Annotated in this window: 413 protein-coding genes, 9 tRNA genes, 3 rRNA genes and 5 pseudogenes (2 of these 430 cut by a window edge); 215 read left to right on the top strand and 215 right to left on the bottom strand. The window is 67.5% G+C overall.

Annotated features, from left to right (window positions below):
• Both HUG12_RS03515 and HUG12_RS03520 read right to left on the bottom strand, forming a co-directional pair.
• Positions 1-1586, bottom strand: the 5' portion of a protein-coding gene (locus tag HUG12_RS03515; protein WP_179267448.1) for a hypothetical protein. 349 nt of this gene lie to the left of the window's left edge; 1586 of the gene's 1935 nt are visible here — the first part of the coding sequence; the start codon lies at positions 1584-1586; the stop codon falls past the left edge of the window.
• A gap of 221 nt (positions 1587-1807) precedes the next feature.
• Positions 1808-1987 carry a DUF7470 family protein gene (locus HUG12_RS03520; protein ID WP_179267449.1) on the bottom strand — a complete coding sequence of 60 codons (180 nt, stop codon included), beginning with the start codon at positions 1985-1987 and terminating at the stop codon, positions 1808-1810.
• Positions 1988-2076: 89 nt separating this feature from the next.
• Between HUG12_RS03520 and eif1A the strand changes: the two genes are divergently transcribed.
• Positions 2077-2367, top strand: a complete 291-nt coding sequence (eif1A, locus tag HUG12_RS03525) for a translation initiation factor eIF-1A (RefSeq protein ID WP_179267450.1) — start codon at positions 2077-2079, stop codon at positions 2365-2367.
• 129 nt (positions 2368-2496) lie between these two features.
• Positions 2497-3204 carry a hypothetical protein gene (locus tag HUG12_RS03530; RefSeq protein ID WP_179267451.1) on the top strand — a complete coding sequence of 236 codons (708 nt, stop codon included), beginning with the start codon at positions 2497-2499 and terminating at the stop codon, positions 3202-3204.
• 241 nt (positions 3205-3445) lie between these two features.
• Here the strand turns inward: HUG12_RS03530 and HUG12_RS03535 are convergent, their stop codons facing one another.
• Together HUG12_RS03535 and HUG12_RS03540 are read right to left on the bottom strand one after the other, a co-directional pair.
• The gene (locus tag HUG12_RS03535) at positions 3446-3865 is read right to left on the bottom strand and encodes a hypothetical protein (protein ID WP_218836391.1); all 420 of its coding nucleotides are present in this window, start codon (positions 3863-3865) and stop codon (positions 3446-3448) included.
• Positions 3866-3891: 26 nt separating this feature from the next.
• Positions 3892-4545: a SatD family protein gene (locus tag HUG12_RS03540; RefSeq protein WP_179267452.1), complete on the bottom strand. Its 654-nt coding sequence runs from the start codon at positions 4543-4545 to the stop codon at positions 3892-3894.
• Between the two features lie 202 nt (positions 4546-4747).
• Between HUG12_RS03540 and rio1 the strand changes: the two genes are divergently transcribed.
• A complete protein-coding gene (rio1, locus tag HUG12_RS03545; RefSeq protein WP_179267453.1) occupies positions 4748-5620 on the top strand; it encodes a serine/threonine-protein kinase Rio1 in 873 nt (290 codons plus the stop codon).
• 84 nt (positions 5621-5704) lie between these two features.
• On the opposite strand, the gene HUG12_RS03550 is transcribed toward rio1, so the two are convergent.
• On the bottom strand, positions 5705-6706 hold the full coding sequence (locus HUG12_RS03550; RefSeq protein WP_179267454.1) for a hypothetical protein: 1002 nt from the start codon (positions 6704-6706) through the stop codon (positions 5705-5707).
• A 168-nt stretch (positions 6707-6874) separates the two neighbouring features.
• On the opposite strand from HUG12_RS03550, the gene HUG12_RS03555 reads away from it, so the two are divergent.
• The 3 genes from HUG12_RS03555 (at position 6875) to HUG12_RS03565 (ending at position 10962) form a co-directional block, all read left to right on the top strand.
• The gene (locus HUG12_RS03555) at positions 6875-7435 is read left to right on the top strand and encodes a KH domain-containing protein (protein WP_179267455.1); all 561 of its coding nucleotides are present in this window, start codon (positions 6875-6877) and stop codon (positions 7433-7435) included.
• Between the two features lie 203 nt (positions 7436-7638).
• Entirely contained in the window at positions 7639-9288 is a 1650-nt protein-coding gene (gene thsA / locus HUG12_RS03560) for a thermosome subunit alpha (protein WP_179270558.1), read from the top strand.
• 177 nt (positions 9289-9465) lie between these two features.
• The gene (locus HUG12_RS03565; protein ID WP_179267456.1) at positions 9466-10962 is read left to right on the top strand and encodes an FAD-binding oxidoreductase; all 1497 of its coding nucleotides are present in this window, start codon (positions 9466-9468) and stop codon (positions 10960-10962) included.
• A gap of 32 nt (positions 10963-10994) precedes the next feature.
• Here HUG12_RS03565 and HUG12_RS03570 read toward each other — a convergent pair whose 3' ends face one another.
• From HUG12_RS03570 to HUG12_RS03585, 4 genes are all read right to left on the bottom strand, one after another.
• Complete coding sequence (locus HUG12_RS03570) at positions 10995-12533, bottom strand: anaerobic glycerol-3-phosphate dehydrogenase subunit C (RefSeq protein WP_179267457.1); 1539 nt, start codon at positions 12531-12533, stop codon at positions 10995-10997.
• Positions 12530-13885 (bottom strand): glycerol-3-phosphate dehydrogenase subunit GlpB, encoded by a 1356-nt coding sequence (glpB, locus tag HUG12_RS03575; protein ID WP_179267458.1) that lies wholly within the window; start codon positions 13883-13885, stop codon positions 12530-12532. Before glpB ends, HUG12_RS03570 begins: the two co-directional genes overlap by 4 nt.
• The gene (glpA, locus tag HUG12_RS03580; RefSeq protein ID WP_179267459.1) at positions 13875-15620 is read right to left on the bottom strand and encodes an anaerobic glycerol-3-phosphate dehydrogenase subunit GlpA; all 1746 of its coding nucleotides are present in this window, start codon (positions 15618-15620) and stop codon (positions 13875-13877) included. The genes glpB and glpA overlap by 11 nt, the downstream gene beginning before the upstream one ends.
• A gap of 122 nt (positions 15621-15742) precedes the next feature.
• Positions 15743-16405, bottom strand: a complete 663-nt coding sequence (locus tag HUG12_RS03585; RefSeq protein WP_179267460.1) for a glycerophosphodiester phosphodiesterase — start codon at positions 16403-16405, stop codon at positions 15743-15745.
• A gap of 182 nt (positions 16406-16587) precedes the next feature.
• Between HUG12_RS03585 and HUG12_RS03590 the strand changes: the two genes are divergently transcribed.
• The 7 genes from HUG12_RS03590 to HUG12_RS03620 all read left to right on the top strand — a co-directional run bounded on the left by HUG12_RS03590 (position 16588) and on the right by HUG12_RS03620 (position 24817).
• Positions 16588-17442 (top strand): HAD-IIA family hydrolase, encoded by an 855-nt coding sequence (locus HUG12_RS03590; RefSeq protein ID WP_179267461.1) that lies wholly within the window; start codon positions 16588-16590, stop codon positions 17440-17442.
• A 392-nt stretch (positions 17443-17834) separates the two neighbouring features.
• Complete coding sequence (locus tag HUG12_RS03595; protein ID WP_179270559.1) at positions 17835-19031, top strand: ABC transporter substrate-binding protein; 1197 nt, start codon at positions 17835-17837, stop codon at positions 19029-19031.
• 12 nt (positions 19032-19043) lie between these two features.
• Positions 19044-19931 (top strand): carbohydrate ABC transporter permease, encoded by an 888-nt coding sequence (locus HUG12_RS03600; RefSeq protein WP_179267462.1) that lies wholly within the window; start codon positions 19044-19046, stop codon positions 19929-19931.
• A 1-nt stretch (position 19932) separates the two neighbouring features.
• Positions 19933-20808, top strand: coding sequence for a carbohydrate ABC transporter permease (locus HUG12_RS03605; RefSeq protein WP_179267463.1), 876 nt, complete (start codon positions 19933-19935; stop codon positions 20806-20808).
• Positions 20809-20812: 4 nt separating this feature from the next.
• Positions 20813-21943: an ABC transporter ATP-binding protein gene (locus HUG12_RS03610; RefSeq protein ID WP_179267464.1), complete on the top strand. Its 1131-nt coding sequence runs from the start codon at positions 20813-20815 to the stop codon at positions 21941-21943.
• 25 nt (positions 21944-21968) lie between these two features.
• Positions 21969-23507 carry a glycerol kinase GlpK gene (glpK, locus tag HUG12_RS03615; protein WP_179267465.1) on the top strand — a complete coding sequence of 513 codons (1539 nt, stop codon included), beginning with the start codon at positions 21969-21971 and terminating at the stop codon, positions 23505-23507.
• Positions 23508-23653: 146 nt separating this feature from the next.
• Positions 23654-24817: a Cdc6/Cdc18 family protein gene (locus HUG12_RS03620; protein WP_179267466.1), complete on the top strand. Its 1164-nt coding sequence runs from the start codon at positions 23654-23656 to the stop codon at positions 24815-24817.
• A gap of 308 nt (positions 24818-25125) precedes the next feature.
• Here HUG12_RS03620 and HUG12_RS03625 read toward each other — a convergent pair.
• The 5 genes from HUG12_RS03625 to HUG12_RS03645 all read right to left on the bottom strand — a co-directional run bounded on the left by HUG12_RS03625 (position 25126) and on the right by HUG12_RS03645 (position 27594).
• Positions 25126-25198 (bottom strand) — tRNA-Arg (locus HUG12_RS03625).
• 112 nt (positions 25199-25310) lie between these two features.
• The gene (locus HUG12_RS03630; RefSeq protein ID WP_179267467.1) at positions 25311-25892 is read right to left on the bottom strand and encodes a 2Fe-2S iron-sulfur cluster-binding protein; all 582 of its coding nucleotides are present in this window, start codon (positions 25890-25892) and stop codon (positions 25311-25313) included.
• Between the two features lie 79 nt (positions 25893-25971).
• Complete coding sequence (gnd, locus tag HUG12_RS03635) at positions 25972-26871, bottom strand: phosphogluconate dehydrogenase (NAD(+)-dependent, decarboxylating) (RefSeq protein WP_179267468.1); 900 nt, start codon at positions 26869-26871, stop codon at positions 25972-25974.
• A 71-nt stretch (positions 26872-26942) separates the two neighbouring features.
• Positions 26943-27251: a DUF7521 family protein gene (locus HUG12_RS03640; protein ID WP_179267469.1), complete on the bottom strand. Its 309-nt coding sequence runs from the start codon at positions 27249-27251 to the stop codon at positions 26943-26945.
• A 1-nt stretch (position 27252) separates the two neighbouring features.
• Positions 27253-27594 carry an ArsR/SmtB family transcription factor gene (locus HUG12_RS03645; protein WP_179267470.1) on the bottom strand — a complete coding sequence of 114 codons (342 nt, stop codon included), beginning with the start codon at positions 27592-27594 and terminating at the stop codon, positions 27253-27255.
• A gap of 102 nt (positions 27595-27696) precedes the next feature.
• Here HUG12_RS03645 and HUG12_RS03650 point away from each other — a divergent pair, with 102 nt between their 5' ends.
• The 3 genes from HUG12_RS03650 to HUG12_RS03660 are packed head-to-tail and all read left to right on the top strand — an operon-like array spanning position 27697 to position 30021.
• Complete coding sequence (locus tag HUG12_RS03650) at positions 27697-28566, top strand: type II CAAX endopeptidase family protein (protein ID WP_179267471.1); 870 nt, start codon at positions 27697-27699, stop codon at positions 28564-28566.
• A 24-nt stretch (positions 28567-28590) separates the two neighbouring features.
• Entirely contained in the window at positions 28591-29685 is a 1095-nt protein-coding gene (locus HUG12_RS03655; RefSeq protein ID WP_179267472.1) for an aminopeptidase, read from the top strand.
• 54 nt (positions 29686-29739) lie between these two features.
• Positions 29740-30021 (top strand): hypothetical protein, encoded by a 282-nt coding sequence (locus HUG12_RS03660; RefSeq protein WP_179267473.1) that lies wholly within the window; start codon positions 29740-29742, stop codon positions 30019-30021.
• Between the two features lie 581 nt (positions 30022-30602).
• On the opposite strand, the gene HUG12_RS21620 is transcribed toward HUG12_RS03660, so the two are convergent.
• Positions 30603-31496 carry a DUF5806 family protein gene (locus HUG12_RS21620; RefSeq protein WP_246308134.1) on the bottom strand — a complete coding sequence of 298 codons (894 nt, stop codon included), beginning with the start codon at positions 31494-31496 and terminating at the stop codon, positions 30603-30605.
• Between the two features lie 134 nt (positions 31497-31630).
• Between HUG12_RS21620 and HUG12_RS03670 the strand changes: the two genes are divergently transcribed.
• Both HUG12_RS03670 and HUG12_RS03675 read left to right on the top strand, forming a co-directional pair.
• On the top strand, positions 31631-31999 hold the full coding sequence (locus tag HUG12_RS03670) for a universal stress protein (protein WP_179267474.1): 369 nt from the start codon (positions 31631-31633) through the stop codon (positions 31997-31999).
• Entirely contained in the window at positions 31996-32574 is a 579-nt protein-coding gene (locus HUG12_RS03675) for a GNAT family N-acetyltransferase (RefSeq protein ID WP_179267475.1), read from the top strand. The genes HUG12_RS03670 and HUG12_RS03675 overlap by 4 nt, the downstream gene beginning before the upstream one ends.
• 20 nt (positions 32575-32594) lie before the next feature.
• Here HUG12_RS03675 and HUG12_RS03680 read toward each other — a convergent pair whose 3' ends face one another.
• Positions 32595-33041 carry a universal stress protein gene (locus HUG12_RS03680; protein ID WP_179267476.1) on the bottom strand — a complete coding sequence of 149 codons (447 nt, stop codon included), beginning with the start codon at positions 33039-33041 and terminating at the stop codon, positions 32595-32597.
• A gap of 198 nt (positions 33042-33239) precedes the next feature.
• Between HUG12_RS03680 and HUG12_RS03685 the strand changes: the two genes are divergently transcribed.
• On the top strand, positions 33240-35618 hold the full coding sequence (locus tag HUG12_RS03685) for a DEAD/DEAH box helicase (RefSeq protein WP_179267477.1): 2379 nt from the start codon (positions 33240-33242) through the stop codon (positions 35616-35618).
• On the opposite strand, the gene HUG12_RS03690 is transcribed toward HUG12_RS03685, so the two are convergent.
• A complete protein-coding gene (locus HUG12_RS03690; RefSeq protein WP_179270560.1) occupies positions 35561-36226 on the bottom strand; it encodes an HAD family hydrolase in 666 nt (221 codons plus the stop codon). The two genes, HUG12_RS03685 and HUG12_RS03690, sit on opposite strands and share 58 nt — an antisense overlap.
• A 249-nt stretch (positions 36227-36475) precedes the next feature.
• On the opposite strand from HUG12_RS03690, the gene HUG12_RS03695 reads away from it, so the two are divergent.
• From HUG12_RS03695 to HUG12_RS03705, 3 genes are all read left to right on the top strand, one after another.
• A complete protein-coding gene (locus HUG12_RS03695; RefSeq protein WP_179267478.1) occupies positions 36476-37234 on the top strand; it encodes a topoisomerase DNA-binding C4 zinc finger domain-containing protein in 759 nt (252 codons plus the stop codon).
• Between the two features lie 466 nt (positions 37235-37700).
• Positions 37701-38732, top strand: a complete 1032-nt coding sequence (gene endA / locus HUG12_RS03700) for a tRNA-intron lyase (protein ID WP_179267479.1) — start codon at positions 37701-37703, stop codon at positions 38730-38732.
• A complete protein-coding gene (locus HUG12_RS03705) occupies positions 38729-40327 on the top strand; it encodes a tryptophan--tRNA ligase (protein ID WP_179267480.1) in 1599 nt (532 codons plus the stop codon). The genes endA and HUG12_RS03705 overlap by 4 nt, the downstream gene beginning before the upstream one ends.
• A 49-nt stretch (positions 40328-40376) precedes the next feature.
• Here HUG12_RS03705 and HUG12_RS03710 read toward each other — a convergent pair whose 3' ends face one another.
• The gene (locus tag HUG12_RS03710) at positions 40377-40883 is read right to left on the bottom strand and encodes a DUF5518 domain-containing protein (protein WP_179267481.1); all 507 of its coding nucleotides are present in this window, start codon (positions 40881-40883) and stop codon (positions 40377-40379) included.
• Positions 40884-40969: 86 nt separating this feature from the next.
• On the opposite strand from HUG12_RS03710, the gene HUG12_RS03715 reads away from it, so the two are divergent.
• From HUG12_RS03715 to HUG12_RS03730, 4 genes are all read left to right on the top strand, one after another.
• A complete protein-coding gene (locus tag HUG12_RS03715) occupies positions 40970-41134 on the top strand; it encodes a hypothetical protein (RefSeq protein ID WP_179267482.1) in 165 nt (54 codons plus the stop codon).
• A 453-nt stretch (positions 41135-41587) separates the two neighbouring features.
• On the top strand, positions 41588-43105 hold the full coding sequence (gene pheS, locus HUG12_RS03720; protein WP_179267483.1) for a phenylalanine--tRNA ligase subunit alpha: 1518 nt from the start codon (positions 41588-41590) through the stop codon (positions 43103-43105).
• Positions 43105-44925 carry a phenylalanine--tRNA ligase subunit beta gene (gene pheT, locus HUG12_RS03725; RefSeq protein WP_179267484.1) on the top strand — a complete coding sequence of 607 codons (1821 nt, stop codon included), beginning with the start codon at positions 43105-43107 and terminating at the stop codon, positions 44923-44925. Before pheS ends, pheT begins: the two co-directional genes overlap by 1 nt.
• Positions 44926-45275: 350 nt before the next feature.
• On the top strand, positions 45276-45698 hold the full coding sequence (locus HUG12_RS03730; RefSeq protein WP_179267485.1) for a hypothetical protein: 423 nt from the start codon (positions 45276-45278) through the stop codon (positions 45696-45698).
• 19 nt (positions 45699-45717) lie between these two features.
• Here HUG12_RS03730 and HUG12_RS03735 read toward each other — a convergent pair whose 3' ends face one another.
• Positions 45718-46593, bottom strand: a complete 876-nt coding sequence (locus HUG12_RS03735; protein WP_179267486.1) for a hypothetical protein — start codon at positions 46591-46593, stop codon at positions 45718-45720.
• A 477-nt stretch (positions 46594-47070) separates the two neighbouring features.
• Positions 47071-48723, bottom strand: coding sequence for a DNA-directed DNA polymerase II small subunit (locus tag HUG12_RS03740; protein WP_179267487.1), 1653 nt, complete (start codon positions 48721-48723; stop codon positions 47071-47073).
• Positions 48724-48915: 192 nt separating this feature from the next.
• Between HUG12_RS03740 and HUG12_RS03745 the strand changes: the two genes are divergently transcribed.
• Positions 48916-49656, top strand: coding sequence for a S24/S26 family peptidase (locus HUG12_RS03745; protein ID WP_179267488.1), 741 nt, complete (start codon positions 48916-48918; stop codon positions 49654-49656).
• A 138-nt stretch (positions 49657-49794) separates the two neighbouring features.
• Here HUG12_RS03745 and HUG12_RS03750 read toward each other — a convergent pair whose 3' ends face one another.
• Positions 49795-51726, bottom strand: a complete 1932-nt coding sequence (locus tag HUG12_RS03750; RefSeq protein ID WP_246308135.1) for an AAA family ATPase — start codon at positions 51724-51726, stop codon at positions 49795-49797.
• A gap of 1159 nt (positions 51727-52885) precedes the next feature.
• Here HUG12_RS03750 and HUG12_RS03755 point away from each other — a divergent pair.
• From HUG12_RS03755 to HUG12_RS03770, 5 genes are all read left to right on the top strand, one after another.
• On the top strand, positions 52886-53527 hold the full coding sequence (locus HUG12_RS03755) for an Era-like GTP-binding protein (RefSeq protein ID WP_179267489.1): 642 nt from the start codon (positions 52886-52888) through the stop codon (positions 53525-53527).
• Complete coding sequence (locus HUG12_RS03760) at positions 53527-53913, top strand: DUF2073 domain-containing protein (RefSeq protein ID WP_179267490.1); 387 nt, start codon at positions 53527-53529, stop codon at positions 53911-53913. Before HUG12_RS03755 ends, HUG12_RS03760 begins: the two co-directional genes overlap by 1 nt.
• Before the next feature lie 31 nt (positions 53914-53944).
• Entirely contained in the window at positions 53945-54586 is a 642-nt protein-coding gene (locus HUG12_RS03765; protein ID WP_179267491.1) for an OapC/ArvC family zinc-ribbon domain-containing protein, read from the top strand.
• Between the two features lie 201 nt (positions 54587-54787).
• On the top strand, positions 54788-54877 hold the full coding sequence (locus tag HUG12_RS22175) for a hypothetical protein (protein ID WP_449405261.1): 90 nt from the start codon (positions 54788-54790) through the stop codon (positions 54875-54877).
• Between the two features lie 2 nt (positions 54878-54879).
• Positions 54880-55755, top strand: coding sequence for a DUF7089 family protein (locus HUG12_RS03770; protein ID WP_179267492.1), 876 nt, complete (start codon positions 54880-54882; stop codon positions 55753-55755).
• Between the two features lie 34 nt (positions 55756-55789).
• Here HUG12_RS03770 and HUG12_RS03775 read toward each other — a convergent pair whose 3' ends face one another.
• Together HUG12_RS03775 and HUG12_RS03780 are read right to left on the bottom strand one after the other, a co-directional pair.
• Complete coding sequence (locus HUG12_RS03775) at positions 55790-56371, bottom strand: DUF7090 family protein (RefSeq protein WP_179267493.1); 582 nt, start codon at positions 56369-56371, stop codon at positions 55790-55792.
• Between the two features lie 163 nt (positions 56372-56534).
• Complete coding sequence (locus tag HUG12_RS03780) at positions 56535-56969, bottom strand: DUF2391 family protein (protein WP_179267494.1); 435 nt, start codon at positions 56967-56969, stop codon at positions 56535-56537.
• A gap of 231 nt (positions 56970-57200) precedes the next feature.
• Here HUG12_RS03780 and HUG12_RS03785 point away from each other — a divergent pair, with 231 nt between their 5' ends.
• Positions 57201-58379, top strand: a complete 1179-nt coding sequence (locus HUG12_RS03785; protein ID WP_179267495.1) for an aspartate kinase — start codon at positions 57201-57203, stop codon at positions 58377-58379.
• A gap of 47 nt (positions 58380-58426) precedes the next feature.
• Here HUG12_RS03785 and HUG12_RS03790 read toward each other — a convergent pair whose 3' ends face one another.
• The 3 genes from HUG12_RS03790 to HUG12_RS03800 form a co-directional block, all read right to left on the bottom strand.
• Positions 58427-58816 (bottom strand): acyl-CoA thioesterase, encoded by a 390-nt coding sequence (locus tag HUG12_RS03790; protein WP_246308182.1) that lies wholly within the window; start codon positions 58814-58816, stop codon positions 58427-58429.
• Between the two features lie 86 nt (positions 58817-58902).
• Complete coding sequence (locus tag HUG12_RS03795; protein WP_179267497.1) at positions 58903-59898, bottom strand: ribonucleotide-diphosphate reductase subunit beta; 996 nt, start codon at positions 59896-59898, stop codon at positions 58903-58905.
• Positions 59899-59900: 2 nt separating this feature from the next.
• Positions 59901-62357 (bottom strand): ribonucleoside-diphosphate reductase subunit alpha, encoded by a 2457-nt coding sequence (locus tag HUG12_RS03800; RefSeq protein ID WP_179270561.1) that lies wholly within the window; start codon positions 62355-62357, stop codon positions 59901-59903.
• 305 nt (positions 62358-62662) lie between these two features.
• Here HUG12_RS03800 and HUG12_RS03805 point away from each other — a divergent pair, with 305 nt between their 5' ends.
• Entirely contained in the window at positions 62663-64027 is a 1365-nt protein-coding gene (locus HUG12_RS03805) for a tryptophanase (protein WP_179267498.1), read from the top strand.
• Between the two features lie 39 nt (positions 64028-64066).
• On the opposite strand, the gene HUG12_RS03810 is transcribed toward HUG12_RS03805, so the two are convergent.
• Positions 64067-64795 carry a metallophosphoesterase family protein gene (locus HUG12_RS03810; protein WP_179267499.1) on the bottom strand — a complete coding sequence of 243 codons (729 nt, stop codon included), beginning with the start codon at positions 64793-64795 and terminating at the stop codon, positions 64067-64069.
• A 252-nt stretch (positions 64796-65047) separates the two neighbouring features.
• Here HUG12_RS03810 and HUG12_RS03815 point away from each other — a divergent pair, with 252 nt between their 5' ends.
• Entirely contained in the window at positions 65048-65323 is a 276-nt protein-coding gene (locus HUG12_RS03815) for a HalOD1 output domain-containing protein (protein WP_179267500.1), read from the top strand.
• A gap of 19 nt (positions 65324-65342) precedes the next feature.
• Here HUG12_RS03815 and HUG12_RS03820 read toward each other — a convergent pair whose 3' ends face one another.
• Entirely contained in the window at positions 65343-65939 is a 597-nt protein-coding gene (locus tag HUG12_RS03820) for an IMP cyclohydrolase (RefSeq protein WP_179267501.1), read from the bottom strand.
• A gap of 199 nt (positions 65940-66138) precedes the next feature.
• Between HUG12_RS03820 and HUG12_RS03825 the strand changes: the two genes are divergently transcribed.
• The 3 genes from HUG12_RS03825 (at position 66139) to HUG12_RS03835 (ending at position 67157) form a co-directional block, all read left to right on the top strand.
• Positions 66139-66211: transfer RNA gene (locus tag HUG12_RS03825), tRNA-Gln, on the top strand.
• Between the two features lie 188 nt (positions 66212-66399).
• The gene (locus HUG12_RS03830) at positions 66400-66741 is read left to right on the top strand and encodes an amphi-Trp domain-containing protein (RefSeq protein WP_179267502.1); all 342 of its coding nucleotides are present in this window, start codon (positions 66400-66402) and stop codon (positions 66739-66741) included.
• Positions 66741-67157 carry a hypothetical protein gene (locus tag HUG12_RS03835; RefSeq protein WP_246308136.1) on the top strand — a complete coding sequence of 139 codons (417 nt, stop codon included), beginning with the start codon at positions 66741-66743 and terminating at the stop codon, positions 67155-67157. The genes HUG12_RS03830 and HUG12_RS03835 overlap by 1 nt, the downstream gene beginning before the upstream one ends.
• 80 nt (positions 67158-67237) lie before the next feature.
• On the opposite strand, the gene HUG12_RS03840 is transcribed toward HUG12_RS03835, so the two are convergent.
• The 4 genes from HUG12_RS03840 to HUG12_RS03855 form a co-directional block, all read right to left on the bottom strand.
• Positions 67238-67335: transfer RNA gene (locus HUG12_RS03840), tRNA-OTHER, on the bottom strand.
• Positions 67336-67463: 128 nt separating this feature from the next.
• Positions 67464-67607 (bottom strand): hypothetical protein, encoded by a 144-nt coding sequence (locus HUG12_RS03845; RefSeq protein WP_179267503.1) that lies wholly within the window; start codon positions 67605-67607, stop codon positions 67464-67466.
• Positions 67608-67902: 295 nt separating this feature from the next.
• A complete protein-coding gene (gene cgi121 / locus HUG12_RS03850) occupies positions 67903-68391 on the bottom strand; it encodes a KEOPS complex subunit Cgi121 (RefSeq protein WP_179267504.1) in 489 nt (162 codons plus the stop codon).
• Positions 68388-70868: an ATP-dependent DNA helicase gene (locus tag HUG12_RS03855; protein WP_179267505.1), complete on the bottom strand. Its 2481-nt coding sequence runs from the start codon at positions 70866-70868 to the stop codon at positions 68388-68390. Before HUG12_RS03855 ends, cgi121 begins: the two co-directional genes overlap by 4 nt.
• A gap of 203 nt (positions 70869-71071) precedes the next feature.
• Between HUG12_RS03855 and HUG12_RS03860 the strand changes: the two genes are divergently transcribed.
• The 3 genes from HUG12_RS03860 (at position 71072) to HUG12_RS03870 (ending at position 74281) form a co-directional block, all read left to right on the top strand.
• Positions 71072-71539, top strand: a complete 468-nt coding sequence (locus HUG12_RS03860) for a hypothetical protein (protein WP_179267506.1) — start codon at positions 71072-71074, stop codon at positions 71537-71539.
• Positions 71540-72085: 546 nt separating this feature from the next.
• On the top strand, positions 72086-72814 hold the full coding sequence (locus tag HUG12_RS03865; protein WP_179267507.1) for a class I SAM-dependent methyltransferase: 729 nt from the start codon (positions 72086-72088) through the stop codon (positions 72812-72814).
• A gap of 114 nt (positions 72815-72928) precedes the next feature.
• The gene (locus tag HUG12_RS03870; protein WP_179267508.1) at positions 72929-74281 is read left to right on the top strand and encodes an SGNH/GDSL hydrolase family protein; all 1353 of its coding nucleotides are present in this window, start codon (positions 72929-72931) and stop codon (positions 74279-74281) included.
• A 30-nt stretch (positions 74282-74311) separates the two neighbouring features.
• Here HUG12_RS03870 and HUG12_RS03875 read toward each other — a convergent pair whose 3' ends face one another.
• The 3 genes from HUG12_RS03875 to HUG12_RS03885 are packed head-to-tail and all read right to left on the bottom strand — an operon-like array spanning position 74312 to position 78340.
• The gene (locus HUG12_RS03875; RefSeq protein ID WP_179267509.1) at positions 74312-75484 is read right to left on the bottom strand and encodes an ABC transporter ATP-binding protein; all 1173 of its coding nucleotides are present in this window, start codon (positions 75482-75484) and stop codon (positions 74312-74314) included.
• On the bottom strand, positions 75477-77231 hold the full coding sequence (locus tag HUG12_RS03880) for an ABC transporter permease (protein ID WP_179267510.1): 1755 nt from the start codon (positions 77229-77231) through the stop codon (positions 75477-75479). The genes HUG12_RS03875 and HUG12_RS03880 overlap by 8 nt, the downstream gene beginning before the upstream one ends.
• Entirely contained in the window at positions 77192-78340 is a 1149-nt protein-coding gene (locus HUG12_RS03885) for a thiamine ABC transporter substrate-binding protein (RefSeq protein ID WP_179267511.1), read from the bottom strand. The genes HUG12_RS03880 and HUG12_RS03885 overlap by 40 nt, the downstream gene beginning before the upstream one ends.
• A 413-nt stretch (positions 78341-78753) precedes the next feature.
• Here HUG12_RS03885 and HUG12_RS03890 point away from each other — a divergent pair, with 413 nt between their 5' ends.
• Both HUG12_RS03890 and HUG12_RS03895 read left to right on the top strand, forming a co-directional pair.
• Positions 78754-80679, top strand: a complete 1926-nt coding sequence (locus HUG12_RS03890; RefSeq protein ID WP_179267512.1) for an alkaline phosphatase PhoX — start codon at positions 78754-78756, stop codon at positions 80677-80679.
• 297 nt (positions 80680-80976) lie between these two features.
• Positions 80977-82062, top strand: coding sequence for an AI-2E family transporter (locus tag HUG12_RS03895; protein ID WP_394354281.1), 1086 nt, complete (start codon positions 80977-80979; stop codon positions 82060-82062).
• Positions 82063-82067: 5 nt separating this feature from the next.
• Here HUG12_RS03895 and HUG12_RS03900 read toward each other — a convergent pair whose 3' ends face one another.
• Positions 82068-82847 carry a sulfurtransferase gene (locus HUG12_RS03900; RefSeq protein WP_179267514.1) on the bottom strand — a complete coding sequence of 260 codons (780 nt, stop codon included), beginning with the start codon at positions 82845-82847 and terminating at the stop codon, positions 82068-82070.
• 274 nt (positions 82848-83121) lie between these two features.
• Between HUG12_RS03900 and HUG12_RS03905 the strand changes: the two genes are divergently transcribed.
• Positions 83122-83985 carry a sulfurtransferase gene (locus HUG12_RS03905; RefSeq protein WP_179267515.1) on the top strand — a complete coding sequence of 288 codons (864 nt, stop codon included), beginning with the start codon at positions 83122-83124 and terminating at the stop codon, positions 83983-83985.
• Here HUG12_RS03905 and HUG12_RS03910 read toward each other — a convergent pair.
• Positions 83982-84134, bottom strand: coding sequence for a hypothetical protein (locus tag HUG12_RS03910; RefSeq protein ID WP_179267516.1), 153 nt, complete (start codon positions 84132-84134; stop codon positions 83982-83984). The two genes, HUG12_RS03905 and HUG12_RS03910, sit on opposite strands and share 4 nt — an antisense overlap.
• A gap of 292 nt (positions 84135-84426) precedes the next feature.
• Entirely contained in the window at positions 84427-85950 is a 1524-nt protein-coding gene (locus HUG12_RS03915; protein WP_179267517.1) for a stage II sporulation protein M, read from the bottom strand.
• A gap of 104 nt (positions 85951-86054) precedes the next feature.
• Here HUG12_RS03915 and HUG12_RS03920 point away from each other — a divergent pair, with 104 nt between their 5' ends.
• Positions 86055-86681 carry a transcription antitermination protein gene (locus tag HUG12_RS03920; RefSeq protein ID WP_179267518.1) on the top strand — a complete coding sequence of 209 codons (627 nt, stop codon included), beginning with the start codon at positions 86055-86057 and terminating at the stop codon, positions 86679-86681.
• A 39-nt stretch (positions 86682-86720) separates the two neighbouring features.
• Here the strand turns inward: HUG12_RS03920 and HUG12_RS03925 are convergent, their stop codons facing one another.
• The gene (locus HUG12_RS03925; protein WP_179267519.1) at positions 86721-86990 is read right to left on the bottom strand and encodes a DUF7553 family protein; all 270 of its coding nucleotides are present in this window, start codon (positions 86988-86990) and stop codon (positions 86721-86723) included.
• A 360-nt stretch (positions 86991-87350) separates the two neighbouring features.
• Between HUG12_RS03925 and uvrB the strand changes: the two genes are divergently transcribed.
• The gene (gene uvrB / locus HUG12_RS03930; RefSeq protein ID WP_179267520.1) at positions 87351-89420 is read left to right on the top strand and encodes an excinuclease ABC subunit UvrB; all 2070 of its coding nucleotides are present in this window, start codon (positions 87351-87353) and stop codon (positions 89418-89420) included.
• Positions 89421-89448: 28 nt separating this feature from the next.
• On the opposite strand, the gene HUG12_RS03935 is transcribed toward uvrB, so the two are convergent.
• On the bottom strand, positions 89449-90852 hold the full coding sequence (locus HUG12_RS03935; protein ID WP_179267521.1) for an MATE family efflux transporter: 1404 nt from the start codon (positions 90850-90852) through the stop codon (positions 89449-89451).
• A 212-nt stretch (positions 90853-91064) separates the two neighbouring features.
• Here HUG12_RS03935 and lipA point away from each other — a divergent pair, with 212 nt between their 5' ends.
• The 4 genes from lipA to HUG12_RS03955 all read left to right on the top strand — a co-directional run bounded on the left by lipA (position 91065) and on the right by HUG12_RS03955 (position 96073).
• Positions 91065-92015 carry a lipoyl synthase gene (gene lipA, locus HUG12_RS03940; protein ID WP_179267522.1) on the top strand — a complete coding sequence of 317 codons (951 nt, stop codon included), beginning with the start codon at positions 91065-91067 and terminating at the stop codon, positions 92013-92015.
• 305 nt (positions 92016-92320) lie between these two features.
• Positions 92321-93436 carry a pyruvate dehydrogenase (acetyl-transferring) E1 component subunit alpha gene (gene pdhA / locus HUG12_RS03945; protein ID WP_179267523.1) on the top strand — a complete coding sequence of 372 codons (1116 nt, stop codon included), beginning with the start codon at positions 92321-92323 and terminating at the stop codon, positions 93434-93436.
• Positions 93437-93438: 2 nt separating this feature from the next.
• On the top strand, positions 93439-94440 hold the full coding sequence (locus HUG12_RS03950; RefSeq protein ID WP_179267524.1) for an alpha-ketoacid dehydrogenase subunit beta: 1002 nt from the start codon (positions 93439-93441) through the stop codon (positions 94438-94440).
• 1 nt (position 94441) lies between these two features.
• The gene (locus tag HUG12_RS03955) at positions 94442-96073 is read left to right on the top strand and encodes a dihydrolipoamide acetyltransferase family protein (protein ID WP_179267525.1); all 1632 of its coding nucleotides are present in this window, start codon (positions 94442-94444) and stop codon (positions 96071-96073) included.
• Between the two features lie 528 nt (positions 96074-96601).
• On the opposite strand, the gene HUG12_RS03960 is transcribed toward HUG12_RS03955, so the two are convergent.
• The gene (locus HUG12_RS03960; protein WP_179267526.1) at positions 96602-97336 is read right to left on the bottom strand and encodes an SDR family NAD(P)-dependent oxidoreductase; all 735 of its coding nucleotides are present in this window, start codon (positions 97334-97336) and stop codon (positions 96602-96604) included.
• A gap of 427 nt (positions 97337-97763) precedes the next feature.
• Here HUG12_RS03960 and HUG12_RS03965 point away from each other — a divergent pair, with 427 nt between their 5' ends.
• On the top strand, positions 97764-100445 hold the full coding sequence (locus tag HUG12_RS03965) for a valine--tRNA ligase (protein WP_179267527.1): 2682 nt from the start codon (positions 97764-97766) through the stop codon (positions 100443-100445).
• A 22-nt stretch (positions 100446-100467) separates the two neighbouring features.
• Here the strand turns inward: HUG12_RS03965 and HUG12_RS03970 are convergent, their stop codons facing one another.
• Both HUG12_RS03970 and HUG12_RS03975 read right to left on the bottom strand, forming a co-directional pair.
• On the bottom strand, positions 100468-101526 hold the full coding sequence (locus tag HUG12_RS03970) for a quinone-dependent dihydroorotate dehydrogenase (RefSeq protein ID WP_179267528.1): 1059 nt from the start codon (positions 101524-101526) through the stop codon (positions 100468-100470).
• Positions 101527-101586: 60 nt separating this feature from the next.
• Entirely contained in the window at positions 101587-101784 is a 198-nt protein-coding gene (locus tag HUG12_RS03975) for an AbrB/MazE/SpoVT family DNA-binding domain-containing protein (RefSeq protein ID WP_179169815.1), read from the bottom strand.
• A gap of 238 nt (positions 101785-102022) precedes the next feature.
• Here HUG12_RS03975 and HUG12_RS03980 point away from each other — a divergent pair, with 238 nt between their 5' ends.
• On the top strand, positions 102023-102331 hold the full coding sequence (locus tag HUG12_RS03980; protein WP_179267529.1) for a non-histone chromosomal MC1 family protein: 309 nt from the start codon (positions 102023-102025) through the stop codon (positions 102329-102331).
• A gap of 10 nt (positions 102332-102341) precedes the next feature.
• On the opposite strand, the gene HUG12_RS03985 is transcribed toward HUG12_RS03980, so the two are convergent.
• Positions 102342-102566, bottom strand: coding sequence for a hypothetical protein (locus HUG12_RS03985; RefSeq protein ID WP_179267530.1), 225 nt, complete (start codon positions 102564-102566; stop codon positions 102342-102344).
• Positions 102567-103142: 576 nt separating this feature from the next.
• On the opposite strand from HUG12_RS03985, the gene HUG12_RS03990 reads away from it, so the two are divergent.
• From HUG12_RS03990 to HUG12_RS04010, 5 genes are all read left to right on the top strand, one after another.
• Positions 103143-104614, top strand: a 16S ribosomal RNA gene (locus tag HUG12_RS03990).
• Positions 104615-104721: 107 nt separating this feature from the next.
• A tRNA-Ala gene (locus HUG12_RS03995) sits at positions 104722-104793 on the top strand.
• Positions 104794-105002: 209 nt separating this feature from the next.
• Positions 105003-107920 (top strand): 23S ribosomal RNA (locus tag HUG12_RS04000).
• A gap of 107 nt (positions 107921-108027) precedes the next feature.
• Positions 108028-108149 (top strand): 5S ribosomal RNA (gene rrf / locus HUG12_RS04005).
• The 16S, 23S and 5S rRNA genes sit together here with 2 tRNA genes alongside, the layout of an rRNA operon.
• Positions 108150-108264: 115 nt before the next feature.
• Positions 108265-108340: transfer RNA gene (locus HUG12_RS04010), tRNA-Cys, on the top strand.
• A 101-nt stretch (positions 108341-108441) separates the two neighbouring features.
• Here the strand turns inward: HUG12_RS04010 and HUG12_RS04015 are convergent.
• Entirely contained in the window at positions 108442-108876 is a 435-nt protein-coding gene (locus HUG12_RS04015; protein ID WP_179267531.1) for a DUF2267 domain-containing protein, read from the bottom strand.
• Between the two features lie 186 nt (positions 108877-109062).
• Here HUG12_RS04015 and HUG12_RS04020 point away from each other — a divergent pair, with 186 nt between their 5' ends.
• Genes HUG12_RS04020 through HUG12_RS04035 form a run of 4 tightly spaced genes read left to right on the top strand, consistent with a single transcriptional unit; the run spans position 109063 to position 112039 of the window.
• Complete coding sequence (locus HUG12_RS04020) at positions 109063-109503, top strand: hypothetical protein (RefSeq protein WP_179267532.1); 441 nt, start codon at positions 109063-109065, stop codon at positions 109501-109503.
• 3 nt (positions 109504-109506) lie between these two features.
• The gene (locus HUG12_RS04025) at positions 109507-110184 is read left to right on the top strand and encodes a DUF7546 family protein (protein ID WP_179267533.1); all 678 of its coding nucleotides are present in this window, start codon (positions 109507-109509) and stop codon (positions 110182-110184) included.
• On the top strand, positions 110181-111641 hold the full coding sequence (locus HUG12_RS04030) for a hypothetical protein (protein WP_246308137.1): 1461 nt from the start codon (positions 110181-110183) through the stop codon (positions 111639-111641). Before HUG12_RS04025 ends, HUG12_RS04030 begins: the two co-directional genes overlap by 4 nt.
• Entirely contained in the window at positions 111638-112039 is a 402-nt protein-coding gene (locus HUG12_RS04035; protein ID WP_321169704.1) for a DUF7410 domain-containing protein, read from the top strand. The genes HUG12_RS04030 and HUG12_RS04035 overlap by 4 nt, the downstream gene beginning before the upstream one ends.
• 117 nt (positions 112040-112156) lie before the next feature.
• Here HUG12_RS04035 and HUG12_RS04040 read toward each other — a convergent pair whose 3' ends face one another.
• From HUG12_RS04040 to coxB, 3 genes are read right to left on the bottom strand one after another with little or no spacing between them, the layout of a single operon-like run.
• On the bottom strand, positions 112157-112420 hold the full coding sequence (locus tag HUG12_RS04040) for a cytochrome C oxidase subunit IV family protein (RefSeq protein ID WP_179267534.1): 264 nt from the start codon (positions 112418-112420) through the stop codon (positions 112157-112159).
• Positions 112421-112430: 10 nt separating this feature from the next.
• Positions 112431-115091: a cbb3-type cytochrome c oxidase subunit I gene (locus tag HUG12_RS04045; protein WP_179267535.1), complete on the bottom strand. Its 2661-nt coding sequence runs from the start codon at positions 115089-115091 to the stop codon at positions 112431-112433.
• Positions 115088-115876, bottom strand: coding sequence for a cytochrome c oxidase subunit II (gene coxB, locus HUG12_RS04050; RefSeq protein ID WP_179267536.1), 789 nt, complete (start codon positions 115874-115876; stop codon positions 115088-115090). Before coxB ends, HUG12_RS04045 begins: the two co-directional genes overlap by 4 nt.
• Positions 115877-116225: 349 nt before the next feature.
• Between coxB and HUG12_RS04055 the strand changes: the two genes are divergently transcribed.
• Together HUG12_RS04055 and HUG12_RS04060 are read left to right on the top strand one after the other, a co-directional pair.
• Positions 116226-116744 carry a hypothetical protein gene (locus HUG12_RS04055; RefSeq protein WP_179267537.1) on the top strand — a complete coding sequence of 173 codons (519 nt, stop codon included), beginning with the start codon at positions 116226-116228 and terminating at the stop codon, positions 116742-116744.
• A gap of 212 nt (positions 116745-116956) precedes the next feature.
• Positions 116957-118072: a GNAT family N-acetyltransferase gene (locus HUG12_RS04060; RefSeq protein WP_179267538.1), complete on the top strand. Its 1116-nt coding sequence runs from the start codon at positions 116957-116959 to the stop codon at positions 118070-118072.
• Between the two features lie 97 nt (positions 118073-118169).
• On the opposite strand, the gene HUG12_RS04065 is transcribed toward HUG12_RS04060, so the two are convergent.
• From HUG12_RS04065 to HUG12_RS04080, 4 genes are all read right to left on the bottom strand, one after another.
• Positions 118170-118916 carry a DUF7344 domain-containing protein gene (locus HUG12_RS04065; RefSeq protein WP_179267539.1) on the bottom strand — a complete coding sequence of 249 codons (747 nt, stop codon included), beginning with the start codon at positions 118914-118916 and terminating at the stop codon, positions 118170-118172.
• Positions 118917-119095: 179 nt separating this feature from the next.
• Positions 119096-121249, bottom strand: coding sequence for a bacterio-opsin activator domain-containing protein (locus HUG12_RS04070; protein ID WP_179267540.1), 2154 nt, complete (start codon positions 121247-121249; stop codon positions 119096-119098).
• Between the two features lie 2 nt (positions 121250-121251).
• Entirely contained in the window at positions 121252-121704 is a 453-nt protein-coding gene (locus HUG12_RS04075; protein ID WP_179267541.1) for a response regulator, read from the bottom strand.
• A gap of 132 nt (positions 121705-121836) precedes the next feature.
• Entirely contained in the window at positions 121837-126309 is a 4473-nt protein-coding gene (locus tag HUG12_RS04080) for a PAS domain-containing sensor histidine kinase (RefSeq protein ID WP_179267542.1), read from the bottom strand.
• Between the two features lie 256 nt (positions 126310-126565).
• Between HUG12_RS04080 and HUG12_RS04085 the strand changes: the two genes are divergently transcribed.
• A complete protein-coding gene (locus HUG12_RS04085) occupies positions 126566-127930 on the top strand; it encodes a GntP family permease (RefSeq protein ID WP_179267543.1) in 1365 nt (454 codons plus the stop codon).
• 63 nt (positions 127931-127993) lie between these two features.
• Here the strand turns inward: HUG12_RS04085 and HUG12_RS04090 are convergent, their stop codons facing one another.
• Genes HUG12_RS04090 through HUG12_RS04100 form a run of 3 tightly spaced genes read right to left on the bottom strand, consistent with a single transcriptional unit; the run spans position 127994 to position 131620 of the window.
• Complete coding sequence (locus HUG12_RS04090; protein ID WP_218836392.1) at positions 127994-129310, bottom strand: DUF362 domain-containing protein; 1317 nt, start codon at positions 129308-129310, stop codon at positions 127994-127996.
• The gene (gene pdxA, locus HUG12_RS04095; RefSeq protein ID WP_179267544.1) at positions 129307-130311 is read right to left on the bottom strand and encodes a 4-hydroxythreonine-4-phosphate dehydrogenase PdxA; all 1005 of its coding nucleotides are present in this window, start codon (positions 130309-130311) and stop codon (positions 129307-129309) included. Before pdxA ends, HUG12_RS04090 begins: the two co-directional genes overlap by 4 nt.
• A complete protein-coding gene (locus tag HUG12_RS04100) occupies positions 130304-131620 on the bottom strand; it encodes a four-carbon acid sugar kinase family protein (protein ID WP_179267545.1) in 1317 nt (438 codons plus the stop codon). Before HUG12_RS04100 ends, pdxA begins: the two co-directional genes overlap by 8 nt.
• Before the next feature lie 155 nt (positions 131621-131775).
• Here HUG12_RS04100 and HUG12_RS04105 point away from each other — a divergent pair, with 155 nt between their 5' ends.
• Positions 131776-132531 (top strand): YqcI/YcgG family protein, encoded by a 756-nt coding sequence (locus HUG12_RS04105; protein ID WP_179267546.1) that lies wholly within the window; start codon positions 131776-131778, stop codon positions 132529-132531.
• 146 nt (positions 132532-132677) lie between these two features.
• Here HUG12_RS04105 and HUG12_RS04110 read toward each other — a convergent pair.
• Positions 132678-132783: transfer RNA gene (locus HUG12_RS04110), tRNA-Arg, on the bottom strand.
• 100 nt (positions 132784-132883) lie between these two features.
• Here HUG12_RS04110 and HUG12_RS04115 point away from each other — a divergent pair.
• Together HUG12_RS04115 and HUG12_RS04120 are read left to right on the top strand one after the other, a co-directional pair.
• Entirely contained in the window at positions 132884-133549 is a 666-nt protein-coding gene (locus HUG12_RS04115) for an AAA family ATPase (protein WP_179267547.1), read from the top strand.
• A complete protein-coding gene (locus tag HUG12_RS04120) occupies positions 133546-133977 on the top strand; it encodes an RNA-binding domain-containing protein (protein ID WP_179267548.1) in 432 nt (143 codons plus the stop codon). Before HUG12_RS04115 ends, HUG12_RS04120 begins: the two co-directional genes overlap by 4 nt.
• A gap of 110 nt (positions 133978-134087) precedes the next feature.
• Here HUG12_RS04120 and HUG12_RS04125 read toward each other — a convergent pair whose 3' ends face one another.
• Positions 134088-134525, bottom strand: coding sequence for a winged helix-turn-helix domain-containing protein (locus HUG12_RS04125; protein WP_218836393.1), 438 nt, complete (start codon positions 134523-134525; stop codon positions 134088-134090).
• A gap of 267 nt (positions 134526-134792) precedes the next feature.
• On the opposite strand from HUG12_RS04125, the gene HUG12_RS04130 reads away from it, so the two are divergent.
• The 3 genes from HUG12_RS04130 to HUG12_RS04140 all read left to right on the top strand — a co-directional run bounded on the left by HUG12_RS04130 (position 134793) and on the right by HUG12_RS04140 (position 137489).
• Positions 134793-135533 carry a hypothetical protein gene (locus HUG12_RS04130; protein ID WP_179267549.1) on the top strand — a complete coding sequence of 247 codons (741 nt, stop codon included), beginning with the start codon at positions 134793-134795 and terminating at the stop codon, positions 135531-135533.
• Positions 135534-135758: 225 nt separating this feature from the next.
• Positions 135759-136457, top strand: a complete 699-nt coding sequence (locus tag HUG12_RS04135; RefSeq protein WP_179267550.1) for a hypothetical protein — start codon at positions 135759-135761, stop codon at positions 136455-136457.
• Between the two features lie 72 nt (positions 136458-136529).
• Positions 136530-137489, top strand: coding sequence for a hypothetical protein (locus tag HUG12_RS04140; protein WP_179267551.1), 960 nt, complete (start codon positions 136530-136532; stop codon positions 137487-137489).
• 65 nt (positions 137490-137554) lie between these two features.
• On the opposite strand, the gene HUG12_RS04145 is transcribed toward HUG12_RS04140, so the two are convergent.
• Positions 137555-138112, bottom strand: a complete 558-nt coding sequence (locus HUG12_RS04145) for a magnesium transporter (RefSeq protein WP_179267552.1) — start codon at positions 138110-138112, stop codon at positions 137555-137557.
• Between the two features lie 82 nt (positions 138113-138194).
• Positions 138195-138779 carry a magnesium transporter gene (locus HUG12_RS04150; RefSeq protein WP_179267553.1) on the bottom strand — a complete coding sequence of 195 codons (585 nt, stop codon included), beginning with the start codon at positions 138777-138779 and terminating at the stop codon, positions 138195-138197.
• 312 nt (positions 138780-139091) lie between these two features.
• On the opposite strand from HUG12_RS04150, the gene surE reads away from it, so the two are divergent.
• Positions 139092-139940, top strand: a complete 849-nt coding sequence (gene surE / locus HUG12_RS04155) for a 5'/3'-nucleotidase SurE (protein WP_179267554.1) — start codon at positions 139092-139094, stop codon at positions 139938-139940.
• Positions 139941-140052: 112 nt separating this feature from the next.
• Positions 140053-140298: a DUF7120 family protein gene (locus HUG12_RS04160; protein ID WP_179267555.1), complete on the top strand. Its 246-nt coding sequence runs from the start codon at positions 140053-140055 to the stop codon at positions 140296-140298.
• 63 nt (positions 140299-140361) lie between these two features.
• On the opposite strand, the gene HUG12_RS04165 is transcribed toward HUG12_RS04160, so the two are convergent.
• Positions 140362-140673 (bottom strand): VIT1/CCC1 transporter family protein, encoded by a 312-nt coding sequence (locus HUG12_RS04165; protein ID WP_179267556.1) that lies wholly within the window; start codon positions 140671-140673, stop codon positions 140362-140364.
• A 299-nt stretch (positions 140674-140972) separates the two neighbouring features.
• Here HUG12_RS04165 and HUG12_RS04170 point away from each other — a divergent pair, with 299 nt between their 5' ends.
• Positions 140973-141968, top strand: coding sequence for a nucleoside recognition protein (locus HUG12_RS04170; RefSeq protein ID WP_179267557.1), 996 nt, complete (start codon positions 140973-140975; stop codon positions 141966-141968).
• Between the two features lie 253 nt (positions 141969-142221).
• Here the strand turns inward: HUG12_RS04170 and HUG12_RS04175 are convergent, their stop codons facing one another.
• Complete coding sequence (locus HUG12_RS04175; RefSeq protein ID WP_179267558.1) at positions 142222-142860, bottom strand: LysE family translocator; 639 nt, start codon at positions 142858-142860, stop codon at positions 142222-142224.
• Positions 142861-142995: 135 nt separating this feature from the next.
• Between HUG12_RS04175 and HUG12_RS04180 the strand changes: the two genes are divergently transcribed.
• The 7 genes from HUG12_RS04180 (at position 142996) to hjc (ending at position 148784) form a co-directional block, all read left to right on the top strand.
• Positions 142996-144384, top strand: coding sequence for a signal recognition particle protein Srp54 (locus tag HUG12_RS04180; protein WP_179267559.1), 1389 nt, complete (start codon positions 142996-142998; stop codon positions 144382-144384).
• Between the two features lie 277 nt (positions 144385-144661).
• Entirely contained in the window at positions 144662-144814 is a 153-nt protein-coding gene (locus HUG12_RS04185) for a 50S ribosomal protein L39e (protein ID WP_179169806.1), read from the top strand.
• On the top strand, positions 144815-145090 hold the full coding sequence (locus HUG12_RS04190; protein ID WP_179267560.1) for a 50S ribosomal protein L31e: 276 nt from the start codon (positions 144815-144817) through the stop codon (positions 145088-145090).
• A gap of 10 nt (positions 145091-145100) precedes the next feature.
• The gene (locus HUG12_RS04195; RefSeq protein WP_179267561.1) at positions 145101-145766 is read left to right on the top strand and encodes a translation initiation factor IF-6; all 666 of its coding nucleotides are present in this window, start codon (positions 145101-145103) and stop codon (positions 145764-145766) included.
• Positions 145767-146261: 495 nt separating this feature from the next.
• Positions 146262-146741 carry a prefoldin subunit alpha gene (gene pfdA / locus HUG12_RS04200; RefSeq protein WP_179267562.1) on the top strand — a complete coding sequence of 160 codons (480 nt, stop codon included), beginning with the start codon at positions 146262-146264 and terminating at the stop codon, positions 146739-146741.
• A gap of 4 nt (positions 146742-146745) precedes the next feature.
• Positions 146746-147897, top strand: coding sequence for a signal recognition particle-docking protein FtsY (ftsY, locus tag HUG12_RS04205; protein ID WP_179267563.1), 1152 nt, complete (start codon positions 146746-146748; stop codon positions 147895-147897).
• A gap of 395 nt (positions 147898-148292) precedes the next feature.
• The gene (hjc, locus tag HUG12_RS04210) at positions 148293-148784 is read left to right on the top strand and encodes a Holliday junction resolvase Hjc (protein ID WP_179267564.1); all 492 of its coding nucleotides are present in this window, start codon (positions 148293-148295) and stop codon (positions 148782-148784) included.
• 36 nt (positions 148785-148820) lie between these two features.
• Here the strand turns inward: hjc and HUG12_RS04215 are convergent, their stop codons facing one another.
• Complete coding sequence (locus tag HUG12_RS04215) at positions 148821-149480, bottom strand: SWIM zinc finger family protein (RefSeq protein WP_179267565.1); 660 nt, start codon at positions 149478-149480, stop codon at positions 148821-148823.
• Positions 149481-149654: 174 nt separating this feature from the next.
• Between HUG12_RS04215 and HUG12_RS04220 the strand changes: the two genes are divergently transcribed.
• Positions 149655-149858 (top strand): DUF7472 family protein, encoded by a 204-nt coding sequence (locus HUG12_RS04220; protein WP_179267566.1) that lies wholly within the window; start codon positions 149655-149657, stop codon positions 149856-149858.
• Between the two features lie 88 nt (positions 149859-149946).
• Here HUG12_RS04220 and HUG12_RS04225 read toward each other — a convergent pair whose 3' ends face one another.
• Positions 149947-151059, bottom strand: coding sequence for a DNA primase (locus HUG12_RS04225; RefSeq protein WP_179267567.1), 1113 nt, complete (start codon positions 151057-151059; stop codon positions 149947-149949).
• Positions 151060-151494: 435 nt separating this feature from the next.
• Here HUG12_RS04225 and HUG12_RS04230 point away from each other — a divergent pair, with 435 nt between their 5' ends.
• Entirely contained in the window at positions 151495-152085 is a 591-nt protein-coding gene (locus HUG12_RS04230) for a DUF7474 family protein (RefSeq protein ID WP_179267568.1), read from the top strand.
• 121 nt (positions 152086-152206) lie between these two features.
• Positions 152207-153547: an MFS transporter gene (locus HUG12_RS04235; RefSeq protein WP_179267569.1), complete on the top strand. Its 1341-nt coding sequence runs from the start codon at positions 152207-152209 to the stop codon at positions 153545-153547.
• 27 nt (positions 153548-153574) lie between these two features.
• Here the strand turns inward: HUG12_RS04235 and HUG12_RS04240 are convergent, their stop codons facing one another.
• The 4 genes from HUG12_RS04240 to HUG12_RS04255 form a co-directional block, all read right to left on the bottom strand.
• Positions 153575-154333, bottom strand: a complete 759-nt coding sequence (locus HUG12_RS04240) for a hypothetical protein (RefSeq protein WP_179267570.1) — start codon at positions 154331-154333, stop codon at positions 153575-153577.
• A gap of 59 nt (positions 154334-154392) precedes the next feature.
• Complete coding sequence (locus HUG12_RS04245; protein ID WP_179267571.1) at positions 154393-155010, bottom strand: HAD family hydrolase; 618 nt, start codon at positions 155008-155010, stop codon at positions 154393-154395.
• 163 nt (positions 155011-155173) lie between these two features.
• Positions 155174-155917: a DNA polymerase sliding clamp gene (locus HUG12_RS04250; RefSeq protein ID WP_179267572.1), complete on the bottom strand. Its 744-nt coding sequence runs from the start codon at positions 155915-155917 to the stop codon at positions 155174-155176.
• 141 nt (positions 155918-156058) lie between these two features.
• Positions 156059-156232 (bottom strand): hypothetical protein, encoded by a 174-nt coding sequence (locus tag HUG12_RS04255; RefSeq protein WP_179267573.1) that lies wholly within the window; start codon positions 156230-156232, stop codon positions 156059-156061.
• A 140-nt stretch (positions 156233-156372) separates the two neighbouring features.
• Between HUG12_RS04255 and HUG12_RS04260 the strand changes: the two genes are divergently transcribed.
• Together HUG12_RS04260 and HUG12_RS04265 are read left to right on the top strand one after the other, a co-directional pair.
• Positions 156373-157158, top strand: a complete 786-nt coding sequence (locus HUG12_RS04260; RefSeq protein ID WP_179267574.1) for a 23S rRNA (uridine(2552)-2'-O)-methyltransferase — start codon at positions 156373-156375, stop codon at positions 157156-157158.
• 194 nt (positions 157159-157352) lie between these two features.
• A complete protein-coding gene (locus HUG12_RS04265) occupies positions 157353-157526 on the top strand; it encodes a DUF1059 domain-containing protein (RefSeq protein ID WP_179267575.1) in 174 nt (57 codons plus the stop codon).
• Positions 157527-157635: 109 nt separating this feature from the next.
• Here the strand turns inward: HUG12_RS04265 and HUG12_RS04270 are convergent, their stop codons facing one another.
• The gene (locus HUG12_RS04270; protein WP_179267576.1) at positions 157636-158367 is read right to left on the bottom strand and encodes a queuosine precursor transporter; all 732 of its coding nucleotides are present in this window, start codon (positions 158365-158367) and stop codon (positions 157636-157638) included.
• Positions 158360-158539: a ribbon-helix-helix domain-containing protein gene (locus HUG12_RS04275; RefSeq protein WP_179267577.1), complete on the bottom strand. Its 180-nt coding sequence runs from the start codon at positions 158537-158539 to the stop codon at positions 158360-158362. The genes HUG12_RS04270 and HUG12_RS04275 overlap by 8 nt, the downstream gene beginning before the upstream one ends.
• 169 nt (positions 158540-158708) lie before the next feature.
• On the opposite strand from HUG12_RS04275, the gene HUG12_RS04280 reads away from it, so the two are divergent.
• Positions 158709-159137 carry a universal stress protein gene (locus HUG12_RS04280; protein WP_179267578.1) on the top strand — a complete coding sequence of 143 codons (429 nt, stop codon included), beginning with the start codon at positions 158709-158711 and terminating at the stop codon, positions 159135-159137.
• 81 nt (positions 159138-159218) lie between these two features.
• Complete coding sequence (locus HUG12_RS04285; protein ID WP_179267579.1) at positions 159219-159896, top strand: MaoC family dehydratase; 678 nt, start codon at positions 159219-159221, stop codon at positions 159894-159896.
• A gap of 91 nt (positions 159897-159987) precedes the next feature.
• On the opposite strand, the gene HUG12_RS22100 is transcribed toward HUG12_RS04285, so the two are convergent.
• Complete coding sequence (locus HUG12_RS22100) at positions 159988-162771, bottom strand: twin-arginine translocase subunit TatC (RefSeq protein ID WP_179267580.1); 2784 nt, start codon at positions 162769-162771, stop codon at positions 159988-159990.
• Between the two features lie 397 nt (positions 162772-163168).
• Here HUG12_RS22100 and HUG12_RS04295 point away from each other — a divergent pair, with 397 nt between their 5' ends.
• Both HUG12_RS04295 and HUG12_RS04300 read left to right on the top strand, forming a co-directional pair.
• Positions 163169-164467 (top strand): twin-arginine translocase subunit TatC, encoded by a 1299-nt coding sequence (locus HUG12_RS04295; protein ID WP_179267581.1) that lies wholly within the window; start codon positions 163169-163171, stop codon positions 164465-164467.
• A gap of 104 nt (positions 164468-164571) precedes the next feature.
• Positions 164572-165072 carry a hypothetical protein gene (locus HUG12_RS04300; protein ID WP_179267582.1) on the top strand — a complete coding sequence of 167 codons (501 nt, stop codon included), beginning with the start codon at positions 164572-164574 and terminating at the stop codon, positions 165070-165072.
• A gap of 135 nt (positions 165073-165207) precedes the next feature.
• Here the strand turns inward: HUG12_RS04300 and HUG12_RS04305 are convergent, their stop codons facing one another.
• Entirely contained in the window at positions 165208-165423 is a 216-nt protein-coding gene (locus HUG12_RS04305) for a DUF7561 family protein (protein WP_179267583.1), read from the bottom strand.
• A 75-nt stretch (positions 165424-165498) separates the two neighbouring features.
• Here HUG12_RS04305 and HUG12_RS04310 point away from each other — a divergent pair, with 75 nt between their 5' ends.
• The 3 genes from HUG12_RS04310 (at position 165499) to HUG12_RS04320 (ending at position 168367) form a co-directional block, all read left to right on the top strand.
• Entirely contained in the window at positions 165499-166401 is a 903-nt protein-coding gene (locus HUG12_RS04310) for a YkgJ family cysteine cluster protein (RefSeq protein WP_179267584.1), read from the top strand.
• 128 nt (positions 166402-166529) lie between these two features.
• Positions 166530-167600, top strand: a complete 1071-nt coding sequence (locus HUG12_RS04315) for an NAD(P)H-binding protein (RefSeq protein WP_179267585.1) — start codon at positions 166530-166532, stop codon at positions 167598-167600.
• A complete protein-coding gene (locus tag HUG12_RS04320; protein ID WP_179267586.1) occupies positions 167597-168367 on the top strand; it encodes a DUF7530 family protein in 771 nt (256 codons plus the stop codon). The genes HUG12_RS04315 and HUG12_RS04320 overlap by 4 nt, the downstream gene beginning before the upstream one ends.
• A gap of 1 nt (position 168368) precedes the next feature.
• Here the strand turns inward: HUG12_RS04320 and HUG12_RS04325 are convergent, their stop codons facing one another.
• A complete protein-coding gene (locus tag HUG12_RS04325; RefSeq protein ID WP_345776998.1) occupies positions 168369-168539 on the bottom strand; it encodes a DUF5786 family protein in 171 nt (56 codons plus the stop codon).
• A 142-nt stretch (positions 168540-168681) separates the two neighbouring features.
• Here HUG12_RS04325 and HUG12_RS04330 point away from each other — a divergent pair, with 142 nt between their 5' ends.
• Both HUG12_RS04330 and HUG12_RS04335 read left to right on the top strand, forming a co-directional pair.
• Entirely contained in the window at positions 168682-169725 is a 1044-nt protein-coding gene (locus tag HUG12_RS04330; protein WP_179267587.1) for a DUF5784 family protein, read from the top strand.
• A 316-nt stretch (positions 169726-170041) separates the two neighbouring features.
• The gene (locus tag HUG12_RS04335; protein ID WP_179267588.1) at positions 170042-171103 is read left to right on the top strand and encodes a GNAT family N-acetyltransferase; all 1062 of its coding nucleotides are present in this window, start codon (positions 170042-170044) and stop codon (positions 171101-171103) included.
• 83 nt (positions 171104-171186) lie between these two features.
• Here HUG12_RS04335 and HUG12_RS04340 read toward each other — a convergent pair whose 3' ends face one another.
• Positions 171187-171471: a DUF5789 family protein gene (locus tag HUG12_RS04340; protein ID WP_179267589.1), complete on the bottom strand. Its 285-nt coding sequence runs from the start codon at positions 171469-171471 to the stop codon at positions 171187-171189.
• Positions 171472-171780: 309 nt separating this feature from the next.
• On the opposite strand from HUG12_RS04340, the gene HUG12_RS04345 reads away from it, so the two are divergent.
• Together HUG12_RS04345 and HUG12_RS04350 are read left to right on the top strand one after the other, a co-directional pair.
• On the top strand, positions 171781-172569 hold the full coding sequence (locus HUG12_RS04345; RefSeq protein ID WP_179267590.1) for a PHP domain-containing protein: 789 nt from the start codon (positions 171781-171783) through the stop codon (positions 172567-172569).
• Between the two features lie 74 nt (positions 172570-172643).
• Complete coding sequence (locus HUG12_RS04350; RefSeq protein ID WP_179267591.1) at positions 172644-172814, top strand: DUF6757 family protein; 171 nt, start codon at positions 172644-172646, stop codon at positions 172812-172814.
• Between the two features lie 41 nt (positions 172815-172855).
• Here the strand turns inward: HUG12_RS04350 and HUG12_RS04355 are convergent, their stop codons facing one another.
• Positions 172856-173410: a GNAT family N-acetyltransferase gene (locus tag HUG12_RS04355; protein WP_179267592.1), complete on the bottom strand. Its 555-nt coding sequence runs from the start codon at positions 173408-173410 to the stop codon at positions 172856-172858.
• A 129-nt stretch (positions 173411-173539) separates the two neighbouring features.
• Positions 173540-174070 (bottom strand): DedA family protein, encoded by a 531-nt coding sequence (locus tag HUG12_RS04360; protein WP_179267593.1) that lies wholly within the window; start codon positions 174068-174070, stop codon positions 173540-173542.
• 310 nt (positions 174071-174380) lie between these two features.
• On the opposite strand from HUG12_RS04360, the gene hemB reads away from it, so the two are divergent.
• Together hemB and HUG12_RS04370 are read left to right on the top strand one after the other, a co-directional pair.
• A complete protein-coding gene (gene hemB, locus HUG12_RS04365) occupies positions 174381-175361 on the top strand; it encodes a porphobilinogen synthase (protein ID WP_179267594.1) in 981 nt (326 codons plus the stop codon).
• A 380-nt stretch (positions 175362-175741) separates the two neighbouring features.
• Entirely contained in the window at positions 175742-177202 is a 1461-nt protein-coding gene (locus HUG12_RS04370) for a single-stranded-DNA-specific exonuclease RecJ (RefSeq protein ID WP_179267595.1), read from the top strand.
• A gap of 31 nt (positions 177203-177233) precedes the next feature.
• Here the strand turns inward: HUG12_RS04370 and HUG12_RS04375 are convergent, their stop codons facing one another.
• Positions 177234-177815 carry a response regulator transcription factor gene (locus HUG12_RS04375; protein WP_179267596.1) on the bottom strand — a complete coding sequence of 194 codons (582 nt, stop codon included), beginning with the start codon at positions 177813-177815 and terminating at the stop codon, positions 177234-177236.
• Positions 177816-177973: 158 nt separating this feature from the next.
• Here HUG12_RS04375 and HUG12_RS04380 point away from each other — a divergent pair, with 158 nt between their 5' ends.
• Complete coding sequence (locus tag HUG12_RS04380) at positions 177974-178705, top strand: RAD55 family ATPase (RefSeq protein WP_179267597.1); 732 nt, start codon at positions 177974-177976, stop codon at positions 178703-178705.
• A 34-nt stretch (positions 178706-178739) separates the two neighbouring features.
• Here the strand turns inward: HUG12_RS04380 and HUG12_RS04385 are convergent, their stop codons facing one another.
• Positions 178740-179081, bottom strand: a complete 342-nt coding sequence (locus HUG12_RS04385; protein ID WP_179267598.1) for a winged helix-turn-helix domain-containing protein — start codon at positions 179079-179081, stop codon at positions 178740-178742.
• Between the two features lie 290 nt (positions 179082-179371).
• On the opposite strand from HUG12_RS04385, the gene HUG12_RS04390 reads away from it, so the two are divergent.
• The 12 genes from HUG12_RS04390 to flaJ all read left to right on the top strand — a co-directional run bounded on the left by HUG12_RS04390 (position 179372) and on the right by flaJ (position 190658).
• The gene (locus HUG12_RS04390) at positions 179372-179962 is read left to right on the top strand and encodes an archaellin/type IV pilin N-terminal domain-containing protein (protein ID WP_179267599.1); all 591 of its coding nucleotides are present in this window, start codon (positions 179372-179374) and stop codon (positions 179960-179962) included.
• A 2-nt stretch (positions 179963-179964) separates the two neighbouring features.
• Positions 179965-180564: an archaellin/type IV pilin N-terminal domain-containing protein gene (locus HUG12_RS04395; protein ID WP_179267600.1), complete on the top strand. Its 600-nt coding sequence runs from the start codon at positions 179965-179967 to the stop codon at positions 180562-180564.
• Between the two features lie 58 nt (positions 180565-180622).
• Positions 180623-181393, top strand: a complete 771-nt coding sequence (locus HUG12_RS04400; RefSeq protein ID WP_179267601.1) for a DUF7500 family protein — start codon at positions 180623-180625, stop codon at positions 181391-181393.
• A 485-nt stretch (positions 181394-181878) separates the two neighbouring features.
• A complete protein-coding gene (gene cheY / locus HUG12_RS04405; RefSeq protein WP_179267602.1) occupies positions 181879-182241 on the top strand; it encodes a chemotaxis protein CheY in 363 nt (120 codons plus the stop codon).
• 2 nt (positions 182242-182243) lie between these two features.
• Positions 182244-183470: a chemotaxis protein CheC gene (locus HUG12_RS04410; protein ID WP_179267603.1), complete on the top strand. Its 1227-nt coding sequence runs from the start codon at positions 182244-182246 to the stop codon at positions 183468-183470.
• Positions 183457-184005, top strand: a complete 549-nt coding sequence (locus HUG12_RS04415; RefSeq protein ID WP_179267604.1) for a chemotaxis protein CheD — start codon at positions 183457-183459, stop codon at positions 184003-184005. Before HUG12_RS04410 ends, HUG12_RS04415 begins: the two co-directional genes overlap by 14 nt.
• A 232-nt stretch (positions 184006-184237) precedes the next feature.
• Complete coding sequence (locus HUG12_RS04420; protein WP_179267605.1) at positions 184238-185587, top strand: FlaD/FlaE family flagellar protein; 1350 nt, start codon at positions 184238-184240, stop codon at positions 185585-185587.
• Positions 185571-186005, top strand: coding sequence for a flagellin (locus tag HUG12_RS04425; RefSeq protein ID WP_179267606.1), 435 nt, complete (start codon positions 185571-185573; stop codon positions 186003-186005). The genes HUG12_RS04420 and HUG12_RS04425 overlap by 17 nt, the downstream gene beginning before the upstream one ends.
• A gap of 1 nt (position 186006) precedes the next feature.
• Entirely contained in the window at positions 186007-186459 is a 453-nt protein-coding gene (locus HUG12_RS04430) for a flagellar protein G (RefSeq protein ID WP_179267607.1), read from the top strand.
• Positions 186456-187217 (top strand): ATPase domain-containing protein, encoded by a 762-nt coding sequence (locus tag HUG12_RS04435; RefSeq protein ID WP_179267608.1) that lies wholly within the window; start codon positions 186456-186458, stop codon positions 187215-187217. Before HUG12_RS04430 ends, HUG12_RS04435 begins: the two co-directional genes overlap by 4 nt.
• A 17-nt stretch (positions 187218-187234) precedes the next feature.
• Positions 187235-188905, top strand: a complete 1671-nt coding sequence (locus HUG12_RS04440) for a type II/IV secretion system ATPase subunit (RefSeq protein ID WP_179267609.1) — start codon at positions 187235-187237, stop codon at positions 188903-188905.
• 1 nt (position 188906) lies between these two features.
• Positions 188907-190658: an archaellar assembly protein FlaJ gene (flaJ, locus tag HUG12_RS04445; RefSeq protein WP_179267610.1), complete on the top strand. Its 1752-nt coding sequence runs from the start codon at positions 188907-188909 to the stop codon at positions 190656-190658.
• A 281-nt stretch (positions 190659-190939) separates the two neighbouring features.
• Here flaJ and HUG12_RS04450 read toward each other — a convergent pair whose 3' ends face one another.
• Entirely contained in the window at positions 190940-191440 is a 501-nt protein-coding gene (locus tag HUG12_RS04450; protein WP_179267611.1) for an Lrp/AsnC family transcriptional regulator, read from the bottom strand.
• A gap of 240 nt (positions 191441-191680) precedes the next feature.
• Here HUG12_RS04450 and HUG12_RS04455 point away from each other — a divergent pair, with 240 nt between their 5' ends.
• From HUG12_RS04455 to HUG12_RS04495, 9 genes are all read left to right on the top strand, one after another.
• Entirely contained in the window at positions 191681-193354 is a 1674-nt protein-coding gene (locus HUG12_RS04455; protein WP_179267612.1) for an ABC transporter substrate-binding protein, read from the top strand.
• A gap of 108 nt (positions 193355-193462) precedes the next feature.
• Positions 193463-194440 carry an ABC transporter permease gene (locus tag HUG12_RS04460; RefSeq protein ID WP_179267613.1) on the top strand — a complete coding sequence of 326 codons (978 nt, stop codon included), beginning with the start codon at positions 193463-193465 and terminating at the stop codon, positions 194438-194440.
• A 65-nt stretch (positions 194441-194505) separates the two neighbouring features.
• Entirely contained in the window at positions 194506-195450 is a 945-nt protein-coding gene (locus tag HUG12_RS04465) for an ABC transporter permease (protein WP_179267614.1), read from the top strand.
• A gap of 117 nt (positions 195451-195567) precedes the next feature.
• Positions 195568-196626 carry an ABC transporter ATP-binding protein gene (locus HUG12_RS04470; RefSeq protein WP_179267615.1) on the top strand — a complete coding sequence of 353 codons (1059 nt, stop codon included), beginning with the start codon at positions 195568-195570 and terminating at the stop codon, positions 196624-196626.
• Positions 196619-197674, top strand: coding sequence for an ABC transporter ATP-binding protein (locus tag HUG12_RS04475; RefSeq protein ID WP_179267616.1), 1056 nt, complete (start codon positions 196619-196621; stop codon positions 197672-197674). Before HUG12_RS04470 ends, HUG12_RS04475 begins: the two co-directional genes overlap by 8 nt.
• Entirely contained in the window at positions 197671-198432 is a 762-nt protein-coding gene (locus HUG12_RS04480) for a creatininase family protein (protein ID WP_218836394.1), read from the top strand. Before HUG12_RS04475 ends, HUG12_RS04480 begins: the two co-directional genes overlap by 4 nt.
• Positions 198425-199768 carry a M20/M25/M40 family metallo-hydrolase gene (locus tag HUG12_RS04485; RefSeq protein WP_179267617.1) on the top strand — a complete coding sequence of 448 codons (1344 nt, stop codon included), beginning with the start codon at positions 198425-198427 and terminating at the stop codon, positions 199766-199768. The genes HUG12_RS04480 and HUG12_RS04485 overlap by 8 nt, the downstream gene beginning before the upstream one ends.
• A gap of 8 nt (positions 199769-199776) precedes the next feature.
• The gene (locus HUG12_RS04490; protein ID WP_179267618.1) at positions 199777-200577 is read left to right on the top strand and encodes an MBL fold metallo-hydrolase; all 801 of its coding nucleotides are present in this window, start codon (positions 199777-199779) and stop codon (positions 200575-200577) included.
• A 13-nt stretch (positions 200578-200590) separates the two neighbouring features.
• Complete coding sequence (locus HUG12_RS04495; protein ID WP_179267619.1) at positions 200591-201355, top strand: MBL fold metallo-hydrolase; 765 nt, start codon at positions 200591-200593, stop codon at positions 201353-201355.
• Between the two features lie 245 nt (positions 201356-201600).
• Here HUG12_RS04495 and HUG12_RS04500 read toward each other — a convergent pair whose 3' ends face one another.
• The gene (locus HUG12_RS04500; protein WP_179267620.1) at positions 201601-202560 is read right to left on the bottom strand and encodes a C-terminal binding protein; all 960 of its coding nucleotides are present in this window, start codon (positions 202558-202560) and stop codon (positions 201601-201603) included.
• Positions 202561-203061: 501 nt separating this feature from the next.
• Here HUG12_RS04500 and HUG12_RS04505 point away from each other — a divergent pair.
• Positions 203062-203901 (top strand): fumarylacetoacetate hydrolase family protein, encoded by an 840-nt coding sequence (locus tag HUG12_RS04505; RefSeq protein ID WP_179267621.1) that lies wholly within the window; start codon positions 203062-203064, stop codon positions 203899-203901.
• A gap of 130 nt (positions 203902-204031) precedes the next feature.
• On the opposite strand, the gene HUG12_RS04510 is transcribed toward HUG12_RS04505, so the two are convergent.
• The 10 genes from HUG12_RS04510 to HUG12_RS04555 form a co-directional block, all read right to left on the bottom strand.
• Positions 204032-205510, bottom strand: coding sequence for a tripartite tricarboxylate transporter permease (locus tag HUG12_RS04510; RefSeq protein ID WP_179267622.1), 1479 nt, complete (start codon positions 205508-205510; stop codon positions 204032-204034).
• A gap of 1 nt (position 205511) precedes the next feature.
• A complete protein-coding gene (locus HUG12_RS04515) occupies positions 205512-206042 on the bottom strand; it encodes a tripartite tricarboxylate transporter TctB family protein (protein WP_179267623.1) in 531 nt (176 codons plus the stop codon).
• A 66-nt stretch (positions 206043-206108) separates the two neighbouring features.
• Complete coding sequence (locus HUG12_RS04520) at positions 206109-207002, bottom strand: tripartite tricarboxylate transporter substrate binding protein (protein WP_179267624.1); 894 nt, start codon at positions 207000-207002, stop codon at positions 206109-206111.
• 587 nt (positions 207003-207589) lie between these two features.
• Positions 207590-208699: a mandelate racemase/muconate lactonizing enzyme family protein gene (locus tag HUG12_RS04525; protein ID WP_179267625.1), complete on the bottom strand. Its 1110-nt coding sequence runs from the start codon at positions 208697-208699 to the stop codon at positions 207590-207592.
• A 215-nt stretch (positions 208700-208914) separates the two neighbouring features.
• On the bottom strand, positions 208915-209967 hold the full coding sequence (locus tag HUG12_RS04530; RefSeq protein WP_179267626.1) for an ABC transporter ATP-binding protein: 1053 nt from the start codon (positions 209965-209967) through the stop codon (positions 208915-208917).
• Entirely contained in the window at positions 209936-210964 is a 1029-nt protein-coding gene (locus HUG12_RS04535; protein ID WP_179267627.1) for an ABC transporter ATP-binding protein, read from the bottom strand. The genes HUG12_RS04530 and HUG12_RS04535 overlap by 32 nt, the downstream gene beginning before the upstream one ends.
• Positions 210965-210973: 9 nt before the next feature.
• Positions 210974-211888, bottom strand: coding sequence for an ABC transporter permease (locus HUG12_RS04540; RefSeq protein ID WP_179267628.1), 915 nt, complete (start codon positions 211886-211888; stop codon positions 210974-210976).
• Positions 211885-212877 (bottom strand): ABC transporter permease, encoded by a 993-nt coding sequence (locus HUG12_RS04545; protein WP_179267629.1) that lies wholly within the window; start codon positions 212875-212877, stop codon positions 211885-211887. The genes HUG12_RS04540 and HUG12_RS04545 overlap by 4 nt, the downstream gene beginning before the upstream one ends.
• Before the next feature lie 88 nt (positions 212878-212965).
• Positions 212966-214684, bottom strand: a complete 1719-nt coding sequence (locus HUG12_RS04550; protein WP_179267630.1) for an ABC transporter substrate-binding protein — start codon at positions 214682-214684, stop codon at positions 212966-212968.
• A gap of 104 nt (positions 214685-214788) precedes the next feature.
• On the bottom strand, positions 214789-216378 hold the full coding sequence (locus tag HUG12_RS04555) for an N-acyl-D-amino-acid deacylase family protein (protein ID WP_179267631.1): 1590 nt from the start codon (positions 216376-216378) through the stop codon (positions 214789-214791).
• 467 nt (positions 216379-216845) lie between these two features.
• Here HUG12_RS04555 and HUG12_RS04560 point away from each other — a divergent pair, with 467 nt between their 5' ends.
• The gene (locus HUG12_RS04560; RefSeq protein WP_179267632.1) at positions 216846-218342 is read left to right on the top strand and encodes an aldehyde dehydrogenase family protein; all 1497 of its coding nucleotides are present in this window, start codon (positions 216846-216848) and stop codon (positions 218340-218342) included.
• A gap of 42 nt (positions 218343-218384) precedes the next feature.
• Here the strand turns inward: HUG12_RS04560 and HUG12_RS04565 are convergent, their stop codons facing one another.
• From HUG12_RS04565 to HUG12_RS04575, 3 genes are all read right to left on the bottom strand, one after another.
• Entirely contained in the window at positions 218385-219506 is a 1122-nt protein-coding gene (locus tag HUG12_RS04565) for an alanine racemase (RefSeq protein WP_179267633.1), read from the bottom strand.
• A 226-nt stretch (positions 219507-219732) separates the two neighbouring features.
• Positions 219733-220947, bottom strand: a complete 1215-nt coding sequence (locus HUG12_RS04570) for an aminotransferase class V-fold PLP-dependent enzyme (protein WP_179267634.1) — start codon at positions 220945-220947, stop codon at positions 219733-219735.
• Between the two features lie 167 nt (positions 220948-221114).
• Entirely contained in the window at positions 221115-221921 is an 807-nt protein-coding gene (locus HUG12_RS04575; protein ID WP_179267635.1) for a creatininase family protein, read from the bottom strand.
• Positions 221922-222054: 133 nt separating this feature from the next.
• Here HUG12_RS04575 and HUG12_RS04580 point away from each other — a divergent pair, with 133 nt between their 5' ends.
• Positions 222055-223458, top strand: a complete 1404-nt coding sequence (locus HUG12_RS04580; protein WP_179267636.1) for an aspartate aminotransferase family protein — start codon at positions 222055-222057, stop codon at positions 223456-223458.
• 218 nt (positions 223459-223676) lie between these two features.
• On the opposite strand, the gene HUG12_RS04585 is transcribed toward HUG12_RS04580, so the two are convergent.
• The 3 genes and pseudogenes from HUG12_RS04585 to HUG12_RS22105 all read right to left on the bottom strand — a co-directional run.
• A complete protein-coding gene (locus tag HUG12_RS04585; protein WP_179267637.1) occupies positions 223677-224615 on the bottom strand; it encodes an alpha/beta hydrolase in 939 nt (312 codons plus the stop codon).
• Positions 224616-224939: 324 nt separating this feature from the next.
• Positions 224940-226613, bottom strand: a complete 1674-nt coding sequence (locus tag HUG12_RS04590) for a CRTAC1 family protein (RefSeq protein ID WP_246308138.1) — start codon at positions 226611-226613, stop codon at positions 224940-224942.
• A gap of 81 nt (positions 226614-226694) precedes the next feature.
• Positions 226695-226850, bottom strand: a pseudogene (locus HUG12_RS22105) (hypothetical protein); the annotation flags it as partial.
• Positions 226851-227209: 359 nt separating this feature from the next.
• Between HUG12_RS22105 and HUG12_RS04595 the strand changes: the two are divergent.
• Positions 227210-228742 (top strand): M81 family metallopeptidase, encoded by a 1533-nt coding sequence (locus tag HUG12_RS04595; protein ID WP_179267639.1) that lies wholly within the window; start codon positions 227210-227212, stop codon positions 228740-228742.
• Between the two features lie 31 nt (positions 228743-228773).
• Here the strand turns inward: HUG12_RS04595 and HUG12_RS04600 are convergent, their stop codons facing one another.
• On the bottom strand, positions 228774-229151 hold the full coding sequence (locus HUG12_RS04600; RefSeq protein WP_179267640.1) for a RidA family protein: 378 nt from the start codon (positions 229149-229151) through the stop codon (positions 228774-228776).
• A 255-nt stretch (positions 229152-229406) separates the two neighbouring features.
• Between HUG12_RS04600 and HUG12_RS04605 the strand changes: the two genes are divergently transcribed.
• Positions 229407-230168, top strand: coding sequence for an IclR family transcriptional regulator (locus HUG12_RS04605; RefSeq protein WP_179267641.1), 762 nt, complete (start codon positions 229407-229409; stop codon positions 230166-230168).
• A 974-nt stretch (positions 230169-231142) separates the two neighbouring features.
• On the opposite strand, the gene HUG12_RS04610 is transcribed toward HUG12_RS04605, so the two are convergent.
• A complete protein-coding gene (locus HUG12_RS04610) occupies positions 231143-231883 on the bottom strand; it encodes an IclR family transcriptional regulator (RefSeq protein WP_179267642.1) in 741 nt (246 codons plus the stop codon).
• Positions 231884-232131: 248 nt separating this feature from the next.
• Between HUG12_RS04610 and HUG12_RS04615 the strand changes: the two genes are divergently transcribed.
• From HUG12_RS04615 to HUG12_RS04625, 3 genes are all read left to right on the top strand, one after another.
• On the top strand, positions 232132-232806 hold the full coding sequence (locus tag HUG12_RS04615) for a 4-carboxy-4-hydroxy-2-oxoadipate aldolase/oxaloacetate decarboxylase (RefSeq protein WP_179267643.1): 675 nt from the start codon (positions 232132-232134) through the stop codon (positions 232804-232806).
• Positions 232807-233014: 208 nt separating this feature from the next.
• Entirely contained in the window at positions 233015-234019 is a 1005-nt protein-coding gene (locus HUG12_RS04620) for a 2-hydroxyacid dehydrogenase (RefSeq protein WP_179267644.1), read from the top strand.
• 91 nt (positions 234020-234110) lie between these two features.
• Entirely contained in the window at positions 234111-235181 is a 1071-nt protein-coding gene (locus tag HUG12_RS04625; RefSeq protein ID WP_179267645.1) for an Ldh family oxidoreductase, read from the top strand.
• Positions 235182-235258: 77 nt separating this feature from the next.
• Here the strand turns inward: HUG12_RS04625 and HUG12_RS04630 are convergent, their stop codons facing one another.
• Positions 235259-236332: an Ldh family oxidoreductase gene (locus tag HUG12_RS04630; protein WP_179267646.1), complete on the bottom strand. Its 1074-nt coding sequence runs from the start codon at positions 236330-236332 to the stop codon at positions 235259-235261.
• A 775-nt stretch (positions 236333-237107) separates the two neighbouring features.
• On the opposite strand from HUG12_RS04630, the gene HUG12_RS04635 reads away from it, so the two are divergent.
• The 4 genes from HUG12_RS04635 to HUG12_RS04650 all read left to right on the top strand — a co-directional run bounded on the left by HUG12_RS04635 (position 237108) and on the right by HUG12_RS04650 (position 240466).
• A complete protein-coding gene (locus HUG12_RS04635) occupies positions 237108-237965 on the top strand; it encodes a TRAP transporter substrate-binding protein (protein ID WP_218836395.1) in 858 nt (285 codons plus the stop codon).
• A gap of 45 nt (positions 237966-238010) precedes the next feature.
• Positions 238011-238556, top strand: a complete 546-nt coding sequence (locus HUG12_RS04640; protein ID WP_218836396.1) for a TRAP transporter small permease — start codon at positions 238011-238013, stop codon at positions 238554-238556.
• Positions 238556-239854: a TRAP transporter large permease gene (locus tag HUG12_RS04645; protein WP_218836397.1), complete on the top strand. Its 1299-nt coding sequence runs from the start codon at positions 238556-238558 to the stop codon at positions 239852-239854. The genes HUG12_RS04640 and HUG12_RS04645 overlap by 1 nt, the downstream gene beginning before the upstream one ends.
• A 189-nt stretch (positions 239855-240043) precedes the next feature.
• The gene (locus tag HUG12_RS04650) at positions 240044-240466 is read left to right on the top strand and encodes a universal stress protein (RefSeq protein WP_179267649.1); all 423 of its coding nucleotides are present in this window, start codon (positions 240044-240046) and stop codon (positions 240464-240466) included.
• Positions 240467-240699: 233 nt separating this feature from the next.
• Here HUG12_RS04650 and HUG12_RS04655 read toward each other — a convergent pair whose 3' ends face one another.
• Entirely contained in the window at positions 240700-242115 is a 1416-nt protein-coding gene (locus HUG12_RS04655) for a glycerate kinase type-2 family protein (RefSeq protein ID WP_246308139.1), read from the bottom strand.
• 631 nt (positions 242116-242746) lie between these two features.
• Here HUG12_RS04655 and HUG12_RS04660 point away from each other — a divergent pair.
• The 7 genes and pseudogenes from HUG12_RS04660 (at position 242747) to HUG12_RS04690 (ending at position 250764) form a co-directional block, all read left to right on the top strand.
• Positions 242747-243160 (top strand): hypothetical protein, encoded by a 414-nt coding sequence (locus tag HUG12_RS04660; RefSeq protein ID WP_179267650.1) that lies wholly within the window; start codon positions 242747-242749, stop codon positions 243158-243160.
• Between the two features lie 30 nt (positions 243161-243190).
• Entirely contained in the window at positions 243191-244921 is a 1731-nt protein-coding gene (locus HUG12_RS04665; RefSeq protein ID WP_218836398.1) for a hypothetical protein, read from the top strand.
• Positions 244918-245733 carry a hypothetical protein gene (locus HUG12_RS04670; protein ID WP_179267651.1) on the top strand — a complete coding sequence of 272 codons (816 nt, stop codon included), beginning with the start codon at positions 244918-244920 and terminating at the stop codon, positions 245731-245733. Before HUG12_RS04665 ends, HUG12_RS04670 begins: the two co-directional genes overlap by 4 nt.
• A gap of 2 nt (positions 245734-245735) precedes the next feature.
• Positions 245736-246875: a hypothetical protein gene (locus tag HUG12_RS04675; protein ID WP_179267652.1), complete on the top strand. Its 1140-nt coding sequence runs from the start codon at positions 245736-245738 to the stop codon at positions 246873-246875.
• A gap of 9 nt (positions 246876-246884) precedes the next feature.
• Positions 246885-248002 (top strand): annotated as a pseudogene (locus HUG12_RS04680) (hypothetical protein).
• Positions 248003-248018: 16 nt separating this feature from the next.
• Complete coding sequence (locus HUG12_RS04685) at positions 248019-250067, top strand: VirB4 family type IV secretion system protein (RefSeq protein WP_394354282.1); 2049 nt, start codon at positions 248019-248021, stop codon at positions 250065-250067.
• 334 nt (positions 250068-250401) lie between these two features.
• Complete coding sequence (locus HUG12_RS04690; protein WP_179267653.1) at positions 250402-250764, top strand: asparaginase domain-containing protein; 363 nt, start codon at positions 250402-250404, stop codon at positions 250762-250764.
• Between the two features lie 69 nt (positions 250765-250833).
• Here the strand turns inward: HUG12_RS04690 and HUG12_RS04695 are convergent, their stop codons facing one another.
• Positions 250834-251949 (bottom strand): alanine racemase, encoded by a 1116-nt coding sequence (locus HUG12_RS04695; RefSeq protein ID WP_179267654.1) that lies wholly within the window; start codon positions 251947-251949, stop codon positions 250834-250836.
• Positions 251950-252135: 186 nt separating this feature from the next.
• Here HUG12_RS04695 and HUG12_RS04700 point away from each other — a divergent pair.
• The 4 genes and pseudogenes from HUG12_RS04700 to HUG12_RS04715 all read left to right on the top strand — a co-directional run.
• Positions 252136-252255: pseudogene (locus HUG12_RS04700) on the top strand (maltose acetyltransferase domain-containing protein); the annotation flags it as partial.
• Between the two features lie 679 nt (positions 252256-252934).
• Positions 252935-253705 carry a hypothetical protein gene (locus HUG12_RS04705; protein ID WP_179267655.1) on the top strand — a complete coding sequence of 257 codons (771 nt, stop codon included), beginning with the start codon at positions 252935-252937 and terminating at the stop codon, positions 253703-253705.
• 217 nt (positions 253706-253922) lie between these two features.
• On the top strand, positions 253923-254144 hold the full coding sequence (locus tag HUG12_RS04710) for a hypothetical protein (protein WP_179267656.1): 222 nt from the start codon (positions 253923-253925) through the stop codon (positions 254142-254144).
• Positions 254145-254333: 189 nt separating this feature from the next.
• Positions 254334-255134, top strand: a complete 801-nt coding sequence (locus tag HUG12_RS04715) for a hypothetical protein (protein WP_179267657.1) — start codon at positions 254334-254336, stop codon at positions 255132-255134.
• A gap of 620 nt (positions 255135-255754) precedes the next feature.
• Here HUG12_RS04715 and HUG12_RS04720 read toward each other — a convergent pair.
• From HUG12_RS04720 to HUG12_RS04730, 3 genes are all read right to left on the bottom strand, one after another.
• Positions 255755-256366, bottom strand: coding sequence for a hypothetical protein (locus tag HUG12_RS04720; RefSeq protein ID WP_179267658.1), 612 nt, complete (start codon positions 256364-256366; stop codon positions 255755-255757).
• A 197-nt stretch (positions 256367-256563) separates the two neighbouring features.
• A complete protein-coding gene (locus HUG12_RS04725) occupies positions 256564-256875 on the bottom strand; it encodes a DUF3006 domain-containing protein (RefSeq protein WP_179267659.1) in 312 nt (103 codons plus the stop codon).
• Positions 256872-258317 (bottom strand): lamin tail domain-containing protein, encoded by a 1446-nt coding sequence (locus HUG12_RS04730; RefSeq protein ID WP_179267660.1) that lies wholly within the window; start codon positions 258315-258317, stop codon positions 256872-256874. Before HUG12_RS04730 ends, HUG12_RS04725 begins: the two co-directional genes overlap by 4 nt.
• Positions 258318-258953: 636 nt before the next feature.
• Between HUG12_RS04730 and HUG12_RS04735 the strand changes: the two genes are divergently transcribed.
• Complete coding sequence (locus HUG12_RS04735) at positions 258954-259544, top strand: hypothetical protein (RefSeq protein ID WP_179267661.1); 591 nt, start codon at positions 258954-258956, stop codon at positions 259542-259544.
• A 1073-nt stretch (positions 259545-260617) separates the two neighbouring features.
• On the opposite strand, the gene HUG12_RS04740 is transcribed toward HUG12_RS04735, so the two are convergent.
• The 7 genes and pseudogenes from HUG12_RS04740 to HUG12_RS04770 form a co-directional block, all read right to left on the bottom strand.
• Positions 260618-261055, bottom strand: a complete 438-nt coding sequence (locus tag HUG12_RS04740) for a response regulator (RefSeq protein ID WP_179267662.1) — start codon at positions 261053-261055, stop codon at positions 260618-260620.
• 144 nt (positions 261056-261199) lie between these two features.
• On the bottom strand, positions 261200-261340 hold the full coding sequence (locus tag HUG12_RS04745) for a hypothetical protein (protein ID WP_179267663.1): 141 nt from the start codon (positions 261338-261340) through the stop codon (positions 261200-261202).
• Positions 261341-261469: 129 nt separating this feature from the next.
• A pseudogene (locus HUG12_RS04750) lies at positions 261470-262342 on the bottom strand (ArdC-like ssDNA-binding domain-containing protein).
• 198 nt (positions 262343-262540) lie between these two features.
• On the bottom strand, positions 262541-262891 hold the full coding sequence (locus HUG12_RS04755; RefSeq protein WP_179267664.1) for a type II toxin-antitoxin system PemK/MazF family toxin: 351 nt from the start codon (positions 262889-262891) through the stop codon (positions 262541-262543).
• On the bottom strand, positions 262888-263259 hold the full coding sequence (locus HUG12_RS04760; RefSeq protein WP_179267665.1) for a winged helix-turn-helix domain-containing protein: 372 nt from the start codon (positions 263257-263259) through the stop codon (positions 262888-262890). The genes HUG12_RS04755 and HUG12_RS04760 overlap by 4 nt, the downstream gene beginning before the upstream one ends.
• A 216-nt stretch (positions 263260-263475) precedes the next feature.
• Complete coding sequence (locus HUG12_RS04765) at positions 263476-264414, bottom strand: transcription initiation factor IIB (RefSeq protein WP_179267666.1); 939 nt, start codon at positions 264412-264414, stop codon at positions 263476-263478.
• 68 nt (positions 264415-264482) lie between these two features.
• Entirely contained in the window at positions 264483-264992 is a 510-nt protein-coding gene (locus HUG12_RS04770; RefSeq protein WP_179267667.1) for an SWIM zinc finger family protein, read from the bottom strand.
• 303 nt (positions 264993-265295) lie between these two features.
• Here HUG12_RS04770 and HUG12_RS04775 point away from each other — a divergent pair, with 303 nt between their 5' ends.
• From HUG12_RS04775 to HUG12_RS04800, 6 genes are all read left to right on the top strand, one after another.
• The gene (locus HUG12_RS04775) at positions 265296-266702 is read left to right on the top strand and encodes a sugar transferase (protein WP_179267668.1); all 1407 of its coding nucleotides are present in this window, start codon (positions 265296-265298) and stop codon (positions 266700-266702) included.
• Between the two features lie 661 nt (positions 266703-267363).
• Positions 267364-269172 (top strand): ABC transporter ATP-binding protein, encoded by a 1809-nt coding sequence (locus HUG12_RS04780; RefSeq protein WP_179267669.1) that lies wholly within the window; start codon positions 267364-267366, stop codon positions 269170-269172.
• A gap of 465 nt (positions 269173-269637) precedes the next feature.
• Complete coding sequence (locus tag HUG12_RS04785; RefSeq protein WP_179267670.1) at positions 269638-270588, top strand: polysaccharide pyruvyl transferase family protein; 951 nt, start codon at positions 269638-269640, stop codon at positions 270586-270588.
• A 42-nt stretch (positions 270589-270630) separates the two neighbouring features.
• Entirely contained in the window at positions 270631-271338 is a 708-nt protein-coding gene (locus tag HUG12_RS04790) for a class I SAM-dependent methyltransferase (RefSeq protein WP_179267671.1), read from the top strand.
• A gap of 195 nt (positions 271339-271533) precedes the next feature.
• A complete protein-coding gene (locus tag HUG12_RS04795; RefSeq protein ID WP_179267672.1) occupies positions 271534-272460 on the top strand; it encodes a glycosyltransferase family 8 protein in 927 nt (308 codons plus the stop codon).
• Between the two features lie 304 nt (positions 272461-272764).
• Positions 272765-273958, top strand: a complete 1194-nt coding sequence (locus HUG12_RS04800) for an O-antigen ligase family protein (RefSeq protein WP_179267673.1) — start codon at positions 272765-272767, stop codon at positions 273956-273958.
• A gap of 88 nt (positions 273959-274046) precedes the next feature.
• On the opposite strand, the gene HUG12_RS04805 is transcribed toward HUG12_RS04800, so the two are convergent.
• From HUG12_RS04805 to HUG12_RS04835, 7 genes are all read right to left on the bottom strand, one after another.
• The gene (locus tag HUG12_RS04805; RefSeq protein ID WP_345776999.1) at positions 274047-275240 is read right to left on the bottom strand and encodes a glycosyltransferase; all 1194 of its coding nucleotides are present in this window, start codon (positions 275238-275240) and stop codon (positions 274047-274049) included.
• Between the two features lie 287 nt (positions 275241-275527).
• On the bottom strand, positions 275528-276652 hold the full coding sequence (locus tag HUG12_RS04810; RefSeq protein WP_179267675.1) for a prenyltransferase/squalene oxidase repeat-containing protein: 1125 nt from the start codon (positions 276650-276652) through the stop codon (positions 275528-275530).
• Positions 276649-278478: an alginate lyase family protein gene (locus HUG12_RS04815; RefSeq protein WP_179267676.1), complete on the bottom strand. Its 1830-nt coding sequence runs from the start codon at positions 278476-278478 to the stop codon at positions 276649-276651. Before HUG12_RS04815 ends, HUG12_RS04810 begins: the two co-directional genes overlap by 4 nt.
• A 1-nt stretch (position 278479) precedes the next feature.
• On the bottom strand, positions 278480-279895 hold the full coding sequence (locus tag HUG12_RS04820) for a sulfatase (RefSeq protein ID WP_179267677.1): 1416 nt from the start codon (positions 279893-279895) through the stop codon (positions 278480-278482).
• Between the two features lie 30 nt (positions 279896-279925).
• The gene (locus HUG12_RS04825) at positions 279926-281188 is read right to left on the bottom strand and encodes a nucleotide sugar dehydrogenase (RefSeq protein ID WP_179267678.1); all 1263 of its coding nucleotides are present in this window, start codon (positions 281186-281188) and stop codon (positions 279926-279928) included.
• Positions 281185-282273: a non-hydrolyzing UDP-N-acetylglucosamine 2-epimerase gene (gene wecB / locus HUG12_RS04830; RefSeq protein WP_179267679.1), complete on the bottom strand. Its 1089-nt coding sequence runs from the start codon at positions 282271-282273 to the stop codon at positions 281185-281187. Before wecB ends, HUG12_RS04825 begins: the two co-directional genes overlap by 4 nt.
• A gap of 60 nt (positions 282274-282333) precedes the next feature.
• Complete coding sequence (locus HUG12_RS04835; RefSeq protein WP_179267680.1) at positions 282334-283551, bottom strand: glycosyltransferase family 4 protein; 1218 nt, start codon at positions 283549-283551, stop codon at positions 282334-282336.
• A 690-nt stretch (positions 283552-284241) separates the two neighbouring features.
• On the opposite strand from HUG12_RS04835, the gene HUG12_RS04840 reads away from it, so the two are divergent.
• Together HUG12_RS04840 and HUG12_RS04845 are read left to right on the top strand one after the other, a co-directional pair.
• Positions 284242-285363, top strand: a complete 1122-nt coding sequence (locus tag HUG12_RS04840) for a DUF4330 family protein (protein ID WP_179267681.1) — start codon at positions 284242-284244, stop codon at positions 285361-285363.
• 4 nt (positions 285364-285367) lie between these two features.
• Positions 285368-285826, top strand: coding sequence for a hypothetical protein (locus tag HUG12_RS04845; RefSeq protein WP_179266817.1), 459 nt, complete (start codon positions 285368-285370; stop codon positions 285824-285826).
• Positions 285827-285854: 28 nt separating this feature from the next.
• Here HUG12_RS04845 and HUG12_RS04850 read toward each other — a convergent pair whose 3' ends face one another.
• The 3 genes from HUG12_RS04850 to HUG12_RS04860 form a co-directional block, all read right to left on the bottom strand.
• Entirely contained in the window at positions 285855-286412 is a 558-nt protein-coding gene (locus HUG12_RS04850; RefSeq protein ID WP_179267682.1) for a hypothetical protein, read from the bottom strand.
• A 318-nt stretch (positions 286413-286730) separates the two neighbouring features.
• A complete protein-coding gene (locus HUG12_RS04855) occupies positions 286731-287174 on the bottom strand; it encodes a type IV pilin (RefSeq protein WP_179267683.1) in 444 nt (147 codons plus the stop codon).
• Positions 287175-287180: 6 nt separating this feature from the next.
• A complete protein-coding gene (locus HUG12_RS04860) occupies positions 287181-287630 on the bottom strand; it encodes a type IV pilin (protein WP_179267684.1) in 450 nt (149 codons plus the stop codon).
• Positions 287631-287887: 257 nt separating this feature from the next.
• On the opposite strand from HUG12_RS04860, the gene HUG12_RS04865 reads away from it, so the two are divergent.
• Positions 287888-290212, top strand: a complete 2325-nt coding sequence (locus HUG12_RS04865) for a hypothetical protein (protein ID WP_179267685.1) — start codon at positions 287888-287890, stop codon at positions 290210-290212.
• A 6-nt stretch (positions 290213-290218) separates the two neighbouring features.
• Positions 290219-290623, top strand: coding sequence for a VanZ family protein (locus HUG12_RS04870; protein WP_179267686.1), 405 nt, complete (start codon positions 290219-290221; stop codon positions 290621-290623).
• A gap of 2 nt (positions 290624-290625) precedes the next feature.
• Here HUG12_RS04870 and HUG12_RS04875 read toward each other — a convergent pair whose 3' ends face one another.
• The 18 genes from HUG12_RS04875 to HUG12_RS04950 all read right to left on the bottom strand — a co-directional run bounded on the left by HUG12_RS04875 (position 290626) and on the right by HUG12_RS04950 (position 308993).
• The gene (locus tag HUG12_RS04875) at positions 290626-291438 is read right to left on the bottom strand and encodes an undecaprenyl-diphosphate phosphatase (RefSeq protein ID WP_179267687.1); all 813 of its coding nucleotides are present in this window, start codon (positions 291436-291438) and stop codon (positions 290626-290628) included.
• A gap of 269 nt (positions 291439-291707) precedes the next feature.
• Positions 291708-294281, bottom strand: a complete 2574-nt coding sequence (locus HUG12_RS04880; RefSeq protein ID WP_218836400.1) for a DUF7827 domain-containing protein — start codon at positions 294279-294281, stop codon at positions 291708-291710.
• Positions 294282-294554: 273 nt separating this feature from the next.
• Positions 294555-295187 carry a hypothetical protein gene (locus HUG12_RS04885; RefSeq protein ID WP_179267688.1) on the bottom strand — a complete coding sequence of 211 codons (633 nt, stop codon included), beginning with the start codon at positions 295185-295187 and terminating at the stop codon, positions 294555-294557.
• 151 nt (positions 295188-295338) lie between these two features.
• Positions 295339-297147 carry a glutamine--fructose-6-phosphate transaminase (isomerizing) gene (gene glmS / locus HUG12_RS04890; RefSeq protein WP_179267689.1) on the bottom strand — a complete coding sequence of 603 codons (1809 nt, stop codon included), beginning with the start codon at positions 297145-297147 and terminating at the stop codon, positions 295339-295341.
• On the bottom strand, positions 297147-298340 hold the full coding sequence (locus HUG12_RS04895; RefSeq protein WP_179267690.1) for a sugar phosphate nucleotidyltransferase: 1194 nt from the start codon (positions 298338-298340) through the stop codon (positions 297147-297149). Before HUG12_RS04895 ends, glmS begins: the two co-directional genes overlap by 1 nt.
• An 804-nt stretch (positions 298341-299144) precedes the next feature.
• Positions 299145-300023 (bottom strand): DNA-binding protein, encoded by an 879-nt coding sequence (locus HUG12_RS04900; RefSeq protein WP_179267691.1) that lies wholly within the window; start codon positions 300021-300023, stop codon positions 299145-299147.
• Positions 300024-300631: 608 nt separating this feature from the next.
• Positions 300632-300862, bottom strand: a complete 231-nt coding sequence (locus HUG12_RS22110; protein ID WP_394354274.1) for a tyrosine-type recombinase/integrase — start codon at positions 300860-300862, stop codon at positions 300632-300634.
• 114 nt (positions 300863-300976) lie between these two features.
• Positions 300977-301111 carry a hypothetical protein gene (locus tag HUG12_RS21840; RefSeq protein ID WP_281362330.1) on the bottom strand — a complete coding sequence of 45 codons (135 nt, stop codon included), beginning with the start codon at positions 301109-301111 and terminating at the stop codon, positions 300977-300979.
• Between the two features lie 402 nt (positions 301112-301513).
• A complete protein-coding gene (locus HUG12_RS04910) occupies positions 301514-302659 on the bottom strand; it encodes a Fic family protein (protein ID WP_179267693.1) in 1146 nt (381 codons plus the stop codon).
• Between the two features lie 274 nt (positions 302660-302933).
• On the bottom strand, positions 302934-303377 hold the full coding sequence (locus HUG12_RS22005; protein WP_345777000.1) for a hypothetical protein: 444 nt from the start codon (positions 303375-303377) through the stop codon (positions 302934-302936).
• Positions 303378-303905, bottom strand: a complete 528-nt coding sequence (locus tag HUG12_RS04915) for a winged helix-turn-helix domain-containing protein (protein ID WP_179267694.1) — start codon at positions 303903-303905, stop codon at positions 303378-303380.
• A gap of 509 nt (positions 303906-304414) precedes the next feature.
• Positions 304415-304864 carry an HVO_A0114 family putative DNA-binding protein gene (locus HUG12_RS04920; RefSeq protein ID WP_179267695.1) on the bottom strand — a complete coding sequence of 150 codons (450 nt, stop codon included), beginning with the start codon at positions 304862-304864 and terminating at the stop codon, positions 304415-304417.
• A gap of 23 nt (positions 304865-304887) precedes the next feature.
• Positions 304888-305226, bottom strand: a complete 339-nt coding sequence (locus HUG12_RS04925; protein ID WP_179267696.1) for a toxin-antitoxin system TumE family protein — start codon at positions 305224-305226, stop codon at positions 304888-304890.
• 242 nt (positions 305227-305468) lie between these two features.
• Positions 305469-305885, bottom strand: coding sequence for a hypothetical protein (locus HUG12_RS04930; protein WP_179267697.1), 417 nt, complete (start codon positions 305883-305885; stop codon positions 305469-305471).
• A 124-nt stretch (positions 305886-306009) separates the two neighbouring features.
• Positions 306010-306444 carry a type II toxin-antitoxin system VapC family toxin gene (locus HUG12_RS04935; RefSeq protein ID WP_179267698.1) on the bottom strand — a complete coding sequence of 145 codons (435 nt, stop codon included), beginning with the start codon at positions 306442-306444 and terminating at the stop codon, positions 306010-306012.
• On the bottom strand, positions 306441-306716 hold the full coding sequence (locus tag HUG12_RS04940; protein WP_179267699.1) for a hypothetical protein: 276 nt from the start codon (positions 306714-306716) through the stop codon (positions 306441-306443). The genes HUG12_RS04935 and HUG12_RS04940 overlap by 4 nt, the downstream gene beginning before the upstream one ends.
• Before the next feature lie 79 nt (positions 306717-306795).
• Positions 306796-307014, bottom strand: coding sequence for a hypothetical protein (locus tag HUG12_RS04945; RefSeq protein ID WP_179267700.1), 219 nt, complete (start codon positions 307012-307014; stop codon positions 306796-306798).
• Positions 307015-307595: 581 nt separating this feature from the next.
• A complete protein-coding gene (locus HUG12_RS04950) occupies positions 307596-308993 on the bottom strand; it encodes an ATP-binding protein (protein WP_179267701.1) in 1398 nt (465 codons plus the stop codon).
• Between the two features lie 557 nt (positions 308994-309550).
• On the opposite strand from HUG12_RS04950, the gene HUG12_RS04955 reads away from it, so the two are divergent.
• Positions 309551-313159, top strand: coding sequence for an ATP-binding protein (locus HUG12_RS04955; RefSeq protein ID WP_179267702.1), 3609 nt, complete (start codon positions 309551-309553; stop codon positions 313157-313159).
• A gap of 802 nt (positions 313160-313961) precedes the next feature.
• On the opposite strand, the gene HUG12_RS04960 is transcribed toward HUG12_RS04955, so the two are convergent.
• The 3 genes from HUG12_RS04960 to HUG12_RS04970 form a co-directional block, all read right to left on the bottom strand.
• The gene (locus HUG12_RS04960; RefSeq protein WP_179267703.1) at positions 313962-314864 is read right to left on the bottom strand and encodes a TylF/MycF/NovP-related O-methyltransferase; all 903 of its coding nucleotides are present in this window, start codon (positions 314862-314864) and stop codon (positions 313962-313964) included.
• Between the two features lie 25 nt (positions 314865-314889).
• A complete protein-coding gene (locus HUG12_RS04965; protein ID WP_179267704.1) occupies positions 314890-316023 on the bottom strand; it encodes a GNAT family N-acetyltransferase in 1134 nt (377 codons plus the stop codon).
• A gap of 456 nt (positions 316024-316479) precedes the next feature.
• Positions 316480-317730, bottom strand: a complete 1251-nt coding sequence (locus HUG12_RS04970; RefSeq protein ID WP_179270572.1) for an MBL fold metallo-hydrolase — start codon at positions 317728-317730, stop codon at positions 316480-316482.
• A gap of 318 nt (positions 317731-318048) precedes the next feature.
• Between HUG12_RS04970 and HUG12_RS04975 the strand changes: the two genes are divergently transcribed.
• The 5 genes from HUG12_RS04975 (at position 318049) to HUG12_RS04995 (ending at position 326649) form a co-directional block, all read left to right on the top strand.
• Positions 318049-321564: a COG1361 S-layer family protein gene (locus HUG12_RS04975; protein WP_179267705.1), complete on the top strand. Its 3516-nt coding sequence runs from the start codon at positions 318049-318051 to the stop codon at positions 321562-321564.
• Positions 321561-324068 (top strand): efflux RND transporter permease subunit, encoded by a 2508-nt coding sequence (locus tag HUG12_RS04980; RefSeq protein ID WP_179267706.1) that lies wholly within the window; start codon positions 321561-321563, stop codon positions 324066-324068. Before HUG12_RS04975 ends, HUG12_RS04980 begins: the two co-directional genes overlap by 4 nt.
• A gap of 136 nt (positions 324069-324204) precedes the next feature.
• Positions 324205-325218, top strand: a complete 1014-nt coding sequence (locus HUG12_RS04985; protein WP_179270573.1) for a thiamine pyrophosphate-dependent dehydrogenase E1 component subunit alpha — start codon at positions 324205-324207, stop codon at positions 325216-325218.
• 128 nt (positions 325219-325346) lie between these two features.
• Entirely contained in the window at positions 325347-326330 is a 984-nt protein-coding gene (locus HUG12_RS04990; RefSeq protein WP_321169774.1) for an alpha-ketoacid dehydrogenase subunit beta, read from the top strand.
• 58 nt (positions 326331-326388) lie between these two features.
• Positions 326389-326649, top strand: a complete 261-nt coding sequence (locus tag HUG12_RS04995) for a lipoyl domain-containing protein (protein ID WP_179267708.1) — start codon at positions 326389-326391, stop codon at positions 326647-326649.
• Positions 326650-326682: 33 nt separating this feature from the next.
• Here the strand turns inward: HUG12_RS04995 and corA are convergent, their stop codons facing one another.
• On the bottom strand, positions 326683-327648 hold the full coding sequence (gene corA / locus HUG12_RS05000; RefSeq protein ID WP_179267709.1) for a magnesium/cobalt transporter CorA: 966 nt from the start codon (positions 327646-327648) through the stop codon (positions 326683-326685).
• Positions 327645-327809 (bottom strand): hypothetical protein, encoded by a 165-nt coding sequence (locus tag HUG12_RS05005; RefSeq protein WP_179267710.1) that lies wholly within the window; start codon positions 327807-327809, stop codon positions 327645-327647. Before HUG12_RS05005 ends, corA begins: the two co-directional genes overlap by 4 nt.
• Before the next feature lie 113 nt (positions 327810-327922).
• Here HUG12_RS05005 and HUG12_RS05010 point away from each other — a divergent pair, with 113 nt between their 5' ends.
• Positions 327923-328339 carry a hypothetical protein gene (locus HUG12_RS05010; protein ID WP_179267711.1) on the top strand — a complete coding sequence of 139 codons (417 nt, stop codon included), beginning with the start codon at positions 327923-327925 and terminating at the stop codon, positions 328337-328339.
• Positions 328340-328421: 82 nt separating this feature from the next.
• Here HUG12_RS05010 and HUG12_RS05015 read toward each other — a convergent pair whose 3' ends face one another.
• The 4 genes from HUG12_RS05015 to HUG12_RS05030 form a co-directional block, all read right to left on the bottom strand.
• Positions 328422-328700 carry a DUF5808 domain-containing protein gene (locus HUG12_RS05015; RefSeq protein ID WP_179267712.1) on the bottom strand — a complete coding sequence of 93 codons (279 nt, stop codon included), beginning with the start codon at positions 328698-328700 and terminating at the stop codon, positions 328422-328424.
• 130 nt (positions 328701-328830) lie between these two features.
• Positions 328831-330126: an O-acetylhomoserine aminocarboxypropyltransferase/cysteine synthase family protein gene (locus HUG12_RS05020; protein WP_179267713.1), complete on the bottom strand. Its 1296-nt coding sequence runs from the start codon at positions 330124-330126 to the stop codon at positions 328831-328833.
• A gap of 111 nt (positions 330127-330237) precedes the next feature.
• Positions 330238-332298 carry a hypothetical protein gene (locus tag HUG12_RS05025; protein ID WP_179267714.1) on the bottom strand — a complete coding sequence of 687 codons (2061 nt, stop codon included), beginning with the start codon at positions 332296-332298 and terminating at the stop codon, positions 330238-330240.
• Between the two features lie 396 nt (positions 332299-332694).
• Positions 332695-332934 (bottom strand): anion permease, encoded by a 240-nt coding sequence (locus HUG12_RS05030; protein ID WP_179267715.1) that lies wholly within the window; start codon positions 332932-332934, stop codon positions 332695-332697.
• Between the two features lie 116 nt (positions 332935-333050).
• Here HUG12_RS05030 and HUG12_RS05035 point away from each other — a divergent pair, with 116 nt between their 5' ends.
• From HUG12_RS05035 to HUG12_RS05060, 6 genes are all read left to right on the top strand, one after another.
• Entirely contained in the window at positions 333051-334427 is a 1377-nt protein-coding gene (locus HUG12_RS05035; RefSeq protein WP_179267716.1) for a nicotinate phosphoribosyltransferase, read from the top strand.
• 75 nt (positions 334428-334502) lie between these two features.
• Positions 334503-334721, top strand: a complete 219-nt coding sequence (locus tag HUG12_RS05040; RefSeq protein WP_179267717.1) for a hypothetical protein — start codon at positions 334503-334505, stop codon at positions 334719-334721.
• 130 nt (positions 334722-334851) lie between these two features.
• The gene (locus tag HUG12_RS05045) at positions 334852-336066 is read left to right on the top strand and encodes a CBS domain-containing protein (protein ID WP_179267718.1); all 1215 of its coding nucleotides are present in this window, start codon (positions 334852-334854) and stop codon (positions 336064-336066) included.
• Between the two features lie 148 nt (positions 336067-336214).
• Positions 336215-336646, top strand: a complete 432-nt coding sequence (locus tag HUG12_RS05050; protein ID WP_179267719.1) for an archease — start codon at positions 336215-336217, stop codon at positions 336644-336646.
• 76 nt (positions 336647-336722) lie between these two features.
• Positions 336723-336902: a hypothetical protein gene (locus HUG12_RS05055; protein ID WP_218836401.1), complete on the top strand. Its 180-nt coding sequence runs from the start codon at positions 336723-336725 to the stop codon at positions 336900-336902.
• Positions 336903-337133: 231 nt separating this feature from the next.
• Positions 337134-338570, top strand: coding sequence for an RtcB family protein (locus tag HUG12_RS05060; protein ID WP_179267720.1), 1437 nt, complete (start codon positions 337134-337136; stop codon positions 338568-338570).
• A gap of 69 nt (positions 338571-338639) precedes the next feature.
• On the opposite strand, the gene HUG12_RS05065 is transcribed toward HUG12_RS05060, so the two are convergent.
• Positions 338640-338789: a hypothetical protein gene (locus HUG12_RS05065; RefSeq protein WP_179267721.1), complete on the bottom strand. Its 150-nt coding sequence runs from the start codon at positions 338787-338789 to the stop codon at positions 338640-338642.
• A gap of 163 nt (positions 338790-338952) precedes the next feature.
• Here HUG12_RS05065 and HUG12_RS05070 point away from each other — a divergent pair, with 163 nt between their 5' ends.
• The 3 genes and pseudogenes from HUG12_RS05070 to HUG12_RS22020 all read left to right on the top strand — a co-directional run bounded on the left by HUG12_RS05070 (position 338953) and on the right by HUG12_RS22020 (position 340232).
• On the top strand, positions 338953-339441 hold the full coding sequence (locus HUG12_RS05070) for a DUF6789 family protein (protein ID WP_179267722.1): 489 nt from the start codon (positions 338953-338955) through the stop codon (positions 339439-339441).
• Positions 339442-339477: 36 nt separating this feature from the next.
• A pseudogene (locus HUG12_RS22015) lies at positions 339478-339717 on the top strand (ZIP family metal transporter); the annotation flags it as partial.
• A gap of 71 nt (positions 339718-339788) precedes the next feature.
• Positions 339789-340232, top strand: coding sequence for a ZIP family metal transporter (locus tag HUG12_RS22020; RefSeq protein ID WP_218836402.1), 444 nt, complete (start codon positions 339789-339791; stop codon positions 340230-340232).
• Between the two features lie 14 nt (positions 340233-340246).
• On the opposite strand, the gene HUG12_RS21430 is transcribed toward HUG12_RS22020, so the two are convergent.
• The 8 genes from HUG12_RS21430 to HUG12_RS05110 form a co-directional block, all read right to left on the bottom strand.
• Entirely contained in the window at positions 340247-340426 is a 180-nt protein-coding gene (locus tag HUG12_RS21430; RefSeq protein ID WP_218836403.1) for a hypothetical protein, read from the bottom strand.
• Positions 340423-340689: a hypothetical protein gene (locus HUG12_RS21435; protein ID WP_218836404.1), complete on the bottom strand. Its 267-nt coding sequence runs from the start codon at positions 340687-340689 to the stop codon at positions 340423-340425. The genes HUG12_RS21430 and HUG12_RS21435 overlap by 4 nt, the downstream gene beginning before the upstream one ends.
• A 282-nt stretch (positions 340690-340971) precedes the next feature.
• A complete protein-coding gene (locus HUG12_RS05085; RefSeq protein WP_179267723.1) occupies positions 340972-341424 on the bottom strand; it encodes an Hsp20/alpha crystallin family protein in 453 nt (150 codons plus the stop codon).
• Between the two features lie 53 nt (positions 341425-341477).
• A complete protein-coding gene (locus HUG12_RS05090) occupies positions 341478-344120 on the bottom strand; it encodes a PEP/pyruvate-binding domain-containing protein (RefSeq protein ID WP_179267724.1) in 2643 nt (880 codons plus the stop codon).
• Positions 344121-344198: 78 nt separating this feature from the next.
• Positions 344199-345245: an RNA 3'-terminal phosphate cyclase gene (gene rtcA, locus HUG12_RS05095; RefSeq protein WP_246308143.1), complete on the bottom strand. Its 1047-nt coding sequence runs from the start codon at positions 345243-345245 to the stop codon at positions 344199-344201.
• Between the two features lie 344 nt (positions 345246-345589).
• A complete protein-coding gene (locus HUG12_RS05100) occupies positions 345590-345904 on the bottom strand; it encodes a hypothetical protein (protein WP_179267725.1) in 315 nt (104 codons plus the stop codon).
• 197 nt (positions 345905-346101) lie between these two features.
• On the bottom strand, positions 346102-346494 hold the full coding sequence (locus HUG12_RS05105) for a secondary thiamine-phosphate synthase enzyme YjbQ (RefSeq protein WP_179267726.1): 393 nt from the start codon (positions 346492-346494) through the stop codon (positions 346102-346104).
• A 116-nt stretch (positions 346495-346610) separates the two neighbouring features.
• Positions 346611-347606 carry a CapA family protein gene (locus HUG12_RS05110; RefSeq protein WP_179267727.1) on the bottom strand — a complete coding sequence of 332 codons (996 nt, stop codon included), beginning with the start codon at positions 347604-347606 and terminating at the stop codon, positions 346611-346613.
• A 597-nt stretch (positions 347607-348203) separates the two neighbouring features.
• Between HUG12_RS05110 and HUG12_RS05115 the strand changes: the two genes are divergently transcribed.
• Both HUG12_RS05115 and HUG12_RS05120 read left to right on the top strand, forming a co-directional pair.
• Positions 348204-349211 carry a hydroxyacid dehydrogenase gene (locus HUG12_RS05115; RefSeq protein WP_179267728.1) on the top strand — a complete coding sequence of 336 codons (1008 nt, stop codon included), beginning with the start codon at positions 348204-348206 and terminating at the stop codon, positions 349209-349211.
• Entirely contained in the window at positions 349208-349993 is a 786-nt protein-coding gene (locus HUG12_RS05120; RefSeq protein ID WP_179267729.1) for an HpcH/HpaI aldolase family protein, read from the top strand. The genes HUG12_RS05115 and HUG12_RS05120 overlap by 4 nt, the downstream gene beginning before the upstream one ends.
• A 53-nt stretch (positions 349994-350046) precedes the next feature.
• On the opposite strand, the gene HUG12_RS05125 is transcribed toward HUG12_RS05120, so the two are convergent.
• Genes HUG12_RS05125 through HUG12_RS05135 form a run of 3 tightly spaced genes read right to left on the bottom strand, consistent with a single transcriptional unit; the run spans position 350047 to position 352318 of the window.
• Positions 350047-350769: a 4-carboxy-4-hydroxy-2-oxoadipate aldolase/oxaloacetate decarboxylase gene (locus tag HUG12_RS05125; protein WP_179267730.1), complete on the bottom strand. Its 723-nt coding sequence runs from the start codon at positions 350767-350769 to the stop codon at positions 350047-350049.
• The gene (locus tag HUG12_RS05130; protein ID WP_179267731.1) at positions 350766-351212 is read right to left on the bottom strand and encodes a Rieske (2Fe-2S) protein; all 447 of its coding nucleotides are present in this window, start codon (positions 351210-351212) and stop codon (positions 350766-350768) included. Before HUG12_RS05130 ends, HUG12_RS05125 begins: the two co-directional genes overlap by 4 nt.
• On the bottom strand, positions 351212-352318 hold the full coding sequence (locus tag HUG12_RS05135) for an amidohydrolase family protein (RefSeq protein WP_179267732.1): 1107 nt from the start codon (positions 352316-352318) through the stop codon (positions 351212-351214). Before HUG12_RS05135 ends, HUG12_RS05130 begins: the two co-directional genes overlap by 1 nt.
• Positions 352319-352466: 148 nt before the next feature.
• On the opposite strand from HUG12_RS05135, the gene HUG12_RS05140 reads away from it, so the two are divergent.
• Positions 352467-352868 (top strand): hypothetical protein, encoded by a 402-nt coding sequence (locus HUG12_RS05140; protein ID WP_179267733.1) that lies wholly within the window; start codon positions 352467-352469, stop codon positions 352866-352868.
• Positions 352869-352910: 42 nt separating this feature from the next.
• On the opposite strand, the gene HUG12_RS05145 is transcribed toward HUG12_RS05140, so the two are convergent.
• A complete protein-coding gene (locus HUG12_RS05145; RefSeq protein ID WP_179267734.1) occupies positions 352911-353669 on the bottom strand; it encodes an IclR family transcriptional regulator in 759 nt (252 codons plus the stop codon).
• Between the two features lie 813 nt (positions 353670-354482).
• Between HUG12_RS05145 and HUG12_RS05150 the strand changes: the two genes are divergently transcribed.
• The 4 genes from HUG12_RS05150 (at position 354483) to HUG12_RS05165 (ending at position 357938) form a co-directional block, all read left to right on the top strand.
• Positions 354483-355238: an HpcH/HpaI aldolase family protein gene (locus tag HUG12_RS05150; protein WP_179267735.1), complete on the top strand. Its 756-nt coding sequence runs from the start codon at positions 354483-354485 to the stop codon at positions 355236-355238.
• Positions 355239-355303: 65 nt separating this feature from the next.
• Positions 355304-356491: a UxaA family hydrolase gene (locus HUG12_RS05155; protein WP_179267736.1), complete on the top strand. Its 1188-nt coding sequence runs from the start codon at positions 355304-355306 to the stop codon at positions 356489-356491.
• The gene (locus HUG12_RS05160; RefSeq protein ID WP_179267737.1) at positions 356488-356811 is read left to right on the top strand and encodes a UxaA family hydrolase; all 324 of its coding nucleotides are present in this window, start codon (positions 356488-356490) and stop codon (positions 356809-356811) included. The genes HUG12_RS05155 and HUG12_RS05160 overlap by 4 nt, the downstream gene beginning before the upstream one ends.
• Positions 356808-357938 carry a UxaA family hydrolase gene (locus tag HUG12_RS05165; RefSeq protein WP_179267738.1) on the top strand — a complete coding sequence of 377 codons (1131 nt, stop codon included), beginning with the start codon at positions 356808-356810 and terminating at the stop codon, positions 357936-357938. Before HUG12_RS05160 ends, HUG12_RS05165 begins: the two co-directional genes overlap by 4 nt.
• 143 nt (positions 357939-358081) lie before the next feature.
• Here HUG12_RS05165 and HUG12_RS05170 read toward each other — a convergent pair whose 3' ends face one another.
• A complete protein-coding gene (locus HUG12_RS05170; protein WP_179267739.1) occupies positions 358082-359074 on the bottom strand; it encodes an aldo/keto reductase in 993 nt (330 codons plus the stop codon).
• Positions 359075-359541: 467 nt separating this feature from the next.
• On the opposite strand from HUG12_RS05170, the gene HUG12_RS05175 reads away from it, so the two are divergent.
• Positions 359542-361065, top strand: coding sequence for a tripartite tricarboxylate transporter permease (locus tag HUG12_RS05175; RefSeq protein ID WP_218836405.1), 1524 nt, complete (start codon positions 359542-359544; stop codon positions 361063-361065).
• Positions 361062-361649 (top strand): tripartite tricarboxylate transporter TctB family protein, encoded by a 588-nt coding sequence (locus tag HUG12_RS05180; RefSeq protein WP_179267741.1) that lies wholly within the window; start codon positions 361062-361064, stop codon positions 361647-361649. The genes HUG12_RS05175 and HUG12_RS05180 overlap by 4 nt, the downstream gene beginning before the upstream one ends.
• Before the next feature lie 172 nt (positions 361650-361821).
• Here HUG12_RS05180 and HUG12_RS05185 read toward each other — a convergent pair whose 3' ends face one another.
• The 3 genes from HUG12_RS05185 to HUG12_RS05195 all read right to left on the bottom strand — a co-directional run bounded on the left by HUG12_RS05185 (position 361822) and on the right by HUG12_RS05195 (position 364405).
• Complete coding sequence (locus HUG12_RS05185; RefSeq protein ID WP_179267742.1) at positions 361822-362595, bottom strand: MBL fold metallo-hydrolase; 774 nt, start codon at positions 362593-362595, stop codon at positions 361822-361824.
• A complete protein-coding gene (locus HUG12_RS05190; protein WP_179267743.1) occupies positions 362592-363392 on the bottom strand; it encodes an oxygen-binding di-iron domain-containing protein in 801 nt (266 codons plus the stop codon). The genes HUG12_RS05185 and HUG12_RS05190 overlap by 4 nt, the downstream gene beginning before the upstream one ends.
• Before the next feature lie 98 nt (positions 363393-363490).
• The gene (locus HUG12_RS05195; RefSeq protein ID WP_179267744.1) at positions 363491-364405 is read right to left on the bottom strand and encodes a dihydrodipicolinate synthase family protein; all 915 of its coding nucleotides are present in this window, start codon (positions 364403-364405) and stop codon (positions 363491-363493) included.
• Positions 364406-364578: 173 nt separating this feature from the next.
• On the opposite strand from HUG12_RS05195, the gene HUG12_RS05200 reads away from it, so the two are divergent.
• Positions 364579-365010, top strand: coding sequence for a universal stress protein (locus HUG12_RS05200; RefSeq protein WP_179267745.1), 432 nt, complete (start codon positions 364579-364581; stop codon positions 365008-365010).
• A gap of 342 nt (positions 365011-365352) precedes the next feature.
• A complete protein-coding gene (locus tag HUG12_RS05205) occupies positions 365353-366114 on the top strand; it encodes an IclR family transcriptional regulator (RefSeq protein ID WP_179267746.1) in 762 nt (253 codons plus the stop codon).
• Positions 366115-366259: 145 nt separating this feature from the next.
• On the opposite strand, the gene xacF is transcribed toward HUG12_RS05205, so the two are convergent.
• The 9 genes from xacF to HUG12_RS05250 all read right to left on the bottom strand — a co-directional run bounded on the left by xacF (position 366260) and on the right by HUG12_RS05250 (position 377614).
• Complete coding sequence (gene xacF, locus HUG12_RS05210) at positions 366260-367735, bottom strand: 2,5-dioxovalerate dehydrogenase (RefSeq protein WP_394354275.1); 1476 nt, start codon at positions 367733-367735, stop codon at positions 366260-366262.
• Positions 367736-368052: 317 nt separating this feature from the next.
• Positions 368053-369189: a mandelate racemase/muconate lactonizing enzyme family protein gene (locus tag HUG12_RS05215; protein ID WP_179267748.1), complete on the bottom strand. Its 1137-nt coding sequence runs from the start codon at positions 369187-369189 to the stop codon at positions 368053-368055.
• Positions 369190-369515: 326 nt separating this feature from the next.
• Entirely contained in the window at positions 369516-370499 is a 984-nt protein-coding gene (locus HUG12_RS05220) for a Bug family tripartite tricarboxylate transporter substrate binding protein (RefSeq protein ID WP_179267749.1), read from the bottom strand.
• A 360-nt stretch (positions 370500-370859) separates the two neighbouring features.
• The gene (locus tag HUG12_RS05225) at positions 370860-371726 is read right to left on the bottom strand and encodes a fumarylacetoacetate hydrolase family protein (protein ID WP_179267750.1); all 867 of its coding nucleotides are present in this window, start codon (positions 371724-371726) and stop codon (positions 370860-370862) included.
• A gap of 1654 nt (positions 371727-373380) precedes the next feature.
• The gene (queC, locus tag HUG12_RS05230; protein ID WP_246308185.1) at positions 373381-374037 is read right to left on the bottom strand and encodes a 7-cyano-7-deazaguanine synthase QueC; all 657 of its coding nucleotides are present in this window, start codon (positions 374035-374037) and stop codon (positions 373381-373383) included.
• Positions 374038-374167: 130 nt separating this feature from the next.
• Positions 374168-374953: a 7-carboxy-7-deazaguanine synthase QueE gene (locus HUG12_RS05235; protein WP_179267752.1), complete on the bottom strand. Its 786-nt coding sequence runs from the start codon at positions 374951-374953 to the stop codon at positions 374168-374170.
• A gap of 2 nt (positions 374954-374955) precedes the next feature.
• Entirely contained in the window at positions 374956-375426 is a 471-nt protein-coding gene (locus tag HUG12_RS05240; RefSeq protein WP_179267753.1) for a 6-pyruvoyl trahydropterin synthase family protein, read from the bottom strand.
• 226 nt (positions 375427-375652) lie between these two features.
• Positions 375653-377290: a bifunctional N(6)-L-threonylcarbamoyladenine synthase/serine/threonine protein kinase gene (locus HUG12_RS05245; RefSeq protein ID WP_179267754.1), complete on the bottom strand. Its 1638-nt coding sequence runs from the start codon at positions 377288-377290 to the stop codon at positions 375653-375655.
• A 15-nt stretch (positions 377291-377305) separates the two neighbouring features.
• On the bottom strand, positions 377306-377614 hold the full coding sequence (locus tag HUG12_RS05250) for a 30S ribosomal protein S24e (protein ID WP_179267755.1): 309 nt from the start codon (positions 377612-377614) through the stop codon (positions 377306-377308).
• 111 nt (positions 377615-377725) lie between these two features.
• Between HUG12_RS05250 and HUG12_RS05255 the strand changes: the two genes are divergently transcribed.
• Positions 377726-378148 (top strand): pyridoxamine 5'-phosphate oxidase family protein, encoded by a 423-nt coding sequence (locus tag HUG12_RS05255; protein ID WP_179267756.1) that lies wholly within the window; start codon positions 377726-377728, stop codon positions 378146-378148.
• A gap of 96 nt (positions 378149-378244) precedes the next feature.
• On the opposite strand, the gene HUG12_RS05260 is transcribed toward HUG12_RS05255, so the two are convergent.
• The 7 genes from HUG12_RS05260 to HUG12_RS05290 all read right to left on the bottom strand — a co-directional run bounded on the left by HUG12_RS05260 (position 378245) and on the right by HUG12_RS05290 (position 383020).
• Complete coding sequence (locus HUG12_RS05260) at positions 378245-378775, bottom strand: GTP-dependent dephospho-CoA kinase family protein (RefSeq protein WP_179267757.1); 531 nt, start codon at positions 378773-378775, stop codon at positions 378245-378247.
• A gap of 4 nt (positions 378776-378779) precedes the next feature.
• A complete protein-coding gene (gene spt4 / locus HUG12_RS05265) occupies positions 378780-378977 on the bottom strand; it encodes a transcription elongation factor subunit Spt4 (protein ID WP_179267758.1) in 198 nt (65 codons plus the stop codon).
• Positions 378978-379562 carry a DNA-directed RNA polymerase gene (locus HUG12_RS05270; protein ID WP_179267759.1) on the bottom strand — a complete coding sequence of 195 codons (585 nt, stop codon included), beginning with the start codon at positions 379560-379562 and terminating at the stop codon, positions 378978-378980.
• 1 nt (position 379563) lies between these two features.
• Positions 379564-379911, bottom strand: a complete 348-nt coding sequence (locus tag HUG12_RS05275) for a PIN domain-containing protein (RefSeq protein WP_218836457.1) — start codon at positions 379909-379911, stop codon at positions 379564-379566.
• A gap of 44 nt (positions 379912-379955) precedes the next feature.
• Positions 379956-381182, bottom strand: coding sequence for a translation initiation factor IF-2 subunit gamma (locus HUG12_RS05280; RefSeq protein ID WP_179267761.1), 1227 nt, complete (start codon positions 381180-381182; stop codon positions 379956-379958).
• Between the two features lie 258 nt (positions 381183-381440).
• On the bottom strand, positions 381441-381896 hold the full coding sequence (locus HUG12_RS05285; RefSeq protein WP_179267762.1) for a 30S ribosomal protein S19e: 456 nt from the start codon (positions 381894-381896) through the stop codon (positions 381441-381443).
• 95 nt (positions 381897-381991) lie between these two features.
• On the bottom strand, positions 381992-383020 hold the full coding sequence (locus tag HUG12_RS05290; RefSeq protein WP_179267763.1) for a lysylphosphatidylglycerol synthase transmembrane domain-containing protein: 1029 nt from the start codon (positions 383018-383020) through the stop codon (positions 381992-381994).
• Positions 383021-383156: 136 nt separating this feature from the next.
• Between HUG12_RS05290 and thiL the strand changes: the two genes are divergently transcribed.
• Entirely contained in the window at positions 383157-384092 is a 936-nt protein-coding gene (gene thiL / locus HUG12_RS05295; protein ID WP_179267764.1) for a thiamine-phosphate kinase, read from the top strand.
• A 44-nt stretch (positions 384093-384136) separates the two neighbouring features.
• Here the strand turns inward: thiL and HUG12_RS05300 are convergent, their stop codons facing one another.
• Entirely contained in the window at positions 384137-385027 is an 891-nt protein-coding gene (locus HUG12_RS05300) for a restriction endonuclease (RefSeq protein ID WP_179267765.1), read from the bottom strand.
• A gap of 229 nt (positions 385028-385256) precedes the next feature.
• On the opposite strand from HUG12_RS05300, the gene HUG12_RS05305 reads away from it, so the two are divergent.
• Positions 385257-385616 carry a DUF2173 family protein gene (locus tag HUG12_RS05305; RefSeq protein WP_179267766.1) on the top strand — a complete coding sequence of 120 codons (360 nt, stop codon included), beginning with the start codon at positions 385257-385259 and terminating at the stop codon, positions 385614-385616.
• Between the two features lie 59 nt (positions 385617-385675).
• Here HUG12_RS05305 and HUG12_RS05310 read toward each other — a convergent pair whose 3' ends face one another.
• The 3 genes from HUG12_RS05310 to HUG12_RS05320 all read right to left on the bottom strand — a co-directional run bounded on the left by HUG12_RS05310 (position 385676) and on the right by HUG12_RS05320 (position 388318).
• Complete coding sequence (locus HUG12_RS05310; protein WP_179267767.1) at positions 385676-386812, bottom strand: site-2 protease family protein; 1137 nt, start codon at positions 386810-386812, stop codon at positions 385676-385678.
• A 203-nt stretch (positions 386813-387015) separates the two neighbouring features.
• A complete protein-coding gene (locus tag HUG12_RS05315; RefSeq protein ID WP_179267768.1) occupies positions 387016-387273 on the bottom strand; it encodes a DUF7123 family protein in 258 nt (85 codons plus the stop codon).
• Between the two features lie 265 nt (positions 387274-387538).
• Positions 387539-388318 carry a molybdopterin synthase gene (locus tag HUG12_RS05320; RefSeq protein ID WP_179267769.1) on the bottom strand — a complete coding sequence of 260 codons (780 nt, stop codon included), beginning with the start codon at positions 388316-388318 and terminating at the stop codon, positions 387539-387541.
• A 404-nt stretch (positions 388319-388722) separates the two neighbouring features.
• Here HUG12_RS05320 and pyrH point away from each other — a divergent pair, with 404 nt between their 5' ends.
• The 5 genes from pyrH (at position 388723) to HUG12_RS05345 (ending at position 393201) form a co-directional block, all read left to right on the top strand.
• Positions 388723-389439: a UMP kinase gene (gene pyrH, locus HUG12_RS05325; protein ID WP_179267770.1), complete on the top strand. Its 717-nt coding sequence runs from the start codon at positions 388723-388725 to the stop codon at positions 389437-389439.
• Complete coding sequence (gene lysS / locus HUG12_RS05330; protein WP_179267771.1) at positions 389436-391160, top strand: lysine--tRNA ligase; 1725 nt, start codon at positions 389436-389438, stop codon at positions 391158-391160. Before pyrH ends, lysS begins: the two co-directional genes overlap by 4 nt.
• Positions 391161-391512: 352 nt before the next feature.
• On the top strand, positions 391513-392157 hold the full coding sequence (gene fer, locus HUG12_RS05335) for a ferredoxin Fer (RefSeq protein ID WP_179267772.1): 645 nt from the start codon (positions 391513-391515) through the stop codon (positions 392155-392157).
• 115 nt (positions 392158-392272) lie between these two features.
• Positions 392273-392434, top strand: a complete 162-nt coding sequence (locus HUG12_RS05340; RefSeq protein ID WP_179267773.1) for a DUF1059 domain-containing protein — start codon at positions 392273-392275, stop codon at positions 392432-392434.
• Positions 392435-392556: 122 nt separating this feature from the next.
• Positions 392557-393201: a PadR family transcriptional regulator gene (locus HUG12_RS05345; protein WP_179267774.1), complete on the top strand. Its 645-nt coding sequence runs from the start codon at positions 392557-392559 to the stop codon at positions 393199-393201.
• A gap of 45 nt (positions 393202-393246) precedes the next feature.
• On the opposite strand, the gene HUG12_RS05350 is transcribed toward HUG12_RS05345, so the two are convergent.
• Complete coding sequence (locus tag HUG12_RS05350; protein ID WP_179267775.1) at positions 393247-395034, bottom strand: site-2 protease family protein; 1788 nt, start codon at positions 395032-395034, stop codon at positions 393247-393249.
• A gap of 197 nt (positions 395035-395231) precedes the next feature.
• Here HUG12_RS05350 and HUG12_RS05355 point away from each other — a divergent pair, with 197 nt between their 5' ends.
• The 4 genes from HUG12_RS05355 to HUG12_RS05370 all read left to right on the top strand — a co-directional run bounded on the left by HUG12_RS05355 (position 395232) and on the right by HUG12_RS05370 (position 400269).
• Entirely contained in the window at positions 395232-395768 is a 537-nt protein-coding gene (locus HUG12_RS05355; protein ID WP_179267776.1) for an LURP-one-related/scramblase family protein, read from the top strand.
• Positions 395769-396362: 594 nt separating this feature from the next.
• Positions 396363-397928 (top strand): heme-binding protein, encoded by a 1566-nt coding sequence (locus tag HUG12_RS05360; protein WP_179267777.1) that lies wholly within the window; start codon positions 396363-396365, stop codon positions 397926-397928.
• A 128-nt stretch (positions 397929-398056) separates the two neighbouring features.
• The gene (locus HUG12_RS05365) at positions 398057-399679 is read left to right on the top strand and encodes a sensor histidine kinase (RefSeq protein ID WP_179267778.1); all 1623 of its coding nucleotides are present in this window, start codon (positions 398057-398059) and stop codon (positions 399677-399679) included.
• Between the two features lie 119 nt (positions 399680-399798).
• Positions 399799-400269 (top strand): GNAT family N-acetyltransferase, encoded by a 471-nt coding sequence (locus HUG12_RS05370; RefSeq protein WP_179267779.1) that lies wholly within the window; start codon positions 399799-399801, stop codon positions 400267-400269.
• Positions 400270-400318: 49 nt separating this feature from the next.
• Here the strand turns inward: HUG12_RS05370 and HUG12_RS05375 are convergent, their stop codons facing one another.
• Together HUG12_RS05375 and HUG12_RS05380 are read right to left on the bottom strand one after the other, a co-directional pair.
• Positions 400319-400486 (bottom strand): hypothetical protein, encoded by a 168-nt coding sequence (locus tag HUG12_RS05375; protein WP_179267780.1) that lies wholly within the window; start codon positions 400484-400486, stop codon positions 400319-400321.
• A complete protein-coding gene (locus HUG12_RS05380) occupies positions 400486-401553 on the bottom strand; it encodes an aldo/keto reductase (RefSeq protein WP_179267781.1) in 1068 nt (355 codons plus the stop codon). Before HUG12_RS05380 ends, HUG12_RS05375 begins: the two co-directional genes overlap by 1 nt.
• Before the next feature lie 101 nt (positions 401554-401654).
• On the opposite strand from HUG12_RS05380, the gene HUG12_RS05385 reads away from it, so the two are divergent.
• The 4 genes from HUG12_RS05385 to HUG12_RS05400 all read left to right on the top strand — a co-directional run bounded on the left by HUG12_RS05385 (position 401655) and on the right by HUG12_RS05400 (position 404575).
• On the top strand, positions 401655-402035 hold the full coding sequence (locus HUG12_RS05385; RefSeq protein ID WP_179267782.1) for an SMP-30/gluconolactonase/LRE family protein: 381 nt from the start codon (positions 401655-401657) through the stop codon (positions 402033-402035).
• 167 nt (positions 402036-402202) lie between these two features.
• Positions 402203-403126 (top strand): acyltransferase, encoded by a 924-nt coding sequence (locus tag HUG12_RS05390; RefSeq protein ID WP_179267783.1) that lies wholly within the window; start codon positions 402203-402205, stop codon positions 403124-403126.
• Positions 403127-403147: 21 nt separating this feature from the next.
• Entirely contained in the window at positions 403148-403969 is an 822-nt protein-coding gene (locus HUG12_RS05395) for an Nmad3 family putative nucleotide modification protein (RefSeq protein ID WP_179267784.1), read from the top strand.
• A gap of 144 nt (positions 403970-404113) precedes the next feature.
• Positions 404114-404575, top strand: coding sequence for a hypothetical protein (locus HUG12_RS05400; protein ID WP_179267785.1), 462 nt, complete (start codon positions 404114-404116; stop codon positions 404573-404575).
• 1 nt (position 404576) lies between these two features.
• Here the strand turns inward: HUG12_RS05400 and HUG12_RS05405 are convergent, their stop codons facing one another.
• Both HUG12_RS05405 and HUG12_RS05410 read right to left on the bottom strand, forming a co-directional pair.
• On the bottom strand, positions 404577-405110 hold the full coding sequence (locus tag HUG12_RS05405) for a hypothetical protein (RefSeq protein WP_179267786.1): 534 nt from the start codon (positions 405108-405110) through the stop codon (positions 404577-404579).
• 253 nt (positions 405111-405363) lie between these two features.
• Positions 405364-405434: transfer RNA gene (locus HUG12_RS05410), tRNA-Gly, on the bottom strand.
• A 171-nt stretch (positions 405435-405605) separates the two neighbouring features.
• On the opposite strand from HUG12_RS05410, the gene HUG12_RS05415 reads away from it, so the two are divergent.
• Together HUG12_RS05415 and HUG12_RS05420 are read left to right on the top strand one after the other, a co-directional pair.
• Positions 405606-406184: an NUDIX domain-containing protein gene (locus tag HUG12_RS05415; protein ID WP_179267787.1), complete on the top strand. Its 579-nt coding sequence runs from the start codon at positions 405606-405608 to the stop codon at positions 406182-406184.
• A 130-nt stretch (positions 406185-406314) separates the two neighbouring features.
• Positions 406315-407148, top strand: coding sequence for an NAD+ synthase (locus HUG12_RS05420; RefSeq protein WP_179267788.1), 834 nt, complete (start codon positions 406315-406317; stop codon positions 407146-407148).
• 2 nt (positions 407149-407150) lie between these two features.
• On the opposite strand, the gene HUG12_RS05425 is transcribed toward HUG12_RS05420, so the two are convergent.
• The gene (locus HUG12_RS05425; protein WP_179267789.1) at positions 407151-407753 is read right to left on the bottom strand and encodes a DUF3105 domain-containing protein; all 603 of its coding nucleotides are present in this window, start codon (positions 407751-407753) and stop codon (positions 407151-407153) included.
• Between the two features lie 25 nt (positions 407754-407778).
• On the bottom strand, positions 407779-408540 hold the full coding sequence (locus tag HUG12_RS05430; RefSeq protein WP_179267790.1) for an enoyl-CoA hydratase/isomerase family protein: 762 nt from the start codon (positions 408538-408540) through the stop codon (positions 407779-407781).
• A gap of 60 nt (positions 408541-408600) precedes the next feature.
• On the opposite strand from HUG12_RS05430, the gene HUG12_RS05435 reads away from it, so the two are divergent.
• Complete coding sequence (locus HUG12_RS05435) at positions 408601-409266, top strand: DUF7114 family protein (RefSeq protein ID WP_179267791.1); 666 nt, start codon at positions 408601-408603, stop codon at positions 409264-409266.
• A 59-nt stretch (positions 409267-409325) separates the two neighbouring features.
• A tRNA-Thr gene (locus HUG12_RS05440) sits at positions 409326-409397 on the top strand.
• 363 nt (positions 409398-409760) lie between these two features.
• Here HUG12_RS05440 and HUG12_RS05445 read toward each other — a convergent pair.
• The 4 genes from HUG12_RS05445 to HUG12_RS05460 all read right to left on the bottom strand — a co-directional run bounded on the left by HUG12_RS05445 (position 409761) and on the right by HUG12_RS05460 (position 413156).
• A complete protein-coding gene (locus HUG12_RS05445; RefSeq protein WP_179267792.1) occupies positions 409761-410987 on the bottom strand; it encodes a right-handed parallel beta-helix repeat-containing protein in 1227 nt (408 codons plus the stop codon).
• Between the two features lie 344 nt (positions 410988-411331).
• Complete coding sequence (locus HUG12_RS05450; RefSeq protein WP_218836406.1) at positions 411332-411601, bottom strand: hypothetical protein; 270 nt, start codon at positions 411599-411601, stop codon at positions 411332-411334.
• A 192-nt stretch (positions 411602-411793) separates the two neighbouring features.
• Positions 411794-412414 carry a VOC family protein gene (locus tag HUG12_RS05455; RefSeq protein ID WP_179267793.1) on the bottom strand — a complete coding sequence of 207 codons (621 nt, stop codon included), beginning with the start codon at positions 412412-412414 and terminating at the stop codon, positions 411794-411796.
• 112 nt (positions 412415-412526) lie between these two features.
• Positions 412527-413156 carry a metal-dependent hydrolase gene (locus HUG12_RS05460; protein WP_394354276.1) on the bottom strand — a complete coding sequence of 210 codons (630 nt, stop codon included), beginning with the start codon at positions 413154-413156 and terminating at the stop codon, positions 412527-412529.
• 87 nt (positions 413157-413243) lie between these two features.
• Between HUG12_RS05460 and HUG12_RS05465 the strand changes: the two genes are divergently transcribed.
• From HUG12_RS05465 to HUG12_RS05475, 3 genes are all read left to right on the top strand, one after another.
• On the top strand, positions 413244-413897 hold the full coding sequence (locus HUG12_RS05465; protein WP_179267795.1) for a potassium channel family protein: 654 nt from the start codon (positions 413244-413246) through the stop codon (positions 413895-413897).
• Positions 413898-414253: 356 nt separating this feature from the next.
• Positions 414254-415339, top strand: coding sequence for a putative sulfate/molybdate transporter (locus HUG12_RS05470; RefSeq protein WP_179267796.1), 1086 nt, complete (start codon positions 414254-414256; stop codon positions 415337-415339).
• A 120-nt stretch (positions 415340-415459) separates the two neighbouring features.
• On the top strand, positions 415460-415939 hold the full coding sequence (locus HUG12_RS05475) for a DUF7384 family protein (RefSeq protein ID WP_179267797.1): 480 nt from the start codon (positions 415460-415462) through the stop codon (positions 415937-415939).
• Positions 415940-416266: 327 nt separating this feature from the next.
• On the opposite strand, the gene HUG12_RS05480 is transcribed toward HUG12_RS05475, so the two are convergent.
• Positions 416267-416899 (bottom strand): non-canonical purine NTP pyrophosphatase, encoded by a 633-nt coding sequence (locus HUG12_RS05480; RefSeq protein WP_179267798.1) that lies wholly within the window; start codon positions 416897-416899, stop codon positions 416267-416269.
• 167 nt (positions 416900-417066) lie between these two features.
• On the opposite strand from HUG12_RS05480, the gene HUG12_RS05485 reads away from it, so the two are divergent.
• The 4 genes from HUG12_RS05485 to HUG12_RS05500 all read left to right on the top strand — a co-directional run bounded on the left by HUG12_RS05485 (position 417067) and on the right by HUG12_RS05500 (position 419800).
• Entirely contained in the window at positions 417067-417741 is a 675-nt protein-coding gene (locus HUG12_RS05485) for a DUF7119 family protein (RefSeq protein WP_179267799.1), read from the top strand.
• A 107-nt stretch (positions 417742-417848) separates the two neighbouring features.
• Complete coding sequence (locus HUG12_RS05490) at positions 417849-418187, top strand: DsrE family protein (protein ID WP_179267800.1); 339 nt, start codon at positions 417849-417851, stop codon at positions 418185-418187.
• Between the two features lie 23 nt (positions 418188-418210).
• Positions 418211-419653, top strand: coding sequence for a dihydrolipoyl dehydrogenase family protein (locus HUG12_RS05495; RefSeq protein ID WP_179267801.1), 1443 nt, complete (start codon positions 418211-418213; stop codon positions 419651-419653).
• A gap of 73 nt (positions 419654-419726) precedes the next feature.
• Positions 419727-419800, top strand: a tRNA-Lys gene (locus HUG12_RS05500).
• 375 nt (positions 419801-420175) lie between these two features.
• Here HUG12_RS05500 and HUG12_RS05505 read toward each other — a convergent pair.
• Both HUG12_RS05505 and HUG12_RS05510 read right to left on the bottom strand, forming a co-directional pair.
• Positions 420176-421882 (bottom strand): sensor histidine kinase, encoded by a 1707-nt coding sequence (locus HUG12_RS05505; RefSeq protein ID WP_179267802.1) that lies wholly within the window; start codon positions 421880-421882, stop codon positions 420176-420178.
• Positions 421883-422084: 202 nt separating this feature from the next.
• Positions 422085-422546: a deoxyuridine 5'-triphosphate nucleotidohydrolase gene (locus HUG12_RS05510; protein ID WP_179267803.1), complete on the bottom strand. Its 462-nt coding sequence runs from the start codon at positions 422544-422546 to the stop codon at positions 422085-422087.
• Between the two features lie 284 nt (positions 422547-422830).
• Between HUG12_RS05510 and HUG12_RS05515 the strand changes: the two genes are divergently transcribed.
• Complete coding sequence (locus HUG12_RS05515) at positions 422831-424819, top strand: aconitate hydratase (protein WP_179267804.1); 1989 nt, start codon at positions 422831-422833, stop codon at positions 424817-424819.
• Between the two features lie 54 nt (positions 424820-424873).
• Here HUG12_RS05515 and HUG12_RS05520 read toward each other — a convergent pair whose 3' ends face one another.
• The 7 genes from HUG12_RS05520 to rimI form a co-directional block, all read right to left on the bottom strand.
• A complete protein-coding gene (locus HUG12_RS05520) occupies positions 424874-425500 on the bottom strand; it encodes an NUDIX hydrolase (protein WP_179267805.1) in 627 nt (208 codons plus the stop codon).
• A complete protein-coding gene (locus HUG12_RS05525; RefSeq protein WP_179267806.1) occupies positions 425497-425880 on the bottom strand; it encodes a hypothetical protein in 384 nt (127 codons plus the stop codon). The genes HUG12_RS05520 and HUG12_RS05525 overlap by 4 nt, the downstream gene beginning before the upstream one ends.
• Positions 425881-425911: 31 nt before the next feature.
• Positions 425912-426394, bottom strand: coding sequence for a DUF5809 family protein (locus HUG12_RS05530; protein ID WP_179267807.1), 483 nt, complete (start codon positions 426392-426394; stop codon positions 425912-425914).
• A gap of 23 nt (positions 426395-426417) precedes the next feature.
• A complete protein-coding gene (locus tag HUG12_RS05535; RefSeq protein WP_179267808.1) occupies positions 426418-426972 on the bottom strand; it encodes a DUF5810 domain-containing protein in 555 nt (184 codons plus the stop codon).
• A 509-nt stretch (positions 426973-427481) separates the two neighbouring features.
• Entirely contained in the window at positions 427482-427898 is a 417-nt protein-coding gene (locus HUG12_RS05540; protein ID WP_179267809.1) for a GtrA family protein, read from the bottom strand.
• Positions 427899-427908: 10 nt separating this feature from the next.
• A complete protein-coding gene (locus HUG12_RS05545; RefSeq protein ID WP_179267810.1) occupies positions 427909-429426 on the bottom strand; it encodes a sulfatase in 1518 nt (505 codons plus the stop codon).
• Positions 429427-429597: 171 nt separating this feature from the next.
• The gene (gene rimI, locus HUG12_RS05550) at positions 429598-430167 is read right to left on the bottom strand and encodes a ribosomal protein S18-alanine N-acetyltransferase (RefSeq protein WP_394354277.1); all 570 of its coding nucleotides are present in this window, start codon (positions 430165-430167) and stop codon (positions 429598-429600) included.
• Between the two features lie 408 nt (positions 430168-430575).
• On the opposite strand from rimI, the gene HUG12_RS05555 reads away from it, so the two are divergent.
• Positions 430576-430935, top strand: a complete 360-nt coding sequence (locus HUG12_RS05555) for a rhodanese-like domain-containing protein (protein ID WP_179267812.1) — start codon at positions 430576-430578, stop codon at positions 430933-430935.
• Here the strand turns inward: HUG12_RS05555 and HUG12_RS05560 are convergent.
• The 5 genes from HUG12_RS05560 to HUG12_RS05580 form a co-directional block, all read right to left on the bottom strand.
• A complete protein-coding gene (locus HUG12_RS05560; RefSeq protein ID WP_179267813.1) occupies positions 430924-433149 on the bottom strand; it encodes a hypothetical protein in 2226 nt (741 codons plus the stop codon). The genes HUG12_RS05555 and HUG12_RS05560 overlap by 12 nt on opposite strands.
• 138 nt (positions 433150-433287) lie before the next feature.
• Positions 433288-433581: a stress response translation initiation inhibitor YciH gene (gene yciH / locus HUG12_RS05565; protein ID WP_179267814.1), complete on the bottom strand. Its 294-nt coding sequence runs from the start codon at positions 433579-433581 to the stop codon at positions 433288-433290.
• Between the two features lie 141 nt (positions 433582-433722).
• Complete coding sequence (locus HUG12_RS05570) at positions 433723-436044, bottom strand: transglutaminaseTgpA domain-containing protein (RefSeq protein WP_281362331.1); 2322 nt, start codon at positions 436042-436044, stop codon at positions 433723-433725.
• The gene (locus HUG12_RS05575) at positions 436041-437093 is read right to left on the bottom strand and encodes a DUF58 domain-containing protein (protein ID WP_179267815.1); all 1053 of its coding nucleotides are present in this window, start codon (positions 437091-437093) and stop codon (positions 436041-436043) included. The genes HUG12_RS05570 and HUG12_RS05575 overlap by 4 nt, the downstream gene beginning before the upstream one ends.
• A 4-nt stretch (positions 437094-437097) precedes the next feature.
• Complete coding sequence (locus tag HUG12_RS05580; protein ID WP_179267816.1) at positions 437098-438057, bottom strand: AAA family ATPase; 960 nt, start codon at positions 438055-438057, stop codon at positions 437098-437100.
• Positions 438058-438528: 471 nt separating this feature from the next.
• On the opposite strand from HUG12_RS05580, the gene HUG12_RS05585 reads away from it, so the two are divergent.
• Complete coding sequence (locus tag HUG12_RS05585; RefSeq protein ID WP_179267817.1) at positions 438529-440778, top strand: hypothetical protein; 2250 nt, start codon at positions 438529-438531, stop codon at positions 440776-440778.
• 746 nt (positions 440779-441524) lie between these two features.
• Entirely contained in the window at positions 441525-441806 is a 282-nt protein-coding gene (locus tag HUG12_RS05590; protein ID WP_179267818.1) for a DUF7573 domain-containing protein, read from the top strand.
• 6 nt (positions 441807-441812) lie between these two features.
• On the opposite strand, the gene mutL is transcribed toward HUG12_RS05590, so the two are convergent.
• Together mutL and mutS are read right to left on the bottom strand one after the other, a co-directional pair.
• Complete coding sequence (mutL, locus tag HUG12_RS05595) at positions 441813-443570, bottom strand: DNA mismatch repair endonuclease MutL (RefSeq protein WP_179267819.1); 1758 nt, start codon at positions 443568-443570, stop codon at positions 441813-441815.
• 2 nt (positions 443571-443572) lie between these two features.
• Entirely contained in the window at positions 443573-446215 is a 2643-nt protein-coding gene (gene mutS, locus HUG12_RS05600) for a DNA mismatch repair protein MutS (protein WP_179267820.1), read from the bottom strand.
• Between the two features lie 297 nt (positions 446216-446512).
• On the opposite strand from mutS, the gene HUG12_RS05605 reads away from it, so the two are divergent.
• Positions 446513-446758 carry a hypothetical protein gene (locus HUG12_RS05605; protein WP_179267821.1) on the top strand — a complete coding sequence of 82 codons (246 nt, stop codon included), beginning with the start codon at positions 446513-446515 and terminating at the stop codon, positions 446756-446758.
• A gap of 29 nt (positions 446759-446787) precedes the next feature.
• Here HUG12_RS05605 and HUG12_RS05610 read toward each other — a convergent pair whose 3' ends face one another.
• Positions 446788-447768, bottom strand: coding sequence for a 5,10-methylenetetrahydromethanopterin reductase (locus tag HUG12_RS05610; RefSeq protein ID WP_179270578.1), 981 nt, complete (start codon positions 447766-447768; stop codon positions 446788-446790).
• 43 nt (positions 447769-447811) lie between these two features.
• Positions 447812-448567, bottom strand: coding sequence for a coenzyme F420-0:L-glutamate ligase (locus tag HUG12_RS05615; RefSeq protein ID WP_179267822.1), 756 nt, complete (start codon positions 448565-448567; stop codon positions 447812-447814).
• A 349-nt stretch (positions 448568-448916) separates the two neighbouring features.
• On the opposite strand from HUG12_RS05615, the gene HUG12_RS05620 reads away from it, so the two are divergent.
• Positions 448917-449513 carry a DJ-1/PfpI family protein gene (locus HUG12_RS05620; RefSeq protein WP_179267823.1) on the top strand — a complete coding sequence of 199 codons (597 nt, stop codon included), beginning with the start codon at positions 448917-448919 and terminating at the stop codon, positions 449511-449513.
• 423 nt (positions 449514-449936) lie between these two features.
• Positions 449937-451163 (top strand): NUDIX domain-containing protein, encoded by a 1227-nt coding sequence (locus HUG12_RS05625; protein WP_179267824.1) that lies wholly within the window; start codon positions 449937-449939, stop codon positions 451161-451163.
• An 18-nt stretch (positions 451164-451181) separates the two neighbouring features.
• Here HUG12_RS05625 and HUG12_RS05630 read toward each other — a convergent pair whose 3' ends face one another.
• Positions 451182-452723, bottom strand: the 3' portion of a protein-coding gene (locus HUG12_RS05630; protein ID WP_179267825.1) for a PhoX family protein. The gene runs 273 nt beyond the window's last position; only the last 1542 of its 1815 coding nucleotides appear in the window; the start codon falls outside the window, past its right edge — the gene reads right to left on this strand; it ends in the stop codon at positions 451182-451184.

Raw genomic sequence — 452723 nt, forward strand, 5'->3', positions numbered from 1 at the left:
TTCGTCCCCGGCTCACCCTTGAGGTAGAACTCCTCGGTTCTCGTCCGCCACTCGTTTCCGTCGAACACCCGCGTCTCGACGCCGTCGGTCGTGCCGGGAGTCACGTCGAACGCCGTCGCCGACGTGTAGTGTTGAACGACCATCTCGTCCCCTTCACCCCACTCGACCTCGTCCGTGTGCGCCTTGTGTTCGGTCGCGTACCCAGGCCCCTGGCGCCGCCAGATCGGCCGCATCTCGCCGTCGCCGAAGAACTCGTGGGAGATGTCGTAGTTGTACGGACCGAACTGCATTCCCGAGTGGAAGTCGACGCTCTGTCTACCCTGGGCGCCGGTGTGGTAGTGGGTCTTGAGCCGGAACCCGCCGGGATGGCTCCCCGTCTCGGGGTAGTCGATCTTCCCGAGCATCCCGGGGCCGCCGAACTCAACGCTGTGGATGTCCCAGTACAGGAGGCTCCCCGCGAAGAGCGGCTCGTCGTCGGGGAAGTACCAGTCGGAGATGCTCCGACCCTCCCGCGGCGGGAGCATGTACCCGGTGTACGTGACCGGATTGTCGAGTGCGGCGAACACCGGCTTGCCGTTGTAGTCGGCCCTGATCGTGATTCCCTGGGTCTCCGGGGGCCGCCACTCGATGCTCCACCCGTTCTGCTCGAAGGACCGATCCGGTTCCTCGAACCGGTGGAACCCCTCGTTGGCCGTGTAGAAGGGACGGTTCTCGAAGGGAACCCCCGGGACCTGCCCCTGGACCGTCGCCTCGTCGGGCGTGATCTGGCGGGCGAGTCGCTGGACCGGGATGTCGACGAAGTCCTCGATGCGGCCGACGTGGACGAGTTCCAGTTCCTCGCCGGACACGTCGACGAACGTCGAGACGACCGCCACGCCCTCGCCGGTGTTGACGACGAAAAGCACCGGGCTCACGTCCATGTGGGCGAGCCCGTAGGCCGATGTGATGCTCTCGCCGACCTTGAACATCGGATACCACTGGGTCCCGTCGAGGTGCCGTTGGACCTCCGGCTGCTGGGACAGGAACCGCCCCCGGTCCAGCGCCGTCTGGTCCCCGCTGTAATCCTCCTGCCAGGGGACGTCCCTCGGTTCCGTCGCCTCCAGCGCCAGGAGTTCGTTCTCCCACCGATCGACGATCCCGTAGATCGTCCGCCGGGAGACCGCGGTGACGTCGAACACGCCCCGGTCGAGGTTCCCCTCGATTCGGACGTCCTCCGGCCCCTGGATGCTGACCATGTCCAGGTGATTGGTCAGCGGTTCGTGAGCCTGGAAGCTCGCGACCCAGTTGCTCGCGACCTCGTTGACCATCGGGTCGCGCAACAGAACCTCGATCGCCTCCTTCTTCCGCGCGCTGTAGATGCGCTCGTAGTTGTGGTTCGCGAAGTCGCGCGGCGAGACGCGTCGCGCCGTGTCGATCCGTCGGCTCCCGGACTGCTGGCCGCCGCCGGCGGCACCGTTGCCGGGGCCGTCCTCCCGTGCCCCGGCGACGTCCGCTCCCGATCCGAGCACCGTCGCCACTCCGGCCGCCTGCATGAGCCCCCGGCGATACCACCCTTCGATACGCTGGTCGGACCTCTCCTCGGACATGGGAGTGGGCAGTGACAGCGCGAGAATATAACGATTGTTTCGGCTAAATAGTGGACGGTTACCTGATGACCACGTACACTGAGTCGTCGTTCATGAGCCAAGCAGCGATGGCTGGAAATGGTGTACCGTTCGTGTTCGGTCGATGGCGGCAGCGGGCGCACACGGTCGCCCCGCAACCGCGACGGTGCCGCTCCCGAACTGCCGACGGCGTCGACGCCCGCTCAGGCGAAGCCGAACTGTCGCAGCAGGTTCGTCGCGAGCCCCTTCACCACGAGCCCCGTCCCCGCGATGACCAGCGCGATGCCGGCCGCGACGACGGGGTCGGCGTACGCGACGAGCGCGATGCCGCCCACGAGCAGCAGGAGGCCGACGATGCCGACCGTGCCGAGTCTGTCGAGCATACCCCTCGTCTCGTCGCCGTCGCCTAAACCGCCCCGGTCTCCCGCATCCCGGCGATTTTAAACCCCGCCCCGCCGAACTGTTCCCCGACATGAGCGACGACGACTCCGGCGGGCGCGAGAACCTCCGGATGCCCGACGACGACGAGGTGTTCGCCGAGGTGACGAACATGCTCGGCGCCAACCGCGTGGCGGTCCGGTGTGCCGACGGCACCGAGCGGACCGCCCGCATCCCCGGCCGGATGCAGAAGCGCATCTGGATCCGGGAGGGCGACATCGTGCTCGTGGAGCCGTGGGACTGGCAGGACGAGAAGGCCGACGTGACGTGGCGCTACGAGAAGGCCGAGGCCGACCAGCTCCGCGAGGAAGGTCACATTCAGTAGGTCGCTCGGTCGATTCGGTCGCCGGCGTGTTCGATTCCCTCGAACTGTCTGTACGTCGGTTAGAGTTCCGTCTGCCATGCACAGCGGTTTTAGCCAACAACTAAGGAGGGTCGGTCAACATGCACCTTCATGCGCCCCGATCGGTCTTCCCTCCAGTCGGCCTTCGGCAAGACGGTATCGGCCTTCGTACTCTCGATGGGCTGGGCAGCGGACGCCGTGAATTCGGCAGGTGGTGTGATTTGGCGATCACTTCGTCGCCTTGCGCACCTCGTCCGGACCCGGTGGGAGAGCAGTAAACGCAGAACAAGCGAGTTCCTTTCAGGCCCAGCGAAGCAGTTCGCGTCCGGTCCACTTCGCGTGTCACTCACCGGCCGTCGAACCGATGTCTCGCTCCTCGTCGTTCTGTTGGCCCCCGTGCTGGCGCTTGCAGCAACCTGGTGGGTCAGTTCGACGGTCGGGTACGAGGCCCTCGTAACGTGGGTCCGCGGAACGTGGTTCGGGACCAATCCCTCGCTGGCGGTCTTCGCCGCTGCCGGCGGATTGGTTGTACTGGGGTCCATCAGCGCGGCAGTTAATTCCGGGATTCTCCCGACGTCACTGCTCGTGAGCGCTCCGATATTCGGTGCCGCCGTTACCCGATACGGGACGACCGTCTCCTACTCCTGGGGAACTCAGGTTGTCTCACTCCCGAACGCAGTCGGGATGGCGACTCTCCTTGCCCTGAGCTTCGGACTCCCCATCGCAGTCACCGGTTTCCTTCTCGGAAGTCTCTTCCGTCGAACCGTGACCGTCTTCCGCGGTCAGTCGGGTCCTGCCTCTCCCGTTGAGAACCCATGAAGAACCGGGAGAACTCTCGCAGCGTCGAGCGCGAAAACGCTTGATCGTCGAGGAGGACTTCCCCACGGACGTCGATTGGAAGATCCCAGTCCGACGCATTCGCAGACGTGTTTACCGGCCGTTTCGAGCGATTTCGGACTGAAACACGAGGCTTCGATGGAGATGCGGGTTCCACGTTCACGCTATCTCCGTCCGTCCTCCACGAACCCCAAAGACGGTATCCGCGGTTTCACTCGGCGCTTCACACGACCTCCGGCAATACACCTATTACCGCCACCGCCACCGCCACCACGCCGACGACGATGGAGTAGGTGAAGTTCACGAGCGTCCCGGCCAGATACCACGTCGTGTCGCCGCTGGTCATGTCCTCCCGACGCACGATGGACTTCGCGGCGAACACCAGTCCGAGCGCGGTGTAGGCGCCGACGAACACCAGCGTCAGCACGAGCACGTTCTCGCACTTCCCGACGACCCGGCCGGTGTCGCGCTGGCCCTCGTTGACGCCCGCCGTGAGATCGGTGCCGGTCCAGCGCCGGAGGAAGTAGTCGACGACGCGGGTGCTCGTCGCGAGCAGGAACGCGTAGCCGAGGAGGTACGTCGTCCCCGCGACGACCGCCGCTCCGGGCCCGCCGGCGACCGGTCCCGTCTGGAGTATCGTCACGGTCCGCTCGGCGGGAGGTGAAAAGGTTACTGCCCGCGCTCGTCGGCACCCGACGCGAGCGCGCGGTTCAGTCGCTCCTCCGCCCGGCGGACGCGATCGTACTGGGCCGCCCGGAGCGTCTTCGAGATGGCCTGCTTGCTCACGCCGAACTCCTCCGCGACGCGCACCTGCGTCCCCTGGACCCGGTAAGCCCTGGCGACCTCCATCTGTCGCTCGGTCCACCCCTCCCTGACGGCGAGCGCGAGGTCCCCGGCCGCCGTCGCGAGGTCGTCGACGGACGGGTCGCCCGTCTCGACGACGAAGTTCCCGTCCCCGCTCGCGAGGTCGGCGAGCAGTTCGTCCGCCCGGTGGAACGCGGGGCCGTCCATCGTGCGGACGTCGGTCGAGTCGGGGTTCACGTCCACCTCGCCGCGCACGACGGCGTAGCGCGCGACGGTCGGGTGGAGCCCCTCCTGGACGGCGCGGACGACGCCGTAGATCGTACCCCGCCCGGTCAGCGTCCCGCCGAACTCGTCGACGCCCTTCAGGGGGGTGAACGGGGCGCCGACGTCGGCCCCGTACTCGTCGTTCGCGCCCGCGAGCGCGGCCCGGAGTTCCCGTCGGAGTCGGTCCCGCTCGGGAACGTCCCGGGACCCGACGACGTCGCCCAGTACCACGTACGTCCGTTCGTCCCCCTCCATCGTCAATCGATTCGGGTTGTCCTTCCGGAGACAACCGTAAATAGGTGACTATCGTCGAACAACGACATCCGGTTTACTCTACGTAGACAACTATATTAGGCTGACTTCGTTGCCGGTCGCGGACGAGGCAACCCGTTCTCGTCACGGCGTCGCGGCGGGCGACCTGTGGGGCTTTTCACGCCGGGAGACGTAGCGTCGGTGAATGACCGAAGAGTTCGGCTTCGTCGACCAGGAGGAGGCGGAGGCGCCGGGCGACGAGTGGGAGTCGCTCGACGTCTCCGACGACGAGGCCGACCGCATCGCCCGTCGGCAGGACGCCGACTTCGACGAGTTCCGCATCCGGGTGAAGGACACCGAGCAGTTCAAGGTCGAGGCGTCGGTGTTCGACGACGCGACGCTCGCGGCCGTCTACAAACTGGTGCAGGACGGCCACATCGGCGCCTTCGGCGGGCCGGTTTCGACGGGCAAGGAGGCGAACGTCTACGAGGCGCTCGGACACGACGGCGAGGAGCTCGCCGTGAAGGTGTACCGCATCAACGCCTCGAACTTCCACCACATGCGCGAGTACCTCCAGGGGGACCCGCGCTTCGAGGGCATCGGGTCGGACAAGAAGAAGGTCGTGCTCGCGTGGGTGCGCAAGGAGTTCGCGAACCTCCGGCGGGCGAAGGCGGCGGGCGTGCGCGTCCCCGAGCCGATCGCAGTCCAGCGGAACGTCCTCGTGATGGACCTCGTGGGGCACGCGGACGACCGCGCCCGCAGGCTCTCGGAGGTGGAGGTGGAGAACCCCGAAACGGCCTACGAGGTCGTCCGGGAGTACATGCGCCGGCTCTACTCGGCGGGGCTGGTCCACGGCGACCTCTCGGAGTACAACATGATCATCCACGAGGGGGAGCTGTTCGTCATCGACCTCGGCCAGGCGGTGACGGTCCACCACCCGAACGCCCGGGAGTTCCTCGAGCGCGACTGCGAGAACGTCGCCTCCTTCTTCTCCCGGCAGGGGCTCGACGTGACCGGCGAGGAGCTTCACGAGTACGTCACCCGACCGGAGCCGGAGCCGTCGGCGGATCTGGAGTGAGCCGCGGCGGGGACCCGCGGCGCGGAACCTCCGCCGTGAGTACCCCGGCGAACGCGTGCCCCCGCATCCGGACGGCCCCGAACGTCACTGCTCCTGCTCGGGCGTCGTGAACGGGAGCGTCGTGGTCGTCCGCTGGGTGACGATGGCGGTCCGGACGACGAACGAGGCCAGCACGGCCAGGGGGAGAAAGCAGACCGCCACGGCGACCGGCACCACTGCCGACAGCGTCTGACGCGCTATCGACGAGATGCCCGACCCGGTGAACGAGAGCAGGAGGACGGCCGCAACCGCCTCAGCGAGGGCCCCGGTGTACAGCAGCACCCGCGAGAGGGAGGAGAGCTCCTCCTGCAGGTAGATCCCCTTGAAGTACTGCCGGGCCACGTCGACGTCCTGGAACCGGTCGACGAGCCGGTCGAGCGAGTCCATGACCGGCTGCGGGAGCTCGTCGCCGTGCCGCGACCGGATCCGCCGGATGCGGTTGATCTTTCGGGCGTAGTTCGTCGTCAGCGTCACCGAGAGCACCTCGAACGTGCCGGTCCCGGAGCGCTCCAGCAGCCCGTCGACGCGGTCCATCTGTTCGGTGACGCTCGCGACGAGGTCGTCGATCTCCTCGCGCCGCTCCGTCTCGACCGTGTCGGCGGTCACCCCGCCGAGCCGCTGGGCCTCCTGCTGGGTGTTGTCGAACAGCATCCGGAGGAACTCCAGCGGCTCCACCGGCGCGACGTGACCCGCCGCCTCCTCGACGTCGCGCCGGTAGTCGACGACGTCATCCATCTGCGATCTGAGCTCGCCGGGCTCCTGCAGTTCCCGGGAGAGCAGCAGCTGGTTGATGGAGACGACGACCGTGACGAGCGTGAGGTTCCCGCTGACGAAGCCGCCGAACAGGTAGGTGAGCCCGCCGACCTCGTCGAGCGGGATCAGGCCCGACCGCTCCAGCGACGCGACCGCGACGAGGAACAGCAGCACGCCGAGGGCGGCGATCAGGAGCCGGTTCCCGCCGAGGAGGAACCACTCCGCCCAGCCCCCCGTCGAGCGGGCGCTGGACCGGTCCTCCCGGGCGTCGGCCTCCCCGTCGGCGTCGCTCATCCGGGTTCGGTTGGCCGCAGAGCGGCGAAAGCGCGGCGGCTGATGGCGAAAGCCGCTTAACCGGGAGCGGCACGGGAGGGGGCGGGACGGAGCGGGGGACGGGGAACGATCGGACCCGCGGAACCCGCCGAAGGAACCCTTAAACACGTCCGGCGGGAACTCGGATGCATGAGCACCCAACACGTCAAGGTCCCCCAGGACCGCATCGGCGCGGTCATCGGCGAGGGGGGTGAGACCATGCGCGAGATCGAGCGACGCGCGGAGGTGCGCCTCGACATCGACTCGGAGTCCGGGTCGGTCGCGATCGACACCGTGGGCGACCCCGTGCGGGGGATGATGGCGCCGGACATCGTCCGCGCCATCGGCCGCGGGTTCACCCCGGAGTCGGCCCTCTCGCTGCTCGAGCACGACCTCCGGCGGTTCGACCTGATCGACCTGGCCGCGAAGACCCGCAACAGGAACGACCTCCAGCGACAGAAGGGCCGGCTCATCGGCGAGAACGGCCGGACGCGGCAGCTGATGGAGGAGCTCTCGGGGGCCGAGGTCGTCATCAAGGGGACGACGCTGGGCGTCATCGGCCAGCCGGAGGAGGTGGAGGCGGTGCGACGCGCCGCGGGGATGATCCTCGACGGCGCCCCCCACGGGGCGGTGTACTCGTTCCTCGAGCGCAAGCACAACGAACTCCACGGCGTGCCGGACCTCTCGCCCGAGGCCGAGGGCTCGCGCTGAGATCGGCCGGTTTCCGGCCGAACGGCTCCCGGGCGGCCCGCGGCCGCCCGCGATCCATTTAAATACCTTCGTGTTAACCAATGGCATACGTGTGAATCGAGGTGTGTGAGGGAGTCTGTCAGTCCGGTGCCGACACTTTTTTATAGAATTGGGAACAATCACCGACCGTCATGTCTCAACGTCAGCGGATGGGCAACCAGCCCATGATCGTGCTCTCGGAGGACAGCCAGCGCACGTCCGGAAAGGACGCGCAGTCGATGAACATCACGGCCGGCAAGGCCGTCGCCGAGTCCGTCCGGACGACGCTCGGCCCGAAAGGGATGGACAAGATGCTCGTGGACTCCTCGGGCGGCGTCGTCGTCACGAACGACGGCGTGACCATCCTGAAGGAGATGGACATCGACCACCCCGCGGCGAACATGATCGTCGAGGTGTCCGAGACCCAGGAGGACGAGGTCGGCGACGGCACCACGACCGCCGTGGTCATCGCGGGCGAACTCCTCGACCAGGCCGAGGAGCTGATCGACTCGGACGTCCACGCGACCACCATCGCGCAGGGGTACCGACAGGCCTCCGCGAAGGCCAGCGAACTCCTCGAAGAGAAGGCCATCGACGTCGCCGCCGAGGACCGCGAGACGCTCGAACAGATCGCCTCGACCGCGATGACGGGCAAGGGCGCCGAATCCGCCCGCGACGCGCTCGCCGAACTCGTCGTTGACGCCGTGCTCGCGGTGCGTGACGAGGACGGCGTGGACACCGACAACGTCTCGGTCGAGACGGTCGTCGGCGGCTCCATCGGCAACTCGGAGCTCATCGAGGGCGTCATCGTCGACAAGGAGCGCGTCGACGAGAACATGCCCTACCTCGTCGAGGACGCCGACGTCGCGCTGTTCGACGGCGCCCTCGAGGTGCAGGAGACCGAGATCGACGCCGAGGTCAACGTCACCGACCCCGACCAGCTCCAGCAGTTCCTCGACCAGGAGGAGAAGCAGCTCCGCGAGATGGTCGACAAGCTCGTCGACGTCGGCGCCGACGTCGTGTTCGTCGGCGACGGCATCGACGACATGGCCCAGCACTACCTCGCCCAGGAGGGCATCCTGGCGGTCCGCCGCGCGAAGGACTCCGACCTGAAGCGGCTCGCCCGCTCGACGGGCGGCCGCGTCGTCGCGAACCTCGACGACATCGAGGCCGACGACCTCGGCTTCGCCGGCTCCGTCGGCCAGAAGGACATCGGCGGCGACGAGCGCATCTTCGTCGAGGACGTCGACGACGCCAAGTCCGTCACGCTCGTCCTCCGCGGGGGCACCGAGCACGTCGTCGACGAGGTCGAGCGCGCCATCGAGGACTCGCTCGGCGTCGTCCGCACGACCCTCGAGGACGGGCAGGTCCTGCCGGGCGGCGGCGCCCCGGAGACCGAGCTCGCGCTCGAACTCCGCGACTTCGCCGACTCCGTCGGCGGCCGCGAGCAGCTCGCGGTCGAGGCGTTCGCCGACGCGCTGGAGGTCATCCCGCGCACGCTCGCCGAGAACGCCGGTCTCGACCCGATCGACTCGCTCGTGGACCTGCGCGCCAAGCACGACGGCGGCCAGTTCGACGCCGGCCTCGACGCCTACACCGGCGACGTGGTCGCCATGGAGGGGGAGGGCGTCGTCGAGCCCCGCCGCGTGAAGACGCAGGCGATCGAGTCCGCGACCGAGGCGGCCGTCATGCTCCTGCGCATCGACGACGTCATCGCGGCCGGCGACCTCAAGGGCGGCGGCACCGACGACGGCGGCGACGACGAGATGCCGCCGGGCGGCGGCGGCATGGGCGGCGGCATGGGCGGCATGGGCGGCATGGGCGGCGCGATGTAAGCGTCGGCCAGGACCACACCCCCACCGCGCCCCGTCGCACCGCTCCCCGAACGCTCGATTTCTTTCGGACCCGCCGACCGGATAGCCGCCGCGCCGTCCCGGACACGCCGAACCGGGGCGCCGCGCCGCGGGCGCCGAACTCGGCGGGCTTTTGTCGGCCCCGGAACACCCGGTGGTATGAACGGCTCCGGCCGCGCGGACGCCGCGGCGGTCGCCGGCGAGCACCGGGCCGCCCTCGACGCGCTCGCGGCCGACCTCTCCGGCGGCACCCCCCGCGACGACGGCTCCTGGCGGCCCGTCGTCGACGCCGCGCTCGTCCGGCCGGGCGACCCGGCGTACGACGACGCGCGGACGGTGTGGAACGGCGCGGTCGAGGCGTACCCCGCCGCGGTGGCGTACGCCGGCGACGAGGACGACGTCGTCCGGGTCGTCGAGATGGCCCGGGGGACGGGTCTCGGCGTCGCAGTCCGGTCGGGCGGCCACTCGGTCGCCGGCGCCTCGACCTGCGACGGCGGCCTCGTCCTCGACTGCTCCCGGCTGACGGGGGTCGAGGTGGATCCCGAGGCGGGCGCGGCGACGGTCAAACCCGGCGCGACGCTCGGCGACGTGGACGGGGCGACCCGGGCGCACGGCCTCGCCACGCCGCTCGGGGTCGTGCCCGACACCGGCGCGACGGGGCTCACGCTGGGGGGCGGCACGGGGTATCTCACCCGCGCCCACGGCCTGGCCTGCGACCGCCTGACCCGGATCGACCTCGTGACGGCCGACGGCGAACGGGTGACCGCGAGCGACGACGCCAACCCGGACCTGTTCCGGGCGCTCCGCGGGGGCGGCGGCAACTTCGGCGTCGCCGTCGAACTGGCGTTCGACCTGGTCGACCTGGACCACGGGGTCGCGACCTGCGACGCGTGGTACCGCTTCGGCGACGACGCCCACGCGGCGGGGTTGCTCCGGGCGTACCGCGACCTGCTCGCGGACGCAGACCGGGGGACGAACGTCTCGCCGTACGCGGCCGTCGTGCCGGAGGGCGAGGGGTTCCCGGCCGACGCGGTCGGCGACCTCGCGCTCTGCTTTCTCGGCGTCCACGCCGGCGACCCGGACCGCGGCGAGGCCGAACTCCGCCCGTATCGGCGCCTCGACGACGACGCGCTGCTGGCCGACCGGGCCGAGCGGATGGACTACCTCGACCTCCAGTCCCTGCTCGCCGACGGCTCCCCGCAGGGGGACCGCTACTACTGGAAGTCCGTGACGGTGCCGGCGCTCACCGACGACCTCGTCGACCTGACGGTCGAGCGGATGCGGTCGATGCCGGGGGACCGTGACACGGTCGTCGTCTGGCCGCTGGGCGGGGCGGTCGCGGATCTCGAACCCGACGAGACGGCGATCCCGGCCCGGGGCGAGCGCGACGTGGTGTTGAACTTCGAGGCGTCCTGGACCGACCCGGCGGCCGACGACGCGCACGTCGGGTGGGCCCGCGGGAGCGTCGCGGCGGTCCGGGAGGTCGTCGACGGCCCCGAACTGCCGAACTTCGCGGGCACGGAGACCGGCGAGGCGGCCGCCCGCGCGGTGTTCGGCGACAACCACGGCTGGCTCAGGGACGTGAAGACTGCGTGGGACCCCGAGGACGTGTTCGGGCCGAGCGGGCGCCTTTCGCCGTGGCCGCAGTCGCGGTAAGCCGGCGGATCGGGCGGTATCACGGCTCGGCGCTACTCGACCAGCGCCTCCTCCAGCACCTGGAGCGGGTGTCTGATCTCGTAGCCGGTGCCGTGTTCCATCTGCATCGCGCAGGTCGGGCACTCGGTCATCCCGACCTCGCCCTCGGCGGCGGCCATGTGCTCGAACATGTCCGCGCCGATCTCCATCGACGTGTCGTACTTCTCCGTCTTCCAACCGTACGTGCCCGAGATGCCCGAACAGGAGTCGCCCACGTCCTCGATCGTGACGCCCTCCAGATCGCTGAGCGTCTCGACGGCCTGCCGGTCGAGCCCCTGGTTCCGGGCGTGACACGGCGCGTGGTAGGCGAGGTCGGTCGGTTCGACCGCGGCGTCGGCGAGCGCGCCCGAGAGGTCCTCGTGGATCCGGAGGTACTCCAACGCCTCGTACGTGTCGTCCGAGAGGTCCTCGATCCCGTGGAGGTCGAACAGTTCGGGGTACTCCTGGCGGAGCGACAGCGAACAGGAGGTACACGAGGCGACCACGTCGGCCCCCTCCCCGATGGCGGCGACCAGCGACTCCACGTTGGTCTCGGCCGCGCGCCGGGCGTCCCCGAGCATCCCGTTCGCGAACATCGGCGTCCCCGAGCAGCGCTGCTCCGGGACGAGCACCTCGTAGCCGAACGACTCGAAGACGCGCACCATCGCCCTCCCCACCTCCGGCGTGTTATAGTTGGAGTAGCAGCCGTGGAAGTACGCGACGCGCTCGTCGGGGTTCGAGACGGTCGCCCCCCCGCGCTCGGCCCACCACTCCCGGAACGTCTCCGTCGCGAACTCGGGGAACTCGCGCTCGGCCGTGATTCCGAGGACGCGCTCGTTCATCCACTTCGTGACCCCCAGTCCCAGCACGAAGTTGGCCAGGCGCGGGACCCTGCTCGCGACCCGCGCGACGGTCTCGTAGTTCGAGAGCAGGCGGTTACGGACGTACTCGACCGAGAGTTTCTGCATCCGCTCTGAGACGTACTCGCCGCGCGCCTCGTTGTGCATCTGGGAGAGCGGGACGCTCGACGGGCACGCCGAGTCACAGCGCATGCAGTTCGAACAGTCCGTGATGGAGCCGTCGACGTCCGCGTCGTCCTTCCGCTTGAGCCGCCACTGCTCGGGCCCCTGGAACTTCGGCCCGGGGAACTCGTCGTCGACCTCCGCGACCGGGCAGGAGGTGTCGCAGGCGGTGCACTTGTAGCAGGAGTCGGCGCCCGCCCGGAGGTCGAGTTCGCCCGCCGGGAACGCGTCGACCGGGTCGGCGGGTTCGGCGGCGGGAGCGGTAGCCGGGTCGCGCTCGTCGACGTCGGACCCGCCGTCGACGGCGCCGCCGTCCGTGGCCGCGGGTCGATCGGACGCCGTCGGTTCGGGGCCGGCAGCCGGATCGACGGCGCCCCCCGGTTCGTCGTACCGCGGGAGGAACGCCGCGGGCCGTTCGTCGCGGCCGAGTCGCGGGACGCCGGGCTGCGGGTCCGCGGTCGGGTGGTCGGTCGCAGTACGCTCGTCGTCGCCGTCGGGGTCGCCCCCGTCATCGTTCACGTCGTGGGTCATTCGGTCACCTCCGCCGCCGCGCCCCGGCCGGCGACGAGCCCCGTCGCGAGCGACGTCCCGCTCGCGGAGTTCTCGCGGGCGGCGTCCGCGCCGCCGAGCACTGCGCCCGCGGCGCGGACGTTCGGGAACTCGACGTCCCCGTCGGCCTCGAGCGGCCGCAGCGACGCGTCGACCCGGACGCCGAACGTCGCGTACGGCTGGTCGCCGAACGGGTCGTCGACGAACCAGTCGTACCGCTCCGCCGGGTGGGGGACGTGACAGCCGAAAACCGGCTCGCACACCCCCTCGCGGTCCGAGTCGATGCCCCTCCCGACGAGTCCGCCGGTCGCGAGCACGTACTCGGCGGCGGCGTACGGGACCTCGCTGCCGCTGCGGTCCACGAGGACGCGCTCGACCCGGCCGTCGCCGCCGAGCTCCCGGCCGACGACCGGGTTCCCCGTCTCGATGCGGACCCCCGCGTCGTCCATCGCGTCGAACAGGCGGTCCGCCAGCCGGATGCCGGGGAGGCTCGGCGGGCCGCCGGGCACCTCGAAGACGTCGACCCCGAGGCGCGACTCCAGGTCGGCGCGGACCTCGGCGTGGCGGTCGTGCCCGAGCATCCCCGGGAAGCCGACGCGCTCGGCGCCGCCGGGAACGTCGTCGAGGTGCGGTTCGACGGCCGCCGCGAGCGCCCCGCGGGCCGGGGTGCCGTCGGACTCCCCTCCGTCCCCGCCACCACCACCGCCCCCGCCGACGCACTCGTCCCCGTCGAGCGCGTGCGCGAGGCGGGTGAGCCGCGCGTCGTCGCGGAACGAGGCGGGGAACTCGACCGTGACGCCCTCGACGGGAAACGGGACGCCCGAGTCGGCCAGCCGCTCCGCGACCAGCGGCGCGTCGAAGTCGACGAGCGAGCGAAACCCGACCAGCAGCGTCCGCCGGTCGTCGCTCGCGAGCCCCGCCGCGGTCGACGCGGGGTAGCGCGCCGTCGGCTTCACCGTCCCCGCGATCGTGGGGAGGAGCGCGTTTCGGTCGGTGTGGCCGCCGCGGTACAGGTCGCCCGAGACCTCGTCGAACAGGGCGAGCCCCTCGCGGAGCGCGTCGGCCCCGACGAGCGAGTACGGGTGCTCGGCCGGGAGCCGATCGAGCGCGGCGAACGGGTCGACGAGCGGGCCGTCGAGCCCCTCGACTTCGTCTCCATCTTCCCCCCGCGTCGGCGCGTAGCCGAGCGCGTCGATCAGGCCGGACGCCTGCCGGAGCGTGCTCTCCTTGTGGGAGACGAGCCGAACGTCCGCGCCCTCGCGCGCGGCGGCGAGCGCGGCCGTCGCGCCCGCGATCCCCCCGCCGATCACCAGGGCGTCGCTCTCAATCGCCACGGCGGACCACCCCATCGGCTCCCCCCTCGCGTCGGTCACCGTCCCCGCCGTTAGCGCCGCGCGTGACGGGCCCCTCACCGCCGTCGAACGCGTCGAAGTCGACGTCCCGCCCGGCCGGGTCGCCGTCGCGGTTCATCGTCGTCGCGTGGTACAAGTGGTTCAGCATGGCCTGCGAGAGCTGTTCGCCCCAGAGCGCGTGCCGCTGGCCCTTCCAGCGCTCGGCGTACAGTTCGTCGAGCGCGTCCCCGGCAGTAGCCGCGTCGTGGCTCGGGTGCAGTTCCGCGGCCATCCGGTGACAGCAGAGGCCGCCCTGGCAGTTGCCCATCGAGGCTCGGGTGCGGATGCGGACCGCGTTCAGGTCGGCGCCGGCGTCGTCGACGGCGTCCCGCAGTTCCGCGCGGGTGACCGCCTCGCAGTCGCAGACGACCGGGTTCGGGCCGTCGACGTCGAGCACCTCGTCCGCGCGTGAGCCGAGCCGCTGGACCGACCGGCGGCCCACCGGCGAGCGGAGGTCGAACTCGTCCATGTACTCGCGCAGGACCGAGAACTCCTCGGAGCCGGGGAGCGGCTCCTCGGCGGTTCCACACGCGGCGTCGACGCCGAGTTTCTCGCAGACGTGGTCCGTGACCGACTCGGCCATCAGCCGGTAGGTGGTGAGCTTCCCGCCGACGACGCTGGTCATGCCGGGGAGGCCGTCGCGCTCGGCGTGGTCGAGCAGGAAGAAGTCCCGGGTGACGTCCGTCGGGTCAGCGGTGTCCGTCCCGGGCGGCTCGTACAGCGGCCGGACGCCCCAGAACGACCGGAGCGTGCGGGCCTCCCGGAGCGCCGGAATCAGCTCCGAGAGCGTCTCGATCAGCAGGTCCACCTCCCAGCGCTCCTCGGGGTACTCCTCGGGGTCCCCGACCTCCACGTCGGTCGTCCCGAGGATGCAGGCCGTCTCGTGGGGGACGACGATGTCGGCGTCGCCCTTCGGCCGGCAGCGGTTGATCACCGTGTCGACCTGCCTGACGTTCATCACCGTCATGACGCCCTTCGAGGGCCGGACCGCCACGTCGACGCCGGCCATGTCGCCGAGCCGTCCCGCCCAGGCGCCGGTCGCGTTGACGACGTGGTCGGCGCGGATCCGTTCGGTCTCGCCGGCCCGCCGGCCCGAGCGCTTGCCCGGGCCCTCGCCGTGGCGGACCTCGACGCCGGTCACCTCCCCGCCCTCGACGAGCACGTCGGTCACCTCGGCGTGGGTCTCGATCCGCGCGCCGCGGCGCTCGGCGTCGGCCGCGTTGGCGACGCAGAGCCGGAACGGGTCGATCGCGGCGTCCGGGACGGCGATGGCCCGCTCCACGTCGCGGGCGAGGTACGGCTCCCGCTCGCGGGCCTCCGCCCCCGTGAGGACCTCCGCGGGGACGTCGCAGGCCCGGCACCCCGCCAGTTTCTCCTCGAAGTAGGCTTCGTCGTCCTCGGGGCGCTTCACGAACAGCCCGCCCGTCTCCTCGATACAGTGGCCGGCGACGTCCCGGAGCACGCGGTTCTCGACCATGCACTCGCGGGCGCTCTTCCTGTCGGACACGGCGTACCGGGCGCCGCTGTGGAGCAGGCCGTGCATCCGGCCGGTCGTGCCGTGGGTCAGGTTACCCTTCTCCACGAGGACCGCGTCGAGCCCCCGCATCGCCAGGTCCCTGACGACGCCCGTGCCCGTCGACCCGCCGCCGACGACGAGCACGTCCGCTTTCTCGTCCATTCGTCGGTGGGCGTTGGAGGCGACCCCACTTCAGGTTACCCACGATGCCGTAGCGGTCGTAACGAACGGTCGGACTCGGGTCTCGACGGCTCTCCGCCGTGAAACCGTGGTGTGGGGCGGCGTCAGCCGAGGACGTCCCCGTGGTCGGCGATGAGGCCGTCGACACCGGCGGCGACGAGGCGGGTCGCCTCCGCGGGGGTCTTCACGGTCCAGGCGTTCACCCCGAGTCCCCGGTCGTGGGCCGCCTCGACGAGGTCGGCGTCCGCGACCGCCTTCGGCGGGTGGAGGTAGTCGCACCCGAGCGAGCGCGCCCGGCCGATCGGGTCGTCGGCCTCCGGAAGGAAGAGGTGCGCCAGCGGGAGGTCGTCGGCCACACCGGCGACGGCCCGCAGCGCGTCCGGGCGGAACGAGGAGACGACGACGTCGTGGGAGGCCGCCGCCGCGAGTTCCGCCGCGTCGGCCGCGACGTCGACCGTCTTGAGTTCGACGTTGACGCCGACCGACGGGGGGACCGCCGCGAACACGTCCGCGAGCAGGGGGACGCCCTCGCCGGAGTCGAGCACCTCGCAGTCCGCGAGGACGTCGTAGGGCGTCTCCGCGACGGCGCCCCGGCGGCCCGTGACCCGACCGAGTTCCGCGTCGTGGAAGACGACGACCTCGCCCGACCCGCAGCGTCGGACGTCGAGTTCGAGCATGGCCGCCGTCCCGGCGGCCGCGCGGAAGGCCCCCAGCGTGTTCTCCGGGTGGTCCCCGGCGAACCCGCGGTGGGCGATGAGCGCTGGCATGCACTGGCCTTCGGTCGGCGCGGCAAAGTCGTTCGGGGACGCTCCGACGGCCGTCGCTGCGTTCGAACGTCCGAACCGCGCGGCCCGTCGAACCGGTCCCGCCGCAAGAACTAATTTTGTACTCATAGAACGGTGTCGGTAATGAAAAATTTGGGCGGACGGGCCGTGCGGGTGGTCGGCCGATGAGCGGCATCGAGGGCGCCGTGCTCGACCTCGACGGGACGGTGTACCGGGGCGACGCGCTCGTCCCCGGGGCGGCGGCGGCGATCGAGACCCTCCGCGAGCGCGGCGTCGACGTGCTGTTCTTCTCGAACAAGGCGATCGAACGCCCGGCGGCCTACCGGGAGAAACTCGAGCGGCTGGGCGTGCCAGTCCCGGCCGACCGGGTCGTCACGTCCGCCACCGTGACGGCGACGTACGTCGCCGAGCACCACCCCGGCGAGCGGGTGTTTCTGGTCGGGGAGGAGCCGCTGGCCGAGGAACTCGCCGCGGCCGGGGTGTCGGTCGGTCCACCCGCCGACGCCACCGTCGTGGTGGCCTCCATGGATCGGTCGTTCGACTACGACGCGCTCTCGGACGCGATGGCCGCGATGGAGGGCGCCGACGCGTTCTACGCGACGAACCCCGACCGGACCTGCCCGGTCGAGGGCGGTGAGATCCCCGACGCGGCGGGCATGATCGGCGCCGTCGAGGGGGTCACGGGCCGGGACCTCGACCTGGTCCTCGGGAAGCCGTCGCCCGTCGCCGTCGAGGCCGCGATGGCGCGCCTCGGCGTCGCCCCGGAGCGGTGCCTGATGGTGGGCGACAGGCTCGAGACGGACGTGCGGATGGGGAATCGGGCCGGGATGCGGACGGCGCTCGTCCTCACGGGCGTGACCGACGCCGCCGACCTGCCGGGCGGGGAGGGCGCCGGCGCGTCCGGCCGGCCCGGCTCGTCCACGGCGGGCTACAGGGACCGGACGGGCACCGACCGGGGGAACGCGCCGGCGCCGGACCACGTGCTCGACTCGCTGGCCGACGTCCCGTCGCTCCTCTAGCGGGGTTCCTCATCGGCGATCCGGGAGCACCCGTAACGAGAACGACCGGCGTTCGGTCGGTTTCGTCCAGTACTCGCCCCGCGTCGGGTCGCGCCCCCGTCGTGTCCCCGGATTCGGTATAAATGGAACGACGGTATCGTACCCAGCGGTACGGACCTCTCGGTAAATTATATAGCCCGAATGCGGTTTTTCCGTTTCCCACCTCCGGCAATAGCATCCTGTACAAAAATATTAAGTAAAATAGTTGCAAACGGCCGCGTATGGCAGGCAACTTGTCACGACGAGGCGTGCTGCGAGGGACGGGCGCGGCGACCGCCGCCGGACTGGCGGGCTGTATGGGGTTCGGCGGCGCCGGCGGCGCCGGCGGCGGCGACCTCCTCGTCTGGCACGCCATGGGCGGCGGCAGCGGGGAACTGCTCGACGAGATGGTGACGGGGTTCCCGGACGCGACGGCCCAGTCGGAGTACCAGGGGAGCTACGAGGACGTGCTCAACAACGTCTTCGGCTCGCTCGACTCCGGGAACGCGCCGGACCTCGCGATGATCGACAGCCTCCACGCGCAGCAGATCCTCGACACCGAGGCGACGGTGCCCGTGGAGGAGATGCTGCCCGACGGCTTCGATCCGGGCAACCTCATCGACACGGTCACCGACTTCTTCACCCTCGACGGGGCGCTCCAGTCGATGCCGTTCAACAACTCGAACGCGGTCCTCTACTACAACAAGGACGTCTTCGAGGAGGCGGGGCTCGACCCCGAATCCCCCCCGGAGACGCTCGCCGAGGTGCGCGGGTACTCCGAGCAGATCGTCGACGCCGGCGCGGCCGACTACGGCATCACGTGGCCGAACCACGTCTGGTTCGTCGAGCACTGGTACGCGCTCGCGAACCAGCTCCTGGTCGACGAGGAGAACGGCCACGCAGGGTCGCCCTCGACCCTGCTCACCGACAACCAGTTCGCGGTCGACCTGTGGACGTGGTGGCAGGGCATGTACGAGGACGGCCTCTACACCAACCCCGGCATCGAGGCGTGGGGCGAGGCGCGCTCCGCGTTCCTCTCGGGCACCGCGGCGATGGAACTCGACTCGACGGCGGCCGTCGCCGGTCACCTCGAGAGCGCCGAGGAGGAGGGGTTCGAGCTGGGTACCGGCTACTACCCCGCGATGGACGGCCGAACCGGCGTCCCCATCGGCGGCGCGTCGTTCTGGGCGCTCGGTGAGCCGAGCGAGGAGCGGCAGGCGGACCTCGGCAACCTCGTCGCACACCTCGCGTCGCCGGAGAACCAGGTCGAGTGGCACAAGGGCTCCGGCTACTACGCGATCCACGAGGACGCCGTCGACCGGCTCGAGGACGAGGGGTGGTTCGAGGAGAACCCCGAGTACACCACCGCGTTCGACCAGCTCTACGAGTCCGAGGCGACCCCGGCGACGCGCAGGATGCTGGTCGGGCCCGCACGCGAGGTGTCGCTCACCATCCAGGAGACGTCCGTCGAGATCTTCTCGGGCGACTCCTCGGTCGAGGACGGGCTCTCGAGCATGCGCTCGGACGTCGAGGACGAGTTCGAACGGTACGAGCGCGTCGTCGGACAGTAACCACCCCGACTGATGTCCTCGAGAGAGATCTACGGGAGCGCGAGGGGCGGATACCTGCTGCTGTTGCCGACGCTCGTCGTCTCGCTGGTGTTTCTCTACTACCCGACGGTGCAGGCGCTCTACCTCAGCACGTTCGAGACGCTCATGTTCGGCAGCCGGCGGCTGTTCACCGGCGCCGGCAACTACGTCTCGCTGGCGACCTCGGCCGACTACCACCAGAGCATCCTCGTGACGCTGGTGTTCGGGGTCATCGTCGTCGGCGGCGTGATGGCGATCTCGCTCGCCGTCTCGTACCTGCTGTACGAGGTGCAGGCCGGCCAGTCCGGCTACCTCATCGCGGCCATCTGGCCGTACGCGCTCCCCCCGGCGGTCGCGGGGATCGTGTTCTTCTACATCATCCACCCGAGCCTCGGCGTGTTGACCCGGCCGATCGAGGCCGTCTTCGGCATGGACGTCGACTGGTTCACGAGCGGGTGGCAGGCGTTCGCCGTGGTCACCGCGGCGGTCGTCTGGAAGCAGATCGGCTACAACGTCATCTTCATGATCGCCGCGCTGAACAACGTCCCGAAGTCGCTCGGGGAGGTCGCGGACCTCGACGGGGTCGGTCGGTTCCAGCGGCTCGTCCGGGTCTACGTCCCGCTCATCTCGCCGACGCTCCTGTTCCTCGTCGTGATGAACACCGTCTACGCGTACTTCCACACGTTCGCGTTCGTCGACATCCTCACCAAGGGCGGCCCCGGGGGCGCGACGAACATCATGGTGTACGACCTGTACCGCAACGCGTTCCAGTTGAACAACCACGGGCTCGCGTCCGCCCAGTCGGTCGTCCTCTTCGTCGTGGTCGGCCTGCTGATGTACCTCCAGCTCCGCGTGTCCGGCAAGTACACGCACTACGGCTGATATGAGCACCGAATCCACGCTTCACGACCGGTTTCGCACGCTGACGGGCACCGAGTGGACCGACGCGCGCGACCGGCTGGGGCTCCACGTCACGCTCGCACTCGCAGTCCTGCTGATGGCGCTCCCGATACTCGTCGCGGCGATCGTGAGCACCCAGTCGCGGGGGATCGTCACCGGCGTCTCCGACCTGACGCCGGGCACCAGCACGGTCGAGAACTACCGCACCGTGCTCGTCGACTACGACATGGGGCGGTACCTGCTCAACTCCCTCGTCATGTCGGTGGTCATCGTCGTCGGGAAGCTGATCATCTCGCTGCTGGCGGCGCTGGCCATCGTCTACTACCGGTTCCCCTACAAGGACCTCGCGTTCATGGCCATCCTGCTGACGCTGATGCTCCCCGTCCCGGTGCGGGTCGTCCCGCTGTTCGACGTCGTGACCGCGCTGGGCTGGGGGAACTCCATGCTCGCGCTCACCGTCCCGTACCTCGCGAGCGCGACGACCGTGTTCCTGTTGCGCCAGCACTTCCTCTCCATCCCGGTCACCATCGTCGAGAGCGCCAAACTCGACGGGGTCGGCCCGCTACAGTTCCTCACGCAGGTGCTGATACCGATGTCGCGGGGGATGATCGCGGGCGTGTCGGTCATCATGTTCGTCTACGCCTGGAACCAGTACCTCTGGCCGCTCATCATCATCGACTCACAGAACAACCAGGTCGCGCAGGTCGGCATCACGCTCCTGCAGGGGAACGTGCAGGCGGGCGACCTGCAGTGGTCGCTCGTGATGGCGGGGGCGATCGTGACGCTGCTCCCGCCGCTGCTCGTCCTGTTCGCGTTCCGGGGGCCGCTGCTCGAAACGTTCGCCGTCCAACAGAAGTGATACAATGACGACAATCACGCTCGAAGAGATCACGAAGCGGTACGAGGACGTAACGGCGGTCGACTCGGTCGACCTGGAGATCCGCGAGGGCGAGTTCATCGTCCTCGTCGGCCCGTCGGGCTGCGGGAAGAGCACGACGCTCCGGATGCTCTCCGGCCTGGAGTCGGTCACCGAGGGGACCATCCGCATGGACGACGCCGACGTCACCGGGGTCGAGCCGAAGGACCGCAACGTGGCGATGGTGTTCCAGAACTACGCGCTGTACCCCCACATGACCGCCGAGCGCAACATGACGTTCGGCATGAACACGGACGGGGACTACACCGACGAGGAGATCGCCGAACGGGTGGCCGAGGCGGCCGCCACCCTCGACGTCGAGGACCTCCTCGACCGCAAGCCCGCGGAGCTCTCGGGCGGGGAGAAGCAGCGCGTCGCCATCGGCCGCGCGCTGGTCCGCGACCCCCAGATGCTGCTGATGGACGAGCCGCTGTCGAACCTCGACGCGAAGCTGCGCCTCCAGATGCGGACGGAACTGGCCGAACTCCACGAGGAACTCCGGACGACGACCGTCTACGTCACCCACGACCAGACGGAGGCGATGACGCTCGGGGACCGCGTGGCAGTCCTCGACGCCGGTCGGATCCAGCAGGTCGACCGCCCGCAGGTGCTGTACGACTATCCGGCGACCCGGTTCGTCGCCGAGTTCATCGGCAGCCCCGGGATGAACTGCCTGCCGGTCGAGGTGACCGACGACGGGGAGCCCATCCGGGCGGTCGCCGAGGGGGTCCGCATCGACCTCCCCCGGACGGCCGACCTGGGCGACGTCGAGGGGGTCCGGACCCTCGGGATCCGGCCGGAGGACTTCGTCGTCGGCGGGGGGACGGCCGACGCCCGCATCGAGGGGACCGTGCGCGTCCGCGAGCCGCTGGGGGACCGCACGCTCGTGCACGTCGGTGTCGGCGGGGAGACCCTGAAGGTGCAGGCGGACGCGCACACGCCGGCGGAGGCGGGCGATCCGATCGAACTCGGCGTCGACCGGGAACGGCTGCACCTGTTCGACCCCGACTCCGGGGAGGCGGCGTACCACTCGGACGCCGAACTCGCGGAGGTGGTCCGGGGCGCGGGGATGGACTGATGCCCTCGCGTCCGAACGCCCACCCATGACGCGATACGTCGGCGCCATCGACCAGGGGACGACCGGCACCCGGTTCATCGTGTTCGACCACGGCGGGCAGGTCGTCGCCACCGCCTACGAGCGGCACGAGCAGCACTACCCGGAGCCGGGGTGGGTCGAACACGACCCCGTCGAGATCTGGGAGAACACGAGGACGGTCATCGGGGCGGCGCTCTCCCGGGCCGGGATCGAACCCGACCGGCTCGCCGCCCTGGGGGTGACGAACCAGCGCGAGACGACGCTGCTGTGGGACGCCGACACCGGAACGCCCGTCCACGACGCCATCGTCTGGCAGGACCGCCGCACCACCGAGCGCGTCGAGGAACTCCGCGAGGAGGGGTGGGCCGACACCATTCGCGAGCGGACCGGGCTGGAGGCCGACGCCTACTTCTCGGCGACGAAGGCCGAGTGGCTGCTGGAGAACGCCGACCCGATCAAACTGCAGCGCTCGCGGCCCGCGGACGTCCGCGACCGGGCTGAGGCCGGCGAGGTGCTGTTCGGCACCGTCGACTCCTGGCTCGTCTGGAAGCTGACGGGCAACCACGTGACCGACGTGACGAACGCCTCGCGGACGATGCTGTACAACGTCCGGGAGTGCGAGTGGGACGACGAACTGCTCGCGGAGTTCGGCGTCCCGCGGGCGATGCTCCCCGAGGTGCGGCCCTCCTCGGACGAGGAGACGTACGGGACGACGGACCCGGACGGGTTCCTCGGGGAGGCCGTCCCGGTCGCGGGCGCGCTCGGCGACCAGCAGGCGGCGCTGTTCGGCCAGACCTGCTTCGACGCCGGCGACGCGAAGAACACCTACGGCACCGGGAGCTTCGTGCTGATGAACACCGGCACCGAGGCGGTCGAGTCCGACCACGGCCTGCTGACGACGATCGGCTTCCAGCGGTCGGGCGAGCCCGTCCAGTACGCGCTCGAGGGGTCGATCTTCATCACCGGCGCCGCCGTCGAGTGGCTGGAGGACGTCGAGCTCGTCGACGACCCGGCCCAGACCGAGGAGATCGCGCGGCGGGTCGACGGGACGGACGGCGTCTACCTCGTTCCCGCGTTCACGGGGCTCGGCGCGCCCCACTGGGACCAGCGGGCACGCGGCACCATCGTCGGGATGACGCGGGGGACACGCAAGCCCCACATCGTCCGGGCGGCCCTGGAGGCCATCGCCTACCAGACGCGCGACGTGACCGAGGCGATGGAGGCGGACGCGGGCATCGACCTGACGAGCCTGCGCGTCGACGGCGGCGCGGTGAAGAACAACTTCCTCTGCTCGCTGCAGGCGGACGTCCTCGGGACCGACATCGTCCGCCCGGAGGTCGACGAGACGACGGCGCTCGGCGCCGCCTACGCGGCCGGGCTCGCCGTGGGCTACTGGAAGTCGCTCGCCGAACTCCGGGACAACTGGCAGGTCGACCGGGAGTTCCCGCCCGAGGCCGACCCGGCGGCGATGGACGCCCGGTACGAGCGGTGGGGCGACGCCGTCGAGTGCGCGAAGGGCTGGGCCGACGACGGGGTGAGTCACTGACCGTGTTTCGCCTCGAACGTCCGCCGGCGGAGACGGCGTCGTGCCGGGTCGCCGGCGGGACCACACGGCGGGCCGTCGGACCGTGAACGGCCACGCGACGATGGAACCCGGGGCGTTTTGACGGTGGTGCCCCGAGGTGTCCCCACGTGAACGTCGAGGACCGCATCGAACGGCGACTGCGGGTCGACGGCGACGCCGGCGTCGTCCGCGACCTCGCGGACGTGAACCCGGTCGTCCACGTCGACGAGCCGACGGGCCGCGGCCCGGTGCTCGAACGGCTCCTCGACGCGCTGGACCCCGCCTTCGCCGGCGCCCGCCCGCCGTCGCTGTACGTCCACGGGCCGAAGGGCGCCGGGAAGTCGGCGGTCGTCGGGGCGCTGTTCGACCGGCTGGTCGACCGCGGCGGGCGCGGGCGGCGGGCCATCCTGACGACGACCCGCGCGGCCGACCCCCGGCTGCCGGCGTTCGTCGCGGTCGACGCCCGCCGGGCGCGGACGGAGTTCGGCCTCTACCGCGAGACACTGGAGGGGATCGCCGACGACCCCGTCCCGGAACACGGCGTCGGAACCGGGGAGCTCCGGGACCGACTGGCCGAGGCGGTCGAGGCGACCGGCGACGTCGTCGTCGCCGTCGACCACGTCGGGGAGGACGGGGGCCACGACGCCGCGGAGGCGGCCGCGGTGCTGGCGGGCGTCTCCGAGGACGTCGTCCCGGTGTGCATCGGCCGCGACCCGCCCGCCGACCTCGACTGGACGCCGGAGGCGACCGTCGCGTTCGAGGCGTACCGCCGGCACGCGCTCGTGGACGTGCTCACCTCGCGGGTCTCCTCGGCGCTCGCCCGCGACGCGGTCAGCCACGACCAGGTTCGGGAGGTGGCCGAGTGGGCCGAGGGCGACGCCCACGACGCGCTCGCGGCGACGTTCGGCGCGGCGGCCGCCGCCGAGGCCGCGGGCCACGGGACGGTGACCGCCGACGACCTGGACGCCGGCGTCGACGCCGTCCCGCGGCCGGGGGTCGCGCTCGGGCGCGTGCTCGCGCTGCCGGCGAACAGGCGTCGCGTCCTGTACGAACTCGTCGGACTGCCGGAGTCGGAGCGGGCCTCGGTCGGGGCGGCCACGGAGGCCATCGCGGCCGCCGACGGCGTCGACCTCTCGCCCTCGACGGTCCGACGGGTGCTGTACGAACTCGCGGACCTGGGCGTGCTGGAGCGCGTCCGCGCCGAGTCGTCGGTCGGGAAGGGTCGGCCGCCGAGCCGGGTCGAGCCGGGGTTCCCGACGCGCGTGTTCGCGACGCTGTTCGAGCGGGTGTAGGGTTTCGTCCGTTCGGGGGCGTCGCGACTCACACAGTACGTGCGAACGACGTTGCCTCACTTTCGGGTTCGCGGGACGTCCGTCGGGACCGGCGTGCTGAACGCGGGCACCACGCGTCACGACGCCGTCGAACGTTTCGGATGCCGTACGTGGAACCGGCCGGAACGTCCGACGCGAGTTCGGCGCGCCAGCGACCGAGCGGCGTCCGATCGCCACCCCGTTCCTTTCGATTCCGGTTCTCCCGAATCCGTCGCCCGTGAGCGTGCTACTAACCGTTCGTGCTGGTGTCGAAACGAAGGGTGAAGCGACGGGCGGCGAGGGATTTGAACCCCCGACCTTTTGGTCCGGAACCAAACGTTCTGTCCGCTGAACTAGCCGCCCTCACCACGAGGTACCGCACGTCGGCGTTTAAGGCTTCGGAAACGCGCGACGCGGTCGCTCCCGGGTCGTGCGGAATCGAGTCGAAAACCGGCCCGCGTCGTCGCCGACGGACCTACGGCGCCTCGCCCGTCTCGATGGTGAAGTCCGCGCGCGGGTAGGCGACGCAGGTCAGGGTGTACCCCTCGTCGAGTTCGGGGTCGTCGAGCATCTGCTGGTTGTCGTGGACGACGTACTCCTCGGCGTTGCCGCCGTTCGTGATGCGGCCCGCACAGGAGACGCACTGGCCCTCGCGGCAGGCGTACGGCAGGTCCCAGCCCTGCTCCTCGCCCTGTTCGAGCACCGTCTCGTTGTTGGCGAGTTCGATCGTCGCGCCCTCCTTCACGAACTCGACCTCGAAGTACTCGACCTCGTCCTCGGGGATGTCGGCCGGGCTGGTCGACTCCTCCGCCTCCTCGCCCTCCTCGAGTTCGCCCTCCTCGCCGGCCGGAACCGCCCCGACCGCGGCGCCGCCCCCGCCGATGGCCCGGTTTCCGGGCTCCGGGAAGTCGGTCTCCGGGACGGTGGCCGCGCGCCGCTCGAGCACCTCCTCGGAGATGTCCGCGGTCGGCTCCCAGCCCGTGCCGCGGGCGAAGTGCAGGGCGACGAAGACCAGGACGAGGCCCGCGCCGAGCCCGACTGCAACGGCGTCTACCATGCGAGCGGCTACGATGTGGGGGTTCAATAGGATTGTGATGTGGGCGGGGCCTCGCCGGAGGGGAGCGTGCGGTCCGGCGTTACTCCCGCTGGACCTCGTGCCTGCCGAAGCCGTACCGCAGCCGGTTCGCCAGCCGCCGGGAGAACCGGCCGTCCTCGCCGGCCCGCGAGCCGAACCGCTCCGAGAGCGCCGTGTAGACGAGCGGGAGCGGCACCTCCTGTTCGAGCGCCTCCTGCACGGTCCAGGTTCCCGTGGAGCCCCCCTCGACCCGGTCGGCGACGTCGCCGAGGTCGGCCCCCTCCTCGCGGAACGCCTCCTCGCAGAGTTCGAGCAGCCACGACCGGATGACGGCGCCGTTGTTCCACGTCCGCGCGACCGCCTCGAGGTCGAGGTCGTACCGGCCCTCGTGGAGCAGTTCGAACCCCTCGCCGTACGCCTGCATCAGCGCGTACTCGACGCCGTTGTGGACCATCTTCACGTAGTGGCCCGAGCCGGCGGGCCCCATCCGGTCGTGGCCCGCCGGACCGGTCGCCACGGCGTCGAACACCGGCGTCAGTTCCTCGTAGGCCCACTCGGGGCCGCCGACCATCAGCGAGAACCCCGCCTCGGCGCTGGCGGGGCCGCCGGAGGTGCCGCAGTCGAGGTACGCGGCCGGACACGAGTCGGCGCGGCGGGTCGAGTCCCCGAAGTGTGAGTTGCCGCCGTCGACGACGACGTCTCCCCCGTCCAGGTGCGGGTCGAGTTCCTCCAGCGTCGCGTCGACGGCGTCGCCGGCGGGCACCATGAGCCAGATTCGCTTCCCCTCCCCCAGCCTGTCCGCGAGGTCGGCGACCGAGTCCGCGGGGATCGCGCCGGCCTCCGCGGCCGCGGCGGTCGCCTCCGCGTCGAGGTCGAAGGCGACGACGTCGTGGCCGGCGTCGAGACTGCGGTCCACGACGATGCGCCCCATCCGCCCGAGTCCGATGACGCCGAGTTGCATGTCCGTCCCTCGCCCGTGCTGGGGGGTAGTGGTTGCGGTTCACCCGGGGCCCCTCGTCCGGGGCGCTCGACTCAGTCCATCCGCAGGCCGTAGAGGACGCTCGCCAGGCCGAGCAGTTCCGACACCTGCGTCACCGCGCCCGCGTGGACCTCCGTCAGGGCCGGGACGAGCAGGTAGAGGCCGGCGACGAGCGCCGGCACGCCCAGGACGAGGACGAAGCCGACGCCGACGAAGAGCATCGGTCGGGCGTCGTTCCTGCGGTACCCCTGGTAGGCGATGTAGCTGATGAGGAGGCCGAGGACGACGCTGAGGGCTTCGGAGGCGACGAAGACCGCGTCGACCGTCGAGAGCCCGCCGAGCTGGAGCGTGATCGCGGGCACGCTAGAGCCCCTCGACGATGTCCGTGAACCGGTCGGCCATGCTCGACCGGCGGGCGATCTCCACGTCGACGCCGTCGGCGGCGATCCGGAAGGCGACGCGTTCGACGCTGGCCGTGAAGACGCCGTGGTGGTGGCCGTCGGCGTCGAACCGCGTCCGTTCCTCGATCAGGTCCCGCTCGCGGAGCGTCTCCAGCCGCCGGTAGACGGTCGGTTCGGAGACCCCGCAGGCGTCGGCCAGCTCGCTCACGGACAAGGCGTCCTCCCGCGTCGCGACGAGGATGGTTCGCGCGCAGTCGTCCTCGAGCACGGCGGCGAGGGCCGCGACTTCCGGTCCGTCATTCACTACCCCCACCGTGGCTACCCCATCACCTTAAACGTCTATCACTACTTCACGCCCTGAAGCCGTGTTGCCGGGTATACCATCCACCGACGCCACAGTCGGGGTATGAGATCCGCTTCCGACGTGCGGTCCCAGGCGTCGTTCGTCGTCCTGACGTTCGCGTTCTCGTGGACGGTGTGGGGGGCCGGCTACCTCCTCGCCGAGGGCGGGACGCGGACCACCCTCCTCCTGATGCTCGGCGGGTTCGGCCCGGCGTTCGGCGCCGTCGTCCGCCTCCGGCTGGAGGGCCGGTCCGTCCGGACGTGGCTCCGTGGGCGGATGCGGTTCCGGGTCGGGGCGCGGTGGTACCTGGTCGCGCTCGCCGTCCCGGTCGCGTTCGCGGCGGTCCACACCGTGTCGGTCGCCGTCCGGGGTGGGCCGCTGGCCCCCTCGGTCCTGGTCGACCGTGCGCCCACGTTCGCGCTCGCCGTGCTCGTGACCGCGTTCGTGGGCGGCGGGCAGGAGGAGTTCGGCTGGCGGGGGTACCTGCTCCCCTGGTTGCAGGACGACCTCGGCCCGTTCGTCGCGAGCCTCGTGCTCGGCGTCGTCTGGGCGGTCTGGCACCTCCCGCTCTACGTCGTCCCCGGCGCGTACAACTGGGGCGAGCCGTTCGGGCTCTACGTGCCGGTCGTCGTCGGGTTCGCCGTCGTGTTCACGTGGCTGTTCAACCGCGTCGGCGGCGCGCTCCCCGCGCTGATTCTCCTGCACGCCGCCGTCAACAGCTCCGGTCTCCTCGTTCCGGCGTCGCGTTCGACCCTCGCCGGGGTCGCCGGTACCCCGGAGTACCTCGTCCAGTTCGTCGCCGTCGTCGCCGTCGTGCTGGCCGTCCTCGCCGTCGACGGCTTCGACCTCGGCCTGGACGCCGGAGTCGAGGGGGCGGCGGGACCGGGGGCGTCCGCGGCCGACGCGGAGGAGCGCGAACCGACGCGGGCTTAAGGTCCGGCGGCCGCAGTCGCGAGCATGGACGACCGAGTGCGGCAGCACGCCGAGGTGCTGGTCGACTGGAGCGCCCGCGTCGACGAGGGCGACCGGGTCGTGGTGGACGTCGCGGAGGGCGCCCACGACCTGGCCGTGGCCGTCGCCGAGAAACTGGGCGAACGGGGCGCGACCCTGCTGGCGACCTACGGGAGCGACGAGGTCACGCGGGCCTTCCTCCGCGGGCACGACGGCGAGTTCGCCGGGAACGACCCGGCGCTCGCGATGCTCGAGGCCGCGGACGTCCACCTCCGACTCGGCGGCGGGCGGAACACGACCGCGACCGCCGACGTCCCCGCGGAGCGCCGGCGTGCCGCGAAGAAGGCGGATCAGCGCGTCCGCGAGGCCCGGATGGATACCGACTGGGTGGGCACGGTCCACCCGACGCGCTCGCTCGCCCAGCAGGCAGGGATGGCCTACGAGGAGTACCGGGCGTTCGTCTACGACGCCGTCCTCCGGGACTGGGAGTCGCTCGCCGACGAGATGGCGAACGTGAAGGACGTCCTCGACGGGGGCAGCGAGGTCCGAATCGAGGCGGAACGGACGGATTTGACCATGTCGATCGAGGGACGGACGGCGGTCAACTCCGCGGCCTCGGTCGCGTACGACTCGCACAACCTCCCCTCGGGCGAGGTGTTCACCGCCCCGCACGCGACCGAGGGCGAGGTCTTCTTCGACGTGCCGATGACGATCGACGCGACCCGCGTTCGGAACGTGTGGCTCGAGTTCGAGGGCGGGGAAGTCGTCGACTTCGCGGCCGAGCAGGGCGAGGACGCCGTCGCGGGCGTGCTGGACACCGACGAGGGCGCCCGACGCCTCGGGGAACTCGGGGTCGGGATGAACCGCGGCATCGACCGCTTCACCGACTCCATCCTCTTCGACGAGAAGATGGGCGACACGGTCCACCTCGCGGTGGGGCGGGCGTACGACTCGTGCCTGCCCGAGGGCGAGTCCGGCAACGACTCGGCGGTCCACGTCGACATGATCGCGGACGTGAGCGAGGACTCGCGGCTGCTGGTCGACGGCGAGGTGATCCAGCGAAACGGGACGTTCCGCTGGGAGGACGGATTCGACGGATAGGCGGACGAACAGGTGGCCGCGGACGTTTTCACTCGCCGCACGGATCGTTCGAGCATGACCGACGACCCCGAGTGGCCAACCGAGGCGACCGTCCCCGTCGCACGGCTGCTGTACCAGGCCGGCGTCGCGCTCTCACCGGCCGGCGTCCGCGCGAACCTCGTCCGCCGGACGGACGACCCGCCCTCCCCGGGGGCCGTGCGCGACGCGATCGACGCCATGCGCGAGCGCGGCCTCGTCCGCAGCCTCGACGACGGGGAGCACTACCTCCTCACCGGGAGCGGGCGCGAGTACGTTGAGACCGAGATCGACCAAGAGGGGGTCGGGTTCGTCGACTGAGACCGGTCACGACCCCAAGACTCGGTTTCGACGTCGGGCGATTCGTCGCCGAGCAGTTCCCGAAAGTCCCGTCCACGGCAACCGCGGCCACACTTACCTCGGAACTCGCCCTCGCTCGCAGGCTCGCTCGCGTGAACGGAGGTCAGCCGGCACGCGCCGACCGCACACTCCCGAATAAACCACGTGGCGCGCGGCGGCCAAGCGGAGCGCGGCCGCTCGTGCGAGGGACGAGCACCGCAACGACTGAGCGAAGCGAAGGAGCCAGGAGCACAGGAGGCTGGGGAGGGTGAGGTGCGGTTGCGGTCGGGTGGGACTGAAAGGGGCCGGCTGGCTACGCGAACCCCGGACCCGGTGAGGCGAGCGGAGTGAGGCGAGCCTCGGGAGTCGCAGCCCGCGCAGCGAAGCAAGCAGGACCGTCTCCCGTAGCAAGCACCGCAGCGACCGCAGGGAGCGAGGAGCGCAGCGCGGTCCGCGGGAGCGTAGCCAGCCGAGGGCTTCCGAGGCGGTCATCGCAGCCGCATCTCGAGCAGCACAACCAAATCCCGCCGAAAAGAGTTCTATTCAGTCGCCGAAAAAACAGTTCAAGACTCGTGAACGTGCCCGCACTCGGGGCACTTCACCTCCTCGCCGCGGACCTCCGCGCTCGCCTGCCGCACGTCGCGCATCACCTTCGAGATGCGGTCCTCGGCCTCCAGTTCGTCCTCGACCGCGAGGTCGACGCCCTCGACCTCCAGCAGGAACTTGGCGACCTCGGTCACCTCGTACATCATGTCGTCGAGCTGTTCGGCGGTGAAGAAGCCGCACATCGCGCCGTAGAGGAACGTCGCGCCGGCCTTGTTCACCTTCTCCTCGAAGGAGGCCCGCGCCTGGTTCACCGCCTGCGGCGTGTAGGTGTCGGTCATGAACGGCACGAGCCGCGGGAGGTTCTCGCCGATCTTCGTCATCTCGACGCCCGTCTCCGTCCGGAAGTCCGCACAGAGGCGCGCGATGGCCCACTCGCGGGCCGTGACGTACGTCCGGTCCCGGAGGAACTCGTTCACGCGGTCGTACTCGGCCCGCTCCATCTTCTTGAAGCGGTCGTACTTCCGCACGTCGTCGGGGACGTCCTCGGGCACGTCGGCGCCCACGTTCGGTCCCGGCACCGACCCCGGCGCGGTCCGGGACGCGTCCGGGCCGTCCGCGTCCCGAGCGTCCGCGGGCGCGTCGTCGACGTCGCGGTCGGGGGCGTCACCGGTCCCCCCGCCGTTGCCGTCGTCCTCCCGCCCGGCCCCCGGGTCCGCGTCCGTCCCTGGGTCCGCATCCGTCCCCGGCTCCGAGTTCGACTCTCGCGCCGGTTCGGCCTCGTGCTCCGTGCTCGGCTCCCGCGTCGGCTCCGACTCCGCCCGGTCGCCGCGCCCGTCCCGGGCCCGGTCCTCGGCACGCTCCCCGTCACCCTCGGGCGGTCGTTCCCGACCCCGCCCGGCGTCCTCGGCCATACCGGCCCTTTCCGGTCCGTTCGTAAAAACCCGTCCCCGCGCGTTCGGCGGCTCGCCGACGGTTCGCCGGTCGAGCGCCGGCCGGCCGACCCCGCGGCGGCACGCTTTTGTCCGGCGCTTCCGACCTCCCGGCCATGAAGGTGCTCCTCGGAATCGGCGGGAGCGACGACTCCCTCACCGCGCTCGAGAAGACGGTCGAGCGCACGCGGAGCGCGGGCGACGACCTCACGGTCGCCGTCGTGGAGAACCCCGAATCCGACGCCTCGCTCGCGGACGTCGAGTCGCGCGTCCGGGCCGTCCTCGACGACGCCGGGCTGGACGCCGAGGTTCGACGGGTTCGGGGGGACGCCGGGAGCCGGCTCGTCGACGTCGCCGAGACCGAGGGGTTCGACCTCATCGCGCTCGGCGGCGGCCAGACGAGCCCGATGGGGAAGATCAACCTCGGCCAGATCGCACAGTTCGTCCTGCTCAACTCCCACGTCTCGGTGAAGCTCGTCCGATGACCGACCGCATCTTCCCCGACGAACCGGCTGGCCCGTTCCCGGCGCCCCCGTCCTCCTTCACCGACGCGGAGGGGCGCGAGATCGAGATCAGACCCTTCGGAGGCGACGCGGCGGAGGGGGACGGGGAGTTCGAGGCGCTCGTCGAGATGTACACCGAGTTCGACCCGGCCGACCGCGCGCAGGGCATCCCGCCGAGCGGGGAAGCGGGCGTCCGCGACTGGCTCGACACCATCCTCGGCGGCGACGCCCGCAACGTCGTCGCGTGGGACGGCGACGTCGCGGCCGGACACGCCACGCTGGTTCCCGACACCACGCCCGTTCCCGAGGAAGGGGTGTACGAACTCGCGATCTTCGTGCTCCAGTCGTACCAGGGCGCCGGCATCGGCACCCGGCTCATCGAGGCGCTGCTCGGCCACGGCGCCGAGAACGGCGTCGACCTCGTCTGGCTCACGGTCGAGCGGTGGAACCGGTCCGCGGTCGGGCTGTACAAGAAGGTCGGCTTCGAGACGAGCGACGCCGAGTCGTTCGAACTGGAGATGACCGCGCGGCTCGTCGACTCGGTCGGCGACGGCTGACGGACGGGTGGTGGGTGGTCTCAGACCGACAGCACGGGCTGGCTCGCGTACAGCAACACGTACTCGGCGGCCTTCTCCAGCACCTCGGCAGGCTCGCCCGTGACCGGTTCGCGGGGGATGACGAGGAAGTCCGCCGAGATCTCCTCGGCGGTGTCGAGGATGACGCTGCCGGGGTGGCGCGACTTCCTGGTGGTCGAGAAGCCGTAGGCGATGGAGGAGGAGACCGGGACGTCGCGCCGTGCGGCCATCTCCCGGACGGTTTCGGTGAACGCCTCGGTGTCCTCCGCGACCTCCTCGCCGTCCACCGCGTCGGTCTCGATGGCGCGGACGACCTCCTCGCCCAGCACGTAGACGGCGTGGACCGCCGCGCCGTACCGCTCCGCGACCGCGAGGGCGTACTCGACGGCCTCCAGCGACTCGTCGCTCCCGTCCACCGGGACCAGGACGCGTTCGACGGTCAGGCTCATGGGGGTCACTCCGGCGGAACGAGTGAAAGGTGTTCCCCTCCCCACGTTCGCGGCGCCGGTCGACCCCGCCCGACGCGCCCGATACCGGCGAACCGGGCGCGGAAGGAAACACCTATCCGCCGAACCGCCCCGACACCTACACAGCCCCCGGACCGATCCGCCGGGACCGGTCCCCCCCATCGACACACCTCACAATCAATGAAGGTCGCAGACGCCGTCCCCGAGTTCGCCGACGCCTTCGGCTTCGAGGAGTTCAACCGGATGCAGCGGGAGGCGCTGCCCGCAATGTTAGAGCGCGACGACAACGTCGTCGCCGCCGCGCCCACCGCCTCGGGCAAGACCGCGCTCGCGGAACTGGCCATCTGCGAGACGCTGCGCGAGGGCGGCACGGCCCTCTTCGTCGCGCCGCTCCGCGCGCTCACCAACGAGAAGGAGGCGGAGTGGGACCGCTTCGAGGAGCTCGGCTACTCCGTCTACGTCGTCACGGGCGAGCGCGACCTCAACCCCCGGCGCGCCGAGCGCGCGGACATCCTCGTGATGACGCCCGAGAAGGCCGACTCCGCGACGCGGAAACACGAGTCCGCCCGGTACGGGTTCGTGGCCGACGTGGACTGCTGTGTCATCGACGAGGTCCACCTGCTCGACTCCGAGAAGCGCGGCGCGGTGCTGGAGGTGACCATCTCCCGGCTCCGCCGGCTGTGTGACCCCCGCGTCGTCGCGCTCTCGGCGACGATGCCGAACGTGGAGGACGTCGCGGAGTGGCTCGACGCGCCGCCCGAGACGACGTTCCAGTTCGACGACGGCTACCGGCCGGTGGACCTCGAAACCGGCGTCAAGACGTACACGCACGGCGACAACAGCTTCGCCGACAAGTACCGCCGGCTGTACCGGGCGCTGGACCTCGCGGAACCGCACATCCGCGAGGACGGACAGGCGCTCGTGTTCGTCTCCTCGCGGCAGGACACCGTGATGGCCGCCAAGAAGGCCCGCGACGAACTCGCCGAGCGCGACGTGCCGATCGGCGCGCGCGGCGACTACGAGTTCCACACCGAGGCGAAGGAGCTGAACGACGACACGCTCCGTCAGTCCGTCCCCGACGGGGTCGCGTTCCACCACGCGGGCCTCTCGAAGGGCGACCGGGACAGGGTCGAGGAGTGGTTCAAGCGGGGGAAGGTTCAGCTCCTCTTCTCCACCTCGACGCTCGCCTGGGGCGTGAACCTCCCCGCCCGCTGTGTCGTCATCCGCGACACGAAGTACCACGACCCCCTGGAGGGCGAGGTCGACATCTCCGAACTCGACGTGCTCCAGATGCTCGGCCGCGCCGGGCGGCCGGGCTACGACGACGTCGGCCACGGCTGGGTCGTCTGTGACCGGTCGGATGCGGACGGCTACCGTCGCCTCCTCCGGGAGGGCAAGGACATCGAGTCGCGGCTCGCCGCCGAGGTGGAGTCGCACCTGAACGCCGAGATCGCGCTCGGCACCATCACCGGCCTCGAGGACGTGATGGACTGGCTGGAGACGACGTTCTACTACGTCCGGGCGAGGTCGAAGCCCGACGAGTACGACTTCGAGGGACTCCGCGACCGCGTGCGCGACACGCTCGACTCGCTCGTGGCCCGCGGGTTCGTCGAGACCGACGAATCGCTCGGGGTCGGCGGTACGGCGCTCGGCAGGCTCACCTCGAAGTACTACCTCCGGCTCGACACCGCCGAGCGCTTCCACCGCCTCGCCGAGCGCGACGCCGTCGACGAGGCCGGGGTCCTCCGTGCGGTCGCCGGCGCCCGCGAGTTCGACTCGGTGTCGGCCCGCTCCTCGGAGACGGACGCCGTCGACCGCGTGCTCTCGGGCGTCCCGACCGACCTCGGCGGAGATACCGGGACCGCCTCGGCCACCGAGTTGGAGGGCGGTAACCGCAAGGTGCTCGCCATCCTCCACGCCGCGGTCGAGGGGACCACGCCCTCGGACCTCCGCTCGGACGCCTGGGTCATCCGGCAGAACGCGCTCCGGCTGCTCGCGGCGCTGGGGGAGTTCCTCGACGAGTTCGCCGGCCCGCGCGCAGCGAACCTGGCCGCCAGGGTGGAGGCCCGCGTCGAGCACGGCGTCCCCGCCGACGCCGCCGGGCTCACCGCCATCGACGGCGTGGGACCGAGCCGCGCCGAGAACCTCGCGGCGGCGGGGCTCACCTCGCCCGCCGACGTCGTCGACGCCGGCACGCCCGAACTCGCGAACGCCGGCCTCGCGGAGGGCGTCGCCGAGCGCGTCGTGACGCAGGCGGAGGGGCTCCCCCGGACCGTCGTGGAGTGGGGCTCCTTCCCCGACTCGGTCGGCGTCGGCGAGAACGAGATGTGCGAGGTGACCGTCCGGAACGTCGGCGGCGGCGCCCGCGCGGGGATTCGGGTGACCGCGAACGGCGTGGAGATGCACGAGAAGTCGCTGTACCTCGGGGACGAGACGACCGCGCCGGTGGGCGTGTTCGGCCCGCCCGGCGAGGACCAGATCGAGTACCGGATCGAGGTCGCCTACCCCGACCTCCCGCTGCTGCCCGAGGCCGACGCCCGGACCGTCTCGATCGACTGACGCACGGCCGCGAACAGTTCCTCCGGTCCTTCGGCGACGACGTCCGCCTCCGAGAGGTCGGTGTCGGCGTTGTGGTCGTCGCGGTAGGCGATCACGCGCGCGCCGGCCCGATGTGCGGCGAGCACGCCGTTCCTGGAGTCCTCGACCACGATCGCGTGCTCCGGCACGGTCCCGAGGTCCGCGATGGCCGCCTCGTAGAGCCCCGGTTCGGGTTTTCCGGGGCCGTCGAACTCGTCGGCCGAGGCCACGAGGTCGAACTGCAGGTCGAACCTGTCGAGGACGACGTCGAGCCAGTGCGGCGGCGAGGAGGAGACCAGCGCGACCGGGATTCCCGCGTCCCGGAGGTCCGTGACGAACTCGTCGGCTCCGGGGAGCAGGCGGACGCGCTCGCCGTAGATGCCGGTCGCCGTCTCGTCGTAGACCTCGACGAACTCCGCCTCGGTGACCCCCGCTTCGTAGTGCTCGTCGAGGTAGGCGTAGATCTCGCGGTAGTTCATCCCGGTGACCTCGTCCAGATCGGGGCGGTCGCCGTCGAGTATCGCGGGGAAGATCTCCTCGCGCTCGGCGGGGTGCCAGTAGTCCTCCGAGTCGACGAGCACGCCGTCCATGTCGAAGCAGACGACGACCGGCGGTTCGACCGGATCCGGCGAATCGGTGCCCGGCGCCGACTCGCCGGCGGTGTCCGTCGAACCGACGCCGCCCGCCGAATCGGTGGTGTCCGCCTCGTCCGTCGTGTCGGCGCCCTCCGTGGACCGGTCGGCCGGGGAGTCGCTCTCGCTCACGGCCCACAGTTCGTGTCCGGAGGTATCGGCCTTCCGGCCCGAGGGTCCAAGTAGGGTGACGGGACCAGGGCCCCCATGCCCGAGACCCTCCGCGTCTTCGCCGGCGACTGCAGCACCAAGCTCGACGCCCCCCGCGGCCAGCGCCTCCAGCGCGGTCGCGTCCTCGTCGTCGCCAAGCCGGACAGGACGCTGCTCGTCCACGACGCCGACGGCTACCAGCCGCTCGCCTGGCTCACCCGCGCCGACTCGCTGACCGTCGAGGCCGACGACGACGGCTTCGCCGTCACCGCCCGCGACGGCGACCGGACGCTCCGGGTCCGCTCGCACGGCCCGGGCGAGCGCGCGACGTTCCCCGCGACCGCGGGCGGCACGCCGGTCGGCGAGTGCCCCGCCTGCGGGGAGCCGATGGTCCGCACGGGCGGCGACGTGGTCTGTCTCGGCTGCGACGACCGGTACGGCCTCCCGTCGGGCGCGACGGTCGGCGACGGGGTCTGTGCGGACTGCGGGCTCCCGACGATGCGGGTCACGCGCGGCGGGACGTTCGAGCTGTGCGTCGACTACGCGTGCGACTCGCTGTCCGACCGCGTCCGCGAGGCGCTCGACGAGCGGTACGACTGCCCGGACTGCGGCGAGGCCCTCCGCGTCGTTGAGCACCGCGGCCGGACGTTCCTCGGCTGTGACGCCCACCCGGACTGCGAGACGTCCTTCTCCATCCCGGCGGGCGAGACGGTCGGCGCCTGCGTCTGCGGTCTGCCCCTGTTCGAGACGTCGACCGGAATCCGCTGTCTCGACGGCACGTGCGAGCACCACTCCGGAGCCAACGCCGGGCCCTGAACCCGGACGCGACTGTCGATCCACCCACCGTCAGCGCCCGCCGGACCGCCGACCGGCACCGGCCGCGATACCGCCGCTGGGCCGCGACCGTCGGATACCCGCCGCGGTCCGAGCGGTATCCGAGTGGCGACGCCGTCCCGGGAAACCGGAGGGAGGGACCGAAAGGGGCCGCTGCCATCGGGGAAGGCGGACGACGGTGAGGCGAGCGAAGCGAGGCGAACCTCGAAAGTCGCAGCCGACGAGCGCAGCGAGGAGGACCGTCTTTCGTAGCAGGCACCACAGCGGAGTGAGCGAAGCGAACGGAGCGAGGGGCGCAGCGAGGCCCCCGACCCGATGGCCGCGGGGGCTTTCGCGGTCGTCGCGGCAGTGGTTGCGGAACCACGGTCGGCTCCAGCAACCGACGCCGAACGGAACCAGTACCACGGGACCGCAGACCCTAAACCCGAACCCCACCCCACACCCGACAATGGAAGCAACGCTCCGCGACGACGTCGTGGTCGCCTCGGGCGACGCCCGCCAGCGGTTCCACGACTCGCGCGGCTACGGCCGGGCCCGCGGCGCCGAGGTCACGCTCGCCCGCATCGAGGCCGCCCACCTGCTGTACCGCGGCGACCTCGACGCCGTCGACGGGATGGGCTTCCGCGAGTTCTTCACCCTGTCGGTGGCCGAGGGCGAGCGGTTCGCCGCCCGGTTCCTGGTGTACGCCGACCTGCGCGAGCGCGGCTTCTACGTCGCGCCCGACCGCGACGGCTGGCCGGGGGAGGGCGCCGACCCGCTCCCGGACCTCACCGTCTTCGCCCGGGGGGAGAAGCCGGGCGGCGACGTCGCCTACCGGGTCCGCGTGGCGGGCGAGCGCGAGGAACTCCCCGCCCGCGATCTGGCCGGCCTCTCGCTCGCGGTCGTCGACGAGGAGAGCGAGGTGACGTACTTCGACTGCGCGGCCGGCGGGGGCTTCGAGGGCGACACCGAGTACGACCTTCCGGGCGATCTCGACGCCGACCTGCTGGAGGACCGCGTCGTCTGCTGGGACCCGCCCGAGTCGCTGTACGAGTCCGCGTTCTACGGCCAGCCGATCGCCGGGCGCGACGCCGCGGTGGTGGCCGGACTGCAGCTCTCGCTGCTCGAAGCGGCGGACCTCGCCGAGCGCGGGGTCGTGGACCTCGACCCGGACGCCGTCGTGGAGCGCGGACGCGAGGTCGAGGGCGGGCGGTTCGACCGCCGCCTGACCGTCTACCGGCGCCTGCGCGACCGGGGCGTCGTCCCCAAGACGGGCTACAAGTTCGGCGCGGACTTCCGCACGTACGACGCGGTCGAGTCGGTCGAGTCGCTCCCGCACTCCGAGGCGCTGGTGCGGGTGGTCGACCCCGACCATCGGTTCCACCCGCGGGACCTCGCGCTGGACGTGCGCCTCGCCGGCGGCGTGCGGAAGCGAATGGTTTTTGCGCTGGCCGGCCTCGATTCGGTCGCGTACCTGACGGTCGCACGACTCACCCCATGACGAGCGACGATCCCGCCCCCGACGGGGGCACGACGGACGAGGTATCGAGCGGGGCAGCCGACGGCGGCGCGCTCGACCCCTGGGGCTCGGCGACCGTCGACGACTACCGGAACCTGTTCGAGGAGTTCGGCATCGAGGAGTTCGACGCCATCATCGACCGGGTGCCCGACCCCCACTACCTGATGCGCCGCGGCGTCATCTTCGGCCACCGGGGGTACGACGCGGTGGCCGACGCGATGCGGAACGGCGAGGACGTCGCCGCCCTCTCGGGGTTCATGCCGACCGGCGACCCCCACATCGGCCACAAGCTGGTGTTCGACGAACTCATCTGGCACCAGGAGCACGGCGCCGACACGTACGGCCTCATCGCGGACCTCGAGGCCCACTCGGCCCGCGGGATGACCTGGGCGGAGATCGACGAGCACGCCCGGGACTACCTGCTCTCGCTGATCGCGCTCGGCTTCGACGCCGAGGAGGGGACGCTGTACCGCCAGTCCACCAACCGGGAGCTCCAGGACCTCGCGTTCGAACTCGGCGCGAAGGCCCGCTTCGCGGAGTTCGAGGGCATCTACGGCTTCGGCGGGAGCACCTCCGTCTCGCACATGCAGTCGGTCGTCACCCAGATGGCGGACATCCTCTACCCGCAGGTCGTGGACGGGCCGAAGCCGACGGTCATCCCGGTCGGGCCCGACCAGGACCCGCACGTCCGCTTCGCGCGCGACATCGCCGCCCGCATGCGCTACTTCAGGGTGACCGAGGCGTTCGCCAGCTTCGAACTCGACGACGACGAGCGCCGGGTGGTTGCCGCCGTCTACGACGACCGCGAGGCGTACGTGGCCGACGCGGGGACGCCGCGGTGCGAGGAGGCGGCCGAGTACCTCCGGGAGACCCGGGGGGGGATCGGCGCGGCGCCCGACGTCGTCGACTCGACCGTCGAGAAGCTCGAGAACGGGGGGAAGGAGCCGCTCCGCCCCCGGCTCCGCTTCCTCGACCGCAACGCGACCGAGGAGGCGTTCGAGGCGCTGATCGAGGCCGTGCCGGGCGAGAAGCGCGTCTTCGAGGAGCACGTGGACGCGTTCGATCTCGACCGCGGGGCGGCCGAGGAGCTGGCCCGCGAGGTCGAACTCGACCACGACGGCTACGGCTTCCTCCCGCCGTCCTCGATCTACCACCGGTTCATGACCGGCCTGACCGGCGGGAAGATGTCCTCCTCGGAGCCGGCCTCCCACATCTCGCTGCTCGACGACCCCGAGGACGGCTACGACAAGGTGATGGCCGCGACCACCGGCGGGCGCGACACGGCCGAGGAGCAGCGCGAACTCGGCGGGAGAGCCGACGAGTGTCCCGTCTACGAGCTGTACGCCTACCTGCTCGCCGGCGACGACGACGACTTCGCGGAGCAGGTGTACGACGAGTGCGTCGGCGGCGAGCGGCTCTGTGGCGACTGCAAGGCGCAGGCCGCCGGGCTCATGCGCGAGTTCCTCTCGGAGCACCGGGAGAGGCGCGAGGAGGCCGAGGAACTGCTCGCGGAGCTCGACGTCGACCTCGACGTGGACGCGGACCGGCGGGGCGTCGCGCCGTCCGCCGAGGAGTAGGCCGCCGCGTTCCGACCGCCGTTCCCGACCGCTCGCCGTTCCCGTCCGCTCAGTAGAGGCGCTCGTCGTCCGTCGACTTCCCGCCCCCCGACCCCGTCGGCTCGTCGTCCGTCACTGGTTCGTCGTCCACCGTCGGCTCGTGGAACTCGGTCGCTTCCGGGGACGGGTCGCGTCCGAGTCGCTCCGGTGGCGTCCCGGTCGGTCCCTCGAACTCCTCGCGGAGATACGAGCCCAGAAGTCCACCGAGCGCGCCGAGCCCGACGGCGTACGCCAGCGCGAACAGCAGCGCGACGACGACGAACAGGAGGAACACGACGGCCGCGCGGGACGGCGCCACGGCGAGGAAGAACGCACCGGCGAGGACGGCCAGCAGCGCGATCGGGACGGCGGCGATCACGCCCGACAGCGCGCCGACGCGGAGCCCCTCGTCCGTGTCGGGGCCCTGGAGGTAGCCCGCGAGCGCGCCGCCGAGCGCCGGCGAGAACGGCAGGAAGACGAGGACGACGGAGGCGACGGCGCCGATGAGGGCGTTCGTGAGGGTGTCGTCGGAGGCCATTCCCGGGAACTGGGCTCCGTGAGGGGATAAACACCCCGCCGACGACGGCACAAGGTCCAACCCGCCGAGGCGGCGTCTTCCGCCCGATGGGAGACACCAAGGAAGGCCGCGAGGAGCAGGCGGACGAGGAGCGGAAACGCCAGGACGAACGCGACATGGAGGAGCAGGCCGAGCGCGCGGAGAAGGACGAGGAGGTCCGGGAGCGCCGGGAGGAGGAGGAGGCCGAGCGGGAACTCGGCGACGACGAGTGAGCGGTTCGGGCTGACGCGTCGTCGACCGGCCGCCGCTCTGAACGAGCGGTGATGAATCGGCCGGAACGCGTTACCGACGGAACAGCCACGTCGCCACGGAATCGCCTACGACCGCACCGAGCCACCACGACAACGCTTTTGTCCGATCGGCCCGCAGCCAGCGACATGGCACCCGAACCCGCCGTCGACCGCACCGCCCCCGAGACCGCGACCGGCGGGTTCGCCTTCTTCTTCCGCCGCGCCTGAGCGGCGGACCCGAGCGGGACCCGGGAGGGCCCGCGACGCGAAACCGTTCGGTTCGGCGGCGGCTCGGAGTCCCGTCGTTCTCCGGGTCGCGGACGCTCGACCGGGGTTCGCTCCGGTCGACGACGAACACTCGTGCGGCGTTCCGTCGCCGCCCGAGACGGTAACGGAACGCCTATCGGACGACACGCCACACACCAAGCCAAGAAGATGCCACGCTCAGAGGCAGAGGTCGCGCTCCTGCGGGCCGCCAGCGCGACCGACGCGAAGACGGTCGAACAGCTCGCCGCGGAGACGGACCTGAAGCCGGAGACGGTCACGCGGGCCGCCTTCGACCTCCGTGACGACGGTCTCGTCGCGGTCGAAGAGACGGTCGAGGAGTCCGCGACGATCACCGACGAGGGGCGGACGTACGCAGAGGAGGGGCTCCCCGAGGTGCGGCTCTACCGCGCCGCGCTCGATGCAGGCGACGACGGGGACCCCGTCGAGATGGGGCGGGTCATCGGCGCGTCGGGCCTCGAAGGGCCCGAGGTCGACATCGCGCTCTCGAACTTCGCCCGGAAGGGGTACGGGAGCATCGACTCGGGGAAGCTCTCGGCGGACCCCGACGCCGACCCCGACGCCGACCCCGACGCCGACCCCGAGGCCGCCGCGCTCGCCGCCCTGGCGGCCGACGAGTCCGTCGCGGACGACGACGTCCTCTCGCAACTCGACCGCCGCGGGCTCGTCGAAGTGACCGAGCGCACCGTCCGCTCGGTGACGCTCACCGACGACGGCGTGACCGCCCTGATGGAGGGCGTCGAGGCCGCCGAGACCGCCGACCGACTGACGCCCGAGATGCTCACCTCCGGCGAGTGGCGGGAGGCGGAGTTCTCCGAGTACAACGTCGAGGCCGACGCCCCCGAGATCGAGGGCGGGCGGAAGCACGTCCTCCGCGGGATGGCCGACCGCGTGAAGGACGTGCTCGTCGGCATGGGGTTCCGGGAGATGGAGGGGCCCCACGCCGACGCGGACTTCTGGATCAACGACTGCCTGTTCATGCCCCAGGACCACCCGGCGCGGACCCACTGGGACCGATTCGCGCTCGACGTGCCGCCGGTTCGGGAGCTTCCCGAGCGGCTGGTCGACCGCGTCGAGGCGACCCACCGCGAGGGCGTCGGCGAGGACGGCGACGGCTACCACTCGCCGTGGTCCGAGGAGTTCGCGCGGGCCATCGCGCTCCGCGGGCACACCACGTCGCTGACGATGCGCTACCTCTCGGGGTACGCCGGGGCGGACGTCGACCCGCCCAAGCGCTACTTCTCCGTCGAGAAGGCGTACCGCAACGACACGCTGGACGCGACCCACCTGCTGGAGTTCTTCCAGATCGAGGGGTGGGTGATGGCCGAGGACCTCTCGGTGCGTGACCTGATGGGCACCTTCGAGGAGTTCTACCGGCAGTTCGGCATCACCGACATCGAGTTCAAGCCGCACTACAACCCCTACACGGAGCCGTCCTTCGAGCTGTTCGGACGGCACCCCGAGACGGGCGAGATCATCGAGATCGGGAACTCCGGCATCTTCCGCGACGAGGTGCTGGACACGCTCGGCGTCGACTGCGACGTGATGGCCTGGGGGCTCGCGCTCGAACGGCTCGCCATGCTCACCACGGGCGCGGAGGACATCCGCGACCTGCACGGCACGCTCGCGGACCTGGAGTTCCTGCGGAACGCGGAGGTGACCTACTGATGCCGGTCGTCGACATCGACACGGACGAACTGCGGGAACTGACCGGCCACGGGGACAAGAGCGACGAGGAGTTCGAGGAGGACCTGTTCGCGCTCGGCCTCGAGTTCGAGGGCGAGACCGAGGACGGCGAACTCCAGTTCGAGTTCGGCCCGGATCGGCTCGACCGGCTCTCCGTCGAGGGGGTCGCGCGGTCGCTCAGGTACCAGTACGGCGACGCCCGGGGCGTCCACGTCCCGGACCCGAACGAGCCGGACTGGACCATCGAGGTGGACGCGTCGGTGCCCGACGAGCGGCCGTTCGTCACCGGCGCGGTCGTCCGGGGGCTGGACCTCGACGAGTCGGCGCTCGACTCGCTCATCCAGCTCCAGGAGAAGCTGCACGCGACGATGGGACGCGAGCGCGCGAAGGGCGCCATCGGCATCCACGACCTCACGATGCTGAAGGGCCAGCAGTTCTCACAGGAGGGCGAGAGCTCCGGGACGGTCGAGGGCCCGGCATCCAGGCTCGAGGGCACGCCCAACACCATCACCTACCGCGGGGTCGACCCCGACGGCAACCGGTTCGTCCCGCTGGACTCGGACGCAGAGCTCACGCCCGCCGAGGTGCTCGAACGGCACCCCACCGGCGGGAAGTACGCTGACCTCGTCCGCGACCTCGACCGTTACCCGGCCATCTACGACGAACTCGGCCTGTTCTCGTTCCCGCCGGTCATCAACGGCCGCCGGACCGAGGTGTCGACCGAGTCGCGGGACCTGTTCGTCGAACTCACCGGCACCGACCAGTGGACCATCGACCGGATGTGCGTCATCATCTGCTACGCGCTCGTCGCGCGCGGGGGGACGCTGGAGGAGGTCGAGGTCGTCTACGACGACGGCGCGACCCACCCCGACGAGTACGGGCCCGAACTGATCCGCCCGGACCTGGAGACCGACGAGAAGTCGGTGAGCCACGACCGCATCGAGTCGATCCTCGGCGTCGAGCTGGAGCGCGACGAGGTGGTCGACCTGTTCGAACGATCCGGACTCGACGCGACGTACGCGCACGGCGGTGCTGAGGCGGCCACTGACGCCGCCGAAGTAGCGGAGGGGACCGTCTACGACGTTACCATTCCGCCGTACCGCGTCGACGTGCTCCACCCGCTGGACCTGATCGACGACGTGGGCCGGGCGTACGGCTTCGGCACGCTCGAACCGCGATACCCCGACATCGGCACGATCGGCGGGCGCCACGAGCGCTCGCGGCTGGAGGACGCCGTCCGGACGAGCCTCGTCGGCCTGGGCTTTCAGGACACGCTGAACTTCCACATGACCAGCTCCGGGGAGAACTACGACCGGATGGGGCTCGCTGAGGGGAGCGACGCCTTCGGCGCCGGCGAGCGCGCCGAGATCACCTCGCCGTACAGCGAGGAGTACACCCAGTTGCGGACGTGGGCGCTCCCCTCGCTCGCGCAGGTGCTGGAGAACAACACCCACCGGTCGTACCCGCAGGACCTCGCTGAGGTGGGCTTCGTCGCCCGCCGCGACGACGATGTGAACACGCGCGTCGCGGAGTCCCGCCACGTCGCCGGGGTGCTGGCGCGGACTGACGCGACCTACGAGGACGCGAAGGCGAGGCTCCAGGCGCTGTGTGACGACTTCGACGCGGCGCTGGAGACGCCCGCGACCGATCACCCGAGCTTCATTTCGGGTCGAGCCGCGGACGTGGCCATCGACGGGGAGTCCGTCGGCGTGATCGGGGAACTACACCCCGAGGTGCTGGTCGAGCACGACGTGGAGGTCCCCGTCGTCGCGTTCGAGTTCGACCTCTCCGCGCTGGCGTAGGTCCGCTTCGTCCCCGTCGCGTCGGCGGTTCCCGATCCCGGTTCGAGGACGGGCGACGCCGCCGAAGCCGGTCCCTTTCGGTCGCTACCTTTCGGTCGTTGAAGCGAGCGGCGTCGGCCGGCCGCGGGGGCGTTCCACCGGAAGTGAGGGGGTCGACGTTCGGCCGGCTTTCCGGCGGGACGGAAGCGACCGCGGAAGCGTTCGAAAGCTTTCCGCCGTCGTGTCCCATCGGACGAGAACCGCTCGTAGACGCGTCACGAAGCGCGAAACCACACGGGAACCGCACGCCGCGGCTCCCGCGGTCGGTCGCCGCGACACTTACGTCGGTCGCGGCCTAACGCGTGCTACCGATGAACGTACGCGACGCGGTCGAGGCCGACGCCGCGGCGCTCGCGGCCGTGGGGGAGTCACCGACGGAGGCGATGCGGAGCGTCATCCACGACCGGACCGTCCGGGTCGCGCTCGACGACTCGCCGGCCGAGCCGGGGGAGGAGGAGACCGACCCGGACGACGTGCTCGGGTTCGTCAGCTTCGACGCACGCGACGGCGTCGTCCACGTCACCCAGTTCGGCGGCACCGAGGAGGCCTGCGCCCGCCTGCTGGAGGACCCGCTCCGTTTCGCCTCGAACGAGTCGATGAGCGCCGAACTGCTCGTGCTCGAGGAGGAGGCCGAGATGCGCGAGGCCGCGGAGGCCGCCGGCTTCGACCGGACCGGCTCGGGTCCCCTGTTCGAGGGGAAACCGACCGTCCGGTATCGCGTCGAGTCCCCCTGACCGCACCGGGGCGACCGGGTCAGAACGGCCCGACGGCCGTGTGTCGGACCCGCCGGTAGAGGTAGAACAGCCCGAACGGGAGCGTCAGCACGAGGCCGCCGAAGGCGTACCAGAGCGCGAGCGGCCGCCACCCGACGTCTGCCCGCCGCACCGCGGTCGCGTCCAGGTAGAACGCCAGCGGGACCAGCACGAGGCGGAGGAACAGGAACCCCGCGAGCGCGGCCAGTATCGGCCCGCTCAGCGCCAGTCCGAGATCCTCCGAAAACGCCGGAACCGGAGCGGTCGCGGGGGCCCGCGACTCCACCGCGACGGCCAGCCCCTCGGCCGCGGCGCCGACGGCGGTTCCGACCGCGACGACGACCCACCAGTTCGAGGGGACCGTCCGGCCCTCGTAGAAGGCGAGTCCGTCGCCCCACTCCCACCCCGGGTTGCCGACGTACCGCCGGCGCTTGAGCAGGTACGAGAGGCCGGTCGGGGACGCCGCGACGACGACCGCGGGGACGTAGAAGGACAGTCGCGGGGTCCACGCGACCTCGTCGCTCGCGCGGACGAGCGAGGCGTCCCGGAGCAGCACGGACGGGAGGAGGACGAACCGCAGGAGGACGGCGACGCCGAGCACGACCGTGACCGCCCTGCCCCCGGCCGACCCGAACCCTCCCGCCGGCGACGGGGCGGGAACCCCCCCGAGCAGGAACGGGAGGCTCCAGAGGGCGGCGACCACGACCCACGCGCCGGTCGCGTAGGCGAGCACGCGCCACCACGAGGCGCCCGTCGGGTCCGCCTCCCGGAACCGGGCCGGCGGACGGGGGAGTTCCGCCGACTGTCGCTCCGACCCGCTCCGTCCGGCCGGTTCCCCGGCGTCGTCGTTCTCCGGGCCGGCCGCGTCCCCCGGCACGGGATCGCCGAGACGCCGCGAGGGTTCCGGCGAGACGCGGACCGTAACCTCCGTTTCGGACGGAGGAGAGTCCCCTGCGTCAGACGTTCCCACATCCCGTGGTTCCTCCGGCTCCGTCCACTCGAAACCGTGCCCTTCCGAGCCGTCGTCGGTCGAACCGTCGGAGGGCTCGGTCATCGGCTATCCGGACGTGGCTGCGATACTTAAGGGCGGGGGAGCGACGAACCGCTGCCGGGGACGACTGCTGGGCGGTCGTGGCGCGACGACGACGCGGAACGGCGGTGGGACGATGCTGTGCCGTCGCGGTGCGGTGCACCAGCGCACCCACCGCGAGGGAGGGAGGCGTGGCGAAGCCACGCCGACCGAGCGAGCGGCCTTTTGGCATGAACGGGTTTTGCGGGGGCATGTCCTCGCGCGTCGGCTCCGCCGACGCGCTGCGGCCAGACCCCCGCAAAAGAGGTTCGTGGGAACGAGGTTCTATGTGAACTTCCGGACCGTCATGTCCAGCGTATCCAGCTCCAGGATCGGCGCGAAGCCGGCGTCGGGGTCGATGTTGACCGACTTCTGGAACTCGGTCTGGGCCTGCCAGCAGCCCGAGTTCACCGCGAGGACGTTGTGGTACTTCCCCCAGCCGAGCTTGTGGACGTGGCCGGTGTGGAACACGTCGGGCACCTCGTCCATCACGAGGTAGTCCTTCTCCTCGGGCGCGATGCGGGTGTGACCCCCGTACTGTGGCGCGACGTGGCGCTTCTTCAGCAACTGGTACATCGCCTTGTGCGGCTCGTCGTAGCTCGCCTTCTCGGCCGGGAGTTCGGCGATGACCTCGTCGAGCGAGACGCCGTGGTACATCAGGACGTTCACGCCCTCGACGTCGACCGTCGAGGGGTTCCCCGTGATCTGCGGGTCGTGGGCCGACATGATGTCGCGGAGCTCCTCGTCGAACCCCGGCTGCGGCTCCGCGAGGCGGACCGCGTCGTGGTTGCCCGGGATCATCACGATCTCCATGTCGCCGGGCACCTCCTTCAGGTACTCAGCGAAGCGCTCGTACTGGTCGTAGATGTCCACCACGTCGAGTTCCTCGTCCTGGTTCGGGTAGACGCCGACGCCCTCGACCATGTCGCCCGCGATGAGGAGATACTCGACGCGCTCGGCCTCCTCGGTGTGGAGCCAGTCCGCGAAGCGATGCCAGGCGTCGGCCATGAACTCCCGGGAGCCGACGTGGACGTCGGAGATGAGCGCCGCCTCGACCTCCCGGTCGGCGGTGCTCGGGCGGTACGTCCGGGGGACGTCCGGGAAGTGGATGGCGTCGACGAACATGATGCCCGCGTCGTCCGCCAGCGTCCCCTGGACGGCGATACACTCGTCCAGCAGGAGTTCGTCGACCAGGTCCGCGATGTCGCGGTCCTTCATCACCAGACACGGGAACGTCCCCGTGGTGTCCTCGAGTTCGACGAGCCAGTGGCCCGAGGCCGTCGAGCGGACGTCGTTGACGAGGCCGATCAGTTCCGCCTCGCTCCCGCCCGGCATCCCCTGGATGGCCTCCGCGGGCCGGTGGTTCACGCGTCCCCGCAACTGCCCGGAGAGCCGGTCGTAGCGGTCCCGGAACACCCGGACGAACTCGCCGTACTCCCCGGTACCGGTCGACTGACCGGTCACGTCGTTGGCGACGTCCGGCGCCGCGGGGTCGCGATCGCCGACGCTCGACGACCCCTCCGTTTCGACTGGAACTGCGGCGGCCGAACCGCCCGGCGTGGAGGCGGCCGTTCCACCCGAAACGGAGGGGTCCGTTCCCCCTGCGGACGGCGGCCCCTTCGGGCCGGCCGGCGTCGGTGCGGCGCTCGCGTCGTCGGCCGAACCCGCGGACGCGTCGGTAGCGGGTTCGGGGACGGATCCGTCGGGTTCGCCCCCCGTGGCGACCGCGTCCGGGTCGGCCGCGGGGGCGTCGGCCAGCGCCGTCCGGACGTGCTCGCGCGTCAGGACGAGCGCGCCGTCCGGGGCCGTCTCGATGGCCGCCTCGAGCGCGGCGCCGGGGGCCTCGGCGTCCGCGATGAGGGTGACGGCCTCCCGTTCTGCGTTGTAGCCGCGGCCCGCGAGCGCCTGCACGACCCGGGAGGGCGTCTCCAGTGGCACAGGGGAAGTCGTCTACGTCTGCGGGCAAAAGGGTAGCGAACCGGCGACAGGTGGTCACCATCGTCGGGAAGCGGCCACAGCCGGTAACCAATCCGGGCGAACCGTCGTAAGCCGTCGGTAACTCGTCGTCGAACCGGGAGCGGCTTTCCGGAACCCAGAAGGTTCAACTCCGGCGAGGGGGAAGGGGCGTCAATGAACGACGACGGAGGGTCCCCCGACGGGGACCCGCTGACGCGGTTTCTCCGCGCGGATTCGGGCCCGCTCCTGTTCGCCCGCGAGGTGCTCTCCTCCGCGCTCGCGGTCGCGCTCGTCGGCCTGCTCCTGTTCGCCGTCGCGGGCGTCTGGCCGCCGATGGTCGCCGTCGAGTCCCCCAGCATGGAGCCGAACATGCATCCCGGCGACCTGGTGTTCATCACCCAGCCTGATCGGCTGGGCCCCTCGTTCGACGACGCCGGGACCGGAGTCGTCTCCGCCGAGACGGGCGAGGAGCACGAGTACCGGTCGTTCGACGGCTACGGGTCGGTGATCATCTATCAGACGCCCGAACGCGCCAGCCGGGGGAAATCGCCCATCATCCACCGCGCGCACCTGTACGTCGAGGAAGACGAGAACTGGTACGACCGGGCGAACCCCGAGTACCTCCGCGGGGACTCGTGTGAGGCGATCCGCTACTGTCCGGCCCCCTACGACGGGTTCATCACGAAGGGCGACAACAACGCCGAGTACGACCAGGCGAACGACATCGCCAAGCCCGTGAGGGGCGACTGGGTCCGCGGCGTCGCCCGGATCAGGATCCCCTACCTCGGGTGGGTCCGGCTCATCTTCTCCGGCGCGGCGACCGGCACGCCCCCGGTTCCCCTCGACGCCGGCGTCGGCACCGCGGCCCCGACCGCGTCGCCATCGACCGGGAATCCGACGCCCGTTTCGGCGTAACGGCTCGACACACCTTCGCTTCTACTGCGGCATTCATCGGCAATAATCGGTGGATGAGAGCGGGGCGTTCAGGCGAAACGAAGGGGTCCAGCGGTGGGAAGTTACCGGCTCACCACGTCGAAGCGCGCCTGCGCGAACTCAGTTGTCGAACCGTGCCTGCACGAACGGCTGAGCGTCCTCGATGTCGCCGAGCCGGGAGTCCGAGAGGAGGACCGCCTCCGTCTCGTCGATCGGCACCGAGAGCGAGATCTCCTTGGTTCGCCCGTAGCGGCCCTTGGAGACGACGACCGCGTTGACGATGCCGAGCATGTCGAGTTCGGAGATGAGGTCGGTGACGCGGCGCTGGGTGAGCACGTCGGCGTCGATCTCCTCGCAGAGGCGCTTGTAGATGTTGAACACCTCGCCGGTGTTGACGTTGTGGACGCCGTTCTTCTCCAGCAGGATGATCGAGAAGAGGACGATCTTCGACTGGGTCGGGAGCGTGCGGACGACCTCGACGACCCGGTCGAGTTCGATCTTGTCCTGTGCCTGCCGGACGTGGGACTCCTCGACGAGATCGGCCTGGGAGCGCTCCGCGAGTTCGCCGGCGGTCCGCAGCAGGTCGAGCGCGCGGCGGGCGTCGCCGTGCTCCTGGGCGGCGAACGCCGCACACAGCGGGATGACGTCCTCGGTGAGCGCGTCGGCCTTGAACGCGATGTCCGAGCGGTGCTGGAGGATGTCCCGGAGCTGGTTCGCGTCGTAGGGCGGGAAGACGATCTCCTCCTCGCCCAGGCTCGACTTGACCCGGGGGTCGAGGAAGTCGGTGAACTTCAGGTCGTTCGAGATGCCCATGATCGAGATGCGGGAGTTGTCCAGCTCGGAGTTCATCCGCGAGAGGTTGTACAGCGTGTCGTCGCCGGACTTCTCGACGAGCTTGTCGATCTCGTCGAGCATGATGACGACCACGCGCTCGTGGTAGTCGACGGCGTCGAAGAACGTCGTGTACACGCGGTCGGTCGGCCACCCGGTCATGGGCACCTCCTCCATCTCCTCGCGGTCGGCCTCCAGGTCGGCGACGTACTCGTCGACGTCCGCGAGCGAGTCGAACTCGGTGTCCCCGAGCGCGTCGGGGTTCTCCTCGGCGTGGGCGCGGAGGTCGCGCAGTTCCGCGAGTTCCTCGTCGATGACGGCCTCGTTCTTCTCGATGAACTTGTTCGCGAGCTGGGCGAGCACCCGGTACTGCGTGTCGGTCACCTCGCAGTTGATGTACTCGACCTCGCAGGGGACGTCGTACTTCTGGGACGTGGACTCGAGTTCCTGGGAGACGAACTTCGCGGAGGCGGTCTTCCCGGTCCCCGTCTTCCCGTAGATGAGGATGTTAGAGGGCGTCTCCCCGCGCAGCGCCGACACGAGGATGGTCGCCATCTTGTTGATCTGGTCGGTCCGGTGCGGCAGTTCGTGCGGGGTGTAGGAGGGGCGCAGCACCTCCTTGTTCTCGAAGATGGGCTCGCCCGAGAGCAGGTCGTCGAACAGCCCCGTGTTGTCGTCCTCGTCGGAGAGCACCTCGTCGACGTCGAGGTCGACCTCCGTCTCCGTGCGCGTGCGCGAACCGAAGTCGAACGCGCTGGCACCGTCTTCTCGCGCGCCGTCCTCGGCCGATTCGGCGCCGGTCGCCCCGTCGGCGTCCGTTCTCTCCCCGGACGGTCCGTCGTTCGCCGGTCCGTCACCGGCAGGCCCGTCGCCCGACCGTCCGCGGGTCGACGAGCGATCGTCCGACGCGGAAGAATCGTCCGACGGGGCGGAGTCATTCGACCGGAGGGAGTCGTCCGATCGAGCGGGGTCACCCGACGGTGCGGCGCGTCCCCCGGTGGCGTCGGTGCCGTCGGTACCCGGGTCGGAGGGTGGGGTTTCGACTGGAGCGCCCCCGTCCGGTCCGCCGAGGCGGGGGCGGTCGAACCCGGAGTCCGGCGACGTGCTGTTCTCGTCCGCGTGCGTACCGAGCTCCGGCTCGCGTCCGTCGCTCTCGGCCCCGTCCCCCCGTGCGCGGGCCTGCGAACGCCGCCTGGTCCCGGTCGTGTCATCTCGTGTCATCGGTTCTGTTTCCCCTTCGTTTCGCGTGGAACGCCGGCGGCGAGTCGTAACGAAACGGGACGTTGTCCCCGTGAAACGCGGGAATCCTTCCCGCACTCGGCCATCGACGGCGTCCAGATGATGCAGACGAAGCAGATGAACACGCGCAGTAAAAACCTTACCCTTCGGTCGCAATCCGGTAACGACCGTATCGGGAACTCACGCCCTCCTCGTCCACGAGATTCTGACCGGGATCGGCCGTTGGAGCACCCCTCCGTGTGTTTTCGTCCTCTCCCCCGGGGTTCGCGTCGAGTCGCGACGACGTCGCTCCCCGAGCGGAACTCCGGCGTGAGACCGTTCCAGTCGAAACGGTGCCCTCCGCGGGACGATGGGTGGGGAACGGCGGACCCGAAACGGCGGTGGGGGCCGACGGAGCGTGCGAATTCGCGGTCCTCGGGGCGTCCTCGTCGAACGTGTCCTCGACGCGAAACGGTCGGGAGGTCCGCTCCGGGGAGTCGGGGACGCCGGCCGGGTGGCGGTCGTTCCGGCGTCCCCCCCACCCCTTCGTTTCCGCTGGAACGGCGATCGGTCGGGGTGGGGGAGGGCGGCTCTAGACTCCGCTGGATTTATACCACCACCCATCTAACAATATCCGCACGACTAGCAGATTGAGTTTATTACTGGTCGGTGTGGTCTCTAGAGAGGTCGCGACGGCCGGCCGGACCCACGGGGGCGCCCGGTTCCACCTGAAACGAGGGGGTGGGGGCCGGCTCGGCTCGACCACTTCCGGCCGCCACTCCACTTCATCGTCCAACACCGGCGCCTCGTTCACCGCCTCGACCCACTTGCTCGGTTTTCACTTTCCCGACTATTCACCCCGTTTCACCTTCCTGACCACTCACCCCGTTTCACCGTCTCGACCGACTACCCCCTTACACACCTTACTCCATACACGCCTTACTCCACGTCGATTCGTCGAGGTTCGTCCACCCGTCGACCGACGATCGCCGACGGACCGGACGTCCGCCCGAACCGAACGCCCGACCGTCCAGTCGGACGACCGACGGAGCGACCCATCGACCCGAAACGGCGACGTCCCGGCGTCTGACGTAGGCTTAAGTGACGCCGCCGGGTTGGTTGGGTAACACCTTTCCGAAGGGGAAGGGGAACGGAGGTTAGGATGGGTCTACTCACGAATCTGAGAGACAGTATATCACGCGTCACGGAGGGGCTCTTCTCGGAGTCCGAGCCGAAGCGCATCGGTATCTACGGGCCGCCCAACGCCGGCAAGACGACGCTGGCGAACCGCATCGCACGCGACTGGACGGGCGACGCCGTCGGGCCGGAGAGCCACGTCCCCCACGAGACGCGACGGGCCCGCCGGAAGGAGAACGTCACCATCGAGCGGAACGGCAAGACCGTCACCATCGACATCGTCGACACGCCCGGCGTCACCACGAAGGTCGACTACAAGGAGTTCCTCGACCACGACATGGAGAAGGAGGACGCGGTCAAGCGCTCGCGCGAGGCGACCGAGGGCGTCGCCGAGGCGATGCACTGGCTCCGCGAGGACGTCGACGGCGTCGTCTACGTGCTCGACTCCTCGACGGACCCGTTCACGCAGGTGAACACGATGCTCATCGGCATCATCGAGAGCCAGGACCTGCCGGTGCTCATCTTCGCGAACAAGACCGACCTGGAGGAGTCGGACGTGAAGCGCATCTCCGACGCGTTCCCCCAACACGAGACGGTGCCGCTCTCGGCGCTCGAGGGGGACAACATGGACGAGGTGTACGAGAAGATCGCGGAGTACTTCGGATAATGCCCGAGGCAACCACCCCCGACGACGACGGCGTTCGGATCGACCTGATCAGCGGCGCCCGCCTGGACGGGCTCACCTCGATGGAGAAGATCAGGCTCATCCTCGACACCGTGCGCGACGGCGACATCGTCGTGCTGGAGGAGGGGCTCTCGCCCGAGGAGGAGTCGAAGCTCATCGAGGTGACGATGACCGAGATCAGCCCGGACGACTTCACGGGCATCGAGATCGAGTCGTACCCGCACTCGCGCGCGAAGAGCGGCGGCCTCCTGGACCGCATCATGGGGAACGAGGAGACGAAGAAGCTCACCGTCATCGGACCGGCGAACCAGATCGAGACGCTCCACAAGGACGAGAACCTCATCAGCGCGCTCGTCTCCAGGAAGTAGATGAGCGACGAGCAGAGGGCCACGAACTAGCATGCCACACCAGTGTACCAGTTGCGGCCGCACGTTCCCCGACGGATCCAAGGAGATGCTCTCGGGCTGTCCGACCTGCGGGAGCAACAAGTTCCAGTTCCGACCGAAGGGAAGCGCCGACGAGCCGGCCGAACCGGCGAGCGACGCCGCCCCGGGCCCCGACGAGCCGAGGTCTGATCCGGCCGCGACGGGCACCGACCCCGCCGGAGCGCCGCGGAGCGCCGCAGGGACGGACGCCGACCCGACGCCGACCGACGCCGACCCGAAACCGACCGGCTCACCCCCGGTCGACGGGAACCCCGACCTCGACGAGGAGGACGGGGCGCAGGCGGCCGCCAGGAGCGAGATGGTCGACAGGTCGGAACTCCCGGACGCGGGGGAGTCCGCGGACCCGTCCCGGGACCCGGCGGCCGCCGGCCAGTCGGCGGACGCGCCGGCCGACGCCGACGGGGACGCCGATCCGAACCTCGCCGCGCTCCGCGAGAAGCTGAACGACCAGTTCGAGTCCATCCGCATCCTCAGCCCCGGCCAGTACGAACTGAACCTGATGGAGTTGTACGACCGCGACGAGTACATCATCTCGCTCCGCGAGGACGGCCGGTACGTCATCGAGATGCCCGAGACCTGGGGTCCCGAGGAGTAGGGCACCCCGCGGCTCCCGGACGGGGCGGCTCGATCCGCCGTCGTCAGGGACTCGGACCGACGCACCGCCGTCGGGAACTCCGTCCGACCGGTCGTCGCCGTGAACTCCGTCCGACGCACCGCCGTCGGGAACGCGAATCGAACCGTACCGGAACGGACGCGGATTGAAGCCTTTATGCCCCGCCCCCGTCCACGTCGGTACATGAGCAAGGCGACCCGGATCGTCCTCGGCGTGGTCGGCGTCTCGGCGACACTCGCGGTCGGACTCGTGTTCGTCCTCGCGTTCGCCTGACCGTGTTCTCGCGACGCGACCTCGGGGCGGACGCGCCGAGCGCGCTCGCCGACGAGCTCGCGGCCGTCCGCCAGTCGTACGCGCCGGACTGTCTCGTGCTCGACGCTGCACAGGACTTCGAGACGATTCCACCCGCAGCGGCCGAGGACCTCGGACTGCTCGCGGAGTCGCTCGACCCGACCACCTACCCGACCGAGTGGCTCCCGGGGGACGCCCCCGCCGCCCTACGACGCTACGCGGGGCCCGACTTCACGGTCGGAATGCCCGGGGACGGCACGGTGGTCCGGACCCGCCAGACGGTCCCGCCGACCGTCGTCGCGAAGAAGCGCGCCGAGGGGACGCCCGAGCCGTTCCGCTCGTTCCTCCTCGCGGAGGCGTTCGTCGAACTCTCGACGGGCGTCCCCGAACACTTCCTCCCGTTCTTCGGCGAGCGGTACCGCGGGCTCGACGCGGCGGTCCCCCTCGGTTCCGGCGAGGTGTACCAGCTCGCGGCCGCGCTGTTCGACGCCTGGGTGGGGCTCCACACCCGGCCCGAGTTCGCCTCGTGGGGCGATGGCGACGCCGCGCGGACCAACTCTCCGCGGGACGATGACAGCCCGGAGAACGACGATACCGGGAGCGATCGACGCTACCCCGAACTCCACGCCGCGTGGGTCGACGCGGGCGAGCGACTGGGCGACCGGCTGGAGGACCTCCCCGGCGAGGTCGCCCGGGGGCGGACCTCCTTCCCCGCGGCGACCGAGTACGCCTGTTCGACCGTGAAACACGGCCTCGACCTCCCGGCGCCGTTCGCGGCGCTGGACACGACGGCCTACCGGGACCACGGCGCGGACTACGCGGTGAAGTGGGCGGAGAAGACGTTCGAGAAGCTCTCCTGAACGGGTTCGAGCAGGTTACTTCCCCGAAAGCGGTCTAACGAAGGTCGACCGACACCGAGCCGTCGGACCCGAGGTCGATGACGCCGTCGAAGAGGTTCCGGAAGCGCTCAAGGGTCGCCTCGTCGTGGACCTCCTTCGAGAGGTGGAACAGCCCAACTGCGTCGTGTTCACCCAGCAGATCGAGGACGGCCGCGGCCGCCTCGTACGTGCGGTCGACGTCCGCGTAGTAGGCCATCTCGGTGAGCGAGTCGACGCTGACGCGGCGCTTGCCCGACGTGTCCGCGAGGAACGTCTCGACGTGCCGGACCACGCCATCGAGGTCGTCGGGCGAGGAGACGTAGTGTACCCGGTTGGAGGCGCGGCGGGAGTAGCCCCGCTCGACCGACAGCGTGTCGAGTATCTCCGCGCTGGACTCGTCCACCTCGTAGTGTTCGAGTTTCTGCTCGACCTCGCGGGCGGTGGTTCGCGTCGAGACGACGAGGAAGCGGTCGGTGTCGGTCTTCAGGAAGTCCGTGTCGATTCGATCCGTCTCGCCGATGCTGGGGTGGAGGAGGAGCAGTCCGGTCCCGCCAGGGATGGACGTCTCCGTGTCCCCGACGGCGAGGGTGTAGTCCATGTCGGAACGTCCGCCCGCCCGGACTTAATTCTGCGGGGACGGGAATCCGGCCGGGACGGGCCGTTCGGGGCCTCAGATCGGCGCTTCCCGTCGAAACACCTCGGCGGCCTCCTGGTGCCGCCTCGGGGCGGAACGCCTCGGCGGCCTTCTGGTGCCGCTCGCGCTAGAACACCGAATCGGCCGTGGCGGCCCCGACCACCGAGAACACCGCGCCGACGGTGATGGCCTTCGCCGTGACGACTGCCTGCTCGAAGGTACCGGCGCCGTACGTCTCCGCGAGGAACGTCTCGGGGGCGTCGAACGCGAGCGCGAGGATGAGCACCGAGAGGTAGGAGACCGAGACGAGCGAGACGAAGCGGAGCGGCACGCCGACGACCTCGGCCTCCCGGTCCGGGTCGCGCTCGTCGTCGGCCTTGTACAGCGCGCCGTAGCCGATGCCGAACACGATGACCACCGTCGCGACCGCCTGATACCAGGCCATGCTGCCCGCGAGCGTCCACACCTCCTCGGTGACGACGAACGGCCCGGCGAGGAGGAAGCCGCCGACGACCTGCTGGGCGGTGTCCGCGAACTTGAACCGGCGGCTTCGTCCGACCATGCCGGTGACGAGCGGACGACGGGATAAAAGCGTCCCGAGGCTCGTCAGGCCGGGTCGACGCCGGGAACGGGTCGACCGTCCTCCCGCCATCGGCCGATCGCATCGACGCCGTCGCGGGGTTCGCCCGCGGCAATCATCGGGACGGTGGACAGGGTTAAACGCGAACCCCTGCTATCCCCCCTCATGCACGTGGATGGCGTTCGCGCACCTCTCGCGGGGGTGCGGCGGTAGATGCGGGTCGTCGCGAAGTTCGGGGGAACCTCCCTCGGCTCCGGTGACCGGGTGGCGCGGGCGGCCGACTCCATCGAGAAGGCGGTGGAGGCCGGCCACGAGATCGCGGTGGTCGCCTCGGCGATGGGCTCGAGCACGGACGAACTGCTCGACGAGATCCAGTTCGAGGTCGACGACGCCGACCGCGCGGAGATCGTCTCGATGGGCGAGCGGACCTCGGTCCGGATGCTGAAGGCGGCGCTCACCGCCCGCGGCGTCGACGCGACGTTCGTCGAACCGGGGAGCGAGAACTGGCCCGTCGTCACGAACGAGGTCGGGGAACTCGACGCCGAGGCGACCGGCGACCGTGCGGCGAACCTCGCCGGCGAACTCGGCGACACCGTCCCGGTCGTCACGGGCTTTCTGGCGGAGACGATCGACGGCGACGTGACGACGCTCGGCCGCGGCGGGTCGGACACGACCGCGGTGATGCTCGGGAAGTACATGGACGCCGACGAGGTCGTCATCGTCACCGACGTGGAGGGCGTCATGACGGGGGACCCCCACGTCGTCGAGGGGGCGCGCAACGTCGCGCGCATCACGGTCGACGAGCTCCGGAACCTCTCGTTCCGGGGCGCGGAGGTGGTCGCGCCCTCGGCGCTGGTGTACAAGGACGAGGGACTCGACGTCCGGGTCGTCCACTACCAGCACGGCGACCTGCTCGCGGGCGGCACCCGCATCGAGGGGACCTTCGAGAACCTCATCGACATGCAGGAGGGCGCGTTAGCCTGCGTCACCGTCGCGGGCCGCGCCATCCGGAACCGACCCGGCATCCTCGCGGACCTCTCGAACGCGCTCAGGGACGCCGAGATCAACATCGACGCCGTCGCCTCCGGGATGGACTCGGTGACGTTCTACGTCGACATCGACGCCGCCGACGAGACGCAGGCGACCCTCCACGAGGAGGTCGTCGGCGACGAGTCGCTCTCCTCGGTCACCGTCGAGGGCGACTTCGCGGTGATCCGGGTCATGGGCGGGGAACTGCCGAACCGGCCGGGCGTCATCTCCGACGTCGTCGGCCCCATCGCGGCAGCCGGCATCACGGTCCACGACATCATCACCTCCGCCACCTCCGTCGCGCTGTTCGTCGACTGGGGCGACCGCGAGGACGTCCTGGGCATCGTGCAGGACGAGTTCTGAGCCGCGCGGGACGGCCCCTTCCTGCTCCGTCGTTCCGTCCCCGGAACCTACTCGGCCTCCCGCGCGCACCGCCGGAGGTCCCGCTCGCGCTTCGTCTCGACCGCGAGTTCGGGAACCGGCCTGACCTGCTCGTCCTCGTCGATGGCCACGAACGTCAGGTGCGAGGACGCCGTCTCGCGCCGGACGCCCTCGCTCGGACGCTCGGCGTGCACGTCGACCCTGACGCGCATGCTCGTCTCCCCGACGTCGTAGACGTACGCGGCGAGCACGACGACGTCGCCGAGGTCGATCGGGGCGTGGAAGTCGACGCGGTCGATGCTGGCGGTGACGACCTGCGAGCGGGCGAACCGGCGGGCGGCGATGACGCCGCCGACGTCCATCCGTTCGAGCACCCACCCGCCGAGTGCGCGGCCGAGGTTGTTCGTCGCGTCGGGCATGAGCACCTCGCTGGTCTCGGTGTAGGAGGCGGCGAGGCTCACGGCCTCCGCGCCGCCGTCGTCGGTCCCGGCGGACGCCTCCCCGCTCACCATTCGAGCGACCCGCCGGAGCGGTACTCGGTCACCTGCGTCTCGAAGAAGTTCTTCTCCCGGTTGAGGTCGGCCGCCTCCGAGAGCCACGGGAACGGGTTGTCGGTGCCGTAGGCTCCGTCCATCCCCAGCTGGTCGAGCCGGCGGTCCGCGACGTACTCGACGTACTCGGCGAACTGCTCGGGACCCATCCCGAGGATCTCGTCGGGACACGCCTCGCGGGCGTACCGCTTCTCGAGGTCGACGGCGTCGAGGACGAGTTCGCGCACCTCGGCCTCGAACCCGTCGGTCCAGACGCCGGTCTCTGCCCGGATCGCGTCGATCAGGTCGACGCCGAACGCGAGGTGGAGCGACTCGTCGCGCATGATGTACTCGAACTGCTCGCCGACCCCCGTCATCTTCCCCTGTCGCTTCAGGCCGAGCATCATCGCGAAGCCGGCGTAGAAGAAGATCCCCTCCATCACGACGTAGAAGCCGATCAGGTCCCGGAGGAACGCCCGCACGTCGGAGTCGGTTTCGATCGCGAACGCCGGGTCGTCGACGACCCGCGTCAGGTCGACGACGTACTCGTCCTTCGCCTCGATGGCCGGCACGCTGTCGTACATGCCGTAGAGGTACTCGGGGTCGAAGCCGAGCGAGTCACAGCAGTAGATGAACGTGTCCGTGTGGACGGCCTCCTCGTAGGCCTGCCGGAGCAGGTACTGGCGGCACTCCGGCGCCGTGACGTGGTCGTACACCGCGAGGACGAGGTTGTTCGCGGTGAGCGACTCGGCCGTCGAGAAGAAGCCGAGGTTCCACTCGACCAGTTGCCGTTCGGCCTCGGTGAGTTCGTCGCCCTCCCACTGCCGGACGTCGTTGCCCATCGGCACCTCCTCGGGAACCCAGTTGTTGTCGACGCCGGCCCGGTAGTACTCCCGGGCCCAGTCGTAGTCGATCGGGAGGATCTTGTTCGGGTCGTGCGTGTCCGCGTCGGTGGCGTAGCCGATCGGCATCGTTACTGGCAGGCCTCGCAGGTCGGGTCCTCGACGCTCGGGAGGTCGGAGTCGGCGGCGCCGTCCTCGTCGCCGGTTTCGCCCCCCTCGTCGCCGGTTTCGCCCCCCTCGTCGCCGGTTTCACCCTCGCCGTCGCGCCGCTGGGTCCGGCCGTACTCGGCCATGTCGAGCGTGGACTTCTCGAACTGGCTCGCGCCGAGCGTCCGGAGGTAGTAGGTCGTCTTCAGCCCGAGTTCCCACGCCCGCTGGTAGACGTCGTCCAGCAGCGAGCCGTCAGTCGAGGGGAAGAAGACGTTGTGGCTCTGGGACTGGTCGATCCACGTCGCGCGCTCGGCGGTCAGTTCGAGCTGGTGTCGCGGGTCGATCTCGAAGGCGCCCCGGTGGAGCTCCCGGAGCTCCTCGGGGATCCCGTCGAGCTCCTGGATCGAGCCGTCGTGGAACTTGATGCGGTCGCGGAGTTCGTCGCTCCACAGCCCGCGCTCCTTCAGGTCGGCGACGAGGTGCTCGTTGACGACGGTGAAGTCGCCGCTCATGTTCGATTTCACGTAGAGGTTCGAGTAGATCGGTTCGATGGAGGGTGTCGTGCCGGCGACGGTGGAGATGGTCGCCGTCGGCGCGACCGCGGTCGTGTTCGAGTTGCGCATCCCGTGCTCGGCGACGTGCTCGCGGACGGGCTCCCAGTCCAGCCGCTCGTCGACGTCGACGTCGATCGGTTCGCCGCGCTCCTCCTCGAGCAGTTCGACGGTGTCCTGCGGGAGCAGCCCGCGGTCCCACTTCGATCCCTCGTACGAGTCGTACGTGCCCCGTTCGGCCGCGAGCCGCGAGGAGTTCAGGACGGCGTGGTGGGCGACCAGTTCCATGGTGTCGTCGGCGACGCACTTCGCGTCCTCGCTCGCCATCGGCACGCCGCGCTCGACGAGCATCTCGTGGAAGCCCATCACGCCGAGACCCACCGGCCGATGGCGGGTGTTCGCACGTTCTGCCCGGTCGGTCGGGTAGAAGTTCAGGTCGACGACGTCGTCGAGCATCCGCATCGCGGTCTCGACGGTGTCGGCCACGAGCTCACGGTCGAGTTCGCCCCCATCGACGTGTTCGGCGAGGTTGACCGAGCCGAGGTTACAGACGGCCGTCTCCTCCGCGGACGTGTTCAGCGTGATCTCGGTACAGAGGTTGGAGCTGTTGACGACGCCGGCGTGGTCCTGCGGCGACCGGACGTTGCACGGGTCCTTGAACGTCACCCACGGGTGACCCGTCTCGAACAGCCGGGTGAGCAGCGTCCGCCAGAGGTCGGCGGCGTCGACCCGCTCGAACTGCCGGAGGTCGCCCGCCTCGGCCTTCCGCTCGTACGCCTCGTAGCGTTCCTCGAACTCGGCGCCGTACGTCGAGTGCAGGTCGGGCACCTCGTCGGGCGAGAACAGCGTCCACTCCTCGCCGGCGCGCACCCGCTTCACGAACAGGTCGGGGATCCACGCGGCCGTGTTCATGTCGTGGGTCCGCCGGCGCTCGTCGCCCGTGTTCCGCTTCAGGTCGAGGAACGCCGGGAAGTCGAGGTGCCACGCCTCCAGGTACGCGCAGGCCGCGCCGCGGCGCTTGCCGGAGCGGTTGATCGCGCCCGTCACGTCGTTGGATATCTTCAGGAAGGGGACGGTGCCAGTGGACTCGACGCCGGTGGACTCGATGAGCGACCCCGCCGCGCGGAGGTTCGTCCAGTCGTTGCCCAGCCCGCCGGACCACTTGGAGAGCTTCGCGTGGGCCTTGTACGAGTCGAAGATGTCCTCCAGGTCGTCCTCGACGGTCGTCAGGTAGCACGAGGAGAGCTGCGGATGGGTCGTGCCCGCGTGGAACAGCGTCGGCGTCGAGTGGACGAACCGGAGCGTCGACAGCGCCTCGTAGAACTCGACGGCACGTTCCGCCCGTTCGGACTCGTCCTCGGCGAGCGCGACGCCCATCGCGACGCGCATCCAGAACGACTGCGGGAGTTCGAGCGGGTCGTCTCCCTCGACGGTTCGGAGGAAGTACCGCTGGACGAGCGTGGAGACGGCCATGTAGCCGAAGTCGTCGTCGCGAGCGGGGACCAGCGCGTCGGCGAGTCGCTCGAGGTCGTACTCGGCCATCCGCTCGTCGAGCAGGCCGCGTTCGACGCCCTCGCGGATGCCGTCCGCGAACGACTCGCGGTATCGGTCCGCCCGGAGCGGCCCGTCCACGCCCGTGACGTCCCGGACGTGTCGCCACCTGGCGACCCGGGCGGCCGCGTCGTCGTAGGCCGGGTCGCGCTCGGTTCGGGCGGTCAGAACGCCGATCATCGCCTCGTCGGTCTCGTCGGGCGACGCGTCGGCGTACCCCTCCCGCGACGCGGCCTCGACGAGTTCGTCCGTCGACGCGGGGAGCGCGAGGTCCGCGGTCGCCTCCGTGAGTACGGTCTCGATCCGGTCGTGTGTGTCGGGAATCGCGTTGCTCATGTGTCGGTGACAGCCCGGGAGCGGCGGGAGGTCGGGGAGCGTAGCCACTCACGAACGCTCGCGAACGGGCACTTCACCCCTCTCTCCGCCGGTTTCCCGGCGTCGCTGCCGTACACGCCACTCCGGAAGCCTCCGGCATAAACGTTCCCCAGTCAGGTTGCTATAGTGAAAATGAATTTGCCCATCGTCCCGCAGGCGGGGGCTGTCCCTCGCTGGACCACCTCGTACATCACCGTCCGGACCTGCTCTCCGATGCCCACACCGCCTCCGACAGACTCTAAGTCGGGGGAGGGCCGAGGGCGGACATGCGCAACTACAGGGCGGCGATGGTCGAACCCATCAGCCTCCCGTCCCGCGAGCGGCGCGAGGCGGTGCTCGAGGAGGCCGGCTACAACGCGTTCAACGTCGCGTCCGAGGACGTGTACGTCGACCTGCTCACCGACAGCGGGACCGGAACCATGAGTCGAGACCAGTGGGCCGCCCTGATGCGGGGCGACGAGTCCTACGCCGGCAGCCGGTCGTTCGGACGCCTCGAGGAGGCCGTCGCCGACGTGATGGGGTTCCCGAACGTCGTCCCCTGCCACCAGGGCCGGGGCGCCGAGAACGTCCTCTACGGCTGCCTGGTGGGAGAGGGCGACGTCGTGCTCAACAACGCGCACTTCGACACGACCCGCGCCCACGTCGCCAACCTCGGCGGCGACCCGGTGGACTGCCCGGTCGAGGGCGCCCGCGACCCGAACGCGCCCGGCGACTTCAAGGGGAACTTCTCGCTCGACCGCGCCCGGGAGACGGTCGCGGAGGCGGGCGCGGAGAACGTCCCCGTCGTCGTGCTCACGATCACGAACAACTCCGCCGCCGGCCAGCCCGTCAGCGTCGCGAACACCCGCGAGGTCGCCGACTTCGCCCGCGGGATCGACGCGACGTTCGTGATCGACGCCTGTCGGTTCGCCGAGAACGCCGAGTTCGTCCGCCGGCGCGAGGCCGAGTTCACGGGCGACACGGTGGCCGAGATCGCCCGCGAACAGCTCTCGTACGCCGACGCGCTCGTGATGAGCGGCAAGAAGGAGGGGCTCGCCAACGTCGGCGGCTTCGCGGCCGTCGCCGAGGAGCCCGAGGGCGAGGCCGCCGACCGCCTGTTCGAGCGGGCCAAGCAGCGGGGCATCCTCTACGAGGGGTTCCCGACGTACGGCGGGATGGCAGGCCGCGACATGGAGGCGATGGCGGTGGGGCTCCGCGAGGCGGTTGAGCCGCCCTACCCGGAGGCCCGCCTCGACCAGGTGGCCGCGTTCGGCGACCTGCTCGCGGACGCCGGGCTCCCGGTGTACCGCCCGGTCGGCGGTCACGCGGTCTACCTCGACGCCGGGGAACTGTTCCCGAACGTCGCCCCCGACGAGTTTCCGGGGCAGACGCTCGTCCGCGAACTCTACCGCGAGGGCGGCGTCCGCTGCGTCGAACTCGGGAGCTTCGCGTTCCCCGGCGCCGACCGTCCCGAACTCGTCAGGCTCGCGCTCCCCCGGCGCACCTACGCCCGCGAGCACCTCGAACACGTCGCCGACGCGGGGGCGGCCGTGCTCGACCGTCGCGAGGCGGTCCGGGGACTCGAGATCGTCTCCGAGCCCCCGGTGCCGGAGCTCCGGCACTTCTCGGCCGAACTGCGGCCCGTCGAGTAGGCACCGCTGGCGGCCGGAGCGGCCCCTCGACGGGCGGGACTACCGACCTTCGTACAGCCGGGTGCCGATCCGTTCGGGCAGGCCGGCGGCCTCGACGGCGTCGACGACCGCGTCGACGTCGTACTCGACGCGCCGCTCCTCGACCGACGGGCCGTCGAGGTCGAGCACGGCGTAGGCGGCGCGGGGGTCGCCGTCCCGGGGTTGCCCGACGCTTCCGGGGTTCATCGCGACCCCCTCCGGGAACCGCTCGTGCCCCTGAACGTGCGTGTGCCCGAGCACTAGCACCTCCGGGTCGACCTCCGAGGCGTCGCCGGCGACCGCCGAGCCCCGATCCGCGCCCCCGCCGACCGCCGCCCGGGCGGCCGCGAGCAGGTCCGGGCCGAACTCCTCGGGGTAGACGTACCGGTCGCGGACCGTCGGGTGGCTGTGGACGACGGCGACGCGCCCGTCCGCGACGGCCGTCGCCTCCGGCAGGCCGTCGAGCCAGTCGAGCGCGTCCGCGTCGAGCACGCGGTTCGCGTACTCGACGCCGGCCCGCCCCATCGCGTTGAATCCCGGGGCCGACCCGACGACGGCGGCCCGGTCGTGGTTCCCCTGCACGGTCGGGACCCCGCGCTCGCGGAGTTCCGCGACGCACTCGCCGGGCCAGGGGCCGTAGCCGACGACGTCGCCGGCACAGACCAGGCCGTCGACGGGCGGCAGGTCCGCGAGGACGGCGTCCAGCGCGACCCGGTTGCCGTGCACGTCCGAGATGACGCCGAGTTTCACGCACGACGGTTCGTGCAGGGAGCAGTTATTCGTTGGTCCTCGCCGATCACCCCGACTCAGTATGGGGCGGGCGTGAGCCCTCCGTTCGATCACGACGGCGACGGAGAGGGAATCGGGTACCCCGTCCCGAGCAACGAGTTGCCGTACTCTCCGACGGCGGTTCGAGTCATTACGGGAACAGTTCACGCCGTTCATGTGATAATTCCGATACCAACCGCACGAATTAATCGTGTAGAGCCCCGTGATTCGAGCATGGGAATCGGTCCTCTGTTCGAGGACGAATCCTCCCTGCTCGTGGCCTACTCGCTCGACGGCGACGAGTCGATGAGCGAGGCGACCGTCGAGGCGTTCATCGCGGCGAACGTCGACGTGTTCGACAGGGAGACCACGCTCCACGACTGGATCGACCCCGACGCGCTCGACCGGCTCGACTGGCGGTCGGACCGGCCCATGTACCTGCTCTTCCCCCTCTGGGACCATCTGGTCCTCGTGACGCCGGGGAAAGTGCGTATCTACACCGGCCCCTGACCCGCCACGGTCGGCCGGCTCAGCCGCTCTCCCCGTTCTCCACCGCCAGTTCCACGTTCCCCTCGCCGACGCGGACGCCCGCCGCGCAGACTGCGTGCTCGAAGTCCAGTCCGTAGGCGGTTCGCGCGGCCGCGGCCGCCGTGGTCGGTTCGAACTCGACGGGCCGGGGCTCGTCCTCCTCGTAGGTCGCGACGAGGTGGGGTTCGTCCGCCTCCCGGACGAGCAGCGCGTCCCGTCGCACGACGCCGACGTACCCCGTATCACCGTCGACGACGCCGGCGACCCGAGGGGTGTCGTAGTCGTCCTTCTCGTAGTCGAGCGCGAGCAGCGCCTCGGCGAGGGCGTCGCGGGCGGGGTAGCCGCGGTCGTACTTCTCCGCGACCGGGTCGACGTGCGAGCCGTTCCCGAGGACCGCCGCGCGGCGACCCTCCCCGCCCGCGACCCGGACGCAGTTGTACGAGACGTACGGGTTGTCCGTCGGTTCGGCGTCCGCGGTGGGGCCGACGGTGAGCGTGTTCTCGCCGCGGCGAACGATCTCGCGGTTCGGGAACGAGCGCGAGGAGACGCGGTAGGCGCCGACCGTCGGGCCGACGACGACGAAGCGGCCGATGTACATGCACGGGACTGTGCATCCTCGGCGCAAATAGGTGGCGGTGTATGCACGTTCGAACGGACGCGGCTCCGTTTCCGCCGCACACCCGGCGCTTCTCCGGGGGGAGAGACGGGTTCGGGACGAGGCCGGCGGTCGGGGACTACTCACTGCAGTCCCCGGAAAGCGATAGGGTTTAGTTTCCGAGCGTGTTTCCCACGAGTGCAGTCCCATGGGGTAGTGGCCAATCCTGTTGCCTTCTGGGGGCAACGACGAAGGTTCGAATCCTTCTGGGACTACTTCTCCGACGTTCGAACCCTTCAGCCGTGGGTTTCGAACCTTCCATCCGCGGGTGCGTCCCGGACGTGGCCGTGCTTCGGCCGGACGCTCCACCGGTTCCGCGGTTTGCGGGCGTAGAACGACGGAATACGGCAATGTAAGCCACTATCTTGATGCGTTCTCCGCCCGAAGGGTGAAGAACGCAACCATGGCCGAAACGACCACCCACAGCACCGAGATGACCCGGGAGGAGATGGCCGACTACCTGCGGTCGATCGCCGACGAACTGGGCTCGGGAAGCGGGAGCGTTCGGGTTCCGGTCGGAAACAAGGCGGTGCACCTGTCGCCCTCCGACAGCATCGAATCGGAGGCGACGGTGACCGAACGCTCCCGTCGACTCCGGAAGGACACCGAGGAGATGGTGCTCAAGTTCAAGTGGAACCCGGTCGAGGACACCGCCGAATCCGACACCGGCTCGGCGCCCGCGCGGGATGCGGAACCGGGTCGGGATTCGACGTCCAGGTCGGAAACCGACGACGTGGGCCGATGATGGCGGGTTTCAACGGGGTGGTCAACGCGCTCCTGCAGGTCGACGTCAGTTCGGAAGGGATCGTCAGCGCCGTCTTCGTCTTCCTCGTCAGCCTCATCGTCGGGGCGGCGGCGATCCACATCGGGGCACAGCTGCTGATCGACCGCGACACCGGCTTCCGTCGGGCCACCGTAACGGCCCTGATCGGGGCGATCGCGTACACCTTGGTGGGGCTGTTCCTCGGCTGGATCCCCCTCCTCGGTCCGCTTCTCATGCTCGTCGCGTGGATCGGCGTCATCAACTGGCAGTACCCCGGCGGCTGGGGGACGGCGTTCGGGATCGGGCTCGTCGCCTGGGTCGTCGCCGTTCTCATCCTCTTCGCGCTCTCCCAACTCGGCGTCGTCACGCCCGACGCGCTGGGCGTCCCGGCTACGTAGTCGCCCTCTCCCTTCCCCTCTCGAGGGTCGAACGCTCGCCGGGAGGCTCCCGGCGCCCGCCGTCCGACGGCGACCAAAAACGGTAGGGGTGGGATTCGAACCACACGGGGCCGGCGGGTTCTCACCAGCCTCCACCTCCTTCGGACGGGTGGTGCTCTTGCCAACGAGCTACCCTACCAGACTGCGTACGTACCACTCACGGGGAGACGATTAGTAACGCCCCGCATACCCCCTCCCGCGTCGTACGAACGGCCGAGTCGGTCGGCGCTCGCGTCTCACCCCCGATTTGGGTCACGCGACGCGTCCTCAGAACAGCGTGACGGCGTAGGCGAGCGACGAGAACACCATCAGCACGACGAGGACGATGGCGAGCACCTGCTGTCGATCCATGTCGACACGTTCCGCCTCATCGCCCTTTAATCGCCGTGTCCGAGGCCGTGAGTCGTCCACCGACGGCCGTCGACGGTCCCATCCTGCCGGCGTGCCGACGGTTTAGCACTGCCTAACGAGGCTTCGACCGTGGGATCGGCCGTGGACACGTCACCCGCGACGGAGCGTGACGACGACGACGACGGGTCGATCGCCAGTCCGGTTCGAGGACCGACGTTTCGACTGAAACGGTTACCGAACTCACGTATAGCCCTCTCCACAGGAAACGAGGGGGTGTGTCGGACGGACGTCCGACGCCGGACGACGGGGTTCGGATCCCCCGACGCTCGCTCCCGGGGACCGAACGAACGGGGGATCACTTCTCGACGTCCAGCAGCGCGACCCGCTCGTGAACGACGTCGGACAGCGTCCCCGCCGTCGCGGCCAGTTCCCGATCGGTCACGTCGAAGAACTCCCGGACCAGCGTCTCGTCGTAGCCGCCGAGCGTCCCGGCCGGGTCCAGCAACTCGTCGACCCGCACCGTCGCCGCGTCCTCCTCGCCGCCGACACAGACCGCGACGACCGACGCTTCGCCCTCGCTCACGCCCATCGCGAGCGCCCGGTTGATCTGCCGGCGACCGGCGGCGTAGAGCAGGATCTCGACGCCGCGGTCCCGCGCGACGTTCTCCCCGCGCTCGAACGCCCGGTCGGCCAGTTCGACGGCCCGTTCGAGGTGCTCGCGGTCGACGACGTAGCGGGCGTCGAACGCCTGGACGGTGGCGCCCGTCGCGTCGGCGATCCCGTCGAGGTCGCCGAGGAACGAATCGAGGTCGTCGATCCGGGCGACCCCCTCGACGAGGTTCACGAGAAATCACCGAACGTCGCCTGGCCGCCCTCGTCGTCCCCCTCCACGGCGGCGGTCGCGGCCGCCGAGGCGCCGGCGTCCTTGCGCACGCCGTCCATCGAGGGGTCCTTTCGGCCGACGTTCTCCAGCACTCGCTCGGCGGTCCGCCGCCGCCCCCGCAGGGCGCCGAGCACGACCGGCTTGTCCGCCTCGCGCAGGTCCGCCCTCGTCTCGATTCCCGCCTCGTGGAGCCGTCGAGCGCGCTTGCGTCCCAGGCCGCGGACGCCCGCGAGGTCCAGCAGTTCCTCCCCGACGCCGTACTCGACGCGCTTTCTGGCCTCGCGGACCGCGATGGTGGAGTCGAGGTCGAGTTCCGCCGAGAGCCGTTCGGCCGCGCCCAGCAGCCACTCGGCGGTGTCGACCTTGCCGTGGATGTCGCCCGGGCCGACGCCGTAGCGCTCGGCGATGCGGTCCTCGTCGAGTTCGGACGCCCAGTCCTCGAGCAGGCGAGCGGTCTTGAGCGCGGAGAGCCACTCCTCGAAGGCGACGTCCTCGAACTCCGAGGGCGCGTGGCCCAGGAACTCCCCCTCGCGCTCGTAGAACTCCTCCTCGTACGTCTCCCTGTCGCCCGACTTCAGGTAGAGCTGGTACATGTCGGGGGTGCGCGAGACGAGGTGGTAGAGGCCGAGCGGCGTGACCGTCCGCTCGGTCCCCCCGGCTCCCCCGGCCCTCCCGCTCCCGTCGCCCGCGTCTTCGCCGCCTCTGCCGTCCCCGCCGCCGTCCGCCCCGGACGACGCCGCGAGTTCGTTGCCCGTGACGAACCCCGTTTCCCCCGCCGTGACGCCGGCGTCGACGCCCTCCGCGTCCCGGCCGCCGGACTGGCGATCCGCGGGCGACTGCCGAAGCGACTCCGCGTCCGCCTCGGCGGCCTCCAGCCCGTCGATGATCTCGGCGGCCGACATCGGGTCGAGGTAGAGCCGCGAGACGGTGTGGCCGATGCCGGTCGCGGTCAGGCTCCCGCCCTCGCGGTCGAGGAACCCGTTGACCTCGAGATACTCCAGCACCCTGTCGGTCACCTCCGCCAGCCGGGCGTCGTCGTCGGTCTGGCTGGCGTACAGCGTCCGGTCGAGGAAGTCGAGCAGCCCCTCGCGGGACGTGGCGAACCCGGAGGCGACCGTCGCGAGCACGTGGGTGCGGAGCGCGGGTTCGGCGGCGAGCTTCGACCTGACGGCCTCGGGTTCGGCCCAGAGGTAGCGCTCGAACAGTTCGTCCATCGTGTCGCGGTCCTTCGCGAGCAGGATGGCCTCGCCGTAGGGGTCGAGCCCCGGCCGGCCCGCCCGGCCCATCATCTGGTGGACCTCCAGGGTGTCGAGCGGTTTCATGCCGCCGAACTCGCCGTCGTAGCGCTTCCAGTCGCGGACGATCACCCTGCGGGCTGGCGTGTTCACCCCGGCCGCGAGCGTCGGCGTCGCGCAGATGCACTTGACCAGCCGGTCCCGGAAGGCGTCCTCGACGAGCGACCGGTGCTCCGAGGCGAGCCCCGCGTGGTGGAACGCGGCGCCCTTCTCCACGCAGCGCGCGAGGTCCTCGCTCGTGTCGGCGTCGGAGACGTCCCGGATCTCCGCGGCGAGTTCCCGGAGGTCGTTCTTCTCGCCGGCGTCGAGCCGTCGGCTCGTCACCTCGGCCATGCGCTTGGCGGCGCCCTCGGCGTTTCGGCGGGAGTTGACGAACACGAGCGAGGAGCCGCCCTGCCCGTCGATGCGCTCGTCGAGCGCGTCGGCGACGAGCGACTCGGTCTGCTTCTCGCCGGTCCCGACGGGCACCTCGCGCTGGCTCCCGTCGTCGAAGTTGACGGCGTTGCCGTAGTGGACCCCGGTCTTCAGGTCGATCGGGCGCCAGTCGGACTGGACGAGGTCGGCATCGAGCCAGTCGGCCACCTCGTCGGCGTTGCCGACCGTCGCCGAGAGCGCGACGACCTGCAGGCCGGGGTTGACCCGGCGGAGCTTCGCCAGCGTGACCTCCAGCGTCGGTCCCCGGTGGGAGTCGTCCACGAGGTGGACCTCGTCCGAGACGACGCAGGTGAGGTCGTCGACCCACGCGGCGCCGTTGCGCACCAGCGAGTCGACCTTCTCGGAGGTGGCGACGATGACGTCGCGGGAGGCCAGCCACTCGCCGTCGGACTCGTAGTTGCCCGTCGACACGCCCACGTCGACGCCGAACTCCTCCCAGCGCTCGAACTCGGCCTTCTTCTCGGAGGCGAGCGCCCGCAGCGGGACGATGTAGAGCGCCTTCCCGCCGCGCTGGACCGCCGACAGCATCGCCAGTTCGGCGATCAACGTCTTGCCCGACGCCGTGGGGACGGAGGCGACGACGGACTCGCCGTCGGCGACGCCGGCCTCCACCGCCTCGGCCTGGGGCGGGTAGAGCTCCTCGACCCCCTCGTCCTCCAGCGCCTCGGGGACGCCCGGCGGGAGGGTCGAGAGGTCGGATGGCTTCATTGGGTGTTCTAGCGCCGTTCCGTGGTTTAAACTGTCGGACCCGGAGCGGAAGTGATTCTCGTTTGGGGTGGTTTTGTAATCTGGTTTGCTCGGTCAACAAAGCGCCTACGGGTCTTGAGACTCAGAATTCAACTGTCCAACACCTCTGCAGGTTTTAAGTAGAAATAGGGACAATTAATTACCAAATTCTGACAGAGGTGGATTTGAGTGAGCTGGGACTGTTAGCAAGGACGATATGGAATTACCTCCAATTAGGGCTGGGTTTGTCTCTCATTGCGTATCCTATTCTCCAGGTATCCAATGAGATCTTTCGAAAGATAGGCGGTGAACCGTTGCCGCAAGAGACTTTCCAGAAGCCCTTCGATACGTTCTGTAACTGCCTCTTCCATCCTATCGAACAGGGAGTAGACGACTCCGGTCAGTCGATCTGGCGGTCTGAAATGGCCCTCAAGGGAGCGGTAGCAGTCACCGTTGTTTCCTTTGCTGTGATTTTGGAAGTCGTCTCTCTCACTACTGTAGCCGGAATCTCAATTGCCGGTGCTCACTTGATAGGTTGGGAGGTTGAATTCGCCACCCTTGGCTACAAGATCGTCGCTATCGTTGTCCTGCTCATAATTGCTTTGATGGACGCGAGGTATGATCGAATTAATCAAAAAATCAAAATCTCTTGATTCACGTTCGGAATTCCCCTGAATCGCCTCACCCTTCCGTCTGCTTGGTCACCGACTTCAGTTTTTCATTGGAGTGGTACAGCACCGTAGTGCAAACCGCGAAAGCCCCCGCGGCTGTCGGCTCGGTGCGGCCGCTGCGCTCCTTGCGTTCACTCGCTCTGCTCGTTCCCGCTGCGGTGCTTGGCGGTCCGCGCCGTCGCCGACAGCCGCGGCCCCTTTCAGTCCCACCCGACAGCACCGCACCTCACCCTCCCCAGCCTCCTGCGCTCCTCGCGTTCACTCGCTTCGCTCGTTCACGCTCCGGTGCTCGTCCCTCGCGCGCGTATGCTCGCCCCACGAGGGGGCTCGCGTCGCGCGCGCCGATCGGCCGGTTCTCCGCGTGACATCCCCCCGAAAAATCCGGCCACGGCGTTTGCAGGGAGATCACGCCGGGACGGCCGACCCCGCCCGGGTTCGGGTTCCGAGGGCTCGGAGCGGTCGATTCCCCTCGCGTCCCGCCCGCCCGTCACCGGGCGGTTTACGGTCGCGCGGCCGCTCCGATAGCCCATGAGCGTCCGCGAGGAGTTCGACGCGTGGGCGGCCGACGGCCGCGACAGGGGGATGGAGGAGCGCCACTGGCACACGGCCAAGCACGTGCTCGCCCGGATGCCCGTGGAACCGGGCGAGACGGTGCTCGACCTGGGCACCGGGAGCGGCTACGCGCTCCGCGCGCTGGCGGACACGAAGGGGATCGGCCGCGGCTACGGCCTCGACGGCTCGCCCGAGATGGCCCGGAACGCCCGCGAGTACTCCCGCGAGGCGGACCCGGCCACGGACCTCGGCGGAGAAACCGGAGCCGCCTCGGCCACCGATTTCGGCTTCGTCGTCGGCGACTTCGGCCACCTCCCGTTCGCGGACGACTCCGTCGACCACGCGTTCACGATGGAGGCGTTCTACTACTCGGCGGACCCCCACGAGACGCTCCGCGAGGTCGCCCGCGTGCTGCGGCCGGGCGGGACGTTCCACTGCGCGGTGAACTACTACGAGGAGAACGTCCACAGCCACGCCTGGCAGGGGAACATCTCCGTCGAGATGACCCGCTGGGACGCCGAGCAGTACCGCGAGGCGTTCCGCGAGGCGGGGCTGGCGATCGCGACCCAGGACAACGTCCCGGACCGCGAGGTGGAGATCCCGCCGGCCGGGGAGTTCCCGACGGAGAACTGGGAGTCGCGCGAGGCGATGGTCGAGCGCTACCGGACCTACGGCACGCTGTTGACGGTCGGCGTGGCCCGCTGACGGCCGACGCCCTCGCCGACGATCGGGACCCGCCGACGGTCGGCGACGCGCGCCGCGACCCTGCACCGACCACGTCAAGGAATATATCGCCGGTCGCCGTCGGTACCCTCGTCGATGGACGAGGACCGCGACGGGTCCGACCGGAGCACCGGCGAGCGGTCGCGGCGCGACGTGCTGCGGGCGGGCGGCGTCCTGACCGGGGTCGCGCTGAGCGGCCCGGGCCTCGCGGCCGGCGTCCCGGCCGGGGACGCGGATCCGACCGACGACGAGGACGCGGACGAGGGGGGCACAATCGGGACGTGGGCGGCGAGCCCCCAGCAGCCGACGGACGACGCGGGTCACGTCAGGGGGTTCCGCGACCGGACGATCAGGAACGTCGTCCGGACCAGCGTCGGCGGCGCCGGCGTTCGGGTGCGGTTCACGAACGCGTACGGCCGGGGGAGCCTCACGATCGACGACGCCTCGGTCGGGATCTGGGACGCGGACTCGCGGACCGTCCGCGGGGGGACCCGCCCGGTGCCGTTCGACGGCGACGGTTCGGTCACGATCCGACCGGGCGAGCGCGCGTACAGCGACCCGGTCCCGCTGGAGGTGGGACCCGAACGGGACGTCGCCGTGAGCCTCTACGCGGCGGCTCCGACCGGGCCGCCGACGACCCACGAGGACGCCCGCAGGACCACCTATCTCGCCGCCGGCAACCGCGTCGACGACGCCGACGGCTCCGCGTTCTCTTCCCCGCCGGCGGGCGAGTCGGACGTCACGGCGTCGTGGTTCCTCCTGGAGGGGCTCGACGTCGTCGACCCCGCCCCCGACGTCGGCGGGTCGATCGTCTGTCTCGGCGACTCGATCACCGACGGCGTCGGCTCCTCGCTCGACGCGAACGCCACGTACCCCGACCGCCTCGCCGAACGGGTCAACGGCGACCCGGGCGTCCGGCGGTCCTTGCTCAACGCCGGCATCGGCGGGAACCGACTCCTCGACGACACCTCCTGCTGTGGCTCCGCCGCGGTCGAGCGCTTCGAGGACGACGTCCTCGCACGGCCCGGCGTGACCGACGTGGTCCTCCTCGCGGGGATCAACGACGTCGGGTACGCCGCGCGAAAACGGGCCGCGGACGTGACCGTCGACGACCTCGTCTCGGGGATGGAACGGATCGTCGAGGGGGCCCACGGGAACGGGGTGCGCGTCGTCGGCGGGACGCTCACGCCGTTCCGGGGGGCGTCGTACTACACCGCGGGGGGCGAGCGGGTACGCCGGACGGTCAACGAGTTCGTCCGGACGGGCGGCGCGTTCGACGGGGTGGTCGACTTCGACGAAGCGATCCGCGACCCCGACGACCCCCGGCGCCTCCGGCCGGCGTACGACAGCGGGGACCACCTCCACCCGAACGACGACGGCTACCGGGCGATGGCCGAGGCGGTCGATCTCGACCTGTTCCGGGACCTCGACGACGAGGAGGACGGGTAGGATCGGGCGACGCGGCGGCGACGATCCGCCTCACTCGACGCCGACGACGTACGCGTCCGCGGGGTCGAACCCGAGGGTCACGGCGCCCGACAGGTTCCGGTCGGTCAGCGCCGTGAGCCGCGTCCCGTCCCAGTCGCAGTGGAGGCGGGTGGCGTCGCCGAGGAACTCCGCGCTGCGGACCGTCACGGCCAGGCGGTTCCCGGCGTCGGCGGCGGCCGCGGCGTCCGTGGCGTCCAGGACGTCCGCAGTGGCCCGGTCGCTCCCGGCGTCCACGGCACGGAGGCGTTCCGGGCGGACGCTGACGACCGCGCGGTCGCCGACCGAGAGCGACCCGTCGGCGACGACGAGGTCGCGGCCGGCCACGTCGACGGTCGCCCGCCCGTCGTCGACGGCGAGCACCTCGCCCGAGAACACGTTGTTGTCGCCGAGGAACTCCGCGACGAACCGGGTCGCGGGCTGCCGGTACACGTCCCGGGGAGCCCCGACCTGCTCGACCCCGCCGTCGTTCATCACCGCGACGCGGTCGGAGACGGCGAGCGCCTCCTCCTGGTCGTGGGTGACGTAGACGGTCGTGATCGCGAGTTCCCGCTGGATCTCGCGGACCTGCACCCGGAGGCGCTCGCGCAGGCGGGCGTCCAGCGCGGACATCGGCTCGTCGAGCAGCAGCAGGCGTGGGCCGGGCGCGAGCGCCCTGGCGAGCGAGACGCGCTGGCGCTGGCCGCCCGACAGCGTCGACGGGTCTCGCTCCCCGAACCCGGGGAGGTCGACCAGGTCCAGCAGTTCGGCGACGCGCTCCTCGCGGCTCGCGCCCCCGGGCGGGTCAGCGAAGCGCAGGCCGTAGCCGACGTTCTCCGCGACGGTCATGTGCGGGAACAGCGCGTAGTTCTGGAAGACGACGCCGACCCCGCGCGCCTCCGGCGGGACCCCGCGCATCGGCTCGCCGCCGATGGCGACCGATCCGCCCGTGGGCGACTCGAACCCGGCGACCGCGCGCAGGGTGGTCGTCTTCCCGCAGCCCGACGGCCCGACGAGCGTGAAGAACTCGCCCGGCTCCACGTGGAGGTCGACGCCGTCGAGCGCGGTCGTCGAGCCGTACTCGACCCTGAGGTCCTCCAGGCGGACGTCGGCCGCGGCGCGCGTGCCGCGACCGGGCCGTCCGTCGCCGTCCGGGCGCCCGCCGGCCCGGGACCCCTCCTCAGCCACGGAACCCACCTCCGACGCGCTCGATGACGACGAACGAGGCGGCCGTCACCGCGAGCAGCACCGTGCCCATCGCGGTCGCGGGGCCGAGCCGTCGGCCGATGAACCGCTCCACGGCGACCGGCATCGTGTACACGTCGCCGCCCTCGGCGAGGATGACCGTCGCGTCGAACTCGCCGACGCTGATGGCGAACGCGAACGCCGCGCCCGCGACGACCCCCGGCCAGACCAGCGGCAGTTCGACGTCCAGCAGCGCGCGGACCCGCGAGGCGCCGAGCGAGCGGGCCGACTCGACGAGCGTCCGGTCGAGGCCGTCCAGCCCCGGCGAGACGTTCCGGACGACGAACGGGTAGGCCGCGACGGCGTGGGCGGCGACGATGGCCGCCGGGCCCGAGGCCGTGAACCGGTAGCCGAACGCCTCGACGCCGAACACCAGCCCCCGGAGCAGGCCGAGGCCGACGACGATGCCCGACACGGCCAGCGGCGCCATCGACAGCGCGTCGACGAGCACCCGGCCGCGGAACCGTCGCGTGGTGAGCACGCCCATCGAGACGCCCATCGGGAGCGCGACGACGAGCGTCGCGGCGCCGAACGCCAGCGAGTTCAGGACGGCCGGAAGCGGCCGGACCTGGAACGCCGCCCCCGACACCTGCCGGCGGAGCAGGAACCGGTAGGCGTCGAGGGTGAACCCCCCGTCCACCGTCAGACTCGCGTACACCATGCTGACGATGGGCCCGAGGAACACGACCAGCACTACCCCGGCGTAGCCGGCGACCGCCAGCCGGGAGGCGAGTCGGTCGCGCGTCCAGGCGGTCGCATCGGTCCACCGCTCGGGGAGCAGTCGCTCCCGCGCGAGCGGGCGGACGTCCCGGCGCTCGGCGGTCTGCTCGCGCTCGTACCGGAGGTACACCGCCGTGAGCGTGAGCGAGACGGCGGATTCGACGGTCGCCAGCGCGGCCGCCTCGGCGTAGTCGAGCTGTCGGACCGCCGAGTAGACGAACACCTCGACGGTCGCGTACTCGAAGCCGCCGAGCGCGAGCACGATGGGGAAGGAGGCGAACGTGAACACGAACGTCAGCGTCGCGCCCATCAGCACCGCCGGGAGGAGCTGTGGGACCACCACGTCCCGAAACGCCCGCGAGGGGGAGGCGCCGAGCGAGCGGGCCGTCTCGACGGCGCCCGCGTCGACGGACTCCCAGGCCGCCGTCGTCACGCGGGTCACGAGCGGGGCGTTGTAGAAGGCGTGCGCGACGATTATCGCGCCGAGCGACGGGAGCAGGTCGAGCCGACGGAGGCCGAGCGCGCCGAGCAGGTCGTTGAGCGTCCCGCCCGCGCCGAAGGTGGCGTAGAAGCCGACCGCGACCATCACCGAGGGGAGCACGAACGGCACCATCGTCAGCGACTTCAGCGTCTCGCGCCCGCGGAACTCGAACCGGGAGAGCACCCACGCGCCCGGGAGGCCGAGCGCGACGCTCGCGAGCGTCGAGAGGAACGCCTGCCAGGCGGTAAAGCCGAACACGCGGACGACGTAGAACTCGTCGGTCAGCACCTCGACGAGCGGCCCGAACGTGAACCGGCCCTCCTCCCGGACGGCCTCGACCAGCACCGTCGCCACGGGGTAGTAGAACAGCGCGACGAGGAGCAGGGCCGTCGCGACCGCCAGCAGGGGGAGCGCGCGCCGTTCGAGGACGCCGGTCCGTCCGGCCCGACTCACCCGCCGGCGAAGCGCCGCGCCCACTGGTCGGTCCATTCGTCGACGTTCCCTTGCAACTCGTCGTACGTGAAGGTGACCGGTTCCGGCGGCTCCATCGCGTACTGCGAGTAGTCCTCCGGCAGCGGGGCGTCGTCGATGGCCGGGAAGGCGACGTTGCGCTGGGCGATGCCGGCCTGGACCTCCGGCCGGAGCATGAACGACATGAACTCCTCCGCGAGCCCCGGCGCGTCGCTGTCGGCGAACCGGGCCATCCCCTCGGGGTTGGCGTATCCCTGGTCGTTGAGGAACCGAACCTGGTGCTTCTGGAGGTCCTGGTCCTCCATCGCCGCGTACACCTGGTCGGTGGAGTAGGAGACGACCATCGGCGCCTCCTCGCTCTCGTAGGCGCTGTAGGCGTCGGTCCAGCTCCCCAGCACGGTCACGCCGTTCTCGCGCAGGCGGTCCCAGTAGTCGAGGAAGCCGTCCGGCCCGTACTGCTTGACGGTGTGGAGCATGAACGCCTCGCCGGTCGCGGCGCTCGTGGGGTTCTGGGCGATGAGGTCCCCCTCGTACTCGGGTTCGGTCAGCCCCTCGAACGTCTCGGGGGCGGCGAACTCGCCGTCGTCCATCGTCGCGTTCCAGACGAGCGAGACGTAGCCGGTGTCGAACGGCACCGCCCGGTTCCGCGGGTCGAACTGGAGCCCCTCACGCAGGCGGTCGGTCCCCTCCAGATCGCCGGCCTCGGCGAACAGGGGGTCGGTGAGTTCGCCCTCGCCCTGCCGGCCGTCCGCGTCGATGAGCTGTCCGGTGTCGAGCCCGACGTACACGTCCGCCTCGAACTCGACGCCCTGGATGGCCCGCTCGAGGTAGTAGTTCAGCTCGCTGTCGGGCGTCTGGTAGACGAGCGTCGCGTCGAACTCCGACTCGAACTCCTCCTTGAGCCACGCGCCGGGGCTCGTGCTCGGCGCGTCGACGAACGGCGGGTACGTCGCCACGACGAGCGTGTCGGCCCCCTCGGGGGTTCCGGTCGTCGTCCCCGTCGGTTCGGTCCCGGCGTCGGCGGGGGTGTCGGTTCCCTCGTCGAGGGGTTCGGCCTGACAGCCCGCCAGGAGGGCGGTGCCGCCGGCCCCCGCGGCCGTCAGGAACTCGCGTCTCGTTCGGTTCATTACCAGGTGGTCACACTCTGTGGTACTTAACGGGCGTGGTCCGTCGATGATTCGACCGGTTTCGCCGGTGCGAACCGAACGAGCCGTTCGTCCCGTCCCGTCACGACTGCGGCCGTGAAGCGACGGACCACTGCTCCGAGGGTGATACACCTTCCTCCAGTGAACTCGGTGACCTCCGGACTGTGTGGGTTCCGGACCGTATTCCTCCCGACCGAGTCCGTTCGATCGCCCGATCCCGTCGAATCCCTTAGCCGAAGATGGGGGTCCGAAAACCGTGCTGACTCGACGGGTGTTCCGCTATAGAGCGATACCACCTCCCCGGTTGACGACGAGAGACGTCCTCCCCGATCCGTGTGCAAATATATCAATATTTCAATATCTTCAAGTGCCGCTCGGTGATTCGTTCACTCGCAATGCGTCCTGAACTATCCCGGCGAGAAACGGTCGAAACGGCTGCACTGCTTGCGCTCGGCGGCCAGTTCGGCATCGGTGCCGTGGCCGCGGACGACGGGCGCGACGCGGACGACGAACACGGCGACGAGGGGGGTGCAAGCCTCAATCGATTCGCGACGACGATCATCGGCGCGGAGATCACGGGCATGTTCGTTACGGAGCGGGGGGAGTTCTTCTTCAACGTCCAGCACCCGGACGCGAACCTCGACGGGGAGAACGAGCCCGGTATCGTGGGCGTGGTCAACGGCGTGAACATGAACCGCCTCCCCGAGGACTTCCCGAGCGTCCAGATCCCGGAGGGCGACGACCACGATTACGCCGACGGCGGCGACGGGAACGCCGAGCCATACGACGCCCGCGTGCGGACGGCGCTCGGGAGCTACCAGACGCTCGCTCGAGGGGGCGATCCGACGGACGACGGGGAGGAGCTCGGGTCGGTATACACGCCGGACGACGAGTACCTCACCGGCCGGATCAACCCGGACTTCAACGGCTTCGTCCGGTCGAGCGAGGACGACGACGAGGGGTACCTGTTCACCAACTGGGAGCACCGCCCGGGGACCATGAGCCGGCTCCGCCTGAAGCGACGAGGCAGCGGTCGCTGGGACGTGCTCGGTCTGGAGAACGTCGACTTCTCCGACGTCGAGGGGACCTGGGTCAACTGCTTCGGGACCGTCTCGCCGTGGGGGACTCCGCTCACCTCCGAAGAGAACTACTCCGTTCCCGACACGCCCGTCTGGAACGAGCCCGGCAACGACGACGTGGAGCGTCTCGCCCGTCACCTCGGACACGAGGACCTCGAGGAGAACTACCCGAACCCGTACCGGTACGGGTACGTCGTCGAGATCACGGACCCCGAGGAGGATCCGACGCCCGAGAAACGGTTCGCCATCGGGCGATCGACCCACGAGAACGCGGTGGTCATGCCCGACGAACGAACCGTCTACGCCACCTCCGACGGGACGGCACGCGGGTTCTACAAGTTCATCGCCGACGAACCGGGCGACCTCTCCTCGGGCACCCTCTCTGCCGCGAAGGTAGCCCAGCAGGGCCCGATCGGCGGCGATCCGGCGGACGTGAGCTTCTCGCTGGAGTGGATCGAACTCGGCCACGCGAGCGACGACGAGATCGAATCGTGGATCGAGGAGTACGACGACGTCACCCGGGCCGACTTCGTCGAGGGCGAGGACACCTACGACGCGAACAGCTACATCACCACGGCCGAGATGGACGCCTGGGCGAACGGAAACGCGGACGACGACCGCGTCGCGTTCCTCCAGTCCCGCCAGGCCGCACGGCGAGTGGGCGCCACCGCCGAGTTCCGCAAGATGGAAGGCATCAACGTCCGCCGGAACGCGGAGCCGGGCGAGGACTACGCCTACGTCGCGATGTCGAACACGAACGCCACGATGGGCGACGACGAGGGCGACATCCGGCTCGACGGGGACGAGTGGGGCGCAGTCTATCGGATGAAGCTCGAAGAGCGGGGCGAGAACGGTGCGGCCCACGACTACGACGTCCGGTCGATGGAGCCGGTCGTGGTGGGCGGCCGGAACGCCAACATCTGCGGCGGCTGCCCGATGGACGCCCGTCCGGACTCCGCCAGCGAGGTCTGCCGGGACTGCCAGTTCAACCCGACCAATGAGAGCGAGGACGGGGCAGTCGGTCGGGGGATGGAGGCGATCGAGACCGTCTTCACGCGGGAGAACTGGGGCGCCGACGCCGCGGAGACGACGATCGCCGAACCGGACAACATCGTGGTGATGGACGACGGTCGCGTCGTGATCGGCGAGGACACCGGAAACATGGGCCACGAGAACAACATGATCTGGATATACGATCCGGGGACTGACGGGAGCCGTGGCCGTGGTCGCGGAAACGACTGACGCCGCGATCGGGGCCGTCGTCGCGCCGACCGACGCCGCCGACGTCCCTTCCCGACGGTCGTAGTTGCCGTGCTGCTGAACGTTGAAGGTGCATTCAGTGGCTCGGACCCGTCAGCATCGACGGCGTTCGCCACGACCCGTGCGGATCGGCGAGGGCCGTGTCGACGTCGCGGTTCAACGAAGCCGATCGAATCCGAGCGCCTCCCGGTCGGCGGAGAAACGGTTTTCCCCTGCCCCTGCGCCGGTGGACGTGTGCAGCCGAGTCGTCGGACCGTGCTCGCCGTGCTCCTGGCGGCGATGCTAGCGCTCACGGCGTTCGTGCTCGCGGGCGTGCTCGCCACCGTCGTGTTCGCCGTGACCGTCGCGTACGTGCTCTACCCCCTCCGACAGGAACTGCGGGCCCGGGGGTGCTCGGATCGGCTCGCGGCGCTCGCGGCGACTGCCGCGGCGTTCCTCGGCGTCGTCGCGCTCGCGGCGCCGCTCGGCTTCGTGCTCTACCGGCGCCGCTCGGAGTTCGTCGACTTCCTGCGTTCGGTCCCGCCGGGGATCCCGGTCGAACTCGGCGGGTTCTCCCTCGTCGTCGAGACGGCGCCGCTGCTCGACGCCGCCGTCGACGCGGTCCGCGCGCTGGCGGCGTCGACGGCCGCCGCCGCGCCGGTGTTCGCGCTCAAACTGCTCCTGTTCGTCCTGCTCGTCTACGGGCTGTTGTACGCGCCGGGGTCGCCCCGCGCGGCGCTGCTCCGGCTCTGTCCCGACGAGTACCACGACGTGCTGTTCGCGCTCCACCGCCGGACCGCACACACGCTCCGGGCGATCTACGTCCTCCAGGCGGCCACGGCGCTCGGGACGTTCGTCGTCGCGTTCGTCCTCTTCTGGCTGCTCGGCTACGGTTCGCCGTTCGCGCTGGCCGTCGTCGCGGGCGTGCTCCAGTTCGTCCCGGTGCTCGGCCCGAGCGCCGTCGTCGCCGGCCTCGCCGCGATGGATCTCGTCGCGGGCGAGGCGCTCCGGGCCGCGACGGTGCTCGTCCTCGGCCTCTTCCTCGTCGGCTTCGCCCCCGACGCGATCATCCGTCCCCGACTGGCCGGCGGCACGACCGACCTCCCGGTGTCGGTGTACTTCGTCGGCTTCGTCGGCGGCCTGCTCACGCTCGGCGCCATCGGCTTCGTGCTCGGCCCGCTCGTGGTCGCGCTGCTCGCCGAGGTGGTGAGCCTCCTCTCGGAGGGTCCCGTCTCCGAGGGGACCGCACCCTCGAACCGGCCCGCGGGCGAGGCGTCCGACCCGACGGCGGGCGAGTCGGTCGACGTCCCCCCCGACGGGAGCGCGCCCGGACCCGGGACCCCGCCCTCGGGCGCCGTCGACGTCACGGACTCGACGGACGGCTGATCCCGCTACGACCCGGTCTCCATCGCCCCGCCGCGCGCCTCCCACTCGGTGAGGCTCCCCTCGTAGAACGCGAGGTCCCCGTAGCCGAGGTGCCGGAGCACGAGGTACGTGTGGCTGATGCGCCGGGCCGTGTTGCAGTAGAGCAGGATTCGCTTCCCGGGGACGATGCCGCGGTCGGCGAGGGTCGCCTCCTGCTCGTCGCGGGGCTTCAGTCCGCGGGACTCGGCGTCCACCAGCTCCATCCAGTCGAGCTGGACGGCGCCGGGGAGGTGGCCCTCCTCGTACTCCCACGGCTCGCGGGTGTCGACGACGACGGTGTCGGGGTCCTCGAGCGCCGCCTCCACCGCCGCGAAGTCGACGAGCGGCGAGTCCGCGGGCTCGCGCGGCTCGTACTCGGTCGCCTCGGGCTCGACCGGCTCGGTCGTCACCTCGCGCTGGCGGCTCCACGCGGAGTAGTCGCCGTCGAGCAGGTGGAGCTTCGCGGGGTCGTGTCCGTACAGCTCCGCAGTGACGAGAAAGCGTGCCGCGAACACGCCGTGGGTGTCGTCGTAGGCGACGACCTCGTCGTCCGCGTCGACGCCGGCCGACGAGAGCAGGTCGGCCCACCGATCGGCGCCGGGCAGCATCCCCTCGTCGCCGTCGGCGCTCCGGAACTCCCCGAACGGGATGGAGACGGCGCCGGGGAGGTGGCCGATGCCCTCGTACTCCCAGGCGTCGCGGACGTCCACCACCCGCACGTCGTCGAGTCGCTCGGCGAGCCAGTCGGCCGAGACGAATGCGTCCATACGGGCCGTTTCGGCCGGGAGGGGAAAAGCGCCGCCGCACCGGCGAACCCGGACGGGCGTCGGAAACGGGGGCAACGTTTTCCGGATGCCCCGGGCCGTCCCCGACCGTCGCCGGTCGCTCCCCGGACGCCCTCCCCGTGGTGTCGGGTCGACGAGACGTCCCCCCGTCGCCGGCCGCGAGGAAGGGGCAACATGATCCTGTATATGGGATGAAAGGCCGGACATGCCGCGGCTACGGGTATTATGCTCCGGGGGGTCGTACGGGAGAGACGCAATGACAGATTACGCCAAGGACGTGCTCGTGTCGGCGGACTGGGTGGAGGACCACCTCGACGAGTTCCAGTCGGACGACCCCGAGTACCGGCTGGTGGAGGTCGACGTGGACACCGAGGCCTACGGCACGGGCCACGCGCCCGGTGCCATCGGCTTCAACTGGGAGACCCAGTTGCAGGACCAGACGCGACGCGACCTCCTGACGAAGGAGGACTTCGAGGAGCTGAACGCCTCCCACGGCATCAGCGACGACTCCACGGTCGTGCTGTACGGCGACTCCTCGAACTGGTTCGCGGCCTACACCTACTGGCAGTACAAGTACTACGGCCACGACGACGTGCGCCTGCTCGACGGCGGCCGCGACTACTGGCTGGAGAACGACTACCCGCTCACCGAGGATGTGCCGGAGTTCCCCGAGACGACCTACGAGGCCGAGGAGCCCGACGAGTCCATTCGGGCGTACCGCCAGCAGGTCGAGGACGCCATCGACGCCGGCGTGCCGCTCGTCGACGTGCGCTCGCCCGAGGAGTTCCGCGGCGAGATCCTCGCGCCCCCGGGCCTGCAGGAGACCGCCCAGCGCGGCGGCCACATCCCCGGCGCCCGCAACATCTCGTGGGCGTCGACGGTGAACGAGGACGGGACGTTCAAGAGCGCCGACGAACTGCAGGAACTCTACGAGGAGGTCGTCGAGTCGGGCGACGACGAGATCGTCGCCTACTGCCGCATCGGCGAGCGCTCCTCGATCGCCTGGTTCGCGCTCCACGAACTGCTCGGCGAGGACCAGACCGTCAACTACGACGGCTCCTGGACCGAGTGGGGCAACCTCGTCGGCGCGCCCGTGGAGAAGGGCGAGGCCGAGCACTAGCGCGACACGACCGAGGCGCCGTCCTCGAGTTCGATTTCTTTCGCGGACCGTTCGGCTAGTACGTGGACCGGTTCGGCCGTCGCGGGATACCGTTCCGGAAAGCTCCTGCGGCTGTCGACTTCTGGGTCGGAGTCGTCGTCGCGGCGCATGCTCCGAAAGCCCCCGCGGCTGTCGGCTCGGGGACCGCAACTGTGCTCCTCGCCTCGGTCGCGCCGCTCCCTCGGCCGCGGTGCTCGTCCCTCGCGCGCGTCCGGCGGGCACTACCCGGGACCTGCGGTCCCGTGCGGTCACCCTCGCTCGCACGCTCGCGTGACCGAGGCGCGGCCGCCGCGCGCCACTGCGGATGACTCACCCTCGACACCGAGGCGGACACTTTGACCCGCCAGCGGCCGACCGGCGGTCGGGGATCTGCGACGATGACGGGCCAGCCTGTGCCGACGTTCACCCCAGCACGAACGCCGCGATGCGGGGCGTCAGGAACGCCTCGACGAACGAGGCGACGACGAGAACCAGCGCGAGGCCGACGAGCACCATCGTCGCGCGGCGGAGTTCGGCGGCCACGGCGGCCGCGTCCGCGCGCCCCCGGAGCCCCCGCCAGCCGACGGCGCCGAGGTGGAGGCCGAGTCCGCCGGCGACGGCGACGGCCGGGAGTTCGAGGACGCCGTGGGGCGCGACGAGCGCGAGGAACGCGACCCGGTCGAACACGCCCGCGAGTGCGCCGATCAGGGCGCCGTTGAACAGCAGCGAGGCGGCCGCCGGGACGCCGATCGCCAGCCCGCCGAACGCGGTGCCCGCCGAGACGAGCCAGTTGTTCGCCGCGATGTTGACGAACGGGCCGACCGGCACCGCGCCGAACACCAGCCCCACGTCCTCGGGCGGCGGGACCGAGACGCCCGTCGGCGCCGTGAGCGCGTACCCGCCCGCCGCGCCCGCGGCGACGAACAGCGCCCCGAGGACGTTCGCGGCCGGGTGCCCCCGGACGAACCGCCCGAGCTCGCGCACGCCGCCGCCCAGCCCGGTCCGGATGCGGGTCCGGACCGGCCGACGCTCCCGCGCGGGGAGCCCCCGCCCGGCGTACAGCGCCGTGGCGAACGTGTCGAGGACGGGCGCGACCGCGAGCGAGAGCACCGGCGCGCCGGCCCGCCCGGCGCCGGCGACGTTCAGCAGGGCCACGAGGGTCGAGACGCCGACGTAGACGCCGGCGGCGACGAACGCGAAGGCGCCCGTCGCGATCGGGCGTCGGCGGACGAAGCCGGCGCTCCGGCGGACGGCCGTCGACGCGCCCGCGTCGTCGACGACGACGGCCGGCCTCGCGAACGCGAGCAGGAGCGTCACGACCAGGAGCACCAGCAGTCCCCCGAGTCCGAGCACCCCGCCGACGACGAGGCCCGGGAGCCCCCCGACGGCGATCCCCGCGACGACGGGGACGCCCACGGCCGGGACGACGACGCCGACGCGGACGAGCAACAGGCCGAGGTACGACCGCCACCGGCCCGCCGCGGCGACGCCGTCCTCCAGCGGCGGCCGGCCGTCGAGCGCCGCCCAGAGGGTGCCGTAGGCCACGGCGCTCGCGACCGCCCGCGCGAGCGCGCCGACGAGCAGGGCGGCGAGGACGCCGGCGAGGAGGAGCAGTCCGACCTCCGGGAGGAGGACGCCCTCGATCGCCGACCCGAGTTCGGGCGAGACCGCCCCCTCCGGGCCGCCGAACTCGCCGCCGCCGCCGTCGCTGCCGTCCCGGACGACGGCTGCTTCGTCAGCCAGCGCCTCGACGAGCGGTTCGACGCGCCCGGCCGAGTCGAGCAGGACGACCGCGCCGGCGAGGGCGACGAGGAACGGGACGCGCGCGACGGGGAGGACTGCCACCCCGAGGAGGTACGCGGACACGACGGAGAGGGGATGGTCCGCGAGCACGCGGCCCGCGGCGGTGAGCGCCCCCGAGACGGAGGGGGACCGGTCGGTGGACATGTCCCTCCCGTCACGTCCCTGCCACCTAACCCTGCCGTCGTGGCCGCCGCGCCGAGGCGCTCGTCTCCGGGGGTTTCAAGCGCGCCACCGCCGTACCCCGTACCATGGACGCCGACACCTTTCTCTCGGACCTGCGTGCCGACAACGAGACGCCCCTCTCGCGGCTCGGCTCCTCGAAGTCGCTGTACGCCCTGACGGGCGGCGAGATGACCGCCGACGCGGTCCGCGAGGCCGCCGCCGCGGAGGCCGACGCGGCCGCCGACCGGTTCGAGGCCTGGAGCGCCGACGAGGCGAGCGGCGACGCGGCGGCCCTGTTCGGGTCGGTCGCGGAGGACGCCCGCGACCACCGGGAGGCGGTCGCGCCGGAGGGGTTCGACCCGGACGGGACCCGCGAGTTCCCGGAGTACGACGCCCTCGCCGGCCTGAAATCGACGCCGGCCCGCGCGGGCGGCCTGCTGGCCCGCTGCGTGCTCGCGGACGCCCGCGTGGGCCAGATGGTCGGCTTCTTCGTCGGCAGCGCCGACCCGAGGGCGGCCGACGACTTCCGGTCGCTCCGGGGCGACGTCTCGGACCGCCTCGACGACGCGGCCGATCTGCTCGACGCCGTCTGCGAGAACGACGGGGAGTGGGCCGAGGCGCGGGAGGCGGCCGACGCCGTGCTCGAGGCGGCCTACGACGACTACGTCGAGACGCTGGAGGGGATGGGCGTGAAGCCGAAGAACGTCTGTTAGGGCTCGCCCGCCCGGAACGCTCGCGGATCGACCCCCGGCTCAGACGCCGGGAACGGTCTCCCGGTAGGCGTTGATCCGCTCCACGGCGTCGTCGACGTGCTCTCGCCCCTCCTCGTCCAGTTCCTCGCCGAGTTCGCGGACGACGTGCGTGTGCCGGTCGAGCCACCCGTGGTCCGGGCCGCTCTCGCGGCTCGCTGCGTCCGCGAAGCGCTGTGACTGTTCGGCGAGTTTCTCCCGGGTTTCCCCCTCGGCGGTCTCGGCTGCCCGTCGGAGGTGGCCGCTGGCCTCCTCGAGTTCCTCTCGACTCATGCACGGTGGTTCTTCCCCGAGCGACAAAACCGTACGGACTCGTTCGTGGTTGTGACACGCGGTTCGGACGGCGGACGGTGGTGGCCTCGAAAGCCCCGCGTGAGCCACGCACGAGCGGCCGCGCGGGGCGCGGCCGACTCCGGACTCCGGCGAGGGTTTATCGGTGATACCGGGACCAGACCCCCCGTGACGTGACCGACGTCGCGGGGCGAAGCGCGGTTGCGCGGCACACCGCCCCGCCAGCGGGTCCCGGAGGGCTCGCGGCCGCTGCCCGGTCGGACGCCGGCAAACTGGCCACCCGTGCCGCCTGCAAGCACCCCAACCGCGTCCGTCAAGTGACTCGGGCACCTGACTCCGTCAATGAGCGAATCGCAGGGTCCGCTGTCGCCGGACCGCCCCGGGCTCGACCGTCCCCTCCGCGTCGACGCCCCGTTCGACCCGGCCGGCGACCAGCCCGAGGCCATCGAGCGGCTCGTGGACGGCTACCGGCAGGGGATGGACGAACAGACCTTGCTCGGAGTGACCGGGTCCGGTAAGACGAACACCGTCTCGTGGGTCGCCGAGCAGCTCGACCGACCGATGCTGGTGCTCGCGCACAACAAGACCCTCGCCGCACAGCTGTACGAGGAGTTCAAGACCCTCTTCCCCGACAACGCCGTCGAGTACTTCGTCTCCTACTACGACTACTACCAGCCGGAGGCGTACGTCGAGCAGACGGACACCTTCATCGACAAGGAGATGTCGCTCAACGAGGAGATCGACCGGCTGCGCCACTCGGCGACCCGGTCGCTTCTCACCCGGGACGACGTCATCGTCGTCGCCTCCGTCTCGGCCATCTACGGGCTCGGCGACCCGGCCAACTACCGGGAGATGTCGCTCGAACTCGCGGTCGGCGAGGGGATCGGCCGCGACGACCTGCTCGCGCGGCTGGTCGACCTGAACTACGAGCGCAACGACGTCGACTTCCAGCAGGGCACGTTCCGCGTCCGGGGTGACACCGTGGAGATCTTCCCGATGTACGGCCGCTACGCCGTGCGGGTCGAACTCTGGGGCGACGAGATCGACCGCATGACGAAGGTCGACCCGATGCAGGGCGAGGTCGTCTCCCAGGAGCCGGCCGTGATGATCCACCCCGCGGAGCACTACTCCATCCCCCAGCAGCGGCTGGAGACGGCGGTCGAGGAGATCGAGGACCTGATGGAGAAGCGCGTGCGCCACTTCGAGCGGAACGGCGACCTCGTCGCCGCCCAGCGCATCGAGGAGCGCACCACCTTCGACTTGGAGATGCTCCAGGAGGCCGGCTACTGCTCGGGCATCGAGAACTACTCGGTCCACCTCTCGAACCGCGAGTCGGGCGAGGCGCCCTACACCCTCCTCGACTACTTCCCGGACGACTTCCTCACGGTGATCGACGAGTCACACCAGACCATCCCGCAGATCAAGGGTCAGTTCGCGGGCGACAAGTCCCGGAAGGACTCGCTCGTCGAGAACGGCTTCCGGCTCCCCACGGCCTACGACAACCGTCCGCTCACCTTCGAGGAGTTCGAGGAGAAGACCGACCGAACCCTCTACGTGAGCGCGACGCCGGGCGAGTACGAGCGCGAGCACTCGGAGCGAGTGGTCGAACAGATCGTCCGCCCGACCCACCTCGTCGACCCGGAGGTCGAGGTCACGTCCGCGACGGGGCAGGTGGACGACCTCATGGACCGCATCGACGGCCGCATCGAGCGCGGCGAGCGCACGCTCGTCACCACGCTCACCAAGCGGATGGCCGAGGACCTCACCGAGTACCTCGAGGAGGCCGGCGTCGACGTCGCGTACATGCACGACGAGACCGACACGCTCGAACGCCACGAACTCGTCCGGTCGCTCCGCCTCGGCGACATCGACGTGCTCGTCGGCATCAACCTCCTCCGGGAGGGACTCGACATCCCCGAGGTGAGCCTCGTCGCCATCCTCGACGCCGACCAGGAGGGCTTCCTCCGCTCGGAGACGACGCTCGTCCAGACGATGGGCCGTGCGGCACGGAACGTCAACGGCGAGGTCGTCCTGTACGCGGACGAGACGACCGACTCCATGTCGGCCGCCATCGAGGAGACGCAACGCCGTCGCCGCATCCAGCGCGAGTTCAACGAGGAGCACGGCTACGAGCCAAGGACGATCGAGAAGGAGATCGGCGAGACGAACCTCCCGGGGTCGAAGACGGACACCTCCGGAATCGCGGGCAGCGACGTCGCCGACGAGGAGGAGGCGGGGGCCCGCATCCGGGCGCTCGAAGAGCGGATGCAGGAGGCCGCGAACAACCTCGAGTTCGAACTCGCGGCCGACATCCGCGACCGGGTGCAGGAACTCCGACGGGAGTTCGAACTGGAACGCGAGGACGAGGGCGTCGCGCCGCCGGAGGCGGGCGTCGAGGACGCCGAGTTCTGACAGGGCGGCGACGCGCCCGAGCGGAGCCTCAGTCTGCCGTTCCCACGCCCGACACGGCGTTCGCGGCCCGCCGGAGCATCCCGTTGTCCGTCGAGTACCGGAAGTACGCACAGAGGCCGACCGCCGCGACGACGTTCGAGACGGTGACCGCCCAGAACGGTCCGAGCGCGCCGTAGCCGAACCCGAACGCGAGGATCGCCGCGACGGGGACGCGCACCGTCCAGTACTGCAGCATCGTGGAGTACATCGAGATCCTCGTCTTGCCGGCGCCGTTGAAGCCGGCCTCGACGGTGTAGATGGCGCCGAGCGCCCAGTAGCCCAGCGCGAGGATCTGCAGGTACGCGATCGTGTACTCGAGCGTCTGCCCCGAGATGCCCGGGACGAACACCTCCGCGAGGAGGCCGGGGACGAACCACTGGACGACCCCGAGGACGCCGACGCCGACCGCGCCGACCCCCACGCCGAGCCACGTCGCCCGCGTGGCCCGGTCGGGGCGCTGTGCGCCGAGGTTCTGCCCCACCAGCGTCGTCCCGGCGGAGCCGACCGCCCCCGCCGGAACGAAGGCGACGGTGGAGATGCGCGCGCCGACGGTGTAGGCCGCGAGCGCGGCGCCCCCGCCCGTCACGGAGATGACGGCGACCATGACGAGGCGGGCGACCTGCCGGGCCGCCCCCTGCCCGGCCTTGGGGGCGCCGACGTCGACCAGTTCGCGGAACTCGTCCGCGTCGAGGCCGACGGCGGCACGGGTCATGTGGAATCCGCCGCGGTTCGAGACGGCGACGGCGAGCGCGATGGCCAGTCCGACCGCGTACGCGATGAGGGTGGCGTAGGCGGCGCCCGCGATGCCGTAGGCGTCGAAGCGCCACCAGCCGAACATGAGGAACGGGTCGAGGACGACGTTCACGACGACGGCGACGAGGTTCACGACGAGCGGCGTCCGGGAGTCGCCCGATCCCACGAACGCGGCCTCCATCGCGTCGCTCATGCCGCTGACGGTGAAGGAGAACACCATCGTTCCGAGGTAGATCGCGGCGAGGACGGCCACCTCCCCCTCGGGGTTGAACAGTCGGGTGACGTCGAGCGCGAAGACGTTGACCAGGGTCGCGAGCGACGCCCCGACCACGCCGGCGCCGACGAGCCCGTGGAACGCGGCCCGGCGCGCCCCCGCCACGTCGCCGCGCCCGACGCGCTGGGAGACGACGATCTGGCTCCCCAGGAACACGGCCATCGTCCCGGCGCCGAACAGGCCCAGAACCGGCATGACGAGCCCGACGGCCGCGACCGCGTCCCCGCCGAGCCGGCCGATCCAGAACACGTCGATCACCTGCTGGGCGACCAGCGCGAGCTGCTGGGCGACGATCGGTATCGAGAGGTAGGCGAGCGCTCTCCCCAGCGAGCCCTCGGTGATGTCCTCCGACGAGACGTCGAGCATCCGGTATCATTCGTGACTCCAGCACCATCAATAAATCAGTGTCGATACGTGCCACACTTTAGGAAGTTCACATTTGCTGCTGTCATGTCCCGGTGGCTCGACCTTCCGGCGCCGACGATCGAGTCGGCGGTCTTCGGGGCGTCCGGCCACGCTCGACGCCCGGCCACCCCGGACATCCGCACCCTTTTGCCGCAGGCCACGAAGTGATTCGTATGAGCAGTCGGCGCCGCAAGCCTGACTGGCTGAAGATGCGCCCGCCCGCGGGCCAGCGCTTCACCGACATCAAGTCGACCCTCCGCGAGCACGACCTCCACACAGTGTGTGAGGAGGCCAACTGCCCGAACCTGGGGGAGTGCTGGTCGGGAGGCGAGGGCCCCGGCTCCGGCCCGGGCACGGCGACGTTCATGCTGATGGGCGACCGGTGCTCGCGCGGCTGCAACTTCTGTGACGTGGAGACCGGCGGGATGGAGCCGCTCGACCCCGACGAGCCGGCGAACGTCGCGAAGGCGGTCGCCGAGATCGGCCTCGAGTACGTCGTGCTCACCTCCGTCGACCGGGACGACCTCGCGGACGGCGGCAGCGCTCACTTCGCCGAGACCGTTCGGGAGATCAAGCGGCGCGACCCGGGGACGCTCGTCGAGGTGCTCGTCCCGGACTTCGGCGGCGACGAGGCCGCGGTTCGCCGCATCGTCGAGGCCGAACCGGACGTGATCGCGCACAACGTCGAGACGGTCGAGCGCCTGCAGTGGCCGGTCCGCGACCGGCGGGCGAACTACGGCCAGACGCTCGACGTGCTCGAACAGGTGAGCCTGGAGTCGGACGTCTATACCAAGACGAGCGTGATGCTCGGCCTCGGCGAGTACGACCACGAGGTGTACCGGACGCTGCGGGACCTGCGGGAGGCCGACGTGGACATCGTCACCCTCGGCCAGTACCTCCAGCCGTCCCGCTCGCACCTCGACGTGTTCGAGTACGTCCACCCGGACGTCTTCGAGACGTGGCGCCGGGTCGCGGAGTCGGAACTCGGGTTCCTCTACTGTGCCTCCGGGCCGATGGTCCGCTCCTCGTACAAGGCCGGCGAGTTCTTCGTCGAGGCGCTGGTCCGCGAGGGCCGGAGCGTCGAGGAGGCGCGGGCGCACGCCCGCGCCGCGAGCGGCGATTGACGAGTCTTCCGGCGTCCATCCGACCCGCGTCCGCTCCCGCTTCTCACGTCCGGTTCGCTCCCGCTCGCCCCCCTGCGCCTCCTCCCGCTCGCTCTCATCCATCGTTTGTCAAAAATCAGGCGGGATTTCTCACCGTCGGTCGACGAGGCGGCGCTCCGACCGCCCAGAACTTTACACCGTGTGATTTTCGCGCCCTACGATGGACAGGTCGGCGTGCCGAGGCAGTATTTCTGCCCACAGTAAACTATTTACGAAAACACTATTGCGAGGGCGGGCAAGGTTTCTCGTATGCGAAGGAGGGCACCGTGAGTACGCTCGAGCGCGACCCCCGCGAGAGCATGGTCCAGGTCCTCGACGAGGACGGGAGCGTCGTCGGAGACGTCCCCGACGTCGGCGACGACGAACTCGTCGAGATGTACCACAACATGAAGCTCGCCCGGCACTTCGACACGCGGGCCGTCTCCCTCCAGCGGCAGGGCCGCATGGGGACGTATCCGCCCCTGTCGGGCCAGGAGGGCGCCCAGGTCGGCTCCGCGATGGCGCTCGCGGAGGGCGACTGGACGATCCCCTCCTACCGCGAACACGCCGCCAACCTCGTCCGTGGCATGGGTCTCGAACGGACGCTGCGCTACTGGATGGGCGACGAGCGCGGCAACTCGCCGCCGGAGGGCGTCAACGTCTTCACGGCAGCGGTCCCGATCGCCTCCCAGATCCCGCACGCGACGGGGATGGCGTGGGCGGACAAGCTGAAGCACGGCGGCGACCCGGAGAACGCCTACATCTGCTACTTCGGCGACGGCGCGACCTCGGAGGGCGACTTCCATGAGGGGTTGAACTTCGCGGGCGTCTTCGACACGCCGAACGTCTTCTTCTGTAACAACAACCAGTGGGCCATCTCGGTCCCGCGCGAACGACAGACCGCCTCCGAGACGCTCGCCCAGAAGGCCGTCGCGTACGGCTTCGAGGGCGTCCGCGTCGACGGGATGGACCCGCTCGCCGTCTACTCGGTGACGTCCGACGCGCTCGAGAAGGCGAAGTCGCCCGGCGAGGGCGAGCGCCGGCCGACGCTCGTCGAGGCCGTACAGTACCGCTACGGCGCACACACCACCGCCGACGACCCGTCGGTGTACCGGACCGACGAGGAGGTCGAGCGGTGGAAGGCGAAGGACCCGATCCCGCGGCTGGAGGCGTTCCTCCGGAACCAGGGGCTGCTCGACGACGAGCGGGTCGACGCCATCGAGGAGGCCGTCGAGGAGGAGGTCGCGGCCGCCATCGAGGAGGCCGAATCGACCGCCCGCCCCGACCCGAGCACGATGTTCGAGCACGTGTTCGAGGAGGCACCCCCGGACCTGGCCGAGCAGGCCGAGGAGTTCGCGGCGATCCGCGAGAAGTACGGCGACGAGGCGTTCCTCGAGGAGTGACAATGAGCACCCAAGAATCCGAAGCGACGCAGAACCTCACGCTGGTACAGTCGGTCCGGGACGCGCTCGCGACCGAGATGGAACGGGACGACGACGTCCTGGTCATGGGCGAGGACGTCGGCAAGAACGGCGGCGTCTTCCGGGCGACGGAGGGGCTCTGGAAGGAGTTCGGCGAGGACCGCGTCATCGACACGCCGCTCGCCGAGTCGGGCATCATCGGCACGGCCGTCGGCATGGCCGCGATGGGGTTGAAGCCGGTGCCGGAGATCCAGTTCTCCGGGTTCATGTACCCCGGCTTCGACCAGATCGTCTCGCACATGGCGCGTCTGCGCACCCGGTCGCGGAGCCGGTTCACCCTCCCGATGGTGCTGCGGGCGCCCTACGGCGGCGGCATCCGCGCGCCGGAACACCACTCGGAGTCGAAGGAGGCGTTCTACGCTCACGAGGCCGGGCTGAAGGTGGTCATCCCCTCGACGCCGTACGACACGAAGGGGCTGCTCACCTCGGCCATCCGCGACCCGGACCCGGTCGTCTTCCTCGAGCCGAAGCTCATCTACCGCGCGTTCCGGGGCGACGTGCCCGAGGGGGACTACGAGGTGCCCATCGGCGAGGCGTCGGTCCGCCGCGAGGGGAGCGACGTGTCGGTGTTCACCTACGGCGCGATGACCCGGCCGAGCCTGGAGGCCGCCGAGGAGCTCGCCGAGGAGGGCGTCGACGCCGAGGTCGTCGACCTCCGGACCGTCTCGCCGATGGACCGCGAGGCCATCGTCGAGTCGTTCAAGAAGACCGGCCGCGCGTGCGTCGTCCACGAGGCGCCAAAGACCGGCGGGCTGGCGGGCGAGATCACCGCCACCCTGCAGGAGGAGGCGCTGCTGTACCAGGAGGCGCCGATACAGCGCGTGACGGGCTACGACGTGCCGTACCCGCTGTACGCGATGGAGGACTACTACATGCCCAACGCGGCCCGCGTGGCCGAGGGAATCAAGGACGCCGTGGAGTTCTGAGATGGCGACGAAGGAGTTCAAACTCCCCGACGTCGGCGAGGGCGTCGCCGAGGGGGAGCTGGTAAACTGGCTCGTCGCGCCCGGCGACGCGGTCTCGGAGGACCAGCCGGTCGCCGAGGTCGAGACGGACAAGGCGCTCGTCGAGGTGCCGAGCCCGTACGACGGCACCGTGAAGGAACTGCTCGCCGAGGAGGGCGAGATAGTGCCCGTAGGGGAGGTCATCATCACGTTCACCGTCGGCGACGACGGCGACGCCGCCGGGGCGGGCGAGGAACCCGAGGAGGCGGAACCGGCCGCGGAGCCGGACTCGGAGGGTGAGACCGCCCCCGAATCGGTGCCGGAAGCCGAGGCGGAGGAGACGGCGCCGGCCGAGACCGACGCCCCCGAACCGACCGAGGGCCGCGTGTTCGCGCCGCCGTCGGCCCGTCGCCTCGCGCGGGAACTCGGCGTGGACGTCGCGGCGGTCGACGGCAGCGGCCCGGGCGGCCGCGTCACCGACGCCGACGTGCGCGCCCACGTCGAGTCCGGCGGGACGGCCGACGCGGCCGACGCCGACGCGGAGGCCGAGTCCGCGGGGCCCAAGGACGTCGACGTTGGGTCGTCCGAACCGGCCGCGACGCCCCGCGACACCGACGGTGCGGCGGGTGGAACGAGCGCGGGCGACGGGGCCGCGTCCGCCGCCTCGACGTCGCCGGCGGGGCGCGAGCGAACCCTCGCGGCGCCCGCGACCCGGCGGGCCGCCGAGGAGGCGGGCGTCGACCTGGACGACGTGCCGACCGACGAGACGCGCGAGGGCGAGGCGTTCGTCACGGCCGAGCAGGTGCAGCAGTACGCCGACGCGGTGACGGCCGCGAAGGAGGCCGATGCGGGCGCTGCAGGCGCCGCGGACGCGACGGCCGGTGCCGGCGCCGCTGCCGGCGAAGGGGCCGCGGCCGGCGGCGACGAGACGGTGCCGTACCGCGGCGTCCGCCGGACCATCGGGAGGCAGATGGAGGAGTCGAAGTACACCGCGCCGCACGTCTCCCACCACGACACGGCCGTCATCGACGACCTCGTGGAGGCGCGTGCGGAGCTGAAGGAGCGCGCCGCCGAGCGGGACGTGAAGCTCACCTACCTCCCGTTCGTGATGAAGGCGCTCGTGGCCGGGCTGAAGGAGTTCCCGTACCTCAACTCCGAGCTCCGGGAGGACGACGAGGAGATCGTCCTGAAGAAGGAGTACAACGTGGGCGTCGCGGTCGCCACCGACGCCGGACTGATGGTGCCGGTGGTGAAGGACGTGGACGGGAAATCGCTGCTCGAACTCGCCGAGGAGGTCACCGACTTCGCGGACAGGGCGCGGGAGCGGAAGCTCTCCCGCTCGGAGATGCAGGGCGGGACGTTCACCGTCACGAACTTCGGCGCCGTCGGCGGCGAGTACGCCACGCCGATCATCAACTACCCCGAGACGGCGATCATGGGGCTGGGCGCCATCGAGCAGCGCCCCGTCGTGGAGGACGGCGAGGTCGTGGCCGCCCACACGCTCCCGCTCTCGCTGTCGATCGACCACCGCGTCATCGACGGCGCGGTCGCCGCGCGGTTCACGAACTACGTGATGGAGTATCTGGAGAACCCGCAGCTCTTATTGCTGGAGTAACCGGTTTCTGCTTCCGTTAGTTGTTCTCCTCTTCATCTCTCTCCTTCCGTCCTCGATAGTACCGTAGTGACGACCGCGAAAGCCCACGCGGCCCCTTTCAGTCCCACCCTGCCTCGCCCTCCCCAGCCTCCTGCGATGCTCGCTCGCTCCACTCGCTGCGCTTCTCGTCCCTCGCACGCGTCCGGCTGACACTACCCGGGACCGAAGGTCCCGTGAGATCACCCTCGCTCGCGTGATCGAAGGTCAGCCGGCACGTGCCACCGCGGTGTCACTACGTTTCCCACCGCGAGGGAGGGAGGCGGGGCGAAGCCCCGCCGACCGAGCGAGCGGCCTTTTGGCACCGACGAGCAAAGCTCGTCTTGCGGCCAGAAACCGTCGGTTTCTGGCAGCATTACGGGAAATCTTCGATCTCCCGTCAGCAGTGGGATTCCGGAGGAATCCCACAGCATGAACGGGTTTTGCCGGGGGTCGACGAGCGAGCGCGCCTCCGGCGCGCGAGCGAGGACGCCCCCGGCAAAAGAGGTTCGTTCAGAATCCCTCGACGTGCGGCCGGAGGTCCAGTTCCAGCGTCCACGCGCTCCGGTCCTGCTCCACGAGCCGCCAGTACGTCTCGGCGATGGCGTCGGGGTCGAGGTACTCGTCGGCGTCGTCCGACGCGCCGGGCGGGCGGATGCCGCCGTCGACGACGACGTGCGCGACGTGGATCCCGTCGGGCCCGAGTTCGCGCGCCATCGACTCCGCGAGGCCGCGCGACCCGAACTTCGCCATCGAGAAGCCGACCGCGCCCTTCCGCCCGCGGACGGACGTGGTCGCGCCCGTGAAGATGATCGTTCCGCCGTCGCCGTCGCCGGTTCCGCCGGGATTCGCCCGGCTCTCCGGGGCGCTCCGCGCCTCGCCGAGCATGTCCCGCACCGCCTCCCGCGAGCAGAGGAACCCCGCCCGCGGGCCGACCTCGTACGCCCGGTCGAACGCCTCGCGGTCGGTCTCCAGCAGCCCGGTCCACGATGCGACGCTCGCGTTGTTCACCAGCACGTCCACCGGGCCCAGTTCGTCCCGGACCGTCTCGAACGCCGCCTCGATCTCGTCGGGTTCGGAGAGGTCCGTCGGCACGGCGACCGCCTCGGTCGGGAGGTCGTCGGAGAGGTCGCGGAGGAAGCCCCCGCTGCGGGCGAGCAGCGCGAGCCGACAGCCCTCGTCCGCGAACGTCCGCGCGATCGACTCCCCGAGGCCGGGCCCGACGCCGGCGATGACAGCCGTCTGCATGGTCGTTCGGTGGCGCGCGGACGGCAAAGCCGTTCGGGCGCTCGCGACCCGTGCCCGGTCGCGCTCGAACGACGTAGGTCGGACGCGTCGGCAGCGGGGGTGGCGCGCGGCGGCCGCGCCTCGGTCACGCGAGCGGGGTGAGTTCCGAGGAGCTCGCTCCGAGGTAACTGGCGGACTCCATCCTGTAAGCAGTAGTGATCTGCCCCCTGCACCAGCCGACCTGACCGAAAACCAGTCCGGAGACACGAGCGAGCGAATCGGCTGGGGAGGATTGGGGCTCCCATCACGCTCGGGAGTAGTGACTCGTTTGTTCACACGGAAACTGGAGACGCGCTCCTCGAGGACCCTCCGACCGGCCTCGACCGCGCCACGGACTCCCGAACAATCGAGCGGTTTAACAGCGGCTCGCGGGTACTACCTCCCACGAATGCCCAGTGGAGACTACGACCCCGAGGCCGTCGAGCCGAAGTGGCAGCGGCGCTGGGTCGAGACCGACACCTACGCCTACGACGAGGACGCGGCGACGGACCCGAACACGACCTTCTCCATCGACACGCCGCCGCCGACCGTATCGGGCAGCCTCCACTGGGGCCACGTGTACGGCTCCATCCTCCAGGACACCGTCGCGCGGTACAACCGCATGCGGGGCCAGGAGGTGTTCTTCCCGTTCGGCTACGACGACAACGGCATCGCCTCCGAGCGGCTGACCGAGGAGGAACTCGACGTTCGCCACCAGAACTACGAGCGACGGGAGTTCCAGCAGCTCTGCCGCGAGGTCTGTGAGGGGTACGAGGCCGAGTTCACCGAGAAGATGCAGGAGCTCGGCATCTCCATCGACTGGAACCAGACGTACCGGACCATCGAGCCGCGGGTCCAGCGCATCTCGCAGCTCTCCTTCATCGACCTGTACGAGCAGGGCCGCGAGTACCGCGAGAAGGCGCCCGCCATCTGGTGTCCCGAGTGCGAGACGGCCATCTCGCAGGTCGAGACCGAGGACGACGAGCGGGACAGCCACTTCCACGACATCGAGTTCACCACGGTCCGCGAGGGCGAGCCGTTCACCATCTCCACGACTCGGCCGGAGCTCCTGCCCGCCTGCGTCGCCGTGTTCGTCCACCCGGACGACGACGAGAACCAGCACCTCGTCGGGGAGGAGGCGACGATCCCGCTGTTCGGTCAGGAGGTGCCCATCATCGCCGACGACCGCGTGGACATGGAGACTGGTTCCGGCATCGTGATGTGCTGTACGTTCGGGGACCAGACCGACATCGAGTGGTACCAGGCCCACGACCTCGACCTCCGAATCGCCATCGATGAGTCGGGCCACATGACCGGCGTCGCGGAGGAGTACGAGGGGCTCGGTTCCGCGGAGGCCCGCGAGGCCATCGTGGCGGATCTGGAGGAGGCCGGCGCGCTGCTCGACCGCCGCGCCATCACCCACACCGTCAACGTCCACGAGCGCTGCGGGACGGGCGTCGAGTTCCTCGTCACCGAGCAGTGGTACGTGAAGATCCTCGACCGGACCGACGAGTACCTCCGGGCGGGCCGGGAGATGGAGTGGTTCCCCGAGAAGATGTTCACCCGCTACCAGCACTGGATCGAGGGGCTCCAGTGGGATTGGCTCATCTCGCGCCAGCGCTCCTCGGGCATCCCGTTCCCGGTCTGGTACTGCGGGGAGTGCGGCGGGGTCGTCGTCGCCGAGAAGGCCGACCTGCCGGTCGACCCGCTCTCGGACGACCCGCCGGTCGACGCCTGTCCCGAGTGCGGGGGCGAGGGGTTCGAACCCGAGGACGACGTGCTCGACACGTGGGCGACCTCCAGCCTGACGCCGCTCATCAATTCGGGCTGGGACTGGAACGAGGAATCCGAGCGGTTGGAGATGGCCCACCCCGAGCTGTATCCGATGGACGTGCGCCCCCAGGGCCACGACATCATCAGCTTCTGGCTGTTCCACACCGTCATCAAGTGCTACGAGCACACCGGCGAGGTGCCGTTCGAGTCGACCATGATCAACGGGATGGTGCTCGACGAGAACCGCGAGAAGATGTCCAAGTCGAAGGGGAACGTCGTCGCGCCCGACGAGGTGCTCGCGAAGTACCCCGTCGACGCCGCGCGCTACTGGGCGACCGGCTCGGCGGTCGGCGACGACCTCCCGTACCAGGAGAAGGGGCTACGCGCGGGCGAGAAGCTGATGCAGAAGCTCTGGAACGCCTCGAAGCTCGTCGACTCGCTCACCCCCGACGAGGACCCCGACCTCGCCCCCGAGGACCTCCGGGAGCTCGACCGCTGGCTGCTCGCCGAACTCGACGACCTCGTCGGGACGCTCACCGACCAGTTCGAGCGCCGCGAGTTCTCGAAGGCCCGCGACGGCCTCCGGAGCTTCTTCTGGCACACGTTCTGTGACGACTACCTCGAAGTGGCGAAGACGCGGGTCCGGGACGCGGACGACGATTCCGAGGCGGCAACGGACGCCGCAGGGGGCGACCCGGCCGCCCAGTACACCCTCCGGGTCGCCCACCGGCGGTTCCTGAAGCTGTTCGCGCCGTTCCTCGCCCACGAGACGGAGGAGCTGTGGCAGGAACTGTACGCGGACGCCGGCGTGGAGGAGGGCGGCTCCGTCCACCGGGCCGACTGGCCCGAACCGCTCGGGGTCGAGGCCGACCGGGCCGCGGGGCGGACCGCGACGGCGGTCATCGGGGCGCTGCGGCGGTACAAGAGCGAGCGCGGCCTCCCGCTGAACGCCGAACTCGGCCGCGTCGAGGTGTGGGGCGAGGGCGACGTCGCCGCCTTCGCCGACGACGTGCGCGGCGTGATGAACGTCGCGGACCTCGACGTGCTGGCCGAGGAGCCCGAGATCGAGTCGGTCGTGACCGGCGTCGACCTCGACTACTCGCGGGTCGGCCCGCAGTTCGGCTCGAAGGTCGGCGACATCGACGCGGCCATCGCCGACGGCGAGTACGAGGTGGAGGACGGCGACCTCCGCGTCGCGGGCGAGACGCTCGGCCCCGAGCTGTTCGAGATCGAGCGCGAGCGACGGTACGCCGGCGAGGGCGACCTGCTCGAGGCGGGCGACGCGATCGTCGTCGTCCACGGCGACGGCGGGAACTGAGCCGGCGTCTCGAACCCCTCTTCTACTCCAGGTCCACGCCCACCGCGTCCCCGACGGAGTCGAAGCCGTCCCGCTCCAGCAGGTCGAGCAGCCCCTCGTTGATCCCGCGTGCGAGGCCGGGCCCCTCGTAGATGAGGGCGGTGTACAGCTGGACCACGCTCGCGCCCGCGCGGATCTTCCGGTAGGCGCCCTCGGCGTCCGAGACCCCGCCGACGCCGACGACGGGGACGTCCGTCCGCTCGGCGACGAAGCGGACGAGCGAGGTGGCCCGTCCCTCGAGGGGTTTTCCGGAGAGCCCGCCCTCCTCCGCGCGGTTGTGGCTCTGGAGCGATTCGGGACGGTCGGTCGTGGTGTTCGTCGCGACGACCCCGTCGAGATCGAGGTCGTCGACGACGCCGAGCGCCTCCTCGATCGCCGGGCGCGGGAGGTCCGGCGAGAGCTTCACGAGCAGGGGTTCGGCGCCCGCGTCCAGCAGTTCGCCGAGGATGGCCTCCAGCGCGTCCCGGTTCTGCAGGGAGCGTAGTCCCGGCGTGTTCGGGCTGGAGACGTTGACGACGACGTAGTCCGCGTGCGCGCTCACGCGCTCGTACGTGTACAGGTAGTCGGAGGGGGCCTCGTCGAGGGGGGTGGACTTCGACTTGCCGACGTTGACGCCGACGGGGACGTCGGGGAGGTCGCTCGACGCGAGCCGCTCGCCGATCTCGTCGGCGCCGTCGTTGTTGAACCCCATGCGGTTGATCAGCGCGCGGTCCTCGGGGAGCCGAAACAGCCGAGGTCGGGGGTTGCCGGCCTGCGGCTCGGCGGTGACGCCGCCGACCTCGACGTGACCGAAGCCGAGCGCCGCGAGCAAGCGCGGGACGTGGGCGTTCTTGTCGAAGCCGGCGGCGACGCCGACGGGGGAGGGGAACGAGCATCCGAACGCCTCCGCGTGCAGTCGGTCGTCCTCGAGGGCGTAGCGGCGGCGCACCGCGTCCTCGACCGGCGTCCCCTGTGCGGCCCGCATGAGCCGCGCGGTCACGCCGTGTGCCGTCTCGGGCGGGAGCGCGAACAGCGCCGGCTTCGCGAGGTCGTAACCCCTCATCGGCCACACCCACGGCTGGCGGGGGTTTGAACGCGCCGACTCCGTCCTCGGGGTCCGCTCTCAGAAGTCGTGTTCGACCTCGTCCGGGTCCGCGGCCTGGATGATGATCTTCCCGTCGCGGACCCGAACGAACACCTCGTCGCCGATCTCGAGGCCCGCAACGGCGAGTTCGTCCTCGTGCAGGTTGACGTGGACGTTGTGGTACTCGCCGTTCTCGTCTTTGGCGCCACTCGGGCTGAGCGTCTTTTTCCGGACCATCGGCTTGGTTACACCACGCTTCGCCGCACGGAATACATAAGTGTTGTTTCCGGCACGGAGCCGACGAACGGCGCGCGCGAGCGAGGCGGGCCGCCGTACCCCGTCCTCGGCGCCGGGTTTCCGGGTCGAATCGACCGACGGCGCCTCCCTAGTACAAAAAACTTTCTTCGAATAGCCCTCACTTCCCCGATATATTTATAACATAGTGTGTGCTGGCGTCACACGGAGGCGAAAAACCATGGTACGAGAGGACGGTAAGCGAAATTTCGCACTGCGCGAGACTGACGGTGGCGAGGAGAGCGTCTACTCGGGAAACACCCCGAGGCAGGCCGCGCTGAAGGCCGCACGGCGGCTCGACCCCGGCAGCTCGGAGGACGCGGCCGACCGGACGGAGCTCCGTCTCCGCGAGAAGGGGACCGACAAGGTCCACATCTACGACGGATGGGCCTGGCGCGAGACCGCGCCGGACAACAAGCCGGACTGGATGCCCAGCGAGATCACGGAGGCGAACGTCTCGAAGAAGGGCATCGAACACCTCGAGAGTTAGCCGCCACGGTCTAGTTGTTCTTTGCGTACGCGTGAGCGATCCGTGACCGGTCGGTGTACCGGGAGGCCCCGTGCGTCGCGACGCCGTCGAGCGCCGCGTTCGAGACGCCGCCCGTCGGGGCTTCGCGAGCGGCGGTCGCGCCCGGCGGGACCGTGTACACGTTCGCGCGCCGTCCGCGTCCGGGCGCGTGCCGACCGCCCGGTTCTACACGAACCCCCATGAGTAGGGACCCCATGAAACCGCATGACGGTGTGCCGGTGAAACGACGGCCTTTTACGTTACTCTGCCATCCGAATGAATGCGAAGGTCGCGCCGGGAGCGCCCGGCCGACACGGCACGCCCCTTCGGGGCGATGTCGAAGATCGATCCGACGCCCTTAAGTTCACGAGGCGACTTCGAACGAAGTGTGAACGGCAGCCCCCGTCGGGGTGCTGCCGGGACGCTTCCGACGCCCTTATGTACTCGAGGGCACTCGGATCGAATGCGAAAGACACTGCGCGAACCCGTTCGGTTCACCCCGAACGCGCTCGCCGACTTCGACGAGGTTCGAAGGGCTTATGACCCTCCCGCGCCTTCGTTGAAATCCGCAAGAAATGAGGATTCCGCCCCTGCGGTCCGCCGCAAGACGGTATCTGATGTTAGCCTCGATAGTTCGGTGACACCCGATCGGTGTCACCGAGCTCGGACCACGCAATACAGCGGATCGCATCTTCGGATGTGATCCATTGGTGATTCACGTCTTACGACGTGATCTTGGTGAACCACGTTTCACAACGTGATTCCCGCCACCCCGCTCCCGTCAGGGAGCGACATTCCGGTTGATCCTGCCGGAGGTCATTGCTATCGGGGTCCGATTTAGCCATGCTAGTTGCACGAGTTCACACTCGTAGCGAATAGCTCCGTAACACGTGGCCAAACTACCCTACGGACCGGAATAACCTCGGGAAACTGAGGCTAATTCCGGATACGGTTCCTACGCTGGAACGCCGGGAACCTGAAACGTTCAGGCGCCGTAGGATGTGGCTGCGGCCGATTAGGTAGACGGTGGGGTAACGGCCCACCGTGCCGATAATCGGTACGGGTTGTGAGAGCAAGAACCCGGAGACGGAATCTGAGACAAGATTCCGGGCCCTACGGGGCGCAGCAGGCGCGAAACCTTTACACTGCACGCGAGTGCGATAGGGGGACCCCGAGTGCGAGGGCATATAGTCCTCGCTTTTCTGGACGGTAAGGCCGTCCAGGAACAAGAGCTGGGCAAGACCGGTGCCAGCCGCCGCGGTAATACCGGCAGCTCGAGTGATGACCGATTTTATTGGGCCTAAAGCGTCCGTAGCCGGCCGGGCAAGTCCGTCGGGAAATCCACCAGCTCAACTGGTGGGCGTCCGGCGGAAACTGCTCGGCTTGGGACAGGAAGACCCGAGGGGTACGTCCGGGGTAGGAGTGAAATCCCGTAATCCTGGACGGACCGCCGATGGCGAAAGCACCTCGGGAGGACTGATCCGACGGTGAGGGACGAAAGCTGGGGTCTCGAACCGGATTAGATACCCGGGTAGTCCCAGCCGTAAACGATGTCTGCTAGGTGTGGCGCTGGCTACGAGCCAGCGCTGTGCCGTAGGGAAGCCGTGAAGCAGACCGCCTGGGAAGTACGTCTGCAAGGATGAAACTTAAAGGAATTGGCGGGGGAGCACTACAACCGGAGGAGCCTGCGGTTTAATTGGACTCAACGCCGGACATCTCACCAGCTCCGACAGTAGGAATGAAGGTCAGTGTGATGAGCTTACTCGACCTACTGAGAGGAGGTGCATGGCCGCCGTCAGCTCGTACCGTGAGGCGTCCTGTTAAGTCAGGCAACGAGCGAGACCCGCGTCCCTAATTGCCAGCAGTACCCTTGTGGTAGCTGGGTACATTAGGGAGACTGCCGCCGCCAAGGCGGAGGAAGGAACGGGCAACGGTAGGTCAGTATGCCCCGAATGAGCTGGGCTACACGCGGGCTACAATGGCCGAGACAATGGGTTCCTACCCCGAGAGGGGACGGTAATCTCACAAACTCGGTCGTAGTTCGGATTGTGGGCTGAAACTCGCCCACATGAAGCTGGATTCGGTAGTAATCGCGTGTCAGAAGCGCGCGGTGAATACGTCCCTGCTCCTTGCACACACCGCCCGTCAAAGCACCCGAGTGAGGTCCGGATGAGGCCCCCGTTGGGGGGTCGAATCTGGGCTTCGCAAGGGGGCTTAAGTCGTAACAAGGTAGCCGTAGGGGAATCTGCGGCTGGATCACCTCCTACTGACCGGGACCAGGGCGACGCCCTGGCCCACTTCGTTTGGTCCGGCTCGTGACGCCGATCGGGCACCTTCGAACTATCGAGGCTACGATCCCCCCGACAGGGGGTGGGCCCATAGCTCAGCGGTAGAGTGCCTCCTTTGCAAGGAGGATGCCCTGGGTTCGAATCCCAGTGGGTCCATGTCCTCGGGGCTCGTCGTGAACCGCTCCCCTTAAGTGTGGGACGGCGCAACGAAGAGTCCCGAAGCAAGACCGATGCACCATCCCGCGAGAGCGCGGTTGGGAAGGGTCGAACACGGACGCGGAAGACACCGCGACGTGTGATGAGACCGTGTGTACGTGCAATCCAGACGCCCACTGGACCCGTTCATCGGGTCACAGTGATTACACATCAATTGGCTACTGTGCCAGCTGGTGAATGGCTCGGCTCGAGAGCCGACGAAGGACGTGCCAAGCTGCGATAAGCTCCAGGGAGTCGCACGGAGACGAAGAACTGGAGATCTCCTAATAGGAATCCTCATAGCAATTGCCTAGCGCAATGGGGAACGTCCCGAATTGAAACATCTTAGTAGGGACAGGAAGAGAAAGCAAACCGCGATGTCGTGACTAACGGCGAGTGAAAGCGATACAGCCCAAACTGAAGCCCTCACGGGCAATGTGGTGTACGGGCTGGTACCAAGCGGACTGCGTTCACGAGAAGTCTCCTGGAACGGAGCGCGATACAGGGCGACAGCCCCGTATCGTGAACGCGATCCGCGGACCAGTACCCAGAGTAGCGGGGGTTGGATATCCCTCGTGAATCTCCCAGGCATCGACTGGGAAGGCTAAACACTCCTCGAGACCGATAGCGAACAAGTAGCGTGAGCGAACGCTGAAAAGCACCCCGAGAAGGGCGGTGCAATAGGGCCTGAAATCAGTTGGCGATGGAGCGACGGGGCACGAAAGGTCCCTCGAAGAACGACCGGGGCGCGAGCCTCCAGTAGGACTCGAGGGAAGCCGGTGTTCCGTCGTACGTTTTGAAAAACGAACCAGGGAGTGTACCACTCCGGCGAGTCTAACTCGATCATCGAGGAAGGCATAGGGAAACCGATACGGCCGCAGCGCTTTGCGTGAGGGCCACCGTGTTCAAGCGCGGGGAGTCGAAGTGGTACGACCCGAAACCGAGCGATCTACGCGGGGGCAGGGCGAAGCGTGCCGAAAGGTACGTGGAGGCCCGTTAGGGTTGGTGTCCTACAATACCCTCCCGTGACCTGCGCGTAGGGGTGAAAGGCCCATCGAGCTCGGCAACAGCTGGTTCCAACCGAAACATGTCGAAGCATGACCTCCACCGAGGTAGTTCGTGCGGTAGAGCGACTGATTGGAAGACCCGCCTCCGAGAGGAGTCGGCCTTCCTGTCAAACTCCAAACACACGAACGCTGTGGACGTGGGGAGTCCGGTGTCCCGGGGTAAGCTTGGGCACCATGAGGGGAACAACCCAGAGCCTGGTTAAGGACCCAAAGTGTGGACTAAGTGCGATTCGAAGGTTGTCTCGAGCCCTAAACAGCCGGGAGGTGAGCTTAGAAGCAGCAACCCTCTAAGAAAAGCGTAACAGCTTACCGGCCGAGGTTCGAGGCGCCCAAAATGATCGGGGCTGAAGTCCACCTCCGAGACCTGGCGGCGCGGTTCACACCGCGACCCTGTAGGTTGGCGTTCTGTTCGGGTGGAAGCTCGGGCGAGAGCTCGCGTGGACCGAGCGGAAACGAAAATCCTGGTCACAGTAGCAGCGATATTCGGGTGCGAACCCCGAAGGCCTGAAGAGTAAGGGTTCCTCGGCACTGCTAATCAGCCGAGGGTTAGCCGATCCTAAGTCCCGCCGTAATTCGAACGGGACGAAAGGGTAACTGGTTAATATTCCAGTGCTGCCACGCACTGAACGCCGACGCTTTGGAGTCGGTCGAGCCGGACCTTCGTCCGGTCGAATCCTCAAAGCCCGTGGAAGCCGTAACGGCACGAAGCGGGTGAACGTGGAGATAGCGAAAGTCGACTCAATCTAGAGCCCGTGAAAAGGCAAGCGTGGTATTCGTACCGAGATCCGACACAGGTACTCTGGCAGAGCAAGCCAAGGCCAACGGGATCAACCGACGTTAGGGAATTCGGCAAATTAGTCCCGTACGTTCGCAATAAGGGATGCCTGCCCTCTACGGGGCAGGTCGCAGTGACTCGGGCGCTCCGACTGTCTAGTAACAACACAGGTGACCGCAAATCCGCAAGGACTCGTACGGTCACTGAATCCTGCCCAGTGCGGGTATCTGAACACCTCGTACAAGAGGACGAAGGACCCGTCAACGGCGGGGGTAACTATGACCCTCTTAAGGTAGCGTAGTACCTTGCCGCTTCAGTAGCGGCTTGCATGAATGGATCAACGAGAGCGCCGCTGTCCCAACGTTGGGCCCGGTGAACTGTACGTTCCAGTGCGGAGTCTGGAGACCCCCAAGGGGAAGCGAAGACCCTATAGAGCTTTACTGCAGGCTGTCGCTGGGACGTGGTCGCTAACGTGCAGGATAGGTAGGAGTCGTCACACAGGTGCGCGCGCCAGCGCGTCGCCGAGACATCACTGAAATACTACCCGTTAGTGACTGCGACCCTCACTCCGGGAGGAGGACACCGGTAGCCGGGCAGTTTGACTGGGGCGGTACGCGCTCGAAAAGATATCGAGCGCGCCCCAAGATTTCCTCACGCGGGTCGGGAACCCGCGGAAGAGCGCAAGAGCAAAAGGAAGTCTGACAGTGTCATTCCCAACGAGTGACGCTGACGCGAAAGCGTGGTCTAGCGAACGGACCAGGCCTCTCCATGAGGCCGGTTTACGACAGAAAAGCTACCTTAGGGATAACAGAGTCGTCACGCGCAAGAGCACATATCGACCGCGTGGCTTGCTACCTCGATGTCGGTTCCCTCCATCCTGCCCGTGCAGAAGCGGGCAAGGGTGAGGTTGTTCGCCTATTAAAGGAGGTCGTGAGCTGGGTTTAGACCGTCGTGAGACAGGTCGGCTGCTATCTATTGGGGGTGTCAAGGTACTTGACGGGAACGTTCGTATAGTACGAGAGGAACTACGAATGGTCGCCACTGGTGTACCGGTTGTCCGGAAGGGCAGATGCCGGGAAGCTACGCGACACGGGGTAAGAGCTGAACGCATCTAAGCTCGAAACCCACCTGGAAAAGAAGTACCACTGAGGTCACTCGTAGAAGACGAGTTCGATAGACTCGGGGTGTACGCGCCGAGGCAACGAGGCGTTTAGCCCGCGAGCACTAACAGACCAAGCCACATTCATCTGCACTGCGACCCGTGAACGGGTCCAGGCGTTAACTGGATTGCACGTACATTACGGTCTCAGACCGACGCAGGCGTTACATCGGATCGTTCCCGATGGTCGGCCTCGAGGCGGCCACAGCGGCGGTGACACACCCGTACCCATCCCGAACACGGCAGTTAAGCCCGCCAGCGTTCCGGCGAGTACTGGAGTGCGCGAGCCTCTGGGAAAACTGGTTCGCCGCCTACCACTCATATCCAAAGCCCACCAGCACCGCGCTGGTGGGCTTTCTTCATTTGCGGAGCGGGACGAGAAGCGGTGAATCCGCTAGGCTTAAGCGCGCCAGCCGTCACAATTCAGGTGCGCCAAGGTGGCAGAGTTCGGTCAGACGCGACGGCCTGCAGAGCCGTTCTACGCCGGTTCAAATCCGGCCCTTGGCTCATACCAACTTCCTCACGATCCGACCCCAGAGCGGCGGCCGCGTCCCGCGGCCGGCGAGTCCCGGCGGCCGATGCGACGGGCGCGCCGGCCCTTCGGGTCCCTACTCGGAACGCTGCTCCCCCTCGACGGGTTTCTCCTCCTGGTCGACGAGCGCGAACAGTTCGTTCCAGTCGTCGGCGGGGGCGATCTGGTCCCGCAGGTCCTCGATCGCACCAGTCGTGACCGCGTCGTCCACGACGTCCAGCACGACCCGCGCGTGGTGGACGGCCTCCCCCCGATCGTCCTCGGGGCCGTACTCGCCCGCCTCGACGACCCGGTCGACGAACCCGTCCCACTCGAACGACTCGGTCGCGTCGTCCTCCGCGAGGAACCGTCCGATCTCCTCGGGGAGCTGTGCCGCGAGGTTCCCCGCCACGCCCTCGTCGACGCGCCGCCCGAGCGGCTCGAGCGTGATCCGCGTCGCACGAAGCGCGTCCTCGCGCGACGGGAGCCGTGCGCGGTTCTGCACCTCGCCGACGAACGTGTCGTAGTCCATGCCGTCTCCCAGTCGGTCGCGAACTTCAATAGGCACTTTGGCAGTACGTCGAACTCCGTCGCGACGCCGTTCCCCCCGAGCCACGGGTGCGGCGTCGTCTCCGGCGAGGCCTCGCCGCCCGCCAGGGGGGCGAAATCCGGACAAACGTTTATACGAGATGGCACCTACACCCCGATAACGATTCACATGCAAGTGAGCGTCTATCTCCTGAGCGGGCTGTTGATGGGGGTCGTCCTGCTCGGCACGGTCGCGCTCCTCACGCGGTCCCGGCGGTGGCGGCACTACTCCCCCACGAACGACGGCCCCGACGCGGGGGCCGCCCTCGAGCGCCTGGTCGAACACCCGGCGACGTGGACCGTCGGGTTCCTCGCGCTCGCGCTGGGGCTGGGCCTCGGCGCCGTCGCGTTCGTCGGCGGCTTTCCGATCCCCGCCGCCGTCCGCAGCGCGGCCGGCACGGCGATGCTGCTGGTCGTCCTCGCGGTGCTCGCGGGCTACACGTTCCTCGGCGTCTACCAAGCCGTCCGCTACCGGGGGCTCTACCGCTCGCAGGCGGCCGCCGCGGGGATCTGGATCGTCGGCGTGCTCGCGGTCGCGGGGATCGCCGTGATGCTGCTCACGGCCGGCTGAGCCGTGAGCGTCAGCTTCGCCCGCCTCGCCGACGTCGACCTCCGGGGTCGACACGGGTGGCTCCTCGGGGTCGTCGCGCTCGAACTCCTCTCGGTCGTGGCCTACTTCGGGCTCACGCCGGCCCGGCCGACGGGCCTCCGGTACGTCCTCTACCCGTTCGTCTGGATCACGGTCGGGCTCTGGGCGGTCGCGGCCGTCGACGTCCGCCCCGACGCGCCGCGGAGCCACCGCGTCGCGGCCGCGTTCGTCGCGGTCGCCTACTTCCTCGTGCTCGCCTGGCTGGCCGGACTCGTCGCCGTCTACGCGGGGAGTCACGCGCACAGCCACGCGTACGTCCACGGCTTCCAGGTGTCGATGGCCGCCCCCGGGTGGGGACCGCGGATCGCCTACGTCACCCACGCGTTCCACGTCTACTTCGTCCCGTACCGCGTGCTCGGCTTCCTCGCGCTCGCGTACCTCGTGTACGCGACGGTCCTCGACGCGACCGCCGCGGCCCTCTCGGGCACGCTGGGGCTCGCGGCCTGCGTCGGCTGTACGTTCCCCGTCTTCGCGTCGTTCGTCGCGGGCGTCGTCGGGCCGGGCGTCGCCACGTCCGTGACCGGGCTCTCGGTCGACATCTCGACGGCGGTGTATCTCGTGGCCGTCGGCCTGCTCGTGGTCCGGCCGGGGTTCCGACGGTGACCCGGACGGTCGGACGGTCTGACGACCCCGCGGACGGATACGAGGGCGGGTGTGAGGACGGGGTCCCGGGATCGACGGCCGCGCGGTGGCGTCGTTCCGTCGCGTTCGGACTCGCCGGCGTCCTCGCGCTCGCGCTCGTCCCGGGCGTCCGCGCGCACGTCGGGGGGCTCGGCGGGACGATGGAGCCCGCGGCGGTGCCGACGTGGCTCGTCGTCGTCACCGGCGGGGGCGTGGTCGGCGCCTCGTTCCTCTTCACCAGCCTGCTCACGGACCGCGGGCCGATGCACGCGGTGGCAGGAGCGCGCGCTCGTCCGACCTCCCCGCGCGGTCTCGCCGGGGGCCTCGCTCGCGCGGGGAGGCGGGCGTTCCAGCTGGTCGGCCTCCTCGCGCTCCTGGCGGTCCTCGTCGCCGGTCTGGTCGGGCCGCTCACGCCCACCGCGAACCTCGCCGTCCTGCTCGTGTGGGCGGGCTGGTGGGCCGGCTACACGATGACGGTGTACCTCGCGGCCGACACCTGGCCGGCGGTGAACCCCTGGCGGACGCTGGCGGGACTGCTTCCGAGTCCGGACCGTGAGTACCCCGCACGGCTCGGCGCCTGGCCGAGCGTCGTCGGCCTGCTGGGGCTGGTGTGGCTCGAGGTCACCAGCCCGGTCACCGACGAGCCGCGGTTCCTCGCCGCGCTCGTCCTGGGCTACACGGCCGTCACGCTCGCGGGCGCCGCGACGTTCGGCCGCGAGGCGTGGTTCGGCGCCGTCGACCCCGTCTCCCGGGTATTCCGCTGGTACGGCAAACTCGCGCCGGTACGGCGGACCGACGACGGCCTCGAACTCGTCGTCCCGGGCGCGGCGCTCGTCGAGACGCGTCCCGACCGCGACGACTCCGCGTTCGTCGTGGCGCTGCTGTGGGCGACGACGTTCGACGGGCTGGTCTCGACGCCGCCGTGGGCGGCCGTCGCGGGGCCGCTCGTCGAGGCGGGGGTGCCCTCGGCGCTGCTCTCGCTCGTCGCGCTGGCGGCCGGGTTCGGCCTGTTCTACGCCGCGCTCGTGGCCGCCTCGCGGCGCTCCCGCCGCACCGCGGACACGTACGTCACCGCGGGCCACCTCCGGCGCACCCTTGCGCCGTCGCTGGTCCCCATCGCGGCCGGCTACCACCTCGCGCACTACCTGGGCTACTTCCTGGGGCTGGCGCCGGCGCTGCTCGTCGCGCTGGCGAACCCCCTCGGCGGGGCCGGGACCCCGCCGACGCTGCTGCTCCCGGAGTGGTTCGGGGCGCTCAGGCTCTCGTTCATCGTGCTCGGCCACCTCGCGGCGGTGGGGGTCGCCCACGTCGTCGCCTTCGAGACCTTCCCCGGGCGGCTCCAGCCGATCCGGAGCCAGTTCCCCTTCATCGTCATCATGATCGCCTACACCGTGACCAGCATGTGGATCGTCACCCAGCCGTACGTGGAGCCGGTATGACCGACGCGAGCCACTCCGGCGGGGTGGACGCACCACCCGCGGCGGGGACTGATCCGGCGTCCGGAACCGGCGCCGACGTCCGGGAGGTCGACGACCAGCGGGGCGCGCTGGACCCGGCCGACCCGGGCCGGGACGTCGACACCCGGGTCCCCGCCGGGGAGGACCCGGCGGCCCGGTGCCCGTACTGCGACCGCCCGTTCCGGACCGGCCGCCTGCGGGACCTCCACGTCGGACAGGTCCACGCCGAGGGGTGTTCCGAGGCCGAGCGGGAGGCGTACGAGGAGGCCGACGAGGCGGAACTGGACGACCTGTTCTTCTACCACATCAAGGTCGTCGTCCTCATCGGCCTGCTGTTCTCGGCGTTCGTGCTGGGCTATACGGTCGTTCTGAGCGGGTAGGTCGGGTTAGTGTGGAGTTAGTGCGGACCGGCCGGCTACTACGATGGCCGGCCGCGAAACGCCCGCCGATCGCAAAAACGCCGACCGAAACCGCCCACGGACCCCGGGACCCCGGAATCAGAGGATCGAGTACGACGCGGCCACGGTCAGCGCGAGCGCCGCAGTCAGCCCCCCGAGCACCACGTACGTCACCGCCCGCGGCTCCGAGCGCAGGTGCTGGTAGTAGCCCGCGACCACGACCGCCTTCACCGTCGAGACGATCATGATGATCGCGAAGGCTGTCCAGTAGGTGAACCCCTCGAACTGCTCGATGAGCACCTGCCCCGTCGCGAGGACGAACAGGACCACGTATATCGCCGTGTACAGTTTTGTTGACGTCATCTTGGATCACCTAGAGGATGTAGAACAGCGGGAACAGGAACAGCCAGACGATGTCCACGAAGTGCCAGTACAGCCCGAAGTACTCCACCGGGCGCTCGTCGTCGAGGTACGCCCCCTTCACGGCCCGGCCCAACATGTACAGCGTGATGAGCAGGCCGACGGCGACGTGGGCGCCGTGGAGCCCCGTCGTCAGGTAGAACGTCGACGACGCGACGTTCGTCGACAGCTCCCAGCCGTTCGGGAACGCCTCCGAGTGGACGTGGAACAGGTGCTGCCACTCCAGGGCCTTGTTGATGAGGAAGCCGACCCCGAGCAGGAACGTCGCCCCGAGGCCGCCGACCACGCCCCAGCGCTTCCCCTTCTCGGCCGCGACCAGCGCGAGCACGACCGTGAAGCTGCTCGTGAGGAGCAGGTACGTGTTGATGAGCCCCGGGAGCGCGACGTGTTCGGCCGGGACGAGGTGGTGCCAGTCCCGCCACCCCTCCGCGACGCGGATGAACACGTACGAGCCGATGAACGCCCCGAACAGCACCACGTCGGAGGCCAGGAAGATCCACAGCCCGAGCTTGGGGTTCTCGATGTTCGCGAACGGCCAGCTCGACCCGAACGGCCCAGTCAACCCCTCGAACGGCTCGCGGGTGAGCCCAACCAGCCCGTAGCCGAGGACGACGGCCCCGACCGCCAGCGTGGCGCCGTACGCGCCGCCGGCGACGCCGCCGACGAAGCTCCCCTCGCGGATGCCGGTGAGCCCCAGCAGCGTGAAGAAGCCGCCGAGGCCGACGACGAACGGCCAGATGCTCGCGTGGTCCGGCCCCTCCTCGTGGGACGCCTCGTGGTCCTGCGTGAGGGGGCTGTCGTGGCGGGTCGCGACGTCGCCGCCGGCCCCGGACCCGTGCCCGTGGGCGGTGGCGGCCTCCGCGCTCACCCCGCCGTCGGCGACGCTCGCGCCCTCGAGTTCGGGCCGGGAGCCGTACTCCTCGACGAACTCCAGCGACCCGCTCGCGTAGCTCGCCCGCCCCGGAAAGTTCTCCAGGGGCGGCGGCGAGTCGACCGCCCACTCGGCGGTCGTGGCGTACTCCCACGGGTTTCCGGGCGCGGGCTCGCCGGCCCAGAGGCTCTTCGTGAGGTTCCAGAACATGATCAGGAACGACCCCCCGAGCATGAACGCCCCAAGGGTCGCGAGCTGGTGCCACGGGGTGAACGCCGCCGAGTAGTCGAAGACGCGCCGCGGCGTCTCCCAGACGATGAACATCGGGAAGTAGAGCACGTTGAACCCCACGAAGTACAGCGCGAAGTGGAGCTTCCCGAGCCGGCGGTCGTACATCCGCCCGGACATCTTCGGGTACCAGTAGTACAGCGCGCCGATGAGCGCGGTGACCCCGCCGACCATCACGTAGTGGAAGTGCGCGACGACCCAGTAGGTGCCGCGGAACTCGTAGTCGAGCACGACCGCGCCGAGGAACACCCCGGTGATGCCCCCGAGGATGAACACGATCAGCCCGCCGAACGCGAACAGGAACGGCGTCGTGAAGCGGATTCGCCCCTTGATGGTCGTGTAGATGAGCGCGAACACCATCAGGTCGAACGGCAGCGAGATGCCGATGGTGGTCGCCATGAACAGCGTCTTGATCTCGAGGTTGATCGCCGTGAGGAACATGTGGTGCATCCAGACGACGAAGCTCTGGAGCGCGACAAGCAGCATCGCCGCGATGAACCACTTCCGGCCGACGATGCGCCGCCCGGTGAACGTCTGGAAGATCTCCGCCATCGCCCCCAGCGCCGGGAAGAAGACGATGTACACCTCCGGGTGGCCGAAGAACCAGAACAGGTGGGCCCACAGCAGCGACCCGCCCGCGCTCTCGGCCGCGAAGTAGGTCGTCCCGAGCAGCCGGTCGGAGGTGAGGATCATCATCGCGGCCAGAAGCGCCGCGAACGCGAACAGCATCATCCAGACGGTGAGCAGGATGGAGATGCTGAACAGCGGCATGTCCCGCATCCGCATCCCCTCCGCGCGCATGCGGTGCATCGTGGTGAGGAAGTTCACCGACGACACCGTCACCGAGGCGACGAACATGATCATCGCGAGCACCGTCGTCGTCGCGCCCGGTTCGGGCGTGTAGAACGGGATGTTCAGCGGCGCGTACATCGTCCACCCGCCCGCGTACGTCCCGCCCTGGAAGAACGAGATGCCGAACAGCACCCCCGAGAACAGGTAGAGCCAGTACGAGAGCGCGTTCAGCCGGGGGAACGCCAGGTCCTTCGCGCCGATCTGGAGCGGGACGACGTAGTTCGCGAAGCCGAACGCGAACGGCGAGAGGAACCAGAACACCATCATCAGCCCGTGGGCCGAGACGGCCTGGTTGTAGGCGTTAGCCGACATGATCTCGACGGCGGGCGTCCAGAGCTGCGCCCGCATGAGCATCGCCAGCACCCCGCCGAAGACGAGGAAGAACAGCGCCGTCACGGTGTAGAGGATGCCGACGTCCTTGTGGTTCGTCGTCACGAACCAGCGGGTGAGCGTCTCCGCGGCCGGGAGCCCGTGGTGGTCCGCGTGCGCGGCGGCCGCGTCGTGGCCGCCGTCGGCCTCCGCCTCGCCGGCGCGAACGTCGGCGGAGTCGCCGCCGTCGGTCGCGGCTTCGGGATCGCCGCCCGCGTCGTCGCGCGTGGTCATGCCGTCCCCACGAGCCTCGCGGACTCGTTACCCGTGGCGTCGTTCCCGCCGTCGGTTTCGTTCCCGCCGTCGGTCTCGTTCTCGGCCGTCGTGTTCGCGTACCAGTCGTCGTACTCGTCCTGGGGCATCACCTTCACCTCGGCGGTCATGTCGGAGTGGCCGACGCCACACAGCTCGTAGCACTCGGCGATGTAGGTCCCCGTCCGCTCGCCGATGAACCACGTCTCGGTGGTCTGGCCCGGGATGGCGTCGGACTTCACCCGGAGCTCCCGGACGCCGATGTTGTGGAACACGTCCCGGGAGGTCACCGTGAGCTCGACGGGGGTGTCGACGGGGACCCTGAGCGTCGAGTCGGTGTGGCCGTTCGGGTAGGTGAACTCCCACCCGAACTGGTAGCCGGTGACCTCGACCTCGATGGCGTCCTCGCCGTCGAGGGCGGGGTTGTCCTCGACGAACGCCAGCGCCCCGTACGTCCAGGCGATGAGCGAGATCACGATGACGGCGCTCAGCGTGAACGAGAGGAACAGTTTGCGGCCGCCGCCCCCGCCCGTGGGGAGCTCCCCCAGCGTCGGAAGCTCGTCCTCCTCGCCCCGGTAGACGTCCTCGGCGCCGTCGCGGTACTTGTACGCGTTGTACAGCATGTACCCGATGACGACGACGCCGACGAGCGTCCCCAGCACCAGGAAGAACTCGTAGATCTGCTGAAATATCTCTACCCGTGACCCCCGCGGAACGATGCCGGTCTGGAGCGGCGTGACCCCCGCCCTGCTGATTTCGCGAATCATGCCATCCGTTAACTCTGCACGGTGAAACCAATCACCACCATGATTACTTATTCATTGCGGCGAGCGCGGCCGGCCGCCGTTCCGCGGCGACGCGTCCGTGGTTCCCGCCGTGGCCCCCGCTCGGGCTTTCTCTCGCCGTTTCTCGATCCGAAGCGGGATATGTTCGACGGTAACTTACCGCACGGTCGTCGTCCGGCTTTCACGCCCTCGTCTGGCCGAACGTCCCCCTCGCCGTCACGCCCCCGTCGTCACGCCAGCGTCCCCTCGTCGTCACGCCGACGTGCCCCCGTCGCCGCACCGGTGTGCCGACTTAGCAACCGTTAAACGCCGGGCGCCCCGTCCTCCCGGTATGCAACGACGCGCCGCAGCCATCTACGTCGCGTTCTTCCTCGTCGTGGGGGCGGTGTCGTTCTCGCTCATCGCGACCGCCAGCGCGCCGGAGCTCTCCTTCGAGAACCCGGAGCACGAACTCGGGCAGGGCGACACGTTCACCGTCGACGGCACCGAGTACACCGTCGCGAGCATCGACGCGGAGATGTCCGGCGGGGGCGGTGGCGGTCACGGGGGCGGCGGCGGCGCCGCCCTCGAGCGCTCCGCGACGCTGAACGCGACCGACGAGTCGGGCAACACCACCGAGGTGAGCGTCGACGACGAGGCGAACGTGACCCTCGGGGAGACGACGTACTTCGCGCACTTCCCGGACAACAGCACGCTGGTGCTGACCCAGGAGTTCGACCAGTACCGGGCCTACCAGGAGCAGACGGTCCAGCAGAAGAAGCACACGGACGGGCTCTGGGGCGTCACGCTCCTGAGTAGCCTCGTCGCGGTGTTCATGGTCGGGCTGGCGTTCCTCCCCTCGCGCTACTGACCGGGCCGTCTCCCGGTTCCGCGTTCCGACTCATTCCCCGCATCCCGGCTCCGTCCTCGCCTCTCGTCTCCTTCTCCTCTCGGCTACCCACGGCTTTCCCCGCTCGCCGCCGTCGCCGTCCGGGTGCCGTACCCCGGAAACGCCCGTGGCGACCCGGATTCGAGTAAGCGCCGAATACTAAACTCCCCGTCGATGCACGGTGACCGTATCGAATGGCGTCGACGCTCGACGGGGCCGTAATCAGACCGTACCGCCCGGCCGACAGGGACCGGTTCCTCTCCCTGTACGAACGCGTCTGGGGGCGTAGGAAGGGAGTGGACTGGTTCGAGTGGCGGTTCGAACGCAACCCCTACGCCGACGGCGTCGAGATGGTCGTCGCCGAGCGGGACGGCCGACTCGTCGGCGCCGAACCGTTGCTCCCGTTGCGGCTCCGCGTCGACGACGCCGAGTTGCGCGCCCACCAGCCGGTCGACTGGATCGTCGACCCGGACCACCGCCGGCAGGGCCTGTTCACCCGCATGACCGAGCGGCTCCTCGACCGCTACGCGGAGTCGGCCGACCTGCTGTTCAACTTCCCGAGCGACCAGCTCCTCCCGGGCCTGGAGAAGTTCGACTGGCGCCGCGTGGGCCCGGTTCCGCAGGTGTATCGCGTCCAGAACCCCCCCGCGCTGCTGGCCCACAAGGCGGGCGGGACGGTCCGCCCCGGAGGATCGCTGCTCGCGAGGCTCTCCGCGCCGGCGGTGGACGGCTGGCTGCGCGCGCTCGACGCGCTCGACCGGGGGACCGGCGGGGTCGAAGTCGAGCGACACGACGCCGTCCCCGTGGCCGACCTCGTGGCCCTCGCTGCCGAGGGGCGCCCCGACGCCGTCCACGTGGCCCGGGACGCGGCGTTCTACGGGTGGCGGTTCGGGAACCCCCGCTGGGAGACCACGACGTATCTCGCCCGGCGGGCCGGCGACCCCGTCGCGGCCGTCGTCGCCGCGACCGAACGCGTCGACGGCGTCGACTGCACGTCGCTGCTCGACGTCCAGCCGATGGACGGCCGCCGCGACCGGGCCGGGGCGGTCGCGGCCCTGCTGCGTGCGGTCGTCGCCGACGGCCGGGAGGCGGACGTGCTGAAGGCGGTCGCGGGGCCGTACGCGCGCCCCCTGTCCCGGAGGGGGTTCCGGCGCGACGACGGGTTCCCCCTCTCGCGGGTCGCGACCCGCACGACCCAGGTCGTCCGCCCGCTCTCGGCCGACGGGGAGCCGGACTGGACGTGCCGGGGCCGCGACCTCACCGACCCGGACAACTGGCGGCTCGCGCTGGCGGACCTCGACGTCGAGTGACGGCCACCGGGTAGCGGGAGGCGTCCGACGGAGAAGGGATCACGGAGGGCCGAAGGCGGGGCCCGCGTCGTCGCGCTGCCGGGGTCCGCCCGCGCGGTCAGTCGGCGCCGTCGCGGAGGGCCGACGCGGCCACCTCGTGACGGTCGGCGGCCGCGACATCCAGCGCCGCCAGACGGGCGTCCGGGAGCGTCCCGGGCGAGACCGTCCTCTCGTCCGCGTCGTACTCGACGACGCCGACGTCCGCGAGTTTCGGGAGGTGCGAGTGGTGGAGCGAGACGGCCGTGGACGTGACGGCCCGCTCGGAGGGGCCGGGCGGCCCCTCGTGCTCGGCCTCTGCCACGGCCGTCGCGACGTCGTCGAGCGCGAGCGGGCCGTCCGCCTCCCCGAGCAACTCCGCGACGTGTGCCCGCCGCGGGTCGGCGAGCAGCGCGGTGACCGCCTCGCCGGCCCCTTCCTCCCGGACCGCCGCCTCGACGGCCTCGGTCCAGTCGCCGTCGCTGACGGACGTGGTGGGGCGGACGACCGCCGACTCGCTCCTGCCGGCGCGGTCGACCGCGCCGGCCTCGGCGAGTTTCGGGACGTGCGTGTGGTGGAGCGAGATCAGCACCGACTCGTGTCGGTCGTCGCTCACCTCGGCCGGCTCGACCCCCCGTTCGCGGGCGGCGACCCGGGTCGCCAGCTCCGTCAGCGGGAGCCCGCCGGCGGTCCGGAGCGTCGCGAGCACCGCGCGACGGCGCGGGCTCCGCATCGACGCCGCGAGAAGCTCGAGTTCCCGCCGCGGAACGGCCGCGAGGCCGGGACCCTCGTCCACCTCGGTACGCGTTGACTCGGGGGTCTCACGCATACCCGTACCGGAGCCACTCCGTTCCCATAGGCGCACGGCCTAATCGTTTAGTGAAGGGGTCGTCGACGCGAAGCGTGTTCGCGCGTCGTACGCGCGTCGTCCGTGCGTCCTTCGCGTGTCGTTCGCACGTCATCACCCCGCCGTCCTGCGTCGCCGCCGACCCGTCCCCCCGCTCGGGCTCACGAACTCGCGTCCTCCGTCTCGAACATCGCCTCCATGAGCTTCCGCTCGGCGACCCGGAGGTGCTGGTGGAACGTCGGCGCGGAGACGTCGAGCGTCTCGGCGACCTCCTCGCCGGAGCTGTCGCGGGGCCACTCGAAGAAGCCCGAAAAGTACGCCGTCTCCAGGGCGTTCCGCTGGCGGGGCGTCAGCTTGTCGTCGACGAGCCCCTGAACGTCCGGCCGCGGCTCAGGGGACCGCTGGGTGCGCCGCTGGGCGATGACGCGGGCCCGCGGGTAGGCCTCCCGCATCGAGTCGACGACCGACCGCACGTCGGCGTCCGGCGGGAGGTGAACCATCGCGCGGAGCTCCGTCCCCTCCACGCTCGCGCGCTGCATCCGCCCGCCGCGCGAGGCGACCTTCGAGAGCACCGGTGACTCCGTGAGCTCGAGTTCGAAGCGCGTCCTGCCGTCGCGTTCCGCGACGACGGTCACGTCCTCCCACGCCGAGACCCGGTCGGCGAGCGCCCGGACCGTGTCGACCGCGTCCCCGGTCGCGGTCCCGTACACGACGTGGCGCCCCCCGCTGAGCGGCACCACCCGGTCGTAGGTGATCGAGCCCTCCTCGGGCGGTTCGACGTCGAAGCCGTCGAGGTAGCCCTGGACGAGGAACTCGATCTCGACGACCTCCTCGCTCATCAGCGCCTGCTTCCGCTCGATGGCCGTGAGGGCGTGCCCGATGACCTCGCCGAGCTGGCCGACGACCGCGCGCTCGTCGTCGTCGAAGGCGTACGGCCGCTCCGAGTAGACGTTCAGCACGCCGTACAGCGTGTCCTCGTGGGTGATGGGGATCGCGGCCGACGAGCGGAAGCCGTATCGCTCGGCCTGGTCCCACCACGGCTCGAAGTCGGGGTTCTCGAGGATGTTCCGGGCGACCTGCATCTCCCCGGTCCGGATCGCCCGGCCCGTCGGTCCCTGCCCCTCGGGGTCGTCGCCGACCGTGATCCGGGCGTCGTCGGGGTAGCCGTCGACGCCGGCCTTCGTCCGCACGAGAACCTCCTCGCTCGTGGAGTCGATCTCGCCGATCCAGGCGAACAGGTAGGCGTCGGTGCCGGCGAGGCGCCGACAGACGGACTCCTCGAGGTCCGTCCGCGTCGTCGACTCGATGATCGCGTGGGTGAGCTCCTGGACGACGCCGTTCAGCTGGTTCAGCGCGGCGAGCTCCTCGCGCTGCTGGGCCAGCTGCTCCTCGCGACGTTTCCGCTCCGTGACGTCCCGGCTGTACAGGACGACGCCGTCGACGAGCGGGTCGTCCCGGAGGTCCCGCCCCCGCGCTTCGAGGACGACCCACGAGCCGTCCGCGTGTTCGTACCTGAACTCCATGGGAACGAGCTCCCCGCCCTCGAGCACCCGGCCGAACTCCTCGGCGGCCGCGTCCACGTCGTCGGGGTGGATCCGCTCGAAGGCGTTCTCGCCGATCAGTTCCTCGGGCGCGTACCCCAGCACGCTCTCGACCGACGGAGTGAGAAAGCGGAACGTCCCGTCGGCGCCCAGCACGGCGTTGACGTCGGTGGACTCCTCGACGAGCACCTCGTGTCGTTTCAGCTCGCGCTCGTGTTCCCGGCGCTCCATGGCGTGGTACAGCGACCGGACCAGCAGGTCGCTGTTGATCTCGTCCTTCACGAGGTACTCGTCGGCCCCCTCCCGGAGCGCGCGACGCCCGACCGACCGATCGCTGACGCCCGTGAGCACGACCACCGGCACGTCGGTCGCCTCCGCCGCGGTCGTGAGCGTCTCGATCCCCTCGCTGTCGGGCAGGTTGAGGTCGAGCAACACCACGTCGATCGCCCCCTCGCGGAGCCGTTCCAGCCCGTCCGCGAGCCTGGTCTCGTGGACGAGTTCCGGGGCCACCTCCTCGCTTCTGGCGCCGAGCCCGCCGTCGTTCCCGGACGCGGTCGGTCCGCCGGTCCCCGCCGTGCTCGCTCCGAGGCTCCCCGGCGTGGTTTCCCCGTAGCTCCGCCCGGCGGTGGCTTCGTGTCCCCGCCGGACGGCGTCCTCGTTGCTCATCACCCGCGCGGAGAGTTCGGACGCCTCCCGGAGCAGTTCCTCGATGTACCGGGCGTCCCCCGGGTTGTCCTCGACGAGCAGCACCGTCAGACGGTGGGTTCCGGACATGATCACTCCGAGGTGGGCGGAAGCCGGACTAGCGTGAACCAGAAGTCCTCGAACGACCGGACGAGGTCGACGAACTCGTCCGGGCTGATCGGCTTCGTGAGGTAGGCGTTCGTGTGCAGTTCGTAGCTCCTGACGACGTCCTCCTCCGCCTCGGAACTCGTCAGGACGATCACCGGGATCGACGTCAGGTCGGGGGCGTCCCGGATCTCCTCCAGCACCTCCAGGCCGTCGACCTTCGGGAGGTTCAGGTCCAGTAGCACGAGCGCGGGGCGCGGGGCCGACTCGTGGTCGCCCCGCCGGTGCAGGAAGTCCAGCGCCTCAGCGCCGTCGGTGGCGACGTGCAGGGTGTTGTTGAGGCGGGCCTCGGCGAACGCCTCCTCCGTGAGCCGAACGTCGCCGGGGTTGTCCTCGACGAGCAGGATGTCGATCGGCTCGCCGTCGAGCGAGTCGCTCACGGACGCCCCTCGTCACGGTTCGCGGTCCCGGGACGTCCCCCCGCCGCCCTCGCGGGGCGCCGCGCCGCCGGGCGTCCCGCTCGACGCCCCGCGGGCTCAGTCGGCCGCCGCGTCGTCGCCATCCGACCCGTGCTATCGGTCATCGCCACCATCGTATGGGATAGTGAAGTAAAAGCACGACCCTTCACCCACCGTCGACTCGACCCAGATGCGGCCGCCGTGCCGCTCGACGATCCGCTCACAGAGCGCGAGCCCGATCCCCGTTCCCGGGTACTCCTCCCGGGTGTGGAGCCGGTCGAACACGTCGAAGATGCGGTCGGCCTGCACGGGGTCGATGCCGATGCCGTTGTCAGACACCCGGAACCGCCACGCGCCGTCCCGCCGCTCGGCGTCGACCTCGATCCGGGGCGGCTCCTCGCCACGGTACTTGAGCGCGTTCGAGACCAGGTTCTGGAACACCTGCTCGAGTTGCTTGTCGTCGGCCGTGACCGTCGGGAGGTCCCCGCGGACGACCTCGGCGTCCTCCTCCTCGATCTTGAGCCGGAGCCCCCCGAGCACGCGGTCGAACACCGCCCCGCTGTCGGTCGGCTCGAACGGCTCGGCCTTCGTGTCCACCCGCGAGTACGAGAGGAGGTCGTCGATCATCTCCCGCATCCGCTCGGCCCCGTCGACGGCGTAGTCGATGAACTCGCGGGCGTCGTCGTCGAGTTCGTCCCGGTACCGCCGCTCCAGCAACTGGAGGTAGCTCGAGACCATCCGCAGCGGCTCCTGCAGGTCGTGGGAGGCGATGTAGGCGAACTGTTCGAGCCGCTCGTTCGACGTCCGCAGTTCCTCCACCGTCTCGTTGAGCCGCTCCTCGTACTCGGTCCGCTCGATCGCCGTCGTCAGGACGTTCGCCACGCTCCTAACGAAGCTGACCTCGTTGGGGGTGAACTCGCGTCGGTCCGCGTCGTGGGTGCCGAGCACGCCCCACGGGTCGTCCGGCGGGCCGACGACCGTGCTGATGCCGGCCGAGACGTCGTGGTCGGTCGGCAGCGCAGGGCCGTCGAACCGCGACTCGGTCGCGAGGTCCTCGACGACCACCGGCGTCGTCGAGTCCAGCGTGAACCCCGCCTGCGAGTCGGGGTCGACCTCGACGGTCGCCTCGCCGACGACCCCCTCCCGCAAGCCGACGCCCGAGCGCACCAGCAGTTCGTCGTCCGCCCGGCGTTCGCAGATCGCCGCACAGTCGGTTCCGAGCGTGTCCGCGACCGCCCGGACCGCCTCGTCGAACAGGTCGTCGACGGAGGGGGACCCGAGCGCCCGCTGACCGAACTCCGCGACGACGTCCTGCTGGCGCGCGCGCGTCTCCAGTTCCCGCTCGTACGCCTTCCGCTCGGTCAGGTCGCGGACGACGCCGACCGAGCCCCGGAACCCGTCCCCGTCCGACGGGAGCACGGTGAACTTGCTCTCGGCCGGAACCCGCCCGCCGCCGGCGGTCAGCACGTCGGCCTCGAGGGTCGCGCTGCCGCGGCCCCCGCCGGCCAGTTCCCCCGTGAGGTCGGCGACGACCGACGAGACCTCCTCCCCCACCGTCAGCGAGCAGTGCTCGCCGGCGAGTTCCGCCTTCGAACGTCCGGCCATCTCCGCGTACGCGTCGTTCACCTCGGCGAAGCGGAACTCCGAGTCGAGGACGAACACGCCGTCGTCGACGGTGGCGAAGACGGTCTCGTACCGCTCGAGCGCCTGTTCGCGCTCCTTCCGCTCCGTGATGTCGACGAGGACGGTCTGTGCGGCCGGCTCCCCGTCGTCGGTGATCGGCAGGCTCGTGACGAGCACGTGCTTCACCGCGCCGTCGGCGGTGACGAGCCGCGTCTCGTTCGGCCGGACCGGCTCCCGGTCCTCCAGCATCTGCCGGATCCGTCGGGCCGCCTCCTCGCGCTCCTCGGGGTGGATGAACTCGACGGCCGACCGCCCGTGCAGTTCCTCGGGGTCGTCCACGCCGGCGAGCTCCGCCGTCGCGGGGTTCGCGAACCCGACGTCGCCGTCCGCGTCGTAGGTCACGATCGGCACCGGCGCGACGTCGACGAGCCGGCGGTACCGCTCGCGCTGCTCCTCGATCTCCCGCTCCCGCTCGACCCTGTCGGTGACGTCCCGGACCACGAGCATGCCGGCGTACGGCTCGTCCTCGGCGTTCCGCACGGGGAGGGTGTACGCCGACAGGTGGCGGCCGCGGTAGTCGACCTCGAACGAGGCGGTCTTCCCCTCGAGGGCCCCGTGGAAGTGGGGTTCGACCTCGGCGAGGAGGTCGTCCGGGTAGCGGTCCCGGATGGTCGACCCGACGACCTCGTCCGTCTCGATCCCCAGGGCGTCGACGAGCTCCCCGCCGGCGGCCGTGTACCTGAACTCCTCGTCGAACAGCGCGACGACGCCGTCCGGGAAGTTCTCGGCCAGCGTGCGGTACCGGCGCTCGCTCTCCTCCAGTTCGCGCTCGTACGCCTTCCGCTCGCTCACGTCGCGGACGACGCCGATGCGGTCGTACTCGTCCCCCTCGTCGGGCAGGTTCGCGAAGGTGGCCTCCGCCGCCAGCGTCCCGCCGTCGGCGGTGTGGACGTCAGCCTCGAGCCGCATCGTCTCCCGCTCGCCCGAGGGGAGGTTCCCGTACGTCTCCCGGGCGGCCTCGGCGGTCTCCCGGTCGACGACCTTCGTGACGTCCGCGCCGATCAGCTCCTCCCGGGGGTACCCCGTCATCTCGGCGTACGCCTCGTTGACCATCGTGAACTCGCCGTCCGAGTCGACGACGTAGACGCCGTCCTCGACCGTCTCGACGATGGTCCGGTACCGCTCCAGTTCGCGCTCACGTCGCTTCCGCTCGGTGACGTCCTGGGACATCCCCATCGCGGCGAACACCTCGCCGCCCGCGTCCCTGATGGGGGCCGTGTGGACCACCCACTCCCGGTCGGCGTAGGTCACTTCGATCCTGCCGCGTTCGCCCTCGAGCGCGGCACGGTAGGCGGGTTCGATCGCGTCGGCGGTTCCGTCGCCGTACGCCTCCCGGAGCGTCAGCCCCTCCATCTCCGCCGACTCGACGTCGCGGTCCTCGAACGCCCTTCCCTCGGCGAGCGTGAGCCGAAGCTCCCCGTCGACCATGACGACCGCCCCGTTCGGGAAGTTCTCGGCCAGCGTCCGGTAGCGCTGTTCCGACTCGGCCAGCGCCCGCTCGCGTCGCTTCCGCTCGGTGACGTCCTGGAAGTACACCGATAGCCCGGTCTCCGAGGGGTAGGCGTTGAGCTCGAACCAGCCGTCGAGCGTCTCGAGGAACAGTTCGAAGCTGACCGGCTCCTGGGCGTCCATCGCCCGCCGGTACTGCTCGCGTATCCGCCCGTCCGCCGCCTCGGGGAACTCGTCCCAGATGGACTCGCCCAGCAACTCGTCCGCGTCGCGCCGGAGCGTCTCCGCGGCCCGATCGTTGACGTGGGTGAACCGCCACTCCTCGTCGAGCGCGTAGAACGCGTCCGAGATCCGGCCGAGAACCTCGCTCAGTTCGGTCTCGAGCTCCCGCGCGCGCTCCTTCAATTCGGTGACGTCGTCGCCGGTGCTGACGACCCGTTCGACCTCGCCGTCCCCGTTCGTGAGCGGGACGGCGTTCACCGAGAGCCACCGCCTGGTCCCGTCCGGCCGCTCGAGCTGCAACACCTCGTCGTACACCGGCTCGCCCGTCTCCAGCACCCGCGCGAACGGGTGCGCCTCGGTCGGCAGCGGCCGCCCGTCCTCGCCGTAGATCTGTCGGGTGCCCGGCGTGTACGCCTCGCGGTCCTCCCTGCTCGGGATGCCGAGTATCTCGCCGGCCGCGTCGTTGACGAGCGAGGCCTCCCCGTCCGCGTCGGTGATGATGATGCCGACCTGGCTGGCGTCGAGAACCCTGTCGAGGAGGCCGCGCTCGGCCTCGAGGCTCCGCTCGTACTCGCGGCGCTGCGTCAGGTCGCGCGTCACCTTCGTGAACCCCCGCAGGGAGCCGTCGTCGTCGTGGACCGCGGTGATGACCACGTCCGCCCGGAACCGGGTGCCGTCCTTCCGGACGCGCCACCCCTCGTCCTCGACGCGCCCCTCGGCCGCGGCGGTCCGCAGGTTCTCCTCGGGGACGCCCCGCTCGAGGTCCTCCTCGGTGTAGAAGGCGGAGACGTGTTTGCCGACGACCTCGTCCCCGTCGTACCCCTTGATCCGCGCGGCCCCCTCGTTCCAGCTGGAGACGACGCCGTCGGCGTCGAGCGTGAAGATGGCGTAGTCCTCGACGGCGCGCACGAACTCCCGGAACTGTTCCGGCGTCGCCCCCTCGCTCCCGCTCCCGGCGGGCACGCCGGCGTCACCCGCCCGCCCGGCCGCGTCCCGCCGGTCGAGCGCGTCCATCGGGCGCCACCAGACGCGGCTCCGCGCGTCGATCCGCCTGCTCACGAGGGCGCCCCGCTCGGCGAGTTCCCCCAGCTTCCGGCGTGCGATCTGCCGCGTACAGTCGAGTTCCGCGGCGATCTCGTCGGTCGTCAGCGGCGTGCACGGTCGTTCCAACTGCGCGAAGACCCCCAGCGCGTCCTCCGGCGCGCCGTTGGAGGCTGGCCCCGGCGTTCCCATGTATTCCGGCCCAGGTGGCCGAGCGTAATAGGTGGTCCGTCGGGGGTGCAGTCCGGATAGCTGCCATTACTGTCCGAATCGGTTCGGTTGGCCGACCCTCGCGCTCCATCCCGACCGGGTCGGCCGACGGTCGTTCTCGTCCCCTCCCGGCGGACCGGAGGCGGCGCTGAACGACCCGCCGGAGAGCCACTTTCGGTATCGGACAACGATGGGTTGGCCCGAACGACTATCATACGCCGACGGCACATCGATTCCGATGGTGTTCGCGAACCCACTCGTTCCGTTCCTGATCGGCGTCGCGGCCGTCGTCCTGCTACTGGTTCGACTGAAGCTCCCGGCGTTCGTCGGGCTGATCATCGCGGCGATGACGATCGGGGTGTTCACGACCGAGGTGCCGTTCGGCGACGTCCCCGCGGAGGTGGCGTCGTCGTTCGGCGACGTGATGGTGAGCATCGGGATCCCGATCCTGATGGCGGCGATCATCGGGAAGACGCTGATGGACAGCGGCGCAGCCGAACGCATCGTCAGGGGGTTCCTCTCGCTCACCGGACGGGAGCGCTCCGAGTACGCCCTGCTCGGGAGCAGTTACGTGCTATCGATCCCGGTGTTCTTCGACAACGTGTTCTACCTGCTGGCGCCGCTCGGCCGGTCGATGAAGGCCAGGACGGGCGTGAAACTGTCGCTGTACATCTCGGTGCTGGCGGCCGGCGCGCTCTCGACGCACATGCTCGTCCCGCCGACGCCGGGTCCGCTGGCGATGGCCGACGAACTGGGCGTCGACCTGGGGATCGCGATCCTCGTCGGCGCGACCCTGGCGCTCCCCTCGTCGGCGCTCGCGGGGATCGTCTACGGCCGGTTCCTCCACAGCCGGGAGGACTTCCCGCTCAGGGAGGCGATGGGCGCCACCGCCGAGAACCTCCGGAAGAAGGCCGAGGCCGACCTCTCGGAACTGCCGAGCCTGTTCGAGTCGCTGCTGCCGATCCTGCTCCCCGTCGTCCTCATCGCCTCGAACACGATCGCCGGCACGCTGTACGAGGGCGGCACCCTGGTCGCGGCGACGTCGTTCCTCGGCGACCCCAACTTCGCGCTGACGGCGGCGGCGCTGACGTCGGCGTACACGTTCTACCGGCTGGAGACGGGCGGCGACCTCGACCTGTTCAACACGGAACTGACCGAGGCGATCAAGTCCGGCGGCAACATCATCGCCATCACCGCCGCCGGCGGCACCTTCGGCGCGATGCTCGCCGCGGCCGGCGTGGGCGAGTACATCGCCGGCGGGCTCGAGAACATGGGGCTCGGCCTCCTCGTCACCGGCTGGCTCATCGCGGCGATCGTCCGCGTCGCGCAAGGGTCCGGGACCGTCGCGATCCTCACCGGCGCGTCGATCATGGCGCCGCTCGCGAGCGGCCTCACGGTGAACCCGGTGTATCTCATGATGGCCGTCGGCTTCGGCGGGATGATCGCGCCGTGGTTCAACGACAGCGGCTTCTGGATCATCAGCGAGACGGCCGGCATCACCCCGATGGAGACGTTCAAGACCTACGGCGCGGTCGCGACGATCATGTCCACCAGCGGGCTGGTGATGGTGCTGATCATGTCGACGCTCCTACCGCTGAACTGAGTCGGCGCCGTCGACGGAACCCCGTCCGTCGTACGCGGTCGGCGGCCCTCCCTGGCGGGCCTCTCAGTGTTCCCCGTCGGTCAGGTCGCCGTCCTCGAAGGAGAGGCGACGCGGCTCACCGAGCGTCACGCCCTCCCGTACTTCGAGCTCCGGGACCAGCGGCTCCGACACGAGGAGCCGTCCCGGCTCCATCGTGTTCGGGATGCGCGCGATCCGCAGCTCCCCGGGGTCGGGGGTTCCCGTGACGGAGGGCGCCAGCAGCAGCGCGCTGGCGTCGTCGGGGACGACGAGGGGGATCCTCGCCCGGTCGGTCTCCCCGCTCGTCGCGACGTTGACGTACGTGTCGCCCAGGTCGAGGTCGGCGACCAGGTCGGCGTGCACCACGTCCGCCAGCCCGATCCCGAGGCCGTTCCCGTGGGAGGGCGGCGTGAGCGACCGGACGTAGATCCGCGTGTAGTCCGGGCGGTCGGGCTCGGGCTCCCCCCGGAAGCACGTCCGCCCGATGACGTTGGTGTCCATGCCGGTTCCGCTCACCTCCTTCCCCATCTCGTCGACGATCAGCAGGTCCAGGTCGTCGACCGGCAGCGTCGGCAACTCGCCGTAGGCCCGCTCCAGCAGCTCGGGCTCGCGGTCGAGTATCCCGTCGACCGGGACGCCCTCGACGTGTGTCGCCCGGTCGGTCGCGTCCTCGATCAGGGCGATCCCGCCCACGACCGGCAGTTCCTCGAACAGGATCCGGGCGCGTCCGCGGATCTCCGCGCCCATGTCGCCCCGCAGCGCCGCGTTGTGCATCATCTCGGCCCCGCGGTGTTTCCCCATGCCGATGACCGCCATCTTGCAGAGGCCGGACTCGATCCGGTCCGAGAAGTCCGTGTGGGGCTTGATCCGGTTGGCCAGGAGGACCGCGTCCGCCTCGGCGGCGTTCCGGTCGGCGTACACGGGGTCCCCGTCGTACTCGCCCGCCTCCACGACCTCCATCGACGACCGCACCGGGCAGCCGAGCGACTCCTCGGTCATCCCGAGGTCCGCGAGCACCCGGCGCTGGCCCTCCGCGGTCGCGCCGCCGTGGCTCCCCATCGACGGGAAGACGAACGGCTCACAGCCCGCCTCCTGCAGCCGCTCGATCGCCCCCTCGATCATCGCGGGGAAGTCGTGGATGCCGCGGCTCCCGGCGGTCACGGCGACGGTCGCGCCGTCCCGAAGCCCCTCCGCCGCGAGCAGGTCGGCGGCCGCGTCCCGTCCCGCCGCGCGCACGTCGGGGACGGGGTCCGTCTCCCACTCGACCGCCGCCGGCACGAACCGGGGCAGGTCGGCGACGGTCGCGTCGTTGACCGTCGCCAGGCGCTCGGCGTCCGGGACGTCGAAGGGGAGCCCGGTCACGGGCCCGCTCCCGTCATCTCGACGGCGACCTCGACCGCGTCGACCATGCTGCGCTCGGAGGCGACCCCCTCGCCGGCGATGTCGAAGGCGGTCCCGTGGTCGACGCTCGTCCGGACGATCGGGAGCCCGATCGTCACGTTCACGCCCGAGACGGCGTCGCCGCCGGCGAACCCGAGCATCTTGATTGGGATGTGGCCCTGATCGTGGTACATCGAGACGACGCAGTCGAACTCGCCGCGGGCCGCCCGGACGTACACCGTGTCAGGCGACTCCGGGCCGGTCGCGTCGATCCCCTCCCCCCGGGCGCGCTCGACCGCGGGTTCGATCTCCGCGCCGTCCTCGTCGCCGAGCAGGCCGCCGTCGCTGGCGTGCGGGTTCAACCCGGCGACGCCGACCGACGGCGAGTCGACGCCGAGGTCGCGCAGCGCCGCGTCGGTCAGCCGGATCGTCTCCAGCACGGCGTCCTCGGTGACCAGGTCGCAGGCCTCCCGCAGCGGGACGTGCGTGCTCACGTGGGTGACGCGGAGGTCGTCCTCGACGAGCATCATGGAGTAACTGTCGGTGTCGGTGTAGTCGGCCAGCATGCCGGTGTGGCCGGCGTACTCGCTGCCGGCGAGCTTCGTCGCCTGCTTGTTGATCGGGGCGGTCACGATGGCGTCGATCCCGCCGTCCCGCGCGAGTTCGATGGCGCGCTCGACGTACGCGAGGCTCGCGGCGCCGTACTCCTCGCGGACCTCGCCCCGGACGAGTTCGTCCACGTTGTCGAGGTCGAGCACCGGCACGCTGTCGGGATCGAACCGCGCCCCCGCGGGGTCGTCGACGCGTTCGACCGAGAGCGACAGCCCGCAGACGTCGATCGCCGCAGCCAGGACGTCCGCGTCGCCGACGACGACGGGCCGCGCCGCGTCGCGAACCGCCGGATACGCCTTCGCGATCACCTCCGGACCGATGCCGCCCGGGTCCCCCATCGTGATGCCGACGAGGGGTGCGTGCTCACTCATCGAACCGACCTACCGCCTCCAGGGAGTTAACGATGGTTTCCCGCGCCCCGAACCCGCCCGCCTTCGTGACGACCGGCGTCCCGGCGCCGATCCCGTCGACGAGTCGGCCGACGGGGACCCCGGCTCCGACGTCCTCGCCGGTCAGTTCGACGGTCGTCGCGCCGAGGGACCGGAGCACGGCGACCGCGACGTCCCCGCCCGTGAGCACCAGCCCCGACGGCTCGCCCTCCCGGACGGCGAGCGCCGCCACGTCCGCGAGCCCGTCGGCCACGCGCTCGCGAACCTCCTCGGTCGGGAGCCCCCGGTCCCGACCGGCCGCGACGGTTCGATCGACGGCCGCACGGTCGGTCGCGGCGGTCAGGACGGCGGGCCGGCCCGCCCGGAGGGTCTCGACGGCCTCGCTCGCGGTCCCGTCGGGTCCCGTCCCCTCCTCGGCGAGGAGTTCCGTGGGGTCGAGTTCCACGACGGCCTCGTCGGGAACCGCCTCGAGCTGTGCGAGCGTCGTCGCGTTCACGCTGCCGACGACGCCCAGGGGCGCGCCCGTCGTCGACTGGCGCGCCGAGCGGTCCCCGCGGGTGCCAGCAGCGGGTTCGTCCGCATCGACCGAGGGAACGGGAACGTCGACGTGTGCCGCCAGCCCGCCGCTGCCGACGTAGAGCGTCCCCCCCTCGACCGCCCCCCCGGCCGCGGCAACCGTCGCCAGGTGTCCCTCCTCAGTCGCGTCGGGGACGACGATCGGCGCTCGCTCGCTCCGTTCGACCGCGGTTTCGAGCTCGGCGGCGACGCGCTCCGGCCCGGCCTCGACGGCCTCGAGCGGAACCGTGACGACCGGGCGGTCGAGCCCCGCGAACGACTCGGGCAGCGACGAGGACGCCGGGCCCTTCTCGTCGTCCCCGTACTCCGTCCCCGCGACCGGCGTGCCCTCGACTCGGTGGACCCCGCCCTCGGTCGTCCGTGCGGCGGCCGGGAACGCCGGGGCGACCAGCGCGACGGCCGCGCCCGAGGCCGCGAGCGCGGCGTCGACCTCCGCGGCCAAGTTCCCCCGGAGCGTCGAGTCGACCTTCTTGTAGACGGCGTCGGCTGGAACCGACTCGACGACCCCCCGGACTGCCGCGGCCGCGTCCCCCTCGTCGGCGTACCTGCTGTCGGTGTTCACCCCGAGCACGGTCGCTTCGGCGCGCTCCGCGCCCGCCGCCCCGTCGGACGACGGGATCGCGACGACCGAGGCGTCGTGGCCGCGGACCGCGAACCCGTGTGCGGTGTCCATCGCCCCCGTGAGGTCGTCGGCGACGACGACGGCCGAGTACATGGGGGGCCTTGTTCGGGTGAGGGTAAAAACGCCGTCGACTCCGACGGCGGGCCGCGTCCCGATCGTCCGCCCCGCTCGCGGTTCCACCCCGCCTCGCGGGCGGGACGACGCTCCCTCGCTCCACGCTTATCCCCGCGTGTCCCGTACGGGTCCCGATGGCGCACCTCTACGCGCGGGAAGAACTCGAGTCGGCCCTCGCCGGGGGCGACCTCCCCGAGTGGAAACGACGGCGCTACGAGGCCTTCCACCGAACCATGACGGACGAGGACCCGCCGTACCCCTGTTACTTCGCCGTCGACGCCCACCGGGACGGCGACCTCCGCTACCTGTTCGCGCCGTCCGCGTCGACCGACGACGGGAGGGCCGCCTTCGCGGACGGGCTCGGAACGTACCTCGACGGGGCCCGCGACGTCGCCGACGTCACCGCGCTGGCCGCCCTCTTCGAACCCCCATCGGAGCCGCTTCCGTTCGACGCGTACTGGGACCGATTCTGGGGCCTCCTCGCGCACCTCCACCGCCACGATCCGGCGCCGTGGCCCGACGGGATCCCGATCGACCCCACCGATCCCGAGTGGGAGTTCTGCTACGCCGGCGAGCCGATCTTCCTCGTGGCGCGGGCGCCGTGTTTCGAGCGTCGACACAGCAGACACGCCCCGCACGGTCTCGAAGTCACCGTCCAGCCGCGGTGGGTGTTCGACGGGTTCGAAGCCGGCACCGAGGCGGGGGAGCGCGCCCGCCGCACGATCCGCGAGCGACTGGAGGAGTACGACGACGTGCCGCGCCACCCCGACGTCGGCGACTACGGGGCGCCCGGCGTCCGCGAGTGGGAGCAGTACATGCTCCCCGATTCCAACGAAGCGCGGCCGGAGGACTTTCCCATCGCCGGTTGGCCCCGGGAGTCCGCCGAGTAGTACGGGCGCGCCCGCTCCCGCTACCGCTCGACCGCTAGGCGCGACGGGATTCGAACCACGCCCGGACGCGCTCGCTATCGCTGCTCGCGCCCGGTCTAGTTCGAGTCCCGCCCGCCGGTTCGCTCGTCGCTTCGCTCCTCGCTGTACGGGCGCGACGGGATTCGAACCCGCGACCGTCGGATGGCTCCCCCCACCCGGAACCGGATGCGGTTAGAAGTCCGACGCTCTGAATCCGGACTGAGCTACGCGCCCTCGTTCGAGGACGGGCGGGGCAGCGCCAAAAACGACCCGGTTCACCCGACCGGTTCGGCTCCCGCAGGCCTTAACACCGCCAGCGGCGAACCGGGGAGCGATGCGAGTCATCGGAACCGTCGGGCTCCCCGGCAGCGGCAAGGGCGAGGCGGCCGCCGTCGCCGAGGAGCGGGGCGTCCCGGTCGTGACGATGGGGGACGTCATCCGCGAGGAGTGCCGCCGTCGGGGGCTCGACCCCGCCGAGCACCACGGCGCGGTCGCGAAGGCGCTCCGCGAGGAGGAGGGCCCCGCCGCGATCGCCGACCGCACCGTCCCGGCCGTGAACGACGCCGCGGCCGCGGCCGACGCGGACGTCGTCCTCGTCGACGGCCTCCGGTCGACGGTCGAACTGGAGCGCTTCCGCGAGGCGTTCGGCGAGGGGTTCCTGCTCGTCGCCGTCGAGGCGCCGTTCGACCTCCGCGCGGAGCGGCTGGGCGCCCGCGGGCGCGACGACTCGGACGTGGACGTCGAGGCGCTCCGGAAGCGCGAGGAGCGCGAACTCGCGTTCGGCATGGGCGAGGTGATCGACGCCGCGGACGTGACGATCGACAACACGGGCACGCTGGCGGCGTTCCGCCGCCGGGTCGCCGACCTGCTGGACGGGGAGCGTGGCCGCACCGACGGCGCGCCCGAGGCGGACCGGGCCCGGGGGAGCGGAACCCGCGAGGCCGACGGGGCGCGGGAGACGAACGGGACGCGGGAGGCGGACGCCGGTGGTCGGCCGTGACGACCGTCTACAGCATCGACGCCCGCATCCGGGTGCCGGTCCGGGACACGGAGGTGACCGACCGGGTCGCCGACGCCGTGTCGAACCTCTTCCCGAACGCCGAACTCGAACACGAACCGGGCGAACTCGTCGCCGAGACCCACACCCTCGACCCGTTCTCGGACCTGCTCCACGAGCAGGAGATCCTCGACACCGCCCGCCGGGAGTTCGCGAAGGGAACCACGGAGGACGGCTTCTCGTTCGCGCTGAAGAAGCAGGCCGCCTTCCAGGGCGTCGTCAACTTCGCCGTCGGCGAACCCGACGAACTCGGCGACGTCGAGGTGACGGTGACCGTCCGCGAACCGAGCGTGGAGGCGTACATCGACCACATCGCCCCGCCGACGGAGGACGGGACGCCGATCGACCCGGACGGCGGGCGTCGGCGGTAGCTCGACCGACTCGCCTCCGCTACTCCCCCCGCCGTCGGTCCACGGGACTCACCCGTCTCGACCTCCCCGTACCGGTTCGTCGGCGCGCCGGCCGCGGCTCCCCGACCGCGCTACGCGCCCGACAGGTGCACGTGGACGACCCGATCACAGCCCCGTTCGCCGCAGACGGGACACTCCCCGCCGTCGCCGGCCGACTCGTAGGCGTCCGCGAGCGCCGCGGCGCCCTCCGGGTCCAGATCGCCCGCCGCGAGCACGACGCGTTCGCCGGCGTGACCCAGCACGTAGCCGCCGTCCTCCTCCCGGACGAACCGGTCGCGCAGTTCGCCGAGGTGGTAGTTGAACCGGCCGGTGTCGCACATTCCGACGCGCTCGCGGAGTTCCGAGAAGCGGAGTGGGCCGTCGGCCGCCGCGAGTTCCCGCAGGATGGCGACTCGGTGTTCGGAGGCAAGCGCGCCCAGCGCGTCGGCGGCCTCGCCGAGCGTCTCGTCCGCGCGACCGTCCGACTGCCCGTCCGTTCCGGTCCGACGACGGTTCGGGGAATCGGTCATACTACGGGGGCCACGGCCCGCGTGACAAACTTTGTGTATCGGAAACGTGACTGTTCGGCCGGACGCACCCGAGTCCGTCGGCGGTTGGGCCCGTGAGTCGAAGAGCCATCGCGCTCGTCCCACGATCGCTCCGGTCTCGTCCCAATGGCGCGAAACTGGGTTCACGTTCGTATCAATTCTGACGCAGTGGGACGGAGGTTCGCGTCTTCGGTAGTCGGTTCGGTGAAAAACCACCGCCTATTCGTCGTGTTGGTATGAGTTCCCGGTGTGTCCCCCACGCTCGACGTCGGCGGTGCCCTCAGTTACGGGTTCGACCGGCTCACGACGCGCGGCGGCGCGATCCTGATCGGCGCGTACGTCCTCTTCCAGGTCGTGACCCAGGTGAGCTTCCAGTCGCTGTTCGCCGAACTGTTCGCCGGCGTGCTCCCGGCCGAACGGCTGGCGCAGACGTACCCGCTGGCGCTCGACCTTCCGATCGGGGTCAGCGGTGGATCGACCGTCCTTCTCTTGATCGCCGGCAGCGTGCTCGCGGTCGTGACGATGCGAGCGATCCACGATGACATCGATCGAATGCCGACGGCCGACCACACCCGGCGACTCGTGCGAACCGTCGTCGTGATGATCGTCGTCTCGATCGTCACCTTCGTCGCGATACTGATCGGGACCGTGTTTCTCGTCCTCCCCGGGATATTCCTCGCAGTCAGCCTCGTGTTCGCCCAGCCCGCCGTCGTTCTCGAGGACGCCGGCGTCGTCGAGGCGCTCGAGCGAAGCTGGTCGCTCACGGCCGGGAATCGCATTCGGCTGTTCGCCCTCGGCGTCGTCATCGCCGTCGTAGCCGGCATCGCAGGTGGCGCCTTCAGCCTCCTCGGCATCGTCTCCCCGACCGTCGGGACGTTGCTGTCGTCGATCGTGTCCGCCATCATGTCCCTGTTCGGCCTCGCGGTGCTCGTCGGCGCGTACCGGCAACTCGCCGCCGAGAACGGAACGCGAGTCCCGCCGAGCCGGTGACGACGGCGTAACCGAGACGGGCGGTTCCTGGGCCCGCTTCTCAGCCGCGAGTTCCGGGCGAACGAACCGGCTGAGCGGCACGTTCACGCCGATTCACGTCCGAAGAAGCCGTCTCAACGGTCCCCCCGACCCGCCGAGGTACGGATCGATCGCCACACCGTACGGATGCCCGACAGAAATCGATTTCGCGGAAACCCTACCCCTCGGGACCCCCTCCGTCCCGCCATGTCCGGCGCAGACGTCGAGTTCCGGTTCGAGTCGACCGACGACGAGGAACGGTTCGTGCGCGAGTACCTGACCGACGCATGGCCCCGGTTCGAGTCGAGCGAGTGGTGGGAGGCCGGCTGGTTCTGGGCGTACCGCCAGTTCGCCGAGTACGACTCGGGCCCGGACCGCGGGCTCGTCCGCGTCGTCTTCGAGGGCGACCCCGACGAGTTCACCGAGAGCGAAGCCGACCGCTGGGACGGCTTCGAGGGCCTCGACGCGTGGGAGCTCCGGCGGTACGAGGGGACCGACGAGGGGTACGGGAGCCTGCTCGACCAGCAGCGGGACGCCAAGGGCGCGGTCGGCGGCGAGCGGGAGTACCGGCTCAAGCCGCTCTCGACGCGTTTCGCGCTCGACTACTACCGCGAGTTCGACGACCCCGTGCCGGTTCTGGGGGAGGGTGACGAGGACGACCCCGCGGGAGTGGGCTTCTGGGCGCACCTCCACTTCGCGATGGTCCAGTGCGGCTTCGACTGGTACGACGAGACCGACGCCTGCCTGAAGGGGCTGAAGAACCGCCTGAAGTCGCTCGCCGCCTACCGCGGCGCCGACGCCGCCAGGGCGGAGTACGACCGGCTGGCGGCCGAGTGGGACGGGTACGAGGCGGAACTGGACGAGTGGCTGGACGAGCATCCGACCGGCGAGGCGAGCGAGCCGTAGCCGCCCGCCGGTCGACGAGAACGCGTCCGGCCCGCAGAAGACATTTACCCCGACGGGCGGGAGGCTCCGGGGATGCCCTCCAGACGCGCAGTCCTCGCGTTCGGCGGCACAGCCGCCCTCACAGGCTGTCTCGGCACCCTCCCGGACGACCCGGCCGGGCGTACCGACGAGCCACGGACGGACGAGACCACCGGTCACGAGGCGGGCCCCACCGACGGCACGGAGTGCCAGTCCGGCACCGTCGTCCGGGCGCGGGAGTTCGCGCCCGACGCGCTGACGGCGGCCGTCCACGACGCGGTCGAACCGCTCCTGCGGGAGGCCACGGACGACCCCGTTGAGGTCACGGCCTACGGCGGCGACCCGTTCCGCGACGGCGTCTACGTCCGGTTCGACGGGACCTACTACCGGACGAGCGTGACCGGGACGGACGCCGAATCCGTGCCGGCCCGCCTGCTCGCGCTCGACTGGGAGCGGGGCCGGGAGGCGCCCGCTGACGCCGGGGTCCTCGCCTACGATGACCTCCCGGAGTCGGACCGCGAGGCGCTCCGACTGGCCGTCCACGGCCCGGAGTACGAGCGCGACGAGGGGCTCCCGACCGAGGGGACGTCGGTCAGCGAGTTCCCGGCGCCCTACCCGGACGGCGCCGAGGACTCGGAGCTCGTCGGCGCCGGCGAGACGTGGGTCCGGTGGGACGGCCGCGACTACCGGGTCGAACTCGGGGCGGAGACGACGGCGACGCGGCGGAGCTACCGCGTGGCCCTGGAGGCGGTCGGGGCCGACGAGGGAGCCTTCCGCGAGCACGTCGCGGCCGAGTTCCTGCTCGAACTCGACCCGAGCGAGGCCGAGCGCGAACTCCTCGCCGAAGCGGCCGACGGCAAGTACGAGGAGTGTGAACCCGCCTCCGACGCGTTGGGGGCGCTCCGGAGCCGCCTCGACGGGGACGCCGAACTCCCCCACCCCGCGGATCGGTCGTGGTACGTCGCCGTCGACGGCGACCGCCGCGTCGTCGAGGTGACCGGCTGGGTGGTCTGACGGCGCTTCCCCGGGAGGTCGTCGCGACACCGGCTCCGGCACCGACCACCTCGGTTTCACGACGCCTACGCGAACACGATCACCGACGCGAACAGCACCAGCACCCCGAGCACGTCACAGATGTTCGTCACGACCGGGATGACCACGTCGTCCGGGTCGAGCGAGAGCCGGTAGGCCGCGTACGTCGCGACCATGGTCACCGCCACCGCGAGGACGGAGAGCGCGAGCCCCGAACTCACGGCGACGAGCACCACCGTCCCCGGCGGGAGCGCGGTGGGGCCGGTCAGCGCCGCGAGCGCCCACGCGCCCAGACCCACGACCGGGAACAGCGTCGCCGCGAGCGCGACCGTCGCGAGGGCGTTGCCGGCCAGTTCGTCGTCCCTCACGGAGAAGGAGAGCGTCCCCAGGTGGAACGCCGTCGAGAGCCGCGAGGCGAGGATGGAGCCGAGGTTGCCGGCGGTGCCGATGGTCACCGGCACGAGCACGAGCAGCGACGGCGCCGCCAGCAGGCGCTCCTCGAAGGCGCCGAGCACCAGCCCCGAGCCGAGTTCGACCAGCGTGAGCACGACGAGGACGGGGAGCATCGCCCGCGTGATGCGCCGGACGGTCCACTCGGTCGTCATCCATCGCCCCCACGCCGGCCGGTCAGTCTCCGCCGGTCGAGCGGTTTCCGCCGGTCGGTCACCGCTCGCGGGTCGCCGGCGGTCATCCGCCACCTCCCGACAGCGCGAGCGTCAGCCTGACCGCGAGGAGGAGAAACAGCGTCCCGAACACGTCGCCGGTCGTGGTCACGAGCGGCCCGACCAGCGTGTCCGGGTCGTAGCCGCGCCGGTAGCCCGCGAACACGACGAGCACGACGACCGCCGCCAGCGCGACGCCCGAGCAGACCCCCGCGATCAGGGCGACGACCAGCAGCGTCCCGGCGGGCGCGACCGGGTCCCCCAGCAACCGGAGGACGACGTACGCGGCGAGCGCGGCGAAGCCGGCGATGCCGACGCCGTTCAGGAGCGCGGCGGCGACCGCCGCCCGGAGGCGCTCGTCGCCCGCCTCGATCCGGGGTTCCACGAGCCCCTGGTGGAGCCCCGTGGAGAGTCGCGCACCGAAGCTCCCGTACACGTTCCCGCGCGTCGCGAGCAGCGCGGGAACGAGCACGAGCAGGCCGGGGACCGCGCGGAACTCCCCCCGCATCCCGCCGAGGACGACGCCCGCGAGCAGCCCCCCGACGAGGCTCGCCGACAGCGCCGGCAGCGCCTCCCGGTAGGCCGTCCGCGCGGTCTCCCCGATTCCCATGCGCGTCCCAAGAGACCGCCGGGTCAAAAGTCGGGTGTGTGTCGGGGTCGCACGCTCGTGTGTCGGATGCGCCGCTAGCTAGCGACTGCGCTCGGGGTCTCGTGGCGCTCGGTTATGGTACCGTCTCGTTCGCCGTGGAGCGATGTCCGCACTCCCCCGTGGGGGTCGACCGAACGGACGAACCGACCCCATGAGCTGAAAGGCGCAAGGGCGTTCGAGGCCGTGTCGTCTCCACCATTCACGCCAGCCCGATCGAATCCGAACCGACACGAGACCGACGTACCCTTGACGCCGGAGCGCCCATGGTCCCCAATGACTCGGCCGCACGTCCTCCTCACGAACGACGACGGCATCGACTCGCCCGGCCTCGCCGCGCTGTACGAGGAACTCCGCGCCGTCGCCGACGTCACGGTCGTCGCGCCGGCCGACAACCAGTCTGGCGTCGGCCGCTCGCGCTCGCGCGCTGTGGACGTGGACGACCACGAGTGGGGCTACGCGGTCCACGGAACGCCAGCGGACTGTGCCGCCTACGCCCTCCGCGGGCTCGAGGAGTCGTTCGACCTGGTCGTGTCGGGCTGTAACCTCGGGCCGAACTGCGGCGAGTACCTCATCGGCCACTCGGGCACCGTCGGCGCGGCCGTCGAGGCGGCCTACCTCGGCGCGCCCGCGCTCGCCGTCTCGGCGTACCACCGGGCCGACTTCTTCCCGCCGGACGGCATCACCTTCGACGTGCCCGCGACGGTCACCCGCGAACTCGTCGAGCGGCTCCCCGGGTCGGGCGTGTTCGACGCCGCGGACTACCTCGGCCTCAACGCGCCCCTCGAGGCCCACGGCGACCTCCGGGTCACGGAGCCGCTGGCCGACTACGACGTCGAGGTCCGCGAGGCGACCGCCGACGAACGCGAGCAGCACGAGGGGGCGATCAGGCTGGAGAGCGACTACTGGGACCGGCTCGACCAGCCGGACCGCTACCCGACGCTCGAGCGGGTGGCCGAGCCCTACCCCGCGTGGTCCGACCGCGCGGCCGTCGTAGACGGCGACGTGAGCCTCTCGGCGCTTTCCATCCCGCAGGAGCCCGTCCACGCCCACGCCATCGACGACCTCGTGGCGACCTACAACGCCGAGGTGTCGGTACGCGCGCCCGCGGCGGACGACGACTGACGGACGACGACCGACGCCGGAGTCGGCGGCGTCCCGACCACGGTCCGGTCGGGCCTCGCGAACGGTACCTCCGCAGACAGACCTTTCAGCCTCGGCCGCGCAAGGGTCGAGCGTGACCAAAGTCACCGTCTCGCTGTCGGACCAGATCGAGAGCGACCTCCAGCGACTCGTCGACCAGGGCGAGTTCATCAGCCGGGACCAGGCGATCGAGGACCTCCTCTCGCGTGGGCTCTCCGCCTACCAGCCGGTCGACGAGTCGTCGGACGAGATGGACGAGACCCTGTTCGACCGCGTGACCGACGAGCAGCAGGACCCCGCGCTGCAGGACGACGAGGGAGGCGGCGACCGTCGGCTCTGACGGCGACCCGTCGCCGACGACCGCCCGTGATCGGGCGCGACGGAACGGCGAGTTCCGCGCCGGTCAGAGCCCGCCGAGCCCCGCGCCGACCGCGGCCGCGCCGACCCCGACGAGCACGACCCGGACGGCCGCCTCGACCGCGTCGGCGCCCGCGTACCGCGTCCGGAGCCCGGCGACGGCGGCGAGCACGGCGGCCAGCAGCAGGAACGCCGGCGTGAACGCCGCGCCGGGGGCGACGCCGAACGGGACCGCGGGGAGGCCGGCCGCGAGGAACGCGGCACCCCCGGCGAGGAGCCCCCGTCGCGTCGGGTCCTCGCGCGACCGGATCGCCCCGTCGTCCTCGAAGGCGGCCGCGACTCCCCGCGTGAGCCCCACGGCGACGGCGTCGCGAGGCCCACGAGGAACGCGACCCCGGCGTCGGCGGCCATCGCGGCGGCGAACAGCGGCGCCGGGGCGACCGTCGCGCCGGCGGTGGCCCCGGAGAGCGCGGGTCGGACGACCAGCAGGAGGCGCGTCGTCCCCGTCCGCACTCGTGGATGCATGCCGCGCCGGTTTCCGCCGTCCCCTGATGAAACCGCGGGGCGAGGGGTCGAAACGACGTTCGCAGCGACACCGCCGGTCGCGTTCGAGGGCCGAACGGACAGCGATTAGTCGCCCCGTCGCGGAACCGGGGTGTGGACGCCGTCGGCCTGCTCCCCCTGGTGTTCGACGCCCTGCTCCGGGTCGCGCGCATCGCCGCGCTCGTCGCCGGCGGGGTGTTCCTCGCCGACCTCGCGGTCGAGTTCGGCGCGGTCGAGCGGGTCGCGGGCCTCTCGCGGTACCTCACCGGCCCGGCGAACCTCCCGGACGAGGCCGGGACGGCCATCCTGACGACGGCGGCCTCGACCACCGCGGGCTACGGGATGCTCGCGGACTTCCGCGAGTCGGGCCGGCTCTCGGACCGCGCGACGCTCGTCGCCGTCACCGTCAACACCTTCTTCGGCTTCGTCCAGCACGTCTTCACCTTCTACGCGCCGGTGCTGATCCCGATCCTCGGGCTGCAGGTGGGGGTCATGTACGTCGGCGCACGCGCGGGCATCGCGCTCGCCATCACCCTCGTCGGCGTGCTCGGCGGCGCGTTGCTGCTCCCGTCGTCGGACGCGGGCGGCCGCGAGGGCGAACGGCGGGAACCCGTCGACGAAGCGCCGCCCGCGGGCGGGGAGGCGACGGACGGCGGGACGGCGACCGCCCGCGAACGCGCGCGGGCGGCCGCCGACTCGTCGCTCTCGACGCTCCGGCGCATCGTCCCCCGCCTCGCGGTCGTCTACGTGCTCGTGACGGTGCTCGTCGCGCGGGTCGACGTGGAGTCGCTGTCCGCCGCGGCGGGGCCGCTGGCCGAGGTCGCCGGGTTGCCGGCGGCGGCCATCCCCGTGGTCGTGATCTTCGCGTTCGACACGACCTCGGGGGCGGCGACCGTGGCGCCGCTCGTGGGGGACGCGCTGACGCCCGAACAGGCGGTGGCGACGATGCTGCTCGGGGGCATCGTCTCGTTCGCGGTGTCGACGTTCAAGCGGTCGATCCCGTTCCAGTACGGCGTCTGGGGCCCGGAGTTCGGCTCGAAGGTGGTGCTGTTGAACACCGGATTGAAGGTCGCGTTCATCGGGGTCGCGGTGGCGTTCTTCCTCGTTTGAGTGTGGGTTCCGGATCCCGTCGGTCGTGTCGTGGACGTTCTCATCTCGACTGTCCGCGTCAGGAGTACCTGTCTCGACAGGCAGACTGCTACTGCTTGCCCACTGGCATCCTCAAGCCTCCCCAGCCGATTCGCTCGCTGTGGCGCGCCACGAGGGCGCGCCGGCTCGCTCATCCCTCGCGCGCATCGGCCGCGCACGAGGCGCGGCCGCCGCGCGCCACCGCACCGGCTGTCGGAGGATCGGAAATCCAGGGTCACGCGGCGCCCACGACCAGCACCCCCGCAAGCACCACCAGCACGCCCGCCGAAACGACCCTGACGCCGCGCCGCTTCCGGGGGTCCTCGAGAAGTCGCCCCGCCCGCCCGGCGAGCGCGCCGACGGCGCCGAGGTAGAGCACCGTCAGTACGGCGTACACCGCGCCGAGGAGCAACATCCCGCCCGTGGCGTCAGCGCCGCCGGCGAAGCCGGGAAGGAACGCGAGGAAGAACAGCGCCACCTTCGGGTTGGCCGCGTTGGTGAGCAGGCCGCGCCGGTAGCCCGCGCGGACGCCCGGACCGGCCTCGTCGGCGCCGTCGGCGTGAGCTTCCTCCGACGCGACGAACGCGTCGTCACGGAGCGTCTCGACCGCGAGATAGCAGAGGTAGGCGGCGCCGACGAGCGCGATTCCCCGGGCCACCGCGGGGATCGCGCGGTAGAGGGCAGCCAGGCCGAGCGCTGCCGCGGTCGCGTGGCCGAGCACGCCCGTCGCGACCCCGAGGGCGGCCGCGACGCCGATCCGGGGCGCGCGGAGGCCGCGCGTGAGCACCACCACGGTGTCCTGGCCGGGGACGAGGACGAGCGCGCCCGCCGCGAGGACGAAGCCGGCGAGGGTCGGGGCGTCGAGGCCGAACACGGTTCCCCGTCCACGGCCCGGCGGCAAACGTGTTGTCACCCGGCGGGCGTTCGCCGCCCCCGGCGCACCCGTCGGCGCCCGGCGGTCGCCCCGACGAACAAAGCCTTTACCGCGCGGACCGCGTACCTCCGTCAAATGGTACTCGACGACCTGGGGAGTTCCCTGCGGGACACCATGGACTCCCTCCGCGGGAAGTCCCGGCTCGACGAGTCGGACGTCGAGGAGGTGGTCAAGGAGATCCAGCGCTCCCTCCTCTCGGCCGACGTCGACGTCGGGCTCGTGATGGAGCTCTCGGACAGCATCAAGACCCGGGCGCTGGAGGAGGAGCCGCCGGGCGGCACCACCGCGCGCGATCACGTCCTCAAGATCGTCTACGAGGAGATGGTCGGGCTCATCGGCGAGTCCACCGAACTCCCGCTGGAGAACCAGACCATCCTGCTGGCGGGCCTCCAGGGGTCGGGGAAGACCACCTCCGCCGCGAAGATGGCCTGGTGGTTCTCGAAGAAGGGGCTCCGCCCCGCGGTCATCCAGACCGACACGTTCCGGCCCGGCGCGTACGACCAGGCCAAGCAGATGACCGAGGACGCCGAGGTGCAGTTCTACGGCGACCCCGACGCGGACGACCCGGTCGAGATCGCCCGCGAGGGGCTCGAAGCCACCGCCGACGCCGAGGTGCACATCGTCGACACCGCCGGCCGCCACGCGCTCGAGGACGACCTCATCGCCGAGATCGAGGAGATCGAGGGCGTGGTCGACCCCGACCGCTCGCTGCTGGTGCTCGACGCCGCAATCGGCCAGGGCGCCAAGCAGCAGGCCCGGCAGTTCGAGGAGTCGATCGGCATCGACGGCGTCGTCATCACGAAGCTCGACGGGACCGCGAAGGGCGGGGGCGCGCTGACGGCGGTCAACGAGACGGACTCCTCGATCGCGTTCCTCGGCACCGGCGAGACGGTCCAGGACATCGAGCGCTTCGAGCCGGACGGCTTCATCTCGCGGCTGCTCGGGATGGGCGATCTCAGGCAGCTCTCCGAGCGCGTCGAGCGCGCGATGGAGGAGACCCAGGAGGAGGAGGACTGGGACCCCGAGGACATGCTGGAGGGGGAGTTCACCCTGAACGACATGCGCAACCAGATGCGCGCGATGGACCGGATGGGCCCGCTCGACCAGGTGATGGACATGATCCCCGGCCTGGGCGGCGGCATCATGGACCAGCTCCCCGACGACGCGATGGACGTGACCCAGGACCGGATGCGCGGGTTCGAGATCCTGATGGACTCGATGACCGAGCGGGAACTGGAGAACCCGGGCGTCATCGGCGCGGAGCGCCGCCGACGGATCGCCCGTGGCGCCGGCATCCCGGAGGAGCGGCTGGAGGAACTGCTGGAGCAGCACCGGATGATGAAGCGGACGATGGAGCAGTTCGCCGGGATGGGCGACGGCGACATGCAGCGGATGATGAAGAAGATGCAACAGGGCGGCGGCGGTGGCGGCGGAATGGGCGGAATGGGCCCGTTCGGGGACTAGTCTTCGGGTCCCTTTCGTCGGCGTCGCCGGTGCCGTGGTCGATCCGTTCGCCGAGCGACGGCTGCTACCGTGACGACGAGCCCGGAAGCCGCGGCTCTCGAGGTCGGCACCGTTCCAGTAACGGCTCACACCCGATCAAACGACCCGCACTCCACCATCCACGCTCGCGAGTCGGACCCACCGTCGGAGACGCCCGCGAACCGGAGACGCCGCCGACAAACCTCCAAACAGCGGATGGACAAGAATTTAAGCCGTCCGGGACAACCGTCACGACACCATGACCAAGAAGTCGAAGGCCAAGAAGAAGCGCCTGGCCAAACTGGAGCGGCAGAACAGCCGCGTCCCGGCCTGGGTGATGATGAAGACCGACATGGACGTCACGCGAAACCCCAAGCGTCGCCACTGGCGGCGAAGCGACACGGACGAGTAAATGAGCGCCACCGACTTCGAGGAGCGGGTCGTCACCGTCCCGCTCCGCGACGCGAAGCAGGCACCGAAGCAGGAGCGGGGCGACCGCGCGATGTCCATCGTCCGCGGCCACCTCGCCAAGCACTTCTCCGTCGAGGAGGACGAGGTCCGGCTCGACCCCGCCGTCAACGAGACCGTCTGGGAGCGCGGGCGGGGGAACCCGCCGAGCAAGATCCGCCTCCGGGCGGCCCGGTTCGACGAGGACGGCCGGGTCGTCGTCGAGGCCGAGCCGGCCTGATCGGGTCCCCGTGCTCCGCGTCTCCTTCGAGGGCTCGTCGTACGTCGGTGTCTACGCACACGTCTCGACCGGCTGTCTGCTCGTGCGCCCCGACGTGGGCGAGGGCGTCGTCGAGTCGCTCTCCGAGGAGTTCGGCCTCCCCGCAACGACCACCACGGTCGGCGGCTCGGGCACCGTCGGCGCGCTCGCCGTCGGCAACGAGAACGGCACGCTCGTCTCCCGGCAGGCGACCGACCGCGAGGTCGAGGCCATCGAGGACGCGACCGGCGACCCCGTCGCGCGGCTCCCCGGGAAGCTCAACGCCGCCGGAAACGTCGTGCTCGCGAACGACTACGGGGCGTGGGTCCACCCGGACCTCACCGACGAGGCGGTCGGCGTCGTCGAGGGGACGCTCGACGTGCCCGTCGAGCGCGGCTCGCTCGCGGACGTGAACACCGTCGGCACCGCCGCGGTCGCGAACAACACCGGCGTCCTCTGTCACCCGCAGTCGCGCGAGGAGGAACTGGAGGCCGTCGAGGAGCACCTCGACGTGTACGCCGACCTGGGCACCGTGAACTACGGCGCGCCGCTGGTCGGATCGGGCCTGCTCGCGAACGACGACGGCTACGTCGTCGGCGAGGACACCACCGGCCCGGAACTGGGTCGCATCGAGGACACGCTCGGCTTCATCGAGTAGACGACGTTTCGGCTTCTCCCCGTCTCGACGGCTCGGACGCGGACCGTTTTTCCATGCCGGCTCCACGGTCAGGTAGATTACTGCTGCTTGCCCACCGGCGTCCACCAGTTACCTCGGAGCGAGCACCTCGGAACTCACCCCCGCTCGCAGGCTCGCTCGCGTGAGCCTCCCCAGCCGATTCCCTCGCGCCCGGCGCGCCACAGGGGCGCGCCGGCTCGCTCATCCCTCGCACGCGTGTGCTCGCCCCACGAGGGGGCTCGCGTCACGCGCCCCGACCGCAAGCGGGCCCAGATCGAACGTCCAGGGGTCGTCGAACGGAGATTCTCCACGACGCGTTCGGAACCGCCGTCGCTGCGAGGGGCGGCCGAACCGCTCGACCGTCCGAGTCGGAAGGTACTTCCCGCTCGCGGGGCGATTTCAGCCCATGAATCAGTGTCCCGTGAGCGGTGAGGTCCGAACCCGCAGTCATCGACGCGCGCCCTCCGAGGTGGCCCGATGAGCCTCGGCGGCGGCGGACAGGGCCAGCAGCAACTCCAGCAGCTCTCCCAGGAGCTACAGGCCATCGACGCGGAGATCGAGGGGATCGACGCGGAGATCGAGGAGTACCGTCAGGAGCAGCGCGACATCGACGACGCCAAGGAGGCGCTCGAGACGCTCGAGAGCGGTTCGACGGTCCAGGTGCCGCTCGGCGGCGGCGCCTACGTCCGGGCCGAGGTCGCCGACATCGACGAGATCGTCGTCTCGCTCGGCGGCGGCTACGCGGCCGAGCAGTCCCAGGACGACGCGGCGACGGCGCTCGACCGCAAGCGCGACGCGCTCGACGACCGCATCTCCGGGCTCCAGGAGGAGAAGGCGGAACTCGAGTCCGAGAGCCAGCAGCTCGAACAGCAGGCACAGCAGATGCAACAGCAGATGCAGCAACAGCAGATGCAGCAGATGCAGGGGATGATGGGCGAGGAAGACGAGGACGAGTAGGCCGATGTTCGACGGGCTGAAGGACAAGCTCTCCTCCTTCCGGGAGGACGCCGCCGAGGAGGTCGAGGAGAAGGCGGCCGAAGCTGAGAGCGTGGAGGCAGAGAGCGCCGACGCCCCACGAGCCGAGGGTGCGGAGGCCGAAGCGGCGGACCGGGGCGACGCGGCGCCCGCCGCCGAACCGGCCGGGTCCGGCGCCGACGCCCCGGCGGTGGGGGAGGACGAGGACGCGACGGCCGCCGAGGAGGCCGCCGAGGACGACGGCTCGGCCGCCAGCACGTTCCGGCGCGCGAAGGCGTTCGCGACCGGGAAGGTCATCATCGAGGAGGAGGACCTCGAGGAGCCGCTCCGGAACCTCGAGTTCGCGCTCCTCGAGAGCGACGTGGAGGTGAGCGTCGCCGAGGAGATCGTCGACGCGGTCCGCGAGCGGATGCTCGGCGAGTCCCGGGCGCAGATCGAGACGACCGACGAACTCGTCACCGAGGCGCTCCACGACGCGCTGCTCGATGTCATCTCGGTCGGCCAGTTCGACTTCGAGGAGCGCGTCGCGGCGGCGGACAAGCCGGTGACGATCGTCTTCACCGGCGTCAACGGCGTCGGCAAGACGACGACCATCGCGAAGCTCTCGGAGTGGCTCGAGGCGCGGGGCTACTCCTCGGTGCTGGCGAACGGCGACACGTACCGGGCCGGCGCGAACGAGCAGATCCGCGAGCACGCGGAGGCGCTCGACCGGCGGCTCATCGCCCACGAGAAGGGCGGCGACCCCGCCGCGGTCGTCTACGACGGGATCGAGTACGCCGAGGCGAACGACGTCGACGTGGTGCTCGGCGACACCGCGGGACGGCTCCACACCAGCAACGACCTGATGGCCCAGCTGGAGAAGATCGACCGCGTCGTCGACCCCGACCTGACGCTGTTCGTCGACGAGTCGGTGGCGGGCCAGGACGCCGTCCGGCGCGCGAAGGAGTTCGACGACGCGGCGGCGATCGACGGCGTGGTGCTCACGAAGGCGGACGCCGACTCCTCGGGCGGCGCGGCCATCTCCATCGCCTACGTGACCGGGAAGCCGATCCTGTTCCTCGGCACCGGGCAGGGGTACGGCGATCTGGCCCGGTTCGACCCCGAGGCGCTGGTGGACGAACTGCTCGACGAGGAGTAGGTCGTCTTCTGCTTTCGGCGTAGCCGGGCCGGTGGTCGGCAGGCTGCGACGGGACATGGACCTCGAAAGTCCCGCCCGCACCGCGGCCACGCCCTCCCCAGCCGATCGCGATGCTCGGTCACTCGCTCCGCTCGTTTCCTGCGCGTCTCATCTCACCTCGGAGTGAACTCCTCGGAACTCACGTTCGCTGCGCTCACGTGAGCCTCGCGCGCGTCCGGCGGGCACTACCCGGGACCTGCGGTCCCGTGCGGTCACCCTCGCTCGCTGGCTCGCTCGCGTGACCGGAGGCCCGCCGCACGCCACCGCCCGCGAGGGTCACGGTTTCGTCTCCGCCGCTTCACTTCCGCCTCGCTTCCGTCCCCTTTATCCGACCCCCTCCCGGAGTTCCACCCGAAATGCCGGGCAACCCGAAGGGAGACCGCCGCGAGCGCGAACTCGTCAACCGGCTCGACGAGGCCGGCTTCGCGGTGATGCGCGCGCCCGCCAGCGGCTCCTCCACCGACCGCGAACTCCCGGACGTGCTGGCGGGCGACGGGATCGTCCTCTACGCGGTCGAGGCGAAGTCCTCCTCCGGAAAACCGATCTACCTCACCGGCGAGGAGGTCGAGGCGCTCATCTACTTCTCGCGGAACTTCGGGGCTAGCCCGAAGGTCGGCGTCCGCTTCGACCGCGAGGACTGGTACTTCTTCCACCCGAGCGAGCTCCACACGACCGACGGCGGCAACTACCGGGTGAAAAAGGAGTTCGCCGTCGGGTCGGGCGAGACCATCGGGGACCTGAAGGCCGCCGGCGAGGAGGCCGGGGGCGACAGCTCCGTGGCGGACGTGCTCAACGCCGTCGAACAGGGGGTCCTCTCGGTCGAGGAGGCCGAGGAGATGCTGGGGTAGCGAGCGCGAGGGGCAGCGATCGGCGGGGAACTCGACTCAGACCCCGACGACCGGCAGGTTCGGGGTCACGTCGGCCGGCACGCGCCGCAGCCGCGAGGCGGGGAACGAGTAGCGTCGCTGGCCGGCGACGTTCAGCCGCCCGTCCGCCGCCTCGGCGCGGCCGACGTAGACCGCCTCGACGACCGGTTCGTGGCCGCCGTACTCGCGGTTCGACTCGTAGTCCGCGATCAGGGTCCCGTCCTCCGTCTCGCGCTCGTCTGCCCGCTCGGTCGTGACGCGGGTGACGAGCAGCAGGCTCCCCGACTCGCGGTCCCGGACGAACTCCCCGCGTGCGGGCCGGTGGGCCCCGCAGAGGTAGCTCCCGGGTCCGACGGGGACGAAGATGGGGTCCCCGCAGACCGCGCAGACGCCGTCGCGCTCGCCGGGCGGGGGGACGAGCCCCTCGTTCACCTCCATCGCGACCCGGCGAAGGTGCTTGCAGCGGGCGTGCCGGATGGTGTGGTCCGGACACTCGCAGCTGCGGGCGTCCAGATCAACGACGTAGCTGTCGTGTTCGGTGTCGACCAGGTAGGTGTCGTCTCGGAGCGCCCGGACCGCCATCGGCTCGCGACGCGCTCGCCCAGCCCGGCCGGTGAGGCCGTCGTCGGGGAGCGTGCGACGGGCTGCGGACGCGGTTGTGTGTACGGAGTGCGTCATCCCGTGTTCGGCCGAACGTACGCGCTCGACGGACCTAAACCCTCGTTTCGGGTGCAACTCGGAGGGCTGTAACGGGCGCTGGCGAACGCGCTCGTCACGTACCCGCACCGGAAAGGATGGCCTCTACGCGGCGGCTTCGAAGCCCTTTTGCCGGGTCACGGGGAAGCCGGGGGCATGGAAATCGACGCGGAGATGCGCCGGAAGATCGCGGTCTCCGTCGGCGCGGTCGGCGTGTTCATCGCGCTCGTGGTCACGGTCGGGAGCCAGTACACCACCGACCACCACCTGACGGAGCCAGGCGGCTACGCGCTCGTCGGCATCGTCGCCCTGTTCGTCGTGCTGATGGCGCTCGTCGGCCTGTTCCTCGACCGTTCCTGACCTCGAACGCGCCGGTCCCGACCGGCCCCGATCACGGACCACGTTCGACCCCTTCTCGCCGTCGGCGCTCCGCCGGATTCGGCCCGGATCAGGCGTCCACGCTGGCGTCCGGGTTCGCGTCCGCCCCGCGGCGCCGTTCGCGCCAGTCGACGACCTCGTCGGCCTCCCGGAGCCGCCGGGCGTAGAACTCCAGCGGATGCGGGGCCTCCCGGCGGTGCTCCCCCTCGTTCTCGCAGACCCCGTAGGCGCCGAGCGTCTCGCAGGACGGCGGCGGGTACTGGGCCCCCGACTCGTCGCGGAGGGACGCGAACTCGGCGGCGACGTCGTCGGGCGCGAACCCGCCCTCCGTCAGCGTCACGACGCCCTCGACGTCGAGGTTCAGCCCCGCGAGGAACGACAGCAGGGCGAACCGCTCCTGGGGGTCGAACTCGTCGGCCTCCCCGGCGCGGGCGCGATCGAGCAGGCGGGCGAGACACGGCGGGAAGTGCTCGGGCGCGACGACGTCGAAGTCGGCGACGGTCGCGCGCTCGGCGAGCAGGTCGCGGAGGTCGGCGATCTCGTCCTCCAGCTCCGCGGCGAGGTCCCCGTCGACCCCCTCGAACGGGAGGCCGTCGGCGACGCGCGCCTCGACGGCCTCCCGGAGCACCCGGAACAGGCCCTCGCGGGGCACCCGGACCTCCCCGTCCGCCAGTTCGCGGTTGACCAGCCGCCACTCGTCGCCCCAGCGCGGGTCGACGTACTCCAGGTAGGCGCCGACGCCGAGGCGGAACCACTGTGGCTCGGGGGCGCCGGCGGGCGGGTTCTCCGGTCGGGTGCGGTCCGCGAGGTCGAACTCGCGGAACAGCGCGTCGAGGTCGACCCGGGAGGGGTCCGGCGGGCCCTCGCGGGCCACGTCGGCGGTGAACCGCTCGTGGGCGGTCAGCGCCTCCGCGCCGGCGTACTTCTCGACTGCGGCGGGCGAGTCGAGCAGCGAGACGAGGATGCGGGCGAGCGGGTACGAGAGCAGTTCCTCGCGGACCTCCCACTCGCGGGGGGTCTCGGAGGCGACGGTGCCCTCGACCAGCGCGCGTTCGACCCGCTCGCGGCCGCGCTCGACGGCCGGGTCGCGCTCGGCGACGAGCGTCGCGAGGTCCACGCCCGCCTCGCGGACCGCCTCGCGGGCGTTCGCGAAGAAGGGGTAGCGGGCGTACAGCGGGTCCATGCCTGGCCTCCCGGTTGCGAGCGCGTCGGGTTAAGCACGACGGTATGCTCGTTATAACCGGCTTACCTTCGGGCCCGTTTCGGTAGGGTCGGTTTTCGGATGCTCGACCGTCGAAGGCGCACGCAGTGGGTAGCCGAGCACGACGATCGCAGGCGGACGGTCCGAGGGGGTGCGGCGGGCGCACCGCGAGCGGCGCCGCAGGCGCCGGGAGCCGCGCCCGCCGGGGAGGCGTGGGGAGCCCCACCACGACGCTCGCCCGACCGTCCGCGGGGCGTTCACGCGAGCGGCGGATGGAGCGTAGCCGTCGGGGGCTTTCGAGCCGTTCTGACCGATTCCGTTGCGTCCGACGTCCACGATAGCGTCTCCCGCTCACGATCGAACGCCCACCCGACGAACCACGGAACCTAAGACCCGGTAGGTACTCCCTACCCACTGATGCCGCGGTTCGCGTACCCCTGTCCGGGCTGTCGCACCACCAACAGCCTGCACGACGCCGCCTGCGACTTCGAGGGGACCGCCTGGCACGCCGTCGAGAAGGCCTACACGGACCTGCTCGCGGTGCTCGTCCGCGAGACCGTCGACGAGGACGCCCTCCGCCACGCGGTCCACGGCGAGTGGTCGGGGCTGCACAACGCCGCGCTCGACCTGCTCGTCCGGGAGGGTCGGGTACGGGAGGCCGACGCGGGCCTCCGGCTACTGACCGCCGAGGAGTACCGCGAGGCCGTCTCCGAACCGACGACCGAGCCGATGGCGACCATCCACCGGCGGGGGAGCTACCCCGGCGCACACGACAACGCCGTCTTCGCGATGATCGCCTGGTACGAGATGGTCGGCCTGTCGTGGGAGGAGACCCGCCAGCACGCCGTCGAGTGGCTCCGCGAGTCGGGCACCTGGGCCCGCGGCGGCTTCGAGGAGGCCTCCCCCGAGGCGCTGGTCGACAAGAAGCGCCACGTGTACGAGGCAGGCTACGGCTGGAAGGAGAAGGCCCGCGCGGCCAAGCGCGTCATCGAGGCCCACCGGGGCTGAGACCGCTCCCCGCGACCGGGGCCGCTCCACAGCCGGGGCCGGCCCCCGCGACCGGGATCGTCCCTCGCGGTCGCCCGTCGGTCGACACACTGCTAAACCCCCGGCGACCGAACCCGGAGCCGTGTCGCTCACGCGTTCGGGCACCGTCGCCGACGCCGAGACGCCGCCGACCGGCTCCCGGCGTGCGGTCACGGTCGTCGTCGGCGTCGTCTTCCTCGACCTGCTCGGCTTCGGCGTCGTCATCCCCATCCTGCCGTTCTACGTGCGCTCGTTCGGCGTCAGCGACGTGTTCATCGGGCTGCTCGCGGCCTCCTACTCGCTCGCGCAGTTCCTCGCCGCCCCGACGCTCGGCCGCGTGTCCGACCGGTACGGCCGTCGGCCGGTCATCATGGCCTCCGTCGCCGCCGCCGCGGTCGCCTGGGCCGTCTTCGGCCTCGCCGCGGAGGTGGGGAACCTCGCGGGTACCGCCGCCGCGGTCGTCACGCTGTTCGCCTCCAGACTGCTCGCCGGCGCCGCCGGGGGGAACATCGCCGCCGCGCAGGCGTACGTCGCCGACGTGACGCCCGACGAGCGCCGCGCCGGCGCACTGGGCCTCGTCGGCGCCGCGTTCGCGCTCGGGTTCGTCTTCGGCCCGGCCATCGGCGGCCTCGCGGCGAGCGACGCGGTCGTCGCGGCCGCCGACGGCGCCCTCCCGGGGTTCGTCCCGACGACGCGCTTCTCGCTGCCGAGTTTCACGGCCGCCGGCCTGTCGCTGCTCGCGTTCGTCGCCGCCGCCCTCGTACTGGAGGAACCCGACGGGGTCGCCGGGGGGCGCCGCACCGCCGACGGCCGCCCCGCCGGCCGGACCTCGCTCGTCGGCCAGTTCCGCGCCGCGCTCGCGGACGGGACGCTCCGGCCGCTAGTGCTCGCCTTCTTCCTCGCGTCGGTCGCGTTCGCGGGCATCCAGGTGATGTTCATCCCGTTCGCGGCGGACTTCTACGGCTACGGCGCGACCGAGGCGGCGCTGTTTCTCACGTACATCGGCGTGCTCGGCACGGTGAACCAGGGCGTGCTCGTGGGGCGGCTGGAACGACGGTTCGGTGCGGCGCCGCTCGCGGTCGCGGGGGGCGTCTCGCTCGCGACCGCGCTGGCGCTGCTCCCGTTCACGCCGCAGGTCGGGGGACTCCTCCCGTCGCCCGGCGGTCCCGCCTGGCTCGACGGGCCGCTCCTCGCCCTGCTGGCCGACGGTGCGCTGCTCTCGTTCGGCAACGGCGCGCTCACGGTGTCGCTCACGACGCTCGTCTCGCGGGGCGCGAGCAGGGAGACGCAGGGCGCGGCGTTCGGCGTCACCCAGGGCGCGGGGAGCCTCGGGCGGACGGTCGGGCCGCCGCTCGCGGCCGCGGCGTACGTCGCCGCCTACTGGTCGCCGTTCGTCGCCGGGGCGGCGGTGTTGCTGCCGGCGCTCTGGCTGCTTCGGCGGTGACTGTGCGGTTTCTCCGGGTGGGTCACCTCACCACCCATTCCGCCACGTCCGGGCGAGGACCGCTCCGACCCCGACGAGCGCGCCGAGGGCGGCGACGACCAGTACCGGCCCGATTCCCAGTCCGGTGAACGCCGCCAGTCCGAGTCCGAGCGCTACACCCGTCACCGCGCTCGCGGCCGCGACCTGCATCGGGACGAGGGCGCCGAGCGCGACGAGCCCTGCTCCCGTCGCCCCGACCGTCCCGATCAGGACCGCGGCGTCGGTATCGGGGTAGTAGCCGGCGACGACGGGGACGAGCGGCAGCGCGGCCGCGGCGGCGACGGCGCCCGGCAGATGCTCCGCGTCGGCGCGGTACCCGGCCAGACCGACGAGCGCGACGATACCCCCGAGCAGCGTGAACAGCCCACGCTGTATCCAGCGTACGTCGATAGACCCACCGGCGGAGGTCGTCAGCTTGTAGCGCTCCCCACCCTTCTCGACGACGTACCAGCCCTCTCCCCAGGCGACGTGGTCGCTGTAGCGGAACTCGGGCGGGCGGTTCGCCTCGCCGATCACGGTTGCCCGGCCGTCGGGCGCCGCGAGCGCGGCGTCGACCGCGTTGCGGGCCTCCGGGGAGAGGTCGTCGTAGCGGTACGTCGGCGCATCCGACGGGACCTCGCCCGCCTCGACCGGTTCGACGGAGTGGTGGTACGCCGGCGGTTCGGCCGGGAGCGCGAGCAGGAACGGGTTCCCAAGGAGCGGGACCGCGACGAGGAGGGCGGCTCCCAGGGCGAGACGGCGGTCCATGGCGGTGCCTCCCGACCCGGCGGTAAGTGTTTTCAGGTCCGGCGGACCCGGGGACCGGCCTACCTGATCTCCGCGACCGCGTCCGGCACCTCCCCCGGCCCGTCGACGTGGACCGCGCGCCACCCTCGCTCGCGGGCCGCCGCCACGTCGGCGTCGCGGTCGTCGCCGACCATCGCGTACTCGTCGGCCGGGAGGAGCCTCTCCGCGTGGGCGAACGCCTCGGGGGCGGGCTTGTGCGCGCCGATCTCGTAACTCGTCACCGTCTCGTCGAAGTAGTCGGCGAGGTCGTTCGCCGCCAGTTTCCCGGCCTGCCAGTCGGCGAGGCCGTTCGTCAGCACGCCGAGCGAGACGTCCCCGTCCGCGGCGAGGTCCGCGAGCGCGTCGTGGAGCGCCCGGGGCGTCTCGGAAGCCTCGCACTCGGCCTCCCGGAGGGCGTCGACGAACGCGGCCGCGTCCACGCGGATTCCCGTCGTCACGACGGCGCGCTCGACGCCGGCGCGGAACGGGTCCGGGTGGTAGTTCCGGAACGCGTCGAAGAACCGCTCGTCGTACGCCTCGAGGAACGGGCCGCCCGGGTCGACGCCCGTCTCCCTGCAGGCGCGCTCGAGGACGGCGCCGTAGTCGTCGATGGCGAGGAGGGTCCCGTCGAGGTCGAACCAGACGGCGAGGCCTGTCATACTGTGCGGGGTACCGGGGCGGTGAAATACGTTGTGGGGGGTGCGTTGGCGAGGAGCGCGGCGTGGCTCGACCGGGGACCGTGCGGGACGCGGTTACCGGGGCGGGTGGGGTCGGGACCGGGGCGGAACGCCGTCGGCGGTCACGGTCGCCGCGGACGGCGGCTCAGTCGCTCTGGATGCGCGGCGCGAGCATGTACGTCGTGTGGCCCATCCCCTCGGCGAACTCGTAGTGGAGCTTCACGGGGAACTCCTCGCCGAGTTCGATGCGGACCTCCGCGTCCGCCGGGATGGCCTTGTTCATGTCCTTCAGGTAGTCGAGCGAGAACAGCGAGTCGGCCGGGCCGGCCTGCAGGTCGATGAGGTCCTCGCGGGGGAGCTTCAGGTCGACGTCGTCGGTGTCGCCCTCCGCCTCGATGACGAACGCCTCCTCGCCCTCGTCGACGCGCAGGCGGATGTGATCCGACACCATGTCGGCGGCCGTGATGCCGCGGTTGAGCTGGGCGCCCTCCAGGACGATCTCCGAGGCCAGATCGAGGTCCGGGATGTCCGGCTCCTGGCGGATGGAGTCCGGGTCGATGAGCGCGAGCGTGTAGCTCAGCCCCTCGATCTCGATGTGGAGCTTGCGCGTCTCCTCGTCGAGTTCGAGGTGGACGAGGTCCCCCGAGTTGGCCATGCCGGCGATGTCCTCCAGCCGGTTGAGGTTCACGCCGATGACGCCGCCGTCGGCCTCGTAGGACTCGAACGCGGCGGCCTCGAGCGAGAGGTCGACCATGCCGACGTTCGCCGGGTCGACGGCCCGGATGGCGAGCTCGTCGTCGTTCAGCCGGATCTTGCACTCGTCGACCAGCACGCTCACCGAATCGAGTGCGTCCCGGAGGGTCGACGCGCTCACGATCGCCTTGAACATATACGGGCCGCTACGGTTGACCCCCTCAAAATACCCGCGGTTCACCGCCCCGAGTGCGCCCCCGTCGGCCCGAATCGGGCGTGATCTCGGACCGGCCGGCGCGGTCCGACGGGCGGTCCCCCGCCCCTCGAACCCGGCGGCTCAGTTCGGCCGCCCGTCCGTGCTCGCGAACAGGTAGTAGAGCGCGAGGAACGGCAGCACCGGCAGGAGCAGGAACGCCGACCCGGCGGCGACGATCCAGCCCGCGGCGCCCATGTGCGGGACGCGGGTGGGTCCGTGGTTCGGTCCGAGCGAGTGGGTGGAGTCGTCGGCCATGAGCGCGGATTTCGGGCGGGGCGGCTTGAACGCCTCGAAAGCGGCTCGCGGACGAGCCAGTCCCCGACCGGACGGCCGTCGGTCCCCGTACGGCCGGCGGAACGAACCGCATAACCGCCTCGGGCCGCTACGTGAGGGAAATGGGTCGCAAGGACGAGTACTACAACAAGGCGAAACAGCAGGGCTACCGGGCCCGCTCCGCCTACAAGCTCCAGCAACTGGACGACGAGGCGGACCTCCTCTCGCCGGGCGACACGGTCGTCGACCTCGGGGCCGCGCCCGGCGGGTGGCTCCAGGTCGCCGCCGAGCGCGTCGGGGACGGCGGGCGCGTCGTCGGCGTCGACCTCCAGGCCATCGACGACCTGGAGTCACACGTCGTCGAGACGGTCCGCGGCGACATGACCGAGGACAGGACCCGCTACTACCTCCGGAAGGCGCTCGGCGCCGGGGAGGACGAGCGCGTCGTCGACGTCGTCGTCTCCGACATGGCGCCGAACATGTCCGGCGAGTACTCGCTGGACCACGCCCGCTCCATCCACCTCGCCCGGCAGGCGTTCGACACGGCGCTCGAGTTCCTGAAGCCGGGCGGCGACTTCGTCGTGAAGGTGTTCGACGGCCCCGACCTCGCCGACTTCCGGGCGGACGTCGGGGAGGAGTTCCAGTACGTCCGGGCGTACACGCCCGAGGCGAGCAGGAAGCAGTCCTCCGAGCGCTACCTCATCGCGAAGGGCCGAACCGACGTCCCCGTCACGGCGGGCGAGGAGGTCGAACTCGAGATCGTCGACGTCGGCGACGAGGGCGACGGCATCGCCCGGATCGACGGGTTCACCGTGTTCGTGAGCGGCGCCGAGGAGGGCGAGACCGTTCGCGTGAGGATCGGCGACGTGAAGCCGCGGTTCGCGTTCGCGGAGCGGCTCGCGGACTGACGCTCCCGCGGTCGGGATCGACCTCCGATACGGTTCGAAGCGCAACGACCGGACGGTCGAGTCCCGTGTTCGTCACGGACGTCGCTCGCACGCGTGTCGGGCGACCCGACCTGAGACGTACACGGCGGCAGGTGGTAACTACCGCTAATTGCGTCCTCCACGAATCCGAACGTCCCGGGAGGGAGTGACCCACCATGGCAGAAGCATATAAACTCGATTGCGAGGCGGCGGAGGCCGATTGCCGGTTCATCGTCCAATCGGAAAACGAGGAGGAAGCGTTCGACCTGGCCAGAAAGCACATGAGCGAGGTTCACGGGAAGGACTACACGGACGACGAACTTCGGGCTGACCACCTACAAACCGTATAACGACCGGCCGGTCTCAGTCCGATAACTCCCCTTCCGTTTCGGCCGGAGGGGCGACCGAGCCGATCACCGTTCGACGACTTCGACGACGCCGACGCGTTCCGTTCCGCCGTCAGTCCGCGACGGACGGGCGGGCGGCGGCGTCGCGGGACCGGACCGCCCCCACGACGGCGTAGACGAACGGCGTGTCGAGCACGGCGATGAGCAGCTTCAGGGCGTACTGGCCGACGATCAGCGCGGCGACGCTCGGCCCCGCGGCGGCCGCGAGCGGGAGGCCGAGCTGGGTGCCGATTCCGAGCCGTGGCAGGACGTAGAACGCGACGCCGACGAACAGCACGGTGTCGACGAACTGGCTCGTCGCCGTCGAGCCGACGTTGCGCAGCCAGAGGTGGTCCCCGCCCGTCGCCTCGCGGATGCGGTGGAACGCGACGACGTCCCAGTTCTGGCTCACCAGGTACGCGAGGAGGCTGCCGGCGACGATGTTGCCGCTGGCGCCGAGCACCGTCGCGAACGTCGAGGCGAACTCGGGGTCGGCCGCGGGCGCGGCGATGGTGCTCCACACGAGCGCCAGCACGAGGAAGTTCAGCAGGAACGCGACGTTGACCATCTCCTGGGCCGCGCGCCGGCCGTACAGCTCCGCGTAGCAGTCCGACGCGAAGAACGTCAGCGCGTACGCCAGCGCCGCCCCTGGGAGCGTCAGCGTCGCGCCCGCGAACGGGAGCGCGAACGGGATGGAAATGGCGAGCAGCTTCGCCGCCGTGAGCTGTGCGACCACCAGCGCCGTCACGAACAGTCCGACGAGCGCGAGGCGGTCGACGGGGAGCGGGTCCGGCCGGTCACTCATCCTCGTCCTCCAGCCGCCCGTGGCGCTCGTCGATGTCGTCGAGCACGTCCAGCGTCTTGCGGATGGACGCCCGGACGGCGTCGCTCCGGTTCACGAACTTCCCGTCGTCGCCGACGTGCTCGTCGAGGTCGGCGAGCAGCTCGCCGGGGATCTCGACGCTTATTTTGGGCATACTCGAGGATTCCTCTGGGATTATTTGAAGGCTCTCATCGGGGCGCGGTCGAACGCGCCGCCCCTCGAAACCCGTAACCTGACGACGGGCGCCGTCGCGGACGACGCTCGCCGCCGCCGCGACCCCTCCCGCCGAACCTTTCTTGTCCGCTCCACGCACAGGGTCGTCCATGTACCACGTACTGCTGCCCGTCGACGCCGACGGCACGCACGTCGACCGACAGCTCGAGGCGACGCTGGACCTGCCGCGGCCCGTCGAGGTGACGCTGCTGCACGTCCACGAGGAGATCGACGCGCCGGCCGGCGAGGGGGGTCACACGTACGTCGACGACGTGAACGAGTCGCTGGAGGAGATCCAGGGGTCCCCCGAGACGCTCGACCGGGCGGCCGCGGAGCTCGAGGACGCGGACGTCGCCGTCGACGTCCGGCGGGTCGTGGGCGACCCCGCCGACTCGATCATGGCGATCGCCGACGAGGTCGACGCCGACGCGATCGCGCTCGCGGGTCGGAAGCGCTCGCCCGTCGGGAAGGCGCTGTTCGGCAGCGTCACCCAGTCGGTCATCCTCGAGGGCGACAGGACGGTGCTCGTCGCGCCCTGAGCGGACCGACTGGCGACGGGTGAATCGGGGACGAGCGAGCTGAACGACGATCGACCGGAGCGGCGACCCGAGCGCGACACCATGACCGACGACACCGAACACGACGGCGGGACCGACCCGGAAGACGACGGCACGGGCTCGCGGGACGCCGGGGCCGAGGCCGAAGCCGGAGCCGGGACCCCCGAGAACGGCGGACGACGGCTCGTCGAGGGCTGGCACGGCCGCTACTACGAGGACTTCGCGGTGGGGGACGTGTACAAGCACCCCTACGGACGCACGGTGACCGAGACGGACAACGTCTGGTTCACGAACGTGACGATGAACGTGAACCCGATGCACTTCAACGAGGCGTACGCCGCCGGAACCGAGTTCGGGGAGCGCCTCGTCGACGGCACGTTCGTCATCGCGCTCGCGGTGGGGATGAGCGTCGTCGACGTCTCGGTCAACGCCACCGCGAACCTCGGCTACGACGAGGTGCGCCACCACGCGCCCGTCTTCCACGGCGACACGCTCTTCGCCGAGAGCGAGGTGCTCTCGAAACGGGAGAGCGAGTCGCGCGAGCACGTCGGCATCGTGGAGACGGAGCTCCGCGCGTACAACGACGGGGGGACGAAGGTGCTCTCGCTGAAGCGCACGCCGATGGTCCTGAAGCGGTCGTACGCCGACCCCTCGGCGGCCCGGCCGCCGGGGTGGCCGGAGGGTGTCGGGACCCAGCCCGACGATCCGGCGGGCGAAGCAGCCGGGGAGGACGACGGGTAACCGCCCGGACGTGGGCGTCGACCCGAGCGATCGCCGGACCGACTCGAGTGACCGCCGGACCGATCCGAGTGACCGCTCCGTCGCGCCGACCCTACCGCGTCGCGCCGACCGTCGGCTTGGCGAGGTCCCGCCGGCCGCCGAGGGTGAGCACGAACAGGACGCCGAGGCCGACGCCGTAGGCCGCCATCAGCGGCACCGTCACGAGGAACATCGTGATGACGTCGGCCGGGGTGAAAAGCGCCGCGAACAGCATGATGGCGATGGTCGCCTCCCGCCAGCGATCCCGCATCGCGCGGTAGGAGACGCCCGCCGAGTTGAGAAGCACCATCAGGACGGGCACGTCCGCGAGGATGCCGATGCCGACCGTCGTGAAGATGACGAGCCAGAAGAAGTCGCTGATGCGGTAGCTGATGACCATCCCCGCCCGGAGCGCGTCGCCGACGAGCCAGGAGATGACCGCCGGCGCGATTGTCGTGTAGCCGAGCACGAGGCCGCCGAGCAGCCCCGCGACCAGCGCCGCGACCCAGCCGAAGATGACCTGCCGGCGCCCGCGGACGAACCCGCGCTCGCGGAGCGCGGGCCAGGCGTAGTAGGCCGCGAACGGGAGCACGGCGGCGACGCCGACCATCGTGGAGAACTTCACCTCGAAGATGAGCGCCTCGACCGGGTGGAGCACGATGACGCCGAAGTTCGCGGCGCCCTCCCCGACCACCTCCTCCGGGAGACGGTTCACGAAGTTCTCGCGGACGTCGCCGATGCCGCCGGAGTAGAGCCACGCGAAGACGCTCACCATCGTGACGAGGAACACGAAGACCAGCCGGAACGCCCGCGAGCGGAGCGAGTTGGCGATGAACGCGAGGTCGTCGTAGTAGCCGCCGATGTCGTCCTCGTCCGACTCCCCGTCGGTCAGCCCCTCGAGGAGCGTCCCGCCCGCGCGGGAGGTCCGATCGTTGAAGTCGTCGGCCGTGCCGGGGACCGACGGCCCGCCCCCGCCGGCGCCCGTCCCGGCCGCCTCGCGGGCCGCCTGCGCGTCGTCGAAGCGGTCCAGGATGACGCGCGCCTTCTCGTCGTCGCCCTCCTCGGCGGCGACGCTGGCGAGGAAGTTCGCCCGCCGCTCCGAGACGCCGAGGAACGTCGCGTCGGGCGCACGCCGGACCTCGTCGGCCGTGAGCGCCTCGAGGTCCACGGCCTCGGGGTCGGTGCCGGCGGCGTACGCGAAGTAGAGCGCGAGCACGGCGCCCAGCAGGAGCGCGAGCAGCAGCCCCGCGGCGGCGAACAGGCCGAGAGCGGCCTGGCCGGCGACGGGAAGCCCGGCCGTCAACTCGGCCGCGGAGGTGCCGTACTCCGTGAGGATCCCGTCCGCCAGTTCGGGCCGTTCGAGCAGGACGTAGCCCGCCGCGAACACCAACCCGCCGATGCCGAGCAGGACGTTCCACAGCGCGCCGAACCGGGTCCGCCAGTCGACGAACCCCGCGCCGCGACGGACGGCCCCGATCACGCCGACGCCGGGCGCGAGGAGGTCGCACACCGGGGCGGTCGATTCTGCCGCGCCGGCCTCGCCCGCCGTCCCGCCGGCCTGCGCCGCCGCGCCGCCGGCACCGCCGGCGCCGCCCGCTCCGGCCTCCTCGGCCTCGTCGAACCGGTCGAGGATCGCCCGCGCCTTCTCCGGGTCGTCCGCGTCCATCGCGTCCGACGCCGCGGCGAGCGCCTCATCCTCGGTCAGGCCGTCGAACGCCTCCGGGGGCGCGGCGCGGACGCCCGCGGCGTCGAGCCCCCCGAGGTCGATGCTCGCCGGGTCGCCCACCCCGCTCCCCCCGACGTCGAGGGCGGCGTCCAGTTCACGGTAGACGTAGTACGCGAGCGCGGCGGTCGCGGCGAGCAGGCCGACGCCGACCGCGGCCGCGACCGTTCCCGGTTCGGTCAGCGGCAGCATCCGGGTGTCGGTCACCCCGGCGACGGCGGCGTTGACGGCCGCCGGCCCGCCGCGGGAGTAGAAGAGGTAGACGGCGGCCGCGGCGAGGACGCCGACCCCGACGAGGCCGTTCCAGTGTCTGCGGGCGGTCGCGGGGAGCTCGACCCGCTCGCTCCCGCGCCTGGCGGTGACGACCACCTTCGCGAGGTAGAGGGAGGCGCCGTACAGCACGAGCAGCGGCACGGCCCACATGATCTGTGTGAACGGGTCCGGCGGGGAGAAGAACGCCCCGAACACGAAGATGAGCACGACCGCGTGGCGCCACTTGTCGCGGAACGTCTCGTACGGGACGATCTCGGCGTACGACAGCGCCGTCATGGCGAGGGGCATCTGGGCGGCGAAGCCGAACGAGAAGGTGAGAAGCAGGATGAACTCGGCCCACTTCACGATCGAGTAGGTCGGCGAGATGCCCGCCGAGAGGGCGTTGTTCGCGAGGAAAGCGAACATAAACGGGAAGAAGACGAGGTAGCCGTACAGCACGCCGCCGACGAACAGGCCGGCCGCGAGCAGGCCGATGACGACCAGCTTCCAGCGCGGGACGGGCGTCTGGGGCCACAGCCCCCGCTCGCGGAGCGGTTCGCGCGCGAAGTAGAGGAACGGCGGGATCGCGACCAGGATGCCGACCGCGAGCCCGAACTTCGCCTGGAGGAGGATGACGTCGAAGGGCGTCTGGGCGATGATCTCCACCTCCTGGGCGGTGAGCGAATCGAGTCGGGCCCTGGTCACCCGCTTGAGGAAGTCCCAGACCCACAGCCGCAGGGCGTAGAACGTCCCGAGGAACCCGACGAGGAAGACGACGAACACCTTCTGGAGGTCCTTCTGGGCGGACCGGAGCATGGCGCGGGCCGTGTCCTGGCCCGCAGCCAGCGCCTGCTGGGTGTCCTCGTCGAGTGCGCTCGACATACGGGAAGGGAGCCCCCTCGCGGTTATCAACCTTTTCACACCGCGACCTTTTACGCTGCGCTCGCTCGCCTTCGGCTCACGTGCTCGGTAAAAGCTCGACCAAAAGCACTCCTCTCCCCTCACTCGCTCCGCTCGTTCAGGTCCCTCGTCGGCCCGCCCGCTCGCTCGGCGCGGCTTCGCCGCGCCTCCCTCCCTCGCGGCGGGTGAACTGGTGCTCCCGGCGGTTTCTCTGCCGCCATTCCGGCTGCGTTTCGGGGGTGGCGTCGTCCCGGCGGGAACTCGACTCGTCGCCCCGACGGGAACCGGCGGGTGTCGCCGTCGACCGGCAGACGGGGGCGCGGCCGCGGCGAGCGAATCGGAAAAGGCCTATAACTGACCGCGGATGTAGGACGGGTAGATGACCGAGGACGCGGAGACGCCGGCGGAGCCGACGCGCAGCGACGGCGCCGACGAGTCCGCGTCCGGACCGGACGACGACCCCGACGACCCCGACGCCGCGGCGAACGGCGCCGGGGAGGTCGACTCGGAGCGGGCGGACGAGTCCGACGACGCGGCCGAGTCGGGGAGCGACGGCGAACCGGAGGGCGTCACGGAGTCGGACGGCGACGCCGAGGGAACCGGGGACGCGAAACCGGACGAGCGAGGCGGTGCGGACGGGGCGGACGACGGGAACGATGCGGACGAGGCCGGCCGTATCGAGGCTGTCGATCCGCCGGGTGACCCGGAGAACGACCTCCCCGAGGGGTCCTACGTCGGTCCGGAGGAGTCGGACGACGTGGAAGGTACCCGGGCGGAGGCGGCCGACGTGGCCGACGCGGACGGCGTGGAAGCGGGCGAGGTGGACGCGGACGAGGAGGAGCTGACGGCCGCGGAGAAGGGCATGCAGACCGTCGAGAACGTCGGAAGCGCGTTCGCCGGCGGGGGCGAGGGCCCCGAGTCGGACATGGAGATGCCCCTCACCGAGCACATCGAGGAGATGATGCGCCGGCTGGCGGCCGTCTTCGCGGTCGCGGGGGTCGTCTCCGGGGCCGTGCTGTTCGCGGGGAGCGTCTCGCCGGCAGTGCCGAGCGCCGCGGAGCTCATCCGCTACTTCTGGGACTTCCACGTCGGCCTGCCGGCCACGCCCGGCGGACCCGGAGGCCACTCGCCGTACGTGTACGGTCCGCTGGAGTACCTCCTGACGAAGCTGAAGGTGGTCGCGCTCGCGGGTCTGCTCGCGGGGCTCCCGATGTTCGTCTTCCAGACGTACGGCTTCATGCGCCCGGGACTGTACCCCCACGAGCGCCGGTACTACATCGCGGCCATCCCCACGAGCCTGGTGCTCGGAATCGTCGGCGCGGCGTTCGCCCACTTCGCCGTGCTCCCGTTCATCTTCGACTACTTCATCAGCTACACCGTCGGGACCGCGGAGCTCCGCTTCGGGCTGAAGGAGACGTTCAACCTCATCCTCATCATGATGGGCTACTTCGCCATCGTGTTCCAGATCCCGCTTTTCATCCAGCTGGCCATCATGATGGGCGTCGTCACCCGGCAGTGGCTGGAGGACCGCAGGCTCATCTTCTGGGGCGCGTTCCTCGGGCTGGCGCTCACGTTCATCACCGTGGACCCGACGGGCTTCGCGCCCATCATCGTCGTCGCGACGATGATCGTGCTGTTCGAGGGGACGCTGGCGCTGCTGCGCTGGACCGGGAACTAAAGGCCCGGCTCGGGTCGTTTCGAGGGTGACGAACGGACGACGAGTTCGACGCCCTCGGGTGAACTACCACAAGGCATTTTATCGGCGTAATCAACGTCGAAGTCATGCAGCCCTCCAGACGCAGCGTGCTGGGATCGCTCGGCAGTTCCGCCCTCGTCGGCATCGCGGGCTGTACGAGCGGGACCGCCACGAGCGGTACGCCGACCGACGGGTATCGGCGGGTCGACGAGAGCGATGGGGCGGGCGTAGTGGCCCGATTGCACGGCCCCGACGGGGCACAACTCCTGTTCGACGAGCGGGACCTCCGCGAGGTCGGGCCGGTCGAGGAGCTGAACGGCTCCCACTCGATCCGGACCCGACTCACCGACGAGGGGGCGTCGTCCGTCGTCGAGACCGTTCGCCGGGCCGGCGTCGACGGGGATCCCCACGCGTTCGAGATCTCCGTCGAGTTCGACGGCGAGGACCTGAACCGCTTCGGAATCACGGCCGGCCTCGCGGAAGCGATCGCGGAGGGCGACTGGGACGGTGAGTTCCTGCTGCTGTTCGACGGGCGCGACCGTGCCGCCGAGGTCCGGCGGGCGCTCGTCGGGACGCCAACCGAGTAACCCGACGGGTCGGTCCCGCGTCCGGCGACACGAACGCCCACAGTCGCGCGGTCCGCTCCGCCAAGCGGACGGCACGACCACGCGTTACTTGGACGGCCGTCACGTCCGCTCGACTCGCCGGAATCCGAAGAAGAACTACTTCGACTCGCCCAGTCCCGCCACGTGGGAGGCCGTGACCTCCACGTCGTCGGGGAGCCGGTCGATGCAGTCGTAACAGAGGAAGTGCTCGGAGCCGTCGGCCAGTTCCAGCGTCAGGCCGTCGGTGCTCCCCGTCTCGAACGACCAGAGGTCGCCGATGCCGCCGCCGAGCCGCACCCGCCGGCCGCAGCCGTCACAGGCCTGTTTCGCCATACCCCCACTCGGGCCAGGTGGTACAAAAGCGCCCGGCAAGCTTCTTGCACGTCCGGCCCCCATCTCTCCCGGAACGTGGACCTGAACTGCGAGGGCTGTGCGGGTTGTTGCGTGGACTGGCGCCCGCTGGGGGGTGCTCCGGACCACGAGCGCAGCGGCCGCTACCGCGCGCTCGACGACACGTACAACCTCGTCCCGCTCACCCGCGACGAGGTCCGGGAGTTCCTCGAGGCCGGCTACGGCGACGCGCTCGTCCCGCGGCTGTTCGCCGCCGAGGACCCCGACCGCGCCGTCACGATCGACGGCCACGACGTCGCGGCGATGGGCGACCGCCCGCTGTTCCTCGTCGGCCTCCGCAAGCCCCCCAAGCCCGTCGCGCCGTTCGGGAGCGACCCGGTCTGGCTCGACGCCTGCGCCTTCCTCGACCCCGAGACGCTGCAGTGTCGCATCCACGGGGAGGAGCTCTACCCGCGGACGTGCGCGACCTACCCCGGGTTGAACCTCGAACTCGACAGGGAGACCGAGTGCGAGCGCGTCGAACGTGCCCACGGCGAACCCGGCGAGCGGCTGCGCGACCGCTCGGTCCCGGAGGACCTCCCGCCGCCGGCCTTCGGCCCCCAGGCGCTCGGCTCGACCGTGTTCGCCTACCCCGATCCGGGAACCCTCGAGGGCGTGATCGCCCGACTCGCGGCCGGGGAGTCGACCCGGGAGGACCGCGTCCTGTTCGTCGGCGCCGCCGCCGGCTCGGCGCCGGGGATGCCCGAGGTGAACGGGGACCTGGCCGAGGAGGCCCGAGAACTGGCGCTCGAAGCCGACTCGTGGATCGGACGGGCGGCCGAGGGCTGGGCCCGCGCGGCGGAGGACGCCGGCGGGCCGGGCGCTCCCGCGACCGACGCCCCCGCCCACGGGGACGTCGAGGAGGCCCGCGGCGCCCCCGAGACGCCGGGCTGGGACGCCCTGCGCGAGGAGGAGCCCTGAGGCGGCGGAGTTCGCGGTCGTCCCCGCCGCGTCGGCCGCTTCCCGGGGCGAGCGGGCCCGATCACCCTTCTCCCGTCGTCCCGTCTCAACGTACCAAGGATTAATTCGGGTGCCCCCGTGGACCGGGTATGCGCGTCCTCGTCACCGGCGCGACCGGCTTCGTCGGGAGCCGCCTCGTGCCGGCACTGCTCGCCGCGGGCCACCAGGTCACGACGCTCGTCCGCGACGCCGACGGCTACGACGCCCCCGAGGGCGTCCGGGTCCTCGAGGGGGACCTGCTCGAACCCAACTCGTTCCGGCTCGTCGCCGGCCCGGGGGAGACGCCCGGCCAACCCCTCGACCGCATCCTCGAGGCGCTCGACGTCGACGCGGCCTACTACCTCGTCCACTCGATGCGCGCGGGGGAGGGCTTCGCCGAGCGCGACCGGGAGGCGGCCAGGACCTTCCGGGACGCGGCGGGAGCGGCCGGCGTCGACCGCGTCGTCTACCTCGGCGGCCTCGGCGAGGAGGGCGAGGAGCTCTCGGAACACCTCGCCTCCCGCCGCGAGGTCGAGACGGTGCTCGCGGAGGGCGAGTACGAGCTCACGACGCTCCGGACCGGCGTCATCATCGGCGACGGGAGCGCCAGCTTCGAGATGGTCCGCCAGCTCGCCGAGCGGCTCCCGCTGATGATCGCCCCGAGGTGGGTCCGGACCGAGTGCCAGCCGATCGCGGTCGAGGACGTCATCGCGTACCTCGTCGGCGTGCTCGACGCACCGGAGACCGCGGGCGACACGTTCGAGATCGGCGGCCCCGAGGTCGTCACCTACCGGGAGCTGCTCGCCCGCACGCGCCGTGAACTCGGCGGCCGGCTGTACGTGCTCACGGTGCCGGTCCTGACCCCGCGGCTCTCCTCGCGCTGGGTCACGCTCATCACGGACGTCGACCCGGCCGTCGTCAGGCCGCTCGTCGACGGCCTGCGGAACCCGGTCGTCGTCACCGACGAGGCAATCCGCGAGCACGTGTCCGTCCCGCTGACGCCGCTCGACGAGGCGCTGGATCGGGCGCTCGGGCGGGATGAGGACGGAGCCGACGGGGCGACCGGCGACGACCCGGCGGGCGAGGAGGTGGCCGGCGACGGGTCGACCGCGGACGGGGCGGACGAACCGAAAACGGAGCGGGACGGTGGGGCGGTCGACCCGGGTGACGCTGCGCCGTGAGCCGCGGTTCGGACCCGACCGACCCCGTGTTCGCGGAGGCCTGGACCTACGAGAGCATCGTGAGCGCGCTGCCGGGAACGAAGTTCTCGATGGGGACGGCGGTCGCCCTCCAGGTCGCCATCTTCGAGGGAGGGCTCCTCGTCCTCGCGGCGGCCTACGACCTGTGGAACGCGGTGCCGGCGGGCACGGCGGCCGTCGTCGTCGCCGCGGCCGGGAGCTACCTCATGACGAGCATCGCGGCCTCGAACCGGACGGTCGTCATGCCGGACCGCTACTACCGCCTGCTGTTCGGCTCCAGCATCGAGGTCGTGCTCGCCGTGCTCGCCTTCTCCGCGCTCGTCACCCACCTGTTCGTGTTCGATCCGCTCCACGCGGGGACGGAACTGCCCGCCGCCCGGTTGCTCCCGTTCGCGGTCGACCCGGCGCCGACGCCGCTGGTGACGACGCTGTTCGGGACCGAGCCGCCCGTCCCGGCCGTGTTCTTCGCGCTGCTGGTGCTGTGGGACCTCTGTTACCGCATCGGCACGTCGTGGTGGGCCGCGGTCGTCTCGATCTACCGGGAGCTGCGGCTCGGGCCGACCGGCGAGTCCGCCGTCACCTTCCGTCGGATCGAGTGGTTCAACGTCGCCTTCGCGGTCGTACAGCTCGCGCTGGTGCCGGTCGTGCTCGACCGGCCGGTTCTGCTGCTCGTCGTGTCCGGACACGTCCTCGCAGTAACGACGGCGTCGGTGACCGCGATCGCGCTCTCGATCCGTCGGGAGCGCTGACTCACTCGCCCTTCATCTTCTGGAACTGGTCGAGAAGCGCCTCCGCGGACTCGCCGGAGTCGTAGGAGAGTTCGCCGCGATACTCGCTGCGTTCCTCCGCGAACTCGGTGTCCACTTGCGCTTTCTGCTCGCGCCGTTCGTGTTCGTCCTCGTCGTAGGCACCCATCGACATGGTACGCCAACACTTAGCAATATCCGTATATGAATGTAACGGTCTTTCACGTGCGGATCCGACCCGAATGAATCGTCGTCCGAAGCGGACGCCGAGCCGACGAGGCGGAGGGTTGAAACCGGATGCCCGCGGATTGGGGACCGTGGCACGCCCCCTCCGGTTCAGGTACGCCCCCGGCTCCTGGTCGCGCTCGCGCGTCGAGTCGGACGTGTACCGGCCGCTCGACTCCAACCTGGGGGCGACGATGCGCGATCCGTGGTTCAAACCGCCCGGCGGCTACGAGGCGGTCCGGCTCGACATGGACGACGGGAGCCTCGCGCTGCTCTGCTGGACCGACGACGACGAGGGGCCGGCGGGCGTCGGCGGGGGCGGGCCGGGTGCCTACTGGCTCGGCAACACGGAGACGCCCTCGAGCCTGTGGCGCACCGAGAAGTACGCCTTCGAGGCGGCCCCGTACCCGGTCCGGCGCTGGGCCGAGCGGGAACTGCTCGCCGGCCTCCACGACGAGGAGCCGTGGCTGGCCGACTACCCGCACGTCTCGTGGTTCTTCCTCACCGTGTTCTGCTCCAAGGACGGCGCCGGGACGACCCGGCGGTTCTTCCGGGACCACGCCGCGGGCTTCCCGGACGCGACCCGGGAGGAGGCGCTCGCCTTCTACGAGGAGTTCCTGCACACGGGCGTGCTCGACCCGTACCGCGAGGAGATGGCGAGCAAGCTCGGCACCTCGGAGTACTTCGACGAGACGCGGATGACCGCGACGATGGGCGAGTTCGACGTGGCCCGCCTGCTGACGCTGGCGGGCTACGAGATCGTCCCCGAGATCGAGGTGACGACCGACCACGTCATCGACTACCGGGCCGAACGGCCGGACGGCACCTCGACGCTCGTGGAGGTGACCCGGCCGGTCGCGCCGAACCGCCGGAGCACGAGCAACCCCGCGGCCGCGGTCCGCGACACCGTGGAGACGAAGACCTCGGGCCAGCTGGAGGAGCACGGCGGCGGCGTCACGCTGTTCGTCGACTGCTCGTCGTTCCCGGACGACGACTGGGCGACGGTCCGGGGCGAACGCCCCGACGTCGGCCACCGGCCGGCGGTCGTGTTCCGGAGCCGCCCCGACGGCCGGACGGAGGCCTACGTCAAGGGGAGCGTCCCGCTGGAGCTCGACGAGGCGGTCGAGTGGGTGTAGCGGCGGCGATCGACCGCCGGTCGACGTGCGAACCGGCCGGCGTGAGCGCTTTCGCGGGGACGTAACGAACCCGTCATCGACGCGGAGGCTTCCGCCCGCGACGTCGACCGGGGCGCCCGACAAAGCCGTTCTTACCCGGTTCTAGGATCGCCCCCGGCGCGGCGGTGGTGTCGGCTAACAAACCGACTGCCCGTCCTCCACCCACCCTACCGACTCGCCGGGACGGGAGGACGCCGCTCGACGGTCGACGGACCGCGCGGGTGCCGCCGGCGTCGAGTCCGGGAACCGACCCCCTTCCGTTCGACCGACCCCACCCATGTCCGAACTCCACGCCGAAACGTACCGACGGATCGACGACGTGAACGGGAACCAGTGGAACAACGTCGTCTCGCAGTCGAAACTGGGGTCGCTGTACAACCGACACGAGTGGATGCGGGCGATCGAATCGGGGTACGACTTCGAGCCGAGACACGTCGTCGTGGAGAAGAAGGGCAACCCCGTGGCGATCATGCCCAACTTCGTCCGGGAGCTCCCGGTCCCGGATTCGATCACGCACGCGCTCCTCGGCGGACTCCCGTTCGAGAGCCTCACGTCGACGTACCCGGGGTACGGGGGGCCGCTGATCCTCTCGGACGAGCGCGAGGCGCTGGACCTGCTGTTCGAGGAACTCGAGTCCTCGCGGGGGCCGACCCTCGTCTACCACCGGATCCAGTCGAACGACCTATCGCACGTCCGGTACGGTCGCTACCTCCAGGACCGCGGGTACCAGCCGCGGTTCGACAGCTGTCTGTTCTTCGTGAACCTGGGGGACGGCTGGGAGTCGATCCGGGACGACATGGACAAGGAGCGTCGCAAGGACCTCAGGAAGGCCGAGGAGCAGGACTACACGGTCGACGTCGCGCCCCTCGCGGACGACTTCGACGGGACGTACGACGCGTACGCGCGCAACACCGAGCGGGTCGGCGGGACCGTGCGGCCCCGGGCGTTCATCGAGTCGCTCGCCGACGCGTTCGGCGAGCAGATCCTGGTGTTCACCGCGCGCGTCGACGGCCGGGAGGTCGGCCGCTACGTCCACCTGCTCGACGAGGAGGCGTCCGTGCTCCGCCACTGGCTCTCGGCGATCCCCGAGCGGGAGAACTACCGATATCGGCCGTCGGAACTCCTCCACGCGCGCGCCATCAGGTTCGGCATCGAGGAGGGGTACGACGAGTACGGGTTCGGGGTGGCCGACGCCCACTTCCACGACGGCGTCTTCCGGTTCAAGCGGAAGTACGGCGCCCGTCCGGTTCCGATGTTCAGGATGGAGAAGGGGTACTCGCGCGTCGTCTGGCCGCTGTACAGGCTCGGCCGGCGGCTGGTCCGGCGGCGGGGGATCTGAGCGCCGCTCCGGGACCGGTCCGGAAAACGGACGCGGCGGGTCGCGGCGTGGCAGACGGCGCCGCGGCCCCGGTGCCGCGGATGCTAGAACGAGACCGGATCCGGGCCGTCCTCGCCGACGGTCGGCGCGTCGCGGTCGCTGTAGTACCGGCGGCCGACCGCCTCGTGGCCGACCCCGGACTGGAGCGCCTCGTACGCCTCGGTCGGGGAGGAGAACGTCTCCGCTCCCATCCGGGCGAGCACCGCGCCGAGCGACTCCGAACCGTCCTGGAGTTCGATCCGGACGTCGCCGTACGCGTCGATGAGTTCGCCGCTCGTCGCGGGGTACTCGTGGCCGTTCAGGAGTTCTCCGGTGCCGTTCAGGCGCATCGGGTGGAGGGAGCGGACGGAGGAACATAACGATTGTCCATGTACGACCTTGGAGTGGTCCGAAGTCCTTAATGTTCCTTAATACACACGCCGTGACACGGCCGCGTCGGGCGTGGAGGCCGAGCGGAGATCGGGAGGGGAGTCGACACGGGACGAGGGGGCAGCACGGGACGGCGGACTACGGGGCGGGATGACGGACGGGAGCGAGGCGGAGGACGGAACGACGGACGGGAGCGAAGCGGGGGCGAAACGTGCCCCGGTTCGATCCGGCCATCGGAAGCGCTTTTCGGCGGCGCGGCAAGCCCCGGTATGGTCGTCGCGGACCTCCACGCACACACGACGGTTTCGGACGGGACGCTGACGCTCTCGACGCTCCCCGCGGCCGCGCGGGCGGCGGGCGTCGAGGTCGTCGCGGTCACCGACCACGACCGGTTCCACCCGGGGCTGGACGACCCGGTCGCGGAACTGGACGGGGTCACCGTGGTCCGCGGCATCGAACTCCGGGTCGACGCCGGCTTCGAGCGGGTCGACCTGCTCGGCTACGGCCTGACCGAGACGGCGGCGCTCCGCGCGGAGTGTGAACGCCTCCAGCGCGACCGGGCCGAGCGCGGCCGCAGGATCGTCGAGCGCGTCGAGGCGGAGACGGGCGTCGACCTGGGCCTCGAACCGCGTCCGGGGCTGGGGCGACCCCACATCGCACGCGCCGTCGCGGAGAGCGACGCGGGCTACGACTACGAGGGCGCCTTCGAGCACCTCATCGGGGACGGCGGCCCCTGCTTCGTCGCGCGGGAGGTCACGTCGTTCGACCGGGGCGTCGACCTGCTCTCGGAGGCGTGTTCGGTCGTGGGGCTGGCCCACCCGTTCCGGTACGCCGATCCGGACGCGGCGCTCGACCTCTGTTCGGAACTGGACGCGGTCGAGCGCTTCTACCCCTACGGGAACCGGGGGACCGACGACCCCGAACGCGTCGAGGCCGCCGCAGCCGAGCACGACCTGCTGCTCACGGGCGGGAGCGACGCCCACGGCGAGGAACTCGGCGTCGCCGGCCTCGACCGGCCGGCGTGGGAGCGGGTCCGAAGCCGGCTGCCGGGGGCCTGAAGCCGGCCGAACGAGCATCCGGGGTCGGCCGTCGCAAGCGCGCCCTTAACTACGATGAGGCACCACCATCGAGTATGCAGTGTCACTACTGCGATCGCGAGGCCGCCTACGCCGCCGAACGGGACGGACTGCGAGTGGGTCTCTGCGAGCGCCACTTCCGCGACCGCGTCGAGGAACTCGCCGACAGCGAGGGGCTCGAGGCGCTCCGCGAGCAGGTGGACGTGACCCAGACGGAGCGGGAGTAGCCCCGTTCCGGGCGGTCGTTCCCCGCGCCCGGTAGCCCTCCTCACTCGGTCCCCGCGTCCCCCTGCCCCACCCGCCACTCGCGCGCGAGCAGCCCGTAGCGCAGCGTGTCTCGACGCTCGCCGCCCCAGACGCCGTCCTCCCTGAGACGGCCCTCCTCGACGAACCCGAGTCCCTCCAGCACGCGCGCGGACGCGTCGTTCCCCTCGTACACCCGTGCGGTGAGCCGGTGGAGCGCGCGCTCGTCGAAGGCGTGTGCACACAGCAGGTCGGCCGCCTCGGTCGCGTAGCCGTTCCCCCAGGCGTCGGGTGCGAGCCAGTAGCCGAGTTCCGCGACGCCGCGGCGCTCGTCCTCGCGGAAGAGGAACGTCAGGCCGACGGGGTCGCCGTCGACGCGGATCAGGAGGGTGACCCCGTCGTCGCCCCGGACCACTTCCTCGCGGTACTCCGCCACGTCCGCGGCCGCGTGGGGACCGACCTCGCCGAGCGGCTTCCGGAGCCGCGGGTCGTTTCGGTGTCGCCGGAGGAACTCGTCGTCCTCGGGTTCGACGGGTCGGAGCGAGACGCGCTCGCCCGACTTGAAGGCGGAACCTGGCATGGACGCCGTGGCTCGCCGGCGGGACAAAAACCCTCACGGTCGCGGGTCGGAGGCGGAAACTCCCCGTTCCCGGGTCGGAAACGGGGCTGCTGTGCCGCCGCCACACGCCGGAGTCGGCCGGCCGGGGGCCTACCAGAGCAGGCCGACGCTGAACACGTACAGCCCCGCCAGCGCGGCCTCGAAACAGAGCGTCCCGATCGCCGAGAGCACGACGAACTGCCGGTCGTCCATCTCCGAGAGGCCCGCGGGGACGGTCAACATCCCCCGGGTGAAGAGCAGCGAGTTCGAGACGGGGACGACGATCGGCCCCCAGCGGTCGAACCAGCCGTCGAAGCGGTCGAGGGTGTCCTCGCTCACGCGGAACCAGCGCTTCCGGAGCAGCCACTCGCGCCCGCCCCGCTGGGCGAGTTTGAACAGCGCGAACTGGCCGATGGTCGCGCCGAGCACGGCGATGCCGAGGATCGCGAGGACCCGGTCGGGCGAGTGGCCGAGCAGGACGAGCGATCCGGGGACGACGAGTTCGCTCGGGACGAAGTACATCAGCATCGCCCCCTCCAGGACGAAGACGCCGAACAGGACGACGTAGGCCCACTCGGAACTGAGCAGCCCCTCGAGCCACGGGGGGAACTCGCCGACGATGCTCTGGAGCGGGACGTTCACGGAATCCGGTAGCACATCGGTCGCTATATGGCTTGTGTCACGGAGTTCGACGATTCCGATTCGTGTGGGTCGGACCGTCCGGCGGTTTCTGGATCCGATCCGTGGGCTCCCGGGGTGACCTCGAAAGCCCCGCGGGGTTCGGGTCGCGCGCCCGACCGCACTCCTCGCGCTGGTTTCACTCGCGCTGCGATGCTTGAGCGGCCGGGGACTTTCGAGCGGTTCCGAATCCCTGCGCCCACTCCACCGGACCGAACTCGGAGCCCGGCGCGTACCCGACGGCGTTTTCACCGCGCCCCCGCACACCCCCGGTATGGACCTCACGGACCGGCCGCGCCGCCTCCGGACCGACGGCGTCAGGCCCCTCGTCTCCGAGACCGACCTCGACGCCTCGGACCTCGTCGCGCCGGTGTTCGTCGACGCGACGACCGACGAGCGCGTCCCCATCGAGTCGATGCCGGGCCACGAGCGCGTGCCCGTGGACCAGGCCGCCGCCCGCGTGGCCGAGGTGCGCGAGACGGGCGTCGAGGCCGTCATCGTCTTCGGCATCCCGGAGTCGAAGGACGACGTCGGCACGCGCGCGTACGCCGAGGACGGCGTCGTCCAGCGGGCGGTCCGCGACGTCGCCGCGGAGACGGACGCCTACGTCATCACCGACGTCTGCCTCTGCGAGTACACCGATCACGGCCACTGCGGCGTCGTCGAGGAGGACGCCGCCGAGGACCCCACCCTGACCGTGAAGAACGACGAGACGCTCGACCTGCTCCGGAAGACTGCCGTCTCCCACGTCGAGGCCGGCGCGGACATGGTCGCGCCCTCGTCGATGACCGACGGGATGGTCGGCGCCATCCGGGAGGGACTCGACGACTCCGGCCTCGCCGAGGCGCCGATCATGAGCTACGCCGCGAAGTACGAGTCGGCGTTCTACGGCCCGTTCCGGGACGCCGCGGACGGCGCGCCGGCGTTCGGCGACCGCCGGCACTACCAGATGGACCCCGCGAACGCCCGCGAGGCGCTCCGGGAGGCCAGGCTGGACGCCGAGCAGGGCGCGGACGTGCTGATGGTGAAGCCCGCGCTGCCGTACCTCGACGTGGTTTCCTCGCTCCGCCGGGAGTTCGACCGCCCGATCGCGGCGTACAACGTGAGCGGGGAGTACGCCATGTTGCACGCCGCGGCCGACCGGGGCTGGTTGGACCTCGAGGAGGTGGCGTACGAGTCGCTGTTGAGCGTCAAGCGTGCCGGCGCGGAGCTGATCGTGACGTACTTCGCCGAGGACCTGGCCGATCGGTTGTAGGTCGGGTTCGGTGACTCGGCGGTCGCTAGATGGCCAGTGTCTCTCGCCAGTACCACGACGATAGTCTCGAAAGCCCCCGCGGGCGTCGACTCGCGCGGCCGGCTGCGCTCCTCGCTCCCTCGCGATGCTCGGTCGCTACGGTGCTTGTCCGCCCGTGCGTCGTCGACACCCGCGGCCCCTTTCAGTCCCACCCACCGCATCCTCGCCCTCCCCAGCCTCCTGCGATGCTCGCGTTCGTTCCCTCCGGTCACATCACGCTGCGCTTCTCGTCCCTCGCGCGCGTTTCTCGCGCGCGCCGACCGCAACTGGGTGGACGAGACGACCCGTCCCGAACCGGAGACGAGAGTTTAAACCCGATAGCGACCCACCCCCGCACACGAATGGCGACCGCAGACGCGAACCCGGCCCCCGACGGCTTCCCGGTCCCCGCGCTCCGCGACCGCGCCGAGGCCTGCGCCGCACGCCTCCGCGCCGCAGACCGGGTGCTGCTCTGCTCCCACATCGACGCCGACGGGCTCACCAGCGCCGCGGTCGCCGCCAGCGGGCTCGAACGCGCGGGCATCCCCTTCGAGACGCTGTTCTCGAAGCAGCTCGACGCCGAGGAGGTGGCGAGCATCGCCGCGACCGACTACGACACCGTCCTGTTCACGGACTTCGGCAGCGGCCAGCTCGACGTCATCGCGGACCACGAGTCCGCGGGCGAGTTCACGCCGGTCGTCGCGGACCACCACCAGCCCGCCGACGCGAGCACCGAGTACCACCTCAACCCGCTGCTGGAGGGGATCGACGGCGCCTCGGAACTCTCCGGCGCGGGCGCCGCCTACGTGCTCGCGCGGGCGCTCGAACCCGTCGGCTCGGACGACTCCGCGACCCCCGACAACCGCGACCTCGCCGCGCTCGCGGTCGTCGGCGCGGTCGGCGACATGCAGGACTCCGAGGGCGGGCTCCGCGGCGCGAACGAGGGGATCGTCGCCGACGGCGTCGCCGCGGGCGTGCTCGCCGAGGAGACGGACCTCGCGCTGTACGGCAGACAGACCCGGCCGCTCCCCAAGTTGCTCGAGTACGCGAGCGAGGCGCGCATCCCCGGCATCTCCAACGACGAGGCCGGCGCGATCGAGTTCCTCTCCGGGCTGGACGTCGAGATGAAGGCCGACGGCGACTGGCGCCGCTGGGTCGACCTGACCGGCGAGGAGCGGCGGGCCGTCGTCTCCGCGCTCATCCGTCGCGCGGTCGCCTCCGGCGTCCCGGCCGAGCGCGTCGACTCGCTCGTCGGCACGACCTACGTGCTCGCGGACGAGGAGCCGGGGACCGAACTCCGCGACGTGAGCGAGTTCTCCACGCTGCTCAACGCGACCGCCCGGTACGAGCGCGCCGACGTCGGCCTCGCGGTCTGTCTCGGCGACCGCGACGCGGCGCTCGACCGCGCGCGGGCGCTCCTGCGGAACCACCGGCGAAACCTCTCGGAGGGGCTCCAGTGGGTCACGAACGAGGGGGTGGAGCGGGAGGAGCACCTCCAGTGGTTCGACGCGGGCACGCGCATCCGGGAGACCATCGTCGGCATCGTCGCCGGAATGGCCGTCGGCGCCGACGGCGTCTCCCGGGGCCGCCCCATCGTCGCCTTCGCCGAGAAGGACGACGAGGAGGTGAAAGTGTCCGCGCGCGGGAGCGGTCACCTCGTCCGCGAGGGGCTGGACCTCTCGGCGGTGATGCGCGAGGCGTCACGGGCGGTCGGCGGCGACGGCGGCGGCCACGACGTCGCGGCCGGCGCGACCATCCCGCGGGGGGAACGGGCGGCGTTCCTCGACGAGGCGGACCGGCTGGTCGGGGAGCAACTGGGATGAGAACCGGCGTCGCCCGGGAACGCGCTACCGTTCAGACCGATTCGGAGGCCGAGGACGACGAGCCGATGTCGCGGAACAGCATCCGGTAGTCGTCCGGGGAGAACGCCGTGGCGAGGTCGTCGAGGTCGCCCTGGAGCGATTCGATGCGTGAGAGGAGTTCCTCGTACTCCTCGCTCGATCGGAGTTCGGCGGGCGTCCGCTCGGTTTCGAGCACCGCCCGCTTCGTGACGAGGGCCGCGGTCCGGCGGAGCTTCGCGTCGTAGCTCGACCGCGTGCCGAGCCGTTCGACCGCCGCGAGGATGTCGTCCCGGGTCGCCGGCTTCACGAGGTAGAGGTCGAACCCCATCTCGACGATGTCCACGTCCGGCTCGACGGCGGTCACCATCGCGACCCGGCAGTCGAGCTCCCGCGAGCGCAGCTCCGCCAGCACCTCCGCGCCGGAGATGTCGGGAAGCCGTCGGTCGAGCAACACGGCGTCGGCGTCGTCGTCCGCGAGTCGGAGCGCCTCCTCCCCGGTGTTCGCCACCCGTACGTCGTAGAGTCCGTCCAGATAACCGCGGTACAGCTCCGCGACCTCCGGCTCGTCCTCGACGATCAGCACGCTCCGGGTCACGAACGCCCACCCCCCGTACGCGCGCCCTCGCCGGTCATACTCCCTCCCCGGATGTGTTCGCTCATAAAACTATCGCACGAGCGGTACGTTTTCGGGGGCGGAGCGCGGCGGACGGCGCAACCGTTTTCATTTATGAGGCCGGCGTGATATCCGGATACATGGTCGAGACGGTCAAGACGGGTGTCGAGGGGCTCGACTCCGTTCTCAACGGCGGACTGGTGGAGAACGCGACGGTACTCGTGAGCGGGAACCCGGGGACGGGGAAGTCGCTGTTCGGGATCCAGTACCTCTATAACGGGGTTCGCGAGTTCGACGAGCACGGCATCTACATCTCCTTCGAGGAGAACGCCGAGGACATCCGCCAAGCGGCGGAGTCCATCGGCTTCGACGAGTGGGGTGACCTGGTCGAGCGCGGCGACATCAAGGTGTACGACAAGAGCACCATGCTCCGGGAGGGCGATTTCAGCTCCGCCATCGACACGCTGCTGGAGGACTTCGCGAACGCGAGCTACGATCGGCTCGTGCTCGACTCGCTCACGATGTTCTCGCTGTTCTTCGAGGACGAGAAGGAGAAGCGGACCTACCTCCTCAAGTTCTCCGACATCCTCAAGCAGAACGGGCTCACCTCGCTGCTCATCAACGAGCAGGGCGCGGTGTTCCCGGAGACGGAGATCGGCCTGGAGAACTTCCTCACCGACGGCAACGTCTACTTCATCCAGACGCCGACCGACTCGGGCGTGAACCGCTACGTCTGGGTCGCGAAGATGCGGAAACAGGACATCGACACGGACATCTTCCCGATGGAGATCGCCGACGGCGGCATCAAGGTGTACGAACGCGCCGGCGGCTTCTCGATGATGGGCCGTGAGGGCCCCGAGGCCGGCTTCTAGGGTCGAACCTCGTCCCCCGTCTGCGCATCGACGGCTACCCGTCGGTCATCGTCCGCCACACCTGGTCGAGCTTGTTCTTGACCTCGGAGCGCTCCTCGAGTTCCACCGTCAGCCCGTCCCGGAAGGTGACGTTCACGCCGTCGACGCTCCGCCGGTACACCTTGATGCGCCGGTGCTCGTCCGACAGCGGTCGGTCGTGTAGCTCCAGCAGGTCCGTCTCCTCCAGCTCGTTGATCCGGCGGTAGCAGGTGGCGATCGGCACCTCCAGCTGGTCCGAGAGCTCCTGTGCCGACTTCGGTTCGCCTGCCGCGTCGAGGATGTCGGGGTTGTACTTGTTCCCCAGCGCCTCGATGATCTCCTCGTCTTCCCCGGCCATTCAGTATCGCGGTTGATTCTCTCCGACATAAACGTACCGCCACTGATGCGGCGACGCGACGGCGATAGTAGGGCGAGCTTACCGGGCGGTATCAGCGGTGAGACCCTCCCATGGGCTTCGTAGCTCCGGGTTACCCGACGTTCTCGATGGACGTCCCGGGAGGAACAGTTCAGTTATCCGCATTGAAAATCAGCGAGACAGGTTTAATAGTGGATTCCGATTCGCTGGGAGCAGAGCCCGAGCGATGACGCCGCAGGCCGAGCCGGGATCGAAGCCAAGGTAGACAACACATGTTCGAATTCATTACAGACGAGGAGGAGCGCGGGCAAGTGGGGATCGGGACGCTCATCGTGTTCATCGCGATGGTGCTCGTCGCGGCGATCGCGGCGGGAGTCCTGATCAACACGGCCGGGTTCCTGCAGTCGAGCGCACAGGAGACGGGCGAACAGTCGAGCAGCCAGGTGTCCGACCGGCTGCAAGAGGTCGTGACGACCGGGACGGTCGGTAATGAGGGCACGATCGAGAAGGTGAACGTCACGGTGTCACAGGCACCGGGTTCGGGTGAGGTCGACCTCTCGAATGCCACCATCAATTGGATCGGGCCGTCAGGGACGCATACCCTGACTCACGAAAACGCGGACGAGTCGGGCTGGCAGTTCAGTACGTCCATCGTGAAGAATACTGACGGGAACAACGTCGTCCTGAACGACCCGGACGACCGATTCAACATCGAGTTCGATCTAACGGCTACGAACGGACCGGGTGCCCTCGGTGAGGGCCAGACGGTGACGGTCAAGATCAACACGATGTCGGGCGCGACAACCACCATCCGGTTCACGGCCCCGCAATCGCTCGACGGGAAGGACGCGGTGGAACTGTAACCATGTTCGAATTCATTACAGACGAGGAGGAGCGCGGGCAAGTGGGGATCGGGACGCTCATCGTGTTCATCGCGATGGTGCTCGTCGCGGCGATCGCGGCGGGAGTCCTGATCAACACGGCCGGGTTCCTGCAGTCGAGCGCACAGGAGACGGGCGAACAGTCGAGCAGCCAGGTGTCCGACCGGCTGCAAGAGGTCGATACGACCGGTAACGTGTCGGGTTCGGTGGTCGACAAGGTGAACATCACCGTTACGCAGGCAGCCGGTGCGGGCGAGATCGATCTGCGTAACGTCACCGTCAACTGGGTCGGACCCGACGGGACGTACACGATCGTCCACGATTCGGTGGGGGATGGTGCGACGAGCGCTGACAGCAACTTCTCCGTCACCGAACTCAAGGACGCGGACGACTCAAGCCCGGTCCTGAACGACCCGGACGACCGGCTCAAGATGACCTTCGACCTCGGGGACGGCAATAAGCCGGATGAACTCGGCGAAGGCGAAGAGGTGACCATTAAGGTCAACACGATGTCGGGCGCGACGACCACCATCCGGTTCACTGTCCCGCAGTCGCTCGATGGAAAGCAGGGCGTTGAGCTGTAGACCGACTACAGGCGTCTGACTACACCTTTTTCATACAACACACGGATACAACGAACACATGACCGACGACGTCGGCGACCCGGCGCTCGACCCGGACGATCTCGACATCTCGAAGAGCGAGTACGTCCGCGAGCTGGGCGAGGACCGCTACGTCGTCTCCCCGGGCAGGGCCCCGCCCCGCGAGCCCCGCTCCGAACCGGCCGAGGAGCCTCGACCCGCGGACCGACCGACCGAGTCCTCCAGGTCCGACGCGTCCGCGGGAACGCCGGCCGCAGAATCCCCTCCACGTCCGGTCGACGACCGAGAGGACTCCACCGACACCACGACCAAGCCCGAACCCTCCCGAACCGGGGAGCCGACCGACGGCGAGGTCGACCCGTCCGACCCGCCGAAGCGGGACGCGACCCCTCGAACCGACGTGAAGCGCGGTGCACCCTCACGGCGGACCAGCAGGGACGACGCCTCGGCGGAGGTCGACGCGGCGGCGGTCGGCCGCTGGCTCGCCGAGTCGCTCGCGGACGCCGAGTTCGAGTACGGCTTCGACGCCACGCTCTCGATCGAGGACGAGGCGGTCCGCCACCGGATGGTGTCCAACGACGTGACGACGACGTTCGAGACGCTGGCGCTCTGGTTCTCACGCGCGGCGGCAGGCGAGGGGATGACGCCCGAGCGCGCGCTGGGCATCCTGCTCGCGGAGATGGACGCGGGCGTCACGCTCCCGGCCGTGGCGCTCCGTCGGGCGGTCGACCGCCACGGGCTGACCGCCGAGGACTCCATCGGCGATCTGCTCCGGGCGGCGGAGGAGGAGGACGGGCTGACGCTGGAGTGATCTGTGGCCTGTCGAGTTCGTTTCGCGTTCGGACGCGAGCGGAGTGGAACGCGGGGGATTGCTGTGTAGCTGTGTCCGAAAGCCCCCTCGCGGTCCTCTCCCTAGGGTCCGCCCATTTGACGTGGAGCAGCGTTCGAAAGCCCCCGCGGCGGTGGACTCGGTGCGGCCGCTGTGCTCCTCGGCTCGCTCCCTGCGGTCGCTCGCCTGCGGTGCTTGGCGGTCCGCGCCTTCGTCCACCGCCGCGGCCCCTTTCAGTCCCGCCCGCCCGCACCGCGTCCTCACCCTCCCCAGCCTCCTGCGCTCCTCGCGTTCGCTCCCTCCGGTCGCTCACACTGCGGTGCTCGTCCCTCGCGCGTCGTTGGCCGCGCACGAGGCGCGGCCGCCACGCGCCGGCCGGCTGATTCCCTGCACGTGAACGCATCTCCGTTTTCATCCCTGATACGCGGGGGAGAGCGTTTATCTTGATTCCGGGGCCCGTTTCCGCTATGTCGACCAGCGTGCTGATCGCCGACGACTCGGAGTTCATGCGGAACCTCCTCCGCGAGATCCTGGAGGGCGAGTTCGAGATCGTCGGCGAGGCGGAGAACGGGGTGGAGGCCGTGGACATGTACGGCGAGTACGGCCCGGACATCGTGATGATGGACATCGTGATGCCGATCCGGAACGGCATCGAGGCGACCGAGGAGATCACCGGCTCGGACCCGGGCGCCCGCGTCATCATGTGCACGAGCGTGGGCCAGGAGGAGAAGATGAAGGCGGCCGTGAAGGCTGGCGCCGAGGGGTACATCACGAAGCCGTTCCAGAAGCCGAACGTCCTCGAGGCCATCAACGACGTCGTCCCGGCGTAGGGATGTACGTCGACATCCAGTCGCTCGGCACCTTCAGCCGCCTCGCGAGCCAGGGCGCCGACCGGGCGGCCGACTCGCTCTCGCAGCTCACCGGCGCGAGCGTGTACGTCGACGTGACCGACGTGACGCTGATGGCCGCGGGCGACCTCCGGGAGGCGTTTGCCGACCGGGAGTTCGTCGGCGTCGAGATCGGGCTGACGGGCGGCATCGCCGGCCAGACCGTCATGGCGTTCGAACGCGGGGCGGCGAACGAACTCGTCTCCCGGCTCATGCCCGGCGCCGGCGACGACCCCGAGTACGTCCGCAGCGGCGTCACCGAGGCGGGCAACATCCTCACGTCGGGGTTCATCGACGGCTGGGCCGACCACCTCGGGGTCGCCATCGACATGACGCCGCCGTCGTACGTCCGCGCGTCGGGGGTCGAGGTGCTCCCGGACGGCGCGTTCGACGACGACCGCTCGGGCGTGTTCCTCTTCGAGTCGCGCGTCTCCGCGATGGACTCGGAGCTGGATCTCACCATCTACATGCTCCCCGAGTACTCCGGGTTCACCGACCTGCTCGGCCACGAGGACGAACGGGCCGCGGCCGCGGGCGAGGCCGTTCCGGTGGACAAACTGCCGGCGTTCAGCCGGATGACCAGGCGCGGCGCCGCCAGCGCGGCCGAGAAGGTGACGATGATGACCGGCACCGAGACCGCGGTCGACGTCTCCCGGATCCGGTTCGTCCCCGTGGGCGACGTCCCCTCGGAGGTCGGCGACGAGACGCTCGCCGGCACGGTGTTCGAACTCCACGGCGAGCCGAGCGGCTACCTCGCGGTCCTCTTCGACGAGTCCTCGGCCGAGCGGGTCGCGGGCTCGATGATCCCCACCGAGACCGACGACGGCATCGGGGAGATGGAGCGCGGGGCGCTCCGCGAACTGGGCAACATCGTGACCTCCGGGTTCATCGACGGCTGGGCGAACGTGCTCGGGACGAGCATCGAGCACACCCCACCTCAGTTCGTCCACGACATGGGGTCGGCGGTGATGAGCCCGCTCGTGAGCGACCTCGGCCGGACCCAGGACCACGCGTTCATCATCGACTCCACCGTCCGGACCCCCGACGGCGACGTCCGGTGTGACATCTACGCCCTCCCGGATCAACGTGAACTCGCCGCGGCGCTCGACCGCATCGACCCGGCGGTCGCCGACGGCGGTCACGGGCCCGCGGGGTCCGATGACGTCCGCTGACGTGGACTCCCCCTCGAACCGATCGGGGTGCGGATACGACGGCGGCTCCCCGAACGACGTCCCGCGACGGAAGGTCGGCCTCTCGGACGCGGCCGTCGCCACCGACGGAAGCGCGCTCGTCACCAGCGGGCTGGGCTCGTGTCTCGGCGTCGCGGTGCACCACCCGAGCGCCGGGGCGGGCGGGCTCCTCCACGCGATGCTGCCGGAGGCGAGCGACCATCCGGGCGTCGACCAGAAGTTCGTCGTCCAGGGCGTCGAGGCGCTGCTCGCGGCCCTCGCGGACGAGGGCGCCCCGCCGGACGGCCTCCGCGCCAAACTCGCGGGCGCCTCCGAGATGATCGAGTTCGACCGCGGGCCGTCCGCGCCGTCGGTCGGCCGCCGGAACGTCGAGGCCGCAGAACGGGTGCTGGCGGCCAACGACGTCCCGGTCGTTGCCGCGGACACGGGCGGCCACCGGGGGAGGTCCCTCCGGTTCGACACCGCCGACGGTCGACTCCGCGTCGCGTACGCGGGCGGTGACACGCGAGTACTCTGATCTTCGCAACTGGACGGATTCCGGACGTTCGTAATCGGACGGATCGAGTCCCTCGCCCGACGAACCCGATGGATGGTTCGGCAGATTCCGGGACGGACGCGTTCACCTGCGGCCCGACCCGACCGACCGATCGCGACCGCGGGGGATCGGACCCGCCCCGACGGCCGACCGTTATCTGTCCTGATAGACGACGGGGAGAGTTTAAGGGCAGTCCGGGGAAGAAATCGCGGTAATGGGTCTCCTCACCGTACTGCCCGAGGCGGCGGCCGGCTTCGCCGGGGTCGAACCGGGCCTGCTCGTCTCGGTCGGCCTGCTCGGCGCGAGCCTGCTCGATCGCTTCCGGGACGACGACGAGTCGGCCGGGGACGAGAGCGTGGACGACGACCCGTTGCTCGACGACGACGGCGCGTTCGGCGGCGGCGGCGCCGCCGACGGCGACGACCTCGGCGACTTCGGCGGGATGGACGACTGGGACGACGACGACCCCTTCGGGGGCGACGAGGAGGAGGACGACGCCGCCGAGCTGGAGAAGCGACTCGAGGACCTCGAGAACGAGGTCGCCAGCCTCTCCTCGACGGTGAACACCGTCCGGTCGGAGAACGAGGAGATCTCCGGCCAGGTCGACGACATGGGCGAGGACGTCCGCAGCCTGCTGGACATCTACGAGATGGTCACGCGCGGGATCAACCCGTTCGTCGACGACGTCCAGACGGGCGGGGCCGACCTCGGCGGCGACAACTCGTTCGGGCTCTTCGACGACGACGGCGAGGAGGACGACGAGGAGGAACTCGACGAGGACCTCGCGAGCGCGGACGCGGAGGGGTTCTTCGACGAGGAGCTCGTCGAGGAGGACGAGGAGCTCGACGAGGACCTGGACGATCTGGGCGACCTGGACGACCTGGACGACACCGACGACGACACGGAGGACGAAACCATGGCCAGCGACAACGGCGGCAAGAGCTTCAGTGAACTGAAAGACGAGTACGAGTCCGGCGACGCGGAGTGGGCCGGCGGCGGGGACGCCGAGGACGGGGACGGTCTCGAGGACGTCGACGGGAACGGCGACCTCGGCCTCGACCTCGAGGAGGCGGCCGACGACCCGCTCGAGGACGACCCCGGGCCGGAGCCGGACGCGCCGGAGGGCGTGCCGACGGACCCGACCGTGACCGACGACGACGGCGGCGGCTTCGAGTTCGTCGAGGAGGGCGACCTCTCCGAGGGACCGCGGAAGCCGTACCTCACCTCGCTCCCCGGCGACTACGTCGGGGACCTGATGGTGATGGAGTGGCTGGAGTTCCTCGTCGAGGAGTCCAGCACGACCGACGCCGTGCGCGCCGTGAACTACTACGAGCGGGTGGAGTGGATCGGCGAGGACGTCGCGAACCAGCTGAAGGCATTCCTCTCGGGCTTCGGCGACATCGACAGGAACCTGATGGACCGCCCCGGCACGTCCGAGCTCGATCTCGACCACCACACGCGGAGCCTGAAGTACATCATGCAGCTGACGAACGCGACGGCGGAGTCGGTCGTCATCGACCGCTGGCCGCAGCTCTCGGGGGGCCTGCATGGGCCTCAGCGTTAGCGCCGCCACGGCCGTCGTGTTCCTCGGGCTGTTCGTCGCCGCGGGCGCGTTCTACCCCGCGGTGGCGAACGGCGCGGAACTCGTCACGGACGCACAGCACGATGCGAACGACCGGGCGCTCGACCAGCAGAACACCGACATCACCGTGACCAACGCCACCTACGACGCAGACAACGACACGCTCGTCGTGAACGCCACGAACGAGGGCTCGACCGCGCTCGACCTCGCCAGCGTCGACCTCATCGCGGACAACACGTACCTCGAGGCGAACGCGACCGTCGAGGGCGACGGGGACACCGACGTCTGGCTCCCCGGCGAGCGGGCGCGGTTCGAGGTCGACACGGCCGAGGAACCCGACCGCGCGACCGTCGTCGTCGACCACGGCGTCCGCGACGGCGCGGCGGTGGAGGTGATCTAGCGTGGCGAGCGGCGGGGTCGCGGAGATGGTCCTGTTCATCGCCGCGCTGCTCGTGGCGGCCTCGGTCGCCGGCACGCTGACCAGCGAGGTGACGCGGCTCGGCGACGCCATCAGCGAGCGCTCGCTCGACGTGGCCGGCGACGTGCGCGCCGACACCGAGATCATCTCGGATCCGGGAGCGGAGGTGTACAACGCCTCCGGGGGCGAGAACGTCACCGTCTACGTCCGGAACACGGGCTCGTCGGCGCTCAGGGCGGAGCCGTCGACGTTCGACGTGCTGCTCGACGGCACGTACCGGACGAACGTCTCCGTCTCGCTCGTGGGCGACGCCACCGGCTGGGGCCAGGGCGAGGTGGTCGAACTTCGGGTCCACGCACCGGGACTCGAGACGGGCGACCACCGGCTGAAGCTGGTCGTCCGCTCGGACGAGGAGGTGTTGCGGTTCCGCGTATGAGCAGTCGAAACCCACACGACAACCTGCTGTCGATCGGCCTGCCCGAGCGCGACCAGCTGAACCAGGAACTGGGCGGCGGCATCCCCCGCGGGAGCATCGTGCTCGTCGAGGGCGACTACGGCGCCGGCAAGTCCGCGCTCTCCCAGCGGTTCAGCTACGGCCTCGTCGACGAGGGCGCGAGCGTCACCCTCCTCTCGACGGAGCTGACCGTCTCCGGGTTCATCGACCAGATGTACTCGCTGGAGTACGACGTGACGAAGCCGCTGCTCAACGAGGAACTGCTGTTCCTCGCGGCGGACTTCGACTCGGGCGGGGCGTTCTCCGAGGGGGACGGCGAGCGAAAGGAGCTTCTCAAGCGGCTGATGGAGGCCGAGACGATGTGGCAGTCGGACGTCGTCATCCTCGACACGTTCGACTCCATCCTCCGGAACGACCCGACGTTCGAGGCGCTCGTCCGGAACAACGAGGAGCGGCAGGCCGCCCTCGAGATCATCTCGTTCTTCCGTGACATGATCTCGAACGGGACCGTGATCGTCCTCACCGTCGACCCGTCCACGGTCGGCGAGGAGGCCATCGGCCCGTTCCGCTCCATCGCGGACGTCTTCCTCGAGTTACAGATGGTCGAGGTCGGCAGCGACGTCCGCCGGAACATCTCGGTGAAGCGCTTCGCCGGCATGGGGAGCCAGGTCGGGGACAGCATCGGCTTCTCCGTGCGGTCGGGCACGGGCATCGTCATCGAATCGAGGAGCGTCGCGTAGCGACGAGGTGACGACGAATGACAGACCAGGGAACCGCGAAACCGTCGAGCGAACTGAAGCAACTGGCGATGAAGCGCCCCCACCTCCGGGAGCACCTCCAGAAGTTCAAGCAGATCACCGGGGAGTTCCCGATGTTCGTCGACGACGTCCATGGCGACCACGAGGCGCGCCGGCCGAACGTGCTCTACCCGGTCGGCGGCCCCATCTTCTGTCACGTGTACGGCGACTTCGGGCAGGACACGAAGTACTACGCCGTCGAGCCGACGCTCTCGACCGCCGAGGAGCAGGTGCTGGGCGTCGTCAAGAGCAAACTGCTCAACAAGAGCGGCCACCACCGGGCGCCGGACGAGGAGTCCGGCTACGACGACCTCATCGAGGAACTGCTGGAGGAGGTCACGGTCATCGCGGAGGAGGGGGGCGAGTACGGCCCGCTCTCGAAGGTGCTGAACTTCGGCCGGACCGAGGTGTCGCGGGAGACGTACGAGAACATCCGGTACCGGCTGAACCGCGACATCGTCGGCTTCGGCCCGCTGGAGCCGGTCATGCGCGACCCGGAGAACGAGGACATCCACGTCATCGGGCCCAAAGAGTGTCACGTCGACCACGGCGTCTTCGGGATGATGGAGACGACCGTCGACTTCGGGACCCCCAAGCAGTTCGACAACTGGCTGCGCAACATGGGCGAGCGGATGGGCGACCCCGTCTCGGACTCGAACCCCATCGTCGACTCGACGCTCCCGGACGGGTCGCGTATCAACATCATCTACTCCGACGACGTCTCCATCAAGGGCTCCTCGCTCACCATCCGGCAGGGCGAGGGGACGCCGCTCTCGATCAACCAGATCACCAACTGGGGGACGCTGTCGCCGGAACTGGCGGCGTACCTCTGGCTCTGTCTGGAGAACGAGCAGACGGTGTTCGTCGTCGGGGAGACGGCGTCGGGGAAGACGACGACGCTGAACGCCATCCTCTCGTACATCCCGCGGGACTCGAAGATATACACCGCGGAGGACACCGCCGAGGTCGTCCCCCCGCACAACACCTGGCAGCAGCTCCTCACGAGGGAGGGCGACGGCGGCGAGTCGAACGACGTGGACATGTTCGACCTGGTCGCGGCCGCGCTGCGTTCCCGCCCCGACTACATCATCGTCGGCGAGGTGCGGGGCGCCGAGGGTCGGATGGCGTTCCAGGCCGCCCAGACCGGCCACCCCGTGATGCTGACGTTCCACGCGTCCGACATCGTCTCGATGATCCAGCGGTTCACCTCCGACCCGATCAACGTCCCCGAGACGTTCATGGACGTCGCCGACGTCGCGCTGTTCCAGAACCGCGTGAAGCAGGGCGACGACGTGCTCCGACGGGTCACCTCCGTCCAGGAGATCGAGGGCTACTCGAAGGAGATGGACGGGGTCGTCACCCGGCAGGTGTTCGACTGGGACCCCGTGGAGGACGAGATCGTCTTCCGCGGCATGAACAACTCCTACGTCCTCGAGGAGCAGATCGCGACCCTGCTCGGGTACGCGGACACCCGCGACATCTACGACGACCTCTCGTTCCGCGCCGACCTCATCGAGCGGATGATCCAGGAGGGAATCCTCGGCTACCACGAGGTGAACGAGGCCATCACGTCGTTCCAGCGCGACGGCGTCGACGGGCTCCCGTTCGACATGCACCGCTCCACGAGCTAACATGAGCACCGGAACCGGCGGCGGCACGTCGACCCTGTTCCCCGACTCGCTGTCGGACCTGGTGAGGGAGCTGCTCGATTCGTACGACGAACTGGAGATGCCGCGGCGGCAGTACGTCGCGTACGTCCTGCTGCCGGCGCTCGGGTTCCTCCTGCTCACGCTCGCGGGGGCCGTGCTGTTGCCGTTCCCGCTGTCGGTCCGGGTACCGGTTCCGCTGCTCGGCCTGCTCGTGTTCGGCGCGGCGGTCGCGTACCCGAAGCTGTACCTCAACGGGCGGAAGGTCGCCATCGAGAACCAGCTCCACCTCGTGATGACCCACATGACCGTGCTCTCGACGACGAACATCGACCGGATGGAGGTGTTCCGCACGCTCGCGGGCGAGGAGGAGTACGGCGCCGCCGCCGAGGAACTGGGCCGCATCGTCCACCTGGTGGACACGTGGAACCAGTCGCTCGACGACGCGCTGCGGCGGCGGGCCAAGGAGGTGCCCTCGGACGCCTTCTCGGACTTCTTCGACCGGCTCGGCTACACCATCGGGGCGGGCCAGTCGATCGACGAGTTCCTGCTGTCCGAACAGGACGCGGTCATCCAGAACTACATCACGGTGTACGAGGGCGCACTGGGGAACCTGGAGGTGATGAAGGACCTCTACATGTCGATGATCCTCTCCATGACGTTCGCGCTCGTGTTCGCCATCGTCCTGCCCATCCTGACGGGCGACGACCCCACCGTCACCGTCTCGGCGGTCATTGTCATGTTCATGCTGGTCCAGCTCGGCTTCTACGTGATGATCCGGGCGATGGCGCCCCACGACCCGGTGTGGTTCCACTCCGAGCGGGGCGCGCCGACGGACCTCCGGCTCTGGGGGAGCCTCGTGGTGGGCGTCGGGCTGACGTTCGTCCTCGTCGCCGTCGTCGGAGCGGGGCTGTTCGGGTACGGCCCGGGCCTGCCGGGGCTGCTGTTCTTCCTCGACGAGACGCCCGTTCCGCTGTACGTCTGTGTCCCCATCACCCCGATGGCGATCACGGGCGTGATGCTCCGGATCGAGGAGCGGAACATCGGCGAGCGTGACGAGGAGTTCCCGTCGTTCGTCCGGGCGCTCGGCGCGGCCGAGTCCGCGAAGCAGTCGACGACCGGCGACGTGCTCCGGACGCTCCACCAGAAGGACTTCGGCGCGCTCTCGCCGGCCATCACGCGGCTGTACCGCCGGCTCAACATCCGAATCGACCCCTCCCAGTCGTGGCACACGTTCGCCGCGGACACGCGCTCGTACCTCATCCAGAAGTTCTCCGATATGTACCTCGAGGGGCGTCGGATGGGGGGACGGCCGAAGATGCTCGGCGAGCTCATCTCCGAGAACATGAACACGGTGATGCAGCTCCGCGAGCAGCGCCGGCAGGCGACCGTGACGATGATCGGTCTGCTGTACGGCATCACCGCGGCCTCCGCGTTCGCGTTCTTCATCGGCCTGCAGGTCGTCGACATCCTCGCGGACCTCTCCGAGCAGTTCAGCGTCCAGGACGCCGGCGGCGTCGGGCAGATCATCTACGCCGGCGTGTACGACATCCCGCTCATCGAGTTCCTCCTGTTGCTCGTCATCCTGTTCAACGCCGTGCTCTCGTCGGTGATGATCCGGACCATCGACGGCGGCAACAAGGCGAACGCGTACCTCCACTTCGTGGCGATGACGTGGCTGGGCTGCGGGGTGGCGCTGTTCACCCAGCGGCTCGTCACGGAGATACTGACGATCTGAACGGCTGCTGCCGTGGTTCGGGGAGGAACCCACTGTCGGGGTTCCGTAACGCGATGGCTGGAGAGTGGATGTCACATCGGCCGGACGGAGCAGAATCTACCCGTGACTACTCTCGCCCAACCTCGCTGTGCTGGCTTCCACCCACGCTGCGTCGGTGCACATCGACGAAGCACCTCACCCGTTCACAACGCCAGCGGACCCCTCGATCCGGTCGAAGATGCTCCTCACCCGATCACACGGCATTCGACTCCGGTTCTCCGCCACGATCGTCGGCCCGACCGTTACGCATCTTCCGGGGACAGGAGATAGTCCATGTTCAGGTACTGCGTCATGTCCTGGTTCCGTTCCGTCACGACGATGTAATCCACCTTCTGGACGCTGTCCGCCTCGCGGACGGTGGTGACCAGTTCATCCACCTTTTCGAGCGAAGGGAGGCTCCCGACGGCGTAGATGTCGTACGTCCCGACGCCACGGGAGACGTGCCAGAACGGCTGCTCACAGAGGAGGTCGAAGGCTTCGTCCTTGGCATCTTCAGTATCGGCCGTTGAGACGGCCACCCGGAGGATTTCCCAGGAGACCTTTCGCGGATCGACGAGGAAGAACACGGTCGTTAGCTCGATGATCTTGTCGACCCGGTATCTGACTCCTTCCGAACTCATCTCGTAGCCCAGGTCAGCCAGGGTATCCGTGATCTCGGAATAGGGGACTCTCGGATTCTCGGCGAGGGTCTGCAGAATCACGCCGTCGATGTCGTCGAACGATTCGAACGTCTGTTTTGCCATAGGGTCGCCTCACCTTCCCCCACGGATTGCTAAACGTTGTTGGTCGATTCTACCACGGGATTTCCTGTTGGATCTCGTTCCGTCACAGCGAGCCATGATTCTGTGAACAACAAGTGCCTATTTGGGTTTTGGGGAACAATTGTGATTAATCGCCTGTATCGCCAATCGATTTAGCCATCAAAAAGAACCATAAGAATTATTTCAGTAAGCTATATGGGGGTGTGGCATTCAGCAACAACCATGCGGAAGACTACCAAAACCCGCAGGGACGTACTGAGAAAAACAGCCGGTGCCGGGAGCGCGGGGATCTCCCTCGCGCTGGCCGGGTGTGGGGGGTCGGGCGGCGGGAACGGAGGGGGTGGTGGTGCGGGCGACCCGGTCGATCCGATCGAACTCATCGTGACGACGCAAGACTACGACCCAGTTCGGTACGAGTTCGGCAACCTCATCGCCGACAACTGGCGGGAACTCGGATTTGAGGTCGAAGTCAACCCGCTGGCGTGGAACTCGATCGTCGATCAAGCGATGACCCAGCAGGACTTCGACGCGTTCACCCTGAACTGGGCCGGTCGGGCCGAACGGCTCGATCCCGACGTCTTCAGTTACTCGCTGCACCACTCCTCACAGACCGACAAGGGGTCGTACAACCACATCAACTACGTGAACTCCGAGTACGACGAGTACGCCGAAACACAACGGGAGACGTACGACGAGGAGGAACGGCGCGAGGCCGTGATGAAGTGTCAGGAGATCTTCGCCGAGGACCAGCCGCGGACGCCGATCGCGAACCAGACGCAGGCGATGCCCTACCTTGAGGACCGGTTCGACGAGGTCGTGAACATGATGGGAGAGGGGTTGATGTCCTTCTGGACGGCGGTCGACTCGGTCCCGGCCGACGGGGTCGAGCAAATCAGCCTCGGCTACCCGTCCGACGTCAACAACCTGAACCCGGTCGACGGGGCGGCGACCCACGACACGCAGACGATGCGGCTGATCTACGACAAACTCGTCCGGATCGACAGGGACGGCACCACCCGCAACTGGCTCGCAGAAGAGATCGAGGAGGTCGACGACACGACGATCAGGGCCACGATCCGGGAGGGAGAACAGTGGCACGACGGGGAGGATCTGACGATCGAGGACGTGAAGTTCTCCTTCGACTACCTGGGTGAACACTCGTCCGTCCTCGGTGGATTCATCGACACCCTCGAGTCGACCGAGATCGTCGACGATCGAACGGTCGAGTTCTCGTTCGAGGAGCCGTTCGCGCCGTTCATCCCGATCGGTCTCGGGCAGGTGTTCATCATCCCGCAACACATCTGGGAGGGGGTCCCCGACGACCTCGACGGCGTCTCGGAACCCGTCGAGTGGGAGAACCCCGAACCCGTCGGCAGCGGGCCGTTCAAGTTCGTCGAGTGGAACCGCGACGAGCAGATGACCCTCGAAGCGAACGAGGATCACTTCAACCCGCCAAACATCCAGGAGCTCATCAAGGTCCCGGGCGCCGACATGCAGAGTCTAGTGCGACTCGTCGAGGACGAGTCGCTCGACATGATCGGATGGGTCGCGGGTCCCGACACGGTCAACCGCCTCGACTCCGAGGTCGATCACGTCGGCATCAGTTCGATCGACAGCCACGGGTGGTACCACATCAACTACCAGCTCGACCGCGCCCCGTTCGACGACGTCGCCGTCAGGCATGCCCTCGCGGACGCGATTCCGAAACAGGACATCGTCGACATCGTGATGGACGGGATGGCGTCCGTGGCTCACACGTTCATGGCGGAGGTCAACGAGTTCTGGCACAACCCGGACGTGATGGAGTTCGGGGACGACATAGAGGGAGCGCAGGCGACGCTCGAGGAGGCGGGCTACACGCTCCAGAATGGCCGACTCTACTACCCGGAGGAGTAGCGTGCGTGGGAACGACTCACTCGCCCACGAGCGAGCGGAGGACGCGTCACCGTCGGTCGTACGGCGACGGCGGTGCTCGCACGCGGGTTCACGGGAGGGGCGTCGATAATGGGGCTCCAGGAGTTCGTCGTTCGACGCATCGCCCAGTTGATCTTCACGTTCTGGGTGTTCGTCACCATCCTCTTCGTCCTGTTCAGGGCGGCGCCGGGGGACCCGACCTCGATGTTCGTCGGGCAGGGGATGTCCGCGGAGGCACGCGAAGAGACGATACAGCGCCTCGGCCTGAACGAACCGCTCCACGTGCAGTACTTCGACTACATGGGCCAGTTGCTGACGGGGAACTTCGGGACCTCCTTCCGGTACAACGAACCGGTCTGGGACATCCTCGTCGTGAAGTTCTGGAACACCATCATTCTGATGGGGTCAGCGCTGGTGCTCGCGTACGTGCTCGGCGTCACGTTCGGCGCCCTGCTGGGGTGGTATCGGGGAACGTCGTTCGAACGCGGCGGGATCATCGTCGCGCTGATGGCCCGCTCCTCGCCGGAGTTCTGGACGGGAATCATCGTGCTTTCGATCTTCTCGTTCTGGCTCGGCGTGTTCCCCTCCGGGGGGATGCGTTCCATCGGAGTGGAGACCACGAGTTTCGCGGGGAGGTACCTCGCCTGGGACTTCGTCTACCACATGGTCCTCCCGATGCTGGCGGGCGCCATCTACTACATGGCGACGCCGATGCTGCTGATGCGGAACACGATGCTGGACGTGCTGAAAGCCGACTTCATCGAGATCAAGAAGGCGGAGGGACTCCCCGAGAGTCAGGTCCTGTTCCGGCACGCGGCCAGGAACTCGGTGCTGCCGCTGGTCACCGTCATGGCGCTCGTATCGGGAACCGCGATCGGCGGCTCCCTGGTCATCGAGACGGTGTTCAACTGGCCGGGGATGGGGCGGGAGATGGTCCAGTCCATCAACTACAACGACTACCCCGTCGCCATGGGGTCGTTCTTCCTCATGGGGTCGGTGGTCATCGTCATGAACTTCCTGGCCGACCTGGCGTACGGCTTCCTCGATCCACGGGTGCAGTATGATTGAGACGATGAACGGGACGTGCACGACGGAACGACCGGGCGTCGCAGCGACGGCCGGGAGGTGTAGCGATGGGAACTGACGATGGACGGGCCGAGCTCCCGGACTCACTCTCCGGCGGTGCTGGAGGGTTGACGTCGACCGAGCGGCTCGTCAAGCAGGTGTCCGGCATCGTCGGGGTGCTGTGGAACAACCGGATGGGACAGGCCGGCGTGGGCATCCTCTTCGTCTTCGTACTGCTCGGGGTGTTCGGCCCGTACCTCGCTCCACACGACCCGACCGTGATCAACCGCGCCAGCGACGGCTCGGCGCTTCGGCTCGCGGAGCCGTCCCTCACCCATCCACTGGGAACGACGAACCTGGGGCGCGACGTCGCATCGCAGGTGATCCTGGGCGCTCGAGTGTCGCTACTCATCGGGTTCTTCGCGGCGTTCATCGCCGTGTTCATCGGCCTGAACATCGGCCTCGTCAGCGGATACTTCGGCGGCTGGGTGGACGACGGGCTGATGCGCCTCACGGACATCGCCTACGGGCTTCCGTTCCTCCCGTTCGTCCTCGTCCTGGTGTTCCTGCTGGGGCCGAGTCTCAGGAGCATTGCCATCGTCATCAGCCTGCTCCTCTGGCGCTCGACCGCCCGCGTGATCCGATCGCAGGTTCTCAGTCACAAACAGCGCCCGTACGTCGAGTCGGCGCGGGCCATCGGCGCGAGTGACTTCCGGATCATGTACTATCACATCCTCCCGAACGTTCTCCCGCTCGCGTTCCTCTACGGTTCGTTTTCGGTGGCGTGGGCGGTGATCGGGGAGGCGAGCATCTCGTTCCTGGGGTTCGGCGACCCCACCATGACGTCGTGGGGACAGATGCTCTTCGACGCCTACAGCGCCGGCGCCATCCGGTTCGCGTGGTGGTGGGTAGCGCCACCCGGGATCTGTATCATGCTGATGGTGATGTCCGTGTTCTTCATCGGACGTGCGCTCGAGCAGGTGACTAACCCAGAACTCCGCCATTCCGAGTAGAATGAGTACACTACGAACCGACCGGACGGGAACGTCCGACCGAAACCGGGTGCAGTTGCGGGCGCGTCGACGCGCCTCGAGACACGCGACGCGATTCCAGCGGGGGAAACCGCCCGCATGACGCTGATACGACTCGACGGACTGAAGACGTACTACCGTACGGAGGAGGGGGACGTCGCTGCGGCGGACGGCGTGTCGCTGTCGGTGTCTCCCAACGAGACGTTGGGACTCGTCGGCGAAAGCGGCAGCGGAAAGACGACCGTCGCCAAGTCGATCATCCGACTCCTCCCCGACAACGGGGAGATCGTCGACGGAACGATCGAGTATCGGGACGAGAACGTCACGGAAATGTCGATGAAGGAGGTGCGACGGAACCTCCGCTGGAAGGAGATCTCGATGATCCCGCAGAACGCGATGAACGGGTTCGACCCCGTCCAAACCGTCTGCGATCAGATCGTCGAGGCGATCCGGGCGCACGAACCGGACACCTCCCGAGCCGAGGCCCGTTCGCGGGCCGAGGACCTGTTCGAGGAACTCGGACTCGACGCGGAGCGGATCGACGACTACCCCCACCAGTTCTCGGGCGGGATGGCCCAGCGGGCGATGATCGCGCTCGCGCTGGCGGTCAGCCCCTCGGTCGTCCTCGCGGACGAACCGACGACCGCACTGGACGTGGTGATCCAGGACCGAATCCTGGGGACCATCTCGGACCTCCAGGAGGAGTACGACACCGCGATGATACTGATCACCCACGACATGTCCGTCGTCTCGGAAACCTGCGACAGGATCGCGGTTATGTACGGCGGGCGCGTCGTGGAGTCGGCCGACGCGGACACGATCATCAGGAACCCCCGTCACCCGTACACCCTCGGGCTCAGAAACGCGTTTCCCGACATCACTGCGGACTCACAGGAGCTCATCTCGATCCCGGGCACGCCGCCCGAGCTCACCGACCCCGACGAGGGCTGCCGGTTCGCCCCGCGGTGTCCGTTCGCCGAGGAGCGGTGCTGGGAGGAGACACCGGAACCGGAGGAGTTCGGGGAGGGACACGTCGTCGAGTGCCACCGCGCGGACGAAGCCGACCTGCTCCGCGAGGAGGCCAGCAAACGGGAAACGTGGCAGGAACTACGCGAGCAAGCGGAACGAGCGGCGTTCGATGGGGGCAGCGATGAGTGACGGACGAGCGGTCGCCCCCGAGGACGCCAAGCTCGCCGTCGAGAACCTCTACAAGCACTTCCCCGTCAACGAGGGCATCGTCTCCCGGCTCTTCAATCGGGGCGACCGGGAGCACGTTCACGCCGTGGACGGCGTCTCCCTCTCGGTGAAGGAGGGCGAGACGTTCGGCCTGGCGGGCGAGTCGGGCTGCGGGAAGACGACGCTCGGGAAGACCGCGATCCGTCTTCACGACCCCACGGACGGACGGATCTTCTTCGACGGGGAGGACGTGAGCCAGTTCACCGACGACGAACTGTTCGACTTCCGTCGGGAGGCGCAGGTCATCCATCAGGACCCGTATCAGTCCCTGAATCCGAAGTGGACCGTCTACCGCTGGGTGAGGGAGCCGCTCGACGTCCACGGCATCGGGACGCCGGAGGAGCGAGCGAACAAGGTCTACGAGACCCTCGAGAACGCCGGGCTCCGGCCGGCACAGGCGTACGCCGAGGAGTACCCCTCGGAACTGAGCGGCGGGGAACGCCAGCGGGTCGGCATCGCCCGTGCGCTGGCGCTGGACCCATCGTTCCTCCTCGCGGACGAACCGGCGAGCATGCTCGACGTCAGCATTCGAGCGAGCATCCTCGATCTCTTCGAGGACCTCCAGGCGGAGTTCGGACTCACGGCCGTGTACATCAGCCACGACCTCTCGCTGCTGAAGCACATGTGCGACCGCATCGGCGTCATGTACGCCGGGAAGCTCGTCGAGGTCGGCCCGACCGAGCGGATCATCTCCGATCCGAAGCACCCGTACACGCGGGCGCTGGTCGGCTCCATGCCGATCATCGACCCCGACGTCGACCGCGAGCCCGTCAATCTAGAGGGTGAAGTGCCGGACCTCACGGAGACGATGGAGCGGTGTCGGTTCTACGACCGGTGTCCGGAGGCGATGCCGCGCTGCCAGGACGGGGAACCACCCATGTTCCCCGTCGACGGGGATCGACACGCACGGTGTGTTCTCTACGACGAACACGCGTCCGCTGAGACGACGGAAATCACGAAAACAGTATGATTGAACTTAGATCGGAACTGCTCGAGGAGTTGACCTGGGTGGAGATCGAATCGGCCATCGAAGAGGGGGTGAAGACGGCCCTCGTTCCGGCCGGGTCCGTCGAACAGCACGGCCCACACCTCGGCATCCTCAAGGACGCCGCCTGGGCCGAAGCGATCGGGGTGGAGTTGGCGAAGGAGCTCGGCGACGCGCTCGTCGCGCCCGTCGTTCGACCGGGTTGCTCGGACCACCACATGGGGTTCGGGGGGACGATCAGTTATCGACCGGAGACGCTGATGCGCGTCCTCGAGGACTACTGTCGAAGCCTCGATTCCCACGGGTTCGAGCACATCGTCCTGTTCTCGCTCCACGGCGGGAACTTCCCGGCGATGAACGCGATCCTCCCGTCCATCGCCGACGAGGTCGACGCACAGATCATCACGCTCCTCGACAAGGAGCTGCTGATCGACCCGCTGATGGAGAGTCTGGCTCGCATGGAGATCACCCCCGAGGCTCGTGGCCACGGCGGTGCAGCGGTGACCGCGTCGGTCTGGCACCTGCGCCCGGACCTCGTGCTCGAAGAGGAGTTCACGCCGGGGTTCACCGGCGACGTCTCGACGTCGAAACTGATGACGAACGGCCTCGACGCGGTGACCGAGCTCGGCCACATGGGGGATCCGACGTACGCGACGCGCGAACTCGGCGAGGAGGTAACGACGCGACTCGTGGGCGCCTTCTCCGACCGCGTCCGATCCGAACGGGGTGATTCCAGTGAGTGAGCTCGAGACGACGATCGACGACCGGTTCCCGGCATACCGCTCGGCCCTGTTCGAACTGCTGGCCCAGCCGAGCATCAGCGCGACGGGCGACGGGATGGAGCAGTGCGCGGAGCTGTTGCTGTCGATGCTCGACGGCTACCCGTTCGACCGGGTCGAGCGGATCGAGACGAGCAGATACTCCCTCGTGTACGCCGAACGCACCGTCGACGAGTCGGCACCGACGGTCGCGTTCTACGGACACTACGACGTCCAGCCGCCGGGGGAGCGGGACGAGTGGGAGTCCCCGGCGTTCGAGCCGACGGTCCGTGACGGGTCGATCTACGCCCGTGGCGCGGGGGACAACAAGGGCCAGTTCCTCGCGCACGCGTTCGCGCTCGACGCGTTGACCGGCGCCGACGCCGATCCGGCGGTCAACGTCAAGCTCCTGGTCGAGGGCGGCGAGGAGAGCGGGAGCCTCGGCCTGATCGAGTACCTGCGTGGCGAGCCGACCGAACTCGCGGACGCCGACCTCGTGTACGTCGCCGACGGCCCGATGCACGCCTCGAGGCGGCCGACGATCATCTACGGCAACCGGGGCATCGTCTCCTACCAGCTCGACCTCGAGACGGCGAATTCGGACCTCCACTCTGGGAACTTCGGGGGGCCGACTCCGAACGCCGCGAACGAACTGGTCGAGGTCCTCTCCTCGATGTTCGACGGGGACGAGGTGACCGTCGACGGCTTCTCCGAGGACGTCGAGATCTCGGCCGCGGACCGGGAGCTGGTCGGGACCATCCCGGTCGACGAGGACGCGCTGAAATCGGAACTCGGGATCGACGAGTTCGCCACCGACGACCCGTACTACGAACGGCTGCTGTTGCGGCCGACGATGACGGTCAGCGGGCTCTCGAGCGGCTATCAGGGAGAGGGGAAGAAGACGATCGTCCCGCACCGGGCGACCGCCAAGTTGGACTCACGGCTCGTGCCGAACCAGGACCCCGAGCGGGTACTCCAGCGCATCACCGAGCACGTCGAACGCGAGAACCCGAACGTGGAGGTGACGAAGATGGGGTCGTTCCCGCCGATGAAGACGCCGCTGGACACGCCGGCGTCGACGCCGCTCGCGGCGGCCCTCGGGACGGTGTGGGACGAGGACCCGGTCGAGATGCCGCTGTTGGGCGGGAGTCTCCCTGCAGCGTACTTCAGGAGCGAACTGGACGTGCCCGTGCTGGTCGTCCCGTACGCGAACCCCGACCAGGGGAACCACTCCCCGAACGAGCACCTCGACGTCGACTGCTTCCGGAACGGGATCGAAACGACCGCACGGTTCCTCGAACGGGTGCCGACCGAACTCTGAGACGGAAGATGGACAGAGAAATTCGACCCGGCGTCCACTGGCTGTACGAACCGGGACCGGACCGGTCCGGCATGATCGAGGGGATGGAGCCGATCCCCGACTGGTACGACGAGGAGGAGTCGGTCCACATCCCGCAGTGTGCCTATCTCCTCGACGGAGGGGACGAGACGCTCCTGATCGACACGCTGTCGCCGGCGAGCACCGACCTGATCCTGGGGGAGCTAGACGAACTGCTCGACGACGGTCTCGACTACCTCGTCGTGTCCCACCCGGACGTCCCACACGCGGGCGGCACGGGCGCGATCCGCAGGGAGTACGACCCGACGGTCGTCGCCCCGCGCTACGGCGACGACCACGAACTGTACCGCCTCGACGACGCTCGCCTCGTCGGGGAGGGGGACTCGATCGACCTGGGCGGGTACGTCGTGGACTTCCACGAGGCGACCTTCCTCGACGCCCCCGTCTCGCTCTGGATGAGCGAGCGAACCGAGGGGATGCTGTTCACGGTCGACTGGATGGGCTTTCCCCACCTGGAGAGCGAGCGGCTTCGATTCGTCGACGAACTCGACGGCGATCTCGACGGCACCCGACTGCTCCAGTTCCACGGCCGCGTCCTCTTCTGGCACCAGTACGTCGACGTCGAGAAGGTACAGCGCGAGATCGAGCGGGTGAAGCGAACGCACGACCCCGAGATGATCCTCCCGGCACACGGGCTCGTGATCCGGGAGGATTCGGGCACGTACTTCGAACTGATGAAGGACGTCGTCGCGGAGATCGAACGGCGGGACCGAATCGGGGCGCTGGGATGATGGAGGACCGACCATGACGACACGACTCGCCGACGACGTCTACTGGATCAACGAGTGCTACGCGCACGGCGACCGCCACGAACACGTCTCGGCGTATCTGATCCGGGGCGAGGCGGGCACCGTGCTGGTCGACTCCGGGTCGTTCTACCACCGCGAGGCGATCCGCGAGGCGGTCGTCGACGCCACCGACGGCGAGGGGATCGACGCGATCGTGCTCTCGCACTCGGATTACCCCCACTCCGGGAACGTCTCCGAGTTCCGCGACGAGTGGGACGACGTCGAGCTGGTCGCGTCGTCCGGCTCGCCCGAAATCCAGGGGCTCTCGGACGCACGGCGGTGTCGGATCGGCGGGTCGCTCTCGATACGGGGGCGGCAGTTCAGCTTCATCGACCCGCCGCTGGCCGACAGGTCGCACACGACGTGGATCTACGATCACGAGTCCGCCGTGTTGTTCACCGCCGACGGGTTCGGCTCCTATCACCATCCCACCGACTGTGATCGCACGTCGACGGCGTTCGAGGACGGAATCTCCACGGAGTCGATACTCGAGTTCCACCGGGAGAACCTCGTCTGGCTGCGCTACGTCGACGCCGACAAACTCGCGTCTGCCCTCGATTCGATCGTCGAATCGTACGACGTCTCCTACGTCGCGCCGATACACGGGCATCCGATCCACCGAGACGACCTCGACGGGTTCCTCGACCGGTTGATCGAGTCGGCTCGCACGATCGCGGACGAGTACAGAGTCCCTGAGCCCTACGAGCAGCCAAGTCGCTGATTCGCGGTGTGACAGGCGTTAATCTGTCATGCCGCTCCTTCACGGCCTCGTTTTCGCGCGATTCTCGCGTTCGCTCCTCCACCGTCGAGCTGAACGAGTTCCTCCTGCTCAGCTATGTCTCCCGATGGCCGTGTATCTACAACTGATCGAAGGTGAGCGAATTCTACTCTAACTATATCTATATTGTTATAAATGGGTATTTGACTGAAGTATGAAGACAGACGCCGATTCGTAAATCAACGTTCCTACACAACGCCTGAATTCACTAGATTTTCAGGGGTTTCGCCGGAGAGAACGCGAAGTACGTCTTCAGTGATCGTTCGACGTAGTTCGATCTGGGACTCTTCAGAATACCAGGCGACGTGAGGCGTAAGGATGGCGTCTTCCCGATCGAGGAGCGGCAAATCCCCCGGAGGCTCCTCCGGAAGAACGTCGAGTCCCGCACTGGCAATCTCTCCTTCATCAAGTGCGCTAGATAAGGCCTCAACGTCAACCACCTCACCTCGTGCAGTGTTAATAAGAATGGCTGTTTCCTTCATTTGACTGAAAGACGATAAGTCAAAGAGCGACTCGGTTTCCTCTGTTAGGGGAACGTGCACCGAGATGAAGTCGGAATCCGAGAGCAACGTATCGAAGTCGACTTTCCGTGCCCCTTCCTCACGTATCTCTTCAGCCGAGAGATACGGATCGTAAACGTGCACATCTACACCTAATGACTGTGCTTTCTTCGCAAGTTCTTGAGAGACGTTTCCGAACCCGGCTAGTCCGAGTATGCTCCCAGCCAATCGGTGGATCGGTTTCCCGTGAGTCCAATCCCATCCGCCGGCTTTGACCGTCTTGTTGAATTGTGGGATCTTTCGGGCGCACGCGAGTAGCAACGCCAATGCGTGCGTAGAGACCTCGTCGATACAGTACGTTGGGACGTTCAGAACTTGCACGTTCGCTGCTGTCGCCGCGGTGAGATCGACCGAGTCGACACCGATTCCGTACCGACCTACGACTTTGAGATTCGAGAGCCCCTCGAATACCTCTGCAGGGAGGTCCAGGTACTGGGTGAGTAATCCGTCAGCGTCACTCGCAGTTTCGATCACCTCTGCAGGAGACTCTGCCTGTATCGATTCCAGTTCGACGTCCGCGTTTGTTGCGAGTTCTCTCTCGATCGACAAATCCGGGAAGTTCGAATCGGTGACTACTAGCTTCGGCATTCGATGTCGATACTGACTCCGTCTAGAAAGAGGTTTCCCACCCCCGGGCCGACCCATTATGAAACTTATATTATGTGTTCCCGGGACGTGCTACACTCGATTACGTGGTCGCTGCCCACGCCAGATAAGGCCGGAACAGGAGAGTATCCACTCACCCTCACTTGAGACGTATCCCGGGCCCTCACGGACAACTGGTTCGAGACTCGCATTCTGGAACGGGCATGGACGTCAGGATGTGATCTCCGCCACTATGCTCGTCCGACGAAAGCTGTTCCCTCAAAGGTACACCAAACGGGCTCAACATCTAGCATGGTGGCACGGGTCGGCCACTCGCTCGCAATCGAGGTTAGGTTGACGATGAACGTTATCGACTAGACCTGTGTCGATTCGTGAGTGAGTGTTCGATGACCGTCTGCCACTGTCTCTGATGTGTCGTCCAAATTGGCCGCAGAACTCCTCCTGAGTGATAACGTTCAACACAATGGCTGGCAACAAGCGGGTATGCAACTCGGTCGGATCAAAGCAGGTGGAAAGGAACGGATCGGTGTCTTCGGGAACGGAACGGTGCGGGACGTCAGCGAGGCCTTCGATTCGTTCCGCGAGGCTATCGCTCGTCCCGAGGAGGCCGCAGAGACAAACGGCGAGACGTTCGATGTTGCGGAAGTGACCTATCTCCCTCCAACGACTACCCGGAACACCGTCTTCTGTGCCGGGCTCAACTATGAGGCACACGCCGAAGAGTCCGACATCGCGGTGCCAGACTGGCCGCTCATCTTCATGAAGCTCCCACAGACCCTCGTCGGGCATCGTGAGCCGATCGCATATCACACCCGCGTGACGCAGGAGATCGACTATGAGGCCGAACTAGCGGCTGTTATCGGCGACACTGCACGCAACGTTCCGGTCGATGAGGCGCTCGACTACGTCGCAGGCTACACGATACTCAATGACACGTCCGCGAGAGACCTCCAACTCGGATTGCAGATGGGTGACGATGCCCTGCTCGACTGGTTCTCGGGCAAGACGATGCAGGACACCACGCCCGTCGGACCGTACGTGGTCGTAGACGAGATCGACGATCCGCAAGACTTGGCGATCGAGTCGCGCGTCAACGGTGAAACGCTACAGGACGACTCGACGGCCATGATGATCCGGTCTGTCGCGGAACTCGTCTCGTTCATCTCGAGCCGGGTCGAACTGTCGCCCGGCGACATCGTGGCTACTGGAACACCCGAGGGCGTCGGGGCGTTCCAGGATATTAAACTCGAGCACGACGATACTGTCGACATCGAAGTCGAAGACATTGGCGTGTTATCGAACACCGTCCAGAAAGTCGAGTAGTGCCGTCAGTCAGTTCGCGTTCGGCTTGTGTCGTGAACGAAACGGGACCCGTGAAGCAACTCAGATCGTCGGCTCAACCGTGATGAGCGATAAATAGACCGTGGAAGAGAGCGGGAATCCACCATCGAGGTCACGAGTCGGTGAGTTGCCGTTGGATGAACGGATACAGCAGTGACAACGCCGAGAGGATGAGGATGGTGAACGCGATCGGACTGGTGTAGAAAATCGCGAACGACCCGTCCGAAATTTGCAGGGACCGTCGAAAGTTCGACTCGGCAATCGGGCTTAGTATCATGCCCAAGACGAGCGGGACGAGGGGGTACTCCTGCATCAGAAGAACGTATCCGACGATCCCAGCGAGAATCATCACCCAGGCATCGAAGGGATTACCGCGGAGAGCGATCGACCCGACGACACAGAGCAAGAAGATCGATGGCCAGAGCAGACGTGGCGGGAACGATATGAGCCGAACCCACACGTGTGCACCCAGGAATCCCACGACGAGAATGACCAGATAGACGAGAAAGAAGCCGATGAAGATCCCGTAGACCATACTTGCATCGGACTCGAACATTCCGGGCCCTGGTGTAATCCCATGAACGAGAAGCGCGCCGATCAGAATCGCTGAGACAGCGTCGCCTGGGATACCCAACGTGAGCGTTGGAATGAGGGCGCCCCCTGTACTGCCATTGTTCCCGGATTCCGCGGCGGCGATCCCTCGAATGTTACCGTCGCCAAATTCGGGGGTCCCATCGGAAATCCACCGTTTCGCTTCATTGTATGTGACGAATGACGCCATATCACCACCAGCGCCTGGAATCGCACCGATGAGACTGCCCACCAATCCGGAACCGAGCGACGTGGCTGAAATCGTCCGGAGATCCTCCCAGGACGGAATCGTCCCGGAGATATCCTGACTGACCGCATTCTGCTTGATGCCCTTCCGGTAGTAGTTGAGCCCCTCGGCGACACCGAACAGTCCGATCATGACCGCGATGAACGCGAATCCCGCCGTCAATGCCGTCGTCCCGAACGTAAACCGTGGTGTTCCGACGACAGGATCCAATCCAACAGTAGCGATGAGCATTCCGAGGAGGCCGGAGATGACTCCTTTAACCACCGAATCACCGCTAATACTCGCAATAATCGTCAGTCCAAACACCGCCAGCGCAAAGAACTCTGGTGACCTGAAATTCAACGCGATTTGAGCGACCTGGGGGGCGAATATCGCGAGGATTACCACGCTCGTCGCACCTCCGATTACGGACGCGACGGTCGCAATCCCGATTGCACGACCAGCCTCACCTCGCTGTGCGAGGGGATATCCGTCGAACACGGTGGCGGCAGCACTTGGTGTCCCCGGGGTGCGAATAATAATCGCAGGGATCGACCCGGCGTACAACGCTCCGCCATAGATGCCAAGCAGGAGCATCATCCCCTCGATCGGTTCCATCGCGAAGGTGAACGAGACGAGCACCGCGACGGTCATCGTCGCGGTCATCCCGGGAATCGAACCCATCAGAACACCGACTAACACGCCGGCGACAAGGAGGAGTAACGCGATGGGGGTGAACACCAGTATCGCACCCTCTATGAACGCTTCTAACACATCATTTCACCCTGGTTGGAGCTGCTGGAAGTTCAAGTAGTATCGGGATGACACGAGAGAGTGGCATAACGGGATTTTCCGGGAGTCGAACGTCGAATATTCCGGCAAACACGACGGATAGAACGAGCGGGAGGCCGACGGAGATGAGAGCGATAATCCGGTAATCCGTCTCGCCCGAGTATCGGAGCAGGACGATGAGGAACAGGGCGGAAGCGATGAGGAATCCTAGAGTCGAGAGGCTGGCGACGAACAGCAGCAACAGCGCAGAAACCGTTGCGACAGTCTTCGCTGTCGACCGCGGAACCTCGTAGCGAACCTCCGTACCGCGTCTAATCGACAGGAGTAACTGGACAACTGAGAGAATCGCGATTCCAGCCAGGATAAGCCGCGGGAAGAACGCAGGACCGGGATCTGCTTCAGGTGGGCGACCCGAGACCAGTTGGCCGCTTAACGCGAACACCCCGATCGACATGAGTATCAAGAGCAGCGATCCTAGCTTTTCGGCGTGTCGTATCGTGATCGGTTGTGACATAGGGTGCGTGACGGAACTGGGTATGTTAGCAAAGATGGCTCAGCGGACCACGAATTGATATCGAGATCACATACCTAACTCGTCAGTGAGGTCCTGGAATCGCTGGTAGTCCTGTTCCCAGAACTCCCCGAACTCCTCGGTATCGCGATAGATCGTTCCGAAGCCCTGTTCTGACATGAACGATTGGAACTGGTCGGTTTGGAACGCCTCATAAAAGACGTCGTGGAGGAACTCGATTCGATCGTCCGGCGTTTCTGCTGGCACGGCGATACCGCGCCATGCCCCTAACGTGAAGTCGTACCCCTCCTCTTGCAACGTCGGAACATCCGGGAAATTGTCGTGCCGTTCGCTTTCCATGACGGCCAATAATTCGAGCGGGCCGTCCTCAACCTGTGGAGCGACCTCCGGGACGCTTGACGTCGTTGCATCCATTTCCCCGTTGACAACCGCTGTGGTCGCAGGTCCACCTCCGTCGTAGCCTACGTAATCTAACTCGATGTCGGCCTCGAGTTCGAATCCGACACCAGCGAGATGCCAAATTCCGCCCTCGCCGTCCGTGGAAACTTGAATCTCGCCGGGGTTGTTCGCTGCGTACTCGACGAACTCCTCGAGCGTGCCGTATGGTGCGTCCTCGTGAACAGCAATCCCTGCAGGATCGGAATTGAACTGCATGACGGGCTTGAAGTCATCTGGAGTGATGTCTGCAATCCCGAGCGGCTTGAAGATGCTCAACCCGATGGTCGCAATGCCGATTGTGTAGCCGTCAGGCTCCGAGTTCTTCCACTCGGTGAACCCTGTCACGCCACCGCCACCGGTAACGTTCGTCACGTACATCGACGCATCCAGCTCTTCATCGGCGACGTCCACAATCTGGCGGCCGACCCGGTCTGTTCCCCCGCCCGCTGGGAACGCAACGATGACCTCGATATCCTCTGACGGATATTCGTCGTCACCCGTCATACAACCGGCGAGCGACAGCGTTACACCCGCGCCTGTAGCAGTCAGAAAGGATCTGCGATCAGTGACAGTAATATTTCTACTCGGCCGTTGTGGTGAGCGATCATTCCCCATAGTAACTATCGCCAAATGGTCTTCTATAAACGTTCTGGTTGAGTGATCGTCGACCCCCTTTGGGGAGTTCGATACGTTTCTGTCACGAATGTGACTGCCTCTCACGGTCATCGACCCGAGCACTCACAATGCGCTGAAACTACGATTTTTACTGAATCCGGGTCTCCTCGTGTTCCTTCCGAAGAGATCAACGAATGCAATCGCCTCCTCCGTGAGGGTTCAGGACAGGTACCACTCGTCCGAGCGAGAAATACGGTTCGAGGTCCGGTCGGGATTGTCGAGACATCCGACGAAAACTGCTTCAGCGATGCGGCTACGCTGCGCCTCGTGGCTGGAGTTCCGGGGGTGGACGAGTGAGTCGACGGCGTCGATCCGTTATACCGTCTCCTCTATGAGTGCGTTCTTATGGTTATTTGAACTACCATCTCATCATTGGGTTCTCTCAGTAATGCGGTTCCGGTACATGCGATTGCCCACTACCCGATCCGGTACTGTTCGAGTTTCCCCTCGTCGACCGAGACGCCGAGTCCAGGGCCGTCAGGGACCGCCATCGTCCCCTCGGAGACGGTGAGTGGGTTTTCGAGCAGGTAGTCCTCCCAGGCAGGGTACACCGTATCCACCGCGAGGTTGATCGCCGTCGTACTCGCTACAGCGTGCAATACGGCAGCCTTCTTGATCCCGAGGTCGAACCCGTCGTGGTGGGCCACCGAGATCCCATGTTCGGCGGCGACAGCGGCCTGTGATTTGAGTGCGAGAATACCACCCGCCGGGACGAGATCGACGACTGCGACGTCGATCGCGTCCTCGCCGAGAAGGTGCGAGAGGTTTCGCGGGAAATACGCGTCCTCGTTGATCCCGATCGGCGTCGAGAGACGGTTCCGAAGCCGCTTGTACGTTCCGAACGTATCGATGCGGACCGGTTGCTCCAAGTACTGAAGATATATCCCGGCGTCTTCCAATCGAGCACCGACGCGAACCGCATCCTCGAAGGTCCACCCCTGATTCGGGTCGAGCCGGAACTCCAGGTTCCCATCGACCTCCTCGTGCATCGCAACGACCCGCTCTACGTCCGTCTGCCAATCACGCCCAGCTTTCAGTTTGAGGACATCATACCCCTGATCGAGCGCCATTGAGGCGTACGTTCGCGAGCGTTCCGGACTGAGGATCCCGAGCGTACTCGCAACGGGAACGTGGTCGGATGCCTTCCCGCCAAGGAGTCGGTGAAGCGGTGCGTCGAGATGCTTTCCCAGGGCGTCCCACATCGCCATCTCGACACCGGCGATGTAGGAATTGAGATCGAGATACTCGTAGTGAAACCCGCTGACGAACGACTCGATCTCCCACACAGAGCGGCCAATGACCTGCGGGATTACGTCGTTTCTGAGGAGCCCCATCGTCGATTCGACCGAAGGAGAGGGTCGAATCTCCCCCCAGCCTTCGATACCAGTCTCCGTACAGAGACGAATCAGTACCCGTTCCACTCGTTCAACCGAGGAGAACTTGCCCTGATATGGCGCGATTCCGCCGTCTTCCAGCGAGTCTACGTTCATCTCGACTGGGATCACATCTACATCCGTTACTTCCATGATCGGGTTGACGTATCGACCAAGACCACTTCAATGCGTGCATCAACCCCCCACTGGGACTGAGAAAAAGGGTCGGGGAGTCGACGCGGTACCACCCGAAACCCGTTGAAGGGCCGCTGAGAGCACCCGTGAGGCTTTCAGATCCGTGGTTCGAGGGGACGATCTGCGCCACGCACCAGGTGATGCTATCCGGCGTTCTAGTTCACGTGCTCATGTCATGACTGCTCCAGGGGGTGATAACACGCGACGTCGCGGTCCGACTCACCCCTCGAGATCAGCGCGGGTTCCGACTCCTTGCACTCCTCGGTCGCGTACGCACAGCGCGGGTGGAATCGACACCCGGTGGGGATATTAGTGGGACTTGGGACCTGTCCCTCCAGTTTCCCCCACGAGCGGGTCGCGTCAGGATTTGGATTGGGAACCGACTCGAGTAGTGCCTCCGTGTACGGATGAGCAGGTTCGTGGATTACCTCGTCGGTCGGTCCGGACTCCACGATGTTACCGAGGTACATGATCATCGTCCGGTCGGCGAGATAGTTGATCGTCGAGAGGTCGTGGGAGATATACAGGATCGACAGGTCCCGCTCCGCCTGCAAGCGCTCGAACAGGTGGAGAATACCGGTTCGCACGCTCACGTCCAGCATGGACACCGGTTCGTCTGCCACCAGGAAATCCGGATCGAGGATGATCGCACGGGCGATGCACACCCGCTGTCGCTCCCCGCCGGACAGCTCACCCGGTAGTTTATCGAGATACTTCTCGGGTGGGGCGAGTCCAACTTCCTCGAGCGTTTCGATCGTCCGATCGGTTCGGGACTCCCGATCGCCGATTCCGTGTATCTTCAGGGGTTCGGAAACGATCCGAGCGACGGGGAACCGTGGGTTCATCGCTTCGTACGGATCCTGAAATATCACCTGTGCCTTCCTCCGGAACTCGTTCATCTCGGCTTTCCCGAACTCCGTCAACTCCTCCCCGTCGAAGAGAATCCGCCCGCCGGTCGGTTTCTGTAACCCGACGAGGAGTTCCCCGAGCGTCGATTTCCCACAGCCGCTCTGTCCCGCGAGCCCGACGATTTCACCACGTTCGATGGTGAAATCCACGTCGTCGACTGCTTTGAGATAGTCCGGCTCGGAGAACAGGGTCGAAAGTATCGATCCTTCTCCCTGAGACGCGAACCACTTGCGGAGGTCCTGTACTTCGAACAGGTTCCTCGACTGAACTTCCGTGCTCGACATCTTACTGCTCCCCCTCAACTGCGAGCCAAACATCGGACGATTCTCCACGCTGCCTGAACTCGGTTGCCTGATCTGTGTAGTGGCACTTTGCCCGTTGCCCATCACCCACGTCCACGGTCGGCGGTTCGACGGAGTCACACTCCTGTGTGGCAAACGGACAGCGGGCCTTGAACCGACAGCCCATCGGTGGATCCCGGAGATCCGGTGGTGACCCCGGGATACTCACCAGACGTGACTTACTGCTCCCACGCTCCAGTGATGGGAACGCGTTTTTCAGACCGATCGTGTACGGATGATTGCTGTTGTTGAACACGGACGACGTACGCCCGAACTCCATTACTCGTCCCCCATACATCACCGCGATCTTGTCTGCGACTTCGGCGACGACGCTCATGTCGTGGGTGACGAGGACGATCGCACAGTTCACCTCGTCTTGAATCTCGGACAGGAGCTTGAGAATCTCGTCTTGAATGACGACGTCGAGGCCAGTCGTTGGCTCGTCCGCGAGGATGAGGGAGGGTTCGAGTGCAAGCGCGAGCGCGATCACGGCACGCTGCCGTTGCCCACCCGAGAGTTCGTGCGGGTAGTCGTACAGCCGTTCGGAATCGAGCCCAACGTTGTTCAGGAGCTCTTCGGCCCGGTCCATCGCATCCCGTTCCGACGCCTCGGTGTGTGTCTGAATCACCTCGACGATCTGTGATCCGATGCGGTACACCGGATCGAGCGACGCCATCGCGTTCTGTGGAATATACGAGATCTCCTTCCACCGTATCCTGTCGTTCAGTTCCTCGTTGGAGAACTGGGTCAGATCATCCCCCTTGAATCGGAGCTCGCCGTCCGCGACCGATCCGTTCGAATCGAGAATATCGATGAGTGATTTGATGATCGTCGATTTTCCGCTACCGCTCTCGCCGACGATGCCGAGAGTTTCCCCCGGTTCGACGGATAGGTCGACCCCATCGACTGCCCTGATGGTCGCTCCGTCTTCCTCGTACACAACGCCCAGATTCTCTATTTCGAGTAGTGTCATTGGTATCTATTACCTGATCTGCGGGTTGGTTACGTCTTCGATGCCACGGGAGATGTAGAAGAACGAGACGACGAGCGCCGTAATGCTCAGGCCCGGGGGGAGAACCCACCACCAGGCGACGGCGATTGCGCCACTCGAGAAGGTGAGCTGTAGCATGACCCCCCAACTCATCATCTCCGTCGCCCCAAGCCCCAGGAACGATACTCCGGCCTCGAGCAAAATGGCCGATCCCATCACGAACGTCCCTTCGACTAACATTATCGGCACGAGAATGGGGGCGATGTGGAGAAACATGATGCGGAAGTCGCTCGCCCCGGCTGCCCGCGCAGCTTTCACGAACGGCTGTTCCGACAACGACATCGTCTCCGACCTGATGAGACGGGCCGCTGTACGCCACAGGACCAGTATCATCGCGATGATAACTGTCCAGACCGAACTGCCATAGAACAAGGCCACCACCAGGACGAGTGGCGTCGCGGGGATCGCATAGAGGATATCCACGACGCGCATGAGCACCAAGTCGACGATCCCCTTGTAATACCCGGCGACGAGTCCGACGGTGGTTCCGATCATGATGACGGATAATCCGGAGAGGAACCCAACCAGTAACGAGACACGGCTCCCGTAGATCCACTGGCTCATGATGTCCTGTCCGAGGTGATTCGTTCCCATGGGAAACTCGGCACTCGGTGACTGTAGCGTCGCGACCCCCCCGTCCTCCGCGTATACCGTCTCCGTTGGTTCGTACGGTGCCAGGAATGGTGCGAAGATGGCCATGAACAGGGTGATCCCAACGATAGTCGCGCCGATCACTGCCATCCGATTCTGTCGGAAGACATCGATCGCTTCGACTAACCGTGACCGATAGTGGTCGAATTGGATCTGCTGGCTCGTGGAGAGGTTGTTCAGGACGGATCCGATCATGCTTCTACCCCCGTGTCCGCGACCCGCGGATCGACATATACGGACAGGATGTCCACGAGGAAGTTAAGCACGATTATCGCCACGGAGATGATCGTGAAGGCTCCCTGGGCGACGGGGTAATCGCTGGCCCGGACAGCCGTCCACATCGCCTGCCCGACACCCGGCCAGGAGAACACCGTTTCGAGGATGATCGACCCTCCGAACGCGAAGCCGAACGCGAGCGCCATGTAGTGGACGAGCGGGAGGAGTGCGTTCCGGGCTCCATGCCGGTACATGATGCTCCGTTCAGGGATCCCCTCGGCCCGCTTTAGCTTGATGAAATCCGAGCCGATGAGATCGATCATGTTGTTCCGCATGATCAGCGTCGGTTGACTCAACCGCCAGAGCGCGAAGATCGCGATCGGAAGGATGGCGTGCCTGAGGAATTCGACCGAGAAAAAGCGGTCGAGCAACGAGATCTCCGTGTACGTCGCGGAGTGCATCCCGGCCGCAGGTAGCCAGCCGAGCCAGAACGAGAAGACCATAATGCTGAGCATTCCCGTCCAGAATATCGGCGCTGCGAACGCAACCAAGACGAGTCCCGTCCCGTACGAGTCGAGACTCTCGTTCCGGTTCCACGCGAAGTTTGCTCCGATGAACGGCCCAAATGTGAACGCCAACAGCAACGCCGGCACCGTGATCGAGAGTGTATTTAACGTTTTGTTCAATAGGAACGGAAGCACAGGACTCCCGTGCTGGAACGAGATCCCGAGGTTCCCCTGTGCTACATTCTGGAGATAGATGATGTACTGTACATGTAGCGGTTCGGTGAGGCCATGCTGTTCGAGGATCGCTTGGCGGTCTGCCTCAGAAAAGCGTGGTGAAACGAGTTGGCTGGCCGGGTCCCCTGGCATTAGCCTGAAGAGCACGAACAGAAGGGTGATTACTGCGAATAGGGATACGAGCATCAGCCCAAAACGCTGTAGGATAAATTTCGTTTTCTGGTTCATGGATGGAGTTACGCTCCCTCAACGACGCCAGGTTTGGAAGCCATTGACAGGGCTGTCGAGAACATAGATGAATAATCTATAGGTTCATTCAGTCATCGACGCTAACGTATTCCGATGAGGGCTCCCAGTCGACGGGCTTCAGAAGCGTGTCACCTTCGTATCGGAATCCGCTTTCCTCAAGCAACGACCGTGCCTGCTGAACGTTGAAATCGTAGCTCTCTACGTCTTGGTTGTGATACTGTTCGTTCGCTGGCGCGACTGGCGACTTTGCGGTCTCGGCATAGCCCTGATGAACCGTCTGAACGAGTTCAGTTTTGTTGATTGCGTACGCACATGCGCGCCGCACAAGAACATCGTTAAACGGTTCGTTGTTCGTATTGAACCAGACTGCGTTGGCGGCGATGGAGGGGTTTTCGATGGCTTCCGCGGTATCACTGTCCTTGGCTCGTTGCCAGTCAGTGTTCCCCAACCCCTGCGTGAATGTCGCGTCGCCTCCAATAACGTCACCAACCGCTGTTGAGTTCGTCCCGTAGATGTTGTAGACGATTTGGTCGAAGTCGTACTCGTCCGCGTGATAGTGGTCCTCGTGTTTTTCGAAGACGACTCGATTCCCGGGCTCGTAGTTTGTCATCTGGAACGGCCCGCTCCCGGTCATATCCGGGTTTTCCCACTGGCCGGGGTTGTCAATGTCCTCTTCCTCGGTGATTCCATCCCAAACGTGTTGTGGAAGAATTGGAACACGATATAGGCTCACGGGAATGAATCCGGCAAAGGGGTTCGCTAGATTAAAACGTACCGTGCGATCGCCAACGAGTTCGGAACTGTCGTATGGCTGGATGTCGGACGCGAGATACGGGATGCCGTGCTCGGTCGCGAAATCCCAGGTGAACATGACGTCCTCCGGCGTAACAGGCTCACCGTCGTGCCAGGTCATCCCCTCGCGAAGAGTCACGTCAATCGTGGTGTCGTCGACGACCTCCCAATTCTCCGCTGCTCCCTCGGCGATCGGCTCGCCGGTCGTATCCATCTGAACTAGCGGATCGTAGTTCAGTTTGTGCAGGAAGACGGCTTCTGGTCCCGTGTGGGACATGAAGTTCGGATATTGTTCAGGCGGTGAGTTCGTCGCAAAGATTACTACGCCGTCACCTCCCTGCCGCTCGGCAGTTTTCAATGTTGTTGGATTGAAATATGCCCACTCACCCACCATCGGTTCCCACCCAGTATACAGTTCAGTATTATGCGCTATTAGCGATGAAGGATGTGTGGTGAAGGTACAGGGAACGTTCTGCGCGATAATCTCCTGACAGCGGAACGCAAACTCCGCTCGCTTCTGGTCGTCCATCTCACTGGCGAAATTCTCAACCGCTTCATCGTATTCCTCACTCTCGAAATTCGTGAAATTCCCCTTATCAGGACCTGCATATTGGGAGTGGAAGCTGAAGTAGAGGTTGTAATATGGGAAGAGCCTCTCAACGGTATTTGACCAGCCGAGATTTGCGATGTCATAGTCCTTCGCGAAGAGCGTGTTTACCCATTGGCCGGATTCATATACGTTCTCCTCAAAGGAGAAGCCAATTTCCTCTAGCATCCCTTGGGTTTGCTGAGCCTCCTCGTAATATGCCGGATTATCCTCCCGAGAGAGTGTTAGCCAGGTAAAACCACTAACTTCCTCGTATTCTACATCGGGATCCGGTGAAAGCGTATCTTGCGATCCGCCACCATTGCCGGTTCCCTGACAGCCGGCAATTCCGACGAATGATCCTGCTATCGCTGCTCGCTTCAGGAAGTCACGCCTGTGCTTAGGCATGACATGACACAAAACCTATGGGGTTATAAATCTTTATATCAGATATTTGTATTGTTCTATATGGCGGCACCTCCGATTGGTTTTTTGCCGGAAAGAATCTCGATTCACGAACGCAGTGCCCGGCCGGGCGTTCGATTGGTAACTGCACTGTCGCGGACGACAAATACTCCGTTAACAAGAACGCTATCAATACCATTTGCTGTCCGGGTTGGCTGATCGACCGTAGCGGAGCTTGAGATAGTTTCTGGATTAAACATAACTAAATCTGCATCGAATCCTGGCCGAACGATCCCCTTGTTTTGGAGATGAAAAATACGTGAGGGTAGCGAGGTCATTTTTCTCACTGCTTCTTCAATCGAAAGGAGATTCGTGTCGCGAACATAGTGCCCCAGGATTCGAGGGTATGTCCCGTAGGTCCGAGGGTGAGGTTTCTTACCGAACATACCATCGGAGCCAATTCCGACGAGGTCATCCGATAAAACTGATCGAATGTCTTGCTCTGTTGTTTCCTTTTGTTCAGACAAATTTACTATCCCGACTTTGAATTCATTCTTAAGAAGAATGTCACATACAAGTAAAGCCGGATGTTGGTTACGTTCTGATGCTGCTTCGAGAATGGTTTTCCCAAGAACGTCCTCAGAGTCTTCGGAATCAACGTGGCAAAGAAGGACATTCTTCCAGTTTAGGTTCCACGGACCCACACCTTCCGAAAGTGACTGTATCAGCTCCGTACGCGTTTCTTCATCTTTTAGACTCGCTCTGAGTTCGGCCCCGGTCATGGAGTGGTACCGTCGGGGGAGGAGAGTGAACAGGTTTCCACTCCCAGGTACAAAGGGATAAACGTCCGCAGTAAAGTCGATGTCTCGTTCCCGAGCTGATCGGACTATATGAAGTGCTCGTTCTGAGAGTCCTCGCTTCGCCCCTCCCAGCTTAAAGTGTGAGAGGTGGACAGGAATACCCTCGCTTTCTCCAATGTCGACAAATTCATCAAGGGCATTCCACATTTTGTCACGATAACTCCGTATGTGGGCGACGAATGGAAGACCAGACGATGCGAGTTGTCCAGCCAATTGTTGGATTTCTTCAGTTGCAGCATAACATTGGGGCGTATAGTCTAATCCCGTGGAAAACCCGACTGCACCGTTTTCAATAGCGTTACTCACCATTTCCTGCATTTTCTGGAGTTCATCGTCGGATGGCTTTCGATTATCCATTCCCATCACGTTTGCCCTTATCGTCCCGTGACCAACCAACGTAGCTATGTTCGCCCCGGCTCCATTTTTATCGATGGCATCGAGATAATCTGCGATTGAAGGCCAAGTCCTTCGGTCAGAAATATTTGGATAAAAACCTCCAAGAAACCGCCACCATGAGTCGAGATTGGCGTCTGAACATGTTGGTGCCATGGAGAACCCATCTTGCCCGACGATTTCTGTGGTAACACCCTGAGTGATTTTTGGGGTTATTGTTGGGTCAGTAAACGGTTCAAGGTCTGCATGTGAGTGCAAGTCAATGAAACCCGGGCAGACAACCTTCCCCTCCGCTTCCACTTCACACGAAGCTGTAAGGTCATGTGATGTTCCCCTCTTCACATGGCTTATCCTTTCCTCTTCGATTCCAATACAACCTTCAAACCAGGGTGAACCTGTTCCGTCAATAATCCGCGCACCTTCTATTAGTACATCTAGTGACATAGGTCTGCATCCGACGGGGCAATAATAAAATTGAGTGTATGCTTCACCTTCGCTATTACATGGTTCATCAGAAGATCTTAGCGGAGAAATATATCCTGATTGAGCGTTAATACGTCCTGTTCGTCCTAGTTTTTAGGGTCTAAGTTGGAGGTGATGAATCGCAAATGGACGATATTGAGAAGCCCTTTCTGGAAATTATCGATGGGAACCTCCATTTATCAGTTAAATATGCCTACGGACTGGGGAGATATAGATGACTGTGAGTCTGGTCGATCAATTCAATCGAAGGGGACCCACCCAAACTTGAATTTCTATCTTGTATATCTGAGGTTAACACCCGTTATTACTATAAATATATGAGAGATATAATCTTGAATTATATCTGGACAGATAGCACATTGAACTACAAAATGAGTGTCATCAGAAATATCACTACAATTTAACTCGCCCCAGTTCTATCATCGCGTATGGGTGCGAATGAACGTCCAGCGGAGTATGGCCTCCCTGACAATGAATATGGACTGTACATCGAAGGGGAGTGGAGACAAGATTCGTCAAGGGGGACGAAACGAGCCACGAGTCCTGCCACGGGGGAGCCGATCGGTTCGATCACGATGGGAACTGCGGACGACGTAGCCGACGCCGTCGAAGCTGCAAGTACCGCCCAAGCAGAACTCGAGTCGATGACCGCATTCGAACGTGCAGATCTAGTCCACGAACTAGCCGACGCTATCGAATCGCGGGTTGACTCACTGGCCGTCTGGCTGTCTGCCGATCAGGGTAAACCGATCAACGAGGCACGAATCGAACTGGAACTGGCAGCAGAGATGTACCGCGATGCGGCGGAGAACGTCAAGCGCGCGGGCGGCTCGACGATCCCCGCCGAAAACCCTGACAAGCGCATCTTCACGATTCGGCAGCCACACGGTGTCTATGGCGTCATCACGCCGTGGAACTTCCCCGTGACCATCCCAAGCGAGTATCTCGGGCCGGGAATCGGCGTCGGGAACGCGGTCGTATGGGTACCCGCACCGACGACCTCGGTGATTTCCGCGAAGCTGGTGGAGGCATTCTCGGATACCGCGCTTCCAGATGGAGCACTCAATCTCGTTACTGGCGAGGGTCCCGTCGTGGGGGAGGCCGTAGTGACCCATCAGGGGACCGATGCGGTCGGATTCACCGGCAGTCCAGAGACGGGCGACCTCGTCGCCAGGAACGCGGGCGCCAAACCGACGCTGCTCGAACTTGGCGGCAACGGTCCGGTGATCGTGCTCGATGACGCCGACCTCGACAGGGCAGCCGAGAGCGTAGCGAACGGTTGTTTCACCAACGCGGGGCAGATTTGCACGGCGAGCGAACGCATTCTCGTTCACGAGGACGTCCACGCGGCGTTTCGCGAACGGCTACTCCAACACACCGAGGACGTCGTCCTCGGTCACCCGTTAGACGAGACGACAGATATGGGGCCGCTCAACAACAGGGACGTCGCCGAGAAGATGGAGACTCACGTTGACGACGCCGTCTCCCACGGTGCCGAACTGCTCCACGGGGGCTCGCTCGCGACCGATCAACCGACCGAGCTCTACTACGAACCGACGGTGCTGGACGACGTCACCCCGGAGATGCTGACCAACGAGCAGGAAACGTTCGGGCCGATTGCGCCGATCATCACGTTCGACGACTACGACGAGGCAATCCGGATTACCAACGGTATCGAGCTAGGGCTCTCGAGCGGCATCTTCACGGAGAATATCTCGAAGATGTACTACTTCGCCGAGCGGATCCAGGCCGGCCTCATTAATATCAACGAGGGGAGTGCACACTGGGAGACCCACACACCGGTCGGTGGTCACTCCGGCACGAACAGCGGTGTCGGGCGAATCGGCGGTCGGTACACGATCGACGAGATGAGCCAGATCAAGAACGTAACCGTGGATATCGATGGCGACTGGGAGCGATCCTGACTGCGCATCGAACCCTCCCGTCCCGGACTCGTTCTTTGTTTTTCAGGCGCGGACAGTCCACACGTCCTCGACGAGACCGTCGCGCATCCCGACCACTCTCTCGTGGAGGTTGATTGTGGTGCAGACGTGCGGAACGATGAATTCGAGTCGGTCTCCTACCTCGATACTCTGGTCTGTCCCACCGATATCGATCCACCCGTGTTCCTCCGAAGCGTTTCGATAGGCGATATCGTCCCTCCCGTTCGGGATGGGATCGCAGTCGAGATCGAACGACATCGCCTTGCTCCCCGCATCGACGACGACTCTCTCGTCGGTCGGTTTCGAGATGACCGTTGTCAGCATCGTAAGCGCACAGTCTGTCTCCTCCACCGGACCGTTCCACGAGAGGACGTTTGCATCGTTGAACGGGTACATCCCCGGGTTGATCTCGGTCACGACCGGGTGCTTACCGCTGTATCTCGACGTCCCGGTTGACCCGACTTTCACTCCGTCGACGGGGATTCCGTCTCCTTCGAGTCGCTCGACCATCGCCTCGACGCTGTCCATGGCTTCCAGACACCGACGCTCGTAGTCGCCTTCCGAGTCCGCGAGGGTATTGATGTGCCCCTCGTAGGCCATGACACCTGCGAAATTGAGGTTCTCCGCCTCGACGATCGACCTGGCCAGCTCGAGCGCTTTCTCTCCTGGTTCGACCCCGACTCTGTTGAGGCCGATGTCGAGCTCGAGGACGGTGTCGATCGATCTCCCGTGGCGTGCGCCGGCCTCCTGAAGCGGTTCGATGTTGCCGGGACAGTCGACCGTCGTCGCGAACGAGTCGATCGATTCCGAGAGCCTGACGAGTCGATCGAGTTTCGACCTGGTGACTACCATGTACGACAGGTAGATGTCCGAAAGCCCGTATTCTGCCATGACCTCTGCCTCGTGTAACGTCTGGCAGATGATTCCCTCGTTCCCCGACAGCGCTTCCTGCCTACGTGCGAGCACAGGGCTCTTGTGCGTTTTCACGTGGGAACGAAGCGCGACGTCGTGCTCCCTCGCGAAGGACGCGAACTCGGACATGTTCGCTTCCATCGTCTCGAGATCGACGAGAGCTACCGGCGTTTCCAGCTCCTCCCGTGATTGACCGGGTTCTGGCGACCCATTGTTCGGTGCTGTGAACGTCATGAGTACAGGGATGACTTCGCGCAGGACCTCATAATTGTGGTCGTGAATTCCCCTCGCTGGCGGCGCCGGACGTCTTCTCTCCGAGAGCCATTGCACGCCGGCGTATCACCACGTCTTCTCAGTAATCCGACCGCCCGTTCGCTCAGTAATCGACGAAGCGGGGATCCTGTAACTCACTCACGATTCGACACGTCTCGACTGCATCGGACTCCCACCAGAGCGCTCTCTATCCTTCGAAGTCGATTACGTGGGCACGGATGCGGTCGACTACGTGGCGCGCCTCATCTGTGGTGAGCGTCTTTGGAACGATCCGAAACACCCCCTGATTGAGCGTTTGTTCGCCGACGAAAATCCGGGGGTTCTCTGCACGGAGTCGTCTGATCAGCGTCTCGATGTCTAGTTCCTCCGTGGATTCGAGGCCGACGTGGAGAACAGTGACTGTGTCCGGCTCGTCCTCGTTGCATACGGAGACCACCAGTCCGTCGATTTCTCGCAGTTTCTTCATCAAGAAGGAAGCCCGTTCGTTCCATTCCCGCAGTACCTCGCTCTCGTCTTCCTCAAGGAAGAGTTCCAGGGCACGAATCAGGCCGACTAGCTCCTCCTTGCCGACTTTCATCGGGCGGCCGATGCCATGGCGAGGCATCCCCGGAACCGAGTCCGGGTCGATCAACGACCGAGGCGGGTCCCAGAGGTCCTCATGGGTGCCAGACGGGAGGTGCTGAAGGGCGACGGACTGGACCAGCTCCGCGCGACCGGCCAGAATCCCGGTCGTCTGTGGGCCTCGAACGGCCTTCCCGCCACTGAATGCGACCAAGTCGGCTCCGACGTCGATGTATCGGCGCAGATTCTCCGTCGGCGGTAGTTCCGCGGCCGCGTCGACGATCACAGGGACGTCACGTTCGTGAGCGACGTCGATGACGCTCTGGAGCGACAGCTGGTTGTGGGGGCGATCGACGTACGTCACCGCTGCGGTCGAATCAGTAATCGCTGCGGCCACTTCCCAGGGCTCGACACTCTCGAGGCCGTTACCGAGGTCGTTCATCCCCGCCGATACGAGACGTGCACCCGCGACGCGGTACGCGACTTCGTACTCATTGCGATGAGCACACGGGATGACCACTTCGTCGGGGACGTCGTCGGTACGCGGAAGGGTGTTCATCACCTCGTAGTCGTTGTCCGCGATACATGCGGCCGTACCGAGCGTCAGTGCCGAGGCAGCTCCGTTCGTCACGTACCCCGCCTCGGCACCCGTCGCCTCCGTGATCAACTCTCCCGCACGCGACTGGAGGTCCCCGAGGTGAACGTACGCATTCGCGGCACGTCGCATGGCGTCTGCGGCCTCCGGTCGCATCAGCGTCCCGCTGATTCTGGTTTGCTCCCCAGCACAGTTGATTACAGTCGGGACGCCTAGCTCGTCATAGACCGTGGATTGACTGCTCATTGGTCGTGGTTGCTACTACCGTGGTAGACTAACCAGCCTATAATTGTTCCGCCGAACCGATGTAACGGCACACGTCTGTGACGGAACTGGACCAGACGTTGACTGGGTCACTCCTGTCGGAACCTGTCACTGGTCGGAAAACGAGCAAGGTAGTAACCGAGAGCGGCTTATGACCGATTACGCTCGTACACGTCTCGTAGTAACGACTCCAGTTCGTCGCCGAGGCGGTCGTAGAGCTGCTCTCCCTTTTCTGCGGATGCGTGTTCGGGACTCCCGATCGCACCTGTCGTGGAGTACTCCTCGAACCCTCGATACACGGCGAGTGGCCCGCCCTCGAACATGTCCTTGATTCCCTCCTCGTACGGCTCGTCCATTGCCGTACCTGTGAGCTCGTTTTCACGGACGAGGTCCTCACGGAGGTGGAGCATCAGTGACGTCTCGAATTCGCCGCCGTGGCCCATCCCCCCGATCTCGCTGTCCCGAATCTCGTCGATGAACCGGCTTGCGAGTCGGAAGTACGTCAGTCCGAGTACCTCCACATCGTCGTACTCCGAACCGATCGTGCTGACTGCACCATTGACGAGCGAGGTGTTTCCCCCGTGACCGTTCAACAGCAGGAGCGCATCGAACCCGTTTTCGAGCGCCGTTCCCGCAATGTCCTCGAGTATCCGATGCATGTGGTCGAATTCGAGGGAGACCGTCCCTCCGAACGAGAGATGATGTGGCGAGTATCCACACCAGAGGGTGGGAAGCATCAGGATTGGGACGTCCTCCTCTACACGCGCCACGCCGAGGGCCGCGATCTCGGAAACGAGGACCGAATCAGTCGATACGGGAAGATGGTCCCCGTGTTGCTCCATACTCCCGATCGGAACGACGAGAACGGACCCGTCTTGCGAACCGACATCGCGAATTTCGTCGGCAGTAAGGTCCCTCCAGGAGTTGCTGCCGACAGTTGCTACGGTGGAGTGCACAGTACCGTCCTCATCGACCGGTGGTAAAGAGGTTATCCCCAAACCGTTCCGCTCGAATCCGATATGCGAGACCGTGCTCGAATCTGTTGCGAGGCTGCGGAAATTTTATTAACATCCTTGGTAACGGTTCTCCATGGATGAGCCTTCAGCGGTGGAGCCATCGGTATCGGAGGGGACGTACGAATCGTACGGAGCGCTCGGTCTAGACTCGTTTTCCCGGTCACTGACCCTGCAACGCAAGGCGGAAGAAGAGATTCCTGAAGCGACGTCATCCAATCACCGTGGGAAAGGCTCCTACGCACCGTATCCGATGATCTACATGGAGGAGGGCAACGGTGCCGAACTCACCGACGTCGATGGAAACTCGTACATCGACTTTCACTGCGGTGTCTCCGCGATCATCAATGGCCACGGGCCGGAAGCGCAGGAGGAGGCAGTAAAGCGTCAGGTCGAACGTGGTCCGTACTTCGCTACCACCTACGAACTCGAGTACGAGACCGCGAAACTGATGAACGAACTCGTGCCCGGAAGCGACCTGACCAAATTCATCAGCACCGGAACGGAGGCAGTAATGAGTGCGTTGCGGCTCGCACGGGCGTACACGGGTAAAGAGAAGGTTCTCAAATTCGAAGGGATGTATCATGGGCACACCGACTACGCACTCGTGAACGTTCATCCGACCGTCGAGAATCTCGGAACGGGACGAAATGCGACGAAGATCCCCGAGACGGCGGGAGTCCCCGGATCGACCCTCGAGGCCGTCGAGACGGTTCCGTGGAACGATACGACGCTGCTGGAGGAGAAACTCGAGCGCCAGGGCGACGAGATCGCTGCTGTCATCACCGAAGCCGTGATGAGTAATAGTGGACTCCTCTGGCCGCAGGATGGATACCTCGAGGATCTCCGCCGATTGACCCGCGAGCACGATGTACTGCTCATCCTGGACGAGGTCGTCACCGGGTTCAGAATGGGCCTGCACGGCGCACAGGGGTACTTCGATATCGAACCTGACCTCTCCATCTTCGGCAAGGCCATGGCCAACGGCTACCCCTGTGCCGCGTTGACTGGACGGGAGGACGTGATGCGCTTCCTCGAGTCTGGGCCCGATAAAGCAACGTTCATGGGAACGTTCTCCGGAAATCCGCTCGTCGTTGCAGCAGCACACGCGAACCTCGAACTGTTGAACAGCGTCGGGGAACGCGGCTACGCGGACCTGTATGAGCGGGGGGAGCGACTGACCGAGGGCTTCGAAGAAATTCTGACTGATGCAGGCCACGACGTCTTCATTCCCGAGTTCGCGGGATTCTTCTGTCTTCACTTCACGGACGGCGAGAGCGACCCGTCGCAGTGGCACGACTGGCGGGACATCTCCCCACATACCGATGCGGCGACTTACGAACAGTTCGCCAGCAGGATGGTGGGAGAGGGCATCTTCCTGCCCCCAAAAGGTGGTCGCATTAACCTGATGCACGCCCACACCGATGAACACATCGACGAGGCGCTGGAAGCGGCGAAAGAATCCATCTCCCACGTCTAACTGGCCCTACACCCGACCGTGTGAGTTAGTCCCGAACTGGGAACTGGAGGACAACGACTCGACTTCGCGTGTACTTCGAGAAGATCGAGCGCCAACGTCGGCCGAGGTCCGGCTGACACCGTGTAGGAATCCTCGATAACGACGCGTCCTAGTTTGAATCGTGCTGCGGGGAAGGCTCCACATTCCGATCGATGACGAATATCTGTATCGTGGGTTCGTCACTGTCGGAACGTATCCCGCACGTCGGATGCGATTTCTGCCCAGACCTCGTCGGCTCGGTCGATAACGTCCGGGCAGGAGAGAAACCCGTGAAGCTGGTCAGGTTCGTCGATGAGGGTTACGGACGACCCAGCCTCCGCAAGGCGCTCAGCGTAATCGACACCCTCGTCGTGAAGCGGATCCCAGCCACAGGTGACGACAGTTGCCGCCGGAAGATTTGAGAGGTCACGAGCTTGGAGCGGTGCAGCATAGGGATTCATCGAATCGATGTCACGTTCGAGATATTGCTCCCAGTACCACCGCATGTTCGCCTCCGTGAGCAATCCGACATCCCCGACCTCGCGGTAGGAATCACGTGAGAAGTCCCGATCGAGGACCGGATAGAGAAGGAGCTGGTGGCGAACAGTCGGACCGTCACGGTCCCGAGCGAGCAGTGAGACGGCCGCGGCGAGGTTGCCCCCCGCGCTCTCCCCGCCGACGGCAACTTGCTCGGAATCGCCGTCGAGATGCTCCGCGTGCTTGGCCGCCCAGGTCGTTGCAGCGTAGCAGTCCTCGAGCGCTGCCGGGAATGGGGATTCTGGGGGCCGCCTGTAGTCGACCGAGACGACGATTGCCTCCGTCTCGTTGGTCAGTTGGCGGCAGAGATCGTCGTGCGTTTCGATGTTCCCCTTCACCCACCCTCCTCCATGGAAGTACACGATTATCGGAAACGGTCCTTCCCCACCCGGGCGATACACTCGGACGGGTACTCCTCCCGACGGCCCGGCGATCTTCCAGTCAGTCACCTCGCCAACACTCTCTCCAGACTCATCGGTGATGAGGAGGTCGTTCAGCGTCTTCCTCGCGCTTTCCGGCGAGAGCACGTGTGAGGGGAGAATGGTCATATCTGCGTTCCGCTCAAGCAACCGCCTCGCCTGTGAGTCTAGCTTTTCAGGCATGCTCTTCCAGTATCGGATGGAGAGACGAGTAATAATACTTCCTTGGACAGAGCGACGATACGACGACCACGGGTTCCGGATTCGACGGTAGGATCACGAAACCCGATTGCCTCTTCCAAAAATTCGCTCTTGTGTGCATTCCTCATTCTCGTACGGATGAATCGAAGCGAGAGGATTCTCTGCCAAAACGGCCCCGGCCGAAAGTGCGTGTTCCCGTATCGATTCCCTCCACGTTTGGATGGGACTGGAATGTTAATCACGTGAGTTAAGGGTGAACTGGGGAAAAAGAGACGAGTATACGGGGCCCTACCACGACTCGTTCGTCTACTGGTATTCGGTCGATTCGAGAGCGTTGATCGTCAGATGCTGGTTCGCACGAACGCCGCGCCGTTGGACAGTCCCATTGTCGTGCGGGAGGGTGACCTGGACGTCGACAGCGGGTGCTTGGCCGAGGCCGAAGTGGAGTTCCGTACTGACTCCCGAGGCATATCCGGTGTTTGCTGTCACTGACTGGGTCGCGATTCGACCACCCTCCTCGCCGAGCCGACCAGGACAGAACAGTTCGACGCGGGCGCCGATAGCCTCGGCTTGCGGAGCCACATCGACGAAGAGGTGATTTCCTGCGTCGCTCTCGTTGTGGAACATTCGAGACGGCAGTTCCTGGAACCACTCCACGAGGAAGGGATCCAGCCGTCCGTCGCGGTCATAGTCTTCGCTGGCGCCGACGGCCCAGTAGCGATCGATTCCCACGACCGTCTCCCACTGACTCTGCGTGGGTGGCTCAGTCCGTTCTTCGCCGAGGCCACTTGGCGTGGCAAACTGTGGAACTCCGTTCTCGTCGACACCTGTGTGCTGGAACACCGCCGGCATCGTTCCATCACCTCGCGAGAGGCTCGTGTGCAGATCGGGCCAGCCGTTGTTGTTCAGATCGACGAGTTCGACGTGTGGGACCCTGGTCGTGACATCCGGGATTCCGGCTGCTTCGGTGACGTCCTCGAATATGGGGACGCCATCGGCATCGAGACCGCGATGGAGATACACTCTGGCTGCGGGAATCCCCTCACCGAGGGCAACGTGTTTGTGCTCCCCGAGGACCACGTCGAGGCGGCCGTTACGGTTTAGATCAGCGACCGCGATGCCGCCGGATTCATCGACCGGGTGATGCGATGGAAGCGTGAAGGTGGAAGCGTCTACCTCTCGGAACGAACCTCCGGAGTTGAGGAACAGGCGGGCAGATTGAGCCTCCATGTATCCGCTCGGGTCGTCATCAGTGCGGACTGACCCAGATACCAGCAGGTCGGGCCATCCGTTACCGGTGAAGTCCGCCGCCGCTGCCCCGAGGCCGGTAACCCCTCTGGGGAGTCCGGCATCCTCCGTTGCGTCACTGAACTCGAATCCCCCCTCATTACGGAACAGCAACGAACTGCGGTCGTCTCCGTAGTGATCGTCGATGACGAACAGATCGATCAATCCGTCATCATCGTAGTCGAACGGGACGACGGTCCGACCGTACAATTCGTGGTCTACGACACCCCCGTTATCGAGTGTCGCCACCCTGGAGAACTCACCGTCGTCGTTCTCCAGGACGATGGTCTGATTGTCGAATTCGTTGAATTTGTCATTCGGTGCGGAGGACTTGGAGTCGTTACGGGACAGCACGAGATCCAGGTCACCGTCGTTATCCAGATCGACGAATGCGGCACCACTGGTCCGCCCGTACATCTCCGGGAAGTTCTCGGCGACGGTGAAGCCATCGGGGCCGCCGAGTAGCAGGCGGTCCGGCGCGATGCCATCGGACCCGCGGACCAGGTAGTTCTCTCGGGGTCGGCCGGTGAACGTTCCGACGAACAGATCCAGCCAACCGTTTCCGGTCACGTCACCCCACGCGGTCGCGTGGCCCATCATCCCTTTCAGTGGTTCGAGCAGGCCAACCTCTCCAGTAACCTCCTTGAGACTGATGTCCCCAATCTCCGCGCCACCAGTAGAATCTGGGGGCATGGCAGTGCAACCTTGCCCTGAATTGCTGGCGGAGTCGGTAGCGGACGCGAACCCACTGAACCCGACGACAGCAGCGCCGATCCCGGCTGCCGATCCCTTCAAGAAGTTTCGGCGATCGATACTAGTTCGTGGCGCTACTTGTTCGTCTGCGTCCGTGCGACCAGCGTGACCGTCGGTCCTGCTCCCCTGTTTGACGTCTACAGTGTTCCCTTGGTTTGGCATGGTATCACACCACATTCGCCGTTATTGCCAGATGACTTAATTCTATCCCTGAACTAGTTATTGGAACGTGCAGATTAGATAATGCTTCCTCTGAGCGCCGATTCAACATCGATGTCGTACCGACCACCGTACGGATTTCAATAATCGATTGTGGCACCGATAGTAGTTACACTGTGAGCGAATCGATCTCACGCAGATGATGCCAGATCGGGAGAGTGGTTGAGAAGGGTGATGTGGGGTAACGGGATCTCTCGAGCGTAAAGCGAAGTATGCGCCATCAACCATGCGAGTCCGAGTTCCCTTCGCGGCGTCGCTCAGGCAAATACTGGGGTAGATATATATGTTCACTTCCCTCTTCACGATACGTCTCACCTATGAGCTATACAGTCGTCGTCGGCGCGTTCGCCCACGAGACCAATACCTTCGTCTCAGAGCCCGTGACACGGTCGGACTTTCAGGAACGACAGGAGTACCTCGACGGTGGGGTACGAGAGAACCTTCGAGGTACCGAAACCGCTGTCGGTGGAGTCATCGATGTCGCCGATGAGGAGGACGTCGAGCTAGTCCACACCGTCTCGGCCTTCGCGACGCCCGGAGGGGTCGTGGATGATGAGACGTACGACTTCTACACCGACCGAATCCTGACCGGCGTCCGCGACCACATTGACGAACTTGACGGCGTCATCCTTCCCCTCCACGGGGCAATGGTGTCGGAAAGCCACACCGACGGTGAGGGACCGCTCATCGAAGCAGTGCGGGACCTCGTTGGTGAATCAATTCCGATCGTGGTCACACTCGATCTCCATGGAAACGTCTCCGAACGGATGGTCGAGGCGGCAGACGCGTTGGTCGCGTACGAGACGTACCCCCACCTCGACAAAGCAGAGACTGGTCGCCGGGGGATGCGACTTCTCATTCGGGCCATGGAGAACGCAATCTCTCCAGCGATGCATTTCGAGCGGCCACCCATGATCGCCTACCAACCCAAAGCGTACACTCCGGACGGTCCGATGGCGGAGGTGATGGCGCACGCGAGACGGCTCGAAGAACGCGATGGCGTTCTGAAAGTAAACGTCCTCCCCGGGTTCTATCACGCGGACATCCTCGAGATGGGATTCACTGTTCCGGTTGTCACGGACGACGACCCTGACCTTGCACGGCAGGTTTCACGAGAGTTAGCCGAATTGGCCTGGGAAATGCGTGAAGCGTTCGTGGAAGAGTATCCGAAACCCGCCGAGGCGATCGAGCAGGCACGTGAACGCGCCGCCGACCTCGAGCCTGGTGACGGCCCGATCGTTATGGCTGACTTTGGATCGAATCCCGGTGGTGGCGGCGCCTCCAACGGAACGACCGTCCTCCGCGAGATGCTCGATCAGGGCGTCGAGAACGCTGGCTGGGCGATCATGTACGACCCGGAAGCCGTCGATGATTGTCTGGAGGCAGGTGTCGGCAATCGGGTCACGACGACGATCGGCGGGAAATCCGACGACCGCCACGGTGAACCGATCGAGGATATCGACGGCTACGTCAAGGCGATCACCGACGGTCGATACGTGAACACGGGAACCTCCCACTCTGGACAGGGGGTGCAGAACGACATCGGCACGACAGTACGATTCCAGTGTGGCCAAGACGATTCCATGACGGTCGTTCTCGCCCGGACGAGGGCCTCCGCGTTCGACGCGGAAATCTGGCGTCACATCGGTCAACCTCCCGAGCGACTGTCGATGATCTGTATCCCGAGTTTGATCGCGTTCCTCGGAGATTACGAACCGATGTCGAGCGAGGTAATTCTCATCGATACGCCAGGGACGAGTGCGGTGAACCCAGCGCGGTTCGAGTATTCCAAGATACCCCGACCGATCTTCCCGCTTGACGATTTGGACGAAGACGCGTATCCAGCCTAGAAATGTGTCGACGGTTGTGACGTTTTTCCGGTTAGTCCTCGACAGCTGCGATAACGTCGATTTCGACCATGATGTCCACTGGAAGATTCACGACTTCCATTGCGGTTCTCGCCGGATACGGCTCAGTGAGTCGAGTACCGTACGCATCGTTTACACGATCGTAATGGTCGATATCATTGAGGTACACCGTTGCTTTCACGATCGACTCGAGCGAGGACCCACCGGCCTGCAGAATCCGAGCGATGTTATCGAGGGTTCTGTCGACCTGTTCCTCCGGCGTCGTTCCCACGATTTCTCTCGAGTGTGGGTCAACAGGGCCCTGTCCCGAGACGTAAATCGTCTCACCGTGCTTGATCGCTTCCGAAAACGGCAACTGGCTCTCGGTGGAGAGTGACTGGATCTGCTCCATCGTTTGTCGATACCCGGAGAGTTATTTAAATTCTCGCTCTGAAATACAGCACTGCTCATTCTGGCACTTCGTTCCGTATTGCCGGACACGTTGCCACCAGAATCACAGACCGTGACCACGCTATGACGGCCCAGATTGCTAAGAGAACGGCTGTCTTGCCACTATCTTCGCTTCGCCGGTAGTGGAGCGGAGTCGTCAACTCGTCCGGCGGTGCGGAACAATTAAGACGCGCCAGTCCATGCCACCACATGACCAATGTCGCAAAACTCTTCCAAGGTAAAATCACTGGAAACAGGATTTCGGATATTCGAGGCTCTTGATGAACTGGGAGGGGCAGGTGTTACAGAACTCGCAACGGAGATCGGGGTTGCAAAGAGCACTGTACACGACCACCTTGTTACGATGGTTGAGGGCGGCTATGTATTAAAAGAGGGGAGCGAGTACCGAATTAGTCTGAAGTTCCTCGATCACGGTGGCCGACAGCGCGACAACATGGGCCTCTACAAGGTTGCTCGCCCGGAACTCCGGGAACTTGCGATGGACACCGGGGAACTCGTGAACCTCGTCACGGAAGAGCGCGGGCTCGGTGTCTACCTCGATCTCAAACGAGGCGAGAACGCGGTGAATCTCGACACCTTCCTGGGGAAACGAGAACACCTCCACTCGACTGCGGCGGGAAAGACGATCCTTGCAAATCGACCGGAGTCGTTCGTAAATGACGTAATTGAGCGGCATGGTCTCGCCGGTGAAACCGAACAAACAGTCACTACACCTCCGGAACTCTTCGACGAACTGGATGTGGTTCGAGAACGGGGATTCGCGTTAGACAGAGAAGAACAACTGCGGGGGCTCTGCTGTGTCGCGGCGCCCATTACAGATGATGAGGGCTATGCGCTTGGAGCGCTCAGTATCTCAGGCCCGAAAAATCGGATGCAGCCTGACCGATTGGAAAACGAACTCGCAGACCGAGTGACGCAGGTTGCGAACGTGATCGAAGTCAATCTGGCCTACTCCTAGTCTGCTTCCGGTAATGCGGAACACACCGACATTGTATCGGGTGTTCGTTAACGGTGGATGGGTAACTGCTCTGTGTGTTAATTCGAGATCGAGGGCCACAAATCGATAGGCGATATTACAGTAGTATGGTTGTAATGGGGAATGGTCGCCAGTCGTTTCGAGCTTACTCCCAAGAGTATTCCAGCTATATGGCACAGTCACATCGTTGTTAATCCATATTGTGGTACTGATATCTCTCAGCCCTCTCCTTCTGTACGTCAGAATGCCTCATCGATCGCCAATCTATCGACCCATCATCTCCCCTCTCCCACAAACGGGTATTTCCCCATGGTGTGTCAGATATGCAAGCCCCTGACGTAGGCGAATGCCTACAGCTAGTTCGACACAGAACAACGGCACGGAACTGTATCCGGTATTAACAAGCGAGTCCTTTGTTATCCCGAAGAACTCTCAGTGATTATCGGACTCTTGACACGCCGACTCGATAAATAGGTGTCATGTGAACCTATGCATCGACTTCATACCGGGTCCTGCATGCATTGTTGAGGGGTGGTTTGATGGTGGTATCGAAAGTGACGCGTTCATCGACACATCTCCGACGTTGATGGGCCTCGGCGACCGATTGTAGGGCGCGTAGATTTCGGGCGTCCTCGTGTCTCCGACAATCGACTGGTACCGACAAGGCCTTCCACGACCTGATTACAGGCGTATCTCTGTAATGGGGAACCGTCGGACGAGGTGTACCGTGACTCCTCGCAGGCGAACACGTAGCGCCAGCTAGTGTATCGACGAATTCGAGTCAGCGTCGCAGGTGACTTTCTCCATGGTATCTATCTCTGGTCTTACTCCAGTTTGGAGGATGTGGCCCCATACTGGGCGAACACGCTCGATATCTACGTTTCTCGAACGCTGCCGTGAGCGTCGCGACTGGCACAGAGGTCGTCCAGTAGAGCATGCCGGTCCCCATCCCGTTCCTACGGCGAGTAATCGGATTTGATCTCGATGACGCTCGCCGTTCGCTGCACCTCGGATGCGAGTTCGCCGTGATCGAGGTCGTCGAACTGCTCCGGCGAGAGTTCGATCTCGATGGCGGCAGCGTCCGATTCGTCGCCGTAGGCGAGCGCGACTGCCAGGCTACACCGACCGTTCCAACGTTCTCCGCACGCAGTCGCATACCCGCGATCTGCTATCCCGGACAGCGACGATTCGAGCGTACTGGGATCGGTGATCGTTCGGTCCGTGTACGAGCGGCGAGCCTCGTCTCCAACGCCATCCGCTTCCCGTTCTGCCTGGATGCTCAGGAGGGCTTTCCCGGCAGCTGTGGTGTGGAGTGGGAGGTGGTCCCCGACGTGAACCGTCGCCGGGACGCTCGGATTCTCACCGCGATCGTAGAGGAGGACAGCCTGGTCGTACTCGGAGACGTAGAGACCGACTGGGAGGTCGATCCGACTGGCGAGTTCGTCAATCTCCGTCCGCGCGATGTCGAACAGTTCCATCCCCCGCCGAACGGTCTCGCCGATGCTGAGGAACCGAAGTGCGAGTCGATAGGTCCCGTCCGTGTTGACGACGAACCCGTTCTCCGCTAACGTACTCAGGTGATGATACACTGTGCTTCGGGGGAGGCCGGTTCGCGCTGCCAGCGCGCTTGGCGTGCACGGACCGTTCGCGTCGAGTCCGTCGATGATCTCGACCGTCTTTTCGAGCGTTTTCACCATACTCGCCCGTCGGACCCCTCGTGCATAAATCTGTTTCATGGCGTGAAACGGACGGCGTTATCGCTGATTCGTCACGCAGCTAAAATCGGCCGCTGTCACCGCTCTATCGTTCGGATCCTCTTCCGCTGTCCCCCTTCCCGGTGTCGTTCACGGTTATTGTGGCAATTATCGTTTCACCACGTGAAACGGCTAGGCGTTGGTCCTACCGGTCCAATTAAGTCCGGTCGTGGACACTCGAAGTCGTACGCATGCACAGAGTGATCTCGGAGATCGACCGCCCACCAGCCGACCTTGTCGCCGCCTTCGACGGGATTCCAACGCCGATCCTGTCGGACGTGACGTCCAAGTACGAGAACACGATGGCCAGCGAAATCAAGCCCGTCTACGACGAGGCGTCGATGGCGGGGACGGCGTTCACCGTCAAGACCTATCCCGGGGACAATCTGATGGTGCACAAGGCGCTGACGCTCGCCGAACCGGGCGACGTCCTCGTCGTCGACGCGAACGCGTACGAGGAAGCAGGACTCGTCGGCGAACTGCTCTCGACGTCGTGTCAGGTACACGGGCTCCACGGGACAGTCATCGATGGGGCCGTTCGCGACGTGAAGGAGATCGAGGAACTCGACTATCCCGTGTACGCGCGTGCCGTCAGCCCCAAAGGCTCCTACAAGGCACACCCCGGGTCGATCAACGTCCCAGTCTCCTGTGGCGAACTCGTCGTCGAGCCGGGCGATATCGTCGTGGGAGACGAGCACGGCGTCGCTATCGTCAAGCCTGACCACGCTGAGTCCGTCCTCGAGGACGCACGCGACAAACTGGACTCCGAAGACGCTACGCTCGAACGGATCCAGGACGGCGAGTACATCTACGACATCGCAAACTTCGACGAGCAGTACGACGATCTCGTCATCCAGGAGCAGTAACGTCGTCCGATGTACTCCCAGTTCGAGCGACGAATATGCTCGTCTCGCTAGCGCAGGGGGCTGTCGTCTCGAAGGACGATCCCGCTCGCGAAGATCGTAGACGAAGTATTCGCCGAGACTCGGCTCCGGAGTCACATCCGGCCGATCGATAGGCGACGATTGGAAGCACCCGAACGTTTTTACTGCGGTGCGAGTTTGCCCAATGTGGATGACGAACAAGCCAACGGTATACGTAACCCGGCGTATCCCTTCTGCCGGGCTCGAGCAGCTCGAGCGGGCCTGTACTGTGGAGGTGTGGCCCGAGAAGACCCCGCCATCGAAGGACCACTTCGTCGAGCGACTATCAGCCCTGTCGGCTGACGGACTCGTCTGCCTGCTCACCGACGACGTGGATGCGGAGGTAATGGACGCGTCACCCGACCTCCGCGTTATCAGCACCTATTCGGTCGGATACGATCACGTCGACCTCGATGCCGCCGCGGCACGTGACATCGCCGTCGGGCACACGCCGGGAGTCCTCACCGACACGACCGCCGACTTCGCGTGGTCGCTCCTGGCGACCTGTGCACGGCGGACCGTCGAGGGGCAGGCGTACGTTCGCGATGGCGAGTGGGAGACGTGGCAACCGACGTTGCTCACCGGGCAGGACATCCACGGCTCGACGCTCGGCCTCGTCGGCCTGGGTAACATCGGGACCGGCGTCGCGAAACGGGCAGCGGGGTTCGAGATGAACGTCCTCTACTCGGACGTCGAACGCCACGAACGGACGGAGGAGGAACTCGCCGCTGCCGGCGTGGACATCACGTACGTCGACCAAGACGACGTCTTCGAACGGAGCGACTTCGTCAGTCTCCACGTTCCGTTACTGGAGTCGACCCGGGGGCTAGTCGGGGAAGCGGAGTTGCGTCGCATGAAGGACGACGCCGTTCTCATCAACACGAGCCGCGGGCCGGTCGTCGACACCGACGCGCTCGAGACCGCGCTCGAACGGGACTGGATCGAACGCGCTGGCCTCGACGTCACTGACCCCGAGCCGCTGCCGGCAGATCACTCGATACTCGAGTACGCACCCGAGAAACTCGTGGTGACACCGCATCTGGCGAGCGCGAGCGTACAGACGCGGGACAAGATGGCGGAGATGGCTGCAGCGAACGCGCTGGCCGGCGTCCGAGGCGAGCCACTCCCGAACTCCGCGCTGGATGATGCTTCCTGAGGACGCCCCAGTAGCATGAACCACACAATCCGACTTCGACCATCTCGTCCCGACGCAGGTGGCGACCAGCGACCCACGACCGGACCAACACATGGCTAACACAGCAGACCACATCCCCGTCGACCACGACGACCTCACGGCGTTCGCACGGGAACTGTCCCGGCAGGCCGGACTCTCCGATGAGCACGCTCGACTCGTCAGTCGAGCACTGGTGCGGGCGAATCTCCGCGGTGTCGACTCACACGGGGTCGTGCGACTCGAACCGTACATCAGGAGTATCGAACACGGGGGGTTCAATTCCGACCCCGATGTGACGATCACCAGACCGTCTCGCTCGTCGCTCATCGTCGACGGGGACGACGGCCCCGGACAGGTCGCGACTGTCAAGGCGATGGATGCCGCCGTGGAGGCGGCACGGGAGACGGGTGTCGCCTTCGCGTCCGTGCGGAACAGCAACCACTTCGGGACGGCCGCCTATTACACCCAGCGCGCTGCGGCCGAAGACTGCATCGGCTTCACCATGTCTAACGTCGGGCCGAACGTCGCCCCGTTCGGCGGCATCGACCCGTTCTTCGGCACGAACCCGCTGGCGTTCTCGATCCCGACCAATCGCCACTTCTCGATCACGCTCGATATGGCGACGAGCGTCGTCGCCAAGGGCAAGATCCACGTCGCCGAGGAGGAGGGCGAGCAGATCCCGGAACGGTGGGCCATGGACGACCAGGGGAATCCCGTCACCGACCCCGCAGACGTCCACGCACTCCGTCCCGTCGGCGGGCCGAAAGGCTACGGCCTGGGACTCCTCGTCGACGTGTGTTCCGGCGTGCTCTCGGGAATGGGGGTCAGCCCCGACGTCGACTCCCTGTATGACGACTACTCGAACCCACAGGGGGTCGGCCACTGGGTCGGCGCCATCGACCCCTCGTTCTACCGGGAGCTCCCGACGTTCAAGGCCGAGATCGACGACCTCATCACCCGCCTGAAGGCCGTGCGACCGAAGGACGGCGTCGATGAAATCAAGCTCCCGGGCGAGATCGAAGCGGAGACGAGAGCCGAACGCGAGCGGAACGGGATCCCGCTCGGTCCCGGCGTCGTCGCGACGCTCACCGAACTCGCAGACCGATACGAAGTGGCGTTTCCGGCCGACCACTCCGCGGACTAGAACTGAGAATCACCATCCGGGACGCCGACGGGCCGTCGGGCCTACAGAGACGGGCTGCGGTCTATGCGGGCTGCCGTCTATGGCTGGTCGACTGAGTCGACCAGCAGGTCGGAAGCGTCGAGGTCCACCGTTTCGGAGAGGTCGACGAGCGCCTCCCATTCTGACGGCGAGAACGGAATCCCGCGGTCGAGTCGCTGCTGTTTCGTCTCGTGTTCCGGCTCGCCCGGAACGAGTACCTGGTCGAACCCGTCCCGGGTCGGAACGGCCGCCAGCTCCTCGGCCATCCGATTGAGCCGTTCGGTGTAGCCCGCAAGCGAGGTGTACGCCTCGACGTTGATTGCGCCGACGAAGTGGGCGAGGTCCTGCGGGGTCGAGAGGTTCTCGTACGAGCTGGGGACGTCCGCCCCGAAGACGGTGTCCATGAGTATCCCACAGAACCCCTCGACCATGAACGCCAGGCCGTACCCTTTCGGGCCGCCGAGCGGCTGAAGCGCGTAGAAGTCGGACGGGTCGGTCGTCGGTTCGCCGTCGTCGTCGATCGCCCACGTGTCGGGGATGTCGTCGCCGCGCTTCTCGGCGAGCGCCACCGCCGACTTGGCCTTCACGCTCGTCGCCATATCGAGCGTAACCGGGAAGTGATCCTCCCGGGGGAGCGAAATCGAGATGGGGTTCGTGCCGAAGTAGGGCTCGGTGCCACCGAACGGGACGACGTTCTGGCCGGCGTGGGTCATACAGATGCCGATACAGCCCGCTTGGGCTGCCTGTCGCGTGAAGTAGGCGGCCGTCCCGAAGTGCTGGCTGTTCTTCACGCCTACGAATCCGGCACCGGCGTCGTCGGCGATCTGGATCGCTTCGTCCATCGCACGATGTGTCACCGACTGCCCCGGTCCGTCGTCGCCATCGACGATGGCGGTGGCGGTTCGCGTCCGGTCGACGGTGACCGTCGGATCGGTGTTCATCCCGCCGCTCCGTAGCCGGCGCACGTATTCGGGGAGTTTGAACACGCCGTGGGTGTCGATCCCGTGGAGGTCGGCGTCGACGAGGGACTCGGCGACGACCTGGGCATGGCCAGTGTCGAGTCCCACCTCAGCGAGTGCGTTTCTTGCGTACGTCTCGAGCCGTTCATGGTCCGCTCGGTGTTCGTCAGTCATGGCTGAGTGGCGTGTCCCGGTCGTCATCTGATGCGCGACCGATGGCAGTCCGATACCCGATCGGGTGCGTGGTCACACGGACTGCTCGTGTGCGCCGCTGGGAACGGCTTGTCGAACGCGTCCGCTGCACCCCAGGCCGGACCACCTCCTCGACTGCAACACGCGGAACAGGTCGCGTGGACCGCTGCTCGGTCCGGCTCATTCGGTGGCAGTCTGTGAGTGGTGATCGTCCGGCTGAGCTGTACGGGCGGTCGCCCTCTGTGGACCCGAGGACACTACTTGCGCGTGGTCAGCCATTCCATATAAATTCGGGGGTGCTCACAACGTAGGTCCCGACGTTCTCACCGTCGTGTCCGCCGCCCCGCTCTACTACCCGGTCCATGTTCGGCCCACTCCCGTTCGCGAACACACACCGGTTCCCAGCAACCCGACCGAACGGGACCACGACCGCGACCGTCGCCGTCGAGTTCACCGGGGTCGGAAAGCCGATCACGAGCTGTCTCGGAGAAAGACTTATCCCGGTTGGTCCTAGTGACCCAATGACGCTATGACACGAGATAGCGCGGTTACGAGCAGGCGTAACGTTCTGAAATGGACGGCTGGAACGTCGACGGTAGGGATCAGCGCCTTGGCCGGCTGTTCTGGAGGCAACGGTAACGGCAGTGGAAACGGCGGGAACGGAGGGAACGGTGGCACAGCAGGCTCGACCGGTGGCGGTGGAAGCGATTCCGTCGAGATCACGCTCGGGAGCACGGAAAATCCCGAGAACATCCAGGTGAAGACGGCCCAGCGGTTCAAGGACAACGTCGAGAGCGAATCGGACGGCGCCATCAGCGTGGAAGTCGCCGCTGGTGGCTCGTACGGGTCCGTCGAGGAGATCGCGGACCTCGTCAGCCAGAACGTGGTCCAGATGAGCGTCGGCGGCTTCCTGCCGATCGACCGCTACGCCTCAGAGTACTACTTCGTCGACAGTCCGTTCGTCATCGAAGACTACGAACACATCTCCAACCTGGTCCAGAGCGAGAAGTTCCAACCCGCACGTGACCAGCTGAAGGAGCGCGGAAACCAGAACATCATCGGGAAGCCCATCTACCGTGGCTTCCGCCATTTCACCTCCAATAAGCCGATTCGATCGCCCGAAGACGTACAGGGGTTGAACCTCAGGCTCCCTCAACTGGACACGTGGATCGCCGTCTGGGAGGAGATCGGCGCGAGTCCGACGCCCGTCGCCCTGGATGAGTTGTACAGCGCACTACAGCAGGGAGTCGCCGACGCGTCCGAGGGCGACATCCAGCAGATCAACTCACAGAGTCTCTACGAGGTACAGTCGCACGTGAGCCTCACGAGTCACCTGCTGTCCTGTGGCACAATGACTATTAACAACGACTTCTACACAGGACTCGATGAAACCCACCGGGAAACGATCGACGAGGCGGTCAACGAGGCGACCGAATGGGGCGCCTCACAGGGTCAGTCGGCCGAGGAGGACCTCATCCAGGAGGTCGCGGACCAAGGGGTCGAACTCATCGAGGACGTCGACCAGGAAGCGTTCCGTGAGGCAGGTCGTCCGGCCGTCGACCAACTCTTCGAGGGGGAGTGGGCCGAGACCTGGGATTACTGGCGAGACGTGTAGATTCGACATCTGAGTACCACCTGGAGAGACAATCACTCCGATACGATGGAAATTGACCAAACGTTACCGCTAAAACGCGAGAACGTACTGGATCGGGCCTCGATCGTCGTGTCGACGGTCATGTTCACCCTCCTCATCATCCTGGTGAGTTTGCAGGTGGTGCTCCGGACGTTCAACATCCCCATCACCGCGACGTGGACGGAACCGATCGCCCGGTACCTGTTCATCGTCGGCACGTACTTCGGTGCCGCAGTCGCATCTCGCAACAACGAGCACGTCAGACTCACCCTGGTTCGCCAGAAAGTCCTCGCCGGACGGAAGCGGGCACAGTCGGTACTGGATATCGTAACGGTCCTGTCGGTGCTCGTGTTCGTCGTCGTCGCCATCTGGACGCTGTATCTGGCAACGATTCACGGCTGGGACACGAAGGCGCTCGGCGGCGTGACCACGCTGACTGCAGGCCACATCTACCTGGGAATCCTGCTCGGGTTCGGACTCATGGCCGTCTTCGAGATCCAGAACCTCCTCGCGGCACTCGAGAACCTCCTCGGCAGGGACATCACGGCTCGCTTTACACGTGGGGGGAAATGATGGACACCGTCACGCTCTCGCTGGTGTTCCTCGGGGTGCTCCTCCTGTTGTACGCGTCGGGCATCCCGGTCGCGTTAGCCATGGGCCTCGCGTCCGTCCTGATGATGCTCGCACCGTTCGGGCCGGCGTTCAACCCCGCGATCATCAGCAACGAGTTGTTCTACGGGCTGAACAGCTTCGGCCTGCTGGCACTCCCGTTCTACCTGTTCCTGGGGCGGATCATGAACAAGTCCGGACTGACGGAGGTGTTGTTCGATTTCGCGGGGTCGTTCGTGAGTCAGATGCGCGGCGGCATCGCCTTCGTCAACATCGTCGCAAGTATCCTCTTTTCGGGGATGTCCGGCCTCGCCACCGCGGACGCCGCCGGTCTCGGCCGCGTCGAGTACACCTCGATGCGGAACCGCGGCTACGATAAGGACTTCTCGCTCGGGCTCACTGGCGCCTCGGCGACCATCGGCCCGATCATCCCGCCCAGCGTACCGCTCATCATCTACGGCGTGCTGGCCGAGGAATCGGTCGGGGCGCTCTTCCTCGGTGGGGTCCTCCCGGGCCTGCTCCTGGGCGCGGTGCTGATGGCGTTCGTATTCATCCTCGTCAGGATTCGTGGGTACGAACGGGGGGAGCCCTTCGACCTCCAGACGTCCATCCAATCGTTCCTCAAAGCGATTCCGGCGCTCGCCATCCCCGTCATCATCATCGGCGGGATCCTCCAGGGGTACTTCACCGCGACCGAAGCGGGAGCGATGGCCGTCCTGTACGCGGTGCTCGTCGCGACCGTCTACGGCGACCTCACGATGAACGAACTCGTGATCGAGTTGCGTGACAGCACCGTCGAAACGTTCTCGCTCACGATCATCATCAGTATGGCGACGATCTATGGGCTCGTCGCGCTCCAGATGCGGATTCCCATGCTCCTCGCCGACACCATCACCGCGATCTCCTCCGACCCAACGGTCGTGATGCTACTGTTCATGGTGCTGTTCCTCGTGGTCGGGACGTTCATGAACGTGACGCCCTCGCTGATCATCCTGGTGCCAATCCTGCTCCCGGTCAGCCAGACTGTCGGGATCGACCCGATCCACCTGGGCGTGCTCATGGTCCTGACGCTCACCTTCGGGCTGGTCACGCCGCCGTTCGGCGTTATCCTCTTCGTCCTCGAGAAAGTGACCGACGCCGACCTGGAGGACACGATCCGGGGTATCGCCCCGTTCTACATCCCGATGCTCATCACGTTGCTCCTCATCGCGGTGGTCCCGGACATCGTCACCTACATCCCGTACGAACTGATGGGAGGATAACGTCTCCCCTGTCTCTCCTGGTTTTTGTGGGATGATACGCTTCTCACCGAAGTACATCTAGCCCGTGAACGTGGCACCGAAACGGCCCCGTGGCTCCGGTTGCACTACTGTCATCGTATAGGGACCCTCACCAATTACTGGTGGCCCCCCACCCTACACTTAACTACCACCGCACAGATGGAGAATGTAATGCCGATCGTCGCTGCTGTAGACCAATCCGAACGAGCGGAGTTGGTAGTGACCCGGGCAGCTGACCTTGCCGACGCGTACGGGCACGACCTCCACATCGTCCACGTCGGAACGCTCTCGGTCGGAAACCTGGCGACCGAATCGACGCAGGACTCCGAGGATGTAGACGAGGCCAGCCGAGCGGCCGAGGAGGTCGCCCGTGAGATCGGCCAGCGAGTGCAACCTGACCGCTCGTTCGACGCCATCGGCCTGGTTGGAAATCCCGCAGAGGAGCTCATCGCCTACAGCCAGGAGTGTGATGCCGAGTACATCGTGATCAGTGGCAGGAAGAAATCCCCAGTCGGAAAGGCGCTGTTCGGCAGCGTCACGCAGTCGCTCCTCTTGAGTGCGGATCGACCCGTCGTCACAGTCATGCCGCAGTGATCGTCCGCCACCTCTCGGCGGCCTCGGTGTGACTCACGGGAAGCGGGGGAAACAGCGGTCGCAACAGCGGTGCGGTGTCATCGACGGGCGAACCGAGTTCGTGCGGTTGTGTCGCGAGTGGGACGCGCACGTGAGAGCAGTCAGCATTCGGAGGCGTGTCCCGACGGGCTTGCTCGACCGCCCACATGGGAATGTATCAGTATTAGACCTATTATTCTAGATAAATATATCGCTCACTCGTCCTGAATCACGAGCACGTGGAGGTCGTTGACGTTCGTTCCGGTCGGGACGCTCGGGACGCGGTCGCCGTTCCTGGAGAGTTGCTGGGAGATGCGATTCGTGTTGAGAGCGTCCCAGGCATCGCTCATCGGTTCGGCGGACGTGTGGTCGACGACCGCGCCCGAGCACTCGGCGTGTCCGTCGACGCCGTCCGTCGCAACGCTGGCGAGGGCAGCGGCAGCGCCGAGTGTCTCGTGGAATTCGACGGCGCCACTGAGCGCGAACTCCTGATTCGGCCCCTGCTTCATCGATCCGAACGTCGGGATCGAGGTCTGGCCGGCCGCGAGGAGGACGGCCGGTGGTTCGACGGGCGTCCCGGAGAAGTAACACTCCTCGCCGATTCCGACGAGGGGTTTCACCGACTCCTGTGCTCGGCCCCGTAACCGCGTCGTGAGGATGAGCGACTCGAACCCGAGCGACTCGGCTTTCGCTTGGGCGCCACGCAGCGCGGTCATCCCGTCCGCGATCGTGATACACGACGCCCGGTCGAACGCATCCGCCTCGGCCGTCGGCGTCTCCGGGATCGCGCCGCTCCGGCCGCGCTCGAGGTGGTGTTTCACCCGCGTTGGAGGCGAGATGCCGTATCGGTCGAAGATCTCGAGGGCATCGGCGTACGTCGACTCGTCCGGGAGCGTCGGGCCGGACGCGACGGCGGTCCGCTTCTGGCTCACGACGTCGCTGAACAGGAGCGTCACGATCGCCGCCGGCGCGGCCGCACGCGCGAGCTTTCCGCCCTTGACGGCGGAGAGATGTTTCCGAACGACGTTGACGTGCTTGTCGCTCACACCGTTCGCGAACAGGTCCTCGGTGACGGTCTGGAGGTCCGACAGCGAGATGTCTGGGACGGGTGCCGACAGCAGTGGGCTTCCACCGCCCGAAAGCGCGGTCAGCACCAGATCATCCGCGGTTGCTTCCTCCGCTAACTGGAGCACCCGTCTCGTCCCGAGCATGCACCGTTCGCTCGGAACGGGGTAATCTCCCTCCACGACGTCGATGCTGTCCGTGTCGACCGGGTCATCCGTGACGACGACGCCGGCGGTGATGCGGTCGCCGAGTAATCGCTCTAACTCCGCCGCGACGTGACCGGCGACGTTCCCACCGCCGACGACGTACACGTCCTCATACGCCGAGAGGTCGAACCGAGCGCCGTCGACGTAGAGCACGTCGTCCCGAACCTCGACACGCTCCGCGAAGACCGTTTCCGGGTGAGCTGCGCGAATTCCTGCCTCGACGCAGCCCAACGCGACCTCACGTACCGGCGTCCTCGCGATGTGGTCCCGGTTCGGAAACATACGGCTATCGATAGCGGTTACGATAAATAAGCGGCGTGGTGGAGTGCGGTCGACTCGGGTGAGTTTCGTCGGTTGCAACCTTCGGACAATCCCCCATGGAACAGATTCAGAGCGGCTCAGAAATATATATGAGAACAAATAAATTGATATAATTACCATATATCTTATCTATCTGGCGCGGGTACTCCTTGACCCTCATGCGATTTGAGTTCTACATTCGGGACACCGCTTCGCGTGTAGGCTGGCGGTCCTCAGATTGGACATGCTGGTCGCGAGATTTCCTTCCGATCTGCTTCGTGCCGTGAAGAAATCGCCGAAATAAATACTAACAGCTTCCGGGTGCCGATCAGAACACGAGTCGTGAGCAGATGTACAATGTCAAACCGGGGGCTGAGATCATCCCGCTACGACGTCGATTTCGACCGAACCGATCCGCTTCCCTACGGATCTGTATTCTGAATTTGATTTTACAACGTTTCCATTTCATATGAGGTCTATTCCTGAGGACCATCGAATATGTCCCGGCTTCGAGTGAAATATCATGTCTTCTGGCGCTTATTTCCTGATCCTCTCCAATACTCATATATCATAGTAGTCCTGTTGCACCTACTGATGGGGGGACAGGGAACAGTCCGTGTCGGCTACGTTGGGAGCGATCGACACTCTCGAGTTGGACTCGATTCCGTTACTCCATCGCCACCGTTTGATCATGGCCTCCGAAGAACACCCGATCAACAGTCCTGCAGCTGAAACCGACACCCGACCGCCGCGAGTCCGCTCGCGCGTAGCCGCCTGGATTCTCATCTGCTGTCTCGTTGCAGTCGAACCAGCGACGGCACAGCAAAACGCCGTCTGTGCGGCCGACCGCCTCCCCGAGATGATCTCGGGGTTCTTCCGGCTCACCACCGCTATCGGATTGATGGGGCTGGTCGTCGTCTGGCAAGCCGACTCGCTCGTGGAGATGTTCACGCTTCACCGGGAGCAGCGCGAGGGGATCAAGCGACACAAACGGACGGCGCTCAAGTCAGCCGTCATCCTGGTTGTCCTCGGGCCGCTGTACACCGTCGCCGGGTCGATGATGAACCTTCCGCTGGCCGGGTGTATCGACTTGGTCCCGTGGTAACTACTCGAGGAGAGATTCGTGAGTCGTCCCGTGTCCACGCGGATCCTCATGCACCTTCTCGTTGTGAGCGTCGTCGTCATCGGGCTCACGACCATAATCGTCCCCGTTCAGTCGACCTCGAGTGAGCACCCGCTGGACGAAAACGAGACGGCGACGCTCTGGTCGAACGATCCCGATACCTGTCCCGAGGGCATCCAGACTGGAGACGGCGTTGGCTCGGAGACCGCGGCCATCCGGGAGCTCGCGAACTGCACCGATCTCACGTTCAAGCGGCCACCATCGACCGCGGCGAGGTGGAGTGTGCACGATTTCGAGGAGCTCGAACCTGGGGACGGGAACACGTCAGTCCACCCGCCGAACGCGACGCTCACCGACTCGGTGGTGATCGCGGACGCGCATGCATCGCTGTTCGCTGCCCATCCATCCACGACGGTTCATCGGGAGCCGGACGACTCCCCACTGTACATTGCACCGACCGGGACGGTGCGAGGCCTCGTCGACTATCGCGTTCGGCCACTCGAGAACGAATCCGTTGATGTTGATCCCGACTCGGGGGCGAGCCTCCGGCACGAAGTGAGCGAAGTCCGCCTATTGCTGGGAGGTGACGTCCTCACCGTTACCAACGGGTCGCAGACTCCGGTCCTCGCGTACGAAACGAACGAGACTGGCCGAACAAATCTCACCATCGAAGCCGACATCCGCGTGAGGCTTGCTCAAGGTAGCCCTGCTACTGGTGGGACTGACTCGGACTCTGAGACCACGGTCGACGAGGTGACTGTCTCCGAGTCGATTCCAGTTCGGGTGTACGGGCCAACGGTCGAACAGTTCACGGCACGGTATCCGAACGGAGATACTGGAATCGCGCTGTATCAGCGCCAACCCTGGCACGGTTACAGCCTGCGTGGGGATGGCGATGCTCGAGTGCGAGGGGTGTGGCGCTACTACACGGCTCGCGATACTGGCTGGGACGAACTCGTCCACTCGAGGAGCGATGGATCCGAACGGGTCCGGTCGGACGCACGGCCGGTGTTCGTCCACGCGTACCCATCCGAGATCGGGCCGCGGGCAGAGCCCGTCAGGGACGGGCCGACGATCCTCGACGTCTGGGGAACCGAGAGTGAATCACCGGCGATCGAACTCCCCGAGAACGTGACGGTCGACGTCGTCGAGCAGCCCTACACCCAGTCCTACGGGTTAGCATTGCGGACCGACGAGCGTACCCTCGAGGGCGTGCACGTCCAGGGGATCGTTCGCGGTGTCAACACCACGGTCACCATCCCGGATGACGAGCGGGTGCGGCCACTCCGTGAGAGCGAGCTCAGCGTCGAACTCGAGAATCAGTCGGCATCGGGTGCGACGCTTCGAATCGAACTGACGGACGCGACCACGGGTGACCCCATATCGCTCACCGACACGCAGGGTGCAGATCCCGTGGCCGTTCCGGCTGACGGCGAGAGGCGTACGGGATACATCACTGTGAACGGTGAGCGGGTAGAGACGAACCCTGACGGGACGGCGACTGTGCAGGTTCGCGAGCCGGGAAGCTACAGCGTCCGGTATCATCCGGGGTCGTGGCTGTCGCACGATCCAGCGTACGTCGGTTCGACGGCGAGCGTCTCTTGGCACCCGCTGCTCACCGTCGCTGGCTGGGTCGCTTTCCTCGATGAGGTCGTCTGGTGGTCGATTCCCTTCGTGACGGCCCTCTACGGTGGCATCCGCATCGGAAAATTCCTGAAATACGACGAATACCAATACAAATGACTGACGCAGCGGTACACGTCCGCAGACGAACCGTCCTTGGAACGATTGTAGGGAGTACACTCCTTCCACTTGCTGGTTGTACTGGCTCGGGAAATCCGGCAGGGGAGGGGTCGAATCCGATCCGTGCCGTCTCGGTGGCCGACCTGCATCTGGTCGTGGAGGTGCGCGAGGATGCGAGCATCGACGAGTTGACTGTCGTCTCCCCGAATGGTGAGGCGTTCGCGACCCGGTCTCTCTCACCGGGTGTGCGGCGAGAAACAGTTGAGCTCGGCACGTCCTACACCCCCGGTTCCTACGAGATTCATGCGTCGGCTGACGGAGAAACGGTTGGTGAATCGTCCATCGACATCCGTCCCGACGTTCAGATCGTCGATCTGAAACTCGGTCGGAACCACCCAGATGAGATGTACGAGGGGGCGACCGAACAGGCGATTCGCTCGGAAGTCATCGTCTCGCTGGAAAACCGGGGGACGGGACCTGATGCTGTGACGGCCCTCCGGTTCGATGGCGACGTTCCGTTCCCCACACGCGAGAATTTCGAGGAGAGCGGAATATACGATACCGAGAGTGATATCGGCGGAAATCGAGAACGAATACTCATCGGAACGGGAACGGAAGTTACGCTATTCAGCAACTCACAACCCTTCTCCCCGGCCGGTGGGAATATCTCCTGTGAAGATGGTCCAGTGGACGGTCAGGTCGCGGTTGAACTCACTACACAGCTCTCCGATAGTGGCTCAACGGCCGACTACGATGTCAGCTATCGAGGGAATGACGACTTCGACTGTGACATCACAGTGGCTCAGTCATAGTAATGCAGGGAGTCTCACTCACCGACGTTGGGCTCAAATGGTTCGAAGACGCAGTTAATCAAATTACTAAGTGGTTTAGTAACGGAATCACGACTGGGTACAATACGCTATCTGAGTTACTTCTGGGGACGCCAACGCCCGAAACTCGAGATACGTTCGTATTCGGTACTCCGACCAATGAGCCATGGATTGCACTCCACGACGCGTTAGTTGGTGGTGAAATCCTCCTCCTCGCGCTACTTCTGTTAGTGGTTTGTGTCCAGGGTCGGCATACGGTTCGGATTTTCAATGTTGGGAGCGGGTATGAGGCACAGAAAACCAAACGAACAGCGTGGACTGGTGCGTTCCTCATCGTTACGTGGTACTGGATTGGCGTGCTGGCACTCTACCTCGTTGATGGATTTACCATCGCGCTGATTCCTGATGTCGCGGTCGTGACGACCGCGATGCTGGCTTTCATGGAAGTCTCGATCGCTAACCCCGCGCTCGCCCTGTCTCTCGCTGGACTCGGTGGCATCGCGATGTGGGTCCTGCAGGCGCTCTTGTTCATCCGTAAGATCCTCCTGTACGTCTATCTCTATGGGATGCCACTCGCGATCGCGCTGGCGTTCGGAAACCTCCCGGTCGTCTCACGAATCGCACAGGCACTCAGCCTCAAGTTCGTCCCCCTCGCGATCATGCCGTTACCGGTCGCGATCCTGTTCAAGGCGTACGGACTCCTGTTCAGCGAGGGGACGGGCGCTCCGCTTGCACCCGAGAGCGCCTTCCTCAGTTACCTGCTCGCGGCGTCGCTCCCAATCCTGGCAGTCCTCGTCGTCTGGAAGCTGTTCAAGTACGCCTCGCCGATGACTGCATCGGTCATCGGCTCCGTTACCGGTGCTGCAGTAACAGCCGGTGCAGTCGTCACTGCGGGCGCTGTCGCAGGTCCATACGTCGCCTCGACTGCCGCAAAATGGGGACCGAAAGCGGCCGCCGGGCACGCCATGGCCCAGCGAGTCGCCGGTGGATCGACCAACTCTCAGAGTCGGCCCAGTGGCGGCTCGACTGGGGGAACGAGCCAGGACAACGTCGTCACCGACGCCTACGGCCAGCAGGGCGTCCCGTCGTATCGCCGTACCGAGAATGACCCCGGCTACTACTGACCACAAAATATGACCGACGATCACACTGCTGCGACCCGCCGTATCATGGACGCCATCGGCGAGGAGAGTCGCCTCCCGATCATCAACGTGCGCGAGGGAGATGTTTACGTCCTCATCGGCTTTCCCACGGCCGGGCTCTTGCTCGGTGGCCTCACGGGCATCGACGTGCTCGTTCTCCCGCTCGTGTTGCTTGACTTCTCGCAAGCGTGACGACCGTCGTCGCGTCGCCGTCACACCTCCCCGCGTCGACGTGGCTCGGTGACGTCGCACGCTACTACCTGGGCCGGCCTCACATCACCTTCGCCGCACCGGCTGGCGAGTCAGCGGGGACAGACGAGGCTCTTCATCGAACTGATGGAGGGATCGTTCAGTACCGCCCGTTCACACCCGCAGAGCGCACCCAGGAGCTCACCCACCTCGAACGAGCGTGGCCTGGCGCGAGCGCGATCGAGCGGGATGACGGGACGATGGTCGCGATGCTTGCGATCGAGCCCGCGAACATGGATTTCGCCATGTCCGGTGACTGGGCGACTCGGCAGGCGACTGCCGAGACGTTTGCGAACAACGAACTCGACTTCCCGCTGACGCTCCACACGACGACGCGGCCGTTCCCCGTCACCCGGCTCGTCGACCAGATCGAGGACCGACTGACGGACGAAGACGTCACAGACAACGCCGTGTTTCGAGACCTGCTCGAAGAGTATCGCGACCGGCGACCCGAGCAGTTGGCCGACACTCAGCAGATCCAGTACTATCTCGGCGTCGAGGTGGCGCCGTTCGAGGTGTACAACCGGGACCGTGACGAGCGATCGCCCGCCGAACGGCTCAGCAGGATTCCCCTGCTCGGCCTCCTCTTCACGCCCTTCGTCACGCGACGCGAACGGTTCACGGAGGCCGAACTTCGGGCGAAGCAGTTCGAGCACCTGGACCGGCGCTGTCGGACGGTCGAAACCGAACTCGTGAGTAGCACGGCGGGCTGGTCGGCGCGGCGACTCGACACGCCCGACCTGTTCCTGCTCGCGATGGACTTCTGGAACGGTGAGCCCCACGCATACGGCGAGGCGGCAGCGGTCATCGGGCAAGAATCAGCCGTCGACCACCGCGCTCGGGGTGATTCCAATGGCTGACCCACGACTCGTCCCGATGCAGGCATCCGCTGCATGGTCACTGACGGACCTCGCACTCGTCGTGGGTGGGCTCCTTCTCGGGGTGCTGCTTGCAACGTGGTGGCAGCGCCGCGGGCAGGCTAACGGGTTCGATCCGAACGCGGTGTTCGACGAGTCCGTCTTGCAGGATGCCCCGGCCGACCGAGCAGTCCTGACTGCGATTTCCGAGCGCCAGCAGCGCGCCCTCGCCCCGGCCGCTATCGAGTGGGGGACGCGGGCTGCCCGTGTCGGCGAGCAGTGGACGACCACGCTCTACGTGGCTGACTGGCCCGACTATCCCGCTGACGGCTATCTCAACGAACTGTTCACGCTCACTGACGTCCAGTTCGATTGCACGGTTCACATTACACCGAAGAATCAGGAGCGAGCACGCGAGGAACTCCGGACGGTCGCTGACGACCTCCAGGTTGACGCAGACCTCGAACGAAGCGTCCGGGGCCGATACCTCCAGGACCGCGCCAACGAGGCGGCAGAGACGTACACGGCCGTCGAGAACGGTCAGCGGGTGTTCGGCCAGGCGATGTTCGTCACCGTGCGTGCCGACACGACAGAGGCCCTCCGCGAAGACGTCCGCACAGTGCGGCGCCGACTCCGTGACACACCCGCGAATCTCACCCCGAAGACGGCTATCTGCAAGCAAGACCTGGCGATTCGGGCGGCTGCACCGCTGGGGGACAATTCGTTCGGCAGGGAGGCAGTCGCGCTCGGTGGGGCTGTCGGGGCGTTGCTGGCCTCACCGCATACGCCAACGATTCTCGAACCCGGTGGGGTCGAGGTAGGGACGCACCGGCACACGAACAGCCCGCTCGTCATCGATCCGTTCGCCCGGGAGAACGGCTACGCCAAGTTCACCGTCGGTGATCCCGGGTCGGGGAAGTCCTTCGGTGCGAAACAGCAGTTCCTTCGATCGATCGCGCAGTCGCCGAATCGGCTCGGGATCATCCTCGAACCGCTGAACAACTGGGCTGGCGTCGCTGAAGCGCTCGGCGCTCGCCGCATCACGGTCGGTGGGACGATGGGGTTGAATCCCCTGGAGCTCAAGCCGACGCCCGAGCACGTCCAGCGGGCGATGGGCGAGGACGCCAGCCCGTTCACCGAGAAGAAGGCGAGCGTCCTGAGCTTCCTTACGAACTACTTCGCGCTCCGGGGGGTTGAACTCGGTGACCGACGGACGACGCTCGAACTCGCCATCGACCAGGCGTACCGGGAGCAGGGGATTACCGACGACATCGCCACACATAGTCGAGAGAGCCCGACGCTGCGGGAAGTCCTCGATATTCTCGAGGCGCTGGTGGACGAGCCGGAATCATACGTCGTCCGGACGCCAGAGGAGGCAGAAAAACTCCGGACGGACGCGACGTGGCTCATCGACCAGCTACGTCCGTTCGCGGAGGGTGGGCGCTTCGAAAACCTCGGCCGGCCGACCGAGTTCGACATTCGCGACGAGGGACTCATCTATCTCGATCTCGCGCAACAGGAGGGAAACGTCGGTGGAAGCACGAGCCTCCTGATGCAGTTGCTCATCTCGCTCGTGTACGAACGGGCGAAAGAAACCGGGAAGGAGATCGTCTTCACGATCGACGAGGCGCGATACGTCATGCAGGATACGGCGAGCCTCTCCTTCCTCGAAACGGTGTTCAGACACCACCGCCATCACGATCTCTCGATCCGCCTCGTGACCCAGACCGTCGACGAGTTCTTCCACCACCCAGAATCCGAGGCCATCCTCGATCAGTGTGCGATCAAGCAGTTCCACCGCCTCGACGGCATGGACGAGGAGTGGGCCAACGAGTTCGGCCTGAACTATGCGCAAATGCGGTTCGTGCAGGACGCCGTACCGGGAAACGACCGGACGGGATACTCGGAAGCGCTCGTTGGCGTGGATGGTGAATGGCGCGGGATCGAGGTCAGGGCGTTACCACGTGAGGCGGAGGTCATCGACTTCGATCCGACGACGGACCGTGTAGATGAGCAGTCCGTCCTTCAGGATGGCACAGCGCCGATTCACCAAAGAGGGACCAAGTAGAACACACAGCACGTCGGTTTTGTTGGCTCTGTAGAGACTCCCAGAATGTGATAGTAAATGGCGTGCTGACTACAGAGCGGGCATGCAGTAGTCAGTAGTCGTTCGTTTCAGGCTGCCAGTGGCGAAACAGTCGCTAAGCAGGTGTGCGAACCTAACGCGGCTGCTTCTATCAGCTGACGATGGTGTTGGTAGAACCGTGCTGAATACAGGGTGCGTATCTCGCACAGTACCTGCTCAAAGCGTGAGCGTTGGAATCGTTCGATACAGGGGTCCTCGCCGACCAGTCAACGGATCTCCCCGCACCTATTGCTCGCCGGGAGGGTTCTGACGCGGTATGACCGTCGCTATCATCTCCACGGGGGGCACGATTTCGTCTATCAGTGACGAAGGGACGGGAGCGACCCCCGAGCTTGAGGGCTCGTATCTAGTCGATTCCCTACCGGTTCTCGATCGAGGTCCTCCAATCGAGACGTGCGAGTTCGCGAACGTGCCGAGCGCCTACCTTACCATCGAACAAATGTCGTCGCTCACGGAAGTCGTTCAGGAATATAGTCGCAATGACGACCTCACCGGGATCGTCGTGACAGTCGGCACTGACGTCCTTGAAGAAGTCGCGTACTTCGTCGATCTCTGTTACGGCGGACCGACACCAGACGAGTATCGCGACGATTGTGGCTCTCGCGAGCTGCGGGCTTGAGACCGTGTTCGACCGACCCGGACGAGATTGACGATTCGGTGCCGACCAGCCCGAATTCTTTCGTTGCTGTTAACGGACCTTCCCTCTCGCCTGCACCTCCCAGAGCTCTTCGACCCGGTCGTTTCGGATGCCGATGATGAGGTCGTGGAGGTTGATCGTCGTGCAGACGTGCGGGACGATGAACTCCAGTCGGTCGCCGACTGCGAACGACTCGTCTGAGTCACTGGTGTCAATCCACCCGTGTTCCTCGCTGGCGTTGACGTATTCGATGTCGTCGCGGTTCTTGGGGACCGGCATTTGGGGTTTGTCCAACGAGAACGTTTTGCTGCCCCCGTCGACGACGAGTCGATCGTCGTCCGGCACCGAGATAACCGTCGTGACGACCGTCGCTGCACAGTCGTCCTTCGACACCTCCCACGGCCGGAGTTCGAGTTCGCCGACGTCGTTGAAGGGATACATTCCTGGGTTGATTTCGGTGACCACCGGATGCTTGCCACTGTACCCTGACGTCGCTGTCCCGCCGACCTTCACCTCGTCTACGGAGATTCCAGCGGCCTCGATGTCCTCGACCACGTCCTGGGCCAGTTCCATAGCCTCCCAGCACAGCTTGTCGAACTCCGATTCGGTCTCGGCTTCGGCTTTCACGTGCGACTCGTACGCGAGGATGCCGTCGAACTCGAGATTGGCCGCCTCGTCGACCCGTTCGGCGAGGGCTACGGCCGCAGGGCCAGGACCGACGCCAGTCCTGTGCAATCCCACGTCGATCTCGAGGATGACGTCGGCCGTCGTTTCGTGGTCGTGAGCGGCGTCTTGGAGGAGGTCTATCGTCGCGTCCGAGTCGACTGTCGTCGCCAGCTTCTCGACCTTCTGCGAGAGCCAGCAGAACCGGTCGAGTTTCCGGTCACCGATGACCTGATACGACAGGTAGATGTCGTCGATTCCGTTTCGCGCCATCGTTTCAACCTCGCCCAGTGTTTGACAGCAGATCCCACCACCATCAGTCATCTCGTCTTCGAGTGCCGCGAGTTCGGCGTTCTTGTGCGTCTTGACGTGCGAACGGAGCGATACGTCGCTCTCGTCGGCGAACGTCGCGTATTCATCGATGTTGCGCTCCATCGCATCGATGTCGACGAGCAAGGCCGGGGTTTCGAGGTCCTCGACCGGTTGATAGAGTGTCGGCCCCATCTCGTCAGTCGTCCAAATAGACATAGTCCGAAGGAGGCTCCCTTGAAGTAATAAACTGAAGGTACACACAAAGATGTGAGAAGATTCGCTTCGGCAACGACCCACCGAATCGACTTTTGAGTGAAGGGATAATCTACCTGGACGGGGCCCAGAATCCATATCGGGGTCGATAGGCTATCCGTAGCCATGCAAAGCGAGAAGGAGAAGATGCTGAACGGGGAGTTATACGACGCTGACGATCTTGAACTCGTGGCCGAACGGGAGCGAGCGCGAGGGCTCGTCGAGGGCTGTATGGACCCTGACGACTACATCGTCAACCTGCTCGCCGAGCTCAACTGCGAGGCGGAGGTGAAACGGACTGAGTGCCCGGAGTGAGACAGGGATAGGTGTCCCGGCGATTCGGACTGTCGCGACCGATACTGACAAGCGGGCGGCCGGGGCGAAGAGGCCAAGAATATGGCTGGGATCCTCGCGTCGATGCGGGAGAACCACACGGCTCAGGCGGCTGGCAGGTACGCGCGCTACGCCAACGATCCAGCTTCGACCGCGACCGTATTTGTCCGGACCGACGCGCTCCCGCCGGGGTTCATGGAAGTTGAATGTCGAGATCACGCTCTTGACCGCCCGAATCGCCTCCTATTCGTACCAGTTCAGTGATAGCCACCAGTGTCTTGAAATCAAGGCGAACCCGCTGAGAACGCCGTTGGATAACAAAAAACTGCGAATCGGCGTTTTACGTAGCCGTCCCTCGGTTTCCTTGTTCAACAGTCGCTTCTGCGTGGTTGGGCTTGCGAATCTCAGTTGAAATTCTGATACATCTACAGATCAATTCGTGGGTAATACGCGACTGGTAGATGGATACTAACTATACGGTATACAGGAGTGGTTAACATATTGACTAGTATATGATTCCGACTGTACGCCCTCACATAGCGTTGGCAGTATTTGGAAACAAGATCGAAGGAACGGCGAGGTGAATTGTTGTATGGCGCCAAAACCACCGACCGAAGCAACTTCCTCAAAGGAAGCCAGGGAGTCAAGGATCAGGAGTACACATACAGGGGCCCTCTTGGCAATTGGTGTGGGTCTGGTCGTTACGGTCCTCTTTGCGTTGGTTGTTCCTCTCGTTATGGCGATGTTCAGTGGCGCGTTCCTGGCAGCCTTGGTTGTTCGGCGGAGAGCTCCCAGTTCGTATGGATTGACAGGCTCCCTGTATCTCGTCGGACTCGGAGTCCTCAGTTACACGCCGGTCCTCAGCACCCAGGCGACTGGGTTGACTCGCCTTATTCTTCTCGTTGTTGGGATTCTGTATCTAGCGTTCCTTACCCTCAAATCCGGTGTGAAGATAGTTCTCCGGAATATTGGGCAGCGATATTTCAGTACAGACACATTATCCGAACTGTGGGATGTCGGCGTATCTTCCTGGAGTATCATTTACATTGTGTGGAATGCATTTCAACTCCTCGAGCGCGTGATTCGGAGTATAGCCATCTCGATACTTGGTCCGGGATCGATGATTACGAACATCTTGGTTGTCGGCTCCAGGAATGGGTTCAGAGGGTGGGTGTTCGACGTGTCTTTGATCATCTTCGTTGTGTGCGTGATGCTCAGTTTCCATACGCTGGCCACCTGGCATTCTGCTGCGAAACTCAAGCGCTCCCTCACAACGGACACAGAGGGCGCACACTCATCCGTACAACTTCAAGTCGAGTCAATGAAGAATAGGATTTCTCAGCGACCGACTGAGGACGAGTAGATGCCGATCTTTTGGTTTTTCATCAGTATAGTGGTGGGCGCGTTTATTGGAGTTCTCCTTGTGAGCATTTTCGCATTACTCTTTGCGGGAGCTATATCAATAATAAAATATAAAATCGGAATGAATAGTGGGGAAGATATCCATCATTAGCTACTCTGTTAATCAGGGCGCAGTGATGGCGACGGCTTGCTCCTAAGCAGAGGACCAGTTCACCGAGATGGTTCGCGAGCACGCCGATCGGGAGTTGCGGGCCCGAGAGACGACCGAGGGGATCGTCTACGCGGGCGAGGATTTCCAGACGGAGGTGTACTGGCGCGAGGGCTACTTCCAGACGACGATTCCCTACTGGGTCCGGCTGCTTGGCGTCCTAAGTGAGAGCGAAGACGTCTGGGAGGCGCCGTCGCTGTACGAGAAGCCAGAATTAGGAGCGTGGGGGTAACGCAGGGTTTTATTTTTCGGCACCTGGGGCGACGTGTATGTTCAGGTATTCCGCGCTTTCTCTCACCGTGCCGTGGCCGCTGGCACTCGGCAGGCTCTTACTCGTCTTCGTCATCAGTGTCAGTCTCGTCCTCACGACCGCGTAGTGGTCGAATAATTATCTTATAGGACTGACGATTTTGTGGGAAGAATGTCACTAGCCCAAAAATTCCCCCTCATGCGAACGGGGGAAACAGGTCGGAACGCCGCGGTCGCTATCGGCTATTTCGTCACGATACCACTCTGGGTAATGCTCTTACCGTTCATCGTCTTCTGGCGAGATTATGGCGGGATTGCGACATCGCTGTCGGGCGTGCCAGGGATTTCGGCAGGCGGCGGTGTGGTCTCGGGGGTCGTCGCCTGCGTGCTCTGTCTCGTCCTCGTCGGACTCGTCAGCGCTGCTCTCCCTGGTGGTGACGCCCCGGGCCAGGGGGACGCCGGCGTCGACGCGGAGGAGCCAGGTGCAACGACCGACACGCCGGCCCCGATTGACGAGCCGACGTCGACGGCGACAGCGACGCCGATGCCGGACTCGGACAAAGAGCGAGCGGAGAACGCCCTGATCGAGGGTTACCAGGCGTCCGACTCGGACTACCGAGACGGCGTTCGTGAAGTGGACACGCTCGATGGCTACGACGGCCGGGATGGCTACCTGATCGAACTCCGGTACGACCTCTTCGTCGACGGGTTCGGGAACCTGGAGGACGATGCGGAGCACCGAGCCGGCCAAGTGGCGGTCGCAACGCTGGAGGCGATGGCCGACACGAATGCAGAGAACGTGACTGCGGTCGCAATCTATGCCTACGTCCCGACGAACAACGGTGACGCCGTCTCGACGAAGATCGTCATCGACATGAGCACCGTCGAGTCGATCGACTGGAACTCGTACGCCTGGCAGTCGCTCCGCGACGATGCCTACCAGTACAAGTTCAACGACTACCTCTACAACTGAGGTCGGATCCACCGGTCGACCTCATTATCACGACGCATGCCGACGGAGCAGCGAGTTGAGCACGTAACACCCGAACGAGATGGTCCCGCAGACGGTTGTAAACGCGAAGACGGATCTGTGAAAGCTAAGTTCAAGTAGAATAACTTTCGGGGTGGCTCGCATCCTCCTGAGATATTGTCAAGGTTGGCCTGCTGAATAAGAAGATGTATCCATCATTGGTTTGATGTATGGTAACATGCCCGATTTCTCAGTGAACCTGTCCTCTGACGACCACGTAGTCATCTCGATGAAATCACCACAATCTCCACGGAGATTCTATCATCAAATCGGAACCGAGGAAAATCCATTCAGGCCCGATTGCGGAGCAGCAATCGAGACACCCGTAGTAGTCCGACTGAAGGATTTAGAAACGGGAGGAACCGCAGTTACTAATCTATCCAAAGAGTACGCGCGTTGCTCGCGGTGTAATTGGGAGGACTGAGTGGTAGCTCCTACATCGATCAATACGTGGACCGACATCCCACATCGTCGATTTAAACTCGAATCCAGTCCCGAAGCAAGCACGACTTGCTAGCACCTCCTGGTAGCGTTCCCGATACAGGCTTAACGATGCACCCTTGCTAGCGAATGTCAATGCGCACCCTTGCCGTCTCCGACTGGCGGGTGCAGCCCATCGAAGACCTGTACACGATCGTCTCCGAACAGGCGGAACTCGACCTGCTCGTCTCGCCGGCGACGATCCCAGTCGGTTCATCGCCGGCGAAACCAACCACCTCGCCGAACTCGCTGAGCACACCACAGCCGGCATCGCGTTGGTCGTCGCTGGCAACGACGACCGCGAGCCGGTCACGACCGAGGTGACCGCTCCCGAGACAGTACACAACCTGCACTAGGCCCCCTACGCGTACGAACACGTCGTGTTCCTCGGCCAAGAGGGAAGTCTCGACGGAGACCCGGGATTCACGACGTATTCCGAAGCCGACATCCGCGCGCACCTCCAGACCCAACTTGACCGGGCAGCCAATGGCCAGCCCGTCCTCGTGACCCACACGCCACCGCCCGGGGTCTTGGATATCGGCCAGCGGTTCGGCCAACGCCACATCGGCTCCCACGCAGTGCGCGAGTTCGTCGAGACGGTCGAACCATCGCTGACGATCTGTGGGCACTGCCACCAGTTCGGCGGCCAGCGCGAAGACCGGCCGTTCGGGGCGGTACTGAACATCGCCTCCCACGACGACGACGGCGCCCCGGGCCGGTATGCGGTAATCGACCTTCAGCCGGATGGCCTCGATTGCACGATCGGATCTACGGCGGTTAACAGATTAGCATGAACGCTGCACCGATGTCTTCGGGGGCATCGTGCTGAATATACGAACGCTATCCAGCGGATCCTACTCATACTATCACCGATTCAAGATATCAATAGATGTCAAGTCGTGTCCTCGTCTGCGTCGTCTCCATCCGAGAGCCGGGTCGAAAGTCGGTCGAAGCGATTCGATGCGGACGCAGCCCGTTCTGCGGTCGCGTCGGGTTCGTAGGTGAACTCCTCCGGATCGCCGTCGACGACTGTGACGGTGAACACGGCATCTTGCTGCCGTCCCTCCTTTGGGAGTCGAGAGCTGGGGACGACTTCCTCGTCGACTACCTCACCGTCCGATTCGATCAGAAGCACTGCCATCTCCTCCCCATCCTCGAGTTCCTCGAAGCGATCTAATGTCGCCGTCAGCTCGGTTTCACTCATTGGTAGTCCTCCTCGAGTACGAGTCGACCGTCCGAATGGGTAACGACCACCGTATCTCCGCCATTATTCCAGATGGCACGTTCTGCACCCCAGTACAGTTCCGAATCAGTGTTCGTACCGCTACCGGAATAGAGGGTCACTCGCTCACCCGGCTCCAGCGTGAAGCCGTCGGGGACGGTATAGGTGTGATCCGCCGCGTCAGCGACTTGCCAGCCTGAGAGGTCCAGCGGGTCATCGCCCGTGTTCTCGAAGACGACGTACTCGTCGTTCAGGTTCTCGTTGTCGTTCCCCGCTGCATCTGCGTGGACGTCGACGAGTGAAAGCGACTCGCTCTGGGAATCCGGGGGTGTCGTCGTCTCGGTGGTCGGCGTCTCAGTGGTGTCGATTCCACCGTCAGCGAGTGCGCCACCGACCGTCAGCTGCAGTTCGAGTTGTGCGTCACTGCCTGGCTCGATTGGTGATCCGTCCCGGAGGTCAGTCGCGGTCGTCGGTGCTGCCTGCTGGGTCCATACCTCGACTGCTGTCCCGTTCGATCGGACTGCGACAGTACCGTGGGTCGCGGTCCAGAGCGTCGGAATCTCGCGGTCGGCAAGCCGTTCGAGCGTCTCGGTGTGGGGGTGGTCATACTGGGAGTCGAACGCGCTCGAGATGACCGCTATCTGTGGCGACGTCGCATCGAGCAGTTCCTCCCCCGTACTGGAACTGCTCCCGTGGTGGCCGGCTTGCAGGACGGTCACGTTCAGCCGGTCGCCGTACGTTTCGGCGATGTGTGCTTCATGTTCGGCTTCCGCGTCACCGGGGAACAGGAAGCTCGTCTCGCCGTGTTGCACGTAGAGGACGAGGCTGTTCTCGTTCCTGTCCTCGCCAGCGAGGTACGGTTCCGGCGGGCCGAGCACCGTGGCGTTCACGCCATCGAGTGGCAGCGAATCGCCTTCCCTCGTTTCATAGAGCGGCACCTCGTGTTCCTCGATCGCATCGAGGTAGTCAGCGTATGTCTGGGAACTCGACGTGATGCCGGGGTCGTACACTGCGCCGATGCCGTCCCGCTCGGTCTCATAGTGGTTGATGATCGCCGCATGGCCACCGATGTGGTCAGCGTCGGCGTGAGAAGTGACCAGGTGATCGATGCGGTCGATTCCGAGCCTGTTCAGCGCGGTTAACACGTACTCGCCGTCATCGCGCCAGTCGCCCGAATCGATCAGCATCGTCTCGCCGTCAGGCGTGATGAGGACCGTACTCGCCCCCTGGCCGACGTTGATGTAGTGGACTTCGAGCGTCCCGTTCTCATCGCCCTGGAGCTGTGGTGGATCAGACGCCGGCGTCTGTGTCGAAGCGTCAGTAGGGGTCTCGCTAGTCGGTCCGGCTCCGAGACCACCAGCACAGCCACTCAACGCCACGAGCACCACGATCGCGACGATGAGCCCTCCTCGTCGACCGAGCATGTTCCATCCTCTGTGGGAGAGGGGAAAACGGTTGAGTTAGCGCTGTTCAAATTGCATCCTTCAGACACATTATCACGGGAGACAGCCGCTAAGGAGGCCTGCGAACGACGGGATCCTCGGCTACGAGAACAGGTGAGCGAGTCCGATGCCTATTTGGATCCTGTATCTGCCACTCCTCATCGTGACACCAGCCGGAATCGTGCGTACCTCGAGGAAAGAACTGGCTGTTGTTCGAGCAGGTGACAGAGCTCGAAACCACACTCGAACATAAAAACAGACCGAATTATCGAGTTAGAAATCGAGCTACGGGAACTGGAGGACGCAATGTCCCACCACGACGACCGAACGTCTAGACGTGGGGCTCGTCGACAAATTCAAAAGTAGCCTCAGTGGGATTCAGCGGCAACTCTCACGAATCATCGACATAGTCGAACAGAGAAACGGCAACGGTAAATTGAAGTCGGTGATAGCAAGAATATATCTGTCATCAACCAGTTCGAAGCGCTCCTCCGGACGCTGACCGAAAGTCAGGGAACCGGCCTCTCTGACCGTCCCCGAGCCGAGTACGTCCGGCTGTGTGAGGACGCGGTAAACGAACTCGAACAGGCGAACCAAGCGGAGAGATAACACCGACTCATGTCTCAATCACCCGATGAGCTTCCATGGCACCGCGGTCCGGCCTTCTGGTCGTTCACCGACCAGACGGTCATCGGTCACGCGGCAACAGTCGTAATCGGAATCGGGGTGTTCAGCGCCGTCTACACCCTCTGGCTCCAGCTGGTCGCTGTGGACCTGACGCTGCTCGTCTCGTCCCACCCGGGTGCGGCCTCAGTTCGCCTCGCGGGCCTTCGAGCGGCGACTATCGCTTGCTACGTCTGGTTCAGTATCGCGTTCATGCTCGGGAAGGGCGGACCACTCCGCAATTACTGGCTCTACCCGCTCGTGAGTCTCCTGACGGGGGTGTATCTCCTCCCATTCGCCCTCTTCCAGCGTGTCCCGGCCGATCCACTCGGCGCTGACTCGGTGACCTTCGCCGATGCGGGACTCATCGTGGCAGTCATCAGCGTCTTCGGGCCTGGCTTCCTGCTCGGACTCGGGTTCACGTTCGGCTTCATCGTGGTCTTGACCTACGTATTAGAAACTGAAGACGAGTGGGTCGACCAGCACCTCCCGTCGGAATACCGTCTCTTCGAGCGGGCAGCACCCGAAGAGACGAATGACGAGTGAGCGACATACTGACCTGCTCATTTGAAAACGCGCTATGGCGTCAGAATCGTAGGGTTTCGCTGCGTTGTTCAACGTTGAAGACAGTGTACATCAGGCCGATTTCCCGAAACTCGCAGTATCGAACCGTCGCTCGCTCGCCACCGCCGAGCGTCATGCACCATAGTGTGCCAAGCTGGTGCGTGTCGTAAGAGAATCGTGAAAGAGGCGTGTTTGACAGTCACACCTGTCACACCGGATTTCTTAATCTGGAGGCGTGAAATCTGGGAGAGTGGGCGAGCCGGAGTGACCCTCGGTCATGCCGGCCTGGCCTCCCTCTCAGCTGGCCTGCTAACCCCAGGCCAGCATCACGTACCACCTGTCTTCCGTCAGATACTCAGAACTGTGGTGTCCCTTTCCACCCCGCGGTTTGTGTCGACGTCGTAATTGGCCCTGACGTCCCCACGAGCCTCCTCCAACTCGAGCGGGGTCCTCCCATACTGTACTTCGGCAGTTTCCGACCCGATTGCCCCCTGAGTTTGGAGTCCACCCGCTTCACTCGTCGGTATCGTATCGAGGGCCCCTGTGATTTGCGTCAATCGGGACCTGGGGGTGTATGCCCGCGGCCGCTCAAAGGGTCCGGCAACTGTGTCGACTGTACCTAGCGAATGAGCCCACCAGAACGAGAAGGCTTTATTGAAGCCCTGGCCGTCAGATACAATTCAGCCTGAAATATCCGATGAGGAGGTCTACTTATTGGCCGGGCTACCCATGTTGACAAAAGACGGTATTTCCAAGGAAATCAAGTACATATTTTAAACCCAGGCGCGGAGCCTGTACGGATGCGAACCGACGTTGGAGGCGGAATATCCTCCTGCCGTCTCACGGCATACAGGTGGCGGTATTCGTCACAATCGTACCACAGTTATCGCCACTGCTCTACGGCAGTAGACTGGTCACGCTGTTCGTCATCGGCTACGAGGCGTACCGATTACTGGATCTCGACTGGTCGCTCACCGAGTGTGACGCTCTGCCTACACTGATTCGATCGTTACTAGTTGAACGTACAGTTGCAAGCCTACACTTTACGCGGGTGGTCACTCGTTTGACTGATGGCGCTGGACGATTGCGAGCCAGAACTCCTCGACCGACTGCACGAACGAGACGAAATCTTCGGGCTCGACGGGCTTCCGGATGTAGGTGTCCGCGTCCAGGCCATGCGATTTCACGATCGCTTCTCCCGAGTCCGAGCTCGTGAGGACGAGGACGGGAATGTCGCTCAGCGCAGGCTCATTGTTCAACGTCGACAACACATCCAGCCCGCTGATGCCGGGTAATTTCGGGTCAAGGAGGATAATGTTGGGACGGGGAACATCCGCGTACTCCCCTCGCTGGTTCACGAAGTCGAGCGCAGACTCCCCATCCGTGACGGTGTGAATCGTGTTCATGATTTTCGCCTCTCGGAACTGTTCGGTAAACAGCCGTGTATCGCCGGGATTCGGTTCGACAAGTAGAATATCGATAGCGTCTGTCATCGGCGTTCCGTAATCGAACTGCGTTTGGGGCAGAGGGCTATAACTGCTAGGTATCCACAGCAGGTCTGGTTCCTCCCACACCGAGCGCGTAATGCATAATGTGAGCTGAGCGATCGACCGGCACCCCTCGAACACGGACCACACCTACGCCGGGATCAGCACGAACTCGAAGATGTGATGGTCACCATACTCTTCCTGGTGCTCGGCTTGCCGGTCGAGCACGTCGTCCAGATCCTCGATATCGTCGTGGTGCCCACACACCGGACAGGTGACTTGATACGTCATGGTACTCACGTAGGTTTGGGTACTGACCACTTCTCCATTAGACCCCGTCTTGCAATCGCGGATTATTTAAATACTACTGAGATTGGGATTTCGCCCCCGGTCGCGCACCTGTTGGGATCACAGCCGGTGTTATTTGGTTACGTCCACAGCCTCGATGAGCGTCGCTGTCGTCCGACTGATTCGATCGAGTCGGTCGAGTATCGCCTCAGGATCCTCACCGTGCCAGGCAGCCAGATAGAACTCGGACCCGCTCGTATCGAGACCGAAATGGCGGCCGATGATCGCCGCGACCGCCTCGGCTTCGAGTTCACGTTTCGCCCGGTTGGCTCTCTCATCGATGCCACCGTGAAGTTCGGCGTGTGCGTACTCGTGGATGATCGTCACGGCCAGGTCGGCCCTGTTCTCGCGGTCATGGACCTCGACGTTTGCCCGCTCGGTTTCGCCAGCTGCGTACGTACAGACACCCTTGGCTTCACCGTGTGACCACGCCGCTGGTGAAACGATGTCGACGTCGATGGAGAGCTCAGAGGCAGTTTTGAGTAGCGCTGGGACCAACTCCGCTGCATTCCCTGTCGCCGCCGTCTCCAGGTCGGGAAGCGGTTCACCCTCGGTCTGGGAGATGTCGAACACGGGGACGGGGCGAAACCCGACGAGTCCCTCGTCCCACTTCTCGGGGCCGGTCTCGTCGTATTCACAGTCGCTCGCATCGTGATACGACGGGGAGTTCTCGCACTCGGGACAGCGCGCCGTGATGATGGGCGCCCAGATTCAGATCGCGGATTCGCCCTCCTGGACCTGTCTGTCGAACTCTTCCTGCCACGTCCGGTAGCCCGCGACGCGGGTCGCGTCCGGACACTGGAGCGTGATGAGGAGCGTGTTCCGATGTGAGTAGTCGTGGAATCGACTCTGGACGTCGACCCATGCGTCGAATGCATCGCTCGCTCTCGCGTCGGTAACGCCGTCTACGAGCTCGCGTGCCCACTGTTCGATCATGCTGTGCATCTCGTCATCCCGGCCGTCCGGGTCGTCGAACGATGCCTGTTCTTCGCTGGTCGAGACAGACTCATCATTGGCTGTACCTGTCATGTCGACTCGCTCCGCACCCCTCAGGGAGCAGAAAAACAGTTCCGTGCGCTCACTCGGTAGACTTGATTCGACTACGTTCCTTGCTCACATAGAAACAAGGAGGAAATTCACAATTCAGTCGTGGGTACCTGACTCGGTCAAGTAGTTGTACAATTGGTCGACAGCTCTGTCGACCGTCTCCTGCTCGACCCGCCCGAACCAGTCGTCGATATCGTCGTGAGCCGGTGAAACGACGCCCCACGGGACGATGAAGCTCTGGTCGGGGACACTGCCCTCTATAAACGCGTCAGCCGGGAGTGGAAGCGTCTCACTGTGCCACGTTTTCGTCGTGAGGGTGAGTGCGACGTACTGCTCGGGCGAGAACGGGTGGGCAGTCGAATTGACGATCAAGAACGGCCGAGATGGATTTCGTTCCGTGAACGGATCGCTTGCCTCGATGACGTCGCCTCGTTCGTACGCCGTCATTCGTCCGCCGATTCATCGTCAGAAGAATTGGATGTATCCGCGCCTGCAGAGCGCCACTCGTCCATTTCCTCGGCTCCCAACTGTTCGTTTAGGGCCTCGAGACTTCGACTGAAGTCTGACGCGGTCGCTATTCGCTCCCGATCACCGATCGCCCAATATGGGGGCTTGTGTCGCACCAGCCCCCGTTCCTTGAGTCGGGACAGGACTGCGCTGACTGAATTCGGATCGATCCCCGTTGCTTCAGCAATCTCTCGGCGTTCGAATGCACTGTCATCGTTTCGGGCGAGGAACCGGACGATCTGCTGTGCATGGGTCTCGCCAGCGGCGGACGCAGAGCGGTGATCGAACGTCTCGATGTCGATTGGCATGAAGAACACTAGGTGTTTGGAAGTATGTATATTTGGCTGTTTGTGCCGTAGTAGATTTTCATGTCTTCCGGCCCCGCACCGTCATAGAATCACTGGAAAATCGTTCCTCAATTCGAGCCCCTCTCGGAGTGTCCGTCCATGCAGCAGCTACTCTGCATACCAATCGTGCTGGGGTTCGTATTGCTACCAGTTGCCCCGTCCTGCGTTTCCGAGTGTTCATTTGCAGCCGCTCTGTGCGTTCTGCAGTTCGTTCCGCCGTTCTCGAACCGTCACCGGCGTTACGTCGGCTGCGTCGCCGAGTTCCGCTTGCGTAATCCGTTTACCCATCTCCTTCCCCGCAACATACACACAGGCCGCCGCGACGCCGTTCGGATCTCGGCCGTTCGCGATCCCAGCCTCGACCGCGACGTCTGCGAGCCGCCGAGCACGACGCCCGACCGCGCTGGAGGCATCGACCGCAGACACGAGCCGCGGGACGAGCGCGGGCGGATGTCGTGGTGCTGCATCGAGTCCCAGTTCCTGATTTAGGACTCGGTACCCCAGCGTCACCTTGGATTCATCACTTTGGGCGACCGCCGCGACCTCGTCGGTCGTCCGCGTGATTCCATCGCAGCGACAGGCCGCATAGACACAGCCCGCGGCGATGGTCTCGATCGCCCGGCCACGGATGAGGTTCTCCTGCATCGCCTCGCGGTAGATCGCGGCTGCCCGCTCTCTCACTGACTCGGGCAGATCGAGCGCGCTTGTCATCCTGGTGATCTCTCCGCAGGCGTGCGCGAGATTCCGCTCAGCCTTTGACCCGAACCTGGCGCGATTGTGTTCGCGACGGAGCCGCCGAACCTGCGCTTTCTTCTCACTCGAGAGGCTCCTGTCTGAGTCGGCCAGGCCGTAGCCGATCTCGGTCGAGAGCCCGCGGTCGTGTCTGGTCTCAGTTAACGGAGCGCCCGTTCGCCTGGGCGCCGTGTCGTCATCGTCGAACGAGCGCCACTCCGGCCCACGGTCGAGCCGCTGGTCGGTGATGACGAGTCCGCAGTCGGTGCAGTGGCGCTCGCCGGCGTCCGCGAGTACGGTGCCGTCGCACTCGGGACACGTCGCGGCGAGGTGGTAATCGGTCTCTTCGTCGAAGCCTGTTTCGTAGACGTCTCGCAGAGCCATTGTCGATCACGCGAGGCAATCTCGGCTGCCCCGCACCCCTTGGGGGCTGACAAAATCTGCTGCGGACGTTACTGGCCGGGGACGGAGCGGCGACCTGCGAGGACGCAATTCCAGCAGGGGAAGTCGTCAGTCAGGTCGTCGCACTCGCAGGGATACTCCTCTTCGTCGATGCCGTCCCGAGAGGCCTCATCGGAGTCGACGGGCTCATCACTGGCGTCCGGAGAGTGTTGTGTGTCCTTCTCCGCAAGATACTGCTCCTCGGAGAGCGGCTGGTTGGATGACCCAGAGCCGTCAGCGGCGAGCTGTGCGTGAATCGCTGCCTCGAGAACGGGCGTTCTGATGGCGACCGCGACCCGGTGTTTGCAGGCGCCCTCGTACTTCCTGTCTGCTGGGCACTCACAGTGAGTGGGAAGTCCGTCTGTCACGGTGACCCGGTACTCGTGATTCTCGGGGTCGGTGTAGCTGCCATTTCTAACGAGGAGTGTGCCTTCCCGGAGTTCGAATTCGAACGCCTCGTACTGGGCACGTTTGAGGACAAACGTCGATACATCTAGACGGGCAAGTGGATGTGCTGGCATATCGGGACTGCGAGGGCGACTGAGTCGCCCCGCACCCTCGGGGGGCAGATAAACTCCCCGTCGCTATCCAGCCTTAATCGCAGGCGGGTGACCACTCGTATTCGTCTGCGCGTTTGAATCGGATTCCGTTCCTCGTGGTGGGAGAGAAGCGTGGGTTGACTACTTTCTCAGTGAAGGAACGTCCATCGAGGAGGTCAACTTTCGCGACGGAGGGGTAGTGATTCCGTTTAGCACGGGTGACATGACTTCGTTCGAAGGCAAATACGCAGGACTTAACCCCGACCATGTAACACAACTTTGACGATGAACGGGGGGTGGCGATATCGACTGTTCGCGGTCCTCGGCGTCGCCGTGTTCTCGGCAGTCGCCGTGGCGCTCGTCAACAACGCGAGCGTCCAGTCGCTTGCCGATACGGTGCCAGTCCTCTCGCGACTCTCGCCCGATCCACCAGGAGCGGCGGAGTTCACACTCGAGATCCTGACGACCGTCGTCGTGTTCGTGCTCGCATTTTTGCCGTTGTACAAGCCACGCCCACGGCGGATTCTGGACGTCATCGCGCTCTCCCAGAAACGGGTGTTGCTGGCGATGTTCGCTCTGGCGACGGTCGGCTACTTCGATTATACGTACCGGCTGCCGAGGCTGACCGTATTACTGGTAACGCCGATATTGTTCGTGGCATTGCCGGCATGGTTCGCGTGGATTCGTCGTCGACCTACTGAAGGCCAGGAGCGGGCCATCGTGGTGGGTGATGATCCCAAACTGATCCAACAGGTGGCACGGGAGGTGGAGATCCCGTTACTGGGGTACCTCTGCCCAACGAAATCATTCGAGTCGGGTAGTGTCGATTCCAAGGAGGTGCTGGCGATGGCCGATGGTGGAGAGACCTTCGTAGGGTTGACGAGGTTGGGGGGGCTGTCTCGGATTGAAGACGTTCTCGTTGAATACGATATCAATACTGTAGTGCTTGCGTTCGAGCACGCAGACCGCGCGGAGTTCTTCGGTGCACTCGACGCGTGTTACGAGCACGGTGTTGCGGCGAAGGTTCACCGCAACCATGCGGATTCGGTGTTGACGTCCGGGAATGCCGCTGGGACGCTGGTGGACGTCGAAGTGGAGCCCTGGGACGTACAAGACTACATGGTGAAGCGTGCATTCGACGTAGTGTTCTCGGTCGTCGGGCTGGTTGTGTTGGCTCCTGTCGCATTGATAATCGCTGTTGGGATTAAGGTGGACGATGGTGGGCCAGTGCTGTACGAGCAAGAGCGGACTGCCGTGTTCGGGGAGACGTTCGACGTGTACAAGTTCCGGTCCATGGTGCCCAAGGGGGAGTCATCAACGCCTGTCGAGGATGCAAAGAACAATCGGATCACCGACATCGGGCAGACGTTGCGTCGGACGCACCTCGACGAGATTCCACAACTGTGGTCGATTCTACGGGGGGACATGAGCGTAGTGGGTCCGCGAGCGGTGTGGACTAATGAGGAAATGCTGCTGGAGGACGAATCAGAGATGTGGCGCAAGCGGTGGTTCGTGAAGCCCGGATTGACGGGGCTGGCCCAGGTTGAAGGTGCGAAGAGTACGGATCCGGCGGAAAAGTTGCGGCTAGATCTGGAGTACGTTCGACGGCAGTCGTTCGGATATGATGTGAAGATGGTCCTGCGACAGGTCTGGCAGATAATGGAAGAGGTGACATCTATAGCACGTAGTTGATCCGAATATAATCCCAACTTACCTATAAGTATTCTGACTCCAATGTGGTCAGTCATGATTGCATGGAAATATCCGGTTGCAGAGAACACGCGACCTACCGGTGTCCCAATGCCCGGGCCAACGATCAACCAAGGGGGTCTCTGAAGTTGATCTTGGCTGTTCAATATTATATCTTTGTTGCCGACGCTAACAGGTGCCATCGGCAACCATTTCGTGGGAAATGAAGTATAGAAGACAACCGCATCATATTCATAACAACCTTGTTCTCCAGTCGGATCAAGCAAAGTATCTCAGAACGAAACCCAAGGTTAGTTCACAAAATCCATATTAGGAGGCACATCTCGACATCGTGCGGTTGCCGATCTGTACGAGAGACCGTAACGTTCTGTGTGAGGTGCGCGACGCAGAGACGTATTGGAGGCAGTCGCCGATGTCGTCGTCTACCGAGTGACGCAGACTGATGTCTGGATGAGCGTCGCCGAGTCTATCTAGTCGTACCACGAAAATCACAAGTGGGACCTTCAACTAGCGCGGTCGCCGATGGGGTTCGGTCTCTTCGGCGGATCACAACTTGACGGGAACTTCCCTCCTCCCGGCGCCGAACGAACGCGTTTATTACTGCGCTGCCGCTCAGGAAGGACAACGTGGCGGTCGTATCTCTATGAGCATTGATGACACTGAACCGGTCTCTAAACGTGAGAAGGTCGACGCCCTCCTGGATGTCGCGCGGTATAAACCTCGCTTCACCGCCGGGATAGTGGCCCTCGGGGTCGCCGCAGCGGTGCTCGAAGGCGTCGGGTTGAGCTTCATCCTACCGATCGTTGAGTTGGTGCAACTCGAGGACCCCGCGACGCAGGCAGACGGCCTGCTCGGGCTATTCGTCGTTGCTTACCAAGCGGTCGGTCTTCCGTTCACGCTCGGGTACGTGGTGCTCGGAGTTTCACTCGTAATGGTGGTGCGTTACACGACGAGCTTTGCGGTGGCATGGCTTCGCGAGGCAGTTCGGACCTACTATATCCGCGACCTGCAGGACAGGGCATTTCGGAATGCACTCAACGCCCAGGTCGCGTACTTCGACGAAGAGGGGTCTGACGACATCTTGAACGCAATCGTGACACAGACGACGTATGCTGGACGGGTGATTCAGCGAGCCATCCAGCTGTTCGAGCAGTTCTTCCTCGCCGCAGTGTACTTCATCATCGCGTTGGTGATCGCGCCCAGTCTGACGATTGCGACAGGGATCGTCCTCGGCGGCTTCACCGTCTTCTTCCGGCGGGTGATTGAGTCCGGGTACGACATCGGCGACCGGGTCGCGGAGGCGAACGAGGAGCGCCAAGAAGCGGTGCAGGCTGGCACCCAAGGGATTCGCGACGTGCGGATTTTCGGCGTCACAGACGAGCTGTACGGTGACTTCCGGGACGCGATCGAAAAGTTCACCACCGAGCGAATCGCCCTTAGGCGCAACGAAGCGGCCATTAACAGTTTCTACAATCTCGTCGTCGCTGTGTCGGTATTCGTGCTTATCTACTTCGCACTGACCTTCGCTGACCTCTCGCTCGGGTCACTTGGTGTGTTTCTGTTTGCGATGTTCCGTCTTGGTCCACGTGCCAGCAGCGTGAATCGGCTATTCTATCAGGTCGAGAACGATCTACCGCATCTCGTTCGCACAATCGCGTTTGTGGAGGACCTCGAACAGCGGCAGGAGCCCCGAGAGGGAACGGTCGACTCCCCGAAAGAGGTGACGAACGTCAAGTTCGACGACGTCCACTTCTCGTATGACGGCGACGAGCAGGTATTACGAGGGATCGAATTTAACGTTGAGAAGGGCGAGTTCGTCGCGTTTGTTGGTCAATCCGGAGCGGGAAAGTCGACGATCGTCTCGCTGCTCGCCCGGATGTATGAGGTCGACACAGGCGAGATCCGCGCGAACGGCACGCCGATCGACAAGATGGACCTCGATGAGTGGCGCGACCGGATTTCCGTGGTCAGACAAAATCCCTTTGTGTTCAACGACACGCTCCGGTACAACCTCACGATTGGGAACCGCGACGTGAACGACGACGAGCTGGATCGCGTGTGTGAGATCGCGAAGGTTGACGAGTTCCTTGCGGAACTTCCCAAGGGATATGACACGATGCTCGGCGACGAAGGTGTGCGGCTCTCCGGCGGCCAGAAACAGCGTGTGGCGTTGGCACGGGCGTTACTGGAAGACGCAGACTTACTGATTCTCGACGAGGCGACGAGCGATCTAGACTCGGATCTGGAGAAGCAGGTACAGCAAGCCATTGAGGAGATGGACCGCGAGTACACAATCGTGACAATCGCACACCGGCTGTCGACGGTGAAGAACGCAGATAGGATTTTAACCGTCGAAGACGGGCAGATTATCGAGTCCGGCAGTCACAGACAACTCGTTGACCGAGGTGGGAAATATGCTAAGCTATACAGGATTCAGTCAACGAAAGAATAAAGCAGTCAAAGGCCGTTCAGGCTGTATCAAAGTTAGTAAAACAGATGGAAAATACGGAGTTATGGAACTAAAAAGTGATTGATATGTAAATAAAAGATTCTAGCGGATTGTGAGACTGCATTTGATTTTACTCCTCCATAGGCCTCAATGTTATATGTTTCGTATATATGTGTATCGCAGGATTCGTGGTACTACTCTTGGACAGGCACTAAGGGCCAAGCGTATCCTATCTCGATGATAAGTCTGTCTCAGACATCACTCCTAACCATACAAAACAAGACAAGCGGAACGATCATAACGGTGATTACAGTGATGAGAGCAAGGTTTTGTTTCGTATTCTATATAGTATAGCCTCAATCCCAAATACTTTTCCGTGAGTGTGATTTATAAAAACCAACTACTAGAATAGAGAGGGAACAAAGTCACTGCATTTACCAAGAAGTGACTGCTCTAAGGTGAGTATACGTGAAATATGGACTACTCGAGTACACGACAAGCAATATAGGAGACGAAATACAGAGCTTAGCTGCGAAACAGCTCTTGCCAAAGGTTGACACATACTTAAAACGTGACTACTTAAATCAAGTCAATACTCAGGAGGAAATAAAAATTATTCTTAATGGGTGGTTCACGCATCATCCAGAGAATTGGCCCCCAGCAGATAATATAAACCCCCTCATTATATCATTTCATATTGATAAAGAAATTTCCGATAGGCTACTAACGCCTAAATCTGTAGAATATCTCAAAAGATATGATCCAATTGGATGTCGGGATTTGTACACTAAAAGCATTCTAGAAAATAATGGCATCGATGCATATTTTTCTGGGTGTTTAACTCTAACGCTTACTCCTGACCAACAATTAAACAATTCCGATGAAATTCTTCTTGTAGATCTTGATCACGAAGTAGTAGATGCTTTACCAGATAATTTGACTCAAGATGCTCGAACCATGTCACACTATACAGACCCAATTGAAAAAATAGAAAATAAAACTCGAAAAAATGTGCCTGCAACCGCTAAAAAAATCGCGGGAGCCAGTAGATTGGACCATTTATATAATTATTTATTTGATATCACTAAGAACCGCACGACCGTGTTGAAAACTGATAGAGAATCAAAATTCCAGAAGGCAAAACAATATCTTGCGAGATATGCGCAAGCAGAGTTAGTGATTACTTCTCGACTGCATGTAACTCTACCTTGTTTAGCATTCGACACCCCTGTCATACTTGTTCACCGGAATATAAATGATCCAAGATTTAGTGGACTAAGTGAGTATATGAACTTAGTGGACCGATCTAATATCATTAACCAAGAATATACGAATTTCCTCGATTTGGAAACACCAAAGTCTATTGTACCTATACAGAAGGAGTTAGAGAATGCAGTAGAAGAATTCATTGCGGAATAGCTCGATGAGTACTCTTACGCATGTCGCGAAAAGACTCTCTATATGATTTCCACAGATGAGGAATTTGACCCTTTCAGTCAGTATGCTGGTAAGGGACCGCAGTACCGACAGCGCTTCGTTCGATGGTTCCATAATAACCGACTCTCGGACTTTTCTAGTCTAATTGATCCAGGGAACACCTTGTTATCAGTTGGATGTGGAAACGCAGAGCTGGAATCAAAAATTCTCAGTACCAAATTTGAGGATATATACTCAGTTGAAATCCACCGCGGTCGAGCAAAAATAGCATATGAAAAGCAGCTGTCTAGCATTCAAGGTTCTGCACAATTGATGCCATTTTCCGAGAACTCTTTTGATGCGATCGTCGCTGCAGGTACTATCGAACACTTACCAGATGAAAAGGAATTCCTCAAGGAAGCGTACAGATGTCTCAAGCCAAATGGTCATCTCTACTTTACTATCCCAATCGAAGTTGGTATCGGCGGGTTTGTCCGTTATCTTGCAAAGAATTTCGTACATCCTAACCGGAATGATTCGCCTGATGGATTAAAGCGGTATATCGATTATACAAGTGAAGAATTTTTCAAGACAGTTCCACGAAACAAACATGGAACATTTCATCGGTATTACAATTATGTCTATATTCTTAATGACACCAAACGGACCTTTTCGGAAGTTGAGATTCAAGGGTGGCCGATTACTCAGCTCAAACAACTAAATCTGATTCTGTTTGTGAAGGCAGATAAATAATCACGTGGTTGAGTCGAGGTTATGGGAAATGGTCCGGTCTTTTTGAGTTGCTCATTAGGGTCCTCCTTCATCGCTATGTCACCCGTGCACTAGTTTGAAGGAACCAAAGTATACATCGAATCTTATGTCGATATCGGCAACGACGGGTTTATGCATACTATCAATATACCGTAAATGAGTGCTCATAAGAAGACTATGACAGACTACATTGCGTATATTGTTGGTGGAGATAGTTGGACTCCGTGTTATGTGTCAATTTACTCACTTCTATCAAACAACCCAAACAGAAGATTCAAGATATTTATACTATCTGAAGAAAACAAGAGTGTGAAATTTTTCAATAACATTGACTTCCTAAATGATGTCCACGGTGATTTCGAAGTAGAGTACATATGGATTGATGAAACACAGTATGATGATTTCCCAAGAGCCGATAATGGCCAGAACCACCTAACAAATGGAGTATACTTCAAACTATCAATAGACGATTTTCTCCCAATTGATGGAAATGTTCTGTATCTTGATGCAGACACAATAGTTGATGGTCCCCTTGATGATTTGCTTGATCGTGATATGAGTGATTGCATTATCGCAGCTTCGCCTGATCGGTTAAATAGAATTCTCGGTTTAGACATTCCTAATACAAAACGCTATTTCAACGCGGGGGTTTGTTACATAAATTTAAATAATTGGTCTGATATGAATATAGGAGAGAAAGCTATAAAATATATATTTGAAAAGAATCCCGATCTAAATGATCAAACAGCGATGAATGTGACGTTACATCAACTAGATATGGTGGATATCATATCACCAGAATATAACGCTCACGGACACTGGGCTAAAGAGTTCCAGAAATACGATGAAAATCCTATTATAATTCATTATACTGGGAGAAATAAACCATGGCATTATTGGACGAAGCGTCCTTACAAAAAAACTTGGGTGAGCTACTGTTCAGAGACTCCTTTGGATAACTATTATCCACAAGATAAGGACTTAAAGTCATATCTTCAGAGTAAGCAGCATCTTATAGAAAGAACTGTAAGTAATCTTCTTGAACCATACCCAGTTGCCAAACGTAGTATCAGCAATGCTTATGATGCCTTAGTTAAACAGTAGAATAGCACTTATTAGTGCCATTATACTAGTGATCGATGGGTTTGTATCATAAACGGACGATCTCTGGTAATGTTACTAGGAAATTCTCCCGTCACATCCGTCATCCTTAACGAAATGTTGCCCGCTAAAATACGAAAATTATAAATACTGGATTCTTGAAATCTGGTTAATGGTGTGGTCGCTACTCTTAATAATAATTACAATCATAGTATTTTGGACCTTTTACTGTGCGTTGTATCCGAAACGTTCTTTTCTGTTTTTGATATTTGTAAATATAACATTCTTTAATTGGCCCGTTATTAATGTGGTTCCCGAGATCGCGCCTATCCGGATAACTGATCTGATGCTTGTTGGATTGATTGCCGGGCTGATACTCACCCGTAAGATCGGCTACGAGATAATTATTCCTCCGATTGATAGCGTCATTACAAGCTTTGGAATTTTCTTGATCCCTATATTTGTCTTCCCAGCCCTTGGCACACTTGTACAAGGTTATTCGCTTACCTACCTAACATCCGGTATTCGATTCGTACAATGGTTTACATTTCTCATTATCGCTCTGAACCTGAGCATAAATGATAATCTTCGATTTCATGACTTCTTTGTGGTTATGTACCTCTCTATCGCCTTCCATACAGGATTTTCCGTCCTACAATACATCGATTATCACAGCGTTGCTGGCCTTTTCACCGACAAAAATTACTTTGACGTAATTATTAGCGCACATTACAGTCGCGTGACCGGCTTTCATGACTCACCAATAATTGCTGGCCAGTTTGCGTCGTTAGTGACGCTACTGTGTCTCCCATATCTGCTCAGTCGGCGTCACTACATACACCTCTTCTTCTTCGTGGTGGCGGCGGGATTCATAATCTTGTTTAGTCAAACAAGGGCCGCGCTGGTCACATTCATCGTCGGAATTCTGCTCTTTGCGATCTTCAGCCCAGAAATCCGTTTTAAGAATACGATAGTGTACGGCCTCCCGTCTCTTTTAGCGTTGAGTGTCGTAGTTGGAACGGTTAATATTATTCCAAGCAGAGTCATGGAATTGCTTGACGTTCTTTCTCGCGGACCGCAGGCCATCTCCAGTCTACAGGTTAGATTATCATACTGGGAACAGGGAATCGACATGTATCGTACTTATGGGTTCTGGGGGACATTGGTGAATGCGAACGCGCTAAAGGGGACATTAACTGATAACTATTACTTACAGTTGTTCGTTCAGGCTGGCCCACTCGGACCTCTCACATTGGTCATGTTGCTGATCTCTATTATGGCCCGGCCGACACTCAAGTTCAACGATGAGAGGGAGCATCTTCAGATCGGGCTTCGAATCTTCGCCTGTTGTCTGGCTATTGGCCTTCTTGTTCATAATCTGTTCCCTCTCCCTCCTATTCAAATTCCTCTGTGGACGGCGGTTGGCATCGCGTACGGCTTGTCCTATTCTCGAGATATGTCGGCCCATGTTTCAAACAGTTCACCTAGCAATGTTCCTTAGGTAACCAGCACCGTCAATGGATTATCAGTAGTCTCCCAATCGTCCAAGAAGGCTATCTCGTCGCTTTAGAGTTGAAGATTGATGACCGTCAACCGTCAATAGCAGCCAATTCTTTATGAATGTCGACAATCTCGTCTGCGTACGCCTCCCATGTCCACCCCTCCGAAACCAGACGGTTGAGTCCGTCCATTCCCATCTCCCGCAAAGTCGATCGGTCCCGGACGAGCTGATGGAGTGTGTTAACGAGCTCGACCTGATCACCAGGCTCAATCAACACTCCTGTCTCGCCGTCCTGAACTTGTTCGGTTACGCCCCCAATTCGTGTCGACAACACTGCTGTTTCGGCGGCCATTGCTTCATAAATTACGGTCGGACGCCCCTCTGCATAGCTCGGAAGCATGAGAAGGTCAGCCATCGCATACCAGTCTCGGAGCGTTGCCGTCTCAACCCCTGTTTTGATTCGAATCGATGTGGGGGTATCCGTGTCGCCAGCGGCTGCCTCAAGGCGATCCTGTAACTCACCGCCATGGCCGACGAACACATATTCGACAGATTCATCCGGAAACTGTGCGAGCGAATCGATAATATCGGAAACACCCTTACGTTCAATGAACTGCCCGCAGAATAGGACGAGTATAGCGTCATCCGGGACTGTGTAGGACTTGCGGAGAGTATCTCGATTTTCGGTAGGATAATTCTTAGGCGTAGCGCCGATCGGAACGGTCGAAACTGCCCCATCTGGTGCAATTTCGGTCGCCACCGATTCAAGTGCTTTCGAGACGCAGAACACATGAGACGCTGCGTTTAACGTCTGTTGGACCTGTCTAGCCACTCCCGGTGGCAAGGAAGTGAAGTTATTGAGGAAATGACCATGGCAAGTGACGGTCAATGGAACCCCTTCCTCTCTTGCGACTGGGACTAGGCCATAGCCGTCAGGATAAACATGACAACCATGGACGATGTCTCCCGAGAGGTTCACATCCGCGTGCTTTGTGGCAAACTGAAATAATTTCCCGGTCAAAGCATGAAGCAGTGACTTGGGAACGAGATAGGGAAAACGCGGTCGCAATACTTCGTATCTGTCGAAGATTTCGTACTTTGGTATGGTCTGATAGTACGAGTACGGTCCGACCGGTGGGGCGTATGGGATTGGGCTAGAAACCAACACAGAACAGTCTGGGTGGTCAGCTAGAGACTCAAGAGATCGTTTGTTGTAGAGGCCTCGATACGGTTCTTGGCAGTTCGGGTGGTAGAAGGCCGACGCTATCAATTCGTACGTCATTGTCGGAATATACGGTGAAACACTGCGCTATGGTGGCGGATCGCCGGTTGTTGATCAACCAGAATCACAGGTATCCCAACGACTCCAGTTGCTCGTGATCAACTGGTTGATCGATATCCGGGCGCTTTTCTGAGTTGTCCTGCACGGTTTCGGTAACGACGAACGAGATGTACTCCTCTACGGTGTCGAATTCAGTACCGACAATCCGGTCTCGGCAAGATCTAGCTGTTTTCTCGGAAAGTGTAACTGTTATGTCTAGCATGTCTTTTGTTGAGGTTTCGTAATCATCAGTTGACCCCGCTGTCAAAATAAACTTCGCGGATAAGACAGTCGGCAAGGAACTTCGCTGCCCAGTTTGGGTAGCGAAGTCGCATGTACCTACCCCAGACCGGTAGTGATCCTTTCATACCGCCTTTGACCTCGGGTGGCGCATTAAGCAACTGATGTCGCTTGAGGAATTCTATAGCGCTTGCTGCCCCCTTCCGGTATCTTTGGTCGTCGAACTGCTCGGCTAGACGTAGCCACACGAGTGCCATCTGCGCGTTTCCAGTGAGACAGAAAAAATCGTCGCCGGTCCATGACTCGTTATAGGCTCCTCGCAACGGTCCGGTTGTACGCTGCAGGTTGAGCAATACATCTGCTGTTTCTCGGGCGGTGGCGACCAGTCTGTTGTCCTCCAGTAACAGTCCTCCTTCCAAGAGTCCCCGGACTGTGTAAGCGATGGTGTGGAGAAATGGCGTCTCTTTTGGTGAAAAACCTGTCAGCTTGAACCAGTTCGTGTCGGTCTGCATTGAGACAACCCACTGCAGGTGACGCGCCGCGTGTTCACGGAACATCTCGTTTCCCACAGCGTCCGCAGCCTCAAGCAACGCCCATGCAACCCGTGAGCAGTAACTATGAACCTCTCCACGGTAGTCAAATTGGTCCCAATAGCCGTCTTCATGTTGGACATCAACAAGCCAGCGGCCGGCCCGTTCAATCGCCTCGTGGAACTTTTGATCCCTAGTCTCTCGATACGCGCGAACAAGGCCGAATAGAACCTGACCGGTATTGAATACGCTTGGATCCACATTCGGACCGGGATCTACTCCTCTCGGAAATGCTCCATTGTTGAACTGCACCTTAAGAAGCCACGAAACCATCCTTTCAGCCCTATGTTGTGCCTCTCTTGAATCTGCGTACTCTGCATAATCGTATAGTGTAGGCACGATGTATCCCGACGTCTCGGGATACGGTCCAGACCATCCCGTGAGCAAACTGTAGTACGCCGCGGACCCCCCACACCCCGTCACGTCCTGACTTCGGTACAGCCAGTTGATCGTCGCCGAGAGGTGTTCCTTGTCCGATCGGGGCGTTGTCCGTTCTCCCCGGAGGTCTCCGTAAATCGCGCGTGCGAGTGTAACCGGCTTCATGTCTCTATCCGTGGAAGTACCGTCGTCTGACCATCGACGTGAACCGTAGTTGGCAATGAGTCCTCACGCTCCAATTCGATATCAACGTCCTTATCGACGGCGAAATACCCGAATGCCCGATTCTCTGTCCGGAATTCGACGACAGCACGTTCGATCGTTTCGCCAAATTTCGGGAAATACGGTCCGGTTTCGATTCCGACCTCTTCGATGCGAACCGGTCTTACGTGTAGTTCGGGCCCATTCCGACGAGTGAAGGCAACACTCGATCCCTCCTCCTGAACGGAAACTTCCGGGTGAGCGTGCAGCCTACTGATGTAAGGTGATGATTCCGCCTCAACGTTGTCCCACACGAACAGCCAGTCATCGCCACGGTACACCGTCCGACGGTGTTGGTACGGATCGCTTTCACCGGCCTCGTATCGCGTTGCGACGGCGAGGATTCCGTTCTTCGTGGACGCCGTAGTCCTAGTGGTGATCGTCCCACCCATTCGAAACCGCCCTCCGTAGGTCTTCGGTTCGATTTTGCTTACCTGAACGGTATTGTGTGACTCGACACTCCGTGAAGCAGTACGCTTCACCCCGGACTGATAATCGAAGACGCCGGTATCGGTAATCATGCGGGTTCCTTCCGTCCAGATCAAGACTGTACTGGGATCGTTGTGCGTGTGCGCCATCTGATGGTCCGGCCCCGAATCCCCCGCATCGAGTAACAGGCTCGTCCCATCCGCCTCGAACCAGTAGAGGGCTGACTCCCCCGGACGATCTCGGGGCTGGACGTCGACTCCGAGCGACGAAGCGTACTCCAGTATCGTTTCGAGACGATGTGCCTGTTCAAAGACTGCGTCGTTCAACAGCGGGATCCGACCGTCGGGAGGACGGAGATACTCCGCAAAACTGCAGGCAGCAGCAACCGTTTGGTTCAACCATTCCGATGGATTCGTCCTCTGTTCTGAATGTATCGAAAGGGCCGTGAGCATCCGCTCCGTCACTTCGAGGTGATACATCGGGCTTCTCTCGAAGTGATATCCATCGTCGAAGAACTGCGTCTCTGCGGTCGACTTCAGGACGTTCATGCCCCTGTAAACGAAACGATCTCCGACCTCAGGGAATACGCTTCCCCCCACGACAAGCGCGGCCCCGTTATCGATCAGGTGGTTACCACCCACGTCCCATTCGACGTTGTTTTCGAGAAAGAGAAGGTTCTTGTAGAGGAATCGCTCTTCAGCCTCGGTGAGTCCGCCTTTCCACGCTCCATATCGGGAGAGGGCAGTAATTCGAAGGGAAACGGAGTATGGGGCCCAAAATCCGCGGAGATACCCGACGCGAGAGCCGATACGCTCCGTTTCGACGCAAGACTCTAGCCAGGAGTCAACTCGCGCAGCGAACTCGCCACATTCTTCTGGAGTCTCATATCCAAGGATTCCCCAGAGGAATGGCTCGAAGGCAGCCAATTTGATGAACCAGAGCCGGGGGAGTCCCGTGAGCTGCTCGTCGTCCGGGGTGGCCTCGGCAGGGGACGAGACGCGTCTCGTCCTATTTAAAAATGCAACGGCGCCGCGTGCGAACTCCGAACTCAGGTTTCGGTATCGCCGTCGTTCCGCCTCTGAAAGAGAGGATCGCAGTCTCCGGTTGTCGATCGAGTGGGCCTCGAAATCGGTCGTCAATGAGTCCGGAATGCGGCGACGATAACGCTCGTCCACATCTACGGGAAGACGTGGGATCACGCGATTTCGCGCTTTCCTAGAAGCAATGCCTAGAAGCTGTCTCGGCCTCTTTTTGGCAGCTGTCCTCGCGAGGAGGCTGTAGCGCTCTGTTCGGTACCCCATGTTAGATCTTTCCTGCCTCTCTGAGTTCCGCAATTCGTCTTCTGACCCGTTGTTTTTCGGCTACGGTTCGATTCCGTCGCTGTATGAATTCCCGGTGGCTGTCAAGTTCGGATTCGAGGGTTGATTGTCTCTCGTACTCTCCGTGAACTGGCTCGTGCTCCCCGGGATCGTCTTCGAGATGGTACAGTTCAAGTGAACCAGTATGCTGGTTACGGATCAACTTCCAGGGGGGTTCAGTTCGAGCCTGAAAAACATCGTTGTCCACGTTCTCTCCGAGAGCAGGATCGTAATCGTACACGACCTCCGTCGAAACCCCCAGTCGCTGCTCTTCTAACAGGTCGATCCCCTCAAAGCTCTCCGGAGACCCCTTGATTCCAGTCACCGTGTCGATGATTGTCTGCGGGACATCGACGAGCGCCGCAACATTTCGAGTTTCGTGATCGACTCCTGGACCATGGAACAACAGGGGGACACGAATGATCTCCTGATACAGTGTATCTGGCCCGTGGCTGAATCCCCCGTGATCGTAAAGTTCTGTCCCGTGGTCACCCACGATGGCGATTAGTGTGTCCTCAAATTCGTTTTGCTCTCTCAGCGCCGAGACGAGCCGACCGATGGCGGCGTCGGTTCGACGAATCTCTGCATCGTACAGCTGTTCGATTTGAGCGATCGTCTCACTGTCTACGGAAGCGTTCTCCTTCTTGTACTCGTGAGCGACCGTGTGCCAGATTTGACCGATCTCCAGTCGAGAGAGCTTTTCATCGGAATCGTCCGGGAGAAACTCTGCTGGAGGAATCCACGGGTAGTGTGGATCCATGTAATGTACCCAGAGGAAGAACGGACCGTCACCGGACCTCGTTTCCAGCCAATCGCTTGCGGCATCGGTGAGTGGCTCAGCCGGCATGAGTGGCTGTGAACCAAGGACGGCGTTCGTTATCCGGCCGAGTCGACCGAGCCGATCGGTGAGCGTATCACTGAACGAAACGGCTCGCTTGGCGAATCGCTTGAGTTCCCGGGTGATTTGGCCGGTGTTGATTCGCGAATCGTCTTCCGACAAGAAATCCCGATACATGTCGAATCCCCGGTCGTACCCGTAAGCTTTCGTCAACCACGGGTTCTTCGCGTTGAATCCCGCCGTCGAGTAACCTTCCCCTCGAAAGACCTCTGGGATAGATGTCACGGTATCTGGGAGGCCAATACCTTCCTCGTGACTGAGTGAGTTAATCCCACCGAGAAGCGACTTGAAGGAGTAATATGTCGGAATTCCGGTTGCTATAGCGTATTCAAAAGTGGTCCCCTCGCCGGCCAATCCGTCCATGACCGGAGTCGTGTCACACTGCTCTCCTACAAATCCCACCCGATCGGCCCGTATCGAATCTATCGTGATGTAGAGAACGTTCGGCGTGGAATTGGACATTGAAATGAGCGTATTCGGCAACTGTTGGCTTTACACCTTATATACGTCGAATCCGGCCGCCTCCCAGCGCTCTTCATCCAGCATCGCCCTCGCGTCGACGATCACGCGTCCGTCCATCCAGTTTGCAAACGCCCCGGGGTCCAGCGCCCCGTACTCCGGGTGGTCGGTCACAATCACGGCTGCGTCGCTCCCCTCCAGACTCTCCGAGAGCGACAGCACCTCCCGGTTGATTGAGCCCGCTTTCACGTAGGGGTCGCTGAAGCGGACTCCTCCGACGGACGATTCCTCCAGGCGGTTCGCCAGCATGAACGACGGACTCTCACGGGTGTCCGCCACACCGCCTTTATACGCCATTCCTAGCACCGTCACCGTCGACCCGGCCACGCCGTCCAGTGCCGCTTCCAGCAACTCCGCCACGAACCCGGCCATCCCGTCGTTCACCGCTCGGGCGGTCTCGATCAACATCGGGATGTCGTTGTCGTACGTCAAGAACAGCGGATCGATCGGGATACAGTGCCCGCCGACGCCGGGACCCGGATGGAGGATATCCACGCGCGGGTGCTCGTTCGCGAACCCGATGGCCTTACGGGAGTCGATCCCGAACTCGTGGGCCAGCTTCGCCACCTCGTTCGCGAACGCGATGTTGACGTCTCGGTAGGCGTTCTGAATGAGCTTCACGCACTCTGCCGTGGTAGCGTCGGTTATTCGGACATCTCCCGAGACGAACGCGTCGTACAGCGCGACGATCCGATCCGGGGACCGACCATTGACGGTGCCGACCAGCCGATCGTTCTCCCGTAACTCCGTCAGCGTATTCCCGGGTAACACCGTTTCCGGACTGTACCCCAGTAGGATGTCCTCCGTCACCGACAGCTCCTTGCGCTCGATGATCTTGCGGAGCCGACCCGCCGTCGTCCCGGGCGGCACGGTCGACGAGAGGATCACTGCGTCCCCCGGCCGCAACAGCTCCGCGACCGTCTCCCCGGCGGCCTCGACGGACGAAAGGTCCGTCCGGTCGAGGTCCCTATCGTAGGGAGTCGGCACGCAAATCACGTGAAAGTCCGCCGGCTCGGGCTCGCTTGCGATCGACAGGCCATCTGAAATCGCCCGGTCCACGAAGCGCTCGAGGTCCGGCTCCTCAAACGTGAAATCCCCGTTCTCGAGGTTCCGCCGGTGGTCGGGATCGACATCGAATCCGGCCACCTCGTGGCCGGAGTTTGCTAGGATTGCCGCTGTCGGCAACCCGACGTACCCGAGACCGTGAACGCAGATGCTCGGAATTGCTTCGGTCATGCTTGATCGTACTCGAGCGCGTCGAGGATTTGTTTGGCCGCCGTTCCATCCCCAAAGGGATTCTCCCAGTTGGGTCCCACCCCAAGTATTTCTCGAACACCTTCGACCACACTTTCAGACTCAACGCCGACGATCCGGTTCGCCCCGACTTCAACCGTCTCTGGCCGCTCGGTGTTATCCCGAAGCGTCACGCAGGGCGTCTGCAGGATACAGCTCTCCTCCTGGACGCCGCCGGAGTCAGTGAACACGATCGTCGCCTCGTCCTCCAGCACGAGGAAGTCGAGGAAGTCCTGCGGCTCCACGAGACGAATCTCCGCCGGCACGTCGATCCCGAACTCCGACACCCACTTATCGGCACGGGGGTGGATTGGGTATACGACCAGAAGATCCTGCTCTCGTGCGGCCCTCGCCACCCCGTCGAGGAGCGTGACGAACCGCTCGCGGTCGTCGACGTTCTCGGCCCGGTGGGCCGTCAATAGCCCAAACTCACTCTCGAGACCCAGCTCCGCCAGCACGCTGCTCCGCTCGTGGGCGATCTCGACGTTCTGCGTGACGGCGTCGACGATAGTGTTCCCGGTGACAGTGATCCGATCGTCGGCCAGTCCCTCCGAGAGCAACTGCTGGCGGGACGTCTCTGTCGGCGGGAACAGGTGGTCGGCGGCGTGGTCGGCCAGCCGGCGGTTGACCTCCTCAGGCATCTCCCGGTCGAAGCTCCGGAGGCCGGCCTCGACATGACCCACCTCAATACCTTTCATCTTCGTCGCCGCGATCGTCCCCGCCAGTACCGAGTTGGTGTCCCCTTGGACCAGCACCACGTCTGGACGCTCTTCTTCCAACACCGACTCGATCCCGACAATCATCTCTCCGGTCTGTTCGCCGTGGCTGCTTGATCCCACCGCCAGGTTGTACTCCGGCGGTGGCAACTCAAGTTGCTCGAAGAACACCGAATCGAGCTCGTCGGAGTAGTGCTGCCCGGTGTGAATGAGCGAGAACGGAACATCATATCGTTGACAGGATCGGATGACCGGGGAGAGCTTGATTATCTCCGGTCTCGTGCCAAGTACGAAGCTGAGAGTAGAAGACATCGTCTTGAGCTTTCGTCATATCTTCGGATTCAGCGGTCCAACTTAAAAAACTCGTATTCGCTACGAACCAGCCGATGCTCGGCCGCCGGTAATCGTCGCCAGATACTCGGAAGCAATCGTGTTCCAGTTGAAATGGTCGACGACGTACTCTCGTCCCGAAAGCGCGTACTCTTCCCTCAATTCGGGATCGTCTCTGAGTTGCCTGGCTGCCTCGGCCACCTCCTCAGTATTGCCTGGTTCCATAACGATCCCAGCTTCTGCCTCAGTTAGGATACGCTTGGCCTCGCCCTGAACTCCCAGAATTATGGGTAGTTCGGCCGCCATGGACTCCAGCAGCTTCGAGGGAATCACTGTCTCGAAGATCTTCCGGGGTTTCAGGTGAACGAGGGCGACGTCCGAGTTTTCGAGGATCGCTGGCACCTCATCCTTCGGCCGGCGTCCCGTGAACACGACGTTCTTGAGATCGGTAGCCCGTGCTTCGAGCTCATCACGTTCGGCGCCATCCCCGACGATCACGAACTGGATATCCTCCAGTTCCGGGGCTGCCTCCAGCACCACTGACAATCCGTGGGCTCGCCCGATCGTGCCGACGTACGAGATGGTGAACTCATTGTCGATCTCGTCGGCCACCAGTGAATCCTTCCCCTCGGTCTGATAGAAGTCGAGATCGATTCCGTTCGGATGGAAAGCGATCTTCGATCGATTGACACCACACTCCGCGATCGGCTCGACGAACGCCTGCGATACCACGACGAGGTGATCTGATCGACGGTACAGGAACTCCACTGTTCGTTTCAGCTTCCAGATCACGAGTTTGTTGTCGAAATCACTGACAGCCAGAATTGATTCGGGCCACAGATCGCGCACCTCGAACACGAACGTCGCCCGTTTGACCCGGGCGATGACCCAGGCCGACACCCCCGTCAGCGGTTGCGGAGAGGTTGCGATCACGACCGTCGGAGAGGTGTACCGGAGTCCGACAATCATCGAGATAAGCATGAACCAGATGAACTTGAGACTCCGACGGATCAGATTGCCACTGGGTGAGGTAATCGTCTTGGTGTAGTAAACGTCGACATCGCCCCGCTTTTCGTGACCTAACCAGTCATTGTCGTAGCCGTCGTAGATCTCCCCCTCTGGATAGTCAGGTGCAGACGTCAGGACTGTCACGGACGCCTCCTCCGACCACCGTTTCGAGAGTTCGTCCCACCGCGTCTGGGAGGCCCCCGTTTCCGGCGGGAAGTACTGCGTCACGACGAGAATCGAGTCGTCATTCATCGCGTATTAAGGTAACCAGAACCAGGCTACTTCGGGATTGTTATTTCAGGCTCTGAAGGGATCGATACGAGGAGAATCGGATCCCGTCAAGATCTTCTGACAATATCGGATTGAGGAGTTCTTCCTCCCACTCGATCCACGAATCCGGGTATTCCTCCTTCAGTTTCGGATCGTCAACGGAACCCCGCAGTTTCTCCCACGCCTCCCGGCTCTCGTACTGCCAGACAGCAGTATACCGATCGACGCGTGCGCCTTTAATCCCTTTGAGGAACCAATAATCGGTCAACTCCGGAAGGTCAATCAGGTCTCGTAATTCAGCCTCGGCAACAGTTGCTTCAAATTCTGCTGGTGTGGCGTCTTCGGTTAGTTCGCATTTTTGAATGTTAATACCATTGAATTTTATTACTCACATCTTCATCTGGGAAAATCAATTTACTTTGTTAAAGTAACCATTCGCATAGATATTGGCGGCCCAATTGGAATAGAGATGAATTTTTCGGCATCTATTTTACTTCCTCGTTCGAAGTGTCTCTCTAGCGAGGGACAGTTCGATCAATCATCACTGATGGTAGGCGTTCCATCTCCATCCGCCGCCCAAGCAGCGTCCTCGTGAACTCTCATTCGCGAGTCGCAACGAATTAGTCTCTCACCTGAGTCACACCCAAAAATGACCGTCTCAGGTGACCGCCAATGCAGTTGATCGACGATGAGGGCAACCTCTTCGGTATCGTCAACGCCGTCGACGCGTTCGCGGTCCTCCTCGTCATCGCCGTCCTCACAGCGGGTGCCGCGTTTGCCCTCCAACCCGACCCGGAGCCGCAAGAATCCGACCGGACATCCCGACACGCCACCCTTGACCTCGGCTCCCAGCCCGACTACATCATCGCCGAACTGAACGAGGGAGATACGTACTCTGCATCCGAGAAAACGAACCTCACGATCACCGACGTCCATCTCGAACCCACCACAGACGGTTCTGACACGCGCGTATTCCTCCGCGTCGAACTCGTCGGAGAGTCCACGGAGACGGCCGACAACACTGGGACACCCATGCTCTCGTACGAGGGCGCACCGCCTCGGCTCGGTCGTAACCTCGATATCGTCACCGACAGCTACCAGGTGAGCGGCCGTATCACCGACGTCGGCGATGAGTCGTCACTTCCGACCGTCGAACGCACCGTCCTCCTCGAGACGACTGTCGACGCAGACACTGCCACCATTATCGAAGAAGGCGACCAGTTCACCCTTCGCGAGCGGACGCTCGGGGCCGTTGAACACGTCGAGGTATACGGGACCAACAAGTCCAACCGAAAGCGCGTTCTCCTCGGGGTCACCCTCACCGCCAGTGAGATGGGTGATGGCACCGAGTTCGCCGGCACGCGACTGCGACAGGGCGCCACGATTCCCTTCCGCACGGCAGACTACGATCTCATGGGAGAAATTACGCGCGTCGACGCCACCGAACCACGAGGGGAGCCGACCACCCGGACGGTGACGCTCACACTCGAAAATGTCTCACCGGAACTGTCGACGTCCATCCGGTCGGGCATGACCGAGTCCGCGAACGGGAACGTGCTCGCCGAACTCACTGACGTCCAGCGGGAGCCCTCGACCATCGTGCTCGTCAGCGATGACGGAAACATCTACGAACGTGAACACCCGCGCAACGAGGACGTGACCATTACCGCCGACCTCGCGGTTCGCGAGACAGCCACCGGTATCACGTTCAAGGGCGAACCGCTCCAGTACGGGTCGACTGTCACCCTGGATCTCGGGAGCGTCACTGTCACTATGACGGTCGGTTCGATGTAACCCAATGGCAGACACCCCATCTGCCCAGAAGTCGACGGGCACGCGAGCGGTCCTTGGTCGTGCACTGGAGCAGTCGTCCCTAGTTGTGGCGCTACGCGCGCCGTTCCGGGAAGATGCACGGACGCGCCAAACAGCCCGATGGCTCTCGGAGACCGTCAGGAACTCGTTCATCTACCGCTGGCTCACGAAGGAACCCGAACCCGAGGTATTCGTCATCGATCTCCGAGAGACGTGGACTGTCGGACCGGTCATCCGCCTTCTCGATCACGTCATTGTTGGGGTCATCCCCATCTGGAACGAATCAACGTTCAAGCGCGGTTTTGATCTTCTCGCACTCCAACTCGACCATGCAACTGAGACTCGGTCCGGACAGCTCCTCATCAAGTTTCTCGAACCACCAGCGCCTCCCGAGGAGACGAACGAATCAGATGGCGGCCAAGTTCGGTCGGATCACGAGGAGTAAGCCACTCAGCTATTGTAATACCTGAAACTTAGCGTCGAACCGTGTCACGTCTTCCAAACCCGAGGTCACGAACTGCTTCGGCCGAGACGACCACGTTCCGACCCGCAGTCACTGGTTCGTTCGTAACTGAGCCGACGAGTGTCGCGAGATCGCTGCGGTAGGATTGTCGCCTGTTCCGAGCCTGTATCGTGACAGTGTCCTTCGACTCGAAGAACGTTCCTCGCTCGAGGAGGAACAGCTCGACAGCACGGAGTCGGGACTCCTTGGGTGCCTCGAGTAACCACTGGGGTAGGTGACCGACTGAGTCATCGTTCTTGTCACCTTGCGGTGCGCCATATGCAACGAGGACGCGACCGAACACCGTCGCTCCCTCGGCCGGAAGGAATTCCGTCGGACGGTCGGGATCGTCCTCGTGGCGTGTAACGTAGCCATCCGTCATGTCTGCGAGTGCGTCAGCGATGAGTGCGTGCCCCCGTTCAGTTTCGGGTAGCCAGGCCGGAACCCAGTTTGTCGCGATACCACCGCATGCGAAGATGCCAGCGAGGAGCGTCGCGAGCGCCGGTTGTCGTGGGTCTGATTCGTCCATGCTCAGCCATCCTCGCCCCCGGGCGTGTTCGAGTCCACGGACGACGTCAGGTTTCGACGTCTCGTTCATCCAGCCGCGTATCCGGTTTTCGTTCAGCCCGAGGTTCGTACTGGCCCGACGGCGGCCGTGCTCCGGATGCTTCGAGACGTATTCTCGGACTCGCTGGAAGTCTTGAAGGACATCAGTTGGCTGCGACGCATTGGGCGGCTCGTACGTGTTGACGAACTCCGTTTCTCTAGATGAAAGTGGCATCAATTCGTGACTCTAATGGTCGCATCCGACATCGAGAAAAATGATTCGAGTTTCCGTTTGATTCAGTTACGGCGTCTGACCTTCTGCAAGCGCCTGCGAGTTACTGCCGTCCGGAGATGTCCAGATTACGCGGACTGTCGTTCCTTCGGCAACGGGATAATCGCTGCCGACTTCACCAAGCATCACAGAGGATCCTGACGCAACTGGGTAACTCGAGAATTCCTCCGAGTTTCCATCAGCGTCTTCTAACACGAGTGACTCGGAGTTATCCTGATCGATCGTCGCACCACCCTCGTGAACTGCTTCGACGGCATACGAGTTACCAGCGCCATTTCCCGAATATTCGAAGTCGAAATTCGCGTTCGGTGCCGTATCGCCGAGGTTGTTCCCCAGTCCGAGCACGAACGTCCCGATGACGGCCGCGAGGATCACGGTGATCGCCACCATGAGGATGACTCCGATAACTGGACTGACAGCGCGATCTTCAGTGTAGAGTTTCTGGAAGTTCATTGTCTATTAGGGTGCCTGACTTTCCGCGATCGTCTGGGAGTTGCTGCCGTCAGGGGATGTCCAGACGACGCGAATATCTGCCCCTGACATTACATCTTCTAGCGTTTCAGAGTCACCAGAGCTTACCCCGTCATTGAGGGTTCCAATGTCCACCTCATCACCATTAGGCTCAGGTTCCGTCTCAGAAGCACTAAGGACGAGACTGTCAGCGTTATCGCTATCTATAGTCGCACCCCCTTGATGGGTCGCAGTAACGTCATAATCACCAGCACCTGTAGGATCATCGTAATCGAAGTCGAAGTTCGCATTCGGCGCTGTATCGCCGAGGTTGTTCCCCAGTCCGAGCACGAACGTCCCGATGACGGCCGCGAGGATCACGGTAATCGCCACCATGAGGATAACTCCGATAACTGGACTGACCGCCCGTTCGTCTTCGATGAGCTTTCTGAATTGCATTAGTTGTCTCCTGTGACCCGGAGCCCCGGACGGAACCGATTTCCGTGATGCGGAGCGTTGAGTCTGAATTACCAAACAAATAGTCTGGGAATAAAGGTACTGGTCAGATTATCAGTTGTGAATCCACCCCTCGCCATTCCTGGGAAAGGACCAGCAATGAACGCGTGTGGATTCGAACCATCCGGGGTAAGCTATTCCTACGACCGACACCATCGGGAGACGGTGGCTTTATTCTCCGAGTGTGACTGACTCTGGCTATGGTCACCGCCCGCGACGTCCGCGACCTTCTCGACGAGCGGCCGGATCTCGAACCGGCCGTTGAGGTCGTCCTCGAACCCGAGGAGCCATGGGTGTTCGAGGACGTCGACGTCGACTCGGGCGCATTCGGCGAACTCGTCTCCCACGGTATCGTCACGCGCGATGGTGATGAGTATCGGATCGCGGATCGGGCCGCCGTACGGAACGGACTCAATGGTGAAATTCGTGCTACGGAATCCACCGACGACAGCTCCTTCGATTTTGAATTCTTCATCACCGACCGCTTCGAACGTGGCCTCCTCGTCGGCGTACTCCTGCTCGTCGTCGCCTTTCGCCTCTTCTCGTTGTCCTCCGTGTTTCAGGGAGGTGACGTCGTCCTTACCGGGAATGACCCCTACTTCTACCGCTACTGGGTCGAGACGATGCTCGCCACTCCCGAGGCGACGTTCGGAGTGGTTCCGGACGGCATCAGCATGGGTGAACCACTTCTCGTGGCGACGCTCTGGCTCGCCTCGTCGGTGCTCGGCGGCACACCTGAGGTCGCCGGCCACGTCCTCGCCTGGTACCCGATCGTTTCGGCCATTATCACCGCCCTGCTTGTCTACCTGATTACGGTGACGATCACCGACGACCGCCGGATTGCCATTGCCGCAGTTGCCATGTTCGCGGTCGTTCCGGCCCACGCCTATCGAACGAGTCTCGGCTTCGCTGACCACCACGCGTTCGACTACCCCTGGCTCGCGCTGACCGTACTCGGCATCGTAATCGTCGCACAGGAGGCTCAACGACTGGACGCGACAGTGGATGACTCGTCTGGGCTGAGGGGTCTCCTCCCGCCGAAGAGGGCCGCCGCGATGCTCGCCATCGGCGTCGGTGTCGGGGGCCAGACGCTCGCGTGGGATGCGAGCCCACTGCTGATCGCACCGATCGGCCTGTATCTCGCCGCCGACGCGCTTCGCGCCGTCCGCGCGGGCGAGTCACCACTCCCGACGAGCGGACCGGTCCTGCTCGGAACGATCCTGGGTGCTATCATCGCGTGGACTGCACACACGACGGTCGAGTGGCACACGACGCTCGTCGCGTCGGCGCCAGCGCTCGTCGCTATCGGCGGCATCGGCGTACTCGTCGCCGGCGAACTCGCGTATCGACTCGACCAGCCTGCGAAGGTCCTGGCCGGTATCGAGGGTGTGGGACTGGTCGCAGGAATAGTGGCACTCACCACGCTCCGACCGGAGTACTGGGCGCGACTCACGACGGGCGTCACCGACCGCCTGCTCGCACGCCGGGCGATCGCCGAGACGCAGGGGCTGTTCGGCCAGTCGTTCGGCTGGTTGCTCCTGATCGGCCTTGTGCTCGTCCTCGCGCTCCCCTACATGGCGTGGGGGATCAGGTTGGCGCTCGAGGACGAGCGCTGGCTGGTCCCGACCGTGTACAGCTGGTACTTCCTCGTGCTCGCGACCATTCAGGTGCGGTTCCTCGGTGAACTCTCCCCAGTCGTCGTCATCTTCGCCGCCACGGGTTTCATCCACCTCGCAGAGAAGATCGACTGCTCTCGCCCGCCGGCGCCGTTCGAGGGCACCCGCGTTCCCGACATTCGAATCCCGGACCGGGAACCGCTCGTCGCGGTCGTCATCCTGTTCCTGTTCGTCACGAGCGTGAGTATCGTCCAGGTGCCGGTGAAGACGAGCCAGCTCACCATCTCCGAGGGACAGTACGAGACGGCCGACTGGATCGCCGACCATAGCGCCGAACAGGGCCATGAGTACCCCGAAAACTACGTGTTCAGTTTCTGGCCGGACACACGTGTGTACAACTACTTCGTGAACGGCGAGTCCCGCTCCTACGGGTACGCCCAGAGCAACTACGTCGACTTCGTCGGCTCACAGGACCCGGCCGAATGGTACGACCGCTTGGACGGGCGGGCCGGCTACGTCGTCACCACGCCGATCGTCGTCGGGAACGAGACGATGCTCGGCACCCGCCTCCAGGTCAACAACGGCAGCCGAACTGACGCCGCCCCGGGGCTCGCTCACTATCGCCTCATCCATACTGAGACAGACGGCGAATACAAGGTATTCGAACTCGTCGACGGCGCGGTCATCCAGGGGGAGGCGGAGCCAAACGAGACAGTAACAGTGCGGACGGACGTCGAACTGGAGAACTTCTCGTTCACGTACGTCCGCGAGACGACCGCTGATGCAAACGGGACCTACAGCGTGCGAGTCGCTCACCCAGGTGAGTACCAGCTCGGAAACGAATCCGTCTCAGTCCCTGAATCGGCTGTGGAGAACGGAACGACCGTCACCGCGGGCGGAGGGAACTGATCGAGAATGCGGTCGATCCCCGTTCCGCTCTTCCCACGGTCGCTCCGCTGGCTCGGCGTCTGTGCCGTCGTCGTGGTGATCAGCTACTTCTCGCTCGGGAGTGTGCCACCGGAACCGCCAACGCCGACGCCCATCTGGGACAAGCATCTCCACTTCATCTCGTATGCCGGACTCGCACTGGCGCTCGCGTACGCGACGGTCGATCACTATACCTCGTCCCGCCGACGCGTTCTCGTCCTCGGCGGCGCAATCGCGTTCGGCGTGCTCATCGAACTCCTTCAGGGAACCACCCCACACCGCTACTTCGGATGGGGCGACCTGCTCGCGAACGCGCTCGGTGCGGCGCTCGCGAGCCTCTGGTTCGTCGTCGAACGGGTCGTTCGGTACGTTCCAATACTGGATTCGGACTGAGATCAGGCGACCAGTAACCCGCCGAGCATGGCCAACGCGCCGAGCGCGACACAGACGGCCCAGAAGTCGATTCGTTCGACCACCCGCATCAGCGCGTCGATGGTGAGATAGCCGACGACGGCGGCCACGACCAGCGAGACCCCGGCCGCGGCGAGCGTAACGTCGGCGAGTCCCGTGTCGAAATATGCGAGCAGCCCACCACCCACTGCCGCCGGGATCGACAGCAAGAACGAGAACCGAAACGCGTCTGGGCCCTCGTGCCCGCGGAGCAATAGCACCCCAGTGGTCGTCCCCGACCGGGAGACTCCGGGGAGGATGGCGATCCCCTGTCCGATGCCGACGAGTACGGCGTCGAGGAGGCTCGGGTCGTCCCGCTCTCCGAGCCCGAACCCGGTCGAGAGGCGCTGAAACAGCCCCGTCAACACGAGCAGGGCGCCAACGAGGACGACGAACAGTCCACCCGTGAGCGCCGACACCAGCGCATCGAGTGTCGCGTACGCGGCGATGCCGACGATGCCCGAGACGAGCGTCCCCACCGCGAGAAACGTCACCGTCGCGTGCTCACCCTCGAACGCCGAGCCCGGTCGCCACGCCGGAAGGAGTACGAGGACGTCGTGGAGGTCCTCGCGGTAGTACGCCGTCGCCGACAGCGCCGTCCCGAGATGGAGAAAGAGCGCGAACGCGACGGCATCGTCCGGTGCACGGCCGAGCATCGAGAGCGCGAGCGCGATGTTTCCCTCACTCGAGATGGGAAGCCACTCGAAGGCCCCCTGTAACGCTCCGACGACGAGCGCGACGACGAGCGACCGGTCCATACCACGTGTGGGTCAGCCGGCCCGGAAGGTCCTTCCGATGCACTTCTGGCCTGGCAGTCTCGACTCCTCACCGACGTGGCAACTGGATTGCTAGCCTCACATCCGGTGCAACAGCTGGTGGCTGTACCGAGAATGTGGACACTCGAATGTCTGGATCACCGCTATTCGACTGACTCGCCGCTCGCCGGTGGAGCGCGTCGAAAGAATGGGTCCGCAGTTCCGCGTGAAGCGGAGCGGTGACCGGTTCCGCCGGTCAGTCGTGGTTCAGCTTAGTCGCGACGGACTGCGACGAGCGCGGCGCCGATCAGCGCGATGAGAGCCAGCACGGCCGTGAAGCCGGGCGTGGTCGTCTCGGTCGGCGTCGAGTCGTCACCGTTGCCGTCAGGCGTGGCGGTGTCGGTCGGCGTGCCGTCGTCCGGCGTGGCGGTGTCCGTCGGCGTGCCGTCGTCGGTCGTCGGCGTGCCGTCGTCCGTGCCCGGCGTGGACGTGCCGACCGACTCGACGATGTTGCCGTCGGCCTCTTCGAAGGCAGCGAACGTGCCGGTGCCGGTCACCGTGAAGGTGTCGCCAGCAGCGTTGTCGCTGAGATCGAAGCCAGTGGCCTCGAGCGTGCCGTCAGCCTGCACAGTCGCGGTGATCGTCTCGATGAACCGCGGCTCGGTGTTGTCACCCGAGCGGATGCGCACGTTGACCTCGCTGCCGGGGGCGATGTTCGTCTCGCCCTCGATGGACACGTTCTCGGACGCCGTCACGTTGGTCGGGTCGTCGAACGAGCCCTCAGCAGCCTCGTAGTCGAACGTCGCGTTCACCGAGTCGTAATCGTCCGAACTCGACGCAAGGCCGTCCCCGTCGACATCCTCATCGTCAAGCTCGAGCAGGCGACCGTCCGCGATGGACAGTTCAGCCTCGTAGGCGTCACCGTCCTCGAACTCGCCATCCTCCACGAAGGAGGCAGCGGACGGGTCGAAGACGATGTAGTAGACGTTCTCGTCACTGTCGGAGACGACCGACAGCGAGTCAGAGGTCACGTCGACCTCCTTGGGATCCTGGTTGTTTCCAGTGGTCGCCTCGGTCTGCTCGATGCTCAGCGCGACCTGACCACTACTGGTCGCGGCCGCCAGCTGTTCGCTCACAGAGTCGCCGTCGGCACCCGCGGCGTCGAGGAGGCCCTCGAGCCCGGAGGCGGACGTCTGGAAGACGAGCTGGTCGGCTCCGTCGTCGGAGCCAGCGACCATGTCAGTCTCGGTGAGGCCGTCGTTGGAGACGGCGTCATCGACGGCGCTGACCTGATCCTCGGCGTCCTCGTCCTGGATCTCCTCGATGGTGTCGCTGGACGCACGCCAGAGGTTCATCTCGTCGGTCGAGCGCTCCTCGAGGATGAGCGTGCTGAGGTCGTCCTCGTTGTTGAGCGCGGTGCTCGCGTCACCCTCGGTAATCGGCGAGGTGCTGACCGAGATGTCGTACTCGCCCGAGTCGAGCAGGTCGTCCAGATCCTGCTGTTCGCTGTCGAAGTTCTCGAGCGTGGCAGTGTCGTCGTCACCTTCCGCGGAGACGACGTCGGATGCCGAGTAGTCGCTACCGGTGGACATACCGGCGAGGTAGGTGTTGAACAGGACGGTCACTTCGCCGTCGTCGTCACCATCCTCGACGGAGATGTTCGCCTGGTAGCTGTCGTCCTCGTAGTCGCCGATGACGACGCTCCCGGTGTCGGTCTCGTCGAGTTCGACGGTGATCGCGGCGATGTCACCCTGCTGGTCGGTGACCGAGTCGTTCGCGACCGCGATGTCTTCGTCACCCGCTTCCTCGACCTGGACCTCGTCGGTCTCGACCGAGACGCCGGTGTCGTCGTGCGTCACTTCAACCGTGTAGTTGCCCGTGGTTTCGGGGGCATCGATCGCGATGTCCGCGTCACCGCTCCCGGTGAAGGTGCCGGTGACTTCAGTGCCGTCGACTTCGTCACCGTCGGAGTCGAGCAGCACTGCCGTGTAGGCGCCCTGCGGGTCGTTCGACTCGGCAGAGACCTCGACGGACTCGTCAGTCTGGACCGTGTTGTCGACGAGCTCGGCCGAGAGACCGAGGTCTCGCGTCTGGAGCGTGATGGTCGCCGAAGATGCCGACTCGCCATCGAAGGCGATCTTGTAGTCCTCACCAGCCTCAAGGTCGCTGGTGTCGTAGGTGATCCGGTCGCCCGGAGCCGTGTGCAGCGTGTCTACGGGAGTGTAATCGCCATCATTAGAGTCGTCGACACGGAAGATCTCGATTCCCTGCTCAGACCCATCAGACGTCACGAGAGTGACAGGTTCACCAACCTGGATGGTGCCTCCCGAATCCCCATCGGTGAAGGAGGTATCGGATGCCTCGAAGAGCTTGTACTGGACCTCAATCTCTTCGCCAGACTCCGAGTCAGAGATGACGTGGGTGACGCGGCTGTCGGTGCTAGCGTCACTCAGGTCGAGATCGAGTACGACGTCGTTCGTTGCTTGGGCGTCACTAGCGTCAAGAGTGATCTCACCGTTGTCTACCTCGACGGGTTCACCATTGACGGAGGCGCTTGTGATCTCGACACCGTTGTCAAGCGTCTCACTCACATCGATTGTAATCGTTTCATCGCCCGATTCCTGTTCATAGTCGAATGAGAACGTTTGCGTATCGCTCTCTTGGCCAATATCGATCGCTCGTTGATCGATGGCAATTTGGCCATTACCGGCCGCCGCAGCAGCCGATCCTGCGAACGCCACGGACCCAGCGAAGACGCTGAAGACCATGAGCGCTGCGAGAACCAGCGCGCGTGCCTTGTTGGTTGTGTTTGTCATGATTGTCTGGTTTCGGTTGGCGACTTCCACGTTCGCCCGTGCCTCGGATCGCCCGCGAGGCGGACTCGGCCTGGGATACTTGCGTGGGTCACCGTCGGGTAGGGGTACAATGGTCAAGACAGACCACCGGTAAATGCTTTGTGATGAAGTAGGGGGGTGTGAACCGGCTTCACACGGCGTCAGACGCCGTATATACCCAAATTACCGAACTCGCCTTACCCCGTTTGTAAGATGACCGTTCACCTGTAGTTCCCCATGGTATGATACGCTTTAGTTAGCAATGCCAGCACGTGTACTTGGGCTCTACGAGGCAGTCTTCCTGACCGCTAGCATCCCGTGGGTACTTATTGGCTCACATGGGAACGAGGGATCGTGCCGGAACAGGTCCAGCACTTCACGGACGTCACCGTCGATGTCCAATAGCCGGAGGTCTTCCTCGGTGATCGTCTCACCACACCGTTCGAACACCTCGTTGAGAGAGAGTTCGGGTGGGACGTACGCAGTACCGCGTTCGTTTTTCCCGTAGCGCCGGTCGACGCGATCGTCGAACTTGTTCCGGCCGATAATCCACTGGGACCCATCGGCACGCTCCTCCCGCACGACCGTCTCATATTTGGTGAGCGTTCGTTCTCCTGCGTGGTGGAGAATCCAGTCATAGACGGGGCGGTCGACACTCGTCTGGAGGGCATTCGATTTCGAGAAGTCGATTTGCTCGAGTTGGTCGCGGTTCTCTTCGGTGAACTTCTCGGCTGCTACCTCCTCCTCGCCTGCGAGGTAGTAGACGGTCGTGAATTTCCCCGAGGTGTTAGTGTTCGGGAGGCCAGCAGTCCCGCTTACGTCGATCGTTCGGAGTTGCTGGCGCTCTGTGGGGTTCAGTCTCCCTCGGTCGATCTCCGTCTGTGGCTCCTCCTGAAGCCGGTCGAACTGTTGCGTCATTGGGCCCTCGCGCCGGTGAACGATTGCAACGGATAAGAGTCCAGTCATCCGGTCTGAGACACATCTGTTCGGGTGTGTCGTGCAACCGCAGGAGACGCCGGTCTCTGTCGTGCACAAAAGCGCGCTGGATTACGTGTGGTGTGCCAGAACGTCACTCCACGGTGACGCTCTTTGCCAGGTTCCGCGGTTTGTCGATGCTCCGTCCAAGTCGATTCGCCATGTGATACGCCACGAGTTGCAACTGGGCGTTCGCGAGCACCGGTGCCGTCTGGGGGTGGGTGTTGGGAATCTCGAGAACGTGATCGGCATACTGCTCGACACCAGCGACGCCGTCGGTCACCGCGATCACGGGCGCATCCCGCGCTTCGACCTCTTTCACGTTCCCGATGGTCTTGCGGGCACGCTCGTCGTCCCCTGTCACGACCGCGAATACCGGTGTTTCACCCGTCACGAGCGCAAGTGTCCCGTGTTTCAACTCCCCCGCTGCGAACCCCTCGGCGTGTTCGTAGGTGATCTCCTTGAACTTCAGGGCCCCCTCTAGCGCAACCGGGTAGTTGGGTCCACGGCCGATGAAGAAATACGCAGCCGAATCGAGATATGCATCCACGACGTCCGCTGTACGTGACTCATCTAGCACGTATTGCAGGTCGCTCGGCAACGCACGGAGTGCCGCCACACGTTCGCGGCTCTCCTCACCACGCTGGTCGACCAGCGCAGCCGAAAACAGTGTGAGCGCGACCAGTTGCGAGGAGAACGTCTTGGTCGCCGCGACGCCGATCTCCGGCCCCGACCGGATATAGAGTACGTGATCACACTCGCGTGCGGCAGTCGAGTCGACGACGTTCGTCAAGGCGAGTGTCTCTGCACCACGGGCACTGGCCTCCCGGAGCGCCGACAGAGTATCCGCGGTCTCGCCACTCTGGGTCACGCCGACGACAAGTGTCTCATTGCCTATGGGTGGGGGCCCGGTCGCGTACTCGCTCGCGAGGAACGTCTGGGCGGGGATTCCCGCCGTTCGAAGCGTCTCCACCCCGAACATCGCAGCGTGATAGGAAGTTCCACAGGCAACGAACTGGACGGTAGTTGGCGTCTCCAGACCGTCCAGTTCGTCGACCGTCACCTGCCCAGCGAGCTCGTCGAGCCGACCACTGAGTCCCTGTCGGAGCGCGGTCGGCTGCTCGTGAATCTCCTTGAGCATGAAATGGGCATAACCACTCTTCCCCGTCTGCTCGGCGCTCCAGTTCACGGTGGTAACCTCCTTCTTTACGACCTCACCAGCAGCGTCGGTGACGCGCCACCCGTCTAGCGACAGGACGGCGAATTCGTCGTCATCGAGGTACACTACATCGCGCGTGTGCTCGAGGAACGCGGGGACGTCGCTCCCCAGATACGTGGCCCCCTCGCCAATCCCGAGCACGAGTGGCGAGTCGTGACGAGCGGCGAACACCCGTTCTGTTCCTGCGATGACGGCCGCGATCGCGTAGCTTCCCTCTATTCGATCGACAGCGTCCCGAAACGCAGCCTCGGGGGCGAGCCCGTCCGCGAGCCCACGGGCGATAAGGTGTGGAACGACTTCCGTGTCGGTCTCGCTCGCGAACGATACCCCATCGTCCTGGAGCCCGTCGCGGAGCGTCTGGTAGTTCTCGATGATGCCGTTGTGGACGACGGCGACATCGCCGGATTCGTCCGTATGCGGGTGAGCGTTCGCATCCGTCGGCGGGCCGTGTGTACTCCAGCGTGTGTGGCCGAGTCCGATCGAACCATCGGGAACCGACCCTCCAGCCGAAATCGAGTCGCGGAGGACGTCAAGTTCGCCAGACTGCTTCTCGACATCGAGCGACGCTCCTCCCAGCGCAACCCCAGCGGAATCGTATCCGCGATACTCAAGGGTCGCTAGCCCCTCGAGAATCACCTCTAACGTTGCATCACCACAGCCGACGGCGCCGATGATGCCACACATCAGCGGGTTACCTCCGTGTCCTCACTGACGTTCCCCTGAACGACGACACCGGGGCCAACATGTGCATTTGGGCCGATGAGCGCTCCTGGAATGACCGTCGCGCCGCCACCGAGTGAGGCACGGTCTGCAAGGACACAGCCCAGTCGCTGTCCCTCGTGAATGCTGTTTTTCACCCGGACATCGCTCGGTCCGGGTGGAACTGTCGCTCCTGGCCCGACCAGGGCGCCTTCACCAACGACGGTATCCGCGACAGTAGCGTTCATCCCAAGGCGGCAATCAGTGTCGAGGACGCTCCGGCGAACCGTCGCTCCCGCTTCCACGGTTGCGTTTCGCCTGACCGCCACAGCGGGCCCGACGACCGACCCCGGTTCAACGACCGCATCAGGGCCGACGACGACCGGCGCGACGAGCGTGGCATCCTCGTGAATCCGGGCCGAGTCGGCGACGTACTCACCAGCTTCACGCTCGGGTTCGGTCACCAACCCATGGTCGAGGAGTCGGCCTGCGAGGGCCAGCAGGTCCCACGGGTAGGTCACCTCCGACCGAAGGCCGTTTACCCGGACACCGCGGACGTGCCCGCCGCGCTCGATAATGGCCACGATCGCATCGGTAAGCGCGAGTTCGCCTGCCTCGCGAGGTGTCGATTCGAGGTCTGAGAAGACGGAGGGATCGAACGCATACACTCCGGCATTGAGAAGCCGGTAGGAGTCGTCACCGGGCCGTTCGACGAAGTCGGTCACGGTTTCGCCATCGAGTTCGACAGCCCCGTACATCGGCGCCTCGTCCGATTCGACGACGGCGAGCGTTGCGACGGAATCGGTGGTATGGGCGTCGAGGACGGCCTCGATCATCTCGTTGGCCAACACTTCGTCACCGTTGACGACGAGGAAGTCCCCGTCGATCACGTCACGAGCCTGAAGGAGTGCGTGTCCGCTTCCGAGTTGTTTCTGCTGGACGTGATAGGTGAGCCGGGAGCCCCGATAGCTCGAGCCGAAGTGGTTCTGAACCCGACCGCGTTCGTACCCGACGACGAGATGGATATCTTCGATACCCACGTTCACGAGCGCATCGAGGACGTATTCGAGGATGGGTCGCGTTCCGGCAGGCAACATCGGCTTCGGTCGATGACGGGTGAGCGGCCGAAGCCGTTGTCCCTCCCCCGCGGCAAGGACGACTGCGGAGTCGAGGTGCATTGGTGTTGGTGTGTGATGTCGAGTCTTCGCCAAAGGCGTTTCCACTGCCGGTGTTGGCCGACCGCTGAAAGGAGGCTAAAAAAGACAGAGACGGGTCCGCTAACCGAACTCGTCGCATCCAAACCCATTAGCGCCCGTGCGACTACTACACAGTAAAGGACGGCGTGCATTGAATCGCCTTCCTCGTATTCAAATTATTATATATGGATATTCTTAGCAATTTGGATACAAGTCTGGGGTCTGGTGTGCAGAACGAGGGTAACGATCACAAATTCAGAGCGACCTACGAGCCGCATTATACTCCATCGTCTTCTTAGAGATAGACATACCGTTCGCTTGCGAACCTCGGCTGCACAGACGTCGAACAGACTGGCGTAAACGACAGCAGAGATTAGCTATACAACAATAGTTATCCGCGAAGGATATGAGTGCTACATCGGGTACGTCCACTTGACTGTCGGTTGTACCCGGATCGGCCCCGTTCCCCTTTCGAGGGGACCGATTCGTGGTAGCGGGAACTCGAAGCATTTTGATTGCCGGTCCCATCTCGGTTGATCTGGCTAACACTGGGCACAGAGTGTTCAGTTGAATTGCCATCGGTTGCTGACGGTCTCCTCGTCTTACCAGTCAAAATCCAATAAAAGAAATATGTCAGAATTGGCAACGCGAGCGTACCCTGTTCGATAACTCACGGCGAAAGGGTTGTGGCTGCGCGCGCAGCGAAGCGAGCACGGAGCGGTGGGTGGGGCGGCGGGGTCCGGGTCGGCCCGGCACGTAGCAAAAAAAGAAGGGTGCGACGACCGGCTACGCTTCCCACCACCGACCGCGCTCAGGGAAATGTACGGTGCTCCACCCAGTGACGGCTACCGAGACACGTCCCTCATACCAGTTCCGTGCCGCGCCGTGGATACGGACGCGTTCGCCTTCCCGAATCCAGGGTTGGTCCGACTTCTGCCAGATCGTCACCTTCGTTCGCCCAGTCGCATCCTCGATGAGCCCAACCTGCTGAATTGCCGAACTCGACGCGTCCCACAGCTGCGTCACATGTCCTTCAATACTCACCTCTCGTCGTCGCACCTCCTTGAGGGCCGCGATCGGAATCACCCGACCAGGGGCTCGCTGCAGTTCCTCGTGCACTCCAATTACCGCGCTCGTGACCGACCGCCCCTCTGCGACCCGCTCGGCCAGCTTCCGGCTAATCGACGCGCTCGTCCAGCCGTCCAGCTTGCGCTCCAGCCGCCTCGCCTGCTCGTTCACGCTCGCCAGTTCCGCTCGGCTCAATACTTCTCGGGGGTCTGGTTCGTCCGGGTGTGTCCACCGGTCTACGCACCCGCGCCGTGCCTGGAACACTCGCCTTCGCTCTCGGCTCCCTTGCTCTGCCGCTTTCCGCGTGCTGGCCTCCCGGCTGGACTGCTGTCGCTTGTCGAACCGCCTGTACGTTCGCTCTATCTCCAACTCCCGTGCCTCGAGTTTCTCTTCTGCCTCGAGGGTCAGTCCGTATGGCCGCGCATCCGGGTGGTTCGCGTCCACCTTCGCCTGGATCTCCTGGGCGACCGTCGGCCTGAACTGCGGCGTCTCGTCCACCACCTCGAACCCGTCCGCATCTACATCCGGTTCGCTCGCCTGTTCGAATCCCTGTTCATCGACCGAAACTACTTGACCGATTGCGTTCTGACTAGACATTGGATCTCACTGATCCGAAGGCGTTTCACGACGCCACCAACCGCGACTCCACTCGCGGTTTTCTACGGACTCGCACCCGACAGTCACGTCTGCACGCGCCGCTCGCGCCTTCGCGAGCGCCCCCTGGGGCGCGAGCGGCGCGTGCCGATGGGAGGCCACAGTACCAGCACCGCGCGCCGACCCGCCCAGAGCGAGTGTCCAGCGGAGTACGCGTAGGGGGTGAGCCTGCGAACCCCCCCGCGGGTACCCGCTGGCGTCAAACCAGACGCCCGGAACGGCGAGCGACATAGGAGCGAGCCGCACGCCCGGAATGGTCGGTGACGAGCGAGCGGTGGGTGGCAGCGGCGCGCGGGGCGAGCCGTGGAGATTCATTCGGCAACTAAACTCGCATGTAGCGAACTCGTCGGCATTCGGGACTCGGCATAGGCGTGGCCGACACGGTCGTCTCTCAACTTTCTACACCGTGTGAGCCACGTTGACGCGGATGCAGTGAATGTCAAGCAGTCGTCTGCAACTAGCGTCAGAGGTGTTGGAAACGGAAGCCCGATTCAGCGAATTCGCCGAGGGTAGTTAACTGAGGGGAGAGATTACAACGATTCCCCGTCAAGTCACCGCTCACCATACGTCGTGTGGAGCGCCTTCGCAGTTTGCTTCCCGCTTAGACGAACGTATTTGTTCGCCGCCGAAATTTTTCCCCAGCCCATGAACGACTGGAGGGCAGTCGCAGGGAGGCCATGATAGGCGTGATACGTCGCGGCGGTCGCGCGAAGTGCGTGCGGATACAGTTTACTTCGATCCATCCCTGCCTCTTCGGCCACGCGGGTCACGCGACGGTTCACGGAGACCCTGGATTTCTGATAGCCATCGTCGAGGGCAAGTTCCTCGAACCATTCTGCTAGCGCTTCGTCGAAGCCGTACGGAATCGCTCGGATTGCATGCTCCGGTTTCGGTTCTCACCACAGTTCCATCGCGTCAAGGGGATTGAGGTCGGAGCCGTTCTCGGCGGCCGATAACGCCTGCTTGGTGCAGTAGCCGCAAATGGTGTCGTTGTCGCCCTTGGTATACGGGCCGTGTGCGGGGATCTTCACGCGTGAGCGCTCTATGTTGATCCACGAAGGCCGGAGATGACAGAGTTCTCCAGGTCGCATTCCGAATCCCGAATGCCGACGAGATCAGCGTACGTTCCGAACTTGAGCACCGCACGCTCATTGCTTGCGTCCAGTTAATCAGTCTCGGCTTGCTGAATGAACTGGAGCGTCTCCTCACGGAACTGTGCTCGGTCGCCGACGGTGATGTGAAGCGTGGTCATGGTCGGGTGTATTAGATGCGTATTGTATCTGCTGTCAATCGTACAACTTCGACCCCTATACCGTCGCAGTGACAGCATCGTTGATGCGTACTGTCGCGGAACCGTCCCGCTTTGTAGTAGTCCTCGCCCCACTCGAATACGACACTGGCACACAGGTCGTGAATGTCGCCTTGCTCTACTGTCACTTGAGGATGTTGAACACATCGACTGCTTTGTACTCCTTCCCACGTTCTTTGCCGGTCACCTCTTCGATAAGGCCATCTGCTTCGAGATTGTCGACGATCTTGTAGGCGGTACGGCGTGAGACATCGAGATACTCCACGAGGTCAGGTGCCGTGAAATACGGATACTGGAGCAACTGACGAGCGAACTTGTCCGTGTTCGTACTGCCTGAGTACTCTTCCTCGTAGCGTTCTTGGAGTTCACGGAGTTGATGGGTCCGGTCGTACGACGTCTCAGCCTGGCTTCGGAGTCCCTCGAGGAAGAACGTGAGCCATTCCTCCCACGCACCTTCCTCACTTACTGTCCGCATGTGCTCGACGTACTCGACTTTGTGACGATTGAAATACGCACTCGGGTAGATGTATGGACTTTCCAGATAGCCTTCGTCTGTCAAGTAGAGGATAATGAGAAGTCGGCCAAGACGACCGTTTCCGTCGGAAAACGGGTGGACTGTCTCGAAGAAGTAGTGAAGGATAGCGGCGTCTACGAGTGAATGGTACTGTCCACCCATCTGAATATACGACTCAAGCGACTGCATGAGCCCATCGACCCCTTCTGGCGTCGGTGGGATGAACGGATGTTGTCCGGACTGTGGACTCGTCAGATGAACCATGTGGTCACGGAAGTCGCCGACGACGTCACCCTCGTTCCGGATATCTTCGAGAAGCATCGAGTGGAGCTCTTTGATAAGCGAGAGCGTTATCGACGCTCCGCTCCCGATTCTGTCGAGCCCATACGTGAGCGCGGTCTCGTAATTGAGGGCCTCCTTCAGATCTTTCTCGATTTTCGTGTCAGCTTCGCCTGAGGGGTGCTTTGTGTGATACGCCTCGACATCCTGAAACGCGACGTCTGCGCCTTCGATGCGTGCGGATTCGACAGCCTCGATACGAATGAGCGAGGTGTAGAGAACTGCGGAGAAGTCGACCGTTGAGCTGATACCGTCAACACGTCCAATTTGATACGCGGCATCGGCCACCAGATCGTGCGTTTGTTCGGAGATCCTGAGCTTGGGCTCTACTGGGAGCGGCTCCGGTGAATAGTACGGGTTTGGATGATGGGGGACGTATTTTCCCGGTGCGCTATCGGGAAGCTCTTTGGTGGGCATTTCGGTGGTATAACTATCCGTCTCTATTGGTATAGTTGTTTTTATAGTAGGTATACGTAATCGCTGCGTGAGTACTTTCGTGGATAGAGGCACGCGAATCGTATAACGTGCGACCGCCGATACGACTCCTATGTGCAATAGATATATAAACATATATACGGATAGCGTGGATTTCAGGGCTGATGTGTTACGATAGCGCTGCTGTTGCACATCCGCCGGACCACCCATAGAGGTCCTCAGGTGTCTCTCGACGCTCGACTGTTCTCAGCACTTGCTAGGACCACAGTGTCTCGAGGCGCTGCTCTATCGCAGCGAGCACCGTTGAGTAGACGTCGAGTGGATGGAGCGAGGGAAGTTCGAGATCAGTGAGTTCGGTTGCAGTCGGCGGCTCATGGAAGTGCACCCGGGTATTGTGTGCGTTCGGATGCCAATCCCAGCGACAGTCCCATTGTTCTCCAGCATCGCGTTCTTCAATGTAGTGTATCGAGAAGTCACCAGTCGTGAACCATCGGACGTCGAGTCGAGCCGCTGTCACTGATTCCGGGTATCGCTCTGTATCCAGGCGTGCACGGAGGAGGTGCGGCTCGTATGAATCCGGATCGAACGCTGTCTGGGCGACGAGCGAATCCGACGCAAGGTGTCGTTCCAAGAGGCGCAACGTCTGTCGATCCGGTGGTCCCATCGAGTCAGGCGCTGAATCATCCGGTGGCTGCCTCATCTACGCCGGAATCAGATGCCCATCGTTCTGGGAGAGCTGGCGAGCGAGTTCATACAGCCGAATATCCCGAATCACGCCCTGCCACTCGCTGACCGCGGTCATCCGTTCGTGGATGGTTTCGTGATCACAGTAGTCGAACACGGAGACGTCTGTTGGGTCTGTCGTCCCGAACTGCGCTTCGTATTCCGTACGCTGTGCTTCGAGCGCCTCCACACGGTCGAGTATCTCGTCGACGGAGAGCTCGGTTGCGATCCGACTGGCGTCCTGCCATTCGAGATACCCCTCGTTTCGTTCGTATTTCGCAGGGCGGCTGTCCCTATCCGCGTGGACGATGCCCATGTCCGCCAAGCGGTCGAGATGCTTTTTCGCGGCGTTCGGAGAGCAGTTGGCGATGGCTGCGATCTCAGTGGACGCGGTCGGCGACGTGATCCCAAGGACGACGTCATAGATACGTCCAAACGTGTCTGTTCCCGCTTGCCACCGTCGCTGGGCAGCGTCGGCGTCTGGAGTCGGATCGAACTCGGTCATACCTGCCTGTCAGTGGTCTTGCTCAATATATCTTCGTATCCCTCAAATATATGTGGACTCACTGCGTACCCCTGCTGGAAGCGCTCGATACCCCCATTGAGGGGACGATCGAGTTGATGGACGCCGATCACTCCTCACACCAGCCACACTTTCAGCAGTTCCGTGCGATCATGACTTTTCCCGCCTTCGGCGGCGGCACGCAGTGCATCCCACCTGATGCTGAGGGCGGTCGATCTGGCCCGACTTCCATCGTAACGGGTCCCCACACGCAGGGCACGCCATAGCCGTCCAGATGACCACCGCTGCGTTCACCAGAAAGGATGATTGTTACTAATTCACACAATCGTCGAAGCCGAGTGGATAGGGCGGCCCGGCGAGAGCCCGGATTGGATGGGGGTGAGACGGCAACTAGCCTATTTCTGTGTTCAGCAATTGGGCGACGGAGGGGCTGTTCGCCCAACTGCGATGCGAACTGATCGCGGTGATGAGTGTTCGGGCCTCCTCGTGGGTTATGGCGCGGCAGTGGCCGTGCCGCCAGCCGCTGGATCGAACGGGAGGGTGATGACGAGTTCGTCGAACCAGACGACCGGGCGCTTACTCTGGCCGTCTTCCTCGAAGAAGATGATTCCCAGCTGGGCGAGCCGACTGAGTTCCTCGTGGACGTTCTTCACATCCCGGTCAACAACCCGTGCGGCCTCGTTGATGCTGGATGGCTCTTCTCGACGGATGGCTTCGATGAGATTGAGGACGCGCGGCGTCAACGTCTCCATCAGGTCGTCGTAGCTGGTGAACGAGAGCATCGGCGTGGAATCCACCGCGTCGCCCCGTTCGAGCGTCTCGATCCCGTCGGTGACGTCGTCGTGGAACTCACTGGACGACTTCACAGTCACGACGAGGGTTGATTCGCCCCGGAGCTGTTCGCGCTCCATCGGATGCAGCGGCGGCGTGGTATCGTTCATGGTATCACCGTGGTGTGATGGCCTCACTTGACCTCGAACTCGGATTTCGGGATTCCGCTCCAGAACCGTTCCCAGAGTTCGACCATCCCAGGGAACGTGATTGTGTCTGGGTCGGGGTCCGGTGCGTCGTGCAGTTCGTGCCCTTTGGTGTCCTCGTGCGAGTTGTCGTACCGACGAATCGTCCCATCGTCAAGCGTGCGGGGCGGTTCCGGCTCCGTCGCGCCGTAGTGGAGCTTGTATGCCCACCCAGACGGGTACGCGTCACAGTCTGTCCGCATGCAGAACACGCGGACGACGGTCCCGTCGGGGTACTTCCTCCCCTCGCTCACGCCATCGAGGTCGTCGTCGGTCAGCGAGGCCATCCTCATCCATTGGTACACAGACCAATACAATAAGGCTATTGGTCGGGAGAACAATAGGGGTCCTGAGCGGCGAGGGTAGTGGTCGCCACAGCAGCGTGGCCGTCGTGATACTGTGTGATGTCCTGACGGTCAGAAATGACTTTGGGCGGCACAGAGACGGTACGCGAAGTGAGGAGAGACTAGAGGGGGGTCCGACACGGTGTCGGGGTCGTGGTCGGCGTCAGCACGGGTGACGGCGAGACTCACGAGTGCGCTCGTGTCGGCGACGACCGCCCGCAGGCGTGGCCTGCGCATCGCTGGTCGGCGTCATCGGGTGCACCCGTCGTCGCGTCCCTACCATAGCTATCGACGTCGTCCGGCGCGGCAAGATCCAGTGGCTCACCCTCGAGATCCGCTTTGAGGAGGCGCAACCACTGGGCAGTTTCGGCCCCGACCAGTTGTTTGACCGTCTCGACCTCGAGCTGGTCGTCGTCGTACGTGGTCGCGCCCAACTCCTGGACGATCTCGCTATCTGCCGTGTCCTCGATATATACACGGCTGGCCTCGACGAGCAGATCTGTCCGATCCGTGTCGAACAGGTCGGCGATCGCATTGAGCCGGCCAACGAGGTACTCCGGCGACTGAAAGTGCACTCGTCGTAGCCCGTCACTCGCGCTCATTCCACGTACATGTGTTGGACACTTGAGCAATACGAGTCCGCTGTCTGTACACAACGTGCACATCGCTCGGGGCCGGGGTAGCCTCGCGCACCAACCACACCCGACCAGCGACCTCGCGTTACCCTCAACTGACGAGGCTCGGATCGAGTCGCTCGTACACTCCCTCGAAATCGTCGTCGAAGCTCACGAGGTGATCGATCGAGAGGTGCTCACAGTGCGCGACAGCCACCGCATCCGTGAAACCCAGTGTCTGATCTGCGTACGTCTCGAAGACGTCGAGCGCCGACTCGAATACGTCCGGGTCGACGTGTTCGACGTTGATGATCTCGGGGAACGAGTCCCGCCCGAGAATGCGGGCAGCGACCGTGCGGGCCGCCTCGAAGTCGCGAGTTCGCCGCCGTGTCAGCGTTACGACCTCATCGAAGACGTAATCGTTCGTATATGGTTGTCCGAACTCCCCATCGAGCAGCGCGTCGAAGAAGATTCGGGCGTCGTCGTGTCGCGTGGCGTCGCTATCGTGATGCGCGTAGAAGACGCCGGTATCAATGAAGACGCTCATCCGTAGAGGAGGTCGTCGATGTCGTCCTCTCCAGTCTTGTGGCCGGAGGAAACGATCCCCTCGTGAAACGTCCCTCGCTCCTCGTCATCGACCGGGACGCGCTGCTCCCGAAAGGACTCGATGAACGACGCCTTCGACGCGTACGCGTCGTCGACGAGCCGTTCGAGGACCTCCTGCTGTGTGATGCGCTTTCCCGTCTCGAGCCGGATCTCCGCCTGCAATCGCTCGAGTCGAGATTTCGTCGCGTCATCGAGTTTGACGGACGTCGCCATATGTGTGGTAGTATCTTCTACTGAATAACTATTTCTACCACTCCCGGCTCTACGGGTACCGCTCGAGACGTGACGCACATCACGGCCCCGCAAACCCATCCGGCAGACACACCGGCGTCGCCTCGAACTGGACGTCCCTGACCGGTTCCATCCCGACCTGGTACCAGGGGTCCTCGGCGTGCTCGCGACGGAGTTCGATGCGATTCCAGCCACCGCGCTCGGGTGCGGGCTGGAACACGTGCTGGCGCTGGCCATCCTCGTCAAGTTCGTACGTGATCGCGAATCGGTGAGCCGTCACCGCGTCTCACCTGTCGAGCCGCGCGAGCCGACCGTGACTGGAATCCGTGTGAGGACGAGCCCGCATCGCTCACAACAATCGAGTACGTCGAAGCCGATACGCGCCAGTGTCCGATCAGACTGCCGGTGGGGACAGCGACTCGGTAGGCCGACGAGCGGGTCCGCCGACTGCTGTGCGCCTCGGTTGATGGCGATGAACTGTTCGAGACGGTCGAACCGTTGGGTGGGTGTCGATGATGGTGACATGCAAGGCACCTCACCCCGCAGGGGTGCCGACAAACTCCCATCGCGTGCACACCGGGCGAGTGGGGGCGACGCTCGAGTTCGAGTACACACCGAGCGGGGTGGGACTGGACGGGGCCGCGCTTCATGAGTGCCACCCGGGGCGTCGCCTCCCGCACAGTCACACGAAGTCGAGAGCGGGCGTCAGGTTTCGGTGGAAGACGGCCAACTGGGGTACGAGGTAACGCCTCACCGCTCGGGTCGTGGACCAAACCTGCTCGTCTGGGACGGGACTGGTAGCGACGTCGCAACTGTGACGTGACCGTTATGTATTTCTCACCGACGAATGGATAGCCCTCGTTATTCTCCGGCTTGAGTCACGATGTCGGCTGGCGTGAAGAGTGACACGTCGTCGCGGTCCGCAGCCGTTTGCTGCAGGTCATCGGAGAACCCCGATCTGCAGAAACAACAGTAGTGCTCCTCACGGTCGGCGCCGTTCGGCGGCGACCACTTCACCTGTGTCGCACTCCGTTCGAGCTCGGCCAGGTCACCCTCGGTCATCTGCCTGGTCGTGTACTTGCATTCACCGACGACGAGCGTCCCGTCGCTGGCGAGCCCGACAACGTCGAGTTCGTGCTGCTGGTGCCACCAGTAGCCGATTCCCTGGTACGTCTTGGGAATCAGTGACGGGAGTGCGATCTGACAGACCCGCTCGAAGATCGTACCCATGTACTCGGTGACGGTCGGCTTGACCAGCTGGTCGTAGGCGTCGTCACCGAGTTGCACGAGTTTGCCCTGCTGGCCGTAGACGTACCGGAACCAGAACTGAAACAACGGTTCGTTCAACCGATACCGGCTCTTCCGTGTCGCATTCGGGTTCGCAGTCACGGGAATATCGCGCTCAACGAGTCGGAGCCGCCGGAGTTTCGAGAGATACGATCCGAGCGTGTTCGAGTCGACGCCAGCGAAGCCAGCGATCTCGTTGGCCACGCGCTTTCCGGTCGCTATCGCACGGAGGATTGTGTAGTACGTCTGGGGTTCACGAATCCCGAATTCCGTGCGCAACAGGAACTCGGGCTCGTTGTGGAGGACACCGTGCTCTGACAGGATATGCGACTGGATGTTCTCGCTGAGTGAGCCAGTCGGTGTGAGCGCCTGAAGATAGTACGGCGTGCCCCCGAACACCCCCCACGTCTGGATGACCGTGTCGGGGTCGTCAGCGGGATAGAACTGCTGTGCATCCGCGAGGTCGAGCGGGGGAAGATCGATCGTCCCCGTCCGTCGGCCGTACAGTGGGCTGCCACCACTGAGGACGTTGTCTTCCATGATGCTGATCGATGACCCCACGAGCACGAGCGTCATGCTCGTCGCTTCGAGATGCATGTCCCAGACGCGCTGGATCTTCGAGGGGAGCTCCTCGTCTGACTCGACGAGATAGGGAAACTCGTCGAGAACCACGACTGCGTCCTGGCGACCGAGTGCCCGGAGGAGGGCTTCCCAGTCGCGCCGGATGTCGTCAAGGACGGGGAACTGCTCGCATGCCGTGTCGACGAAATTCGCGAGCTGAGCGTCCGGAGTTTCTTCGGTCGCCTGCCAGTAGACGGCATCATCACGCCCTCGAATTGCTTCGCGAACGAGTGCGCTCTTGCCGAGTCGCCGCCGCCCATAGACGACGATCAACTCAGCCGTCTCGCTCTCGAAACGCGACTCCAGCAGCTCGAGCTCTTCACCGCGGTCGACGAAACGCGGGTGGGCCATGGTGGCACATACGCCGCGACGAATGTAATGCTGCCGATTATCTTAATCGTGTTTTTACTAATCTAGATTTTACTATCTGTCCCTGCTGGACGGCCCATGACGGGAAGGAGGCCAAAGTGCTGTGCATCCTCCGGGATCCGGTGAGGCACCCGAAACACGGCGAAACTTCAAAAGTCTCAACCCGTGCACCGCGTGCACACCGGGAGAGCGGGGGCGACGCTCCATCCCCACCAAGCGGGGCGGGACTGGAAGGGGCCGCGGCTGTTGGCAACGTTCTCGTGAGCGCAGCGAACGAGAATTCGGAAGAGGAGCGGAGCGAGTCTTCCGTAAGCGCGGACCGACAAGCACCGCAACCGAACGAGCGGAGCGAGTGAGGTGCGGAGCGCAGCGGCCGCACCGAGTCGACAGCCGCGGGGGCTTCCGAAGCCGTCACCACGAGCCCCCACACACCAGACGCACCCAGTCACCCCGCGGACACGTCAGACCGACGTTTCATAACGCCTGTACGGAGCTTTATGCGTCCACAGTCGACCGCATCCACCACACACCCGGACGACATGCCGTCACCTGCCGACATCACTTCCCACCCGACGCCGCGCCAGTACATCGACTGCACGCCGACGGACGCTCCACTCAACTCGAGGACCGTCGAATCACAGTTCCGCCGACTGCATACCCTCTCACAGGCCACGAGTGACGACCGGTCCTGGTACGCCAACCTGTTCTCCACTCCAGCCCCACCCACGATCGAGTGGTTACTCGTCACGGACGGCGATCCCGAGACGCCGCTTCGCTACTACGTCGGCGTCGACGACCCGGACGCCCTCGACGCACTCGAACAGTGCTATCGCACGCTCGTCCCCAACGAGTACGAACTCACCCGCACCGAGTGGCACCCGAGTGATCTCCTCCCGACGTCTGAGCCCACCGACCATCGCTCCGACGCCCCGACAGAGGCGGCGACGGATGCGGCCGACGCCTCCACCGATACGACACAGGACTCGTCCGACGGCGACTCACAGCCCGTCCACGCCATCGAGTTCGTCGGCGTCGCTGAGCGACGCAACGACTGGCAGACACGCCTGACACCGTTTTCTACCTTCACCGACACGCCGGAGACGCGGTTCCCACTCTCGGCCATTATCGAGGCCCTAGCAGGCGCCACCTCACCAACGATTTATCAGGCGCTCTGCCAGCCGTTACCGGACTGGCACGCGGAGGCGACGGGTCGGCGCGACCGACTGAAGCGGGGTCTGGACACGCCAGCCCAGCGCTTCTTCGACGGCATCATCCCACGCGTCGACCCCGACCAGACTGGGAGAGACCCGGAGGCGACGCGACTCGAGGAACTCGACGCGAAGGACGCCAGGCGCTCGTTCGTCGTGAACGCCCGGGTGGTCACACACTCCCTACACGGTGAGGGGACACCACGGGCGTTCGACGGGCTCTCCACCGCATTCGAGCCGGTGAGCCATACCTGCTACAGCGTCCAATCGCGACATCACAGCGGCGACGCCGCCCACGCCGTCCTCGAGGGCCTCGCCACTCGAACCGTCCATCCACCGGCCTACGAGACCCTTACCGCGAAACTCCCGTGGACGGAAAACACGAGTCGCGGCATCGTCGCGGACCCGACCGAAGCCCCAGTGTTCTGCCTGCTCGATGGAAGCACGCTCACCGAAGCCGGGAAGCGGGCACTCGCCCCCACCCCCGGGGAACGAACGGCCCTCCCCCGTCCACCACACGATATCCTCGCGAACTACCGAACTGAGGGGCTCCCGCTCGGCCGCCCGCTCACGCAGGACGGCATCACCGACTCACAGTCGATCTCGCTCCCCACAGCGCTACAACCGCTTCACGTCGGCTGGTTCGGGAAGACTGGCTCGGGCAAGTCGACGAGTCTCATCACCGCCATCCTCGAGAATCACCGGGCCACAGCGGGTGCGGACATCCTCATCGACCCGAAGGGTGATGGAATGGCGACCGACTACCTCCGCGCACATTACGTCGAGTACGGCAGCCTCGAGGACGTCGTCTACTTCGACTGTGCCGAAACGCTCCCCGCGTTCGGCTTCTTCGACATTCGCGACGAACTCGACGCGGGCGTTCCCCGGACGACGGCCGTCGAGGACGCGACCGATCACTACATCGAGATCCTCACCCAGATCATGGGGAAAGAGCGCTTCGAGCAGGCGGTCCGCTCTCCCGATGTGATTCGCTACATGGTGAAGGCGCTGTTCGACCCCGTCAATGGACAGGACGCATTCTCCCACAGAGAACTCCACGGCGCCGTTCGCCGGATGCACGAACGCCAGTCGGTTCCCCCGGTGAGTGATGGCGACCTCGAACGGATGCTGGGCGGTGTGGTCGCGAACCGTGCACAGACGTTCGACGAGATCATGCAGGGTGTGGCCAATCGGATGGAGAAGGTCCCCATCGACCAGCGCCTCGCCCGTATCTTCAATCACGTCCCCGACGACGAAGCCGACCGAACGGACCCGCACTTCGACCTCGCGGACCACCTCAACCAGAATGAAGTGATCATCATCGACACCGGGGAGTTGCGGAGCGAAGCCCAGCGCGTCCTCACGCTGGTGGTGCTCTCGAACCTGTGGACGGCGCTGCGCCGTCGCACGCGTCGCGGCACCGACGATGCGCTTGTGAACGTCTACGTCGAAGAGGCCGCCAGCGTCGCCGTCTCGGACCTCCTCAAGGAGTTGCTCGCCCAGTCGCGTGGCTTCAACTGTGCGATGACGCTCGCCATGCAGTTCCCCGCGCAGTTGCGAGAAGCCGATCCCACGGCCTACGACGAGGTGTTGAACAACATTTCCACGTTCCTCACGGGGAACGTCCCGCTCGACCGGCAACTGGCCCAGCGGCTCGCCACCGACGAGCTGACGCCACAGGCGGTTGGAAACCGCCTTCGGGCGCTCCGGCGTGGTCAGTGGCTCGTGGCGCTGCCGGCTGCCTTCGGTGTGGATGAACCCCGCCCCTTTACGGTGGAATCGTTGCCGCCGCCGCCAGGTGATCCTGCGGGACCGCGCCAACTCACCCGTGCGGAACGCGCGGGATTCACAGACGAACTCGCCGACGTCCGTGAGCGGACGCTCGGTGAGTCGGGGCTGACCCTGGGAGAGCCGAGTGCGGCCACCCAGGAGGCGGACGCCGAGATGGAAGCAGCTGACCCTCGGCTTCGCGTCGACTCGGCGCTCCCCCACACGAATCGCATGCCGCCCACGGTCGAGTACGAGGGTGAGACGCACGCACTCCGCTGTACTGCGTGTGACAATCGGTACGACCCCTCCATCGCGGGTATGAAGCGTGCCATTTCGTGTTGTTCGTCGCTCGCCGAAGTCGACCGGGACGACGTCCCCATCTGTGAGCTCAACCTCAAACTCTCGCCCGACGAGCGAGCGGCGTCGGAGTGGTCGGATCGACAGCTCATGTTCCTCCAGGCCGTCTATAACGCCCAGCAGCTCCGGTATGACCGGCTGGAGTACGACCTCGTTGCGGACTCGATGATCCGGCTCCAGGAGTACGTCGACATTGGGGGCGACCCGCTTCAGGATCTGCTCGACTCCGAATATCTCAGCCACGGTACGGACCATCCTCACCGCCTCTACACGGTGACGCCGGATGGTCGCTCGGTCATCGGCGAGAGCTATCGGCAGGGCGTGGATTACGGCCACGGTGCGGGCGACCTCGAGGAGTCGAGCGAGCACGTCCTCGCGATCGAGGTCGCGCGCCGCTATCTCGAACAGGCGTACGTCGCGGATGCGGACTCGCCGGTGACTGAGGTTGTCCCCTACTACGACATGGACGAACAGCGGCGCCTCGATATCGCCGCGCTCGACGAGTCGGGGGACGTCCGGATCGCAGTGGAGGCAGAGCGGGTGAATAACGACATCATCCGTGCGGTTCCCGATGATTACGACAAGATGGCCGATGCGGAGCCGGATGAAGCGATCTGGGTCGTCATGACGATCGACGATGCCCACGACGTGCTCGCCGCGCTGAACGAGCCTGCTGAAGGTGACCCACGAGTGGAGAAGACCTATGCGCGGACGACACCCCCACAACAGTTCTCGCTCGATACGCCCGGGTTGACTGCGATCTATCCGGTCGATCGGCTTCGGAAACGACTTGGTGAACCCGAGAATTCCTAGATCGGGTCCAAACTCGGGCTCGTGGGTTCTCTCGTGTAGAGAGCGGGACTCGGGAGCGCTCGGCTAGGCGTGTGGCGTCCAAGGTGGCTCGCTCGTCCGGGAGGCGTGCTCAGCAGGTGCGCCAACGGTGACCTAGGAGGCGAGCGTGGGAACTGATGAGGTAGGCTAGCTACCAGACGACACGGTGCCGTATCGTACCGTATCGTCTTGTTTTGTAGTGTCTCGTGTCGTACTGTCTCCCGTCGCCTGTTGTACTGTCTCGTGTCGTGTCGTTTGGTTACGGGGACGGTCACACTCTCGTGGACGAGTACGCTTCTGGGGCCGGTAGCAGACAGCGTGTGCGCCGGCGGACGCATCGAGTCGGCTATTCCGATTGAAATGGAAACCCCACGACTGCAGTCGTGTTTGGATCTCTGAACGGTGGTGTGTATCCCCCCGCCAGAGCCGCCGGTCGTACTGGAGTTCACCCGTTATGAGTTGTCTCTGGACCGTCTCTGGTCAATGTCTCTCCGGAGAGTGTCCATCTCTGCCCATCTCTGTTTATCTCTGTCTCTCCTAGGTCGCACGACGTCGGGGGCACTGGCAGTGCTTGCGGGCGAGCAGCGAACCTTTGGAAGGACTCTCGACAGCGGGCCGCTTTCGATACGCCCTCTGTGCCGATCTGGTGGGCTCTCGGCACCTCTGGAATCCGAGTTTGGACACGTCGAGCTTGGACATAACTAGACCACTCGTTCAAGACAATACACGGATAACTCGGTATCCAATCGAAGGAGTGGCTTCGACTCCGCCGAGCCCTCCCGAGTCACCGCCCGCCCGTGAACGAGGTGTCGACGCAGTTCCCGCTCCCCGTCTCGGCGACGCGCTCGAACTCCAGGCCGTCGGGGTTCTTGACCGCGTACCCGAGCAGGCTCGTGAAGCCGTTGCTGCCGGGGTGGAGGCCGAGCCCGTTGCCCGCCCCGACCAGTCCGGGGGCCTCACAGCCGACCGTCTCCCGCCACCACGGGGAGTCGAAGAACAGCGCCGAGATCTCCATGTGTTTCACGTCGTGGGTGAACAGGTGCCCCCCGTCCGCCAGCCGCGGCCAGAGGTGTTCGACGCAGGTCTCCGCCGAGTCGCGCAACCCGACGTCGAGGAACGCGAGGGCGCACCCCTCCTCGAACTCGGGGAGCGTGTCCTCGAAGTACCCCTCGTGGAACGTGCAGGCGGTCGCGTCGCCGTACTCCGCGACGTTGTCCCGGACCTCCTCGATCGACGCCCGCCAGGAGTTCTCCGCGTAGGTGTGCACCTGCTCGGACTCGACGAGCAGGTGCTCCTCGTCCCGCTCGGACGGCGCGGGCATCCCCTCGAACGAGTCGAACACGTGGAGCTCGCGGTCGCAGGCCCCGGCGACGAGCGAGAGGTTCGCCGTGCTCCCGCCCTTGTAACAGCCGCATTCGACGATCGGTCCCTCCGCCTCCGCTGGGAGTTCGAGGATCCGTGTCGCGACGACGAGGTGTTCGAGGAACGTCGACCCCGTCGGAATCCGTCCGTTGTTCCGCGCCATCCGGACCGCGAACAGCAGCTTTCGCGGGAGGCCGACGCCGTACTGGGCGCCCGTCTCCCGCCCGAAGTAGTCGGCGAGCACGATGGGCGCGGACAGCACGACGACTCCGAGCCGGTACAGTCGGTACAGTTTCGCGAACGCGAGTTCCGTCTTCTCCGTCATGGTTCGGTGATCGTGGTGTGGTCGGTTACGAGGTGTCCCGTTCGCCGAACGAGAGCAACCAGTTCGAGTCGTTCGTGAGTCGGTACCCGTTCACGTCCCAGGACGCCCCCTCGAGGTCGACGAGCGGCCGGACGGCGAACGTACAGCGGTGGCTCGCGAACCGCGAGAGCGGCAGGCGACTGTCCGGGAGGAACCCGTACGCCAGCAGCAGGTCGCCCGACAGCGGCGACTCGTGGGCGGCGAGAACGTCCGAGTGCGGGTGGTCCGCGACGACGCGGTCGAGGAGGCACGCGACGGCGGCGGACCACCGGGGACCGCCGACGAGGGGGACGACGTCCGCGACCTGGGTCACCGTGACCCCGCCGGACGTGGTGCGGGTGCGGGCGAGGAGGCCGGCGACCGCGTCGCCGTTCTCGCTCGCGACGTACGCGTGCCGGCGCCAGACCGGGCTGGCGTACCGCCAGCGGTAGAACTCCTCGTCGCGGCGCGCGTGGATCTCCTCCGGGACGCGGCGCCGGTAGAGTTCGGCGAGCGCCCCCTCCGGGACGCCCTCCTCGCGCTCGACGGCGAACCCGTCGGGCGAGGACCCGGTTCGGGTCCAGGCACCCTGGAGCGCCCGGAGGGCGGGCCCCGCGGCGTGTCCGACGAGCCGTCCGCCGCGCCCGTCTAGCACCGCGGTCGGGTTCTGGACGCGGTAGTAGGTCGTCCGCTCGTCGACCGCCCGCCAGCCGAGCTTGCGGTAGCCGGGCCACGCCATCTGGTTCGGGAAGTTGAAGCAGAGTTCGGGCTCCAGGTCCGCGTAGTGGTCGATCGCACGCCGGTTCATGCGGGTGAAGATCCCCCGCCCCCGATACTCGGGATGGACCATCGTATCGGTCGCCTGGAGGGCGCACAGGCTCTCGTCCCCGGCCCGGAGCCGGAACGCCATGAAGGGGCGCGCGCCGACGACCCGGCCGTCCGCCTCCGCGAGGAAGACGGCCGGCTCCGACAGGTAGGGGTTCCGCTCGTACTTCCAGGCGAACCACGACCCGCTCATCGCCCTGTCCCAGACGACCTCGTCCAGCGCGAGCACGTCCGCGCGGTCGGCCGGACGATACCGCCGAACCTCGACCCGATCGCCGGGGTCCTCGGAAACTCCTGCCCCCGCGTTCGTCTCCATGAGGTCTTGAACTATAATCGCAACGCGGGCATAGTAATGAGGCCGTTGTCCGTCGCGGCGCGGAACGAGCCTGACCGCGGCGCGGACGGCCGATCTCGGCGGGGAGAGTGCGCCCCACGTAAGCCGGTCTTACGGCTTCCGGTCGATTTCGTGGTTCCGGCTACCGTGCGGTCCACCTCGACCGGCGATCGGCGCGCGGGCGGATACCGGACGGGAGCCGCCGTGATTCGCGCGATCGGTCCGCGCCGTGCTGGCCCGCCCGGACGGGCGGGGGCGTCACCCCCGCGGTCGTCGTTCGTCGTCGACGTCGAGGAGTAAGCCACTTCGAACGCCGGATAACGTGAGCCAACGACGCTCCGTCCCCCCCGCGGGTCGGCGTCGCTCGGTCGACCGGGGCAGGTCGCGCTCGACGCGTCCGCCGGCAGGTAGATCCGTCGGTCGACGGCCGCCCGTCCGTCAACACGTCACCTCCGCGCCCAACTCCGGCGCGCTCGCCTCGTACCCGTCCGCACGCAACTCCCCGGCGAACGCCGGACACCGGTCGCCGTGGTTCACCAGCACCGTCGCGTCCCGGTACGGCTCGAGGAACTCGCGGAGGCCGCGCCGGTCGGCGTGCGCGGAGAAGTCGTACCCCTCGACCTGCGCGCTGACCGGGAGCACCCGACCGTCGATCTCGGCGCTCCCCGTCTCCAGCAGCTCCCGACCCGGCGTCCCCTCGACCTGGTAGCCCGTCATGGTGATCTTGTTCACGGGGTTCGCCCGGATCTCCGGGATGTACGTCATCGCGGGGCCGCCCGAGAGCATCCCGCTGGTGGTGACGATCGCGGCTCGCTGATCCGTGATACGCTTCCGCTGACCGTCGCGACCGGTGACGAACCGGGCGTGGGACTTCGCGCGCCGGAGCGCCTCGGGGTCCCGGACGAACTCCGGATGCCGGCGGAGCATTCCGGTCACCTCCTGGCCCATCCCGTCGACGTAACAGGGGATATCGTACTCGTCGCAGACGAGCAGCATCTCCTGGGTCCGCCCGATGGCGAACGCCGGGACGACGACCGTCCCGCCCTCCCAGAGCGTCGTCCTCACGCTCTCGGCGAACCGTCGCTCCGCCTCGGCACGGTCCTCGTGTTCGACGTCGGAGTAGGTGCTCTCACAGATCACGACGTCGGCGTCGGGACGGGCCGTCGTCCCCGAAACCAGGCGCTGGTCGTCCGTGTGGAAGTCGCCGGAGTAGAGCAGCCGCGTGTCGCCGTCGTCGACGAGGACGTGCGCGCTGCCGGGGATGTGGCCGGCGTCGTGGAACGTCACCTCGTGGCCGGCGGCCTCGAACGGCTCCCCGTAGCCGTGCACCTCGGAGACCTGCCCGATCCGCCGGACGTCCTCGCCGGTGAACGGGCACGTCGGGCTATTGCCGCGGAGCTTCAGCGTGTCGCGGGCGAGCAGGCGGGCGAGTTCGCGGGTCGGCGGCGTCCAGTGGATGGCCGGCCGCTCCGCTCCGGAGAGCAGCGACGGAACCGTGCCGGCGTGATCGAGGTGTCCGTGGGAGACGACGACCGCGTCCGGGTCGAGTCGGCGCCCGCCCCCGGACGCCCCGACGGGGTACTGGGGCGGCGTGGCCGGCTTCGTCCCGTAATCCAGCAGCAGGGAGTCGTTGACGAGGACCGCGCTGCGGCCGACCTCGCGGGCGCCGCCGAGGAACTGGACGTCCATCGGGCGCCGGTTCGCGACGGCGCCGTTTTCCTCCATCGGTTCCGACCGGGTCACCCCCGTCGTCGCCCCCGGAACGAGTTCCGGTCGCGGCCGGGGACGTAAACGTCGTTAGATGGGGCTTTCGTGGCCGCTCCCGACGTTAGTCCGACCGCCATCCGCGACGGAAGCAGTCGCCGACTGGTAAGCCCTGCAGTACAATGCCGCAGGCACGTCGACTCCGTAAGCGTGGTTCCCTCCGACCTCGAGCGGCATCGGTCCCGGCGACGGGCGGACGACCGACGCGACCGACCGAGCGGCGGCCGGGTCGCGTGACCCCGGATGCCGTCCCCGCGACTCCTCCGGGCGCTCGTGGCCGCGTGCGTGGTGGCGAGCGCGACGCTCGGCGTCGTCGCCCCGGGCGCGCTCCCGTCGGTCACGGCGGGTGACGGTCCGGACCGGGAGGACGCCCCCTCCGCGAACGGTTCCGACGACGGGACCGAGACGAGGGAACACGGGGACCACTCGACCGAGACCCGGACGCGGACGAAGGGGACCGACGCGAGGAAAACGGGAACCCCGGGCGGGCGAGCGGGGTCCGACGAGCGGAGCCCCCGCGAGTCGACGCCGGGGGACGGCCGGACGCGGGCGCCCGGGACGGGACGATCGACGCCGGGAGCGGGACCGACGACGCCCGCGGACGGACGGACGCGGACTCCGGGCTCCGGGCCGACGACCGTCCCCGACGACGTCACCGTCGAGGGCGAGCCCGACCTCGCCGCGTTCGCCCCGAACGACACGGTCGCGCCGGGGGAGCGGACCCGGCTGTTCGTCCAGGTGTCCAACGGCGGCACCGTCGACGACGGCGGCCTGAACACGCCCCCCGAGGCCGAGCGACTGGTCACGACCGCGCGGAACCTCCGCGTCACCCTCGAGGAGGGCGACGCGCCCGTGGACGTGCGGACCGGCACCACGCCGGTGGGCGACCTCCCCAGCGGCTCGCTCGCCCGGGCGGGCTTCGGCGTCGTCGTCGACGAGGACGCGGAGCCCGGCGTCTACGAACTGGAGGTGACCCTCGAGTACGACTACACCGAGTCCGTCTCCGGGGACGAGCGCGACGACGAGTCGGAGACGGAGACGACGTCGGTCACGCTCGTCGTCGCGGAGGACCCTCGGTTCGAGGTCGTCGACGTGGACGACGACCTGCAGGTGGGCGAGTCCGGCGACGTCGAGGTCACCTTCGAGAACGTCGGCGAGGAGACGGTCCGGGACGCGGTCGTCACGTTCCGGTCGCGCAACGCCGACCTCCGGGTCGACACCGGATCGGAGACCGCGCGGTTTGCGGGGGAGTGGGAGTCGGGCGAGGAGAAGACGGTGACGTTCCGGGCCACCGCGGCGAACACCTCGGCCCCCCAGCGGTACGCCCTGGAGGCGACGGTCGCGTTCACCGACCGCGACGGGGTCCGACGGGAGTCGGGCCCGCTGGCGTTCGGCGTCCGCCCCGACGAGGAGCAGGCGTTCTCGCTCGACGACGTGGAGGGCGACCTCCGGGTCGGCGAGGACGGGACGGTGACGGGGACGGTCACCAACGAGGGCCCGTGGCCCGTCACCGACGCGGCCGTCCGCCTCGTCGACGAGGACGGCGACGTCGTCGCCCGGCAGTCGAGCGCCGCCCTCGGCGACCTCGACGACGGCGAGGAGGAGGAGTTCTCGCTCGCGGTGCGGGTCCCCCGCGACGCCGCGGCCGGCGAGCGACGGCTCTCGTTCGTCGTCGAGTACCTGAACCGCGACGGCGACCCCCGGAGCCGGTCGCTTCCCGGGACCGTCGACGTCGACGAGGCGCGCAACCGATTCGAGGTGACGAACGTCGAGGAGGACCTGCAAGCAGGCGAGACGGGGACGCTGACGCTGGACGTCGAGAACGTCGGCGACGAGGACCTCACGGACGCGACCGTGATCCTTCGTTCGCCCGACGAGGACCTCGAACTCCACTCGGGCGGCAACGGGGACCGGTTCGACGGTGGCAGCAACGCCTCCCGGTTCGTCGGCGACTGGGACGCGGGCGACGAGGAGACGGTGTCGGTCGAGGCGACCGCGGCGAACGGGACGGCCGGCCAGCAGTTCCCGGTCAGGGTGATCGTCAGGTACACCGACTCGGACGGCGACCGCCGGCGCTCGCGGCCGGTCCCGGTCGGCGTCACGCCGGACGACGAACAGGCGTTCGCGGTCGAGGGCGTGACCAGCACCCTCCGCGTCGGCGAGGAGGGCCGCGTGAACGGCACGGTGGCAAACGAGGGCCCGCGCGACGTCTCGGACGCGGTGCTCCGGCTGACGGACGCCGACGGGAACCTCGACCCGCGCGAGACGGCGGCGTTCCTCGGCGACCTCGACGAGGGCGACGAGGGGGAGTTCTCGCTGCCCGTCTCGGTGCTCGACGCCGCACAGCCCGGCGAGCGCCGGCTCACGGCCGTCGTGGAGTACGTCGACGACGACGGTGACCGCCGGACGAGCGACCCCCTCACGCTCGTCGTCGACGTGGAGAGCGCGAGCGACCGGTTCGTCGTCGAGTCGGTCCGCTCGGATCTCCAGGCCGACGACGCCGGCTCGGTCGTGCTGGAACTGACGAACCGGGGGAACCGGACGATAACCGACGCCACGGCGTCGCTGGCCTCCGAGAGCGGACAGCTCCGGGTCGGCGACGCCGTCAACGACACCCGGTTCGTGGGCGAGTGGCCGCCCGGGGAGACGCGGACGGTCAGGTACCGGGTGCGGGCCGCGAACGGGACCGGCAACCAGACGTTCGCGTTCCGCGCGACCGTGGAGTACGAGGACGGGGAGGGGCAGTCCCGGCGCTCGGACCCGCTCGCGTTCGGCCTCACGCCGGCCCCCGAGCAGTCGTTCACCGTCGACCCCGTCGGGAGCACCCTCCGCGTCGGCGAGGAGGGCAGGGTGACGGTCCGGCTGGCGAACGACGGCCCCGGGAACGTCTCCGGGGTCGCGCTCGAACTGGTGACGGACGCTCCGAACGTGAACGCCGTGGAGACGGAGGTCGCGGTCGGGGCCCTCGCGCCCGGGGAGTCGGCGAACCTCTCGTTCCCCGTCGAGATCGGCGAGAGCGCCGACCCCGGCAGCCGACAGCTCACCTACCGCGTCCGCTACACGGACGACGACGGCGACCTCCGGACGAGCGACCGGCTCACCGCCGACGTCCGGGTCGCCCCCGAGCGGGACCCGTTCGTCGTCGATCCGGTGGAGGCGACGGTGATCGTCGGCGAGGAGGGAACGCTCGCGCTCGAGGTGACGAACAACCGCGAGGTACCCCTGCGAGACGTCCAGGCGAAGGCGTTCGCCGACACCCCCCTGACGGTCGAGGACGACCAGGCGTTCGTCGAGTCGCTCGGGCCGAACGAGTCGACGACGATCCGGTTCGACGTGTCCGCGGGCCCGGAGGCGGGCCTCAAGACCTACCCGCTGTCGGTCGACTTCCTCTACACGACGCCCGACGGCGATCAGCGCCTCTCCGACCCGGTCGACCTCGGCGTGACCGTCGTCGAACCGCCGGACGACGGCCTCCTCGACCTGCTGCTTCCGCTCCTCGTCGTCGTCCTGCTGCTGCTGGTCGCGCTGTGGCTCCTCCGGCGTCGGCGTCGCGGCGACGAGGCGGAAGGCGAGGGAGAGGGGGAGAGGGAGGCCGGGGAGGAACCCGGGTCGGAAGGTGGACCGGGCGAGGAGGGGGACGAGTCGGCCGGCGGTGACGGGTCGACGGGCGACTCCGGATCGACGGGCGGGGGCGGCGGGGAATCCGGATCGACGGGCGAGGGCGGCGGGGAGTCCGGGTCGACCGGCGGGGGCGCATGAGCCGGTTCCGTCTGCTCCTGGACGCCGTCGACGACCTGATCGTCGAGCGCCCGGCGGTCGTGGTCCTCGCGTTCCTCGTCGTCACCGGCGGGTTCGCCGTGGGCCTCGGGAACGTCTCGACGGAGGCGGGCACGAGCCAGTTCACCGAGGACCTCCCCGCACAGCGGGCGTTCGAGACGGTCGACGAGAAGTTCACGCCGTCGTTCGGACCGGACACCGGCACAACACAGCTCATCCAGTCGAACCGGAACGTGCTCGCGAAGCCGTCGCTGCTGCGGATGCTCGAGGCGCAGCGACGGCTCGAGGAGCGCCCCTCGCTGCGGGTCGTCTCGACGCGGAGCGCCGCCTCGACGGTCGCGAGCACGCTCGACCCGAACGCCACGACGACCGACCAGCGGATCGAAGCGGTCGAGGGGGCGACGGCGTCGGAGATCGACGACGCGGTCCGCACGGCCGCGGGGAACGCGTCGTTCGAGAACCAGTTGAGCGACGACTTCAACCCCTCGGCCGCCCGCGCGACCGGGACCGTCGCCGTCGTCGAACACGAGGTGCCGGCGGGCGTCTCGGCGCAGGCGGGCGCCGACACCGCCAGCCCGCTGTCGAGCATCCAGCAGCGGTCCCGGCCGGTGGTCGACTCCGTCGGCGGCGACGTCCGGGTGTTCGGGTCGGGCATCGTCTCGGCCGAGTTCGAGAACGTCGTCTTCGACTCGCTGATACTCGTGCTCCCCGCGTCCGTCGGGCTCATCCTCCTGTTCCTGATCGTCGCCTACCGCGACCCGGTCGACCTGCTGCTCGGCGTGTTCGCGCTGGGCGTCACGCTCGTGTGGACGTTCGGCTTCGTGGGGCTCGCCGGCATCGCGTTCTCCCAGATCCTCATCGCCGTCCCGCCCCTGCTGCTGGCCGTCGGCATCGACTTCGGCATCCACAGCGTCAACCGCTACCGCGAGGAGCGGGTCGAGGGGCGGGACGTCGAGGCGTCGATGTCGCGTGCGAGCCGCCAGCTGCTGGTGGCGTTCTTCATCGTGACGGGCACGACGGTCGTGGGGTTCCTCTCGAACGTCACCAGCGGCCTCGCGCCCATCAGGGAGTTCGGCGCCGTCGCGGCGGTCGGCATCACGTTCACCTTCCTCATCTTCGGCGTCCTCCTCCCGGCGACGAAGGTGCTCAGCGACCGGGCGCGGGAGCGTCGGGGCCTCCCCGGGTCGAGTCGGCGCCCCATCGGCCTGTCGGGGTCGGTGCTGGGGGCGGTGCCGGCGCTGGGGATGGGCGTCGCCCGGCGCGCGCCGGCGGCGTTCCTCGCGCTCGTGGTCGGTCTGTCGCTCGTCTCGGGGGCGTACGGCCTCGGCGTCGACACCACGTTCGCCGAGGAGGACTTCCTGCCGCCCGAGGAGACGCCGGCGTACCTCGAGGACCTGCCCGAACCGTTCCGGCCGAGCGAGTACACCGTGACCCGCGACGTCAACTACCTCGACGAGGAGTTCACGGCCGCCCAGGGGGAGACGGTGACCGTCTACGTCGAGGGTCCGATGACGAGGGACTACGCACTGGAGTCGTTCGACCGCGCCGCGCGGGACCCGCCCGACTCGTTCGTGACCGACGGCCGCGACGCGGAGGTGCGGAGCATCCGCACCGTGATCCGGGCCCACGCGAACGAGTCGGACTCCTTCCGGCGGCTGGTCGACCGGAACGACGTCGACGACGACGGCGTCCCCGACGACGACCTCGAGGAGGTGTACGACGCGCTGTTCGACTCGCCCGCCGGCGACGAGGCCCGGGGGTTCCTGACCGAGGACCGCCGGGCGGCCCGGGTCGTCTACACGACCGAGGCCGGCGCCTCCCAGGGGGAGGTGACCGAGGACGCCGAGGCGGTCGCCGACCGCTACCGGTTCGAGGCGACCGCGACCGGCGAGACCGTCGTGTTCCAGGAGGTGACGGACGTCATCCTCGCGTCCGCGATCCGCAGCCTCGCGCTCGCGCTCGCGGCGACCGCGGCGTTCCTCGTCCTCGTCTACTACGGCCTCGAGGGGGAGCCCTCGCTCGGCCTGGTCAACCTCGTCCCCATCGTCGTCACCGTCACCCTGCTGGCCGGGTCGATGCGGGCGCTCGACCTGCCGTTCAACGCCCTGACCGCGACCATCCTCTCGATCACGATCGGGCTGGGGACCGACTACTCGGCCCACGTGGTCCACCGCTTCGCCGACGAGTACGACGGGACCGGGGACGTGTTCGGCCCGCTCGAGGCCGCCGTCCGCGGCACCGGCGGCGCGCTGACGGGGAGCATGCTCACGACCACGACCGGCATCGGCGTCCTCGTGCTCGCGGTCACGCCCATCCTCGGCCAGTTCGGCGCGCTCACGGCGCTGTCGGTCCTCTACTCGTACCTCACCGCCGTGCTCGTCACGCCGTCGCTGGTCGTCGTCCGGGAGGGCGTTCGCTCCTCGGGGTCGTCGTCGACCGACCGGCCGACGCTCGGGAGCCTGCTCGACCGTGCCGACTCCCGCTGAGCGCCGCCGCCCCGACGCAGCGAGCGTCGCCGTGACCCGCGCGGCGGCGTTTCGGCGAATTCATTGCAAACTTTCATGACCGATGGTGCGGTAACTGTCACCGTACCCCATGATAAGCGAGTGTACCCTCACGTCGATGTACGACGACATGGTGACGGCGCGGCGCTACGAGGAGCGCCTCCAGGAGGAGTACCTGGAGGGAAAGCAGCCGTCGTTCGACATCTCGGCGGGCCCCATCCCGGGCGAACTCCACCTCGCGGCCGGCCACGAGGCGTCGGGCGCGGGCGTGTGTGCACACCTGCGCGACGACGACACGGTCACCGCGCCGCACCGGCCGCACCACGTCGCCGTCGCGAAGGGCGTCGACCTGAAGCGGATGACCGCCGAGATATTCGGCCGCGAGACGGGCCTGTGCCGGGGGAAGGGCGGACACATGCACTTGTTCGACCCGGACGTGAACTTCGCCTGCAGCGGCATCATCGCCGAGGGGTGCCCCCCGGCGGTCGGCGCGGCGATGGCGGCGAAAAAGCGGAACACGGACGCCGTCGCCGTCGCGTTCCTCGGCGAGGGCGCCATCGACCAGGGCGGGTTCTTCGAGTCGCTCAACCTCGCGTCCGTCCACGATCTCCCGGTCGTGTTCGTGATCGAGGACAACGACTGGGCGATCAGCATGCCCAAGGAGCGGGTCACGGACGTCGAGAACGGCGCGGACCGCGCCGGCGGCTTCGACCTGCCGGGCGTCCGGGTGGACCACGACGACGCGGTCGCCGTCCACGAGGCCGCCGGGGAGGCGGTCGGCCGCGCCCGCGACGGGAACGGCCCGACCCTGCTGGAGGTGCAGGTCCACCGCCGGATGGGTCACTTCATGGGCGACGCGGAGGGCTACCGCCCCGACGCCGACAGGGAGCGGGCGGAGGCCCGCGACTCCGTCGAGCGCATCGAAGCCGACCTGGCCGACTACGGCGTCGACGACGACGAACTCGCGGCGATCCGCGAGCGGGCCGAGTCGCGCGTCGAGGAGGCCATCGAGTGGGCGAAGGAGCAACCGGAACCCGACCCGGGTCAGGCGTACGAGGACGTGTTCACGAATCCGGTAGGGGGCGCGGCGGCCACGGACCCGTCCGCCGGGGCCGCGGGGGGTGACGACTGATGGCGACCGAACCCGAGGCGGACGCGGAGGCCGACGCGGAAGCGGGAGCCGAGGCCGAACCGGAGACCGAACCGGGAGCGGAGAGCCAGCCCGAACCGGGATCGACGGCGACGGGCCGCGAACTCACGATGAGCAGGGCGATGGTCGAGGCCGTCGCCGCGGAGATGCGCGCGGACGAGGAGGTGTTCGTGATGGGCGAGGACGTCGCGGACTACGGCGGCATCTTCGACAGCACGGAGGGCCTGCTCGAGGAGTTCGGCCACGACCGGATCATGGACGTCCCCATCAGCGAGACCGGGTTCATCGGCGCCGGCGTCGGCGCCGCGCAGGCCGGGATGCGCCCCATCGTCGAGCTGATGTTCGCGGACTTCTTCGGCGTCGCGATGGACCAGATCTACAACGGGATGGCGAAGAACACGTACATGAGCGGCGGCGCCGTCTCGGTCCCGATGGTGCTCACGACCGCCGTCGGCGGCACGTACAACGACGCAGCCCAGCACTCCCAGACGCTGTACGGAACCTTCGCGCACCTGCCCGGCATGAAGGTGGTCGTCCCGAGCACCGCCTACGACGCCAAGGGGCTGATGCACACCGCCGTCCGCGACGACGACCCCGTCGTCTACATGTTCCACAAGCGGCTGATGGGCCTCGGCTGGATGCCCGCGCCGCCCGGCCCCAAGACCGCCGTGCCCGAGGAGGAGTACACCGTCCCCTTCGGCGAGGCGGACGTGAAGCGCGAGGGCGGGGACGCGACGGTCGTCACGCTCGGCCTCCACGTCCACCGGGCGCTCGCGGCGGCCGAGGACCTCGCCGAGGAGGGGATCGACGCCGAGGTGATCGACCTCCGGACGCTCGTCCCGCTGGACGAGGAGACGGTCCTGGAGTCGGTCGGGAAGACCGGCAGGCTCGTCGTCGTCGACGAGGACTACCGGTCGTTCGGCGTCACGGGCGAACTGATCGCGCTGGCCGCCGAGTCGAACCTCGACGCCCTCGACGCGGTCGAGCGGGTCGCGATGCCCGACGTGCCCGTCCCGTACGCCCGCCCGCTGGAGGAGGAGGTCAACCCCGACAGCGAGGCCGTCGCCGCGGCCGTGCGCTCGGTGGTCGAATGAGCGGGCGCCGGGGCGCTCGGGAGAGTGCGGGACGAGCGGCTCGACGGGCCGGGCGACGATGAGCGGCGCGCTCGTCGAGGTGGACTCGGCGGCCGTCTGGCCCGACGACGCCGAGGACGTCGAGGAGGCCGTCGTGGCGAACTGGTTCCTCCCGGAGGGCGCTGCGGTCGAGTCGGGCGACACCCTGTGTGAGATCCAGATCGAGAAGGTGAGCGTCGACGTGCCGGCGCCGGCGGCGGGCGAACTGGTCGAGCGCGTCGTCCCGGAGAACGGGGAGTTCCGGCGGGGCGACGTGCTCGCGCGCATCCGGGCGGAGTAGGGGAAACGGGTCCCCCTTCGACCCGTCTCGTCCCTACAGCCACCCCTCGCGCCGGAAGTACGCCGTGAGGACCAGCGCGACGGCCGCCATCCCGAGCATCGTCGCGTAGTAGGCGTACGGCCACGACAGCTCCGGCATCGTCTCGAAGTTCATCCCGAACACGCCGGCGACGAACGTGAGCGGGAGCACCACGGTGGCGACGACCGTGAGCCTGCGCATCACCTCGTTGGTCGACTGCGAGAGCGTGTTGAGGTAGATGTCCCGCGCGCCCGCCGTCAGGTCGCGGTACGTCTCGGTCAACTCGACCAGCTGTACGAGGTGGTCGTACACGTCGCGGTAGTACTTCTCGGTCCCCGGGGTCACGTGGTCGGCGTCGCCGCGGTAGAGCGCGTTCACCGCGTCGCGGGAGGGCCACACCACCCGCCGGATGGAGAGCAGTTCCCGCCGCAGGTCGTTGATGACCGGGAGCGTGTCGGGGTCCGGTTCCGCGAGCACGCGCTCCTCGACGGTCTCGATGTCGTCCTCGACCTCGTCGAGCAGGGCGAAGTAGCCGTCGACGACCCTGTCGACCACGAGGTAGCCGAGGAAGTCGGGGCCGGCGGCCAGCGCCCGGCGCTCGTCGCCGGCGACCCGGTTCCACACCTCCTCGACGGGCGGAACGGCCTCGGTCGTCAACACGAGGAGCCAGTCGTCCCCGAAGAAGATCCCGACCTGCCGGGTTCGGATCTCCTCGAGGAACGTCGTCTCGCCGATCCGGAAGCGCGCGGCCCTGACCAGCAGGAACGTGTACTCCTCCAGCACCTCGGTCTTGGGGCGCACGTCGTTGTGCACGTCCTCGACGTGCAGCGGGTGGACGCCGAAGCGCTCGGCGGCCGCTCCCAGCTCCCCGGGGTCGTCGGAGGCGACCCATACACACGTCGTCCCCGGCGCGTCGATGGCCGCCTCCGGCCGCTCGAAGGCGTCCGCGCCCTCGGGGGTGTACGACAGCGAGCGGATCACGCCCGCTCACCCCGCCCGTAGGACACCGCCACGAGCGCCAGGCCCGCCAGCAGTCCGACGATGCTCGCCTCGCGCCCGGGGTACGGCGCCACGACGCCGACGACGTAGCCGACGAGCGAGAGCGCCGTCAGCGCCGCCGCCGCGAGGAACGTCCGGTCCATGCGCCGGCCATGCACGCCGGGGGCGTAACCGTTCGGGCGCGTGATCCGACGCGCCGACCCGGCCTCGCGGCCGCGGCCAAAAGTACAGGCCGCCGGGCCCCCTACTTCGACGCATGGCCTCCGACGAGTCGTCAGCCGAGCCCGAGCTCACCGAGACCGAACGCGACGCGCTCCACGCCGCACAGCTCGGCATCGAACACGTGTACCGCGCGTACGGCGACCTGCTCGGCTGTCACCACCGGACCGGGCACGCCATCGACAAGTTCGCCGAGGCCGAGGTCCTGCTGCGCGAGGCCGGCCACGACGAGTTCGCCGACGAACTCAGGGACCACCTGCTTCCGGCGGGCGCGATCGAGGACCGCTGGACGTACGAACTCGTCGAGGCGTTCCGGGAGGGGTTCGTCGACGAGGCGGAGGCGTTCGAGTCGACGCTCAGGGAGGACCTCGCGGACGGGCGCAGGCACATCACGGAGCGGGAACAGCAGCGCCAGTGGCGCGAGCGCGCCCGGTCGGACGACTGGGGGCGGTGACGAACGGACGACGACCGGCGTCGCTACCTCGCGAAGGAACTGGATGCGCTGCCACGATGCGGGTCGCCGGGCGCGACCCCGGCTAGTCGTCGTCGACGATGACCTCGACCGGTCCCTCGTCGGCCTCCATCCCCTCCGCGTCGCCGCCGCTCCGCTCCTGGAAGAGGAGCGCCCCGGCGACGACGAGGACGGCCCACGAGCGCCAGTTCGCGAGGTTCAGCGTGTAGCCGATGCCGAACGGCTTCTCCACGAGCATGCCCTCCCCGGGCTGCCAGTACGAGTCGAGGAGCCGCTTGACGCTCGGCCGCTCGAAGTTGTAGGGGACGCCGAACAGTTCGCCTGACTCCGGTTTGCCAGCCATGCGGGAGTGTACAGCACCGGGTGATAAATCGTTTTGGCCGTCGGTCACCCGCCGACCCGGTGGGAGACCGGGTCGGCAGGCGGTCGGGTCGGCGTGCGACCGGGTTCCGTGGCGACCGGCCCGGTGACGCCTACGTCGCGGCGTCGATGGCGGCGTCCAGGTCGGCGAGGACGTCGGCGGGGTCCTCGATGCCGACCGAGATGCGGACGAGGTCGTCGGTGACGCCCGAGGCCTCCTTCTCCTCGGCCGAGAGCTGCTGGTGGGTGGTGCTCGCCGGGTGGATGATCAGCGTCTTCGCGTCGCCCACGTTGGCGAGCAGGCTCGCCAGCTCGGTCGACTCGACGGTCGCTCGGGCGGCCTCGTAGCCGCCCTCCAGCCCGAAGGTGATCATGCCGCCGTAGCCGCCCTCGAGGTACTCGCTGGCGGCCTCGTGGGTCGGGTGCGACTCGAGCCCCGGGTAGTTCACCCACGAGACGTCCGCGTGGTCCTCGAGGTACTCGGCGACGATCATCGCGTTCTCGCAGTGGCGGTCCATCCGGAGCGGGAGCGTCTCCAGCCCCTGGATGGTCTGCCAGGCGTCGAACGGCGCCTGCTGGTTGCCCAGGTCGCGCAGGCCGCGGGCGATGGCGGCGTAGGTGAACGCCGCCTCGCCGAACGTCTCCGCGAAGTTGACGCCGTGGTACGCCGGGTTGTCCTCCGCGAGTTCGGGGTACTTCTCGGCGTGGTCGGCCCACGGGAACGTGCCGCCGTCGACGACGACCCCGCCGACGGTCGTCCCCGAGCCGTGGAGCCACTTCGTCGTCGAGTTCCAGACGAGGTCCGCGCCGTGCTCGATCGGCCGGCAGAGGTGGGGCGTCGCGAACGTGTTGTCCACGAACAGTGGGACCCCGTGGTCGTGGGCGATCTCGGCGACCCGCCCGATGTCCGGGGTGTCGAGCGCGGGATTTCCGATCGTTTCGAGGTGGACGTAGGCGGTGTCGTCGTCGATCGCCGCCTCGTAGGCGTCGTAGTCCAGCGTGTCGACGAACCGGGTGGTGATGCCGCGTCGCTCGACGGTGTGGGTGAAGTACGTGTACGTGCCGCCGTACAGCGACGAGGCGGTGACGACGTTGTCGCCCGCCTCCGCGAGCAGGAAGGTGGTGAGGTCGAGCGACGCCATCCCCGAGGCGGTGACGGCGGCCCCGACGCCGCCCTCGAGCGTGGCGAGCCGTTCCTGGAGCGTCTCCAGCGTCGGGTTCATCAGCCGGGAGTAGATGTACCCCGGCTCCTCGAGGGCGAACTGGGCGGCCGCGTCGTCGGCGTCCTCGAAGACGTACGACGTGGTCTGGTACAGCGGCGGCGCCCGCGCCCCGGTCGCGGGGTCGGGCTCCTGGCCGGCGTGAAGCGAGTCTGTCGCGATCGAACGGTCGGTCTCGTCGTCACCCATGCAGGCACGTACGAGTCAAGTGACATTAGCGTGGGCGTGACTGGTGAGCCTTGCCGGCGTCCGTGACGCGAGCGGCCGGTCCCGAGGATCTTCCCCGCCGGCGTCCCGCGATCAGTCCCGCGTTCTCCCCAGCGTGCGCCGCGCCGACTCGCGGACGAGGTCGGCGCTCGCCTCGCGCTCGCCGTGGTACTGCTCGCCGTTGAGGCGAACGACGTAGTCGTCGTCGGCGAGGAGCGCCAGCACGTCCTCGGTCGAGTGCACGTCCGCCTGCGCGACCGCGTTGCCGACGAGGTGGTAGGTGTCCTCCGGGTTCTCGTTGCGCACGCGGGTCACGCTGCCCACCGGGACCGTCTCGACCACCGGGGCGTAGCGGACGACCTCGTGCTCGTCCGGCGACAGCGAGCGGACGTTCGCCTCCAGCGTGACCACGCCGTGCTGCCTGCGGACGAGCGCGTGAGCCGGCTTCCCGAAGAACCGGAAGGGGGGCTCGAGCTCCGCCAGCGCCGCGCTCCGCTCGACGCTCACGCCGACGACGAGCGAGGACGCGAACCGGCCGAGTTCGCGGACCGCGAGCGGCCGGTCCGCCGTCATCCCGGCGACGGTCCCGTGCTCGACCAGCGCCGCCTCGGCAGCGGGGTCGAGCGGCGCCCCGACGGCCGCCACGGCCGGGCTCTCGCCGGTCGAGCGGACCGCGTCGAGCAGGTCGTCGGGACCGAGTCCCGGGGCCGGTTCGTAGTAGAGGAGGTCCGGGCGGGTCTCGAGCGCCCGTTCGACCGCTCGGGCGTCGGCGGCGGCGACGACGTCGACGTCGGCCGCGCGGAGTCGGGACTGGCGGGCGTCCGCGACGTACTCGCGGAGGCGCTCGGCGCGGTCGGCGGTGGCGGCGAGGAACGCGGCCCTCACGTCCGGCGGTTCGACGATGGTCCGCCGGCGGGCGTTGCGGAACGCCTCCGGGAGGAGCCTGACGGCCCCCTCGGGCGCCCGCTCGGCGGTCGTCGCCCGGACCGGCGCCGGCACGTGGGACCGTTCGTCGGGCGACGACGGCGACGCCCCGGTCGACGGCTCCGGGTCCGCGCCGTCGGCGACGCGGATCGGGGTGAGCGAGTCGAGCAGCGACGGCAGCAGTTCGGCGTCCGCCGGGTCGGGCCGGAGGGTGGGGACGTACGGCCACCCGGGGAGGAACGGTTCGAGCAGGTCGGCGTCGACCTCGAAGTACTCGATGAGCCGTTCGGAGGTCGAGGCGTCCGCGAGGTTCGGCGGGTAGAACGGCAGCCGCGGCGCGAGTTCGTCGTACTCGTGGCGCGGGAGCGAGTAGTAGCCGCCGATGCGGACCAGCGAGTCGAACAGGAGACACCGGCCGAGCAGTTCCGCCACGCGATCCTCGAGGGACCGTCGGATGCGCACGAGCGGTTCGACGTAGCCGTTCCCGAGGTGGAGCCGTCGCCGCCGCCCCGCCACCACGTCGGCGCCGAGGTAGAAGACGAGGGGTGCGACGCGGTAGAGGTCGGCGTAGGTCGCGGGCACCTCGACGGTGACGCCGGTGGTCGGCGTCGAGAGCCCGTCGGGGACGTGGAGGCGTTCGCCGCGCTCGATGGCCGGCGGGTGTCCCCGGAGCGTCGGCCACGAGCGCTCCGGGGAGAACTCCTTGATCGAGGACGCGAGCGCCGGGAGCGCCTCCAGCAGGGCGTCCGGGTCGTCGGGGACGGTGACGGTCGCCCCCGGCCTGCCGTGGATCGAGCGCGCGCCGACCTCGATCCGCGCCGGCGCGTCGAACGCCACGTCGAGGGGCGCGTAGTCGAGGTTCGCGGAGCGGTACGAGGCCGTGAACGAGGCGTCGACGATCCGGACGTACGCCTTGACGCTCCCCTGCACGTCGAGGTAGTAGGTCCCCCGGGAGAACTCGCGCGGGGTCGACGTCAGTTCGCCCAGGTGCTCGCCGCGCTCGTCGCGCACGTGCAGGGAGGAGTGGGCGCCGACGGCCAGTTCGCGGGTCGTCACCCCGACGGCGTCGTCGACGGGGAAGGGGAATCGGCGGGTCGAGGCCCGTTCGACCCCCTCGTGGTCGGGGACGGTCAGGTCGAGCTGCTGCGTCTCGAGTTCGTCCCTGACGCGTATCGTGTCCGCCGACGCGACGAAGGTGATCGGGTCCTCGTAGTCGCCGGTGAACGTCACTGTGGGGTACTGTCGGGTGGACGAATTTGAAGCTGGCGGACGGGGCGCTTCGGCTGCTACGGACGACGCCGCTCGCTGTACGGGGAAGCGTTCACGCCCGACGTCGAGGAGCGGGCCATCGAAGGATAGACAGTAATATTATATGAATTCGTAACGATCTGCTAGAAAACCATTCCTGATGGATATGATTGTGCGTGAAGTGACCGATAAAAACTCGATTAACGTGGATGATTCGAATTATACTCCATTTTTCGATTCGGAAAACGACAAAAACGAGATTATGGCGGGCTACGTCTCTATCCTTGTACGGATGGCGATATACCTGTCATAGAGAAAAGACGGCCTGCTCGTGGGCCGCCCCAGCCGATACGACGGCTGCCGTCGAGCGTCCCGGCGTCACAGACTCCGGACGACCGGGACCCACGCGCGCGTCATCAGCGTCAGGAACGCGATGCCGAGCAGGTTCACCCAGAAGCCGACCCGGGCCGGCCGCGGGATGGAGAGGCACCTGCTGCCGAACACTACGCCGTTCGGCGGCGTCGCGACCGGGCGCATGAACGCGAACGAGGCGGCCACGGAGACGGTAACCAGGAGGATCGGCGGCGACACCGCGAGCGGCGCGCCGAGGCTCGCCATCACGGGTCAGCCGCACGGATGGGGCCACGAGGAGCCAACCCCGTTCCCGTCACGAGCGCCCCGCCCCGGGAACTATAGACGAGCGAGCCGAGAGTTCGGCTAGAGGCGACCCGACAATGACGCAGCCGACGTTCGGGAGCGTATCGGCCGAGGAGCTGGCGCTCTTCACCGACCTGTACGAGTTGCGGATGATGCAGGGGTACCTCGAGTCCGGCCACGACCCCACCGTGACGTTCGACCTCTTCTTCAGGTCGCTCCCGCCGGACCGGGGGTACGTCGTCGCCGCGGGGCTCGAACAGGCCATCGCCTACCTCGAGACGCTGTCGTTCGACGACGGGGCGCTCTCGTACCTCGCGGACCTCGGCTTCCCCGGGGCGTTCCTGGCCTCCCTCGACCGGTTCGAGTTCACGGGGGACGTCCGCGCGCTGCCCGAGGGGACCGTCGCGTTCCCGAACGAGCCGCTCGTGGAGGTGACCGCGCCGATCTCCGAGGCGCAGCTGTTCGAGACCGCCCTGATAAACCAGGTCGGGTTCGGGAGCCTGATCGCCACGAAGGCCGCACGGATGCGCGAGGCGGTCGCGGCGTCCGGCGACGACCAGTCGCTCGTGGACTTCGGCTCCCGCCGGGCCCACGGGATCGACGCCGGGTTGAAGGCGGCGCGCGCGGCGTACGTCGGCGGGTTCACGGGCACCTCGAACGTCGCCGCCGGCCGGGCCTTCGACCTCCCCGTGTTCGGGACGATGGCCCACTCCTGGGTGCAGAGCTTCCCGACCGAACGCGAGGCGTTCGAGGCGTTCGTCGAGGTGTACGGCGAGGACTCGGTCCTGCTCGTGGACACCTACGACACCGTCGGCGGCGCGCGAACGGCGATGGCGGTCTCCGAGGAGATGGGCGTCGACGTCGCCGGCGTCCGGCTGGACTCCGGTGACCTCGTCGAACTCTCCAGGGAGGTGGCGAAAGTGGTCGAGGACGCGGGGATCTTCGTCAGCTCCGGGATGGACGAGTACGGTATCGAAGCGTTCCTCGCGGACGGGGGCGTCGCCACCGGCTTCGGGCCCGGGACCGCGCTCGTCACGAGCGAGGACGCGCCGTCGCTCGATGCGGTGTACAAGCTCGCGGCGGTCGAGCGGGACGGCGAATCCCGGCCGAGCACGAAGCTCTCGCCCGGCAAGGTGACCTACCCCGGCCGAAAGAGCGTCCGTCGGGTCGAGCGGGACGGCCGGTTCCGGCGCGACGTGCTGGCGCTCCGCGGGGAGGACGTGGAGGGGGACGAACTGCTCGTCGACGTGTTCGAGGACGGGTCGCTCGTGTACTCGCCCCCGCCGCTCGCGGAGATCCGGGACCGGACGCGTGGCCAGGTGACGGCGCTTCCGCGTGGGACCCGCAGGCTCCGGGACCCCGAGGCGTACCCGGTCGAGATCAGCGACGGCCTCCGGTCGACGACCGAGGCGGTTCGGGCGGACCTGTCGGCTCGATACCGAGAGGACCGGTAGTTCGGCGGTCGACTGACACCCCGCGCCCGGCCAGCGACCGATTTTACGTCGTCCCGGCGCCAAGGTGACGTCGCCATGCTCCAGTATCACGAGGCGAAAGCCGACGACGACTTCGACTACGGCGTCCTCACGTATCTCGACGCCGACGACGAGGCGGTGACGGCCGAGGGGTACCTCGCGGGCGACGTGCTGGGCGGGACCGACGAACCCGTGGCCGTCGTCGCGGAACCCGAGCGCACGATCCAGGTCCCGTTCCGCCGCGTCGTCCGGATCCGCTATCCGACGGGGGAGTGACCCCTTCCTCCCGGGAGCAGTTCGGGGCCGGCGGTGAACCCGACGTACCTGCGCCGTCGCCGCGTCCGGGTCGGGGGTGGGCGAAGATTGAACCCGCTGGTGACCGTATCGACGGGACTGTGAGCGGCAAATGAACATCAGAGACATCGTCTCGACGGAGTTCGAGACGCTCGACGGTGACGCGCGCGCGTCGGAACTGGAGGGCACCCTCCGCGAGACGGGGGCCAAGGCCGTGGTCGTCACCGAGGACGGCGAGTACGAGGGGGTCGTCACGCCCGCCCGGTTGAACTCCGCGCATCTGGACCCGGACGCGAAGGTGCGCGGACTGGTCTGGCACGTCGGGAAGGTCGACGTCGACGACGACGTGCGGCGGGTCGCGCGGCTGATGGTGGGGAGCAACGCGACGGTGTTACCCGTGTTCGACGGCGACGACCTGCGCGGCGTGATCACCGCCGAGGCGTTGCTCGCGGAGGTCCAGCCGTACCTCCGGGTGCTCTCGGTCGAGGACGTCTACTCGGGCGAACTCGTCTCGATCTCCCCGGAGACGACGCTGGGCGAGGTGCTGCACACGCTCCGGGAACGGCGCATCACGCACCTCCCCGTCGTCGAGGGGAGCGAGGCCGTGGGGATCGTCAGCATCTACGACGTCCTCGAGTTCACGACCCGGGAGATGCAGCGGGGACAGGGCGGCTCGCCCGCCCGCGAAGTGCAGACCGGCGGCGGCCGATCACACGGCGGGTTCGGCGAGCGAGCCGGCGACCTCGACCGGATGCTGGAGCTCCCCGCGGAGGACGTGATGACGACGCCGGTCGAGACGACGACCCCCGACGAGCGACTCGACGCGGCCGTCGGGACGATGCTGGACGCGGGAATCTCGTCGCTGGTCGTCACCGTCGGGGACGACCCGGACGGCATCGTCACCGTGACCGACGTCCTCCGGTCGCTCACGTGGACCGACGACGCGCGCCTCCCCGTCCAGATCACGAACGTCGACCTCCTGGACGACATCAACCGGGAGGGGGTCTCCGAACTGATCGAGGACGTCACCCGCAAGTACGGCGACCTGAGCGTCCTCGAGGCGAACGTCTACCTCCACGAGCACGACGAGACGCTCCGCGGGACGCCGCTCATCATGGCGCGCATCCGCCTGTTCACCGATCGGGGCCACTTCGTCGGGACGGGGGAGGGGTACGGCGCGAGCCACGCGTTACACCTCGCCCGCAACGTCCTCGAGCGGTCGCTCCTCAAGGGCAAGGAGTACGGCCGCACCAAGAAACATCCCCCCGAGGAGGAGTGGTCGAAGGTGTTCGGCTGGTGGCTGACCGGGTCGACGCGTCGGCGGTAGCCGGCGGGACCGGGCCGCAGGCCGACGATCGCCGACGGACCGGGTCGCGCTCCGACCTCGGTCCCACCGAAACGACGATTACGCGGTGGGCCGAATCACGCGTGGTGGACCGACCGGCCCGCACCGTCCGGGCCCCCACGACGGATCGATGAGCTACGAACTCATGGAACACCCCGCCGACGTCGGATTCCGGACGACCGGCGGGACGCTCGACGAGGCGTTCGCCGAGGTCGTCAGGGCCGTCTCCGACCTCGTCGGCGCGAACCCGACGGGCCGGCCGTCGGTGGCGCGGGAGGTCGACCTGGAGGCGCGGAACCGCGAGGCGCTCCTCTTCGATTTCCTGGACCGGTTGATCCTGTTCCAGGACGTCGAGGACGTCGCCGTGACCCACGCGGACCCCCTCGTGATCGAGGAGAGCGGGAGCGGCTACCGCCTGTCGGCGACCGTCCACGCGACCCCAATCCCGTCGGAGGAGCCCCTGCTGGACCTCAAGGCGCCGACCTACAGCGGGATGCGGATCGAGCGGGACGACGACGGGAGGGGTGGCGACTGGACGATCGAGGCGGTCCTGGACGTGTGACCCCGGAATCGACGGCCGCGACGCCCGAGGAGGAACCCCCCTGCAATACGACGAGATCGACCTCGGAGTTCGGGACGTGAACGGACGGAACGTCGTCGAGATCGACGGCTACCACCGCGTACAGCCGGGGTCGAAGCCCGCCGAGTACCGACGGGTCGTCGTCGACCTCCTGGAGGAGCAAGCCCGCAAGCTCGCGGAGCAGTTGACGGACGTCGTCGCCGAGTGGGACGCCGAACCGTCGGCAAGCGAACCGTAGGCGACGTCGGGGCGACCGACGGCCGCCCGCGCCGGGGTCGCCCTTTACGGTACTCGCCGGCGTACCAGCGGGTAGGCGCATCGCCAGCCGATCGCCGGTCGCCGGACGGAACCGATTCACGACGGTCGGTGCTCGCGGCGGCGGACGGAACGACGACCCTCGTGCCGGGACCGTCGGGGGCCGACCGGGCACGGGGGACGACCGGCGAGAACACGGAATGACAGTTCGACCATGACAGAAGGGACCCAACTCGCGGAAGTCGCGGAGAACGTCTACGAAATCCCGAGACGGGACGACATGCGCGTCCCGGCGCGGGTATACGGATCGGCCTCGTTGATCGAGGAGATGCGGGCCGAGGGCGATCTGACGCTCTCGCAGATCCGGAACGTCGCCACGCTGCCGGGAATCCGGAAGTTCGCGCTCGTCCTGCCCGACGGCCACCAGGGCTACGGGTTCCCCATCGGCGGCGTCGCCGCGGTCGACCTCGAGGACGGGGTGATCAGCCCGGGCGGGATCGGCTTCGACGTCAACTGCGGCGTCCGGGTGCTCCGGACCGACCTGACCGCCGACGACGTCGACGGGAGCGAGGCCGACCTCGCCGATCTGCTCTACGAGGCGATCCCGACCGGGCTCGGGAAGGGGGGATACCTCGACACCGACCTGGGGGACGTGCGGGAGATCCTCGAACGGGGACTCGGCTGGATGCACGAGAACGGGTACGCGACCGAGGCGGACCTCGCGCACTGCGAGGAGAACGGCCGACTGCCCGGCGACGCGGGCAAGGTCCCCGCGGAGGCGCTCACGCGCGGCGTGAACCAGGTCGGCTCGCTGGGGTCGGGCAACCACTTCCTCGAGGTGCAGCGGGTGGCGGAGCTCCACGACGCCAAGACGGCGGCGGCCTACGGCCTGCGGGAGGACCAGGTCGTCGTCATGATCCACTCGGGCTCGCGCGGCCTCGGCCACCAGACGTGTACCGAGTACGTCCGCAAGTTCGAACGGGGCTACCCCGGAATCGCCGACTCGCTCCCCGACAGACAGCTCATCTACGCGCCGCTGGGCGAGCGACTGGCCGACGACTACTGGGCGGCGATGAACGCGGCGGCCAACTTCGCGTGGGCGAACCGCCAGGCGATGACCCACGCCGTCCGGGCCGTCCTCGGCGACCGGTTCGGGGACCCCGCCGTCGAGTTGCTCTACGACGTGTGCCACAACATCGCCAAGCGGGAGCGACACGCCGTCGACGGCGGGCAGACGGAGGTGCTCGTCCACCGAAAGGGGGCGACGCGGGCGTTCCCGGCCGGCCGGCCGGAGGTCCCGGCGGCGTACCGGGAGGTGGGCCAGCCCGTCCTCATCCCCGGGAGCATGGGGACGAACTCGTACGTCCTCGCCGGGGGCCCGCGCTCGCTCGACCTGACGTTCGGCTCCACGGCTCACGGCGCCGGTCGGGTGATGTCACGGACGCGGGCGAAGTCGGAGTACTCCGCCGGCGAACTCCGGCGGACCCTCCGGGGGGAGGGGATCTACGTGAGGGCACGCTCGGGCGGTACGCTGACGGAGGAGGCCCCGGGCGCGTACAAGGACGTCGACGAGGTCATCCGCGTGAGCGACGCGCTCGGGATCGGAACGAGGGTCGCCCGGCTGCGCCCGATGGCGACGATCAAGGGGTGAACCGTGGGATCGACGGGGTGGGACTGGAGGGTCCGACCGGTGATTCGGCCCGCCCCGTGACGCCGATGCTCACTCCCGATCGAGCGCGTCCATCCGTTCGTCGAGCCGTTCGATCGCCTCGTGCAGGCCGTCGAGTTGCCGTGAGATGGACTCTCGCTCCCCTGGCCGGAGTTCCTCCCCCCTCGTCCGACGTCCGCTGCAGGTACTCCGGTTGGTCACACCACGGACACGGGCGACCGCGGTGATGGTACGGACAGGTACAGTGGTGGTGCCAGTGGGGCATTGCTCGTCGAGATAGGTCGCCGAGGGGGATGAAACTACAGGACGCTCTCTGGACGGAGTACCGGTGTACCCTTTTGACCGATACCGCCGAACGTGGACTATGGACCCGGTCCGGAGTAGCCTCGGTGGCGGGATCGTCGCGGCCGTCGTACTGCTCGTCCTCCTGCTGGCCGCGGATCAGGTTCTCGTCGGTGCGGACCTCTTCGTGTTCGCGACCTTCACGAGCCTGTGTGCCGTCGGCGGGGAGCCGTACTGTGCACTCGGCAGCGGCACGGAAACGCTTCTGACGTACCTCTGGTTCTTCGCCCTGTTCGCGCTCGGGTGGCCGCTCCTCTTCGGTGGCTTCACCTGGGGGCTCCCCGGCGAGTCGGGTTCGACCCACGGCGCGGTGTTCGGTCTCATCCTGTGGGTCGGCTTCGTCGCCGCCGTCCTCTACGGGTTCGAGAGAGGGGAGCCGACGTTCGCGGAGGACGCCCTGTTCTTCGCCGTCACGCTGCTCGCGTACCTGGTCTACGGACTCGTCCTCGGCGGGACGTACGACTACCTCGCCGGACACCGCACCTTCCTCTCGGAGGAGGTGCCCGCGTAGATAGTTCGTGTCACGATTGCTCGTGGTGTGAGACGGATGGGACCGCTCGGCTGGATCGTCGCGGCGACGGTCGGTGTCAGCCTCATCGCGTGGATCGGCGCCCTCACGCTGTTCCTGCGGGAGGAGCTCCTGGATGCGATGCTGCTGGCACTCGTCGCGCTCGCCGCCGGCAGCCTCGTCGGGGGTGCGTTCTTCCATCTCATCCCCCGCGCGATCGCCGAGGCGGGGGTGGACGACACGCTGCCGCCGTTCCTGTGGCTGCTCGGCGGATTCCGTCTCTTCTACGTGCTCGAACAGTTCCTCCACTGGCACCACCACTCCGCGACCCACGAGCACGAACCCGTCTCGTGTCTCGTCCTGATTTCGGACTCGCTGCACGACTTCGTCGACGGGCTCGTCATCGCCGGCGCGTTTCTCCTGAACGTTCAGCTCGGCCTGGCCACGACGCTGGCGATCGCGTTACACGAGGTCCGCAGGAACTCGGGGACTTCGGCGTCCTCGTCTACGGCGGGTTCGAGCGGCGCCGCGCGCTCGTCCTCAACTACCCCACGCGGGCGTCCGTCGTCCTCGGCGGGGTAGCTGGCTACGTCCTCGACGACGTCGTCACCGGCCTGCCGACGGTCCTCCTCCCGTTCGCCGCGGGCAACTTCATCGACATCGCCAGTTCCGATCCGACCCCCGAGATCAAACACGAGACGGACGTCCGTCGCTCGAGCCTCTACTTCCTCGCGTTCCTCGTCGGCATCGGGTTCATGCTCGCCATTCGGCTGTTGCCCGGAACGACGGAATGACCGCCGCCGTCCCCTCACGCTCGACCGGCTCTGTGGACGTCCTCGAGGACGTCCAGGAACCGCCGGTTCGCTTCGGGCCGTGCGGTCGTGACGCGCACGTAGCCGGGACCGAGCCGTGGGTCCTCGAGCGGTCTGATGAAGATACCACGGTCCTCGAGCGCGGACGCCACGTCGCTCGCGTCGTACGGGCTCACGTCGGCGAGGAAGAAGTACGTCTCCGACGGGAACGTTCGGACCCCGCGTTGACGTGTAGGTTCCGTTCGGGAACGCCGAGCGTCTCCGCGAGCAGGCTCCGGAGCGGCTCGGAGTGCGGTTCGGTGTAGTAGTTGCTCCGCGGTACCTCGCGTGTCGCTGCCTCGATCGCCTCCTCGATCGGCGGCAGGGGGTTCTCACAGAGCAGGAGTCTGATCCCCTCGAAGCTACCGCCTCCCTTCTCGACCGTCGACGGGTCGCTCATACCGTCCACCAGGCGCTCCGGGACGATAGGTGCTCGTTCGACGCCCGTCGGAGCCACCCCGAGGTCGCCGCAGACAGCTATCGAGTTCCTGTGAGACGGCCCAGTCGCTCTCGCCCACTGCCTCACGCGTTCCGGCGCGCGACACGTCGGGCGGAAGCGTACGCTGCCCGCTGGTGGCCGTCGTCCTCCTCACCCGTGACGGTGCGCTCGGGGACGATACACCCGGGACGGCACCCGAGGGAGCCGGAAAAACGGGCGGCTGGGGCCGTCACCCCACCCCGTTCACTCGACCTCGACGTCGACGCTGTGGGCCTCCTCGGCCTCGCGTTTCGGGAGGGTGACGGTCAACACCCCGTTCTTCATCCGGGCGGTCACGCCCTCCGTGTCGACCTCGTCGGGGAGCCGGATCGACCGCCGGGCGGTCTCGTGGCGCCGCTCGTGTCTGAGGTACCGTTCCTCCTCCTCGTCGACGCGCTCCTCGTGTTCGGCCTCGATCCGGAGCGTGTGGTCCGTGACCTCGATGTCGACGTCGTCGCCCTCGAAGCCGGGCAGGTCGACGGTCACGACGAACTCGTCGTCGTGCTCGGCGAGGTCCATCGCCATCGATTCGGCCTCCGAGGACCACCGGCCGAGGGGGCCTTCCTCCCCCCACATCCTGCTCGTCTCCTCGAACTGCCGGTTCATGCGCTCGAAGAATCGCTCGAGCTCCTCGAACGGGTTGCTGCGTGCACTCATGTCTGAACCCTCGACGTGGAGTTCGACCGCAAGGAAGAAAAATAGCGGGGCACCTACCCGTCGCGGGGTGATTTCTTCCGGCGGGCCGCCCCCGCGAGTTCCGCCCCGGCCGACGCCTCCTCGAGCACCTCAACGACGCCGCGGCCGCCGTCCACCCGGACGCGATCCCCGGTGTGGAGCCGCGTCGTCGCGTCCGCGACGGCGACAACGGCGGGGATGCCGTACTCGCGGGCGACCAGCGACCCGTGCGTGAGCCGCCCCCCGACCTCCGTGACGACGGCCGCCGCGTTCAGGAACAGCGGCGTCCACCCCGGGTCGGTGTACGGGGCGACGAGGACCTCGCCGCGGTCGAGCCGCTCCGCCCCCGGGTCGGTGACGACGCGGACGACGCCCTCGACCACGCCGGGGGCGGCGCCGGTCCCGGACAGCGTCGCCTCGGACTCCGCCCCGGCGGGACCGGGGCGGGGTACCTCGCCGTCGCTCGTGACGACTCTCGGGGCGTCGAGCCGCTCGAACCGCTCGAAGTCGCGCCGCCGCCGCGCGATGTCGACCCCCACGAGCGTCCGCGGGTCCTCGATCCCAGCCCGCAGCTCGTCGGCCGTGAGCAACCAGACGGCCTCCGCGTCGGGGAGCGCCCCGCTCGAAGCAAGTTCCTCGCCGGCGGCGAGCGTCCGTTCGCGGAGCTCCGCCAGGAGCCGCGCGAACCAGAATTTCGGGTGCTCCCTGATGCCGATGGCGTTCCGGTGGACGGCCGCCAGCCGCTTCACGAGGGGCCGCGTCAGAGGCCCGGCCTCCCGGACGAGGGTTCGCTCCGCCTCGCGGGCGCGGGTCTTCAGCCGCTCCGCGGTCCGACGGTGCTCGCCCGTGCCGCCCGTCTCGAGGTAGCCCCCGACGACGTTCAACAGCGGCCGGGGGTCCTCCCGATACCGGGGCCTGCTCCAGTCGATCTCCCCCACGGCACGGAACCCGTACTCGTCGAGGAACCCGTCGAACTCCTCGAGGAACGGGCCGGAGCCGTCGACCGACTCGAGGTCGGCGAGCGACGCCCCGTCCCGAACGGCGGCCGCGACGGCGGGCGAACCGCGGGCCACGTCGGCCAGGTCGCCCAGTTCCATCGTCATCCGGTACACCACGTCGTTCCGGATTCCGAGCGCCAGGGCGTCGACCTCCTCCCGGCGGTCCGGGAACAGTCGCCGGAGGAGACGGCCGGCCAGCATCCCGGCGAGGAACGGCGGATAGAACGGTTCGAGGAGCCAGCCCAGGGACCCGACGAGTTCGTCGTTCGCGGCCGCCAGGCGTTCGGCCGTCGTGTCCCGCGAGCGGATGCGTGCGACGGCGCCCTCGCTGGCCGTCTCGTAGGCCGCTCGGACCCGGTCCGAGGTCCCCGCCGGGTCCTCGACCAGCAACGCACGTGGGAGCGAGCGGAGGATCGGCCAGGCGGCACGCAGGACGCGGACCGTCGGCCGCAACGCCCGAAGGTACCCAAGCGGGGTGGGATCCCGGAGGGGGAAGTCCTCTTCCCGCTTCGCGAGCAGCGTCCCGAGCGCGTCGCCGGCGGGGTCGTCGACCAGGTGGAAGTTGGCGAGGACGCGCTCCCGAAGCCGCGGGTCGCGCAGGTAGGCCGTCAGGTCGACGTAGAGTCGGCCGCCGGCGGTCGCCGCGACCCGCCGGGAGAGGCCGAACGTCCGCCCGACGCGTTCGGTCAGGTCCCGCCAGCCGTCGAGGACGAGCGGCGGCATCGCGTCGGGCATCCCCTGCCGGTGTCCGACGCTGTAGTAGACCTGCGTTCGCCCCTCGGCCGCTCGTGGCTCCGGTACCGGAAACAGCGCCGTGATCGGCCGCGCCTGGAGGACGTACAGCTCCCCGTCCCGCATCGCCCACTCGACGTCCTGTGGTGCCCCGAGCGCGTCCTCGATTCGCGCACCGACGGCGGCGAGCGCGCGCACGTCGTCCTCGCCGAGGACGCGCTCGGTTCGCCCCTCTCCGACCCGGTAGTCGACGACCTCCTCCCGCCGACGGTCGTACCGAATGGAGTCGGCCGTCGTCCGCCCCGACACCTGCGCCTCGCCCCGGCCGGGGCCGGCGTCGACGACCGACACGGTCCGATTCCCGGAGATCGGGTCGGCCGAAAAGAGGATGCCCGAGACGTCGGGCTCGACCAGCCGCTGGACGACCACCGCCATCCGAACGGTCGCCGTCGGGACGCCGTTCCGCGCGCGATACGCGACCGCGCGGTCGGTAAAGAGACTCGCCATGCACCCCAGGACCGTGGCGTGGAGCTCCTCCCCGCGCTCGACGCCCACGTGGGTATCGTACTGGCCGGCGAACGAGGCCTCGGGGAGGTCCTCGCTCGTCGCCGACGACCGGACGGCGTAGGGACCGTCCGGGAGCGACCGGTCGAGCGCGTCGACCACGTCCGACGGGAGCGGCCGCGAGCGGATCGCGTCCCGAAGCTCCGCCGCGACCTCGAACTGGGCGTCGTCCTCGCCGCTCCCGATCGCCTCGTCGAGGTCCTCGAACAGCGTCTCGATACCGGCGTCGTCGACGAGGTCGCGGTACGCCTCGGTCGTGACGACGACGCCGTCCGGGACCGGCAGGTCGAGCGCGAGCAACCGTGCGAGCGTCGCCCCCTTGCCGCCGCTGACCGACGGTTCCGACGCCACCGGGTCGCCGAGGGGGAGAACTGGGTCGGGCATCGCGTCCCCGTTCGACCGCCAGGCACAAGGAACCGTATCCCGCGTCCCCGGCGGGTCGTCGGGGCACGCCTGCCCGCGTCACCGGACCGCCGGATGCGCCGACGCCGTCAGGGTGGCCGTCCCGTCCCCCCGCCGGACGAGACGCAGGTCGCTGCCGAACGCGTCGAGGAGATCCAGGTTCGCCCGGACGTGTGCCGTGACGGTGGGAACCCGGACGCGTCCCCCGGCGAGCGCGAGGAACACCATCACCTGGTCGGCCATGTACGGGTCGACCGGCGCGTCGCCCGCGTGGAACGCCGTGAACTCCCGGACGGCGCCGTCCGCGACCGCCTCGGACGTGCGCCCCCGCTCGCCGAGCGCGTCGAACCCCGCGAGCGACCGCTCGTAGACGCCCCGCAGCAGGAGCGACGATCCCGGCGAGCGTGCCGGGACGTACTCGACGCTCGCCACCTCGGTCGGAACCCCGGCGTCCTCGAGTCGGTCCCGGGCGTGGTCCGCCTGCCGGTCCGCGACGCGGCGCTCCTCGAGGGACTCGGCGGCCTTCGAGTACACCTCGACCCGCTCCAGGGCGCCGCGCGCCTCGAGTTCGATCGGCGCCGGCGACGCCGGCGTCGTCCGCAACGTCGCCTCGCCCCCGCCGGCGGGGTAGAACCCGGTCCGAGCGAGGTCGACGGCGGCGTCGACCCCGGCGTCGGCGAGCAGCGGGAGTTTCACCCGCCGGTAGTACTCGATCGTCGGCGCCCACTTCACGTCGGTACCGCCCGTCGCGGTCACCAGGAAGGCGTCGTCCATGGTGGCCGCGACGGGCAGGACGGTGTCGAACAGGAGCGTGACGCTTCCCGCCGTGCCGACGTCCGCCCGAAGCGACGTCCGCCGGCCGTCCCCCGGACGGAAGGTCAGCGAGTCGGAGCCGAGTTCGGCGCCCTCGACCGCCGCCTCACACAGGTCGGCGACGAGGCGGACCGCCGCGAGATGCTGTGCCCGGAGGCCGGGTTCCGGGCGGGTCGCGCGGACGTCCTCGATCCGGAACGGCGTGCCGGTGACCGTCGAGAGGCTCAGCGCCGTCCGCAGCAACTGTCCGCCCCCCGCCGTCCCGTCGATCTCGATCATCCCTTCGGTCGACACCGTCCTCCCCTTCGGGAGCGCGCTACCTGAAGGTACGTCCCGAGATCGCCTCCGGTGAACCCGGGCTCGGAGTAAGGTCACTGTACCCGTGGGCCGTGAGGGGTACATCCCGGCGTTCGTTACGGAAGTATTCGCGTAATGGGGACCGACGGAGTAGCACGCTGCTAACGCGGGTGCGGTGACGGGCACGGGCGCCGTATCCGGTTCTATCGCTGCCCGTACTCGCTCGAACGGTCTCGATACCGACAACCGGACCGGCCGGGGTGGGGCGTCTCCCGAACGGGGGTGCGTCGACCAGTCGGGCCCGGTCGACGCACTCCCGATGTCGAGGGTGTGGCCGCCCGTCAGTCGTGTTTCATCCGGCGCAGTTCGTAGCGGTACGTCCGCCGGTCGTTCCTGACGACGAGATGCTGAACGTCGTCCTCGCGTTCGAGCCTGTTGAAGTGCACGCCCGTGTTCCCCGGGTTCAGGGAGGCCGGGGGGTTCTGCAGGCGGAAGTAGAGGGTGGCGGACCGGTGCCGGACGTCGTCGACCTGTTTCGCGTCGACCGCGACGAGTTCACCGCTCTCCCGGACGTCGACGTCGCCCGTGAGCTCCCACGTGTCGTCGAGATAGCGCACCTGCTTGCCTCCGAGGTCCGGCCAGTGTAACTCCACCATGGTCGTAGTTCCGCGCGGTGCCCCATCGGCTTTTCGGCGAACCCGGCCCCGGCAGCTGGTTCTCGTGCCGGACCGTCGACGCCGAATCGCGGTCCCGCTAACGGGAACACGGCCGGCGGACACGGGGATGTGGCCGGGGTGGCGCGGGGATGCGGACGCGACGCCGGGACGGTCGGACGTTCCGACGCGGTCGGGGTTCACGCGGGCGTGGTCGTCACCTCGAGCGACCGGGTTCGCGGCCCGTCACACTCGACGAGGAGGACGGACTGCCACGTCCCGAGGGCGAGTTCGCCGTCGACGACCGGGATCGAGACGCTCCCACCGAGAAGCATCGCGTGCAGGTGGGCGTCCGCGTTGTCGTCGACCGCGTCGTGGTCGTACCCCTCGCCGCGAGGGACGAGCAGCTCGAGCGTTCGCTCGATATCGGAGAGCAGCCGACGCTCGCGTTCGTTGACGACGATCCCCGCGGTCGTGTGTCGGACGAAGGCGGTGCGGGCGCCGCGCTCGACGTCCGCGGGGACCGCCCCGGCGACCTTCGACGTGACGTCGACCACGTCGACGCGTTCGTCGGTGCGCGCCTCGATGGCCATACGCGTCCGTACGACCGGGAACGTGATGAATCCGGCCACGTCCCGCGTCTCCGGGCCCGTGACCCCCGATGCGGGGTCGGGCTGCTTCGCGAGGTCGGGCGGAACGTGCAGTAACCTCATCCCCCGAGCGGGAGGACGAGCGCGTCGCCGTCGCGCTCGAACGAGGTGCCGAAGGCGGCCGAGAGCTCCCGCATCCGCGTCCTGCTCCACCCGGCCGCGTCGGGTCCGGCCTCGTGGACCGAGTAGTCGTAGATCTCCGTGGGATGCAACCGGAGTTCGCGTAGGTCGCCGGAGTCGGTCACCGACGCCACGAACAGGAAGCTCCGGTCGTTTCGAAGCCGACCGTCGACCGCGTAGTCGTCGACGAAGTCGCCCGCGTCGTAGAGGATCGGGCGCCCCCGGTACGCCTCGACCCCCTGGAACACGTGCGCGCTGTGGCCGTGGATCAGGTCGGCCCCCTCGTCGATTAGCCAGTGCGCGAACGCGCGAAACGACTCGGGCGGCTCCTCGACCATGTTCGGGCCCCAGTGGAGCGAGGCGACGAGGAGGTCGGGATCGCGCTCGGCCGCTCGCGCGAGCGCCCCGCGGACGGCCGTCCGCGTCCCCTCGTCGTCGGCGTCGATCTCGACGTAGGCCGTCCCGGGCGAGCCCTCGGCGGCGGCGTACTCGGACGTGTTGTCGGTGAACGAGACGAACGCCACGTCGAGGTCGTTCACGGTCACCGCCGCCGGTTCGAACGCCTCCTCGCGCGTCCGGCCGGCGCCGGCGCGGGCGATACCTCCCTCGTCGAGGGTATCGAGCGTGTCGCGGAGCGCCTCCTCCTCGTAGTCGAGGACGTGGTTGTTCGCCAGCGCGCAGCAGTCGACGCCGGCGCCCGCGAGCGCCGGCACCGCCCAGTCGGGGTCGGCGCGGAAGTGGAACGCCCGGCGGGTCCGCCGCCACGGTCGGCCGCGCGTCGAGAGGCAGCACTCGAGGTTGACGAACAGGCCGTCGAGCCCGCGGAGCCGGTCCAGCACGTCGCCCCACACCGCCGTCGCGGGTCGGCGCCGCTGGGCCTCGTCGACGAGGCGCCCGAGCATCACGTCGCCGGCGAACCCGATCCGGTGGCGCATCGTCACCCGATTCGGGTCCCAGGAGCAAAACACCTCCCTCGCGCGATGCGGGCCGGGTTCGACCCGCCGCCGGACCCGCCGAACCGGAACCGACGCGGTCGACCCGACGTTCTCCGGCCGACCGTTCGGCGTCGTCCTCGCGACCCGGTCATCGATGCCCTGAAACACCTATCAAGGATATATGACGGTAATTTATCAAACTGTCGCTGAGGCAGATGGTACGGTACCGGCGATACGCGTCGATGCCTCGAGAGAGAACGTCTGTATGTGTTATATCGCATTCGAATTCCGATCTCCCCGACGAAGGTCGACGGAATCGGCTTTCGGTGTCCGATTCGACGCTATCACGCGGTGATGGATCGATCGAGGGTCGGCATCGGCGCCACGCGACGGAAGTAATGAAATAGTTGCAACTACGTCGAACGAACTGATTTCTGACCATCGTTAGTCCGCTCGACGCCTGCGCCGGTCGAGCGGTGACCGGCGCCGACGTCGGCCGCGGCAGACCGTTCCGTCCGACCCCGGTCCGGACCGTCCCGCCCGCTCCCGATTGCCGACGAGCGTGCCCTTTTCACTTCCCGTGCGAAACGGCGGCACATGACCGAGACGTGGCGGGTGTTGCTCCCGCGGAGCATCGACCCGGTCGGCCCGGAGTCGATCGCGGAGTTCGCGGACTGCACGGGGATGGACGAGTACGGAAGCGTCGAGGACGCGCTCGACGACGTCGGCCGGTACGACGCGGCCATCGTCCGGGTCGCGGAGCTCGACGCGGACGTGCTCGGCCGGGCCGACCGGCTGAAGGTGATCGCCAAACACGGCGCCGGGCTCGACAACGTCGACGTGGAGGCGGCGTCCGAACGCGGGGTCGTCGTCTGCAACACCCCGGGCGTGAACGCGGGCTCCGTGGCCGAGCACGCGGTCGCGCTCCTGTTCGGGGTCCACCGGAACATCCGGACCGCGGACGCGCACGTCCGGGACGGCGGCTGGGACCGGGCCGCGTATGCCGGCCACGAACTCGCGGGCGACACGGTGGGGCTCCTCGGCTGTGGCGCCATCGCCCGCGAGACGGCCGACCTCGCGCTCGGACTGGGGCTGGACGTCCACACCTACGACCCGTACATCCCGGACGAGCAGGTCCCGGAGGGGGTCGACCGGCTCGACGACCAGTCCGAACTGTTCCGGCGGGCCGACGCGGTGAGCGTCCACGTCCCGCTCACCGAGGGGACACACCACAGCGTCTCGCGCGAGGAACTCGACGCGCTGGGCCCCGACGGCGTCCTGGTCAACACCTCCCGCGGCCCCGTGGTCGACGAGTCGGCGCTCGTCGCGGCGCTCGAGCGCGGGGACCTCGGCGGTGCCGGACTCGACGTGTTCGAGGCCGAGCCCCCGGGGGCGGACCACCCGCTCTACGGCCGCGACGACGTGCTGCTCACCCCGCACGTCGGCGGCGTCACCGACGCGGCGCTCGAACGGATGAGCCGGGGGGCCGCAGACAACGTCCGGACCGTGTACGAGGGCGGTCTGCCGGAATCGACGGTGAACCGCGATGCGCTGGAGGGCGACGCGCACGGCCGCGCGGCGTCGGACCGGGGGGTCGACCGGTGAACGCCACGAACCGCCTCCGGCGAGCGCTGGAGCGCGGCGATCCGGTCTTCGGGGCCGGCGTCGCCACCTTCTCCCCGACGGTGATCGAGACGTTCGGCGACGTCGGCCTCGACTACGCCTGGCTGGACTTGGAGCACGGCGGCCCCAGCCCGTACGACAGCACCGCCTTCGAGGACCTCACGCGGGCGGCCGACGCCGCCGGAATCGAACTCCTGGTCCGGATTCCGACCCCGGACCCGGCGCTCGTCCGGAAGGTGCTCGACGCGGGCGTGCGGACGATCCTGGTCCCGCGGGTCGAGACGGCCGAGGAGGTGCGTCGGGCCGTCAGGGCGTCGCGGTTCTCCTACGACGGGGGCGTGGGCGACCGGGGGGTCGGCGGCGCGAGCCGGACGAGCCGCTGGGGCGGCGAGATCGACGACCACGTCGAGCGCGAGGACGGCGAGGCGCTCGTCGGCGTCATGATCGAGAACGAACGGGCGGTGGGGAACCTGGAGTCGATCCTCTCGGTCCCGGACCTCGGGTTCGCCTTCGTCGGCCCCGCGGACCTCTCGGTGTCGCTCGGCCGCCCGATGGAGAAGGGCCACCCCGACGTCCGCGACGCGGCCGAGCGGACGAGCGAGGCGTGTCTCGACGCCGGGGTCCCCGTCGGGTGCATCCGGAACGACCCCGCGGAGGCGCGCGCTGCCGTCGAAGACGGCTACCGGGTGCTCCGCGTCGGCGGCGACCTCGGGCCGATGCGGGCCGAACTGTCGCGGCGCCTCGACGGGATCGGGGACCTCTGAAGCCGGGGCACCGGCGTTCCCCGAACGCGTCAGAACCCGCCGGGGACCCGAACTCAGCCCCCCTCGGCCCGGTTCCCGGCGTAGTCGACCGGACCCCGGACGCGCTCGACGTCGTCCCCCTCGAGGAGGTCCCCGACGCCGATGAGGTCGGGGAGCTCCTCGCCCTCGTCCATCCGCCGGCGGAGTTCGGCCTCGGCCGCCTCCTTCTCGCGTGCCGCCTCCAGGACCGCCGCCGCCCGTTCGCGGGGGACGACCGTGACGCCGTCGGCGTCACCGATCACGAGGTCGCCCGGCGTCACGACGACGCCGCCGACGCCGACGGGGACGTTGACCGACCCCGGCCGCTGCTTGACGGCGCCGTTCTGGCCCACCGACCGGCTGAACACCGCGAACCCCAGCTCGTCGATCCCGTCCACGTCGCGGACGTTCCCGCCGGAGACGACGCCCTCGATCCCCGCGTTCATCGCGTTCCGCGTGGTCAACTCCCCCCACGTCGCCGCCCGGTCGGTCTCGGCCTCGACGACGAGGACGTCGCCGGGGTCGGCGATCGAGGAGGCGAGGTGGACCCCCGCGTTGTCGCCGGGCGGCAACGAGACGGTGACCGCGGTGCCACAGAGGGCGACGTTCCCCGTCGCCGGGGTTATCTCCGGGCTCATCGCGCCGCGCTTGCCCATCGCCTCGTGGACGTCCGAGGACGCGAGCCCCCGGAACTCCTCGACCAGCGATTCGGGCGGCCGTTCCACCGCCTCGACGACCGTGTAGGTGGCGTCGCTCATGCGTCCAGGTACACCGCGCCGTCGTCGACGACGACGTCGTAGGTGGGGAGGCGGTACTTCGGCCGCGCGAGATGTTCGCCGGTCACGACGTCGAACTCCCACCCGTGCCACGGACAGGAGACGAGCCGATCCGCGTAGCTGTAGTCCAGCTCGGCCCGGTCGTCGGCGTTCGCGGGGTCCTCGACGGAGAGCCCACCGGAGAGCATCCCCTCACAGACGGGCCCGCCCTGGTGGACGCAGTAGTTCGACACCGCGTGGAACTCGCCGTCGACGGCGAACACGGCGATCTCGCGCCCCTCGACGTCGACGATGATCCGGTCGACGTCCTCGAACGCGTCCAGGTCCGCGACGCGGGTCAACTCGCTCGTGTCGAGGTCGCCCTCGGCCGGGTCGGGATCGTTCGTGCCGGTTTCGTCCGCGTCGGGGTCGTCCTCGGCGGCCATCAGAAGTCGAACACCCCCAGCGCGGTCCCGCCGTAGATGTTCCCGATCTCGTCGTCCGTGAACTTGCTCCGGAGAAGCGAGAGCAGCTCGTCCGAGTGGTCGAAGTCCAGGTGCGGGTAGTCGGAGGCGAAAAGCAGCGTCTCCTCGCCGCCCATCAGTTCGACCATCGACGCGACGTACTTCGGGTCGTCGGTCCCCTCGACGGGCTGTGAGGTGAAGTAGAACTGGTCCCGGATGTACTCGCCGGGCGGCTTGGTGAGCATCGGCGCGTCCTCGCGCTTCGCGGAGTACTCGTGGTCGAACCGCCGGGCGAAGTACGGGACCCAGCCGAGTCCGGCCTCCTGGACCACGAACTCGACGTCGAACTGCTCGGGGACCCCCTGCGTGATCATGTCCGACAGGTTGACCATGTGCTGCATCGCGTGGGCCGGGACGTGCGTGCTCAGGTAGCGGTCGAACCCGGAGAACTGGAACGGGAAGTTCATCATCATGGTCCCCGCCGCGTTGTGCATCATCACGGGGAGGTCGTTCGTCTCGGCTGCGGCGTAGATGGGGTCGTAGCGCTCGTTCCCGAGCGGCGGGTGGACGCCCCCGCTGGGGACGAACGCGGCGGCGATGCCGTCCTCGTCGGCGCGGTCGTCGATCTCCTCGGCCGCCCTCTCGGGCTTCTGCGGGGCGACGACGGCGGCGCCGTACAGCCCACGGTCGGGGTCGAGGATCTCGTCGAGGAGCCAGTCGTTGTACGCCGTCGCGAGCGCGGCGGCGAGGTCGTCGTGCTGGACGCAGGAGAGGTAGAGGTTCTGGGTCGGCGTGATGATCGAGCGGTCGGTGTCGAGCATCTCCATCCCCCGGACGACGTCCTCGCTCGACCGGACGCTGTCGGACTGGACCTTCCCCGTCGTCACCGGCGTGAGAAAGCCCGGAACCGGGTAGAGCTGGCTGAGATAGCCGTAGTCGTCCCCCTCGCCCCGCGCGAGCATCTCGCCGAACGGCTCCGGGAGGTACGGGAGGAAGTCGGACTGCCGCTCGGTCAGGTGAACGTCGCAGTCGACGACCGTTTCGACGTCCGCAGTCGATTCTAGCCGCCTGGGATCCGTCTCGGCCATGGTGTGTGCCACGGGTTGGCGTGACGGTACAAAAGCCTGTGGCTCGTCCGGGGAGCGGCGTCGTCCGGACGGCGCGGGGTCGGATTTAACCGGACGGCTCCCGTTGCGGCGAACGCATGCGAGACGGCGAACCGACGGGGGGACCCCCGTGAGCGACACGCCGACCGACGTGGCCGTCGAGCGGGTCGACTTCGACGCGGCCGACCCGTACGCCGACGTCGAGGTGGCGAACCTCCCCCGCTGGTGGCGCGAGAACCTGGCGGAGTTCGAGGCGCACGACCTGAAGACGTACCTGCCGTCGCGGTTCGAGGACGGGCCGGTCGTCCAGCGGGAGCTCGAACGGCTGGAGGGGGAGTACGGCGTCGAGATCCGGTTCGCGGGGTACGGGGTCGAACGCGGCGACGACTGGACGCTGCTCGTCGACCGCGAACCCGTCGCGACGGTCGGCAAGCGCCGCGTCGTCGCGGGCTACACCGTGTTCGAACTGTCGAGCGGGGAGTTCGACCGCCGGGTGGCAGCGGCCGCAAGCGGAACTGGACCGCTCGGCTGAACCGGGTGCGACTCGAAGAGTGAACGCCCGCGCCGGACCGACCTAGGCGTACGCGATCCGCAGTTCGAGTTCGTTCGCGGAGCCGAGCACGAGGTCCGGCAGCTCCGACTCGTACCACTCGCCCTTCAGCCGGTTCGACGGCCCGGAGACGCTGAGCACGCCGACGAGCCCCTCGTCTCCGTCCGTCACCGGGCCGGCGACCGCGCGGAGCCCCTCGATGTTCTCCTCCCTGTTGAACGCGTACCCCCGGTCCGCGACCCGGTCGAGTTCCGCCCGCAGTTCGTCGCCGTCGGTGATCGTCCCGTCGGTCAGCGGCGGGAGCCCCGTCCCCTCGATCACCTCGTCGATCCGCTCCTCCGGCAGGTGCGCGAGGACGACCTTCCCGGCGGCCGTCGAGTGGAGCGGGATGCGACGGCCGACCGAGAGCCCCGTTCGGACCGCGCGTTCGCCCGTCTCGACGTGGAGGTAGACGCCCTCGCCGTGCTCCTCGACGACGAACTGCGCCCGCTCGCCCGTCTCGCGTGCGAGATCGCGCACCGGGGATTCGGCCAGCCGGTAGGCTTCACGCCGCTCGAGCGTGTGTTCCCCCAGTTCGAGGAACCGGAAGCCGACGTCGTAGACGCCGCCGTCGGCACTGACGAAGTCGTACTCGGCGAGCGTCGAGAGGTGGCGGTGCAGCGTGCTCTTCGGCCTCCCGAGGTGTTCGCTCAACTCCGTCAGGGTCGCCCCGTCCAGGTCCCGTAACGCGAGAACGATCTCGACGGACGTCGCGGTGGTCTTCAGGCTGTCCGATGTGGCCATACCCGTGGTGCGGGGTCGTGACGACTTAAATTTCCCTCATAGCGGAACTCCGTATTCGAGGGTGGATCGGCGTACCGAGGCCCATACTATGCGTATTCCAGATCATCTATCGATCATCACCGTTCCCGTACGCGGAGCCGCCTTCGAGGGAGAAGAACCCGGCATCGCTGCCTGAAACGCGAAAAGCATAGGCCTACTCGCTATCGCCTCAGTTCCGAAATACGAAACGGATGAGAAGCCACGATACCGCTACGAAAAGGGCGATGGAACCCAGAAGAGCCGTGTCCGGGACGAACTGATCCATTCCGCTCCCCGTGATAACTTCCACGCCATAAAATTACAGTAGTATGAGTGTAAGAGATGCCGTTCCTCGGCCGTACGGGTCCCCGAACGTGTCAGGTGAAAGCTTCCCGTTCGGAAAGCGCCGGTTTCGCACCCACGATCCGCCGATCCGTACACGAGTCGGCCGTTTCGGAGAGTGGCCCGCCGCACGTGGGCGTCCGGTGAACTCGTCTTCCCCGTCGCTCCACCGACGGTTTGACCGTGTTTGCAGGACCATTCTCTCCTGCATGTTTCCCGTTCAGCCCAGTACTTGAGACATCGAAATACGTTCTGCATGGAAGAATTAGAATTCCCATTTCGAAACGTTCCACTCGAAGGACGGAACGAGTGCTGCGTCGCGGTCGGGTCGGTTCGCGGAGGGCGTCCACCGCGGGACGGATTCCGTCGGCGGGACCAGCCCCGATCGTGTGCTCGGACCGGCGTGTCTCGTCCATCCCCAATCTCTATGTAGGTGGCCGGTTCCGTTCGTACATGAGCGGGGATCACCTCCGTGGGCAGTTGCACGACGGCGAAACGGCACTCGGTACGCTCCAGATATTCGACTCGCCACAGGTCGCCGAGAGCATCGGCGTCGCGGGGATGGACTTCGTGGTGTTCGATCAGGAACACGGACCACTGACCGCCGAAACGACGCTCCCGCTCACGATGGCGGCCGAACGGGGTGGAGCCGCCCCCCTGGTCCGCGTTAGACGCAACTCCCCGGCGGAGATCCAGCGGGCGCTCGACGTCGGTGCGGGGGTGCAGATCCCGCAGATAGAGTCCGCGTCGGACGCGGAGCGGGCCGTGTCGGCCGCGCGGTTCGACCCCGTCGGGAGTCGAGGACTCTCCCAGTACGTTCGGGCCGGCGGCTACGTCGGGGGGCCCGAGTACACGGACCGGCAAAACGAGGAGCAGCCGGTCGTTCTCCAGGTCGAGGGCGAACGCGGGGTGGAGAACGTCGACGAGATACTCGCGGTGGACGGGTTCGACGTGCTGTTCCTGGGGCCGTACGACCTCTCGCAGTCGTTCGGCGTCCCCGGCGAGATCCGGCACGAACGGGTCCAGGAGGCGATGAAACACGTCGTCGAACGGGCCGAAGCCACCGGGACCGTCGTCGGGGCGTTCGCCGACGACGTCGGGATCGCTCGGGAACTGGTCGACCTCGGGGTGCAGTACGTGATGCTCTCGGTCGACGCGCCGATCTTCGTCGACGCCGTCCGCGACTCCGTGGCGGAGATCACCCGGTAGCGGTGAGAGTGCGGTGTCGTACCACGGCAAGGTATATACCCTCCCGTCCTGAACCTCCCTCCCGAATGAGTCAGACCTTTCGCGGGTTCCGCAGACCGGACGGAAGCGTCGGCGTCCGGAACCACGTCGCCGTCATCCCGACGTCCGTAACCGTCGGGAGCATCGCCTCGAAGATCGCCGCGGAGGCGGGTAGCTGGGCCCGGGCGACGCCCCACCAGATGGGAACCGCACAGCCCGAACCGGCGAGGGAACAGACCGTCCGGGTCCTCCGCGGGGTCGGTCGGAACCCGAACGTGGGCGCGGCGCTCGTCGTCGAACTCGGGACCGAGGAGATAGACGCCGAGGCCCTCGCGGACGCCATCGCGGAGACCGGGAAACCGGTCGAAACCGCGTCCGTCCGCGAGTTGGGCGGGACCGAGGCCTCGGTCGATCACGGGGTGAAACGGCTCCGGGCTCTGAACGAGGAGGTCGAGGCGACGCGACGGGAGGAGGCCGACGCGAGCGAGTTGATCTTCGGGGTCGAGTGTGGGGGGAGCGACGCGACCAGCGGTATCGCGGCCAACCCGGCCGTCGGCAACGCCTGCGACCGTCTCGTCGACGACGGCGGGACCGCCTGTTTCAGCGAGACGCCCGAGTTCATCGGCGCCGAGCACATCCTCGCCGACAGGTGCGTCACCCCCGAGGTCCGGGAACGGCTCCTCGACCGGGTCGAGCGGCGCGAGAACATGGGCTCGCTCATGGGCGTGGATCTCCGCGGCGCCCAACCGACGCCGGGCAACCAGGAGGGCGGCCTGACGACGATCGAGGAGAAAAGCCTCGGCGCCATCTCGAAGGGCGGCACCACGCCCGTTCGAGGGATGGTCGAGTACGGGGAGGAACTGCCGACCGGCGGCGGACTGGTGTTGATGGACACGCCGGGGTACGACGTCGAGAGCGTGGTGGGAAAAGTCGCCGCGGGCGCACAGATCATCGCGTTCACGACGGGGCGGGGGAGCACGACCGGAAACCCCATCGCGCCCGTGATCAAGGTCACCGGCAACCCGAAGACGTGGGATAGAATGTCGAACAACATGGACGTCAACGCCAGCACGATCATCGAGGGGGACTCGCTCTCGGAGGTCGGCGAACGGATGTACGACACGCTCCTGGAGACCGCCGACGGCACGCCGACCGAAGCGGAGCGACGCCGCCTGGAGGAGTTCGCGATCAACGAGATCCAGTCGAACGAACTCGCGGTACGGGGCGCCCAATGAAGGGCGACGTCCTGGGCGGATCCGCGCTCCGGATGACCGACGCCGACAACGTCGCGACCGCTCTCGCGGATCTCGACGCGGGGGCGGAGTTCGAGATCGAGGGCGACGTCGTCCTGCTCCCCGAGGCGGTCCCGTTCGGCCACAAGTTCGCCGTCCGACCGATCGACCGCGGGGAGGAGGTGTCCAAGTACGGCGAGGTCATCGGACGGGCGACGGACGACGTCGCGGCCGGCGAGTGGGTGCACACGCACAACTGTGAGAGCACACGCGGGCGCGGTGACCTCGCGGCCGCCGACGCGACGGACGGTGAACAGGCATGAGCGGGTCCGAACGGCGTTCGGGCGCGTCGAGACGACGGTTCGAAGCGGCGCCCCGCGAAACCCGCGACGTCGGCGTCAGGGACCGCGTCCTGGTTCTGCCGTCGGTCATCTGTTCGCACCTCGTGGCGGACCGGATCGCCGATCGCATTCCGGACGCGGTGAGCGCCCCCCACGACCACGGCTGTGCCCAGTTGGGGGCGGACAACGACCAGACGCGGCGAACGTTGGTCGGCGTCGGGCGGAACCCGAACGTCTCGGGGACCGTCGTCGTCGGTCTCGGCTGCGAGGAGGTGCAGAGCGGCGACGTGGCGGCCGAACTCGACGCCGCCGACGTGCCGGTCCGGGAACTCTCCATTCAGGAGGTCGGGGGGACCGACGCGTGCATCGAGGAGGGGGTCGGTCTGGTTCGGGAACTGATCGACGGCCGATCCGACGGCGAGCGGAACCGCGCCGCGCTCGGCGACCTGACGCTCGGAATCGTCGGAAGCGACCTGCAGCGGTCCACGCGCGAAGTCGCGGACCCGCTCGTCGGGGGACTCGCCGACCGCGTCGTCGAGGCCGGCGGTCGAGTCGTCGTGGCCGGGATCGAGCGGTTCCTGCCGCACCGCTCGGAGCTCGTCGACCGGGCGAACGGGGAAGCGACCGCCGCCGACGTCGCGGCGCTGATCGACCGTCACCGGGAGACCCCCTCGAAGGACACCCGGGTCCGCGCGACCGCCGCTTCCAGTCCGTTCGAGGAGGTGAGCCGGGTGCTCGGCTCCTCGCCCATCGACTCCGTGATCGAGTACGGGTCGGAGGCGAGCCACGATTCGGGGATCGCGCTGCTGGATGCGCCCTCGCGCGTGGAGGAAGCGACGACCGGGCTGGCGGCCGCCGGCGCCCAGGTCGTCGTGCACGCGACGGGTGACGGGATCCCCACCGGCCACCCGATCGTTCCGGTGTTGAAGGTCACCGGCGACGTCGACACGTACGACGCGTTGTCCGCCGACATCGACGTCGACGCGGCGGCGGCCGACGTCGACGACCTGTGCCGGACGGTGCTCGACGTCTGTGGGGGGACCCCGTGCCGTGCCGAACGGCACGGGTTGACCGAGTTCGCGATCACTCGGGTCGGTCCCTCCATGTGAGTCGAGCGTTGAGCGACCGTCGGCCGTAGCGACCGCCTGTCGCCGCGTGACCCGCGTCCACCACGGAGCCCGGACTCCGGGTCGGAAGCGGGTCGACGGAATCGGTCCGAGGGTTATGCGGTGGCCCCTCCCGGGAACTACTCTCAGTCGTGCCCCTCGATCTCGACCGGCCGGTAGGGCGCCTCGAGGTAGTCGAGATCGCTCGCCGAGAGGTCGATCTCGAGCGCCTCGACCGCGTCCTCGAGGTGTTCGACGCTCGTCGTCCCGACGACCGGCGCGTCAACCGCGTCCTGGTGGAGGAGCCAGGCGAGCGCGATCTGGGCCATCGTCACCCCCTTCTCCCCGGCGAGTTCCTCGACCCGTTCGTTGATCCCCTCGCCCCCGTTTCGGCGGTACGTGTCGATCCGGTTCGACAGCCGATCGTCCGAATCCATGTACCCGCCCCGAACGGAGTCGAGGAACGCGTCGTGGGGGCGCGTGAGGTAGCCCCGGGCGAGCGGGCTCCAGGGGAGCACGCCGACGTTCTCGCGATCACAGAGGGGGATCATCTCCCGCTCCTCCTCCCTGTACGCGAGGTTGTAGTGGTTCTGCATCGTGACGAACCGGTCGAGCCCGAGCCGATCGCTCGCGTGGAGCGCGCCGGCGAACTGGTGGGCCCACATCGAGGACGCCCCGACGTACCGGACGTCGTTTCGTCGCACGGCGTCGGCCAGCGTCCCGAGCGTCTCCTCGATCGGCGTCTCGTCGTCCCAGCGATGGATCTGGTACAGGTCGACGGTGTCGACGCCGAGGCGGTCCAGGCTGTGTCGGAGTTCCTGCTCGATGGCCTTCCGCGAGAGCCCGCGCGCGTTCGGGTTCCCGTCGTCCATCGAGTTGTACACCTTCGTCGCGATGACCGGCCAGTCGCGATCGTACTCGCCGAGGACGTCCCCGAGGATCCGCTCCGACTCCCCCCGCGAGTACATGTTCGCCGTGTCGAAGAAGTTGATCCCGAGATCGATGGCCCGCTCGATGATCCGGCGGCTCTCCGCCCCGTCGAGCACCCAGTCGCGCCAGTCGGGGTCCCCGAAGCTCATGCAGCCGAGACAGATTCGACTCACCTTCGTTCCGGTCGCGCCGAGCGTCGTGTACTCCATACGGGACCGCCGACGGCGGAAGAGCCTAAAAAGGTGAGCCCCGCGTCGTCCGCCTTGACATGGTCCCGGAGCCCTTCCGCCGAGGGGCCGTCGCCGAACCGGGATCCGGTGCCCGACGGGCGTTCCGGACCCGGACCCCAAAACCTATTAGAAGTCCCGCCATCGTCGTCCCTACACGCGGAACATAATGAATAAACCCATGAGTAACCTCGCGAACGGGCTGAGGAGAGGATCCATGACGAACTCCGCAACCGACTCGGTTCACGCATCCCCGCCGCGGTTCGAAGGGGCACCGGGCGGGGGCGTCGTCGCAGTCGACGCGGCCGGCGAGACGTCCGTCGGAACCGGGTGGACGTCGAAACGGTTGGTGACACGATGACGTCGACGGACGGTCGGCCGGGGCGCGGCGAACGTGGCCGCCGATCGAGGATGGCATTCGGATCCCGCGGTGGGGTGAAGCTCCCGTGGTGATCGAGCAACTCGCGGCGGGGGCGATGAACATATTCACCCCGTTCAACCTCGCGATATTCGCGATCGGGCTCACGCTCGGCATGTTGAGCGGGTCGATTCCGGGCCTGAACGGGACGATGACGGTCGTCCTTCTCATCCCGTTGACCTACGGGATGAACTCCGTCTCGGCGATCATGCTGCTGTCGGTGATCTACGTCGGCTCCGTGTACGCCGGCTCCATCAGCGCGATAATGTTCCGGGTTCCGGGGGCTCCCGAGGCGATCATGACGACGCTCGACGGCTACCCCATGAACCAACAGGGTCGATTGCGGGAGGCGATCAGCATCGCGGTGTTCTGCTCCGCGATCGGCGGCATCGTCGGGGCGATCATCCTGATCCTGTTTTCCCCCACCCTCGCCGAGTGGTCCCGGACGCTCTCGGATCCGGAGTACTTCAGCGTCGTCGTTCTCGGCCTCGCGCTGGTTTCGACGATCGGAGCCGGAAACATCACCAAGGCGCTGATGACGATGTCCATCGGCGTGTTCCTCGCGACCATCGGATTGGATCCCCTCGCGGGACAGGCGCGGTTCACCTTCGGCAGTCGGTTCCTCCTGAACGGCGTCGAACTGATCCCGATGATCCTCGGCCTCTTCGCCATCTCGGAGGTGCTGAAACAGATCAGTTCCGGCGGGCAGATGATCGGCGATGCCGAGATCGAGTCCCAGGAGAGCACCTCCTTCTTCCCGCCGCTCCAGTACTTCTCGCGATTCCGGCGCATCCTCACGTTCAACTCCATCAGCGGGACGTTGATCGGGATCCTTCCCGGTGCCGGCGCCACGACCGGCGCCCTGTTCGGATACACGTTCGGCCAGCGGATCGTCCCGAAGAACATCCGCGAGCGGTTCGGGACCGGCGTACCGGAGGGGGTGGCGGCGCCCGAGACGGCGAACAACGCCGCGGCGAGCGGCGCGTTCGTCCCACTCTTCGCGCTCGGCATCCCGGGGAGCGGGACGACGGCGGTCATCCTCGCCGCGTTCGTGTTGCACGGACTGACGCCCGGGCCCGCGTTCATCAGCGACAACCAATCGCTCGTCTACACGGTGTTCGCCGCTCTCCTGATCGCGAACGTCGCGATCATCCTCGTGAACAAACCCATCGTCCACCTGTTCACCAAAGTGCGCGGCGTCCCCCAGGAGATGCTGTTCGCGCTGATCATCGTCTTCTCCATCATCGGCGCGTTCTCCACCAGGAACATCGCGTTCGACCTGTGGGTGATGCTGGCCGCCGGCGTCGGCGGGTTCTATCTCGAGAAGTACAACTATCCGGTCGCCCCGCTGATCATCGGGCTCGTGCTCGGTCCGATCGCGGAGCCGAGCCTGCGACGGGGACTGATCAAGGCGGGCGGCGAGCTCTCGGTCTTCGTCGACAGGCCGATCTCGGCTGCGCTCCTCTTCGCGGCCCTTCTCCTGTTCAGCGTCCCGCTGCTTCAGGGGACGAGGTTGGGTCAGAAGTACCTGACTTTCGGAGGGATCGATCAATGACGGACGCATCCGACACGGAAGTCACGCCCGAGGAACAGTTCGACGAGCCGAGCGCCCGTGCCGACGCGATCATCTCGATCGTCGTCGGCGTCGCGGCCGTCGCGTTCCTGCTCGGCTCCCGGCAGTACGTGGGGGTTCGAACCGGATCCAGCGATCCCGGTGCCGCGTTCTGGCCGCGGATCGTCCTGGTCGTCATCCTGCTCGCGACCGCGGTGAACCTCGCGAAGACCTACCGTCGAAGCGATGCGGCGCTCGGCGCGTCGCTGCTCGCGTTCGACGGCGGACTGAAGCGGGCGCTACCGCCGTACGACTCCGCGGAGACGAGGAAGTACCTCCTCAGCACCGTGCTCATCGTCGGGTACCTGCTGGTCCTCACGGACCTCGGATTCATCGTGAGTTCGATCCTCTTTTCCGCCCTGTTCGTCTGGCTGCTCGGCTACCGGTCCGTCTGGAGGGTCGGGCTGTTCAGCGTCGTGACGACCGTCCTCATCTTCGTCGTGTTCCGGAACTTCATGAACATCGCCCTCCCGTACGGCACCGGAGTGTTCAGGTCGATCGGGATCTTCGTGGAGGGGTTGCTCTGATCCCACCCGGATAGGGAACGGGGCGGCCGACACGCCGTTCGCGCCGCCGTCCCGGCGGCAGTGGTCCGGGAACGGGGACCGAACGCTTCCCCACCGTCGATTCCCACTCGCCGTCGTTCCTTACTCGCCGTCGGTAACGACCGGACGAACGCCGGAACGACGTCGACGCAGGCTACGGCTTCCCGCCGACGTCGTACTCGGACTCGATCCGCTCGGCGGAGTCGATCAGCCGGTCCAGATACGTGTCGAGGTGGTCCGCCGCGATCGGGTTCCCGTGGATCGGCGCGACGTAGGACGGCTCGTACTCGGAGAGCATCGACTCCAGGACCTCACGGAGGCGGACCGGGTCGACGTACCGGAGCCACACGAGCGTCTCCTCGTGGAACGTGTAGATGTCCTCTCGCCGGATGGAGTCCTCGAAGTCGGTGGACAGGCGGTTACACTCGCCGGGCGAGTGGTGGTTCCCGAACCCGTCGGCCGCGAAGATGATCTCCGACCCGTGGTCGTAGATCCAGGTCGTGTGGGACCGGTCGGCCAGCGGCGGGTCGATGAAGCTGAACGTCCGGCCGCGGATCGTCATGCTCCCCCCGATCTCGCACTTCTTCGCGTCCGAGAGGCCCTGTACCTCCGGAGCGCCCGAGGAGGCGACGAGTTCGACGTCGCCCCACGCCGACCTGAACGTCGAGACGTTGGCCGAGTGCGGGTAGTCCGAGTGCGAGAGGACGAGCGCGTCGATTCCCGCCCCGTCCGTCGCCTCCTCCAGTCGGCTCTCGATCGCGTCCCGATGGTAGAACGATCCCGAGTCCACGAGGATGTACTCGCCGTCCTCCTCGATGAGGTAGACGGAGACGTGCTCGTGTTTCCCGTCGAGTTCGTAGCACTCGTTGATCCACTGTACGTCGGGCCGAAGGTGTTTTCCAGCTGTCATTGTCGTGGTGTCGCTCATCCGAACGTCCCGATCCGTCCCTCCGCCCGAATCTGTTCGACGACGTCCTTCATCAGTCGAAGCTGTTCGGCCGCGTCCTCGCGGATGACGTTTCCGTGGGCAGGCGCGACGACGTCGGGGTCGTGGGTTTCGATCACGTGGTCGATCTCCCTGTTGACCTTCGCCGCGTCGACGTACTGTAGCCAGAACATCACCCTCCCGTGGAACTCCTTCAACTGGCCGCCGGTGAGGTCGTGCTCGAACTCGTCCACGAACGTCAGGCACTTCGACCCGACGTGCGGGAACCCGTGCCAGTCGACGGTGAACAGCGTGTTCGTCTCGACCTCCGACATCCACAGGTGGATCGCCGAGTCGAGAAACGGCGCCTCGTGGAACTCCACGGTGTACGTCCCGAGTTCGATCGTGTCCCCCTCCTCCACCAGTTCAGCCTCGTCGAGGTGGTACAGTTCGTGCGCCTGGCCGTACGCGGGCGCGACCAACGTCACGTCGGGGTACTCCTCCATGATCGGCAGGGTGTTCCCGGCGTGAGGGACGTCCGGGTGGGAGACGACGAGGTAATCGAGGTCACCCCCGTCGAGGACGTCGTTCAGGGCGCCGAGAACGTCGTCGGTGCTGGCGGGCGAGAACGTATCGAAAAGCAGCGAATCCTCGTCGTCGAACAGGTAGACGCTCTGTGGAACGTGCAGTTCCTCGTCCACGTCGTACCAGTCCGGAGGGTCGTCGTCGTCGACGAAGTCGCTGTTGTCGTGGGCGCACTCCTGGAGCCAGTACATCCCGGGCTCGACTTGCCTGTACATTCAGCTAACGATGCCGGAGGAGTTCACTTATAGGTTGCTGCTCCAGCAGTTCCCGCTCGACGGCGCCCCTCCGACGGGGGGAACCTCCCGACCGCTCGTCACGGCTCCCCGCTGCGCTCGCGTTCGATCCGGTCGACGACCTCCGCCACCCCGTCTCTCGCGTCGTCCGGTAGCCCGACCAGCGGCGGTCGAACCGCATCGGCTGGGAGCCGGTCCCGGGCGGCGAGGGCGGCCTTCGCCGTCGGCGCGAACCCGTGCTCGACGCAGTACTCGAACAGCGGCGCGATCCGGGTCGACTGGATCCGCTTCGCGCGCTCGAACTCGCCGTCGGAGAGGGCCTCACGCACCGCGACGAAGGATTCGGGAACGGCGTTCGCGAGCGCGTTGATCCCCCCGTCAGCTCCCATCATCATCCCCGGAACGAGGTGGCTGTCGAACCCCTGATACACGCGAAACCCGTCGTCGGTCGTCCGGATGGCGTCCATGAAGTACCCGAAGTCACCGCTCGAATCCTTGAGGCCGTGGACCGAGCGATGGTCCGCCATCGCTCGGAGCGTCGAGATCCGGATGCTGGCGCCGGTACAGGCGGGGATGTTGTACAGCACCAGGGGGAGCGGCGAATCGCGAGCGACCTCGCGCAGGAACCGTTCGTTGCCGACGGGGTCGTTGGCCGCGTGGAAGTACGGAACGACGATCAGCGCGCCGTCCGCACCCGCGTCGGCGGCAGTCACGACGTTCTCCCTCGCTTCCGCGACGGTCGTGGCAGCCGCACCTGCGAGCACGGGGACCCGCCCGTCGACGGCCTCGACGGTCGCCTCCGTCACGCGTCGCCGCTCGGAGCCGTCCATGCTGGCGAACTCGCCCGTCGTTCCGTTCGGAACGACGCCGTCGATCCCGGCCTCGACCTGGAACTCGACGTGGGATCGAAGGTCGGTTTCCGAAACGCTTCCGTCGTCCCGGTACGGCGTCACGAGCGGACAGAGCACGCCGTCCGGCAGTTCGAACTCGTCCATCGGTACCGGTCGTACCACGGGACGGGTTATAGTTCCCGACGTTCGCGGAAACCGGGCGGGTACTTCGACGGACCGGGCGGCGACGACCCCGTCCGGCTCCGGTATCGCGGGTTCCGGCGGCGTCGCGCTGCCCGCGCAGCAACTATTATAACGGCGGGCCCTGATTCCCGTGCATGGTTGTCGTAGCGGCGATCGGACGTCCCGAACGGTCGAAACGAGTTGTCCGGGAGGCGAAGTCGTTGGCCGACGCGTTCGAGGACGACCTGACGGCCGTCCACGTCATGTCGCGATCCGAGTTCAGGGACCTCCAGCAACGGAACTTCGACGATAGCGGCGAGCCGATCAAAATGGAACGGATCCGCGAGTTCGCCGCCGGGCGCGCGCGGGAGGCGGCCGAGGACGTCGCCGGTGACGTCGAAGCCGTCGGCCTCCTCGGCGACGCGAGCGCCGAGATAGTCGACTACGCCTCCGAACGCGGGGCGCGGTACGTCGTCGTCGGCGGCCGAAAGCGATCGCCGACCGGCAAGGCGGTGTTCGGGAGCGTGACCCAGTCGGTGCTGTTGAACGCGGACGTCCCGGTACTGACCGTCATGCGCAACGACTGAGTCGTCCCTCCCGGGGGACCTCCCCGCTCGTCGGGCGGGTATCGGTTCACCCCGACGCGAGGTCGACGAACAAACGCCGGTTCGCGGCCGCTCCTTCCCCGTTCCCGACGTCAGAACGGCCGTCGCTACGGGCGATCGATCCGCGCGGGATCGCGTACGAGCGATCCGGTGGGAGCCGCGCCGACGCGTACCCGTACGAGCGACGCGTCGGCGTCGGCCAGGGGATCGACCGATACGGACGTACCAGCCCGGGTACGCCATGGAGAAGGGGACCGCACCGACGAAGAACGGAGTGGAACATTACGGAACAACCCTTATGTATTCCCGGAATATGGTACGTCCATGGTGGAATCACGGCATCCGGTTCAGACGCTCGAACGGGCGCTCGAGATCGTCGAAACCATTCAAGAGCTCGACGGTGCGGGGATCACCGAGGTCGCCGAGCGGGTCGATATCGGGAAGAGCGCGGTTCACAACCACCTGAACACGCTCGCGGACGAGGGGTACATCGACAAGGTCGACGAACAGTACTACATCGGCCTGTCGTTCCTGAGCCTCGGCTCCCACGCGCGAAAGCGGATGAGCATCTACGACACCGCGAAGGAGGAGATCGACAAGCTCGCGAACGAGACCGGCGAACTCGTGAACCTGCTCGTCGAGAAGAACGGGAAGGGCATCTACCTCTATCAGTCGAAGGGGGAGAACGCCGTGGAGCTAGACACCTACGAGGGAAAACGCGTGCACCTCCACTGCACCGGTCTCGGGAAGGCGATCCTCGCGTTCCGTCCCGAGGAGGAGGTCGAGGCCATCCTCGACCGACACGGGTTGCCGGACGTCTCGGCCAACACGATCACCGACAGGGACGAACTGCTGGACGACCTCGAAGCCGTCCAGGAGCAGCACTACGCAATCGACGACGAGGAACGCCTCAACGGACTTCGATGCATCGCGGCGCCGGTAACGGACGAGAACGATCGGAGCGTCGCGTCGATCAGCGTCTCGTGTCCGGTCCACCGCGTCGACGAAACCCGGTTCTTCGAGACCCTCCCGGACGCCGTCCTCGGGACTGCCAACGTCATCGAACTGGAGCACAACTACTCCTGAACGGCGGGCCGCCCGGGTTGCTCGCGGGGCGAGTTCGGCCGATTCCCCCGGAACGCCGTTCACGAACCGATCCGGCGAATCACGGTCCGACCTCCGACTCGTTCCGGGCCGTCGTGAGAACGCGCCGCGAACGGGGTCCCTCGCGCTAGTAGGCGTCGTAGACGGTTCGCTCGATCGTGTAGAAACCGATGCCCGCGTCGCCCTGTTCGCGCCACGTCTCGCTGGACGAGTCCTTCACTCCGCCGAACGGGACGTGAAGTTCGAGCCCCGTCGTCTCGTCGTTGATCTTGGCGACGCCGGCCTCGATCTCGTCGACGAAGCGCCGCGCTTCACCGTGGTCGTCGGTGACGACGCTCGCGGAGAGGCCGTACTCGACGTCGTTCGCCACCGCGATCGCCTCCGCGAAGTCCTCCACCTCGATGACCGAGAGGACCGGCCCGAACACCTCCTCCCGGGCGATCCGATGGGACGGTTCGACGTCCGCGAACACCGTCGGCTCGACGTAGTACCCCTCCCCGAAGCGGTCACCCTCGGGGCGGCCGCCGCCGGCCCGGAGCGACGCACCCTCCGTCGTCGCGACGTCGATGTATTCGAGCGTCCCCTCGAGCTCCGCCTCGCTGACCTGCGGGCCCATCTCGTACGCGTCGCCAGGACCGACCTCGATGGCTTCCGCCCGGTCGACGATCGCGTCGACGAACGCGTCGTACGCGTCCGTGTGAACGATCGCGCGGGAACACGCCGTACACGCCTGCCCCGTGACGCCGAACGCCCCCGCCGCGACGACGTCTGCCGCCTCGGCGACGCTGGCGCTGTCCGTGACGACCGTCGGGTTCTTCCCGCCGAGTTCGGTCTGGACGCGCTTCCCGTCGTCCGTGGCCTTATCGTACACCAGATGGCCGACCTCCCCGCTTCCGGTGAAGGAGACTGCGTCGACGTCCTCGTGCGTGATGATCGCGTCGCCGACCGTGCGTCCGGGTCCGGTGACGACGTTGGCGACGCCGTCCGGCAGGCCCGCCTCGTCCAGCGCCTCGAAGATCGCGATCGCCCCGCCGGCCGCGATCGACGCGGGCTTGACGACGATCGAGTTCCCCGTCGCCAGCGCCGGCGCGATCTTCCAGGCCGGTATCGCGATCGGGTAGTTCCACGGCGTGATCAGCCCGGCGACGCCGACCGGATTGACCACCGTGTAGAGGTTCGTTCGCGCCCCGCTGGCGGCCTTGGCCGTCCCCCCGAGATCACGGGACTTCTCCGCGTAGTAGTGGAAGATGTCGATCGCACGCCCCACCTCGCCGCCGGCCTCCGCGTGGGTCTTCCCCTCCTCCCGGGTGAGCAGTTCCGTGATCTCGCCCTTTCGATCCGCGAGTATCGACGCCGTTTCCCGGAGGACTGCACCCCGCTCTGGAGCGGGCGTATCGGCCCACCCCTGTTGGGCCCTCGCGGCGGCCGAGACGGCCGTCTCGGCGTCCTCCGCGGTCGACTGCTGGTACGTCGCGACGGTCTCCGCGGGATCGGCCGGGTTCGTCGTCTCGAACGTCCCTCCGGCGGTCGATTCGCTCCATCGTCCGTCGACGTAGTTAGCGTTAGCTGTTGGCACGTGGCGGCCCCTTCGATCGCTGTGCATACATGTGTTGTGGTTGGGACAATCACGCGGGGCTTCGGCGTCGGCCGAGCGAGGCGGACGGGACGTCCACGCTACGAGCGGCGACGACCGCTCCGAGGTAGAGCCGGGCGTAGGGGGCGGTAGTTAGGCGTGGAGGGCGGTAGTTCGGCGTTGGGAGCGATGGTTCGGCGTTGGGAGCGATGGTTCGGGCGGAGCAGCATCGAACCGTCGACGGAGGGGAGTCGGGACGTTCGGATCCGCCGCGAGCCGATCGCGCCGCCGCGTCGATTCGGTCTGATCGGCGGCTCGTCCGGCGGCGTCGGGACGGGTCGTCGACGTCAGTTCATCCGGTACTCCTCGACGAGGTCCTCGTCGAGTTCCACGCCGAGTCCGGGCTTCTCCGGCGGGGTGATCGTTCCGCCGTCCTGTACGTAGATGTCGTCCTGGTTGGCGACGTACGGACTCGTGAGGTACTCGCCCGGATCGTCGACCTCGTCCGAGTAGACGGCGAACTCGATGAGCGAACAGACGGGACTCGCGGCGGAGACGTGGAGGCTCGCCGCGTAGTTGACCATCGGTCCGTACGCGTGGGGAAGGAACTCCTTGTTGTGCGCCTCGACGAGGGTGGCGACCCGGTTCGCCGCGGTGACGCCGCCCACGAGGTCGAGCGCGGGCTGGTAGATCTCCAGTGCGTCCACCGAGAGGTGGTCGAGCGCCGAGTACTGCGTGTGGTGGGTCTGGAAGCCGGAGATCGGGACCGAGACGCGGCGGTTCAGGTCCGCCTGTCCGTTGATGTCCGTGTGTTCGATCGGCTCCTCGAACCACTCGAGTTCGTACTCGCTGGCCGTTTTCGCCACCGCGAGCGCGTCCGAGAACTTGTAGCTCGTGTTCGCGTCGATCGCCAGCCCGAAATCGTCGGAGATGTTCTCTGCGACCGCGCGGATACGTTCCCGGTCCTTCTCGACGCCGTACCCGCCGACGATCTTCATGTGGGGGAACCCCTTGTCGGCGAGCCAGTTGGCGTCCTCGATGAGCTGCTCCTTCTCCTTCGGCAGCGGGAACGTCGCGTACGCCTCGAGCTCCCCGGCCTGCCCGCCGAGGAGTTGATAGAGCGGCTTCCCGGCGTCCTTCCCGAGGACGTCCCACAGCGCTTCATCGAGCGCGCTGAGCGCGCGGTACCCCTTCACGCCCCGTTTCACGTGTACGTAGAGCTCGTTCCAGAGCTGGGTGACGTTGCGAGGGTCCTTCCCGATCAGGTGGTTGCCCAGGGCGCTGATCCCCGCGGCCGCCGACCGGGAGCTGTCCCCGGACGGGTCGTCGAGGAACGTCTCGCCGATGCCGGTTATTCCCTCGTCGGTGTGGACCTTTACGAGGACGGGCTGGACCGTCGTGTCGAAATCGGCCTTCCCGCCGGGGATGGACACTGTACCGATAGCGCTCTCTAGGACTATCGGTTCGACTTCTGTGACTTCCATGCGGGTGGCCGTTCAGTATGCTGCGTGATAAAACTACGTCTTCTGGTGGTTCCCACCGATATCGTGGCCGAAGCGGTACGGTTCCTCGACGGCTTCGGGTCGGTGCGGGACTGCCGACGGGGTAGGCCGAACGCCTCGGATCGCTCGTCGGAGCGAACGGCTGCTCCGTCGAACTCGGCGACCGTCGAGTCGCAACGCGGAGCGTCGGGTTCGGATCTCCGAGGAGGACGGTAGACGGATCCTCCCACGCCGTTCGGCCGACGGTGGCCGTCCGGTTCCGCCGAAGTCGGTCGCGGTGGGTCGTTACGGGATCGAGGACGATCCGGTCACGGGTTGTACGCGTCGAGCGCCTCCTCGAACAGCTGGACCATCTCCTCCAGTTCGGCCATGTAATCGGGACCCGAAAGGTAGCCCTCGCGGATGTCGAGGTAGTTGCTCGATTCGAACTCCTGGTAGGAGTCGGTCTCCATCGCTTCCTGAACCAGGTCGCTCCAGAAGTCGATGGCGCCCTGCGGCGTTCCGTCCTGAACCACCATCGCGCGCTTCGTTCCGAACTGGGCGTCCCAGCCGGTGTCCTCGACGTTGGGTACGTCCTCGTAACCCTCGACGTCCTGGTCGATCCCGACGTACAGGAGTTGGATGTCCCCCTCGTCGACGAGGCTCTCGAGTTCGACCAGTTCCCCGTACGCACAGTCGATCTCGCCCGTGATCACGTCGTTTTCCATCCGGCCCGCGTCGTCGTAGGCGACGATCTCGAGGTTGTCGAGGAACTCCGCCTCCTGAGCGAACTCGATGGGGAACACGGCGCTGTCGAGCCCGCCACTGATGCCGAACTGCACGCCGTCGGACTGCCCCTGGTCGACGAGTGCCTGAACGTCCTCGAACCCGTTTCCGTCCCGCCCGCTCGAGAAGATCCAGGTCGTGTCGTACTGCATGCGAGCGATCCCCGACCAGTCGTCCAGCGAGAAGGCGTCCGTCCCCTCCGCGATGTTCGGGGCGATCACGTTCGTGTCCGCGAAGATCGTGTGACCGTCCGCGGGTTGGTTGAGGACGCTCGCGGTCGCGTTCATCCCACCCGCACCGGTGACGTTCTCGACGTTCAGTTCGACGTCGATCCCCCGCTCTTGGAGGATCTCCGCCGCCGGTTGCGCGACCTGGCGGACGGCGGTGTCGGTGCCGCCGCCCGCACCCCACGGGACGACGAGCCTGACGTTCCGTTCGGGAACCCACCCGTCCGATCCGCCGTTACCGCCACCGTTTCCGCCGCCGTTACCGCCTCCCTGTCCGCCGCACCCGGCCAGGGCCGTCATTCCGGCGATACCGCTGTATTTCAGGAACCTCCGTCTACTGCTGTTACGGTTTGATGCCATGCGTCGTGTTCGCACATGACTGATTATCATATATATCTTTCCCATCCTTACAGAATTCTGTATCTATCGGCATGAATGGAAAGACGACGGAGCGAGCCGTTCGGTCCTCGATGAGTCGCAGTTCGGTGAAGCGACCTGGCGGACGGAACCCTCAGTTCACCGCGTCCGCGATCAGTCTTCGTATGGCTCCCTGTTATCGGCGTACTCGTTCGGGAGCGATTCGCCGCCCTCGTTGGGGTTCGGCCCCTTCCCGTCCCGTGAACGGCGTCCGGCGATCGATCCGATCACGGTTCGTCGCTGCTACACCTCGGTCACCGTGTTCTCCAATCGACCGATCGAGTCGATCGAGATGCTGATGGAGTCACCCTCCCGCAAGGTGAACCCGTCGTCCGGAACCAGCGACGTTCCGGTGAGGAGCACCGCCAGCTCCGGGATCGAGTTGTGACGACAGTAGAACGATGTGAGTTCCTGGCACGTTCGATGCATCCGTGCGGTCGTCGTCGTTCCTTCGTACTCGATCCCGCCGTCTCGGGTGATCGTCATCTGGATTCCCAGGTCGTGGGGATCGTCGATCGATCCCGCCGAGACGATTCCCGGGCCGATCGCACAGCACCGGTTATAGACTTTCGCCTGCGGGAGGTAGAGCGGGTTCTCACCCTCGATGGATCGACTGCTCACGTCGTTCCCGATGGTGTAGCCGACGATCTCGCCGCGATACAGCACGAGGCCGAGCTCCGGTTCCGGGACGTTCCACGACGAATCGTGTCGGATCCCGACGTCTTCGCCGTGGCCGACGGTCCGACTTGCTGTCGCCTTGAAGAACAGTTCGGGGCGTTCGGAGTCGTACACGTCGATGTAGACGTCCGGCTTTTCGCTTTCCTCTTCGCGTGCCGATTCGCTGATCTCGTAGGTTACGCCGGCGGCCCACACCTCGTCAGGCGACAACGGCCGAGCTAGGTTACCGTCGAAATCGGCCCGTGGAACGGTTTCGGCGGTTTCCACGAGTCGTGAGGCGATCGAATCGACGTCAGTCCCGCTCACCGTCGATGCCTTCGCGAGCTCTAGAAACGAATCGACGGGGGCCCTCGACGTTCCGAGGTCGTACGCCTCCTCGTTCGTTCTGACGACCAATCCAGAATCAGGGGAGTCGATCTGGTAGTATCGCATGATGTTCTGACCGGTCTGCACAGGCCTCGCGGCGCTGTTGCAACCTTCTAGATGTAGCCGACACCCGTGTATTAAAACAATGGGGTAGTTCGCGTCGATTGCCGATCGGTCGCTTTCGGTCCCGTCGGCGCGGGGGCGCACGGCGGGATCGGAGTCTCACTGCGAATTCCGACATGACGTAACGGAGTGTCTCACTGCCGAACTCGATTCCGCATCCAGAGATACTCCTCAGGGACGGGCGGACCATCGATCGCCGTCCCCCCTCGTGCAGCCCTGAGGACCCCTCGATCGAACGTCAGCCGCGATCCGGAGTCGTCGCCCGAAGCTCAGTGAAGCTACACCGCACGGTCGAAGCCCGGTTTCGAAGCTACTGAAAAACAACTTCGTTCTGAAATAGGCGATCATCGTTCTACCTTACTAAGCCGCCTTCCGGAGGCCCCCGACTAGACGGTGACCGACGGCCAAAAACCGTGTTTTGGACGATAACCGTTCTACAGGAGAGAATCGATCCACGCGGAAGGACGGCTCTTCCGACGTGATGCGATGGGGGATCTCTTTACAACTATACTATTGTAACTCCAGTCTCGTCCACCCGGAAGGTCGGATCGAACGAGTCGATTTCGATCGCACCCGTCGGGTGCAGTATCTACCCACGAAATCGCGGAGAACGACGATAGCGGGGCTAAAGCCCCGTCCGCTCCGATGCCGAAACTGATGAGGCACGCCTAGATGGAACGTTCGCACGACAGTTCCAGTATTCAGAACGGTGTTTCTCATTGGGGGACGGCAGCGTGGACTCGATACACTCGGAAGCGACGGTGAGAGGAGGTACGGTGGGTCCGACTGCCCCGACGAGGACGGTGGTCGGGGTCTCGGAGTCGGACCGCCACGGACGACACCCGCCGGCACGGACGTGGCCGACCACGCCGGACGAGCCGATTAATGACTATTCTACTAGTAATATGGGAATGTTATGATTCCGACGACGTTCGACCGCGTTTCGTCGTCTCACACGACGGATCGACGACCGACGAGAGGGGACGGGTAGCGTTCCGGCACCCCCGCTCGAACGTCGCGGCTTCAGCGAGATTACCGCCGCGGGGGTTCGGACCTGTCCGTCACGGGACGACGACGGGGGCGGCGACGACCGCAACTAGCGCGTCACCGGTCCCGAAGCGGCGCCCGCTCGCGACGGCTACGGGTGGCGTCCACCGGATCAACCCCTCCTACTGGGACCGATATCGGTCGACTACGTGGGGTGGATGGAGCGACGGCCCGCGACGCGGTCGACGGGCCGGTTTCCGGCCGGCCGACGGCTCCGTCGGCCGTACGCCATCGTCGACGTCCCCCGTCGTCCGCCCCGGTCGCTGAGGGGCGATGGCCCGATCAGCGATCCGGTCCCGCGAACTCACTGGGGAGCAGTCCCGTCGTGGCTACTCCTCGTCGACCGAGTGATTGGCCGGGGGGGTCGTCCCTCGATCCCGTCGCTTCCCAGCAACTCGAAACGCACAGGGGCCGGCCGGATACACTTACCGGATATAGGATACTAAACCTGAATACACATATTTTAGGTAATTTCGATGCCGGCCCGGACGCCCCGTCACCCGGCAGCGAGAAGCCGCCCCGCCGTACCCCGTCTGCCCGAACGCACCTTTCACTGATCGGTGTAGTCGGGCCGCTGGGCGTACTCGATCGGGTCCCGGATCCCGGCCCGCCGGAACGCCTGGAGCCGGAACGCGCAGGCGTCACAGGTGCCGCAGGCGGGCGCCTCATCTCGGTAGCACGACCAGGTGTGTTCGAACGGGACGTCGAGTGCGGCACCCCGTTCGACGATGTCGGTCTTCGACCACTCCGCGAACGGTGCCTTGATGGCGATGGTCGTCTCCGGCTTGGTCCCGACGTCGACCATCGCCTCGAACGTCTCGAAAAACGCTGGTCGGCAGTCGGGGTAGCCCGAGAAGTCCTCCGAGTGGGCGCCCGTGAAGACGGCGTCACAGCCGTTCGCCTCGGCGTAGGAGACGGCCATCGAGAGCAGGTTCGCGTTCCGGAACGGGACGTACGAGGAGGGGATCCCGTCCGAGTCCAGGTCGGCCTCGGAGACGTCCCTCCCCTCGTCGGTGAGGCTCGATCCGCCGATCTTCGAGAGGTGGTCGGTCCGCAGGCGGAGGAAGTCGGCCGCGTCGAAGCGGTCGGCCTGCGCGCTCGCGCACTCGTGCTCTCTCGTCTCGGTCCGCTGACCGTACGAACAGTGGAGGAGGTGGAGGTCGTACCCCCGGTCCCGGGCGAGGGCCGCCGCGGTCGCGCTGTCCATCCCGCCGGACGCGAGGATCACCGCACGGCTCCCGCCCCTCGTCCCATCCCCGCTCCCCGCTCGATCCGTGCATCCCCGGCGCGTCGATCCGTCGCGCGTGTCGTGTGTGTCGGGCGTTTCGTCGCTCATGTCAGGTTCCGGGTGCGTCGTTCCAGAGGTCGACGTGCAGCCGTGGTGTGTAACGGTAGCCGCGTTCCAACGCCAGTTCGGCCACCTCGGCCCGTCCCTCGTCCAGCGCGTCTCGCGTCGTGCCCTCCGGCATCAGGAGAACGTCCGAGTCGGGGACCGTCGCGGCAGCCTCGGCCCGGACGCGGTCGACGACCCGCTCGATCTCCGGCAGGTCCTCGGCGCCCGTCACGACGAACTTGAGCTGGCACTCGTAGGCGTCGACCAGGCTGGACAGCGTGTCGACGTCGATCCGCGCCGCCTCGTGCCGGTCGGCCCACTCCCCGTCGCCCTTCGGATCCGTCTCGGGCGTCGGCGTGCTCGAGGATAGCTTCGGGCTGACGCTCGCCAGATCGATGGGGGCGTCCCGGAACATCGTGCCGTTCGTCTCGACGGTCGTGTGGTATCCCAGGTCGTCCAGCCGCTCGAGCAGCGGAACCGACGCCTCGTGCACGAGCGGCTCCCCGCCCGTGAGGACGACGTGGTCCGCGTCCCCGTACGACTCGACCTCCCCGACGATTTCCTCGAGCGTCATCCGCGCGTGCGTCGGCTCCCACGAGGTGTGATACGAGTCGCAGAACCAGCACCGCAGGTTACAGCCGCTCGTCCGGACGAACACGGAGGGGACGCCGGCGAGTCGCCCCTCGCCCTGGATCGAGTGGAACAGCTCGTTGATCGGGAGTCCGGTCGTCCCGGAGTCCCCCGTCCGGTCGGACGCCCGCACCGCCTCGGAGTCAGCGTTCGCCGGCATCCTCACTCCAGCGTCCCCCCGCCGCACAGTTCGTCGGTCTCGCGGACGTCGACGGCGAGAGCCGACACCGTCTCCGGCAGCACCTCGACGAGCCGGTCCTCGAGGCGAACGCTCATCACCTCGGCGGTGGGCGGCGCGTCGAGCACCACGAGCGCGTCCCCGTCCCCGGTGGCCTCGAAGGCCCCGATCAGCGGGTCCCCCTCCTCGACGAGGAACCGATGGTCCCACTCCCTGACCACGTCCGTGACGTCGCCCTTGTCCGCGATCCACCCCTCCCCGGTGAGTTCGCCGCGAAGTCGGACCTCGATCTCGTAGTTGTGTCCGTGTGGCCTGCGACACTTCCCGTCGTGGTGGAGGAGGCGGTGCCCGGCGGAGATCCGTATCGGCCTGTCCCTGCCGACGTGGAGAACTCGATCGTCCGAGCGGAGGCCGTCGGTGTTCCCACCCGCGTACCCCGAGAGTCTACTAGTCACACCGTGATATTATCGAACGGTGACTTAGGCGCACTGGTCGGACGGTCCCCGGCTCGTTCGCCCGCGAGAACGGAGCGCGGCCGGCCGACGAACGAACGGAACGCTCGTCGAACGAGGGTTCTTGTCCGAAAACGGAACCACTCGCCCCGTGACCTGACAGCCGCCGTCGAGGGGTCAGCGGTCGCGCGGTCCCCCCTCGACGCGCCGCCCGGACCGCCCGTTCGCCCTACTGGTAGCGGCCGCGCCCCTCGATGCCGCGGAGTCGCTCCAGCACCGTCTCCTCCCCCACCGCCGCGTACCCCCCCTCGAACGCCGCGACGAGCGCCTCGGGCTCCGCCGCCGTTCCCTCCAGCGACTGCTCGAACACGTGGAGGTCCATCGCGTGGTCCTCGACGTGGCCAGACCCGTAGCCGAGTCCGAAGTCGACGAGGAAGACACGGTCGCCGTCGATCCGGACGTTCCGCGTCGTGGGGTCGCCGTGCACCACGTCGGCCGCGTGCAACCGCGCGAGATACCCGCCCACCGTCCGGACGTGCTCGTCGGTGAGCGCCGCCGCGAGGTCCCGCTCCCCCACGCGCTGCATTCGGATCGTCGCCTCCGTCACGTCCACGTCCCACACGAGCGGCGTCGGAACCCCCTGCTTCCGGGCGTCCGCGAGCAAACGCGCCTCCGTGACGGTCCGATCGCGCCGCAGCGACGCGTCCAGCTCCGGGTGGCGATACCCCTTCGGGAGGCGCCGCTTCGTCACCGCCTCGCCCGAGATCTCGACGACCGCCTCCGCGCCGCGGAGATCGGCGTCGTCGCCCGCGTCGCCGGTCCCGCCGCCGTCCGCGGTCGAGCCACTGACCGGACCCACGCTCCGCGACACCGACTCCCCGTCGTCGCGCCAGGTCACCGGCACCTCGTCGGGTCGGAAGTCGGGGTCGATCGCCGACTCGGCCACGGCCACGACGTCTCCGGCCGCGGCCATCTTCGCGCCGAGCACGGCGATCATCCCGGCGTTGTCCCGCAGGAACCGCGGTTCCGGCGCGTAAAACTCCGCGCCGCGGGCGGCACACATCTCCCCGAGCATCCCGCGGAGGCGGTCGTTCTGCCCGACGCCGCCGCCCAGCACCAGTTCGTCGGTGCCGGTGAGCGACAGCGCCCGCTCGGCCACCTCCGTGAGCATCGCGAACGTGTGCTCCTGCAAGGAGTTGCAGACGTCCTCGACGGGGACGCCGTCGTCGTAGGCCGCCTTCGCGGCGCTCATGATGCCCGAGAAGGAGAAGTCCATCCCCTTCACGACGTACGGGAGTTCGACGTAGTCGCCGCCCTCGGCGTGGGCCTCGATCTTGGGCCCCCCGGGGTGGCTCCACCCGACGTGTCGCGTGAACTTGTCGAGCGCGTTGCCGACGCCGGTGTCCATCGTCTCGCCGAGCACCCGGTACCGACCGTCCCGGTAGCCGAGCAGGTGGGCGTTCGCGCCCGAGGCGTTCAGACAGACCGGCGAGTCGAAGCCGGACAGGTGGCGCCCGATCTCGAGGTGGGCCACCATGTGGTTCACGCCGACGAGGGGCACCTCGAGGGTTCTCGAGAGCGCCCGCGCCGCGGTGCCGACGATGCGGAGGCAGGGGCCGAGCCCCGGTCCGCGGGAGAACGCGACCGCGTCGATCGGGTCGGGGCCGTACTCCTCGCGTGCGCGGGCCAGCGTCCGCGCTATCACCTGCGGGATCGCCTCGCCCATGTGTTCGGCGGCCTCCCGCGGATGAATGCCGCCGCTATCGGGTTCGTACGCGTCGGACTCGACGAAAACGTCGCCCCCGGCGTCGTCGAAGACGGCGGCGCTCGCACACCACGCCGTCCCCTCGATGCCGAGGACGCGCATTCCGTGGCGGGTCGCTTACGCCTCTTCGGCCTCGGCGTCCTCGTCGGCGCCGATGGCGTTACGGTCGAGCATGTAGTCCTGTTCGACGTCCTCGGCGTCCTCGGCCGTCTCGTACACCTTCGCGTAGCCGACCGTCCTGCGCATGCCGAACTTCGTGTTCAGTTCGTGGACGACGACCTCGGCGGCGTCCTTGTCGAGTTTCGCCGCCAGCGAGTCGCGCACCTGCAGGCGCGCGGGGGTGGCGTCCTCGTGAACGATCTCGAAGCGGACGTCAGTGCGGTGCAGCATGGGGTTCTCCTCCTCGGAGATGATGTCGATATCCATGGTTCAGTTGCCGGAACATCCGCTCGTTGGTGGGAAAAGGATTTCGAAGCGGACGGAGCCGTCGCCGGCGGCGGGGACAACGCTTTGCGCCGCGCCGTCGAACGACCGCCCATGAACGGCCCGTTCACTTACACGGCGGGAATGGACGAGGCGGAGGTCGAGGCCGCACTCGGCGACGCCGGTACCGCGGTGCTCGCGCTCGCCGACGGGGACCGTGCCTACGCCGTCCCGGTCTCCTACGCCCGGGCGGACGGCGACCTCGTCGTCAGGCTCACCGACGACGGCGACGCGACCAAACTGGCCTTCCTCGACGCCACCGAGGAGGTCGTCGTCCTCGTCTACGACGACGACCCGAAGGAGGGCTGGTCCGTCCAGATCCGGGGTCGGCTCGTCCGCCTCGAGGAGTCGGCGGCCCGGCGGGTCCGTGACCGGTTCGACCCGTTCCGGGTGTTCGACGAGGACCTCGTCGACCTCGACGTCCGGCTCTACCGGGTCGATCCGACCGCCAGGGCCGGTCGACGGGTGGCGCGATAGCCCTCCCGTAGGGAGCAGTTCGTGGATGCCGTTCACGAGTGACAGTTCGCGGGTAGCGGTCCGAGCGGTGCGGCCCCGATGGCCGGGCGTCGGGGGCTATCGTTGCTCCAGCCGGTCGAACGCCGCCTCCACGTCGCCGTCCATGCGCCCGACGAGGTCACGGGCCTCGGCTCTCGTCTCCGGGGTAACCGGAACGAGCACCATCCCCTCGTCCGGCTGGCCGTAGACGACGCTCGCGCCATCCGGCGCGGCGACGATGGCCGGGAGCGTCGCGAGGTCCTCCTCGCCGGTCACGTGGATCACGACGTTCTCGTCCCGGTCGATGGCCTCTCGGAGCGCGTCGAGCATGTCGGCCGAGAGCGTCGCCGGCGGGTTCTCGACCTCGATGCGGGGGTTCCCGCCGGCGAGCACCGCGGCGATCTCCTCGCTCACGGCCTCCCGCTTCGTCCTCCCGTCGAGGACCGAGACGTCCGGGTCGCGGCCGGCGACCCGGAGGTGGTAGGTGACGACGTCGCCGACCGCGACGATCGGGTCGCCGGCGTCCGCGAGCAGCGCGTCCGTCTCGACGTACACCGGGCCGAGCGGCTCCTTGAACGCGCCGCGGAGGGTCTCGGGCAGGCGGAGCATCCGGTCAGCGGACCTTCAGCGCGTAGCTGCCCGCCTTGGTCACGTTCATCTCGGGGGCGATCTCGGACTGCTCGGGATGGGTGATGATGATGTAGCCGGCCCAGTCCTCCGTGAGCGAGGAGGAGCCACAGTTGTCGCAGGTCTGGCTGTCGGGGTCGTTCACGTAGTGGCACTCGCGGCACGCGAGCCGGTCCTCGGCCATCTAGCTCCCCTCCGCGGTCGCCTCGTCGCCCTCGTCGCGCTTCGCCGCCTCGTCCTCGAGCCAGCCGTGCTTGCCGAGGCCGGGCTGTTTCGCGGTGAGCCCGATCTTCGAGTCGCGGGGGTTCCGCTCGTCGATGCTCTTGGTCACGACGCGCACGCGGACGGCGTCCTCGACGCCGAGGGTCTGGTTCGACTCCGTCGACGCGAGCTGTTGGTTCTCGCCGTCGTAGGCGAGATATTCGTCCGATATCTGGGAGACGTGGAGCAGCCCGTCCACGGGGCCGATGCCGACGAAGGCGCCGAACTCGACGACCTCCACCACGTTCCCGTCGACGACCTCCTGCATGTCGGGATCGAAGGTGATGGCGTCGAACTCGGCCTCGTAGTACACGCCGGGTCGGTTCGGCAGCACCGCGCCCTCGCCGATGTCGTGTACCGCGACGACGCTGACGACGCTGCCGACGTCCTCGTCCATGCGGCCTTCCAGCTTGTCCTGCAGGAGCTTTCGCACCCTGTCGTTCGTCACGTCGGCCAGGTGCTCGGGTGGCACCTCGACCGTGTCCTTGAGTCGTACCCGTTTGTACATGTTATCGCTCTGTTACCGCCAGTGTGTTCGCGCCCCTTAAACAGATTACGCGAACGCCCCGTTCGGCGAGGCGCTCGCGCAAGGGAGCGTCGTTCGTGACCACGTAGCCGTCGAACTCGCGTCGGGCGAGTTCGACGACGGCGTCGTCGGCGTACCGTTCGTGCGTCTCGACCACCCGACAGCGCTCCGCGAGGTCGCGGCCGACCGACGCCGCCGTCGCCTCCTCGCCCGCACCCTCGGACAGGTTCTCCAATTCCGCGACGACCGCCCGCGGGACGACCGGATCGGGGTCGGTCACCAGTCGGTCCAGTTCCTCGAACACGCGGACGCCGCACTCGACCGGCATCATTAGCGCGTTCGTGTCGAGGACCACGGTCGTCACGGGGGAGTCACCTACCGCAGCGTCCCGACGCCGATGAGCCGCCAGCGGGCGCCCATCCGTCGGTTGATCGCGATCTTCGCGCCCGACTCCGCACAGACGGGGCGCTTCAGCGACACCTCGCACTCGCCCTCTCGGGCGCTCGTGACCGCGCCCACGGTGGTCGCGGTGCCGACCGTGAGCATCAGCGGCTCGCCGGTCGAGATCTCCTCGACCTCGCCCTCGCCGACGACGCGGTCGAGCAGTTCGACCCCCATCTCGAACGCCTCACGCGTCGGCGGCAGGCTTCCGGGTTCGCCTGCGACCTGCCCCGCGAGCGCGTCGCCCTTCGTCAGGCTCGGATCCAGACCCGTGCCGACCCCGAGCAGACCGCCGGGGCTGACCTTCTCGACCGACCGGCCGCCGGCCTGGAGCGAACGCACGCTCGTCTCGATGGGCCGGTGCTCGGTCTGGCCGCCCTCCTCGACCTCGCGGCCGGGCCGGAGTTCGAGCTCGTCGCCCGCCTCGAGGGTGCCCTGCGAGAGCGACCCGCCGAGCACGCCCCCGAGCAACTCGTCGGCGGTCGTGCCGGGCCGGTTGATGTCGAACGACCGCGCGACGTACATCCGCGGGGGGAGCGTCTCGTCCCGGTCGGGCGTCGGGATCTCCTCCTCGAGCGCCCCGATGAGCACGTCGACGTTGATCCCCTGTCCGGCGCTGATGGGGACGATCGGCGCGCCCTCGGCGACCGTCCCCTCGACGAACTCCTGGATCTGCGCGTAGTTCTCGCGGGCGCGCTCGGAGCCCACGAGGTCGATCTTGTTCTGGGCGACGACGATGTTCTCGATGCCGATGATGTCCAGCGCCATCAGGTGCTCCTCGGTCTGGGCCTGGGGCACGTCCTCGGTGGCCGACACCACCAGGACGGCGCCGTCCATGATGGACGCGCCGGACAGCATCGTCGCCATCAGCGTCTCGTGGCCCGGCGCGTCGACGAACGAGACGGTCCGAAGGACCTCGGTCTCGACGTCGTGTTCCGGGCACCTCTCCTCGACGGTGAACGCTTCGGGCTCGTCGCACTCGGGACACTTGCGTAGCGTCGCGTCGGCGTATCCCAGCCTGATTGAGATGCCGCGCTTCATCTCCTCGCTGTGCTGGTCGGTCCACGACCCCGAGAGCGCCTGCACGAGGGTCGTCTTCCCGTGGTCCACGTGGCCGACGAGTCCGATGTTCACCTCCGGTTGTGTTTTCTCCGTCACCATTGACCTCCGAGAGATAATCTCGTTAGGTAAATTCGCCTCCTGCGAGTGATAAAGGTGCTGTTCTCGGCTTCCGCGCCCCCTTGCGGTTTCCGGCGGTCGCGTGGCAGCCGATCACACCGGTCGACGCGGTTGGGCGATTACCCCGGGGACCTGCCCCCGCGACGGGTCGCCCACGGCCCCCGTCGTCCGCCGTCGAGCGGCGTCGTCCGCCTCGCTCCCGGCCGAGGGGGGACGTCGCGAAAACGGCCTCGAACCGGTCTACGCGTAGCGTTCGAGCTCCGGCCGGTCGAGGCCCTCCAGCACGTCGCCTGCGGCCTCGTCGAGGAACGCGCGACCCTCGTCGGTGATCCGGCGGCCCTCGCCCTTGGCGGTCTCGACGAAGCCCTCCTCCTCGAGCTGCTGGAGCGCCACCCGGATGATCTTCCGCGAGCCGGCGGCGTGCTCGGCGGGGGAGACGCGGTAGCGCGTCGAGCCGCCCTTGGAGCCACCGTACCCGGTGGCGAGCCGCTCGACGCCGATGGGGCCGTTGTCGGCGACCTTCCGGAGCAGGGAGGCGGTCCGGACGAACCAGAAGTCCTCCTGCTGGGGCGGGAGTTCGCGGCCCGTCCCCGTCTTCGTGAAGCCGGCCCACTCCGGCTCCTCGATGCGCTCCTCGAGCCGGTCGGCGACCTCCTCGATGAGGTCCGCCGCCGGGACGTCGTAGAGAGTGACCATACGGCCGGATTCACCGTCCCGGCGTTTAAACTCGTCGTCTCTCCGTCGCGGCTGTCACTCGCTCACGGGGGCGCCGGACCGGAGGATGTGGCCCCTCACCCGAGTCCGTCCGCGCCCACGACGCCCACGACGGCCCCGCCGACGAGCACGGGGATCCAGAACACCGCGCCGCGGTAGATGACGACCGCCGCGAGGGCCGTCCCCGCGCCGACGTTCACGCCCGGGAGCGCCGCCAGCACGGCGACGAGCACCGCCTCGATGCCGCCCACGCCGCCCGGCAACGGGGTGGCGCCCGCGATGGCGCCCATCGGCACGACGAACAGCATCGCCGAGAGCGGGACCGACGCGCCGATGGCCTCGAAGGCGACCCAGAGCCCGAGCATCTGGCAGCCCCAGCCGAGCGTCGAGGCTCCGAGCGAGAGGGCGATGGCCTCGCGGTCGGTCGCGACGCGCTCGATGGCGCCGAAGAAGTGGCCGATGCGGGACTCGATGGCGTCCGGGTCGGGGACGGGGACGCCGGGGACCAGCCCCGCCAGCCGGCGGACGACCGGCGTGAGCGCCGAGACGACGCGGTGCTCCAGGCTATACCTGTGCCGCCACCCCAGATACACGAGCCCCGGCACCGCCACGGCGAGGAGCACGACGACGCCGGTGGCGACCCGGAGCCGGGTGCCGAACGTCGTCTCCGTCGCGAAGTAGGCCGCGCCGACGAGCGCGAGCGTGATGGAGGGGACGAAGTTCAGCGTGTCCACGCTCGCGATGGCCGCCAGCCCGCGCTCGTACTCGGTGTCGGTCATCTTCGAGATGAGCAGCGCCGTCACCGGCTCGCCGCCGGCCTGCCCGAACGGCGTCACGTTGTTCGAGAACATCGCGCCGTTGAACACGAGAAACGACTTGCCGACCGACGTCCGCACGCCGAGCACGCCGAGGACGGTCCGGAGCGCGAACGACCAGGCGAGGAGCCAGGCGACCGTCAGCCCGACGACGACCAGCACCAGCCCCGTCCTGGCCCGCGAGAGCTCCGCGAGCAGTTCATCGACGCCGACGAGGTGGAGCATCGTCGCGAGGACCACGGCCGCGGCACCGAAGCCCAGGACGGTGGCGCGGAGCTGGTCGCGGTCCATGCCCCCGGCTCCGTCCGGATTCGGTATCAAGCCGTCGAAAGCATCGACCCGGTTCGATTCCCGACGGATTCGCGGGTCAGTCGCGTACCCGATCCGCGTCGAAAGCGTTTCGGGGACCCGCGCCGACGGGCGACCGATGGACGAACGCGAGGCGCTGTCGTTGCTCGCCGCGGAGCTCCCCGGCGCGGGCGACGACTGCGCGGTCGTCGACGGCCGCGTGCTCACGACCGACATGCTCCACGAGTCGGCCGACTTCCCGGACGGCGTCACCCGCTACACCGCCGGCTGGCGCTCGGTCGGCGCCTCGCTCTCGGACGTGGCGGCGATGGGCGCGGACGCGGAGGCGGCCGTCGCGGCCTACGCCGCCCCCTCCTTCGACGCCGGGGAAATCCGGGCGTACGTGCGCGGCGCCCGCGACGTCTGCGAGGCGGTCGGCGCCGAGTACGTCGGCGGCGACCTCGACCGGACGGACGAGTTCACCGTCGCGACGACCGTCGTCGGCGCCGCCGCCGACCCCGTGCTCCGATCGGGCGCGAGCCCCGGCGAGGTCGTCTGTGTCACCGGTGCGCTGGGGCGGACCGCCGCCGCGCTCCGGTTCTTCGAGCGCGCGGCGGCCGGCGACCCGGGGGGCGCGAGGGACGCCGCTGGCGCAGGGAACGCCGGGAACTCGCCGGCGGCGGTCGAGCGCGGGAACGACCTGTTCCGGTTCACCCCCCGCGTCGCGGCCGGGCGGGCGCTCCGCTCGCACGCGACCGCGATGATGGACTCCAGCGACGGGCTGGCGCGCTCGCTCCACCAGCTCTCCGAGGCGAGCGACTGCGGCTTCTCGATCCGGGAGGCCGACGTGCCGGTCCACCCGGCCGTGGACGAGGTCACGAGCGGCGAGGGGGAGCGCCGCGAGGCGGCGCTGTTCCTCGGCGAGGACTTCGAACTCGTGTTCGCGGTGCCGGAGGGGGAGTTCGACGCGGCGCGGGAGGCGTCGCCGACGCCCCTGGCGCGCATCGGCGACGTCACCGAGTCGGGGATCGAGATGGACGGCGAACCGCTTCCCGACCGCGGGTACGACCACTGAGTCGGCGGCGGTCGGGACGGGGGTCGGAACGACCGTTCCGTCGATCAGAGGCCGATCGTCCTGTACCGCCTGTAGTAGTAGTACAGCATCGGCAGCCCCGCGAGCAGGAGACTGCCGAGGAGATACCTCGGGGCGGCGGGCGACCACTCCGTCTCCGCGCGGACGTAGCGCACGTCCAGGTACCACGCGACGGGGACGGCGACCACGAGGGGCAGGACGACGCCGAACCCGAGGAGGTCGGCCACGGCGGTCCACGCGCCGCCAGCGCCGGCGAGCGCGCCGACGGCGCCGACGGCGACGAACCAGAGGACGAGTCCGAGGGGGACGAGGCGGTGCCACTGGCGCGCGCGTTCGAGGCGGTGGAGCCACCCCGGCGACGACTCGGGCGAGAGCGTGCCGTCGCCGTCGCGGAGCCCCGAACCGTCGGCGGTGCTGGGTCGACCGGCCTCGGGGTCGTCGGGTCCCCCGCCGTCCCCGACCGGCCCGTCGTCGGACCGGGCGCCCCCGCGCTCGGATCGCGGGGCGTAGCGGTCGAGGAGGTCGACCGCCTCGAGGTCGACGACGAGGGCGGCGAGGTCGTCGCCGTCGACGAGTTTGACGTTCAACTCGCGGGCCCGGTCCTCCGCGGCACCCGTGAACGAGTTCGTGGTCACGACGACGACCGAGTCGGCGTCCGGTTGCTGGTGTTTGAGGCTGGCGTACCGCTGGACGTCGGGGCCGCCGACCGTGGTGTTCGGCCCGTAGCGTTTCGCCTGTATCAGTTTCTTCTGTGCGTACGGGGTGGACTTGGTGGCGGTCACGTCGACGCCGGCGTCGACGCTCGCCGCGGAAACCTCGCAGTTCCACCCCTGTCGCTCCCAGAGGTCGGCGACGAAGTGCTCGAAGTCGTAGTTGTCCATCCCCTGTAGACGCCGCTTGATCGTTCCTCCGCCCATCTCTCGTCGAACGACAGTGGCGGGTGCGAGAAACGCGTTTTCATAACGGACGGACGGCGTCGGGTTCCGTCCCGGTCGGCCGTCGGCCGTGGCCGCAACCTGCGCGGAGGGGTATCGTCCGCCGGTCGAAACGGGTCCCGTCCGCCCGCCACGGAGGCCATCCGTGGCTATCGCGACGGTACCAGCTACTGCGTCTATTTCTCCTCGCGAGGCGTATCCCCTCCCGATGATGGACGTGAGTAACGGAGGATCGCTCCCGACCCTGAAGGAGTTGCTCGAGATCGACGGCGTGGTCGCGGCGGGCGAGTTCTCGCCGGCCGGATCGCTCGTCGACTACGAGACGAACGTGGGCCTGTCCGAGGAGGTGGCCGCGAACGCGGCACAGTTCTGCGCGTCGGTTTCGATGCTGTTCGACACGCTCGCCGACGCGTTCGGCGAGACGAGCGGCATGGAGTGGACGCCACAGCGGGGATGGGCGTACTCCGGCGGGAAGTACACGGTCGCGGTCGGCGGCGACCGCGGGGTCTTCGCCGAGACCGGGGAGGCCGACTTCGACGACCTGTTCGCCGCGCTCGTCGGGTCGAGGTAGGCCCGCCCCGGTTTCGACTTCTCGGGGCGACCGTTTTCGACCATACCAGACGGCCCCGCTTACAGCGTCGTCACCTGGATGGGCACGAGCATGAAACACAGCAACCCGAGCGCGAAGGTGAACAGACCGAGCGCCATCCGTCGCCAGCCGAGCGAGGAGTCGTCCACGGGGTCGGCCGGGCCGCGGTAGGCGATGAACGCCGAGAACAGCCCCCAGAACGCCCAGAGGCCGACCGACTCGTTGACGCCGAGGTCGCGTACGTAGTAGAGGTACGCCGAGACGCCGAACAGCGCCGCCGGGACCAGCGCCGCGACGGTTTCCTGACGTTCGCCGACCATCGCGCGAACGATGTGGCCGCCGTCGAGTTGGCCGACCGGGAGGAGGTTCAGGACGGTGAAGAACATCCCCACCCACGCGCCCATGATGACCGGGTGGGCCGTCCGCCGGGGGTCGCCGTAGTCGGTCCGCTGGCCCATCGCCCCCGCGATGATGTCGAGCAGCGGCGGGTTGTTGAACACGATGACGCGGCCGCCCTGCTGGACCATCTCTGCCGGGACCGTGAACGGGCCGAGCAGCAGGCCGATGACCGTGACGACGACCGTCGCCACCAGGCCCGCGAGCGGTCCGGCGACCCCGATGTCGAACAGCGCCTCCCGGTCGGGCATCTGCCCGCGCATCCGGATGATGGCGCCCATCGTCCCGAACGGGAGGATGAAGGGGATGACGTACGGCAGCGAGACGTCGACCTCGTGGTACCGTCCCATGACGTAGTGGCCGAGTTCGTGGGTCAACAGCACCCCGAGGACGGCGGCGGTGAACGGCCACGCCTGCAGGGCGGCGGTCGGGTCCTGCCGGATCGCCGAGAACGGGATGTAGTACCAGGCGGTCGCGCCGACGAGCAGCGTCGACAGCAGCGTCGCACAGAACAGCAGGACGTTCGTCCACGGGACGCCGTCGATGCCGGCGGAGTACGGGCGGGCGACGACCACGTCGAGGCCGCGGTCCGTCTGGACGACCTGCACGTCGTAGCCCCGCTCGCGGAACGCCGGCCAGACGCGCTCGACGAGCGCCCGTTCGCCGACGTCGCTGATGCCGTAGTAGAGCACGCGTTCGCCGTCCGTTCGGACCTCGGAAAGGTGGAAGACGGCGTCCAGTTCCGGAGGGCGAGGGACCTCCCTCGGTGCCGCATCGCTCATTGGGTACGCTTCGACGCGGCGAAGGATAAGTCCTCCCGCCGGACGCCGACGAGGGCGTCGACGCCCTCGTCGGCGTCCGGTTCGCCGATGAGTCGGGCACGCCGGTGACGGATGCGGGGACCGTCGCGGGTCGGTTCGGCGAAGCGGGCGGGAGCGGGGTCACGTCTCGATCGACGCGGATCGCCGGTCGACCGACGACCGCCCTACGCGGGTTCGACCCGCCACGTGGTCGCGCTCGTGTACGACCACTTCTCGATGTCCAACTCGGTCGCGGAGTCGGTGAGCTTCACCATGAGGGCGCCGATCTCCTTGGGGGAGAGGCCGACCTCGTCGGCGATGAACTTGCTCTTGAAGTAGAGTTCGCCGTCCTGGGCCTTCCCGAGCAGGAAGCCCTTCAGGCGCTCTTCCTTGGAGGGGCTATCGACGTCGGATTCGGTGGAGGGGTTCGCGGTTGCGCTCATCCTGTGTCACCTCGATTCAACGGACCGGCCGGAGGGTGTTATAAAGGGCCGTCCGTTACCGGTAATTCGCCCTCGTTCATGTCAGTCAAGCCGTGAAACGAGGAAAACGGAACCGTTCACGACGGTTCATGAACGGACGAGACGTTTCATAAGCCGATGTGAACCACTCGTAGGGTCAACTTACGTTTCCGTCGGACTGGCGGCATACGCGCGGTAATGGGGAGTTACTTGCCGGTTCTTGCCCCGAACGAACGCGCCGCCGGACTCACGCGCGCTCGTGGACCCAGAACTCCTCGTCGGTGGTCGTCTCCTTCTTGAAGATCGGCACCTTGTCCTTGAGGCGGTCGATGCCGTCCTCGACGGTCCGGAACGCCTCGGTCCGGTGGCCCGCCAGCACGACGACGAAGACGATGTCCTCGCCGTCCTCGACGACGCCGACGCGGTGGTGGGTCGCCACGGCGAAGACGCCCTCGCGCTCGGCCAGTTCCCGCTCGATGGCGACCAGCCGTTCCTCGGCGACGCCCTCGTACTTCTCGAACGCGAGGTGGGTCGTCCGGTCGTCGTCCGGCGCGTCCTTCGCGCGGACGCGGCCCGTGAACGTCGCAATCGCGCCCGACCGCTCGGCGTCGGGGTGGGACTTGACCCGGCGGACGAGCGTCTCGAGCGTGACGTGCGGCTCGACGTCGTCGATCCGGGGCGCGAGCGCGTCGAGGTCGAGGTCGCCGATCTCGTCCACCCGCTCTACGACCTCGCCCGGGACCGACTCGTCGCCGACGACGACGGTGGGGAGCCGGAGCCGCGAGAACCCGGCGACGAGCGCATAGTCGTATTCGGGCGCGAGCCGATCCAGGAGCGCCTCGAACGTGTCGCCGGTTCCGGTCGCGTGCCAGGACCCGTCCTCGCCGAGGCGGATCTCGGCGTCCTCCGGACCGAGGTCGGGGGCGACGTCGCCGTGTCGGACCGTGGCCACCCGCCCGTCGAGGCGGGCCGCGAGCGAGTCGAGGACCGCTCCGGCGTCGGGGCCGACGATGCACAGCGCCTGCATGGTCGAGGGAGGGGGGCCGAACGGCTTAGACCTTCGGCCATTGTTCCGGGTCGTAGTTCTCGGCGGATGTTCGTCGGATCGTGTCGTGGTCGCCTCGAAACCTTCCACGGGTGCCGTTCGGAAGTCGCTCCGCTCTCGGTGCAGCACTCCCAGAAAGTCCCAGCGCCGCGGCCCCTTTCAATCCCACCCGACCGCACTGCACCTCGCCCTCCCCGGCCTCCTGTGCTCCTCGCTCGGCTCCCTCCGGTCGCCTCACTGCGGTGCTCGTCCCTCGCGCGCGTTGCTCGCGCGCGCCATTCGGTTGGTTCTTCGAGCGAGCGATACGCGCCGAACCCCCCGCCATCGACACCCACACGGTGGCCACTCCGGGAGCCTTAAGACCGAATCGCGGCTACGCCGTTGCAATGAGAGTCGTCGTTTCCCTCGGCGGGAGCGTGCTCGCGCCCGAACTCGATCCCGAGCGGGTGGCGGGCCACGCCGCCGTCGTCGAACGCCTCGCGGACGAGGGCTGCGAACTCGGCGCGGTCGTCGGCGGGGGCGGCACCGCCCGGGAGTACATCGGCGCCGCGCGCGAACTCGGCGCGAACGAGGTCCAGCTAGACCAGATCGGCATCGACGTGACCCGCATCAACGCGCGGCTGCTCGTCGCGGCGCTCGACCGGCGCGCCGACCCCACGCCAGCCCACGACTACGACGAGGCGGGCGACGCAATCCGGCGCGGCGACATCTCGGTCATGGGCGGGGTGATGCCCGGGCAGACGACCGACGCCGTCGCCGCCGCGCTCGCCGAGTACGTCGACGCCGACCTGCTCGTCTACGCCACCGGCGCGGACGGCATCTACGACGCCGACCCGAACGAGGTGGCCGACGCCGAGCAGTACGGCGAACTCACCCCGGCCGAACTGGTCGAGGTCATCGCGCCGATGAGCCGGCACGCCGGCGCCTCCGCCCCGGTCGACATCCTCGCGGCGAAGCTCATCGAGCGCGCGGGCATGCGAACCATCGTGCTCGACGGCAACGACCCGTCGGCGGTCGAGGACGCGGTGCTTCGCGGCGAGCACACGGGCACCGACATCGTCCCGTCGGGCGGGGACGAGCCGACCTACTGGGCGCAGCGATGAGCGCGGACGCGGACGGAACGGGACCGAACGGCGAGCCGACGGACGCCGGGGGGAACGACGGGGTCCGCGTCGACCCGCACGCGGTCGGCCGCGGCGGGGGCGGCGGCGGCGACGGCGAGTACCGCGCGTTCTGGGCCGACGAGGTGGCCGACGAGATCGAGGCGCGCGACCCCGACGAGCCGATCGTCGTCAAGGGCGGCGTCTCGCCGTCGGGCATCGCCCACCTGGGCAACTTCAACGAGATCATCCGGGGCTACTTCGTCGCCGAGGTGCTCCGCGAGCGGGGCCACGCGGTCCGGCAGGTGTTCACCAGCGACGACAGGGACGCGCTTCGGAAGCTCCCCCGAAAGCTGGCGGACACCGACGGAAACGTCGTCGACCTCGGCGACGTCAACGCCGCCGCGCTCGGCGAGAACCTCGGGAAGCCGTACACCGACATCCCGGACCCGTTCGAGGACGGCCACGGCTCGTACGCGGCCCACTTCGCCGCGCTGCTCGAGGCCGACGCCGAGTCGCTCGGAATCCCGGTCGAGATGGTCTCGAACACGGAGCTGTACGCCGAGGGGGCGTTCGACGACGTCGTCGAGCACGTCCTCCGGAACCTCGACCGGGCCAGGGAGGTGCTGACGGAGTACCAGGACAAGGTGGACGAGGACTACGTCCCGTTCATGGCCCGGTGCGAGCAGTGCGGCACGCTGACCCAGGACGTCACGGCCGTGAACGTCGACGAGCGGACGGTCGAGTACCGCTGTTCGGGCATCGAGGCGGGCGGCCGGTACATCGAGGGCTGCGGCCACGAGGGGACCGCCTCGTTCCGGGAGGGGAAGCTCCCGTGGCGCTTCGAGTGGCCGGCCCAGTGGCGGGTGCTCGGCGTCGACTTCGAGCCGTTCGGGAAGGACCACGCGGAGGGCTCCTGGCCCAGCGGCGTCGACGTCGCGCGGAACGTCCTCGGCATCGAGCCGCCGGTGCCGATGGTGTACGAGTGGTTCACGCTGAACGGGGAGTCGCTCTCCTCCTCGTCGGGCCACGTCGTCACCGTCCAGGAGCTGCTCGACCTCATCGAGCCGGAGGTGTTGCGCTACTTCTTCGTCCGGAACCCCAAGAAGGCGAAGGATCTCAACGTGGAGCGGCTCGACCTGCTCGTCGACGAGTTCGACCGCTTCGAGCGTATCTACTTCGGCGAGGAGGCGGCCGACGAGGACCTGACGGCGTTCGCCGAGCGGGCGTACCCGTTCGTCGTCGACGAGGTCCGGCCGGACCGCGTCCGACTCCCGTACACCTTCGCGGCCGTGCTCGGCATGGTGGAGGACCGCGACTTCCGGGTGAAGCTGGCCCGCGACGAGGGGCACTTCACCGAGGACACGCCCGAGCGGGCCATCGAGGACGCCCTGGACCGCGTCGAGCGCGCCCGCCGCTGGGCCGAGCGCAACGACAACGAGTACAACTACCGCCTCCAGACGGACCTTCCCGAGCACGCGTTCGACGCCGACGTCGAGGCCGCGCTGGCGGACCTGGCCGACTTCGTGGCCGAGGGGCACGACGGCGAGGCGATCCAGGGCGAGATCTACGAGACGGCGCGGCGGCACGACGTGGAGGTGTCGGAGTTCTTCGAGGCGGGCTACCGGCTGTTCTTCGACGAGACGCAGGGCCCGCGGCTGGGCGAGTTCCTCGGCGAACTCGAGCGCGAGTTCGTGGTGGCGCGGCTCCGGCGCGAGGGGTAGCGACCCCGCTGTTGGCCGTTTCGAGGAGTTTCGGGCCCGATACGACGGTGACGAGTTTCGAATTCGGTGGTGATGGGTCGCTGGACGTTCGGCGCGCTGCGAGCAACGCGCGCGAGGGACGAGCACCGCAGGGGCGGTCCCCGAGTCGACAGCCGCGGGGGCTTTCGCGGTCGACACCGTGGCCACCTGATCCCAGTGAACCGACCAGCTTCGGAGTCGAGAGCCACGGGAACTTCGGAACGCTCTCACCCACCTTCCGGAACGAAGTCCCACCGCAATCCCCGAACGAGGCCGCACCGAAGTCACCGCCGGAACGACGAGCGTTTATCCCCCGGAACCGGTAACGGGGAGTATGGACTCCCCGTTCGACGTCCTCCGGGTCGACCCAGACGCGGACGAGGAGGAACTCGACCGGGCCTACCGCCGACGGGTGATCGAGACGCACCCGGACCAGGGGGGTTCGGCCGAGGAGTTCCGGCGCGTCAGGGCGGCCTACGAGCGGATCGTCGCGAGCGACGGCGAGCCCCCGGAGGACCTCGAAGTCGAGGCGGAGCCGACGACGGCGGAGACGCCCGAAACCACGGTCGAGTACCTCGACTACGAGGTGCTCGACGACCACGGCTGGGCGCTCGACGACGACGACCTGTTCGAGAAGGCGGCGGCGGCCGACCTCGACGCGGTCGACCACGGGGAGTTCACCGTCGAGGCGGGCGAGACGCTCCTCGAAGCCGCCGAGAACAGCGGGTTCGCCTGGCCCTACGCCTGCCGCGGTGGGGCGTGCGCGAACTGCGCGGTCGCGGTGACGGAGGGCGAGCTCTCACAGCCGGTCGACCACATCCTGCCGCCGGAGATGACCGACCGCGGCATCAGGCTCTCCTGTAACGGGATGCCGACGACGGCGGAACTGTCGGTGGTCTACAACGTCAAGCACATCCCCGAACTCGACGAACTCCGCCTGCCGCCGCACCCGTTCGAACGGGCCTACCCGACCGAGTGAGCCGCTCGACCCCCGGCCGAGTGCGACGACCGCGCGCCTCCCTCGGCCACCCTTGAATGTGCAACCGACACTGTTCACCGTCCGCGGGGCGAAGCGACGCCGAGGCGAACCACGGATGGTCTGGGAGTACACCTGTCCGGTCGACGGCTGCGAGTTCTCCGCCAGCGGGAACGAGGAGGGCGGGGTCGTGGAGAGCGCACAACAGCACGTGGGCGACAAGCACGGGGATATGCCGACCCGGGAGGAGGTCGAACGGCACCTCGTCGGGCCGGGGTGAGTCGCTGCCGGTCGGCCGTTCGCCGACCCCCGGAACCCGCCCGCGGGAACGAACTGACCGGCCGGTTAGCGAAGTTGTAGGGACCGAAACCCTTACCCTCGGAACTCGGGAAGTGGGGTCCAATGCGGAAGAGCGGCCCGCCGCGAGGGCTCATCTCGTATCTCGTGCTCGAACTCCTCGAGGAGAAACCCCGGTACGGTTACGAGATTCTGAAGGAGATCACGGAGATCAGCGGCGGCCACTGGGAGCCCTCGTACGGCTCCGTCTACCCCATCCTCTACAAGTTCGAGGACGAGGGGTGGGCCGAACGCATCGAGCGGGAGGACGAACCGGACCGCAAGTACTTCGAGTTGACCGACGCGGGCCGCGAGCACCTCGCGGAGAAGCGCACCGAGACCGGCGGGAAGGCCCGCGAGTTCGCGGACGTCATCCTCGGCTTCTACCACGTCTACGTCGCGTTCGCCACCGACGACCGCTTCGAGACCGGAGCGCCGGCCGACGAGTGGTGCTTCGACGACACCTACTCGGGGTGGATCGTCGAACAGATGGTCCGCCACCACGAACGGGACTTCGGCGAGTTCGAGCGCGTTCCGGACACCCCCGAGGAGTTCTACGGGAAGCACGGCGGTTCGTGGGAGCCCGCGGGCGAGGGCTCGGACGGGGCCGGTCGGGACGGGGAAGACGCCGACGGGGAGGGGACCGACGACGGCGCCGACGGCGGGGACGCCGGCGGGACGGAAGCCGAGGGGCAGGCGAGCGACGACTAGGGACGGCCGGTTCGCCCGGCCAACCCCCGGCACCGACCCGGCGAGCTACCCGCCGATGAACTGCGGCCCGAACACGATGACCAGCAGCGCCGCGAGCATCGTCAGCCCGACCGAGGTGGTGAGCGTCCGGACCAGCCGCGGACGGTCGGACACCGGGAGCCTGGAGACGATACCCTCCGCCACCATCCGGAGGATTCGCCCGCCGTCGAGCGGGTAGCCCGGGATGCAGTTGAAGATGCCCAGCTGGACGTTGATCCAGGCGGTCCAGAAGAGGGCGTTCGCCGCGAGGAACACCGGCGTCTCCCCGAACGCCGCGAGCGGGCCGCTCACCTCGTAGAAGTTGGTGAACACGCCGTAGAAGCCGGCGAAGTTGTACGGCAGGTAGCCGACCGCCCCGGCCAGCGGGAGGAGGATGGCGACGTACGCGAGCCCCAGGAACGAGCCCACGAGCCCGCCGATGCCCGGCGGGGCCTCGCCCGCGTCGCCGCCGAGCAGCGCGAGGTACGCCTCCGCGGGGTACGAGCGCACGCCGAAGTCGTCGACGACGAGCCCGGAGACGCCCTCCGCGCCGAAGACGCCGATCTGCGGGTCGCCCTCGGGGCCGCCGAGGGTCACCTCGTACTCCTCGAAGGTGCCGTTCACGTACGCCCGGATCGTCACCGTGTCGCCGGGTTCGTGGTCGGCGAGGGCGGTATCGAGGTCCGCGAAGTCGACGACGCGCTCGCCGGCGACGCGGGTGATCACGAACGAGCCGTTCAGGTCGGTCGCCTCGGCCAGCGCCCCGTCCTCCGAGACCTCGGAGACGTACACGCCGAGCGGGAGCGTCCGCTCGCCGGCGCTGGTCTCGAGTTCGGCGTACTCGTGGTCGGCGGCCGCCTCGCGGAACTCGGCGTAGGTGCCGACCTCGGTGCCGTTCACGGCCGTCACGTCCACCGGCTCCTCGCCCTCGCCGATCGAGAGCCCCGCCGGGTTCCCCTCGACGGCGCCCACGACGACGACCCGCCTGTCGACAGTGACCGACTCGTCGCCGTTCACCTCGACCTCGACCGACCGGTCGGGGGCGGCCGCGAGCGCGTCGCGGAGTTCGGACTCGTTCGACACGGGCGTTCCCGCGACGGCGGTGACGCGGTCGCCGCCCTCGATGCCTGCCTGGCCCGCCGGCGCGCCCTCGTAGGCGCCGCCGACGGCGACGCCCGGCGCCGCGGAGATGGCGCCGACCACCGGGCCGAACAGGAGCAGGAAGGCGACGAGCGTGACGAAGAAGTTGTTCGTCACGCCCGCGGCGAACATCCGCGAGCGCGCCCCCCGGTCGGCCTCCCGCTGGCTCTCCTCGTCGGGTTCGACGAACGCGCCGACGGGGACGAACGCGAGCAGGACGACGCCCATCGACTCGATGTCGATGTCCTCCACGCGGCAGAGCAGGCCGTGCCCGCCCTCGTGGACGACGAGCGCGATCAGCAGGCCGAACACGATCTCGGGCGCGACCGCCAGCGGGAGGAAGTCGTTGACGCCGGGGATGACGAGGAAGTTCTGGGGCTCGTTCGCCTGCGTCGAGACGGGGTTCCGGATCGTCAGGACGGCCGCCTGGACGAGGAAGTAGAACATCCCGAACATGACGACCAGCGCGATGCCGACCCCGACGTTGCTCCAGGCCCGCCAGAGGCGGCGCGGCGTGGCCAGCCAGTCGAGGAACGCCCGGCCGCGCTTGGTGTGGATCGTCGTCAGCGGGCCCTGGACCTTCACCGACTCGGGGAGATACCCCCTCGCGTTGAGGGCGGTGAGGATCGCGGTGTAGGCGACGACGCCCGCGAGAACCCAGAGGAGCGCGTTCATTACGGGGACGAAACCCGCGCTCGGCCAAAGGTATTCGGGTCTGGGGACGGGGGCCGCCGGACCCGGATGGCGAGGGGTGCCCTCACAGGCGGCGACTCGCGAGGCTGCACCCGTACCGCTCGTCCCCGGAAACACGGGCAATTCTTTCGCGACTCCGTGTCCGAAACTTCTTGTCCCGTGGCGAGCCAGCACCGCCAATGTTCGACGGCTCCCGCTACGAGGTCCGCCAGAAGATCGCCATCGGGAACAAGTACGTCGTCTCGGAGGGGGGCGAGGAGATCCTCGCGTCCGCCCAGAAGAAGCTCCGCCTGAAGGAGGACTTCCGGTTCGAGGACGTCGACACCGGCGAGGAGGCCTTCCGGGTGAAGGCCGACAGCGTGCTCGACACCTCGGCCGCGTACGACGTCGAGGACTCCCGCTCCGGCGAGCGCGTCGGCTCGGTGAAGCGAAGCCTCAAGTCGATGCTGAAACACGAGTACCAGCTGCTCGGCCCCGACGGCGACGTCGTGGCGACGGTGAAGGAGGACAGCTGGGCCCGCGCGCTCGTCCGTCGGTGGGTCACGACGCTGCTCCCGTTCGCGTACGTCGTGGAGGCGCCGGACGGGACCGAGGTCGGCCGCATCGAGGGCGCGTTCTCGCTGCGGGACCGCTACTCGGTGACGGTGTCGGGCGACGTCGACCCGCGGCTGGTCGTCATCGCGGCCGTGGTCGTCGACGCCATCGAGGAGAACTAGCGGGCGTTGAACGCGATTCCGCACCCCGATTACGTCGCTTCCTCGGTTGGCAGGTAGCAGACCACGACTGCTGCTGGCGATGATTACAGCCTCGCCCTCCCCAGCCTCCTGTGCTCCTCGGCTCGCTCGCTCACTGCGTTCGCTCGTTCGCCTGCGGTGCTCGTCCCTCGCGCGCGTCCGCTCGCCCCTCCGGGGCTCGCCGTCACGCGCGCCGACCGCCAGCACGCGCTTCACCGCCCCCCTGCTGCCAGCGCCCCGCCGGCTGGACGGACGGTCGCCGCGGCTGACTACCGGCGGCGGCGCGAGCGGTAGTCAGGGTCGCGTCGCTTGACCGAATTTCCGCCGGGTGGGACTGAAAGGGGCCGCGGCTCTCGGGGAAGCACGGTGCCTCAAGCACCGCAGGGAGCGAGCGAAGCGAGCGACTGAGGAGCGCAGAGTGTACCGCGCGACCCGAGAGCCGCGGGGGCTTTCGCGGTCGTCACCAGCGAACCGACCGACGTGGCTCGATACCCAGTCAAACTCGGACCGAACACCACCACTCCACAGGAGAATCGAAGGAAAACAGGCAAACCCCCCGCGTCCCAACCTCCGCCTATGACCGAAGCCCCGCAGACGGACGAAGGGTGGTACGTGCTCCACGACTTCCGCGAGGTCGACTGGGACGCCTGGCGGGACGCCCCCGAGCGCGAGCGCCGGCGGGCGATCGCGGAGGGCGTCGACCACCTCGAACGCCACGAGGCCCTCGCGGACGCCGAGGAGGGCGCCTCGGCCGTCTTCTCCGTGCTCGGGCACAAGGCCGACCTGCTCGTGCTCCACTTCCGGCCGACGCTCGACGCGCTCTCGACGGCCGAGCGCCGGTTCGAGTCCACCGCGCTGGCCGAGTACACGACCCAGCCCGCCTCCTACGTCTCCGTGACCGAAGTGTCGGGGTACGTGTCGGACGACTACTTCGAGGGGAACGAGGACGACATCGACGAGGGCCTCCGCCGCTACATCGAGGGGAAACTGAAGCCGGACATCCCCGACGACGAGTACGTCTCCTTCTACCCGATGAGCAAGCGGCGCGGCGAGGAGTACAACTGGTACGACCTGGGCTTCGAGGAGCGCGCCGACCTGATGTCGGGCCACGGCGACGTCGGCCGGAAGTACGCGGGCAGGATCAAGCAGGTCATCGCCTCCTCCGTGGGGTTCGACGACCACGAGTGGGGCGTCACCCTGTTCGCGGCCGACCCCGCCGACATCAAAGACATCGTCTACGAGATGCGCTTCGACGAGGCGTCCTCGCGCTACGGCGAGTTCGGACGGTTCTACGTCGGCCGGCGCTTCCCGCCGGGCGACCTGGGCGCGTACCTCGCCGGCGAGTCGGTGCCGACGAGCGAGCACGGGGGGGACGGGGACCACGCGCACGCGGGCGGCGAACCCGCCCACGGCGACCATCCGCACGGGGGCGGCCACAGCGGCGACGGCGACCACCCGCACGGCGACGGGAGCCATCACGGGTCGGGTGACCATCACGGCGAGGGCCACCACGACGGCCACGGAGGGGGAAGCGAGGACGGCGACGCGGCGGACGACGAGGCGTCCATCCGCGCGGAACTGGCGGACCTCGACGTCTACGCCGGCAAGCCCCACGGCGAGGACGTGTTCGCCACCGTGCTCTACTCCGAGGCGGACCCGGACGAACTGTTCGCGGAGGTCGAGGGCCTGCGCGAGAACTTCGACCACTACGGCACGCACGTCAAGACCGCCGTCTACTCCGGGACGGGGACCGACCGCGAGGCGGTCGTCTCCATCTGGGAGACCGCCAGCGCCGCCGAGACGGCCGCTGGCTTCCTCTCGGAACTCCCCGACGTCGTCGCGCGTGCCGGCGAGGAGTCCGGCTTCGGGACGATGGGGATGTTCTACGCCGTGAAGCCGGAGCACCGCGAGGACTTCGTGGGGAAGTTCGAGACGGTCGGCGAGGTGCTCGCGGACACCGAGGGGCACCACGGGACCGACCTGATGGTGAACCGCGAGGACGAGAACGACATGTTCATCGCCAGCCAGTGGGCCTCGCGGGAGGACGCGATGGGATTCTTCCGCTCCGAGGAGTTCCGCGAGACGGTCGAGTGGGGCCGCGACGTCCTCGCCGATCGGCCGCGGCACGTCTTCCTGGCCTGAACCGGTTCAGCACGCGGAAGGTCGTCCCCCGCCTGACCCGGCCGCAACCGGCCCCCGGACGGCGTCGGCTATCAGGAATGGTTCGCGAGTAGCGGGATTTATCACGGCCGGTCGGTAACGCGGGGTCGATGGATTCCCGCGACGCCGCAGGGGAGGAATCCGGGCGCGTGAGCGCGCTCTACGCGGCGACGCGGGACCTGCTGACCGCCCCGGACCGGGAGTCGTTGTGCGAGGTCGCGGTCCGGACCGGCGAGGAGATCCTGGGGCTCCCGTTCGTCTCCGTCCACCTCGTCGAGGCCGGGCGGCTCCAACCGGTCGCGACCACCGCCGCCGTGCGGGAGCGGTACGACGAGGTCCCGACCTACGGCCCCGGCGACCCGGTCTGGGACGTGTTCGACGGCGGCGAACCGGTGGCCTTCGACGACGTGCGGGACGCTGACGTCGCCGCCGGCGTCGTCGTCCCCATCGGTTCCCACGGCGTCCTCATCGCGGGTGCGGCCGACGAGCGCGAGGTGAAGGGGTCGGGGGTCGAACTCGTCCGCCTCCTCGCGGACAACACGGCCGTGGCGCTCGACCGACTCGACCGGGAACGGCGGCTCGACCGGCTCCACAGGGCCGCCCGCGAGCTGATGACGGCTCGCGACACCGCCTCGGTCGCCGCGGCGGCGACGAACGCGGCCCACGAGATCCTCGGGCTACGGGTCAACGCGGTGTTCCTCCGCTCCTCGGACGGCGACCGCCTCGTCCCCGTGAGCGTCACCGAGGAGGCGAAGGAGCTGTTCGGGGAGATCCCGGACCTGAAGCCCGGCAGCGTCGCGTGGCGGGGCTACGAGGACGGCGAGGCGGAGATCCACGACGACGTCCGGACCGACCGTGACGTGCAGAACCCGGAGACGCCGGCCCGGAGCGAGGTCGTCCTGCCGCTGGGGGACCACGGCGTGTTCATCGCCGGCACGACCGAGGTGGACGCCTTCGCGGAGTCGGACCTGAGCCTGGCGCGCGTGTTCGCCGACAACGTCGAGGCCGCGCTCGACCGCGCAGAGCGGGAGGCGATGGTCCGGAACCGCGAGGGCGAACTCGCGCGACAGAACGAGCGGCTGGAGGAGTTCGCCTCCGTCGTGAGCCACGACCTCCGGAACCCGCTGAACGTCGCGCAGGGGCGGGTCGAACTCGCGATGGACGACTGCGACAGCGAGCACCTCGAGCACGCCCACCAGGCCCACGAGCGGATGGTCGCGCTCATCGAGGACCTGCTGGCGCTCGCCCGGAACGGCCAGGGCGTGGGCGACGTCGAGTCCGTCGCGCTGGCCCCGCTCGCACACGAGGTCTGGGCGACCGTCGAGGGCGGCACGCTCGACGTCCACGAGAACGTCGGTGCCGTCGACGCCGACCCGTCGCGACTCCGCGAACTGTTCGAGAACCTGTTTCGAAACGCCGTGGAACACGGTTCCACGAACGGTCGGACGGGGCCCGGCGACGCCGGCGAGCACGGCTCGGAACCCGGGAGCGTCACCGTCGAGGTCGGGCCGCTCGACGGGGACGGCGGCTTCTACGTCGCCGACGACGGCCCCGGCATCCCCCCCGGGGACCGCGAGGCGGTGTTCGAACGCGGGTTCACCACGGCCGAGGAGGGGACCGGCTTCGGCCTCCCCATCGTCCGCGAGATCGCGGAGGCTCACGGCTGGCGGGTCGCGGTGACCGACGGCGCCCTCGAGGGCGCCCGGTTCGAGATCAGGACCGACTCGGAGTGAACGGGCGAACCAGGGCGTGACGAGTCGAACCGAAGTGAGACGTGGCGGACCGAAGTGAGACGTGGCGGACCGTGGGAGGACCGAAACCGCTATCCGGCGGTCCCGACCTTGCAGGCTCGATGGTCGAACCGGCGATTCGCAGGGCGAGCGCGGCCGACGCGGCGGCGCTCGCACGCGTGTATCGGAGCGCCTACCGGGAGAACCGCGAACTCGGGTTCCCCGCGAAGGCGGGGTCGGCGACCGAACGCGAGGTCGGCGACTGGATCCGGGGGTGCCGGGTGTACGCCGCCCGGGTCGACGACGAGGTCGTCGGCGGTGTTCGACTCGAGGCGAGCGGTCCCGAGCGCGTGAAGCTCAGCCGCCTCGGCGTCCACGGGAACTGGAAGGGCGAGGGGATCGGGGGAACGCTGCTCGACCACGCGGAGGGAGCGGTTCGGGACTGCGGTCGCACGACCGTCTGGCTCACGACGCCCGGCGAGCACCCGTACCTCCCAGAACTGTACCGGGGCCGCGGCTACGAGGAGACCGGCACGTACCCGCTGGAGCATCGGGAGTACGACGAGATCGTCATGGAAAAGCGGGTTCGGTAGGGGCGGCGGCCGGTCCGCTCGGCCGCCGTTCCGGGGTGGGCCGACGAGCCTATCGCGTGAGGAGATACGCGAGCGCACCGAGGACGCCCACGAGGGAGGTGGCGAGCCCCCAGCGTCGCGCGTCGCGGCCGCGCCTGCGGGCGTCACGGACGACGAACGCAGCGAGCAGCGCGTGACAGACGAGCGTGGCCGCCGCGAGCCTCCGGCGTCGACCCATCAGTCGTCCGCGGAGCGGGCGGGCAGGACGCCGGCGTCCCGGAGGTCGGCGCCGTCGACGGAGGTCCGGAACTCCGCGGGGTCCATGCCGTCGTCGCGGTCGACGCCGAAGTCGTCCGCGTACAGGTCGGCGACGCGTTTGAACTCCCCGTCGCTCAGCGCGGGCGTGTCGGGCGCCGCGGCCCACTCGTCGACGTCCCCGCGCGAGCGGAACGTCGGCGTCACGGACGCGACCTCGTCGTGGGCGAGGAGCCACTGGATGGTGGCCTGGCCCATCGTGCGCTCGCCGTCCCGCTCGAGGAACCGGATCGCCTCGATCTTCTCCCAGCCGGTCTCGAACCACGCGTCGGGGCGGAACGAGCGGTGGTCCCCCTCGCCGAGTTCGGTGTCGGGCGTGACCTGCTCGTTCAGGAGGCCCGAGGAGTGCGGGACCCGGGCGATCAGGCTCGTGTCCGCGCCCAGGTCGCGGGCGGTGTCGATGAAGTGGTTTCCGGGGGTCTGTTCGAACAGGTTGTAGACGGTCTGGACCGCGTCGAAGTCGAGTTCGGCGGCGCGGTCGCCCTCGGCCAGCCAGCCGATGGAGGGGCCGAGCGCCCAGCCCAGCGCGTCGACCAGCCCCTCCTCGCGGAGGTCGTACAGCGTCTCGAGCAACTCGTCGGTCACCTCGTCGACGTTCGCGTTGTGGAGGAACAGCACGTCGACGTACTCCATGTCGAGCCTGTCGAGCGACTTCTCGACGGCCTCGCGGACGTACTCACCGTCCAGTTCCTTCGGGAGTTCGCCGTGGCCCGCCTGCGGGTTGTTGTAGAAGTCGTAGCCGACCTTCGTGCCGACCGTGACCTCCTCGCGGTGCTCGCCAAGCGCCTCGCCGATCAGCTCCTCGGAACGGCCGTGCCCGTACACGTCGCCGGTGTCGAAGAACGTGATCCCGCGGTCGAGCGCGTGCTCGATCAAGTCGACGGCGTCCTCGTCGGTCCGGTCGCCCCACCAGTCCGTGCCGACGACCCACGCGCCGAAGGCCACCTCGCTCACCTCGACGCCGGAGTCACCGAGTTCGCGGTACTGCATGTCGCGGCGTTCGTGCTACCGCCACTTATCCGGCCCGGTTGACGGGACGGCGGGTTCCGGCCCGGCGGTTAAGCGTCGCGGGGCCGTCTCCCCACCCTGCCATGACCCCTCTCGACGGACGGACGGTCGGACGGCCGTTCGCGAGCGGGGCGGGCCTCGGGTTCGTCGGCGTCGGCCGGGCCGACCCCGGCGACGGCGCCGCGGACGACCCGGGGACGCACCTCGAGTCACCCGCGACCTTCGGCGCGGACGGGATCGCTGCCAGAGGGTCGCAGGTGTACGTCGCGGCCAACGGCAGGAACGAGGTGGTCCGCGTGGCGCCGTCGGGGGAGTCGGTGGTCCTCGCCGACGCCGACGACGGACTCGCGTTCCCCTCGGACGTCGCCTTCGGCGCCGGACGGGGGGACGACGTCGACCTGTTCGTCTGCAACTTCGCCACCACCGACCCGGCCGCCGCCGGCGTCCTCCGGACCCGGCCGTAGGAACCGCCGGCGACGGTCGCCGCCGGGGTATCCGGGCCCCGCCGACGTCGCCGTGCACCCGACTCCGAAGCGGGTCGTCGTCCCCGACGGCCCGGCACGTCGGCGTCGGCAGGGCGAACACCGTGCACATCCGAACTCCTTTGCCCTCCGACGGCAAAGGCGGGCACATGACCAAGCGTCACGTGTCCCTCCCGGCGGAGGCGGAGGAGGGCCTCGCGGCCTTCCTCGAGCAGGTGGACGAACGGCTCTCCGGCGAGGAGGACACCTGCGAGGTGGTCCGCGACACCCTCGTCGACCTCTTCGGGGACCGCGACGCCTACGAGCGCTGGCAGGCCGGCGGCGACGTGACGCCCGCCGAGCGGGTCCGCCTGCAGGGGTACGACCCGTGCAACGCGACCCTCGAGTCCGAGTACTACGCCGAGAAGGACGAGGAGAAGTTCAAGCGCTCCAAGCACCTCCAGTGGCTCTGGCGGCAGTTCGACGCGACGCCGATGGCCGACAACATCGAGTTCGCGCTCCGCTTCCGCGGGATGCTCGCGGGTCACCTGTTCGCGGAGGCCGGCGAGAACCTCCGGCTGTTCAAGGGCATCTCGTTCACCTACGGCCACAACATCGAGATCGGGGACAACACCGTCATCCACGACGACGTCCACCTCGACGACCGCGGGAAGCTGACGATCGGCGACCGCGTCTCCATCTCCGACTCGGCCCACATCTACAGCCACGACCACGACATCGTCGACCAGACGGCGATCGAGAACTTCCACACGATCGTCGAGGACGACGCCAGGGTCACCTTCGACTCCATGATCCGCGCGGGGGTGAAGGTCGGCGAGAACAGCGTCGTCGGCGCCAAGTCCGTCGTGCAGGGCGACGTGCCCGCCCACCACGTCGCCGTCGGCAGCCCCGCACGGAGCGTGAAGGTGAAGCCCGGGTGGGAGACGGTCGCCGAACCGGTCGCGGACAAACTGGAGAACCGGGCCGCCGAGCGGCGCGTCGAGTTCGAACTCCCCGACGACCTCGACGACTTCGACGAGTTCGACCGCGACCTGACGCCGCCCGACGTCGAGGCGCCCGAGGCCGAGGACTGAACCCGGCCACCGGCCGCACTCGTGTCCAGGGCAGTCGCCATCAACGTCGCCGCCAACACGAACATCCCCGGAGCGCGCGGTCCGGTGTTTCCGGACGGGTCGTTCGTCTACGTCCCCATCCCGGAGCGCGAGCAGACGACCGAAGCGGTTCCGACGTACGCCGACCTCGACCTCGCCGGGTACGTTCCGGGGGGTGCACGCGACCTGCCGGTCCACCTGGACCCCGAGTTCGCGGGGACGCACGGCCGGTCGTCGTACACCTACGGCGACCCCCACGGCGTGAAGGCCGGGCCGCTCTCCCGGCTCGATCCCGGCGACCTCCTGCTGTTCTACGCGACGCTCTCGCGAGCCGAGCGGTCGGCATCCGCTCGCTCGGACCCCGACGCCACCCCTGCGCGGGCCTCCGAAACTTCCCCTGCACGGGCCTCCGAAACTTCCCCTGCGCGGGCCTCCGACGCCACCGACCCGCCGCGCGACTGGCTGGCTCCCGAGTGGGGCGCCTACCTCGTCGGCGAGTTCGAGGTGGCGGAGGTGCTCGCCGGCGAGGCGTACCGCGCGGCCGACGGGGCGACGAGGGGGCGTTTCGACTCGAACGCGCACGTGCGCCGCGAGGCGTTCGACGCGGCGGTCCTCGTCCGGGGAACCGACCGTTCCCGGCTGTACGATCGGGCGGTCCCGCTCTCGACGCCCGGGGCGGGCGCGGAGGCGAACGAACTCGTCACCGAACTGTCGACCGATTCGGGGAGGGGACCGTGGTGGCGGCGCGTCCTCCGGTACGACGGGGCGGCGACCGGGGAACTCCGTGAGCGGATCGAAACCGACCCGGCCGAGTGGCTCGACTGAGCGGCGCGGCGGCGCGAGCGGGGGGTGATCGGGACGACCGGTACCGTGCCACGATCCGGGTTCCACCCGAAACGAGGCGCACGCCCGTCAGACGTCCGCAAGACGCGTCACAGTCCTTATCTCACCCCGTCTGAAAGCGAAAGCATGGAATCGACACGACGAGAGTTGCTCGCGGCCGCCGGCGCCGTCGGCGCCGCGGGGGTCGCCGGCTGTCTCGGCGACGACACGGCGAACCAGGCGGGCGGCGGGAGCGAGGGCGAGTCGAAGCTCGCGTACCTGCGCGTGGCGAACGAACACCGCGAGGACCACTCGGTCCACGTGCTCGTCCAGCGCGACGGGGAGCCGATCCACTGGTCGAACCACGACCTCGCGGCCGGAGACGACGGGATGACGAGCGAGACGGTCGAACAGTCGTGGTCCACGACGGACGCCCGGGTCACCGTGTACGTCCGGCTCGACGACGACGCCGACTGGGACTCGTTCGACATCGACGACGGTCGGTGGGACTGCTACGGCGCGATGGTGAAGGTGAACCCGGACGGGGAGTTCGGCGTCTGGTTCGAGCAGAACCCGTCCGCCTGCGAGGGAACGACGGCGAGCGACTGAGTCAGTCGTCGGCCGGCGTCACGTCCCCCGACTCCGGGTTCCCGTCCCGCGGCGCGGCGAGCGACCGCACGGCGGCTCGGCCGAGCGCGCCGAACGCGCCCCCGGCCAGGAACACGCCCACGCCGCGGACGAGGCCGCTGCCGGTGCCGAACGCCGCGATGCCGACCGCGAGGAGGCCGGCGACCAGCGCGAGCAGTTCCGTGACGGGCGAGGTCCGCGAGCGCCGGCGACGTTCGACCGCGACGCCGGTGACGACGCCGCCGAGCACGAGCACGGTGCCGAGGTGGCGGCCGCCGACGGCGCCGACCGAGAGCGCGAGCACCGCCGCCAGCGTCGCGGCCGCGCCGTTCGCCCCCGCGAGCAGCACCGCCTCGCCGTTGGCGGTCCACCCCTCGCGCTCGGCGAGTCGGCGGAACGCCTCCGGAAGCGCGAGCCGTGCGACGCCGAAGACGACGGCGAAGACGACCAGCGCGACGAGGAGGTGGACGACCGACCAGACGAGGTTCGAGAGCGCGGCGAACTGGAGCGGGACCATGTGGTGGCCGCCGGCCGGGCGAGGCTTAACTGTGCGGTTTCGAGACCGGACGAGGGCGTACTCGTCGGGTATCGGACGGTACGCGTCGCTACGGGTCGGTCGCCCGGTCGCACCGCTCGACGAGAGAATCGGATCGGAGTGTGCCGGCCGGGAGTTGAACCACGTCGAGACGTGCTCGCCGGCGCTACGCGCGACTCGTCTACTTCGATTCCCGCGACGACGCCGTCGCTCGTCACGGTCGTTCCTCGCGAACTGCGCCGGCCGGGAATTGAACCCGGGCTATTGGCTTGGGAAGCCAATGTCCTACCACTGGACCACCGGCGCGTGCAGTCCCGAATACCCCATCCCGACACTTCAAGTAATCGGTAGCCTCCGCGGCGGCGTCCGGCCGTGGAGGCTCGCCGATCGGGGCCGACGAGGGCCGCTACGCCCGTTTCCCTCACGAACGATTCGACGGCAGAGTTACCTGGCCGGTCTCCATGTGGGATGACACCAATGAACCAGCCGCCCGAGCACTGCCCCTACTGTGGTACCGCGGTCACCGGGGTCGACACCCCGACGCACGCCGTCGTCGAGACGCCGACGGTCTACCGGTGCGAGTCGTGCGACGACTACGTGTTCTACAACCCCACTCCCGGGGGGAGCGCCGCCGTCGTGGACGGCGGGCGCCTTCTCCTCGTGGAGGACTTCCGCTCCCCCGGCGAGTGGAAGCTCCCGTCCGGACGGATGGCGCTCGGCGAGTCCCCGCGCGAGGGGGTCGCCCGCGAACTCGAGGAGGAGACCGGGCTCTCCGTCGACCCCGACGACCTCGCGTACTTCTACGACGAGGCGGGGGAACCGGTCGAGGGCCAGTACATGGTCGGCATCGACTACGCGGTCCCGCGGTCGAAGACGGCGGGGACCCTCGAGGCGGGATCGGACGCGACGGACGCCCGGTTCTTCACCCCGGCCGAGTTCGCGGACTCGCCGTTCTCCATCAAGGGGACCCACGTGGATCGGTTCGGGACGGACAGCCTGGACTGGTTGCTGTGCGAGGCCGAGCGGGCGCTCGACGCCGAGCGCGAGACCGGATGACCCAACCGCGGTCGACCGCCTACTCCCGTCCGAACCGCCCCGGACCGCCCCGTCGCGTCGAACTGGACGGGCGTCCAACGGCATCGGCCGACGCGTGGCTATTAGTCCGTCGCCGCGAAAGGAACCGCCGATGAGCGACACCGTCCTCCTCGACGACTCGGAGACCCCGCTGGACCTGCGGTTCTCGGAGGCCGAACTCGAAGCGACCCGCGAACACGTCGTCGACTTCGTCGCCGACCAGGTCGAGTCGGCCGGCCTCGAGGGCGCCGTCCTCGGGCTCTCGGGCGGCATCGACTCCACGACCGTCGCCCACCTCGCGGCCGAGGCGCTGGGCCCGGACGCGGTCCACGGGCTGGTGATGCCCGGCGAGGTGAACACGGCGGACAACATGGGCGACGCCGAGCGCGTGGCCATGGACCTGGGCATCGAGTACGACGTGGTCGAGATCGAACCGATCGCCGAGGCGTTCTACGGGGCGTTCCCGGAGGGGACAGACGACCGGATGGCCGAGGGGAACGTCCGGGTCCGGGTGCGGGCCGTGCTCAACTACTTCGTCGCGAACGCGGAGGACCGCCTCGTGCTCGGCACGGGCAACCGGAGCGAGTCGGCGACCGGCTACTTCACGAAGTACGGCGACGGCGCGGTCGACTGCAACCCACTGGGGAACCTCTACAAGCAGCAGGTGCGCCAGCTCGCCGACCACCTCGGCGTCCCGCGCGACCTCGTGATGAAGACGCCCTCCGCGGAGATCTGGGAGGGCCAGACCGACGAGGAGGAGCTGGGGCTCTCCTACGACGCCCTCGACGCCATCCTCGCGCTCCACGTCGACGGCCCGCTCTCGACGAGCGCGACCGTCGAGTACCTCGGCGTCCCCGAGTCGGCCGTCGAGCGCGTCGTGGAACTGTACGAGGGCTCGAAGCACAAGCGGTCGACGCCGCCGACGCCCGCGGACCTGCGGCTGTAGCCCTACCGCACCGGGTTCTCCGGCCCGCGCCCGAGGAACTCCGCGCAGAACGCCCGGACGACCTCGGCGTCGTACTCCTCCATCCGGAGCATGTGCTGCCACGCGGTGAGCGTGTACGGCGCCTCCGGGCCATCGTAGTCGTACGGCGCGACGACGATCGACCGCCAGGTGCCGGCGTGGTTGTTCGCCCACGCCCGGAGGCTCCCGCGTGCCTCCTCGGTCAGTTCGTCGGGGTCGTAGTAGACGACGACTGCGCCGTGTTCGAGGGTGTGGACGAGTTCGCCGCGGCTCCGTGGCTCCTCGTAGAATCCCGCCCGGACGGTCCCGGCGTAGTGGTTCCCCGAGGTCGGCGGCCGTATGCCGTACTCCACCTCGGTGCCCGCCGGGACGTGGTCGACGCCCTCGTTCGGGAACGACTCCACGTCCGCGAGGGCGGCCGCGTCGCCGCGGTCGGGGAGCGACTCGGCCTCGATGCCACCCCCGCCGCCGAGGCCGAGACAGCCCGAGAGTGGGAGCACGGTCGCGCCGCCGGCGACGCGGAGGACGGCCCGACGGCTCGGGGAGCGGAGCTCGGCGTCGCCGCCGATCGGTGAACGGCCTGGCATGACCGACGGTAGACACCTCGGGGATTCAACCGTTCCGGTCGCGGGCGATCTCGGCCGCGTGCATCCCGTGGAGTCGGGCGAACGCCTCCCGCTCGGCCCGTTCACGTTCCGTGCGTCCCCGTTTCGCCCGCTCCCGTTCGACGTCGTCACCCCCGGCCTCCTCCGGTTCGGCGGTCGAGCCTCCGTTGCGGAGCAGGGTTTTCACGGCGGCGAGCGCGGTCGGTTCGTTCCCCACGAGCTCCTCGGCGACGGCCGCCGGGTCGTCGACGACGCGGGAGACGAGCCCGATCCGGCGGGCTTGCTCGGCGTCGACGGTCCGGCCGGAGAGGGCGAACTCCAGCGCGTCGCCCTCGCGCACGACCCGCGGGAGCCGAACCGTGCCGCCCCAGGCCCCGAACAGGCCGAAGCGGACGCCGGTCTCCGCGAAACTCGCGTCGGGCGTGGCGATCCGCACGTCGCACGCGAGCGCGAGTTCGACGCCCCCGCCCCGGGCCGCGCCGTCGACCCCCGCGACGACCACCGCGTCCGCGGTCTCGATGGTCCGAGCGACCCGCTGGCCGTGACCGGCGAACGCGGCCGGGTCCGAGAGGTCGGCGACCACGTCCAGATCCGCGCCGGCGCAGAACGCTTCGCCCGCACCACGGAGCAGGACGACGGGTTCGGTCGCCTCGGCGACGGCGGCCTCGAGCGCGTCGAGGTCGGCGGGACGGAGCGCGTTTCTGGCGGCCGGCCGGTCGATGGTAACGACCCTGTAAGCGCCGCCGTCGGCGCGTTCGGAGCGGATCATACCGCCGGCTAGCGAGCCGTTTCCAAAGGTCTTTGCCACTCCCGGCGCTACCTCCCCGCGATGGACGACGCCGTGCGGGTTCGCGAGGCCGCCGAGGGCGCGCTCGCGGACGTCGAGCCGGAGCGACTCCGCGAACTGCTCGCGGGCCGGGTCGCCGACGCGGAGATGACGCCGGGGGTCCTCACGCTCGTGAGCGCCCGCGCGCTCGACCCGGCGGCGCCCGCCGACGGCGTCGCCGAGCGGGCCGCGGGGGTTCAACTCGTCTACGAGGGACTCCGGCTCACCCGTCGACTCGCACACGAGGAGCCGTGGACGGCCCTCGATCTCGAGGGGGGGAGCGACGTCGACGCCGACATGGACGTGCTCGCGGCGGACGTGTTCGTCGCCCGGGGCTTCTACCTGCTCGCCCGCACCGGCGCCGCGGAGAAGGCGGTCGAGACGGTCCGGGCGTTCGGCCGCGACCAGACGCGACGGCGCGGCGCGGCGTGTTCGGTCGACGGGGCCGCGCTCGATCGTAATCTGGAGGCCGACGTGTTCGAACTGGCCGTCGTGGCCGGCACGGACACCGTCGGTGCCGAGGCCCCGGAGGAACTCGTCGCCTACGCCGCCGAACTCGCCGCCGCCGACGACGCGCGGATGCCCGGCGAGCGGGCGCTCCCCGACGGGGCGGGCGACCGCATCGCCGCGCTGGCGGACGAGCGCGTCGCCTCCTCGGTCGACCCGTGAGGCGGTGACGCGACGGCAATCGAAACGCCTAAAGACGACTCGGGGCTACCATCACTCGCGCCTGGGTAGCTTAGCGGTAAAGCGCGTCCTTGGTAAGGACGAGAGCCCGGGTTCAAATCCCGGCCTAGGCTCTCTAGCTTCTACGGACCGACTAGCCGAACGATACCCTCCCCAGTAATACGCTCAACCGCTCCGAAACCCGCAAGTCCGGAGTTCCCCGGCGTCACCGAAGAATTTATTCCTAGCTGGTTCAGTTGATGAATTGGGCGCTGGACGGGAATAAACGTCCGTGTGCCCAGCGTGACCTCACTCGTTCGCGAAGGCGAGTCCCCACCCGAAGCAGGAGGGTGGGGCTCCGATTCCCGGCGGCAGTTCTACCGGAACCACACGACGCCTGCCATGAGTGGAAGACCGATCACGCCGCAGCGATTCGTTTCTCGCGCCGAACCGTCCGGTGAGTGACGTCCACCGGGCGCCCACCCGTCGAAACCGGATCAGCCGTCCCGGTCGGCGACGCTCGTCTGGGAGACGGGCGCCGGCCACGAGGTCGTCTTGTCCACCGGCCGCGGCGCGGCCTCGGGGTCGGGCATCGTCGGCTGGTCGCCCGGGAGCGGCTGGTCGCGCCAGTCGCCCGCGGGGAACTCCCCGTCCTCCGCCAGTTCCAGGCGGTCGGCGAACACGTCCGCGACCGCCTCGCTGCCCGCGCTCGCGTCCGCCTCGATCGACTCGGGCAGGCTCGTGGCGAACTCGTTGCCCGAGAAGCGGTTTCCGTCGCCGGCGGGCGCCTCCAGCGCGAGGTCGGCGACGCCCGACCCGCTCACGCGGTTGTTCCGGACCACGTTGCCGGCGGGTTCGACGACGTTGTGCGCGGCCACGACGCCGAAGTTCTCGTGGTCCCGGACGTCGTTGTCCTCGACCACGTTGTCGGACCCGCCCCAGAGGACGATGCCCATGCCGAACGTCCGGGAGGTCAGCGGCTTCGCGGGCGCGCTCTCGTTGCCGTTCTCGTACACCTCGTTGCCCGCGATTCGGGTGGCCCGTTCCGGGGGCTCGTTGCCGTTCAGCGTGTTCGGGACGATGCCGGTCATGTTGTACCGCCAGACCGAGTTCGTGATGGTGAGGTCCGCGCCGGTGCTCGTTCCGGAGTAGCCGTGCGCGTTGTGCTCGGCGACCACGTCGTCGACGACGGCCTCGTACGGCTGGTTCCGACCGAGGTAGAAGCCGGCGTCCGGGTGGCCGGAGGCGTAGCTGTGCTCGAACCGCCCGTCGCGGGCGCCGTACGCGTAGACGCCGTAGTCGCCGTTGTTCGACGCCGTGAGGTAGCTCCCGCGGAACCCCTCCACGCCGGTCCAGTAGAACGCGTTCACCTCGTAGTGCCGGGCGGTCATGTTCTCGAGGGCGACGCCGTCGGCGGTGACGCGGACCCCGTAGTCCCGCTCGTCCTCGCCGTCGAGGACGACTTCGTTCCTGTCGAGCCCCCGAACCGTGATCCCCGGCGTCGAGACCTCGACCGCCTCCTCGTACGTCCCCGGTTCGACGAGGACGAGGTCGCCCTCGGAGGCGTCGTCGACGCCGGCCTGGATCGTCGCCTCGTCGCCGGGAACGCGGACGGTGTCGTGGCCGCCGGTCCCCGCCGCTGACGACCCGAGGATTCCCGCGGCGCCGGCGGCGCCGACGGCACCGACCGCACGAAGGAGTCGACGTCTGGTCCCGTTGATCATCTCGAACGTCGAGGGGTACGGTGAGCGCCCTATTCGGTATACGTGAGTTACCGACTACACCTCTAATTCGGGGAGAACTTACCCGACCGCGGGGACCGGATGGCCCCGCGGCGAACCTGACGTTGGCACGACGTACCAGCAGACCTCGCCCCGATCGAACGGCTCCCCGTGAGCAACGACGGCCGAGAGGCCGAGGGACGAAGGGACCGGTCGCACGGAAGGTGGAACGGGCGGACCGGGCGGGAAATGGTCCGGACGGCCTGAACGGGGGACGGAACGGATCGGTCGAAGCGGGGGCGGACCGAACGGACCGGTCGGGAGCGGCCCGAACGGCCCGATCGGACTCAGTTCTCGGAGCCGTAGCCGTGTCCGACGAGGATCGTGACGGCGTGGAGCGCGAGCAGGCCGACGAACGCGGCGGCGTGGTCGCCGACCGCGTCGGTGGCGACCAGCGGGAGGTACGTCACCGGGAGGAACGTCGCGAGCCAGAACGCGAGGAGCCGAACGGATTTCGCGACGCCTCCGGCGAGCGTCCCCATCCCGTAGCGGAGGGTGGCGGCGGTCTCGGTCGTGGCGACGGTGCGGAGGGCGTTGGTGGCTTCGGGGGTGGACATGGGCTGGCTCCGAGTACCCCTCCGACTGCCGACACCGTATAAGGTGCAATTCGTTGACCCGTGTTCGCGCCAGTTCGCGGTTCGCCGACCCTTCAACGACCGTTCACGGGGTGGGCCGGACGTTTCACGAACGGCGCAGAACGCGCTAGACAGTTCACAAATGGTTGTGAAGTGGTAAACGGCGTTCGTCCCTTACCCGCCGTAGCCGCTGCCGGTCGCGGCGTCGGGCACCTCGGCGCGCTCGACCGGGAGGTCCAGTTCCTCGAGGGCGGCCTCCATGTGCTCGTCGTCGACGTAGTCCGCGCCGGCGGCGACGCGCTTCGACTGGGCGACCGCGAGCACCTCGCCCCGGCGGTCGTCCGGGATGGCGTACTTGTCGACGACCAGTTCGATGGTGAGTCCGTTGTGATCGCGGGTGTAAAGCGAGTGGAACGCGCCGCGGTCGAACTCGCTGAAGCCGTGTCCCTCATCCCGGAGGGCGTTCTTGACGTTCTCGAGTTCGCTCGCCTCGATGCTGAACGCGAGGTGGTGGACGGCGCCGACGCCGGTGCGCTGGGGCGCCGGGTTCGAGTCCCGGTCGTCGGTGACGAAGAACGTCAGGATGCGGCCGTCGCCGGTGTCGAAGAACAGGTGGGTGACCTCCGGCGCGTCGAGGTTCGGCTGGCGGAGCACCAGCGGCATCCCGAGGACGTCGCGGTAGAACGCGACCGTGTCCGCCTCGTTGCTCCCGATGAGCGTGATGTGGTCGGTTCCGGTCGTGTGAAGCGCGCTGTCGGGCGTCTCGGCCGTGACGGGGATCTCGTCGTCGCTCATGTCGTCCCCTTCGGTTGCCAGCCACTTAGCCCCGCAGGAGACATCGATGTCACCGGGCGTCCACCCTCACCGGACGTCCGACCGTCTCCCCGAGTGGGGGATCGCGGGGCCGCTACCGGAGGTCCTCGATCAGCGTCTCCGGAACCAGTCGCAGCGCCCACGCCGGGAGCCACCGGACCAGTCGCTCGCCGCCGTCGACGAGCGGTTTGCGGACGAGCGCGTACGTTCCGGAGATCACCAGCAGCGCGAGGACGCCGACCCGGGCCGTTCCCTGGAGGGCGACGGCCGTGGGGAGGCCGAGCGCGAGCGCCAGCGCGAAGTCCTCCGGCGCGCCGTCGTACCGGACCCACCGCTTCGGGGCGCGCCACCTGCCGTTGAAGTGGTCGTACACGCCCCGGTTCGAGGTCGCCTCCCACGGCCTGAGTTCCAGCCCCCCGCCGAACACGTCCATCCCCGCGTGGACGGCCGCGGCCGCGAGGAACGCCGCCGCCGTCAGGAACCACGTCGCGGCGCCGTACGGTCCGCCGGCCGTCAGTACGGCGAGCCCGGCGGCGACCGTTCCGAGCGCGGCGTACCCCACCGGGAAGTGGAGGGTCCGTCGGTGGACCGCGAGGACGTCGAGGTCCGGGAACGCACCCCCGAGCGCGCCGGCGAGGACCACGGGCGCGCCCGAGACGGGGAAGAGGGCCGCCGTCGCGAGGCCGATGAGCACGCCGGCGAGGGCGTGCGTGGTCGCCATCATCGTCCCGTCCTACGGCGTTGAGGCGGATAAACGACCCGGGGGACCGTCGGACGTAAGTTTTTGCTACGTCGGACCATACCACGGAACATGCGAATCGTCATCGTCGGCTTCGGCCGCGTCGGCGCGCGGACCGCCCGCGTGCTCCAGGAGGAGGGCCACGAGGTCGTCGTGGTCGACAACGACCCCGAGAAGGTCGATCGCGCCCGGTCGCGGGGGTTCACGGTCGTCGCGGGCGACGGGAGCAACCCCGCCGTCCTCGAGGAGGCGGGCATCGAGGACGCCGACGCCGTGGGCGCGATCACCGGCGACCCGAACGTCAACTTCGAGGTGTGCATGCTGGCGAAAGAGCACGGCTGCCGGACCGTGATGCGCATCTCCGAGGACTTCCGTGAGGAGGTATACGACGAGTACGAGCGCGCGGTCGACGAGGTCATCTACCCCGAGCGGCTCGGCGCGGCCGGTGCGAAGACGGCGCTGCTCGGCGGGAACTTCAACGCCATCGGCGAGCTCACCGAGCAGCTCCAGCTCGTCGCCGTCAGGGTCCCCGCGGACGCGCCGGTCGTCGGGCAATCCGTCCACGACATCCAGCTCGACCGCGCTCGCATCTACGCGCACGGCCACGAACGCGAGCCCCTGGTCATCCCGCTCCCAGGGACGAACGTCGAGGCGGGCGACCGGCTCGCGATCATCGCGGAGACGGCCTACGCCGACGAGACGAGGAACACACTCCTCGGCGAGTGATCGGATTCGGCGCCGCCGGGGGTTGACTCTGCTCCCTGGCGGACGCCGTGGAACGAAGTTCCGAAAGGGGTGGGTGTCGGGTGTGCCGGGCGCGCGGGTGAACGAATCCGAGGCCGATGCGGGAACGAACCCGTGGCCCGCGGGGTTCGCGGGTGTCACGTCGACGCGCCCTACCGGTCGTTACCGTGGGCATAACTTAAATTGTCGTCAGACGCACGACACGCGTCTGACGCAGCGAGCCACCATGTCGGTCGTTCTCCCGCGTCGTAACCCGATTCGGTTACTATCGCGTGGGATCGGGGCGACGTACGGTTTCCGGGAACGCTCAAATGGATCCGGACACGATTGCCCTTCGTATGGCGCTTTCCGGGGTCACCTTCGACGACGAACGGCTCGCTTTCGACCTCGGGGAGGTGACCGGCGCGTTGGGGGATTCGATTACGGTGCTCCCCATCGTCGTCGCGCTCGCGGCGCTGACTCCGGTGTCGCTCCCGCACGCGCTGGTGTTCTTCGGCCTGTTTCAGGTCGTCTGGGGTCTCGCCTACGGGCTCCCGCTCTCGGTCGAGCCGATGAAGGCGCTCGCCGGACTCGCGGTCGCCGGGAGCCTCGGCTACGGCGAGTTCGTCGCGGCCGGGCTTCTGGCGGGTGGGCTCCTCCTCGTCGGCGGCGCGACCGGGACGCTCGGCCGACTGCAGGGGTACGTGAGCGAACCGGTCGTCCGGGGCATCCAGCTCGCCGTCGCGCTGCTGCTCCTCCGGACGGGCGTCGAACTCGGCGTCGCGGAACCGGGCGTCGCCGCGGGCGCCGCCCTCGTCGCCGTGGCCGTCGCCGCCGCGGGTTATCGCCGGGCGAGCGCGCTCGCCGTTCTGGGCGCCGGGGTCGGGCTGGCGCTCCTGGGGGCCGGCGTTCCGGCGCCGTCGCTGCCCGCCCCGTCCGGGTTCGCGATGGGGTCCCCGACGTTCTCCGCATCGGCGCTCGGCGGGACGGCCGCACAGCTCGCGATGACCGTCGGGAACGCGGTCGTCGCCACCGCCCTGCTCTGTTCGGACCTCTTCGACAGGCGGGTCTCGCCCGACCGGCTCTCGCGCTCGATGGGCGTGACGTGTCTCCTCTCCGTGCCGCTCGGGGGCATCCCAATGTGTCACGGTAGCGGCGGGCTGGCCGGGAAACACGCCTTCGGCGCGCGGACCGGCGGCGCGAACGTCGTGCTCGGCGGCCTCTACCTGCTTGCGGCGCTGTTCGCGGGCGTCGTGGCCGGATTCCCGATGGCAGTGCTGGGCGTCCTGCTCGCCGTCGTCGCCGTCCATCTGGGGCGCCGAGGGTTCGACGCCGACCGGCGCTGGCTCGTGGTCGGCGTCGGCGTCGTCGGCGTCGGGTGGAACGTCGGCGCCGCGTTCCTCCTCGGCGTGATCGCGGACGCGGCCGTCCGCCGGATCGAGTAACCGTCTTGCCCGTCGGGGCACACGATCACCCCATGGAGACGTGGGCGCGGCTCTTCGAACGGGCCGAGACCGTCGCGGTCGGGATCGAGGACGTCACGGCGGCACTGGAGGACGTCCGCGATGAGTGACCGCCCGGAGCCGTCCCCGGCGCGGGTCGTCGCGGACGCCGACGTGTTGGCCGCGGACCTGCTGGTCGGCGGCGCCGCTCGGGAGGCGCTCGACCACCTCCGCCGCCACTCGTGGACGACCCTCGTCGCGAGCGACGCGCTGCTGGACGACGCGGAGGCCGTGATCGCCGCCCTGGCGGACGCGTCGCTCGCGGCGGACTGGCGCGAGCGCGTCGAGGCGTGGCGCGAGAGGGTCGAGCACCCGGCCGACGACCACCCGGCGCTGGCGTCGGCCTATCGCGGCGGCGCGATGCACGTCCTCTCGTTCGACGAGCGGCTCACCGGGCCGCGAGCGGCGGTCGGGCTCCGGGACCGCTTCCCGGTGAGCGTCCGCGAACCGGCGGCGTTCGCGTCGCTGTTCGACCCGGAGGGCCTCCACGCGGAGGCCGTGGGCGGGGAGTACCCCGGTCCCGATCGGGACCCGCGGGAGTAGCTGACGGGCGGCGCGTCTCGGGTCTCCGCGCCGGTGCGCCGCACGCCCGCCTCGGCCGACGCGGAACCGCGGTCACGTCACGGGGGCGCTGGCCCCGTCTTCGGACAAGAAGGTTCGTCTGCACACGGTCGGTTCCTTCGCTGGCGGGACTCTTCCGTCTCTCGCGGAGGGAGCTGCTCGAAAGTCCTCGCCGTCTCGGCTCCCGCGACCGCCGCTACGCCCCTCGCTCCGTTCGCTCCGCTCACTCCGCCCGGGTGCTCGTGGGGTCCGGGTCGTCGAGACGGTCGCCTCGCTCCCTCGGCGCCCCGTCTCGTTTACACTCAATCGCTACCGCTCCTGAAACCACTCCGCGAACTTCCCGAGCGCCCGGCCCCTGTGGGAGATCGCGTTCTTCTCGGCCGCGCTCATCTCGGCGAACGTCGCCCCGTCGTGCTCGAAGATCGGGTCGTAGCCGAACCCGCCGTCGCCGCGGGGTTCGACGATCCGGCCCCGAACCTCGCCGGCGAAGAGCTTGACGGGGAGCGCGCGGGTCTCCTGCTCGTCCCGGTTCCCGCCCGTCGCGGCGGCGGCGACACGGTCGTCGCGGTCGACCGGGTCCGGGGACGCGTCGAACTCCCCGCCGTCACAGTATGCGAGCACGCAGCGGAACCGCGCGCGGCGCTCGTCGAGTTCGCGGGCGACGAGCCGCTGGACCGCCTCGACGCCGAGGGTGTCCTCCACGAACGCGGAGTACGGGCCGGGGAAGCCGTCGAAGCCGTCGACGAACAGCCCCGCGTCGTCGACGAGCACCGGCTCCCCGGCGTGTCGGTACGCCTCCCTGGCGCCGCGGGCGGCGATCGGTTCGAGGTCGTCCGCCTGCACCTCCGTGTAGTCGAAGTCGAGTTGCTCGACGTCGCCGTCGCCGAGGTACTCGCGGGCCTCCCGCACCTTCCCCTCGTTCGTCGTGACGTAACGGAGCATCCGTGCGGGAGTCGTGGGGCGCCGGTGTTAGCCGCGTCGATGCGCGGTGGCGGGAAGTCGATGCACGGCGAGGGCCCGACGGACGGCGTCGCGACGGTGCCGATGGCAGTGTGGCGAGTCCGACCACCCCCGCGACCCTTTTACGCCCGCCGCCCCAGGGCTCCGTCATGAGTGAGGAGCCACCGGCGGACCGTGAGGCCGCCGTCGGCGCGCCCGTGGTCCGCGGCGACCCCGCGGTGACGGGCGAGCGCGCCGACACGGCCGTCGGGTTCGACCCCTCGGACGGGGCGAGCCTCGCGGAGGCGGCCGAGACGGTCGCCCGCTTCGCCACCGACGAGGTCGGCGACGACAACGTCCTCATGCTCCGCGGGGCGGCGGCCTGCGCCGCGCTCGTCAGGGGCGAGGGCTCGTACAAGGCCGCAGCGGAGCGTGCGAGCGGAACGGCCGCCGCCGGCGACGCCGAGGTCCCCATCTCGTTCATCCGGAAGTGGGCACGCGTGCACGATCTCCCGCAGGCGATCCGCCGGCACGTCGCCCGCGGCGAACTGGCGCCCACGGCGGCGAAGCACATCGCCCGGACCTCCGGCGAGGCGAGGCTCGCGCTCGCCTGGGCCGCGCTGGACGCGGACCTCACGGTCCGGGAGATCCGCTCGCTCGCCTCGGCCGTGAACGAGGGGACCCCCGTCGGGGTCGCGCTCAGGGACGAGGCCGTCCCGCTGGGACGCATCGAACTCGACCTCCCGTTCGAGGCGTACAGCGAACTCCGGGTGCGAGCTTCCCTGGAGAACCGCGACCCCGGCGAGGTGGTCGCGGAGGCGCTGACGGACCACTTCTCGGACTGACCGGCGTCCGAGACCGGACCGATCGGACCGACCTCCCGCGGATCGGGCGGCGGACCCTGCCGTTGCAGGCCGAATCCATACCACGGCTCGGTCCCCGAAACCGGACGATGCAAACCGTCTTCCATCTCATCACCGGCGACCCGGACGGGCAGCGGACGGCGCTGACCCTGGCGGAGAACCTCGCCGAGGACGACACGGTCGATATGGACGACATCGTCGTGCTCGCGCAGGCCGACGGCATCGAACCGGTCAGGGCCGACGGCTCCGAGGGGGACCGGGTGCGGTCGCTCCAGGGGAAGGGGATCGCGTTCAGCGCCTGCGGCAACACGCTCGAACTGAAGGGGATGGAGGAGTCGGACCTCGTCGACGGCGTCGACGTCGTCCCCTCCGGCGTGGGGGAGCTCACGCGGCTCCAGAGCGAGGGCTACGCCTACATCCGGCCGTAGAGACTCGGATACGGATAACGTTCGTGACCCACTTCGACCTCGTCGTGCTCGGCGGCGGCACCGGAAACCTCGTCGCGGCGGAGGGGGCCGCGGCCGGACTCGACGTCGCGCTCGTCGAGCGCGGTCCCCTCGGCGGGACCTGCCTCAACCGCGGCTGTAACCCCTCGAAGAAACTGATTCACCACGCGAACGTCGTCGAGACCGTCCGGAACGCGGGTGCGTTCGGCGTCGACGTCGACCTGAACGACGTCGCCTTCGCCGACATCGTCGACGACGTGACCGAAACCATCACCGAGGAGGCCGAGTCGAAAGCCGCGGACGCACGGGCGACCGAGAACCTGACGTTGTACCGGAAGGAGGCCCGGTTCGTCGACGAGCGGACGGTCGAGGTCGACGCCGGGAGCGGCGACGGAGGCGATGGCACCGCCGGGGGCGATGGGAACGGCGGCGAGGAGATCACGGGCGAAGCGATCGTGCTCGCCGGCGGGTCCCGTCCGATGATCCCCGACTCCATCGACGGCACCGGGGACGTCGCGTTCCTGACGAGCGACGAGGCGCTCCGACTGGAGGAGCTCCCCGACAAGCTCGTGATCGTCGGGGGCGGCTACATCGCCGTCGAGATGGCCCACTTCTTCGGGGGGATGGGTTCCGAGGTGGTCGTCGTCGGCCGCGGGGACGTGCTGGCCGACCGGGAGGACCGCGACGTCGCCGAGCGGCTGACCGACGCGTACGCCGACCGCCACGAACTGCACCTCGGACACGAGGTCACGGCGCTCGCGGAGGGGGACGGGGAGGGGACCGGGCGGACGGTCGTCCGTGCGGAGTCCGGGGACGGCGACGAACTGGAGGTTCGGGGCGACGAGGTGCTCGTCGCCACCGGTCGACGGCCGAACTCCGACACGTGGAACGTCGAGGCGGCCGGCATCGAGACGGACGGGAAGGGGTTCGTGGAGACGAACGAGTACCTCGAAACCTCCGCCGAGGGCGTGTGGGCGATCGGCGACGTCGCCGGCAACTACATGTTCAAACACTCGGGCGACAAGGAGGCCGAGTACGTCGTCGAGAACGTCGTCCGCGGGAACCGAACGGCGGTCGAGTACCCGGGGATGGCCCACGCGATCTTCGGGTCGCCGGAGGTCGGAAGCCTCGGACGGACCGAGTCGGAGCTTGAGGACGGGCGCGAGTACGAGGTCGGGACGTACACGTACGACGAGACGGCGCTGGGGGTCGCGCTGAACGCCGACGCGGGGTTCGCGAAGGCCATCGTCGGGGCGGACGGCGAGGTGCTGGGCTTCCACGTCGTCGGCCCGCACGCCTCGATGCTCGTCCACGAGGTGAGCACGGCCGTCGCGGCGGGCGCCGACGCCGAGCGCATCGCGGAGACCATCCACGTCCACCCGGCGCTCTCGGAGGTCGTCCAGGGCGCCTTCCGGGACGTTTACGACGTCGCGCCGTGGGGGGTCTGACACGGGGGTTCGGGGAGACGGCGCGGGGCCGCATCGTAAACGCTTATGCGGGCAGGCCGGCAAGTCCGGGCGAGGGCTGGTAGCTCAGTTAGGGAGAGCGTCCGGCTTTTAACCGGACGGTCGGGGGTTCGAATCCCTCCCAGCCCGCTTCGGCGGCACACCCGACGAACGAAGTGAGAAGCCGTGCCGCTGAAGCGACTCCCGGGGGATTCGAATCAGGGAGCACGCAGCACCGAGCGATAGCGAGGCGACCGTTCCGACGTGGTTCAAATTCTCCTGCCTGCTCTTCCGTTTCCGATGCTTGGCGCGTCGTCGAAGGGGTGATCGTGGAGAAGCAGGCCACTACTGCTTGCACGATGGCGTCCACGAGCCTCCCCAGCCGATTCGCTCGCTGTGGCGCGCCACGGGGGCGCGCCGGCTCGCTCATCCCTCGCGCGTCGTCGGCCGCGCACAGGGCGCGGCCCCCGCGCGCCACCCCTGCTGCCGACCTCATCTCCGGATTTTCGGTCGAACGTCGCTACGTCACCGAGCGATCTCGTCCCGCAGGAACGCGGCCGCCGCCTCGACGAACTCGGGCTCGCCGTCGCCGCGCGGCAGCGACAGCTCCACCCTCGCGCCGTCGACGCGGAGCACGAGCGCGTCCGTGCTCCGACCGACGGCCGAGATGCCGTCGTAGGGGAACGTCCAGTCGCCGCCCTCCGGCCCGTCGGCGACGACCCGAACCGCGTCGTCGGTCAACGCTGCCGCCGCGTCGCCCCGGACGAGGACCGTCCCGCCCTCGCGGAGGCCGCCCGACCGCCGGAGTCGCAGGAGGTGGTGGGGCTGCTCGTACTCGCGGAGCGCCGCGGTTACGTCCGGGAGCCGCCCGTGATCGCCACGCAGGCGGGGCGGCGTGACGGACGCCCCGGCCGCTGCCGCGGCCAGGTCGCTCGCCCGGTCCGACCCCCCGTCGTCCCCGGGATCGGCCGGCTCCGTGCCCGGACCGGCGTTCGGGTTCGGGCCGGAGCCGCCGTCCGAGTCCAGTCCCCGAGGCGCTACGGATTCGGGCGTCCGCTCCGGTTCCGGCTCCGACCGCCCTCGCTCGACGTCGAACGTGGCGCCCGGGTCGGCCTCCGCGTCGCCGTTCGACGCGAAGGGCTCCGTCCCCTCGATGGACGGGGCCCGTCCCTCTCCGTGGACGTCCCACCTGCTCGCGTCGCCCGGGGACGGCGGCGGGGAGCCCGGGCGCCGGAAGTGGAGGTCGAACACGGTCCCCCGCGGCTCGTTCGAACGGACGTCGACGACTCCGCCGTACATCTCCATCAGCCGGTCGACGAAGAAGAGGCTCAGCCCCTCGCCGTGATCGACCTGCGTGCGCTCGTTGCGGCCGAGCACCTGCTCGTGGCGCCGCGGGTCGATGCCGGGGCCGTTGTCCGCGATGGAGAGCACGACGTGCTCGTCAGTCTCGGAGACGCCGACGTCGACCCGCGGGACGGTCTTGTCGTTGTGTTCGACCGCGTTCTCGACGACCGCCCGGAGCGCCGGGACGAGCATGTCGTCCGCGAGCACCTCGACCGGCCCCTCGGTGCCCGAGACGGAGACGACCACCTGCTGGGTCGGAACGTCCTCGAGGGCGTCGCCGACCGCGCTGGCGAGGTCGGTGGGTTCGAGCGAGTCCGAGTCGCCCCCGGTGAGGATGCCGCCGAACCGGCGGGTCGTCCGCGCGCGGCCGAGCATGTCCTCCACGCGGTTCGCGGCGGTGTCGAGCGACTCCGTGAGGGTCGGGTCCGACACCGCCTCCGCCACGCGCTCGACGTGGCCGAGCACCACGTTGGCGTCGTTACGCAGGTTGTGTCTGAGGACGCGGTTGAGGATGCGCAGCGACTCCTCGTAGCGTCGGTGCCGGGTCATGTCGGTGAACACGACGACGTAGCCGCGCGTCTCCCCGTCTAGGACGAGCGGCGTCGCGGAGCCGCGGCCGTACACCAGCCGCCCGTCCTTCGTGGTCGACTCGAAGTCGCCGACCCAGGACTTCCCCGCCGAGAGCGCGTCGATGATCTCCTCGTACACCGCGTCGTCGTCGACGAGCATCAGGGGCGTCGAGCCGACGAGTTCCGGCCGCTCGTAGCCGGTGAGCTCCAGGATCGCGTCGTTGACGTCCGTGACGATGAAGCCCGTGTCCGCGATGATCGCGGGGTTCGCGATCTCGCGGAACGCGCGCCGGTGGAGGTCTGGTTGGCCTTTCGACATTTGGGTTCCCGCTGTCCGTGCTGACCGCGACTACCGAAGCGGGTGATAACAATCTTTCGTCAGACGTACAAGTCCGGTCGGAAACACGTCCGACGTACGTCTGACGCTGACCCCTTCACCGTCCACGCGGTCCACGTCGACCGTCACCGTCCGCCGGCACTCTCGGTCGTCACCGCCGTCGGTCGCCCTCGAAATCGAACGGCTACGTCCGCTCGCCCTGGTAGGAGCCGTCGTACCGCCCGTCGTGGTCCGCCTCGGCGAGCACGAACTGGGCGATTCGCGCGCCGGGTTCGAGTTCGATGGGGTGGTGGACCTGCAGCAGGCCCTCCCCGCGCCCCTCGTAGCCGGCGTCCCAGACCGCGGTGTTCAGCATGCAGGAGTTCCGCAGCAGCGACGAGCGCGGGAGCACGAACCCGACGTGGTCGTCCGGGACGGCGATGCGCTCGCCGTACTGGACGACGTAGCCGCCGCGGTCGAGTCGGTAGTGGCCGTCCTCGGCCCGGAGCTCCTCGCGCTCGCCCACCCGCTTTCCGTCCCGCGAGACGCGGCCGGGTTCCGACTGGACGAGGACGGCCTCGAGCGTCAGGTCCACGCCGTTCGGTTGGACCTGTTCGTCGGTGACCGGGTCGAGCTGGGCGGCGACGAACGCGCCGGATTCGAACATGCGTGCGTCTGTTCCGAGCGCGGCCAAAAGGACGACGGTCGGGCGTCGGTTCGACGCCGATCGCGTCCCGGCCGGGCGCCGGTCGAACCCCGACCTCACGACGGTCCGCGACCCCTCGCTCACCGACCCGGATCCGACCCGCCCGCCGGCCCGACGCCCCGTTCACTCGGGCTCGTGTAACTACAAAATTCACCGCAATACTCGCCACGCATGGCGATTCTTCACGATAGTCGGGGTCATAACTCGCCGGATTTATATCCGAGCGAGGCCGACGTTTGGACGATATGGGACAGACGATTACGGAGAAGATCCTCGATGAGCACCTCGTCGAGGGCGAGCTGACGCCCGGCGAGGAGATCGGCATCGAGATCGATCAGGTCCTCACGCAGGACACGACGGGGACGATGGTGTGGCTCCAGTTCGAGGCGCTCGACCTCGACGAGGTCCAGACCGAACTCGCCGCCCAGTACTGCGACCACCAGACGTACCAGTTCGACTTCAAGAACACCGACGACCACCGCTTCCTCCGCTCCGCGGCCGGCACCTTCGGCGCCTACTTCTCCCGCCCCGGCAACGGCATCTGCCACCAGGTCCACAAGGAGAACTTCGCCGCGCCGGGCAAGACGCTGCTCGGCTCCGACTCGCACACGCCGACCCCCGGCGGGCTGGGCCAGTTCGCCATCGGCGCCGGCGGGCTCGACATCGCCGTCGCGATGGGCGGCGGCCCGTACTACGTCGAGATGCCCGAGGTCGTCAACGTCGAACTGACCGGCGAGCTCCCCGAGTGGGCGACCGCGAAGGACGTCGCGCTCCACCTGCTCGGCGAGCTGACCGTGAAGGGCGGCGTCGGTAAGGTGCTCGAGTACACGGGCGAGGGCGCGGAGTCGCTCACCATCCCCGAGCGGACGACCATCACGAACCTCGGCACGGAACTGGGCGCGACCTCCTCCATCTTCCCGACCGACGGGAAGACGAAGGAGTGGCTCGCGCTGCAGGACCGCGAGGACGAGTTCGTCGACCTCGCCCCGGACGAGGACGCCGAGTACGCCGACACCATCGAGGTCGACCTCTCGTCGCTCGAACCGCTCATCGCCTGCCCGTCGATGCCCGACAACGTCGTGCCCGTGAGCGAGGTCGCCGGCACGGACGTCGAGCAGGTCATCATCGGCTCCTGTACGAACGGCGCCTACGAGGACATCCTCCCCGGCGCGAAGATGCTGGAGGGCCGCGAGGTCGACCGCAAGACCGAGATGATCGTCGCACCCGGCTCGAAGCAGGCCTCCGAGATGCTCTCCCGCGAGGGCTGGACGGCCGAACTGATGGCCGCCGGCGTGAACTTCTCCGAGGCGACCTGCGGGGCCTGCATCGGCATCGGCCACGTGCCCGCCTCCGACTCCGTCTCCCTCCGGACGTTCAACCGGAACTTCGAGGGCCGCTCGGGCATCGAGGACGACTCCGTCTACCTCTGCTCGCCGGAGGTCGCCACCGCCGCGGCGATCGCGGGCGAGATCGTCGACCCGCGCGACCTGGCCGACGACCTCGGCGACCTCGAGGCGCCCGGCTTCGAGATGGGCTCGAACTACGGCCCCGGCATGGGTCGGGACGACCCGGACATCATCGGCCCGGACGAGGCCGTCGACGACGACCTCATCAAGGGGCCGAACATCGGCGACGTCCCCCTGAAGGACGAACTCGCCTCGGACATCGAGGGCGAGGCGCTCCTGAAGATGGAGGACAACATCACGACCGACCACATCATCCCGGCGACGGCGGACATCCTCAAGTTCCGCTCGAACATCGAGAAGCTCTCGGAGTTCACCCTCAGCCGCGTGGACGACACGTTCGCCCAGCGCGCGCTGGACGCGGACGGCGGCTTCCTCGTCGCCGGCGAGAACTACGGTCAGGGCTCCTCGCGCGAACACGCGGCGCTGTGCCCGATGTTCCTCGGCGTCGAGGGCGTGCTCGCGCAGAGCTTCGCCCGCATCCACAAGGCGAACCTGTTCAACTTCGGGCTCGTCCCGCTCACCATCGACGAGGAGACGTACGAGCGCATCGAGCAGGGTGACGACGTGCAGATCGTCGACGACGTCGGCGACGGCGTCCGCTCCGGTCAGGAGGAGTTCACCATCCGCGTGAACGACGACTGGGAGGCGACCGCACGGCTCGACGCCTCCGAGCGCGAGCGCGACATCCTCGCGGCCGGCGGGAAGCTGTCCTGGACGAAGGCGCAGCACGACTCGGGCGCGACCGGCGCGACCCCCGCGGACGACTGAGGCGAGCCGAGCGACCCGGTGACGCCGGGCCGCATCACGGCTCCCGATTCTCCCCTATTTCCGCTCCGGGAGTAGCTCCGCCTCGCGCGCCAGCAGGACCCCCTCGACCGTCGCGTCGTTCGTCGACCCCGCCCGCGCGACCGAGACGGCGTCCTCGACCGGCACGGCCCGCGGCGTGAGGAACTCGTTCTCGTCGAGCGACCGCTCGACCGGCGTCAGGTCCTCGGCGAACACGAACGCCCGGCGGTGCCGCAGCAGGCCGGTACAGCACCAGAACTCCTGGAGGAGGGAGGTGCTTCCCGCCGCGAAACCGGTCTCCTCGCGGAGTTCCCGCTCGGCGGCCGTGGTGTACGATTCCCCGGCCTCCACGATGCCCGCCGGGAGCTCGAGCTGCGTCTCGCGGATGGTCGGCCGGTACTGCTCCACGAACAGTAGCTGGTCGTCCGCGCGGGCGACGACCACGACGGCGCTCGCGAGCTCGGCCCAGTAGTACTTCTTCCGAGTGCCGTTCGGCTGCTCGACGAGATCGTAGCCGGCGGTCACCCAGCCCGTCTCGTACTCCACGGCGCTCTCGACGACCGGCCACTCGGGCTCGCCGGGCCAGTCGTGCCGCCTCCCGTCGCCGAACGCCGGCGGTTCGGTCGGGTCGCGTTCGCTGTCGTGGTCGCTCTCGTCGCTCACGGTTGCACCACCTCCACGCGGTAGCGGGTTCCCTCGTGCTCGACGAACGCGGCGTCGCCGTCCGTCGCGCCCGGGGGCGCGAACTCCCGCACGGAGCGGAGTTCGTCGAACGGCGAGTTCGTGAACGCCTCCTTCAGGCCGACCGGCCCGCGCCGGTAGGCCGAGGACCGCCCGTCGTCGCTCCCGAGCGCCTCGTGGAGGTGCGGGTACTGCCGCTCCGAGAGGTTCGCGGCGTCGACGGCCGGACCGTCCTCGGCCTCGTTCGCGGTCAGGTAGTAGGGGTCGCCCGCGGCGAGGAACTGCGGGAGCGCCCCGAGTGCCAGCAGCGCGAGGACGACGCCGACGAGGAGGAGCAGCCCGTTCCGCGCGATGGGTCGCATACCCCGGCTTCGGGGGGTCGGTGGAAACAGGTTACGCCTCGGGGCCCCCGCGCTCGGGTCCGGCGTCCCCCTCGCCGTCCCCGCTCGCGGGCAGGTGCTCCCGGTACACTCGGCCGAACGCCCGCCGGCGGAGCGTCCCGAGCGCGGCCTCCCGCTCGTCGTGGAACGTCGCCGCGACGGCGACGCCGCCCTCGCCCGCGAACGGGACGGGGTGCCAGACGACCCGCTCGACGTTCTCGCTGCCGGCGACGTCCGGTTCGTACCCGGGGTGGTCGTCCAGCCACGCGTCGAACTCCTCCCCGGTGCCGACGTGCACGCGGAGCAGCGACGCGAACAGCGCGTCCCGGACCGTCCCGACCACCTCGCCGGTGACGCGCTCGGCGTACTCCTCGCGGTCGAACTCCATCGCCCTCGCGGCCTCCCGGACGGCGACCTTCGCCGCGGGCGCGAGCGCCCCGTACTCCTCGCGGGCCTCGGCCGGCGTCTCGGGCGCCAGGCTCCCCTCGGTGTCCATGTGCGGGTTTCGGGAGGGCCGAATCAAGAGTCGTTCCCTTCGGCGTCGTCCCCGGCGTCGTCGTCGCCCGCGTCGCCCGTGCCGACGTCCTCGCTCGCGTCGTCCTCGGCGGCCGCCGCGTCCCCGCCGGCGTCCTCCGTGCCGCCCGGCTTCTCCTCGCCCCCGTACATCTCTCCGGTCAGTTCCCGGGCCTCCTCGAGCACCGACTCGACGGCCTCGTCGGCGATCCCCTCCGCCATCCGCTCGAACCCGGCCGGACCGCGCCCGCCCGGGGCGGTCCGGGCGTCGCTGTGGCCCTCTGCGCCGTGCTGGTGGCCGTGCGCGTCGCCGTGGGCGTGCTCGTGTCCGCCGCCCTCGCCGGTCGTGTCCTCGAACACCTCGTCGAACTCCGCCGCCTCGGCGTGCTCGGTCACGCGGTCGGCGAGTTCGCCCGGCGTCTCGTCGCCCCACCCGGGGACGTGCTCGTCGAGCCACGCCTCGTGGTCGTCCTCCCGGAGCATCGCGGTGAACGCGAGGTGGTTCGCGAGGTGCTCCCCGTCGCGCTGGGGCACCTCACAGACGGGGCAGGCGTATCCCATGTCCGGGTGTGGGCGGCGCGGCGGGATAATCCCTGCCGTCCGGTTTCGAGTGGAACGACGGGATTCGATCGCCTCCGTTCGAGGTCAGTGGGTGCGCCTCGATCGCTCTCGTCGTTTTCGGCTCCGAAGTCGGTCCGTTCGTCGCGCAGCGAGCTCCGAAAGCCCCCGCGGCTCTCGGCTCGCGCGGCCGGCTGCGCTCCTCGGGCGCTCGCCGTCGGCTCGCGCCCTGTGGTGCTCGACCGCCCGTGCTTCGCCGAGCGACTGGAGAGCAAGCTCTCCCGAGTTCACGGGCGCGAGCGCCCGTGAAAGCCGCGGCCCCTTTCAGTCCCGCCCGACCGCACCCACGGCCTCCCCAGCCGATTGCGCTCCTCACGCTCACCGCGTTCGCGTTGCGGTGCTCGTCCCTCGCGCGATTCGGCCGCGCGCCGTGCCGGGTGATCCCCTTCGTCGCACGTCCTCCTAATCGCCGTAGAACTGGACCGCGAAAACTCGCCCCTCGTTCCCTCCGCCTACTGCCACGTCCACCGCGCGTCGAGCAGGTAGCGGTACACCCCGCTGACGAGGATGGCACAGAGGTTGGCGACGACGTACGCGAGGCCGACCCACTGGACGAACCCCGCCAGCAGTCCGAGCTGGATCGGGATCGCCGACCCCCGGACGACGTTCGTCCGGAACAGCCCGCGGAGGTACTCGCCCCGGCCGGTGTGCTGGGAGGCGCTGAACGTCCAGGCGTTGTTCGCGACGTACTGGAGGACGATGGTGATCTCGATGGCGATCGCGGCGCCGACGAGGTAGTTCAGCCCGCCGAACTCCACGAACGCCCACAGCAGGGCGGTCTGGATCGCAGCCGCGCTCGCCCCGACGGTGACGAACCGGGCGAGGCGACCGACCGTGCTCGAGTCGATGCTCGTCGTCGGTGTCGCCATCAGTCGACGGTCACCGGTAGCCGAGCGCGTCCAGACGGTCGGCGATCGCCGAGTCGAGGTCCTCCTCCCCGCCCTCGGATCCGGCGCGGGGTTCCCCCCCGTCTCTCCCCCCGTCGCCCCCGATCCGGTCGGCGTGTTCGCGGACGGCCCCCCGCAGCTCCGTCAGCACCTCGGGCCTGTCGGCGTCCGGTTCCGCGAGGAGGTCCCGGCCCTGTTCGGGGTCCGCCTCCCGGTCGTACAGCTCCGCGACGCCGGTCTCGGTGTTCTCGACGTAGACCCACCCGGCCGTCCGCGCCGAGACGAGGAGGTCCCCCTCCGCGAGCGACCGCGGGATGGGCTGCTGGGTCACGTCCTCGCCGCGGACCGCGACCGAGACGACCGGCTCGCCGGCCGCGTCGGCGCCCGCGCCGCCGTCGCTTCCGTCCCGGGTCGCTCCCGTCCCGTTCACGGCCGCCCCCGGGTCGGTTCGCCCCTCGAGGACGACGCCGCTCAGGTCCTCGCCCTCCCACGCGTCCGGACCGGACACGTCGAGCAGCGACGCGACGGTGGGCGGGACGGCGTCCAGCCCCACCGCGCGCTCGACGGTCCGCGACTCCGCGCCGGGCACGTCGACCACGAACGGAACGTGGATCAGTTCGTCGTACAGCTTCGGGTAGTGGGCGAGGTGGCCGTGCTCCTGGAACTCCTCGCCGTGGTCGCCGGCGAAGACGACGGCCGTGTCGTCGGCGTGGCCCGCCCGGGCAAGCGCCTCGCGGAGCCGACCGAGGCTGGCGTCCACCTGCCGGACCCCGCCGTGGTACAGCGTCCGGAGGTCCGCGAGCGTCCGCGGTCCGACCGCGCGGCCGAGCCCGGTCCGGACGTGCGCCCGGAGCATCCGCCCCGTGCCGAGGCGGTCCGAGGAGACCTGACGGAGGTATCGCGGGGCGGGGACGTACGGCGTGTGCGGGTCCATGTAGTGGACCCAGAGGAAGAACGGCCCGTCCGCCCCCTCGAGGAACGAGATGGCGCCCCGCTCCACGTCGAGCATCTTCGAGGTGTCGGCGAACGGCCGCCCGTCGTCCGAGCGGCTGAGCTTCGCTGCGGCCCGACGGAACGGCGAGCGGAGCAGCTGGAGCCAGCCCTGCACGGTCGGGTGGGCCGCGAGGTACCGACTGTACCGGCTGGAGGCGTCGCCGACGAACGACTCGAACTCGTCGAAGCCGCGGTCGTACCCCCAGTGTTCGGTGAGGAAGCCGTTCGCGGCGTTGTACCCTCCCGTCCGAACCCCCGCGTCCGCGAGCGCCTCGGCCAGCGTCGGCGTCGACGGGGTGCCGATGTCGGGCCCCTCGGCGAAGACGGGCCGGGAGGTCAGGATGCCCGGAAAGGAGAAGGGGGTCCAGTTCCCCGTCGCGAACGCGTTCTCGAAGGTCGTCCCCCCCGCCGCGAGCTCGTCGACGACGGGCGTGCGGGCGCCGCCGAGCGCGTCGGCCCGGAGCGAGTCGACCGTGACGAGGAGGACGTTCTCCACCTCGGGTGTCGTGTCGTTCATGTCGATGTGTCCCACCTATACCGGCGCGAGACGCCACGAACCGGCTCTTTTCGTCCGTCTCGGTCGTCGCGCGCGTCGGTTACTCCCCGGCAATTGCACCCCCGGTGGTTAACGTGTTTTGCTTCTTTCCCGTTCGGTCGGGGGAGGGGCCGCGCGGCCGCGTCGGACCGGTCAGCCCCCGGCCCACGACCCGAGGTCGAGCGCCATCACGAACGCCGGCTCGCCGTCGGCGTAGTAGCGGGGGATCCGCCGCGCCGGCTCGAACCCCTCGTCGGCGTACAGCGTCTGCGCCCGGTGGTTCGACTCGCGCACCTCCAGTTTCACGACGGTCGCGCCGGCGACCGCGAGCTCCCGGAGCGACTCGCGGAGCAGCCGCCGGCCCAGCCCGTCCCCCTGCGCGTCGGGGCGGACGGCGATGTCCTTCACGTGGCCGATGTCGCGGCCGTGGTTCGGCGTCACGTCGCCGACGACGTAGCCGAGCACGTCGCCGGCGGCGACGCCGTCGGCCCCGACCGACAGCTCCGCCTCGCCGCCGTCCGCGACGAGGAACGCCGGGGCGTCCAGCAGCTTCTCGAACGCCGCGAACGGCCACGGCTGGGCGAACACGGACTTCTCGATGCGATACACCGCGAGCAGATCGGCGCGAGTCGCCGGCCGTACCTCCACGCCCCGGTCCCCGTCGCGTACCGACTCCTCGTCCGCGTCCTCACCCCCCGACACGGCACGGCTCGGAGTTGTCACGCGGGGGGGTACGGTTGACCGATTGATAAGGACAGCGGCCATCGGCTGTGACGGTCGCAGTTCGTCGTGTTCGTCGCGACTCCGCCTTCGTGCCCTGTCGCGGTGGGCCCTAGCCGACTGGCACGCGTGACGCGAGCGCCCCCGTGGCGCGAGCAACGCGCGCGAGGGACGAGACGCGCAGCGAGCGGAGCGAGCTCCGAGCCCCTCAGAACTCACCCTCGCTCCCAAGGTCGCTCGCGTGAGCCTCGCGCGCTACGTGGCTGGTGACCCCATACTCACGCGCATCCACCGTCGGCCGGTCGTCCGCTGCCGACCTCCCGACTCACTCCCACCGCTGACCTCCCTTCCCATTCGAACCGCTGAACCGTCGCCGACGCGCTTTTCGTCCCCGGGCGACTGCATCCGTCCATGGACGGCGAAGTCTCCCCGGGCGACGTCGAGCGACTCGTCGACGAGGACGGCGACGTCCGCGTGGTGGACATCAGGTCCCCGCGCGCGTTCGCCGGCGGGCACATCCCGGACTCCGAGAACGTCCCGTTCGCGGACCTGCCCGACCGCGTCGAGGAACTGCGCGAGGCCGACCGCATCGTCACCGTCTGCCCGCACGGGAAGGCGAGCGTGCAGGCCGCCCGACTCGTCAAGTCCTTCGAGGGCACCGCCGACGCGACCGTCGAGAGCATGGCCGGCGGCCTCAGCGAGTGGGAGGGCGACCTCGAGATCGACGCCCCCGAGCGCGAGGCCGACGAGGGGCCCGAGTCACCGTTCTGAGCGGCCACCCTCGCCCCCGCGTCCGGACGACCTCCCGAACCGGGACGCGAGCAGTGCCGTCAGCGCCGCGAGCGCCGCGGCCGTCGGGAACGTCCCGAACCCCGGCGTCGTCACGTCGGTCCCCTCGTCGCCGCGGTCGACGGTCACCGTCGCGGACCGGTCCCCGAACGCGACCCGACGCTCGCCCGCCGCCTCGAACCGGACGACGACCGAGAGTTCGCGGCCCCCGCCCGGCGCGAGTCGGACCGTCTCGGTCCGGAGGGTCTCGCCGTCGATCACGACGGGCACCTCGCCGTCGGCCGGGACGGACGCGTCGTTCCGGACCGTCGCGGTCAGTCGGACCGCCTCGCCCGGCGCGACGGTCGTCCGGTTCGCCCGGACTGTCCCGACCGTCGGCGTCGCCGGCTCGCTCACCCGGACCTCGTACTGCCGGTCCCCCACCGAGAGGGTGTACCGGCCCGGCGCGTCGAAGGTGTGCGAGAGGGGGACGGTCGCCGTCTCGTCCGGGTCGAGCCGGCCGGTCGCGGCGTCGACGCGCTCGCCGTCCACGCGGAGCGCCAGTTCGAACTCCCCCGGCGTGCCGCCGACGTTCCCGACGGTCGGCCGCAGCGTCAGCGTCTCGCCGGCCGCGATCGATGGCGGGGCCGTCAGGCTGCCGTTCCGGTAGGGCCCGCTCACGTCGGCGTCGTCGGGCGGCGTGACGGTCACGCGGGCCGGGAGCCGCCCGAACGCCTCGTCGTGGGCGGGCCGCTCCCACATCCCCGGGACCGCCTCGGTCGCGGTGTATCGGTCGGCGTCGTCGGCCACCGGCCTCCCGCCCGCCTCGTCGACGGCGCGCCGGAACCCGTCGGCCGTGACCGGACCGTCCCGGGCGTTCAGCCGCGCCAGCACGGACCCGAGCGTCGCCTCGCTGTCGGTCTCGACGCGGATGCGACGGTCCAGTTCCCCGGCCACGAGCCCGCCCTTCACGTAGTTCGCGCCCCCGGCCCAGGTGCCGGGCTCCGCCAGCACGGCGTCGGCGTACGGCCGCCGCTCGCCGGCGGCGAGGTAGGTGGCGAACTCGTCGAACCCGACCAGGTCGCCCTCGAGCGCGAGCAGCGCGGCGTAGTAGTGGGCGCTCCCCTCGAGGAGCCAGCGGGTCCCGTCCGTCGTCTCGAACCCCTGTCTCGTGTGGACGTACTCGTGGAGCCAGACGTTCTCGGGCGTGGCGAGCCGTTCGTCTGCCCGCACCCACGCCTCCGCCTCCCCGGTCTGGAGGCCGCGGACGACCCAGTCCGGGCCCGAGGGCGCCGCGACGAGCAGCACCTCGTCGTCGCGGTCGCCGACCCTGAGCGCGTCCGAGGCGTTCGCGACGGCGTCGAGCACCGTCTCCGGGTCCTCGGCCATGTCGGCCGCCGCCGGGACGACCAGCCGGAACGTCTGCCCGTGTGCCTCGCGGACGTACGTCTCGTGCTCGCCGAGGAACGCCATCCGGCCGCGGACGGCGCCCTCGCCGTCGACGGTCGTCCGCCGGTCGAGCCGGGGCGGGTCGCCCGTGTACCGCCAGCCGACGCCGACCTGCGGGGGTTGGACGAGCGCCCACGGCCCCACGTCGGCGAACAGGTACCCGTCGTCCGCCGAGTGGCTATCCGCGGGTCCGACGGCTCCTCCCTCGTGGGCTCCCGGCCGCACGTCGACCGCCGCGCCGACCGGCGGGTCCTCGGCCAGCCGACCGGACTCCGCGGTCCGGTTCACCGGGACCCGGAACGCGAGCCTCGGGGAGTCGGTTCGGCCGTCCCACTCGTACTCGTTCCCGCCGTCGCCCGCGGCGAAGCCGGACGCCGAGCGGACCGTCGCCCCGGGCGGGAGCGTGGTCCGGAGTTCGGAGACGCGGTCCGGGATCGAGAAGCGGACGACGACGTCTATCTCTCCGGGCCGCTCGGGCGTCAACGACAGCGTCCTCGTGAGGCCGACGTCGTCGCTCCCTGCCTCCACGGACCGGGTCGGCGTCGCCGAACTCGTCGCGGGCCGAGGGGACTCCACGCGAGTCGCGGCCGGCCGGGTCGGAGCCGATCGGGCTACGGTCGACCGGATCGCGGCCGATCGGACGACGGTCGACTGGGTCGTGGCCGACTGCGCCGCGGCCGCCGGGGCGGTGGCCGACGAGGTCGCGGCGGCCGGGGCAACGCTCGCCAGGACGAGGAGGACGACGACGGCGACGGTCCGGACGCGCATTCGACCGTCGTTTCGGTCGGCGCCGGAATATACGTTGCCGACTGGGAACCACGTGGTCGCTTCGCGAGCGGCGTCGCGGCCGCTCGCGAGCGGCGGAGAACGGAAGAACGTGCGGGCGGGCGGCTAGTCAGGTACCGGTCACGCGACGTTGAACCCCTTCTCGCGCAGGAAGTCCTCGACGCGACCGCTGTGGTTCCCCTGCAGCTCGATGGACTGCTCCTCCACCGTGCCGCCGCAGGCGAACTTGGACTTCAGGTCGCTGGACAGGGAACTCATGTCCACGTCCTTGGGGTCGAAGCCTTCGATGACCGTTACCTCCTTGCCGTACCTGCGCTCGTCGATGCGGATCGTGATCTCCTGGGACTCCTTGGCGACGTCCTCGCAGACGCAGAGCTCCTCAGGCAACCCGCACGTCGAGCATACCTCGGACATTTCCAGCCGAACCTACAGGACCACCGTATTAAACAGTGTCGGGTATTGCCACTTGTCGCGCCCAGCGGCGGCGTCTTCGGCCACTTCGGGGGAGACGGGCTCCCCCCGGACGCCTCGGGTCGCGGGGAGACCGACCCCCGCTCAGGAGCCGAACCGGCGGAACACCGGGGCGTACTGGCGGACGAGCGCGTCCGTCGCGTCCACGGCGTCCGCCGCCTCCGCGTCGCTCGTGCCGGGGCCGTACCGGGCGCGCTCGTACGCCCGGCCGACCACGCGGACGCGCTCGTCGAACTCGGCGGCCGCGAGCGCGTCGAGGTACTCCCGGTGCGTCTCGCCCGGTCGGCGCGCCCGGTAGGCGACCGCGCCGAGGTGCTCCAGCCGGCGGAACGCACGAACTGCGTCCGAGTTCGCGTCCCGCCGGGGCTGGTACAGCAGCCACGCGACGCGGTACGCGCGCCCGGGAACGCCGGTCCGGTGGGCGCCCGCGACGAGGCCGGCGAGCAGCGCCGCGCCGACGACGACGTCCCCGCGGTCGGGCGGCCAGCCGTCCCCGTCGTCGCCCCCGCCGTCGCCGCTCCCGCCCTCGCCGTCCGGGCCGACCGGCCCGGCGCCGGCGGGCGTCGAGTTCGGCACGGCGCCCCCGCCGGGTGCCTCCGGATCCGGCCCGGGCGCGTCGCCCGGCGTGGTCGGCTCGTCCGTCCCGTTCCCCTCCTCGGTTCCCGTCCCGTCCGGGGTCGCCGTCGGCGTCTCGTAGCTCCCGTCCTCGGAGCCGTCCGAGTCGACGTTCCCGGCGCCCTCGGCCCGGGCCTCCTCGATCCGGTCGGTCTCGGTCGACTCGCGGGGCCCGCTCGGGGTCGGGTCGAACCGGACCCAGCCGTGGTTCGGGAAGTACACCTCGACCCACGCGTGCGAGTCGAGCCCGCGGACGACCCACTCCTCCTCGGCGACCCGCTGGCCGGGCGTGTAGCCCGTGACGAACCGGGCGGGGATGCCCTGCGAGCGGAGCATCACGGCCATCGTCGAGGCGTAGTAGACGCAGTAGCCCTCCTCCATCTCGAAGAGGAACCGGTCCGCGGTGTCGCCCGACGGCGGCGGCACGTCCAGCGAGTACTCCTTGCTCGACTCAAGATACCGCTCGACGGCGACCGCCGCGTCGTACGGGTTGTCCGCACCCGACTCGTCGACGACCTCCCGGGTCCGCTCGTCGACGCGCTCGGGCGTGCTCCCGGGGAGCTGCGTGTGGCGTGCGGACACCTCGTCCGGGTAGTCAGTTCCGGCGCGCCGGAGTTCGCCGGCGCTCGCGGCCGGCACCTCGCTCGTGACGACGTAGGTGTCGTTCTCGAGCAGCGTCGTCCCCGGCCGGAGGCCGTCCTGTCCGGTCACCTGGGTCACCGCGGCGGGGTCGCCGCTCACGGAGACCGGCTTCCACGCCGCGGGCATGGCGTCGAGCGAGGACCGGGCGGTCACGCGCTGTCTGATCGGCACCGACTCGCCGGGCGGGTCCTCGAGCCGACGCTCGTCGTAGGGGCTCGCGTCGCCCGTCCGCACCCACCCCTCGCCGGTGTAGCGGTCGTACGAGCCGACCCGCCAGTACTCCGAGCGGTTCGCCTCGACGACGAACCGCACCTCGGGGGAGAGTTCGATGCTTCCGAGGACCGTCACCCGGTCGCCGTTGGTCACCAGGCTCGACTCCACGGACGGGTTCCCGGCGCCGGGTAACACCGGGTCGCTGGCGCTGCCCGGGACGACCGTGACGACGGAGGTGAGCACGACCATCGCGGCGACGACGACGGTGACGGTGTCGAGCTGGGCGAGCAGCCCCCGCCGCCCGGCGCCGGCGAGTCCGGCGACGGCGACGGCGACGGTGACCCCGGCCGCACAGACGACCGTCGCGGCCGCCCCGGCGTCGCCGGTGAAGACGAAGAAGCCGGTCGTGAGGGCGGCGACGAGCGACGCCTGGACGTACCGCCCCCGGGCGGCGAGATACCACGTCAGGAACGTCGGCACCGGCGCGAGCAGCAGCGCCCACGTGCCGACGTTCAGCAGGCGGAGCACCGACAGCCCCGAGACGAGCGCCAGCACGTCGGCCGCGACCCGCGAGACGGTGAACAGCGCCCGTGCGCTCTCGGGCACCGAGTAGAAGTACGCAACCAGGGCCGCCGTCAGCGCCGCGAGCGAGAGGACGACCGCGGTCCGCTCGCGGAGGAACCCGGCGAGCCAGGTCGCGAGCAGGACCGTGACGAGCAGTTCGGCGATCAGGAGGCCCGCGCCGCCGACCACGTCGAGGACGTGGTAGAACACCGAGGCGAACGCGAGGGTGGCCGCGAGGACGCCGAGCGCGGCCGGGTGCCGGACCGACCGCCACGAGTCGTGTTCGTCCGGCGCCGGGGTTTCGTGGGCCGCGCCGTTCCCGCCACCCCCGCCGCTTCCCATCGAACGGAGCCCCTCGGTTCCCCCGCTCACGCCGCCACCTCCCCCTCCGCCTCGCGGACGACGGCGTAGGACGGGCGGTAGGTGCCGACGAGTTCCTCGAACTCCAGCTCCTCGTCGCCGACGGCGACGCGCACGCCGTCGGCCCCGCCGTACACCGTGACGTCGGCCTCCTCGGTCGCGACCCGGCCGGGCCCGACGAGCGCGAGGCGCTCGAGCAGGCGCACCCTCCCCCCGCGGTCGGGGCCGGCCGTCACGCTGCCGTCCGGCAGGTGGACGTCGACCGGGACGCCGTCCTCGACGAGCGCGAGCGCGATGCTCGCCGCGGCCTCGGCCATCCGGTCGGCGGCGTCGGGCGCCGCGGCGGCGCCCGCCGCGAGCGAGACGGCCTCGGCCTCGGCCTCGGCGGCGAACTCCTTCACGATGAGGTCCTCGCGTTTCGCCGTCGACTTCCAGTGGATGTCCCGCAGCGAGTCGCCGCGGTCGTACTCGCGCAGGCGGTCGAACTCCCGCCGCTCCTCGTGGACGCCCGTCTCGTGGAGCGCGCGGAGGTCGCGGCGGGCCCGCGGGGCGATGGCGTGGACGCGCGGGTAGACGAGCACCTCCGCGACGCCGGCGGTCGGTACGTCCGTCTCCACCAGGCCGAGCAGGTCACGGGCCGTGACCGTCGCCGGGCCGAGGACGTGTCTCCCCCGGGCCCCGTAGCGCACGCCGTACTCGACGGGCTCGGCGCCGACGACCGTCTCGAACGTCGTCGACTCCGCGGTCAGCCCGTCACCCACCGTCTCGCGGACCTCGCCGGCGAACGGCCGGGAGAGCCCCGTCCCGGGACCCGGACGGGGGCCGCCGGGGTCGCCGAACGAGAGCCGGACGGTTCCCTCGTGGCCGACGTGGGCGTCGGGCGGCGTCTCGCGGGCGACCGCCGGCGGCTCGAACCGCCGAAGCTGGAGGTAGCCAGCCGCGAGCGCGACGAGCCCGGGGACGACGACCGCGTTCAGCGAACGCGGGCCGAACAGTCCGGCCGAGACCCCGGCGAGCGCGAGCGCGCCGACGACGGCCCAGCCGCGTCCCGTCAGCCGCATCGGCTCACTCCACGGGCACCGCGTCCAGCGCGTCCGTCACGACGTCGGCGCCGGTCTCGCTGCCGGTTCGGGGCCGGATGCGGTGGGCGAGCACGGAGGGCGCCTCGGTCTGGACGTCGTCAGGGACGACGTAGTCGCGGCCGTCGACGACCGCGCGGGCCTGGGCGGTCCTGACGAGCGCGATGCTGCCCCGGGGGCTCACCCCGAGCCGTGCGTTCTCGCGGGTGTACGTCGCCAGCCGCGTCACGTACTCGCGGACCGGCTCGCTCACCGCGACGTCCCCGGTCGCCTCGCGGGCGCGCCGGAGGTCCTCGACGGTCGCCACCGCGTCCAGCGACTCGATGGGGTGCTCGCCGGCGGTCCGGCCGAGCATCTCCGTCTCGTCGGCCTCGTCCGGGTAGCCGAGCCGGAGTTTCTTGGCGAACCGGTCGATCTCCGCCATCGGGAGCTCGTAGGTCCGGCCGGGCTCCACGTCGTTCTGGGTCGCGATGACCGTGAACGGCTCCGGGAGCGCGCGGGTGACGCCGTCGACGGTCACCTGCGACTCCTCCATCGCCTCCAGCAGCGCCGACTGGGTCTTCGGCGGCGCCCGGTTGATCTCGTCGCCGAGGACGACGTTGGCGAACACGGGCCCGGGCTGGAACTCGAACTCGCCGGTCTTCTGGTTGAACACGTTCACGCCGGTCACGTCGGAGGGCAGCAGGTCGGGCGTGAACTGCACGCGACGGAACTCGCAGTCGACCGACCGGGCGAGCGAACGCGCGAGCATCGTCTTGCCGACGCCGGGGACGTCCTCCAGCAGGACGTGACCCCGGGCGAGCACGCCGACGAGGATGTGCTCGACGGCGGCGTCGTTGCCGACGATGACGCGCCGGACGTTGTCGGCGACCCGCGACACGAGGTCGGCCGCCTCGTCGACGGGGAGGGCGGTTCGTCCGTCGAGGTCCGCGTCGACGTCGCTCATGCGACTCCGGGCACCCCCCGGACCGCGGCTTGCAGGGCGTCGTTCACACGCGGTGACACGGACCGCCCCGACCTAACTCTGCCGCCGATCCGAGCGGTCTGACGGGCGAGTGGTGCGCTCGTCGCACCTGTACGGCCGTCACGGCGGTCGACGGGACGGTTCCGGCCACGGCCGCCCCCGGCCCGCTCGGCGATCCTCGGGCGCTCGCTTCGTTCGCGCCCCCGTCGCGCTCCTTCCTGCCCCTCTCGCGCGCGCCGCCTCGTCCCTTCGGGGCTCGCGTCGCGCGCGCCGACGTTCCACCTTTCCCCCACGTCGTCGGTCGAATCAACCCGAACCGGGCTGCAACCTCGGCCGCCGATCGACGGGAAGACGCGCGGCGGACAGGCGTCGGACGCCGCGCTGTCTCGCGATTCCGCGGAGACACCTTTAGGTACCTCCGGCGGGGAGAGCTATCCGATTCACTGGTGTGTCATGTCGCAGGGAGCATACGGTCAGGGCTTCGTTGAACGGGTCGTCGAGGCGTGCGACCGGGTCGAGGCGGGGCTCGGACCGTCCGCAGCGGCCGAATCCGTCGCCGCCGCGCTGTGCGAGCACCTCTTCGCGGGGGTGCTCGGCTACGACGAATCGAGCTACGTTCGGAACCGCGCGGTCGCGCGCCTCCGGGACGACGCCGGCAACGTCGCCGCCACGGTCGCGGCCGTCGGCCACGAGGGGAGCCTCGAGGCCGCGACGGACGCCGCGTTCGCCGCCGCGGGCGACGAGCCGTACGTGCAGTACGTCGTCGCCGCCTCGCCGGAGCGGCTCGTCGCCTACGAGCGCGTCTCCCCCGAGGAGGCCGACGGCGAGGCCGAGACGCGCCACGGCGTCGCCGCGACCGTCCACACCGAGGTCCCGCTCGCCGAGGTCGTCGCGGCCGGCCGGCAGGGACGGCTCTCCCAGACGCTCCGGCCGGGCCAGCAGCTCGCCGTCGCGAAGCTGACGGCGCTCCGGCCCGACGAGCTGTCGGCCGCCGAGCGCTACGAGGAGTTCGACGCGCCCGACCGTCACTCGGTCGCGGACGACGACGGGCAGGGGACGCTCGTCGGGACGCTCCGCGACTGCCTGACGGACGTGCTCGTCCCGGCCGTCGAGGAGGCGTTCGCGGACGTCCGGGAGCGCACCGACGAGTACGAGGACCGCGAGGCCGCCCTGGAGGCGGCCGTCGACGCGGCGCTCCGCGGCCCCGGCGACGACACCGCCGCCGCGCCGGCCCGCCTGCGCCTGCTCGACCACCGGCGCGACGGGGCGGGCGAGGCCGTCAGCGACCTCCGGGCCGCCTACGGCACCTGGGTCCGGGGCGCGGGTCGCACGGGGTTCACGCCCTCCGAGAACGAGCGGGCGTTCGTCCGCGTCGCGGCGTTCTCGCTGCTGGAGGAGGCGTTCCTCGTCCGGGTCGCCGAGGGGATGGACCTCCGGGAGGAGACGCTGACCGGCGACGCGGTCGAGCGGTTCGAGGCGTTCGCCGACTCGTTCGACGTCGACCGGGACGCCGGCGACCTGCTGCTGGTCGCCCGCGAGTCGTTCGAGGACCTCTACGACCGCCGGGCGCCGCCGCTTTGCGACTGGGCGCTGGACAACGACGCGGTCGTGGAGGCGCTCTCGCGGGTCGTCTGGTACCTCGACCACTTCGCCTTCGACGTCGACGGCGGCCGGGCCGCCGCGGCCTACGACCGCCTGCTCGGCGTGCTCGACCTGCCCGGGATCGACCTCGATCCGAACGACCCGCTCCCCGACGAGGCGCTCGGCCGGACCGCGTTCCCGGCGGGCGAGGGCGCGCTGCTCGACCCGGCGGTCGGCGACGGCCGCTACCTCCTCGCCGCGGCCGAGCGACTGCGCGGAGGGGTCCGCGAGGGGACCGGCGGGGCGGACGCGGGGACCGGATCGGGCGTCGACCCGGACCCCCGCGACCCCGAGCCGTCGGACCCCCGCGACCGCCTGCGTGTGATCCGGGAGCGACTCGTCGGCGCCACGCCCGACCCGCTCTCGTGTCGCGTGACCGAGACCCGCCTGCTGCTCCGCCTGCTGGACGACTACCGGGAGGCGCGCTGGGAGGAGTCAGGGTTCACCCTCGACCCCCTGCGCGTCCACCTGACCGACCCGCTGGTGCACCCGGACGAACAGACGACGCTCGGCGCGCCGAACGAGGCGGGCGGGGCGGACCCGCTCGAGAGCGAGGAGTTCGCGTACGTCGTCGGTCGGTTCCCCGCTCGGCTCCGGCGGGACGTGGCCGAGGGGCCCGCCGCGGAGGCGTACGCCGAGTACGACGCGGCCTACTACACCTACGACACCTCCGCGCTGTACGTCGAGCGTGCGACCGACTGGCTCGCGGAGAACGGGGTCCTCTCGGCGGTCGTCTCGGGCCGCTTCCGGGACACCCGGTTCGGCGAGAAACTGCGCGAACGCCTGCCCCAGTGGTACCGCCTCGACGAGATCCGCGAGGTGCCGGGGACGGCGGCGGGTCGGACGCCGGTGCTGCTGGCCGCGCGGCGCTTCCGGAAGAACGAGCCGCTGGTCTCGCCCGCGGAGTTCGAGCCGCCGACGTACTCCTTCGAGTACGCGGAGGGGCTGGACGGCGAGTCCGTGGCAGTGCCCGCTTCGTTGCTATCGGGCGAGGAGTGGGCGCTGGACGCGGCGCCGACCGCCGGCGTCGAGTCCGAGGCGGACGGGAACACGGCGGATTAGGTCGATTCACGGAGGTGGTGGTCGTGGTGCGGTTCGTTCGGTCCGTCGCGTCGTTAGTCCGGCCGTGAAAGGCGGACCGCCACTGCTTGCACGGTGGAGTCCACCAGTCACCTCGGAGCGCGCTCCGCGGAACCGCGCGAAACCCTCCGATCTTCGGCAGCGGGCGAGAGCTTCGCTCTCGCGGCCTCAGCGAATCTCCGATTCGCGGAGTGACGAGACGGCACAGCCGTCTCGAACCATCACCCTCGCTCGCAGGCTCGCTCGCGTGAGCCTCCCCAGCCGATTCGCTCGCTAATGTCTCCGGACTGGCTTTTCGCTCGGGTCGGCTGGTGGAAGAGGCAGACCACTACCGCTTGCCCACCGGCGTCCACCAGCCTCCCTGGCCGATTGCGCTCCTCGCTCCCTCCGGTCGCTGCGGTGCTCATCCCTCGCGCGCGATCAACGCGCGCCACCCCTGCTGCCGACCCGCGCCATCCCTGCTACCGACCCGATCGCCGCTGACCGTCCGGGCGACCTGCCGGGGGCTCCCCACCGCGGTCACGAACGGGAGTCGAGCCTGGGTCGCTCGGTCGACCGTCCGGCAGGGGGGACTGAAAGGGGCCGCGGGGGATTTCGGGGTCCGTGGCACGACCGGACCAACCACCGAGCCGACAGCGGCGGAAGCGTTCGAGCCGTTCCGGCCGTCCATCGAAACCGTACGAAACCATCGCGCCGGAGTTATGTCCGCGGCCCCCCTCCGCCCGACCGTGACGGGGGACCACTCGCTCGACGACTTCCTCGACGCCGGGGGGAGCGGGGACGCCGCCGCCGACCCGGCCGAGTCCGGCGAACCGGCTCCCGACCCGGAGCCGAACGACGGGGTCGGCGAGGACGAGCGACCCCCGACGAACCCCGAATCCGTCGACCCCGCGGAGCCGACCTACGACTGGTCGCCCGACGGCGCCGACTGCGCGGCCTGCGAGGAGACGGTCACCACGCGGTGGCGCCAGGACGGCGCCTACGTCTGTGCCGACTGCAAGGAGTGGTAACGGTCGCTACCGCCGACCGCCGTGGCGCTCGAAGCCGTCGGCCAGCGTCGCCTCCCCGAGGGTGAGCACCGTCGGCCGGCCGTGCGGGCAGGCGTACGGCTGCTCGCATCGACCGAGGCGCTCGACGAGCCTGCCCGCCGTTTCGCGGTCCAGCGCGTCCCCGGCCTTCAGCGACGGGTGGCACGCGAGGTCCGCCAGCGCCGCCTCCCGCGGGTCCGACTCGCCCCGCGCCAGCGACGACGCCGCCTCGCCCAGCGCGTCCGCGCCCGCGACGCGACCCAGCGGCGCGGGGACGGCCGTGACGCGGTACGTGCTCCCGCCGAACCGCTCGAACGCGAAGCCCAGCTCCCGGAGCGCGTCGGCGTGTTCCTCGACCGCGGCGGCCGCTCCGGGGTCGAGCGAGACGGTCGCGGCCGGGTCGACCGCCGCGGAGGGGACGGCCTCGTCGGCCAGCGCGTCCCGCAGGCGCTCGAAGTTCACCCGCTCGTGGGCCGCGTGCTGGTCGATCACGAGCAGTCCGTCGTCGGCCTCGCAGAGGACGTAGAGGTCGCGGAACTGCCCGAGCACCGACGCGTCCGCAAAGTCGGAGTCCGAGCCCGCCGCGGGCGCGAGCGAGGAGTCGAGGTCCATCGCCACCTCGCCCGAGCGCCGGAGGTCCGCCGTGGTGAGCGCGTCGCGGACGCCGGTCTCGACCGCCTCCGCGACGGCGTCCGCGTCCCGGAGCGCCACGCGCTCCTTCGCCGGGTGGACGTTCGCGTCCACCGACCCCGGGGGCAGCGAGAGGCGGACGACGGCGACGGGTTCGCGTCCGGAGGGGAGCAGGGTGCCGTAGCCCGACGCGACCGCGCGGCGGAGTCGCTCGTTCGCCACGGGCCGGCCGTTGACCGCGAGGTGGACGTGCTCGCGGGTCGAGCGGGTGACCGCGGGGGCGACGAGCGCGCCCTCCGCGCGGAGTTCGACTGCCGCGTCGTTCGCGCTCTCTTTCCCACACCCCGCGCCGTTCCCGCCCTCTCCACCGCTCGCCCCGCCCCCGGAGCCGAGGTCGGCCCGGTGGTCGAACGCCGTCGCGTGCCCCGCGGCCTCGCGGTCGTAGACGGCCACCAGCGCGTCGGTGGTTCCCGTTCCGGGCGTCCGGAGCGTCTCGCGGCCGTCGTGGACGAGCGAGAACGCGACGGCCGGCCGGGCGAGCGCGTAGTCGGCGACGAGTTCCGAGATCCGGCCGAACTCGCGGGCCGGCGAGGCGAGCGACTCCCGGCGCGCGGGCCGGTCGGCGAACAGGTCCGTCACCTCCACGGTCGTGCCGCGGGCGCGTCCGGCGTCCGCGACCGACGTATCCCCGTCGGCGACCCGGACGCGGGTCCCGAGGTCCTCGCGCTCGGCCGTCGTCGTCAGTTCCAGGGCGCCCGCGTCCGCGACGCTCGCGAGCGCCTCCCCGCGGAAGCCGAGGCTGTCGGCGTTCGCGAGGTCCGAGGCGTCCCGGATCTTGCTCGTCGTGTGCGGTTCGACCGCGCGGACGGCGTCCTCCCGGGCCATCCCGCGCCCGTCGTCGGCGACGCGGATCCGGTCGGTTCCGTCGCCGTCGACCTCGACGTCGATCCGTTCCGCGCCGGCGTCGAGCGCGTTCTCCACGAGTTCGGCGACGACGCGCGCCGGGCGGGTGATCACCTCGCCGGCGGCGATGCGCTCGACGGTCGCGCGGTCGAGTTCGCGGACCGCCCCCGGGCCGCGTCCGCCCTCGCTCGAACCCTCCCGGTGCTCGGACATCCTCAGGCGTCCTCCTCCAGCCGTCGCTGGAGCTCGTTCAGGCGGTTCAGCGCCTCGATGGGCGTCGTTTCGGCGAGGTCGACCCCGCGGAGCGCCGCCAGCGTCTCGCGCTCGGCGTCGGTCGAGTCGCCGGGGTCCGTGACGCCCGTCCGACCCGGTTCGGCGCTCCCGAGGTCGTCGAGGGTGCGCTGGACCGGGTCGGAGGAGCCGTCGGGCGAGCCGCCGTTCGCGACGTCGCCGCCGTCCGCGCCCTCGGCGACGAGCGTCCGCGCACGCTCCACCACCGCGTCGGGGACCCCCGCGAGTTCGGCGACCTCGACGCCGTAGGAGGCCGCCGCCGCGCCGGGCTTCGCCCGGTGGAGGAACGTCACGTCCCCGCCCTCGCGGGTCGCCGCGAAGTGGAGGTTCCGCACGCGCTCGCGCTCGTCGGCCAGTTCCGTCAGGTCGTGGTAGTGGGTCGCGAACAGCGCCGTCGCGCCGAGTTCGTCGTGGAGGAACTCGACCGCGGCGCGGGCGATCGCCCGGCCGTCGGTGGTGGCGGTGCCGCGGCCGACCTCGTCGAGCACGACCAGCGAGTCGTCGGTCGCGTCGTGGAGGATATCCGTCAGCTCCCGCATCTCGCGCATGAAGGTGGACTCGCCGCCCGCGATGTCGTCGCTGGCGCCGACGCGGGTGAACACCCGGTCGACGACGGGGAGGCGTGCCGACTGGGCCGGGACGAACGACCCGGCCTGCGCGAGCACGACACAGAGCGCGACCTGTCGCATGTACGTCGACTTCCCGCTCATGTTCGGGCCGGTCACGAGCGCGACGGTTCCCTTCGGGAGGTCGGCGTCGTTCGGCACGAACTCCGGTTCGGTGCGCTCGACCACCGGGTGGCGTCCGCCCTCGACGAACGCTCCGTCGGCGCCCAGTTCCGGACGGGCGTAGTTCCGCTCGACCGCGGCGGTCGCGAGCGCGGCGAGCGCGTCCACGCGCGCGAGCGCGTCCGCGAGGTTCTGGATTCGTTCGGCCTCGGCGGCCACGTCGGCCCGGACGTCCGTGAACAGTTCGTACTCCAGGCGGTCGGCGCGCTCCTCTGCGCCGAGGATCTCGTCCTCGCGCCGCTTCAGTTCCGGCGTGTAGAAGCGTTCGGAGTTCTTCAGCGTCTGGCGGCGGGTGTAGTCGTCGGGCACCTTCCCCAGTTGCCCGTTCGTCACCTCGATGTAGTAGCCGTGGACCTGGTTGTAGCCGACGTCGAGGTTGTCGATGCCGGTCCGCTCGCGCTCGGCGGATTCCAGGTTCGCCACCCACTCGCGGCCCTCGCGGGCGACCCCGCGCACCTCGTCCAGGTCGGCGTCGAAGCCGTCGCGGACGACCCCGCCGTCGGTGACGTCGGTCGGCGGGTCCTCGACCACGGCGGCGTCGACCCGTTCGCGGAGGTCCGCCATGGGGTCGAGCGACTCGCGGAGGGCGGCCAGTTCCGGGGCGTCGGCGAGCGCGTCCCGGAGCTCGGGGACGGCCTCGAACGTCGCGTGCAGCGACCGCAGGTCGCGCGCGTCGGCCCGGCCCCGGGTGACGCGCCCGACCAGCCGTTCGAGGTCGTACGCCTCCCCAAGCAGGTCCCTGGCCGCCTCGCGGGCCAGCGTGTGCTCGGCGAACGCCTCGACCGCATCGTGGCGGGCCTCGATTCGCTCGCGGTCGAGCAGGGGTCGGCGGAGCCACGCGCGGAGCCGTCGGCGGCCCAGGGCCGAGCGCGTCTCGTCGAGCGTGTCGAACAGCGACGCGCCGTCGCCGGCGTGGGTCTCGAACAGTTCCAGCCCGCGGAGCGCGGTCGCGTCGAGCCGCAGGGTGCGCCGGGGGTCGTACCGCCGGACGCGGTTGACGTGCCCGAGCGGGCCGTCGTCGCCCTGGGCCCACTCGGCGTACGCGAGCAGCGCGCCGGCGGCGGTCGCGGCGGCAGGCGGGAAGCGGGCGGGGTCGGCGTAGGCCGTGAGGCGCTCGCGGGCGGCGTCGGGCGCGAAGGCGTCGGGATCGTAGTCGGTCGTCATCGCGCCCTCGGCGAGGTCGTCGCCGCCCGCGTCGACGTCGGGCCCCGTCAGGAGTTCGGCGGGAGCGACCCGCGCGAGCTCCTCCCGCACGTCGGCGAGCGACCCGGCGGTGGCGGCACACTCGCCGGTCGAGACGTCGACGTGGGCGAGGCCGAACTCCGGATCGGGGTGGTCCGCGCCCCCGCCCCGCGTCACACACGCGACGTAGGTGTTCGACCCGGCCGCGAGCAGTTCGTCGTCGACGACCGTACCGGGGGTGATGACCTGCGTGACCGCCCGGTCGACCAGCCCGTTCGTCTCCTCCGGGTCCTCGACCTGGTCGGCGACCGCGAGGCGGTACTCGGCGTCGAGCAGCCGGTCGAGGTACTTGGCCGCGTTGTCGACGGGGATGCCGCAGGCGGTGTAGGTGCCCGTGGAGTCCTCGCGCTCGATTCGCGTGAGTTCACAGACCCGGGCCACCTCGTCGGCCGTCTCGCAGAACGCCTTGTAGAAGTCGCCGACGCGGAAGAGGAGCACCGCGTCGTCGTACTCCTCGGCGAGGTCGACGTACTGGGCGAGCATGGGCGTGAGTTCCTCCCGGCGGTCGAGCATCTTCGCCGGCGCGCCCGTTACCATGTTCGTGGACCGGTGGGGGAGGGGCGAAAGGGTTTCGCCCTCTCGTCGGGATCCTCGATGCGGGCTGGCGGTTCGATCGAGGCGGGAGGTCGGGCGACGTGGACCGCGAAGCGGCGAGTGGCGACCCGATAGCCGCGGCCCCTTTCGGGAACCGTGCCGCGTCGTCCGCCCGAAGTAGCGAGTCGACCGCTACGGAGGCTTCCGGGAACGGCCCCACGACGAACCGAACCCTCATCCCCCGAACGGCCGGCCCGCGGGAGCACCAACGCTGAAGTCCGGACGGGCCGAACCCCGCACATGGTCACGGTCATCGACTTCCTCGTCGAACTCGGCGCCAGCGTCCTCGAGATGTTCCGCATCATCGCCGTCGACGTCGCGGCCGGCGGCCCGATCGCGCTCGTCTCGTCGCTCCTCGGGGCGCTCGTCATCGCGTTCAGCGTCGGGTTCGTGGGCTACCTCGTGTTCGGCGCGCTCGTCCGGGAACTCGGCGTGCCGTTCCCGTCGCCGGGTCGCGGGCCGCGCGAGGCCCCGCCGCGGCGCTGAACCCGGCGCCGCCGAACCGACCCGCCGACCTACGGCGCCGCCTCGGCCGCCAGTCCGATCGCCTCCTCGAGGTCGGGCCCGAGCGGCGATCCGACGACGAGAGAGTCCGCGTGCTCCAGCACCGCCGCCATCCCGTCGGCGACCTCCGCCGGGGTGCCGGCGATGCAGAACGCCGCCAGCATGGCGGGCGTCACCGCCTCGAACGCCGCCGAGAACTCCCCGGCGGCGATGGCGTCGCCGATGCGCCCGGCGCGTTCGGGGTCGATGCCGTGGCGGTCCAGCACCGGCGGCGGCGCCCCGGCGGCGATGTACGCGACCGGCGGCCGGGCGGCCTCGCGGGCGGCCTCGCCGTCCGCCGCGACCGACACGGCGGCGTAGGCCGCGAGGTCGAACCCGTCGGCGTCGACGCCGTCCGAGCGGTCCGCGAGGCCCTCCGCCACGCGTTCGCGGGCCCACGCCAGGTCGTCCGGGTGCGAGCCGTTGAACAGCAGGCCGTCCGCGCGCTTGCCGGCCATCCGGCACATGTGGGGCCCCTCGCCGCCGACGTAGACCGGGAGATCCGCCCCCTGCGGCGGTTCGTAGTTCAGGCCCGCGTCGTCGGCGTCGAACGTCCGGCCGCCGTCGACGCGCTCGCCGGCCCAGAGCTCCCGCGCGACCTCGAACGCCTCGAGGACGGGGCGGAGCCCCCGCTCGTCCGCGAGCCCGAGGTTCCGGAGCGAGGACGGGTCGCCCGGGCCGACGCCGTAGACGGCCCGGCCGCCCGAGGCCTCGTCGAGCGTGGCGACGCGGGACGCGAGCGTGACGGGGTGCGTCTCGAGGGGGTTGACGACGCCCGGACCGAGCAGGGCGTCGTCCGTCTCGGCCGCCAGCCGCGAGAGGACCTGGAACGCGTCGCGATTGTTGTAGTGGTGCGAGACGAACACCGCGTCGAAGCCCGCGTCCTCGGCCGCGACCCCGAGGTCGACGAGGCGGTCCGCGGGGTGTTCGGGCGTGAGTTCGACGCCGAGCATCCCGTCGCGATCCGGACTCCCCTCACGTTCCGGCCCGTCCCCGTCAACCATCGAACTCCCACCCCTCGAGCGCCTGCCGGACGAAGTCGCCCTCGACCTCGCGGAAGTGGCTGTCGCTGCCCCCGTGCTCGCCCCACTCGAAGCCGCGGACGACGACGGCCGGGGTGCCGCCGTCGCCCTCGCCCGCGAGGAGGTTCGCGGCGGCCGCGAGTTCGTCGACGACGTTCTCGACGGTGACGCCGAGTTCGCGCCCGTCCCGGTCCGTCTCGCCCCGCCAGTCGCGCGCGGCGTGCATGCCGGCCCAGCCGACGGCGACGCCGCGCTGGCCGTGGCGGAACGGCCGGCCGCAGGTGTCGGTGACGATCACGCGGCCCGCGGGGAGCCCCTCGCGGATCCGCTCGGCGGACTCGGACGGTCGCTCCGGGAGGAGCAGCAGGTCGCCGTCCGGGACGTTCGAGCGGTCGATGCCGGCGTTGACGCCGACGTGGCCGAACCGCGTCGCCGTGAGGAGGAACGGCGCCTCCATCAGCAGTTCGGCGGACTCCTCCAGCACGGCCTGGGCGAACCGAGGGTCCTTCTCGTCTCCCGAGACGGCTTCGAGCCGTCCGGCGATCTCCTCCGCCCGCGGGGAGGGGGGAAAGTCCGCGAGGTCGAACGTCCGCCCCTCGGCCTTCGAGACGACGGTGGAGGCGACACAGACCACGTCGTCGGCGCGGAGGTCGACCCGCTCGCGGATCAGGGCGGCGAGGTCGTCCCCCTCACGCACCTCGGGGAGGTCGGGGACTGCGAACAGTTCCATACCGGACGTGCGTCCGACTGGGGCAAAAGGCCGCCGGTGGCGGTACCGCTCGCTGGGTCGGATTCGCGTCGAGGAACGCGAATCCGGATCGGATTTCGCACCCTCGCAGGGCCTCTCGGACGGGCTGAGACCCCTCTAGTCCGTCGTGGCGACGCCCTCGATGGCCGCCTCGAAGGAGGAGTCGTGGAGGTCGCCATTCCGCACCCTCCGGGAGGTCGAATCTGCATGCTGAATGGTCGCTCGGCCCGGTTCTCGGGCCGTTCAGTCACCCTGCGTCGGACAGCGAGGACTCCATCCTGACACAACCGTTATCGTTCAGGAGCCGCACGTTCCTGCTAGGTGTCCACGTATGACTGGCAAGAAGATACTCGAGATCGCCGGCGACTTCGTCGAGGACTACGAGGTCATGGTCCCGTACCAGGCGCTGCAGATGGCGGGCCACGAGGTCCACGCGGTCGCCCCCGAGAAAGGCGAGGGCGAATCGGTGAAGACGGCCGTCCACGACTTCCGCGGCGACCAGACGTACGTGGAGACGCGCGGCCACGACTTCGCGCTGGACGCCGCCATCGAGGACGTCGACCCCGCGAACTACGACGCGCTGGTCGTCCCGGGCGGCCGCGCGCCCGAGTACCTGCGGACGTACGACTCGGTACTGGAGACTGTCCGGCACTTCTTCGAGGAGGACAAGCCGGTCGCGGCGCTGTGTCACGGCCCCCAGATCCTCGCCGCCGCCGGGGTGCTGGAGGGGCGCGAGATGACGTCGTACCCCGCCGTGCGCGCGGAAGTGGAGAACGCCGGCTGCTCGTGGGTCGACGGCGTCGTCACCGACGGGAACCTCGTCACCGGCCAGGCGTGGCCAGACCACCCGGAGTGGCTCGCCGAGTTCCTCGACGTGCTTGGCACGACGATCGAACACGAGTCCGCCGCCGCCGCGGCCGACGACTGATCGGACCGGAGGTATCGGGGTCGTTCGGGCCAATTGGTCCGTGTAGACCCGTCTGTTACTACCGGTTACGGAGAACGTAAGGCTCCTTCGCCGTCAGGAACGGGGGCGGAAGGGTGCTAGGTCCGCCCCCGCCGTCACTCGTTTCCCCTCTTTCCCTCGGATGACCCCGGACGACGGGCGACCCGACCATGCCATCGATGACCATCGATCGTTCTTTTCGGGCCGCCGTGAGCACACGGGACATCAGGTGTGCTCTTTAATTCATACATTCTATTCTGTATTAATTCCTATCATGTGACAGTCTCATCCGTTTCGGCGGTTCAGCCACCCCTCACCGCAGCGCTACCGCCAGTGACTGGACTGCTGTTCGTCGCATCGACGGTCGCCACACCCTTCGTACTGCCCGCGGTAGAAACGGCCACCATGGCGAACGTCGTCACAGTCTTCCTCCGGAACCGGGGAGAGGTGCTGCTCGTCCGCCGGAGCGACGCGGTCGGCACGTACCGCGGCCTGTGGGGCGGCGTCTCGGGGTACGTCGAGGGCGACGCCGCCGAGCCGGTCGAGGACGCGTACCGGGAGGTCGAGGAGGAGGTCGGCATCGGTCCGGGGGCCCTCACCCTCGTCCGCGCCGGGGACGCGGTTCGCGTCGACGACGAGGCGGGGACGTTCACCGTCCACCCGTTCCTGTTCGACTGTTCGACGCGCGGGGTGACCCGAAACGATGAGCTCTCGGCCCACGAGTGGGCGCCGGCGACCGCGATGCTGGAGCGGGGGACGGTCCCGAAACTGTGGGAGGCCTATCGCGCCGTCGGTCCGACCGTCGAGTCGGTCCGCGGCGACGCCACACACGGCTCCTCGTACCTCTCCGTCCGGGCGCTGGAGGCGCTCCGCGACGGGGCGGCCGTCGCGGCGTCGTGGGAGGCCGTCGCGGGGACGGCTCGCGACCTCCGCGACGCCAGGCCGGCGATGGCCGCGGTAACGAACCGGGTGAACCGCGTGATGGCGGAGGCAGACCGGACGCCCGTGGCCGTGGCGGAGCGGGCCATCGAGGCCATCGCGGACGCCGTGGACGTCGACGACCGCGCCGCCGGGGAGGCGGCCGCGCTGCTCGACGGGCCGGTCCTCACCCTGTCGCGCTCGGGGACGGTCGCGGCGACGCTGGTCGTCCACGCCGGGCCGGTCCTCGTCGCGGAATCACGACCGGGCGGGGAGGGACGCGACGTCGCGGCGGAACTCGCGGACGGGGACCCCGACCGCGGGGTGACGCTCCTTCCGGACGCCGCGGTCGCCGCCGTACTGGCCGAACGCGAGGTGTCGGCGGCGCTCGTCGGCGCGGACACGGTGCTGCCCGACGGCGACGTCGCGAACAAGGTCGGGACGCGCGCGCTGGCGCTCGCCGCGGCCCGCGAGGGCGTCCCGCTGTACGCCGTCACCGCCCGGGACAAGGTCGCCGGAGGGGGCGAGTTCCGCCCCGAGTCCGCCGGCTTCGACGCGCCCGATGGCGTGGAGGGGTTCGCGCCCCTGTTCGACCGCACGCCGGCCGACCTGGTAACGGTCGTCACCGAGGCGGGTCCGCTGGACGCCGAGGACGTGCGCGCGGTGGCCGCGGAGCACCGCGCGCTGGCCGCGTGGGACGACGGTGACGGCTGAGATCGAAGCTCGGCGCGGTCAGCTCGTGCGGGTCCCCGACCCGTCCCCCTCGCCCGGGTCGTACAGCCAGATCATGTTGTGCTCGTGTTCCGAGGTGTCCTCGCCGACGACGACGCGGCCGTCCGGGAGGACGACGAGGTTGTCGGGGTTGGCGATGGCGTTCTCGGGGTCGACCGTCGGGGCGTTCCCCAGCAGGGAGGTCCCGCGGAATCCGACCTTCCCGTCGTCCTCCTCGCGCCGCGGGTTCAGCGCGCAGTCGGCACAGACGCTGCTGTCCGCGTTCGGCGACGCGTCGTACGGACAGCCGCCGCAGACGTTCGCCTCCGGCCCGCCGGTCAGGACGGGTTCGAGGCGGGACACGTCGTAGTTCGACTCCAGGGGCAGCCTGTAGACCGCGCCGTACTCGTTGCCCGCGAGCCGGACGTCCCCCTCCCCGTCGGCCATCGTGGCGTCCACCTTCGACATCGAGACGTACAGGGAGTCGCCGGGCTCCGCGCCGGGGGCGGCGTTGATGCCCTCCATCTTGCGGAACTCGGTCGTCGCGCCGACCGCCTCCGCCGCCCGCATCGTCTCGAGGAACGCGACCCGGTCGTCGTCGGCCTCGCCGTTCGCCCAGGCCTCGACCTCGGCCCCGGTGACGTAGCTCGTCTCGTCGTCCTCGTACTCGTCGTAGCCGATGCCGTCGTACTCGGCGATCCACCCCTCGATCTCCGCCTCGTCGCCGTGGGCGAGTTCGATCCACTCGACGTCGAACCCGACCGTGGCGACCTCCTCGCCCTCGTCCTGGGTGTGTTTTGCCGCGTAGAGCGTCCCCGACGACAGGTCGCCCGGTTCGTCGGCGACGAACTTGTAGAACGACTTCGCGGAGCCGTCGTCGGTCAGGTACGCCGTCCGCTCGTCCGGCATCACGGCGGCCGTCTCGTGGGCGAACCGTCCCATCGCGAACCGCTTCGTCGGCGTCGGCTCGGCGGACTCCGGCCCGGTTATCTCGACCACGTAGCCGTAGCGGTACGGGTTCGGATGGTAACCGAGGTACGCGGCGAGGTTCGCCACCTCGTCGCCGTCCTCGTCGTCGCCGCGGTCCCAGTCGGGGTCGTTCCAGCGGGGCGTCAGCGCGGCCGAGAAGTTCTCCTCGGCAGACAGCGGCGTCCCCCACGGGCTGACCGAGCCGAAACAGTTGCCCCAGGTCCCCTCGACGGACCGGAAGTCGACGTTCGTGCCCCCGAGAACCTCCCACGACCCGCCGGCCGCCCGGCGGAGGTGGAGCCGGCTCACCATCCCCGGCCGGGACTCCCAGTTGGTGAACAGGTACCCCTCGTCCGCGGCGTCCGAGGACGGGACGAACCCGTTGAAGTCCGGGGCGTTCCCGTCGGTCAGCTCCGTGCCGTCGGGCGAGTACGGCACGCCGAGTCGCGCCCCGTCGTCGGTCGGGTCGCCGCCGCTCGCCAGCATGCGGTAGGTTCCGGCGGCCGTCCTGACCTCGCCCCCCTCCCCGTCCTCGGGCAACGGGACGCTCGGCGCGTCGCTCGGCAGGTCCGCGAGCGAGGCGCCCTCGACGGC

This window comes from Halorarum salinum, from assembly GCF_013402875.1.
In the GTDB taxonomy this organism is placed as follows: domain Archaea; phylum Halobacteriota; class Halobacteria; order Halobacteriales; family Haloferacaceae; genus Halorarum; species Halorarum salinum.

What these genes read in the sequence shown, in the direction of transcription:
- HUG12_RS03520 (WP_179267449.1), bottom strand. Translation starts at nt 1,987, where the DNA reads ATGCTCGACAGACTCGGCACGGTCGGCATCGTCGGCCTCCTGCTGCTC.
- eif1A (WP_179267450.1), top strand. Translation starts at nt 2,077, where the DNA reads ATGAGCGACGACGACTCCGGCGGGCGCGAGAACCTCCGGATGCCCGAC.
- HUG12_RS03530 (WP_179267451.1), top strand. Translation starts at nt 2,497, where the DNA reads ATGCGCCCCGATCGGTCTTCCCTCCAGTCGGCCTTCGGCAAGACGGTA.
- HUG12_RS03540 (WP_179267452.1), bottom strand. Translation starts at nt 4,545, where the DNA reads ATGGAGGGGGACGAACGGACGTACGTGGTACTGGGCGACGTCGTCGGG.
- rio1 (WP_179267453.1), top strand. Translation starts at nt 4,748, where the DNA reads ATGACCGAAGAGTTCGGCTTCGTCGACCAGGAGGAGGCGGAGGCGCCG.
- HUG12_RS03550 (WP_179267454.1), bottom strand. Translation starts at nt 6,706, where the DNA reads ATGAGCGACGCCGACGGGGAGGCCGACGCCCGGGAGGACCGGTCCAGC.
- HUG12_RS03555 (WP_179267455.1), top strand. Translation starts at nt 6,875, where the DNA reads ATGAGCACCCAACACGTCAAGGTCCCCCAGGACCGCATCGGCGCGGTC.
- thsA (WP_179270558.1), top strand. Translation starts at nt 7,639, where the DNA reads ATGATCGTGCTCTCGGAGGACAGCCAGCGCACGTCCGGAAAGGACGCG.
- HUG12_RS03565 (WP_179267456.1), top strand. Translation starts at nt 9,466, where the DNA reads ATGAACGGCTCCGGCCGCGCGGACGCCGCGGCGGTCGCCGGCGAGCAC.
- HUG12_RS03570 (WP_179267457.1), bottom strand. Translation starts at nt 12,533, where the DNA reads ATGACCCACGACGTGAACGATGACGGGGGCGACCCCGACGGCGACGAC.
- glpA (WP_179267459.1), bottom strand. Translation starts at nt 15,620, where the DNA reads ATGGACGAGAAAGCGGACGTGCTCGTCGTCGGCGGCGGGTCGACGGGC.
- HUG12_RS03585 (WP_179267460.1), bottom strand. Translation starts at nt 16,405, where the DNA reads ATGCCAGCGCTCATCGCCCACCGCGGGTTCGCCGGGGACCACCCGGAG.
- HUG12_RS03590 (WP_179267461.1), top strand. Translation starts at nt 16,588, where the DNA reads ATGAGCGGCATCGAGGGCGCCGTGCTCGACCTCGACGGGACGGTGTAC.
- HUG12_RS03595 (WP_179270559.1), top strand. Translation starts at nt 17,835, where the DNA reads ATGGGCGGCGGCAGCGGGGAACTGCTCGACGAGATGGTGACGGGGTTC.
- HUG12_RS03600 (WP_179267462.1), top strand. Translation starts at nt 19,044, where the DNA reads ATGTCCTCGAGAGAGATCTACGGGAGCGCGAGGGGCGGATACCTGCTG.
- HUG12_RS03605 (WP_179267463.1), top strand. Translation starts at nt 19,933, where the DNA reads ATGAGCACCGAATCCACGCTTCACGACCGGTTTCGCACGCTGACGGGC.
- HUG12_RS03610 (WP_179267464.1), top strand. Translation starts at nt 20,813, where the DNA reads ATGACGACAATCACGCTCGAAGAGATCACGAAGCGGTACGAGGACGTA.
- glpK (WP_179267465.1), top strand. Translation starts at nt 21,969, where the DNA reads ATGACGCGATACGTCGGCGCCATCGACCAGGGGACGACCGGCACCCGG.
- HUG12_RS03630 (WP_179267467.1), bottom strand. Translation starts at nt 25,892, where the DNA reads ATGGTAGACGCCGTTGCAGTCGGGCTCGGCGCGGGCCTCGTCCTGGTC.
- gnd (WP_179267468.1), bottom strand. Translation starts at nt 26,871, where the DNA reads ATGCAACTCGGCGTCATCGGACTCGGGCGGATGGGGCGCATCGTCGTG.
- HUG12_RS03650 (WP_179267471.1), top strand. Translation starts at nt 27,697, where the DNA reads ATGAGATCCGCTTCCGACGTGCGGTCCCAGGCGTCGTTCGTCGTCCTG.
- HUG12_RS03655 (WP_179267472.1), top strand. Translation starts at nt 28,591, where the DNA reads ATGGACGACCGAGTGCGGCAGCACGCCGAGGTGCTGGTCGACTGGAGC.
- HUG12_RS03660 (WP_179267473.1), top strand. Translation starts at nt 29,740, where the DNA reads ATGACCGACGACCCCGAGTGGCCAACCGAGGCGACCGTCCCCGTCGCA.
- HUG12_RS21620 (WP_246308134.1), bottom strand. Translation starts at nt 31,496, where the DNA reads ATGGCCGAGGACGCCGGGCGGGGTCGGGAACGACCGCCCGAGGGTGAC.
- HUG12_RS03670 (WP_179267474.1), top strand. Translation starts at nt 31,631, where the DNA reads ATGAAGGTGCTCCTCGGAATCGGCGGGAGCGACGACTCCCTCACCGCG.
- HUG12_RS03675 (WP_179267475.1), top strand. Translation starts at nt 31,996, where the DNA reads ATGACCGACCGCATCTTCCCCGACGAACCGGCTGGCCCGTTCCCGGCG.
- HUG12_RS03680 (WP_179267476.1), bottom strand. Translation starts at nt 33,041, where the DNA reads ATGAGCCTGACCGTCGAACGCGTCCTGGTCCCGGTGGACGGGAGCGAC.
- HUG12_RS03685 (WP_179267477.1), top strand. Translation starts at nt 33,240, where the DNA reads ATGAAGGTCGCAGACGCCGTCCCCGAGTTCGCCGACGCCTTCGGCTTC.
- HUG12_RS03690 (WP_179270560.1), bottom strand. Translation starts at nt 36,226, where the DNA reads ATGGACGGCGTGCTCGTCGACTCGGAGGACTACTGGCACCCCGCCGAG.
- HUG12_RS03695 (WP_179267478.1), top strand. Translation starts at nt 36,476, where the DNA reads ATGCCCGAGACCCTCCGCGTCTTCGCCGGCGACTGCAGCACCAAGCTC.
- endA (WP_179267479.1), top strand. Translation starts at nt 37,701, where the DNA reads ATGGAAGCAACGCTCCGCGACGACGTCGTGGTCGCCTCGGGCGACGCC.
- HUG12_RS03705 (WP_179267480.1), top strand. Translation starts at nt 38,729, where the DNA reads ATGACGAGCGACGATCCCGCCCCCGACGGGGGCACGACGGACGAGGTA.
- HUG12_RS03710 (WP_179267481.1), bottom strand. Translation starts at nt 40,883, where the DNA reads ATGGCCTCCGACGACACCCTCACGAACGCCCTCATCGGCGCCGTCGCC.
- HUG12_RS03715 (WP_179267482.1), top strand. Translation starts at nt 40,970, where the DNA reads ATGGGAGACACCAAGGAAGGCCGCGAGGAGCAGGCGGACGAGGAGCGG.
- pheS (WP_179267483.1), top strand. Translation starts at nt 41,588, where the DNA reads ATGCCACGCTCAGAGGCAGAGGTCGCGCTCCTGCGGGCCGCCAGCGCG.
- pheT (WP_179267484.1), top strand. Translation starts at nt 43,105, where the DNA reads ATGCCGGTCGTCGACATCGACACGGACGAACTGCGGGAACTGACCGGC.
- HUG12_RS03730 (WP_179267485.1), top strand. Translation starts at nt 45,276, where the DNA reads ATGAACGTACGCGACGCGGTCGAGGCCGACGCCGCGGCGCTCGCGGCC.
- HUG12_RS03745 (WP_179267488.1), top strand. Translation starts at nt 48,916, where the DNA reads ATGAACGACGACGGAGGGTCCCCCGACGGGGACCCGCTGACGCGGTTT.
- HUG12_RS03750 (WP_246308135.1), bottom strand. Translation starts at nt 51,726, where the DNA reads ATGACACGAGATGACACGACCGGGACCAGGCGGCGTTCGCAGGCCCGC.
- HUG12_RS03755 (WP_179267489.1), top strand. Translation starts at nt 52,886, where the DNA reads ATGGGTCTACTCACGAATCTGAGAGACAGTATATCACGCGTCACGGAG.
- HUG12_RS03760 (WP_179267490.1), top strand. Translation starts at nt 53,527, where the DNA reads ATGCCCGAGGCAACCACCCCCGACGACGACGGCGTTCGGATCGACCTG.
- HUG12_RS03765 (WP_179267491.1), top strand. Translation starts at nt 53,945, where the DNA reads ATGCCACACCAGTGTACCAGTTGCGGCCGCACGTTCCCCGACGGATCC.
- HUG12_RS22175 (WP_449405261.1), top strand. Translation starts at nt 54,788, where the DNA reads ATGAGCAAGGCGACCCGGATCGTCCTCGGCGTGGTCGGCGTCTCGGCG.
- HUG12_RS03775 (WP_179267493.1), bottom strand. Translation starts at nt 56,371, where the DNA reads ATGGACTACACCCTCGCCGTCGGGGACACGGAGACGTCCATCCCTGGC.
- HUG12_RS03780 (WP_179267494.1), bottom strand. Translation starts at nt 56,969, where the DNA reads ATGGTCGGACGAAGCCGCCGGTTCAAGTTCGCGGACACCGCCCAGCAG.
- HUG12_RS03785 (WP_179267495.1), top strand. Translation starts at nt 57,201, where the DNA reads ATGCGGGTCGTCGCGAAGTTCGGGGGAACCTCCCTCGGCTCCGGTGAC.
- HUG12_RS03790 (WP_246308182.1), bottom strand. Translation starts at nt 58,816, where the DNA reads ATGCCCGACGCGACGAACAACCTCGGCCGCGCACTCGGCGGGTGGGTG.
- HUG12_RS03795 (WP_179267497.1), bottom strand. Translation starts at nt 59,898, where the DNA reads ATGCCGATCGGCTACGCCACCGACGCGGACACGCACGACCCGAACAAG.
- HUG12_RS03800 (WP_179270561.1), bottom strand. Translation starts at nt 62,357, where the DNA reads ATGAGCAACGCGATTCCCGACACACACGACCGGATCGAGACCGTACTC.
- HUG12_RS03805 (WP_179267498.1), top strand. Translation starts at nt 62,663, where the DNA reads ATGCGCAACTACAGGGCGGCGATGGTCGAACCCATCAGCCTCCCGTCC.
- HUG12_RS03815 (WP_179267500.1), top strand. Translation starts at nt 65,048, where the DNA reads ATGGGAATCGGTCCTCTGTTCGAGGACGAATCCTCCCTGCTCGTGGCC.
- HUG12_RS03820 (WP_179267501.1), bottom strand. Translation starts at nt 65,939, where the DNA reads ATGTACATCGGCCGCTTCGTCGTCGTCGGCCCGACGGTCGGCGCCTAC.
- HUG12_RS03830 (WP_179267502.1), top strand. Translation starts at nt 66,400, where the DNA reads ATGGCCGAAACGACCACCCACAGCACCGAGATGACCCGGGAGGAGATG.
- HUG12_RS03835 (WP_246308136.1), top strand. Translation starts at nt 66,741, where the DNA reads ATGGCGGGTTTCAACGGGGTGGTCAACGCGCTCCTGCAGGTCGACGTC.
- HUG12_RS03855 (WP_179267505.1), bottom strand. Translation starts at nt 70,868, where the DNA reads ATGAAGCCATCCGACCTCTCGACCCTCCCGCCGGGCGTCCCCGAGGCG.
- HUG12_RS03865 (WP_179267507.1), top strand. Translation starts at nt 72,086, where the DNA reads ATGAGCGTCCGCGAGGAGTTCGACGCGTGGGCGGCCGACGGCCGCGAC.
- HUG12_RS03870 (WP_179267508.1), top strand. Translation starts at nt 72,929, where the DNA reads ATGGACGAGGACCGCGACGGGTCCGACCGGAGCACCGGCGAGCGGTCG.
- HUG12_RS03880 (WP_179267510.1), bottom strand. Translation starts at nt 77,231, where the DNA reads ATGGACCGACCAGTGGGCGCGGCGCTTCGCCGGCGGGTGAGTCGGGCC.
- HUG12_RS03885 (WP_179267511.1), bottom strand. Translation starts at nt 78,340, where the DNA reads ATGAACCGAACGAGACGCGAGTTCCTGACGGCCGCGGGGGCCGGCGGC.
- HUG12_RS03890 (WP_179267512.1), top strand. Translation starts at nt 78,754, where the DNA reads ATGCGTCCTGAACTATCCCGGCGAGAAACGGTCGAAACGGCTGCACTG.
- HUG12_RS03895 (WP_394354281.1), top strand. Translation starts at nt 80,977, where the DNA reads ATGCTAGCGCTCACGGCGTTCGTGCTCGCGGGCGTGCTCGCCACCGTC.
- HUG12_RS03900 (WP_179267514.1), bottom strand. Translation starts at nt 82,847, where the DNA reads ATGGACGCATTCGTCTCGGCCGACTGGCTCGCCGAGCGACTCGACGAC.
- HUG12_RS03905 (WP_179267515.1), top strand. Translation starts at nt 83,122, where the DNA reads ATGACAGATTACGCCAAGGACGTGCTCGTGTCGGCGGACTGGGTGGAG.
- HUG12_RS03910 (WP_179267516.1), bottom strand. Translation starts at nt 84,134, where the DNA reads ATGCGCCGCGACGACGACTCCGACCCAGAAGTCGACAGCCGCAGGAGC.
- HUG12_RS03915 (WP_179267517.1), bottom strand. Translation starts at nt 85,950, where the DNA reads ATGTCCACCGACCGGTCCCCCTCCGTCTCGGGGGCGCTCACCGCCGCG.
- HUG12_RS03920 (WP_179267518.1), top strand. Translation starts at nt 86,055, where the DNA reads ATGGACGCCGACACCTTTCTCTCGGACCTGCGTGCCGACAACGAGACG.
- HUG12_RS03925 (WP_179267519.1), bottom strand. Translation starts at nt 86,990, where the DNA reads ATGAGTCGAGAGGAACTCGAGGAGGCCAGCGGCCACCTCCGACGGGCA.
- uvrB (WP_179267520.1), top strand. Translation starts at nt 87,351, where the DNA reads ATGAGCGAATCGCAGGGTCCGCTGTCGCCGGACCGCCCCGGGCTCGAC.
- HUG12_RS03935 (WP_179267521.1), bottom strand. Translation starts at nt 90,852, where the DNA reads ATGCTCGACGTCTCGTCGGAGGACATCACCGAGGGCTCGCTGGGGAGA.
- lipA (WP_179267522.1), top strand. Translation starts at nt 91,065, where the DNA reads ATGAGCAGTCGGCGCCGCAAGCCTGACTGGCTGAAGATGCGCCCGCCC.
- HUG12_RS03950 (WP_179267524.1), top strand. Translation starts at nt 93,439, where the DNA reads ATGAGCACCCAAGAATCCGAAGCGACGCAGAACCTCACGCTGGTACAG.
- HUG12_RS03955 (WP_179267525.1), top strand. Translation starts at nt 94,442, where the DNA reads ATGGCGACGAAGGAGTTCAAACTCCCCGACGTCGGCGAGGGCGTCGCC.
- HUG12_RS03960 (WP_179267526.1), bottom strand. Translation starts at nt 97,336, where the DNA reads ATGCAGACGGCTGTCATCGCCGGCGTCGGGCCCGGCCTCGGGGAGTCG.
- HUG12_RS03965 (WP_179267527.1), top strand. Translation starts at nt 97,764, where the DNA reads ATGCCCAGTGGAGACTACGACCCCGAGGCCGTCGAGCCGAAGTGGCAG.
- HUG12_RS03970 (WP_179267528.1), bottom strand. Translation starts at nt 101,526, where the DNA reads ATGAGGGGTTACGACCTCGCGAAGCCGGCGCTGTTCGCGCTCCCGCCC.
- HUG12_RS03975 (WP_179169815.1), bottom strand. Translation starts at nt 101,784, where the DNA reads ATGGTCCGGAAAAAGACGCTCAGCCCGAGTGGCGCCAAAGACGAGAAC.
- HUG12_RS03980 (WP_179267529.1), top strand. Translation starts at nt 102,023, where the DNA reads ATGGTACGAGAGGACGGTAAGCGAAATTTCGCACTGCGCGAGACTGAC.
- HUG12_RS03985 (WP_179267530.1), bottom strand. Translation starts at nt 102,566, where the DNA reads ATGGGGTCCCTACTCATGGGGGTTCGTGTAGAACCGGGCGGTCGGCAC.
- HUG12_RS04015 (WP_179267531.1), bottom strand. Translation starts at nt 108,876, where the DNA reads ATGGACTACGACACGTTCGTCGGCGAGGTGCAGAACCGCGCACGGCTC.
- HUG12_RS04020 (WP_179267532.1), top strand. Translation starts at nt 109,063, where the DNA reads ATGCAAGTGAGCGTCTATCTCCTGAGCGGGCTGTTGATGGGGGTCGTC.
- HUG12_RS04035 (WP_321169704.1), top strand. Translation starts at nt 111,638, where the DNA reads ATGACCGACGCGAGCCACTCCGGCGGGGTGGACGCACCACCCGCGGCG.
- HUG12_RS04040 (WP_179267534.1), bottom strand. Translation starts at nt 112,420, where the DNA reads ATGACGTCAACAAAACTGTACACGGCGATATACGTGGTCCTGTTCGTC.
- HUG12_RS04045 (WP_179267535.1), bottom strand. Translation starts at nt 115,091, where the DNA reads ATGACCACGCGCGACGACGCGGGCGGCGATCCCGAAGCCGCGACCGAC.
- coxB (WP_179267536.1), bottom strand. Translation starts at nt 115,876, where the DNA reads ATGATTCGCGAAATCAGCAGGGCGGGGGTCACGCCGCTCCAGACCGGC.
- HUG12_RS04055 (WP_179267537.1), top strand. Translation starts at nt 116,226, where the DNA reads ATGCAACGACGCGCCGCAGCCATCTACGTCGCGTTCTTCCTCGTCGTG.
- HUG12_RS04060 (WP_179267538.1), top strand. Translation starts at nt 116,957, where the DNA reads ATGGCGTCGACGCTCGACGGGGCCGTAATCAGACCGTACCGCCCGGCC.
- HUG12_RS04065 (WP_179267539.1), bottom strand. Translation starts at nt 118,916, where the DNA reads ATGCGTGAGACCCCCGAGTCAACGCGTACCGAGGTGGACGAGGGTCCC.
- HUG12_RS04070 (WP_179267540.1), bottom strand. Translation starts at nt 121,249, where the DNA reads ATGTCCGGAACCCACCGTCTGACGGTGCTGCTCGTCGAGGACAACCCG.
- HUG12_RS04080 (WP_179267542.1), bottom strand. Translation starts at nt 126,309, where the DNA reads ATGGGAACGCCGGGGCCAGCCTCCAACGGCGCGCCGGAGGACGCGCTG.
- HUG12_RS04085 (WP_179267543.1), top strand. Translation starts at nt 126,566, where the DNA reads ATGGTGTTCGCGAACCCACTCGTTCCGTTCCTGATCGGCGTCGCGGCC.
- pdxA (WP_179267544.1), bottom strand. Translation starts at nt 130,311, where the DNA reads ATGAGTGAGCACGCACCCCTCGTCGGCATCACGATGGGGGACCCGGGC.
- HUG12_RS04100 (WP_179267545.1), bottom strand. Translation starts at nt 131,620, where the DNA reads ATGTACTCGGCCGTCGTCGTCGCCGACGACCTCACGGGGGCGATGGAC.
- HUG12_RS04105 (WP_179267546.1), top strand. Translation starts at nt 131,776, where the DNA reads ATGGCGCACCTCTACGCGCGGGAAGAACTCGAGTCGGCCCTCGCCGGG.
- HUG12_RS04115 (WP_179267547.1), top strand. Translation starts at nt 132,884, where the DNA reads ATGCGAGTCATCGGAACCGTCGGGCTCCCCGGCAGCGGCAAGGGCGAG.
- HUG12_RS04125 (WP_218836393.1), bottom strand. Translation starts at nt 134,525, where the DNA reads ATGACCGATTCCCCGAACCGTCGTCGGACCGGAACGGACGGGCAGTCG.
- HUG12_RS04135 (WP_179267550.1), top strand. Translation starts at nt 135,759, where the DNA reads ATGTCCGGCGCAGACGTCGAGTTCCGGTTCGAGTCGACCGACGACGAG.
- HUG12_RS04140 (WP_179267551.1), top strand. Translation starts at nt 136,530, where the DNA reads ATGCCCTCCAGACGCGCAGTCCTCGCGTTCGGCGGCACAGCCGCCCTC.
- HUG12_RS04145 (WP_179267552.1), bottom strand. Translation starts at nt 138,112, where the DNA reads ATGACGACCGAGTGGACCGTCCGGCGCATCACGCGGGCGATGCTCCCC.
- HUG12_RS04150 (WP_179267553.1), bottom strand. Translation starts at nt 138,779, where the DNA reads ATGGGAATCGGGGAGACCGCGCGGACGGCCTACCGGGAGGCGCTGCCG.
- surE (WP_179267554.1), top strand. Translation starts at nt 139,092, where the DNA reads ATGACTCGGCCGCACGTCCTCCTCACGAACGACGACGGCATCGACTCG.
- HUG12_RS04180 (WP_179267559.1), top strand. Translation starts at nt 142,996, where the DNA reads ATGGTACTCGACGACCTGGGGAGTTCCCTGCGGGACACCATGGACTCC.
- HUG12_RS04185 (WP_179169806.1), top strand. Translation starts at nt 144,662, where the DNA reads ATGACCAAGAAGTCGAAGGCCAAGAAGAAGCGCCTGGCCAAACTGGAG.
- HUG12_RS04190 (WP_179267560.1), top strand. Translation starts at nt 144,815, where the DNA reads ATGAGCGCCACCGACTTCGAGGAGCGGGTCGTCACCGTCCCGCTCCGC.
- pfdA (WP_179267562.1), top strand. Translation starts at nt 146,262, where the DNA reads ATGAGCCTCGGCGGCGGCGGACAGGGCCAGCAGCAACTCCAGCAGCTC.
- ftsY (WP_179267563.1), top strand. Translation starts at nt 146,746, where the DNA reads ATGTTCGACGGGCTGAAGGACAAGCTCTCCTCCTTCCGGGAGGACGCC.
- hjc (WP_179267564.1), top strand. Translation starts at nt 148,293, where the DNA reads ATGCCGGGCAACCCGAAGGGAGACCGCCGCGAGCGCGAACTCGTCAAC.
- HUG12_RS04215 (WP_179267565.1), bottom strand. Translation starts at nt 149,480, where the DNA reads ATGACGCACTCCGTACACACAACCGCGTCCGCAGCCCGTCGCACGCTC.
- HUG12_RS04220 (WP_179267566.1), top strand. Translation starts at nt 149,655, where the DNA reads ATGGAAATCGACGCGGAGATGCGCCGGAAGATCGCGGTCTCCGTCGGC.
- HUG12_RS04225 (WP_179267567.1), bottom strand. Translation starts at nt 151,059, where the DNA reads ATGGACCCGCTGTACGCCCGCTACCCCTTCTTCGCGAACGCCCGCGAG.
- HUG12_RS04230 (WP_179267568.1), top strand. Translation starts at nt 151,495, where the DNA reads ATGCCGCGGTTCGCGTACCCCTGTCCGGGCTGTCGCACCACCAACAGC.
- HUG12_RS04240 (WP_179267570.1), bottom strand. Translation starts at nt 154,333, where the DNA reads ATGGACCGCCGTCTCGCCCTGGGAGCCGCCCTCCTCGTCGCGGTCCCG.
- HUG12_RS04245 (WP_179267571.1), bottom strand. Translation starts at nt 155,010, where the DNA reads ATGACAGGCCTCGCCGTCTGGTTCGACCTCGACGGGACCCTCCTCGCC.
- HUG12_RS04250 (WP_179267572.1), bottom strand. Translation starts at nt 155,917, where the DNA reads ATGTTCAAGGCGATCGTGAGCGCGTCGACCCTCCGGGACGCACTCGAT.
- HUG12_RS04255 (WP_179267573.1), bottom strand. Translation starts at nt 156,232, where the DNA reads ATGGCCGACGACTCCACCCACTCGCTCGGACCGAACCACGGACCCACC.
- HUG12_RS04260 (WP_179267574.1), top strand. Translation starts at nt 156,373, where the DNA reads ATGGGTCGCAAGGACGAGTACTACAACAAGGCGAAACAGCAGGGCTAC.
- HUG12_RS04265 (WP_179267575.1), top strand. Translation starts at nt 157,353, where the DNA reads ATGGCAGAAGCATATAAACTCGATTGCGAGGCGGCGGAGGCCGATTGC.
- HUG12_RS04270 (WP_179267576.1), bottom strand. Translation starts at nt 158,367, where the DNA reads ATGAGTGACCGGCCGGACCCGCTCCCCGTCGACCGCCTCGCGCTCGTC.
- HUG12_RS04275 (WP_179267577.1), bottom strand. Translation starts at nt 158,539, where the DNA reads ATGCCCAAAATAAGCGTCGAGATCCCCGGCGAGCTGCTCGCCGACCTC.
- HUG12_RS04280 (WP_179267578.1), top strand. Translation starts at nt 158,709, where the DNA reads ATGTACCACGTACTGCTGCCCGTCGACGCCGACGGCACGCACGTCGAC.
- HUG12_RS04285 (WP_179267579.1), top strand. Translation starts at nt 159,219, where the DNA reads ATGACCGACGACACCGAACACGACGGCGGGACCGACCCGGAAGACGAC.
- HUG12_RS22100 (WP_179267580.1), bottom strand. Translation starts at nt 162,771, where the DNA reads ATGTCGAGCGCACTCGACGAGGACACCCAGCAGGCGCTGGCTGCGGGC.
- HUG12_RS04295 (WP_179267581.1), top strand. Translation starts at nt 163,169, where the DNA reads ATGACCGAGGACGCGGAGACGCCGGCGGAGCCGACGCGCAGCGACGGC.
- HUG12_RS04300 (WP_179267582.1), top strand. Translation starts at nt 164,572, where the DNA reads ATGCAGCCCTCCAGACGCAGCGTGCTGGGATCGCTCGGCAGTTCCGCC.
- HUG12_RS04305 (WP_179267583.1), bottom strand. Translation starts at nt 165,423, where the DNA reads ATGGCGAAACAGGCCTGTGACGGCTGCGGCCGGCGGGTGCGGCTCGGC.
- HUG12_RS04315 (WP_179267585.1), top strand. Translation starts at nt 166,530, where the DNA reads ATGCGCGTCCTCGTCACCGGCGCGACCGGCTTCGTCGGGAGCCGCCTC.
- HUG12_RS04325 (WP_345776998.1), bottom strand. Translation starts at nt 168,539, where the DNA reads ATGTCGATGGGTGCCTACGACGAGGACGAACACGAACGGCGCGAGCAG.
- HUG12_RS04335 (WP_179267588.1), top strand. Translation starts at nt 170,042, where the DNA reads ATGTCCGAACTCCACGCCGAAACGTACCGACGGATCGACGACGTGAAC.
- HUG12_RS04340 (WP_179267589.1), bottom strand. Translation starts at nt 171,471, where the DNA reads ATGCGCCTGAACGGCACCGGAGAACTCCTGAACGGCCACGAGTACCCC.
- HUG12_RS04345 (WP_179267590.1), top strand. Translation starts at nt 171,781, where the DNA reads ATGGTCGTCGCGGACCTCCACGCACACACGACGGTTTCGGACGGGACG.
- HUG12_RS04350 (WP_179267591.1), top strand. Translation starts at nt 172,644, where the DNA reads ATGCAGTGTCACTACTGCGATCGCGAGGCCGCCTACGCCGCCGAACGG.
- HUG12_RS04355 (WP_179267592.1), bottom strand. Translation starts at nt 173,410, where the DNA reads ATGCCAGGTTCCGCCTTCAAGTCGGGCGAGCGCGTCTCGCTCCGACCC.
- hemB (WP_179267594.1), top strand. Translation starts at nt 174,381, where the DNA reads ATGGACCTCACGGACCGGCCGCGCCGCCTCCGGACCGACGGCGTCAGG.
- HUG12_RS04370 (WP_179267595.1), top strand. Translation starts at nt 175,742, where the DNA reads ATGGCGACCGCAGACGCGAACCCGGCCCCCGACGGCTTCCCGGTCCCC.
- HUG12_RS04380 (WP_179267597.1), top strand. Translation starts at nt 177,974, where the DNA reads ATGGTCGAGACGGTCAAGACGGGTGTCGAGGGGCTCGACTCCGTTCTC.
- HUG12_RS04385 (WP_179267598.1), bottom strand. Translation starts at nt 179,081, where the DNA reads ATGGCCGGGGAAGACGAGGAGATCATCGAGGCGCTGGGGAACAAGTAC.
- HUG12_RS04390 (WP_179267599.1), top strand. Translation starts at nt 179,372, where the DNA reads ATGTTCGAATTCATTACAGACGAGGAGGAGCGCGGGCAAGTGGGGATC.
- HUG12_RS04395 (WP_179267600.1), top strand. Translation starts at nt 179,965, where the DNA reads ATGTTCGAATTCATTACAGACGAGGAGGAGCGCGGGCAAGTGGGGATC.
- HUG12_RS04400 (WP_179267601.1), top strand. Translation starts at nt 180,623, where the DNA reads ATGACCGACGACGTCGGCGACCCGGCGCTCGACCCGGACGATCTCGAC.
- cheY (WP_179267602.1), top strand. Translation starts at nt 181,879, where the DNA reads ATGTCGACCAGCGTGCTGATCGCCGACGACTCGGAGTTCATGCGGAAC.
- HUG12_RS04410 (WP_179267603.1), top strand. Translation starts at nt 182,244, where the DNA reads ATGTACGTCGACATCCAGTCGCTCGGCACCTTCAGCCGCCTCGCGAGC.
- HUG12_RS04415 (WP_179267604.1), top strand. Translation starts at nt 183,457, where the DNA reads ATGACGTCCGCTGACGTGGACTCCCCCTCGAACCGATCGGGGTGCGGA.
- HUG12_RS04420 (WP_179267605.1), top strand. Translation starts at nt 184,238, where the DNA reads ATGGGTCTCCTCACCGTACTGCCCGAGGCGGCGGCCGGCTTCGCCGGG.
- HUG12_RS04425 (WP_179267606.1), top strand. Translation starts at nt 185,571, where the DNA reads ATGGGCCTCAGCGTTAGCGCCGCCACGGCCGTCGTGTTCCTCGGGCTG.
- HUG12_RS04435 (WP_179267608.1), top strand. Translation starts at nt 186,456, where the DNA reads ATGAGCAGTCGAAACCCACACGACAACCTGCTGTCGATCGGCCTGCCC.
- HUG12_RS04440 (WP_179267609.1), top strand. Translation starts at nt 187,235, where the DNA reads ATGACAGACCAGGGAACCGCGAAACCGTCGAGCGAACTGAAGCAACTG.
- flaJ (WP_179267610.1), top strand. Translation starts at nt 188,907, where the DNA reads ATGAGCACCGGAACCGGCGGCGGCACGTCGACCCTGTTCCCCGACTCG.
- HUG12_RS04450 (WP_179267611.1), bottom strand. Translation starts at nt 191,440, where the DNA reads ATGGCAAAACAGACGTTCGAATCGTTCGACGACATCGACGGCGTGATT.
- HUG12_RS04455 (WP_179267612.1), top strand. Translation starts at nt 191,681, where the DNA reads ATGCGGAAGACTACCAAAACCCGCAGGGACGTACTGAGAAAAACAGCC.
- HUG12_RS04460 (WP_179267613.1), top strand. Translation starts at nt 193,463, where the DNA reads ATGGGGCTCCAGGAGTTCGTCGTTCGACGCATCGCCCAGTTGATCTTC.
- HUG12_RS04465 (WP_179267614.1), top strand. Translation starts at nt 194,506, where the DNA reads ATGGGAACTGACGATGGACGGGCCGAGCTCCCGGACTCACTCTCCGGC.
- HUG12_RS04470 (WP_179267615.1), top strand. Translation starts at nt 195,568, where the DNA reads ATGACGCTGATACGACTCGACGGACTGAAGACGTACTACCGTACGGAG.
- HUG12_RS04475 (WP_179267616.1), top strand. Translation starts at nt 196,619, where the DNA reads ATGAGTGACGGACGAGCGGTCGCCCCCGAGGACGCCAAGCTCGCCGTC.
- HUG12_RS04480 (WP_218836394.1), top strand. Translation starts at nt 197,671, where the DNA reads ATGATTGAACTTAGATCGGAACTGCTCGAGGAGTTGACCTGGGTGGAG.
- HUG12_RS04490 (WP_179267618.1), top strand. Translation starts at nt 199,777, where the DNA reads ATGGACAGAGAAATTCGACCCGGCGTCCACTGGCTGTACGAACCGGGA.
- HUG12_RS04495 (WP_179267619.1), top strand. Translation starts at nt 200,591, where the DNA reads ATGACGACACGACTCGCCGACGACGTCTACTGGATCAACGAGTGCTAC.
- HUG12_RS04500 (WP_179267620.1), bottom strand. Translation starts at nt 202,560, where the DNA reads ATGCCGAAGCTAGTAGTCACCGATTCGAACTTCCCGGATTTGTCGATC.
- HUG12_RS04505 (WP_179267621.1), top strand. Translation starts at nt 203,062, where the DNA reads ATGCAACTCGGTCGGATCAAAGCAGGTGGAAAGGAACGGATCGGTGTC.
- HUG12_RS04515 (WP_179267623.1), bottom strand. Translation starts at nt 206,042, where the DNA reads ATGTCACAACCGATCACGATACGACACGCCGAAAAGCTAGGATCGCTG.
- HUG12_RS04520 (WP_179267624.1), bottom strand. Translation starts at nt 207,002, where the DNA reads ATGACGGGTGACGACGAATATCCGTCAGAGGATATCGAGGTCATCGTT.
- HUG12_RS04525 (WP_179267625.1), bottom strand. Translation starts at nt 208,699, where the DNA reads ATGGAAGTAACGGATGTAGATGTGATCCCAGTCGAGATGAACGTAGAC.
- HUG12_RS04530 (WP_179267626.1), bottom strand. Translation starts at nt 209,967, where the DNA reads ATGTTTGGCTCGCAGTTGAGGGGGAGCAGTAAGATGTCGAGCACGGAA.
- HUG12_RS04535 (WP_179267627.1), bottom strand. Translation starts at nt 210,964, where the DNA reads ATGACACTACTCGAAATAGAGAATCTGGGCGTTGTGTACGAGGAAGAC.
- HUG12_RS04540 (WP_179267628.1), bottom strand. Translation starts at nt 211,888, where the DNA reads ATGATCGGATCCGTCCTGAACAACCTCTCCACGAGCCAGCAGATCCAA.
- HUG12_RS04545 (WP_179267629.1), bottom strand. Translation starts at nt 212,877, where the DNA reads ATGAACCAGAAAACGAAATTTATCCTACAGCGTTTTGGGCTGATGCTC.
- HUG12_RS04550 (WP_179267630.1), bottom strand. Translation starts at nt 214,684, where the DNA reads ATGCCTAAGCACAGGCGTGACTTCCTGAAGCGAGCAGCGATAGCAGGA.
- HUG12_RS04555 (WP_179267631.1), bottom strand. Translation starts at nt 216,378, where the DNA reads ATGTCACTAGATGTACTAATAGAAGGTGCGCGGATTATTGACGGAACA.
- HUG12_RS04560 (WP_179267632.1), top strand. Translation starts at nt 216,846, where the DNA reads ATGGGTGCGAATGAACGTCCAGCGGAGTATGGCCTCCCTGACAATGAA.
- HUG12_RS04565 (WP_179267633.1), bottom strand. Translation starts at nt 219,506, where the DNA reads ATGACGTTCACAGCACCGAACAATGGGTCGCCAGAACCCGGTCAATCA.
- HUG12_RS04570 (WP_179267634.1), bottom strand. Translation starts at nt 220,947, where the DNA reads ATGAGCAGTCAATCCACGGTCTATGACGAGCTAGGCGTCCCGACTGTA.
- HUG12_RS04580 (WP_179267636.1), top strand. Translation starts at nt 222,055, where the DNA reads ATGGATGAGCCTTCAGCGGTGGAGCCATCGGTATCGGAGGGGACGTAC.
- HUG12_RS04585 (WP_179267637.1), bottom strand. Translation starts at nt 224,615, where the DNA reads ATGCCTGAAAAGCTAGACTCACAGGCGAGGCGGTTGCTTGAGCGGAAC.
- HUG12_RS04590 (WP_246308138.1), bottom strand. Translation starts at nt 226,613, where the DNA reads ATGCCCCCAGATTCTACTGGTGGCGCGGAGATTGGGGACATCAGTCTC.
- HUG12_RS04595 (WP_179267639.1), top strand. Translation starts at nt 227,210, where the DNA reads ATGAGCTATACAGTCGTCGTCGGCGCGTTCGCCCACGAGACCAATACC.
- HUG12_RS04600 (WP_179267640.1), bottom strand. Translation starts at nt 229,151, where the DNA reads ATGGAGCAGATCCAGTCACTCTCCACCGAGAGCCAGTTGCCGTTTTCG.
- HUG12_RS04605 (WP_179267641.1), top strand. Translation starts at nt 229,407, where the DNA reads ATGTCGCAAAACTCTTCCAAGGTAAAATCACTGGAAACAGGATTTCGG.
- HUG12_RS04610 (WP_179267642.1), bottom strand. Translation starts at nt 231,883, where the DNA reads ATGGTGAAAACGCTCGAAAAGACGGTCGAGATCATCGACGGACTCGAC.
- HUG12_RS04615 (WP_179267643.1), top strand. Translation starts at nt 232,132, where the DNA reads ATGCACAGAGTGATCTCGGAGATCGACCGCCCACCAGCCGACCTTGTC.
- HUG12_RS04620 (WP_179267644.1), top strand. Translation starts at nt 233,015, where the DNA reads ATGACGAACAAGCCAACGGTATACGTAACCCGGCGTATCCCTTCTGCC.
- HUG12_RS04625 (WP_179267645.1), top strand. Translation starts at nt 234,111, where the DNA reads ATGGCTAACACAGCAGACCACATCCCCGTCGACCACGACGACCTCACG.
- HUG12_RS04630 (WP_179267646.1), bottom strand. Translation starts at nt 236,332, where the DNA reads ATGACTGACGAACACCGAGCGGACCATGAACGGCTCGAGACGTACGCA.
- HUG12_RS04640 (WP_218836396.1), top strand. Translation starts at nt 238,011, where the DNA reads ATGGAAATTGACCAAACGTTACCGCTAAAACGCGAGAACGTACTGGAT.
- HUG12_RS04645 (WP_218836397.1), top strand. Translation starts at nt 238,556, where the DNA reads ATGGACACCGTCACGCTCTCGCTGGTGTTCCTCGGGGTGCTCCTCCTG.
- HUG12_RS04650 (WP_179267649.1), top strand. Translation starts at nt 240,044, where the DNA reads ATGCCGATCGTCGCTGCTGTAGACCAATCCGAACGAGCGGAGTTGGTA.
- HUG12_RS04660 (WP_179267650.1), top strand. Translation starts at nt 242,747, where the DNA reads ATGGCCTCCGAAGAACACCCGATCAACAGTCCTGCAGCTGAAACCGAC.
- HUG12_RS04670 (WP_179267651.1), top strand. Translation starts at nt 244,918, where the DNA reads ATGACTGACGCAGCGGTACACGTCCGCAGACGAACCGTCCTTGGAACG.
- HUG12_RS04675 (WP_179267652.1), top strand. Translation starts at nt 245,736, where the DNA reads ATGCAGGGAGTCTCACTCACCGACGTTGGGCTCAAATGGTTCGAAGAC.
- HUG12_RS04685 (WP_394354282.1), top strand. Translation starts at nt 248,019, where the DNA reads ATGCAGGCATCCGCTGCATGGTCACTGACGGACCTCGCACTCGTCGTG.
- HUG12_RS04690 (WP_179267653.1), top strand. Translation starts at nt 250,402, where the DNA reads ATGACCGTCGCTATCATCTCCACGGGGGGCACGATTTCGTCTATCAGT.
- HUG12_RS04695 (WP_179267654.1), bottom strand. Translation starts at nt 251,949, where the DNA reads ATGGGGCCGACACTCTATCAACCGGTCGAGGACCTCGAAACCCCGGCC.
- HUG12_RS04705 (WP_179267655.1), top strand. Translation starts at nt 252,935, where the DNA reads ATGGCGCCAAAACCACCGACCGAAGCAACTTCCTCAAAGGAAGCCAGG.
- HUG12_RS04710 (WP_179267656.1), top strand. Translation starts at nt 253,923, where the DNA reads ATGGTTCGCGAGCACGCCGATCGGGAGTTGCGGGCCCGAGAGACGACC.
- HUG12_RS04715 (WP_179267657.1), top strand. Translation starts at nt 254,334, where the DNA reads ATGTCACTAGCCCAAAAATTCCCCCTCATGCGAACGGGGGAAACAGGT.
- HUG12_RS04725 (WP_179267659.1), bottom strand. Translation starts at nt 256,875, where the DNA reads ATGAGTGAAACCGAGCTGACGGCGACATTAGATCGCTTCGAGGAACTC.
- HUG12_RS04730 (WP_179267660.1), bottom strand. Translation starts at nt 258,317, where the DNA reads ATGCTCGGTCGACGAGGAGGGCTCATCGTCGCGATCGTGGTGCTCGTG.
- HUG12_RS04735 (WP_179267661.1), top strand. Translation starts at nt 258,954, where the DNA reads ATGTCTCAATCACCCGATGAGCTTCCATGGCACCGCGGTCCGGCCTTC.
- HUG12_RS04740 (WP_179267662.1), bottom strand. Translation starts at nt 261,055, where the DNA reads ATGACAGACGCTATCGATATTCTACTTGTCGAACCGAATCCCGGCGAT.
- HUG12_RS04745 (WP_179267663.1), bottom strand. Translation starts at nt 261,340, where the DNA reads ATGACGTATCAAGTCACCTGTCCGGTGTGTGGGCACCACGACGATATC.
- HUG12_RS04755 (WP_179267664.1), bottom strand. Translation starts at nt 262,891, where the DNA reads ATGACGGCGTACGAACGAGGCGACGTCATCGAGGCAAGCGATCCGTTC.
- HUG12_RS04760 (WP_179267665.1), bottom strand. Translation starts at nt 263,259, where the DNA reads ATGCCAATCGACATCGAGACGTTCGATCACCGCTCTGCGTCCGCCGCT.
- HUG12_RS04765 (WP_179267666.1), bottom strand. Translation starts at nt 264,414, where the DNA reads ATGGCTCTGCGAGACGTCTACGAAACAGGCTTCGACGAAGAGACCGAT.
- HUG12_RS04770 (WP_179267667.1), bottom strand. Translation starts at nt 264,992, where the DNA reads ATGCCAGCACATCCACTTGCCCGTCTAGATGTATCGACGTTTGTCCTC.
- HUG12_RS04775 (WP_179267668.1), top strand. Translation starts at nt 265,296, where the DNA reads ATGAACGGGGGGTGGCGATATCGACTGTTCGCGGTCCTCGGCGTCGCC.
- HUG12_RS04780 (WP_179267669.1), top strand. Translation starts at nt 267,364, where the DNA reads ATGAGCATTGATGACACTGAACCGGTCTCTAAACGTGAGAAGGTCGAC.
- HUG12_RS04790 (WP_179267671.1), top strand. Translation starts at nt 270,631, where the DNA reads ATGATTTCCACAGATGAGGAATTTGACCCTTTCAGTCAGTATGCTGGT.
- HUG12_RS04795 (WP_179267672.1), top strand. Translation starts at nt 271,534, where the DNA reads ATGACAGACTACATTGCGTATATTGTTGGTGGAGATAGTTGGACTCCG.
- HUG12_RS04805 (WP_345776999.1), bottom strand. Translation starts at nt 275,240, where the DNA reads ATGACGTACGAATTGATAGCGTCGGCCTTCTACCACCCGAACTGCCAA.
- HUG12_RS04810 (WP_179267675.1), bottom strand. Translation starts at nt 276,652, where the DNA reads ATGAAGCCGGTTACACTCGCACGCGCGATTTACGGAGACCTCCGGGGA.
- HUG12_RS04815 (WP_179267676.1), bottom strand. Translation starts at nt 278,478, where the DNA reads ATGGGGTACCGAACAGAGCGCTACAGCCTCCTCGCGAGGACAGCTGCC.
- HUG12_RS04820 (WP_179267677.1), bottom strand. Translation starts at nt 279,895, where the DNA reads ATGTCCAATTCCACGCCGAACGTTCTCTACATCACGATAGATTCGATA.
- HUG12_RS04825 (WP_179267678.1), bottom strand. Translation starts at nt 281,188, where the DNA reads ATGACCGAAGCAATTCCGAGCATCTGCGTTCACGGTCTCGGGTACGTC.
- wecB (WP_179267679.1), bottom strand. Translation starts at nt 282,273, where the DNA reads ATGTCTTCTACTCTCAGCTTCGTACTTGGCACGAGACCGGAGATAATC.
- HUG12_RS04835 (WP_179267680.1), bottom strand. Translation starts at nt 283,551, where the DNA reads ATGAATGACGACTCGATTCTCGTCGTGACGCAGTACTTCCCGCCGGAA.
- HUG12_RS04840 (WP_179267681.1), top strand. Translation starts at nt 284,242, where the DNA reads ATGCAGTTGATCGACGATGAGGGCAACCTCTTCGGTATCGTCAACGCC.
- HUG12_RS04845 (WP_179266817.1), top strand. Translation starts at nt 285,368, where the DNA reads ATGGCAGACACCCCATCTGCCCAGAAGTCGACGGGCACGCGAGCGGTC.
- HUG12_RS04850 (WP_179267682.1), bottom strand. Translation starts at nt 286,412, where the DNA reads ATGGACGAATCAGACCCACGACAACCGGCGCTCGCGACGCTCCTCGCT.
- HUG12_RS04855 (WP_179267683.1), bottom strand. Translation starts at nt 287,174, where the DNA reads ATGAACTTCCAGAAACTCTACACTGAAGATCGCGCTGTCAGTCCAGTT.
- HUG12_RS04860 (WP_179267684.1), bottom strand. Translation starts at nt 287,630, where the DNA reads ATGCAATTCAGAAAGCTCATCGAAGACGAACGGGCGGTCAGTCCAGTT.
- HUG12_RS04865 (WP_179267685.1), top strand. Translation starts at nt 287,888, where the DNA reads ATGGTCACCGCCCGCGACGTCCGCGACCTTCTCGACGAGCGGCCGGAT.
- HUG12_RS04870 (WP_179267686.1), top strand. Translation starts at nt 290,219, where the DNA reads ATGCGGTCGATCCCCGTTCCGCTCTTCCCACGGTCGCTCCGCTGGCTC.
- HUG12_RS04875 (WP_179267687.1), bottom strand. Translation starts at nt 291,438, where the DNA reads ATGGACCGGTCGCTCGTCGTCGCGCTCGTCGTCGGAGCGTTACAGGGG.
- HUG12_RS04885 (WP_179267688.1), bottom strand. Translation starts at nt 295,187, where the DNA reads ATGACGCAACAGTTCGACCGGCTTCAGGAGGAGCCACAGACGGAGATC.
- glmS (WP_179267689.1), bottom strand. Translation starts at nt 297,147, where the DNA reads ATGTGTGGCATCATCGGCGCCGTCGGCTGTGGTGATGCAACGTTAGAG.
- HUG12_RS04895 (WP_179267690.1), bottom strand. Translation starts at nt 298,340, where the DNA reads ATGCACCTCGACTCCGCAGTCGTCCTTGCCGCGGGGGAGGGACAACGG.
- HUG12_RS04900 (WP_179267691.1), bottom strand. Translation starts at nt 300,023, where the DNA reads ATGTCTAGTCAGAACGCAATCGGTCAAGTAGTTTCGGTCGATGAACAG.
- HUG12_RS04910 (WP_179267693.1), bottom strand. Translation starts at nt 302,659, where the DNA reads ATGCCCACCAAAGAGCTTCCCGATAGCGCACCGGGAAAATACGTCCCC.
- HUG12_RS22005 (WP_345777000.1), bottom strand. Translation starts at nt 303,377, where the DNA reads ATGAGGCAGCCACCGGATGATTCAGCGCCTGACTCGATGGGACCACCG.
- HUG12_RS04915 (WP_179267694.1), bottom strand. Translation starts at nt 303,905, where the DNA reads ATGACCGAGTTCGATCCGACTCCAGACGCCGACGCTGCCCAGCGACGG.
- HUG12_RS04920 (WP_179267695.1), bottom strand. Translation starts at nt 304,864, where the DNA reads ATGAACGATACCACGCCGCCGCTGCATCCGATGGAGCGCGAACAGCTC.
- HUG12_RS04925 (WP_179267696.1), bottom strand. Translation starts at nt 305,226, where the DNA reads ATGGCCTCGCTGACCGACGACGACCTCGATGGCGTGAGCGAGGGGAGG.
- HUG12_RS04930 (WP_179267697.1), bottom strand. Translation starts at nt 305,885, where the DNA reads ATGAGCGCGAGTGACGGGCTACGACGAGTGCACTTTCAGTCGCCGGAG.
- HUG12_RS04935 (WP_179267698.1), bottom strand. Translation starts at nt 306,444, where the DNA reads ATGAGCGTCTTCATTGATACCGGCGTCTTCTACGCGCATCACGATAGC.
- HUG12_RS04940 (WP_179267699.1), bottom strand. Translation starts at nt 306,716, where the DNA reads ATGGCGACGTCCGTCAAACTCGATGACGCGACGAAATCTCGACTCGAG.
- HUG12_RS04950 (WP_179267701.1), bottom strand. Translation starts at nt 308,993, where the DNA reads ATGGCCCACCCGCGTTTCGTCGACCGCGGTGAAGAGCTCGAGCTGCTG.
- HUG12_RS04955 (WP_179267702.1), top strand. Translation starts at nt 309,551, where the DNA reads ATGCCGTCACCTGCCGACATCACTTCCCACCCGACGCCGCGCCAGTAC.
- HUG12_RS04960 (WP_179267703.1), bottom strand. Translation starts at nt 314,864, where the DNA reads ATGACGGAGAAGACGGAACTCGCGTTCGCGAAACTGTACCGACTGTAC.
- HUG12_RS04965 (WP_179267704.1), bottom strand. Translation starts at nt 316,023, where the DNA reads ATGGAGACGAACGCGGGGGCAGGAGTTTCCGAGGACCCCGGCGATCGG.
- HUG12_RS04970 (WP_179270572.1), bottom strand. Translation starts at nt 317,730, where the DNA reads ATGGACGTCCAGTTCCTCGGCGGCGCCCGCGAGGTCGGCCGCAGCGCG.
- HUG12_RS04975 (WP_179267705.1), top strand. Translation starts at nt 318,049, where the DNA reads ATGCCGTCCCCGCGACTCCTCCGGGCGCTCGTGGCCGCGTGCGTGGTG.
- HUG12_RS04980 (WP_179267706.1), top strand. Translation starts at nt 321,561, where the DNA reads ATGAGCCGGTTCCGTCTGCTCCTGGACGCCGTCGACGACCTGATCGTC.
- HUG12_RS04985 (WP_179270573.1), top strand. Translation starts at nt 324,205, where the DNA reads ATGTACGACGACATGGTGACGGCGCGGCGCTACGAGGAGCGCCTCCAG.
- HUG12_RS04990 (WP_321169774.1), top strand. Translation starts at nt 325,347, where the DNA reads ATGAGCAGGGCGATGGTCGAGGCCGTCGCCGCGGAGATGCGCGCGGAC.
- HUG12_RS04995 (WP_179267708.1), top strand. Translation starts at nt 326,389, where the DNA reads ATGAGCGGCGCGCTCGTCGAGGTGGACTCGGCGGCCGTCTGGCCCGAC.
- HUG12_RS05005 (WP_179267710.1), bottom strand. Translation starts at nt 327,809, where the DNA reads ATGGACCGGACGTTCCTCGCGGCGGCGGCGCTGACGGCGCTCTCGCTC.
- HUG12_RS05010 (WP_179267711.1), top strand. Translation starts at nt 327,923, where the DNA reads ATGGCCTCCGACGAGTCGTCAGCCGAGCCCGAGCTCACCGAGACCGAA.
- HUG12_RS05015 (WP_179267712.1), bottom strand. Translation starts at nt 328,700, where the DNA reads ATGGCTGGCAAACCGGAGTCAGGCGAACTGTTCGGCGTCCCCTACAAC.
- HUG12_RS05020 (WP_179267713.1), bottom strand. Translation starts at nt 330,126, where the DNA reads ATGGGTGACGACGAGACCGACCGTTCGATCGCGACAGACTCGCTTCAC.
- HUG12_RS05030 (WP_179267715.1), bottom strand. Translation starts at nt 332,934, where the DNA reads ATGGCGAGCCTCGGCGCGCCGCTCGCGGTGTCGCCGCCGATCCTCCTG.
- HUG12_RS05035 (WP_179267716.1), top strand. Translation starts at nt 333,051, where the DNA reads ATGACGCAGCCGACGTTCGGGAGCGTATCGGCCGAGGAGCTGGCGCTC.
- HUG12_RS05040 (WP_179267717.1), top strand. Translation starts at nt 334,503, where the DNA reads ATGCTCCAGTATCACGAGGCGAAAGCCGACGACGACTTCGACTACGGC.
- HUG12_RS05045 (WP_179267718.1), top strand. Translation starts at nt 334,852, where the DNA reads ATGAACATCAGAGACATCGTCTCGACGGAGTTCGAGACGCTCGACGGT.
- HUG12_RS05050 (WP_179267719.1), top strand. Translation starts at nt 336,215, where the DNA reads ATGAGCTACGAACTCATGGAACACCCCGCCGACGTCGGATTCCGGACG.
- HUG12_RS05060 (WP_179267720.1), top strand. Translation starts at nt 337,134, where the DNA reads ATGACAGAAGGGACCCAACTCGCGGAAGTCGCGGAGAACGTCTACGAA.
- HUG12_RS05070 (WP_179267722.1), top strand. Translation starts at nt 338,953, where the DNA reads ATGGACCCGGTCCGGAGTAGCCTCGGTGGCGGGATCGTCGCGGCCGTC.
- HUG12_RS21435 (WP_218836404.1), bottom strand. Translation starts at nt 340,689, where the DNA reads ATGAGCGACCCGTCGACGGTCGAGAAGGGAGGCGGTAGCTTCGAGGGG.
- HUG12_RS05085 (WP_179267723.1), bottom strand. Translation starts at nt 341,424, where the DNA reads ATGAGTGCACGCAGCAACCCGTTCGAGGAGCTCGAGCGATTCTTCGAG.
- HUG12_RS05090 (WP_179267724.1), bottom strand. Translation starts at nt 344,120, where the DNA reads ATGCCCGACCCAGTTCTCCCCCTCGGCGACCCGGTGGCGTCGGAACCG.
- HUG12_RS05100 (WP_179267725.1), bottom strand. Translation starts at nt 345,904, where the DNA reads ATGGTGGAGTTACACTGGCCGGACCTCGGAGGCAAGCAGGTGCGCTAT.
- HUG12_RS05105 (WP_179267726.1), bottom strand. Translation starts at nt 346,494, where the DNA reads ATGGCCATCGAGGCGCGCACCGACGAACGCGTCGACGTGGTCGACGTC.
- HUG12_RS05110 (WP_179267727.1), bottom strand. Translation starts at nt 347,606, where the DNA reads ATGCGCCACCGGATCGGGTTCGCCGGCGACGTGATGCTCGGGCGCCTC.
- HUG12_RS05115 (WP_179267728.1), top strand. Translation starts at nt 348,204, where the DNA reads ATGACCGAGACGTGGCGGGTGTTGCTCCCGCGGAGCATCGACCCGGTC.
- HUG12_RS05125 (WP_179267730.1), bottom strand. Translation starts at nt 350,769, where the DNA reads ATGAGCGACGCCACCTACACGGTCGTCGAGGCGGTGGAACGGCCGCCC.
- HUG12_RS05130 (WP_179267731.1), bottom strand. Translation starts at nt 351,212, where the DNA reads ATGGCCGCCGAGGACGACCCCGACGCGGACGAAACCGGCACGAACGAT.
- HUG12_RS05135 (WP_179267732.1), bottom strand. Translation starts at nt 352,318, where the DNA reads ATGGCCGAGACGGATCCCAGGCGGCTAGAATCGACTGCGGACGTCGAA.
- HUG12_RS05145 (WP_179267734.1), bottom strand. Translation starts at nt 353,669, where the DNA reads ATGGCCACATCGGACAGCCTGAAGACCACCGCGACGTCCGTCGAGATC.
- HUG12_RS05150 (WP_179267735.1), top strand. Translation starts at nt 354,483, where the DNA reads ATGAGCGGGGATCACCTCCGTGGGCAGTTGCACGACGGCGAAACGGCA.
- HUG12_RS05155 (WP_179267736.1), top strand. Translation starts at nt 355,304, where the DNA reads ATGAGTCAGACCTTTCGCGGGTTCCGCAGACCGGACGGAAGCGTCGGC.
- HUG12_RS05160 (WP_179267737.1), top strand. Translation starts at nt 356,488, where the DNA reads ATGAAGGGCGACGTCCTGGGCGGATCCGCGCTCCGGATGACCGACGCC.
- HUG12_RS05165 (WP_179267738.1), top strand. Translation starts at nt 356,808, where the DNA reads ATGAGCGGGTCCGAACGGCGTTCGGGCGCGTCGAGACGACGGTTCGAA.
- HUG12_RS05170 (WP_179267739.1), bottom strand. Translation starts at nt 359,074, where the DNA reads ATGGAGTACACGACGCTCGGCGCGACCGGAACGAAGGTGAGTCGAATC.
- HUG12_RS05180 (WP_179267741.1), top strand. Translation starts at nt 361,062, where the DNA reads ATGACGGACGCATCCGACACGGAAGTCACGCCCGAGGAACAGTTCGAC.
- HUG12_RS05185 (WP_179267742.1), bottom strand. Translation starts at nt 362,595, where the DNA reads ATGAGCGACACCACGACAATGACAGCTGGAAAACACCTTCGGCCCGAC.
- HUG12_RS05190 (WP_179267743.1), bottom strand. Translation starts at nt 363,392, where the DNA reads ATGTACAGGCAAGTCGAGCCCGGGATGTACTGGCTCCAGGAGTGCGCC.
- HUG12_RS05195 (WP_179267744.1), bottom strand. Translation starts at nt 364,405, where the DNA reads ATGGACGAGTTCGAACTGCCGGACGGCGTGCTCTGTCCGCTCGTGACG.
- HUG12_RS05200 (WP_179267745.1), top strand. Translation starts at nt 364,579, where the DNA reads ATGGTTGTCGTAGCGGCGATCGGACGTCCCGAACGGTCGAAACGAGTT.
- HUG12_RS05205 (WP_179267746.1), top strand. Translation starts at nt 365,353, where the DNA reads ATGGTGGAATCACGGCATCCGGTTCAGACGCTCGAACGGGCGCTCGAG.
- xacF (WP_394354275.1), bottom strand. Translation starts at nt 367,735, where the DNA reads ATGCACAGCGATCGAAGGGGCCGCCACGTGCCAACAGCTAACGCTAAC.
- HUG12_RS05215 (WP_179267748.1), bottom strand. Translation starts at nt 369,189, where the DNA reads ATGGAAGTCACAGAAGTCGAACCGATAGTCCTAGAGAGCGCTATCGGT.
- HUG12_RS05220 (WP_179267749.1), bottom strand. Translation starts at nt 370,499, where the DNA reads ATGACGGCCCTGGCCGGGTGCGGCGGACAGGGAGGCGGTAACGGCGGC.
- HUG12_RS05225 (WP_179267750.1), bottom strand. Translation starts at nt 371,726, where the DNA reads ATGCGATACTACCAGATCGACTCCCCTGATTCTGGATTGGTCGTCAGA.
- queC (WP_246308185.1), bottom strand. Translation starts at nt 374,037, where the DNA reads ATGGACAGCGCGACCGCGGCGGCCCTCGCCCGGGACCGGGGGTACGAC.
- HUG12_RS05235 (WP_179267752.1), bottom strand. Translation starts at nt 374,953, where the DNA reads ATGCCGGCGAACGCTGACTCCGAGGCGGTGCGGGCGTCCGACCGGACG.
- HUG12_RS05245 (WP_179267754.1), bottom strand. Translation starts at nt 377,290, where the DNA reads ATGCGCGTCCTCGGCATCGAGGGGACGGCGTGGTGTGCGAGCGCCGCC.
- HUG12_RS05250 (WP_179267755.1), bottom strand. Translation starts at nt 377,614, where the DNA reads ATGGATATCGACATCATCTCCGAGGAGGAGAACCCCATGCTGCACCGC.
- HUG12_RS05255 (WP_179267756.1), top strand. Translation starts at nt 377,726, where the DNA reads ATGAACGGCCCGTTCACTTACACGGCGGGAATGGACGAGGCGGAGGTC.
- HUG12_RS05260 (WP_179267757.1), bottom strand. Translation starts at nt 378,775, where the DNA reads ATGCTCCGCCTGCCCGAGACCCTCCGCGGCGCGTTCAAGGAGCCGCTC.
- spt4 (WP_179267758.1), bottom strand. Translation starts at nt 378,977, where the DNA reads ATGGCCGAGGACCGGCTCGCGTGCCGCGAGTGCCACTACGTGAACGAC.
- HUG12_RS05270 (WP_179267759.1), bottom strand. Translation starts at nt 379,562, where the DNA reads ATGTACAAACGGGTACGACTCAAGGACACGGTCGAGGTGCCACCCGAG.
- HUG12_RS05275 (WP_218836457.1), bottom strand. Translation starts at nt 379,911, where the DNA reads ATGATGCCGGTCGAGTGCGGCGTCCGCGTGTTCGAGGAACTGGACCGA.
- HUG12_RS05280 (WP_179267761.1), bottom strand. Translation starts at nt 381,182, where the DNA reads ATGGTGACGGAGAAAACACAACCGGAGGTGAACATCGGACTCGTCGGC.
- HUG12_RS05285 (WP_179267762.1), bottom strand. Translation starts at nt 381,896, where the DNA reads ATGGTCACTCTCTACGACGTCCCGGCGGCGGACCTCATCGAGGAGGTC.
- HUG12_RS05290 (WP_179267763.1), bottom strand. Translation starts at nt 383,020, where the DNA reads ATGGACCGCGACCAGCTCCGCGCCACCGTCCTGGGCTTCGGTGCCGCG.
- thiL (WP_179267764.1), top strand. Translation starts at nt 383,157, where the DNA reads ATGGACGAACGCGAGGCGCTGTCGTTGCTCGCCGCGGAGCTCCCCGGC.
- HUG12_RS05300 (WP_179267765.1), bottom strand. Translation starts at nt 385,027, where the DNA reads ATGGGCGGAGGAACGATCAAGCGGCGTCTACAGGGGATGGACAACTAC.
- HUG12_RS05305 (WP_179267766.1), top strand. Translation starts at nt 385,257, where the DNA reads ATGGACGTGAGTAACGGAGGATCGCTCCCGACCCTGAAGGAGTTGCTC.
- HUG12_RS05310 (WP_179267767.1), bottom strand. Translation starts at nt 386,812, where the DNA reads ATGAGCGATGCGGCACCGAGGGAGGTCCCTCGCCCTCCGGAACTGGAC.
- HUG12_RS05315 (WP_179267768.1), bottom strand. Translation starts at nt 387,273, where the DNA reads ATGAGCGCAACCGCGAACCCCTCCACCGAATCCGACGTCGATAGCCCC.
- HUG12_RS05320 (WP_179267769.1), bottom strand. Translation starts at nt 388,318, where the DNA reads ATGCAGGCGCTGTGCATCGTCGGCCCCGACGCCGGAGCGGTCCTCGAC.
- pyrH (WP_179267770.1), top strand. Translation starts at nt 388,723, where the DNA reads ATGAGAGTCGTCGTTTCCCTCGGCGGGAGCGTGCTCGCGCCCGAACTC.
- lysS (WP_179267771.1), top strand. Translation starts at nt 389,436, where the DNA reads ATGAGCGCGGACGCGGACGGAACGGGACCGAACGGCGAGCCGACGGAC.
- fer (WP_179267772.1), top strand. Translation starts at nt 391,513, where the DNA reads ATGGACTCCCCGTTCGACGTCCTCCGGGTCGACCCAGACGCGGACGAG.
- HUG12_RS05340 (WP_179267773.1), top strand. Translation starts at nt 392,273, where the DNA reads ATGGTCTGGGAGTACACCTGTCCGGTCGACGGCTGCGAGTTCTCCGCC.
- HUG12_RS05345 (WP_179267774.1), top strand. Translation starts at nt 392,557, where the DNA reads ATGCGGAAGAGCGGCCCGCCGCGAGGGCTCATCTCGTATCTCGTGCTC.
- HUG12_RS05350 (WP_179267775.1), bottom strand. Translation starts at nt 395,034, where the DNA reads ATGAACGCGCTCCTCTGGGTTCTCGCGGGCGTCGTCGCCTACACCGCG.
- HUG12_RS05355 (WP_179267776.1), top strand. Translation starts at nt 395,232, where the DNA reads ATGTTCGACGGCTCCCGCTACGAGGTCCGCCAGAAGATCGCCATCGGG.
- HUG12_RS05360 (WP_179267777.1), top strand. Translation starts at nt 396,363, where the DNA reads ATGACCGAAGCCCCGCAGACGGACGAAGGGTGGTACGTGCTCCACGAC.
- HUG12_RS05365 (WP_179267778.1), top strand. Translation starts at nt 398,057, where the DNA reads ATGGATTCCCGCGACGCCGCAGGGGAGGAATCCGGGCGCGTGAGCGCG.
- HUG12_RS05370 (WP_179267779.1), top strand. Translation starts at nt 399,799, where the DNA reads ATGGTCGAACCGGCGATTCGCAGGGCGAGCGCGGCCGACGCGGCGGCG.
- HUG12_RS05375 (WP_179267780.1), bottom strand. Translation starts at nt 400,486, where the DNA reads ATGGGTCGACGCCGGAGGCTCGCGGCGGCCACGCTCGTCTGTCACGCG.
- HUG12_RS05380 (WP_179267781.1), bottom strand. Translation starts at nt 401,553, where the DNA reads ATGCAGTACCGCGAACTCGGTGACTCCGGCGTCGAGGTGAGCGAGGTG.
- HUG12_RS05385 (WP_179267782.1), top strand. Translation starts at nt 401,655, where the DNA reads ATGACCCCTCTCGACGGACGGACGGTCGGACGGCCGTTCGCGAGCGGG.
- HUG12_RS05390 (WP_179267783.1), top strand. Translation starts at nt 402,203, where the DNA reads ATGACCAAGCGTCACGTGTCCCTCCCGGCGGAGGCGGAGGAGGGCCTC.
- HUG12_RS05400 (WP_179267785.1), top strand. Translation starts at nt 404,114, where the DNA reads ATGGAATCGACACGACGAGAGTTGCTCGCGGCCGCCGGCGCCGTCGGC.
- HUG12_RS05405 (WP_179267786.1), bottom strand. Translation starts at nt 405,110, where the DNA reads ATGGTCCCGCTCCAGTTCGCCGCGCTCTCGAACCTCGTCTGGTCGGTC.
- HUG12_RS05415 (WP_179267787.1), top strand. Translation starts at nt 405,606, where the DNA reads ATGAACCAGCCGCCCGAGCACTGCCCCTACTGTGGTACCGCGGTCACC.
- HUG12_RS05420 (WP_179267788.1), top strand. Translation starts at nt 406,315, where the DNA reads ATGAGCGACACCGTCCTCCTCGACGACTCGGAGACCCCGCTGGACCTG.
- HUG12_RS05425 (WP_179267789.1), bottom strand. Translation starts at nt 407,753, where the DNA reads ATGCCAGGCCGTTCACCGATCGGCGGCGACGCCGAGCTCCGCTCCCCG.
- HUG12_RS05430 (WP_179267790.1), bottom strand. Translation starts at nt 408,540, where the DNA reads ATGATCCGCTCCGAACGCGCCGACGGCGGCGCTTACAGGGTCGTTACC.
- HUG12_RS05435 (WP_179267791.1), top strand. Translation starts at nt 408,601, where the DNA reads ATGGACGACGCCGTGCGGGTTCGCGAGGCCGCCGAGGGCGCGCTCGCG.
- HUG12_RS05445 (WP_179267792.1), bottom strand. Translation starts at nt 410,987, where the DNA reads ATGATCAACGGGACCAGACGTCGACTCCTTCGTGCGGTCGGTGCCGTC.
- HUG12_RS05450 (WP_218836406.1), bottom strand. Translation starts at nt 411,601, where the DNA reads ATGTCCACCCCCGAAGCCACCAACGCCCTCCGCACCGTCGCCACGACC.
- HUG12_RS05455 (WP_179267793.1), bottom strand. Translation starts at nt 412,414, where the DNA reads ATGAGCGACGACGAGATCCCCGTCACGGCCGAGACGCCCGACAGCGCG.
- HUG12_RS05460 (WP_394354276.1), bottom strand. Translation starts at nt 413,156, where the DNA reads ATGATGGCGACCACGCACGCCCTCGCCGGCGTGCTCATCGGCCTCGCG.
- HUG12_RS05465 (WP_179267795.1), top strand. Translation starts at nt 413,244, where the DNA reads ATGCGAATCGTCATCGTCGGCTTCGGCCGCGTCGGCGCGCGGACCGCC.
- HUG12_RS05470 (WP_179267796.1), top strand. Translation starts at nt 414,254, where the DNA reads ATGGCGCTTTCCGGGGTCACCTTCGACGACGAACGGCTCGCTTTCGAC.
- HUG12_RS05475 (WP_179267797.1), top strand. Translation starts at nt 415,460, where the DNA reads ATGAGTGACCGCCCGGAGCCGTCCCCGGCGCGGGTCGTCGCGGACGCC.
- HUG12_RS05480 (WP_179267798.1), bottom strand. Translation starts at nt 416,899, where the DNA reads ATGCTCCGTTACGTCACGACGAACGAGGGGAAGGTGCGGGAGGCCCGC.
- HUG12_RS05485 (WP_179267799.1), top strand. Translation starts at nt 417,067, where the DNA reads ATGAGTGAGGAGCCACCGGCGGACCGTGAGGCCGCCGTCGGCGCGCCC.
- HUG12_RS05490 (WP_179267800.1), top strand. Translation starts at nt 417,849, where the DNA reads ATGCAAACCGTCTTCCATCTCATCACCGGCGACCCGGACGGGCAGCGG.
- HUG12_RS05505 (WP_179267802.1), bottom strand. Translation starts at nt 421,882, where the DNA reads ATGTCGAAAGGCCAACCAGACCTCCACCGGCGCGCGTTCCGCGAGATC.
- HUG12_RS05510 (WP_179267803.1), bottom strand. Translation starts at nt 422,546, where the DNA reads ATGTTCGAATCCGGCGCGTTCGTCGCCGCCCAGCTCGACCCGGTCACC.
- HUG12_RS05515 (WP_179267804.1), top strand. Translation starts at nt 422,831, where the DNA reads ATGGGACAGACGATTACGGAGAAGATCCTCGATGAGCACCTCGTCGAG.
- HUG12_RS05525 (WP_179267806.1), bottom strand. Translation starts at nt 425,880, where the DNA reads ATGCGACCCATCGCGCGGAACGGGCTGCTCCTCCTCGTCGGCGTCGTC.
- HUG12_RS05530 (WP_179267807.1), bottom strand. Translation starts at nt 426,394, where the DNA reads ATGGACACCGAGGGGAGCCTGGCGCCCGAGACGCCGGCCGAGGCCCGC.
- HUG12_RS05535 (WP_179267808.1), bottom strand. Translation starts at nt 426,972, where the DNA reads ATGGGATACGCCTGCCCCGTCTGTGAGGTGCCCCAGCGCGACGGGGAG.
- HUG12_RS05540 (WP_179267809.1), bottom strand. Translation starts at nt 427,898, where the DNA reads ATGGCGACACCGACGACGAGCATCGACTCGAGCACGGTCGGTCGCCTC.
- HUG12_RS05545 (WP_179267810.1), bottom strand. Translation starts at nt 429,426, where the DNA reads ATGAACGACACGACACCCGAGGTGGAGAACGTCCTCCTCGTCACGGTC.
- HUG12_RS05555 (WP_179267812.1), top strand. Translation starts at nt 430,576, where the DNA reads ATGGACGGCGAAGTCTCCCCGGGCGACGTCGAGCGACTCGTCGACGAG.
- HUG12_RS05560 (WP_179267813.1), bottom strand. Translation starts at nt 433,149, where the DNA reads ATGCGCGTCCGGACCGTCGCCGTCGTCGTCCTCCTCGTCCTGGCGAGC.
- yciH (WP_179267814.1), bottom strand. Translation starts at nt 433,581, where the DNA reads ATGTCCGAGGTATGCTCGACGTGCGGGTTGCCTGAGGAGCTCTGCGTC.
- HUG12_RS05575 (WP_179267815.1), bottom strand. Translation starts at nt 437,093, where the DNA reads ATGCGGCTGACGGGACGCGGCTGGGCCGTCGTCGGCGCGCTCGCGCTC.
- HUG12_RS05580 (WP_179267816.1), bottom strand. Translation starts at nt 438,057, where the DNA reads ATGAGCGACGTCGACGCGGACCTCGACGGACGAACCGCCCTCCCCGTC.
- HUG12_RS05585 (WP_179267817.1), top strand. Translation starts at nt 438,529, where the DNA reads ATGTCGCAGGGAGCATACGGTCAGGGCTTCGTTGAACGGGTCGTCGAG.
- mutL (WP_179267819.1), bottom strand. Translation starts at nt 443,570, where the DNA reads ATGTCCGAGCACCGGGAGGGTTCGAGCGAGGGCGGACGCGGCCCGGGG.
- mutS (WP_179267820.1), bottom strand. Translation starts at nt 446,215, where the DNA reads ATGGTAACGGGCGCGCCGGCGAAGATGCTCGACCGCCGGGAGGAACTC.
- HUG12_RS05605 (WP_179267821.1), top strand. Translation starts at nt 446,513, where the DNA reads ATGGTCACGGTCATCGACTTCCTCGTCGAACTCGGCGCCAGCGTCCTC.
- HUG12_RS05610 (WP_179270578.1), bottom strand. Translation starts at nt 447,768, where the DNA reads ATGCTCGGCGTCGAACTCACGCCCGAACACCCCGCGGACCGCCTCGTC.
- HUG12_RS05615 (WP_179267822.1), bottom strand. Translation starts at nt 448,567, where the DNA reads ATGGAACTGTTCGCAGTCCCCGACCTCCCCGAGGTGCGTGAGGGGGAC.
- HUG12_RS05620 (WP_179267823.1), top strand. Translation starts at nt 448,917, where the DNA reads ATGACTGGCAAGAAGATACTCGAGATCGCCGGCGACTTCGTCGAGGAC.
- HUG12_RS05625 (WP_179267824.1), top strand. Translation starts at nt 449,937, where the DNA reads ATGGCGAACGTCGTCACAGTCTTCCTCCGGAACCGGGGAGAGGTGCTG.